Source organism: Paenibacillus rhizoryzae, assembly GCF_059686995.1.
In genome coordinates this window covers 1-461,373 of the sequence record NZ_JCAALT010000002.1, presented here as the reverse complement: position 1 = coordinate 461,373, position 461,373 = coordinate 1, and the positions used below count along the sequence as shown (strand labels likewise).

At 50.0% G+C, this 461,373-nt stretch carries 402 protein-coding genes, 7 tRNA genes, 1 rRNA gene, 1 other RNA gene, 3 riboswitches and 1 other annotated feature (1 of these 415 only partly in view); of the genes, 302 read left to right on the top strand and 109 right to left on the bottom strand.

The genetic code is table 11. The features are described 5' to 3' along the window. The 8 genes from AC6ESO_RS07355 to AC6ESO_RS07320 all read left to right on the top strand — a co-directional run. Positions 1-668, top strand: partial view of a Gfo/Idh/MocA family protein gene (locus AC6ESO_RS07355; RefSeq protein WP_497090802.1) — the 3' portion only. The gene continues 391 nt to the left of window position 1, outside the view; only the last 668 of its 1,059 coding nucleotides appear in the window; the start codon falls outside the window, past its left edge; its stop codon occupies positions 666-668. A 20-nt stretch (positions 669-688) separates the two neighbouring features. Beyond that, positions 689-1,771, top strand: coding sequence for a Gfo/Idh/MocA family protein (locus AC6ESO_RS07350; protein ID WP_497090801.1), 1,083 nt, complete (start codon positions 689-691; stop codon positions 1,769-1,771). Positions 1,772-1,942: 171 nt separating this feature from the next. Continuing rightward, positions 1,943-3,691 carry a sensor histidine kinase gene (locus AC6ESO_RS07345; protein ID WP_497090800.1) on the top strand — a complete coding sequence of 583 codons (1,749 nt, stop codon included), beginning with the start codon at positions 1,943-1,945 and terminating at the stop codon, positions 3,689-3,691. A gap of 8 nt (positions 3,692-3,699) precedes the next feature. Beyond that, a complete protein-coding gene (locus tag AC6ESO_RS07340; RefSeq protein WP_497090799.1) occupies positions 3,700-5,388 on the top strand; it encodes a response regulator transcription factor in 1,689 nt (562 codons plus the stop codon). A gap of 92 nt (positions 5,389-5,480) precedes the next feature. Then, positions 5,481-7,196 carry an extracellular solute-binding protein gene (locus AC6ESO_RS07335; protein ID WP_497090798.1) on the top strand — a complete coding sequence of 572 codons (1,716 nt, stop codon included), beginning with the start codon at positions 5,481-5,483 and terminating at the stop codon, positions 7,194-7,196. A gap of 78 nt (positions 7,197-7,274) precedes the next feature. Continuing rightward, positions 7,275-8,186, top strand: coding sequence for an ABC transporter permease (locus tag AC6ESO_RS07330; RefSeq protein ID WP_497090797.1), 912 nt, complete (start codon positions 7,275-7,277; stop codon positions 8,184-8,186). An 18-nt stretch (positions 8,187-8,204) separates the two neighbouring features. After that, positions 8,205-9,089: an ABC transporter permease subunit gene (locus tag AC6ESO_RS07325; protein ID WP_494818227.1), complete on the top strand. Its 885-nt coding sequence runs from the start codon at positions 8,205-8,207 to the stop codon at positions 9,087-9,089. A gap of 14 nt (positions 9,090-9,103) precedes the next feature. Further along, positions 9,104-10,378: a Gfo/Idh/MocA family protein gene (locus AC6ESO_RS07320; protein ID WP_497090796.1), complete on the top strand. Its 1,275-nt coding sequence runs from the start codon at positions 9,104-9,106 to the stop codon at positions 10,376-10,378. A gap of 204 nt (positions 10,379-10,582) precedes the next feature. Here the strand turns inward: AC6ESO_RS07320 and AC6ESO_RS07315 are convergent, their stop codons facing one another. Both AC6ESO_RS07315 and AC6ESO_RS07310 read right to left on the bottom strand, forming a co-directional pair. Next, on the bottom strand, positions 10,583-11,143 hold the full coding sequence (locus AC6ESO_RS07315) for a GNAT family N-acetyltransferase (protein WP_497090795.1): 561 nt from the start codon (positions 11,141-11,143) through the stop codon (positions 10,583-10,585). A gap of 25 nt (positions 11,144-11,168) precedes the next feature. Continuing rightward, positions 11,169-11,639: a heme-degrading domain-containing protein gene (locus AC6ESO_RS07310; RefSeq protein ID WP_497090794.1), complete on the bottom strand. Its 471-nt coding sequence runs from the start codon at positions 11,637-11,639 to the stop codon at positions 11,169-11,171. A 200-nt stretch (positions 11,640-11,839) separates the two neighbouring features. On the opposite strand from AC6ESO_RS07310, the gene AC6ESO_RS07305 reads away from it, so the two are divergent. The 10 genes from AC6ESO_RS07305 to AC6ESO_RS07260 all read left to right on the top strand — a co-directional run bounded on the left by AC6ESO_RS07305 (position 11,840) and on the right by AC6ESO_RS07260 (position 27,416). Then, the gene (locus AC6ESO_RS07305; RefSeq protein WP_497090793.1) at positions 11,840-13,882 is read left to right on the top strand and encodes a hypothetical protein; all 2,043 of its coding nucleotides are present in this window, start codon (positions 11,840-11,842) and stop codon (positions 13,880-13,882) included. 134 nt (positions 13,883-14,016) lie between these two features. Continuing rightward, positions 14,017-15,762: a sensor histidine kinase gene (locus AC6ESO_RS07300; RefSeq protein WP_497090792.1), complete on the top strand. Its 1,746-nt coding sequence runs from the start codon at positions 14,017-14,019 to the stop codon at positions 15,760-15,762. Positions 15,763-15,767: 5 nt separating this feature from the next. After that, positions 15,768-17,411: a response regulator gene (locus AC6ESO_RS07295; protein ID WP_497090791.1), complete on the top strand. Its 1,644-nt coding sequence runs from the start codon at positions 15,768-15,770 to the stop codon at positions 17,409-17,411. A 598-nt stretch (positions 17,412-18,009) separates the two neighbouring features. Further along, positions 18,010-18,984: an ABC transporter permease gene (locus AC6ESO_RS07290; protein WP_497090790.1), complete on the top strand. Its 975-nt coding sequence runs from the start codon at positions 18,010-18,012 to the stop codon at positions 18,982-18,984. Between the two features lie 12 nt (positions 18,985-18,996). Further along, positions 18,997-19,881 (top strand): carbohydrate ABC transporter permease, encoded by an 885-nt coding sequence (locus tag AC6ESO_RS07285; RefSeq protein WP_497090789.1) that lies wholly within the window; start codon positions 18,997-18,999, stop codon positions 19,879-19,881. 66 nt (positions 19,882-19,947) lie between these two features. After that, a complete protein-coding gene (locus AC6ESO_RS07280) occupies positions 19,948-21,570 on the top strand; it encodes an ABC transporter substrate-binding protein (protein WP_497090788.1) in 1,623 nt (540 codons plus the stop codon). 104 nt (positions 21,571-21,674) lie between these two features. Then, on the top strand, positions 21,675-22,403 hold the full coding sequence (locus AC6ESO_RS07275; RefSeq protein ID WP_497090787.1) for a ThuA domain-containing protein: 729 nt from the start codon (positions 21,675-21,677) through the stop codon (positions 22,401-22,403). Positions 22,404-22,431: 28 nt separating this feature from the next. Further along, positions 22,432-23,484 carry a Gfo/Idh/MocA family protein gene (locus tag AC6ESO_RS07270; RefSeq protein WP_497090786.1) on the top strand — a complete coding sequence of 351 codons (1,053 nt, stop codon included), beginning with the start codon at positions 22,432-22,434 and terminating at the stop codon, positions 23,482-23,484. 413 nt (positions 23,485-23,897) lie between these two features. Continuing rightward, positions 23,898-26,387 (top strand): GH116 family glycosyl hydrolase, encoded by a 2,490-nt coding sequence (locus AC6ESO_RS07265; protein ID WP_497090785.1) that lies wholly within the window; start codon positions 23,898-23,900, stop codon positions 26,385-26,387. Between the two features lie 198 nt (positions 26,388-26,585). After that, positions 26,586-27,416: a phytanoyl-CoA dioxygenase family protein gene (locus tag AC6ESO_RS07260; protein ID WP_497090784.1), complete on the top strand. Its 831-nt coding sequence runs from the start codon at positions 26,586-26,588 to the stop codon at positions 27,414-27,416. Between the two features lie 285 nt (positions 27,417-27,701). Here AC6ESO_RS07260 and AC6ESO_RS07255 read toward each other — a convergent pair whose 3' ends face one another. Further along, a complete protein-coding gene (locus AC6ESO_RS07255; protein WP_497090783.1) occupies positions 27,702-28,514 on the bottom strand; it encodes a helix-turn-helix transcriptional regulator in 813 nt (270 codons plus the stop codon). 194 nt (positions 28,515-28,708) lie between these two features. Between AC6ESO_RS07255 and AC6ESO_RS07250 the strand changes: the two genes are divergently transcribed. The 8 genes from AC6ESO_RS07250 (at position 28,709) to AC6ESO_RS07215 (ending at position 38,279) form a co-directional block, all read left to right on the top strand. Further along, on the top strand, positions 28,709-29,659 hold the full coding sequence (locus AC6ESO_RS07250; RefSeq protein ID WP_497090782.1) for a zinc-dependent alcohol dehydrogenase: 951 nt from the start codon (positions 28,709-28,711) through the stop codon (positions 29,657-29,659). A gap of 1 nt (position 29,660) precedes the next feature. Then, complete coding sequence (locus AC6ESO_RS07245; protein WP_497090781.1) at positions 29,661-30,665, top strand: zinc-binding dehydrogenase; 1,005 nt, start codon at positions 29,661-29,663, stop codon at positions 30,663-30,665. Positions 30,666-30,956: 291 nt separating this feature from the next. Next, positions 30,957-31,973, top strand: a complete 1,017-nt coding sequence (locus tag AC6ESO_RS07240) for a LacI family DNA-binding transcriptional regulator (RefSeq protein WP_497090780.1) — start codon at positions 30,957-30,959, stop codon at positions 31,971-31,973. Positions 31,974-32,094: 121 nt separating this feature from the next. Next, entirely contained in the window at positions 32,095-33,009 is a 915-nt protein-coding gene (locus tag AC6ESO_RS07235; RefSeq protein WP_497090779.1) for a carbohydrate ABC transporter permease, read from the top strand. Further along, positions 33,010-33,894, top strand: coding sequence for a carbohydrate ABC transporter permease (locus tag AC6ESO_RS07230; protein ID WP_497090778.1), 885 nt, complete (start codon positions 33,010-33,012; stop codon positions 33,892-33,894). Between the two features lie 36 nt (positions 33,895-33,930). Continuing rightward, a complete protein-coding gene (locus AC6ESO_RS07225) occupies positions 33,931-35,226 on the top strand; it encodes an ABC transporter substrate-binding protein (protein ID WP_497090777.1) in 1,296 nt (431 codons plus the stop codon). Between the two features lie 120 nt (positions 35,227-35,346). Further along, the gene (locus tag AC6ESO_RS07220; RefSeq protein ID WP_497090776.1) at positions 35,347-37,380 is read left to right on the top strand and encodes an alpha-galactosidase; all 2,034 of its coding nucleotides are present in this window, start codon (positions 35,347-35,349) and stop codon (positions 37,378-37,380) included. A 116-nt stretch (positions 37,381-37,496) separates the two neighbouring features. After that, positions 37,497-38,279 carry a transglutaminase domain-containing protein gene (locus AC6ESO_RS07215; RefSeq protein WP_497090775.1) on the top strand — a complete coding sequence of 261 codons (783 nt, stop codon included), beginning with the start codon at positions 37,497-37,499 and terminating at the stop codon, positions 38,277-38,279. A 120-nt stretch (positions 38,280-38,399) separates the two neighbouring features. On the opposite strand, the gene AC6ESO_RS07210 is transcribed toward AC6ESO_RS07215, so the two are convergent. Beyond that, positions 38,400-39,581, bottom strand: a complete 1,182-nt coding sequence (locus AC6ESO_RS07210; protein ID WP_497090774.1) for a conserved virulence factor C family protein — start codon at positions 39,579-39,581, stop codon at positions 38,400-38,402. Positions 39,582-39,768: 187 nt separating this feature from the next. Between AC6ESO_RS07210 and AC6ESO_RS07205 the strand changes: the two genes are divergently transcribed. From AC6ESO_RS07205 to AC6ESO_RS07180, 6 genes are all read left to right on the top strand, one after another. After that, on the top strand, positions 39,769-40,704 hold the full coding sequence (locus AC6ESO_RS07205) for an MBL fold metallo-hydrolase (protein ID WP_497090773.1): 936 nt from the start codon (positions 39,769-39,771) through the stop codon (positions 40,702-40,704). Positions 40,705-40,776: 72 nt separating this feature from the next. Next, positions 40,777-42,399, top strand: a complete 1,623-nt coding sequence (locus AC6ESO_RS07200) for an ATP-binding cassette domain-containing protein (RefSeq protein ID WP_494818252.1) — start codon at positions 40,777-40,779, stop codon at positions 42,397-42,399. Between the two features lie 238 nt (positions 42,400-42,637). Further along, positions 42,638-43,120: a double zinc ribbon domain-containing protein gene (locus AC6ESO_RS07195; RefSeq protein ID WP_494818253.1), complete on the top strand. Its 483-nt coding sequence runs from the start codon at positions 42,638-42,640 to the stop codon at positions 43,118-43,120. Between the two features lie 144 nt (positions 43,121-43,264). Then, positions 43,265-43,840 carry a class I SAM-dependent methyltransferase gene (locus tag AC6ESO_RS07190; protein ID WP_497090772.1) on the top strand — a complete coding sequence of 192 codons (576 nt, stop codon included), beginning with the start codon at positions 43,265-43,267 and terminating at the stop codon, positions 43,838-43,840. Between the two features lie 108 nt (positions 43,841-43,948). Continuing rightward, positions 43,949-44,185: a KTSC domain-containing protein gene (locus tag AC6ESO_RS07185; RefSeq protein WP_494818255.1), complete on the top strand. Its 237-nt coding sequence runs from the start codon at positions 43,949-43,951 to the stop codon at positions 44,183-44,185. A 325-nt stretch (positions 44,186-44,510) separates the two neighbouring features. Beyond that, complete coding sequence (locus tag AC6ESO_RS07180) at positions 44,511-45,497, top strand: C40 family peptidase (RefSeq protein WP_497090771.1); 987 nt, start codon at positions 44,511-44,513, stop codon at positions 45,495-45,497. Positions 45,498-45,803: 306 nt separating this feature from the next. Here AC6ESO_RS07180 and AC6ESO_RS07175 read toward each other — a convergent pair whose 3' ends face one another. After that, positions 45,804-46,919 (bottom strand): MGDG synthase family glycosyltransferase, encoded by a 1,116-nt coding sequence (locus AC6ESO_RS07175; protein WP_494818257.1) that lies wholly within the window; start codon positions 46,917-46,919, stop codon positions 45,804-45,806. A gap of 185 nt (positions 46,920-47,104) precedes the next feature. Here AC6ESO_RS07175 and kapB point away from each other — a divergent pair, with 185 nt between their 5' ends. The 4 genes from kapB (at position 47,105) to AC6ESO_RS07155 (ending at position 51,057) form a co-directional block, all read left to right on the top strand. Then, a complete protein-coding gene (kapB, locus tag AC6ESO_RS07170) occupies positions 47,105-47,497 on the top strand; it encodes a sporulation phosphorelay system protein KapB (protein WP_494818258.1) in 393 nt (130 codons plus the stop codon). 115 nt (positions 47,498-47,612) lie between these two features. Next, the gene (pyrE, locus tag AC6ESO_RS07165) at positions 47,613-48,179 is read left to right on the top strand and encodes an orotate phosphoribosyltransferase (protein ID WP_497090770.1); all 567 of its coding nucleotides are present in this window, start codon (positions 47,613-47,615) and stop codon (positions 48,177-48,179) included. Positions 48,180-48,271: 92 nt separating this feature from the next. Then, positions 48,272-48,856: a TetR/AcrR family transcriptional regulator gene (locus tag AC6ESO_RS07160; RefSeq protein ID WP_497090769.1), complete on the top strand. Its 585-nt coding sequence runs from the start codon at positions 48,272-48,274 to the stop codon at positions 48,854-48,856. A 185-nt stretch (positions 48,857-49,041) separates the two neighbouring features. Continuing rightward, positions 49,042-51,057: a YhgE/Pip family protein gene (locus AC6ESO_RS07155; protein WP_497090768.1), complete on the top strand. Its 2,016-nt coding sequence runs from the start codon at positions 49,042-49,044 to the stop codon at positions 51,055-51,057. A gap of 891 nt (positions 51,058-51,948) precedes the next feature. Here AC6ESO_RS07155 and AC6ESO_RS07150 read toward each other — a convergent pair. Next, complete coding sequence (locus AC6ESO_RS07150) at positions 51,949-53,292, bottom strand: SGNH/GDSL hydrolase family protein (protein ID WP_497090767.1); 1,344 nt, start codon at positions 53,290-53,292, stop codon at positions 51,949-51,951. Between the two features lie 321 nt (positions 53,293-53,613). On the opposite strand from AC6ESO_RS07150, the gene gltB reads away from it, so the two are divergent. Beyond that, the gene (gene gltB / locus AC6ESO_RS07145) at positions 53,614-58,218 is read left to right on the top strand and encodes a glutamate synthase large subunit (RefSeq protein WP_497090766.1); all 4,605 of its coding nucleotides are present in this window, start codon (positions 53,614-53,616) and stop codon (positions 58,216-58,218) included. Between the two features lie 207 nt (positions 58,219-58,425). After that, complete coding sequence (locus tag AC6ESO_RS07140) at positions 58,426-61,248, top strand: right-handed parallel beta-helix repeat-containing protein (protein WP_497090765.1); 2,823 nt, start codon at positions 58,426-58,428, stop codon at positions 61,246-61,248. Between the two features lie 542 nt (positions 61,249-61,790). Here AC6ESO_RS07140 and AC6ESO_RS07135 read toward each other — a convergent pair. Beyond that, positions 61,791-62,159: a helix-turn-helix domain-containing protein gene (locus tag AC6ESO_RS07135; protein ID WP_091221433.1), complete on the bottom strand. Its 369-nt coding sequence runs from the start codon at positions 62,157-62,159 to the stop codon at positions 61,791-61,793. A gap of 363 nt (positions 62,160-62,522) precedes the next feature. Between AC6ESO_RS07135 and AC6ESO_RS07130 the strand changes: the two genes are divergently transcribed. From AC6ESO_RS07130 to AC6ESO_RS06990, 29 genes are all read left to right on the top strand, one after another. Next, positions 62,523-63,272: a YveK family protein gene (locus tag AC6ESO_RS07130; RefSeq protein ID WP_497090764.1), complete on the top strand. Its 750-nt coding sequence runs from the start codon at positions 62,523-62,525 to the stop codon at positions 63,270-63,272. After that, complete coding sequence (locus AC6ESO_RS07125) at positions 63,253-63,942, top strand: CpsD/CapB family tyrosine-protein kinase (RefSeq protein ID WP_497090763.1); 690 nt, start codon at positions 63,253-63,255, stop codon at positions 63,940-63,942. The genes AC6ESO_RS07130 and AC6ESO_RS07125 overlap by 20 nt, the downstream gene beginning before the upstream one ends. A 266-nt stretch (positions 63,943-64,208) precedes the next feature. Beyond that, positions 64,209-65,099: a UTP--glucose-1-phosphate uridylyltransferase GalU gene (galU, locus tag AC6ESO_RS07120; RefSeq protein WP_497090762.1), complete on the top strand. Its 891-nt coding sequence runs from the start codon at positions 64,209-64,211 to the stop codon at positions 65,097-65,099. Positions 65,100-65,189: 90 nt separating this feature from the next. Continuing rightward, the gene (locus tag AC6ESO_RS07115; RefSeq protein WP_497091069.1) at positions 65,190-65,816 is read left to right on the top strand and encodes a sugar transferase; all 627 of its coding nucleotides are present in this window, start codon (positions 65,190-65,192) and stop codon (positions 65,814-65,816) included. Positions 65,817-65,835: 19 nt separating this feature from the next. Continuing rightward, positions 65,836-66,774 carry a GDP-L-fucose synthase family protein gene (locus AC6ESO_RS07110; RefSeq protein WP_497090761.1) on the top strand — a complete coding sequence of 313 codons (939 nt, stop codon included), beginning with the start codon at positions 65,836-65,838 and terminating at the stop codon, positions 66,772-66,774. A 26-nt stretch (positions 66,775-66,800) separates the two neighbouring features. Continuing rightward, positions 66,801-67,796: a GDP-mannose 4,6-dehydratase gene (gene gmd / locus AC6ESO_RS07105; protein ID WP_497090760.1), complete on the top strand. Its 996-nt coding sequence runs from the start codon at positions 66,801-66,803 to the stop codon at positions 67,794-67,796. Between the two features lie 84 nt (positions 67,797-67,880). Continuing rightward, positions 67,881-68,639 carry a WecB/TagA/CpsF family glycosyltransferase gene (locus AC6ESO_RS07100; protein WP_497090759.1) on the top strand — a complete coding sequence of 253 codons (759 nt, stop codon included), beginning with the start codon at positions 67,881-67,883 and terminating at the stop codon, positions 68,637-68,639. A gap of 4 nt (positions 68,640-68,643) precedes the next feature. Next, complete coding sequence (locus tag AC6ESO_RS07095) at positions 68,644-69,753, top strand: glycosyltransferase family 4 protein (RefSeq protein ID WP_497090758.1); 1,110 nt, start codon at positions 68,644-68,646, stop codon at positions 69,751-69,753. Then, positions 69,750-70,955 (top strand): glycosyltransferase, encoded by a 1,206-nt coding sequence (locus AC6ESO_RS07090; protein WP_497090757.1) that lies wholly within the window; start codon positions 69,750-69,752, stop codon positions 70,953-70,955. Before AC6ESO_RS07095 ends, AC6ESO_RS07090 begins: the two co-directional genes overlap by 4 nt. A 42-nt stretch (positions 70,956-70,997) precedes the next feature. Continuing rightward, entirely contained in the window at positions 70,998-72,092 is a 1,095-nt protein-coding gene (locus AC6ESO_RS07085) for a glycosyltransferase (RefSeq protein ID WP_497090756.1), read from the top strand. A 1-nt stretch (position 72,093) separates the two neighbouring features. Then, on the top strand, positions 72,094-73,401 hold the full coding sequence (locus AC6ESO_RS07080) for an O-antigen ligase family protein (protein WP_497090755.1): 1,308 nt from the start codon (positions 72,094-72,096) through the stop codon (positions 73,399-73,401). A gap of 48 nt (positions 73,402-73,449) precedes the next feature. Further along, the gene (locus AC6ESO_RS07075) at positions 73,450-74,613 is read left to right on the top strand and encodes a glycosyltransferase (RefSeq protein WP_497090754.1); all 1,164 of its coding nucleotides are present in this window, start codon (positions 73,450-73,452) and stop codon (positions 74,611-74,613) included. Positions 74,614-74,693: 80 nt separating this feature from the next. After that, positions 74,694-75,611 (top strand): ATP-grasp fold amidoligase family protein, encoded by a 918-nt coding sequence (locus AC6ESO_RS07070; RefSeq protein ID WP_497090753.1) that lies wholly within the window; start codon positions 74,694-74,696, stop codon positions 75,609-75,611. Positions 75,612-75,691: 80 nt separating this feature from the next. Continuing rightward, positions 75,692-77,164, top strand: coding sequence for a lipopolysaccharide biosynthesis protein (locus tag AC6ESO_RS07065; protein ID WP_497090752.1), 1,473 nt, complete (start codon positions 75,692-75,694; stop codon positions 77,162-77,164). 55 nt (positions 77,165-77,219) lie between these two features. Further along, complete coding sequence (locus tag AC6ESO_RS07060) at positions 77,220-78,392, top strand: glycosyltransferase (RefSeq protein WP_497090751.1); 1,173 nt, start codon at positions 77,220-77,222, stop codon at positions 78,390-78,392. Positions 78,393-78,489: 97 nt separating this feature from the next. Next, complete coding sequence (gene asnB, locus AC6ESO_RS07055) at positions 78,490-80,418, top strand: asparagine synthase (glutamine-hydrolyzing) (RefSeq protein ID WP_497090750.1); 1,929 nt, start codon at positions 78,490-78,492, stop codon at positions 80,416-80,418. A gap of 368 nt (positions 80,419-80,786) precedes the next feature. Continuing rightward, entirely contained in the window at positions 80,787-81,905 is a 1,119-nt protein-coding gene (locus AC6ESO_RS07050; protein WP_497090749.1) for a CapA family protein, read from the top strand. A gap of 44 nt (positions 81,906-81,949) precedes the next feature. After that, a complete protein-coding gene (locus AC6ESO_RS07045; RefSeq protein WP_497090748.1) occupies positions 81,950-83,320 on the top strand; it encodes a UDP-glucose dehydrogenase family protein in 1,371 nt (456 codons plus the stop codon). After that, positions 83,301-84,332, top strand: a complete 1,032-nt coding sequence (locus tag AC6ESO_RS07040) for a GDP-mannose 4,6-dehydratase (RefSeq protein WP_497090747.1) — start codon at positions 83,301-83,303, stop codon at positions 84,330-84,332. The genes AC6ESO_RS07045 and AC6ESO_RS07040 overlap by 20 nt, the downstream gene beginning before the upstream one ends. Before the next feature lie 88 nt (positions 84,333-84,420). Then, positions 84,421-85,794 carry a sugar phosphate nucleotidyltransferase gene (locus AC6ESO_RS07035; protein WP_497090746.1) on the top strand — a complete coding sequence of 458 codons (1,374 nt, stop codon included), beginning with the start codon at positions 84,421-84,423 and terminating at the stop codon, positions 85,792-85,794. Between the two features lie 84 nt (positions 85,795-85,878). Continuing rightward, complete coding sequence (locus AC6ESO_RS07030) at positions 85,879-86,832, top strand: LCP family glycopolymer transferase (RefSeq protein WP_497090745.1); 954 nt, start codon at positions 85,879-85,881, stop codon at positions 86,830-86,832. Continuing rightward, positions 86,822-87,334 (top strand): VanZ family protein, encoded by a 513-nt coding sequence (locus AC6ESO_RS07025; protein WP_497090744.1) that lies wholly within the window; start codon positions 86,822-86,824, stop codon positions 87,332-87,334. Before AC6ESO_RS07030 ends, AC6ESO_RS07025 begins: the two co-directional genes overlap by 11 nt. Further along, positions 87,331-87,591 carry a hypothetical protein gene (locus tag AC6ESO_RS07020; RefSeq protein WP_497090743.1) on the top strand — a complete coding sequence of 87 codons (261 nt, stop codon included), beginning with the start codon at positions 87,331-87,333 and terminating at the stop codon, positions 87,589-87,591. Before AC6ESO_RS07025 ends, AC6ESO_RS07020 begins: the two co-directional genes overlap by 4 nt. A 176-nt stretch (positions 87,592-87,767) precedes the next feature. Further along, on the top strand, positions 87,768-89,633 hold the full coding sequence (locus AC6ESO_RS07015; RefSeq protein WP_497090742.1) for a stalk domain-containing protein: 1,866 nt from the start codon (positions 87,768-87,770) through the stop codon (positions 89,631-89,633). Between the two features lie 243 nt (positions 89,634-89,876). After that, positions 89,877-90,389: a DUF1854 domain-containing protein gene (locus tag AC6ESO_RS07010; protein WP_497090741.1), complete on the top strand. Its 513-nt coding sequence runs from the start codon at positions 89,877-89,879 to the stop codon at positions 90,387-90,389. 48 nt (positions 90,390-90,437) lie between these two features. After that, complete coding sequence (locus tag AC6ESO_RS07005; RefSeq protein WP_497090740.1) at positions 90,438-90,890, top strand: hypothetical protein; 453 nt, start codon at positions 90,438-90,440, stop codon at positions 90,888-90,890. Positions 90,891-91,122: 232 nt separating this feature from the next. Further along, positions 91,123-91,380: a hypothetical protein gene (locus AC6ESO_RS07000; protein WP_497090739.1), complete on the top strand. Its 258-nt coding sequence runs from the start codon at positions 91,123-91,125 to the stop codon at positions 91,378-91,380. 112 nt (positions 91,381-91,492) lie between these two features. Then, positions 91,493-92,431 (top strand): ABC transporter ATP-binding protein, encoded by a 939-nt coding sequence (locus AC6ESO_RS06995; RefSeq protein WP_497090738.1) that lies wholly within the window; start codon positions 91,493-91,495, stop codon positions 92,429-92,431. After that, a complete protein-coding gene (locus tag AC6ESO_RS06990) occupies positions 92,424-93,224 on the top strand; it encodes an ABC transporter permease (RefSeq protein ID WP_497090737.1) in 801 nt (266 codons plus the stop codon). Before AC6ESO_RS06995 ends, AC6ESO_RS06990 begins: the two co-directional genes overlap by 8 nt. 111 nt (positions 93,225-93,335) lie before the next feature. On the opposite strand, the gene AC6ESO_RS06985 is transcribed toward AC6ESO_RS06990, so the two are convergent. Then, on the bottom strand, positions 93,336-93,803 hold the full coding sequence (locus AC6ESO_RS06985) for a bactofilin family protein (RefSeq protein WP_497090736.1): 468 nt from the start codon (positions 93,801-93,803) through the stop codon (positions 93,336-93,338). A gap of 145 nt (positions 93,804-93,948) precedes the next feature. Between AC6ESO_RS06985 and cls the strand changes: the two genes are divergently transcribed. Continuing rightward, positions 93,949-95,376 (top strand): cardiolipin synthase, encoded by a 1,428-nt coding sequence (gene cls, locus AC6ESO_RS06980; RefSeq protein WP_497090735.1) that lies wholly within the window; start codon positions 93,949-93,951, stop codon positions 95,374-95,376. Between the two features lie 6 nt (positions 95,377-95,382). On the opposite strand, the gene AC6ESO_RS06975 is transcribed toward cls, so the two are convergent. Both AC6ESO_RS06975 and AC6ESO_RS06970 read right to left on the bottom strand, forming a co-directional pair. Next, entirely contained in the window at positions 95,383-96,621 is a 1,239-nt protein-coding gene (locus tag AC6ESO_RS06975) for an NAD(P)/FAD-dependent oxidoreductase (RefSeq protein WP_497090734.1), read from the bottom strand. Between the two features lie 97 nt (positions 96,622-96,718). Next, positions 96,719-96,898, bottom strand: coding sequence for a hypothetical protein (locus AC6ESO_RS06970; RefSeq protein ID WP_497090733.1), 180 nt, complete (start codon positions 96,896-96,898; stop codon positions 96,719-96,721). A 342-nt stretch (positions 96,899-97,240) separates the two neighbouring features. On the opposite strand from AC6ESO_RS06970, the gene AC6ESO_RS06965 reads away from it, so the two are divergent. Continuing rightward, on the top strand, positions 97,241-98,395 hold the full coding sequence (locus AC6ESO_RS06965; protein ID WP_497090732.1) for an asparaginase: 1,155 nt from the start codon (positions 97,241-97,243) through the stop codon (positions 98,393-98,395). 643 nt (positions 98,396-99,038) lie between these two features. Further along, positions 99,039-99,200 (top strand): DUF1328 domain-containing protein, encoded by a 162-nt coding sequence (locus AC6ESO_RS06960; RefSeq protein WP_210657536.1) that lies wholly within the window; start codon positions 99,039-99,041, stop codon positions 99,198-99,200. Between the two features lie 89 nt (positions 99,201-99,289). Here AC6ESO_RS06960 and AC6ESO_RS06955 read toward each other — a convergent pair whose 3' ends face one another. Continuing rightward, positions 99,290-100,147: an AraC family transcriptional regulator gene (locus tag AC6ESO_RS06955; protein ID WP_497090731.1), complete on the bottom strand. Its 858-nt coding sequence runs from the start codon at positions 100,145-100,147 to the stop codon at positions 99,290-99,292. Positions 100,148-100,336: 189 nt separating this feature from the next. Between AC6ESO_RS06955 and AC6ESO_RS06950 the strand changes: the two genes are divergently transcribed. The 4 genes from AC6ESO_RS06950 (at position 100,337) to AC6ESO_RS06935 (ending at position 104,810) form a co-directional block, all read left to right on the top strand. Beyond that, positions 100,337-101,509 (top strand): galactokinase, encoded by a 1,173-nt coding sequence (locus AC6ESO_RS06950; RefSeq protein WP_497090730.1) that lies wholly within the window; start codon positions 100,337-100,339, stop codon positions 101,507-101,509. Between the two features lie 46 nt (positions 101,510-101,555). Further along, complete coding sequence (gene galE, locus AC6ESO_RS06945) at positions 101,556-102,545, top strand: UDP-glucose 4-epimerase GalE (RefSeq protein ID WP_497090729.1); 990 nt, start codon at positions 101,556-101,558, stop codon at positions 102,543-102,545. A 32-nt stretch (positions 102,546-102,577) separates the two neighbouring features. Continuing rightward, a complete protein-coding gene (locus AC6ESO_RS06940; RefSeq protein ID WP_497090728.1) occupies positions 102,578-104,167 on the top strand; it encodes a UDP-glucose--hexose-1-phosphate uridylyltransferase in 1,590 nt (529 codons plus the stop codon). A 184-nt stretch (positions 104,168-104,351) separates the two neighbouring features. Beyond that, the gene (locus tag AC6ESO_RS06935) at positions 104,352-104,810 is read left to right on the top strand and encodes a hypothetical protein (RefSeq protein ID WP_494818308.1); all 459 of its coding nucleotides are present in this window, start codon (positions 104,352-104,354) and stop codon (positions 104,808-104,810) included. A 70-nt stretch (positions 104,811-104,880) separates the two neighbouring features. Here the strand turns inward: AC6ESO_RS06935 and AC6ESO_RS06930 are convergent, their stop codons facing one another. Next, positions 104,881-105,108 carry a DUF1128 domain-containing protein gene (locus AC6ESO_RS06930; RefSeq protein ID WP_091221340.1) on the bottom strand — a complete coding sequence of 76 codons (228 nt, stop codon included), beginning with the start codon at positions 105,106-105,108 and terminating at the stop codon, positions 104,881-104,883. 104 nt (positions 105,109-105,212) lie between these two features. On the opposite strand from AC6ESO_RS06930, the gene AC6ESO_RS06925 reads away from it, so the two are divergent. The 15 genes from AC6ESO_RS06925 to AC6ESO_RS06855 all read left to right on the top strand — a co-directional run bounded on the left by AC6ESO_RS06925 (position 105,213) and on the right by AC6ESO_RS06855 (position 119,549). Further along, positions 105,213-105,842: a hypothetical protein gene (locus AC6ESO_RS06925; protein ID WP_497090727.1), complete on the top strand. Its 630-nt coding sequence runs from the start codon at positions 105,213-105,215 to the stop codon at positions 105,840-105,842. Positions 105,843-105,910: 68 nt separating this feature from the next. Continuing rightward, positions 105,911-106,636 carry a sugar phosphate isomerase/epimerase family protein gene (locus tag AC6ESO_RS06920; RefSeq protein WP_497090726.1) on the top strand — a complete coding sequence of 242 codons (726 nt, stop codon included), beginning with the start codon at positions 105,911-105,913 and terminating at the stop codon, positions 106,634-106,636. Between the two features lie 83 nt (positions 106,637-106,719). Further along, entirely contained in the window at positions 106,720-107,868 is a 1,149-nt protein-coding gene (locus AC6ESO_RS06915; protein WP_497090725.1) for a Gfo/Idh/MocA family protein, read from the top strand. Between the two features lie 18 nt (positions 107,869-107,886). Continuing rightward, positions 107,887-108,471, top strand: coding sequence for a GNAT family N-acetyltransferase (locus tag AC6ESO_RS06910; RefSeq protein ID WP_497090724.1), 585 nt, complete (start codon positions 107,887-107,889; stop codon positions 108,469-108,471). A gap of 94 nt (positions 108,472-108,565) precedes the next feature. After that, positions 108,566-109,123, top strand: coding sequence for a spore protease YyaC (gene yyaC / locus AC6ESO_RS06905; RefSeq protein ID WP_497090723.1), 558 nt, complete (start codon positions 108,566-108,568; stop codon positions 109,121-109,123). Positions 109,124-109,139: 16 nt separating this feature from the next. Then, positions 109,140-109,979, top strand: a complete 840-nt coding sequence (locus tag AC6ESO_RS06900) for an alpha/beta fold hydrolase (protein ID WP_497090722.1) — start codon at positions 109,140-109,142, stop codon at positions 109,977-109,979. Positions 109,980-110,013: 34 nt separating this feature from the next. Then, entirely contained in the window at positions 110,014-110,670 is a 657-nt protein-coding gene (locus AC6ESO_RS06895) for a DUF6483 family protein (RefSeq protein WP_497090721.1), read from the top strand. Between the two features lie 17 nt (positions 110,671-110,687). Next, positions 110,688-111,881, top strand: coding sequence for a class I SAM-dependent methyltransferase (locus AC6ESO_RS06890; protein WP_497090720.1), 1,194 nt, complete (start codon positions 110,688-110,690; stop codon positions 111,879-111,881). 139 nt (positions 111,882-112,020) lie between these two features. After that, positions 112,021-113,691, top strand: a complete 1,671-nt coding sequence (locus AC6ESO_RS06885; RefSeq protein WP_497090719.1) for a histidine kinase N-terminal 7TM domain-containing diguanylate cyclase — start codon at positions 112,021-112,023, stop codon at positions 113,689-113,691. Between the two features lie 12 nt (positions 113,692-113,703). Continuing rightward, on the top strand, positions 113,704-114,390 hold the full coding sequence (locus AC6ESO_RS06880) for a GGDEF domain-containing protein (protein ID WP_497090718.1): 687 nt from the start codon (positions 113,704-113,706) through the stop codon (positions 114,388-114,390). Between the two features lie 36 nt (positions 114,391-114,426). Further along, positions 114,427-115,509, top strand: a complete 1,083-nt coding sequence (locus AC6ESO_RS06875; protein ID WP_497090717.1) for an HD-GYP domain-containing protein — start codon at positions 114,427-114,429, stop codon at positions 115,507-115,509. A gap of 31 nt (positions 115,510-115,540) precedes the next feature. Beyond that, positions 115,541-115,644: riboswitch (cyclic di-GMP riboswitch) on the top strand. A gap of 128 nt (positions 115,645-115,772) precedes the next feature. Continuing rightward, on the top strand, positions 115,773-116,486 hold the full coding sequence (locus AC6ESO_RS06870) for a PilZ domain-containing protein (RefSeq protein WP_497090716.1): 714 nt from the start codon (positions 115,773-115,775) through the stop codon (positions 116,484-116,486). A 154-nt stretch (positions 116,487-116,640) separates the two neighbouring features. Continuing rightward, the gene (locus tag AC6ESO_RS06865; protein WP_497090715.1) at positions 116,641-118,752 is read left to right on the top strand and encodes an O-antigen ligase family protein; all 2,112 of its coding nucleotides are present in this window, start codon (positions 116,641-116,643) and stop codon (positions 118,750-118,752) included. 49 nt (positions 118,753-118,801) lie between these two features. After that, on the top strand, positions 118,802-119,092 hold the full coding sequence (locus AC6ESO_RS06860) for a MazG nucleotide pyrophosphohydrolase domain-containing protein (RefSeq protein WP_497090714.1): 291 nt from the start codon (positions 118,802-118,804) through the stop codon (positions 119,090-119,092). A gap of 94 nt (positions 119,093-119,186) precedes the next feature. After that, entirely contained in the window at positions 119,187-119,549 is a 363-nt protein-coding gene (locus AC6ESO_RS06855; RefSeq protein WP_494818323.1) for a hypothetical protein, read from the top strand. 132 nt (positions 119,550-119,681) lie between these two features. Here the strand turns inward: AC6ESO_RS06855 and AC6ESO_RS06850 are convergent, their stop codons facing one another. Together AC6ESO_RS06850 and AC6ESO_RS06845 are read right to left on the bottom strand one after the other, a co-directional pair. Next, on the bottom strand, positions 119,682-119,993 hold the full coding sequence (locus tag AC6ESO_RS06850; protein ID WP_494818324.1) for a dehydrogenase: 312 nt from the start codon (positions 119,991-119,993) through the stop codon (positions 119,682-119,684). Between the two features lie 159 nt (positions 119,994-120,152). Then, a complete protein-coding gene (locus tag AC6ESO_RS06845; protein WP_497090713.1) occupies positions 120,153-120,599 on the bottom strand; it encodes a cupredoxin domain-containing protein in 447 nt (148 codons plus the stop codon). Between the two features lie 158 nt (positions 120,600-120,757). On the opposite strand from AC6ESO_RS06845, the gene uptA reads away from it, so the two are divergent. From uptA to AC6ESO_RS06825, 4 genes are all read left to right on the top strand, one after another. Then, positions 120,758-121,384 carry an undecaprenyl phosphate transporter UptA gene (uptA, locus tag AC6ESO_RS06840; RefSeq protein ID WP_497090712.1) on the top strand — a complete coding sequence of 209 codons (627 nt, stop codon included), beginning with the start codon at positions 120,758-120,760 and terminating at the stop codon, positions 121,382-121,384. Between the two features lie 80 nt (positions 121,385-121,464). Continuing rightward, the gene (locus AC6ESO_RS06835; RefSeq protein WP_497090711.1) at positions 121,465-122,031 is read left to right on the top strand and encodes a thioredoxin family protein; all 567 of its coding nucleotides are present in this window, start codon (positions 121,465-121,467) and stop codon (positions 122,029-122,031) included. 1 nt (position 122,032) lies between these two features. Then, positions 122,033-122,668 (top strand): MBL fold metallo-hydrolase, encoded by a 636-nt coding sequence (locus tag AC6ESO_RS06830; RefSeq protein ID WP_497090710.1) that lies wholly within the window; start codon positions 122,033-122,035, stop codon positions 122,666-122,668. A gap of 50 nt (positions 122,669-122,718) precedes the next feature. After that, positions 122,719-124,983: a Tex family protein gene (locus AC6ESO_RS06825; protein WP_497090709.1), complete on the top strand. Its 2,265-nt coding sequence runs from the start codon at positions 122,719-122,721 to the stop codon at positions 124,981-124,983. A gap of 100 nt (positions 124,984-125,083) precedes the next feature. On the opposite strand, the gene cmpA is transcribed toward AC6ESO_RS06825, so the two are convergent. Together cmpA and AC6ESO_RS06815 are read right to left on the bottom strand one after the other, a co-directional pair. Further along, positions 125,084-125,218, bottom strand: a complete 135-nt coding sequence (gene cmpA, locus AC6ESO_RS06820; RefSeq protein WP_090984639.1) for a cortex morphogenetic protein CmpA — start codon at positions 125,216-125,218, stop codon at positions 125,084-125,086. 123 nt (positions 125,219-125,341) lie between these two features. Next, positions 125,342-125,695 (bottom strand): hydrolase/acyltransferase, encoded by a 354-nt coding sequence (locus tag AC6ESO_RS06815; RefSeq protein ID WP_497090708.1) that lies wholly within the window; start codon positions 125,693-125,695, stop codon positions 125,342-125,344. A gap of 154 nt (positions 125,696-125,849) precedes the next feature. Between AC6ESO_RS06815 and AC6ESO_RS06810 the strand changes: the two genes are divergently transcribed. The 6 genes from AC6ESO_RS06810 (at position 125,850) to AC6ESO_RS06785 (ending at position 127,225) form a co-directional block, all read left to right on the top strand. Continuing rightward, on the top strand, positions 125,850-126,329 hold the full coding sequence (locus AC6ESO_RS06810; RefSeq protein WP_497090707.1) for a SprT family protein: 480 nt from the start codon (positions 125,850-125,852) through the stop codon (positions 126,327-126,329). Between the two features lie 28 nt (positions 126,330-126,357). Further along, positions 126,358-126,433: transfer RNA gene (locus AC6ESO_RS06805), tRNA-Asn, on the top strand. An 8-nt stretch (positions 126,434-126,441) separates the two neighbouring features. Next, a tRNA-Ser gene (locus AC6ESO_RS06800) sits at positions 126,442-126,532 on the top strand. A gap of 81 nt (positions 126,533-126,613) precedes the next feature. After that, positions 126,614-126,688, top strand: a tRNA-Glu gene (locus tag AC6ESO_RS06795). A gap of 36 nt (positions 126,689-126,724) precedes the next feature. Continuing rightward, a tRNA-Leu gene (locus AC6ESO_RS06790) sits at positions 126,725-126,806 on the top strand. 77 nt (positions 126,807-126,883) lie between these two features. Further along, positions 126,884-127,225, top strand: coding sequence for a DUF952 domain-containing protein (locus tag AC6ESO_RS06785; protein WP_497090706.1), 342 nt, complete (start codon positions 126,884-126,886; stop codon positions 127,223-127,225). 63 nt (positions 127,226-127,288) lie between these two features. On the opposite strand, the gene AC6ESO_RS06780 is transcribed toward AC6ESO_RS06785, so the two are convergent. Continuing rightward, on the bottom strand, positions 127,289-128,335 hold the full coding sequence (locus AC6ESO_RS06780) for an LLM class flavin-dependent oxidoreductase (RefSeq protein WP_497091068.1): 1,047 nt from the start codon (positions 128,333-128,335) through the stop codon (positions 127,289-127,291). Between the two features lie 263 nt (positions 128,336-128,598). Here AC6ESO_RS06780 and AC6ESO_RS06775 point away from each other — a divergent pair. The 10 genes from AC6ESO_RS06775 to pyrB all read left to right on the top strand — a co-directional run bounded on the left by AC6ESO_RS06775 (position 128,599) and on the right by pyrB (position 149,885). Next, positions 128,599-128,673, top strand: a tRNA-Glu gene (locus AC6ESO_RS06775). A 5-nt stretch (positions 128,674-128,678) separates the two neighbouring features. Continuing rightward, positions 128,679-128,751: transfer RNA gene (locus tag AC6ESO_RS06770), tRNA-Lys, on the top strand. Between the two features lie 39 nt (positions 128,752-128,790). Further along, positions 128,791-128,872, top strand: a tRNA-Leu gene (locus AC6ESO_RS06765). A 291-nt stretch (positions 128,873-129,163) separates the two neighbouring features. Further along, positions 129,164-132,535: a GH36-type glycosyl hydrolase domain-containing protein gene (locus AC6ESO_RS06760; RefSeq protein WP_497090705.1), complete on the top strand. Its 3,372-nt coding sequence runs from the start codon at positions 129,164-129,166 to the stop codon at positions 132,533-132,535. Positions 132,536-132,726: 191 nt separating this feature from the next. After that, the gene (locus AC6ESO_RS06755; RefSeq protein ID WP_497090704.1) at positions 132,727-133,092 is read left to right on the top strand and encodes a hypothetical protein; all 366 of its coding nucleotides are present in this window, start codon (positions 132,727-132,729) and stop codon (positions 133,090-133,092) included. 131 nt (positions 133,093-133,223) lie between these two features. Then, the gene (locus AC6ESO_RS06750) at positions 133,224-135,194 is read left to right on the top strand and encodes a glycoside hydrolase family 127 protein (RefSeq protein ID WP_497090703.1); all 1,971 of its coding nucleotides are present in this window, start codon (positions 133,224-133,226) and stop codon (positions 135,192-135,194) included. 454 nt (positions 135,195-135,648) lie between these two features. Then, positions 135,649-139,578 (top strand): immunoglobulin-like domain-containing protein, encoded by a 3,930-nt coding sequence (locus AC6ESO_RS06745; RefSeq protein WP_497090702.1) that lies wholly within the window; start codon positions 135,649-135,651, stop codon positions 139,576-139,578. 75 nt (positions 139,579-139,653) lie between these two features. Next, entirely contained in the window at positions 139,654-147,384 is a 7,731-nt protein-coding gene (locus AC6ESO_RS06740; protein ID WP_497090701.1) for an immunoglobulin-like domain-containing protein, read from the top strand. 146 nt (positions 147,385-147,530) lie between these two features. Then, entirely contained in the window at positions 147,531-148,883 is a 1,353-nt protein-coding gene (locus AC6ESO_RS06735) for a TrkH family potassium uptake protein (RefSeq protein WP_497090700.1), read from the top strand. Between the two features lie 81 nt (positions 148,884-148,964). After that, positions 148,965-149,885, top strand: coding sequence for an aspartate carbamoyltransferase (gene pyrB / locus AC6ESO_RS06730; RefSeq protein WP_494818339.1), 921 nt, complete (start codon positions 148,965-148,967; stop codon positions 149,883-149,885). Positions 149,886-149,972: 87 nt separating this feature from the next. Here the strand turns inward: pyrB and map are convergent, their stop codons facing one another. After that, positions 149,973-150,719: a type I methionyl aminopeptidase gene (gene map, locus AC6ESO_RS06725; protein ID WP_494818340.1), complete on the bottom strand. Its 747-nt coding sequence runs from the start codon at positions 150,717-150,719 to the stop codon at positions 149,973-149,975. A 153-nt stretch (positions 150,720-150,872) separates the two neighbouring features. On the opposite strand from map, the gene AC6ESO_RS06720 reads away from it, so the two are divergent. From AC6ESO_RS06720 to AC6ESO_RS06700, 5 genes are all read left to right on the top strand, one after another. Continuing rightward, the gene (locus tag AC6ESO_RS06720; RefSeq protein WP_497090699.1) at positions 150,873-153,251 is read left to right on the top strand and encodes an AraC family transcriptional regulator; all 2,379 of its coding nucleotides are present in this window, start codon (positions 150,873-150,875) and stop codon (positions 153,249-153,251) included. Between the two features lie 198 nt (positions 153,252-153,449). Further along, positions 153,450-154,397 carry an ABC transporter permease subunit gene (locus tag AC6ESO_RS06715; RefSeq protein WP_497090698.1) on the top strand — a complete coding sequence of 316 codons (948 nt, stop codon included), beginning with the start codon at positions 153,450-153,452 and terminating at the stop codon, positions 154,395-154,397. A gap of 14 nt (positions 154,398-154,411) precedes the next feature. Continuing rightward, entirely contained in the window at positions 154,412-155,302 is an 891-nt protein-coding gene (locus AC6ESO_RS06710) for a carbohydrate ABC transporter permease (RefSeq protein ID WP_497090697.1), read from the top strand. Positions 155,303-155,409: 107 nt separating this feature from the next. Beyond that, positions 155,410-156,993: an ABC transporter substrate-binding protein gene (locus AC6ESO_RS06705; RefSeq protein ID WP_497091067.1), complete on the top strand. Its 1,584-nt coding sequence runs from the start codon at positions 155,410-155,412 to the stop codon at positions 156,991-156,993. A 98-nt stretch (positions 156,994-157,091) separates the two neighbouring features. Further along, positions 157,092-159,170, top strand: coding sequence for a right-handed parallel beta-helix repeat-containing protein (locus AC6ESO_RS06700; RefSeq protein ID WP_497090696.1), 2,079 nt, complete (start codon positions 157,092-157,094; stop codon positions 159,168-159,170). A gap of 434 nt (positions 159,171-159,604) precedes the next feature. Here AC6ESO_RS06700 and sdaAA read toward each other — a convergent pair whose 3' ends face one another. The 3 genes from sdaAA to AC6ESO_RS06685 form a co-directional block, all read right to left on the bottom strand. Then, positions 159,605-160,489: an L-serine ammonia-lyase, iron-sulfur-dependent, subunit alpha gene (gene sdaAA, locus AC6ESO_RS06695; protein ID WP_497090695.1), complete on the bottom strand. Its 885-nt coding sequence runs from the start codon at positions 160,487-160,489 to the stop codon at positions 159,605-159,607. Further along, the gene (sdaAB, locus tag AC6ESO_RS06690) at positions 160,486-161,184 is read right to left on the bottom strand and encodes an L-serine ammonia-lyase, iron-sulfur-dependent subunit beta (protein ID WP_497090694.1); all 699 of its coding nucleotides are present in this window, start codon (positions 161,182-161,184) and stop codon (positions 160,486-160,488) included. The genes sdaAA and sdaAB overlap by 4 nt, the downstream gene beginning before the upstream one ends. A 119-nt stretch (positions 161,185-161,303) precedes the next feature. Next, positions 161,304-162,104 carry an AraC family transcriptional regulator gene (locus AC6ESO_RS06685; RefSeq protein WP_497090693.1) on the bottom strand — a complete coding sequence of 267 codons (801 nt, stop codon included), beginning with the start codon at positions 162,102-162,104 and terminating at the stop codon, positions 161,304-161,306. Positions 162,105-162,244: 140 nt separating this feature from the next. Here AC6ESO_RS06685 and AC6ESO_RS06680 point away from each other — a divergent pair, with 140 nt between their 5' ends. The 3 genes from AC6ESO_RS06680 to AC6ESO_RS06670 all read left to right on the top strand — a co-directional run bounded on the left by AC6ESO_RS06680 (position 162,245) and on the right by AC6ESO_RS06670 (position 167,142). Beyond that, complete coding sequence (locus AC6ESO_RS06680; protein ID WP_494818348.1) at positions 162,245-163,030, top strand: TIM barrel protein; 786 nt, start codon at positions 162,245-162,247, stop codon at positions 163,028-163,030. 28 nt (positions 163,031-163,058) lie between these two features. Beyond that, positions 163,059-164,078: a Gfo/Idh/MocA family oxidoreductase gene (locus AC6ESO_RS06675; RefSeq protein ID WP_494818349.1), complete on the top strand. Its 1,020-nt coding sequence runs from the start codon at positions 163,059-163,061 to the stop codon at positions 164,076-164,078. Positions 164,079-164,307: 229 nt separating this feature from the next. Further along, a complete protein-coding gene (locus tag AC6ESO_RS06670; RefSeq protein WP_497090692.1) occupies positions 164,308-167,142 on the top strand; it encodes an alpha-mannosidase in 2,835 nt (944 codons plus the stop codon). Positions 167,143-167,207: 65 nt separating this feature from the next. Here the strand turns inward: AC6ESO_RS06670 and AC6ESO_RS06665 are convergent, their stop codons facing one another. Next, positions 167,208-168,053: a phytanoyl-CoA dioxygenase family protein gene (locus AC6ESO_RS06665; RefSeq protein WP_497090691.1), complete on the bottom strand. Its 846-nt coding sequence runs from the start codon at positions 168,051-168,053 to the stop codon at positions 167,208-167,210. A 155-nt stretch (positions 168,054-168,208) separates the two neighbouring features. Here AC6ESO_RS06665 and AC6ESO_RS06660 point away from each other — a divergent pair, with 155 nt between their 5' ends. Beyond that, complete coding sequence (locus AC6ESO_RS06660; RefSeq protein WP_497090690.1) at positions 168,209-169,147, top strand: helix-turn-helix domain-containing protein; 939 nt, start codon at positions 168,209-168,211, stop codon at positions 169,145-169,147. A gap of 80 nt (positions 169,148-169,227) precedes the next feature. Here the strand turns inward: AC6ESO_RS06660 and AC6ESO_RS06655 are convergent, their stop codons facing one another. Beyond that, positions 169,228-170,085, bottom strand: a complete 858-nt coding sequence (locus tag AC6ESO_RS06655) for a CAP domain-containing protein (protein ID WP_497090689.1) — start codon at positions 170,083-170,085, stop codon at positions 169,228-169,230. Positions 170,086-170,163: 78 nt separating this feature from the next. Next, a complete protein-coding gene (locus AC6ESO_RS06650; protein ID WP_497090688.1) occupies positions 170,164-172,194 on the bottom strand; it encodes a beta-galactosidase in 2,031 nt (676 codons plus the stop codon). Between the two features lie 99 nt (positions 172,195-172,293). Between AC6ESO_RS06650 and AC6ESO_RS06645 the strand changes: the two genes are divergently transcribed. The 6 genes from AC6ESO_RS06645 (at position 172,294) to AC6ESO_RS06620 (ending at position 178,121) form a co-directional block, all read left to right on the top strand. Next, the gene (locus tag AC6ESO_RS06645; RefSeq protein WP_494818355.1) at positions 172,294-173,175 is read left to right on the top strand and encodes a helix-turn-helix domain-containing protein; all 882 of its coding nucleotides are present in this window, start codon (positions 172,294-172,296) and stop codon (positions 173,173-173,175) included. A gap of 27 nt (positions 173,176-173,202) precedes the next feature. Further along, positions 173,203-174,165, top strand: a complete 963-nt coding sequence (locus AC6ESO_RS06640) for an HNH endonuclease (protein ID WP_497091066.1) — start codon at positions 173,203-173,205, stop codon at positions 174,163-174,165. A 115-nt stretch (positions 174,166-174,280) separates the two neighbouring features. Then, entirely contained in the window at positions 174,281-174,979 is a 699-nt protein-coding gene (locus tag AC6ESO_RS06635; RefSeq protein ID WP_494818356.1) for a CAP domain-containing protein, read from the top strand. A 145-nt stretch (positions 174,980-175,124) separates the two neighbouring features. After that, the gene (locus AC6ESO_RS06630) at positions 175,125-175,751 is read left to right on the top strand and encodes a TetR/AcrR family transcriptional regulator (protein ID WP_497090687.1); all 627 of its coding nucleotides are present in this window, start codon (positions 175,125-175,127) and stop codon (positions 175,749-175,751) included. Between the two features lie 79 nt (positions 175,752-175,830). Continuing rightward, complete coding sequence (locus tag AC6ESO_RS06625; RefSeq protein WP_497090686.1) at positions 175,831-176,970, top strand: ATP-binding protein; 1,140 nt, start codon at positions 175,831-175,833, stop codon at positions 176,968-176,970. A 66-nt stretch (positions 176,971-177,036) separates the two neighbouring features. After that, a riboswitch (cyclic di-AMP (ydaO/yuaA leader) is annotated at positions 177,037-177,241 on the top strand. Between the two features lie 109 nt (positions 177,242-177,350). Continuing rightward, positions 177,351-178,121 (top strand): 3D domain-containing protein, encoded by a 771-nt coding sequence (locus tag AC6ESO_RS06620; protein WP_497091065.1) that lies wholly within the window; start codon positions 177,351-177,353, stop codon positions 178,119-178,121. A 47-nt stretch (positions 178,122-178,168) separates the two neighbouring features. Here the strand turns inward: AC6ESO_RS06620 and AC6ESO_RS06615 are convergent, their stop codons facing one another. Beyond that, positions 178,169-179,083, bottom strand: a complete 915-nt coding sequence (locus AC6ESO_RS06615; RefSeq protein ID WP_497090685.1) for a polysaccharide deacetylase family protein — start codon at positions 179,081-179,083, stop codon at positions 178,169-178,171. A gap of 168 nt (positions 179,084-179,251) precedes the next feature. Here AC6ESO_RS06615 and AC6ESO_RS06610 point away from each other — a divergent pair, with 168 nt between their 5' ends. Continuing rightward, positions 179,252-180,211 carry an alpha/beta fold hydrolase gene (locus tag AC6ESO_RS06610; RefSeq protein ID WP_497090684.1) on the top strand — a complete coding sequence of 320 codons (960 nt, stop codon included), beginning with the start codon at positions 179,252-179,254 and terminating at the stop codon, positions 180,209-180,211. 15 nt (positions 180,212-180,226) lie between these two features. Continuing rightward, a complete protein-coding gene (locus AC6ESO_RS06605) occupies positions 180,227-180,886 on the top strand; it encodes an SGNH/GDSL hydrolase family protein (protein ID WP_497090683.1) in 660 nt (219 codons plus the stop codon). Between the two features lie 91 nt (positions 180,887-180,977). On the opposite strand, the gene AC6ESO_RS06600 is transcribed toward AC6ESO_RS06605, so the two are convergent. Continuing rightward, positions 180,978-182,237, bottom strand: a complete 1,260-nt coding sequence (locus tag AC6ESO_RS06600) for a methyl-accepting chemotaxis protein (protein ID WP_497090682.1) — start codon at positions 182,235-182,237, stop codon at positions 180,978-180,980. A 248-nt stretch (positions 182,238-182,485) separates the two neighbouring features. Between AC6ESO_RS06600 and AC6ESO_RS06595 the strand changes: the two genes are divergently transcribed. Beyond that, on the top strand, positions 182,486-182,902 hold the full coding sequence (locus tag AC6ESO_RS06595; RefSeq protein WP_497090681.1) for an O-methyltransferase: 417 nt from the start codon (positions 182,486-182,488) through the stop codon (positions 182,900-182,902). 68 nt (positions 182,903-182,970) lie between these two features. On the opposite strand, the gene AC6ESO_RS06590 is transcribed toward AC6ESO_RS06595, so the two are convergent. The 3 genes from AC6ESO_RS06590 to AC6ESO_RS06580 form a co-directional block, all read right to left on the bottom strand. Then, positions 182,971-183,177 carry a small, acid-soluble spore protein, alpha/beta type gene (locus AC6ESO_RS06590; protein WP_495461233.1) on the bottom strand — a complete coding sequence of 69 codons (207 nt, stop codon included), beginning with the start codon at positions 183,175-183,177 and terminating at the stop codon, positions 182,971-182,973. Positions 183,178-183,270: 93 nt separating this feature from the next. After that, positions 183,271-183,597 carry a DUF1980 domain-containing protein gene (locus AC6ESO_RS06585; RefSeq protein ID WP_497090680.1) on the bottom strand — a complete coding sequence of 109 codons (327 nt, stop codon included), beginning with the start codon at positions 183,595-183,597 and terminating at the stop codon, positions 183,271-183,273. Positions 183,598-183,613: 16 nt separating this feature from the next. After that, entirely contained in the window at positions 183,614-184,534 is a 921-nt protein-coding gene (locus tag AC6ESO_RS06580) for a permease (protein ID WP_494818367.1), read from the bottom strand. Positions 184,535-184,701: 167 nt separating this feature from the next. After that, positions 184,702-184,959 (top strand) — a binding site (T-box leader). 103 nt (positions 184,960-185,062) lie between these two features. Here AC6ESO_RS06580 and trpS point away from each other — a divergent pair. Then, a complete protein-coding gene (gene trpS / locus AC6ESO_RS06575) occupies positions 185,063-186,052 on the top strand; it encodes a tryptophan--tRNA ligase (protein WP_497090679.1) in 990 nt (329 codons plus the stop codon). 43 nt (positions 186,053-186,095) lie between these two features. On the opposite strand, the gene AC6ESO_RS06570 is transcribed toward trpS, so the two are convergent. Then, the gene (locus tag AC6ESO_RS06570) at positions 186,096-186,272 is read right to left on the bottom strand and encodes a DUF5325 family protein (protein WP_494818369.1); all 177 of its coding nucleotides are present in this window, start codon (positions 186,270-186,272) and stop codon (positions 186,096-186,098) included. 117 nt (positions 186,273-186,389) lie between these two features. Between AC6ESO_RS06570 and AC6ESO_RS06565 the strand changes: the two genes are divergently transcribed. Beyond that, positions 186,390-186,620: an alpha/beta-type small acid-soluble spore protein gene (locus AC6ESO_RS06565; protein WP_475782101.1), complete on the top strand. Its 231-nt coding sequence runs from the start codon at positions 186,390-186,392 to the stop codon at positions 186,618-186,620. Between the two features lie 182 nt (positions 186,621-186,802). Here the strand turns inward: AC6ESO_RS06565 and AC6ESO_RS06560 are convergent, their stop codons facing one another. Beyond that, entirely contained in the window at positions 186,803-187,789 is a 987-nt protein-coding gene (locus tag AC6ESO_RS06560) for a metal-dependent hydrolase (protein WP_497090678.1), read from the bottom strand. Between the two features lie 281 nt (positions 187,790-188,070). Here AC6ESO_RS06560 and AC6ESO_RS06555 point away from each other — a divergent pair, with 281 nt between their 5' ends. Next, on the top strand, positions 188,071-188,388 hold the full coding sequence (locus AC6ESO_RS06555) for a hypothetical protein (protein ID WP_497090677.1): 318 nt from the start codon (positions 188,071-188,073) through the stop codon (positions 188,386-188,388). On the opposite strand, the gene gerQ is transcribed toward AC6ESO_RS06555, so the two are convergent. Then, positions 188,345-188,863, bottom strand: coding sequence for a spore coat protein GerQ (gene gerQ, locus AC6ESO_RS06550; protein ID WP_497090676.1), 519 nt, complete (start codon positions 188,861-188,863; stop codon positions 188,345-188,347). The genes AC6ESO_RS06555 and gerQ overlap by 44 nt on opposite strands. 45 nt (positions 188,864-188,908) lie before the next feature. Next, on the bottom strand, positions 188,909-189,331 hold the full coding sequence (locus AC6ESO_RS06545) for a cell wall hydrolase (RefSeq protein WP_210656411.1): 423 nt from the start codon (positions 189,329-189,331) through the stop codon (positions 188,909-188,911). A gap of 316 nt (positions 189,332-189,647) precedes the next feature. On the opposite strand from AC6ESO_RS06545, the gene cyoE reads away from it, so the two are divergent. The 3 genes from cyoE to AC6ESO_RS06530 are packed head-to-tail and all read left to right on the top strand — an operon-like array spanning position 189,648 to position 192,068. Further along, positions 189,648-190,508, top strand: a complete 861-nt coding sequence (gene cyoE, locus AC6ESO_RS06540) for a heme o synthase (protein WP_494818374.1) — start codon at positions 189,648-189,650, stop codon at positions 190,506-190,508. An 11-nt stretch (positions 190,509-190,519) separates the two neighbouring features. Beyond that, on the top strand, positions 190,520-191,140 hold the full coding sequence (locus AC6ESO_RS06535; RefSeq protein WP_497090675.1) for an SCO family protein: 621 nt from the start codon (positions 190,520-190,522) through the stop codon (positions 191,138-191,140). A 1-nt stretch (position 191,141) separates the two neighbouring features. Further along, positions 191,142-192,068 carry an AEC family transporter gene (locus tag AC6ESO_RS06530; protein WP_497090674.1) on the top strand — a complete coding sequence of 309 codons (927 nt, stop codon included), beginning with the start codon at positions 191,142-191,144 and terminating at the stop codon, positions 192,066-192,068. 34 nt (positions 192,069-192,102) lie between these two features. Here AC6ESO_RS06530 and AC6ESO_RS06525 read toward each other — a convergent pair whose 3' ends face one another. The 3 genes from AC6ESO_RS06525 to AC6ESO_RS06515 all read right to left on the bottom strand — a co-directional run bounded on the left by AC6ESO_RS06525 (position 192,103) and on the right by AC6ESO_RS06515 (position 194,049). Continuing rightward, positions 192,103-192,477, bottom strand: a complete 375-nt coding sequence (locus tag AC6ESO_RS06525) for a DNA primase (protein WP_091221147.1) — start codon at positions 192,475-192,477, stop codon at positions 192,103-192,105. Between the two features lie 110 nt (positions 192,478-192,587). After that, positions 192,588-192,716, bottom strand: coding sequence for a hypothetical protein (locus AC6ESO_RS06520; RefSeq protein ID WP_494818377.1), 129 nt, complete (start codon positions 192,714-192,716; stop codon positions 192,588-192,590). Positions 192,717-192,843: 127 nt separating this feature from the next. Beyond that, positions 192,844-194,049 (bottom strand): MFS transporter, encoded by a 1,206-nt coding sequence (locus AC6ESO_RS06515; protein WP_497090673.1) that lies wholly within the window; start codon positions 194,047-194,049, stop codon positions 192,844-192,846. Between the two features lie 184 nt (positions 194,050-194,233). On the opposite strand from AC6ESO_RS06515, the gene AC6ESO_RS06510 reads away from it, so the two are divergent. From AC6ESO_RS06510 to AC6ESO_RS06455, 12 genes are all read left to right on the top strand, one after another. Then, entirely contained in the window at positions 194,234-194,689 is a 456-nt protein-coding gene (locus AC6ESO_RS06510; RefSeq protein WP_494818379.1) for a hypothetical protein, read from the top strand. A gap of 60 nt (positions 194,690-194,749) precedes the next feature. After that, positions 194,750-195,931: a transglutaminase domain-containing protein gene (locus tag AC6ESO_RS06505; RefSeq protein ID WP_497090672.1), complete on the top strand. Its 1,182-nt coding sequence runs from the start codon at positions 194,750-194,752 to the stop codon at positions 195,929-195,931. 22 nt (positions 195,932-195,953) lie between these two features. Further along, positions 195,954-198,047: a peptidoglycan D,D-transpeptidase FtsI family protein gene (locus AC6ESO_RS06500; RefSeq protein ID WP_497090671.1), complete on the top strand. Its 2,094-nt coding sequence runs from the start codon at positions 195,954-195,956 to the stop codon at positions 198,045-198,047. A gap of 429 nt (positions 198,048-198,476) precedes the next feature. Beyond that, positions 198,477-199,229, top strand: coding sequence for a Cof-type HAD-IIB family hydrolase (locus AC6ESO_RS06495; RefSeq protein WP_497090670.1), 753 nt, complete (start codon positions 198,477-198,479; stop codon positions 199,227-199,229). Between the two features lie 7 nt (positions 199,230-199,236). Beyond that, a complete protein-coding gene (locus AC6ESO_RS06490; protein WP_494818383.1) occupies positions 199,237-199,713 on the top strand; it encodes a DUF456 family protein in 477 nt (158 codons plus the stop codon). Between the two features lie 19 nt (positions 199,714-199,732). Further along, entirely contained in the window at positions 199,733-200,455 is a 723-nt protein-coding gene (locus AC6ESO_RS06485; protein WP_497090669.1) for a ThuA domain-containing protein, read from the top strand. Between the two features lie 21 nt (positions 200,456-200,476). After that, complete coding sequence (locus AC6ESO_RS06480) at positions 200,477-202,120, top strand: putative polysaccharide biosynthesis protein (RefSeq protein ID WP_497090668.1); 1,644 nt, start codon at positions 200,477-200,479, stop codon at positions 202,118-202,120. Positions 202,121-202,239: 119 nt separating this feature from the next. Beyond that, positions 202,240-203,874, top strand: coding sequence for a copper amine oxidase N-terminal domain-containing protein (locus AC6ESO_RS06475; protein ID WP_497090667.1), 1,635 nt, complete (start codon positions 202,240-202,242; stop codon positions 203,872-203,874). Between the two features lie 80 nt (positions 203,875-203,954). Further along, positions 203,955-204,305 (top strand): thioredoxin family protein, encoded by a 351-nt coding sequence (locus AC6ESO_RS06470; RefSeq protein ID WP_497091064.1) that lies wholly within the window; start codon positions 203,955-203,957, stop codon positions 204,303-204,305. A 160-nt stretch (positions 204,306-204,465) separates the two neighbouring features. Continuing rightward, a complete protein-coding gene (locus tag AC6ESO_RS06465; RefSeq protein WP_497090666.1) occupies positions 204,466-205,383 on the top strand; it encodes a COX15/CtaA family protein in 918 nt (305 codons plus the stop codon). 53 nt (positions 205,384-205,436) lie between these two features. Beyond that, positions 205,437-206,141 carry a Cthe_2314 family HEPN domain-containing protein gene (locus AC6ESO_RS06460; protein ID WP_497090665.1) on the top strand — a complete coding sequence of 235 codons (705 nt, stop codon included), beginning with the start codon at positions 205,437-205,439 and terminating at the stop codon, positions 206,139-206,141. Positions 206,142-206,168: 27 nt separating this feature from the next. After that, complete coding sequence (locus AC6ESO_RS06455; protein ID WP_497091063.1) at positions 206,169-206,957, top strand: SDR family oxidoreductase; 789 nt, start codon at positions 206,169-206,171, stop codon at positions 206,955-206,957. An 86-nt stretch (positions 206,958-207,043) separates the two neighbouring features. Here AC6ESO_RS06455 and AC6ESO_RS06450 read toward each other — a convergent pair whose 3' ends face one another. Further along, positions 207,044-207,289, bottom strand: a complete 246-nt coding sequence (locus AC6ESO_RS06450; RefSeq protein ID WP_090578360.1) for a NifU family protein — start codon at positions 207,287-207,289, stop codon at positions 207,044-207,046. Between the two features lie 90 nt (positions 207,290-207,379). Here AC6ESO_RS06450 and AC6ESO_RS06445 point away from each other — a divergent pair, with 90 nt between their 5' ends. After that, a complete protein-coding gene (locus AC6ESO_RS06445; RefSeq protein ID WP_090984765.1) occupies positions 207,380-207,652 on the top strand; it encodes a YuzB family protein in 273 nt (90 codons plus the stop codon). 35 nt (positions 207,653-207,687) lie between these two features. Here AC6ESO_RS06445 and AC6ESO_RS06440 read toward each other — a convergent pair whose 3' ends face one another. Together AC6ESO_RS06440 and mqnE are read right to left on the bottom strand one after the other, a co-directional pair. Further along, complete coding sequence (locus AC6ESO_RS06440) at positions 207,688-208,755, bottom strand: NAD(P)/FAD-dependent oxidoreductase (protein ID WP_497091062.1); 1,068 nt, start codon at positions 208,753-208,755, stop codon at positions 207,688-207,690. Between the two features lie 159 nt (positions 208,756-208,914). After that, positions 208,915-210,018 (bottom strand): aminofutalosine synthase MqnE, encoded by a 1,104-nt coding sequence (mqnE, locus tag AC6ESO_RS06435; RefSeq protein ID WP_091221114.1) that lies wholly within the window; start codon positions 210,016-210,018, stop codon positions 208,915-208,917. Positions 210,019-210,305: 287 nt separating this feature from the next. Between mqnE and trhA the strand changes: the two genes are divergently transcribed. Together trhA and erpA are read left to right on the top strand one after the other, a co-directional pair. Then, complete coding sequence (trhA, locus tag AC6ESO_RS06430) at positions 210,306-210,950, top strand: PAQR family membrane homeostasis protein TrhA (protein WP_497090664.1); 645 nt, start codon at positions 210,306-210,308, stop codon at positions 210,948-210,950. Between the two features lie 111 nt (positions 210,951-211,061). Beyond that, the gene (erpA, locus tag AC6ESO_RS06425) at positions 211,062-211,424 is read left to right on the top strand and encodes an iron-sulfur cluster insertion protein ErpA (protein ID WP_494818390.1); all 363 of its coding nucleotides are present in this window, start codon (positions 211,062-211,064) and stop codon (positions 211,422-211,424) included. Between the two features lie 78 nt (positions 211,425-211,502). Here erpA and AC6ESO_RS06420 read toward each other — a convergent pair whose 3' ends face one another. Further along, positions 211,503-212,447: an aldo/keto reductase gene (locus AC6ESO_RS06420; protein WP_497090663.1), complete on the bottom strand. Its 945-nt coding sequence runs from the start codon at positions 212,445-212,447 to the stop codon at positions 211,503-211,505. 182 nt (positions 212,448-212,629) lie between these two features. On the opposite strand from AC6ESO_RS06420, the gene AC6ESO_RS06415 reads away from it, so the two are divergent. The 3 genes from AC6ESO_RS06415 (at position 212,630) to sda (ending at position 214,477) form a co-directional block, all read left to right on the top strand. Further along, complete coding sequence (locus tag AC6ESO_RS06415; protein ID WP_497090662.1) at positions 212,630-213,160, top strand: accessory gene regulator B family protein; 531 nt, start codon at positions 212,630-212,632, stop codon at positions 213,158-213,160. Between the two features lie 243 nt (positions 213,161-213,403). Further along, on the top strand, positions 213,404-214,078 hold the full coding sequence (locus AC6ESO_RS06410; protein WP_494818393.1) for a YheC/YheD family protein: 675 nt from the start codon (positions 213,404-213,406) through the stop codon (positions 214,076-214,078). Between the two features lie 255 nt (positions 214,079-214,333). Further along, on the top strand, positions 214,334-214,477 hold the full coding sequence (gene sda / locus AC6ESO_RS06405) for a sporulation histidine kinase inhibitor Sda (RefSeq protein WP_497090661.1): 144 nt from the start codon (positions 214,334-214,336) through the stop codon (positions 214,475-214,477). Between the two features lie 361 nt (positions 214,478-214,838). Here sda and AC6ESO_RS06400 read toward each other — a convergent pair whose 3' ends face one another. Then, entirely contained in the window at positions 214,839-215,840 is a 1,002-nt protein-coding gene (locus AC6ESO_RS06400; RefSeq protein ID WP_497090660.1) for an NAD(P)/FAD-dependent oxidoreductase, read from the bottom strand. A gap of 340 nt (positions 215,841-216,180) precedes the next feature. Between AC6ESO_RS06400 and AC6ESO_RS06395 the strand changes: the two genes are divergently transcribed. Continuing rightward, positions 216,181-217,374 (top strand): NAD(P)/FAD-dependent oxidoreductase, encoded by a 1,194-nt coding sequence (locus AC6ESO_RS06395; protein WP_091221094.1) that lies wholly within the window; start codon positions 216,181-216,183, stop codon positions 217,372-217,374. Further along, positions 217,374-217,628 carry a hypothetical protein gene (locus AC6ESO_RS06390; RefSeq protein WP_091221092.1) on the top strand — a complete coding sequence of 85 codons (255 nt, stop codon included), beginning with the start codon at positions 217,374-217,376 and terminating at the stop codon, positions 217,626-217,628. Before AC6ESO_RS06395 ends, AC6ESO_RS06390 begins: the two co-directional genes overlap by 1 nt. A 51-nt stretch (positions 217,629-217,679) precedes the next feature. Here the strand turns inward: AC6ESO_RS06390 and hemQ are convergent, their stop codons facing one another. Continuing rightward, positions 217,680-218,426, bottom strand: a complete 747-nt coding sequence (gene hemQ / locus AC6ESO_RS06385) for a hydrogen peroxide-dependent heme synthase (protein WP_497090659.1) — start codon at positions 218,424-218,426, stop codon at positions 217,680-217,682. A gap of 156 nt (positions 218,427-218,582) precedes the next feature. Here hemQ and AC6ESO_RS06380 point away from each other — a divergent pair, with 156 nt between their 5' ends. The 4 genes from AC6ESO_RS06380 (at position 218,583) to dnaI (ending at position 222,470) form a co-directional block, all read left to right on the top strand. After that, entirely contained in the window at positions 218,583-218,888 is a 306-nt protein-coding gene (locus AC6ESO_RS06380) for a YuiB family protein (protein ID WP_494818397.1), read from the top strand. 92 nt (positions 218,889-218,980) lie between these two features. After that, a complete protein-coding gene (locus tag AC6ESO_RS06375; protein WP_497090658.1) occupies positions 218,981-219,856 on the top strand; it encodes an alpha/beta fold hydrolase in 876 nt (291 codons plus the stop codon). Between the two features lie 112 nt (positions 219,857-219,968). Further along, entirely contained in the window at positions 219,969-221,492 is a 1,524-nt protein-coding gene (locus AC6ESO_RS06370; protein ID WP_497091061.1) for a replication initiation and membrane attachment family protein, read from the top strand. Positions 221,493-221,513: 21 nt separating this feature from the next. Further along, the gene (dnaI, locus tag AC6ESO_RS06365) at positions 221,514-222,470 is read left to right on the top strand and encodes a primosomal protein DnaI (protein WP_497091060.1); all 957 of its coding nucleotides are present in this window, start codon (positions 221,514-221,516) and stop codon (positions 222,468-222,470) included. A gap of 53 nt (positions 222,471-222,523) precedes the next feature. On the opposite strand, the gene AC6ESO_RS06360 is transcribed toward dnaI, so the two are convergent. The 3 genes from AC6ESO_RS06360 to AC6ESO_RS06350 all read right to left on the bottom strand — a co-directional run bounded on the left by AC6ESO_RS06360 (position 222,524) and on the right by AC6ESO_RS06350 (position 229,210). Continuing rightward, positions 222,524-224,059, bottom strand: coding sequence for an S-layer homology domain-containing protein (locus AC6ESO_RS06360; protein ID WP_497090657.1), 1,536 nt, complete (start codon positions 224,057-224,059; stop codon positions 222,524-222,526). Positions 224,060-224,140: 81 nt separating this feature from the next. Continuing rightward, entirely contained in the window at positions 224,141-228,034 is a 3,894-nt protein-coding gene (locus AC6ESO_RS06355) for a bifunctional 2',3'-cyclic-nucleotide 2'-phosphodiesterase/3'-nucleotidase (RefSeq protein ID WP_497090656.1), read from the bottom strand. Positions 228,035-228,190: 156 nt separating this feature from the next. After that, on the bottom strand, positions 228,191-229,210 hold the full coding sequence (locus tag AC6ESO_RS06350; RefSeq protein WP_497090655.1) for a sulfate ABC transporter substrate-binding protein: 1,020 nt from the start codon (positions 229,208-229,210) through the stop codon (positions 228,191-228,193). A 387-nt stretch (positions 229,211-229,597) separates the two neighbouring features. Here AC6ESO_RS06350 and AC6ESO_RS06345 point away from each other — a divergent pair, with 387 nt between their 5' ends. Genes AC6ESO_RS06345 through AC6ESO_RS06325 form a run of 5 tightly spaced genes read left to right on the top strand, consistent with a single transcriptional unit; the run spans position 229,598 to position 233,870 of the window. Continuing rightward, complete coding sequence (locus AC6ESO_RS06345; protein ID WP_497090654.1) at positions 229,598-230,773, top strand: sulfate ABC transporter substrate-binding protein; 1,176 nt, start codon at positions 229,598-229,600, stop codon at positions 230,771-230,773. A gap of 27 nt (positions 230,774-230,800) precedes the next feature. Continuing rightward, entirely contained in the window at positions 230,801-231,649 is an 849-nt protein-coding gene (cysT, locus tag AC6ESO_RS06340; RefSeq protein WP_494818403.1) for a sulfate ABC transporter permease subunit CysT, read from the top strand. 13 nt (positions 231,650-231,662) lie between these two features. Continuing rightward, the gene (gene cysW, locus AC6ESO_RS06335; RefSeq protein WP_494818404.1) at positions 231,663-232,544 is read left to right on the top strand and encodes a sulfate ABC transporter permease subunit CysW; all 882 of its coding nucleotides are present in this window, start codon (positions 231,663-231,665) and stop codon (positions 232,542-232,544) included. Between the two features lie 3 nt (positions 232,545-232,547). After that, the gene (locus tag AC6ESO_RS06330) at positions 232,548-233,612 is read left to right on the top strand and encodes an ABC transporter ATP-binding protein (protein ID WP_497090653.1); all 1,065 of its coding nucleotides are present in this window, start codon (positions 232,548-232,550) and stop codon (positions 233,610-233,612) included. A gap of 18 nt (positions 233,613-233,630) precedes the next feature. After that, complete coding sequence (locus AC6ESO_RS06325) at positions 233,631-233,870, top strand: YezD family protein (RefSeq protein WP_497090652.1); 240 nt, start codon at positions 233,631-233,633, stop codon at positions 233,868-233,870. 93 nt (positions 233,871-233,963) lie between these two features. Here the strand turns inward: AC6ESO_RS06325 and AC6ESO_RS06320 are convergent, their stop codons facing one another. From AC6ESO_RS06320 to AC6ESO_RS06305, 4 genes are all read right to left on the bottom strand, one after another. Beyond that, complete coding sequence (locus tag AC6ESO_RS06320; RefSeq protein ID WP_497090651.1) at positions 233,964-236,234, bottom strand: MMPL family transporter; 2,271 nt, start codon at positions 236,232-236,234, stop codon at positions 233,964-233,966. A 76-nt stretch (positions 236,235-236,310) separates the two neighbouring features. Beyond that, positions 236,311-236,952 (bottom strand): TetR/AcrR family transcriptional regulator, encoded by a 642-nt coding sequence (locus tag AC6ESO_RS06315; protein WP_497090650.1) that lies wholly within the window; start codon positions 236,950-236,952, stop codon positions 236,311-236,313. An 82-nt stretch (positions 236,953-237,034) separates the two neighbouring features. Continuing rightward, positions 237,035-238,156 (bottom strand): ribosome small subunit-dependent GTPase A, encoded by a 1,122-nt coding sequence (gene rsgA / locus AC6ESO_RS06310; protein WP_497091059.1) that lies wholly within the window; start codon positions 238,154-238,156, stop codon positions 237,035-237,037. A 406-nt stretch (positions 238,157-238,562) separates the two neighbouring features. Beyond that, positions 238,563-238,709 (bottom strand): YqzM family protein, encoded by a 147-nt coding sequence (locus AC6ESO_RS06305; RefSeq protein ID WP_090982007.1) that lies wholly within the window; start codon positions 238,707-238,709, stop codon positions 238,563-238,565. Between the two features lie 201 nt (positions 238,710-238,910). On the opposite strand from AC6ESO_RS06305, the gene uvrC reads away from it, so the two are divergent. Beyond that, entirely contained in the window at positions 238,911-240,866 is a 1,956-nt protein-coding gene (gene uvrC, locus AC6ESO_RS06300; protein ID WP_497090649.1) for an excinuclease ABC subunit UvrC, read from the top strand. A 69-nt stretch (positions 240,867-240,935) separates the two neighbouring features. On the opposite strand, the gene AC6ESO_RS06295 is transcribed toward uvrC, so the two are convergent. After that, the gene (locus AC6ESO_RS06295; protein WP_497090648.1) at positions 240,936-242,549 is read right to left on the bottom strand and encodes a CPBP family intramembrane glutamic endopeptidase; all 1,614 of its coding nucleotides are present in this window, start codon (positions 242,547-242,549) and stop codon (positions 240,936-240,938) included. A gap of 202 nt (positions 242,550-242,751) precedes the next feature. Here AC6ESO_RS06295 and AC6ESO_RS06290 point away from each other — a divergent pair, with 202 nt between their 5' ends. The 3 genes from AC6ESO_RS06290 to AC6ESO_RS06280 all read left to right on the top strand — a co-directional run bounded on the left by AC6ESO_RS06290 (position 242,752) and on the right by AC6ESO_RS06280 (position 246,076). Then, the gene (locus tag AC6ESO_RS06290; protein WP_497090647.1) at positions 242,752-244,113 is read left to right on the top strand and encodes a TrkH family potassium uptake protein; all 1,362 of its coding nucleotides are present in this window, start codon (positions 242,752-242,754) and stop codon (positions 244,111-244,113) included. A 15-nt stretch (positions 244,114-244,128) separates the two neighbouring features. Next, positions 244,129-244,791: a potassium channel family protein gene (locus tag AC6ESO_RS06285; RefSeq protein WP_497090646.1), complete on the top strand. Its 663-nt coding sequence runs from the start codon at positions 244,129-244,131 to the stop codon at positions 244,789-244,791. Between the two features lie 61 nt (positions 244,792-244,852). Further along, entirely contained in the window at positions 244,853-246,076 is a 1,224-nt protein-coding gene (locus tag AC6ESO_RS06280; RefSeq protein WP_497090645.1) for a cation:proton antiporter, read from the top strand. A 140-nt stretch (positions 246,077-246,216) separates the two neighbouring features. Here the strand turns inward: AC6ESO_RS06280 and AC6ESO_RS06275 are convergent, their stop codons facing one another. Then, entirely contained in the window at positions 246,217-247,110 is an 894-nt protein-coding gene (locus AC6ESO_RS06275) for a LysR family transcriptional regulator (protein ID WP_497090644.1), read from the bottom strand. Between the two features lie 229 nt (positions 247,111-247,339). Between AC6ESO_RS06275 and AC6ESO_RS06270 the strand changes: the two genes are divergently transcribed. The 4 genes from AC6ESO_RS06270 (at position 247,340) to AC6ESO_RS06255 (ending at position 250,895) form a co-directional block, all read left to right on the top strand. After that, positions 247,340-248,011 carry a succinate dehydrogenase cytochrome b558 subunit gene (locus AC6ESO_RS06270; protein ID WP_494818416.1) on the top strand — a complete coding sequence of 224 codons (672 nt, stop codon included), beginning with the start codon at positions 247,340-247,342 and terminating at the stop codon, positions 248,009-248,011. A gap of 26 nt (positions 248,012-248,037) precedes the next feature. After that, the gene (gene sdhA / locus AC6ESO_RS06265; protein WP_494818417.1) at positions 248,038-249,783 is read left to right on the top strand and encodes a succinate dehydrogenase flavoprotein subunit; all 1,746 of its coding nucleotides are present in this window, start codon (positions 248,038-248,040) and stop codon (positions 249,781-249,783) included. 14 nt (positions 249,784-249,797) lie between these two features. Further along, complete coding sequence (sdhB, locus tag AC6ESO_RS06260) at positions 249,798-250,562, top strand: succinate dehydrogenase iron-sulfur subunit (protein WP_497090643.1); 765 nt, start codon at positions 249,798-249,800, stop codon at positions 250,560-250,562. Between the two features lie 165 nt (positions 250,563-250,727). Then, on the top strand, positions 250,728-250,895 hold the full coding sequence (locus AC6ESO_RS06255) for a hypothetical protein (protein WP_497090642.1): 168 nt from the start codon (positions 250,728-250,730) through the stop codon (positions 250,893-250,895). Positions 250,896-251,097: 202 nt separating this feature from the next. On the opposite strand, the gene AC6ESO_RS06250 is transcribed toward AC6ESO_RS06255, so the two are convergent. Then, complete coding sequence (locus AC6ESO_RS06250; RefSeq protein WP_091221031.1) at positions 251,098-251,406, bottom strand: winged helix-turn-helix transcriptional regulator; 309 nt, start codon at positions 251,404-251,406, stop codon at positions 251,098-251,100. Positions 251,407-251,632: 226 nt separating this feature from the next. Here AC6ESO_RS06250 and AC6ESO_RS06245 point away from each other — a divergent pair, with 226 nt between their 5' ends. Then, positions 251,633-252,472, top strand: coding sequence for a DUF695 domain-containing protein (locus AC6ESO_RS06245; protein ID WP_497090641.1), 840 nt, complete (start codon positions 251,633-251,635; stop codon positions 252,470-252,472). Positions 252,473-252,487: 15 nt separating this feature from the next. On the opposite strand, the gene AC6ESO_RS06240 is transcribed toward AC6ESO_RS06245, so the two are convergent. The 3 genes from AC6ESO_RS06240 to AC6ESO_RS06230 all read right to left on the bottom strand — a co-directional run bounded on the left by AC6ESO_RS06240 (position 252,488) and on the right by AC6ESO_RS06230 (position 255,266). Beyond that, entirely contained in the window at positions 252,488-253,396 is a 909-nt protein-coding gene (locus tag AC6ESO_RS06240; RefSeq protein ID WP_497090640.1) for an EamA family transporter, read from the bottom strand. A gap of 144 nt (positions 253,397-253,540) precedes the next feature. Continuing rightward, positions 253,541-254,350 carry a histidinol-phosphatase gene (locus AC6ESO_RS06235; RefSeq protein WP_497090639.1) on the bottom strand — a complete coding sequence of 270 codons (810 nt, stop codon included), beginning with the start codon at positions 254,348-254,350 and terminating at the stop codon, positions 253,541-253,543. A 13-nt stretch (positions 254,351-254,363) separates the two neighbouring features. Then, on the bottom strand, positions 254,364-255,266 hold the full coding sequence (locus AC6ESO_RS06230) for a LysR substrate-binding domain-containing protein (RefSeq protein ID WP_494818423.1): 903 nt from the start codon (positions 255,264-255,266) through the stop codon (positions 254,364-254,366). 186 nt (positions 255,267-255,452) lie between these two features. Between AC6ESO_RS06230 and AC6ESO_RS06225 the strand changes: the two genes are divergently transcribed. After that, positions 255,453-256,727 (top strand): MFS transporter, encoded by a 1,275-nt coding sequence (locus tag AC6ESO_RS06225; protein ID WP_497090638.1) that lies wholly within the window; start codon positions 255,453-255,455, stop codon positions 256,725-256,727. Between the two features lie 192 nt (positions 256,728-256,919). Next, positions 256,920-257,567 carry a metal-dependent hydrolase gene (locus AC6ESO_RS06220; protein WP_497090637.1) on the top strand — a complete coding sequence of 216 codons (648 nt, stop codon included), beginning with the start codon at positions 256,920-256,922 and terminating at the stop codon, positions 257,565-257,567. Positions 257,568-257,626: 59 nt separating this feature from the next. On the opposite strand, the gene corA is transcribed toward AC6ESO_RS06220, so the two are convergent. After that, on the bottom strand, positions 257,627-258,562 hold the full coding sequence (gene corA, locus AC6ESO_RS06215; protein WP_494818426.1) for a magnesium/cobalt transporter CorA: 936 nt from the start codon (positions 258,560-258,562) through the stop codon (positions 257,627-257,629). A 478-nt stretch (positions 258,563-259,040) separates the two neighbouring features. Beyond that, positions 259,041-259,147: riboswitch (SAM riboswitch) on the top strand. A gap of 94 nt (positions 259,148-259,241) precedes the next feature. On the opposite strand from corA, the gene metA reads away from it, so the two are divergent. From metA to mqnC, 4 genes are all read left to right on the top strand, one after another. After that, complete coding sequence (gene metA, locus AC6ESO_RS06210) at positions 259,242-260,159, top strand: homoserine O-acetyltransferase MetA (protein WP_497090636.1); 918 nt, start codon at positions 259,242-259,244, stop codon at positions 260,157-260,159. Positions 260,160-260,198: 39 nt separating this feature from the next. Then, positions 260,199-261,359 carry a PLP-dependent transferase gene (locus tag AC6ESO_RS06205; RefSeq protein ID WP_497090635.1) on the top strand — a complete coding sequence of 387 codons (1,161 nt, stop codon included), beginning with the start codon at positions 260,199-260,201 and terminating at the stop codon, positions 261,357-261,359. Positions 261,360-261,365: 6 nt separating this feature from the next. Continuing rightward, entirely contained in the window at positions 261,366-262,553 is a 1,188-nt protein-coding gene (locus AC6ESO_RS06200; RefSeq protein WP_497090634.1) for an aminotransferase class I/II-fold pyridoxal phosphate-dependent enzyme, read from the top strand. Positions 262,554-262,883: 330 nt separating this feature from the next. Continuing rightward, complete coding sequence (gene mqnC, locus AC6ESO_RS06195; RefSeq protein WP_090981967.1) at positions 262,884-264,020, top strand: cyclic dehypoxanthinyl futalosine synthase; 1,137 nt, start codon at positions 262,884-262,886, stop codon at positions 264,018-264,020. A gap of 167 nt (positions 264,021-264,187) precedes the next feature. Here the strand turns inward: mqnC and AC6ESO_RS06190 are convergent, their stop codons facing one another. Continuing rightward, on the bottom strand, positions 264,188-265,303 hold the full coding sequence (locus tag AC6ESO_RS06190) for a GGDEF domain-containing protein (RefSeq protein ID WP_497090633.1): 1,116 nt from the start codon (positions 265,301-265,303) through the stop codon (positions 264,188-264,190). Between the two features lie 284 nt (positions 265,304-265,587). Here AC6ESO_RS06190 and AC6ESO_RS06185 point away from each other — a divergent pair, with 284 nt between their 5' ends. From AC6ESO_RS06185 to AC6ESO_RS06155, 7 genes are all read left to right on the top strand, one after another. Next, positions 265,588-266,586 (top strand): putative sporulation protein YtxC, encoded by a 999-nt coding sequence (locus tag AC6ESO_RS06185; RefSeq protein WP_497090632.1) that lies wholly within the window; start codon positions 265,588-265,590, stop codon positions 266,584-266,586. A 434-nt stretch (positions 266,587-267,020) separates the two neighbouring features. Further along, on the top strand, positions 267,021-268,958 hold the full coding sequence (gene thrS / locus AC6ESO_RS06180) for a threonine--tRNA ligase (protein WP_497090631.1): 1,938 nt from the start codon (positions 267,021-267,023) through the stop codon (positions 268,956-268,958). A gap of 89 nt (positions 268,959-269,047) precedes the next feature. Further along, positions 269,048-269,632 carry a 3D domain-containing protein gene (locus AC6ESO_RS06175; RefSeq protein WP_497090630.1) on the top strand — a complete coding sequence of 195 codons (585 nt, stop codon included), beginning with the start codon at positions 269,048-269,050 and terminating at the stop codon, positions 269,630-269,632. A gap of 113 nt (positions 269,633-269,745) precedes the next feature. Then, entirely contained in the window at positions 269,746-270,264 is a 519-nt protein-coding gene (locus AC6ESO_RS06170) for an RNA polymerase sigma factor (protein WP_497090629.1), read from the top strand. Positions 270,265-270,340: 76 nt separating this feature from the next. Next, positions 270,341-270,469, top strand: a complete 129-nt coding sequence (locus tag AC6ESO_RS06165; protein WP_494818435.1) for a hypothetical protein — start codon at positions 270,341-270,343, stop codon at positions 270,467-270,469. A 129-nt stretch (positions 270,470-270,598) separates the two neighbouring features. Beyond that, positions 270,599-271,987 carry a methyl-accepting chemotaxis protein gene (locus tag AC6ESO_RS06160; RefSeq protein ID WP_497090628.1) on the top strand — a complete coding sequence of 463 codons (1,389 nt, stop codon included), beginning with the start codon at positions 270,599-270,601 and terminating at the stop codon, positions 271,985-271,987. 100 nt (positions 271,988-272,087) lie between these two features. After that, positions 272,088-272,468: a hypothetical protein gene (locus AC6ESO_RS06155; RefSeq protein WP_497090627.1), complete on the top strand. Its 381-nt coding sequence runs from the start codon at positions 272,088-272,090 to the stop codon at positions 272,466-272,468. Positions 272,469-272,570: 102 nt separating this feature from the next. Here the strand turns inward: AC6ESO_RS06155 and AC6ESO_RS06150 are convergent, their stop codons facing one another. After that, positions 272,571-273,866 carry an ammonium transporter gene (locus tag AC6ESO_RS06150; RefSeq protein WP_497090626.1) on the bottom strand — a complete coding sequence of 432 codons (1,296 nt, stop codon included), beginning with the start codon at positions 273,864-273,866 and terminating at the stop codon, positions 272,571-272,573. A gap of 262 nt (positions 273,867-274,128) precedes the next feature. Here AC6ESO_RS06150 and liaF point away from each other — a divergent pair, with 262 nt between their 5' ends. From liaF to serC, 12 genes are all read left to right on the top strand, one after another. Further along, complete coding sequence (liaF, locus tag AC6ESO_RS06145) at positions 274,129-275,241, top strand: cell wall-active antibiotics response protein LiaF (RefSeq protein WP_497090625.1); 1,113 nt, start codon at positions 274,129-274,131, stop codon at positions 275,239-275,241. Between the two features lie 7 nt (positions 275,242-275,248). Continuing rightward, positions 275,249-276,289: a histidine kinase gene (locus tag AC6ESO_RS06140; protein WP_494818440.1), complete on the top strand. Its 1,041-nt coding sequence runs from the start codon at positions 275,249-275,251 to the stop codon at positions 276,287-276,289. Next, positions 276,276-276,941: a response regulator transcription factor gene (locus tag AC6ESO_RS06135; RefSeq protein ID WP_497090624.1), complete on the top strand. Its 666-nt coding sequence runs from the start codon at positions 276,276-276,278 to the stop codon at positions 276,939-276,941. The genes AC6ESO_RS06140 and AC6ESO_RS06135 overlap by 14 nt, the downstream gene beginning before the upstream one ends. 60 nt (positions 276,942-277,001) lie before the next feature. After that, positions 277,002-277,415, top strand: a complete 414-nt coding sequence (locus AC6ESO_RS06130; RefSeq protein ID WP_494818442.1) for a YugN family protein — start codon at positions 277,002-277,004, stop codon at positions 277,413-277,415. Between the two features lie 219 nt (positions 277,416-277,634). After that, positions 277,635-279,233: a S1C family serine protease gene (locus AC6ESO_RS06125; protein WP_497090623.1), complete on the top strand. Its 1,599-nt coding sequence runs from the start codon at positions 277,635-277,637 to the stop codon at positions 279,231-279,233. A 169-nt stretch (positions 279,234-279,402) separates the two neighbouring features. Continuing rightward, positions 279,403-280,095, top strand: coding sequence for a response regulator (locus AC6ESO_RS06120; protein WP_494818619.1), 693 nt, complete (start codon positions 279,403-279,405; stop codon positions 280,093-280,095). A gap of 4 nt (positions 280,096-280,099) precedes the next feature. Further along, positions 280,100-281,581, top strand: a complete 1,482-nt coding sequence (locus AC6ESO_RS06115) for a sensor histidine kinase (RefSeq protein WP_497090622.1) — start codon at positions 280,100-280,102, stop codon at positions 281,579-281,581. Positions 281,582-281,651: 70 nt separating this feature from the next. Next, positions 281,652-282,602, top strand: a complete 951-nt coding sequence (locus AC6ESO_RS06110; protein ID WP_494818445.1) for a 4-hydroxy-3-methylbut-2-enyl diphosphate reductase — start codon at positions 281,652-281,654, stop codon at positions 282,600-282,602. 20 nt (positions 282,603-282,622) lie between these two features. Next, complete coding sequence (locus tag AC6ESO_RS06105; protein ID WP_494818446.1) at positions 282,623-283,132, top strand: DUF2062 domain-containing protein; 510 nt, start codon at positions 282,623-282,625, stop codon at positions 283,130-283,132. Positions 283,133-283,276: 144 nt separating this feature from the next. Next, entirely contained in the window at positions 283,277-284,338 is a 1,062-nt protein-coding gene (aroF, locus tag AC6ESO_RS06100) for a 3-deoxy-7-phosphoheptulonate synthase (protein WP_494818447.1), read from the top strand. A 271-nt stretch (positions 284,339-284,609) separates the two neighbouring features. Beyond that, the gene (glnA, locus tag AC6ESO_RS06095) at positions 284,610-286,034 is read left to right on the top strand and encodes a type I glutamate--ammonia ligase (protein WP_091220963.1); all 1,425 of its coding nucleotides are present in this window, start codon (positions 284,610-284,612) and stop codon (positions 286,032-286,034) included. 192 nt (positions 286,035-286,226) lie between these two features. Further along, complete coding sequence (gene serC, locus AC6ESO_RS06090; RefSeq protein ID WP_497090621.1) at positions 286,227-287,315, top strand: 3-phosphoserine/phosphohydroxythreonine transaminase; 1,089 nt, start codon at positions 286,227-286,229, stop codon at positions 287,313-287,315. Positions 287,316-287,424: 109 nt separating this feature from the next. Here the strand turns inward: serC and AC6ESO_RS06085 are convergent, their stop codons facing one another. Next, positions 287,425-288,153: a response regulator transcription factor gene (locus tag AC6ESO_RS06085; RefSeq protein WP_497090620.1), complete on the bottom strand. Its 729-nt coding sequence runs from the start codon at positions 288,151-288,153 to the stop codon at positions 287,425-287,427. A 114-nt stretch (positions 288,154-288,267) separates the two neighbouring features. Between AC6ESO_RS06085 and trmL the strand changes: the two genes are divergently transcribed. The 3 genes from trmL to AC6ESO_RS06070 all read left to right on the top strand — a co-directional run bounded on the left by trmL (position 288,268) and on the right by AC6ESO_RS06070 (position 290,776). Next, a complete protein-coding gene (gene trmL / locus AC6ESO_RS06080) occupies positions 288,268-288,732 on the top strand; it encodes a tRNA (uridine(34)/cytosine(34)/5-carboxymethylaminomethyluridine(34)-2'-O)-methyltransferase TrmL (protein WP_497090619.1) in 465 nt (154 codons plus the stop codon). A gap of 149 nt (positions 288,733-288,881) precedes the next feature. Then, complete coding sequence (locus tag AC6ESO_RS06075; RefSeq protein WP_090981926.1) at positions 288,882-289,133, top strand: AbrB/MazE/SpoVT family DNA-binding domain-containing protein; 252 nt, start codon at positions 288,882-288,884, stop codon at positions 289,131-289,133. A gap of 446 nt (positions 289,134-289,579) precedes the next feature. After that, positions 289,580-290,776 (top strand): aminotransferase-like domain-containing protein, encoded by a 1,197-nt coding sequence (locus tag AC6ESO_RS06070; protein WP_497090618.1) that lies wholly within the window; start codon positions 289,580-289,582, stop codon positions 290,774-290,776. Between the two features lie 73 nt (positions 290,777-290,849). On the opposite strand, the gene AC6ESO_RS06065 is transcribed toward AC6ESO_RS06070, so the two are convergent. Both AC6ESO_RS06065 and AC6ESO_RS06060 read right to left on the bottom strand, forming a co-directional pair. Continuing rightward, positions 290,850-291,170 (bottom strand): Rieske (2Fe-2S) protein, encoded by a 321-nt coding sequence (locus AC6ESO_RS06065; RefSeq protein ID WP_497090617.1) that lies wholly within the window; start codon positions 291,168-291,170, stop codon positions 290,850-290,852. Between the two features lie 20 nt (positions 291,171-291,190). Beyond that, positions 291,191-291,946 carry a DUF2161 family putative PD-(D/E)XK-type phosphodiesterase gene (locus AC6ESO_RS06060; protein ID WP_497090616.1) on the bottom strand — a complete coding sequence of 252 codons (756 nt, stop codon included), beginning with the start codon at positions 291,944-291,946 and terminating at the stop codon, positions 291,191-291,193. Between the two features lie 493 nt (positions 291,947-292,439). On the opposite strand from AC6ESO_RS06060, the gene AC6ESO_RS06055 reads away from it, so the two are divergent. From AC6ESO_RS06055 to AC6ESO_RS06035, 5 genes are all read left to right on the top strand, one after another. Continuing rightward, complete coding sequence (locus tag AC6ESO_RS06055; protein ID WP_494818454.1) at positions 292,440-294,338, top strand: PrkA family serine protein kinase; 1,899 nt, start codon at positions 292,440-292,442, stop codon at positions 294,336-294,338. A 153-nt stretch (positions 294,339-294,491) separates the two neighbouring features. Further along, entirely contained in the window at positions 294,492-294,866 is a 375-nt protein-coding gene (locus tag AC6ESO_RS06050; protein ID WP_497090615.1) for a hypothetical protein, read from the top strand. A gap of 218 nt (positions 294,867-295,084) precedes the next feature. Further along, positions 295,085-296,542 (top strand): circularly permuted type 2 ATP-grasp protein, encoded by a 1,458-nt coding sequence (locus tag AC6ESO_RS06045; RefSeq protein ID WP_497090614.1) that lies wholly within the window; start codon positions 295,085-295,087, stop codon positions 296,540-296,542. Between the two features lie 27 nt (positions 296,543-296,569). Further along, positions 296,570-297,571, top strand: a complete 1,002-nt coding sequence (locus AC6ESO_RS06040; protein ID WP_494818457.1) for an alpha-E domain-containing protein — start codon at positions 296,570-296,572, stop codon at positions 297,569-297,571. Further along, positions 297,568-298,452, top strand: coding sequence for a transglutaminase family protein (locus AC6ESO_RS06035; protein ID WP_497090613.1), 885 nt, complete (start codon positions 297,568-297,570; stop codon positions 298,450-298,452). Before AC6ESO_RS06040 ends, AC6ESO_RS06035 begins: the two co-directional genes overlap by 4 nt. A gap of 139 nt (positions 298,453-298,591) precedes the next feature. Here the strand turns inward: AC6ESO_RS06035 and AC6ESO_RS06030 are convergent, their stop codons facing one another. Next, positions 298,592-300,037, bottom strand: a complete 1,446-nt coding sequence (locus tag AC6ESO_RS06030; RefSeq protein WP_497090612.1) for a SpoVR family protein — start codon at positions 300,035-300,037, stop codon at positions 298,592-298,594. A gap of 200 nt (positions 300,038-300,237) precedes the next feature. Here AC6ESO_RS06030 and AC6ESO_RS06025 point away from each other — a divergent pair, with 200 nt between their 5' ends. From AC6ESO_RS06025 to AC6ESO_RS06015, 3 genes are all read left to right on the top strand, one after another. After that, the gene (locus AC6ESO_RS06025) at positions 300,238-300,381 is read left to right on the top strand and encodes an RAxF-45 family protein (protein ID WP_494818460.1); all 144 of its coding nucleotides are present in this window, start codon (positions 300,238-300,240) and stop codon (positions 300,379-300,381) included. A 105-nt stretch (positions 300,382-300,486) separates the two neighbouring features. Continuing rightward, entirely contained in the window at positions 300,487-302,397 is a 1,911-nt protein-coding gene (abc-f, locus tag AC6ESO_RS06020; RefSeq protein WP_497090611.1) for a ribosomal protection-like ABC-F family protein, read from the top strand. 235 nt (positions 302,398-302,632) lie between these two features. Next, a complete protein-coding gene (locus AC6ESO_RS06015; RefSeq protein ID WP_497090610.1) occupies positions 302,633-303,778 on the top strand; it encodes an ATP-binding protein in 1,146 nt (381 codons plus the stop codon). 99 nt (positions 303,779-303,877) lie between these two features. Here the strand turns inward: AC6ESO_RS06015 and AC6ESO_RS06010 are convergent, their stop codons facing one another. Continuing rightward, on the bottom strand, positions 303,878-305,737 hold the full coding sequence (locus AC6ESO_RS06010) for an LTA synthase family protein (RefSeq protein ID WP_497090609.1): 1,860 nt from the start codon (positions 305,735-305,737) through the stop codon (positions 303,878-303,880). A 161-nt stretch (positions 305,738-305,898) separates the two neighbouring features. On the opposite strand from AC6ESO_RS06010, the gene AC6ESO_RS06005 reads away from it, so the two are divergent. The 14 genes from AC6ESO_RS06005 to AC6ESO_RS05940 all read left to right on the top strand — a co-directional run bounded on the left by AC6ESO_RS06005 (position 305,899) and on the right by AC6ESO_RS05940 (position 327,691). Then, on the top strand, positions 305,899-307,134 hold the full coding sequence (locus tag AC6ESO_RS06005) for an MFS transporter (RefSeq protein WP_497090608.1): 1,236 nt from the start codon (positions 305,899-305,901) through the stop codon (positions 307,132-307,134). Between the two features lie 231 nt (positions 307,135-307,365). Next, the gene (locus tag AC6ESO_RS06000; protein WP_497090607.1) at positions 307,366-308,475 is read left to right on the top strand and encodes a mandelate racemase/muconate lactonizing enzyme family protein; all 1,110 of its coding nucleotides are present in this window, start codon (positions 307,366-307,368) and stop codon (positions 308,473-308,475) included. 190 nt (positions 308,476-308,665) lie between these two features. After that, positions 308,666-311,020, top strand: a complete 2,355-nt coding sequence (locus tag AC6ESO_RS05995; protein ID WP_497090606.1) for a family 78 glycoside hydrolase catalytic domain — start codon at positions 308,666-308,668, stop codon at positions 311,018-311,020. Positions 311,021-311,047: 27 nt separating this feature from the next. Continuing rightward, complete coding sequence (locus tag AC6ESO_RS05990) at positions 311,048-312,178, top strand: LacI family DNA-binding transcriptional regulator (protein WP_497090605.1); 1,131 nt, start codon at positions 311,048-311,050, stop codon at positions 312,176-312,178. 210 nt (positions 312,179-312,388) lie between these two features. Further along, positions 312,389-313,846: an ABC transporter substrate-binding protein gene (locus AC6ESO_RS05985; RefSeq protein WP_494818468.1), complete on the top strand. Its 1,458-nt coding sequence runs from the start codon at positions 312,389-312,391 to the stop codon at positions 313,844-313,846. A gap of 109 nt (positions 313,847-313,955) precedes the next feature. Continuing rightward, positions 313,956-315,074, top strand: a complete 1,119-nt coding sequence (locus AC6ESO_RS05980) for an ABC transporter ATP-binding protein (protein ID WP_497090604.1) — start codon at positions 313,956-313,958, stop codon at positions 315,072-315,074. Next, entirely contained in the window at positions 315,068-318,058 is a 2,991-nt protein-coding gene (locus AC6ESO_RS05975; RefSeq protein ID WP_497090603.1) for an extracellular solute-binding protein, read from the top strand. The genes AC6ESO_RS05980 and AC6ESO_RS05975 overlap by 7 nt, the downstream gene beginning before the upstream one ends. Next, positions 318,055-319,023: a carbohydrate ABC transporter permease gene (locus tag AC6ESO_RS05970; protein WP_497090602.1), complete on the top strand. Its 969-nt coding sequence runs from the start codon at positions 318,055-318,057 to the stop codon at positions 319,021-319,023. The genes AC6ESO_RS05975 and AC6ESO_RS05970 overlap by 4 nt, the downstream gene beginning before the upstream one ends. Then, positions 319,020-319,901, top strand: coding sequence for an ABC transporter permease subunit (locus AC6ESO_RS05965; protein ID WP_494818472.1), 882 nt, complete (start codon positions 319,020-319,022; stop codon positions 319,899-319,901). Before AC6ESO_RS05970 ends, AC6ESO_RS05965 begins: the two co-directional genes overlap by 4 nt. Before the next feature lie 18 nt (positions 319,902-319,919). Next, positions 319,920-322,016, top strand: a complete 2,097-nt coding sequence (locus AC6ESO_RS05960) for a YIP1 family protein (RefSeq protein ID WP_497090601.1) — start codon at positions 319,920-319,922, stop codon at positions 322,014-322,016. Then, positions 322,006-324,309, top strand: coding sequence for a DUF5696 domain-containing protein (locus AC6ESO_RS05955; RefSeq protein WP_497090600.1), 2,304 nt, complete (start codon positions 322,006-322,008; stop codon positions 324,307-324,309). Before AC6ESO_RS05960 ends, AC6ESO_RS05955 begins: the two co-directional genes overlap by 11 nt. Then, positions 324,306-325,241, top strand: a complete 936-nt coding sequence (locus AC6ESO_RS05950; protein WP_497090599.1) for a carbohydrate ABC transporter permease — start codon at positions 324,306-324,308, stop codon at positions 325,239-325,241. Before AC6ESO_RS05955 ends, AC6ESO_RS05950 begins: the two co-directional genes overlap by 4 nt. 8 nt (positions 325,242-325,249) lie before the next feature. After that, the gene (locus AC6ESO_RS05945; protein WP_497090598.1) at positions 325,250-326,299 is read left to right on the top strand and encodes a carbohydrate ABC transporter permease; all 1,050 of its coding nucleotides are present in this window, start codon (positions 325,250-325,252) and stop codon (positions 326,297-326,299) included. A gap of 129 nt (positions 326,300-326,428) precedes the next feature. Further along, entirely contained in the window at positions 326,429-327,691 is a 1,263-nt protein-coding gene (locus AC6ESO_RS05940; RefSeq protein WP_497090597.1) for a copper amine oxidase N-terminal domain-containing protein, read from the top strand. A 78-nt stretch (positions 327,692-327,769) separates the two neighbouring features. Here the strand turns inward: AC6ESO_RS05940 and cyoD are convergent, their stop codons facing one another. The 5 genes from cyoD to AC6ESO_RS05915 form a co-directional block, all read right to left on the bottom strand. Next, positions 327,770-328,108 carry a cytochrome o ubiquinol oxidase subunit IV gene (gene cyoD / locus AC6ESO_RS05935; RefSeq protein ID WP_497090596.1) on the bottom strand — a complete coding sequence of 113 codons (339 nt, stop codon included), beginning with the start codon at positions 328,106-328,108 and terminating at the stop codon, positions 327,770-327,772. Next, on the bottom strand, positions 328,109-328,735 hold the full coding sequence (cyoC, locus tag AC6ESO_RS05930) for a cytochrome o ubiquinol oxidase subunit III (RefSeq protein ID WP_497090595.1): 627 nt from the start codon (positions 328,733-328,735) through the stop codon (positions 328,109-328,111). Then, on the bottom strand, positions 328,735-330,705 hold the full coding sequence (locus AC6ESO_RS05925; RefSeq protein ID WP_494818480.1) for a cbb3-type cytochrome c oxidase subunit I: 1,971 nt from the start codon (positions 330,703-330,705) through the stop codon (positions 328,735-328,737). Before AC6ESO_RS05925 ends, cyoC begins: the two co-directional genes overlap by 1 nt. Positions 330,706-330,722: 17 nt before the next feature. Continuing rightward, positions 330,723-331,760 (bottom strand): ubiquinol oxidase subunit II, encoded by a 1,038-nt coding sequence (cyoA, locus tag AC6ESO_RS05920; RefSeq protein WP_497090594.1) that lies wholly within the window; start codon positions 331,758-331,760, stop codon positions 330,723-330,725. 291 nt (positions 331,761-332,051) lie between these two features. Then, the gene (locus AC6ESO_RS05915; RefSeq protein ID WP_494818482.1) at positions 332,052-332,297 is read right to left on the bottom strand and encodes a hypothetical protein; all 246 of its coding nucleotides are present in this window, start codon (positions 332,295-332,297) and stop codon (positions 332,052-332,054) included. A 166-nt stretch (positions 332,298-332,463) separates the two neighbouring features. On the opposite strand from AC6ESO_RS05915, the gene AC6ESO_RS05910 reads away from it, so the two are divergent. Continuing rightward, the gene (locus tag AC6ESO_RS05910) at positions 332,464-332,796 is read left to right on the top strand and encodes an NUDIX hydrolase (protein WP_497090593.1); all 333 of its coding nucleotides are present in this window, start codon (positions 332,464-332,466) and stop codon (positions 332,794-332,796) included. A gap of 368 nt (positions 332,797-333,164) precedes the next feature. Further along, a complete protein-coding gene (locus tag AC6ESO_RS05905) occupies positions 333,165-333,944 on the top strand; it encodes an SDR family oxidoreductase (protein WP_497090592.1) in 780 nt (259 codons plus the stop codon). Between the two features lie 474 nt (positions 333,945-334,418). Here AC6ESO_RS05905 and yhbH read toward each other — a convergent pair whose 3' ends face one another. The 3 genes from yhbH to AC6ESO_RS05890 all read right to left on the bottom strand — a co-directional run bounded on the left by yhbH (position 334,419) and on the right by AC6ESO_RS05890 (position 337,547). Next, positions 334,419-335,579 (bottom strand): sporulation protein YhbH, encoded by a 1,161-nt coding sequence (gene yhbH / locus AC6ESO_RS05900; protein ID WP_090981871.1) that lies wholly within the window; start codon positions 335,577-335,579, stop codon positions 334,419-334,421. Positions 335,580-335,785: 206 nt separating this feature from the next. Beyond that, entirely contained in the window at positions 335,786-336,319 is a 534-nt protein-coding gene (locus AC6ESO_RS05895; protein WP_497090591.1) for a GDYXXLXY domain-containing protein, read from the bottom strand. Further along, a complete protein-coding gene (locus tag AC6ESO_RS05890; RefSeq protein ID WP_497090590.1) occupies positions 336,312-337,547 on the bottom strand; it encodes a DUF2157 domain-containing protein in 1,236 nt (411 codons plus the stop codon). Before AC6ESO_RS05890 ends, AC6ESO_RS05895 begins: the two co-directional genes overlap by 8 nt. Positions 337,548-337,760: 213 nt before the next feature. On the opposite strand from AC6ESO_RS05890, the gene AC6ESO_RS05885 reads away from it, so the two are divergent. From AC6ESO_RS05885 to AC6ESO_RS05860, 6 genes are all read left to right on the top strand, one after another. Further along, a complete protein-coding gene (locus AC6ESO_RS05885) occupies positions 337,761-338,930 on the top strand; it encodes a GntR family transcriptional regulator (protein ID WP_497090589.1) in 1,170 nt (389 codons plus the stop codon). 209 nt (positions 338,931-339,139) lie between these two features. Further along, positions 339,140-340,555, top strand: a complete 1,416-nt coding sequence (locus AC6ESO_RS05880; RefSeq protein ID WP_497090588.1) for an extracellular solute-binding protein — start codon at positions 339,140-339,142, stop codon at positions 340,553-340,555. Between the two features lie 35 nt (positions 340,556-340,590). Continuing rightward, positions 340,591-341,508: a carbohydrate ABC transporter permease gene (locus AC6ESO_RS05875; RefSeq protein WP_497090587.1), complete on the top strand. Its 918-nt coding sequence runs from the start codon at positions 340,591-340,593 to the stop codon at positions 341,506-341,508. A gap of 17 nt (positions 341,509-341,525) precedes the next feature. Beyond that, entirely contained in the window at positions 341,526-342,416 is an 891-nt protein-coding gene (locus AC6ESO_RS05870; RefSeq protein ID WP_497090586.1) for a carbohydrate ABC transporter permease, read from the top strand. Between the two features lie 47 nt (positions 342,417-342,463). After that, positions 342,464-345,229, top strand: coding sequence for an alpha-mannosidase (locus AC6ESO_RS05865; RefSeq protein WP_497090585.1), 2,766 nt, complete (start codon positions 342,464-342,466; stop codon positions 345,227-345,229). Between the two features lie 63 nt (positions 345,230-345,292). Further along, on the top strand, positions 345,293-346,081 hold the full coding sequence (locus AC6ESO_RS05860; RefSeq protein ID WP_497090584.1) for a phytanoyl-CoA dioxygenase family protein: 789 nt from the start codon (positions 345,293-345,295) through the stop codon (positions 346,079-346,081). Positions 346,082-346,153: 72 nt separating this feature from the next. Here AC6ESO_RS05860 and AC6ESO_RS05855 read toward each other — a convergent pair whose 3' ends face one another. Continuing rightward, entirely contained in the window at positions 346,154-346,600 is a 447-nt protein-coding gene (locus AC6ESO_RS05855) for a hypothetical protein (protein WP_497090583.1), read from the bottom strand. 80 nt (positions 346,601-346,680) lie between these two features. Here AC6ESO_RS05855 and AC6ESO_RS05850 point away from each other — a divergent pair, with 80 nt between their 5' ends. Beyond that, entirely contained in the window at positions 346,681-347,061 is a 381-nt protein-coding gene (locus AC6ESO_RS05850; RefSeq protein ID WP_494818493.1) for a DUF423 domain-containing protein, read from the top strand. Positions 347,062-347,667: 606 nt separating this feature from the next. Further along, positions 347,668-349,572, top strand: coding sequence for a putative bifunctional diguanylate cyclase/phosphodiesterase (locus tag AC6ESO_RS05845; protein WP_497090582.1), 1,905 nt, complete (start codon positions 347,668-347,670; stop codon positions 349,570-349,572). A 39-nt stretch (positions 349,573-349,611) separates the two neighbouring features. On the opposite strand, the gene AC6ESO_RS05840 is transcribed toward AC6ESO_RS05845, so the two are convergent. Further along, complete coding sequence (locus AC6ESO_RS05840; protein ID WP_497090581.1) at positions 349,612-350,139, bottom strand: hypothetical protein; 528 nt, start codon at positions 350,137-350,139, stop codon at positions 349,612-349,614. A 207-nt stretch (positions 350,140-350,346) separates the two neighbouring features. On the opposite strand from AC6ESO_RS05840, the gene AC6ESO_RS05835 reads away from it, so the two are divergent. After that, positions 350,347-350,652, top strand: a complete 306-nt coding sequence (locus tag AC6ESO_RS05835; RefSeq protein WP_475781982.1) for a YunC family protein — start codon at positions 350,347-350,349, stop codon at positions 350,650-350,652. 82 nt (positions 350,653-350,734) lie between these two features. Here the strand turns inward: AC6ESO_RS05835 and mtnA are convergent, their stop codons facing one another. Both mtnA and mtnK read right to left on the bottom strand, forming a co-directional pair. Then, on the bottom strand, positions 350,735-351,799 hold the full coding sequence (gene mtnA, locus AC6ESO_RS05830; RefSeq protein WP_497090580.1) for an S-methyl-5-thioribose-1-phosphate isomerase: 1,065 nt from the start codon (positions 351,797-351,799) through the stop codon (positions 350,735-350,737). Between the two features lie 21 nt (positions 351,800-351,820). Further along, positions 351,821-353,041: an S-methyl-5-thioribose kinase gene (mtnK, locus tag AC6ESO_RS05825; RefSeq protein ID WP_497090579.1), complete on the bottom strand. Its 1,221-nt coding sequence runs from the start codon at positions 353,039-353,041 to the stop codon at positions 351,821-351,823. Positions 353,042-353,175: 134 nt separating this feature from the next. Between mtnK and AC6ESO_RS05820 the strand changes: the two genes are divergently transcribed. The 6 genes from AC6ESO_RS05820 to sufB all read left to right on the top strand — a co-directional run bounded on the left by AC6ESO_RS05820 (position 353,176) and on the right by sufB (position 359,147). After that, positions 353,176-353,775: a DUF1802 family protein gene (locus tag AC6ESO_RS05820; RefSeq protein ID WP_497090578.1), complete on the top strand. Its 600-nt coding sequence runs from the start codon at positions 353,176-353,178 to the stop codon at positions 353,773-353,775. Between the two features lie 196 nt (positions 353,776-353,971). Then, on the top strand, positions 353,972-354,751 hold the full coding sequence (gene sufC, locus AC6ESO_RS05815; protein WP_494818499.1) for a Fe-S cluster assembly ATPase SufC: 780 nt from the start codon (positions 353,972-353,974) through the stop codon (positions 354,749-354,751). A 20-nt stretch (positions 354,752-354,771) separates the two neighbouring features. Continuing rightward, complete coding sequence (sufD, locus tag AC6ESO_RS05810) at positions 354,772-356,079, top strand: Fe-S cluster assembly protein SufD (RefSeq protein ID WP_497090577.1); 1,308 nt, start codon at positions 354,772-354,774, stop codon at positions 356,077-356,079. After that, positions 356,076-357,302, top strand: coding sequence for a cysteine desulfurase (locus AC6ESO_RS05805; RefSeq protein ID WP_497090576.1), 1,227 nt, complete (start codon positions 356,076-356,078; stop codon positions 357,300-357,302). Before sufD ends, AC6ESO_RS05805 begins: the two co-directional genes overlap by 4 nt. Continuing rightward, positions 357,289-357,714, top strand: a complete 426-nt coding sequence (sufU, locus tag AC6ESO_RS05800) for a Fe-S cluster assembly sulfur transfer protein SufU (protein WP_475781975.1) — start codon at positions 357,289-357,291, stop codon at positions 357,712-357,714. Before AC6ESO_RS05805 ends, sufU begins: the two co-directional genes overlap by 14 nt. A 35-nt stretch (positions 357,715-357,749) precedes the next feature. Then, positions 357,750-359,147 (top strand): Fe-S cluster assembly protein SufB, encoded by a 1,398-nt coding sequence (sufB, locus tag AC6ESO_RS05795; protein ID WP_494818502.1) that lies wholly within the window; start codon positions 357,750-357,752, stop codon positions 359,145-359,147. A 77-nt stretch (positions 359,148-359,224) separates the two neighbouring features. On the opposite strand, the gene AC6ESO_RS05790 is transcribed toward sufB, so the two are convergent. After that, positions 359,225-360,277 carry an HD-GYP domain-containing protein gene (locus AC6ESO_RS05790; protein ID WP_497090575.1) on the bottom strand — a complete coding sequence of 351 codons (1,053 nt, stop codon included), beginning with the start codon at positions 360,275-360,277 and terminating at the stop codon, positions 359,225-359,227. Between the two features lie 154 nt (positions 360,278-360,431). Then, complete coding sequence (locus AC6ESO_RS05785) at positions 360,432-361,166, bottom strand: molybdenum cofactor biosynthesis protein (protein ID WP_497090574.1); 735 nt, start codon at positions 361,164-361,166, stop codon at positions 360,432-360,434. Between the two features lie 111 nt (positions 361,167-361,277). Between AC6ESO_RS05785 and moaA the strand changes: the two genes are divergently transcribed. The 12 genes from moaA to AC6ESO_RS05725 all read left to right on the top strand — a co-directional run bounded on the left by moaA (position 361,278) and on the right by AC6ESO_RS05725 (position 372,659). Beyond that, positions 361,278-362,279, top strand: a complete 1,002-nt coding sequence (moaA, locus tag AC6ESO_RS05780) for a GTP 3',8-cyclase MoaA (RefSeq protein WP_497090573.1) — start codon at positions 361,278-361,280, stop codon at positions 362,277-362,279. Positions 362,280-362,310: 31 nt separating this feature from the next. Next, positions 362,311-362,793 carry a hypothetical protein gene (locus tag AC6ESO_RS05775; RefSeq protein WP_497090572.1) on the top strand — a complete coding sequence of 161 codons (483 nt, stop codon included), beginning with the start codon at positions 362,311-362,313 and terminating at the stop codon, positions 362,791-362,793. Positions 362,794-362,815: 22 nt separating this feature from the next. Further along, positions 362,816-364,258 carry a bifunctional metallophosphatase/5'-nucleotidase gene (locus AC6ESO_RS05770; protein ID WP_497090571.1) on the top strand — a complete coding sequence of 481 codons (1,443 nt, stop codon included), beginning with the start codon at positions 362,816-362,818 and terminating at the stop codon, positions 364,256-364,258. A gap of 72 nt (positions 364,259-364,330) precedes the next feature. After that, positions 364,331-365,176, top strand: a complete 846-nt coding sequence (locus AC6ESO_RS05765) for an undecaprenyl-diphosphate phosphatase (RefSeq protein ID WP_494818508.1) — start codon at positions 364,331-364,333, stop codon at positions 365,174-365,176. A gap of 236 nt (positions 365,177-365,412) precedes the next feature. Then, positions 365,413-366,522 carry an HD-GYP domain-containing protein gene (locus AC6ESO_RS05760; protein WP_497090570.1) on the top strand — a complete coding sequence of 370 codons (1,110 nt, stop codon included), beginning with the start codon at positions 365,413-365,415 and terminating at the stop codon, positions 366,520-366,522. A 176-nt stretch (positions 366,523-366,698) separates the two neighbouring features. Continuing rightward, on the top strand, positions 366,699-367,835 hold the full coding sequence (gene yfkAB, locus AC6ESO_RS05755; protein ID WP_497090569.1) for a radical SAM/CxCxxxxC motif protein YfkAB: 1,137 nt from the start codon (positions 366,699-366,701) through the stop codon (positions 367,833-367,835). Positions 367,836-367,881: 46 nt separating this feature from the next. Continuing rightward, positions 367,882-369,228: a hemolysin family protein gene (locus AC6ESO_RS05750; RefSeq protein WP_497090568.1), complete on the top strand. Its 1,347-nt coding sequence runs from the start codon at positions 367,882-367,884 to the stop codon at positions 369,226-369,228. A 208-nt stretch (positions 369,229-369,436) separates the two neighbouring features. Then, positions 369,437-369,661 (top strand): spore coat associated protein CotJA, encoded by a 225-nt coding sequence (locus AC6ESO_RS05745; protein ID WP_497091058.1) that lies wholly within the window; start codon positions 369,437-369,439, stop codon positions 369,659-369,661. Next, positions 369,654-369,917 (top strand): spore coat protein CotJB, encoded by a 264-nt coding sequence (locus AC6ESO_RS05740; protein ID WP_497090567.1) that lies wholly within the window; start codon positions 369,654-369,656, stop codon positions 369,915-369,917. The genes AC6ESO_RS05745 and AC6ESO_RS05740 overlap by 8 nt, the downstream gene beginning before the upstream one ends. A 40-nt stretch (positions 369,918-369,957) precedes the next feature. Further along, positions 369,958-370,527 (top strand): manganese catalase family protein, encoded by a 570-nt coding sequence (locus tag AC6ESO_RS05735; RefSeq protein WP_497090566.1) that lies wholly within the window; start codon positions 369,958-369,960, stop codon positions 370,525-370,527. A gap of 236 nt (positions 370,528-370,763) precedes the next feature. Continuing rightward, positions 370,764-371,909 carry a phosphodiester glycosidase family protein gene (locus AC6ESO_RS05730; protein WP_497090565.1) on the top strand — a complete coding sequence of 382 codons (1,146 nt, stop codon included), beginning with the start codon at positions 370,764-370,766 and terminating at the stop codon, positions 371,907-371,909. Positions 371,910-371,957: 48 nt separating this feature from the next. Then, complete coding sequence (locus tag AC6ESO_RS05725) at positions 371,958-372,659, top strand: HAD family hydrolase (protein WP_497090564.1); 702 nt, start codon at positions 371,958-371,960, stop codon at positions 372,657-372,659. Between the two features lie 594 nt (positions 372,660-373,253). On the opposite strand, the gene AC6ESO_RS05720 is transcribed toward AC6ESO_RS05725, so the two are convergent. The 6 genes from AC6ESO_RS05720 to AC6ESO_RS05695 all read right to left on the bottom strand — a co-directional run bounded on the left by AC6ESO_RS05720 (position 373,254) and on the right by AC6ESO_RS05695 (position 380,116). After that, positions 373,254-374,429 (bottom strand): YheC/YheD family endospore coat-associated protein, encoded by a 1,176-nt coding sequence (locus AC6ESO_RS05720; RefSeq protein WP_497090563.1) that lies wholly within the window; start codon positions 374,427-374,429, stop codon positions 373,254-373,256. A 125-nt stretch (positions 374,430-374,554) separates the two neighbouring features. After that, complete coding sequence (locus AC6ESO_RS05715) at positions 374,555-375,004, bottom strand: GNAT family N-acetyltransferase (RefSeq protein ID WP_494818517.1); 450 nt, start codon at positions 375,002-375,004, stop codon at positions 374,555-374,557. 16 nt (positions 375,005-375,020) lie between these two features. Continuing rightward, entirely contained in the window at positions 375,021-376,169 is a 1,149-nt protein-coding gene (locus AC6ESO_RS05710) for a YheC/YheD family endospore coat-associated protein (protein ID WP_497090562.1), read from the bottom strand. Next, on the bottom strand, positions 376,169-377,545 hold the full coding sequence (locus AC6ESO_RS05705) for a YheC/YheD family protein (RefSeq protein WP_494818519.1): 1,377 nt from the start codon (positions 377,543-377,545) through the stop codon (positions 376,169-376,171). Before AC6ESO_RS05705 ends, AC6ESO_RS05710 begins: the two co-directional genes overlap by 1 nt. Then, on the bottom strand, positions 377,542-378,729 hold the full coding sequence (locus AC6ESO_RS05700; RefSeq protein WP_497090561.1) for a YheC/YheD family endospore coat-associated protein: 1,188 nt from the start codon (positions 378,727-378,729) through the stop codon (positions 377,542-377,544). Before AC6ESO_RS05700 ends, AC6ESO_RS05705 begins: the two co-directional genes overlap by 4 nt. Before the next feature lie 19 nt (positions 378,730-378,748). Beyond that, positions 378,749-380,116 carry a YheC/YheD family endospore coat-associated protein gene (locus AC6ESO_RS05695; protein WP_497090560.1) on the bottom strand — a complete coding sequence of 456 codons (1,368 nt, stop codon included), beginning with the start codon at positions 380,114-380,116 and terminating at the stop codon, positions 378,749-378,751. A gap of 254 nt (positions 380,117-380,370) precedes the next feature. On the opposite strand from AC6ESO_RS05695, the gene AC6ESO_RS05690 reads away from it, so the two are divergent. After that, entirely contained in the window at positions 380,371-381,714 is a 1,344-nt protein-coding gene (locus AC6ESO_RS05690; protein WP_494818621.1) for a DRTGG domain-containing protein, read from the top strand. Here AC6ESO_RS05690 and AC6ESO_RS05685 read toward each other — a convergent pair. From AC6ESO_RS05685 to AC6ESO_RS05675, 3 genes are all read right to left on the bottom strand, one after another. Then, positions 381,711-382,007, bottom strand: a complete 297-nt coding sequence (locus tag AC6ESO_RS05685; RefSeq protein WP_494818522.1) for a YtpI family protein — start codon at positions 382,005-382,007, stop codon at positions 381,711-381,713. The genes AC6ESO_RS05690 and AC6ESO_RS05685 overlap by 4 nt on opposite strands. A 99-nt stretch (positions 382,008-382,106) precedes the next feature. Next, positions 382,107-382,616, bottom strand: coding sequence for a sporulation membrane protein YtrI (locus AC6ESO_RS05680; RefSeq protein ID WP_497090559.1), 510 nt, complete (start codon positions 382,614-382,616; stop codon positions 382,107-382,109). A gap of 3 nt (positions 382,617-382,619) precedes the next feature. Further along, positions 382,620-382,946, bottom strand: coding sequence for a YtrH family sporulation protein (locus AC6ESO_RS05675; RefSeq protein ID WP_494818524.1), 327 nt, complete (start codon positions 382,944-382,946; stop codon positions 382,620-382,622). Between the two features lie 133 nt (positions 382,947-383,079). Between AC6ESO_RS05675 and AC6ESO_RS05670 the strand changes: the two genes are divergently transcribed. The 8 genes from AC6ESO_RS05670 (at position 383,080) to AC6ESO_RS05635 (ending at position 393,048) form a co-directional block, all read left to right on the top strand. Continuing rightward, positions 383,080-386,808, top strand: a complete 3,729-nt coding sequence (locus AC6ESO_RS05670; RefSeq protein ID WP_497090558.1) for a DNA polymerase III subunit alpha — start codon at positions 383,080-383,082, stop codon at positions 386,806-386,808. Between the two features lie 252 nt (positions 386,809-387,060). Further along, entirely contained in the window at positions 387,061-387,555 is a 495-nt protein-coding gene (locus AC6ESO_RS05665) for a phosphatidylglycerophosphatase A family protein (RefSeq protein WP_497090557.1), read from the top strand. A 179-nt stretch (positions 387,556-387,734) separates the two neighbouring features. Then, positions 387,735-387,929, top strand: a complete 195-nt coding sequence (locus AC6ESO_RS05660) for a glutamate decarboxylase (RefSeq protein WP_090981787.1) — start codon at positions 387,735-387,737, stop codon at positions 387,927-387,929. 173 nt (positions 387,930-388,102) lie between these two features. Then, on the top strand, positions 388,103-388,975 hold the full coding sequence (accD, locus tag AC6ESO_RS05655) for an acetyl-CoA carboxylase, carboxyltransferase subunit beta (protein WP_497090556.1): 873 nt from the start codon (positions 388,103-388,105) through the stop codon (positions 388,973-388,975). Beyond that, positions 388,965-389,969: an acetyl-CoA carboxylase carboxyltransferase subunit alpha gene (locus AC6ESO_RS05650; RefSeq protein ID WP_497090555.1), complete on the top strand. Its 1,005-nt coding sequence runs from the start codon at positions 388,965-388,967 to the stop codon at positions 389,967-389,969. The genes accD and AC6ESO_RS05650 overlap by 11 nt, the downstream gene beginning before the upstream one ends. Positions 389,970-390,018: 49 nt before the next feature. Continuing rightward, positions 390,019-391,773 carry a pyruvate kinase gene (gene pyk, locus AC6ESO_RS05645; protein ID WP_091220766.1) on the top strand — a complete coding sequence of 585 codons (1,755 nt, stop codon included), beginning with the start codon at positions 390,019-390,021 and terminating at the stop codon, positions 391,771-391,773. Between the two features lie 362 nt (positions 391,774-392,135). Then, on the top strand, positions 392,136-392,654 hold the full coding sequence (locus AC6ESO_RS05640) for an acyl-CoA thioesterase (protein WP_497090554.1): 519 nt from the start codon (positions 392,136-392,138) through the stop codon (positions 392,652-392,654). Position 392,655: 1 nt separating this feature from the next. Continuing rightward, positions 392,656-393,048, top strand: a complete 393-nt coding sequence (locus AC6ESO_RS05635) for an FxsA family protein (RefSeq protein WP_497090553.1) — start codon at positions 392,656-392,658, stop codon at positions 393,046-393,048. A gap of 239 nt (positions 393,049-393,287) precedes the next feature. Here the strand turns inward: AC6ESO_RS05635 and ytvI are convergent, their stop codons facing one another. After that, entirely contained in the window at positions 393,288-394,409 is a 1,122-nt protein-coding gene (gene ytvI, locus AC6ESO_RS05630) for a sporulation integral membrane protein YtvI (protein ID WP_497090552.1), read from the bottom strand. A gap of 200 nt (positions 394,410-394,609) precedes the next feature. Between ytvI and ppk1 the strand changes: the two genes are divergently transcribed. Further along, positions 394,610-396,673 carry a polyphosphate kinase 1 gene (gene ppk1, locus AC6ESO_RS05625; RefSeq protein WP_497090551.1) on the top strand — a complete coding sequence of 688 codons (2,064 nt, stop codon included), beginning with the start codon at positions 394,610-394,612 and terminating at the stop codon, positions 396,671-396,673. Here ppk1 and AC6ESO_RS05620 read toward each other — a convergent pair. Further along, positions 396,664-398,193 carry a Ppx/GppA phosphatase family protein gene (locus AC6ESO_RS05620; RefSeq protein WP_497090550.1) on the bottom strand — a complete coding sequence of 510 codons (1,530 nt, stop codon included), beginning with the start codon at positions 398,191-398,193 and terminating at the stop codon, positions 396,664-396,666. The genes ppk1 and AC6ESO_RS05620 overlap by 10 nt on opposite strands. A gap of 300 nt (positions 398,194-398,493) precedes the next feature. Here AC6ESO_RS05620 and citZ point away from each other — a divergent pair, with 300 nt between their 5' ends. From citZ to AC6ESO_RS05580, 8 genes are all read left to right on the top strand, one after another. Next, the gene (gene citZ / locus AC6ESO_RS05615) at positions 398,494-399,606 is read left to right on the top strand and encodes a citrate synthase (RefSeq protein ID WP_497090549.1); all 1,113 of its coding nucleotides are present in this window, start codon (positions 398,494-398,496) and stop codon (positions 399,604-399,606) included. A gap of 199 nt (positions 399,607-399,805) precedes the next feature. After that, complete coding sequence (gene icd / locus AC6ESO_RS05610; protein WP_494818535.1) at positions 399,806-401,098, top strand: NADP-dependent isocitrate dehydrogenase; 1,293 nt, start codon at positions 399,806-399,808, stop codon at positions 401,096-401,098. Between the two features lie 140 nt (positions 401,099-401,238). Then, positions 401,239-402,180, top strand: coding sequence for a malate dehydrogenase (gene mdh, locus AC6ESO_RS05605; protein WP_091220745.1), 942 nt, complete (start codon positions 401,239-401,241; stop codon positions 402,178-402,180). 94 nt (positions 402,181-402,274) lie between these two features. Beyond that, positions 402,275-404,509 carry a DNA helicase RecQ gene (gene recQ, locus AC6ESO_RS05600; protein ID WP_497090548.1) on the top strand — a complete coding sequence of 745 codons (2,235 nt, stop codon included), beginning with the start codon at positions 402,275-402,277 and terminating at the stop codon, positions 404,507-404,509. Positions 404,510-404,585: 76 nt separating this feature from the next. Then, positions 404,586-405,017 (top strand): hypothetical protein, encoded by a 432-nt coding sequence (locus AC6ESO_RS05595; RefSeq protein WP_494818537.1) that lies wholly within the window; start codon positions 404,586-404,588, stop codon positions 405,015-405,017. A gap of 21 nt (positions 405,018-405,038) precedes the next feature. Then, on the top strand, positions 405,039-405,995 hold the full coding sequence (locus tag AC6ESO_RS05590) for a sugar kinase (RefSeq protein WP_497090547.1): 957 nt from the start codon (positions 405,039-405,041) through the stop codon (positions 405,993-405,995). Next, a complete protein-coding gene (locus AC6ESO_RS05585) occupies positions 405,996-406,799 on the top strand; it encodes a DeoR/GlpR family DNA-binding transcription regulator (protein WP_497090546.1) in 804 nt (267 codons plus the stop codon). A gap of 168 nt (positions 406,800-406,967) precedes the next feature. Beyond that, a complete protein-coding gene (locus AC6ESO_RS05580) occupies positions 406,968-407,900 on the top strand; it encodes an NHL repeat-containing protein (protein WP_497090545.1) in 933 nt (310 codons plus the stop codon). A gap of 102 nt (positions 407,901-408,002) precedes the next feature. On the opposite strand, the gene nagA is transcribed toward AC6ESO_RS05580, so the two are convergent. Together nagA and nagB are read right to left on the bottom strand one after the other, a co-directional pair. Further along, the gene (nagA, locus tag AC6ESO_RS05575) at positions 408,003-409,184 is read right to left on the bottom strand and encodes an N-acetylglucosamine-6-phosphate deacetylase (RefSeq protein WP_497090544.1); all 1,182 of its coding nucleotides are present in this window, start codon (positions 409,182-409,184) and stop codon (positions 408,003-408,005) included. Between the two features lie 3 nt (positions 409,185-409,187). Beyond that, entirely contained in the window at positions 409,188-409,910 is a 723-nt protein-coding gene (gene nagB, locus AC6ESO_RS05570; protein ID WP_497090543.1) for a glucosamine-6-phosphate deaminase, read from the bottom strand. Between the two features lie 186 nt (positions 409,911-410,096). Between nagB and fni the strand changes: the two genes are divergently transcribed. Continuing rightward, positions 410,097-411,167 (top strand): type 2 isopentenyl-diphosphate Delta-isomerase, encoded by a 1,071-nt coding sequence (gene fni / locus AC6ESO_RS05565; protein WP_497090542.1) that lies wholly within the window; start codon positions 410,097-410,099, stop codon positions 411,165-411,167. Positions 411,168-411,205: 38 nt separating this feature from the next. On the opposite strand, the gene AC6ESO_RS05560 is transcribed toward fni, so the two are convergent. From AC6ESO_RS05560 to AC6ESO_RS05550, 3 genes are read right to left on the bottom strand one after another with little or no spacing between them, the layout of a single operon-like run. After that, entirely contained in the window at positions 411,206-412,306 is a 1,101-nt protein-coding gene (locus tag AC6ESO_RS05560; protein ID WP_497090541.1) for a Ger(x)C family spore germination protein, read from the bottom strand. Continuing rightward, complete coding sequence (locus AC6ESO_RS05555; protein WP_497090540.1) at positions 412,303-413,412, bottom strand: GerAB/ArcD/ProY family transporter; 1,110 nt, start codon at positions 413,410-413,412, stop codon at positions 412,303-412,305. The genes AC6ESO_RS05560 and AC6ESO_RS05555 overlap by 4 nt, the downstream gene beginning before the upstream one ends. Then, complete coding sequence (locus AC6ESO_RS05550; protein WP_497090539.1) at positions 413,409-414,737, bottom strand: spore germination protein; 1,329 nt, start codon at positions 414,735-414,737, stop codon at positions 413,409-413,411. Before AC6ESO_RS05550 ends, AC6ESO_RS05555 begins: the two co-directional genes overlap by 4 nt. A gap of 170 nt (positions 414,738-414,907) precedes the next feature. Here AC6ESO_RS05550 and AC6ESO_RS05545 point away from each other — a divergent pair, with 170 nt between their 5' ends. From AC6ESO_RS05545 to AC6ESO_RS05530, 4 genes are all read left to right on the top strand, one after another. Next, positions 414,908-415,660, top strand: a complete 753-nt coding sequence (locus tag AC6ESO_RS05545; RefSeq protein ID WP_497090538.1) for a class I SAM-dependent methyltransferase — start codon at positions 414,908-414,910, stop codon at positions 415,658-415,660. 17 nt (positions 415,661-415,677) lie between these two features. Next, positions 415,678-416,667: an MBL fold metallo-hydrolase gene (locus AC6ESO_RS05540; protein WP_497090537.1), complete on the top strand. Its 990-nt coding sequence runs from the start codon at positions 415,678-415,680 to the stop codon at positions 416,665-416,667. Between the two features lie 79 nt (positions 416,668-416,746). Beyond that, positions 416,747-418,063, top strand: coding sequence for a CapA family protein (locus AC6ESO_RS05535; RefSeq protein ID WP_497090536.1), 1,317 nt, complete (start codon positions 416,747-416,749; stop codon positions 418,061-418,063). Between the two features lie 2 nt (positions 418,064-418,065). Then, the gene (locus tag AC6ESO_RS05530) at positions 418,066-418,803 is read left to right on the top strand and encodes a glycerophosphodiester phosphodiesterase (RefSeq protein WP_497090535.1); all 738 of its coding nucleotides are present in this window, start codon (positions 418,066-418,068) and stop codon (positions 418,801-418,803) included. 56 nt (positions 418,804-418,859) lie between these two features. Here AC6ESO_RS05530 and AC6ESO_RS05525 read toward each other — a convergent pair whose 3' ends face one another. Next, positions 418,860-420,017, bottom strand: coding sequence for an HD domain-containing phosphohydrolase (locus tag AC6ESO_RS05525; RefSeq protein ID WP_497090534.1), 1,158 nt, complete (start codon positions 420,015-420,017; stop codon positions 418,860-418,862). A gap of 124 nt (positions 420,018-420,141) precedes the next feature. On the opposite strand from AC6ESO_RS05525, the gene AC6ESO_RS05520 reads away from it, so the two are divergent. The 6 genes from AC6ESO_RS05520 to ssuE all read left to right on the top strand — a co-directional run bounded on the left by AC6ESO_RS05520 (position 420,142) and on the right by ssuE (position 427,499). Beyond that, positions 420,142-420,990 carry a DUF92 domain-containing protein gene (locus AC6ESO_RS05520; protein WP_497091057.1) on the top strand — a complete coding sequence of 283 codons (849 nt, stop codon included), beginning with the start codon at positions 420,142-420,144 and terminating at the stop codon, positions 420,988-420,990. Between the two features lie 220 nt (positions 420,991-421,210). Then, positions 421,211-421,933 carry an ATP-binding cassette domain-containing protein gene (locus tag AC6ESO_RS05515; RefSeq protein WP_494818551.1) on the top strand — a complete coding sequence of 241 codons (723 nt, stop codon included), beginning with the start codon at positions 421,211-421,213 and terminating at the stop codon, positions 421,931-421,933. Then, complete coding sequence (locus AC6ESO_RS05510) at positions 421,911-422,957, top strand: efflux RND transporter periplasmic adaptor subunit (RefSeq protein ID WP_497090533.1); 1,047 nt, start codon at positions 421,911-421,913, stop codon at positions 422,955-422,957. Before AC6ESO_RS05515 ends, AC6ESO_RS05510 begins: the two co-directional genes overlap by 23 nt. Before the next feature lie 32 nt (positions 422,958-422,989). Next, positions 422,990-425,866: an ABC transporter permease gene (locus AC6ESO_RS05505; RefSeq protein WP_497090532.1), complete on the top strand. Its 2,877-nt coding sequence runs from the start codon at positions 422,990-422,992 to the stop codon at positions 425,864-425,866. Between the two features lie 3 nt (positions 425,867-425,869). Beyond that, a complete protein-coding gene (locus AC6ESO_RS05500; RefSeq protein WP_497090531.1) occupies positions 425,870-426,754 on the top strand; it encodes an ABC transporter ATP-binding protein in 885 nt (294 codons plus the stop codon). Between the two features lie 184 nt (positions 426,755-426,938). Then, positions 426,939-427,499, top strand: coding sequence for an NADPH-dependent FMN reductase (gene ssuE / locus AC6ESO_RS05495; RefSeq protein WP_497090530.1), 561 nt, complete (start codon positions 426,939-426,941; stop codon positions 427,497-427,499). Between the two features lie 71 nt (positions 427,500-427,570). On the opposite strand, the gene pepF is transcribed toward ssuE, so the two are convergent. The 3 genes from pepF to AC6ESO_RS05480 form a co-directional block, all read right to left on the bottom strand. Next, entirely contained in the window at positions 427,571-429,361 is a 1,791-nt protein-coding gene (pepF, locus tag AC6ESO_RS05490; protein ID WP_497090529.1) for an oligoendopeptidase F, read from the bottom strand. 187 nt (positions 429,362-429,548) lie between these two features. Then, a complete protein-coding gene (locus AC6ESO_RS05485) occupies positions 429,549-429,728 on the bottom strand; it encodes a hypothetical protein (RefSeq protein ID WP_494818557.1) in 180 nt (59 codons plus the stop codon). Between the two features lie 96 nt (positions 429,729-429,824). Next, complete coding sequence (locus tag AC6ESO_RS05480) at positions 429,825-430,058, bottom strand: hypothetical protein (RefSeq protein ID WP_494818558.1); 234 nt, start codon at positions 430,056-430,058, stop codon at positions 429,825-429,827. A gap of 200 nt (positions 430,059-430,258) precedes the next feature. Between AC6ESO_RS05480 and AC6ESO_RS05475 the strand changes: the two genes are divergently transcribed. From AC6ESO_RS05475 to AC6ESO_RS05465, 3 genes are all read left to right on the top strand, one after another. After that, positions 430,259-431,203: a methylenetetrahydrofolate reductase gene (locus tag AC6ESO_RS05475; RefSeq protein WP_497090528.1), complete on the top strand. Its 945-nt coding sequence runs from the start codon at positions 430,259-430,261 to the stop codon at positions 431,201-431,203. A 120-nt stretch (positions 431,204-431,323) separates the two neighbouring features. After that, a complete protein-coding gene (locus AC6ESO_RS05470; protein WP_090981718.1) occupies positions 431,324-431,521 on the top strand; it encodes a cold shock domain-containing protein in 198 nt (65 codons plus the stop codon). 172 nt (positions 431,522-431,693) lie between these two features. Beyond that, on the top strand, positions 431,694-432,419 hold the full coding sequence (locus tag AC6ESO_RS05465) for a YebC/PmpR family DNA-binding transcriptional regulator (protein ID WP_494818560.1): 726 nt from the start codon (positions 431,694-431,696) through the stop codon (positions 432,417-432,419). Positions 432,420-432,478: 59 nt separating this feature from the next. Here AC6ESO_RS05465 and AC6ESO_RS05460 read toward each other — a convergent pair whose 3' ends face one another. Beyond that, positions 432,479-433,693, bottom strand: coding sequence for an MFS transporter (locus AC6ESO_RS05460; RefSeq protein WP_497090527.1), 1,215 nt, complete (start codon positions 433,691-433,693; stop codon positions 432,479-432,481). Between the two features lie 7 nt (positions 433,694-433,700). Further along, on the bottom strand, positions 433,701-435,029 hold the full coding sequence (locus tag AC6ESO_RS05455; RefSeq protein ID WP_497090526.1) for a multi antimicrobial extrusion protein MatE: 1,329 nt from the start codon (positions 435,027-435,029) through the stop codon (positions 433,701-433,703). Positions 435,030-435,142: 113 nt separating this feature from the next. On the opposite strand from AC6ESO_RS05455, the gene AC6ESO_RS05450 reads away from it, so the two are divergent. From AC6ESO_RS05450 to AC6ESO_RS05430, 5 genes are all read left to right on the top strand, one after another. Beyond that, positions 435,143-435,457 (top strand): hypothetical protein, encoded by a 315-nt coding sequence (locus AC6ESO_RS05450; protein ID WP_494818563.1) that lies wholly within the window; start codon positions 435,143-435,145, stop codon positions 435,455-435,457. 32 nt (positions 435,458-435,489) lie between these two features. Beyond that, positions 435,490-436,572 carry a tetraprenyl-beta-curcumene synthase family protein gene (locus AC6ESO_RS05445; RefSeq protein ID WP_497090525.1) on the top strand — a complete coding sequence of 361 codons (1,083 nt, stop codon included), beginning with the start codon at positions 435,490-435,492 and terminating at the stop codon, positions 436,570-436,572. 50 nt (positions 436,573-436,622) lie between these two features. Further along, entirely contained in the window at positions 436,623-437,591 is a 969-nt protein-coding gene (gene pfkA, locus AC6ESO_RS05440) for a 6-phosphofructokinase (RefSeq protein ID WP_494818565.1), read from the top strand. A gap of 97 nt (positions 437,592-437,688) precedes the next feature. Then, positions 437,689-437,892, top strand: a complete 204-nt coding sequence (locus AC6ESO_RS05435) for a DUF3906 family protein (protein WP_497090524.1) — start codon at positions 437,689-437,691, stop codon at positions 437,890-437,892. A 71-nt stretch (positions 437,893-437,963) separates the two neighbouring features. Next, complete coding sequence (locus tag AC6ESO_RS05430; RefSeq protein ID WP_497090523.1) at positions 437,964-438,494, top strand: NADPH-dependent FMN reductase; 531 nt, start codon at positions 437,964-437,966, stop codon at positions 438,492-438,494. 88 nt (positions 438,495-438,582) lie between these two features. Here the strand turns inward: AC6ESO_RS05430 and AC6ESO_RS05425 are convergent, their stop codons facing one another. From AC6ESO_RS05425 to AC6ESO_RS05415, 3 genes are all read right to left on the bottom strand, one after another. Further along, positions 438,583-439,821: a putative glycoside hydrolase gene (locus AC6ESO_RS05425; protein ID WP_497090522.1), complete on the bottom strand. Its 1,239-nt coding sequence runs from the start codon at positions 439,819-439,821 to the stop codon at positions 438,583-438,585. Between the two features lie 172 nt (positions 439,822-439,993). Continuing rightward, positions 439,994-440,188: a hypothetical protein gene (locus AC6ESO_RS05420; RefSeq protein ID WP_091220662.1), complete on the bottom strand. Its 195-nt coding sequence runs from the start codon at positions 440,186-440,188 to the stop codon at positions 439,994-439,996. A 145-nt stretch (positions 440,189-440,333) separates the two neighbouring features. Then, on the bottom strand, positions 440,334-441,161 hold the full coding sequence (locus AC6ESO_RS05415; RefSeq protein WP_494818624.1) for a YitT family protein: 828 nt from the start codon (positions 441,159-441,161) through the stop codon (positions 440,334-440,336). Positions 441,162-441,342: 181 nt separating this feature from the next. Between AC6ESO_RS05415 and cshA the strand changes: the two genes are divergently transcribed. Continuing rightward, positions 441,343-442,944: a degradosome RNA helicase CshA gene (gene cshA / locus AC6ESO_RS05410; protein WP_497090521.1), complete on the top strand. Its 1,602-nt coding sequence runs from the start codon at positions 441,343-441,345 to the stop codon at positions 442,942-442,944. A 77-nt stretch (positions 442,945-443,021) separates the two neighbouring features. Here cshA and yjcZ read toward each other — a convergent pair whose 3' ends face one another. Beyond that, positions 443,022-443,114 carry a sporulation protein YjcZ gene (yjcZ, locus tag AC6ESO_RS05405; protein ID WP_494818570.1) on the bottom strand — a complete coding sequence of 31 codons (93 nt, stop codon included), beginning with the start codon at positions 443,112-443,114 and terminating at the stop codon, positions 443,022-443,024. A gap of 179 nt (positions 443,115-443,293) precedes the next feature. Between yjcZ and AC6ESO_RS05400 the strand changes: the two genes are divergently transcribed. From AC6ESO_RS05400 to AC6ESO_RS05390, 3 genes are all read left to right on the top strand, one after another. After that, a complete protein-coding gene (locus tag AC6ESO_RS05400) occupies positions 443,294-444,088 on the top strand; it encodes a DUF624 domain-containing protein (protein ID WP_494818571.1) in 795 nt (264 codons plus the stop codon). A gap of 48 nt (positions 444,089-444,136) precedes the next feature. After that, positions 444,137-444,318: non-coding RNA, 6S RNA (ssrS, locus tag AC6ESO_RS05395), on the top strand. Between the two features lie 95 nt (positions 444,319-444,413). Next, a complete protein-coding gene (locus AC6ESO_RS05390; protein ID WP_494818572.1) occupies positions 444,414-444,809 on the top strand; it encodes a DUF1499 domain-containing protein in 396 nt (131 codons plus the stop codon). A gap of 65 nt (positions 444,810-444,874) precedes the next feature. On the opposite strand, the gene tpx is transcribed toward AC6ESO_RS05390, so the two are convergent. Beyond that, entirely contained in the window at positions 444,875-445,393 is a 519-nt protein-coding gene (gene tpx, locus AC6ESO_RS05385) for a thiol peroxidase (RefSeq protein ID WP_494818573.1), read from the bottom strand. A 96-nt stretch (positions 445,394-445,489) separates the two neighbouring features. Between tpx and AC6ESO_RS05380 the strand changes: the two genes are divergently transcribed. The 3 genes from AC6ESO_RS05380 to AC6ESO_RS05370 all read left to right on the top strand — a co-directional run bounded on the left by AC6ESO_RS05380 (position 445,490) and on the right by AC6ESO_RS05370 (position 448,977). Then, positions 445,490-446,110 (top strand): rhomboid family intramembrane serine protease, encoded by a 621-nt coding sequence (locus tag AC6ESO_RS05380; protein WP_497090520.1) that lies wholly within the window; start codon positions 445,490-445,492, stop codon positions 446,108-446,110. A gap of 35 nt (positions 446,111-446,145) precedes the next feature. Beyond that, positions 446,146-447,051 carry a glutamate biosynthesis transcriptional regulator GltC gene (gene gltC / locus AC6ESO_RS05375; RefSeq protein ID WP_497090519.1) on the top strand — a complete coding sequence of 302 codons (906 nt, stop codon included), beginning with the start codon at positions 446,146-446,148 and terminating at the stop codon, positions 447,049-447,051. Between the two features lie 105 nt (positions 447,052-447,156). After that, positions 447,157-448,977 (top strand): peptidoglycan D,D-transpeptidase FtsI family protein, encoded by a 1,821-nt coding sequence (locus AC6ESO_RS05370; RefSeq protein ID WP_497090518.1) that lies wholly within the window; start codon positions 447,157-447,159, stop codon positions 448,975-448,977. Between the two features lie 17 nt (positions 448,978-448,994). Here the strand turns inward: AC6ESO_RS05370 and AC6ESO_RS05365 are convergent, their stop codons facing one another. Continuing rightward, on the bottom strand, positions 448,995-450,125 hold the full coding sequence (locus tag AC6ESO_RS05365; RefSeq protein ID WP_497090517.1) for an AI-2E family transporter: 1,131 nt from the start codon (positions 450,123-450,125) through the stop codon (positions 448,995-448,997). 245 nt (positions 450,126-450,370) lie between these two features. On the opposite strand from AC6ESO_RS05365, the gene AC6ESO_RS05360 reads away from it, so the two are divergent. Next, positions 450,371-451,807, top strand: a complete 1,437-nt coding sequence (locus AC6ESO_RS05360; RefSeq protein ID WP_497090516.1) for a polysaccharide deacetylase family protein — start codon at positions 450,371-450,373, stop codon at positions 451,805-451,807. Positions 451,808-451,881: 74 nt separating this feature from the next. Here AC6ESO_RS05360 and AC6ESO_RS05355 read toward each other — a convergent pair whose 3' ends face one another. Together AC6ESO_RS05355 and ilvD are read right to left on the bottom strand one after the other, a co-directional pair. After that, positions 451,882-452,496: a PH domain-containing protein gene (locus AC6ESO_RS05355; RefSeq protein ID WP_494818579.1), complete on the bottom strand. Its 615-nt coding sequence runs from the start codon at positions 452,494-452,496 to the stop codon at positions 451,882-451,884. Between the two features lie 107 nt (positions 452,497-452,603). Continuing rightward, positions 452,604-454,292, bottom strand: a complete 1,689-nt coding sequence (ilvD, locus tag AC6ESO_RS05350) for a dihydroxy-acid dehydratase (protein WP_210664209.1) — start codon at positions 454,290-454,292, stop codon at positions 452,604-452,606. Between the two features lie 282 nt (positions 454,293-454,574). Here ilvD and AC6ESO_RS05345 point away from each other — a divergent pair, with 282 nt between their 5' ends. From AC6ESO_RS05345 to AC6ESO_RS05320, 6 genes are read left to right on the top strand one after another with little or no spacing between them, the layout of a single operon-like run. Continuing rightward, complete coding sequence (locus tag AC6ESO_RS05345) at positions 454,575-454,877, top strand: urease subunit gamma (RefSeq protein ID WP_494818580.1); 303 nt, start codon at positions 454,575-454,577, stop codon at positions 454,875-454,877. Between the two features lie 25 nt (positions 454,878-454,902). Then, positions 454,903-455,274, top strand: coding sequence for an urease subunit beta (ureB, locus tag AC6ESO_RS05340; RefSeq protein WP_497090515.1), 372 nt, complete (start codon positions 454,903-454,905; stop codon positions 455,272-455,274). After that, a complete protein-coding gene (gene ureC, locus AC6ESO_RS05335) occupies positions 455,267-456,985 on the top strand; it encodes an urease subunit alpha (protein WP_497090514.1) in 1,719 nt (572 codons plus the stop codon). The genes ureB and ureC overlap by 8 nt, the downstream gene beginning before the upstream one ends. Positions 456,986-457,033: 48 nt before the next feature. Continuing rightward, a complete protein-coding gene (locus AC6ESO_RS05330; RefSeq protein WP_497090513.1) occupies positions 457,034-457,753 on the top strand; it encodes an urease accessory protein UreF in 720 nt (239 codons plus the stop codon). A gap of 44 nt (positions 457,754-457,797) precedes the next feature. Next, on the top strand, positions 457,798-458,538 hold the full coding sequence (ureG, locus tag AC6ESO_RS05325; RefSeq protein WP_497090512.1) for an urease accessory protein UreG: 741 nt from the start codon (positions 457,798-457,800) through the stop codon (positions 458,536-458,538). A 16-nt stretch (positions 458,539-458,554) separates the two neighbouring features. After that, positions 458,555-459,373, top strand: a complete 819-nt coding sequence (locus AC6ESO_RS05320) for an urease accessory protein UreD (RefSeq protein ID WP_497090511.1) — start codon at positions 458,555-458,557, stop codon at positions 459,371-459,373. Between the two features lie 34 nt (positions 459,374-459,407). On the opposite strand, the gene AC6ESO_RS05315 is transcribed toward AC6ESO_RS05320, so the two are convergent. Beyond that, on the bottom strand, positions 459,408-459,950 hold the full coding sequence (locus AC6ESO_RS05315; protein WP_497090510.1) for a GNAT family N-acetyltransferase: 543 nt from the start codon (positions 459,948-459,950) through the stop codon (positions 459,408-459,410). Positions 459,951-460,327: 377 nt separating this feature from the next. Next, positions 460,328-460,678, bottom strand: a complete 351-nt coding sequence (locus tag AC6ESO_RS05310) for a hypothetical protein (protein WP_494818587.1) — start codon at positions 460,676-460,678, stop codon at positions 460,328-460,330. A 509-nt stretch (positions 460,679-461,187) separates the two neighbouring features. On the opposite strand from AC6ESO_RS05310, the gene AC6ESO_RS05305 reads away from it, so the two are divergent. After that, positions 461,188-461,373 (top strand): 16S ribosomal RNA (locus tag AC6ESO_RS05305); the annotation flags it as partial.

Below are 461,373 nucleotides of genomic sequence, written 5' to 3'. Positions count from 1 at the left end.
CGCCTCTGGAAATCATAGAGAGAGTGAAGCGCGGGGATATTGGCGAACTCAAGCTCGTAGAAATTCAAAATACGAATTGGGATATCATCAATGCCGGCATCCACTGGCTACATTTCTTCGTGCAATTGACGGGGAATGAACCAATGGATCATGTGATGGGGATTTGTGAATCGAGCACGCGCACGTATCGTGATGGGATGCAGGTGGAAACGACAGCGGTCACGTATGGACAAACGAAGAGCGGCGTCCGCGTAGTCATGAATACCGGAGACCATGTGATAATTAACGCCGAAGGCAAAGATACCTTGTTTCGTCTAATCGGAACCGCGGGACAAATTGAATTCTGGGGCTGGGCAAACGGCTACCGCATTCTGAATGCTGAGTTTCCGAAGGGGCAGCTTATTACTCCTGAAGAGCTGGCGGTTACGGGGCATCAGGCGCATCTTGAGAATATGGCTCGTATGATCGAGACAGGCGAGCGGAATTATTTGATCGCTGAGAGCTCTCTACTGGCGCTTGAAATTGTGGAAGGCGCATACATATCCAGCAGACATCGCTGCAAAGTCACGTTTCCCGTGGATGCCTTCGAAGCACCGGCTGAACCGGATTGGAATCCGGGACTTGCATACAGCGGGACCGGCGGAGGCCGAGATGGCAGAAAGCTCTAATGACGGAGGAGGGATTAGAAATGGGTCGAATACGTTTTGGGATTGTCGGCGGCGGATGGCGAACGGAGTTTTATCTGCGTATTGCAAAGGAAATGCCGGAGCAGTTTGAAGTGAGCGGTGTCGTAGTCCGGAATGAAGAGAAAGCTAGGAAGCTGGCAGCCGCTTGGCAAGTGCCGGTATATCGCACCACTGCTGCTATGCTGGAGCAGGCAGAGCCGCTATTTGTCGTGTCGTCGGTTCCATGGGATGCGAATCCGGGCGTAATCGAAGAATTAGCATTAGCCGGAATGCCGGTCCTATCCGAGACGCCGCCGGCGCCGGATGTAGAAGCACTTATCCGTTTGAATGAGAAGTTTGGCGACAGCCGCATTCAAGTTGCGGAGCAGTATTTGTTTCAGCCGCTTCATGCTGCTCGAATAGCAATCGCGCAGTCCGGGAAACTCGGAACCGTGTCTCAAGCCCAGTTGTCGGCGGCACACGGGTATCATGGGATTAGTCTATTGCGTCAATTCCTTGGCATCACGTTCGAGAACGCCGTCATCCAAGCTTCGCGTTTTCGTTCACCCCTGGTCAATGGACCGGGCCGAGACGGAGCGCCGAAGGAGCATCGGCTTATGGAGTCCGATCAGGTCATCGCCTCGCTCGCTTTTAATGGCAAACTAGCAATCTATGATTTCACGGGGGATCAATACTTCTCGTGGATTCGCAGTCAACGTCTGCTTGTACGCGGGGAATCCGGTGAAATGAACAATAAAGAAATCCGTTATCTGAAGGATTATCTGACTCCGATTGAGTTGGAGCTTCGCAGGCAGAATGCAGGGGAGAACGGGAATCTCGAAGGCTATTATTTCAAAGGCATCCTAGCCGGAGATGAGTGGGTCTACCGGAATCCGTTTACTCCGGGCAGGCTGACCGATGATGAGATTGCGATTGCAACCTCCCTGGCGAAGATGGCCGAATATGCGGCATGCGGGCCGAGCTTCTACAGTTTAGCAGAAGCTTCGCAGGATCATTATTTGAGTATAAAGATCAATGAAGCGCTCGGAACAGGCGCGACGGTCCAAACGGAAACACAGCCATGGGCTGCTTCAAATACGAGATAAAGCCTATTGCAGAAGGGTCAGCTGAGAACCGACGGTTCTCAAGCTGGCCCTTTTTTTACATCAATCCGACTTACTAAATTGCAGTGCAAATTTTTTGTAAATGAGTGATAATGTGACAAAAGGCAACAGAAATCAGTAGCAGAAGGGGAAACTTGAGGGGATGTGTCGCCCGTGAAAACGAAGTTTAGACTGGCAAATCTGCATGTGTATCAGAAGGTTATACTGATTTTCATCTTGCTGATTGTGCCCCTGCTCTTAATCAATCTGCGCATGAATACGACAGGCGCGTCCTTCATCAAGCAAGAATATACGAATTCGATTAACTCCAACGTGAAGTTTTATTCCCGTCAGCTTAACGATCAGATTGCATTTATCCGTAATTTGCAGCTTCAGTTTCTGAATGATTCGGACCTGCAGAAGCTTAGTTTTATTGGGAAACGATTAGAGGGCTACGAACAATTCCAGCTCGTGAACCGCGTGCGGGAGCGGCTGCTATTGATCCAAAACTCTAGCGAATTTCTGGTAAACACCGGCGTGTACGTGAAGTCGCTGGAGAAAACCTTCTCTGTCAGGGCCGGTATCAAGGATCTGCCTAACGCGGAATTCGATGCGATATCATCTTATCGAGAAGCTGACCAGACGCAGCCGGTGTACAGCAAGAACGGAAGGCTGTACTTCATCGCTTCCAGCAACAATGGCAGAATTGTTTCGTTCATGGAGATTTCCAAACCGAAGCTGGAAGAAACGCTGCGCCGATTTGTGGAGAGCTACGAGGATTCCGGAGCGGCGCTGTCCAATGATGATTTTACAACGACGATCGCCGTGAAGATGGACAAGGATATTTTCAGCCAAATTCAGAAGCACGTTGCCAGCACTAGCAGTAATACCTCGTTGGAGGATCCCATCCGTACAGATACGCTGCGGCTTGGCAATCATAAATATTTGATTACATCTAGCGACATTCAGATGTTCGGCATGACGATCTTCACCTACATCAATCAGAATGAAGTGCTCGGTCCTATTCGGACGTTCAACTTCTGGTATATTATCCTGTCCACGGTATCCGTTGCTGTTCTGATTGTCTTCTCCTTCTCGGTCAACGTCATGATCCATCGACCACTCAAACGATTAATTCAAGCCTTCAAAATACTGGAAACCGACAACTTGAATATTTCCATTCGGCCGCAAGGGGATATTGAATTCGGTTATCTCTATCGAAGCTTCGACCGAATGGTAGACAAGCTTAGAGGCTCCATTCAAGAGAACTATGAGCAGAAAATCGCGCTGCAGCACTCCGAGTTGAAGCAGCTGCAATCGCAAATTAATCCCCATTTTCTATACAACAGCTTCTTCAATATCTACATGATCAGCAGAAGCGGTGATGCGGAGAATGCGGCGACGCTGGCACAAAGGCTCGGCAGCTACTATCAATTTATAACGCGCAGCGGCAGCGACGAAGTTACGCTTGATCAAGAATATCGCCATGCGGTGGATTATTGCGATATTCAGGGCATCCGCTTCTCGAATCGGATTACCATTGAAACGGCTAAACTGCCGGAGGTTTGCAAGTCGCTGCTGGTACCGAGATTGCTGATTCAGCCGGTGGTGGAGAACGCCTTCGAGCATGCCTTCGAGGATGGGATGAGGCGAGGGAATGTCGCAGTCAACGTGGGATACGAGGAGGATACGCTGTGCATCTCCGTCGAAGATGACGGAGACACCTTAACGGACGAAGCGCTCGAGCTGCTTCGCGAGCGGCTTGACGATGTTTCTGCTTCCCAGGAGAAGACCGGTTTGTTCAACGTTTGCCGGCGCATCCGGCTCAAATTCGGGCAGCGCAGCGGCATCTTCGTTTCTCGCAGTACACTCGGCGGGCTAAAAGCTGACATTATCATTCATTTTAACGAGATGGGAGTTTGAGAGATTCCATGTATCGATTACTCATTGTAGACGATGAACCCGCTATCGTTGACGGCCTTGTTCAACATTTTCAGAATGTGGACTCATTAGAACTCGATGTATGTAAAGCGTATTCGCCTCTTGAAGCACTCGCCATTGTGAAGAAAACCAAGATTGATTTGGTCATCAGCGATATTCGGATGCCGGGGAAGAGCGGCTTGCAATTGGCGGATGATATTCTCTTCTACTGGCCGGCTTGCCGGATCATTCTGCTTACGGGATACAGCGAATTCGATTACGTGTACAGCGCCATTCAGAAGAATATCGACAACTACATTCTGAAGACGGAAGGCATCGAAACAATCGTGGCGGCAGTCCTTGCTGCCATCGACAAGCTGGATCAAGCAAATCAAATACAGGCCGCACTAGAGCAGGCCAAGCAGCAGCTGACAGTCGCGGAGCCGCATCTCAAGAAGCAGTTTTTCGAAGCGCTGCTGCTCGGGGAGAAAGCGCTCGACCTGTGGCAGTCGCCTTATTTTGCAGGACTAACGATGAGACTGAGCAGCCGCGACCATGTCATGATGATTGTCGGAAGGATGGACCGTTACGACCATGTACCAACGACTTACATGGATAAATTGAAGTTGTACTTATCCATTCAAGACGTGCTGCGGCATCAACTGCCGTCGCACTTTCATGCGGAGACTGTCGTGCATGACTCGTCCCTGCTCGTATGGTTTATTCAGCCTGCGGAGGATGCCGGAATGTTTAAGAATGGCGAGGGTATCACGCAATGGGAAGATATTTCGGAATATCTCAAAGGGATGCTGGAGCCCGTTCAGGATCAATGCCGCCATGCGCTTAATGCCGATGTATCGTTTGCGATCAGCCGCTCTGCCGTGGGTTGGGATGGTGCGGCAGCGGAATTCGAACGGTTGAAGTCGTCGATGAAGAAATGCTCGCTCTTCGGTCAGCCGATGTCCATTATTCATCTGGGCGATATGGACGATGTCATTAAGGCGGAGAGACCGCATCCCTCCACAGAGCTGTCCACCGGTATGTTCAACAAGCAGCTCGATGCTTTGCAGCGCAGTTTGGAAGCGGGTGATGAGCAGGCAGCCGTTAAGCTGACCTCGGAGCTCTATGCCCATGTTGAACTTAATTTATCTTCCAACTCGTTAATCGGGATGGAAAGATACTATCAATTCGTGCTGGTTATTATTACGCAAATGACGCAGGTTCGCCCTTCGGAGATATCGTATGAAGAAGAAGCATGGACGCTTGATCTCAATGCTTCCAAGGAGCAGCTGCTAGAGCTTGTCCATAAGCTATGTGCGCAGAAGAAGGAGCAGCAGAATAAGAGCGAGCATCTCATTATCGAACGGATTCACCGATTTATCGCGGAGCACTTAGGCCGTGACCTGTCTCTCGCGAGAATAGCGGAGTCGGTTTATTTTAACCCCTCGTATCTATCCAGGTTCTATAAACAGCTGACGGGGAGGACGCTGTCCGACTATATGAATGCGACAAGGGCAGATGCCGCGCGGCACATGCTGGAGGAAACGCAGATGAAAGTGAATGAAATTGCGCTGCGGCTCGGGTTCGAATCTCCTTCGTATTTCACGGCCTTTTTCCGCAAAATGACAGGCAGCACCCCTCAAGAATATCGGGAATCGGTCCTATTGCGAAGAGATGGTAAAGAAAACAGAAGCATGTAAAGATGTTTATAGAGCGAGCCCCCTGCCGCTCACCTTATGATGAAATAGCAAGGTCAAACGCAGTGAAAACAATCTTAATGGGGGGAAACAAAATGAACAGATGGGCAAGTTCTTTTCTGATTATCTCATTAATCGCCACCATGACCGCATGCTCAAGCAATAACAACACTGCAACAGATCAAGCCGAAGAGACCGATCAGGCAGTCGCAACGGACAATGCAACCACAACTACGGATCAGACAGACGATGCAGCAACGGAGAACGCGGATCCACTAGGAAAATACGACAAGACGTTAACGGTAACCGAAGTACTCGGGTACGGTCCACCGGAAGATCCGAAGACACCACCCGGTTTAACGCCGGAGCAGAATGCGTACCTGAAGGATCTGAAGGATCAGCTGAACATCGATTTGAAATACAAGTGGACGGTGCCAACCGACCAGTACGAGCAGAAATTCTCGCTTTCCATTGCTTCAGGAGACCTGCCGGACATTATGGATGTGGATATCCGCAACTTTGAGAAATTCAAGAATCAAGGCGTGCTGGCTGATTTAACCGACGCTTACGATAAATACGCTTCGCCGACGCTGAGAAAATTCATGGAATCCGATGGCGGGCAGGCAATGAAGTCACTGACTTCGGATGGCAAGCTGTACGGTATTCCGGGTTTCGAGGAGCCGTTCTTATCGACGCAGATTCTATGGATTCGTGCGGACTGGCTGAAGAACGTGAATCTGGAAGCTCCGAAAACGATCGATGATTTAGAGAAAATCGCGACCGCATTCGTCAATAACGATCCCGATAAGAACGGTAAGAAAGATACGTACGGCCTTGCGCTGCAGAAGAACATCGTGAACTGGGGATTCGATACGCGCGGCTTGTTCTTCGGCTTTAATGCGTATCCGAGCGGATGGATTAAAGGCAGCGACGGCAAGCTGGTGCCGGGCGAGATTCAGCCCGAGATGAAACCGGCGCTCAGCAAGCTGCAAAGCTGGTATAAGAACGGCATTCTCGATAAGGAATTCGCGCTCAAAGACGAGAACAAGGTCGTCGAAGATATCGTCGGCAGTAAAGTCGGCATGCTGTACGGCGAATGGTGGCTCCCGAACTGGCCGCTTAATTTAAACAAAGATGCTGATCCGAACGCAGAATGGATTTGCGTGCAAATTCCGTCCCTTGACGGTTCACCGGGTAAGTCGCTTGTACCGAAAGTACGCATGGGACATATCGTTGTCGTAAACAGCAAGTTCAGCAACCCGGAAGCTGCGATTAAGATGATCAACTTCTATATCGAGATGAACACGAAAGCGCATTACGATACGAACAAACCGGAGAATGGCTACGTCTACAACTGGTTCGTGCCGCGCATTTACAATCCGGTCGAAATTCAAACGATTCATGACGAAGTCAACAATGCGATTGCGAACAAGCTGAATACGGTGAGCGAGGACATCCCGTACTACGTCAACATCCAGAAGCCGCTTGAAGCAACGCAGAAATTCCTTGCAGGCGACAAAACCGGATGGGGCCTCTACTCCAGCCGTGTTTCGAAAGACGGAGGCTGGGGCCTTACAAGCCAAATTCGCGACAGCAATCAATTCGTGTACAACGAGTTCTACGGCTCTGCAACGGAATCGCAGGTCGAGAACGGTGCGCAGCTTGATAAGCTGATGAATGAAACGTTCACGAAGATCATTATGGGTGAATCGATCGACAGCTTCGATAAATTCGTGAGCAGCTGGAAAGCGCTCGGCGGCGACGATGTAACGGCAGAAGTGAACGATTGGTACAGCAGCGCATCGAAATAATGAGAACGGCAGAAACGGCGGAAGACGCTTACGCAAGTAAGCTCTTCCCCGCTGCTTCTTACTGGAGGCGGAACCTTGATGAAACAGCAGGCAATGCGGAGAAGCCGGTTCGTACGGCAATTGCCATTCCATATCATGCTCATCCCCGGAATCATCGTTACACTCATTTATGCCTATGGTCCGATGTTCGGAATTGTCATGGCCTTTCAGAAATTCGATCCTGTACTAAGCTTCTGGAAATCCAAATTCGTCGGCTGGAAAAACTTCCGCTACATGTTTCACCTGCCGGATATGAATCAAGTCATCTGGAATACAGTGGTGATCTCCGTTCTCAAGATCGCCTTTGGGCTGGCCATTCCGCTTATTCTTGCCTTGTTGCTCAATGAGCTCAGCAGAGATTGGTTTAAGCGAATCATTCAAACGAGTATTTTTCTGCCGTTCTTCCTCTCGTGGACGGTGCTTGGCGGTGTCATTCTGGAGCTGTTTTCCTTGAAAGGGCCGATCAATGATTTGCTCGCCGGTACGGGGATCGAACCGATTATGTTTATGGGCCAAGGCGATTGGTTTCGGGCCATCATCGTAGGCTCCGAGGTTTGGAAGGGCATGGGCTACAATATGATCATTTTCCTGGCAGCCATTGCAGGGATCAATTCAAATTTGTATGAAGCGGCCGAGGTGGACGGAGCGGGAAAATGGAAGCAGGTTGTCCATATCACGCTGCCGGGCATGGCGCCGATCATTATATTGCTCGCTACGCTTAGCTTAGGCAATATTCTAAATGCCGGATTCGATCAAATTCTGATCCTGTATAATCCGGTCGTCTACGAGAGTGCGGATATTCTCGATACGTTCGTATACCGGCTCGGGATATTCAACCAGCAATATGCGCCCGCAGCTGCTGTCGGATTGTTTAAGTCCGCGATTTCCTTAGGTTTGGTAGGCATATCCTATTACTTAGCATACCGGTTCACCAAGTATAGAATCTTCTAAGAGACTGGGGGAGATGACATGGTTTATCGAGCATCCTGGGGCAGAGTCCTGTTCATGGTTGTGAATACGATCGTGCTGGTAGCAGTGACTTTGCTGGGCATATTACCGTTCATTCATCTGCTTTCAGTCAGCTTAAGCTCCAACATTGCCGCAGTGGCTGCACAGGTTAAGCTATGGCCCGTCGGATTCACATTAGATGCCTATCAATATTTAGCGCAAAAGGTGGAGTTTATTCGTTCCTTGAAAGTGTCCCTGGAACGCGTTATTCTCGGCACGGCGCTCAGCATGTTTCTGACGATCATTACGGCATATCCGTTATCGAAGAGCCGAGAACAGTTTGATTTCCGCACGCTGTATGTATGGTTCTTCGCGATTACGATGTTTTTCGGCGGCGGCTTGATTCCGACCTATATCGTAGTCAAAGAAACCGGTCTGATTGACAGCATTTGGGCTCTGATTGTCCCCGGAGCGCTTAATGTGTGGAATATGGTGATGCTGCTCAACTTCTTCCGTAATATCCCGAAGGATATGGAAGAAGCGGCCACGATTGATGGGGCAGGCCAATGGGCGATTCTGATACGCGTCTATCTGCCGGTGTCCTTGCCTTCGCTTGCGACCATTCTCTTGTTCACGATCGTCGGTCATTGGAACTCCTGGTTCGACGGTATCTTATACATGAATTCACCGGAGAAATATCCGCTTCAGACGTACTTATCGACACTGGTGACGGCTATTAATAAAGCAGCGATATCCATCGATGACTTGAAACGGCTGGAAGAAGTCAGTGAGAAAACATTGCGAACGGCTCAAATTTTCTTGGGCGCTTTGCCGATCATGCTTGTTTATCCGTTCCTGCAGCGTTACTTCATCAAAGGCATTACGGTTGGCAGTGTAAAAGAGTAGGAGATGAGCGTCTCATGAGCAAAGTGAAGATTGCCTTAATCGGAGCGGGACTGCGCGGACAAAATTACGTCGATTATGCGCTCGCACATCCGGATGAGATGGAAGTAGTGGCGGTAGCCGATCCCAACCTTGATCGGCGAGATCGATTGAAGCAGCGCCATGGGATAGATGGGCGCATGTGCTATGACGATTGGCGCGAATTGCTTGCGCAGCCGAAGTTTGCGGATGCCGTGCTGATCTGCACGCAGGATAAGATGCACTACGAGCCGACGATGATGGCGCTTGACGCGGGTTATCATGTGCTGCTTGAGAAGCCCATGTCACCGGACCCGCAAGAGTGCCTAGAGATGGGGGAGAAAGCGCAGCAGTCGGGGCTCATCTTCTCGATCTGCCATGTGCTTCGGTATACGAATTTCTTCCGTACAGTGAAACGGCTGCTCACGGAAGGGCAGATCGGTCAACTAATGTCCATTCAGCATAATGAGAATGTAGGTTATTGGCATCAAGCGCACAGCTTCGTTCGCGGCAATTGGCGCAATGCGGAAGAATCGAGCCCGATGATTCTGGCGAAGTCTTGTCATGACATGGATATCTTGTTATGGCTGGCGGGAGCGGATTGTACACGCCTATCCTCCTTCGGCTCACTCTCCTACTTCAATGCTTCCAATGCTCCGGAGGGAGCGCCAAAGCGATGTACGGATGGTTGCCCTGTGGCCGATGAATGCTTATATTATGCGCCTAATGTCTACCTCGGGGACTCCGAAAGCTGGATGGCGGCGGCCATAAGTGATGATCTGAGTCCGGAAGCAAGGCTCAAAGCGCTGCAGGTAGGGCCGTACGGACGCTGTGTCTACCATTGCGATAATAATGTGGTGGATCATCAGGTCGTCAGTATGGAGTTTGCCAATGAAGTGACAGCGGTCTTCACCATGAGCGCGTTTACACAGGAATGCAGCCGGACGTTGAAGCTGATGGGCACGAAAGGCGAGATCCGAGCTGCAATGGAGAAGAACGAAATCGAGTTGATTCGATTCGGCGGTCATACGCCGGAGAAGATTTCACTAGAAATGCCCGGCGGCCATGCCGGCCATGGCGGCGGAGACTATGGGTTAATGAGCGACTTTATCGGACTCGTGAAGTCGGACGGCGGTGCCGGCGATAGTTTGACTTCTGCGGCCAAATCGGTGCAAAGCCATATGATGGCATTCGCTGCGGAGGCATCTCGTTTAGAGAAACGCGTGATTGAGCTGGATGCTTTTAGCGGAGTGGGTTTAAGGGTTTGGGGTTGAGTTGGGATTGTGGGCTGCCGAGTGAATGACTCGGCAGCCTTTTGATTCATGTGCAGCCCGGGGGAATGATATCTGCGAAATGTTGTCTAATATGCAACATGAAGACGGTTGCAGCATCTCCGTTACCCTACACCAGCACAGCAAAAAGGACTGCCTCAAAAGTCGCCATGCGCACTTTGGAAACAGTCCTCTTGTATCTATTGCTTATACTCGTTTCACCATACGGCGATAGTCGCTGTCGCCGATGCGCAGCATGTCGTCTTCCTGGTAGCCGCTTGCGAGATAAAGCCGATAAGCCCGCTCGTTATAGGTTTCGACGATTAGCGCCGCACGCTCGAATCCGAGCTGAGCCGCGCGCTGCTCGGCGGCTGCCATGAGAAGCTTGGCAATCCCTTGTCCGCGATATTGCTCCGATACGGCCAGCGCGTCCAGATAGAATTCGCCATCTCGCGCCTCACGGACAATAACGCTGTTTTCTTTGCCGGGTCTGTTGCGAAGCTTCGCTAGGAATGGCTCGTCCAGCAGCGCTGCATCGTTACCGGAATAGGCCACGACCATGCCGGCAATTCGGCCTTCTTTCTCGGCCACGATCACATTGCCGTAGCTGACCCGATTGCCCGGCTGCTTGTAGAATTCGGTCAGCAGCTCTGCCGCCTCGATTTCATCCGATGCTCCCGTAAGTAGATAAGCAATCGAACCGATCGCTTCGAGCAGCAGCGGAATGACCTCCGGGGCGTCGTCTCTTGCCGCGATACGCGTAATCACTGCCATAACACTCCTTGTGACGCGATTATTTTCCTAGTAGAAACTCTCCCAATACATCCACGATAATCTGGTGGTCCAGCTCACCCGGCAGTCCGGACGCTGTAATCGTCCCTACGATGCCAACATTCTTGATGATCAGCGGGAAGGAGCCGCCTTCAGCCGCATAATCTTTCGGGTCAAGGTGAGATGCTTCAATAGAGGAGCCGTTTGCTTTAAACTCGACATGCATGAAGTACGAGCTGTGAGCGAAATGGTGAACGACGTTCCGTTTACGCTGAATCCATTGATCGTTGTTTGCATTTGTTCCGTTCATTTTGCTATGGAATAATAGCTCGCCGTTTCTTACGATCGTGACCGCGATTGCTTTGTCCTCTTGCTGCGCTCTCTCAATGATCTTCGTACCGATCTGAAAAGCGGTTTCGTTCGTAAACGTGGAGAATTGAAGCTCGTTCTCCTGTTGCTGCAGTTGCTCTAGCAAAGCTTGGTATTCACTCATATGTAGCACTTCCTATCGGCTGATTTTTTCACCTCTAATACTATGCTTTAACCTAGGCTTCGTCAAACTTGGGGCCGTGTTGCGGCACGCAATGGCATGGTCTATTCGGACAATTGCTTAGGCAGGAATGGACTTCCGGTGCTCGAATAGGATGGGATAGAGGACGACCTGATTTCCTCACATGGAAGGAGTGATCGGAAGTGCCGGAATTTACGCAGGGCAGCTATGGAGGAGAATCGATACGATTAGCTAACGAGCATATGCGGATTGACGTGCATAAGAGATTGACCGGATGGGGATGGGCGGAAGTATTTTCGGCAGATGAGCGGTTTATGGGGGTACTGGAGCATTTCGGTGAGATGCTGCTGCGGGATCAGGAAATTCCGATTCGGATGGAATCGGAGTCGTACGAGCGGACACAATCGGATGAAGGAGAGTCGCTGACGTTTCAGGTGAAGGCGCTCGTCGTGCAGCAGAAGCTGAAAGGCACTTCGTTCGATACTTGGATTCAGTATCCTTTCGATGCGGCGTTGATGGATGGCGAAGTGAAGCTGACATTATTGCGTGATCAGCCTATATTGAAGCTGGCATATAGGTTTGTTTCACACTATAACCTGTTCGTTCGTTATGTCAGAGGGCCGTGGGTTAAAGTCGGTGCGGATTCATTCGGAGCGAACAAGACGGATGCCATCTTCCCCGGCGTGGAATGGCTGGAGGGCGAGGAGTGGTCAAGCGGCACAGATTGGTTCAAGGACCCATGGGCGCTCAGAGTCGCGCCTCATCCGAATAAGGTAGCTTTCCCGGTGATGGCGGTCAGCCACGAAGGTACGGCGGTTGGTCTGTCGTGGGACCCGGCGCTGCATGCAACCCGCTGGTTCAACTACCGCATTCATGCGCAGCAGCCGGTATTCGCTTCGCCGAATTTCATAGACAGAAGGAATCATCATCTACTCGGGCTGATGGTGCCCGATGCCCGAACCGAGCATGCCGAGAATCAAATTTATGCGGCAGAACCATTGGAGCTCCATCCGCAGCAGGTGGTGGCTTGGAATGCTGAGCTTGTCGTGATTCCGGGCCGATCGCTGGATGTGATGACGGATTGGATTACTCGCTCAGGAGGGCTCCCGGCACCGGCGGCACCAAGGTGGTCTTATGAGGAAACGCTTGATCGCATTGCACATGCCTATAACGAGCGATACTGGGAGGAAGGCCAAGGATTCGGAACGCCGCAGCATGAGAAAGGGTATTCACACCGCGTGCCGCGTTTCGCGGAAGCCTACATAGAACGACGCAAAGGGACTGCGCTAGCTGCTTCGCTGCAGGAGAAAGTCGACAAATGCAGAGCACTGGACGCGGCCTCTGGGAGCAACGGGAGTAGGGGCGAAGCGAGTGCATCGTCCGCTGATGACCGCTTACTGCTGAAGGGACTGCAGCTTCTGTCCCATCAAAAGGAAGACGGTGCATTCCCGTTCGATCCGGATGGGCGGCATTACATGAAGGATGATTTTGTCGTGGCGCGGGCCTTTCTTGAACCGATGGGTCATGCGGGGGATACGGCACTTGATTTATGCGTGGTGCCGGCGATCGAGCTGCTTCGGCTATGGAAAGCAACCGGGGATGAACGCTTGAAGGAGGGCGCTCTGCGCGCCATCGACTATTGCTTGCCGATGACAAGGCCGGAGGGCGGCGACTTCTGGGAGACGCCGCTGCATAGTCCGAACCTGTTCGCGGCAGGCCATGCGGCTATCGCGAATTGGCTCGCTCATCTGGCAACTGGCCGTGAGGTCTACAAGGAAAAGGCTGTGTATTGGATTCGTTCGGTTCTTCCTTTTACCCATCTGTGGCAGCCGGCAGATAAGCCCATGCTATACAATACGAAGCCGTGCTTCTGCTCAAGCGACTGGTATTTCGCCAATTGGGTGCGCGACCATGTGCAGTGGGAAGTGTTGGAAACGTTTGCGGAATCCTACAGGCTCGGCATCGACTGGGCGGACATTGATCCGGCCATCGATTGGACGCGTTATCGGGAGGGGATCACGAATGCGGCCATGCGCTGGATGATCGATCACCGTGATGCAACGTGGATGCCGCATAATTTGCAGCATACGAAGGTGTATTATGATCAAGGCTTGCTCGATGATTGCTTCGCCGATACGCATAATGCGGTCACCGGCTTGTATGGCGGGATGGCGATTATGCCGGATGTAATTGCGGTCAACTTGCTGGCGATGACGGAAGGTTAAGGTGAAGCTCACAGTTGCGGTCTGGACTGTGGGCTTCTATTTGTCTTGCTTGATTGTGAACCTGCCGCTATGATCATTCCTAGAGTTATTATGGGAAGACTGCCTAGTGATTGCGGATAGGAGGACTCATCGGAATGAATAAAATGAACACGCTCGGTTCCCGATTTATTTTGCTATTCTGCGCGATTACGATTCCGCTTCTGATTATTCTGTTCCTCGTAGGGAGTTACGCGAAGAGCGTCGTGCTCACCCAGGTAGCGAATTCCTATCAGAATCTGGTGAACTCCAACTTGAATATGATCGACAGAAGCCTGGAGGATATCACAACCAATATGGTGGATATCGTGAATAACAGCGATGAGTTCCAGCGATTCGGACAGCCGGGACTAACCGACTCGGATTATTATTTTGCACAGATGGAATTGATTCACCGCAATACGACCTATCAATCTTACTATCATACGGTCGATATGTTCTTCGTCTACTCCATGCCGAATGCTGCTCTGTATTCCACAAATTTAGTCGGGGCTGCTTCAGGCTACTATGAACCGGTTAGGGCATGGATCGACAGTTCGTTCCAGCGTCCGGAATTGCTCAAGCAATATTTGTACAAGTGGTCGGTTATTCGAATCAAAGACCAATATTTCTTGTATCGGCTGGTCAGCGACGACCTAACGAACAATGCCTACATCGGTGCCATTATCAACATCAACAGCTTGAAGACGCCGCTCGGTAACTTGGATGTGAAAGGCGGCGCAGGCGTCTTACTTGTAGGCGATGACGGCAGCGTACTGTCGAATCCTTCTGCGCCGCTGTCCACAATTACAAAGCTGCCCTCTGACAAAATAAAAGCGAACGGCTCCTTCACCGTGAAGGATGGAGACGCCAAGCTGCTTGCGATAAACAAACATTCGGGAACTGCGGGTATCAGCTACGCAGTCGTGGTTCCCAACTCGGAGCTGCTTAGCGGTTTAAGCCGCTTTCAAGCGGTTATCAACTTTCTTCCGCTGCTCGTATTCGCTATATTGGTGCTGTACTTATTTATTTTCCGTAACATTCTGTTCAATCCCATACGGCATCTGCTCGGCGCCATTCGGAGGATCAAAGAAGGCGACATGAGCACAAGGCTCCCGAATTCGCAAATTGCGGAATTTGCGATCATTAACCATACATTCAACAACATGGTCGAAGAGATTACCCATTTGAAAATCGACGTATACGAGGAGAACCTGCGGGCGCAGCAAGCGGAGCTGAAGCATTTGCAGACGCAGATCAATCCGCATTTCTTCCTGAACACGATGAATATTATTTTTCAATTGGCGGATTTGAAGCGAAATGAACTGGTGAAGAAAACCGTTCGGCACATGGTCCACTATTTCCGGTTCAGTCTGCGGACGAAGCGCGATGCGATTACGCTCGAACAGGAGCTGGAGCATATCCGCAACTACTTGGAGATTCAGAAAATGCGATTCCAAGATTCATTTAGCTTCGAGATTCACGTGCCGGACGACTTATTGCGCGCTAAACTGCCTTCGCTGGTTGTGCAGCCGTTCGTAGAGAATGCGATGATTCATGGCATGAGCGTGAAGAATGCTCCGTTTATCCTGCAATTGTCGGCACGACGTACCCAGGGCGGCGAGCAAGAAATGATGGAGATTGCAATCGAAGATAACGGTAAAGGCATGACGGCCGAGAAGCTCGCCGAATTGAATGATGACGGGTACGCGCCGGATTCGGAAGATAATCATATCGGAATTTGGAATGTGAAGAAGCGATTAACGATGCAATATGGGAATAAGGCTGAGCTGGGTTTTTATCCGAACGAGCGAAGTGGCGTAAGGATTCGTCTCCTGCTGCCGATTGAATATGCGGAGGAGTGAAGGTTATGGTGAAACAGTGTACGATGCTGATTGTCGATGACGAGAAGTTCGCCATTGAAGGCATCATGAATTGCAAGGATTGGGCAGCGCTTGGGATTGAAGCTGTGTGGTCGGCCAGCAGCGCTGATGAAGCCAGGGCGGTTATGCTGGAGAAGCCGATCGATCTGCTGATCTGCGATATCGAGATGCCTGATGAGGATGGGCTGTCGCTTGTTCGCTGGGTGAAGGAGCATTACCCGCTGACGGAATTTGTGTTTCTGACCTGTCACAGCGAATTTACGTATGCGAAGCAGGCGGTTCATCTGGGGAGCTTCGATTATTTGCTTAAACCGGTGGACAGCGACGAGCTGGCACAGGTTGTCGAGCGCATGATCGAATCTATCCATGAACGAAGAGAGCAGTCGGATTATAACGAGAAGTACCGAAAATATTACGCGTTATATAACAAACAGCAGCCGCTGCTGGTCGAGCATTTCTGGCAGGACATGCTATCGCGCCGGATTATGTCTTTCGGGGATTTTCTGGATCGTGCGCTGCAGGATGCTCAAGTCGCGCTGTCATCCGGCGATTATGTGCAGCCTATTCTGATCAGTCTGGAAGAGTGGACGAAGGTGCTGCCGGAGCGGGATCAGGAAATTCTGGAGTATGCGGTGAAGAAAGCGGCCGAGGAAATGCTGCTGGAAGGCCGGCGCGGACATGCGGTCTTGGACAGGAATGGATTTCTGTTCGTGTTGGTGTACGGTGATCAAGGTGACGGAGATGGCAACGACAATGATAATGGCGATGGTCCGGATGGCTGGGTTCAAGCAGCGGAGCGTTTCAAAATGGCTTGCCTGTCTTTCTTCTACTGTCAGATTTCCTGTTACATCGGATATCGTGCGCCGCTGCAAGAGCTGCCGGGATTGTGCGACGGTTTGAAGGATATGGAGCGAAACAATGTGACAAAACCGCATTCGGTGCTGCTTTATAATAAAGCTGCAGTTGCGGCGGTGGTGGCTGCTTCGTCATCGAATGAGTCGGTGAGCATCAATATTGCCGAGTGGATGAGTGTGATCTCGAGCGGCAACCGCGATAAAGTGATCGCATTAATCGGGCAGCATGTGTCGAAGCTGGAGCAAAATCCGAATAGCTCGCCGAAGCAGCTTGAAGCGTATTTGCATGCGTTTTTGCAGGTGATCTATCATTTCCTATACGGCCGCGGTATCGCTGTAAGCCAGATTCCGAATTTCACGATGTGGTCAACGGCGCAGATCCGGACGCTCGCCCAGTTTAAATATTGGGCTGTCCATTTGGTATCCGCAGTGATGGATACCGTGTTTCGCGATAAGGAAGCGGACGGCTTCGTGCAGAAAGCGATCTACTTCATGCGCGAGAACGTCGAGGAGGATATCTCCCGCGAGGATGTGGCCACTTATGTGAATCTCAATCCGGCATACCTCTCCCGGCTCTTCAAGAAAGAGACGGATCGGAACTTGATCGATTATCTGATCGAAACGAAGGTGAACCGCGCGAAGCATCTGCTCGATTCAACGGACATGACCGTCAGTGCAATCGCCCAGCAGGTGGGCTATTCGAACTTCTCGCATTTTACGAGGACGTTCAAGAAGCATACCGGCGTGAACCCGCAGGAGTACCGGAAGCAGTCTTAGATGAGCGGATGATATAAAGAGTGAAAAGGGACATGGCCGCTGGCGGCCATGTTTTTTTGTGCGCTGCTAAAAGCTGGCAGCCCCGGCAGTGCAGCGATGAAATCAGAATCGGCTAGTTAAGTGAAAGAGTAGCTCCCAGAGCAACACATTGGTGGGATACCGGGGAATTTAGCGCAAGAGTAGCTCCCAGAGCAACACATTGGTGGGATACCGGGGAAATTAGCGCAAGAGTAGCTCCCAGAGCAACACATTGGTGGGTAACCGAGGAATTTAGCGCAAGAGTAGCTCCCAGGGCAACACATGATGCACACCTGGAGATCCACATGGTAACTATAAGCAGCAATTTTTGAGCAAGAAGCACACCTAGAGATCTACTTAGTAGCCAAAACAGCAATTTTCGAGCATGAAGCGCACCTAGAGATCTACATGGTAGCTAAAACAGTAACTTCTGATCAAGTCAAACGGTATTAGCCGTTATTTTCGCATGTCCATGTGAAGATGTCACAAATCGACTAGGCGAGGGTGACAAAAACGGTAGGGGCGTAATCGGATTCTCGGTATGATGATCACATCAACAAGCAACAGGATGGTGAACAGCATGGGAGCAGATCAGCCGCTTACAGCGGTGGCGGCAAGTAAGAAAGTGAAAGGGAGAGCGGGCAATCCTCTTCGGGCGTTGCTGAAATATCACGCGCTTTGGCTATTAGCCTTACCCGGTATTTTGCTGCTGCTGATTAATAATTACATGCCGATGTTCGGCATATTCCTCGCATTCAAGAGCTTGAACTTCTCCAAGGGCATCTGGGGCAGCGACTGGGTCGGCTTCGATAACTTCAAGTTTCTGTTTGCTACCAATGACATTTGGCGCATTATCGCAAACACGGTGCTGTACAATATCGCTTTTATCGTGATCAATACGGCCCTCTCGATTCTGCTCGCGCTATTGCTCAATGAGGTGAGAAGCAAGGTGCTGTCGAAGTTTTTTCAAAGCTCGATGCTCCTGCCGCATTTTATATCGATGGTGGTGGTGGCCTATCTCGCGTTCGGCTTCCTCAACCCGGATCTGGGGTTCATCAACAAAGCGATTCTGGAACCGTCGGGGCACGAAGCAGTCTCATGGTACATGTCACCTAAGTACTGGCCATATATTCTGATCATCGTGAACAGCTGGAAGTCAGTCGGCTTCGGTTCGATTATCTACTTGGCGACGATCGTCGGCATCGATAAGGAATATTACGAGGCGGCGATGATTGACGGAGCCGGGAAGTGGAAACAAATGACGAAGATAACGGTTCCGTTTCTGATCCCGATCATGATCATCCTCACGCTGCTGTCGATTGGCCGGATTTTCAATGCGGACTTCGGCTTGTTCTACCAGGTGACCATGAATTCAGGCATGCTGAAGGAGGTCACGGAGGTCATCGATACTTACGTGTACAACGCGCTGCTTGTCTCCGGGGATACCGATTTAGCGTCATCGGCCGGGTTGCTTCAGTCGGTTATCGGATTTATTTTGGTCGTGTCGGTCAACATGCTTGTGAAACGAGTCAGCAGTGATAAAGCTTTATTTTAAAGGTGGGAGAGCATGAACAACAGCAATCGGACGAACCCGGTCATCATCGTATTCTTTATCATTGTCAGTCTGGCGAGCTTGCTTCCGTTCTGGCTCATCCTCATGGTGTCGCTTACGGGTCAAAATGCACTGGTCAAATACGGATACAGCTTCTGGCCTCAAGACTTCGATCTTGCCGCTTACCGCTTCCTCATGCATGATGCGGAGCCGATCCTTCGTGCATATGGCGTTTCGATATTCGTCACCGTTGTCGGTACGGTCGTGAGTTTGTTTGTTACATCGGCGTTAGCATATACCTTGTCGCGGAATGATTTTCCGTTCCGCAATGTACTCAGCTTCTACGTGCTGTTCACGATGCTCTTCGGAGGGGGCTTGCTCCCATGGTACCTCGTGTATACGAAGTTTCTGCATTTGCAAGACACGCTTCCGGCGCTCATCATCCCCGGCTTGCTAGGCGGATTCAACGTATTCATAATGCGGACGTATTTCACGACCAGCATCCCGCCATCCTTAGTGGATTCGGCACAAATTGACGGAGCCAGCGAGTATCGGACGTACTTCAGCATTATTTTGCCGCTATCGCTTCCGGTGCTTGCGACGATTGGATTGTTCGTCATCGTGACGTACTGGAATGACTGGTTCACAAGCTTGGTGTTTATCAACAATGACAGGCTGTACAACCTGCAATACTTCCTCTACAACACGCTCATGAATGCCCAATATCTGCAGGCTATTGCGAGCAAAGCGCATATTGATGCGGCGTCCACGCAAATCCTTCCGCTGGAAGAGCTGCAGATGGCAATGGCGATTATCGCGGTGCTGCCGATTGCGATGGTGTTCCCGTTTTTGCAAAAGTATTTTGTGAAAGGCCTAACGGTAGGCGCTGTGAAAGGCTGAATTCGGCAACAGCCGATTTAGTATATAGACATCATATAGAGCATTCATTATGGGAGGTTACAGAAAATGAAACGTGTATCAAAAGGATCCTTCGTTTTGTCATCGCTGCTCCTTTCGCTCTCACTCGTAGCGGCAGGCTGCTCCAGCGGCAACAACAATGCAGCTAACAACGAGAAGCCGGCGAATCAGGCTCAAGAGAGCACGAACACCAACACGGGCGCCACTAATACGACCGAAGCACCGAAAGCGCTGGAGCCGTACGAGGTTGTCATGGTTTATCCCGATGGCAAGCAATATGACCTTGGCGTCGTGCAAACCGCGATGAACGATTACTTGAAACAAACCTATCCGGATATGAATATGACGGTTAAGCTGAACCCGATCGATTGGAGCGCTTACGCCGACAAGACGAACCTGATGATGTCCTCCGGGCAAAAGTTCGACTTGATCTGGACGGCAAACTGGATGAATTTCGATGCACAGGTGAATAAAGGCGGACTGCTTCCGCTAGACGATTTACTTGCTCAGAACGCGCCGGATATTGAGGCAGTCGAAGGTAAATTCCATGACGGCGCACTGCGCAACGGCAAGATCTATGGCGTTCACGTGCATCAGGAGCTGGGCAATCCACAAGGCGTCGCGATCAGCAAAGCACTCGTCGATAAGTACAATCTGGATCTAAGCGCGCTGAAATCCGGCGAGTTCAAAGATCTCGGGCCTATCTTGAAAACGATCAAGGAAAATGAGCCCGGCGTAACGCCTGCTGTTGGACCTTCGTTCCCCCTCGGCGCTTACTACGGATCCGGCAGCACAGCGAATATCGTTGGTCCGGTTGGGCTTGATCTGAGAGATACCGATCCGAACAACACGTACAAAGTCGTGAATACCTATGCAACGCCGCGTTATATGGAGCTTGCGAAGCTGACGCGTGAATGGTTCAAAGCAGGTTACATCAATAAGGATGCAACAACGCCTGGCGTAGATATTTGGAAGAAGTTCCAAGCCAAGACGGCATTCGCTTCCATCGGCAGCGACTTGGATATCCTGGCAGGCACCGAAATCGGCTCGCCGCAGCTGATGCCAAGCAAAACAAGCAGCGTAGGCAGCGACATCATTCAAGTGCCGCTTAATATCGACAGACTGCAAACGACGAAGCTTGCTGCTACGATGCAAGGGATTTCGCAAACCTCGAAGGACCCGGCTCGTGCGATGATGCTGCTTAACCTGTTCTACAAAGATCAGAAGCTGCTGAGTTTGTTCAACTTCGGCGTCGAAGGTACGCATTATGTGCTGAAAGACGGTCAAGTAGCGCTCCCAGACGGTAAAACACAGGATACAGTCGGCTTCTATCACGACAATATGTGGCAGATCGGGAACCAAATGCTGAACTACACCCGTGTAGGCGAAGATCCGAACAAGTACAAAAACTATGAAGAGTTTAACCAGAAGGTATCTAGCAACCCTTCGCCAATCCTAGGCTTCGTATTTAACTCTGAGCCTGTGAAGAATGAGCTGATTGCCGTTAGCAAAGTACAAAGCACATTCGATCCGGGTCTGCAATCGGGTCAGCTTGATCCGGAGGTTGAAATTCCGAAGCTGATCGAGAAGCTCAAAGGCGCAGGCATTGACAAAATCATTGCCGAAGCGCAAAAACAGCTGGACGAATGGCGCGCAGCAAACGGAAAGTAAGGATTACAGCCAAGGGGTATAATCCAAGCGATTATACCCCTTCACTTATTAAACCGGCAGTTTCGATCGTTTGGCCGGCATAACTAACAGGATGGTGTTCATAGATGATTAAAGTAACGGTTTGGAATGAATATTTGCATGAAATCAATAATCCGACTGTAGCGGCTATTTATCCGAAAGGCATTCACGGCGCACTGGCGGAGGGCTTATCCGGCGAGCAAATCAGCGTAAGAACAGCAACACTTGCGGAGCCGGAGCACGGCTTGTCCGAGGAAACGCTGAGCAATACCGATGTTCTTATTTGGTGGGGACATCTGGCGCATGATCAAGTGGATGATGCGATCGTGGAGCGGGTCTATAACCGGGTTCTGAAAGGAATGGGACTTATCGTTTTGCATTCCGGCCATGCTTCCAAGATCTTCGGCAAGCTGCTGGGTACACCGACAGGGCAATTGAAGTGGCGTGAAGCAGATGACAAAGAGCGTATTTGGGTCATCGATCCCGCACATCCGATTGCAGCGGGAATTGGGGAGTACATTGAGCTGGATAAAGAAGAAATGTACGGCGAGCATTTCCATATTCCTGCGCCGGATCAGCTCGTATTCGTCTCGTGGTTCGAAGGCGGAGAAGTGTTCCGAAGCGGCGTTACGTACCATCGTGGACAGGGCAAAATCTTCTATTTCCGTCCGGGTCACGAAACGTATCCGACCTACTACAACGAAGAAATTCTTCGTGTCATCGCCAATGGCGTACACTGGACCGCTCCGAGCGGGACGGCTGCTCCCGTATACGGTCATTCGGCGCCGCTGGAGCCGATTTCGGTGAAAGCATAATGGTTGCGCCTGGGAGGGGAGATAAGCAATGAGCAAGTTTCGTATTGGATTAATAGGGCTTGGCGGCATGGCAAACGCGCATATTCGCTGGTTGGCTGACGAGGGGGAGCGGTTCGAGGTTGTGGCCGTAAGCGATGTTAGCGCGGAGGCGTTGACGCGAGTTGGCGATCAACTTGGCCTTGATGAAAGTAAAAGATATGCCGACTTTGGCGCGTTGGTTGAGGACCCGGAAGTAGATGCCATCGTATCGGCAACGCCGAACCATGTTCACGCGGCTATCATTCATGCTTGTTTGAAGGCGGGCAAACCGTTCATGGCGGAGAAGCCGTTTACACGCGTGTTTGAGGAAGCGGGACCGCTGCTTGAGCTGTATAAGCAGCAGCCGGTAGCGGCAATGATTGGCTTTACGTACCGTTACACGCCTGCTTTCCGATACGCCCGTGAACTCGTGCTGCAGGGTAAACTGGGAACGATCCGCAGTTTCTCCTTGCAGTATTTGCAGGGCTGGGGTGCGGCGCAGTATAAGGTTCCTTATGTTTGGCGATTCGATAAGAACATTACCGGGACAGGTACGCTTGGCGACCTCGGTTCGCATATGATCGACTTGGCGCGTTTCCTGTTCGGCGAGTTCGAGGAGCTGTCTGCACAGCTGAAGACGATTATTACGGAACGTCCCGATGCAGCGACAGGACAGATGGTTCCCATCGAAGTCGATGACTTTGCCAGCTTCCAAGCGCGGATGACAGGTGACGTGATGGGTGTTTTCCAAACATCCCGTAATGCGATCGGCTCGGGCAACCAGCATGAAGTATCCATCTATGGCGACTTCGGCACCATCCACGCCTCTACGGAAAATCCGGATAAACTGATCTGGATCCGCGAGGAGGAGCCGGGTCAGCTGTCCAGATCGACGCTTGATGTGCCAAGCTCGTGCAAAGTCTCCCAGTATTCTGATTTTCTCGCGATGCTGGATGGCAAGGAACCAAGCGGCCTCCCGGGCTTCATGGACGGATACCGCAATCAACAGGTGCTGGATGCGATCATCCGTGCGAGTGAGACGAAGACGGTTGTACGGTTGTAATAGATTTGCTGGGGAAGCCGCAAATGCTGAGGCTCTTCGTATAATTAGGTCAACCAGATTACTCTGGTTGGCCTTTTTTTATTCTAACGAACCGTACGGGCCTTATTTGATCGAATAGCAGCGGTTTGAAAATCTAACGAACCGTACAGGCGCTATTTGGCCCAAAGCACGTGCATTTCAGCCTATTTCGACTAAATAAGGTCCCTGTGGTTCGTTAGAATAATCGAGGAGCCCTTTTCTCTCAAATAAGGCCACTGCGGTTCGTTAGAATACCGAGGGGAATGACGAGCGAGCCTCTCCGGGAGAAAGTTTTATTCAATTGGGGAGAGATTTGTAATCGGTTCCATGAAACTCGTATTCATAGGATAAGAGAGCGCTTATGATGGATGGAGACTCATTAAGGGGGAATCAGTATGAGCCAGCAATCTTACAGTCAATCGTATTCGGGGAATCGTAATGCCCACATCGCTTATCCGCTTGGCGGGATAGGGGCGGGCATGTTTTGTCTGGAGGGAACGGGGGCGATGTCCCATTTCTCTTTACGTCATGCACCTAATATTACGCACGAACCTATCATTTTTTCCGGCTTGTGCATTAAAGGGGAGCAGGACAATATTGCTAGGGTCATGGAAGGCCCGATTCCTTCTTGGAAGATCTACGGCAATAAAGCGGAGTCGATGAATCCAGGCAGCGGGCTGTTCGGGAAGCACTTCGGCTTGCCGCGCTTTGAGAGCAGTACGTTTCACGCCAGGTTTCCGTTTGGGACCGTTGAACTGAATGATCATCAGCTTCCTGTCGAGGCGTCGATTACGGGCTGGAGTCCGTTTATTCCCTTACATGCAGACGACTCGAGCTTGCCTGCGGCAGCGCTCGAAATTACGCTAATCAACAAAACAGACCGCCCTGTTGAGCTTGTGTATTCCCTTCATGCGGCCAACTTTATGGCGTTCAATAAATCGACGAAACAACGGGTATACGGCGCGAATTCAGGCAAAGGCTTTGTACTGGAGCAATCGCCGGAGGAAGGAAAGCCATGGGAAGAAGGTTCATTCAGTGCCTTCACGGATCATCCGAACGCCAAAGTCGACTGCGCCTGGTTCCGCGGAGGATGGTTCGATTCGTTAACCATGGTTTGGAACGCGATTAAAGAAGGCCGAAGTGTGGAGAAACCGGAAGTAACGGAAGGGAAGCCAAGCCCGGGAGGAAGTTTGTTTGTTCCGATTACGCTTGCTCCTCATGACCGCGAGGTCATTCGAATCATGCTGTCTTGGTATGTGCCGGAGACAAATCTGATTGAAGGTGTAGAAGCAGCTAAACATGCGGATTGGGCCGGAGAATACCATAAGCCTTGGTACGCCGGCAAATTTGCAACCATCTCGGAAGTCTCCGAGTACTGGTTCCGTCATTACGATTCGCTTCGCGAAAGAAGTCTGAAGTTTAGCGACACGTTCTTTGGCACTTCGCTCCCTGCGGAAGCCAAGGATGCAATAACCGCCAATCTTACGATTCTGAAATCACCTACTGTGTTACGACAGACGGATGGCCGGATGTGGGGCTGGGAAGGGCAGCAGCTCAAAGAGGGAAGCTGCAGCGGTTCTTGCACGCATGTCTGGAACTATGCGCAAGCGGTGCCGCATCTGTTTCCGGAATTGGAGCGCAGCTTGCGGGTTTCGGAATTTACGGAAGGGCAGGATGAACGGGGGCATCAGAATTTCCGGGTTCCGCTGCCCATTCAGCCGGCAAGCCACAAGTATCACGCAGCTTCGGATGGCCAGCTAGGCGGCATCATGAAGGCTTACCGTGAATGGAGAATCAGCGGGGACACCGAGTGGCTCCGGAAGTATTGGCCGCACATCAAGCAAAGCTTGACGTATTGCAAGGAGCTTTGGGATCCCGATGGCATGGGGGTATTAATCGAGCCGCATCACAATACGTACGACATCGAATTCTGGGGACCGGACGGCATGTGCTCTTCCATTTACATTGGCGCGCTTAAAGCGGCTTCGCTCATGGGCGAAGCGTTGGGGGACCCTTCAAACGAATACGAAGAGCTATACCGCAAGGGCAGGAATTATCTGGAGCAAGAGCTGTTCAATGGCGAATATTTTGAGCAAAAGATTATTTGGCAGGGGCTCCGCGCGCCGGATCCGGCCAAATTGGTTCCCCAAGGAAATGATAACTACAAGGCAGCGGAGACATTGGAAGGACCGGAAGCTTGGAATGTCAACTACTCCAAGGAAGCCCAAGAGCTGCTGGAGCAGGAAGGTCCGAAGTATCAGTATGGGAAAGGCTGCTTGTCAGATGGGGTCATCGGAGCGTGGATCGCGGAAATGTGCGGGCTTGGGGATATCTTGGACCGCGAGATGGTCAAGTCCCACTTGCTAAGTATCTATAAGTACAATCTCAAACGCGACTTGTCCGAGCATGCTAACCCGCAGCGTTCAGGCTTTGCACTCGGACGAGATGGAGGGCTTCTTCTTTGTACATGGCCGAAGGGAGGTCAGCTGTCGCTCCCGTTCGTATATAGCAACGAAGTTTGGACCGGCATTGAATATCAAGTCGCTTCCCACTTAATGTCGGTTGGCTGCGTGGAGGAAGGGCTGGACATTGTGCGCGTTTGCCGCGACCGTTATGATGGAAGCGTAAGAAATCCTTTCGATGAATACGAATGCGGGCATTGGTATGCCAGAGCAATGGCCTCCTATGGCATTATCCAAGGCTGGAGCGGTATTCGGTACGATGCGGTGGAGCGCGTGCTCTACGTTTCGCCGAAAGTGTCAGGAGACTATAGCAGCTTCTTGTGCACAGCCTCCGGATACGGAATTGCCGGAATCCGCAATGGCGAGGTATTTGTGGAAGTGAAGGATGGCACGATAGAAATAGATGAGATTCGGTTGGCTTGACAAGCAGAGGTTTCTTTGGGGAAATGCTTACCGGTCTACCTGGTATTTATGACTAAATATTGGGCCGTTTCGATGTCTCATCCGCCGTTTGGTGAACGCCGTTTCACCAATTAATGCTTTCCAAGTGGGAATGAATTTGTTATTTTATAGCTTAGCAAGCGCGTTCTTACCAAAGCTAAACAGATTGGATGGGATAAAGTGAAAGTTAGTACAGAAGAATTAGCGTCCGGCCAGCTGTTGCCCGCGACGATTGAATTGGCCGTACAGTTGATTCAAGTAAATGGTTATGTGTTGATCGAAGAAGTGCTGCCACGGACGCAGATCGAGGAATTGAACAATAGAATCGGCGATTTCCTCGAAGGCTTTATGGTGAAGAACAAGTTCAGCCTCGAAGAAGGCTTCCATGATGGTACGAACCATATCGGCATGTATTTGCCGTTTGAGCAGCCGTTCTGCGATGAATCGCTCATTGCGCATCCGTTCGTAACGGCTATTGTGGATCAAATTCTGGGTTCCGATTGCGAGCTCACTTATTTTGCATCGAACACGTCCATGCCTAAAGGGACCAAGTCGCAAGACGTCCACGCCGACATGGGGGCTAGATTCGGCAGCCGTTTTGGCGTGAACGTGCCAATTACCAATCTTGTCGTGAACTACCCGCTCGTAGACGTCAATGATGAGAACGGTCCGATGGAAGTATGGCCCGGCGGTACGCACCTGCACCCGGATAGCTGGTACAGCTCGAAAGTGGTCAACAAACCTGAACTGGCTCCGCATATGCTTTCCTTCAAAGCCCATATGCCTGCCGGCTCCATCATGATTCGTGACGACCGCATGTGGCACCGCGGCACGCCGAATCGCTCCGACAAGCCAAGACCGAACATTGCGTTGATCTACTCGTCTACATCAACTGCGCCTTACCAAGGCAGCCTGCAAATTCCGCAGGAGACGTACGATAAGTTCTCGGATCGCGCGAAGCAGCTGGTTCGCAAGCAGAAGATCGGTTCTGAAGTAATTAAGCCTTACTAATAGCGAATTTGAGCAGCAGAAAGCACCTGACCAAGCGGTCAGGTGCTTTCTGCGTTTCGTCGCTGCTCTGTTTCGGAGAGCTAACTCGTCTGGGCATCTACTTGGTCCAGATTCGGAGCAGTAAACAACCGCCGCAGTTGCTCGATAGACAAGTAGCTCATCCAGGGATCTACATGGTCCAAACTCGGAGAAGCAAACAATTGCCGTAGTTGCTTGATAGAGAAGTAGCTTACCTGAGGTGAGAATCAGATAAACCGATTCTCACCCTATTAAATTTCTACCCTCTCAAGTCCGCAACGGCTTTCGCCACTCGCTGGGCGACATGCCGAATTGCTTTTTGAAGGTTCGGCTGAAATAGTGAATGCTCTGAAAACCGCATGCCTGTGAGACATGCTGCACCGTCATATCGGAATGAAGCAAATACTGCGAAGCGGCAGCTAGGCGAAGCTCGTTTAAGTAGCTGAATGGTGTCTTTCCGGTATGCTGCCGGAACAGTCGCACGAGATAAGAAGGGTTGTAGTGCGTATAATCGGCGATGGTCTGCAGCGAAATTGATTGAGGAAATACCGACTCCAAGAATCGCAGCACCTCTGTGACGAGCATCTCGCCTGAGGAGTAACTGGGCGTCTGTGCTGTCAATGCCGTGATATTAGGGATGAACACGAGCAGCTTATGGAGATCTGAGAGTAATGCTTCTTGAAAAATCGCCGGGGCAAGCGAAGCTTCCGCCGTCATCAGCATACGGACTGCCTCGAAAGCAGCACGTAATGCTGGATAAGGCGCACTGCTCCAACTAATATCCGATTGCATGCTGTTCCAGCGATAAATGAGATCAACGCTGGGAAGCGCATCGGCATTCTCTTCATGGAATTCAACGAACCAATAACAGAGCCGATGCGACCGCTGAACCAACTGATGAGGCGTATTCGGCAAAATGACAAACAAGGCTGTACCATTGGCATGATACGTCATACCCGACCATTCCAAATCAGCCTCTCCCTCCGTAATACAGAGCAGCTCACCATAGGGATGGACGCCTCCGGCGCGGCTGCCGACACCTCCTTCAACCGCAGCTAAGCCATGTTTTCTGATCCTCATCTTTTGCCACCGCTTTCAACATGTCAATGATGTGCAAATCATATCATGGACCACAATACTCGTAAACGGTTGAATCGCACCACTTTGCGCAAACCATCAATATGGAGTGCAAAGACATCCTGCTTGTAAGCGCTTATCCTAAGAAGTATCAGGACCAGCCAAAATCCGGCTCGGCCATAAGGAGATGAACGCTCATGAAAGCGATCCAAATTACAGGTGTAAACCAGTATGAATCTATTGAAGTGCCTATACCCGAAATCAAAGATGATCAAGTGCTTGTCCGGATCCATCTTGTAGCGACCTGCCCTCGCTGGGATTTAAACATGATGGGCGGCAAAGATATGTTCATTCAGAACCGCCAGCCGGATTATCCGCTGCCTCCGGGTTTCCCCGGTCATGAAGCGGTAGGTACAGTGGAAGCAGTCGGCGCGAGCGTGCAGGGTTTTGCGCCAGGTGATCGAGTGGCGGCGCTGGAGCATCTTTCACCCGGCTATGGAGCGTACGCACAGTACATGGCTTATCGCGAGAACGATCTGCTGAAGCTGCCGGATCACATTTCGGATAAGCGTGCCGTTTCTTCGGAGCTGCTCAAGTGCGTAATGTATGGCTTAGATCAGTTTGATGATTTGCAAGGCAAGACGATGCTGGTTGCGGGCCTTGGCCCAGCCGGCATTCTGGCGATGCAGCTGGCTTCGCTCTGGGGAGCAAAAGTGACGGCGATTGATGTAAATAGAGAGCGCGTTGAATTCGTAAACGGACTTTCCTTAGGCGTCGAAGCAGTACATGCGGATGATCTCAGAGACCGCAGATTCGATCTTGGCTATGATTGCGTAGGCTACGCCCCATCCGTACAAAACGTTCTCGACCGCACCGATGAGCATGTCATCATCTTCGGCGTGCTTCGCGGCGATATCACCTACCCGGAATCGTATTGGTTCAAAGGGACAAAGCTGGAATCCTACCGCTATCATCCGGTTACGAAGCGGGATCGCCATTTGCTGTTAGATGCACTTAGCAATCCGGCTTTCAACACGGAATGTTTGCAAACCGAAGAACTCTCATTCAGAGAGTATAAGCGAGGCGTTGAACTTCTAAAGGCGCAGCAAGCGATTAAGATCTGTTTTAACTTGCAGGGGGATTTCTAATATGAAAGCAATGGCAGTCGTTTTTGAGACAAAAGAAGTCGTGAGCGTTCGGACCGTAGAAGTGCCTGAACCAACGGATCGTGATGTCGTCATTGAGCTGGAATATTCCTGGATCAGCATCGGAACCGAATCCTCCTTCTTCCGCGGGGAACGTATATCAGGCGAGACTCCGTACACCGAAGGAGGACCTTGGCCTTTCCCTCATGTGCCCGGCTATCAGAAGGTAGGGCGTGTTATCTCGGTAGGTGGAGAAGTAACCCATGTAAAAGCAGGTGATCGCGTATTCGCCTCCGTCAGCAAAGTAGACGGCATGTATTTCGATTTTGGCGGTCACATCAATCCGGCAGTTACGGACGGCTCCCAAGTGTGGAAGCTATCGGAGGATGGGCCGGAGCCGCTAGCCTACTCCGGTACGGTGCTGACGCAGGTCGGCTATAACTGCGGCATACGGCCGCCGATCTCACAAGGAGACGTCGCGGTTGTTATCGGCGACGGGCTCGTTGGCCAATGGGCGGCACAGACGCTGGCTCATCGCGGCGCGCAGGTTTATCTGCTCGGCCATCGGGAGGAAAGGCTGGGGCTGGCCGTTGCGGGTGGTTATGCGATTCCAATCAATGGCCATATCAGCGATCCCGCTCAAGTACTGCAGCGTGCAAACCAGCAGCTCGCCATCGTGATCGACACGGTGGGCAGCCTCGAAACGTTCCGCAAGCTGCAGCCGCTGATGAAACACGACAGCCATCTCGTTTCTGCAGGCTACCTAGGCGAAGCAGGCATGATTGATATTCAAAAGCTGCGCGAGCAAGAGATCACGCTTCATACCCCATCCGGCTGGTCAGGAGAACGGATGGCAGCCACGATTGCTGCCATTGAAGAAGGGTGGCTAACGACGGAGCAGCTGATCACGCATCGGTTTCCCGCCACGGATGCCGCGGAAGCTTGGGAGCTGATTACTGCGCCGAAAAGTCCATGTTTAGGCGTCCTATTGGACTGGCGCGAGGTATAGATTGACCTTAAAGGGCTGTCTCAAAAGTGCGCAAGGCAACTTTTGGGATGGCTCTTTGCTTCTTTGTATGTTCATAGAGGAATCTGGCAAAAGTGTAGCCCACAGAGCAACACATGAGTAGTTAGTTGACGAATCTAGCAAAAGTGTAGCTCCCAGAGCCACACATCAGCAAAATCCACCGGTTTATCCCGTGTGTTTATCCGCCAAATTGGCTATTGCAAACGCTATCATTTTGACCTATACTGAGTCCATAATCAATCCGAAACGTTTCGAATAGAGGATGTGCAAGTTGTGGCCACCATTAAAGACCTGGCAAAAGCAACAGGATTGTCGGTTACGACTGTATCAAGAGCGCTTAACGGATACAGCGACGTCAATGAGGAAACCCGCAAGAAAATCAAGCAGGCTGCCGAGGAATTGAATTATCGGCCCAGCGCTGCTGCCAGAAGTCTGGTGATGAAGAAATCGAGAACGATCGGCGTCATCATCTCGGATATTAACCGGGAAGGCGTCAAGGATGCGCTCGCATACGAAATATTGTGCGGCATCAATGACCGCTCGACGATGCTCGATTATGATATTTTGCTATTCAGCACGAGCTCCAAGAAACAGCTGAAGAAATCCTATTCGGATCTGTGCAGGGAGCGGGGCGTTGACGGCGCGATTGTGTTCGGCTTGCGGGTGAATGATCCGTACCTGGAGGAAATTGTGAGCAAAGCCGATTTCCCATGCGTACTGATCGACATTCCGGTCGAGAGCAAGAACACCGGCCACGTCACGACAGACAATGTGTACGGAGCAACGCTTGCGGTCAATCACCTGCTGGAGCTCGGTCACCGTAAGATCGCGATGATCAACGGGCATAACGAAGCGGCCGTCAGCATCAGAAGGCTGCAGGGCTACAAGCAAGCCTTGGAGAAAGCCGGCATCCCTTACGATCCGGATCTCGTCTTCGACGGAAACTTCTCGGAAGACGGCGGCTGTGAGGCGATGTATCGCATCTTGCTCAACCATCCCGATGTAACGGCGGTGTTCTCTGCCAGCGACTTGATGGTACTCGGCGCGCTCCGCGCAATGGAGAAGCTGAAGCGACAAGTGCCGCAAACATTATCCATCGTCGGCTATGACGACATCCCGGTAGCCGCCTATTGTTCGCCGAAGCTGACAACGATCCGGCAGGATAAATATGAGATGGGGTATCAGGCTGCGCAGCTCGTCATCGATATGATGGAGAACCGCCAAATTGATCGAAAAATTGTCTTGCAAAATGAATTAATTATCCGCGAGAGCACGAGAGCGATACCTTAGGAAGCTAATGAAAGCAGCGATTGAGGAGAGCAGCGGCGCTCTTTTTCAGAAGGGCATCCGAAACGTTTCGGAAAACCGAAAATAAGTTTAATTCCAACGATCTTGGAGGTGAACGACGAGTATGCGCACAAACAAGAAATGGTGGACCAGGTCCAGGCGCGAAGCGTTGGATGGGTATGTGTTTATGAGTCCTGCGATACTCGGCCTGTTATTCTTCATGCTGGGTCCGATCGCGGCATCGGCCTATTTCAGCTTTACGGACTACGATATTCTGAGCTCGCCCAAATGGGTCGGCCTGGACAATTATATGGAATTGTTCAAGGATTCGCTGTTCTGGCAATCGCTGAAGGTAACAATGATCTACTCCGTTGTAAGCGTTCCGCTCGGGCTAGTCGTTTCCTTAGCGCTGGCACTGCTGCTCAACAAGAACATTAAGGGGATCTTTTTCTTCCGAACGATATTTTACCTGCCTGCGGTTATGTCGGGAGTTGCGGTTGCGCTGCTGTGGAAGTGGATTTTCAATCCGGATTTCGGGTTGATCAACTGGGCCATCAGTTTAATCGGTTTCGAGGGACCGAAATGGTTTATCGATGAGCAGTGGGCGCTGCCGCCGATCATTATCATGGGACTCTGGGGCGTCGGCGGAAGCATGCTGGTTTATCTGGCGGGGCTGCAAGGCATTCCGACGGATCTGTACGAAGCTGCCGAGATTGACGGAGCGAACAGAAGAAAGCAATTCCGGCATATTACGCTTCCCATGCTCTCCCCGGTTATTTTCTTCAATCTGATTACGGGCATTATCGGAGCGCTCCAAGTGTTCACGGAAGGCTTCATCATGACGGCAGGCGGACCGAACAACGCTACGCTGTTCAGCGTGCTGTACTTATACCGCAACGCATTCGATTATTTACAAATGGGTTATGCGTCCGCGCTGGCTTGGGTGCTCTTCCTAATCATTCTCGCGTTCACGTTAATCATTTTCAAATCATCGCCGATGTGGGTCTTCTACGAAGGGAACAGGAGGTCGGGAAAATAAATGAACACGATCACACAAAACGATGCGCCTGTCCGTAGAAAGCTCTCTCGCAGCCAATCAGAGCTGATGTCCAAACTATTCAGCTATCTGCTGCTCTGCATCGGCTCCATCGTCATTCTGATTCCATTCGCCTGGATGCTGTCTACTTCATTGAAGCTCAAAGCGGATGTATACATTTTCCCGCCGCAGTGGATCCCGCAGCCGATGCAATGGCATAACTTCGTGGAAGCTTTTACGACATTTCCGTTTGGCTTATATACGCAGAACTCGGTCATTATTGTCGTATTCGTCATGATTGGAACGCTGTTCTCGTGCTCCTTCGCCGCCTATGGATTCTCGCGGCTGCATGCACCCGGACGCAATTTTATCTTCCTCGTGCTGCTGGCAACCATGATGCTGCCGAGCGCCGTAACGATGGTACCGATATATCTCTTCTTCAACAAGCTGGGCTGGGTGGATACATTCCTGCCGCTCATCGTTCCGGCTTGGTTTGGAAGCGCCTTCTTCATCTTCATGATGCGTCAGTTCTTCATGGGCATCCCGTATGAGCTCGAGGATTCGGCGCGGATCGACGGGTGCAACACGTATGGCATATGGGCGCGGATCATGGTTCCGCTTAGCAAGCCGGTGCTGGTTACGGTAGGAGTGTTCACGTTTATGGGGACCTGGAATGATTTCATGGGACCGCTCATTTATTTGACGGATGAGAATAAGCGTACTTTGGCGCTTGGTTTATCCTACTTCCAAGGTTCTGCCCGAAGCGCGCCAGATCTTCATCTCCTAATGGCCGCATCGCTCTATGCGATCGCTCCATGCGTCATTCTGTACTTCCTTTGCCAAAAGATTTTCGTCAAGGGCATGGTATTTACCGGCGTTAAAGGTTGACAACCATAACGTAAAACAGAGAAAAGAGGGATCTGTATGTTTCGCAAACGCAAGCTGGCTTTCGTAATGACGCTCGTCATGGCATTGTCGACGGTCTTGTATGGCTGCGGCGGGAATGACAACGGCAACACGGGCAGCAAGGATGAGAAGGTAGAGCTGAATTTCATCCGTTGGTCGAACGGCCCCGCTCTAGATGAAGAAGAGAAAGATAAAGTGAAACGCTTTAACGATACACATCCGAACATTCAAGTGAAAATGACGCTCCTGCCATGGGACGAAACGTTCAAGAAAATTGAGCTGTCCCTTGCTTCGAACTCGCCCGTAGACTTGTTCTACTGGGATGTGCCTGCCTACGCTTGGTACAAAAAAGGACTTATGAAAAATCTTCAGCCTTACTTCGACCGCGATCTGAACATGGCCGACTACGACGAGAAGCTGTTCGAGCCGTTTAAATTTGATGGCAGCAACATGTACGTTGCACCGGAAAACTATCAAACGCTCGTCATGTACTATAACAAAGACCTGTTCGACAAAGCGAATGTCGCGTACCCGAACGAGAACTGGAACTGGGACGATTACCTCGCAGCGGCCCAGAAGCTGACGATCAAAGAAGGCGACAAAACGGTGCAGTTCGGCACAAGCATGTCTCTCGGCGCATGGTGGGGCTGGATGGCGCTGAGCCAAGAACAAGGCGGTGCACTGGCGCCGAACATTCACGATCCGGAGAAGCTGTCGTTTAATACGCCGGAAACGAAGAATGCGCTGCAATACTTGCAGGATCTGATCTACAAGCATCATGTTGCACCGGATGCGGCGCAATCGAGCGCCCTTGGCGGCGACTTCTTGACGGGCAAAATTGCCATGTATGTTGGCGGTGACTGGGATCTGGGCAATCTTAAAGAGAAGAAGGACCTGCACTGGGATATGGCGCCAATGCCGAAGTGGGATGACAAACGCGTCGTTCCTTACTGGATGGGCGGCTATGCCATGACGGAGAAGTCGAAGCATCCGGATCAAGCATGGGAATTCATCAAATGGACGATGACCGAGAACCAAGAAACGCTGGCGAAACAGCAATCGTGGATTCCGATCAACAAAACCGCTCTCTCGAAGGTGGAAACGCCGGCATGGGCGCCGGAAGGCTACCAAACCGCTCGTTTTGACTGGATGAAATACGGCAACATCGGCGATATCTATCACCTCAGATGGCGCGAAGCGCAAGACAAAGCCATTTCGCCGCTGGTCGATCAAATTTTTGCAAACAAAATTACGGTCGACGAAGCGCTGAAGAAAATGGATGAGCAGGTCAACGAAATTATTTCGAAGAAATAGGTAAGAGGAGGCTGTGCTTTAAAGTAGAATTTCTACTTTGAGGTGCGGCCTTTTGCCTGCCGTGCGCGTTCGTTATCGATCGTGCATAGGTGAAATGACTGGATTAGGAGCGTGTGTGAATTGAATAGAGTAGAGCAAGCAATGAACGGGACGGACTTTGCGGTCTATGCGAATGGACGGAGGATAGATAAGCTGACAGAAGGTCTTCAATTAGTAGGGATAGATGAGAGAGAGGCGGCAGATGGGGCTCAGCACCATGCTTCTATCTATCATTACTGTGGTTCGTTCGATTTGATCATAGAGAGTCATGTGATCGCTTACGAGGGAACAACTTTGGTAGAGCGATGGGTTTCGGTGCGCAATAAAGGAACGGAATCCGTGACGATTGAACGAGTGGACTCCTTCCGGCTGCAGCTTCCCGAGGATTCGTGGACGCTCATGCACTATAAGAGCGAGTGGGGAGCCGAATTTGAACCGGTACGCATTCAGCTTGTTCAAGAGGATGTCATTCTACAAACAAGGCAAGGCCGTTCGTCGAAGGATATGCATCCTTGGATGAGTCTCATAGGGAGCGAAGGTGACCTGTTAACGGTATCTCCGATGTGGTCCGGCAACTGGATATTGCGTTGTGAACGAGCCGGGGAAATTGAAGCAGGCGCACGAGGCGAGAACAAAGAAGGAAGCGGCCACTTCGAAGTGAGCGGCGGGTTGAATGATTGGGAATTTGCCAAAGAGCTGCAGCCTGGGCAGACGATGGAAGGGATTCATGTCGCCATGGCGGCAGGAAGCGGCGGAGAGCTTAACAGTACTTCGATCCAGTTTGCTCGTGTGGGACGTAAGCATTGGTATGTGAGTAATGAATTCTCCCGTTCGCTTCCGGCAGAGTGGAATCATTGGTGGAGCTACGAGGACAAGACGATTAACGAAGAGGTATTCCGTGCAAATGCGGTGGAAGCGGCGAAGCTCGGCATTGAAATTTGCACGCTGGATGCCGGTTGGTTCGGTCCATCCGAAGCGGCTTCGGAATGGTTCGAGCACCGCGGCGATTGGGAAATGGTGAATACGTTGCGCTTCCCAAGCGGTATTCGTGCATTGTCCGATTTCGTGCATGGCCTTGGCATGAAGTTCGGACTGTGGTGCGAGATCGAAGCGCTGGGAAAATCCGCGAATTTATCGAAGCGCCATCCGTCCTTCCCTGCGCGCAGAGATGGGGAGCAGCTCGGATATCTCTGCTTTGGCAATCCTGAAGTGCAGGACTGGGCTTTCCGTACATTGGATGAGCTCATTACCGGCTATACCTGTCAGTGGATGAAGCTCGACTTTAACTTGGATCCGCAAGCAGGCTGTAATTGTACCGACCATGGACATGGCGCCGGCGATGGATTATTCGAGCATTACAACGGCTACTACCGCATGCTCGATCGCGTTCGCGCCAAACATCCTGAGGTGATTTTGGAAAATTGCTCTTCCGGCGGACTGCGAATTGATCTCGGGATGATGAGCCACACCCATACGACCTTTCTAAGCGATCCGGACTGGCCGGAGCACAGCCTGCAAGTTTTCTGGGGAGCGACCACGATGCTGGCGGCGGATGTCTGCTTGCACTGGAGTTACTCTGAGTTTCTGTGGAATTATGAGAAACAGCAGTTTCACCCGAATTCGCCGGACTTAAAGCCTCATCAATTCGATTGCTATACCCGAGTCGCAATGCTTCGCGGCTTCGGCATTTCGCAGAAGCTTCCGCAGATGCCGGCGTGGATGCGAGAACGGCTGGCGCATCATATTGAGGTATACCGGCGGACGGTGAAACCTTTCGTCCGCTCGGCGGATTTGTATCGATTGACCGGGCAGCCGGTGAGGGGCGGTCTCGGTGATTGCTGGTCCGCTTATCAATACAGCCAGCAAAGCGGCGAGGAGCATTTGCTGTTCGTATTCCGTCTGCCCGGTGCAGAAGCGTCTCGCTCGATTCGCCTGCAAGCTCTGGATAAGGGAGCTGCCTATCAAGTGGTGTTCTTATCCGGTGATCGCAGTGATCGCCAAGCGGAGTCGATTGCATTAACAGGGCAGCAATTGATGGAAGATGGAATACGTTTCAGCGAGCTGGCGATCGAAGAATCTGCTCTGCTGCTCATCAATAGGATTACAGCGTTGTAACATCGGATTCAATTTGATTTCCCATATTTTCCTCATTTGCTTTATTCTAACCATTCTACTTTGCTATAATGGATCTACGTAAAGCCAAGAGGCAGGTAGAAGGGAGTCAAATTGGCATGCACCCATTCCTTATACGGTTGGCCCTCGTCTCTTTGATTCTGATTGCGGGACTTGGTTCGGATTTTCGAGAGACTAATGCCCAGATGGCATCGAATAGCACAACGCTGCGGGAGCTGAAAGCAGACATTCTTCAGCAGCTGCTTGAACAGAAGCCGGAAATTTCGATCGCCTACGATGGAGATCGCACGGAGCTGTCCAAGCAGTTTCCGGTTCTTATACGGGATACCTTTGCTGCTAACGATTATATTGCCTACATTGTAGATTCGTATCTCTATACGATTCGGACATGGGGCTCTTCTGCCAAGATTAAGCTGACGATTACGTACCGTGAAACAGCTGAGCAAACGAGCAAATTGGATCAATTGATCGATCAAGCTTTGCCTTCCATTGCCTCGGACAAAATGAATCCTCTAGAGAAGGTCACTTATATTCACGATTGGATCGTAAGGCATGTGGCTTACGATACAACGCTGCAGCGATATACGGCATTGGATGCGCTTGAAACAGGCAAGGCCGTCTGTCAAGGCTACTCGCTCCTGGCCTACCGCATGCTGATGCATGCCGGCGTGGAGTCGAGAATCGTGGAAGGCAAGGTCGATTCCGGCAGTCATGTGTGGAATTTGGTACGCCTGAATGACGGCTGGCATCACATGGATGTAACTTGGGACGATCCGCTTCCGGATCGTCCCGGTCAAGTCAGTCACGAGTATTTCATGAAAAACGACCGTTTCATGAGACAGGATCACAGCTGGGATAAGGCGTATCCGTTGACGCGGTAATGGGCGAGCGGAAAAAATAATGCAAAGAAAATAAACAACAATAAAGCCATCGATCATGCAAAAAAGGGCTTCCTAGCTGTAATCCGCTTATGCGAATTACAGTTAGGAAGCCCTTTATGCTTACTCGTTGTTTGATTTGTTGTTTCTTTGCGCCGTCATCTGCTGCCAGACGGATCCGGCAGCTTCTTCGCCGCGCTCAATCCGTTCCAGGGCGATGCGCGCCTGCAGGCTGACCTCGAATTCCGGGTCAGCCGCGGCTGCTTGCAGCGCCTCTGCCGCGGAGTCGTCGCCGACCTCGTAGAGGAAGCGGGCGGCCCGCCAGCGGACGAGCTTGTTGCGGTCGCGCAGCGCTTCAATCATGGCCGGGATCGCGGCGGGGTCGCCAAGATCCGAGAGCGTGTCGCCGGCGGTGCGCCGCACGGACGCGGACGCGTCGCGCAGTGCCGCGATCAAGAGCGGCATCGCCTCCGGCAGGCGCAGCTCGCCGAGATAGACGACGGCCAGTCTCCGGATGGAGACGTTGTCGTCGGTTATGGCTTTGGCGAGCAGCGGGAGCATCGCCGGCTCCGGCGCCGTGCGCGAGAGCGCCTCGTAGCGCACGCTCCACTCCGGCGATGCGAGCCGCTCGGCGAGCTGCTCTGCCGTAAGCGGCGAAGGCCGCGCCGCCGGCGCCGGGGGGGCATCGCCCTGCGCGGCACCGAGCGCGATCGCCGCCGCGACAAGTTCCTCCAGCCGCTCCTGCGGATAAGCGGCTTCAAGCTCTCTCACGAGCTCCGCTGCAATCTCATCGGGCTCGCCATAGCGGACCCCGAGCTCCTCCAGCATTCGCTCGCGAATCATCGAGGAGGCGGCTGCCCGCGTCACCGCCTCCGTGAACTGCGCGGGAAGCGCCGCGCGCGCTTCGCCGCCCGGCGTGCGCACGCGCACCTGCATCGGGATTCCCCGATACAGCTGCACGAACGCGTGCGCTTCGCCGAAGCTCTCTGCGCCGGGCACAGCTGCGCCAGTACCCGCGCCAGAGCCTTCGGCCGAACCGGCCTCATCGCCGCTCACGAGGATGCGCCGCGCTTCGGCCAGAATCCGCTCCCAGTCAGCCCCCGGCTTCCGGTCGAGCGCGATAAAATCCGTCGTGCGGAACAAGCCGCGCACGCCGTCGATGCGAAGCAGGCTGCGCAGCGGTTCAGCCGCGCTGTCTGCTTCGCTAAGGGCCAGGCTGAAGCGCTGCCCGGCGGGCAGCTTCTCATTCACGTTTAATTTCATTGTATTTGGACTTGGCGTCGGTTCAATACCAAGTAATTTCATATGGTTTTCCCCCATTCCCGTTCATCGTTAGACTATATTGTAAACCATTTGGCAAGGGAACCACAATTAACATTCACGGGGGTGAACGCCGTTTGCTTAATCGATTTAAGCTTGGTATCTTTGAAAGAAAAGAATGGTTGTATCATGCAGCCGATAGAGACAGGAAACCGACAACACGACGGGAGACGTGAGAACCATGCGCTTTGAAAATTTAAATCGGGAAGCGGTACCCAAAACGTTCAAGGAAGTCAGGCAATGGCGACGAGAGCGTGCCGGCAAAATGAAGCTCAAAGATTATTCCTATACGGTTCCGACTGCAGATCCGGACTTGATTTATTTGCATTCCAACTCGGCTGAGCCATCGTTGACTTGGATTGGTCACTCGACGTTTCTCATCCAGCACTCCGGGCTCAATATTATAACCGATCCGATTTGGGCCGAGAAGCTCGCGTTACAACGACGGTTGTCTCCGCCGGGACTTGCGATTCAAGATGTACCGCCAATTGACGTCGTCTTGATATCCCATTCTCATTATGATCATCTTCATATGAAATCACTCGAACAGCTCAAGGGCAGCAAAACGTTGATCGTACCCGTTGGCCTTGCCGATAAATTGCGCCGCAAAGGGTTCTCCTCCATCATCGAGCTGGAGTGGTGGCAATCCGCTATAATCAGCGGCGTTACGTTTACCTTTGTACCTGCACAACACTGGACACGCCGCACCTTGACGGACACGAACAAATCGCATTGGGGCGGATTCATCATAGAATCAGAACTGGCACCGACGGTATATTTTGCCGGGGACAGCGGATATTTCGACGGATTCAAGGAGATTGGCGACCGTTTCGACATCGACGTTGCGCTGATGCCAATCGGGGCTTATGAGCCGGAATGGTTCATGGGACAGCAGCATGTGACACCGGAGGAGGCGCTGCAAGCCTTCCTTGATGTGCGCGCCAAACGGTTCGTGCCGATGCATTACGGATCGTATAAATTAGCCGACGACACACCGCGCGAAGCGCTGGATCGACTGGAAGCCGAAAGCAAGCGGCTCTCGCTGGGGAGAGGGACCCTGATGATCCTTCCTCATGGAGAAACCGTGCGATTAAATGATAACAAGTAGGCAATCATACGCGATTTTATGCTATAATGGTGTGATGAGTAGAACATTTAGTGAAGGACGGGATTGTTTAAAATGATTAGTACAAGCGGCATAACGCTTCGTTTCGGTAAGCGTGCGCTATTTGAAGATGTAAATATTAAATTTACGCCTGGCAACTGCTACGGCTTGATCGGTGCAAACGGCGCAGGCAAATCGACGTTTCTGAAGATTCTTTCCGGCGAAGTAGAGCAAACGAGCGGCGAGGTTCATATTACACCGGGTGAACGCTTTGCGGTCCTGAAACAGAACCATTATGAGTACGATGATTTCCTCGTACTCGAAACGGTTATTATGGGCCACAAGAAGCTCTATGAAGTGATGAAAGAGAAAGACGCGATCTACGCGAAAGCGGAATTCACCGATGAAGACGGCATGCGCGCAGGCGAATTGGAAGCGGAATTCGCAGACATGAACGGCTGGGAAGCGGAGTCCGAAGCAGCAGGCATGCTGAACGGTCTTGGCATTACGCCTGATCTTCACGACAAGAAAATGTCGGAGCTTTCCGGTAACGAGAAAGTTCGGGTACTCTTAGCGCAAGCCTTGTTCGGTACGCCGAACATTCTGCTGCTCGATGAGCCTACCAACCATCTTGACATGCAATCCATCGGCTGGCTTGAGGATTTCCTCTCCCGCTATGAAGGTACTGTAATCGTAGTATCCCATGACCGTCACTTCTTGAACCAAGTGTGTACGCATATCGCGGATATCGATTTCGGTAAGATCCAAATGTATGTCGGTAACTATGACTTCTGGTATGAGTCCAGCCAATTGGCGCTGACGCTCATGCGCGATAACAACAAGAAGAAGGAAGACAAAATCAAGGAGCTGCAAGCGTTTATTCAACGTTTCAGCGCGAACAAGTCCAAATCCAAGCAAGCGACTTCCCGTAAGAAGCTTCTTGATAAGATTTCGCTTGATGACATTCGTCCTTCCAGCCGTAAATATCCATTCATCAACTTCAAGCCTGAGCGTGAAGCTGGCAAGCAATTGCTGCTGACTGAAGGCTTGACGAAAACCGTTGACGGCGTGAACCTGATCGACAACCTGACGATCACGGTTAACAAAGGCGATAAGATCGCGCTTGTTGGTCCGAACACACTGCCGAAAACAATCTTGTTCCAATTGCTTACGGGAGAGATCGAACCGGATGCAGGTTCATTCCAATGGGGGATTACAACGACACAAGCGTATTTCCCTAAAGACAACTCGCAGTATTTCGACGGCGTAGAGATGAACCTTGTCGACTGGCTTCGCCAATATTCGAAGGATCAGGATGAGAGCTTCATCCGCGGCTTCCTTGGCCGCATGCTGTTCTCCGGTGACGAGGCGCTTAAGAAAGCAAGCGTATTGTCCGGGGGCGAGAAGGTTCGCTGCATGCTGTCCAAGATGATGCTGTCCAGCTCGAACGTACTGCTCATGGACGAACCGACGAACCATTTGGATCTCGAGTCCATCACGGCGCTTAACAACGGTTTGATTGACTTTGATGGCACGCTGATTTTCACATCGCATGACCATCAGTTCGTTCAAACGATTGCCAACCGCATTATCGAAATTACGCCTAACGGTGTAATCGATCGTATGATGTCATACGACGAGTACCTCGAGAGCGCTGAAATTAAAGCGATTCGCGAGCGTATGTACCCAGCGGAATAAGTTCATAACGATTCAACTCCATTAGCGGGCTTTTTCGAACATTGCGTTCGGCAAAGCCCGCTTTTTTGCTGTGTAATGCCTGATTTGTTGTTCTTTCGCAATAGTCCGGAACATAAACTATAGCAATAGCCTGTGTAGTGTTATGTCGTATATTAGGTCTATGGATGTGCATGACCTGTCAGGGCGGTTTATGTTAAAATGACAAGAGTAGATGAATAGTTGAAGGAGTCGATAGTTTATGTCCTTTTTCGATAAAGTTAAACAAGGTGCATCGGAAGCGGCGAAGAAAGCACAGCAAACGGTTGAAATCACAAAATTGAAAGCGCAAATCTCCGGCAAGGAGAGAGAAATCGATAAAGTGTTTGCAACCATCGGAGCTGCGGTTTACCGTGCGCATCAAGCGCATGACATGTCATCAGCCGAGCATGAAGTCACTGGCTGCTGCATGCAGGTGGATGAGCTGCACGTGGAAATCGGGCAACTGGAAGAACGGATTAAGATGATTCGTTTCGAGAAAACATGCAGCTGCGGCAAAGTAGTTGCGCTCGATACGAAGTTCTGCCCGGATTGCGGATCTGCGCTGGGAGATGAGCCTAAGAATGAAACGACTGTCGGCGAGATTGTCGTCATCTGCAACACTTGCAAAACCGAGAACGAATTGAACGCTAAGTTCTGCGTGTCCTGCGGCTCCGGCTTAGCAGCCTCAGGTTCCGGATACTAGTTCCCTATTCATGAAGTTAGAGCAGTCCCTGCGCGCCTATCGGTGTATCGGGACTGCTTTTTTTTATGTACATGTGCCGTTACGTTGCAAGGACATGCTCATAAACTAACAGAAGAACAGTCAGGGTAAGGAGGTAGAAGAGAGGTGGCATACGAAACAACGGATCGGGATTTCAATGGATTGCTTCATCGAAAGCTTACGAATAGGGACAGTTTGCTCGATATCGGGAGCGGGCCATGCGTACTGCTGGACACATTCCCGTATAACCATATTGTCGCGCTTGAGATTCATCGGCCCTATTTGGTTAACCGGGCGACGAATGCGAGTCATATTATCCCTTTAAACGCCGATGCCAGGGAGATCAATAAGCTGTTTGTGCCCAAGTCGTTCTCAGCGGTGTCGTTCATCGATTCCATCGAGCATTTCACCAAGCATGATGCCCATTTGCTCCTGCGGAAAGCGGAGGTAATTGCCAAGCACCATGTTATCCTCTATACGCCACGTGGCTTCTTCCCGCAGGAGTATGTGGATCACTTTGGGTTGAACGGGGAGAAATTCCAAACCCATCGCAGCGGCTGGGAGCCGGCTGAGCTGGAGCAGCTGGGCTATGAGGTCACGATTATGAAAGGGATGCATGATCAGCGAAATCCGGCATTTGTTCATGCATTTGGCTTGGAGCACACGCCGATTGATGCGCTGCTGGCCATTAAGTATTTGTGATAAATAATATTTTGCATGGATAACGATTCACTTTAGTGCTGTTATGGTTACAATTTGGATATATATAGTAATGTCCTTGCGATATCCTACACTTGGGAGGCGTTGGCTATGCTCGTACCCGTGGAATCCAAACAAATCGCATTCTGTTCGTATAATGAGGACGAGGCATCTTTGTATTTATACTACCATACAGGGGATGTGGCCATTTTCTCGTCGATCGGGAAGCTCGACTATCAGTCCGTCATCGATTCTCCAAACCGTTACGACACCCTCATGCTCATTATGAAGAAAAGCCAGAGCGAGTCGGAGCTTCATGCATTTTTCCCTGAAATGGAAGGGATTTAGCAGTACATTCATACGAAAGCCGCATTGGTAGTATTTACATTATTGCAGAATGCACAGACAATACTAGTACTTTAGGCTTTCATATAGGACCGAAGCACTTCGATGTGAAAGGAAGTGTACGCATAGGAAGTGCGGGGGTTCGCGCGAAGACATCTCTAAACAGGAGGTGTCTTTTTTGCGTGTATAGGTTCGCATGCTAGTGCTATTCGACTAGTAAGCGGGATGACAAATGAGCCATGTGGACGATATATGCATTTTACGTAGTTCCGTACAATTGGCATTAGGGCAAAACGCCTACAGCACGACCAACATAAGGAGGATCAAAATGAAAAAGTTTACAGCATCACTGCTTGTCCTGATTCTAACTGCTTTGCTTGTCATGCCATCAGTGATGGGCGCCTCACCGGCTCCAGCACCTGTCGTCGGCGAAATTCAATCCAGTGTAAGTTTCCGCAGCGCACCGTCTACCTCTTCAACCGTCTACAAATATTTGAAGGCGGGCGATAACGTTGTCATCTTGGAGAAAACGAACGCGAGTTGGTACAAAGTACAAGATGTTTATGGCACGATCGCTTATGTCTCTTCTTCCGATAAATATATTGAAATCATCTATAACGCATCGATCGTTTCATCCGTTTCGTTCCGTAAATCTCCTTCCACAGATGGCACGCGTCTGCGCTATCTGAGCAAAGGTGAGTCTGTTCTGATCACAGGTCAACCGAACAGCGCTTGGTATGCAGTAACCGATTCGAATGGCGTTAAAGGTTATGTCAGCACAAGCGATCAATACATATCGACTGGTGCAAGCTTCTCGCTGCCTAGCGGCACGAATCCTGGTTCAGGCACAGGCGGCGGCACTACACCGAACGCACCGCAATTGATCGAGAACACAATCGCAGCCGGCATGAAATATTGGGGGACCCCATATGAGTTCGGTTCCGACCGTGACACGACTACAACATTCGATTGCTCCGATTTCGTGCGTACAGCATTCCGCGAAGGTGCAAACCTAACGCTTCCGGCGGATTCGCGTAAGCAAGGCGACTACGTGAAAGCGAAAGGCGCTACGAAATCAGATTGGCGTTCACTGAAACGCGGCGACTTGATGTTCTTCATGGAATACAAAGGCTCGAAAGCTTCCAACTACGCAGGTGTCAACAAAGCGACTGAAACGATTACACACGTAGGTATCTACCTGGGTAATGGCCAAATCCTGCATACGTATTCCACTGAATCCGGCGGCGTTCGCACAAGCGACATCGCAGGCGGACAGTGGGAGAATCGCTTCTTGTTTGGCGGAAGCGTACTTTAGATCGAATATCGATAAACCGGAATGGCTGCGGCCTTTCCGGTTTTTTTGTGGTTTAGGTGAGGTAGGAGGGGATAACGGCAAATATTGCTCAAAACGCATCTTTTGAGATCCAACGCCCAGTAAGAAAGTCATTTTAGAGAGGAAATGTTGCATTCTTAGCAGGATTAGAGTCCACTGTTACATAAGAGAGATCCAATGATGCAATTTGAGCAACAATCGCAAAACAGCAATCAGTAATCGCCAACCAACAACCAGCTATACACTCTCAGTAGACTTCATCGCCAGCCAGCAGGCAGAAAAAAACCGTCACTGCAGAAACTGCAGGACGGCGCGGGAGCATTCCATCGGATTGTATTGTTGGTTGCGTTTGTTTATAAGATCCAGCCGGTGTTGTCCGGAGGTATAAGGCTCTTGAATAAGGCCGAACCATTTATCGATCGTTTCGGAGGAAATCAGCATCTCGCCAAAACCGCTCGCGACGAAGTATTCGCAGTTCACTTCTTCTTGTCCCGGAATCGGTTCGTAGAAGAGCATCGGGATGCTTTTGCTCAAGCCTTCTGTACATGTCATGCCGCCGGGCTTTGTAATCAACAGGTCGGAGACGTCCATCAGCTTGTTAATTTCTTTGGTAAACCCAAGCACCTTGATGTTCGGATGTTGAAAATTAGGGTCAGCGAGCATTCGCTCACGTGCCTTCTCGTTGTTGCCGACACAATAGATCAGCTGAATCTTATCGCGCCAACGGGTCATGTAGCTAAGTAAATCATCGCTGTACATAATCCCCCAACCGCCGCCCATAATAAGGACGGTTGGCAATGGTTTCAAATCAAACTGCGCCTGCAGCTCCGATTTGTCATGCGTTTGCCAGAAGTTCGGATGTACCGGGATACCGGTAACCTCAATTCGCCCAGGCGAGATTCCGCGGTCGGTCAGCTTGTTTTTAACTTCATTGGTAGACACAAGATATTTGGTCACCTCGGAGCTTGTCCAAGTGCCATGCGCATCGTAATCGGTAATGAGCGTATAGAGCGGAACTTGCAGCCCAAGTCTCTTCAGCCGTGAAACGACTGCATTAGGAACAGGGTGCGTGCATACGATCAAATCCGGTTTCAACTGGGCGATGACCTGCGATGTATGCGTATAGAAAATACGATGCAGCGCCAGCTGCGCGAATCGGTTAAGTGATTTTTTATATTGTCTGCGGTATAGCTTTCCGAGCAGTTTCGGTTGTTTAGTCACTGTTTTGCGATATGCGGATACAATCAGCGGGCCGATGACCGGGTTAAGAAAATTGCCCAGCTCAATGACGCGAGTCTGAATTGTAGAATCAAGTGAACGAAGACCGACCGCAAGGGCATAAGCCGCTTGGGTATGTCCGGAACCGAACCCTTCGGATAGGAGCAATACTCTTTTTTTTCGCACATTCTCACCTGCTTCTTCTACCGGTTCAGGAATCCCTAAGAACTCTCTTTCTCATATTACGCTGTTTTCCCTTTGAAGCACAAGATTGGAATTAAGACTTGCGTATGATTGCATCCTTATTTTATGCTAAAAATTAGGCGGTTCGCGGTAGTTGCGAATACGGACAAGAATGGAGTGGTTATAAAATGCAGCAAAAAGAAAAATTTATTCCGGAACAAGGCTCTATCGTAACGTTTACCTATAAATCGGGCGATTATGCAGGGGAAGTAATGGAAACAGGCGGACCACGCGCATTGATTAAAGTGCTGGCGGTATTGAAGCACCCGGAGCAAGGCGATTTGCACAATCCCTATAATCCCGACGTGCCGATGTTTCATGAACGCAGAGCGCTAAGCTACACCGAGAAAACGAACGTACCTTACGGCGATATCAGCGGACTTTACCCGGGAGAAGTGCCATCGTATAAAGAGTCGCTTACACGAGCCGTTGCCGCCGAGATCGAAGCGATCGACCGTTTGAAGCGTTGGGCCGAGCGGGGTCTTGAGCAGCTGAAGCAGTTGGAGAAAGAGTATAAGTAGGTTGGATGAGTGGGGCAGCTTGGTCAACTGAAGAACGAGGAAGACAAGAGCAGCTGAGGCAGCACATTAAAGCAGCTAATGGCTATGAAACAGGTTCGTTGGAGGGGGATGCGTTATGAATAGGAACGAATTGGCGAAGGGGATTTACAACAGCTCGCATTTGTCGGGAAGTTTTACGCTGCGTTCGGGTCAGGTTTCGGAGACGTATTTTGACAAGTATTTATTTGAAGCGAACCCTCGATTGCTTGGCGCCATTGCCTGCGAGCTGGCCTTATGTATTCCGATTGGTATCGATGTGCTTGCAGGCCTGGAGATGGGCGGCATCCCCGTTGCAACGGCACTTTCGCTGGAAACGAATATCCCTGCGGCCTTCGTGCGGAAGCAGGCGAAGAGCTATGGAACATGCAAGCTTGCTGAAGGTGCGGAAGTACGCGGCCAGAAGGTTTGCATTGTGGAGGATGTCGTCACGACCGGCGGACAGATTCTGCTAAGCGTTGCAGAGCTGCGCGCGGCAGGCGCGATCGTTGAAGACGTCTTATGTGTCATCGAACGACACCCGGATGGCCGCAAGAAGCTCGAGGAAGCGGGACTGAAGCTGCATGCTTTGTTTACGATCGAGGAGCTTGAGGCTGCTGGCAGCAAGGACGATGCTGCGGTTACGGGTGAGGTTTGGAGTGATTGATAATGAGTGATTGACTGAATGACTATATTGCGTTTTTGGTCAGTCGGTGCTATTATGTCCTATATCATGTTGAATAAGGAGGCTGCAGCGTAATGGAACAGAAGAAACCGGTCGATCGCAGAATGCAAATTGTTGAGGCGGCGGGAAAATCGTTTGCCATGTTTGGTTATAAGGCGACGACGATGGAGCTTGTTTCCAAAATCGCTGCAGTCGGCAAAGGAACGATTTATACGTTTTTTGCGACGAAGGAAGACCTGTTTAATGAAATCATCGGGCAGCTGGCTGCCGAGCTTCGCAGCTTGGCAGAGCGCACGATCGATCGCAATCGGAACTTCTTCGATAATTTGGCTGCTGTCCTGCACGAGCTGCTGCTGTTTCGCGAGAAGCATGAGCTCATCGTGAAGCTGTCGCAGGAAATTCGCGATTTGGGTACGCCAATGGCGAAGGACGGAGTGGCGAGGCTCGAACAGGCTATTCATGCTTTTATCCAGCATGAGGTTGAGCTTGCCATTGAAAAGAATGAGCTGCGTGGCGTTGATCCGGCGCTGACTGCTTTTGTCATCCTGAAGCTGTACGTTGCAATCGGCGTCGAGTGGAGCAGAACTCACCAGCTGACGCGGGAAGAGCTTGCGGCTTATTTTACAAGCTTGCTGCGTGAAGGTGTTGGCGTGAAGTAGGCGGTGAAGTTCGTTAAAGGCCAAGGTACGGAGTAGGCGGAAAGTTAAGAGCCTGCTGCGTGAGGAGTAGTTCCGAAGGCAGCGGCTAGTTGGGTATGTGGACTAGTCCTTTTTTTTGAAGTGAATTGACCGAAAAACCAAAACGGTCATTTATTCATTGAAGTGTACATGGAGGGGGAATCGCTATGCGAGGTTTATCATTGTTTGGCAAGGAGTTTAGCCGGATTGTCCGCAGTCCGAAGCTTCTTATCCCAATTGTGGGCGTGTTGTTTATTCCGATTATGTACAGCGGGATGTTGATTGGATCGTTTTGGGACCCGTACGGGAAGTTGAGTGAGCTGCCGGTGGCGGTTGTGAATGAGGATGCCGGCGCACAGTTTGAAGGAAAACCGCTGGCTGTCGGGCAGGATTTGGTAAAAGAATTAAAGGCCAACAAGGAATTTGATTGGGCTTTTGTGAGCCGAGCCGAAGCTGAGAAAGGTGTTCAAGACGGTGATTACTATTATGTGATTGAAATTCCCGAATCTTTTTCTAAGCAAGCCACTACACTGCTCGATGAGAAGCCGCAGCCTGCGGCCATCCGTTACGTATCTAACGATAGCGGCAACTACTTAGCGGCCAAAATCGGTCAAGCCGCAATCGAGAAACTCCAAACCGAAATTTCGCGGCAGGTGACGAAAGCTTATGCGGAGGCGGTATTCGACAGCATCGGCGATGCGTCAGACGGCATTGTAAAAGCGAGCGAAGGCGCAGGCAAGCTGAGCGACGGCGCTTCGGATGCGGAGAGAGGTGCCAAGCTGCTGCGCGATAATGTTGCGAAGCTGGCTTCCGGCTCGGAGCAGCTCGCCGGAGGCGTCAAGGCGCTTGGCAGCGGCGCCGGTCAATTGGCGGCCGGCACGGCTGCGGTTCGCGACGGCTCGGCGACGCTCGCAGCCGGGCTCGGCAAGCTCGAGGCCGCCGGCGCGCAGCTCGGCGGCGGAGCTAAGCAAGCAGCTGAGGCCGGTGCGAAGCTGGCCGAAGGGCTTGCCTCGGCGGAGCAAGGCGGTGCGCAGCTCGCCGGCGCAGCCGCGCAGCTGTCGGCGGCGCTTGAGGCGTACGCCGCCGCAGCTTCGCCGGATGCAGCGCAGGATCCCGCGCTGCAGGAGCTTCTCGGCGCAGCCCGCGCGGTATCCGCGGGCGCAGCCGAGCTCTCTGGCGGCAGCGCGAAGCTTGCCGCCGGCGGCGCGCAGCTGCAGCAGGGCCAGCTGCAGCTGCAGCAAGGGCTAGCGGCGCTGCACGCGCAGCTCGCAGCCGCGCAGCAAGGCGGCGCGAAGCTAGCCGCCGGCGCCGAGAGCGCCGCGGCCGGTGCCGCGAAGCTGGCGGACGGCGCAGCCGCCGCTGGCCGCGGTGCGGCCGAGCTTGCCGGGGGCTCCGGCAAGCTCGCTAGCGGCTCCGCCGCGCTTGCGAGCGGCGCAGAGCAGCTCGCAGGCGGCACAGCCGAGCTGTCGGGCAAGCTCGGCGATGCCGCGAAGCAAACCGGGGGCATCACCGGAACCGATGCCCTGTACGACATGTTCGCGAATCCTGTCCATGTCGATGAGCAGAAACTGACCGACGTGCCGAACTACGGTACGGGCTTCACGCCGTACTTCTTGTCACTGGGTCTGTTTGTAGGCGCATTGCTCTCCACGATGGTCCTCCCGATGCGCGAAACAGGGCTGAAGCCACGCTCCGGCTGGAGCTGGTTCGTCAGCAAAGTATTGCTCTTTATCGTAGTTGGCGTTGTGCAAGCCTTGATTGCAGACGCGATTCTGCTCTACGGCATCGGCCTCGAGGTTAATCACTTAGGCGCATTCATTGGGATGTCGATGCTCGCGAGTGTCACCTTCATGATGATTGTCCAGTTCCTTGTAACATTGCTCGATCAGCCTGGACGCTTCGTCTCCGTCATACTGCTCATTCTTCAACTGACGGGCAGCGCAGGTACGTATCCATCCGAGCTTGTACCATCATGGCTGCAGCATATCAGCGCATGGCTGCCGATGACATACACGATCAGCGCATTCCGCGAAATCGTGACAGGAAACGAACTGTTGACTGTAGGAAGCAAAGCGATGCATACCGCAAGCTTCGCAGTCGTATTCGCAGCACTTTCACTAATCGTCTTCCTCATGCTGCATCGCAAAGCAAACAGCGATGCAGCAGACACAGCAACTGTGTAGCTCCCAGAGCAACACATCATCTTATAATCACGGAAGATGGCCAATGAGTAGCCCCCAGGGCACCACATTAGCCGAAATCCGCTGAATTTAGAGAAAGAGTAGCTCCCAGAGCTACTCTTTCTTCATCTAACTGTGATTTATTCCCAAGTGTAACTCCCGGAACAGCCCATCATCTACAATCGTGGAAATTATCTCATGAGTAGCTCTCCAAGCAAATACATTCACATAAACCAATTGGGCACTTTAGCAACTTACGAAGTCACGATAACTTGAAGTGAGTAAGAGAAGTGAACAAGAGCTAGCAGGTGCCATTCATTCGCGATAACCTACCAATTCAGCATAAAGAGAGGTACCAGCTACCGCACATTGGCAAATCAACGTCTAAAATGACAAAAGTGCGGTACTGGTTACTCTACAGTGTTTGCCAAGGTATATGTCAGGAGATCCACTTCGAGCAAGCAATTCCCCAGTCTTCCTCCCAACATGGAGCAAATCCCGATCAGTTACTCCAAAGAAACTCACCAGGAGATCCACTTCGAGCAAATCCCGATCAGTTACTCCAAAGAAGCTCACCAGGAGATCCACATGGAGCGAATCCCGATGAGTTACTCCAAAGAAGCTCATCAGGAGATCCACATGGAGCGATTTCTGATGAGTTACTCCAAAGAAGCTCACCAGTAGATCCACATGGAGCGAATCCCGATGAGTTACTCCAAAGAAGCTCACCAGGAGATCCACATGGAGCGACTCAAGCTAGCCGATCCGGCCCTCGGCCAATCAGCCGATTGGCCAATCTCCAACCAGCGGCGAGACTGCAAAACGCCGCAACAAAACAAAAAAAGCATGAATTCACCATCCTGGTGAATTCATGCCTTTCAATTGCTTTTCCAATTAAGACTGGATAAACACAGTCGCAATCGGCTTGCGATAAACAACCTGGTAACCAAGACCTTTGGACAATGCCGCGAGCGGGAGGTAGGTCACCGAGGTGCCGCCGGACTGCTGCAGGTAAGCTGGTGTCTCAAGCGGTACGGTTTGACCGTTCACTTTCATCGTATCGGCGCCGATGGTGAAGGCTACGACTTGGTCACCGGACTTAATCGTAGCGGTACGTGTATTACCATCCCAGGCGAGTGTCGCGTTTAATGCTGTCGTGACATCGCGCATCGGGAGGAACGTCGTGTTGTTTTTCATAACCGGCTTATTGCCGCCCTTCAGCGGCTTTCCGTTTACGATAACGCGAAGCGGTGTATCGGCTGTCAGCGCTTCAGGGTCGCGATAGTCGCCCCAGATCCCTTTGGCAAAAGCTCTTCCGATGACATCGTAACCCGATTGCTTCGGATGAATGTCGCCTTTGAGGATGGAGGTGTAGCTGAGCTCTTTGCCGCGGAACGGTGCCGACACATCGACGGTTCGCACATCGAAGCCTTCTTTCGTCAGCTTAGAGGCTATCGCCTCGGTTTGCGTTTTCAGCTTCGCCACGCCATCGGTTAATACCGCATATTGTTCTTGCGTAATGGTTTGATTAATGGTAGAAGGCTTCGGCGCAGGCAAGTACTGGTCGGCAAAAACAACCGTAGCATTCGGGTTCATTTTGAGAATCGTACGAAGCGATGCTTCTAATGAAGGATAATAACGATCCAATAAGGCATCCAACCGAGTTTGAAGTGCGGAAGCGCTGATCTCCTCATCATTTAAGATGTCGTTAAAAATCGGCGTGAAATCGTTTCCTCCGATCGTGAGCACGATCAAGTTCGCTTTCTTTAGATCCTCACCAAGCTGCGCGCTTTTCGCGACGGTGGCCTCAGCAAGCGGATAAGTCGATAAATTCGGCTGCAGCTGATCTGCCGTAATACGTGTTCCCGCAGCAGCTGCTTCCAGCAGTTTTTGCAATCCGGGCGATTTTAAACCGAGAATCCCGTAATTTTGCAGCTCAGCGCGGCCGCCGTGATAAAGCGCCTGTTCGTACACGCGATCGACATAGCCGTAGGGAACGGAATTCTCCGTCATGCCCAGCTCATAACCGAGCGTCAATGAATCGCCAACTCCAACAATGCGAAGCGGTTGGTTAGCCTCGGCCTTCGGAGCGGTGATCGCTGAAACCGCCATAATAGGAGTGGAATAGGATGATTCTGCAAAAGCCGAAGCAGCGCCGCTTCCGACAACACCTACTAACAAAGCGGCAGCCGTGAACGTAATTGTCCATTTTGGCAATTTCCTAAATTTACTATACATATTCACCACATCCTTTTGCATAATTATGCGTTCTATTTGGTGGTATCAATTTTCAGTTAATTTTTTGAATTGCTGCTGTGTCGTGGTAAAGAACACTTATCACAATTATAAAAATATTAAATTGATATCGTAATGCACTGGTGTTAAAATAATATAATAACTTTTTTCAATGGATGCATTATTGGAACGCAACCTTTTTATTGAACTGCGTGTACACCTTCATTTTAAGCGATATCGCTTTCGAAATGAAGCCGGATTCCATGAATAAGAATCCATTCCATCCGTTTATTTAAAAATTTCTCATAGAAAGGTTGCATCCAAGTGAAAGAGAACCGTTTAGGATTGCCGCCGAAGCAAGGTCTATACGATCCGCAATTTGAGAAAGACGCCTGCGGAATGGGCTTTGTGGCTAACATCAAGGGAATTAAATCACACACAATTATTCAGCAGGCGCTGACGGTGCTCGAGAACATGGAGCATCGCGGCGGTCAAGGCAGCGAGCCTAACACAGGAGACGGAGCAGGGATTCTTTTGCAAATCCCGCATGGCTTCTTCTCCCGTGAACTCAGAGAGCTCGGTGTCGAACTGCCGGCAAGCGGCGAATATGCCGTAGGTATGCTGTTCCTGTCGCAGGACGAGAACATCCGCGTGAACCATGAGCGTGAGCTCGAAGCCATTATCCGTGAGGAAGGCCAGACGCTGCTTGGCTGGCGTACCGTTCCTACGAATGATGAGAAGCTGGGCCATTCGGCGAAATCGGTTAAACCGTATGTTCGTCAAGTGTTCATCGGCCGTAGTAGCGAGCTTCAAGATGAGCTGGCTTTCGAACGCAAAATCTATGTCATTCGCAAGCGCGCGGAAATCGCTATTCGCTACTCCGGCGCAGAAGGCGCAGACAGCTTCTACTTCTCCAGCATGTCCAGCAAGAAAATCGTGTACAAAGGGATGCTCACAACAGAGCAGGTTCGCTCGTTCTATGTAGAGCTTAACGACGAAGCGATGGAAACAGCTATCGCGCTTGTTCACTCCCGTTTCTCCACGAACACGTTCCCAAGCTGGGAGCGCGCGCATCCATACCGCTATCTGATTCATAACGGCGAGATCAACACGCTTCGCGGTAACGTGAACTGGATGCATGCTCGTCAAACGATGGTTGCTTCGGAGCTGTTTGGCGACGATTTGGACAAAATCAAACCGATTATCAATCCGGACGGATCCGATACGGCGATGTTCGACAATACGCTTGAATTCCTTTACCTATCCGGTCGTTCCTTGCCGCACGCGGCGATGATGATGGTTCCTGAGCCTTGGTCCAACCACGAAGGCATGAGTGACGAGAAGAAAGCCTTCTACGAATACCACAGCTGTCTGATGGAGCCGTGGGACGGCCCGGCAGCAATGGCATTTACGGATGGTACGCAAATCGGCGCCATTCTTGACCGGAACGGTCTTCGTCCTGCCCGTTATTATGTAACGAAGGATGACGTCATCATTCTTGGCTCTGAAGCCGGAACGGTTCCTGTCGATCCCGAGAATATTCTATATAAAGACCGTCTTCGCCCAGGCCGTATGCTGCTTGTCGATACCAAAGAAGGCCGCATCGTATCGGATGAAGAGGTTAAAGCTCAAATCGCAGCGGAGAACCCGTACCGCGAGTGGCTTGATGAACACCTTATCGGTCTTGATGAGCTTCCAGATGCTCCCGAGCTTCCGGAACCGGATCATGAAACCGTTGAGAAGCGCCAACAAGCATTCGGCTACACGTTCGAAGATCTGCGCAAAGTACTTGAGCCGATGGCAGGCAGCGGCGTAGAGCCGATCGCTTCCATGGGTTATGATGCGCCGCTTGCGATTCTGTCCGAGCGTCCGCAGCGTTTGTTCAACTACTTTAAACAAATGTTCGCGCAAGTTACGAATCCGCCGATCGATGCGATTCGCGAAGAAATTATTACAGCTACAGGCACAACACTGGGTCCAGAGCGCAACTTGCTCAATGCCGAGCCTGAAAGCTGCCGCCATATTAAATTAGCTTCACCGGTATTGTCGAACGAAGAGTTCGCGAAGCTGCGCCATGTGCGCCGTCCGGGGTTCAAATCCATTACGCTGCCGACGCTGTTTAATGCAGCGGAGGGCGAAGCTGGCTTGCGTTTTGCGATTAAGCAAATGTGCGAAGCGGCTGACCGCGTAATTGGCAAAGGCCATAATATTCTTATTCTGTCTGACCGCGGCGTAGACCGTGAGAATGCGGCAATCCCGTCGCTGCTCGCCGTATCGTCGCTGCATCACCATTTGATTCGCGAAGGTACGCGTACGAGAGTCAGCATTTTGCTGGAATCCGGCGAGCCGCGCGAAGTGCATCACTTTGCCTTGCTGCTCGGTTATGGCGTTAGCGCAGTCAACCCGTACCTTGCATTTGAAACGCTCGACGATATGATTCGCCAAGGGCTGCTCAGAGGCGTAACGCACGAGAAAGCCGTGAAAAACTTCATTAAAGCAGCTACGAAGGGCGTCGTTAAGATTCTATCCAAAATGGGTATCTCGACGATCCAATCGTACCGCGGCGCGCAAATTTTTGAAGCTGTCGGCTTAAAGGAAGAGCTCGTTGATGAGTACTTCACCTGGACGACTACACGTATCGGCGGTATCGGTCTTGACGTTATCGCAGATGAGACGCTGAAGCATCATAACCGTGCTTTCGCAGAGCAAGAAGGCCGCGTGAAAGAGCTTGATTCCGGCGGCGAATACCAATGGCGTAAAGACGGCGAAGATCACTTGTTCAGCCCGCAGACGATCCATACGCTGCAAATGGCTTCCCGTTCCAATGACTATAAGCTCTACAAGAAGTTCTCCGCGCTTGTGCAAGGCGAAGACAAGAAACATCTGACACTGCGTTCGTTGCTTGATTTCAACTACGATGCTGCTCCGGTTTCCATTGATGAAGTCGAATCCGTTGAATCCATCGTGAAACGCTTCAAGACCGGCGCGATGTCCTATGGCTCGATCAGTAAAGAAGCGCATGAAGCACTAGCTATTGCGATGAACCGCATCGGCGGCAGATCCAATACAGGTGAGGGCGGCGAAGATCCGGCGCGTTACATTCCGGATGCTAACGGCGATTCCCGCCGCAGTGCGATCAAGCAAGTGGCTTCCGGACGTTTTGGCGTAACGAGCAACTACTTGATTAATGCCGATGAAATCCAAATTAAAATGGCGCAAGGCGCGAAGCCGGGTGAAGGCGGCCAGCTTCCGGGACGCAAGGTTTATCCTTGGGTTGCTGAAGTTCGTGGTTCCACACCGGGCGTTGGACTAATCTCCCCGCCTCCGCATCACGATATTTATTCCATTGAGGATCTGGCTGAACTTATCCATGATTTGAAGAACGCCAACCCTCGTGCTCGTATTAACGTGAAGCTCGTATCCGAAGCAGGCGTAGGAACGATTGCTGCCGGCGTTGCCAAAGGCCGCGCAGATGTTATCCTCGTCAGCGGCTACGATGGCGGAACAGGCGCTTCGCCGCTTGCATCGATCCGTCATGCAGGTATGCCGTGGGAGCTTGGACTTGCTGAAACGCATCAAACGCTGATGATCAATAACCTGCGTGACCGCGTAGTTGTTGAGACAGACGGCAAAATCATGAACGGCCGCGACCTCGCGATTGCAGCGCTTCTCGGCGCCGAAGAATACGGCTTCTCGACTGCACCGCTAGTCGTACTTGGCTGTATCATGATGCGTGTCTGCCAATTGGATACTTGCCCGGTTGGTGTAGCTACGCAAAACCCTGAGCTTCGCGCGAAGTTCATGGGCGATCCTAGCCACGTAGCGAACTATATGCTGTTCGTTGCACAAGAGCTGCGGGAGATTATGGCAGAGCTTGGCTTCCGTACGATTCAAGAAATGGTCGGCCGTGTAGATCGTTTGCAAACGAAAGATCTTATTGATCACTACAAGCTCAAAGGCATCGACCTTAGACCACTTCTGCATCAGATGGAAGTTCCGCAGGATGCGGCACGCTACTGCACGCAGGAGCAGGATCATAAACTCCATGAATCATTGGATATGCAGCAATTGCTGCCGCTCGCATTGCCTGCGATCGAAACCGGTGAACAAGTTCGCGCAACACTGCCGATCACGAACATCAACCGCGTAGTTGGTACGATCGTTGGTAGTGAAGTTACTCGTCGTTATGGCGCGAAGGGATTGCCTGAAGATACGATTTCGTTCCACTTTGTCGGCTCCGCCGGTCAAAGCTTCGGCGCATTCGTACCGAAAGGCATCACGCTTTCCTTGGAAGGCGACTCCAATGACTATGTCGGCAAAGGACTTTCCGGCGGTAAAGTGATTGTAGCTCCATCCAAGAAAGCAACGTTTAAGGCAGAAGAGAATGTCATTATCGGCAACACGGCTTTCTACGGCGCGACTAACGGTGAAGCTTACATCCGCGGTATCGCGGGCGAGCGCTTCGCAGTTCGTAACTCCGGCGTGAAGGTTGTCGTTGAAGGTGTTGGCGACCACGGCTGTGAGTACATGACAGGCGGCCGCGTCGTCATTCTCGGAGGCACAGGCCGTAACTTCGCAGCCGGTATGTCCGGCGGCGTCGCTTATGTCCTCGATGAAGCAGGCGACTTCTACAAGCACTGCAACATCGAAATGGTTCTGCTGGAGCGCGTGGAGGATCCGCGTGATTCCGAGGAGCTGCAAGGCATGATTCAGCGCCATGTGGATTACACCGGCAGTGCGATCGGCGATCGTTTGCTCTCCGATTGGGAGACATCCAAGACGAAATTTGTCAAAATCATCCCGAAAGATTACAAACGGATGCTCGAGCAAATTGAGAAGATGGAACAAACCGGCCTTGCCGGCGACGAAGCCCTTCTCGCTGCATTTGAAGCCAACATGAAAGAGCTTGCTCGCGTAGGCGGAAATTAATCGCTTAGACCAAAGACCGATAACGGGGAAATCCGTTATCGGTCTTTTTTTGTTGCGTTTGGCGACATATCGATGAAGTAGTGTATAGCTGACCAATAGTACAAGTTGGACACAAGTCCCGTCAAGCGCTCAGTACAGAAGCTCGTATTCTCGCATATGATACGTTGATAGTTTTATATTTTCCAATAGATAGAGGAGGTAGATAACTTGGGAGTAACTCAAATATATGCCGGGCCTACGCTTCCAGATGAAGGATTAAATCAATTTGATGTGTTTATGGATGGCGTTATTCCAACCTATTTGCAAACGCTTATTGCAACGAATAAGGACGTAGATTTGTTGATGGTTGCCATGGAACAATTCTCAGAAGTCTATGTAGCGGCAGGAACGCCGGGAACACCTGAAAATGCCGCTTATTTACGACTTTCAAACAATGTTGCTCCGCCAACTGAGGACGGAGACATGCTTAAATCGGTCTATGATGTGAATAAAGACGGTATTGTTGACCAAGCGGCTAAGTTACAGGTTGCCAGAACGATTTCCTTAACAGGCGATGTGACGGGAAATGCAGCTTTTGACGGATCTGCGAACACCTCAATCCAATCAACCATCCTTATTGCAACACCAAACGCTAAGGGTCTATTAAGTGCGGCAGATAAAACTAAGCTGGATGGCGTTGCAACCGGAGCAAACAACTACACGCATCCGGCAACGCATCCGGCAACGATGATTACCGAAGATACCGGTCATCGCTTTGTTACGGATTCGGATAAGGCTACATGGAACAGCGCAGGCGATATGATGCGCTCCATTTATGATACAGATAATGACGGCATCGTCGATCAGGCCGAGAAACTGCAAACGGCAAGGACGATTGCGATTAACGGCGATGTGACAGGAATGACTCTCTTTGACGGAACTTCGAATGTCACTATAAATGCGGCTATCCCAACAGTTACGCCAAATGCGAAAGGACTTATGGCTGCAACGGATAAAACTAAGCTGGATGGCGTTGCAACCGGAGCAAACAACTACACGCATCCGGCAACGCATCCGGCAACGATGATTACCGAAGATAGCGGTCATCGCTTTGTTACGGATTCCGATAAAGCTACATGGAACAGCGCAGGCGATATGATGCGCTCCATTTATGATACAGATAATGACGGCATCGTCGATCAAGCCGAGAAACTGCAAACGGCACGGACGATTGCGCTTAACGGCGATGTGACAGGAACGACTATCTTCGACGGAACTTCGAATGTCACTATTAATGCGGCTATCCCAACAGTTACGCCCAATGCGAAAGGGCTTATGCCCGCAACAGATAAAGCCAAATTAGATGGGGTTGCGACCGGAGCGAACAACTACACACATCCGGCAACGCATCCGGCAACGATGATAACAGAAGATGACACACATCGTTTTGTAACCGATGCCGAGAAAGCGGCTTGGTCCAACTCATCATCGGACGGCTTACGAGGCAATGTACTAAACTACGGTGCAAAAGGTGACGGCGCAACAGATGATACGGCGGCTTTTCAAGCTTGTTTGGATGCAAACAATTTCGCTTATATTCCGACAGGTACGTATAAGATAAAAACGGTCTATGTGAACAGAGGTGCTACAGTTCGTGGTGAAGGGTTCAGTTCCGTCATCCAGCCTTATACAGGTGCTACAGGTTCTTTATTTTCCATTAAAGGCGATTATGTTACATTCGAAAAATTTTATATTCATGGTTTAGGTGTGAATATTCACGGATTTGCGGACTTTGACGGAGCGCGTACCGATTGGTATGAAAGGTTTCATTTTAACGATCTGGTTACTTATAATATTGGTGGTAACACGTTTCACTTAACAGGGCGCGGTCTCGATTATATCTTTGATACCTGTTTTATTGATAATTCGGGGGGGTACGGGCTTTATGGCCGTAATTTATCAGACAGTCTGATGACTAATTGTAATATCGGGAGTTCAGGTAAAGCAGGTGTTTCTATCGACGGAGGGAATTTCCGTTTTGTCGGTACAAAAATCTATATGAATGGCAGGAACGCACCTGGATATGCCGGACTAGAGGCAAGCAATACGCTTGGAGTAAATGTATCGGGTTGTGAGATTCAGCAGAATGTTTATGACGGGATCTTGTTTACGAACGTTGTCGGCTCATCTATTATGGCGACTGTACTGGACAGTAACAATAAAGTAGGCCTAACCGGCTCGTATGCACAATTAAGGCTAATTAATTCGTCTTTTAATAAAATTGATGCAACTATGATCGATGGACGGTTTACAAACTTTGATCCTCCGTACAATACGCCGGGACTCAATGGGATTGTTCAAGACGATAAATGCTGCTATAACAAATTCGACATTAATTACTACCCGTACGATCTCGTTTACTCCAATAAAGCAAAACACGTAGCCGCTCCAATCACGGCGACAGTTAACGACATATCATCTATTTTCAATGTAAATAATATGGACTATTTTAGCTTCCCATCTACGCCTATTATTGTAGGAACAAACGCAACGATTGGTACGGGAGCCAATCAGGGAAGCAGTGCAAATTTTGTCATCACGGGCTCGTCAGTAAATGGCGGTACTCAGATTAACCTTACGCAGACTGCAAATAAGACAGTAGCAGCTAACGGGGAGTATTATTTCAACAGAGTAGCGCTCACGATGGCAGACTTTACAGGGGCGAACAGTCCAACTGGGAAGAGCAGGGTGTTCGTTGCCTATGATTCCAAAGTACTCGAAACGGTTCCGGGAGGCCTCAGTGTCTTGATCAACATCTCCGAATCGAGCACGGCACATCCGACGCCTGTTACAACCGGCCAAGTCCGTATCATTAACTTAAACAAAAACTCACAATGGATGCCGATTGCCGCTTATAAACCGCTTAACTATTCGAAAGAGGCGGGATTCGCAGTAAATCTGGAAATTAATATTGGCTGCAATCAGATTACAACGTTAGCCACCTCAGATATTGTCGCATCCATTCGCAATATTCGGGTCGGATTTTATTGAGTTAATGGAATAAAAAGTAAGAATATACACCTTATTGTAGACCGCTCTCCTTTAAGAGTGGTCTTTTGTGTGTTTGTAAACGAGTGTTACGAATTCTGCTATGCCGTAGTAAAATATACCGACAATCGACAAAAAAACATTTTAAATGTGATAGAAGTCCCACAACCTTCGACATCCTTTTTGGATGAGGTTGGATATAATTAGTGAAGACAAGTAGAGCGATATGTAGAGAGATATATAATACGGGTGAGTACATGTAAGAGGAGTAGTCAGCAAGTCAGCTAAGTACGGACAGATCAAGTCAGATTCATTATAAATAGAGGGAGTCGGAGCTGGGTATGATGAGAAAATTCGAGGATCAGAACAACGAAGCACAGACAACAAAGGAAATTCTACAGTTGGATGTACGCACCATAATGGAGCAGCTTGGAATTGATCTTTCTAAATGGCCCTCAGATTTACCTCCACTTCAAAGCAATAAATAAGATAACAATAAAAACCATAGTCGATGCGGACTATGGTTTTACTATTTAATGAAAGCATCATTTCATATTTCTCTCTGCTCGAACGAAAGCGACGAAACGTCGTGTTTCTTCCAGAGATAATTTCTTTCCATCAATGGCTAATGCAAGTCTGCTTAGCAAATCTTCCTCGGAGAGCTCCAATTGGTCAACAAACTCGCGAACAGGCTCATCCAAAGTGATATGAGGCACGTTCGTTCTTCCGACAAGGTAGTCGACAGAAACCTTGAATAAGTCGGCAAACTTAGATAGTGTTTCCGTATCCGGTTCGCGGCGGTTTTTCTCATAATGGGATAAGGCTGCGCGTGAGATTCCGAGTAATCCCGCTGTCTGTTCTTGTGTCCAACCCCGATCGTCCCTCAGTTTGGCAATACGGTCACCAATATTCATATTTCTCCTCCTAACAGGCTATAACTCCATATTAATACGAAACGCTTACAAATGCATTCATTGCTACGAAATGTCACAATGTATCCAAAACAACGAAAAAACTATTGACATGCTACGTTCCGTATCGTAAAGTAAGTCTTGAAAAGAGATACAAATTGTATCACAAAAGCATTACTATTCATTACCCGATGCGGTACCGGTTATACCCGCTGTCATTCACAATATTCCGAATTCTATTTCGGTAAAGTGATTCAAATGATCGACAATTATTTGCATAAATGCCCCGGTTCTAACCCATTATTAATACACAATTTCAATTGTTGTTCTGGTAAATTCTAATTTTAATTAATTGGAGGTATTTAAGTGGAACTTAAGGATTACACGAAGATCATTCGCAAGAGACTTCTTCTTATCTCTGCAATTGTAATGGTGGCATGCGGGTTAACGGGAGTTAAGACATACCTTTATACCGACCAGGTATATCAGGCTACTGCGAAGCTGATTGTGAGTCAATCCTTTGAAGTTGGCGGAACCAGAACAATAGACTGGGATGTCATTCAATCAAATATTAGGCTGATAAGCTCCTATAAAGAAATTATAAATTCGTCGGCCATCTTGAACAAAGTGGTTAATAACTATCCGGATTTAAAAGCTTCGCCCGGAGAAATAAGCTCCGTGCTAGAGGTTAGCGCTGCAAGCGATTCACAAGTTATGAATATAAACGCAAAGGATGTTTCCTATGAACGAGCGGCGCATATCGTAAATGCCGTTGCTACTGTCTTTAAGAATGAAATTCCGTCCATTATGAAGGTAGATAACGTTACGATTTTGTCAGAAGCGAATCCGAGCTCAGACGGATCAGTGATCAATAAAAGCCCCATTTTCTATATCGCCTTGAGTTTCATCGTATCTCTGATGTTGGCAATCGGCTTTGTTTTCTTACTCGATTACTTCGATGACACGATTAAGAGCGAAGAAGATGTTCTACAATCGCTTGAGCTGCCGGTACTGTCACATATTACGAAAATCAATAAATCGGATATGAATCCCCGTAAGTCGCGGATATCTGAAAAAAAAGTAGGTGAAGGTACATATGTCACAGCAAGACAATAAACAACGTCTTCTTATTTCGGCTATTAACCCCATGTCGCCAATCTCGGAAGCATATCGTACCTTACGTACAAATATTCAATTCTCTGCAATTGATCAGCCGATGAAAGTACTCATGGTTGCTTCTGCCAGTGAAGGAGAAGGAAAGACCACTACGATTACGAATCTAGCCGTGACTTACGCACAAGAAGGAAAGAAAGTGCTCCTTATTGATACGGATTTGCGGAGACCTACCTTGCATTATGTATTCCAATTAACGAATCGAACTGGTTTAACTAGCGCAATTCTTAATCATCAGGTGCTTGCAGACGTTATTAGGGAAACAAGTGTAGAAAATCTCTTTGTCTTAACTGCCGGACCTATTCCGCCCAATCCTTCCGAAATACTGGGCTCACAACGTATGCAGATGCTGATCGAAGAGCTGAAGGGCTTGTACGACGTCATTCTCTTCGATACACCGCCTGTTCTTCCGGTAGCCGATAGCCTTATTGTTACTTCCTACTGTGACGGCATCATACTTGTAGTTCATGCGGGCAAAGTGAAGAAAGAGCTGCTCAAGAAAGCGAAAACCAGCTTGGAGCATGCTAAGTCCCGCATTCTAGGCGTCGTTCTCAATAATAATGAGCGCTCTAAGAATGATGGGCAATATTACTACTACTACGGCAGAAAATAATAGATAGCAGCAAAGTGAACATTCCTTGGGTGATGCCTACTGGACCTTTATCACACGTAGGCACTCGATCATGCTGTGGGCTGGCTTGCCAGCCTTAGACGTTCATCGTCAAGGGTGTGATGTGAGGCAGGGTTTAATGCCCTCTAATACTGCGGCCATAAACGACTAAAAAAACGAGCTATGTTTTTAATGCAAATAAAGGTATAGCTGGTTTTTTTAACAGCAGCATATTCCTTAAGAATTTAGATTAATAGGAGTGAATGATGATGAAGAAGGTTAGAAAAGCAATCATTCCAGCTGCAGGTTTAGGGACGCGATTCTTACCGGCGACGAAGGCAATGCCTAAAGAGATGCTTCCGATTGTCGACAAGCCAACTATTCAATACATCGTGGAGGAGGCCATTGCATCCGGGATCGAAGATATTATTATTGTAACGGGTAAGGGAAAACGAGCGATCGAGGACCACTTCGACATTGCTTTCGAGCTGGAATCCAGCTTGATGGAGAAGGGGAAGATGGAGCTGCTCGGGGAAGTGCGTAAATCATCGAATGTCGACATTCATTATATCCGGCAGAAGGAACCGAAAGGTTTAGGACATGCGGTATGGTGCGCTCGTAAGTTTATAGGGAATGAACCGTTTGCCGTACTCTTAGGGGACGATATCGTAGTTGCTGATGTGCCATGTACCAAACAACTGATCACACAATACGAGCAGGTAGAGCGATCCGTTATTGGTGTTCAAGCCATTTCCATTGAACTGATGGAACGCTATGGGGTAGTTGACCCTTTAGAGGCATATGGCAAGCTCTATTCAGTCAATCGTTTTATAGAGAAACCCAAATTAGGTACAGCCCCTTCCAATTTGGCCATTATGGGTAGATACATCCTAACTCCTGAAATCTTTGATTTTCTGGAAAATCAAGAGGTTGGAGCAGGTGGAGAAATTCAATTGACGGACGCCATTCAGAAGTTAAATGAATTTCAAGGCGTCTATGCTTATGACTTCGATGGCAAACGTTATGACGTTGGTGAGAAGTTAGGATTTATTACGACGATGCTTGATTTTGCGCTGCTCAATAATGAGCTGCGCCTGCCTCTATTAGCGACGATGGAAGAGATTCTAGAAAATGAAAGATTAAAGAAATATAAATTGTAGGATAGGTGGAAAAGAATGAGAGTAACCACACAGCGGAATGATGGGGATGTCGTAATCAATAGGGCAAAGCTTTCGACTTCAATCCAATCCATGGAGAGATCAAGGGGGCTGATTCCGTACTTAATGGTGAAACGAGCAGTGGATATTGTTTGTGCAGCTATGGGACTGATCTGCTTGATTCCTGTCTTCATTATCGTGGCGATTATGATCAAAATGGAGGACCCGCGTGCTCCTATTTTTTTTCACCAGATTCGAGTTGGTAAAAATGAAAAACCGTTTCGCATGTATAAGTTTCGGTCGATGGTATCCAATGCAGAAGTATTGCTGGACGGACTATTAAGCCAGAACGAGATTAGCGGGGCTATGTTTAAGATGAAGGAAGACCCGCGAATTACTAAAATAGGGAAGTTCATTCGAAAAACCAGTATCGATGAGCTGCCGCAACTATGGAACGTCATCAGAGGCGAAATGTCCATTGTTGGACCTAGACCGCCATTACCTCGTGAAGTAGAAGAATATACGAGCTATGACAAATTAAGACTGAAAGCAATGCCGGGCTGCACCGGCCTGTGGCAGATCAGCGGAAGAAATGGATTAAGCTTCGGCGAAATGGTTGAACTGGATCTGGCATACATCGAACAGAGAAGCCTTTTCTTTGATTTTAAAATTATGATTAAGACCATAAAAGTAATAATAGGAAGTAAAGACGCTTTTTAACTTGATCTGAGGTGCTGATATGGATAAAAGTTCGGCAATATACGTTGCAGGCCATAGAGGTTTGGTTGGTTCTGCAATTCTTAGGGAATTAGAGAGAAGAGGTTATGAGAATCTCATTTACCGTACCAGTAAAGAACTAGATTTAAGGAAGCTAGATCAAGTGCAAGACTTTTTTGAGAATCACCACATTGATTATGTCTTTCTGGCTGCAGCTAAAGTGGGCGGAATCGTGGCAAACAATGATTTTCCGGCAGATTTCATCCGTGATAATTTACTCATTCAAACGAATGTGATCGATTCTGCATATCGTGCCGGTGTGAAGAAGCTTATGTTTCTGGGTTCCACATGCATTTATCCTAAATTTGCACCTCAGCCATTGAAAGAAGAGTATTTGCTAACCGGTGAGCTGGAGCCTACGAATCAACCTTACGCCGTTGCTAAAATTGCCGGGATCAGTATGTGCCAATCCTATAATCGTCAATATGGAACGCAATACATATCCGTAATGCCAACGAATATGTACGGGCCGAATGATAACTTCGATTTGAAGACCTCACATGTTTTACCTGCACTTATCCGGAAATTTCATGAAGCCAAAGCAGTTAATGCGGGGCAAGTTGAGGTATGGGGAACCGGTAAGCCAAGACGTGAGTTTCTACATTCGGATGATCTTGCAGAGGCTTGTCTTTTCCTAATGGAAAACTATGCAGATAGTGAAATTGTGAATGTCGGCGTAGGAGAAGATATTTCAATTCGAGAGTTGGCTGAATTAATTAAGAGCATAGTTGGCTATCAAGGAGAGATTCAGTTCAACTCCACGTTACCGGATGGTACGCCAAGGAAATTGGTCGATGTTTCAAAGATCAACAGTCTTGGGTGGAAGGCTAGAATTTCGCTGGAAGAAGGTATTAGATCAGCCTATATGGCTTTCCAAAAAGATTATCTCATTATTAAATAAAAACAGATCAGGTGGAGGGAAATGATATGCAAAAGCGCGCTTTGATTACCGGTGTTACCGGCCAAGATGGGTCTTATTTGGCAGAGCTTCTGCTGGATAAAGGATACGAGGTCTATGGATTGAGAAGAAGAACCAGTACTCCAAATTATGAGAATGTAAGTGCAATTAAAGATAGAATTAAATGGATTTCAGGAGATCTGACTGATCTCGCCTCCCTTATAGAGGCTGTCAAGGCTTCTGATCCAGATGAAGTGTATAACTTGGCTGCTCAATCCTTTGTTGCAGCTTCTTGGCCGCAGCCTTTATTGACAGGCCAAATCACGGCATTGTCTGTAACGAATATGTTGGAGGCTGTAAGAATTATGAAGCCTAATGCACGATTCTACCAGGCTTCAAGCAGTGAAATGTACGGGAAAGTTGTAGAAACGCCGCAGAAGGAAACAACACCATTCTACCCCCGCAGTCCTTATGGTGTATCCAAGGTGTATGGGCACTGGATCACCGTTAACTATCGTGAAAGCTTTAATATGTTTGCTTGCTCAGGCATCCTATTTAATCATGAGTCGCCTCGTCGCGGTCATGAATTTGTTACTCGCAAAGTGACGGATGCTGTTGCGAGAATTAAACTGGGTCTCCAAAAGGAGCTTAGAATGGGGAATCTCGATTCTCTGCGCGATTGGGGCTTCGCCGGCGATTATGTGAAAGCAATGTGGCTGATGCTTCAACAGGATGAACCCGAGGATTATGTGATTTCGACCGGTGAAATGCACTCCGTGAAAGAACTGCTCGAAGTCGCATTCTCTTATGTGGGATTAAACTATGAGGATTATGTTGTCATTGATCAAGAGTTTGTGCGGCCTGCTGAAGTAGATCTATTGCTGGGTGATTGTTCCAAGGCAAAGGAAAAACTAGGCTGGGAATTGAATATTGGCTTTAAACAGCTGGTTCATATGATGGTAGATGAGGATTTGAAGCGAGTACGGGCTGAGGATCGTTACAATCAGCTCATGTTGACCCACTAAAGTAGCATGCTTACAATTGCAATTTTATAAGTAGAGAAGGGCATCGGGCTGATGCCCTTTTTTGGTGCGAGGAGGTATCTCGTGATGATCCGAACAGTGGATAAGTCGAAAATCCCTACATGTAATATTCTAGGGGTGAATATAGCGGCAATTAATATGGAATGGCTGCTTGCGTATTTAAGTGAGAATATCGAGAAATTAGCCGGCGACTACATATGTGTATCCAATGTTCATACGACTGTCATTAGCTATGAAGAGCCGGAGTATCGAGCTGTTCAGAATGGCGGTATCTTGGCCATTCCAGATGGTGGTCCGCTATCTTCGATTGGCAGAAAACGCGGACATGAGAATATGGCCCGGACGGCCGGCCCTAGTCTGATGGGAGAAATTTTCAAGGTTTCGGTGGAGAGAGGGTATCGTCACTTCTTTTATGGTTCTACAGAAGAAACGTTAAAGAAACTCTACGCCAAGCTGAATGCAGACTATGCAGGCATTGAAATTGCCGGGATGTACAATCCTCCATTCCGACCGATGACAGAGAATGAGGATAAAGCTATTTTAGAGATTATTAATGCAAGTAAACCTGATTTTATTTGGGTTGGCTTGGGGGCACCGAAGCAGGAGAAATGGATGGCAGCTCATCAGGGTAAGGTGAACGGCTTGATGATTGGCATAGGTGCTGGATTTGATTATTATGCAGCTAATATTGCTAGAGCTCCTGAATGGATGCAGAAGAATAACTTAGAATGGCTGTATAGGTTGATGCAAGACCCGAAGAGACTGTTTAAGCGGTATTTTCATACGAATACGAGGTTTATATGGCTTGTAGCGAGAGGGAAATGAATCTATGGCTAAGAATCAAAAAATCTGTATGATTGTTCAACATCCAATGGTCAAAGGTGGAATCGCTGCAGTCGTAGGTGGGTATCGAGGGTCTATATTGGAGAATGACTATCAAATTAGATATGTTGAATCTTATATGGACGGAGAGAAAATGAAGAAGCTTTTCAAAGCCATTGCGGGGTATTTCGATTTTCTTAAGGTCCTTCTTATGGAGAAACCGGAGATCGTTCATATCCATTCATCTTTCGGACCGAGTTTTTATCGTAAGCTTCCGTTCATCTATTTGGCCAGTTGGTTTAGGGTCCCTATCATCAATCATTGTCATGGAGCGGACTTCAATACCTTCTATTTAAATGCGAGCCCTGGCAAGAAGCAGCTGGTTCAAAACACATATAACAAATGTACGATCATGCTTGCACTTTCTGCGGAATGGAAAGAACGGCTTGGCACAATCGTGCAGCATGAGAAAATTGAAGTCATTGAGAATTATAGCAGGATCCATGACGGGGCCATTCGAGAAAGAGCAAGCCGGAGCAGCAAGCATCAGATTCTCTTCTTAGGAGAAATCGGTCAACGAAAAGGCTGTTACGATATCCCGGCTGTTGTGGAGCGGGTTGCTGCCAAGTTTCCGAAAGTGAAATTTGTTCTGGGCGGCAGCGGCGATATTGAAACGGTACGAAATGCATTAAGGGAAAAAGGCGTGGAACAACATGTCGTGTTCCCAGGCTGGGTAAGAGGCGAAGAAAAGGATCGACTGCTTCGTGAGAGTGATATCTTCTTTCTTCCGTCCTACAACGAAGGGATGCCGATGTCCATTTTAGATGCGATGGGCTATGGGATGCCAATTGTGAGCACCGACGTAGGCGGCATTTCCAAAATCGTTCATGATGGCGAAAACGGGTATGTTTGTAATCCCGGGGATGTAGAAAAATTCAGCGATGCTTTAATCAATATGCTCATGGATGAAGAGCTTTGCAAACAATACGGCGATGCCAGTGTGAACATCGTGAAGCAAGGTTATTCCTTTGAAGGGCACATCAACCGATTAACGCGTGTATATCAGAGCTTATTAATTGGAAACAAAAAAAATCAAGTAGGGGTTTTAAGCGAATGAAAAAGGTTCTTTTTGTAATCCCAACTTTAACAACCGGCGGAGCAGAAAAGAGCTTAGTCAACCTGTTAAATCTGTTTGATTATTCCACGTATAACGTAGACCTGCTGTTATTTAAACAAGAGGGCGTTTTCATTAAACAAGTGCCCAAAGAGGTCAACATTCTTAGTATACCGAACACGTTGAAATATGCATTCAAAGCACTCGATGCGGATGGAATGAAACAAATTTCATCACTGAATTCAAATCTTAGAAGGTATTTAGGTGTTTTTTTGACGCGAGTCAAATATAAAAGCAATCGAAATTTGGGATCCCAAATTCGGTGGAACCTGTTATTTAAAAGTGCGATTAAAGAATTACCCGGCGAGTATGACGTAGCCATTTCTTATATGCATGGTGAAGCGATGTACTATGTTGCCGATAAGGTGCATGCCAAGAAGAAAATGATTTGGGTACACAATGACTACAACGCAGAAGGCTTCGATAAAGAGTTAGATCGTCCGTATTTTGCGAAATTCGATAAAATCGTCTCCATCTCGGATGAGTGCGTACATATATTTTGCGATAGCTTTCCTGATGCTGCGGACCGTACCGTTTACATCCCCAATCTCACATCATCGTCTTTGATTAAACAGATGGCCCGTGAGTTTCAACCGGTTGAATATGTGGAGGCTAGGGGAAGTGATCCTGATAAGGTGATCCTGCTGTCCATTGGCAGGCTCGTCACTCAAAAAGGATTTGATGTAGCCATTCAGGCGGCAAAAATCATGCAGGATCGGAATGTCAATTTTATCTGGTATATTATCGGCCAAGGTGAGCTGAGAGAGAAGCTGCAGAAGCAAATTATTGAAGCGCAAGTAGAGCAGCGATTCATTTTATTGGGGATTAGAGAGAATCCATATCCCTACTACTCCCATTGTAATATTTTTGTGCAGCCCTCTCGATACGAGGGGAAATCAGTTGCGTTAGACGAAGCGAAAATTCTTGCAAAGCCGATCATAGTTTCTAATTATGATACCGTGAAAGATCAGATTATCGAGGATACGGAAGGGATCATTGTTCCGCTGAAACCTGGACGAATCGCGGCAGCCATCATAGACTTAGTGAACGATCCTCATAAGAGCATGCAGCTTAGTGAATATTTGATTAGGCATGAGTATGGCAATGAGGAGTTAATCGAAATGTACTATAGGCATATCGGCTAAGCAATTGCTGCAAGTTGAATTTGCGCTAAGGGGATTAGTGATATGGCTGTTAACAAGTATTTATTTGTAACGAATTCTCTTTCTTCCGGAGGCGCTGAGCGTGTTGTCTCCATATTAGCAAGCGGTATTGCCGAGAGAGGGTATGAAGTTCATTTAATCCTTTATGAACGGGTACTGAACGAATATCCGATCTCTGACAAAGTGATCATACATCTGTTACCTAAAAATAAGGGTGAAAGCCGAATCAAGTATTTTGCGAATAAACTCGCAGCCATGAGAAGGACGATACGCGAGGTTAATCCTAATGTCATTATTCCCTTCTTACCTGATCAAGTGAACCACTTCTTTATTGCATCGCGATTTATGAATATTCCCTTCGTTGCTACGGTCAGAAATAACCCGTTTCAATATCCGGATTCGAAACGGAAGAGAACCGTTGGGAAGATCGTTGCATTGTTATCATCCGGGATATTGCTTCAAACGGAAGAACAAGCCGGCTTTTTTCCGGAATTTGCAAAACGCAAAACGCTCGTCGTTCCGAATCCGGTTAGCAATGACTTAATCGATTGTCATTATCCGAAGCGGGACTCCATTCGGGAGATCGCAACATTCGGGAGATTAAATAGCCAGAAGAATCAGGAGCTGTTAATCGAGGCTTTTGCAATGGCTTATAAAGCCAATCCCTCTTTAACATTAAGCCTGTATGGAGCGGGAGAAGAAGCTGACAGATTAAAGGATCTGGCTAAGAAACGGGGCATCGAGGATGTCGTAACGTTTAGAGGAAGAATATCGAACGTTGCCGAGGCGCTCATATCTACCGATTTGTTTGTATTATCGTCGAACTACGAAGGAATGCCGAATGCATTAATGGAAGCGATGGCCGTCGGATTACCTTGTATCTCGACCAATTGTCCTACTGGCCCCAAGGACTTAATTAATAACATGTCAGACGGTATTTTGGTTGAACGGAATAACGTCGGCGAGCTGGCAGCTGCAATTAATTACTGCGTTACGAATCCCGTTTTTTGCAATGAAGCAGGAAGAGCAGCCAAGAAAAAGATGAAAGAAGAATATCAAGTGGATATCATAATAGAAAAATTTATTAGAGAAATAAACGGGATAAAAGGGTGCTCATAAAATGAAGCCACATGAGATGAAAGTGGATTTAAAAGGAATTCTCTTTACCAGTATTATTGTGCTGATGCTAATTCAGTTAATAGTTCCGGGAATTACGGGGACTTGGGTGAGACAGGCTAATTCAAAAGCTTTTACGTACTTACAGAATTATTCCAGCCTGACATCATTATGCTCATCGGTGGCTAGCTATTTACTTTATCTTTTGTTGATTGTTTGCATATGGAGTAATCAGAAAAAGGGGAAAGCCCTATTATTTGCATATATTTGCACGCTTGTTTTTATAGTTTGGGGATTCTTCACCTTCTACGAAACGAAAATTCAAGTAGTTCTACTGGATGATGTTTCTATAAATATCATCCTAATTCCGTTATTTTATTTACTTGGTTATGAGAAAGCCATAATTAATAGCGCTAAAAGAATGATTCCATATATCGTTGTCCTGATGGTTGCATTGATTTTGTGGAGCAGCCTTTCTTTTGTATTCCAGTATGGGTTCTCATCGGAAACAAGAACATCGCCAAGTAAAGAAATGTTTGCTGTCGTGATTAGTGCCTATTGGTGCTACGCACTGGGCATGTCCGAAAGTAAAAAGTACCATCGAACATTTAAGTACGTGCTAGGTATTTGTTTATTAATTTGTGCTTTCCTTATTCAATCCAGAGGCTGGATGATTCAATGTATCCTGCTGCTGTATACCATGTTAGCCTATAGCACCGGTAAGAATGCTTTACTACGTAAAATCGTTGCCGTCTTTAGCGTCGTGCTCGTTTTCTTCTTAATTATCATTCTTTTGCCTAATGTTACAGCGGGCTTATTTAACCGGATGGGTGAAGACACGCGATCCGGGCAGTATGAGACGTTCTTCTCGCAAGTAGATGTAGCCAGTTTGTTATGGGGGAATGGACTTCAAGGAAGCTATACCTTCCTTGGGAATACAAACTATCGATACTTTGATAATCAATTTATCTATATTATGTTTCATTATGGTATTGCTCCGGTTCTTTGTTTATTTGGTGTTATCGGTGGCTTATTTAGAAAAATAAACAAGAATCGTTTAACGTTAGAGGAACAAGCATATATCGTCGGATGTCGGTTTATGAGCTTTTTCTTTTTGGCAGCTTTAGGCGGCTTGTCCGTCTATTTTAAATTTGGATGGAATCTTAGTACATTATTAGTGCTTATTTTCATCGGACACGGAGTTGCCATGATGAACGAAGCTAAAGAGCGTAAGCGTTGTAGCGAGCTGCGAGCAAAGCCCCCGGTAATTAAAGGTGCGGTATATGAAGGGATTGCGATTAAAAACGGTTAAAAAACTCCTAAATAGAGAGAACAATAGGATAACTAGTGGAGGACTGTAATGAATAAACGAATCTTTCTTTTTGGATTTTTAAACTACCCTCGTGGATCAGCAGCAGCCAATTATACGCAGTATTTAAGCAATGCATTGAAGGAGGCTGAGTATGATGTATACGTGATTACAAATATCAATGAGGAATTTAAGCTTCAAGAGCAAGAAGGTTATATGTCCTATAAAGCAATTAAAATTATTCCGTTCCATATATCTAAGAAAAGAATTTTACGCCGTTTAGAATTTGAATATGGGAAAGGGCGTATCTTAGTCAATATCTTAAAGAAGCATAATTTGACAAGTGAAGATATTGTATTGCTATATTCTCCGGATTTGTATGTACATCGAGAAGTTTTAAAGTATAAGCAGAAAGTTGGCTTTAAGACAGCATGTGTTGCTACAGAGTGGTTCCCTGCTGACTCATTTAAGTCAAGGCGTGAAGGGAAAGCATACAGTACTTATTTTGATCAGTTTCTTCCCCGGCATGACCTGCTGTTTCCCATCTCAAGCTACATAGAGAACCATTTGATTCAGAAAAAGTGTAATACGATGCGCTTGCCGATTATGGCAGATGTGCATGAGCATCCGGTAGGAACGAAGTCGTTTGATAAAATTAAATTTATTTTTCCGGGTAATGGACTCATGAAGGATGCGATTGAAGTCATCCTAAAGAGTTTTAGCCGGTTGACCTCGCAAGAAAAGAAACGAACAGAATTACATTTGTGTGGAGTCAAGGAGGAGCAAATTGCTGGATTTTTGACTCCGGAAGAATATGAGAACCTTACAGATATACTCGTCATCCACAAATGGATGAAGTATAAAGAGCTGATTACGTTGTATCAGGCTATGCATTTCCTGGTGCTGGCTAGAGAAGAGAATCAAATGACGCTAGCTAACTTTCCAAGTAAAGTGCCGGAAGTCATGTGCTATGGTGTAGTACCGATTGTGTCGCGTGTTGGAGATTATACGAAATATTATCTGGAGGATAATGTGAATAGCCTAATCTTTGACGGTTGTGATATCGATTTGTGTTTCGAAAAAATTAGTAAAGCACTGTCAATGACACAAGATGAAATAATGGAATTATCAACAAATGCAAGGGAATGTGCTGAAAATAAATTCGATTATCGAAATTGGGTTGAAAAAATACAAATTGCCCTTGTAAATCTATGAATATTTGGTTTTGAAAACAACTCGTCTTCATACTATGACGGTTTTTTTATTTGCTGGATTCTCTATCACTTGGGAGGTCAATGATGAAGCTCAAAGACATAGTTAAACGCAGCCCAATCTTATATACAGCGGTTATAACAGCAAGGGAAGCGAGGAAAAAAATCTCTAATTTAGTGCCTGACGAACCCTATATCAAGATGCAATATAAAAAACAAATGGGTAAGAAAATCGACCTGAGTAATCCTCAGACGTTTAATGAGAAAATTCAATGGCTAAAGCTTAATTGTCATTATCCTATCATGACAAAGTGTGCGGATAAATATGAGGTTCGGAGCTATGTTGAAGAGAAGATAGGTAACGCTGTTTTAAATAAATTATATGGCGTATATAAAAAGGTAGAGGATATCGATCTATCGGTGCTGCCAAACTCCTTTGTTATCAAGGTAAATCACGGCAGCGGTCAAAACATAATATGCAGAGATAAGAGTAACATGGATTTTAGTCAAGCATTTGTAAAAATTAAAAGCTTTTTGAAATCGAATCATTACTGCTACGGTAGAGAGTGGGCATACAAAGATATAAAGCCATTAATCATCATTGAGGAGTATCTTGATGATAATGGTCGTTCGCCAGATGATTACAAGATTTTATGTTTTCATGGAAAGCCGGAAATTATTCAATTGGACTTGGATCGCTTTGGTGAACATAGGAGGAACTATTACAACGTGGATTGGACCAAAATGGAGTTGCGGTTTATTGTCAATAATTCTTCGGAAGAAGTGCCTAAACCAGAAAATTTAGATGAAATGATACGCTATGCTGCAACACTAGCCGAAGGATTTCCTTTTGTAAGAATCGATTTTTATAATTTTGCCGGCAAAGTTTATTTTGGAGAAATGACTTTTTATCCTAATAACGGCATTGGAACTTTCTATCCGATAGAGTACAACAAAATTATCGGCGATAAGTTTATTTTACCTACTAGCAATATTACTTAAAATAATAAATTTATAGAAAAAACGATGAAGCCATATCATATATTCAAAAAATATAAATTATAGGATGTAGTGAGCATCGTATGGGAGATAAGAGTCTTAAGAATAAAGTTTTATCAGGGGTATTTTGGGCATTTAGTGAGCGAATTATAGCACAAGGTGTTTCATTTGTTTTGTCGATAGTTTTAGCACGGCTGCTTATGCCAAGTGAATATGGAATAATCGCTTTGGTTCTAGTGTTTATTAATTTGGCAAATGTTTTTGTTTCAAATGGAATAGGTGAAACATTAATTCAAAAAAAAGATGCAGATGAAACAGACTTTTCTTCTCTGTTCTATTTCAGCTTGATTCTCTCCATAGGTCTATATATGATGTTGTTTTTATTGGCTCCATATATATCCCTATTTTATGACAATTCTGAATTAGTGTGGGTATTGCGAATTATTGCACTAATAATACCTATATCGTCTATTAATACCATTCAGCAAGCATATGTATCGAAAAGAATGATGTTTAAAAAGATGTTTTTTTCGACAATATGGGGCACGGTAGCTTCCGGTTTGATTGGTATTGTTATGGCGTATCTCGGGTTTGGTGTATGGTCATTGGTAGCCCAATATTTGATTAATGCGGTAGTTAGTACAATTGTGCTTTTGTTTATTGCACATTGGAGACCGAGGTTGCTGTTTTCGATTAACTCCATTAAGCAACTAGTTGGATTTGGATGGAAACTTGTAGTCGCTAATTTTATTAATATTTTCTATGGCGAGTTAAGAAGTTTGATGATTGGTAAGCTGTATACAGCGACAGCTTTGGCTTATTACACCCGAGGGAATCAGTTTCCTAATCTCCTGATTACAAGCATAGATACAGCGATCGGCAAAGTGTTATTTCCAGCGATGGCGGAAGTGAATAACGATTTAAATCACTTGAAAAATGTAACAAGGCGATCTATGAAAATTACCGCATATATCATTTTTCCGCTTATGATTGGCCTAATGAGTATTGCACCTAATCTTATCGTGGTTTTATTGACAGAAAAATGGATTTCTTCAGTTCCCTTCTTGCAGATTTGTTGCGTTTACTGGTTGTTCCAACCTATGCAAACGGCTAACTGGCAATCAATTAAGGCCTTGGGACGAAGTGACATGCTTATGAAGTTGGAAATATATAAGAAAATAATTGGAGTATCACTACTTTTGATTAGTATGAATATAAGTGTATATGCAATTGCAATATCAAATGCTGCATTTGCAGGTATTTCAATGATAATCAATATGATACCTAATAAAAAGTTGATAAATTACTCGATGCTAGAACAATTTCGTGATTTAGCGCCAGCATTATTATTATCGATTGTAATGGGAGGAATTGTATATACTATTTCGTGGCTTCCATTTCCGGCAATCTCAATACTGATGTTACAAATTTTGTGCGGTGCAATCATTTATCTTGGGGCGTCCCATTTATTTAAAATTGATTGTTACGTATATTTGTCGAGTATGTTGACTACTAAGTTACGTAGGCGAAGATCGCTTGCTTTGTCAGCAACTTAACAACAATTTTATATCGCTGAATAGATATATTTAAGAGAATTATGGGGGGATCAAAATGAAAAAAAGAATTTTTCTACATGGAGGATTTTTAAATTATCCTCGCGGCTCAGCTGCGGCAAATTATGTGCAATATTTTAGTCAGGCATTGAAAGAGGCGGAATTCGACGTATACGTAATAACAAACATAAATGAAGAATTTAAGCTTCAAAAGCAGGAAGGTCATTTATCATATAAAGGAATTAAAATAATTCCATTCAATATGTCTAAAAATAGGATTCTACGAAAACTAGAATATCACTATTTACAAGGTCATGTCTTAATCAACATCTTAAAGAAGTATAATATTACAAAAGAAGATATTGTATTAATATACTCTTCAGATTCAGATTTATTCGTTCATCGTGATATTTTAAAGTATAAAGAAAAGATTGGCTTTAAGACAGCAAGCGGTGTTGCAGAGTGGTTCCCTAATAGTATATTTAAATCAAAACGTGAATGGAAGGCATACAATATTTGTTTTGAACAGTATCTACCACAACATGATTTGATTTTTCCCATTTCTACATATATTGATAACTATTTGACAACAAAAAATTGTAATACAATGTGCTTACCTATTATGGCAGACGTGCATGAATATCCTAATGAAAATAAATCTTTTGATAAAATCAAATTTATTTTTCCGGGAAATGGATTAATGAAGGATGCAATTGAAGTTGTTTTGAAGAGTTTTAGTCAATTGACTTCCGATGAAAAAGAACGGGTAGAGTTACATATATGTGGAGTCAAGCGAGAGAAAATTGAAGGAGTATTGACCTCGCAAGAATACGAGAATTTGAAAGAGATACTCGTCATACACAAATGGATGGAGTACAAAGAACTAATAAATTTGTATCAGGCAATGCATTTCTTAGTGTTGGCAAGAGAAGAAAATCAAATGACCCTAGCTAATTTTCCAAGTAAAGTACCAGAAGCAATGTGCTATGGTGTAGTACCTATTGTATCACGGGTAGGAGATTACACTAAATATTATTTAGAAGATGATGTTAATAGTCTGATCTTTGATGGGTGTGATATCGATTTGTGTTTAGAGAAAATCCATAAAGCTCTGTCTATTACACAAGAAGAAATTTCGAAATTATCAATAAATGCAAGAGAATGTGCTGAGAGTAAATTTGATTATAGAAACTGGGTAGGGAAAATACATTATGCACTTGAGAATATTTGATATCTGATGCTTAAAGGGTTGATGTTAAATGGGGAGATCCTAACGGTATTAAACAGTCATTCAACAATTAACTTAGTGAAAAAAAGGAGCTTTCCATATGTGTGGTATAGCCGGTTTTTTTTTAAAGAACGAAAAGTATTCATCCGAGAAATTCGCCCGCATCTTAAAGAGTATGACGGAACCGATCTATCATAGAGGTCCTGATGATGAGGGAAGCTGGATTGATGAGGAGACAGGGGTTGCACTGGGTCATCGGCGGCTTTCCATTTTGGATTTATCGCCAGGGGGACATCAACCGATGTTAACAGCATCCAGGCGATTCTGTATCATTTATAATGGGGAAATTTATAATTTCACCGATATCAGACGTGAGCTGGAGGAATTGGGCTGCAAATTTCAAGGCCAATCGGATACGGAAATTTTGCTTGCAGCTATCGAGCAATGGGGTGTAGTTAACGCTGTAAACAAAGCTACCGGTATGTTTGCGGCAACTGTTTTCGACAGAAGAGAGAAAAAAATCTATTTGTTTCGAGATCGCATGGGCGAAAAGCCATTATATTACGGTTGGATGGGCGACACGTTCCTCTTTGGCTCGGAGCTGAAGTCGCTGCGGAAGCATCCTGATTTTCGAGGCAATATTAATCGTGACGCTTTGGCTCTTTATCTCAGGTATAACTACATTCCTGCTCCACACTCCATATACGAGGGCATCTATAAGTTGCCTCCGGGCACAATCGGCACGTTGGATTTAACGAATCCAGCCAAGGTGATCAGTCTAAAAGAATACTGGTCAGTCAACGATGCGGTTGTCAAAGGAATGGATGATACCTTTACAGACACAGATGAAGAAGCTGTAGAGGAACTAGATCGTTTGATGAGAAATTCAATAAGACGACAAATGCGGGCAGACGTTTCTTTAGGAGCCTTCCTATCGGGGGGGGTTGATTCCTCCGTCGTTGTCGCCTTAATGCAGCAACAAAGTAAACAGACCGTCAAAACATTTACCATCGGATTTAATGAAGCCGGGTATAATGAAGCTGAACATGCCATGGCAGTAGCCCGTCATCTTCAAACCGAACATACTGAATTATATGTGACACCGAATGAAGCTTTAGCTGTTATCCCCCACTTGCCTCAAATGTATGATGAACCGTTTGCAGATGCTTCTCAGATTCCGACTTTTTTAGTATCGCAACTAGCTAGGCAAAAAGTTACGGTTAGTTTGTCAGGTGATGGCGGTGACGAATTGTTCGGAGGGTATCGCCGTTACTTTGAGGCTATGCGGGCATGGGGCAAAATTAAGGTGATTCCTAGGCCAATCAGAACCATGATAGCATCCTCTATGAAGTCCATTCCTTCGCATCTATGGGATCATGCCGGAGTTTTCTTTCCTGGGCAAGGAAGAAGACCTGGCGAAAAAATTCACAATATTGCCGATGTGCTGTCGTTAAAAAATGCACAGGAGCATTATCGGCGATTAATATCTCAATGGAATCCGTACGAGCTAATTATTGCTGGCTCTGAAGTTCCGACCTGGCCCTTTAGTTCACCTCAAATAGCCAATCATACACAATGGATGATGTATAAAGACACCGTTAATTATTTGCCTGACGATATACTTGTAAAAGTCGATCGTGCAGGAATGGCGGCTAGTTTAGAATCTAGAGTGCCTATGCTGGATCATCGAATTGTAGAATTTGCATGGCGTCTGCCCTTATCGATGAAAATAAGAGATGGAAAAGGCAAGTGGTTGCTTCGGCAAGTTCTTTATAAATATGTACCTGCAAGTCTTATTGACAGACCAAAGATGGGATTCGGCGTTCCTATCGATCAATGGCTGAGAGGCCCTCTTAAGGACTGGGCAGAATCTTTATTATCGCAAGAGCTTCTTGAGAAACAAGGCTTCTTTCAAGCCGAACCTATTCGTAAAAAATGGAATGAGCATCTATCCGGCCGTAGAAACTGGCAGTTTGCGATTTGGCCAATTCTTATGTTCCAATCGTGGCTGGAAAGTAATACGAAATAAAGGATCTGATGTAGAAGTACCGGTGTATTCAAAACAGATCTATTCGGAGTAAGGATAGGTCTATTTGCGTTGCTTGTAACTAATACGGTAGAAGAAACTTTCAACTTAATGATGATGGAATCAATTAATGTTGTGGTGAGGCAAGCAAAATGAAGATTGCAGTAGCAGGAACCGGATATGCCGGATTAGTTGCAGGATGGATCTGCAAATCTTTCATAAATTGCAACAGTTGCCAGGCAGATTGCTGAATCTCTTGAAAAGGACTGATTAGTTGTAGTGAAAGTTAACGACTAAGATACGGAGAAGCAGTACTGTATTAGCCTCAACCTGATTAATCGATACATATCATAGTAAGAGGGTGAACTTACATGGAAATACTGATTGCGAGTGATCTGGTTCCAACTGAATCAAATGAAGAATTATTCAATAACGGATATATTCATGCATTGCTTGGGGAGGAGTTGTTTGAGATTTGGATGTCCTCGGATATGAGGGTTTTTAATCTAGAGGCACCGCTTACGGATCAAGAAACACCGATAGCTAAGTCTGGCCCAAATCTTATAGCCAAGACCAGTACAATAAACGGTATAAAGCAATTACGCCCTACACTGGTTACTTTAGCTAATAACCACATCTTAGACCAAGGAACGCAAGGATTTCTCAGCACAGCAAGTTTACTGGACCAATACAACATTCCCTATTTGGGGGCTGCTAACAATTTGGCCGAAGCTTCCAAGCCTTATATCCTTCATAAAGATGGGGTATCAGTTGGGATATATGCTTGTGCGGAGAATGAATTTACGATAGCCACTGCCACATCAGCAGGGGCGAATCCATTTGATCCTCTAGAGAGTCTTGATCATATCCAAGAACTTAAACAAAAGTGTGACTACGTCATTGTTCTGTACCACGGCGGGAAGGAGCACTATCGCTATCCGTCTCCCAATGTTCAGAAAGTGTGCAGGAAAATGGTGCAGAAAGGCGCAGATGTTGTCATTTGCCAACATAGTCATTGTGTTGGTGCTTTTGAAAACTATCTGGATTCGAAGATCATTTATGGACATGGAAATTTCATTTTTGATTATATGGATAGTGATTATTGGCAATCCAGTCTTTTGATAAAGATACATATTAGGGAGCGATTGGAAGTGGAGTATGTTCCAATTGTAAAATTGAAACATGTAATCCGGGCAGCTCAAGGTACCGAGTCGGACACAATTCTGAATGGCTTCTATAAACGATCAGAAGAGATATGCCAAGAAGGATTTGTTGAGCAGCGCTATCAGGAATTTGCCGATACAAACTCTGAGGCCTATCTAAATGCTTTCGCCGGTTTGGGGAAATGGATGTCAAGAATAGATCGAAAGCTGCTGAATGGCCGGTTATTGCGAAAAAGGTACTCCAAAAATAACTTGTTAGCGATGCAAAATTTTATAGCGTGTGAAGCCCATCGAGAGTTATTGTTAGCGGGGTTGAAGATAAAATAAATGCCATTATAATCTTTGAATAAAAGTGGTAAAGGGGGCTCTAAATGTTTAAGATCGCAGTAGCAGGAACTGGATATGTCGGATTAGTTGCAGGAGTATGCTTTGCAGAGGTAGGGCATCAAGTAACCTGTGTTGATATTGATGAGAAGAAAGTAAAGGTGATGGAGTCCGGGGTTTCCCCGATCTTTGAAGTGGAATTAGAAGAGCTCATGCGGCGAAATTATGAAGCGGGGAGAATCGCTTATACAACGGATTACCAAGCTGCCTACAGGGATGCAGATGCAATCTTCATTGGTGTAGGAACGCCGGAGCAGCCGGACGGATCTGCTAATCTTACCTACATAGCAACAGTTGCCAGGCAGATTGCGGAATCCGTTGAAAAGGACTGCTTGGTAGTCGTAAAATCAACCGTTCCCGTTGGCACTAATGATAAGGTTGAGCAATTCATTCGGGACTTCTTGGTTCACGATGTGAATGTTGAAGTAGCTTCAAATCCGGAATTTCTGGCTCAAGGCTCTGCAGTACATGACACCTTGCACGCAGAGAGGATTGTAATAGGAACAGAAAGTAAATGGGCTGAAGAGCTGCTTATGCAGATCTACCAGCCCTTTCATTTGCCTATCGTATCCGTCAACAGAAGATCAGCGGAAATGATTAAGTATGCCTCCAATGATTTCCTGGCTCTTAAGATATCCTATATGAATGATATTGCCAATCTTTGCGAGCTCGTAGGTGCGGACATTCAGGATGTTGCAAGAGGAATGAGCTATGATGAGCGGATCGGAAGCAAGTTTTTAAATGCCGGAATTGGTTACGGCGGCTCTTGCTTTCCTAAGGATACTAAAGCATTGGCGTATATCGCCAGGCAGCATGGGTATGAGCTGAAGACGGTTGAGGCTGCTATTGATGTGAACAAAGAACAGAAGACGCTTCTATATCGAAAGGCGAGTAAAAGGCTCATTACCTTCAATGGTTTGAAGGTTGCCGTTCTAGGTTTGACCTTTAAGCCTGGAACAGATGACTTGAGAGAAGCTGCATCGCTTGAGAATGTTCCTTTATTGCTGGAGCAAGGTGCAGATATTTATGCGTATGATCCTGTAGGATCAGAGAATTTTGCGAAATTACATCCAGCAGGTAAGAGTGGAAGGGGCAGTATCACGTACGTCAACACTATTGATCATGCTTTAGATGGCGCCAATGTCTGTTTTATTTTCACGGAATGGGTAGAGGTAAAGGAAGTCTCACCGGCAACGTATAAGAACTTGATGAGAACGCCTTTAGTTTATGATGGTAGAAATATTTATAGTGTTGCGCAGATGCAGGAGGCAGGAATAGAGTATCATTCAATTGGAAGAAAACCTGCAAGTAAAGATGGGTTGAAGGGGTCGAGGAACATTGAATTACAATACTCTTGATAAGAGTAAGACATACCTGATTACCGGGGCAGCTGGTTTCATTGGGTATTATTTATCCAGAAAACTTTTGGAACAGGGCTGTCGCGTAATCGGAATAGATAATATCAATGATTACTATGACATTAACCTTAAATATACGCGTTTAGATCTATTGAAGCCTTATAAGAGATTTACTTTCATTAAAGGAGATATCTCAAATAAGGCTCTGATGATGAATACGTTTGAGGAATATAAGCCGAATATTGTGGTGAATTTAGCTGCTCAAGCCGGTGTAAGGTACTCCATAGAGAATCCGGATGTATACATGCAATCCAATATCATCGGCTTCTTCAATATTCTTGAGGCGTGCAGACATTATCCGGTAGAACATCTTCTGTATGCATCTTCAAGCTCTGTCTACGGTGCCAATCAAAAGGTTCCATTTGAGGAATCCGATCGAGTCGATCAACCTGTTTCCCTCTATGCTGCAACCAAAAAGTCCAATGAATTAATGGCTCATACTTACAGTCACCTATATCACATTCCTGCCACGGGATTACGTTTCTTTACGGTATACGGCCCATTAGGCCGGCCGGATATGGCTTATTTTGGATTTACGGAGCAATATTTTGCAGGTAAGCCAATTAAGATCTTCAATAACGGTGATTTCGAGAAAGACTTATATCGTGATTTTACATATATTGATGATATTGTGGAAGGGATCGAGCGCATGCTGAGTAATCCACCGTTAGTGGAGGCGGATGTGCTTCATCAGGTTTATAATATCGGCAATAATAGTCCGGAGAAATTAATGACGTTCATTGGAACGTTAGAGAAATGCCTGAGCATCTCATTAGGCAGGGAAGTTTTGTTCGAGAAAGTATTCGAACCGATAAAACCGGGTGATGTGCCTGCCACTTACGCATCAACGGCATTATTAGAGAAGGTCGTTGAGTTTAAACCGAAAACTTCAATTGAAAGAGGTCTACAACACTTCACGGATTGGTACTGTGAGTATTATAGGTTGAATTAATCCATAGAATTGGGAGTGGCTATCAAAGCTGCTCCCAATTTTCTTTTTCATGGAAAATTTGTTCAGTAGAGATAATGGAGGAGTGCAGATGAAACTCATATTATTATCCGGTGGTTCTGGAACGAGGCTTTGGCCGCTATCCAATGATGCAAGATCAAAGCAGTTTCTAAAGGTGCTCGAAAATGATGAGCAGCAATTGATTTCCATGGTTCAGCAGTTATGGGGACAGCTGGAAACAAGCAATTTGAGTGAGGATAGTTACATTGCAACCAGTCAAAGCCAGGTTGAAATGATGCAAAGTCAAATCGGCACAGAAGTACCGTTAATCATTGAGCCGGAACGTCGAGATACATTTCCTGCGATCGCACTGGCTGCCGTTTATCTCTATTCGCTTAAAGAGGTTAGTTTGAATGAGACGATTACGATCGTGCCGGTGGATCCTTTGGTAGAGAATTATTTCTTTGAAACCATAAAGGAGCTGGAAGAGGTATTAAAAGAATCTGAAGCCGACCTGGCTTTGATTGGTGTAAAACCGACTTACCCATCTTCAAAGTATGGCTACATTATTCCTGCCGAGGCAGATCAACCGTATGACAGTGGATATAAGAAGGTCCATAATTTCCGTGAAAAGCCTTCAGAAGCACAGGCAATTGAACTGCTGGCACAGCAGGCGCTGTGGAATTGTGGAGTGTTCGCATTTAAGCTCGGCTACTTGATTTCACTTCTGGAACAGCAGAATATGCCGATTCAATATGATGAGCTCAGAAAGCAGTATCATTTACTTCCTAAGATAAGCTTTGACTATCAAGTAGTAGAGAAAGCCCAAAGTATTGTGGTGGTTCCCTATGATGGCTGCTGGAAGGACCTCGGTACTTGGAATACGTTGACCGAAGAAATGAAAAACAATCAAATCGGTAAAGGAATCATAAGCGAAGATTGCAAGAATACGCATTTAATTAATGAAATCGATATACCGGTTTCCATTGTAGGATTATCGAATATCGTTGTGGCGGCTAGCCCTGACGGAATTCTCGTTTCTAGCAAGAGCGCCAGCACAAGAATTAAGGATTATATCAAATATAATCAGAAGCCGAAATATGAGGAAAGAAAATGGGGCTGGGTAAGAATTCTTGATGACCAGATCTACGAGGATGGTCGCTGTGTAGCAACAAAGCGTGTTGGCATCCGAGCAGGAGAAAACCTTAGCTACCGCATGCATACTTACCGAGAAGAAGTATGGACAATCGTGAATGGTGAAGGGGAGTTCCTTCAGAACGGCAATTATATGCAAGTAAAGGCCGGTAATATCCTTCATATTCCAATGAAAACACTCCATACATTGAAGGCAGTTAAGGACATTGAGATGATTGTGGTTCAAAGCGGACAAAGTCAGGAAGTAAATCGAATCGTCGAATTATACACCACATGGAAGGAAATTACGGAAACCTGCATTAAAGTCTAATGTCGGGAAAAAGGGCCTTGCTTACTAACTGTTAGGCAGGCCTTTTTTACACTACACTACGTGATTCTATAAGGAGTCTTAACTATGAAGCTGAAGCGATTTCTGATTTGGGCAAGTGTTGGAACCGCTGTAATCCTTATAATTGCAGGTGGGGTTGTTTGGTATTTATACCATTCCGTCGAACAAGTAGCGGCGAAGATGTATGAGGATGTTAGCCCAACGAAAACGGTCTATATTAGTAAAGATGTAGAAGTCAAAAAGGCTCCCGAGCCGGTTCAAATGAAAAATCTAGCCCCCTTTTCAGTGCTTGTCTTAGGCGTGGATGAGCGCCAGAATGATCGGGGGCGTTCCGATACGATGATCGTACTTGCTGTTAATCCAGCCAAACAGTCCATTCTGATGTTCAACATTCCTCGTGATACGCGAACAGATATCATCGGTCACGGAACTGTAGACAAAATCAATCACGCCTACGCGTTTGGCGGCGTGGAGATGTCTATCCATACGGCGGAGAATTTCCTCGATTATCCCATTGATTATTACGCCAAAGTGAATATGGAAGGTTTCGCTCGGTTAATCGATTTAATGGGCGGTGTTGAAGTAGATAATCCATTTGCATTTGATTATGAGGGCCATAGCTTTAAACAAGGCCACTTAACTTTAAATGGTACTGATGCATTAAAGTACTCCCGTATGCGCTATGATGATCCGCGAGGCGATTTCGGCCGTAATTCAAGGCAACGTGATATTCTGAAGCAAGTCATGAACAGTGCGATGAGCATCTCGAATGTGACTCGCTTGCATTCACTTCTGGGTGAACTCGGAAACAGCGTGAAGACGAATATTACCTTTGATGAAATGAAACAATTCGTTACAGATTATCAGCCGAAGATTCATAACATTGACACGGTTGAGATAGCAGGCAAAGGCGAAACGATCAATAAAATTTGGTATTACATCGTAGATAACAATGAACGACTGCGTATTCACAATTTAATCAAAGAGCATCTCCAGAAGGTACCGATAAATGAGCAATAAAATCAGTAAATATATGATTATATTGATCGTCATAGGCTGGATTGCGTTTATTATTATCCTATCGTCGCAATCCTATCAGCAGCAGAGTATACAACCCGCCTTGCATCGAATGGTGACGGAGGATCAAATCAGAGAGGTGCTGCCGGACTTAACCTTCAGCTATCACCACACTCGTTATTCCTCTCATGGGAATCCTTATCAATTCGTTGAATTCTTGATCCGCAAAGGTGCTCACTTGTTCATGTATGCCGTTCTTGCAATCTCCGGAGCTATTGCAACGAAAATGAAGGATAATGTCTCCAGAAGATGGCCGTTACCTCTTCTTATTGTCTTTATGATCGCTTCGCTTGATGAAATAAATCAGCGTATATCTCCGGGTCGAACTTCGAATTCGCAGGATGTCCTTGTGGATTTAACGGGAGGTTGCGCTGGCTTGTTCATTTATATAGCGAGTACGTATTTATATCGAAGGTATAAAAGAGAGGAGCATGTCTACAAATGATACCAGCTTCTATTAAGATCTTAGCTTTGCTGATCGGTATTATGAACAACACTCCGACTGAAGTTTCTGTATATACAATTATTGATTGCCCCTATGAGCATTGTTATGAGGCAACAAATGGCTTAGAATCTCAATGTTTATTCAACGAAATGAATATACAGCAAGAAACACCATTACATAGTGGTGACAAAGTATATGCCGTTTTTCTTAGAAATGAAGAACATAGAGTTGTTCGAGTTATTAAAGCGGAGCAGTAACAACATAGAGACTGCACGACACACTGGAGGGGATGCGGATTCTTTTGGCGGCATGTATGGGTACATAGCCAAGCGGTAATACTCGATTAGAATTAAGTTGCTTACCATAAATTGCTTGTCCTCGTACTACTCGTACTATTTGAATAATCTGAGTCTGTTATTTTAGGAGGGACAAGGTGAAGAAACGAAGTTTAAGACTGCTCCTCTGTACGGCAGCGTTGCTCACGTTGATCTGGATCTGGAGCGGAAGAGGAACGAGTTTTTACGAGCAAGTAGATGGGGCAGTCGGACCTATTACGGTCAAATTGACCGAAACATCGGAAGCTTTCAATAATCCGATCATGGGCTTCAGACCATCGCGCAACATAAATGATAGATCTTTCCCGAAGCGGGAGTATGCAGATATTTATAAACATTATATCAAGTACACGGATCTGGAGTATGATGCGACAGACTCTGTTCAGAAGATTATAGATTGGAGCAACAAGGCTTGGGAAGGCATTGAGAAGAAAAATGTTAAAGTAGTTCCACGAGTCGTCATTGTTTATCCGGGCGCCGGGGAGTATTGGCCTAATGGAGTCGAACATGGCGATCCGGTCAATCAATGGCTGTCAGAAGACTTGAAATCAAGACTTGTGGCGTTTATTGCAAAGATCGGACAGGCGTGGGATAACGACCCGCGAGTAGCTTTTGTAGAGCTTGGTTTATATGGCAACTGGGGCGAGCAACATATTCATCCCAGAAAGTTCGCCGACCGCACAAATCAAATTCCGCTTAGTTTCCAAATTGCGCTCGGCGACGCGTATACAGCAGCTTTCCATAATAAGAAAGTGCTCGTGCGCTATCCGGGGACGTTTAAGGATTACGACTTCGGCATTCAATGGGATTCCTTCGCGCTGCCGGATGATGCTTCCGGCGGAAATGGGGAAATTAAGCGTGATACTTGGCGAACGCAGATCAATAGCGGTGAGGTAGCCTACAATTGGGGCGATCAGTCCAAACTGGGCGGCAGGCCGGACGGAACACTTAGCAACATCAACAATACGAATTATGTTATTGATTGGATCATGAGTACACACACCTCGAGCTTGGGATGGATTTCGGATTATAATGCGAACAATCCCAATGTTTCAGCAGGGGCAGCGGCTATGCAGAAGGTGCTTGGTTATCGTTTCGTGCTGAATGAGGCAACGTTTACAGGTAATGTAACGCCTGGCGGGACGATGAACGTGTTGTTCCAAGTGACCAATAAAGGTTCTTCTCCGTTCTATTATAACTGGCCGGTTGAGGCGAGTCTGCTGAAGAGTGATGGAACGGTTGCCTGGAAGGGACTGTTCCAAGGTGATATTCGAAATTGGCTGCCCGGTACCGATTGGAACAGTTCAACGCGGTCATACAATCAAGCGCCTGTTGTGAATACGGTCAACGGGATGTTTACGATTCCGAAGTCCGTGCCGAACGGAACCTATACGTTGGCGTTGTCCATTCTGGATCCGGCCGGCTGGAAGCCAAGCGTCCGATTCGCTAACACCAATTATTACAGCGGCGGCAGGACACCGATTGGTAAAGTTGGTATCGGCAGAAATCCTGCAGATCAAAACCTCGGCTATTTCGCAAGCTTGAAATCGGATACGTCACTTGGTTATAGTCTGCAAAGCGGAGCGTATGACGGGTCTGTCGGCAGTAGGTTCAGCACGATAATCGTAAACGACAGAGCGCTTAGTTTTGATGCAAAACCAATTATTATTAATGGAAATACGATGGTCCCTTTCCGTCAAATTTTCGAGGCGCTGGGTATGATGGTAAAATGGGATAACGCGTCAAAATCGGTAATCGCATCAAAGGAGAATTTAACCATTAAGATGGCTGCCGGCAGTTTTAATGCAAGTGTGAACAACAAGGGATTTAAGTTGACTCCAGCCCCATTCATTACACCGGAAGGTATGTTTTATGTGAATCTTAGATTTGTCAGTGAATCAGCCGGCGCTACTGTGACCTGGGATAATGCAAATAAAGTAGCGACGATCACAACTACAGACTAATGCATTGTTGTCGCAATAAGCCGCCATTATGGTGGCTTATTTACTTGGAAGCGGATAGGAATAACATCAAGAGCAAGCTTATGTTAATAACGCTTGACACGATACATATTGTATCATATGGTAGAAGAGAGAATGACTTAATCGAACTGGCAGATGGAGAAGGGCAGGCGTGCGCCTGCTCTATTTCCTGATCTCATTTTTGATACATGAACAAGCGTTTCGATGGAGGAGGAGGGCTAATTCATGAGTAATGTCGTATACATGAAGCCGAAGAAAGTAGGTCCGATTCTACTCTATCGCACAGAGGATGGCACGTTAATGGCCGAGAACAAAGAAGGGCAGCGGTATGAGCGCGTGAAGTTGGTACGCGTTCTTCCTCATTCTTTTCCAGACCGCTTCATCTCCGTTCGCAGCGAGCTAAACGAAGAGATTATCCTTCTGCATGAAATCGAGCTATTGGATGAACGCAGCCAAAATACAGCTAGAGAAGAGCTGCGTAGACTGAGCATGGTGCCAGCTATCCGGCGGATTACATCGATTCGCAAGCATAATGCGGAGTGGAACTGGCATGTGGACACTGACTACGGCAGGCTTACCATTGTAATGGATAACCTGCACGATAACTTACATGCAATCAATGCCGACCGCTGGATCATTACGGACACGGAGAGTCGACGTTATATGCTCTCGAACGTGGAGCAAATGGATGCGGAGAGCCAGCGATGGTGGAATTACTGCTGTGACCCTTTTTTTTAATGACTTAGATACGTTTTGTAACATATATCGAAACGAGGCGTAGCGTAAATGGAGACAGAGATGAAACCGCGGCAGCATATCAGAATAAAGCTGTTAGGCGGCGTACGGGCTGAAATGACCATATGTTATATAGAAGGACAGGAAGGGGATACCAGCAAGCCATCTCCGGTTCTCCTGCAGGATATGAGCCCTGAGGGTTTGGAATTTCTGAGCCATCTCCGATTGCCCGTCAGTCGCAGCTATATGCTCCAATTTACAGTTTCACTTGGGGAGTGGCAGTTCAGTCTGCTCGCACATACGGTGTGGAGGCGGTTTGAAGACAATCACTACATTTACGGCTGCGCTTTGCTTTCGGATGAAGGGATTCGCAAAGGATTGATTTGTGCGCTGCTTGCCAAGCTGCAGGCTATGAGTCCAAAGCAGCAGCGGATTCATGAGTTGTACAAGCGTATGACTTATCGGAGAGAGACAAGTTATGCGCGCTTGGATGTCAGAGGTTAAACAAAGGGTGATGGGGGAGCTGTCAGCCGCAATGCTTATTAGGTTCCTCATTGCTCTTTTCTTTTAGTTTCCTATGAAAGCGCATACACGACAAAATTCATTCTTTATTCGCTTTTTTCCATATTGACATGTAGCGAGAATTGTCGTATTCTATCTTCGATACAAAATGTAACATAAATATCGAGATTGCTACATATAGTTTTCGGAAACCGATCAATAAGGGGCGAATAACATGACGAATAAGGAACAGTTTCACTGTGTATGCTGCGGAGGGACACTGATGAGCTTGGAGGCGGAGTTGGTGTTTTTAACCGGTTTTTACCGTGTAGTGCATCCGCTGGGCTTGTGTAAGGCTTGTTTTATCCAATCGCAAGAAAACGCGCAGCAGCGAGATGCACAGGGTGCGGATGCGCGAAATATGACGGTGGTTGACGAGTTGAAATTCACGGCTTCCTATAATACGGATCGACTGCTGGCGATCTATTCATAAGCAGCCGAGTTTCACGCATAACTTCCAATCCCTTCCTTACTTCGGTATACTGATGGAGATGTGAAGCTTGAATGAGCGTCATTCAGCTTCCCTAAAGCAGGAGGGGATAGATGTGGATTATCGGACCGAGCAAGACGAGCAGCAGCCGATCGTTCGTCTTCAGCAGGTAACGAAAGTCATCGGAAGACGCACCATCATCGAGGATCTTACATTGGATTTACCGCGGTCGGAGGTATTCGGATTTCTTGGGCCTAACGGGGCCGGGAAAACGACTACGATTCGGATGATGGTAGGTTTGATGAAGCTGACCAAAGGTGACGTCCTTATTGAAGGACACAGCATCCGGACGGATTACGAAAATGCCATTCGTCATGTCGGAGCTATCGTAGAGAACCCTGAAATGTACAAATATTTGACCGGCTTTCAAAATCTGCTGCATTACTCGCGGATGGTGCCGGGAATTACGAAGCAGCGCATAGACGAGGTCGTCGAGCTTGTCGGGCTGAAGAGCCGCATCAACGACAAGGTGAAAACCTATTCGCTCGGCATGCGCCAACGGCTTGGCGTTGCACAGGCTATTATGCATAAACCATCGCTGCTTATATTGGACGAGCCTACGAACGGGCTTGATCCAGCCGGTATCCGCGAGCTGCGCGATTACTTGAGGAAGCTGGCCAAGGAAGAGGGCATCACGGTCTTCGTCTCGAGCCATTTGCTCAGTGAGATGGAGCTGATGTGCGATCGCGTTGCGATCATCCAAGCAGGCAAGCTCATCGATGTTCGCGGTATTCGTCCCGGTACTTCGCTTGCGGATGAGACGAATCAAGTGCTCTTCGAGGTGGATCAGCCGGATGCCGCCGTGCAGCTGCTGGCAGAGCATGGTGCTTCTCGCGAGGCGGATGCGGCGCTCGTGCGGGCTGATCGAGAAACGATAGCGCGGCTCAATGCTGATCTTGTCCAAGCGGGTATTAAAGTGTACGGCATTCGTGTCCTGAACAAGTCGCTGGAAGATCAGTTCCTAGAGATGACAGGAGGTGAGCAGGTTGTTTGATTTCCTGCAGCTCGTACGCAATGAGAATATGAAGATCTACCGCCGGATTGGCACCTGGATCATGCTCGGCATTATTCTGCTGATCGTAATCGTTGTCAGCACGTTGTCGAAATTGTTCTCCGAACATGATACGATGTGGACGATTATCAACGGCATCGAACAGTTTACCTATTACCTCATTACCATCTTCACCGTCGTAGTCTCGGCGGAGTGCGTAGCCGGCGAGTTCTCGGCAGGCACGATCAAGCTGCTGCTGATCCGTCCTTGGAGCCGCTCGAAGATTTTGCTTTCCAAATACATAGCGCTGCTGTTGTTCGCTCTGACGCTTTCAGTCGTGATGCTGGTGTCATCCTATGTGCTCAACTTGATCTTGTTCGGCTATAACAGCAGTGCAACGGCGAATGAGGCACTTGGCGTGCTAAACAGCTCCCATCCGCTGTCCTACATGATTCAAGTGTACCTGCTCGATTACATTGGGCTTATCATGATCGTCACGTTTGCGTTCATGCTCTCGACGATCTTCCGCAGCGGCGGTCTGGCGATCGGCTTGTCGATGTTCATCTACTTCTTCGGCCTGATAGCAAGCGGTTTGCTCTTCAATCTCAAGTATGCCTGGGTTGAATATCTCCTGTTCCTTCACCTGGATTTGAAGCAATACCTGCAAAGCTCGGTCATCACGCACAATATACATGAATTGACCATGGGTTTCTCGCTAGCGGTATTAGCCGGCTACTATATTGTTTTCGTGAGCATCACATGGCTAATCTTCAACAAACGCGATGTTGCCACATAATTGAAGAGAGCCGCTGCACGGTCGCCATAACGGGACTGTGCAGCGGCTCTTTTATTGTTGCTTTACGGCGGGGAAATCGGCATTACAGCGCGGTGGAAGTAACAGCCTGCGCTAACCGGCCTGCCGGGCTTTATCCTTCGCTTGTGTTTCCTTCACCTGCTGCGGTTGTTGCTGCTGGATAGCAGGTTCGGCACCGTCCTGCTGATGCCGTGTCCGCTGCTCGACAGCACGCTCCATACGGCAGTTGCCATTATAGATGCCTCCGTCTTGAATCAGCATCGTATGGGCAAGCACATTGCCGAATAGTTGACCTGAAGCGGTGATCGTCAGCTTTCCTTTGGCTACGATATCGCCGAACACCTTGCCTGCGATCGTTAGATCGCGCGCGATAATGCCGGACCTCGCCACGCCGCATTCCCCGATAATGACATCGCCTTTGCAATCAATATCGCCCCGGTATTCGCCTTCGATCCGAATGCCGCTTTCACTAACTAACTTCCCTTCTACATGTGTGCCTAATCCGATCAGAGTTTCGGCCGAACCGGACCGTTTGGACTCTTTGAACATCGCTGCGATCATCCTCCCTCTCTTACGGTAGGTCATATAGCTATTTATTCTTAGAAGCTTTAAAACATGCCAATAACCGATGTATACCCGCTAGGTGGGGGGTGAAAGCTAGTCTAAGAAGAAAAGGCTTTTATCGCATGCAAAAGGAGGGTTGGACTTGGGGTGGATAATCGCCGCACTGCTCATATTTATCTTTCAAATCGCTACAATTCTTGCGCTCGAATACCGCCGTCCTGCCAAAACCGTCGCTTGGCTGCTTATCTTGTTTGTGCTGCCGGTAATCGGATTTGTGATGTATTACTTTCTCGCGCAAGCATTCAAGCGCCAGCAAGAATTTCGTATAATCAGCAGCTCCACCGAGGATATGAGGCGCAAGGCGTTGTCACAGTGCGAGCAGGTGCATCGTCCGAGTGAGATGCATGGCGAAGAATTTGCCGAACAGGAGAGACTCTATCACATGCTGCAGCGGCTGACCTTGTCGCCGATTACGAGCCGCAATGAATCTACTGTGCTGACGGATGCAGAGGCCGCGTATGGTGCTATTTTTCAAGCAATAGAGGAAGCCGGGCATCATATCCACATCGAATTTTATACCATCCGAGATGATCATATCGGTCAACGGCTCAAAGAGGCGCTCATCCGCCAAGCGAAGGCGGGCATTGAGGTGAGGGTCATTTATGACGGGATTGGCAGCATGAGTTTAAGCAGAAATTACATCAAGGAACTTGAACAGGCTGGTGTTGAAATGCGATGCTTCTTGCCACCTCGAATTGCGTTCTTCGATAAACGGATGAACTTTCGAAACCATCGCAAAATCGTTGTCGTAGACGGGCTGGTCGGCTATCTCGGCGGCATTAACATCGGTGATGAGTACCTTGGCGGCAATCCGAAGCTCGGTTTCTGGCGGGATACGCATTTGCAGCTTAAAGGCGATGCGGTTTATTTTCTGCAGGAAGTGTTTATGGAGGATTGGTGGTATACCTCGAAGGAACGGCTGGCAGATCCGATCTATATGCCTGAGCATCCTTGCACGGGCAGTGAGCAGGTACAGATCGTAGCTAGCGGCCCGAACAGCAGAGACGAAGCCATTCTGGAATGCGTGTTTGCGGCGGTATCGGTTGCCAAATCGCGCATTTATATCGAAACCCCTTATTTCATTCCGGATCCAAGCCTGTTAATGGGACTTCGTACGGCCGCGCTGAGCGGCGTCGATGTGCGGATTATCATTCCTTATGTACCGGATACGAAGCTGGTGCTGAACGCGACTTTATCGTATGCGGAGGAACTGCTTGCTGCAGGTGTAAGGATTTATCGGTATCGCAAAGGGTTTATGCACGCCAAAGTGCTCATTGTCGATCATTTGATGGCGTCGGTTGGGACGGCAAATATGGACATGAGAAGCTTTTTCAGCAATTTCGAGATCAATGCGCTGTTGTTCGATGAGAAGGCAATCGATCGGCTTGAGGTGGATTTCATGAAGGATATGGAGGATAGCGGCGAGGTAAGTCGCGAGGAATTTATGAAACGCCCGCTTCGGCAGAAGGCCGGAGAGGTTGTCGCGCGCATGCTCTCGCCGCTGTTATAGCGCTGTTTATACGTTTTGGTTATGCAGGGATGGCCGGTTCAGTGCCACGATGGAGGCAAGCGGGTGCTCGGACTGCGTAATCTGTGCATATAGGAGATTGGCTCCCATCATGCTGTAGACCGTACCGTTCCCGCCATAGCCAAGACAATAATAAACACGGCTCCAATTCGGATCTTCCCCGATGAAAGGCAAGTTGTCGCACGAGAGGCCAAAGGTAGCATTCCATTCATGTGCGATCGGTGCATCGAAGGAGGGGTAGAAGGCTTGTACGCGAGTGAGCAGCAACTCAGCATGTTTGCTTCTCGCCTTTTTCTCTTCCAGCGGAACAGGAGATTCCTCATCGTAGCCACCTGCAATAACCCGGCCATCGTCGGTGATGCGCATATAGAAATAAGGGCGGGCGGTTTCCCAGATAAAATAGTCCCTGAACTGCGGCTGAAGATGCGCTTGCGGCTCGGTTACGATGACGTAGGTCCGATCCAGATTCGACTTGATGAGCTTTCCATGCAGCTCCTCCGGTTCATAGCCGATCGCATAGATGACATGCTTGGCCCGAATAGCAGCTTGCGACGATGTGCGAAGCACATGAGTGCCGTCCGCTTCCGTTTCATGGCTGATCACATCGGTATGCTCATGAACGGCAAGCTGGTAGCGGTTCACCGCTGATTCGATTACGGTATGCACGAATCGAAACGGATTCAGCTGCGCGTCCCCGCGGGTTACGATTGCGCCGGGCTTTCGAAACGGGAATGCCGAAGCAATTTGATCCGGCTCCCAGTAGCCCACGTCGAAGCGATGACGCTTCAGCGTCTCGTATTCGCGCTTCAGCTTGGGTAGATCCTGCTCGGTGCTTGCTACGTATAAACTGCTTTTTGGACCGAAACCAACATCTACTTCCAGCTCAGCCGCGATTTCCCCCAGCTGAACGATTGCTTCGGCACAGCCTTTATAGAAGAGAACCGCATCCCGCTCGCCAATTTGGTCAATCAAATCGCACAGCATAATGTCGTTGCAAAATTGCAGCAGTCCCGTGTTAGCCGTCGTACTGCCGCCTGCAACATCGCCTCGCTCGAGCAAAACGGTCTTCATGCCTTTCTTCGCGAGCGTGTACGCGCATATCGAACCCGACATCCCGCCTCCAATAATTGCAACTTCTGCTTCCGTATCCCCGTTCAGAGTAGGATAGGCGGCTTGGTTTTGCAGCGTCTCCGGCCAATAGAGATGGCCTTTATGTAGTACTTTCATCAGTATCATACCTCCAGTAGCTACTATGCCCATTTTTGGACGAGAAAAAAGAGGGATCGTTCACGATCCCTCCCCTTATTTTGGATAAGCAAACATGCTATTCTTGAATCGGATCGGGAATGAGTCCCTCTTCCTGCAGCTGACTGTTCGTCTTCATATTTTTCATGTCATGACCGAGTCGTTTCATGTCTTGGTAGTCTTGAACCATTGTACCGTTCTGAGCGTTGGCGACTGGTTTAGACTTGCTTCCGGCTTGCCCGCAGATTGGATTTTCCATGATCGATGGCTCCTTTGGTATACTGGATTAAGCAGTGCACGGCGTGCGCTCGCTTTAACCTTATATTCCTATAAGTGTATACTTGACTTCTATATACCCACAGGCAGAAATATTTGAAACGTGAAACCGAAGATTGGGCTTTCGAATAGGCTGGTAGGGATTGAGGGAATGTAGGGGAAGGGTACGGCGGACTGAAGAGCAAAAGGCCGGAAGGCTGAAGAGGAGCAAGGGGCTGCGGTGCGGCAAGGACCGAAAGCATCTAGAGTGGAACAACAGGATATAGTTAGGTGTGGGAAAACATAAATGGGGAGTAGGATTGGAAAAATGCCAGGGGTGAGCACGATGATACAGTCAGCAACAACAGCAGCGAGCGTGCTGGGAGTTCCGCTCGTTCAGACGACACGAGGCGAATGGGTCGAAAATGTTCACAGCGGTCACGCAGCAGTCGTGACAGGGGATGGTGAACTCATTGCGCAGGTTGGAGACGCGTCGATATGGACCTATATGCGCTCTACTGCCAAACCCATTCAAGCCTTGCCATCCGTGCTTGGCGGCGTCGTTGACACATACGGATTGACGGATGAGGCAATTGCGCTAATGTGCGCATCCCATCAAGGTACGCCGGCACATATTGCCGTGCTGGAACAAATGCTGAAGCAAACCGGCGTTCGAGAAGAGCAGCTGGTATTTGGTCCGATGTTTCCAGCCAATGCGGAAGCGCGGGATGAGCTGCTTCGTCAAGGCGGGAAACCGCGGAAGCTGTACCATGTTTGCGCGGGCAAGCATATCGGCATGCTTGCCCTCTGCAAGCTGCGCGGTTGGCCGCTTGAGACGTATACGCAGCCGGAGCATCCGCTCCAGCAGGAGCTGCTGCGCACAGTCGCGACAATGGCGGAGCTCGCTCCGGAGGAGATCGGCAGCGCTATCGACGGCTGCGGCCTGCCGGTGTTTGCGATGCCAATGTGGCGGCTCGCGCTGGTTTATGCGCGTTTTGCCGCTTGGGGCAGCGAAGCGGCCGCGCCTCTTGCGGCAGAAAACGCTGACGTGCTGGCGAGTGAGTTGGAAGCTGCAGCCGAAGTGGCTGGGACGCCAGGGATTGGCGTTGAAAGCGGAGGCGCGGGAGCGGCTTCAGTGGCTGCCATAGCAGCCGCTGCGAAGCGTATCACCGCTGCGATGATCAGTCATCCGACCCTAGTGGAGGGTCCGGACCGGTTGGCCAGCGTGATGCTGGGTGACGGTAACGTAGTCGCCAAGAGCGGCGCGCAAGGCGTCTTCGTTTTCGGCCTGCGCAAGGAGCGGCTGGCCGTCGTCATTAAGTTGGCCGACGGTGGAGAGTCGCCGTGGCCTGAAGCGGTTTGTGCCATCCTCGAGCAGCTGAAGCTCGGCGAGACACTCATCACGCGGATCCGCAGCCAAATCTCACCCGAGATCCGCAACGACGCCGGCCAACTCGTTGGCCACCGCGAATCCTGCTTAACACTGAAGCTAAACGTTTAATCACTATCTTGATTCCGCCAGGAGTAGCTCTCAGGGATACACATATGCGCTAAACTGCCGATTTCAGCGGAAGAGTTGCTCTAGGAGCAACACAAAGGTGGGAAACCGTAAGTTAGTGGCAGCAGAGTAGCACTAGGAGCCACACATAGGCGCAGAACTATCGGATTCGGCGAAAGAGTAGCTCTGGGAGCAATACATGGTGTGAAACCGTAGGTTACTGGTAGACGATTAGCTCAGGAGCAGAATTAGCGGATTTCGTATAAGAAGCTCGCCCAGAGATCTGCTTGGAAGCCAACCAGTGCAAAGTTGGTTGAAGAGCGGCGAATGGAGTAACTTAGGAGGGTGTAATAGGTAACAGGTAACGCACATGCAACGTTATCGAGCAAATTAGCTCAAAAGAGCGGTACTCAATACCTCACATTCGGCGAAATCTCCTGAGTTACTCTAATGAGCGGTATTGGATACTTTTATTAATTGAGTAACTTCTAAAGTAAGTGAAAACAGAGGGTTACCTCATTCCATCCGGGAACGTTGATGATGAGGTAACCCTATTTTGCGTTTCAAGTCCGAACAGGCTGTTTAAAGCTGAGTAAGGCAAGGTGCTACACCATACAAACCAATCAAACCGAAAGGGTGAGGAAAGATGTTGGGATATGCACTTATGTTTTTTATCATTGCTATTATTGCTGGTGTACTTGGATTTTTCACTCTCGCGTCAGCGGCAGCCGGTATAGCGAAAGTGTTGTTCGTTGTGTTCCTGGTGCTGTTCGTGATCTCGTTTATTTTTGGCCGCAGACGCGTCTAGCGTTTCGGGCCAGCCTCTAGCGACGCAAAGCTAGCTGCGCATTGCGTCACGTGTGGGTTACTCCTGCGGCGCATCCCGCGCCGCAGGCCCTAAAGCCGGCGCATCGCTTCGCGATAAGCCGTCGGCGACTGGCCGTAGAAGCGGCGGAACTGCTTCGAGAAGTACAGCGCGTCCTGGAAGCCGACGGACGCCGCGATCTGCTCGATCGTGAGCTCGAGGCGCTCGCGCAGCAGCAAGTGCGCTTTGTCGATGCGCAGCTTCAGCAGAAAGGTGACGGGTGTAATGCCCGTCTGCTGCTTGAAGATGCGCGACAAATAAGCGCGGTTGTAGCCGAGCGCGTCGGCCATGTGTTCGATCGAGATCGGCTCGGCGTATTGCGTCGACAGATACCGGATGACGTCGCCGGCAAGCGCCTCGCTGTCTTGCCCGCGCTGCGCCGCTCCGGAATCCGTATCGGGCCCAGCCGCGCCGAATTCCGCGAACAGCAAGTACAAATAACCGACTGCGCGCAGATGGGCCGAGCCACCGCCAAGGCGGAAGGTTCGCTGGATGCTGCGAAACAACACGGCAACGCGTGGATTGCCTCCCGTATCCACGATCGGCATCGCCGAATCGAGACCGGCGCCGGCCACAAGCGGCTCCGCGTGCCGGCCTTCAAAAGCGATCCAGCGGTATCGCCAAGGATCCGCTTTGCTGGAGGCGTAACTGATCAGCTGACCGGGCGGTATGAGGAAGGTCTGCCCGGCCCGCAATTCATACTGTCCGCCGGCATAGGTGAAGGTGCCGGAGCCGGACAGAATATGATGCATCAAATAGAAATCATAGACTTTAGGCCCGATCAAATGATCGGGCTTTGTCTGACTTTCCCCTGAGAACAATACATATAAATCACCATGTTCGTTCGGAACCGGATTTGAGAGCACGGTATAGGTAGGCTGCAGCGACATCGTGCTGAAACACCTCCATTTTCCAAGTGATTAGCTTACAGGTATTGTAACACAACAGGTTCGTTAATACCGTTAACAGGTCACAAAATTCCATGTGAAGTTCACATCAAGCCATTTTGTTCCTTTCTCTATTCCGCTATACTAAACCTATAAAACAACAACTAAAATCCAAGAAAGCGGTGTAGCACAATGGCGAACATCCATGAATTGACTGAGCGGTTTCTGAACACATACGGCAGGGAGTCGGCAGAACAAATAGCAGTATTCCACGCACCGGGCCGCGTCAATTTGATCGGCGAACATACGGACTACAACGGCGGCTATGTTTTCCCGGCTGCACTGACCTTCGGTACTACACTGCTGATTCGCAAACGCGAGGATCAACAGCTGGGACTCGCTTCCACAAACTTCGATCTTCATAAACATATTCCGATTTCACCGATCGTGCATGACGAAGCAGATGACTGGATGAATTATCCGAAAGGCATCGTGAACGAGCTCGAGCAGCGCGGCATCACGTTCAGCCAAGGCTTTGATCTCTTGTTCCACGGCGAAATTCCAAACGGAGCGGGCTTGTCGTCCTCGGCATCCATCGAAGTCGTAACGGCTTATGCACTTCTAACCATGGCAGGTCATGCGACAGACACGGTCCAAATTGCACGTCTCGCACAGAAGTCCGAGAATGAATTCAATGGCGTGCAATGCGGCATCATGGATCAATTCGCCGTTGCAAACGGCAAGAAGGATCATGCGATTCTGCTCATGTGCGACACGCTTGAATACGAGCTGATCCCGTTTAATTCCGGCGATTACCAAATCGTCATCGGCAATACAAACAAACGCCGCGGTCTAGTGGACTCCAAGTACAACGAGCGCCGCAGCCAGTGCGATCAAGCGGTTCAGGATCTCAAAGCAGCATTCCCTGAGCTAACGCTGCTCGGTCAGCTTTCCTTGGCGCAATTCGAAGCCAACCAGCACCTCATTCAAGATGAAATCGTATTGAAGCGTGCGAAGCATGTAGTTGAAGAAATCGACCGCGTGCTTCAATCCATGAAAGTGCTCAAAGAAAATGATCTGCAAGCATTCGGCCAATTGATGAATGCCTCTCACGATTCGCTTCGCGACCTGTACGAAGTAACAGGAGACGAACTGGATGCCATGGTAGCTGCGGCTCGCACCGTTGACGGCGTACTTGGCTCCCGCATGACAGGCGCAGGCTTTGGCGGCTGCACGGTATCTCTTGTTCATAAGGACAGCGTAGAGGCATTCAAAGCAGAGGTTGGACGCATCTATACCGAAACAACCGGACTTGTACCAGACTTCTACGTATGCACGATCGGCAACGGAGTCGAACAACAATAACTATTATGAATCAATCAGTACCCAGATATAGAGGAGGAGAAACCATATGGCAGTTCTAGTAACGGGAGGCGCTGGCTACATCGGGTCGCACGCAGTGGCGGCTTTGCATGAACGCGGCGAGGAAATTGTAATTATCGATAATTTACAGCAGGGACATAAGGAAGCGGTGCTTGGCGGCAAGTTGTACGTAGGCGATTTAAGAGACGGCGATTTCCTAGACACGGTATTCGGAGAGAACGCGATCGATGCCGTCATCCATTTTGCGGCAAACTCGCTCGTCGGCGAGAGCATGAAGGATCCCGGCAAATATTATCATAACAATGTCTACGGCACACTTTGCTTGCTGGAGAAAATGAACCAATACGGCGTCAAACGAATCGTGTTCTCGTCAACCGCAGCTACCTACGGCGAACCGGAAAACATTCCGATTCACGAGGAAGATCGTACGTTGCCGACCAATACGTACGGCGAAACGAAGCTTTCGATGGAGAAAATGATGAAGTGGTACGACACCGCTTACGACATGAAATATGTGTCGCTGCGTTATTTCAACGCAGCAGGCGCGCATGCAAGCGGCCGAATCGGCGAAGATCATCATCCGGAGACGCATTTGGTGCCGCTCGTGCTCCAAACCGCGCTCGGTCAGCGCAGCCATATCTCGATATTCGGCGATGACTATGCGACCGAAGACGGAACCTGCGTACGCGACTACATTCACGTGAGCGATTTGGCAGACGCGCATGTACTTGCCGTAGAGCGACTGCGTCAAGGCGGCGATAGCGCCATCTACAACCTGGGCAATGGAACAGGCTTCTCCGTGAAGCAGGTCATCGATATTGCTCGCCAAGTAACAGGCCGCGAAATTCCGGCTGTTATGGAAACACGCCGTGCCGGCGACCCGGCTGTGCTTGTAGCTTCTTCGGATCGGGCACGCCAAGAGCTTGGCTGGAATCCATCCCGCAACAAGCTGGAAGACATTATTGGGAGCGCATGGGCTTGGCATCAAGCAAATCCAAGCGGCTACAACAAAGACTAACATGTACCCGTGCCGCGAGAGGAGTAAGTGCAATGACTAACCACCAGATGCCACAAACGAGCACGGACACCGTGCTCCTTCATATAGAACGGCTCGTGCAATTTGCGGTGCAGCGCGGAATGATTGAGCCTCCGCTGGATGTCTACGCATCCCGGAATGCGCTGCTTGAATTATTCGGGTTAACCGAAGCCTACGAAGGTATTGTGCCGGAGGAGCGGCTTGAAAGCGCCGTACCTCTGCTTGATCCGCTGCTGGATTACGGGGCTTCGATCGGGTTGATTGCAGATAATACAACGACCTTCCGAGATCTGCTGGATGCGCGTATTATGGGACTGCTGATGCCGCGGCCTTCCGAGGCTGCTGCGAGGTTTCGCCGCACGTCGGAGAACGAAGGCGTGAGTAAAGCAACCGATGAATTCTACCGACTGAGCATCGATTCCAACTACATTCGGATGGACCGAATTGCGAAGAATCAGTATTGGGAGCAACCGACCGCCTATGGCAACTTGGAGATTACCGTCAACCTTTCCAAGCCTGAGAAAGACCCTCGGGAGATTGCATTGCTGAAGTCGCTTGCACCAACGAACAGTAATTATCCCAAATGTCTGCTATGCGCCGACAATGTAGGCTATGCCGGCCGAGCGGACCATCCGGCTCGTCAAAATCTGCGAATCGTGCCGCTTGAACTGCAGGGTGAGACGTGGTACTTCCAATACTCGCCGTATGTGTATTACAACGAGCACAGTATCGTATTCCACAGCAAGCATGTTCCCATGCGTATCTCGGCGCTTACGTTAGCAAGGTTGCTTGATTTCGTAGAAGTCGTTCCGCATTACTTCATCGGCTCCAATGCGGATCTGCCGATTGTAGGCGGCTCCATCCTTAACCATGACCATTTCCAAGCCGGGCGCCATGTCTTCCCCATGGAGACGGCCGCTGTCGAGCACGTGTTTGCTCATCCGCATGGGGACGGCGTGACGTACAGCATTGTAGCTTGGCCGATGTCAGTCGTTCGTTTGAACGGAACGGATAAAGAAGCAGTACTTCGCGCTGCAAGCAACATCCTCGATGCATGGCGCGCTTACAGCGACGCGGAAGCGGATATCCTTGCGTTCTCCGAGAAGAATGGCGAGCAGACACCGCATAATACGATTACGCCGATCGCAAGACTGCGCGACAATGGCGAATACGAGCTCGATCTGGTGCTGCGCAACAACCGCACAAGCGAGGAGCATCCGGATGGGATTTTCCACCCGCATCAGCATCTGCACCATATTAAGAAAGAGAATATCGGGCTCATCGAGGTCATGGGACTCGCGGTTCTTCCGGGACGTCTCAAAGCCGAGCTGGAACTGATTTCAGTCATTCTAACCGGCGAGCAAGCGTTTGACAGAGCCTCCCTCGCGGGCGGACCGCTCGACAAACACGCCGACTGGATTTCATCCATTGTGGAGAAGCACGGATCGTCGCATACAACCGAGCAAGCTGAGGCGCTTCTTCGTGACGAAGTCGGAAGCAAGTTCCTTGAAGTGCTGATGGACGCAGGCGTCTATAAGCGTACACCGCAAGGCGCAGAAGCTTTTGCGCGATTCCTTCTCTCACTTGGTTTAAACCGGGTCTAAACGACAAAAGCCCATTCCTTGTGACAGGAGGAGATGGGTTTTTCTATTCTCGAGAGAAAGAAAATAATTATTTTCAAACAAATAATTCATATAATTTGTAATAATTATAGAATTTGAAGAGGGATATCGGTTGTTATGGCGAAAAACATATAGAAATCGTATTTCAAAGTCGGGGGGATGTTTAATGCCGCTTCCAATTATTCCTATTGATGAATTTCTGGCGTTGTCGACAGATGATCAAGTCGAGAAGCTGAAGCAGTGGAAAATGGACTATACGCTCAAGGATATTCGTGAAGCCTGGGGGTTCAAGCACTCGGCTCAGTACTATATGCTGCTGAAGAAGCTGCGGATTTACGAGCGCGTCGTGAACAAATCAGACAAATTCTCGCCGGAGCAAATTTTAACCTCCAGATCTGGCCCGGAAGCCTATACGGCAGGTGTTTATACGTATACCGAACGTTCCGTCCCGGCTGATCAATTCGGCTATGAATTGAATGTAACCCTGAGCGGTCCGGAGCTTGCTGATAAGCTGGAACGTCTGGCTCATTTTCTGAAAGGCGAGCATAAGGCTGTATCCATCAAGCTGTCCATCTCTGCATCCAAGGCAATTCAAGCTGGCGAAGATGAAAGCGCAGACATCTAGTCTCGTACATAACGGAACAACAAAAAAACCGAGCGCGTCCCGACTCGGTTTTTCTATTATCCAATTATTCTTATTTCTCGCGAAGCTGGCCAAGCTCGGAGACGATGGCTTCCACTTCGCTGATGCTGAATTTATCTTTGCTAGCCACAATATCGTAGATGTCCTTCAGGTCCTCGTATCGTTCTAAGCTAAAATTGTTCGCTTGCATCGCAGCGCCCGAGGCCATGCGCAGCTTGTTCTTTATCGTATCAATCATAAACGCGACGTTGTCTTGGGTTGCTTCCGATAAATTGTTCATTGTTTGATAGCTCCTCTCCATACTTGTCTGTGCTCGTATTGTAACATGCCTCACATCGTACATGCTACGCCCAATAAGACGTTGTTAAAGAGTGGAGGATATGGATGAAGATACGTTTGCTGCATAAACAACTCGATTCGGAGCAATGTCCCCTATTATATGAAACGAGCTTTGAGCATGAACAGGAGCTGGACAACTGGCGGATTTGCAGCGGAGAGTGGTGGGTCGAGAACGGCTGGCTGCAGGGCAGAAATCCGCTGAATGCGCCTGGAGTGCTGCTGAGCAAGCAGGATTTTCCCGGCAATGTGCTGGTGGAATTTGAAGGCCGCACCGTTCTGCCGAGCACCCATGATATTAACCTGATGTGGAATACCAGCTGGGACGAGGAGAAAAACATGCGTGGCGCTGCTTACGTCGCCGGACTCCAAGGCTGGTGGGAAGGCAAAATCGGACTCGAGAAGTCTCCTGACTATGTGCTGAATGCCGCTACGCCGTTGTTTGATTTTGAGCCCGGCCGTATTTATCACATTCAAGCCGGCAGCATTGATGGCCACTGCTTTGTCTGTGTGGACGGGAAGCTGCTGCTTGAGCTGACCGATTACGATCCAATCGATTCGCAGCTCCATACGAAGGTTGGTTTCGAGGCCTATGCAAGCTTCATCCAAATCCGAAATGTAAGGGTAAGAGCCATCGAATGGCAGCCGCTGGTTCGTTCATATCCAGCTGAATTTTAACCCTAAATCCCAATCATACGGAGGCTTAACTTAACGATGACTGCACCTAACTGGGCTTAATCGGTATTATGCATGAAGAAATGAAAACCGATCTGTGGGGAACACTCCGCCGGATCGCGGAAGTCGGATACAAAGGGATCGAAGGCGCGGAGCTGCTGCTCCCGGGCGATACAGCTGAGAATGTACGCCGGTTTCAGGATCTCGGCCTGCATGCCATCACGCTAAGTGCCAGCCGTGAGACGCTGCGCGGCGAACTGGATACGATTATTGCGAATGCGAAAGCGGTACATTCCTCCCATGTAACGGTTTGGTGGGGGCCGTGCAGCTCCAAAGAAGAGCTGCTGCAGGATGCTGAGCTGTACAATGCGGCAGGCGCTAGGCTGGCTGAAGAAGGGATTAAGCTTTGCTACCACAATCATGAGCATGAATTCCTGACCTCTTTTAACGGCGTGTCCGCCATGGATATTCTCGTGGAATACACCGATCCCAAAGCGGTATTTTTCGAAATGGACATCGCCTGGATCACAATGGGCAAAGCGGATCCGGTACAAGTGCTGCGCCGGATGGCCGGACGTATCCCCTCCATTCATATCAAGGATGTATTCAGTACAAATGAGAAAGGCCACTGGACCGCGGTCGGGACAGGCGTTGTCAACATCGGCGATTCCATTCGTGCAGCGAAAGAGATCGGCGTAGATTGGATGGTTGTAGAGCAGGATAATCTGCGCAATCTTACTCCGCTTGAAACGATCACGGTAAGCTATTTGAATTTGAAAGAAGCAGGTTTGATCTAAATAAAGCGAATAGAGCGATTGCTTCGGGGAACTGAGGCAATCGTTTTCTTATAAGAATCCAACATGTGGAGGCGGCCGAAGAGATGGCGATTAAAGTTGGTATTGTTGGCGCAAGAGGGCTTAGTACCCTGCAAGGCTTTCGGTGCATCGAGGATACGGAGGTTGTTGCACTGTGTGATCTGGATGGCGATTATGTGAAGGAAGCAGCGGCGAAGAACGGTATTCCTCGGACCTATCGCGTATTCGAAGATATGCTGGAATCGGATATCGATGCCGTTGTTGTTTCTACGCCTATGCAGCTGCATGTCCCGCAAACGATTGCTGCCATTCAAGCAGGCAAGCATGTATTAAGTGAAGTGACGGCAGGCGTTACGATGGACGAATTGTGGTGGCTGAAAGAAACCGTTGAGTCGTCGAATAAGGTATACATGATGGCGGAGAACTACTGCTACATTCCGCAAAATCAACAAATTTTGAATATGGTCAAGCAAGGGTTGTTCGGTGATGTGTATTTCGGCGAGGGTGAGTATCTGCACGACGTACGCAGTCTGGCTACACGGTTCAACCGTGAAGGAACGGCTGGGGGCTCGAAGCCGACCTGGCGCAGCTATTGGCAATTAGGCAAACGCGGCGCCTTCTATCCAACTCATAGTCTTGGTCCGGTGATGCAGTGGTTTCAGGGCGACCGTATTCGTTCCGTGTCCTGCTTCGGAACCGGCTGGCATACGGATAAACGTTTCCGCCAAGAGGATACGTCCGTCACGATGTGCCAGTTGGAAAGCGGGAAGCTGATTAAGCTGCGCATTGACTGCATTTCGAAGCGTCCGCACAATATGGGCTACTACACCCTCCAAGGGACGAAAGGCAGCTTCGAGGCACCTCGCGGCCTAGGCGATACGCACAAAATTTGGCTGGAGAGCATGGGCGATCCCGAGGATCATGCCGCTTGGCGACCGCTCAGCGATTATAACGATTTTTTGCCCGAGCGCTATAAGAACGTGACGGAAGAGCAGAGGGCAGCAGGCCACTGGGGCGGCGATTATTTTATCGTGGAGGACTTTGTTGAAGCGGTGAAAGGCAACCGCAAGCCTGCTATCGATGTCTATGATGCCTGCGAATGGACGGCAGTTGCGCTCTTATCGGAGTTATCGATCATGAACGGCGGACGGACGATCGACATGCCGAATTTCAAGACAAGCTCATCCTTCAAGGATCAGATCATTAAACTATAAAAGAGGAGCAACTATACAATGAGCGAACAGCAGCATTCATCCCAACTTTTTATGGTTCGAGAGCATATTTCCACATTGCCCGCGCTTTCACTTCCCGCCGGATATGGTGTACGCAGCTTGCAGCCGGGGGACGAGAAAGCGTGGGAACATATCATTAATGACTCGTTCGGAGGGGAGCACCCTTTCGATAAGGAAATGGCCTCCGATGGGCCCTATAAACCGGAGCGGGTATGGTTCATCACGGATGAACGGAATGTACCGATTGCTACGGCATCGGCGTGGTTTCGCCCTCAATACAACGAAACGACAGGCTACTTGCATATGGTAGGTCTCCTCCAATCGCATGAAGGCAAGAGACTAGGGCTATCTGTCAGCCTGGCAGCACTGCTGCATATGGTGCAGGAAGGCTGCACAAGAGCGGTGCTGAACACCGATGATTTCCGCATCCCTGCCGTCAAAACCTACCTGAATCTCGGATTTGTACCCGTATTTACGGACAGCGGCCATCAGGATCGCTGGCAAGCTCTGGCGAACAAATTGAAATACCGCATAGACGCCATTCAAACCGATGGTACGCCAATCGTAATAGAACCTAACGCTTAATCTCCGACTGATGCCTCTTATCGGGAGGTAGATTTGAAGAGGGAGCGGCATTTCGTTACAATGAAGTCAGCTAAGATCGAAGGAGTCGTTCATCATGGGGAGTCGGGCGAAAGCGCGCAGACACCGAAATGAAGACCCGGTTGCCCGGGAGCGAGCAGGCATCGAGGGCGCGGAAGCATTGCTGCGCGAAGCGGCAGTGCGCCAGCCTGACCGATCGAAGATGCTCTTCGTATGTATCGGTACAGATTGCTCAACAGGCGATTCGTTCGGTCCTTGGGTAGGCACGATGCTGCAGGAGGCCGGCTGGCCGAATGTGATCGGAACCTTAGAGCATCCTTGCGATGCCGATCACTATGAAAGGCTCGTTGCCGACATCCCGCCATTCATGACGGTGGTTGCTATAGATGCTTGTCTGGGTAAGAAGAATGAGGAGCCTTGCTATATGATTGGGAGAGGCCCGCTGTTTCCGGCGCAAGCGGTTGGTAAACGACTGACGCCTATCGGCGATTATAGCATTGCCGGAATCGTAGCGCCGCACAGCGTGAAGCCCTATTGGGTGCTGCAGCACGCTTCTTTATTCGAAGTGATGGGAATGGCTCGCACTCTCGCGGATACAATAAATGAAGTATGGACGAAGAGAAGAGTTGAATGAGAAGGGAAGAAGGCGCATGACAAAGAAGCAGCTTTCTCTGGCGAATAACGCCTTTCAATTGCCGAACGGTCAAACGATTGCTTATTTTGATTCGGCACCACAAACCGGCGAGTCCTCGGCCGATACTGCAATCGTGCTCTTGCATGGATTTTGCGGAAGCTCGGCCTATTGGGTGGAAGTGGTATCCATACTCTCGGCGCATGGGCGAGTACTGGCGCCGGACCTTCGCGGTCATGGCGGAAGTACGGCTCCGGATCAGTCTCCCTACGAGATGGAACAGTTCGCAGAGGATCTCCTCCTGCTGCTGCGTGAACTTGGTATCGAGCGCATCTGCTTATTCGGACATTCGCTTGGCGGTTATGTGTCATTAGCTTTCGCAGAGCAGCATCCGGAGATGCTGAAGTCGTTTGCGCTTGTGCACTCTACTGCGAAGCCTGATAGCGAGGAAGCCAAAGGAAACCGGGAAAAAGCGGCGAAAGCGCTGCTTGCCGATGGCATTGATCCGTTTGTAGAAGGACTGGTTCCGAAGCTGTTTGCGCCTGCGCATAAAGAAACGATGGCGGCAGCTATATCGGATATGATCGAGATTGGACGAGGGACTTCGGCGGCCGGAGCTGCGGCGACGGCGCTTGGCATGAAGGCTCGTCCTGATCGGACCGGTGTGCTGGAACAGCTTAATATACCGCGTCTGCTCGTTGCAGGATCTGAGGATGGCGTCATCGCTCCGGCGAATACATTTACGGTAGATGGTCCGCATGTTTCACAAGTGCTCCTTGAGGGTTCCGGTCATATGAGTATGATTGAGGCGTCGGAGCAGCTGGTAGGTGAGATGGTCGCGTTTTTGAAGTCGCTATAAGCTGCAAGCAAGCTGTCGAGAGGGGATGCGGCCTTTGTTTCAAAGGGATTATTTTATGCGGATGATTGAGCAGATGAGTGAAGTTGCCGGCCAGGTTATGGGTCTGAGACAGCAGCGTAAGCAGGAGGAAGCGCTGCTTGTTATTGACGAGCTGCTCGATCGTCAGTTTCGGATGAACGGGAAGCTGATCCGTCAATTGTCCGATGCAGATCTTGTTCGGATGATGACGACGAACGGAATCGTAGAAACCGCCAATTTGCATGCGGTGGCGCTGCTGATTAAGGAAGAAGGCGAGATTCTTACCGAGCTTGGCAAGCAGGAGCAGGGGTATCCCCTGCAGCTGAAAGCCTTTCATCTCTTCATGAGGCTCGCTATTCTGGATGCGCCGGCGCTTCTGCGAACGCCTTCGGAAGAAGCGGCAGAGCTTGAAACGAAGCTCGGCATCTATGAGCTACCAAGAGAGACGAAGCTGCTAATGTGGGAGTGGCACGAAAGCGGCGGGCGATATGATGAGGCTGAGAACGTCCTGCATGAGCTTTCAGAGGATGGTGCAATAGAGGCGGAGGAAGCGGTTGAGTTCTATCGCAGACTCCTGCTGCTGCCGGATGAGTCGCTCCTGCAAGGCGGCTTACCGCGCGATGAGGTTAAAGAAGGTTTGGAACGTGTGAAGCAACAATTGACGCAAGCTTAGGAGCTGAATAGGAACAGATGGAAAGCAAGGAACAATGGCAATCGGATATCGAGCAGTGGGTAGGCAGTGGACGGCTGCGGCAGGCGATCTTTAGCCAGCTGCGCCGCAAGGACGGCCAAGTGCCTGCGAAAACAGTCATTCGTCCGATTGAGCTTAAGGGAACGCTGCATTATCAATTTCAATATTATATCGACAATAAAGTCACACATGAGAATGTGCCGCAAGCGGATGCCGCAGATCGGATCGCAGCTTGGCTGGAGCAGCATTACCGGCAGGCATTGTTCAAAACAAACGATGCGGATGTACAGGTGCTGTTCTCGAAGAAGGGCAAAGCAGCGATCTTGACGAAGCCTGCTACGGCTAAAGCAGAGTCCGAATCTCTGGCCCATAATAGGCAGAAGCAGCGTGTCGTACAAGAAGGCGAGGCAGCGCCGTTCATGGTGGAGCTTGGCATTATGACCAAAGACGGCCAAGTGATTGCGAAGAAACAGGATAAGTTTCGTCAGATCAACCGATTCTTGGAGATGGTTACAGATGTGCTTCCGCATCTGCCGGCTGATCGCGAAATTACAATTGTGGACTTCGGCTGCGGCAAGTCCTATTTGACGTTTGCCCTCTATCATTTGCTTGCCGTGAAGCAGCAGCGAAGCATCTCGGTTGTCGGATTGGATCTAAAGGCCGATGTTATTGCATTCTGTTCCGAGCTTGCACAGAAGCTCGGTTACGATAAATTGAAATTCCAAGTCGGAGATATTGCGCAGTATAAGGATCAATCCAAAGTGGACATGGTCGTTACCTTGCATGCTTGCGATACGGCAACGGATGCAGCTCTGGTTAAAGCGATCGAATGGGGAGCTTCAGTCATTCTGTCCGTACCTTGCTGCCAGCACGAGCTGTTTCGGCAAATTCAGAACGAAGCGATGGCGCCTCTTCTCTCGCACGGGCTTCTTAAGGAGCGGTTCTCTGCCCTTGCTACGGATGCCATCCGAACGCAGCTCTTGGAAGTGCTGGGCTATCGCACGCAGCTTCTGGAGTTTATCGATCCGGAGCATACGCCCAAGAACATGTTGATCCGAGCAGTCCGCACAGCAGGAGGAGGGGCTGATTCAGCGCGCAAATGGCAGGAGTATGTCGTCTTCCGCGACATGCTGCAGGTGAAACCTTACTTGGAGCAGGCACTCGGGGAGCGGTTAAAGCAGGCAACCAAATAATATTTTTGCCCATGTCAATAAAGATAACAAGTTTATTGTCGAATAATTAAACAGTATGATAGAATATAGTTACTTGTAAGTAGATTGTCCCAGTTCTGTTTATACGTTTAACAATTTGATTGTGATTTGGGTGAAGCGAATGGGACTAATGACAGGGCTGGACTTGAGCCTATTTCTTTTTTTATTCACCATTTTCATCTATGTATTTGCATTTAATGTAATCACAACACAGCATAAGGTCTATCTGTTATTTCACTTCTTCATGATGATTTGGCCACTCGGTCAAGTCGGCGTCCACACAACGGATCAACCACACCTCCAGATTATATACATAAATATTTCCTTTGTTGGTTTATCGATGCTTGGCTTTGGGTGGCTCCTGTTTACGAAATTTCTGGTGAACGCCAGCTACAGGCCGAGTCGCACCACGCTCGTTTACATGATGATGCCATCGGTGCTCATCTCGATCGGCGTCTTATGGAATCCGTGGAATGCCTTCGCGACTACGGTGGATAATACTTACGACGAGAGGGTCTATGGTCCTATCTTCTGGGCGATGGTAGGCTTGTTAGTTTCGTATTACGTCTATACGGTACGCATCTTGCTGAAGGCCTATCATTCACGTAAGCTGTCACAGGATCGGGTACGGATCGCCAACGCGCTCACAGGCATATTTATTATGATGGCGTTTCCATTAATGGATTTAGTGGTAAACGTCATTCTTGATCCTTGGCTGCCGGTTATTCCCGGCCTTACGTCGCTTGGCATCGTGCTGTCTGATCTGTATTTTGTATTCTCCTTGAAGAAGCATCGTTCGCTCGACTTGGTTAAGATTGCGCAGCAGGATGTAATGGATACGTTGTCCGTAGGCATAATCGTGCTGGATGAGCATGACAATGTCATCGAGATGAACCGGATTGTCAACCCGCGTCTTCAAATTGCCATCGGCGAAACGCTCAATATGGAGGAACTCCTTTCTTGGTGCAATATCGACAAAGTGAATGAAGACGAGTTCCTGTACACGTACAGGATGGACCCTTCTCAGCGAATCCAGACCGAAATCATGATTGAGCAGGGCAACTCGCGCAAGCAGTACTTCTCATTGCATGTCGGACCGATTATTGTGAATGAAGGCCGGATCGGGAAAGTCATCACGTTTCAAGAAATTTCCGAGCTGAAGTCACTGATCTTCAAGTCGCAGGAGCAGTATGCCTCGATGCAAGAGCGCAATCGCGCCCTTATCTTTATGCAGGACGAGCTCTTTCAAGCGAATCGCAAACTGGAGCAGATGGCGATTACAGACAGCCTGACAGGCTGTTTCAACCGCAGATTTCTGATGCAGCAGCTGGAGCACGAGGTGCTGACGAATATCCGCTACAAGATTCCATTCGCTCTCTTGTTGTTTGATATCGATTTGTTCAAGCTCGTAAACGATACATACGGCCATGTGATCGGTGACGAAGTCATTCGGAGAACGGCCGATGCCGTTCGCGGGGCACTTCGAAGAACCGATATATTGGCTCGCTACGGCGGTGAAGAGTTTACAGTCTATTTGCCTCATACAAATAGAGAGCAGGCGGACATGCTCGCCCAGCGCATTCGAGAGGTCGTTCAGAACAACGAGATAGCAATCGGCCGGGGACGTTCTCCGGTATCCGTAACAATCAGCATGGGAATGCTTGTGGTAGAAGAGCAGTCCGAGCTTCAGATTGAAGACGTCAAAGGTTACATTAGAGACTTGTTCTCGAAGGTGGATTCCGCATTGTACAGAGCTAAAGACAATGGTCGCAATCGGGTAGTGAATTTATAAGGAGGACTGCGAATGTCGCGTAACGGACGTCTTACAGCGTGTGTGGCATCATGTGGAGCAACACTGGCTACAGCGGGTTTATGCCTACTTGCAAGTAAGACACCTACGCCGCTCGCTATTCTAATCGGTACCGCTGCATTCGCAGCGACTGCCCTGCCTATTGGCTATCTCTTAGGACTCAAGTATGATCGATTGAAGGAGTCTTCCATATTAGACAGCTTAACAGGACTGTATAATCGCCGGTTCATCGAGACGAATTTCAAGAAGCTGGCGATTAAAGCAAAGCGTAATCGGAAGAAAATGACGGTCATGTTGCTGGATGTCAATGACTTCAAAGAAGTGAATGACCGTATGGGCCACAGCCAAGGGGATACCGCACTTGCGCTGATTGCCAGAACACTTACGGAATGCGCAGTTTACGGTGAAATTATCGGCCGCTGGGGCGGCGATGAGTTCATCATTATTTGTCCCTATGCAGATGACAAAGGTATAGAGCGTTTCGTAAAGCTCATTCACGATCAGCTTTTTAGCATTTCATTGCGAACCGGATTACGATTGTCAGTTTCGGTTGGACATGCTTCGTTTCCGGAGAACGGTGTGGAGCTTGGCCAGTTGCTGCAGTCTGCGGACAAGCGGATGTACGCAGAGAAATATGTCCGTAAGACGCAGTTGACCGAACCGACAGCTTTACAGGCATAATCCGGGAGCAAGCGGTAAAGGCGGGAATAAACACCGATGAGAAAAGTTCACATCAACTCCGTTCAGCCGGGAGAAAAGTTAGCTCGCCCTATTTTGCAGGAGAATGGGAACATATTGCTTGGCGCCGGTGTGGAGTTAAATCAACGATTTATCGACAGATTGGCTGGTTTAGGCATTGACATGCTTTTCATTGATGATCCCCTGACAGAGGGTTTAGAGCCGACTACGGCTATTCAGGACAGCACGCACAAAGCAGCATCGGATACGATTTACAAGACGATGAATACGCTCATGGACCAACAGGTTACGAAAGGGCGAACGATAGCTCCCGAGCTTGGCCGCACCTTCCGTAAAGTATTCGGCGATATTATGCAGGATCTCATCAGGCGTGAAGATGTGATGGTTAGCTTAACTAACATTCACGTGGCAGACAGTTACTTGTTCCACCATTCCCTGAATGTCACGATTCTGGCAGGCATCATGGGATTAGCCAGAGGGTATAATCGTACGCAGCTCGAAGAGCTTGGCATGGGTGCGATGTTATTCGATATCGGAATGACACGGCTGCCCAAAGAGATTTTGACCAAGACGACGGCATTAACGCCAAGCGAGCGGATGCTCATGGAGAAACATACCGAGGATGGCTTCAACATCATTCGGGCGCAGCATGATATTAGTTTGCTTTCGGCACATTGCGCGCTGCAGCATCACGAGCGCTATGATGGTTCGGGTTATCCGCGTAAGCTTAAGCGGGAGGCCATTCATGAATACGCTCAGATCGTAGCGATCGCGGATGTCTATGATGCGCTGACCTCTCCCAGGCCGCATCGGAAACGGTATACGCCATCGGAAGCGATTGAATTTTTGTTTGCCGCAGGAAACACCTATTTTGATCTGGATTTAATCAAGATTTTCTGTAAGCATATTTCCATTTATCCGGTCGCGACAACGGTACTGCTCAGCTCAGGGCAAGTTGCCGTCGTTGCTATGAACGACCCGCTCGCGGTTCATCGTCCAACGGTTCGGATCATCCGAGAGCCTGACGGAACAGCGCCTGCTGCAGCCTATCAGATCGACCTCAAAGACCAACATAAATTAATGATCGTGAAAGAACTGTAGATAGGTTAGCATTCTGCTGACAACTGCATATCATTGATACTGGCAAACTTATCGAAAGGTAAGGACGCAAAGTTAAAGGGTCTAAATGTCCGCTCATCATTATAGTAGCGAACGAATGACAGCCTGACTGCCGAAATGAACCCCCGAGTTATCTCGTGGTTAAGGAAGCGGCTCCGGTATTGCATGAGGAAGCGCTTTTTCTGTTTTTTAGCGCCGTACCGTGGTTGCGGGAGCGTTTCTTCATATGTGAAGGAGGAAAGTAAATGTCAGGCATGAATGAACGAATCGGATCAGGCAGACCTACTTTTGCCATGAAAGCACTGCTGCACAGCCGTACGATGGTTGAGAAAGACGGCTATGTTGCCACTGGCGTGCTTGCCCATGCAGAAGGCGAAATGATGGAGATCGAATTGACGGAATTCAAAAACTTCGAGCTCGGTGAACCGGTGAGTTTAACCGTCTATTCGCCTGTCGGCATTCACCGTCTGCAATCGACGATTATAGCGAAGGCGGATGGTTCCATCGCGGTTATTTTCCCGGCTCGCTCGCTGACGGGACTTGAAGAGAAACGGGAATCGCCGCGTATGGATATTGAGGCGAGAGGAACGATATCGCGTACATATTCGCAAGAGGTCGAAGGCTCCAAAGGCGATAAAATGACGATTGAAGCTACAGACAGCTTCGATATAGAGCTGCGCAATATAAGCGATACCGGCGTGGGGTTCTCTCTAATGAGCCCTCCGACACTAGTAAAAGGCGATACCCTCATGGCGAGCTTATCGCTTGGCTTCAAGCTGGATTGTAAAGTTGAAATTATCCGCAAGGAAGATGGAAGTGAGTGGAAGTTTTATGGAGCCCGCTTTCTCGATTTGGACGAGCAGCAGCAGCGGGCGCTTCGAGCCTATTTACTGCGCATGCAGATTGAAGCCTATTTCAAGCTTAAACAAGAGAAAGCAACAGCTAAGAAGGGCAGATAAACGCGATTTCCGCGTTGCAAATATAAGAAGGCGTTTGAACGGATGATCGTGGTCCGGCAGCGTCTTCTTTTTTATAGTCAGCCTATCAATTATGGTACAATTGGAAAAATAACGAAATTCATGCGTTGGGGTTCGAGTAAAAGGGGAAGTGGTTATGCGAAGTGGGCTGACGGGATTAGCCGCGCTGGCCGTGGCTATCGTGCTGGGTGGCTCGGCTTATCATTATGGGATGTTCTTTGATACGATCTTTTATCGGTGGGAATCGATCCTTATAGTCGTATGCGTGTTCGTTGTAGGAACGGCTCTAATTGTTCATTCTCGGAATGAGGATGCTCGGCGCGTGAAGAGCGTTCCCACTGCGTTCTATAGCCTGCTGGCGATTGCACTGCTATATGCTGTGGCGCTGCTTCATCGACCAGCCTCCATGTTAGGCAGCTTCGATGAGGCTTTGCGATGGATGGCGTATGCTGCTTATGCAATCACATTATATAGCTGGTTTTGTTCCAGCTCCGATATGGCGGTGCTGCTGCAGCGCCGGATGTGGCTATCTGCGGCGATTCAAGGCTCTGGCGCTTTCGTATTAGCAGGCGCGATTGCGGGATGGATGGGATGGATCGCTTTTCCCGAAATCATCATGACCACCGGCGATGTGAGGTTATCCGCTGTCGGAGCGCGTTTGTCCGGATTCATGCAATATCCGAATTTTCTGGGTGCCGTAGCAGGTGCCTATCTATTGTTTTACTTACTCTTGCTAATTCGGGCAAGGGTTGTTGTATTATCGTATATCGGTGCTGCGGCGGGAGTAGTGCCTGCTGTCTTAGTATTGCTGCTGACAGAATCAAGAGGAGGCTGGTTCGCGACCATTTTTGCATGGTTGTGCGGCCTCCTGCTGCTGAGGAGTAAAGAGCGCATCACTTGGCTTATCTATAGCGGCTGGGCATTGATTAGCGGAGGGGCTGCCTATCGAGCCGTCGTTCATGCAGGTTTGCGTAGCGGTGCCTCAAGTGATGCTTCGGGAGAGGAAGTTCAGCTTGTGCAGCACGGGGCGACAGTGCAAGAGACCGTGTTCCTGCTTCTCATCGGTGCGGCTGCGCTTGCGGGATTCATTGGTTTGAGGTGGGTATTGGCAAGGGGACGGGAGCAGCTGCTCAGCCGAATTGCGTGGGGATGCTGGCTTGCAGGTGTTTTTGGCATGGTCATGCTGCTTCCATCAGTGATTCAAGGCCGATTAAGCGGCGGGTTTCAGACGGCCGGTGCGCGCGGGTTATTTTATCAGGATGCGTGGCTGCTCATGAAGGAAGCGTTGTTCTTCGGCCGTGGCGGCGACACCTGGCGGATGTTGTTTACTCAAGTGCAGACGGCCCCGTATGTTGGGAATGAAGTCCATAGCGGTTACATTGAAATCGCGCTTGATCTGGGTATTGTCGGGCTGTTGGTTTTTGCCTTGGTTCTGTTTTTCCTGCTGCGGCGAGTGTGGCGATCGCATCCGATCGGACTTCTGCCTATTAGTGTACTGCTGCTGCATGCTGCGGTGGATTTTGATATGTCCTTCGGGTTTTATTGGCTCTTGCTGCTTAGCTGGGTGGTCTACTACTCCGGAGAAAGCGAGAGCCCGGCGGAAGCGAAGCGCGCCTTAGATATGGCGCCGCTGAAACGACCGCTGCGGACCGCGCTGCTCGCCGCGGCCGCTGTAAGTCTAACCGCCGCCGCCGTGCTCAGCGTGCGGTTCGACCGTGCCGTGCAGTACCGCGAGGCGGCTGTATCAGCCGCCCGCAGTGCTGCTGCGCAAACAGCCGCGCTTCGCGCGGCGCTCGAGTTGAATCCGTATTGGACGCGGATTCGACTCGAGCTTGCGGCACTGGCACCGCCGCGGGAACGGGCGGTGCTGCTGGCGGCCGGACTGCGCTACGAGCCGCAGTCCGTGCCGCTCTTGTGGGCGCTCGGCGAGCTGGCGGCCGAGCAGAGCGATGTGCACGGCGCGGCGGCGTATTGGCGCCTCGCCTTGCACTATGATCGTTACGACCGCGACAAGCAGACGGACGCGGTCGTCACGATGGCGCAGCTCGCGGATGGCATGCGAGCTGCTTCGCGCCTCGCGGATGCAAGGCTGGCCGCGCAAACGGCCGTCTCCTTCTTCGAAGCGTACGAGGCGCAGAAGGACAACCCCGGCGTGAACGGCCGCAAATTTGCCGTCACGGCAGAGTCGCAGGCAGCGGCGGATCAAAGCCGCCTGCTCCTCAAGCAGCTCGGCCCAGCAACGAGCTAGCCATTTTGTATAAATGCCTATTCCTAACATAGAGAGGATAGTAACGAAGATGAATACAGCCGAATTTCAGCAATATGTGAAAGAATGGAGCGCGCTCAAAGGGTTTGATCAGAGCTCCATTGAACAGAGGATGTTGTACTTAATGACGGAAGTCGGTGAGCTGGCTAAAGAGGTGCTGTCCGTCTCCTACCATCCGGATGCGGAGCGTAAAGAGAATCTGGGCCACGAGATGTATGATGTGGTCTGGAATATTTTCGATTTGGCGAATATGCTGGGGATCGATCTGGAACAGGCCTTCAAAGAGAAGATGCAGATTAACAACACGCGGACCTGGGCTTAGTTATCAAAACAGGCGCATCACCCGTGAGGTTTGTCCACTCTTCCCGGTCAGGCTCGGCATAAGCTGTAAGCAACCCCCGAAAGGAGTGATGCTTATGGCATTATCACGCGTAAGACCCAAATATTATTTGCCAAGCTCCGGTAAAGTCATCCGTACATCTGTGCCCAAAACATTAAATGAAACCACAACCACAGGTCCTACTTTCAGTCGACTAACCGTTGTTTGGGTAGCTCAAAATGGCGTGCCATTCCTGACAACCGGCTTCTTCGCCCGTTTGTTCCGGAATAATCAGGTCGTCGCCACAGCTGCGTTCGACTCGTTCGGCGTAGTTCGCTTTAACAACATCGGTACATTAACGAATGTGACTTACACGATCCGCACCTTTAATGCAAACGGTGTTCTGTTTCGTACACGTACCATTCCGTCCGGTGTTCAAACCTATGCAATCATTGGTTAAGCCCGATCTTCCCCTTCGCAAAACTCTCATTAACGACAACAGCAGCACGGCTCTTCTGAGAGAGCTGTGCTGCTGTTTATGTTTCGGGACGTGCTGCCGCGACGTGCGAAGCAAGGGAGGGAGTGGCGATCGTCATCCTCCGAAGGCATCGCGGAATGCCGTACATAGCTTAGGCTGATCCACTTCCCACAACGTGGCAATATCTGCGCTGACGTTCTCGTCAAACCAGTCGGACAGCACCTTCCGGTTGCTGGCATGCTCATGAATCCACTGCAGATTGAGAATCACCTTTTGGACGTAGAGCTTCTCGGCGAGCTCCATTTTATCTTTGGGAATGTACACGCCAAGCCGTTTCACCGTGCGGTAAAGCTCATTCTCGCATGCGCGTCTGATTTTGCGTGCAGAAGGGTACTCCGAGGCGTGCTTCTGGGTGGAAGGTTTCATCGTAACCGACTCCTCTCTACCCCTATATATGCACAAGCGCACATACTGGTCACAGACCAAAGAGGTCGGTTATAGCCCGCGTTTTGCGGCTCTATGGATTGCTTCCTCCCGCGACTAGCGGCTCCTGATAATGCTGCATTCCCGCTATCCCGTGTCTACTTACTGCACCACAATATACCCCACCATCGGCCCGCCGCTCGCCAGCGACGTATGCGTCAGACATAGGATCGGGTATGTCCCGCGCTGATCCGCAGTGAAGCGCACCACGGTGGTTTGACCCTTATTTACTTCTCCTTTGATGCCAAGCTCTTGGATGACAAAAGGATGCGATTTCCCGTTAATGCCCGTGATCCGCAGCTCGACATGCTCGCCCTTATTCACGACGAGGGTGCCGGGATCGAAGCGGTACACCTCCAGCTCCTTACCGTCATCGGTTTTGGTTTTGAACTCACCGGTTACAAGCTGATAGACGCGCGACTCCTGCTGCAAGGCGCTTGCTGCTCTGGATTGGTTCCACCTCAGGCTTGCGGCTGCAATCACGATAATGAGCACCAGTAGGGTGAATAACCAGAGCTGCTTTCTGCTGACGACAAAAACATTCGACATATTTGCTCACCCAGCTTTCCTACAAAAGTTACAGCTAGTCTATGTGGAGGCTTGGCCATGAATGCCTGCGGTGGAGGAGGGGGATGAAAGTATGCTAGAATATCGTAAGAGAGGCTTCATTTCTGGCAATTGAAATCGAAGAGTCCTCAATATAGGGAATGATAGGAGTTGACGGAGTGGCCTGGTTTCATGATTTTGTTGATACATTGCTGCAATGGATAGAGGGATTGGGGTATTTTGGAATACTGATCGGCCTCATGATCGAAGTGATCCCGAGTGAAATTGTTCTTGGCTATGCCGGCTACCTGGTCCATGAGGGCAAGATTTCCTTTATCGGTGCGGTCTTATTCGGTACATTAGGCGCGGTAGCTCAGCAATGGATTCTATATGCAATCGGTCGCTATGCGGGTCGGCCATTCTTTGAAAAGTACGGCAAATTTATCAAAATCAAACCGAAACACCTCGACATCGCGGAACGTTGGTTTCTGCGCTACGGGTCAGGCATCGTATTTACCGCAAGGTTTGTTCCGGTGATGCGTCAGGTTATCTCCATTCCTGCCGGGATGGCGCGGATGTCCTTCTTGCGATTTACCGTGCTCACTGGACTGGCTTCCATTCCGTGGTCGATCCTATTTGTTTACTTAGGACGCTCGCTAGGTGCGAACTGGCATAATATCGACGATAAAGCGGCTCCGTACGTGCAGCCTGCCATCCTCATTGCGCTTGCGCTGCTGATCGTATACGTGCTGTTTAAAGTGATGAAACGCAAAGGCAAGACCATTTAGGACGAGACGGTTTGTGCGCAGCTCGAAACATTTGATACAATGTAATAGATGAATAAGATTCCAGGAGGAGGCAAATTCACATGGCCAAGAATGTATCAAATAAGTTGAATAAAGGCATCAGCCCCCAGCAATTCGTAGATTCCATGCAGAAAAATAAAGAATCGTTTCAAGATTGGGGAAACCGCTTCGAATGGGCAAGCGAGGATGATCGCGAGTTCTTCGAATCCATCAACAACCGCGATGATCTGCGCTGCTTGATTCTTATGGCCGAGTGGTGCGGCGATGTTGTTCGCAATGTACCGGTTATTTTCAAAGCCATGGAACTGACTGGCATGCCGATTGACGTCCTTATAATTGAAGAGCATATGGAAACAATGGATGAGTTTCTGACAATGGGCGGACGCGCGATTCCGATCGTCATTATTGCAGACACCGGCGGCCATGTGCTTGGCCAATGGGGCCCTCGTTCTGCATACGTGCAGGAGCCGATGACAGCGTTCAAATTGGCGAACCCAGACCGCGATGCCGCCGATTACCAAGAGAAGATCGCCCTCGCGCGTCAAGAAATGGGCCGCCGCTATGGTGAAGGTACGGCGTATCAGCAAGACATCATTAAAGAGCTGCGCACGCTGCTAGCATCGGTCTAATATGTTCAAGATTGAGACATTTACACTGGGTCCTCTGCAAACGAACTGTTACCTTCTCACCGAGGAAACCGGTAAACGCGCTTTCGTCATTGATCCCGGCATGGTACCGAAGCGACTCATCGAGCGAATCCGCGAGCGCGGGCTTATTATTGAAGCGATTGTTTTAACGCACGCGCATTTTGACCATATGGCGGGTGTCGACGAGATGCGCCGTGCATTCAGTTGCCCGGTATATCTCCATGATGCCGAAGCCGATTGGCTGACGGATGCACGGAAGAATGGCTCTGCCCGCTGGGCGGATGTGACGGAGCCGCTCACCACGGAGCCTGCTGAATTCGGGCTGTCCGAGGGGCAGAAGCTGGAGCTGATCGGACATACCTTCAGCATTTTGCACACGCCGGGACATTCACCGGGCAGCGTTAGCTTGCTTTGCGGCGAGCATCTGATCAGCGGCGATGTGCTCTTCAAGCAGTCCGTCGGTCGCAGCGACTTGCCCGGGGGCAAGGAACGCGATTTGTACGATTCCATCCGTTTGAAATTATACAAGCTGGACCCTGCGGTTCGGGTATATCCCGGACATGGTCCACAGACGACAATAGGTTATGAAATGGCAAACAACCCTTTTGTGCCGGCTTAAACAGCTGGCCTTAAGGGTTCTATTCCGTTAATTGATGGAGGAATTGAAGCGTGGCTGAAACGAAACAGAAGTTGAAGGATGAAGAGATCGAGGGAAGCTCTGCCGGCAAGATCGAGCTATCGCCCGAAGAGAAAGCAGCTGAACAAGAACGCATCGTCAAACGCGTCTCTGCAGAGCTAAACTTGCCGCTTACCAAAGTAAAGTCAGCCGTATCGCTGCTTGATGAAGGCAATACGATTCCTTTCATCGCGAGGTATCGGAAGGAAATGACGGGCGAGCTGGACGAGAATGAGCTGCGCGGCATCGAAGAGAAGCTGCAGTACATGCGCAACCTGGAGAGCCGCAAGCGCGAGGTCATCCGTCTGATCGAGGAGCAGGGCAAGCTGACGGAAGAGCTGCGCAGCTCCATTATGGCTTCTGTGAAGCTGCAGGAGATCGAAGATCTGTACCGTCCATACCGCCAGAAGAGAAAAACCCGTGCAAGCGTTGCGAAGGAACGTGGTTTAGAGCCGCTGGCGCAGTGGCTGCTGTCACAGCCGCGTCAAGCGGATCCCGCACGCGAGGCTGCACGTTACATAGACGAAGGAAAAGGCGTTTCGACAGCCGAAGACGCGCTTCAAGGCGCAATGGACATCATTGCCGAGCAGCTTGCTGATGATGCCAAAATTCGCGCGTGGGTGCGTCGTTATACGTTTGATCAAGGGATTATGCGCACAGAAGCGAAGGATGCGAAGCAGGAGACGGTGTACGAGATGTATTATGCGTATCAAGAGCCGCTGAAGAAGCTGCCGCCGCATCGTACGCTTGCTATCAACCGCGCTGAGCGTGAAGAAGTTCTTCGCGTCACGCTGGATCTGCAGTCGGATAAAGTCCATGACTATATCGATCGCCAAACGATTCGTCCGCAGACAGCGCCTTCTATCCGCACCATCTTGCTGCAAACAATAGAGGATGCTTACAAAAGATTAATCGCTCCATCAATTGAGCGCGAGGTGCGCGGGGAATTGACGGAGAAAGCGGAAGAGCATGCCATCAGCATCTTCTCGGCAAACCTGCGCAATCTGCTGCTTCAACCGCCGGTTCGCGGCAATGTCGTGCTAGGCGTCGACCCGGCCTTCCGGACAGGCTGTAAGCTCGCTGTCATAGATGAAACGGGAAAGCTGCTTGAAGTAGCCGTTTCTTATCCGACGGCGCCTCACAATAAAGTAGCCGAGGCTGAGAAGCTGATTGGCGGCTTGATCGACCAATACAAAGTCGAGCTTATTGTCATCGGCAATGGTACGGCTTCACGCGAAACGGAGCAATTCATCGCGGAGCTTATCGGTAAACGCAAGAAAGCCAAGCTCCCTGGGGCGGATGCACTCAAATATATTATCGTGAATGAAGCAGGGGCGAGCGTGTACTCGGCGTCCAAGCTTGCTGCAGAGGAATTCCCGAAGCTGGATGTTGCCGAGCGAAGCGCAGTTTCGATTGCACGGCGTTTGCAGGATCCGCTTGCCGAGCTCGTGAAGATTGAGCCCAAAGCAATCGGTGTTGGCCAGTATCAGCATGATGTCAGCCAGAAGCGGTTGGAAGAGACGCTTGGCGGTGTCGTGGAATCCGCGGTTAACCATGTCGGCGTCGATGTGAATACGGCATCTCCGTCCCTGCTGTCCTACGTAGCCGGAATCAACGCAACTACGGCGAAGAATATCGTGAAGTACCGCGAGGAGAAAGGCAAGTTCAGCGATCGCAAGACGCTGCAAAGCGTGCCAAGACTCGGTGCCAAAACCTACGAGCAGTGCATCGGCTTCATCCGGATCCCGGAGAGCAGCAATCCGCTGGATCGTACGCCGATTCATCCCGAATCCTATGCCGTCGTAGATAAGCTCTGCGCAGCGATTGGCTTGAAGCTGGATCATTTAGGCTCAGAAGCGTTCAAAGCGGCAATCTCCGCTATTAACACGGAAGAAGTCGCACAAACGCTGGGTGTTGGCGTTCCGACGCTGAGAGATATCGTGGACAGCCTGCTGCGCCCGGGTAGAGACCCGCGCGAAGAGCTGCCGGCTCCGATTTTCCATACGGATGTGCTTAGCATCGAGGATTTGACGGCGGGTATGGAGCTTCACGGCACAGTTCGCAACGTGATCGACTTCGGCGCCTTCGTCGATATCGGCATTAAGAATGATGGGCTCGTCCACATCTCGCAGCTCAGCAATAAATTCGTGAAACATCCGATGGATGTTGTATCCGTCGGGGATACCGTTACGGTATGGGTGCTTAGCGTCGATCATAAGAAGGGCAGAGTCAGTCTGACGATGCGCAAACCGGATTAATCAGCAGCAACTCATGGCACGGCAAAAAGGGTGTTATCTTCGAGCAGTCACGACAACAAGCGTCACTGCAAAGAGATAGCACCCTTTTTCTGCAAATCGCTTACAAGCTCGCAGAATCCTCATCAGGCCGTTGACTCGTACGGTAGAAATACCAGCAATCGTTCAATAGACGAATTTGCCTGTGGTCTTTCTTCAGAAAAGCGCGCATCAGTTGATTGCACAGCCATTGCGGCATAGCTTCGCCCTCCTTCCAGCCATCACTTGTTGTACTAATAAGTGTATGGAAGTGGGCGAATGTCCGTGCATGTCCAACTAGCGCGAATGTTCAAGTTTTTGCAAAAACACGCGATTCGGAAGCTTAAATGTCGAGTTCTTCCTCGTACCACTGCTCTAATTGAGCCTGCAACGCGCGAATTTCGGTGAGCAGCGAGATGAGCGGGTAGGATTTCTCTTCAACGGACGAGAAATCTTTCTCCAGCTGATTCATGTAGTCAAGCCCGGAGTGGATGACAACGGATTTGTCGTGAAGCTCGACATCTGCACATTCTGCAATCGCATAAGGCAGTACCGGCACTTCGGCAGCGGTGAGCTTGTCGATTTCTTTATGCAGGCGCAAATTAAGCGCGCTTAATTGATACGCATGCGAGGCAGGCATTTCTACGAACGAGACATCTTGTCCGTTTTTCATTATGATATAACGCATTTCTGGCATGACAGTTTCTCCCCCTCAATAAACCAATCATCTAGATGAATGCTGAGCAGACCAAGGTCTACTCAAACCAATCATCTTTACTACTTGACAGTGTAGCGTATTCATCCTTTAAAATTCAAGTATTATGGGGTACAAATTCAAGGGAGCACATCAGATGCAGGATAATCAGCTACAAGAATGGGTCGAACGGGTTTCCCTGCAATATTTCGGAATTCCTTTCAGGCACCAAGCAACCTTCAACGGTAGATTGAAGTCTACGGGAGGACGCTATTTTACGAAGTCGCACAATATCGAGATCAGCCCTCATCAATTGACCAATTATGGCGAAGAGGAAACCGAGAAGATCATCAAGCATGAGCTATGCCATTATCATTTGCATATATTGAAGCGGGGATACCAGCATCGAGATGCGGATTTCAAGCAGCTGCTCGCCAAAGTAGGCGGGACGCGATTCTGCAAATCTCTGCCGGAAGGGGTCAAACGCAAGCAGGAACCCTATCGATTTAAGCTTGTTTGCCGCAGCTGCGGGACTGAATATTTGCGCAAAAGAAAGACCGATCCGCGCCGCTATGCATGCGGAAAATGCCGCGGAATTTTGTTGCTTTATAGGCTTGACTTCAATTCTCAGACATGATACATTATTTCTTGTCACTCATTACTATTCCCTGATAGCTCAGTTGGTAGAGCACTCGACTGTTAATCGAGTTGTCACAGGTTCGAGTCCTGTTCGGGGAGCCATTTCTTTTGGAGAGATACCCAAGTGGCTCAAGGGGACCCTCTGCTAAGGGGTTAGACTGCGTAAGTGGTGCGAGGGTTCGAATCCCTCTCTCTCCGCCATTTTTTCTGAATGGAACGCACTTATTAGTGGACATTCAATTCTCCAATCTCGTTAGCAGCGAGAGGGAGCTTGCAACAAGAGGCCCGTTGGTCAAGTGGTTAAGACACCTCCCTTTCACGGAGGTAACAGGGGTTCGAGTCCCCTACGGGTCACCATCTTCATTCTCGATATGGACAATTGCATATCACTTCGCGGTCGTGGTGGAACGGCAGACACACCATCTTGAGGGGGTGGCGCTCACAAGGCGTGAGGGTTCAAATCCCTCCGACCGCATTCCCTAGAAAAACCCTTGAATCTTCAAGGGTTTTTCTTCTGTTTAAATAGCGCATTGCGATGAAGGAGAGTACGAGATGATTTATCATTTTATCCATAAGCATGAATGGAAGGCGGCCAGAGAGCTTAATAAATATGTGCCGCAGACGATCGCTACTGATGGATTTATACACTGCTGCACGCAGTCTCAAATCAATTTGCTGGCCGGCATGCTGTTTAAAGGGGAGGAAGATTTGCTTCTACTTGAGATTGATGAAACGGTTGCGGAGGCCGAACTTATATATGAAGACTTATATGAAATGAATCAACCATTCCCGCATCTCTATGGGGCTCTAAATCTGGATGCAGTCACGGAAATCTATCATGTGCAGTTCATTGAAGACGACGAGGTTACATTACAACCTATTAGTGAAGAATAAAGAGCGTTGCCCTTTCTCGAAGAAGTCGCTTACGAGAATAGGCACGCTCTTGTTGGTTCATTGTTATGCTTCCAAACGAGCAAGCTCTTTGCGCACGATTGGCGCTACTTTGGTACCAAGCAGCTCGATCGCATGAAGTGTTTCCTTATGCGGCATTGTTCCGACGTTCACATGAAGGAAGAAACGCGTCACGCCTAAGTTCTTGCGCAGCAGAATGATTTTCTCTGCGACATATTCGGGATCGCCTACGTAGAGAGCCCCGCGGAGGCTGCGCGCCGCATCGAAAGTGGCACGGCTGTAAGGCTGGGTCCAGCCGCGCTCACGCCCAATGACGTTCATTTGGGCTTGGGTCGGGAGGAAGAAAGCATCAGCGGCTTGTTCCGTTGTGTCGCTGACAAAGCCATGTGAATGAGTCGCGATTTGCAAAGCAGCCGGATCATGGCCTGCGCGAGCTGCCGCTTCTTTATAGAGATTCACTAATGGAGCGAAGCTCTCGGGCATACCGCCGATGATTGCAAATGCAATTGGCAATCCGAGCATACCGGCCCTGACCGCGGATTCCGGATTGCCGCCGCTCGCAATCCACACCGGCAGCGGTTCTTGAACCGAGCGAGGGTAGACGCCAAGGTTTTGAATAGCCGGGCGATGGCCGCCGCGCCAGCTTACCTTCTCTGAGGCGCGAATTGCGAGCAGCAGCTCCAGCTTCTCTTCGAACAATTCATCATAATCGTGCAGGTCGTAACCGAAGAGCGGGAACGATTCGATAAACGAACCGCGGCCGGCCATAATTTCAGCACGTCCGTTTGAAATGCCGTCTAGAGTGGAGAAGGCTTGATAGACACGGACAGGATCGTCCGAGGATAGAACGGTCACGGCGCTTGTGAGACGGATGCGTTTGGTCATCGCAGCGGCAGCTGCAAGTACGATAGCCGGCGCGGAGCCTGCGTAATCCGAGCGGTGATGCTCCCCAACCCCATAGACATCCAGTCCAACTTGATCGGCGAGAACGATTTCTTCAACCGCATGTCGCAGTCTCTCCGCATGGTTAACGGCTTTACCGGTTGTAAGATCATTTGTTGCTTCTAAGAACGTGCTAATTCCTATTTCCATATTTACAGTAGTGGTGGTCAATTTGTTTCTCCTCCCTTATTAGTACTAGTGTACTCAGATGTGCGAAAGAAAAACAAGCTAATATGGAATAGTTAGTAGAGTTTTAGGGGATGGTATCGATGCACAGCGTAATGAATGGTTTTGGGCATAATTGTAAAACATAATCAGTGAAATTAAATGAAAAAAATGCTTGCTATTGCTGAACGGTTTAGATATAATAACACTTGTCGTTTGAAAAGCATGTCGAAAAACGACGAGTATTAGGCCCGTTGGTCAAGTGGTTAAGACACCTCCCTTTCACGGAGGTAACAGGGGTTCGAGTCCCCTACGGGTCACCATTTAAGAGCCATTAGCTCAGTTGGTAGAGCACCTGACTTTTAATCAGGGTGTCGTAGGTTCGAGTCCTACATGGCTCACTTTTACCTCATTCGATATGGAAATTCACATATCACTTCGCGGTCGTGGTGGAACGGCAGACACACCATCTTGAGGGGGTGGCGCTCACAAGGCGTGAGGGTTCAAATCCCTCCGACCGCATCCCAAGAAAACCCGTAATTCCTTGCAGCATAAGGAGTTACGGGTTTTCTGTTTTTTCTGCTTTGGCAGAATCTGTACCGGATGGCGTACTTAATCGCGTAGCCGAATTTTATGAGCTTCTTGAGAACGAGCATAATGGATTGCAGGTAGAACTTAAAGGAGAAGTGACGTAATCACGTCGCTTCCCCTTTTTTTGTAAATTCGATCATGCGAATAGGGGGTCAAACATGGTATTATATAGGTGGTGATACGTTTCACCAAATGAATAAAATGAAATGAGAGTGGGCTAACGTGAACAACTCAGCTGAAACGAGCAAATCTCTATCCAAAATCTCATTGAGTGGGGGAGGCCTGCAGTTTACTTTTTTGAACAGCGGCGATCTCTACCAAGCTTCACACGGGGATGTACTTCTCAATCAAGTACTCTCGAATGCGATCGACGGATCGTTTAACAATTTATATCTGAGGCTAATCGCCGAAGATGGATCGATTGCGGAGGTTCTTCCACTGCTCGGCGTACGATCCCAAAGCCGCTTTGCTTACTCCGAGCATGCTGCCGTTTGGGAAGGCTCGGCGAAGGGCGTATCCTACAAGGTCATTTTCCGGTTATCGGATCGCGGCATCTGGTTCTGGGATATTGCCTTAACCGGTGACGGCGTTCAAGCAGATCTTGTATATGGACAAGATATCGGCATCGCCAATCGAGGCGCCGTCCGTTCTAATGAAGCTTACGTCTCACAGTATATCGGTCATTCCGTGTTCGAAGACACGAGCAAAGGCTACGTCATTTGCTCCAGACAGAACCAACCGCAGCAAGGGAAATTCCCTTATTTGCAGCAAGGTGCGCTGACAGGCGCGATTGGCTACTCCACGGATGGATTCCAGCTCTTCGGATTGTCTTACAAAGAAAGCAACGAAGCGGCAGGACTGCTACAGCCGTCATTGGCGAACGAAGTCTACCAATACGAGTTTGCCTATGCGGCCCTGCAATCGGATCGGATACAATTGAACGGTTCTGCGCGAGTCGTGTTCTATGGTTTGTATAAAGACAATCATGCCGATGCGGTTGCCTCACTCGAATATGGCGATGAGGTTGCGGAAGCTTGGGCGTGGGCAGATTCACAGTCGCCGCTGGAAACGGTTCAAGAGCTGGAGAAGGTTTCACTTCAGTCGAATATCGGACAGCCGCTTAGGTCCGCATCATTGACCACAGCCGAAATCGAGCAGCGTTATCCTACGCGTCAACAGGAAGAGTGGGACGGAGAGACACTGCTGTCCTTCTTTACATCTACTCACGAGCATGTGGTGCTTAAGGAAAAGGAGCTTCGCGTAGAACGTCCTCATGGTCATATTATGATGACTGGCAATAACGATCGGATCAACGAGCGGGTTCTGGCAACGACTTCTTTCATGTACGGCATCTTCAATTCGCATATCGTCGTAGGCAATACGTCCTTTAACAAAATGATGTCCAACGCTCGAAACGCGCTCAATATGATGAAGACATCCGGTCAACGCATCTATGTCGAAGTCGAAGGGAGCTATCGTCTTCTGGCATTGCCATCCGCCTACGAGATTGGATTCAACTATGCCAAGTGGGTTTATAAATTGCCGGAGGATCAGATCGTCGTGACGAGCTTTACGACGGTGGATACGCCGGAGGTCCAGCTGCAGGTCGTTTCCGAAAGCGGCACATCGTATCGTTATTTGGTGACGAACCAAGTGACAATGGATAATAATGAATACGAAGTTCCGTTCCGAATGGAGCAAGAAGGCGATGTCCTTACTTTCCGCGCGGATGATCGATCATATAGCCGTTCCGTTTATCCTGAGCTATGCTACCGTATGAAGCTTGCAGGCGCTTCGATGAGTGTTGGCGATGAGCGGCTGCTGGCTGACAATGTTCAGGCCGGCGATGCATCACTCGTTGTGCTGCAAGTCGATGCTGCCGCCGGTTGGAGCTTAACGATTCAAGGACTTTTGAATGGGGAAGAGCTGCCTTTTGTGAACCGCAATTCGGAAGAAGAAGCGGGTCGTTACCGTGATTTTTACTTTAAAGTCATGAATGGCTTCCACCTTTCCATAACGGATGAGACAGCGTCGAGCGAGCTCGGTAAAGTGAACACGCTCGCTTGGTGGTATACCCACAACATGCTCGTCCATTTCTCTACGCCGCATGGTCTTGAGCAATATGGCGGGGCTGCTTGGGGCTCGCGTGACGTATGTCAGGGGCCGGTAGAATATTTCATGGCCACGCAGAAGTATGACGTCGTTCGGACGATTCTTCAAACGGTGTTCTCCCATCAATATGAGGATACGGGCAACTGGCCGCAGTGGTTTATGTACGACAAGTACACCAAAGTGCAATCGGAAGAAAGCCACGGCGACATTATTGTTTGGCCGCTGAAGGTTATAGGCGATTATTTGAACGTGACCAAGGACTACAGCATTCTTGAAGAACAAATCCCGTACACGGATCGGCATACATTTGAGTTTACGGAACAAACGGATACGCTGCTTGGGCATGTGCTCAAAGAAATCAATTATATTAAAGATCACTTCCTGCATGGTACGAGCTTGTCTTCTTATGGCGATGGCGATTGGGATGACACCTTGCAGCCGGCTAATGCGCAGCTGAAGAAATATCTGGTCAGCAGCTGGACCGTATCCTTGACCTATCAAGTGATGAAACAACTGGCTGCGGCGCTCGCAGATTACAATAAGGAATTATCGGAAGAGCTTAGTGTGCTGGCATCGGGCATTCAAGCCGATTTTAATCGCTACATGCTGCCGACAGGTACGATTCCGGGCTTCTTGTATATGGAGAATCCGGAACAAGTGAAACTGATGATCCATCCGGATGAGAACGAGACAGGCATCCAGTACCGGCTGCTGCCGATGACTAGAAGTATGATCGGCGAGCTGCTCACCAAGGAGCAAGCTTATGCCCATTACGACATCATTAAGGAAAAGCTGTATTTCCCGGATGGCGTACGGCTGATGAACAAACCGGCTGCCTATACCGGCGGCGTTAGCGCGCGCTTCAAACGTGCAGAGCAGGCTTCCAACTTCGGCCGGGAAATCGGCTTGCAATATGTGCATGCGCATATTCGGTTTGTCGAGGCGATGGCTAAGCTTGGATTCCAGGATGAGGCGTGGAAAGGTCTGCAGATGATTAATCCGGTTGGGCTGCGCGACGTAGTGCCAAATGCGGAAATTCGCCAAAGCAATGCCTACTTCAGCAGCTCCGACGGCAAATTCGGCGACCGTTACGAGGCGCAGGAGCGATTCGAAGAGCTCAGACAAGGCAAGGTTCAAGTGAAGGGCGGATGGAGAGTGTACTCCAGCGGCCCGGGAATCTACATGAACCAGCTCATCTCGAACTGTCTGGGCATTCGCCAAGAGGGCGGCGATCTCGTCATCGACCCTGTGCTGCCGAAGCATCTGAACGGGCTGCAGTTTGAGTTCCGGCTAATGGATCAGCCGATCCGATTCATCTATCATCTGGATGGCGGCGCTGAACGCCGGGTAACGCTTAACGGAGCGGAGGCTTCTCTGCAACCGACAGCGAACCGTTACCGTCAAGGCGGAGTACGGATTAGCAGAGAGACGCTGCTTGCGGGATTGCGTTCCGATGGGAATGTGATTGAAATTTATATGTAGATCCTTCTACTAACGAACAACGCGTATCGATACGTTATCGGTGCGCGTTGTTTTATTTTGTGAATCGGGACATTCCCATGCGAATATATAGTAGAATTATCCTAAAAATTGTGATATATATGGAAGTGTGATAGTTCAAATGGAATAGTGTGGAAGGCCTACCATTATAGTTGTGATGCGAGGGAGTCATTATGAGGGAGCATTCGCCCAGCGGCAGCAAGATCTTTATTCAGCAGGATGCTGCATCAACAGTCTTGAATGAGGCACTAATTGATTTTTATCTGGATACCCGCAATTTTAAAGCGATAGCAAAGCTGCAGGAGCTTCAATCCCAAGCCTGCAGCACCTGTTGGATTAAAGCGAAGATCTGCGCTGAAGGAGAGTATTTTATCCCGGAGCGGGTGATGGAACAGATTCAATGCAAGATCAACGAAATTGCGGCATCCGGGACGGTTTACATTGCAGATCCGATCTATTTCATCGAGCAGGTGAAGGGGCAGCTTGTAGCAGAGTATCTGGAATGCGAAGGGAATCCCTATTATTTTGTACCTGTTTAACATGTGCAGCCTCCGGAGAAATTCGAGGCTGTTTTTTTGTGTGTTTGGAAGGAAATAACTTCTTCATGTCGAAATTTAGGATTTGCTGTATGTATACATTGGAAAAAGGCAGAAGGGAATGAAAGATTGGCATGCATAACATTGCACAGGTAACTTGGAAAGATGTTTCGTTGGAAGAAGGCTTTTGGGGCAAGTGGCAGCAAACCAATGCCCGTTCTACGGTTAATGCGGTGTATGACCGCTTCTACGAGACAGGCAGAATTAATGCCATGCGTCTGGATTGGCAAGAAGGAATGGACAATAAACCGCATATTTTCTGGGATTCCGATGTGGCCAAATGGATGGAAGGCGCGGCGTATATTTTGTATTACCATCCGGATGAAGAGATTAGCAAGAAGCTGGAAACGGTAATTGACTATATCGAGCAGGGACAAGACGAAGATGGTTATTTCAATTCGTATTTTTTGACATGTGAACCGGTGAATCGTTTCAATGACCGAACCGCGCATGAGCTCTATACAGCGGGCCATATGATGGAAGCGGCTGTTGCTCACTTTTACTCAACGGGCAGTAAGCGCTTTCTGAACATTATGACACGTTTTGCGGATTTTATTGAAAAAGCGTTTAAGCTTGAAGGAACAGCTAAATATTCGGCACCGGGTCACCAAGAGATCGAATTGGCACTTGTACGGTTGTGGCAGGCTACAGGAGAAGATCGTTATTTGGAGCTCTCGAAGCATTTCGTTGATATCCGCGGTACGCAGGCGCATGATCGTATTTTCTCCGTGAAGAACGGAACTTGGCCGGCTAGCCCGCCGCTTAACAGCCAATTATTATATAACGATACGTATGCGCAGGATGACGCGCCGGCGCGTCAACTCCCGGCAGCTGCAGGTCATGCGGTAAGAGCGATGTATTTCTACTCTTCGATGGCCGACCTTGCCAGGGAGTACAACGATCAAGAGCTGTACGAAGCGTGCTTGCGGCTGTGGGATGATGCTACACTTCGCAAAATGTACGTTACCGGCGGCGTGAGCGGGGAACGCTTCGGTGAGGCGATCGGTGCGGCTTATATTCTTCCAAACGCAGACTCCTACGCGGAGACATGTGCCTCGATCGCAATGGCGTTCTTTGCGCAGCGGTTGTTCTCGATCCACCCTGATGCACGCTATGCGGATATCATTGAACGCCAAATGTATAACGGTGCTCTGGCGGGGCTGTCGCTTGACGGAGGGGCTTTCTTCTATGATAATGCGCTGCAGTCTGCCCCGGCGCATAATGATTTTCTGAAAGGTATCCATGATACACGGAATCTGTTCCCGCATTATCGTCGCGAGCGTGTATTCGAATGCTCCTGCTGCCCGCCTAACATCTTCAGGTTCATCGCTTCACTTGGAGAGTACATCTATGCGACGGAGAAGGATACGCTGTACATCAGTCAATATGTACAGAGCAAGGCTGATATCAAGCTGACTTCCGGTACGATGCCGGTCACGCAAACGACAAATTATCCTTGGTCGGAAACGGTGGCTGTTCATGTGGATGCCGAGCAAACGCCCCATGCCATGATCGCATTCCGGATGCCTGGGTGGTGCACGAACCCGAGCGCCGCGATCAACGGGGATATAGTATTCGATACGGACACGCTGGCTTCTGGAATCGAACTGAAGCATGGCTACTTGTATATCCCGGCAAGCTTGATTGAGGGAGGCAGCGTAACGCTCACCTTCCCGATGCCGGTTGTCGAGCTGGAGGCGAACCCGCTCGTAGCGGAAGGTGCAGGCAAGGTTGCCCTAATGCGCGGACCCGTCGTGTACTGCTTGGAAGCGGCGGACAATGATTTTAATCTATTCGATATGACGGTTCTGCGCGAGCCGCAGTACAAGTCGGATATGCGGGAGGTTAACGGTATACCGGTTGTGATGCTGCAAGGACAGGCTGCGGTCCGTTCTAACGAGGAATGGGATCAAACGCTATATCGTTCCGGCGGCTCCAAGTATACGAAGGTAACCTTTACTGCCGTCCCATACTTTGCTTGGGCCAACCGCGAGGTTGGCGATATGGTCGTCTGGCTGCGCAAGGAATCAAATTTATTCGCTTAATGAGGTATAAGGAGCAGCTTCTCAAGAAATTGAGGAGCTGCTTCTTTTTTTTGCTTAAATCTATGAAAATTCGAGAATGTTTTCAATATTAATCTGTCGAAAGTGAGGGGATTAACACTTTTATTAATGATAAACATGTCGATTCCCCCCATTTTGATCATGGGTCAAGCGGAGTGAATCAACGCTTCATGAAATGGAATTGCCTGAATTTTAACGTGAAATAGTGGATGAATTTTACAGTTATCGGATGATTTATCGCGTAATTCCCCCGATTTACTCCAACAAAAGCTCCTATTAGAATAAGCCTTACAATACATTAACATTTAAATAGTTAGCGAAGGGAGACTCGCATCAGCTTCGTTGGACAAGCAGGCGGAGGAATATGTTCGGTATGATCATGATTCATCGATTGTTTAAATACAAACAAAAATTCACAGAATGAGAGCTGATCTCCATGATTCAAGTAAGAAATAAAGTGATGCAGAGCTCTCTGGCAGCACTTCTGCTGTTAGGACCTGTAGTTGGATCGATTCCACAGCATGCGGCGGCGGCAGTTGTAGTGAATCCTTTGGCTGTTGTTACGGATGCAGATGCAGTTGCCTCGGATGCAGCGGCACTGGCGCTTCAATATGTTTCGAATGCTCCTATTGATATCACTGCCGTTACACAAAATCTACTGCTGCCGGCTACGGGAGCGTTGGGCTCAACGATCGTATGGACGACAGATAATCCTACTTATATAAAGATGTATGGCGCAAGTGATTTTAATAATCAGAATGGTAACGTCAACCGTCCTAGATCAGTAGATCAAGTGGTGCATTTGACAGCATTGATTACGAAGAATGCCGTTTCGGAAACGAGAACCTTCGAGGTTACCGTGAAAGCAGCGAACTACAACGGGGTTCAGCAATATGGCTGGGGCGGGACTAGTCCGAATAATAAGTACTCGAGTGCCACTGACGTAACCTTTGACGCGGCCGGAAACATGTATGTTGTCGATGTGGCGTCGGTTTTTGATTGGTTTACCGGCGCGGGAACTTCCAATACGGTTGTCAAGAAGTACGACGGCAATGGAAATTTCGTGAAGAGATATCCAATTAATGACATCGGTCTTAAAAATATTGTTGTTGTAGGCAACACGCTATACGGCATTTATAAAGTAGCTAGTACAGAAGAATTCGGAGCAGCGACGAACTATGCGATGAAATATGACTTGCTTACTTCTGCAGCTATAGGCGATCCGATTAACTTAGGCCTAGAAGATAGCGATCAGGCCGTTACGCAAGCTCTGGCAGTGGATGGAGCAGGGTACTTTTACATCAATTTTGGAGGTACAAGCATCAAAAGGTTTAATCCGGATGGAACGCTTGATGCCGGGTTTGCTTATGATGGCAGCGACTATTTGGGAGCTGGAACGACTCTAAGCAAAGCAAATGAGATTGCCGTTAATAACGGAAAACTTTATGTTACATCGGATAATGGTTATTTCTTAGTTTGCGATACTACTACCGGCCTAACGGACGGAACACTGACAGATGCAATGAAAGCATCATTGCCGGTTGCCGGGCCTTTCAAGATGCCGGTTGTTTCAAGCGATGTTTCAGGCAACGTCTATTTGATGGCGAATAATGCGGTTTATAAATTCGATCATCTTGGCGCGCTTGCAAGTAAGACCCCAACCAACCCTACCCTATCGAATAACGGAATGAAAACGGTACTTAGTTTGGATTCACAGAGTCTGGATGGCGTATATACCAATGATTTCGGTACTGTGATCAACAAAGTCAGCGCAGCAGCAGTTACTGATGCGTATGCGGTTGCCTTTGATAAATTCAATTTATCAGTTGGCTACCGTACGGATGAAACGCCATTCGCAGTAAAGAGCAACGTATCGCTGCCAACCAGCGGCGTCGATGGATCTGCAATTGTTTGGACATCCAGTGATCCAACGGTTATGGCAACTGACGGTACGATAGTTCGTCCAAAACCGTCTCAAGGCGACAAATCGGTTACCTTAACGGCGACGATTACTAGAGGCACCGCAACTCCCGATTCCAAAACATTTAACCTGACCGCAGTGGCAAGAACGCTTGCGGAGATGGGGCCGGCTGATGCACCAGCTGCAGCGCTATCGCAAGGCACCGCGGCCGGAACGACGAAGCTTAGCGGCGTAGATGCAACGATGAAGTACTCCGTTAACGGTGAAGCTTATGAAAGCATTGCAGACGGTGTGACTTCAATCGATAACATTGCCGTTAAAGTCGGCGATACCATTAAGGTTTACGTGGATGCAACGGTAGATCACCTGGCATCAAGCGAGCAGACGTTAACTGTTGAGCTTGCCAATATTAAACCGGTTGGCGCTCCGTCTACTACGTTATCGCCGGGCTCCACGGCAGGCACAACGAAGCTGAGCGGCGTAAATGAATCGATGCAGTATGCTGTTGAGAATGGAGAATACCAAGCCATTGCTGAAGGCGTGACTTCAATCGATATTCCGGTCCATGCCGGCAATACGATCCAAGTCTACATACCTGCAACCGAAGACGCGCCTGCTTCGCCCGTGCAAACATTGACGGTGGGATTAGCTGATATTAAGGCTGCTGCAGCGCCTGCAACAGGAGCTCTTCAACTAGGAACTACAGGTGGGACAACTACGCTGATCGGCGTAACGACTGGGATGGAGTACAAAGTAGGGAACGGCGGCACCTACACGCCAATCGCAGGAACAACTGTTGAGATTCCAGTTAACGCGGGCGATCATATCTTTGCGCGAGTGGCACAAACAAGCGGGCAGCCTGCATCGGATGCGCAAGAACTCGTAGTCGGATTGTCAAACATTAAGCCTGCAGCAGCACCGAATGCCGCACTGGAAGTTGGGTCTACCACGGGCTCCACGAAGTTAAATGGCGTTTCGAGTGAATTGGAATATTCGTTAAATGACGGCACCTACACAGCCATATCAGGGACTTCGGTTGAAATTACGGATGTTGCTGAAGGTGATGAAGTTAAGGTTCGCGTTAAAGAAACAGCTTTGCAACCGGCATCCGACGAGCAAGTATTAGCGGTAACGTTAGACCTGATCAAACAACCGGATCCAGTAACACCGCCTAGCGGTGGTGGTGGTGGATTTGTCGGCAACGGCGAAACTAAAGTGACTGGGCGTGCGGGCGACGCGACAAATACACGCACGACGCTGCCGGATGGAACGATCAAGGACGATGCGGTTCTGTCTGCTGAAGATGCAGCGAAAGCATTGACTGCAGGTAAGAAATCCGTGGAAATTGCATTAACGGATGAGAAGGACAAAGTGTCCAGCCAATCCGTAACGCTTCCAAGCGCTGCAGTGAAGAAGCTGGCAGACGCAAAGGCTAATGTAGCGATCAATACGACTAAAGTCCAAGTGCAAATTCCGAGTACATCCTTGAACAGCGCGAAGGCAGATGTACAATTCACGATTAATCCGGTACAAGATACGGCCGGATTCGAGAAAAATGCAGCTAAACAGGCAGTGGTACAACTAGTTGCAGGCGGCAATGAATTGAAAGTCATCGGCAAGCCTGTCGAAATTGCAACCAATCTTGAGGGACAGCCTGTAACTCTTGTATTGCCGCTTGGAGATTTGAACGGGGATGATCTGAATGACATCGCGATCTATATTGAGCATGGTGACGGAACGAAAGAGCTCGTCCACGGTACGGTTGTCCAATACGACAAGTCCGGCCAGCAGGGTCTATCGTTCAAAGTAACTAAATTCAGTACATTCTCCATCGTGAAGATTCCGGGCGTAGACAACTACCTCGCCGAAGGAACCGTTCAGAAAGCTTTCGTGCATGGCTATGAAGACGGTACTTTCCGTCCGAATGCTCAAATCACGCGTGCCGAAGTAGCGACGATTATCGCGCAAATCGCTCCAGTCGAAGCAAAAGGTGCAGATATTGCGTACTCCGATGTTAATAACAGCTATTGGGCGAAGAATGCGATCTCTACCGTCACGAAGATGGGCCTCATGAAAGGTTATAACGATGGCACCTTCCACGGTGGTCAAAACATTACACGTGCAGAAATGGCAGCGATTATCGCGAAATTGCTAGGCTCGGCAGATACGTCGGCAGCAAGTACGTTCAAAGATATCGCGACAAGCTGGGCACGTACGTCCATCGAACTGGTCTATGCCAAAGGCATTATTAAGGGCTACGAGGATGGAACATTCCGTCCGCTGAACTCGCTCACTCGCGCAGAAGCAGTTACGATGATCAATCATTTCTTGGGTCGCAGTAAAATAACCGGTGCAGTTGCAGCAACATGGTCTGACGTGCCGGCTAGTTTCTGGGCATTCGGTGAAATCGAAGCAGCTTCAAAGGATCTGCCCCATAAAGCATAGTTGTATGTCGCTAGAGAGAAGACGTCAACATTGTCGTTGACGTCTTAAAAATTGACAGAGGATGGGTTGCAACAGATGAATTATTCAAAGTTACTCTCAAAAAGACTCACCAAGAGCATCGCCGTATTGTCCGTTTCAGCTCTAATGATGTCGAACATGGCTACTGCGTTTGGCGATCGAGCCGTGCTTCCAAGCCCAGTTCCGGGACAGCAAGGATTGTTTCCGAATACGCCGGCTGAAGAAGAACACAAGGGGATCTCCGTAAGTTATGCCAGCGATTCGTCGCTAACGCAATCGGAGCTTGATGCCTTCAAGCAGCAAGCTGCAGAAAGCCTCAATGCTGCTCGCGATCGGTATGTGCAAAGCCAGTTGAAGGTTCAGCTAGTAGATGCTAACGGCAATCCGTATAAACCCGACGATATCGTTAATGTTATCGTACAGCTGGAAGGACAAACCGTTTCCCAACTGACGGCTGCCAACAGCGGTCCTCGTCCAACGCAGCAAGCCGTAACCAATGCAAGAAATAAAGTGCTTGAAGATATTCAGGCTACGCAAGACCTCATCCAGAGCGGTCTATCGGGAAATGGCGCTGTAAACCAATTAAGCGGAGGCGCGAAGACTGGAGCGCGTCAACTTATTTTCAAGCAAGAATATGAAAATGTTTTCAAAGGTTTCAGCGTGGATCATATCAAATTTAGCGATATCGACTATATTAAGTCGCTGCCCGGCGTGAAATCCGTTTCGCTGCAGCGCACGTTCATGCCGGCTGAATCTACTTTGAACAAGCAGCACGAATTTACGCATATCGAGGATGTTTGGAGCGGTGCTGCAGTAGGTAAGCCTGTTGGCTACAAGGGCGAAGGCATGGTCGTTGCGATCGTGGATACCGGCGTGGATTATAACCATGAAGCTTTCCCGGATCCGACTCCCGGCGCGATGGCGAAAGCGAAATTCAAGACAGGGAAATATAAGAGAAAAGACGGTACAACTTCATTGAAAGTTGTCGCGGGCTACAACTGGGCGGATCAGAACGATGACATCATTCCGCGCGTTGAATTGCCTACTTCCAATACCAGCTCTCACGGTGTGCACGTAGCCGGGATTGCCGCAGGAGCCGGACCTATCCTAGATGGCGTTGCGCCGGAAGCGCAGATCATCGCAGAGAAAGTGTTCTCCGATCATTTGCCGGGCGCTCTGGAAGAGGACATCGTGAAGGGGATTGACCATGCGGCTTCCCTTGGTGCGGATGCCATCAATATGAGTTTGGGTTCCTCCTCCTCCTTCGATGAGAGAGATCCTCAAGATCCGATTGGCATTGCGATCCGCAATGCAACGGATGCAGGCCATATCGTTGTCGTTGCGGCAGGTAATGCTTCGAACGCCTATGATGGGCAGTCGAAGAATTTGAAATCCACGATTCGCTTAGGCGAAACGCCGGATTTGAATAAAATCGGTTCTCCCGGCGTGTATCCGGATTCGTTCACCGTAGCTGCCGCGAACAATTTGATTAACAAAAGAACGATCGGCTTCCAATTCATGGATGAGAACGAACAGGACGTTGTCATTCATGGCGAGGGATTAGATAGCTTTGGATCGTCCACCAACACAATCGTTTCCTTAGGTCCGGATAAAGTCGGCGTTCCGGCTGATTTTGCAGGCAGAACAGATATTGCAGGTAAAATCGTCCTTATTAAGCGCGGATCGCTGTCATTCAATGACAAGGTTGCAAATGCGAAGAATGCCGGTGCGATTGGCGTTATCGTCTATAACAATAGCGACGAGAATCAAGCTCCGTCACCGCAAGGCATGATGCATGACACTCCGTTTTCGTTCATTAGCAATGCAGATGGTCTTGTATTGGAATCGGCCATCGCCATATTTAACGAGTATGATGGCGGCGGTAATGTCGGCATTGGCGGGGCGGCTGTTCAAACATTGGCAGCAGGAGCGAAGATCAAGAAATATGGAGCCATTCCAATTACGATCGTTTCGGATGTGGAAGGCTCGGCTTTCTCAGCTTCCAATCCGGGTCATCCTACCGACTTTACATCATGGGGTACGACAAGCGATTTGAACTTGAAGCCGGATATTATGGCTCCCGGTCATATTATCGTGTCATCCATCCGTTCTTCGGATCCAGCAATTGCTAATGGGGCCGATAATGCCTATGAGCAGGAGAGCGGTACATCGATGGCAGCTCCATATGTGGCAGGCGCTGTTGTGGATGTAATGCAAGCTCTGATCGATACGAAAGGCTTCATGCCGGGTACGAGGGATTTTGCGCAAACCGTTAAGAACTTGTTGATGAATACATCGATCCCGGCTGTACGTGATTATGTAACGGATGCGGATGCACCTGATTACATGACGCAATATCAACCGAGAAGACAAGGCTCCGGTATGATTCGTCCGGATCTGGCCGTGCAAACGCCTGTTGTCGTTGCAGGGGCGGATGGAACGGCGGGTATCAGCCTGAAAGAAATCGACGAAGAGACGACGTTCACCTTGACGGCTACGAATCTGACGAACCAACCGGTTAAATACGATCTAAGCGGTACAGTTATGGAGGATATCCTGAACGTTGCGTCAGATTCAAGTTCAGACAACATCCGTAGTAAGTATAGGAAAGATTCCACTGTGGAATTTACTTCAAAGGGTCAAGATGTGACAACCATTACCGTTCCGGCTAATGGGAAGGCGAACATCGATGTTACATTGACGATGGATAACAGCTTCACAAGAAATACATTTGCCGAAGGTTATATCAAACTTCAGCCGACTAATGCCAGCTTGCCTGCGCTAAGCGTGCCATATAACGGCTTCTACGGTAAATGGGATGAGCCAAGCATCATCGATACACCGATCATGCAAGACGATTCCGGCGTATGGGCGCATAATGAGCCAACGTCTATCGGCATAGCGACGCCAATTGGGACGTTCTTCCATCCGCTTCCGGAGACGGCTGAAGAGAAAGCATTGGGAGATAAGTTCTATTCCTTTAGCTTCGATCGACGTATGGGAATCGCACCGGTTTCGCTTCTGGCTTTGCTGCGGAATGCACGACATCTGAATGTAGACGTTGTGGATCAGACTCACACTCCGGTCACGCATTTAACGGATGATGAGTGGCAGCCTAAAGCGGATCCTTACACATCCGGATCTTCCGCAATTATGACGGGCGACATGATCTGGGATGGCACGAATGAAGGCGTACCTGTCCCTGATGGTCAATATTATTTTGCAGTAACGGCAACAGCTGACTATCCGGGCGCTCGTCCGCAGCCAACCGTCTATTTGCCTGTGTTTAAGGATACCACTGCACCGGCGGTGACGATTCTGAAGCACCAAGGCTATGAAGACTTCAATAGTCCGGAAGTGGCGGCTAGCGGCGGCTACACGCTGAAATTCACAGTGGCTGACGAAAGTATTACGCCTAATAATTATGGTAATGTCGTTCTCGCACAGAATGGTATAGAACTGACGCCAAGCGAAATGCCGCAGATTACGAAAAATGAAGACGGCACCTATCAAATTGACTTAACCGGCAAGGATAATTATGGCGATCCGTGGCTGAAGAACGGCAAAAATGTGTTCAATCTCTACGTATTTGACCGTGCAGGCAATGCAAGCAATGATGAAACGGTGGTCATCGAGAATAACCAGAACGCCGTTACGATCGATCTCCACTCGGCATCCTACAATCATGGTGTCAAGAGCCTTTACTGGGATGCCAATGTAAAGCCGGGCGGCAACGTGAATCTAAGCATTGATGCCTATGGAGAAGAACTCGAAAAAGTGCAAGCTGTAATCATGGGCGAGTCAGATGGTCGGTTCTCTGTACTGAAGACTACTCCGGTCGACGTTGCCTTTACGTCCACGACTTTGACGAATCATATCGAGAAGAAGTACTCGGTTGAAGCGGATATCGCAATTCCGAGCGACTTAGCGCCTGATAGGTACAGAGTGGGCTATGTGTTCCTTAAGAATGGCGAAGTTTGGAACAGTCCGGGCGTTCCGTTCATTGGGATTGACACCTATGTAAGTAACGAAGCGCCGACGATCACATTGAACACGAGTCAAGCAGCTGATCAAACAGGTACGACGACTTCGAGAGCCTATGCCGTAACACCGGGCGAAGGGCCAGTATCCTTGATGCTGAATACGACCATTACGGATAAGTACGTGTTATCAAGAGGCTACAAAGTAAGCGTACAAGTGGATAGCGAAGCCCCGATAGTGATGGGCAGCATTATTCATACGGTGGCCGGTCCGGAAAATCTGCGTTATCCGGTGCAATTGGCCGAAGGAGAGCATACTCTCGTATTCACCGTCGTTGACGCAGTAGGTGATTCAAGCACCGTTAGCTACAATGTCCATGTCAATGATACGACTGTCGATGTGATGAATGGCGGTACATTAATTGACAGTATCCCAATCAAAGCTGCCGGATCGCTATCGACAGATGAAGCAGTTGTAGACTTCGACGGAATGGATAGGGAAGTTCATTCGGAGTCCGATGATCCGTATCTTTCCGGAACTTTGACAACGCCAAATGGCAGTGATCCTTTGAATCCTAATCCTGATTTTGCGCCGGTATTGTTAATGGGCGATCAGCAGGAGTCGGCTGTTCTCTATTATCTCTCCAAAGATTTTAGAGCTAGCCAAAACGGTCAGGAAATTTTTTATCCTGCGGGCACGTATCTCTTCGATCGCCAATTAACCGGTTATCGGGATGCAGGCGGATACGGTCAAGGATATAGTCAAATTCCGATTACGGTCATTGACTATATGGGGAATAAATCGGTGTCTTATATCGATCTGTACAAAGACAATGTCGAGACAAGGGTAGATTTGGACGGGGCTATGAAAGATCCGGCCAATACGGTATCCTACTACACCAATGACGACACATTCACCATTACAGGAACCGTAACGGATCCGGTGAGCGATATCTATGCACTCATGGTTGATTGGCATAAAGCCAGAGAATGGACGCTTGAAACTCCAATAGAAGAAAGAAATATGTACAGAAATTTGTTTGGTACTGAATGGATGCAAACATTCGGTTGGGATCTGCAGGCTGAAGGATTGGTTCAGAAGCTTGCGGATACGGCAGATATCGATGGTGATGGAAAGCCTGATGGCGTGCATACGTTCAGCTTTACCGCAACGGATCTTAAACCTGGTCATAACATGTTCGAGATTGACGGCGGCAAAGTCATGCCGAACGCTAAGACATCGTTTACAGGCAATCATCCACTAGTACTCAATATTGATGTATTCCGTTTCGCCGGAGCTGACGCTTCTGATTCGGGTATCGTAGCAGACGTTGCTAATGGTTTGACGTGGAATCGCATCAAAGGCCAGAATCCGGATGGCGAGCTGAATAAGGCTTATACGAATCTGGCATTGCCGACTTATGATAAAGCGACTCAAACTACGATTAGCTGGAGCAGTACGCCGAATATTATTTCGAATGAAGGTCTGGTAACCAGACAAGCTGCGGATACGGATGTTGCGCTGACTGCAACGGTTAATAGGGGAACGGAGTCCGTTACGGTGCCATTCACCGTGAAGGTCCCGGCGCTTAACACGGTTGACCCTGTTGATGAGGATCTGTCGTATCTGACATGGGATACGATTCGCGGTGCCAACCTCGATCCAACAGATATCAGAGGAGTGCTGACCCTACCAGTACATGGTGCGAACGGCACAGCGATTACTTGGAGCTCAGATACGACGCAGTATGTGACCAATGAAGGAATCGTTTATAAACCTGTATTTGGTGAACCGGATGCAGTCGTACATCTGACTGCGACTGTAACAGATGGCACAGTGACGAAGACGATTACATTCGATGTAACCGTTAAAGCAGATATGGACAATCAAATCGAAACGCAGATTCGCAGAGCCATTCAAGCACTTAATGTCAAGAAATTGCTTGGCAAGAACGTCTCTGAAATTGATGTCACGCAAGACTTGATACTGCCAACAAGTTTCGATGGCGGAGGTACGATTATTTGGGAATCGGATAACGGCTATGGTGTTGGAGATCCTTCTCCGTATCTCTCCGCAGCGGGTAAAGTAACCAGACCGACTGCAGAAGAAGGCAACCAAGGTGCCAGCCTCTATGCGAGATTTACGTTGAACGGCTACTACATGTGGGAAAGATACGACTTCTATATTAGAAGTGCGGATACGAATGACGGCGAGTCCGTTCAAGCGGCGCAAGCTGCAATCGTATGGAATTTGATCAAGAAGAGTAATACGGATCAACAAGCAGTAACAAACGACCTGAATCTGCCGACAGAAGGCAATTACGGAACAACGATTACCTGGAGTTCGAGTAATCCTTCCGTTATTGCAGCGAATGGAACAGTAGTAAGACCTTCTAAATCTCAGCCAGATGCAGAAGTCACGCTGACAGCAACAACAAGTAAGAATGGTGCAGATCCAATGCAGAAGTCCATTAAAGTTGTTGTATGGCATGACGCAGCCAAAGAAGATGCTCCAGCAGCGGGTGGCGGCATTGGCGGAGGAGGCACAGGCACAGGCACTGGCCCAGGTACTGATAGCAAAGCCATCGACGCGCCAAGCAAAGTGACTGAAACAGTAGAAGCGGGCCGCTCGATTGCTTCCGTTAAAGTAGACGATGCAGCACTTCAAGAAGAACTGAAGAATCGTGCAGCCGGTGTAGTCGTTAGCCTGAAATCGGAGAAAGCGAGCGATGTTGCTCAAGCCGTTCTAAGCGCGCAAACGGTACAAGACCTTGTTAACAAGCAAGCGACAATCGTATTTACGGCTCCGGGCGCATCTTATACGATCGATACGACTGAATTGGATCTGCATGCAGCATCGATCCTTCTCGGAAATGGCTTGGATCTGAACGATATTCAAATCTCGATTCAAATTGTGAAGCCTACTGCAGAAGAGCAGCAAACAATCGACAAATCCGCAGCAGCAAACAATACGACAATCGTTGGAGCACCGGTATCGTTTAACATGGTTGCTTCTTATGAAGGCAAAGAAGTTATCATGGATAAATTCAATGGTTATGTACAGCGCAGCATTGCGATTCCGGCTGGAACGAACAACGTTTCCACCGGCGTTGTAATCGACGCAGACGGCACGATGCGTCAAGTGCCGACATGGATCGAAGAGAAAGACGGCCAAACGGTTGTGACAATCAACAGCTTGACGAACAGCATGTACGCAGTCGTTAGCCAAAATGAGCAAGTTGCATTCCAAGATGTGAAGTCCGGCTGGGCAAAGTCCGCAATCGAAGACCTAGCTTCCAGAATGATCGTGAAGGGTCAATCCGCCGGCAAGTTTAATCCTAGCGGTAATATGACAAGAGCAGAATTCGCAACGATTCTTGCGAATGCGCTGGGTATCAAAGCAAGCAAGACTACGACACAGTTCCAAGATGTAGCCGCAAACGCATGGTATGCGAAATCCGTTTCTGCAGCCTACGAATATGGCCTCATCACAGGTGTGACAGAGAACTCTTTTGCACCGACTAAGAATGTAACTCGTCAAGAAGCCATGTCTATGCTGGCACGCGCAATGAAATGGGCAGGCTACGACACGACAATCCAAGCAAGCGGCATCGCCAGCGCTCTTGCAAGCTTTAAAGATCAAGGAACCGTTAGCGAATGGGCGCGATCGGCAGTGGCTGTTAACGTGAAATTCGGAATCGTAACCGGAGATGCAACGCACTCCTTGCATCCAACTAGCAACATCAGCCGTGCGGAAGTATCGGTCATCGTGGAGAAATTGCTGAGAAACGCAAAATTGATTAACTAGCACCTATAATCAGTAAAGGGCAGTGCGTGATTAACCTTACGCACTGCTTTTTTTTGCTATTTGGGATCAGGGTATGGGGTATCGCATGTTCGCTTACACTGGTAAAATTGAACTTATTGAAAATTAAGAGAGGGAGAAGTCGGTTCATGCTGCGTGCTATCATTCGGAAAATGTCTCCTGCTAGGCTAATCGTAACCGCGTATTCGTTAGGGATTTTATTCATTACGCTGCTGCTCATGCTGCCTGTCAGCTTGAAGCCCGGCGTGCGTTTGTCATTCATTGACGCCTTATTCACGGCCGCCAGCGCAGTGAGTGTTACGGGACTTACGACAGTCAGCACGGGCGATTCGTTCAGCGTCTTCGGCGCGGCGGTGCTCATCTTTGCCTTCCAATTCGGCGGGATCGGCATCATGACGCTTGGCAGCTTCTATTGGTTCCTGCTGGGAGAGCGGGTCGGCCTGCTGGAGCGTAAGCTCATCATGATCGATCAGAATCGGAACCAGCTGTCAGGACTCATGCAGCTGATGAAGCTGGTGCTGCTGCTCACACTTGCGATCGAGCTGTTGGGAACTATCCTATTCAGCGTGTATTTCTATACGAGCGGCGCTTCGGACACGCTATGGAGCGCCATGTTTAACGGGTTATTCCATGCCGTTTCAGCCTTTACAAATGCGGGCTTTGACTTGTTTGGGGATTCACTCATTCGCTACTCGGACGACTACTTCGTACAAAGCGTCACGATGGCGCTCATTGTGCTTGGGGCTGTCGGCTTTCCCGTTCTTGCTGAGCTGACGGAATGGGCGAGACATAAGAATAAACGGTTTCGGTTTTCCTTATTCACGAAGGTTACGATGGTCACACACGCCGTGCTCATTCTGCTTGGTTTTATAGTGATATGGCTGACGGAAGCGGGCCATTCCTTCGTGAATATGCCCATTCACCAACAGCTGATGAATGCATTGTTTACTTCCATCACATCGCGCAGCGCCGGCCTTACGATCATCGATATTTCCTCGCTGCATCAGGCGTCACAACTGCTCATCTCGGTACTGATGTTTATCGGGGCGAGCCCGTCAAGCGTTGGCGGCGGTATCCGAACGACCACGATCGCCGTTATTGTGATCGTGATGATCAACTTTGCCAAAGGCGAGAAGGAGATTCGGCTGTTCAACCGTTCGATTAGCAAGGATGACGTCTATAAGAGCTTTGTGTTTTTTTCGATGTCCGTGCTGCTCGTCATTGTAGGCATATTCGCCGTGCTCATGGCGGAAGCGCACCGTTATGATCTCTCGGCTGTGCTGTTCGAGGTCACTTCCGCATTCGGTACATGCGGGCTGTCGACGGGCATTACGGGGTCGCTTCACATATCAGGCAAAATCACCCTCATTCTGCTCATGTTCATCGGTCGAATCGGGATGTTCCTGTTCTTCTCCTTGTTCACTTCCGGTAAGAAGAAGCCGGATATTAAGTACCCCGAAGAGAAGCTGATTATTGGATAATTTAACATTGGCATGGTTTGAATGTACCAGTGGGACTAGCTTATAATCGAATGGACAACGCGCAAAAGGGGATGGCGAAGAATGAGTGGATTGTATCATGTACTCGGAGCGAAGCAATTCGATCGAGGAGAGCTGGAGGAGCTGTTCGAATCAGCGAAAGAGATGGAGCAGGTGGCGCGGGAAGGCGGCAACCAGCGTTTCCCGAACAAAATAATGAGCACGCTCTTCTTCGAGGCGAGCACGCGTACCCGCTTCTCCTTCGAGTCGGCCATGCACCGATTGGGCGGCCGCGTAATCGGCACGGAGAATGCAAGCCAATTCTCGTCCACGATTAAAGGAGAAACGCTGGAAGATACGATTCGCATCATTTCGGGCTACAGCGATCTTATCGTCATGCGTCATACGGATATTGGCGCCGCGAAACGCGCCGCAGCGGTATCGAATGTACCGGTTATCAATGCGGGGGACGGCTCCGGCGAGCATCCAACCCAGGCACTCCTTGATTTGTATACGATTCAGAAGGAATTCGGCCACATCGACGGGCTGCATATCGCGATGATCGGGGACCTGACTTATGGCAGGACCGTGCATTCCTTGAGCTATCTGCTCGCGAATTACAAGGATGTTCATTTGTCCTTTATCTCACCGGATAATGTTCGTATCCCTTCCTACGTGAAGCAGTACTTGGATGAGAAGGGCATATCCTACGAGGAAACAACCGATCTGTCCGGCATTGCCAAGACGGCGGATGTGTTCTACCAGACGCGGATTCAGAAGGAGCGCTTCCCTTCGCCGGAGGAGTACAGCAAGGCGGAAGGGAAATATATTATCGACCGCAAGCTGCTCGATGAGATGAAGGGAAATGCGATGATTCTTCATCCGCTGCCGCGCGCCGGAGAAATTCATCCTGAGGTAGACAGCGACCCGCGGGCGGCTTACTTCAGACAAGCTCAGAATGGCTTGTATATCCGGATGGCGCTTGTGGAGAAATGCTTCTCTTAAAGGCACTCGCAGCACCATCATTGAAATAGAAAAGGCTGTCTCCACCAATGCGCCGCAGCGCATTGATGGAGACAGCCTTTTTACATCCTATTGTTTGGTAAGAATAATCGGACCTTCGTCCGTAATGGCGATGGTATGCTCATATTGAGCGGAGAGTCCGCCGTCCATCGTGCGGGCGGTCCATCCATCGGAATCGATTTTGCTTTGCCACACGCCTGTGTTCAGCATCGGCTCGATGGTCATGACCATGCCGGCTTTCAGCCTGATTCCGCGTCCCGGAGGACCATAGTGCGGTACTTGCGGTTCTTCATGCATATCCTGCCCGATGCCATGGCCGATAAATTCACGAACAACGGAGAAGCCTTCCGCTTCGGCATGCTTCTGGATCGCGTTCGATACATCGCCCATGCGGTTCCCCACAACGGCTTGCTCGATCCCCTTGTACATCGCTTCTTCAGTTACTTGTAGCAGTTTCTTCGCTTGCGCGGATACTTTGCCTACCGCGTAGGACCAAGCGGAGTCAGCCAGCCAGCCATTCAAGTTGACGACCATGTCGATGGTGACGATATCGCCTTCCTTCAGCGGAGTTGCCGAAGGGAAGCCGTGACAAATGACGTCGTTGACGGAGGCGCAGGTTGCGTATGCGTAGCCCTTATAACCTTTCTGCTCCGGCTTCGCGCCGTGCTGCTCCATAAATTTCTCGGCAAACTGATCAATTTCATTGGTTGTGATGCCGGGTTTAATCATGTTCGCGATTTCGCGGTGGCAGGCTGCGAGAATTTCGCCTGCTTTGCGCATATGCTCGATTTCATCTTTGGTTTTAATTATGATCATGTTACACCTCTTTAATGGCTAATTATAATGAAAAAAACGGTCTTCGTAAAGAAAGCGGCTTTACGGTACAGCGTGAAATTGATCTAGCGGTCTGAATCAACATTTGACATAATAATAGGTAAACGAAGTTTCCGCGCTAAAGGGGGAGCAACTGTGAAAGGCTTCGGTATCTATAAGTCGAAAAAATATTTGCAGCGCGTTTTAATCTCCATCATGCTTTCCATGGTTGTAGTGCTCATGGCACTGGCCGTAGCGAATACGTATGTGCTGGAGGACTCCGTCAGACGCAACCAAGAGCAGTCTAACCTCAAGGTATTATCGCAAATTCAATATAACCTTACTTACATGAACGAAATCATCACGCATCTATCCAACTACGTCAATAAAGACAATCAGCTTGCGACCCTCCTGTTCGACATGAAGCTGCCTAAGATGGACTTTATACGCGGCTATCAGCGGATGTCGAGCATTATGGAGAGCGCTTCCTTTCTGCATTCCATTGCCATTTATAATCACACGCAAAATGAAATTTACGGCACGACAAGCGCTTTCCTGCTGGATGGAGGTAAAACAAAAGCAAGCATCCGGGAGTGGCTCTTTAATCCTTCAAAGCCCCATCCAACCTCAAGACTTATTCCTGTCAGCCTGGAGAAGGCAGACGGAGGCATCGATGCTTTTGCTTTTCTCGTGACGAACTCACTTAAACCATTCTCCAGGGCGGAATCGGCGATCATTCTGTACATCAAATCCGATTGGGTGTTCGAAAGCTTGAAGAGGATGGATGCGGTTAGCAATGACAAAGAGGGCAATGAAATTTACATTGCCGATCAAGACGGCCATCTCTATTCCTCGGATGATGCCGTAACCGGTCAGGACAAGGCTAAGCGAGACCAGATCAAACAGCTGGTCCAGCGAGATAAAGCGATGAACCAGCAGCAATCCGGCTTTGTCGTTGGGAAGATCGATGGCAGCAAGCAGCTTGTATCCTATATGGATGACGGAGTTCGCAACTGGACGATCATCTACGTGCAGTCTTATGATCTGATGATGAAGGATGTTCGCTCAACACGGACGAAATTATTCGCAATTACGGGTATTTTCCTGGTGCTGTCCATCGGCATATCGATTTGGCTGTCCTACAAGCTGTATACGCCGATTGAACGAATGCTGCGCCGTATTCGCCTACAGGCACCAAGAGGGGAATCGAATGCAACGCCATTCGACGGCGATGAGCTGCATTTAATGAGCGACAATTATATGCGGCTCTCGCACAAGCTTCAGGAAATCAGCTCGGAGCAAATCGTGAGTAAATACTATTTGCGCAAGCTGCTGACCGACAGCAGTCTGTTTACGCACCATGATATGCTCGAAGTCATCGAGAAGCATGGGCTTGGCATCTCGGTGAAGGAGGAGCTGCTCGTCTGTGTCCTTCGGATCGATGAATTTCAGGCATTTGATCGTAATACGACAGGAGCTGCGAAGAAGCTCTACAGCTTTGCAATCGTTAACATTGCGAATGAAATCATGGCGAAGCGGTATCTCTGCGAAGTGGTGGAGGTGCGAGGCGACCACGTGGTGCTGATTGTTTCTGGACAATCGCCTAGTACAGACAAAGGTGCTGGCGAAAGTGCACAAGAACAAGCAGCAACGCTGGTTGAGGAGGTTGTGCCGATTGTGCGAGAAATTCAGGAAACGATTCTCCATTTCTATGGCATATCGCTCTCCTGCGGAGTAAGTGATTCTATTCCGCAATTTCCGTACATTTCGTCGGCCTATAATCAGGCGCTGCAAGTGTGTAATTACAAGATCATCTATGGCCATATGGCGGTGATAACCCCCGATCAGATCAAGGAGAATTTGTTCAACAAGCAATCCGCTATCCCGGATGTCATTGAACGCAAGCTCTCTGAGGCGCTGAAGAAAGGCCAAATGTCCGAGGCGGGAAGCGAGCTCGAGAAGGCATTTACTATGCTGGCGACGTTCGGATATGACGATATGCTTAGAGCCGTCTCGAACTTAGCATGGGTCGTGAAGAATACGGCGGCGGAAATCGCGAATAACCGGGTCATCAAATTTGATGTCGATCTGGAATACGCGACTCTAATTACGCAGGAGAAAGAAACACTGGAGGAAATGTATATTGCGCTGCTGTCGCTTTGCGCGAGGATCTGCGAAGGTCAGCGTCCGGCAACGATGGAGCGCAACGATATGATTCTGGAGACGATCAAGGAATTGGTTGAACAGAAATATGCAGACATCAATTTAAGCCAGCAGTCCATCGCGGCTACCGTGAAGCTCTCGTCAGCATACATCGGCAAGATGTTTAAGGACAGCACTTCGATGTCCATTACGGAATATATGAATGAGGTTCGACTGAAACATGCGCAGCAGCTGCTTGAAACCGATGATTATACCGTCATCGAAATTATGGAGAAATGCGGCTATTCGAATCCGAGCTATTTCTTCCGGCTGTTCAAAGGGAAGTTCGGAAGCACGCCGAAGGAATACCGGATGAAGAAATCCATCTCATAACGGACTTGTCCTATGACCGCCGTTCCCGCAATGCCTCTTGAGGCAGTGGGAACGGCGGTTTTATTGTGTCTGCAGGCATGTAAACTGCATAAATTCGAACATTTTACACGTGCCGGATACAGCTTTTCGAAAATCGTATTCTATATTTCGTGCTCTGGGCATGGCAACATGAAGGTCAGAAGGAGGAGGTCACAAGTCATGAGGAATTCGGGACAAAGCAGCAAAGGAAACTGGCTAGGTCGAGAATGGCGGCATTTGCGCAAGAACAGAGAGCTGCTGCTGCTCGCCGTGCCGGGCATTCTTTACAAATTAGTAATCAATTATTTCCCGATGGTCGGTTTGATTCTTGCGTTTAAGTTCTTTCGGTATGATCAAGGCATCTTCGGCAGCAGGTGGGTAGGCTTCGATAACTTCGAGTTTCTCTTTAAATCGCAGGATGCACTGCGTATCATTCGAAACACCTTGTTGTATAACTGCGTGTATATCGTGCTTGGCACGGTAACCGCGCTGCTCTTCGCGCTGCTGCTTAATGAAGTATCGGGGCGAATGGTGAAAATTTACCAGACTGCGATGTTTCTGCCTTACTTTATATCGCTCGTCCTTGTCGGCTATATAGCCTACGCCTTTCTGGAGCATAAGAGCGGTTATTTGAACAATATTTTGCAGAACATCGGGATGGAGCCTCATAAATGGTATTTCGAGACAACGCCATGGCTCTTTATTCTGCCTTTGGTATCGATATGGAAGGGAGTCGGCTTCTCCACACTCGTCTACTACGCCGGCATTATGGGCATTAACAGCGAATATTACGAAGCGGCCAGACTCGACGGTGCTTCCAGAGTACAAATGATGACCCGAATCACGCTGCCGCTGCTGAAGCCGCTTATTATCATTTTGTTTATTCTCGGCCTGGGCAATATTTTCCGCGGGGATTTCGGTTTGCACTACTTTGTACCTAATAACGTGGGACTTAACTTTGCGACGACAGACATTATTGATACTTACGTTTACCGTGCGCTTACGAAGCTGGGTGACATTAACTCAGGCGCGGCTGTCGGATTCCTGCAGTCTGTGGTCGGCTTGGTGACCATTGTATCGGCGAATTATTTGGTGCGTAGAGTCGATAAGGACAGCGCTTTATTCTAGGAGGAATTGTGATTATGTCGAATGCGAAATCCATGCAGCAATCCAATTGGTTCATCAATGCATTTTTCCTTATTGTCAGCGCGCTCATTGTGCTTCCGTTCTTGCTCGTCATCGCAGTATCGATTACCTCCGAGAACAGTCTCGTTCAGAACGGATACCGCTTCATTCCGGGTGAGTTTAGTTTGGAAGCATTTCGGATTGTGTTGAAGGAACCGACCATTATGCTCCGCGGCTATGGCGTCACGATTACGATTACGGTGATTGGTACGGTGATCGCGCTGCTGCTTACCGCGCTGACCGCGTACCCGATCTCTCGGCGAGATTTTCGATATAACCGCCCGCTTACTTTCTATGTGTTCTTTACCTTGTTGTTCAATGGCGGATTAATCCCGTTCTATATGCTGATGACTCAATATTTGCATCTCAAAAACACGCTCGGCGCACTCATCATCCCGCTGCTGCTCAGTCCCTACAATATTCTCATTATGAAGGGCTTCTTGGACAAGATCTCGCTTGAAATCATTGAATCTGCAAAAGTAGACGGCTCCAGCGAAACACGGATATTTGTCCAAATCATACTTCCCTTATCGACGCCTGCACTTGCGACGCTTGGACTATTCATTTCTTTCGCTTATTGGAATGATTGGTTCACATCCTTGCTCTTTATTGATAACGATAAGTTTGTACCGCTGCAGTTGCTGCTTGTTCGGATTTTGTCGCAGATCGAGTTTCTCGCCAACTCACCGCTGGCTGAAGCGGCCAGTAAGCTGCAATTTGTCAATTTCCCTACGTTGTCCGTTCGAATGGCGATGGCGATTCTAGCAGGTGGACCGATGCTCGTAATCTTCCCCTACTTCCAGAAATTTTTTGTGAAGGGCATCACAGTAGGCTCCTTGAAAGGGTAACGGCATTTTCATGAGAGGAGGTGAGCGGGAAAGGGACTATGTAGTTTGTTATTGCTTAAATACAAGGTATGGGGTTAACTAAAAACGGAGGTGTCTTTCAAGTGAAAATGAAATCATCGTCTACTGTGCTTAAATGGTGTCTACTACTTCTATGCTTCAGCATCATTGCAGCTTGCTCCAGTAATAACAACGGGAATAACAAGAACACGAATGCGAGTGAGAATACGGCTGCAACGGATACAACCAATACAACTACAGAACCGGCTGCGAACAATACGGCAGAAGAGCCGGCCAAAGAAGAGCTGCCGGAAGTTAAATTGACGTTCTACTATCCGAGCAACCCGCCAGGTCCGGATCAACAAGCCGTCAATGATGAAATCAATAAATATTTGAAAGAGAGAATTAACGCGACGGTTGATTTGAAGCCGCTTTCTTTCGATGAATACGATCCGAAACTGAATACAATCATGGCTGCCGGCGAAGAATTCGATGTCGCTTGGGGCTCCAAGTACTGGCTGCTCAGCTATCAAGCGAATATTGATAAAGGCGCACTGCTAGAGCTTACCGACGACATGATCAGTAAATATGCACCCGAAGCACGCGCCAATGTTCCGGATAAATTCTGGCCGGATATGAAAGCCAATGACGGTAAAGTGTATGGCTTCCCGGTTTACCAGGTTGCAGCTAAAACGAAGAGCTTGGTCATTCAGAAACGTTTTGCCGACAAATACAATCTCGACGTTAGCACCATTCATACGTACAAAGACATTGAACCATTCCTGAAACAGATTAAAGAAGGCGAACCGGATGTTATTCCGTTCGGTATGGGCATGAACTCATGGGGCATCTATACAAGTCCCGATTGGGTTGGCACGGATGGATTGGCCGTTTCGTACAAGAAAGACGATCCGAACTATTCCATTTTGACAGGTGAAGAGCAAATCAATACGAAGAAAGAATACTACGAAACGATGCACAGATGGTATAAAGCAGGCTACATCAATGAGGATGCTCCGATTCTCAAAAACTTCGGGGACCTGGAGAAGAAGGGCAATGTCGCGGTCGGTATCGAATTTACAACAAAGCCGGGCGGCGAGATCGATGAAATGAACAATAATGGCGGCAATGAAGTCATCTATGCTCCGATTTCCGACAGCTACTTCACGGGGATTGCCAGCGCTATGCAAGTCATCAGCAAAACAAGCAAAAACCCTGAACGCGCTTTGATGTTCATCAACCTGTTAAACACAGATAAATACCTGTACAACTTGATTTGCTACGGTATTGAAGGCAAACACTACACGAAGAAAGACGGCGACTACATCGAGCCGATCAAAGATTCCGGCTATGCGCCGAATGTAGACTGGGTATTCGGTAACCAGTTCAATGCTTACCTGAAAGCACCGCAAACGCCTGATGTATGGCAAAAAACGATCGACCTGAACAACAGTGCCATGGTTGCGGCATCGTATGGTTTCTCCGTTAATCAAGATCCGATTAAATCAGAGCTTGCCAATACAAATGCGGTTAACAATGAATTTGCGCAGGCACTGGAAACCGGTGCTGTGGATCCTGCTGAAATTATGCCGAAATATATCGAGAAGCTGAAAGCGGCAGGTCAAGAGAAGATCGATCAGGAAATTCAGAAGCAATGGGATGAGTTCCTTGTGAAGCAAGGCTTGAAAAAATAATACGGATGATTAGTTAGCAAGAAGTAAAAAAGCCAAAGAGGCAGAGGGAGCAGTATTGTACCTTTGCCTCTTTTTACATGGAATGGGAGGCTAGTTGAATGGAGCTGTTTGTTTCTATTAAGGATGGCGATGATGCCAACACAGGGGCGACTGCCGAGGAGGCCGTTCAAAGCCTAGAGCGTGCTAGAGAACTGGTTCGGTTGAAGCTGGCAGATTCCTATAAACAAGACATAACCGTTTGGCTTAGCGGCGGGAGATATGAATTGGCGGAACAGCTGCGTTTTAATGAGCGAGACTCTGCTTCGGATGGCTGCACGGTGACTTATCGGAGTGCAGCGGGAGAGGAAGGTGCCACGATTAGCGGCGGAAGCGCGATTACAGGATGGGAGCCTTATGAAGGCAAACTCTATCGTGCCCGGCTTGGTGCCGGAAGTGCGATACATACCCTCTATGAGAACGGTGAACGCGCATTGGCAGCCAGAAGTCCGAAGCAAGGCTACCATGTCGTAGCAGGCAAGGGAGATGGTGATTCGAGAAGCGGTTTCCGATTCCGTGCGGATGATGTTCCGAGATTCGAGTATGCCCCAGGTGATGCTCAGGTTCATATTTGGCCCGGGGAAGGCGAGTGGAATTGGTTCACCGAAACGAAAACGATCGACCGAATTCGCTGGGAGGAAGGTCTAGTTTCGTTTAAAGAGCCGGCACCATGGGGGATCGACCAGGGCTCGCGGTACAGGATTCAAGGCGCTTTGTCACTCTTGACGGAGCCGGGAGAATATTACTTCGATTCGTCTAACGGTGAATTATATTATTACCCGAGGCAGCTGCCAATCGGGGAACAGCTGATTGTCGCTCCGGCCGTGAAGCGGGTAATCGAGCTGGTTGGAAGCTCGCCCGGCAACCCGGTGAAAGGCATTGTGCTGGAAGGCTTAACGGTAGAGTGCTCCGATTATGCACAGGAGTATCGCATGCCGGATAGCAACTGCGAGCATACGGAGAGCAGGCATGGACTCATTTATCTCGAAAATGCTTGCGGCATTTCAATACGGGGCTGCCGGCTTCGGAACAGCGGCTTCAGCGGTATCGTGCTGAACGGGTATTGTGAGAGTAATGAAATCACGGGCAATCTGATCGAGCACACCGGCTACAACGGAATCTATGTGATCGGCATCGCTCCCGGGGAAGGCGGCTATGCTAGCGCTGAGCAGGCTGATGTGAGCAAAGGGAATCTGATTTCGAATAATTTGATTCGGTTTGGCGGCGAGCTGATAGGTCACAGCTCCGGTATACAGCTCTATCAAAGCGGAAGCAACGAATTGTCACATAACGAAATTCATGGTATGCCGAGGTACGGCATTTCACTGAAAGGCTTAAGGCAGGGGGCGATGGCTTCATCCTATTACGGAACGGAGGTTACATGGGAGAATCATTGGCGTTTCACGCATACGCGGGATAATCTGATTACCCGCAATAACATCTGGGATGTGATGAAGGACAGTCAGGATGGCGGGATGCTGGAGTCCTGGGGAGCGGGAACAGGCAACCGCATTATCGCCAATCGGTTTCATCACAGCGGTATCTATTTCTCCTTCGGCTTCTGTATTTATTTGGACGATGCTTCGGATTACTTCCATGTTTCGCACAACGTCGTCCATGATTTGTACAGCGCCGGCAGCGGCGTGCTGTGGTTCGTTATTTTCTCCAAAGGCATTGGCAACCGGATCGAAAATAATTTGCTCGTGGGTAATGATGCGCGGGCTGCTTTCGGCACGCAAGAGATGGCAGGCGAGGCGAATCTAGAGATTACGATCTTGCGTAATCTTGCAGTGAACTCAGGCGATCAGCTGTATCATTTCGTCAATTGGAAGGATGATCGACTGCAGGAAGCGGACTTCAATCTCTATGATAATGGGGCGAAGGAGCTTACGGTAAGCGGAATCTACGGAGATGATAAAAGAGGGCTGGTACCAATTCCATGGGAAGCATGGCGCAATGTGCTGGATGGCAAATTTGATGCGCATACCTTGAACGCGGATCCGATGCTGATCGCGGAAGGGGAAGGCGGAAACGTGCAATTTACGCTGGATCCCGCGTCGCCTGCCTATGGCCTTGGCTGGGAAGCGATCGATATGAGCAGCATTGGTTTAAAGGCGAGTTTTCCGTTTGCGCGGGGGTGAAGCGGGAGTGGGGAGGACGAGAGGGCTAAGCCATGAGGCGGCGGGGTGTGGATCTCGCCGTCCTTCGCCACGCTAAAGGTAACTTCTCGCCCGAGCCTCACCGCACTAACGCTAACCTCACACTCGACCCTCACCACGCTAACGAATCGTGGAGGTCTTATTTTGGAGAAATAGGCACTTTCATTAATCTAACGAATCACAGAGGTCTTATTTGGACCGAAACAGGTAGAAATGCATGATTTTCGAGCGAATAAGACCCGTAGGATTCGTTAGTATTTCAAATCGATGTTTTTGGATCAAATAAGGCTCCTACGATTCGTTAGCGTGGAGACATCTAACTTTGTGCTACCGAACAACCATCGACGACCAGCTAATTGCCAAAACCAGCACCAGCCGACCACCAATCGATAAAACATTGCACCAAGCAAATGCGGTTACGGTTTCTTCTTATTCTTCAAATCGCTCATGATCTTGCGGCCGGTTGGGGTTTGGGCTAAGCCGCCTCCGGCCGTTTCGCGGTGGATCTCCGGCATGGCAGAGCCGACTTCGAGCATAACCTGAATGACTTCGTCGGATGGAATCACGCTGCGAACGCCGGCTAGCGCCATATCCGCGGCGGCCAATGCCGTGACGGCGCCGAAGCCGTTGCGCACGATGCACGGGATTTCAACGAGCCCGCCGACGGGGTCGCAAATTAACCCGAGCGTATTCTTGAGCGCGAGGCCAACGGCATGAATCGCTTGCGCGGGTGTGCCGCCCCTTAGCTCCACTAGCGCGCCGGCCGCCATGCCGATGGCGGAGCCTACCTCGGCTTGGCAGCCGCCTTCGGCGCCGGAGACGAAGGAATTGTTGGCGATGACATAGCCAATGGCGCCGGCAGCGAATAAGGCATAGACCATTTCTTCGTCAGCCAGGCCAAAGCGCTCCTGGGTGCTGACGAAGACGCCGGGGATGATGCCGCAGGAGCCCGCCGTTGGCGTTGCGATGATGCGGCCCATGGAGGCGTTAACTTCAGACACCGCTAGCGCATAGGCCATCGCATCGCTGGCTGATCCGCCGAGGCTCGGCTCGAGCTCTTGCCGCTTCGCGAGCACGCGCTGCGCATCAAGGCCGGTCAACCCGCTGCGCGAAGTGGTATTCTCATGCAGGCCGCGGCGAACGGCTTCTTTCATGACGCCGTAGTAGGCGGTCATTTTGGCGAACTCGTCGTTAGCCTGCTTGCCTGACTCAGCGCTTTGCTCCTCCAGCATCAGTCTGCCAATGGAAAGTCCGCGCTGCGCGCACAGTTCGCCAAGCTCCGATAACGTCCGAAAATTCATGATGTACCCGTCCCCTCTGTTTGACTAAGATCTACGGTATAAATGGTTTGCACATGGTTGATTTGTTTGATTGTCTCCAGCAGCGGAGCGGGCAGAGCGGCATCCAGCTCAATTACCGTCAGTGCATCGCCGCTTCGGCCTTTGCGATCAACGGACATATGACCGATGTTGACGCTTTCCGATTTCAACAAGGAAGTCAGATCGGCGATAACCCCAGGGCGGTCCGCATGCCGGATAACGAGCGTCGGATAGTTTCCGGTAAGCTTGACGGCAAACTCATTTAATTCGACGATTTCAATATTGCCGCCTCCAATGGAGGTTCCTATCAACGATAGCTGCTGCGGGACAGGCTGATCGACGGATAAGACGAGTTTGACCGTATTGGGATGGGAGAAGAGTCCTTTTCCTTGTTCGAACGAAATAGCAATGCCTCGATCACCCGCGATATCAAGCGCTTGCGGAATGCGATAATCATCGGTGGCGAATCCAAGCAGCCCGCTGACAATCGCTACATCCGTACCGTGCCCTTGATAGGTAGCGGCAAAGGAGCCATAGAAAATAATTTCTGCCTGATCCGGAACGCCGCCCAGAAGCTGACTGGCAACAAGTCCGATTCGGACTGCGCCGGCGGTATGAGAGCTGGAAGGTCCCACCATGGAGGGGCCGATAATGGAGAATACGTCTTTGAATCGCATGCGGGCAGCGACCTCCCGAGTAGTATGAATAAGGTGTAAACAGGCTGTACGGATATAGGCTTACGCTATTGTTTCCAAGTAGAGCCCAGTGAACTCATGGCCAAGTTAGTAGCGGGCGGCTAGCTCAGCCGATAGGCTGCGGGGGACACGCCGTACTTCTGACGGAACACGCGATAGAAATAAGAATAACTGCCGAAACCGCAAGTGACGGCGATTTGCTCCAAGGTCATGGTGCTGTATTTGATGCGGTCGATGGCCATGGATAATCGAACATTTTGGGTATACTGAATGATGGTCATGCCATAGCATTCCTTGAACAGATGGACGGTGCGCGATACGCTGAGGCGAGCGCAGTCGGCAACCTCGGCAATCGTAAACGATCGTGCGGCGTTCTCGTCGATGAAGTTTTTCATGCGTGTGGCGACGAAGGATTTCCCTTGAAACACCGACTGCGTTGTAATCGCGCGGTCAATGCAGAGGCAGAGCGAGCGCAGCAAGTAATCGGCCAGCTCGCGATCCTCTGCTTCGAAGCGCCGTTTCTCTAAGATAAGGGCCTGCCAGACCGACAGCCAGCGCTCATCCGGTACAACCTTTACCCGCTGAGGGCGATCCTTGCGGCTCCACCACTCGTCGAGCCAGCTCCCTCGGCAGATGACGTAGTAATCGCCGCTGGAGATCTCGGATTGCGCTTCCGCTTCATCTTGCGTATGACTTGGCGCAATATTCAGCTGGTAGTAGTCACCGGGTTTAAAAAGCAGCAAATCACCGGCTTCAATCCGCTGCATACGTCCGTCGACGAGCGCTTCACAGCTGCCGTCCACCTGCAATCGAAACACATAGGCGCGTAGTCCGTCCCGATTGATGATCTGAAAGGGCTGTGAATGATAGGAGTAATTGCAGCTCATAATTTCGGTAATCAAATGTCTCTCTCCATTTTGCAGCAAAATTGTACATGTCACTGTTATATAATACATCTACGAACGCCTCTATATCCACTATAATGATTGTCAGATTGGTCAACTAACCGGGCTTGACGCCGACCAGGCGTTCATCCGCCATCATGAAAGGAAGATCACTAGTGAAAATCGGATTACAATTGTTTACACTGCGTGACGATACAGCTAAAGATTTCAGAGGCACGCTTCGCCAAGTAGCGGCAATGGGCTATGAAGGTGTTGAATTTGCAGGCTACGGGGATATTCCGGCTGAAGAAATGCGCGACCTTCTGCAAGAGCTTGGCCTAGAAGCTTTCGGCAGCCATGTTGGCTTGCAGCAGCTAGAAGAGAACTTGGAAGAACAAATCCAATATCTTAAAACAGTCGGCGCACGTTATGTGATCTGCCCATGGTTATCCCCTGAGCAATTGGCTGGCGGAGAAGCGTTCTGGCGCGAGCTGATCGCGAAATTCGCAACTTTCGGTGCTCGTCTGCGCGAAGAAGGTCTGCAATTCTGCTACCACAACCATGACTTCGAATTTGCTGCGGAAATCGACGGCGAATACATTTTCGATGCGATGTACACGAAAGTGGATGCAGATCTGCTTAAAGTGGAAATGGACATCGGTTGGGTGCAATATTCCAATCAAGACCCGCTAGCTTATATTGCAAAATATGCTGGCCGTCTGCCTTTGCTTCACTTGAAAGACTTCCGCAAAGAAACTTCCGTAAACCATATCGATACGGTTGAGCTTGGCAATGGCGACCTTGCGCTTAACGATATTATCGACGCGGCTAACAAAGCAGGCGTGGAATGGCTGGTTGTTGAACAAGACAGCTGTGCAAACCCGCCGCTTGAATCCGTACAAACGAGCATGAACTGGCTGAAAGCAAACGGCCATAAAGCATAATTATTGATTAGAGGGAGAGTTACTCAACATGAAGAAAATCAAAGTAGCCGTTGTAGGCTGCGGCGCGATCGCTCAGCGCCGTCATATTCCGGAATACGCGGCTAACCCGAACGTAGAGTTCGTGGCATTCGTAGATCCCGTTATCGAACGTGCAGAAGAATTTGCAGAGAAATACAATGCGAAAGCATTCACAAGCTACGAAGAAATGCTTAGCGTAATTAAGCCGGAAGCAGTCAGCGTTTGTACACCAAACTATCTGCATGCTCCGGTTACAATTGCTGCGGCAAACGCAGGCGCTCACGTGCTTGTTGAGAAGCCGATGGCTTCCACAGACGAAGAAGCGGCTGCAATGATCGAAGCAGCCAGCAAGAACGGCGTTTACCTGATGGTTGGCCACAACCAACGCTTGATGCCTCCGCACGTGAAAGCGAAGCAGCTTCTTCAAAGCGGCGCGCTTGGCCGCGTGTTGACGTTCCGCACTTCCTTCGGCCATCCCGGTCCTGAAGGCTGGAGCGTAGACGGCAAGGGCAGCTGGTTCTTCCGTAAAGAAGAAGCGATTATGGGCGCTATGGGTGACCTTGGCGTACACAAATCCGACTTGATCCGTTACCTGCTTGACGATGAAGTTGCACAAGTAACCGGTTATATCGGTACGCTTGATAAAGAAGGTACGGATGTTGACGATAACGCAACTTGCTTGCTTCGCATGAAGAGCGGCGCAATCGGCACGCTTGTAGCAAGCTGGACGTACTACAAAGGCGAGGACAACTCCACTGTATTCTGGTGCGAGAACGGCGTGATGAAGATCGGTACTGATCCGAAGGATCAAATCATCGTGGAGCTTCGCAACGGCACGGTTGAACGGTATAACGTGGGTGCAATCAGCACAAACGATAAGCAAGAAACAAGCGGCGTTGTAGATGCGTTCATCGATTCGCTTCTGACGAACACCAAACCAAGCATCTCCGGCGAAGAAGGCCGCAAATCGCTTGCAGTTATTCTGGCTGCATTCGAATCCCAAGCGACTGGCCGCGTAATTTCTCTCTAATATTAATTTGCACTTACACCTACGATGACCCGCAGGCAGCACACTTGAACATTCAAAGTGACTGCTTGCGGGTCATTTTTTCGTCGGAACGCGCTAAGATTACCTCATCATCGTTTAATAATTCCTCATTGTAGGCTTGGACTTGGAGCGCTATGCTAGGCTTGTGCCGTTTGTGTGCTGATTTCTTCATTTTTCTTCAAATCCATTTCAGAGAGGAAAGGAATTGAATATGAACGAAACGAGAATTAGACGACTGATCGGACCGGAGCCGCATTCTTATTGGGATGACCTCGAAAATAGCGGCCGCAACGAATGGAATGACCGTATTCTCTCGCAGCTGGTATTCGCTCAGGAGCTGTCGAAGGTGAATGCATTAAAGTATGATGCGGTGATTGCAAGTACGCTTGATTATATAGAACAACGCATCGCGGAGGATGGCGCCATCGTGAAGCAAGCAGCGCTTGAGGCGGAGCGTATGCTGGAAAGCTTAGCTGCCGATGCGAAAAGCTACGATGTGATCGCAGTGTCCCATGCGCATATAGATATGAATTGGATGTGGGGCTGGGATGAAACGGTCTCCGTCACCATCGATACGTTCCGGACGATGCTCACTCTAATGGAGGAGTATCCGGAGTTTACGTTCTCCCAATCCCAAGCTTCCATTTATCGGATCGTGGAGCAATACGCGCCTTCGATGCTGGAGGAGATTAAACGCCGAGTGAAGGAAGGCCGCTGGGAAATTACGGCATCGCACTGGGTGGAAGCGGATAAGAACATGCCAAGCGGAGAGAGCTTAGCACGGCATATCCTCTATACGAAACGCTACCTTAGCCGCTTGTTTGATATCGAGCCGGACAGCTTGAATTTGGATTTTGAGCCGGACACGTTCGGACATAGCCTGCAGGTACCGGAAATATTGGCTAATGGCGGTGTGAAATATTACTACCATTGCCGCGGTGCTGAAGGAGACCCGCTGACACGCTGGGAAGGTCCATCCGGCAAATCGGTCATCGTCTACCGGGAACTGACTTGGTATAACGATTTTGTCCGCCCGGTCTTCACGTCTTACGTACCTGACATTTGCCGCAAAACCGGCTTGAATTCCTATTTGTATGTCTATGGGGTAGGCGATCATGGCGGCGGGCCGACTAGACGCGACCTGAATCGTCTGCGGGCGATGCAGGAATGGCCAATCTGCCCGACGATACGGTTTGGCGGTTATGCGGATTATTTCAAAGAGGTGGAGCGTGTTGCGGATCAATTGCCTGTGGCGAAAGGCGAGATGAATGTCGTCTTTACGGGCTGTTACACATCCCAAACGCGCATTAAGAATGCCAACCGGGTATCGGAGGCCACGCTTAACGAAGCCGAATTGTTCAGCTCGGTAGCGGCGTCAGCACATGGGGCGGTTTACCCGGGAGCTGCATTCGAGGAAGCATGGCGCGGCGTCTTGTTTAATCAGTTCCATGACATCCTGCCGGGGTCCGGCGTTATCGAAACGCGCGAGCATGCACTGGGGCTGTTTCAGAATACGATGGCGATTGCCGGAACGAACCGAAAGCTCGCCTTGGAGCGAATCGCTTCCGATATCGATACATCGGAGATTGAAATCGGCCATACGGCCTCGAATACGGCGCAAGGCGCAGGTGTCGGCTTCGGGACGCGCGATTTCAAAATTACGCAGGTAGAACGCGGGGCCGGAAGTACGCGTATCGTCCATCTCTTTAATTCCTCGCTTCAAGCGAGAGAGGAAACGGTCGAGATTTTGCTATGGGATTGGAAGAGCCCGATAAAGGCGATCGTCGTGAAAACCGCTGCGGGCGAGACCGTGCCAAGCCAGGTGCTGGATAGCGGCCGAAATACCTATTGGTCGCATGATTACTTGCGTTTGCTTGCGCGTGTGCAGGTTCCGGCATGCGGCTACAGCACATTGATCGTTGCTGAAGGTGAGGGCTACTCTTCGCAAATTGTTATCGCGGATCCGAGGGTCGACCGAGATGAGGATTATGTGCTCGAGAATGAGTTTGTTCGCGCTGTTTTTGATTCGAAAGACGCTTCAGTTATTTCCTTAATCGACAAGCGCTCCGGCGAGGACCTGATAGATCCTGCCAGACCGGCAGGGTTATTCCGGCTGATTCAAGAGGATCCGAGCAAAGGAATGGCGGCTTGGTGGGTTGGCCGGTTTATGCAAATCGACAGCCTACATGAGCGGGTACTCTTGAAAAAGACGGTATCCGGCGATCTGCGGCAAACGATCCGCTACGAAATGAAGTTCAAAGCCTCGTCGCTTCATGTTAGCGTGTCCCTTGATGCAGGCAGCACAAGCCTTGATTTCCATGTAGAATGCGACTGGCAGGAAGCGGGCAGCAGAGAGGCTGGTATTCCGCAGCTGCAGTTCCATTTCCCGATAGGTTATTCAAGCGATGCTTACAAGTATGATGTGCCGTTTGGGACGATTGTACGTGAAGCCAGAGATATGGAAATGCCGGGCAACAGCTTCGTGCAAGCACTGCGTAGCGATAATGGGCGTAAACCATCGCTGTTTATCGTGACGAGTAACAAATATGGTTTCCGCGGAACGGATAATTCGATGTCCGTCTCGCTTATTCGCGGATCTTATGAACCGGATCCCTATCCGGAGCTTGGCAATCATCATCGCATCAACCTTTCGGTCTGTATCGCGGAAGCATCGGCGTCGAGCCGCGATGTGATCGAGCAGGCTTACCGGCGGAACCATCCGATGAATGTGCTGTCAGGCACGAAACGATCGGGGTCAAAGCCAGCGGATGCGGGGTATGTGGAGCAGTTGGATGACGCAGTTGCGGTGTCAGCAATTAAAGTTCCGGAAGGAAACAGCGGGGCAAGCTGGATTATTCGCATGTATGAAGCAGATGGGAAACGCGCAACGGCTTCATTTAAGCTCTTTAAAGGAGCGGTAAGAGCTTATGCGGTTGATGTAAACGAGAACCTGATTCCGGACGATAACGCTGTGACGCTTGCGGGCGATCGACTGAACGTGGAAGTAGCGCCATATTCGCTTATTGCGGTACGCATCGATTTCTAAACGAACTCATGACTAAAGGCTAGCCCCGCAGCATCGAGATGATGCTTGAGGGCTAGCCTTTTCATTTATTTCTTATATACGAGCGGATTGAGCGGGGATACGGCAGGCTCGCCTGCTTTGACGCCCGGGAACCACGACTTCAAATCGGATTCGCGTGCACTGCTGTCCGGATTTGCCATCGTATTCACGCCGTCAGCCACATAGATGATTGTCATGACTTCGCGCATTGTATTCGTTGGATTGCCCGGCGCGGAATGCAGCGTCCACCCGGCATGGAAGGTTGCATCGCCTGCGGACATGGCGCCGTAGTTGGTCTTCGGAAGACCTTTGCCTTCAATATAAGAGCCAAGCGTCTTATGCGACTCGTCGGAAATCGCTTGACGGCTCATGTAGCCGGAAGTATGCGATCCATCGACGAAGGTCATCGATCCGACTTCCTCGGAAATCGGTACAAGCGGCATCCACAACGTAATCGTGTTTGGCGTATCAAGCGGCCAATAAACTTGGTCCTGATGCCATGGCGTATGACCGCCGCCCGGTTCTTTGAACAACGCTTGATCGTGATAGATCCGAACGCCGTCGACACCCATAAGCTCGGCCGCGATTTTGGCGAAACGGCGTGCCATAACGAAACGTTTAATGCCTTCATTCATTTCCCATAGGTTGCAAATTTGAATGAATGCTTTGCCGTACGTATCGCGCTCTTCAACCGGTTTCGTATTATAATTGTGCTGACGCACGGTTTGCTCGATAAGCGGCTCATAGAAGCTCATTTCATCGGGCGTCACAATGCCTTTTAGCAGGATATGCCCGTTCTTCTGATAAGAAGCGGCTTGCTCCGGCGTCAACGTATAATCGCTGTCAAGCTGCGGAAGCTCGGCGAGGTTGGATGGATTTGTAGCGGTCATCATCAATTCTCCTTAGTACTGCTAAGATGCTTCTATTATAAAGCACTTCTTTAGCCGCTGACTTTGTTTCGATCTCTTAATTCTTTTGTCAAAAACAACTGCGTCTCGTATATAATAGAAGCAAATCATACCCGATCGCGGTCAAGGAGCTTAGAGAAATGTACCTGTCCGAATTGATGGAAAAGCAGCCGATTGTACCCTATATCCGTGAGAGCGATTATGCCGTACGGAAGCCGTGGTTATCCGCGGAACGGAGATTGCTTGATTATTTGCTCGTTTATTTTCAAGAAGGGGAGTGCGTCTTTCAAGTAGAAGGTGTCCCTTATGAGTTTCGCAGGGGAGATTTTTGTCTGATCCAACCGAACTGCTTGAACGTGCTGGAGGGGAAAACGAATACGATTACGCCGTTTGCCCATATGGACTTTTTCTATGATTCTCAACGTGAGGACCGTTTTCCGACGCGAAGCGGTCAGATCGACCTCGAGCCATATAGCCATCTCATTCAGCCGAGGCTGAACGACTTTCATGGCGTTTCCATCCCGGTCAGGCTGCGGCCGAAACATCCGATCGCGCTGCGGGACAAGTTTCTCGCGATGGTGGAGTGCTGGCAGCATCGCGATCCGCTTATGCAGCTTCGGGCACAATCATTAGGGACAGAAGTGATCCTTACCATTCTGGAGGATCATACGGACTTGAAACAAACGGAGAAAGCGGCGCCTCAGCGGATGAACTGGATTACATCCTTCTTATCCTTGAATTTGGCGGAGCCGCTCACGGTCAGTGAGATGGCTGCGAGAGCGAATCTGTCGCCTTCGCGTTTCAGCGCGAAGTTCAAGGAGCAGCTCGGCGTTGCGCCGCACCGTTACTTGCTCCAGCTGCGGATTCATCATGCGCAGGAGCTGCTGACCGGATCGGACAACACCATTGACGAGATTGCGGCGTACTGCGGCTTTGCCGATGTGCACCATTTTACGAAAGCGTTCAAGAAAGAAGTAGGGGAAGCGCCGGGCCATTATCGCAGCAATCGCAAGCCATTCGGCAGAGGGGAGCAACAAAAACAAGTGAATCATCGTTATGTTGATTCCAACCTGCGATAGAAGTAATAACAAATTAATTTAAAAACGCGAATCCTTCGTGTTGAAGGATTCGCGTTACTTGCTTTATATTGCTTAAGAACTTATGGCTTAATAAACTGCTGCGTCCAATACGGACTCATGCTGCCGCCTGGAGCATAACCGACGCCCAGTTGGGTGAAGTTCGCACTTAAGATGTTGGCGCGGTGACCCGGGCTGTTCATCCAAGCGGTCATAACCGCTTGTACGCCTTGCTGCCCCGCTGCAATGTTCTCGCCGGCATAAGAGTAGTTAATGCCGAATTGTTTCATCATATCGAACGGACTGCCGTAGGTTGGCGAATTGTGATCAAAATAACCTTTGTCGCGCATATCATTGGACTTAGCTTGCGCGACTTTGGAAAGTGAAGCATTCAGCGACAGCGGCTGCAGGCCGGCTTTCGCACGTTCTGCATTGACCAGCTGCAGGATTTGCTGCTGGATGGAGGAGCTGTCCGCCGAGTTAGAACCGCCGGCATTGCCGGCGTTGCCTGTGTTTCCAGTATTCCCGGTGTTTCCGGTATTGCCCGTATTACCGGTGTTTCCTGTATTACCAGTGCCGGGTTTATAGCCGCCGGGATAGGTTAGATTCGGATAGCCGGTACCCGGATTTGCCGCGCCGCCGCCGCCTGGATTCCAAGTACCGCCATAATAAAGCTGGTACCACGGAATATTGCCCAACTGATTGTTTTGGGCTCTCATCGTGCCCGGCTGAGTCGTCCGCAGCATTCTGTGACCTGTGTTCAGCGGCAGCAGATCATCATTGGATTTGATGCTCAATCGCTGATGATTCAGGTCCGTTCTGCTTGCGGAGTGGTAAGTGTTGTTCGGAGTAACGTTGCGATCCGATACCGCATTGTAGATAAGAGCACCAACGCCAAAAGCTAATACAATACCGAATAACGTTCCAAAAAATCTTCTCATTTGAGTATCAAGCTCCTTTCACACCAACTAATATGTTCAGCGGGGAAAGGAGCTATTCGATCTGCAAGCTAGGCAATATCAAGCAAATTGCTCAAGGATAAGGACATCGCGGCCATTAATGACAGCTTGCCCAGCGTATGTGTTTCCGGTAATGAGATCGGTGCCGGACTCCGTACCAAGCTCGATCGTGACGGACTCCGAGTTGTGGTTTAAGACGAACAGATAGGCCCGATTATCGATTACCCTGCGAGTCACTTCAACACCCGGTTTCTTGCCAGGCAATGGAGCGATACCGTGCCGTTTGCACAATTCATCGGCGAAACCTTGGAGGAATTGCCCATCCGGACTGGAAGCGACATACCAGGCTTCTCCGCTGCCAAAAGTATTGCGAGTCAGCACAGGCATGCCCGCATAGAAATCATCGCCATATTCGGCGATCACTTCTGCGCCTTCGCTGTGGATGAGATCGCACAGCAATGTGCAGCGATACGTGCCTTGCAGTGAACCAAGCTTGTCTTTCATGATAATGGAGTTGCTGCTGTCCGGAAGCAGTGCATCGATCTCTTCGGCCCAAATGCCAAGAAGCTGGCGCAGCTCTCCCGGATATCCGCCTAACGTTACGATATCGTTCTCGTTCACGATTCCGCTGAAGAATGTCGTCACGAACGTCCCGCCGCTGCTGACAAAAGCTTCAATTCGCGAAGCCATGCCCGGTTTGACCATGTACATAACCGGAGCGATAACGATGTCATACGCAGAGAGATCGTCCTCGAAAGACACGATGTCCACTTGGTAGCCGCCATCATAAAATGCACGGTAATACTTATGAATTTCATCCACGTATTTCAGCTCGACTGTCGGACCGCTTGAATACTCGATTGCCCAGCGGTTTTCCCAATCAAACATAATGGCGACGCGGCTTGGCAGTCTTGACCCGAGCAGCTTCGTGCCCATAGCGGACATCTCAGCTCCAAGCTGCGCGCATTCCCGGAATACGCGAGTATGTTCATGACCAACATGCTCAATGAGTGCACCGTGGTATTTCTCGCAAGCCCCGACAGAGCGGCGCAGTTGGAAGAACATGACGCTGTCCGAGCCATGAGCGACGGCTTGATAGCTCCAGAGGCGCATGATTCCGGGACGCTTCAGCGTATTGTACGCTTGCCAGTTCTGCTGGCTCGGCGTTTGCTCCATCAATAGAAAAGGTGCCCCGCCTTTGAGACCGCGCATCAGATCATGCGTCATCGCAACGTAGCTGGATGGGGTATTCATGGAAGGGTAGTTGTCCCAGGCAATGATATCCATATGCTTGGCCCATTTGAAATAATCGATTTGCTTATAGGTTCCCATTAAGTTCGTTGTTACGGGAATATCCGGCGTATATGCCTTAATGGCATCATACTCCAGCTTGTAGCACTCGAGCATGCTGTCCGAATTGAAACGGCTAAAGTCGAGCGAGATGCCTTGGAAACAGGTTTTGTCATATGACCATTGTTCGGTGAGCGCGCTTGGCAGCACAATTTCGTCCCACTCGTAGAAGGTATGTCCCCAGAAACGAGTGTTCCATTGTTCATTTAGTTTGTCCAAAGTTCCGTATTTCTTCTGAAGCCAGCCGAAGAAAGCCGCTTCACATTGGTCGCAGTAACATTCGCCGCCATATTCATTGGATACATGCCAAAGCAGCACAGCCGGATGATGCTGATATCGCTCCGCAAGCTTCGCGGCAAGTCGAGTGGAATAAGTACGGTAAACTTCGCTGTTCGGACAGGAGTTATGGCGTCCGCCGAATTTATGTTTCCGACCTTCGAAATCAGTACGAAGAATTTCGGGATACCGTTTAGCCATCCAAGCCGGATGAGCGCCTGTGCTCGTTGCCAAACAGGCATAAATACCGTTTGCGTGAAGCATGTCCATAATGCGGTCAAGGGTTTCAAAGTCATACGTATCTTCGCTTGGCTGGAGCATCGCCCAGGAGAAAACATTTACGGTAGCGATGTTCATGCCGGCAAGCTCCAGCATGCGCATATCCTCCGGCCAGATGCTGGAATCCCACTGTTCGGGATTATAATCGCCGCCATATAACATTTTGGGCAGTTTTGAAGTATCCATATTCGCAAATTCCTCCAGTGAAGTGAATGATAACAGCTTTATTTTATGGTAAGATGCGGATAAGAGATATATAAAAAAGAATAGGCAGGATATGATAATATGGAACAGATCATCGAGCGGAATAAAGGGTTCATTGACGGTCAACAGCGCAGCCGGTATATGTTCACGCTAGGTGAGTACGAGCTGCCGCTTTATGTAGATAGTATTGGAATCAATCCAGACCAAGAGGCTGTGGACCGGACAAAGGGCTATCCGTGCTTTCATTGGCTGCAAACTATAGAGGGTGAAGGTGAGTTTGAGCTGAACGGAATCAAGTATTCGCTTCCGCCAGGCAACGGTTCCCTGTTATTCCCGGGAGTTCCTCATTTCTATGCCGCTAAACCGGGCAAGAAGTGGTCGACGATGTATGTGACGTTCGGCGGCGTGCTGGCAGCATCGATGCTGGCGTCCCTAGGAATCCGGCAAACGGAATGGCTGAATTGGAATGAAGACGCACCCATTACGTCACAGTTAGAGATTATGATTGAACAAGCGCAGCATGATGAGGATCGAACAGGTCTGAATGCTTCCGCGCAGCTTTACCGGTTTCTCACGATGATCAAAATATATGGGCAAAAGGGCGGACGTTCCTCCGTATTCCAGCATCTCGAGAAGCTGGATCCGCTGCTGCATTGGCTGGATTTCCATTACGGCGATCCGGACATTAGCCTTACCGATATGGCGGAGCAGCTCGGAATCAGCTCCCGCTATTTAAATTCGCTATTTCGGCAAGCGTTTGGCATTACGGCTTATGCTTACTTGATTCGACTGCGGATGATTAAATCCAAGGAAATGATGAGCCTCGGCGACAAAAGATCGATTAAAGAAATCGCGCAATTGTCCGGCTATCGCGATCCCAGCCACTTTATTGCCGCGTTCGGTAAAGCGGAAGGGATTACACCGGAGCAATTTCGTAAGCTGCACGGCTTGACGACGACCTGATAAGGAAACGGAGCGGACGTGATTGAAATGGATATGAAGCCATGCACGGCATGCAAAATAGAGAAGCCGCTTACAGCGTTCACGAAACGCGCCGGCAGCAGCGGCAGGCGCGGGATTTGCCGAACTTGCCTGCGCAAGAGAAAGCGGCAGAATGCTGTAGGGGATGCAGCGTTTGACAGCATGGAAGAGGCTGTTCAATTTCTGCAATTCGAAGACGAGGATGAACATGAAGAAGAGCAGGTATCTGAGCCTTACCAAGCAGCCGAGGGAGATGCTCCTGTTAAGCCGGCAAGGAAGCGTAAGCGCCGCCGCAAGAAACGCAGTACGGCTTCCAAGCTTCCAGCTCCAGCTAGTGTCCAGGACGGACAAGCTGCCTCAGCAGCTGCAGGAAACGATATTAGGCGAGAGCTGACTGATTCAGCAGCACAACAACAACCTATCGCTGCTGCTGTTGGCTCTGCCGAAGCCGCACCAACTGCAACGAAGCGGAAGCGCAAACGCCGCCACAAACGATCCAAAGCGGCGAAGATCAAAAGCTTAAAAGCGGAAATTAGCGCTGTTGAACAGGTTGCGGTACGACCGCCGGATCGGAGCATCAATCCGATCAAAGGCGCTTTTTCCTACAAAACCTCGCTCTTGAATGATCGCGGTCGAGGACATATTCGGCTGCGCGGACACCGCGAAACAGGGAAACGCTGGTCGACCGATATTCCGACGGAAATGGCTGTTCGGATGGTGGAGGAAGGTGCTGCCGGCATCATCAATCCGGGCTTGATTCATAAGCTGTATACGAAGACGGATTTCCGGCTGCTGGTGCTGCAGCGCGACGATTATATTTGCAAGTATTGCGGTCGTTACGGGGACACGATCGACCATGTGCTGCCGAAGTCTAAGGGAGGTCTTTCATCCCCTGCAAACTGCGTCTGCGCATGCGCGGCGTGCAACCTGAAAAAGGCGGATAAATTGGACTTTGTTTTCGATGATTTTTAACCTGCAAACGAACGGTTTCCATATTTTATGAGGTGTTTTTGCTATTTCCCCGTGTTAACATGAGTGGCGTCGAAAGGTCGGCACACACGATAACCATAACAAGGAGGAAATATTCATGAAGATGCAACCATTTCGTATAGGTGTAGCTAGCGTACTCGCAGCCGGTTTGATCGTAGCTGGAGGAGGAGCAGCCCTGCAGAAGGCAGAAGCAGCCACAGTGAACAGTTCCGTCTCGTATAAGGTTACGAGCAGCGACACGATGTACAAAATCGCAACGAAATACGGAGTCAGCCTAAGCAAGCTAATTGCGGCTAATCCAACGATCGCTAACCCGAATATCATTTGGGCGGGCATGACGATTAAGGTTCCGGTAACAACTACAACAGGTACTTCGAACAGTGGATCATCGAACACGAATACCAATACAGGGACAAGCACTACGGATAAGAGCACATTTGCCGCTCAAGTCGTTACGCTTGTGAACAAAGAACGTGCCAATGCAGGTTTGGGCACGCTGAAATCCGACACGCTCTTGACGAAAGTCGCTTTGGACAAGGCGAAGGATATGTATGCGAACAATTATTTTGATCATAATTCGCCAACTTACGGCTCGCCGTTCGATATGATGCGTGCTTATGGCGTTTCTTATTCTTATGCAGGTGAGAATATCGCGAAGGGGCAGCGTACGCCGGCAGAAGTCATGCAGGCATGGATGAACAGCCCGGGCCATAAAGCGAACATCCTCAGCAAGAACTTCAACAAAATCGGCGTGGCGTATTATAACGGCGAATGGGTACAAGAATTTACGTCCTAATATTATTATTTAGCAGTATAGCTAAGAGCAGCCGATCATCGGCTGCTCTTTTTTTGCATTAAAGTTGACGTTAGTGTAACCATCGGTTATTCTGTGACCAATGGTTATTAAACTAATCGAAACTAGAACTTGAGGTGTTCCTCCTATGACTACAAGAAGACAACAATTAACGGAAGAGATGAAAGCCGCGATTCGTGCGTCAGCGGCCGCTTTATTCGCAGAGAAGGGCTATTCCGCTGTCACGATGCGCGAAATAGCCAAAGCGGCAGGCTGCTCGCATACCGCCATTTATTTATATTTCAAGAATAAAGAAGAGCTGCTGCAGCAGATTGCGATTCCTTCGCTGCTCACGCTCGAACAGAAGCTGCTGGATGAAATCGGGAAACCGGGCATAGCAGCCTTAGATAAACTGCTCGCCGTATGCAGCGAATATATTTTATTCAGCCTGACGAGCGGCAGTCTGCAGACGGTCCTGTTTATGTCCGCCTCGGTACGTGTAGATGAACCGCAGCCCGAGCTTGAAGTTAACGTCATTCGCAACCGGCTGTTCGCGCACATTATGAAGGTGCTGCATATTACGGTCTCTGAAGGGTCTGAGGAGCCGAAGCAAGAGGCTGCATTGAACAATGGACGGATCTTGTTTTATTATCTGCAGGGCTTTATAAGCACGTACAGCAACCATTCAGAACCTACAGATCAGCTCCTTGAGCGGACGCTGCCGATATTTAAGCAGGGAATACAAACACTGATTCGCGGAATGAAACAACATTAAAACTTTCTCACTGTGCAGGGTTTGCAAGAATTAGGGGCGAAATCCTTATGTAGACTTCATCACCCGGAGGGTATGAGACATGAGGCGTAAAGCCGTATATTGTAACAAGCCGCTTGCTGTGAAAGTGAAGCGTAAGCTCGGTAAAAGCAATCCATGTGTGGACGATATCGATGCCAGATCGGACATGCACAATTACCAACGATTGATCAAATATTTGCCGGAGCCGATTTTTGTGCATGACGGAAACGATATTCTATTCGCCAATCAAGCAGGTCTTAAACTGCTGAATATATCGGAAAGCGATTTCTCCACCGGACAAATGAGCTTTCGTTACATACATCCCGATTACAGGGAGCGGTCCGCAGCGCGTGTGAAGGCGATTATGGAAACGGATGAGCCCAACGAGTTCTTGGAATGCCAGCTGATTGCGGAGGGCGGCGAGATTATCGACGTCGAGGTGTCCAGCACGCGTATTCGCAATTACTTGGATAAGGGCACTGTCGTGCAAAGCGTGTTCCGCGATATGCGTGAACGGAAGAAGGAAGAGGAAGCGCTGATTCAGTCGGAGAAGCTGTCGGTGGCCGGTCAAATGGCCGCGGGTATCGCACACGAAATTCGCAATCCGCTAACGTCGCTGATCGGCTTCTCGAAGTTTCTGAAGACGAAGATCGACCAGTATCATGAATACTTCGATATTATGCTGGTTGAACTGGACCGGATCAACTCCATCGTGCAGGAATTCATGGCGCTTGCCAAGCCGCAGGCGAACCAGTTCCGAAAGCACGACTTGGTCAAAATCATTCAAAGCGTGCTGACGCTGCTTGAAACACAGGCGATTCTGCGCGATGTACAGATCGTCTCGCGTGCGGACGCCACTTCAGCGGAGCTGCTCTGCGACGAGAATCAGCTGAAGCAGGTGTTCGTCAATGTGCTCAAGAATGCGATCGAGGCCATGCCAAGCGGCGGTGTGATTACGATCGATATGAAGCTGCATCAGCAATGCGAGCTGATCGTCGAAATCATCGACCAGGGGATCGGCATTCCGCAGGATCAGCTGCCTAAACTAGGCGGGCCGTTCTTTACTACGAAAGACAGCGGAACGGGTCTGGGACTCATGATCTGTTATCGGATCATCGAAGGCCATCATGGACGGATGGACATTACAAGCATTCCTCAGAAGGGGACTACGGTGAGCATCTTTCTTCCGCGAAATGTCTAGAAAGTGGTAATTTTGAAAGCTGTTCCTGTATTTACCGGTAGGATTCGCCTTGCCGGATATGGTATTCTATTACGCGAGCCGAAACGTAACGTACGGGGGATCTTTTAGGGAGTGGCATCACTGCCCTCCGGCCTGACATTCCGCTGGATTGGAATGCAGTGCTGAACGCGCATCTGGCGCTGGGGTGAATCGCTTATTTCACGAAGCGTAGGGTTGAACTCCTCAATCCGAATCCGACAACTAACCTCGCAGGCCGCATGCGATAAGGAAGATTATGACACGCTGTTAAGCTGTGTGTCCTTCATCGCGATGACGGAATAAATCCGCACATGCAGTTCCGTGGATGATAGCCGTAAATCAAAAGGAGGCAATACAACTTGATGAAACAAGTATGGAAGAAAAGCGTTGTAATCGCAGCGCTCAGCTTTGCTGTTCTCACACACTCAGCAAGCGCAGCATCGACGTACAGTGCGAAAGACGGCGACACGTTCTGGGAGCTTTCCAAGCAATTCGGTATTTCCTTGCAGCAAATGCTGAAAGCTAATCCGATGATTGATCCCAACAACATCTATGCAGGGCTTAGCATCGTTATTCCGACTTCGCAAGTTGTGAAGACGACTTCTGCGAAGGCAGCACCGATTGAGAAGGCAGCGAAAGCGAAAGCTGCACCTAAGGCGAAAGCAGCTCCGAAAGCTAAGGCTGCGCCGAAAGCGAAAGCCGCTCCGAAAGCTGTGAAAGCAGCGTCTAAAGCAGCGGTAGGCAAATCGATGAAAATGACTTCTCTGGATAGAGAAGATGAAATCATCACGATCGGCAACAGCAATTATAACTATTCGGAAGTTGTACAAGCGAAAGCAAGCGCGTATACAGCAGCTGCATCGGAGAACGGCTCATGGGGCGCGGTAGACTACTTCGGTAACCCGCTTAAGCTTGGAACAATTGCAGTTGACCCGAACGTTATCCCGCTTGGCAGCAAGGTCTATGTTACAGGCTATGACCATGGCGGACTTCCGGCCGGCGGCATGATGGCTATTGCGGCAGATGCTGGCAGTGCCATCAAAGGCGATCGTATTGATATTTTCGTACCGCAATCGCAACAGCAAGCCAGCACATTTGGCTTTCAATACGTGAAAGTATTCATTCTTGAATAGCATATAGTGAAACAAAACGGCAGCCCGGTGGGGCTGCCGTTTTGTTATTATCTAGACCGGGCACCGCGAGCTTCAGGTTTATTCAGCAGCTCAGGCAGCGTTACGATCTGGTACCCTTTGCTGTGCAGCAGCCGGATGAGCCTTGGGAGTGCAGCGATTGTGCCCGATAAATCCTGGCCTTCCCCGCCGCCGGCATGCTGCAATATAATCGATCCGGGCTGCAGGGTTCGTTTGATATTGATAAGGATGCTGTTGCTGTCGAGACTTTTCCAGTCGACGGAATCCACATCCCAATTGACGACAATGTAGCCTCTGCGGCGCAGCCAGTCGACCTGCTGCGGAGTAATCTCGCCGTAGGGCGGCCGTATGAATTTGGGACTGTATCCGGCAAGGGGACGCAGGATCCCATCGGTTTGCCAAATTTGCTGCTCGAAGGCATAACGGGAAATGCGCGAGAACACCGCATGATCATACGAATGATTGCCTATAATATGGCCTTCTTTACGCATGCGCCGTACAAGAGCCGGGTGTTTCGCCGCGCGGTTGCCGACGACAAAGAAGGTGGCTCTTACTTTATAACGGGCAAGAATTTCCAGTACCTGTGGCGTGTAACGCGGATCAGGCACGTCATCGAAAGTCAGTGCTACACGGCGTGATCCTCGCGGTCCCCAGACAACGAAAGAACCGGGAAATTGCTGCTGAAGCTTTACCCATGACATGGCGCTGCTGCGCTTCTTCCTGCGTCTCTGCTCGCTGTTGAAAGAAGGCTCTGCGTGTTTGGTACCGGCAGTGATCCCGTGTCCTTCATGTTCAGCTGCAGGCAAGGGGTCACTGACGCCGCTGACGCGAGATAAATCGGCAGAAGAGGAGTTGGCATCGTCAGCGAGCGACGAGGAGCCTACTAATGCGGTCCAGGCAAGCAGCAGCACTAACACCCGCTTTGTTACAGGCATCCCGAACATGTTCTTCGTCCCTCCGCTCCAAGCGAAAATGTACTTCTATTACCGTACAGTAACCTGTCGCTCTCATTTTGCCCTGCCATCCTTTGATCATGCATGAAAGATCCCTCTTTACATGGTTAGTCCCGAACACGTAACATGTAAGGGAATAAGTTGAAAAGGGGATAGAACATGCCAGCCATTGATATGCCGTTACATGAATTGAAAACGTATTCAGGAATCAATCCAAAACCTGCTGACTTCGATGCATACTGGGATCGCGCTTTAGCGGAGATGCACGAGACCGATGCTTCCGTAGAACTTATTCCAAGTGCTTTCCAAACGCCGCAGGCGGAATGCTTCGATCTTTACTTTACCGGCGTCAAAGGCGCTCGTGTTCATGCGCAGTACGCGCGTCCTCGGAACGCGGCAGCGCCACACCCTGCAGTGGTTCAATTTCACGGCTATACCGGCCATTCCGGCGATTGGACCGAACGTCTTGCTTATGTATCGCTTGGCTATTCCGTGTTCGCGATGGATTGCCGCGGTCAAGGCGGTAAGTCTGAAGATACCGGCAGCGTAAAAGGCAACACCCATCATGGCCACATCATCCGCGGGCTTGACGATGAGCCGGATCAGCTGCTATTCCGCCACATCTTCCTCGACACGGCTCAGCTTGCAGGCATCGCGCTGAATATGCCTGAGGTCGATCCAAGCCGAGTTTATGCCATGGGCGGCTCGCAAGGCGGCGCCTTGACGATCGCATGTGCGGCGCTGGAGCCGAGAGTAGCCAAGCTTGCGCCCGTATTCCCGTTCCTCAGCGACTATAGACGCGTATGGGAAATGGATCTGGCCAAGGACGCGTATCATGAGCTGCGTACTTACTTCCGTCATTTCGATCCGCAGCATGAGCGCGAGGATGAAATTTTCACGAAGCTGGGTTACATAGACATTCAGCATTTAGCAAACCGGATTCAAGGCGAGGTGCTGATGGGCGTGGGTCTAATGGACACGATCTGCCCGCCATCCACGCAATTTGCGGCCTATAACAAGATTACATCGAAGAAGCGTCTTGAAATTTTCCCGGACTTTGGCCATGAAGGGCTGCCGGGCTTGAATGATAAAATTATGCAGTTTTTCTTAGCGGAATAGGGGAGGTCGACGTTTATGTTGTTAGAGGTGAAAGATAAGCTTGTTATGATTGGAGATTCCATCACGGATTGCGGCCGGGCGCGGCCTGTTGGAGAAGGGCTGTTCGATGCCATTGGCAAAGGATATGTCGGCCTTGTCGATGCCTTGCTGACAGCCGCTTATCCGGAGCGCGGTATTCGCGTTGTGAACGTCGGAACAAGCGGCAATACCGTGCTTGATTTGAAGGCGCGCTGGCAGGCGGATGTGCTGGATCAGAAGCCGGATTGGCTCTCGATCATGATCGGCACCAACGATGTATGGCGTCAATTTGATACGCCTCTTATTACAGAATCGCATGTGTACCCGGAAGAGTATGCGGCAACACTGGAGGAACTCGTCGTTCAGACAAGGCCGAAGCTGAAAGGGCTTGTACTGATGACGCCTTTCTACCTTGAACCGAATCCAAACGATGCGATGAGAGCTCAGATGGATCGTTACGGCGCAATCGTACGCGAAATTGCCGCTAAACACGATGCATTATTCGTGGATACGCAAGCTGCCTTCAACCGGGTGATGGAGCACATCTACCCGGCTACAATCGCATGGGATCGCGTTCATCCGAGTCAAGCAGGCCATGCCGTGCTTGCAAGAGCTTTCCTGCAAGCAGTAGGTTTCGATTACTCGCAAGGGCTATAATCCCGTTATTACAACAAGAAGACCTCCCGATCTACCAGCAGAACGCTGGAGCGGGAGGTCTTCTTTTATGTTCGTATAGCTATGTATCGCATTAGATTTTGAAAATCGACATCGTACGCTGCAGCTGCATAACCGTCTGCTGCATCTTCTCGGTTTCCGTAACGACTGCTTGCACGGAGCCGATTTGGTCATTCATCGAAGCCGAGACTTGCTCTGTTCCGGCTGCGGATTGCTGCGTGATTGCCGAGATGCTCTGGATGGCGCTTGAAATTTTGCGGGCGCTCTCCATCATTTGATCACTCTCGCCGGAGAACTGGGCAATTTGCTCGGTAATAAATTCAACGCTCGTTACGAGCTCCGTGAATATCACTTCAGAATCGCGAAGCATCTTCATTTGGAGCTGAACAACCTCTTCGTTAACTTTAATGTTCTGGATGGCCTGTTTAACGCCGGTATCAATGCTGCGAACCAGGTTAAACACTTCCTTCGTCGAAGAAGTGGATTCTTCGGCGAGCTTACGGACTTCCTGCGCAACGACTGCGAATCCGCGGCCATGCTCACCGGCGCGTGCCGCCTCAATGGAGGCATTCAGCGACAACAGGTTCGTTTGTTCCGCCAAGTCGGAGATGGTGCGGGTAATAGCGGAGATACCGGCCGCTTTGCGTGCCAGCTCTTCGATCGCTTCAGAAACCTGCGAGGTTGCCTCGACGTTGCGGGACATCCCGGTCGATTGGCTTTCAACAGCTTGCCGTCCGCGTTCAACCAGCGTTAATGTCTGCTCGGAGCGTTCGTTCATCACTTTGGTGGAGTGAGCGTAAGAGGACACTTTGTCTTCGATCTCGCGGATGGAGTCAGCCATGTCGCCGACATCCTCGGAAATTTGATTCGCCCCGGTTGCAAGCTCTCCGGCAGAAGCGGCTACTTGCTCCATGACTTTCTTCAAATCGATATTTTTATCAAAAATGCTGCGGCTTGTATCATTGACGATTCTTGAAATGGTCGAGGTTTCTTTCAAAATATCGCGGAGCTTGTCCACCATACTGTTGAAGGAATGGCCGAGCTCACCCAGAGATGCGGAGGAGGATACATCGACCTTCTGCGTGAAATCGCCTTTCGCGATACCGAATGCGATCGAGGTCATTTCATCGATCGATGATGTAAGCGCTGTCTCGATAACCCTGACAAGAGGGAACGCAGCGGCTGCGGCAAGTACAATGATGACTAATCCTAGTATGAGACTTCCGCCAGTAAGTGCAAGGCCAAGCAATAACGCGATGGAAAATGTGGCAACAATCGTGTAACAGCCGACAAGGAGCTTGTTTCGGATAGATAAGGAATGGAACCATTGCATCGTGGAAGCTCTCCTTTATATGGAATAGTTATATTATAGCACCACAGTACTTTTTGTCTATATTCGTCTATATCGGTATGAATATGTCGAAAGAACGAGATCCATTTGTAATGTAGATGTCGAAAGAACTAAAAGTTTGTAATGTTTTTGTATAATTATTATTGTGCGATCGAATATCTTGTCATATAATGGGCCTATTGGATGACTTGGAAAAATCATCTAAATAAGGATCGCGGAGGCGGAAACCTATGAATTTGGATACAATGCCTTTAACTCGTCAAGTGGACTTCGTCTTTAAGCAATTGGAAGAGGAACTTCTTCACGCTCAAGCAGGAACTGTAATCATTCAAATTCGAAATAACGTGGTCGGTAAATATGGCATTCGTCATCATCCGATTGAAAGCCGAAACGGCCACATCGGTCAGTCAGAGCAGGGTATGACGCAAGTACAGGTCCAGGCCTTCAGGCAGATGGCGATCGATTCCATCAAACTGAAGCGGAACTGGACCCATGGCGAAATTATGTATGATTTCTCGGTACGCTCCGGCTCCTCCGGTGCATGGTCAGCCAGCATCATGTTCGAGAGTAATTACAACATGGCCAGCAGCATGTTCCGGTATACGCCTAAATTTGCTCAGCATGCTTTCCGGGATGCTCCTTCATAGAACACAGCAAAAAGCTGCCTCGGCACTCTGGGGCAGCTTTTTATTTGCCTAATTTCGGCGATTTACGATTAACGCGAAGATCTGCCAGCAAGTTGCATTTCTGCAATTTCAACAAGTTTGCGAGTAATGTTTCCGCCGATATAACCAGCATCACGAGTTAACATGTCGCCATAGTATCCGTCTTGAGCGAAAGAAATGCCAAGACTTCTTGCTACTTCATATTTCATTTGATCTAGCGCTGCGCTAGCCCCAGGTACGACCAAGTTGGAAGCCATCGTAATCACCTCCTTTGTGTACCCTTAGTATGGATTCACTGGAAGCTTTTATACGAAAAGTTTGGCATGATTTAGAATGTAATTTTTTCCAATTTACATGATGAAGCCAAGCGCAAGCGGGAGCAGGAACAAACCATAATAGAAGATATTTGCGAGCGTAGAGGAAGAAGGGTCATGGTTGCAGTCACATGCGGCAGCATCAACGCCGCGCCAGCTGTCCCAAGCGGAATGAAGCTGGAAGATGGCCGTTGCGAAGAGACCCATTGCAGCAAGCTTCACATAGAGGCTAAGGGCAGGCTCCACATATTGAAGCAGGCTTCCTGTTCGAACCAAGAAGATAATGAATATACCGAAGCAAGTCAGAATGCAGCATCTGATCAGGTGGTGGATGACGGCTCTGCGCTGCGCGGTCGATAACATTTTCGACGCCTCCTTATTATCGGAATATCAGTTTCTCTGTCACGATGGACAAGAACCATATTGCAGCTACCAAGTATAAACTGATCGCGATAATCACCTTGCTGCGGAATGCTGAGAAGAGCATCAGCAAGCTCTTCACATCGACCATCGGGCCGAATACCAGAAACCCGAGAAGCGCGCCAGGACCCAAGATGCCATGAAACGACGAAGCGACAAAAGCATCCGAGGTGGAGCAAAGCGACAATGCGAATGCGGCGCCCATCATGAAGATATTCGCTGCAGCCGGGTGCTCGCTGAACGAGAGGAGTACGCTCTGATCAACTGTCGATTGCACAATGGCCGTTAGGAAAGCGCCGATAATCAAAAATTTGCCGATATCAAAGAACTCATCGGAGGCATGGTTGAAGGTGGCGTGAATACGTTCGCGGAAGCCGCTGTTCAAGCTGCCGTAATTGTAATTATGGCCATAGGCGGACTCGCCGGAGCGTCCTCCTGTAAACGAATGCATGCCGAGCTTGAGCGGATTGCGCTTCATGAAACGAACCATGAGCAGACCAAGCAGCATGCACACTACGAAAGCAAGTCCAATCCGAGAGTAGGCCATGGACGGCTGGGAGCGGAAGGCGCTCAGCGTCGAAGCAAACACGATGGGGTTAATGATTGGACCGGCGAAAATAAAGACCATTCCGATATAAGGAGGCATTCCTTTGCGAATCAGCCGCCTCACCACGGGAATCATGCCGCATTCGCACAAGGGGAGCAGCAGTCCGAGCAAGCAGCCGAATAAGACGCCAACAAGCGGATGGCGCGGCGTCATTCGCGCGATCATCGCGTCCGAGACAAACACCTGCAGGAGCGCGGAGAAGAATACGCCGAGCAGAATGAAAGGGAAGGCTTCTATAATGATGCTGATGAATATATGCTGGAAATCATGCATGATGAATCGAGGTCTCCTTTCGGGCGAGGAATAGGCCAGGCTATTCCCTACGTTACAAGGTATGCTTGAAGTGAGCCAAGCAGGACAGCCGCCCGGAGACATTTTTCACAATGAACAAATAGGCGCAGAGCGCTCTTGACTTTTCATCCGGAGGGAGTATAATTCACGTAAATGCAATGATGGGAAGAAGTAAGCGGGAATTGATGCTTCAGAGAGCCGGTGGGTGGTGCGAACCGGTGCATGCGTCCGACTGCCGAATGGATCCTTGAGCAGAGATGAGGAAAGCGGTTCGATGGGACCTGCCGTATGCGTCTTCGTTTCGCTTCGCGTTAGGAAGCTTGAGGTTTACAGAGCAGAGCGCGTATTTCACACGCAATCGCTGCTTGTAAACAAATTAGGGTGGCACCACGGTCCTCGTCCCTTGCGGCGGAGGGCTTTTTTTGCGTTCAATTTTGGCGCTCCAACAAGGGTCAAGGGTTACAACAAGTGATTTCAACAAACCAATCCAACATAAGGGAGGAACCGACTATGCCACGCGTATTATCCGGCATTCAGCCAAGCGGTCAATTGACACTCGGCAACTACATCGGTGCGATTCAAAACTTTGTTAAACTGCAGGAAACCCATGAATGTTACTTCATGGTCGTAGACTTGCATGCGATTACGGTGCCTCAGGAACCGGCGGCGCTCAGAGAGCAGACGGAATCGGTTGCGGCGCTGTTCATCGCAGCAGGCATTGATCCTGCTAAGGCGAGCGTATTCGCGCAATCTCATGTATCTGCGCATGCGGAGCTCGGCTGGTTGTTTACGACGCTTGCCTATATGGGGGAGCTGGAGCGGATGACGCAATTCAAAGACAAATCAACAGGCAAGGACTCCGTCGGCGCCGGTCTGTTCGTTTATCCGACGCTGATGGCTGCCGACATTCTCATGTACAATGCGGACCTCGTACCGGTTGGCGACGATCAGAAGCAGCATCTGGAGCTTACGCGCGACCTGGCGCAGCGCTTTAATCAACGTTACGGCGAAATGTTCACCATTCCGGAGCCGTACATTCCGAAAGTTGGCGCTCGCATCATGTCGCTCGATGACGGCACGAAGAAGATGAGCAAGAGCAATCCGAACCCGGCCAGCTACATCGCGCTGCTGGATCCGCCTGATGTGATCCGCAAGAAAATCAGCCGTGCAACAACCGATTCCGGCCGCGAGGTAAAGTTCAACCCAGCCGAGAAGCCGGAAGTCAGCAACCTGATGAGCATCTACTCGCATTGTGCGGGGCTTACACTTGATGAAATCGAAGCGCGCTACGATGGGCAAGGATACGGGGCATTCAAGAAGGATCTGGCGGAGCATGTTGTTGCGAAGCTTGAGCCGCTGCAGCAGCGTTATGCGGAAATTCGCAGCTCCGGTGAAATTCATGAAATTCTGAAGCAAGGCGCAGAGCGCGTGTCGGTCATTGCCGATAAGACGCTTCGCGATGCGAAAGAGAGAATGGGCTTCCTTCTGCCTCGGTCTTAAGTTTCCTATATTGTAAGAAGCAAAACGCCGCAGGCAAGGGACTTTACCCTTGATTGCGGCGTTTCATTTTGGCATTTACGACAAATCCGGCACCGATACTGCAGATGGTTAATATGAACATCAGCACGGCAAGCCACCCATTATAGCTAATGGAAATAGCTGTCGCGCTCATGAGCAATACCGAAAAAATCGCGAAAAACAAGGCCATTGGCTTCGACATTCGAGCACTCTCCTTAACCTTATAAAATTGTTTATAAACTTTAGCATATTCTTCTCGCAAACGAATCATAATAAGTTTGCAACACACCATCGTAAGAGATGAAAGGAGAAATTCCACATGGCAGGACAACAATCTCGTAGCAGCAATACGCTGGTCGTACCGCAAGCAACCGCAGCGCTTCAACAAATGAAGTTTGAGGCAGCGCAAGAGTTGGGTATTCAAATTCCTTCAGACGGCTACTATGGCAACGTCTCGACTCGGGACGCAGGTTCATTGGGCGGATACATCACTCGTAAACTCGTCCAAATTGCGGAACAGCAACTATCGGGTCAATCCAACTACCGCTAGAACGCTGCTAAGCAACAAATAATTACCGAAGAGTAACAGTCAGAAGCTCAAGGGCAGCCTTGAGCTTCTGCTTTGTGTGTCTGCGCGGCCGAATGTACTTATTGTTTCTTTCGATTAAGCTTCTTAAACTAAACGAACAAGCGAAAAGCCTCTTCTATTGTGCAAGAAGAGGCTTCTCTAAGTCAATACGTATTCATTCTCAGCCGCTTCTGCAGCCGATCCTCGCTTAACCACCCGACATAAGAGCCTAACGTCTTATATTCGGTATCCATCAGCAGCACCCCGACAAAAGGATATTGCTTGCGATGACGATAGCGTACATCCGACCAGCGCACCTCATAGCCCCAAGGATGCTCCTGCACCTCGGCGCAGGCGAAGGAGGTGAAGTAGAGAAAAGCGCGAATGGAATGATCGTTCTTGGACTTCTCCACTGCCGGATGGTCCGAACATTTCGCCCGGTCCATCCAGCGCAGCTTGCCGTTCCGATAGTCACCGATTAAGAAGGAGTCGTCGGGGCGGCGTTTCACGACATTCCAATCATATAAGGATATGGTTGGAATCAGAATATAACGGTCTCCGGCTTCATGCACGGTATCGATGCGCACGAGCTGTTTCTGCAGTGCGCGATGGGCTGCCGTTCGCCAGCAATAATAGACAATTAAGAAGGCGTAGAGCAGCGGGAATACAATTTGCGGATTACCGATCTTAAGCCCCCACATCACAATCGCAATGAGATGGGCCAAGAAGATAACCGGGTCGAAAATATGGATAATGTTCCAGGAAATCCATTTCTGATTAAATGGCCGCATGGCCTGCGTACCGTACGTATTGAACAAGTCTACGAATACATGGACGACGACCGCGAGCAGTACCCAGCCGCCGAGATGAAGCCATGGAAGCTGAAAGCGAAAGACCGTTTGGAGCAGCAATGTGATCAGCGCGGCCCAAATGCCAATGGCCGGCAGGGAATGCGATGCGCCGCGATGGTTTCGAATGTAAGCCGCATTGCTCTTGAATCGAAGCAATCCGTCGAGATCGGGAGCTTGTGAGCCAAGCACTGTGCCGATCAGAACGGCGGCATAGAGCGTTTGGTCGGAGGCGACGACCGGATCGACTGAGGCGAGCCCCGCGAGTCCAAGTCCCATGACCAAATGCGTTCCGCTATCCATACAGGGAACCTCCTCGTGTTAGCATATGCCTTGGTGTGGAAATGCACAATTTGTGTCAATATAAGAAAGTATAAGTGTCTCACCTTATACTAACCTTATATCTCACCGGAATGAAACACGCTGCACCTCCAAGAGGACGGCGGCAGCCGTTTCACTTCGATACTTTTATATGTACGCTTAAGTATTTTCCGAATCGTGGGCGATTATAACTAAATATTTGTTAACGCCGAAATGGGCCGCGTTAGGCTAACTAAATTTACCGTCGAAGGGAATAACTGTACATGTATATCTGTTTCGTAGAATATCATATCGCACCTGAAAATGAAGCTTTGTACCGACGCTGGATATCGGACAAGCCCGGCAATGGCGAGGCGTTCAAGCTGTATGAAGGCACGGATCAGCCGCTGCTCTTCGTCGAGGTATGGGAAGCGGCGAGCGAAGAAGAAGCGCTGGACATCAAAAAAGAACGCTGCGGGGAGCGTTCTTCTTGGCATGAGATGTCACAGTGGGTGCCGGGCGGCAGCCCTAAAGTCCACGCATGGACCTTTAAACCGATTAGCGGCCTGTCGGTACCGGCGTCACCGGCGTCGTATTTGTAATGGTTTGGCCGTTAAACGTGTACTCGTAGTTGATCGGGCCATCGAATGTAACGTAATCGAGATTAAGCGTAAGCAGTAAGTAACGCATTCCTGTCGACGGATCGCTGATGATGATATGATCGCGTCCAGCGGCTTCGATGATACCGCGGAATACTTTGGCGTTCCATTCCCGGTTGTTCTCGTACGTCATATAAAAGGTAGCCATTTTACCGCGGTTCATCCGCAGAATATTCTCTACATAAGACTCTTCACTCGCCGGGATTGTAACGACATTACCGCCGGCCGGTGTAACGAATGAACCGCTCGGTACCATTGGCGGAGCCATAGAAGCACCTGCTACGAAAGGCGTTGGCACCGGTGTAGGCATTGGTGTCGCTGTCGGATGCTGGTAGTAGCCGTAGCCATACCCTCCTCCCGGAAACCCTCCCGTATTTGCTGGACTAACCGCTGTATTGTACCCATAACCGTTTGACATAAGAATTAATTCCTCACTTTCGCTTTATCAACTTTAAAGGGATCATTAATAAACTGCCGGACACTCGCTCTGTTTCGGAGAATAGAAGCAATGCGCCTTGAATTTACCAACGAGCCTCTGATCCCACCATGTTGGAGGGCAGCTGCCGGCCGGCCGGAAGTACCATAATGAGTTCGTTGAAGGCCATAAACGCTCACCGTTTATAACGCGTTTGGCCAGCGCGATCTCATTGTCTCTGGCAGCTTGATAGAAATAGCCTTTCTGCGTTGCTTCGAATCCCCCGGGGCTTTGGTATACCATCTGTTGAATGGTGCGAATGTTTTTGAAGTCGATACAGTTACCCAGCACTCGGTTGACACCAACATTACCCACCATCAACATGCCCTGGTTGCCTTCGCCTTCAGCTTCAGCGCGGAGGAGCCTTGCAAGCAGTTTGACTTCTTCGGAGTTGGATTTGATAGCTGCCATATCGCCTGGATTCCACTTCCTTTCGATCAACTATAAGCAAGTATTCGTACTCGCCATACTTTGCTTATATTGCTGAGGGAAGAAACTTGCATCGCCACAAGAATGGCGAAAAGCCGTTTCTTCTTGCGGTGGGCCATTGACCACATTGATAGTGTATTGAGAAATGGGCAAAATGGTTCCATAAGGTGTCAAATTCATGAACAAGAACCGCGAACATTGTCAACAGCTTGTTTTTTCGGTATGATAAAGAACGATTTTAAAACAAAAAAGATGGGTTAATTTTCACTCATAGGCATTGGAAGCGGGGAGACTGGCTGTGTTTAAAGAATATGTGGCCCTGACAAAACCGAACCTGGTACGATTGAATGCTTTCGCGGGGTTTGGCGGGTTTTGGGTCGCTTCCAAATGGGATATTGATTGGTTGCTGCTGCTCTACATGCTGATAGGATCGGTACTCACGATGGCTTCGGCATGTGTCATTAATAATTACTGGGATCGTGAGCTGGACAAGAAGATGGAACGCACGAAGAATCGCGCGCTTCCGACCAATCGACTGAGTCCGACCAACGTTTTGGTGTACGGTATCGTACTTGGGATTGCAGGCGTTACCGTGCTGTTCACCTTGGTGAACCCGATTAGCGGCTGGCTTGGATTGCTTGGGTTTTTCGTGTACGTCGTTATTTACACCATGTGGCTGAAGCGCACTTCGACTTGGAGCACGTCCATTGGCGGCGTTTCAGGCGCGATGCCTCCGGTAATCGGCTACTGCGCGGTAACCGGCGTTGTAGATGAAGGCGCATGGCTGTTGTTCGCATTACTGTTTCTGTGGCAGCCGGCTCATTTCTGGTCGCTTGCGATTAGACGGGTGGAAGAATATCGTGCGGCAGGTTTTCCTTTGCTGCCGGTCGTCAAAGGCGTTCATCGCACGAAGCTGCAAATGAACCCATACATTCTGCTGTTGATTCCAACAGGAATTTTGTTCTTCACTTATGGTTACGTTGGTTATGCGTTTCTCATCATTTCGCTTCTTGGCGGGGTGCTCTGGCTGGTACATACCTTGATCGGACTGAAGGCACAGGATAACAACAAGTGGGCGAAAACGAATTTCATTATTTCCATTAACTATTTGATGATTGTATTTCTAGTCATGATCGTCGATACGAACGGCATCGGTTAGGAGGGCGATTCATGCCTATTGTACGCAAATACGGATTTACGATTGCTGTGCTGGCGCTATGTTTGGTCATGGGACTTTACTTGTATCTCTCGTCATCGAAGGAAGCGAAGCCGAATTTAGACCAGAATTTGAAGGCGCCGAACTTTCAACTGACGGATTTGGACGGCAAACAAGTAACGCTTGATGATTCAGACGGCAAAGTACGCGTCATCTATTTCTTCTATGCCAACTGTCCGGACATCTGCCCGCCGACGACTTATCTGATGACGCAGGTGCAGGATAAGCTCAAGGAGAGCGGAACATTCGGCAAAGACGTAGAATTCATGTCGATTACCTTCGATCCGAAGCGTGATACGGCGGAGGCGATGCGGAAATTCGCCGGGAAGTTTGACATCGATACGAGCGGCTGGAAGTTCCTCCGCGAAGACAGCGAGGAACAGACGAAGCAGCTGATGAAGGACTTCGGACTCGGTCTTATCAAGGATGAGGCAACAAACCTATTCACGCATACGGACACGATCACGTTCGTGGACCGCAAAGGCGTTGTGCGTAAATATTTAACGGGCTCGATCGACGAAACGCAAAGTCCGGAGAAGATCGTTAAAGTCATAGATGCATTGGTTGAAGAGTAGCATGGCCATATTCTTATCGATATTATGGAACAACATCATCCCGTTGTCAGTCATGATTGCTATAGGCATCACGCTGCATCGGGTTTTTTCTTTGGACATCAAAACCTTATCCAAGCTGAACTTTTACTTATTTTCGCCGGCTATTATTTTTAAATTATTGTATACGACGGAAGTAACCTTGAAATCGGCGATGACCGTCCTGCTGTTCTTCGTCGTCTTTATGGGGCTTATGTATGCTTCTGTGGAAGCGGTCATTCGGCTGAAGGGAATTGCCGGGGGGCGGCGCGGGGCGATGCGAAACAGCGTGCTGTTCTATAACAGCGCGAACTACGGCATACCGCTTAATGAACTTGTGTTCGCTTCTAATCCATACACGCTATCGATCCAAGTGCTGATCATGATGCTGCAGGCGCTGCTGCCGAACACTTACGGCATCTACAGCGTCAATGCGCATCGAATCAGCGGCAAAGAGATTATACGGACGATTCTCAAGCAGCCGGTCATCTATGCGATCCCGCTCGGGTTTCTGATGCGAGGCTTTCATATCCCGATCCCGCATGCTTTATCCGTACCGCTTGATTATTCGGCTAATGCGTTTATCGGCACGGCGCTGGTTACCCTTGGCGTACAGCTGGGGAGTATGAAGTTTTCCGTTCACAGCTTCATGGTGAAGGAAGTGCTGATCTCATGCAGCATGCGACTTTTGCTCGGACCGCTATTGGCCTTTGTCGTGGTGTGGCTGCTTGGACTGGAAGGGCTGATGGCACAGGCGCTCATTGTATCCTCAAGTGTCCCGACCTCACTGTCCAGTGTTCTGCTCGCAGTGGAATTCGACAACGAGCAGGAATTTGCTTCGCAGGCCGTGCTTGCTTCTACCGTACTAAGTATCGTAACTGTTACGCTTGTGATCTTCGTATTGAACGTTTAGCTTCTTGCAATTATAGAAATCGGCTACTTAGAACTTAGAACCCATCTTCTTTACTCCATATGGCGGTGCCTTGAGCAGGATACACGATGTATTCCTCGAGGCCCGCTTTTTCTAATTGTTCGATTAAGTACTCCTCAGGCGTCTTCTCCACGCCGGGAAATCCGCGCCGCGTATGGATATGGTCCGCATCGGGGAACGCATCCCGCAGCATGCCTCTGATTCGTCTGCCGGAAGCATCATTATCGGTGAAAATGTACGCGTGACGGTCACCGACCTGTCTGCGCAGCTTCTCGATTTGATTGACACCGGGGGTGCCCATCGTGCAGAAAATCGGAGTCTCCTCCGCAAGCACACGGCGCAGCCGGCTTCTGTCGTTCTTGCCCTCTACAATGATGGCGATATCATCCATCGCAGTGCTCACCTCTTTCCACCATTTTATAATATTGTATACCAACTTGAAAAACGAAAAACGGCTTGCCGATTGGCAAGCCGTTATGTCCGTGATCTAGGAGGTGTGGATTAGTACCAACCGCCACAGCCGCAAATTACAATGACCAGCAGGATGAAAAGCACCAGGATGGAACCAGCTGAGGTAAATGCGCCATGATGGCCATGTCCTCCGCGTTCAGCATCTACGAATTGAGACATTGTGAATGTCACCCCTCTTTCGCATGATGTCTAACAGGGCGTTTGGGGCTCTGCTTCACTGAGTAAAGCATTCTAGCCTCTTGCCACACTGTAATGTATGCCCCTGAGTGATAACAGCCCTGTGCAACTACCCAGTTCCGGAAAAATGGGCGCTGGAGCTTGATCCACCGGCTTTCGTAGGCGAAGCATAGAACGGGAGCACGCAAACGGCGATCATGAGGCTGAGGAAAGCGATATAGTAGGGCGAGATAAATTCGCGCAGCTGCCCGGCAAGCATCGGACCCATGAAGGCGCCGATGGAGAAGGCGATGGATAAGATCGAGAACATGCGGCCATATCGGGTCCCGCCGCTTCGTTCGATGAGGAGCGAGGAGAGCGCCGGGAATATGACGCCTTTGGCCATGCCGACGAATAGCAGCAGAACCATGAACGGAAGCGGGACACCGGCTGCGATGGCAAAATAAGTGAGTGCCAGCATGAAGGCTCCCCACAGCGAGCGTAGAAATGGCGATAGCTTGTTGAGAAACAACATGCTTAACGTGAACAAGGCGCCGAGGCTGACAATGGAGAACAGCAGCCCTGTCGTCATCATTCCTTCCTTCGTGGTCGACATGAGCGGCAGCTCGAAGGAAAGGATGCCCTGTGCGCAGCTCATCGCAATCGGCAGAATGAAGATTAGCCATGGAATGGGAGGCGGCGCCTCCTCTTTCCCTCCACGCATGCCAAGCGCCTCGGCATTCGCTTGCGCTGCCAGCGCTTTGGACTCCGGCGTAGTTGCTTTCAAAGGCGCCAATTCGCGAATGAAGAACAGTGCGCATACAGCCGTTACAATAAGAATCCAGCCGAGCACGTTGAAAGCCGTCGTGAAGCCAATCTGCGCAACGAGATAAGCGCCGACCGCAGGCGAGATGACCGATGCGACGGTATGCACCAGGCCATTGCCGGCCATGAGCTTGCGCTGCCGGATTTGGCTTGTGGCAATGCGCGCGAGCAGCGACATGCAGGCAGGGGATAGAAAGGCGAGCACGAAGCCGCTGATCGAACGGAGGACCAGCAGCTGCCAAGGATTCGTCACCATGGCTTGCAGCAGCAGGATGCCGCCTGCCGCGGCTAGGCTGAAGACGATAAACAATCGGCTGCCGTAGCGGTCGACCCCATAGCCGGCTATGAGATTGCCCGGCAGATGGGTGATGGAGTAAAGTCCCATCATCAGTCCGATGAAGGACGGCGCCGCGCCGATCGACACGGCAAATGGGGTTAAGATGGGATACTGCGCATGTAAATCAAAGAACGCCACAAACAGAAACAAATACAGCCAAATCGCAGTTTTCACGGGAATCCTCCTTCGGATTTGCATAAACGCGCAGGTATATCCATGTGGACAGTATGTTACTACTTGTACGCTTGGCCGGGCTGTGATATGTCTCGGAGGCCCACTTGGTTTACGCTGGTAGGGTCATGGGTTATAATGTTTTGTATGTAGACTTTTTGGCGGGTATAATGGAGGAGACCAATCGATGGGCTTGGATTTTAACTATGATTTGGACACGTATGTACAATTCTTCAAGGACAAATGGCTATTTCTGGTTATAGCGCTTGTTGTGCTGTTCATCGTCGTTCGTATTGTAAAGACCGTCGTGAAATGGCTGATCGTTGTGGCCATTCTTGCCGGCGTCGTATTTTATAGCGGACATTCGCTTGAAGAATTGAAGAATCTCGGATCCGAGCTCGGTACGAAGGTAGCGGACAGCGTGAAGCAAGAGGCGATCTCGGCGATGGCCGGCGAAGCGCAGGATGCTACGTTTACAACGAACAGTGACGGAACGTTTACGGTGAAGACGAAGAACCTGGAGCTTAACGGCACGCCGGGCGAGAAAGAAGTGAAAGTGGCCTTCCGCGGTACGTCGCTTGGCACCTGGAAGATCGATGCGACAATTCAATCCTTAATTGATCAAGCAAAGAAGAACGTCTAGACAAGGGCTGTATGAAGGACAAGCCTGATTGCGTTTAGGCGAAAGGAAGGAGGCTTCATCATGAATGCTTGGGTCGCTCCCTTAATGAAACCGGAACCGGTTGCGCTCATGGTGCTGATTATCCTGCTTGGCTCATTCATTCAAGGCATGAGAAGAGGTGCGTCGGGATCCGCGAAGCACCTTTTCTTTTTTATTTGGCAAGCAGTTTCGGTCGTAATTGCACTTGTGCTTGCCGGTAGAGGTGCTTCGCGGCTATCTCCGGTAGTCCGTGATTGGCTGGAGGCCAGGCACATTATCGTGCCGAAGGAAGAGCTCAGTGCAGTGAAAGAATTATGGTACACGATAGTAACCAGCTTGCGGGATTTTGAGCTGCTGCGATTCGGCGTGCTGTTTCTGGTGCTTTATTCGCTTGTCCGCTATTTGCTTCGCCTGCTTGAGCCGCTATGCTACATGCTCTATGATGCGCTGATACAGCCGGCGAACCATGCGGAAAGGGTGAGTCGGAGCAGCCGAAATTCCGCTTACGGCAAGCTCTCGGGAACAGCGAGTAGGACAACCGGGGCATTAATCGGCGCGCTGCTTGGCGGCGGAAGAGCGTTTCTTGTCATTGCTGTGTTGTTTGTGTATGTTACGCTTGCTCCTCATGCATTAGGTGCGGATGCAATTCGGGCTTCGGCAATTTACAATAAGACAGCCGCGGAGCTGCTGGACCCGGTGGCCGGCGATGTGTTGAAGCGGGGACCGGTCATTACCGATGCGGTCCAGGCTGAGTTTCGCCGTGTGCTGCAGCGCAAATATGAGGTCATCGATGCAGCGGTTCCTGCCAACATCGAGGCAGCTGCGGCAGAAGTGACGAAGCATTCGAATAATGACGAGGCGAAAGCGCGGGCACTCTATGACTGGATTGGCTCGCGAATTGCATATGACTGGGATAAAGCCAATAATTATGTAGAGCAAGGGGTTTGGAAAGAACAAACGCCAACTGAAACTTTTGATACCCGAAAAGGCGTCTGTATAGATGTGGCTAGATTGTATGCTGTGATGGCGCGTTCAGTGGGGCTTGATGTGCGGGTAGTTACAGGACTCGGCGCAACGGGTAACGGTAGTTATGGACCCCATGCGTGGAATGAAGTGCGTTTGGCAAGCAGCGGGGCTTGGATACCGCTAGACGCAACATGGGCCTCCTCAGGCGATTGGTTTAACCCGGCTGGGTTCTCGAGCACGCATATAAGGGAAACTTGACCGTGTAGAAAGGAGATTTATAGTGGTGCAGGATGATCCGCAGAAGCGGGAGATTGTGAACCGGCGAAATTTTTCGTTTCGGTTGAACTTATTCTTTTTTGCTACGTTTTTTGTGTTCAGTGTACTTATTGTTCGGTTAGCTATTTTGCAGTTTGTAGAAGGGCCCTCTCTTCGTGAGGAAGAAGAGAAGAGGGGCTCGAAGGATGTCCTAATCCCGCCGATTCGCGGCAATATTTATGATTCGGGCGGTGCGCCGATTGCTTATTCCACTTCAACGCAGTCGCTCCACTACAGCATTGAGCCGGGAACGAAGAAAGCAGATTCTATCGCAATGGCCCAGAAGCTGTTTGAAGTTTTTCAGAAATACGGCAATGCGAAGACCGCGGTGACATTAGAACAAATTATTAAAAATATGGACTTGGATTACAAGAAAAATACGGTTACCGTCCCTAGGCGCATCAAGAGCGGGCTGACTCAGCAAGAGATCGCCTATTTCATGGAGAACCGCGACTTGTATCCGGGGATCGATATCGTTGAGGAAAGCATTCGTCATTACGATACGAGCAAGTTTGCCGTCCAACTGGTCGGCTATTTGAAGAAATTCGGCGGCGGCGCAGAGAACAATCTGTATAAGGACCGCGCCAAAACCGACGATCCTCGCCTGAAATATTTGCAGCAGGAGGATGTCGGCTACGACGGACTGGAGTATATGTTCCAGGATGTGCTGCGGGGCAAGAACGGATTGAAGACGTATCCGGTTAATGCTGCAAGCCGTGTTATCGGACCGCCGGTCATTACGAAGCCGGATAAAGGCGACAACGTGTATCTGACCATCAACCGCCACGTTCAGGAAGTAACGGAACAAGCGATTATGGATCAGCTTCATTTTCTGCAGACTACGCCGGATCGTGAACGGCATGAAGATAATGCGAAAACCGGTTATGCGGTAGCGATGGAAGTAAAGACCGGTAAAATCATTGCGATGGCCAGTATGCCGGATTACGATCCGAATATCTGGGAAGGCGGCACGATCAGCAAGGATGATTATGACAGCATCCAGTACGTGCTGCAGAACGGTACGATCAGTTCGGTCATCGGCCCATACAGTGATCCGAAGGAGCAGCGCAAGCATCCGTCTTCGGTTGTCTTCTTAGGCTCGACGCAGAAACCGCTGTCGGTTCTGATCGGTTTGAATGAGAAGCTGTTTACGACGACTACATCTTATACGGATACAGGCTCCTTCTACTACGGAAGAGCAGGCTCGACACGTCGGCGGATCGGGAATGCCAAAGGGCATGTGTACGGAAGATTGGATCCGGCATCGGCGATTTCCCATTCCTCTAACCCCTTCATGGCTCAAATGGTCGGGGATGCCCTTTACCGCAAGAATCCGAAGGACGGCGTAGAAATCTGGGATTCCTATGTGAAGCAATTCGGACTTGGCGTAAATACGGAGAGCGGGCTCCACAACGAGAGCAGAGGCGTTATCGGTTACTTCCATGAGAAAGAGGCTGCCAGCGTGCAGTCCGCGCTTATTCTGGCCTCCTTTGGCCAAATGGGGCGTTATACGACGCTGCAGCTCGCACAGTACGCAGCAACGCTTGCGAGCCACGGCAAACGGATGAAACCGCAGTTTGTAAAAGAAATCCGCGATGCCGATGGCAAGGTTGTGCAGAACTTCCAGCCTGAAGTGCTCAATACGATCAACTTCCCCGACAAATACTGGGATGAAATTGAGAAGGGGATGCTGAATGTTAGCGTGACCGAGTTCAACAACGCGCCGTACAAGGTGCTCCGCAAAACAGGAACATCCCAGCAGCAGGTAAGCGGAGCGACGGTGGAGAACTCCGTGTTTATCGCGTCTGCTCCTGCAGAAGATCCGGTCATTGCGGTAGCCGTTGTTATTCCGGAAGGCGGCTTCGGTGCGTTTGGAGCGGCTCCGGTTGCGCGTAAGATGCTCGACGCGTACGACGATGCGATCGGCTTGAACGGTGTGCCGAAGAAGCCGAAGGTGCCGGCGGCGCCACCGACGACGGGAACCACCGGAACTACAGGTACCACCGGGACTCCGGCTGGCACGACTGCGCAGAATGGCAAGACGAATACAACTCCATAATGTTGCTGTTCCTTACGAATATAAGGGGTTGTCCCGAAGTCAATCTGGCTTCCGGGACAGCCCTTTTTATGTGCTCATCAAGTTGCACGAGAGAAACATTTTTGCATAAGATAAAACATGAAAGGATGCCATCCATTACCGCAAGGGGGGATCCATATGCGCCGTTCCAAGAAGCACGCCGCCATTCGCCGCCTGCTTTATGCTATTTTATTGCTAACCGGTACACTTCTGGGGATATAACAGCAAGATGCAACACAAATAGCACAAGATTGTATAACGCGTTTACGTGCAGGACTCACTATAATTAGAAAAGGTTCCAAATGCGATTGCCGCCGCCTACAGGGCAGGTTTGGATTCTGTTCAGAATGTGCTAAAATTGGTACATTGATCGCTTGCAGCAGCTGCAGTTCGTTTTATAGGGAGGGCTTCATGGGAACAATCAAGCTAGTCGCACTCGATATGGATGGAACATTGCTTAACGATCGGCAAGAGATTAGCAGTGAGAATGCGAAATGGATTCACAAAGCGCTGGATGCCGGCGTTACCGTTTGTTTTGCGACCGGACGAGGCTTTCCGAGCGCGCTGCCTTATGCAGAGCAGCTGAAATTGGATACACCGATGATTACGGTGAACGGTGGGGAAATTTGGAAACGTCCGCATGTGCTTCATAAACGTACCTTGATGTCGGCATCTACGTTGAAGCGGCTTCATCAGGAAGCATTGAAGTATCCGGAATGCTGGTATTGGGCCTATTCCACAATGGGCATCTACAATAAGGAACAGTGGATCGACCCAGCCGGCGATTATGAGAACCATCATTGGCTGAAATTCGGTTATCATACCGAGGACGCGGCGACGCGCGAAGCCATTCTGAGAGAGACTTCAAGCTGGGGCGGGCTGGAGATTACGAATTCCTCGCCGTGGAATCTGGAGATGAATCCGGAAGGGGTATCGAAGGCTTCTGCCATTCGTGAACTGTGCACGCTGCTTGGCATCGACATGTCGCAAGTAGCGGCGATGGGCGACAGCTTAAACGATATCGCAATGATTCGAGCGGTCGGTTTAGGTGTTGCGATGGGCAATGCGCAGGATGAGGTCAAGGCAGCGGCGGATATCGTAACGGTGCATCATAATGAGGATGCGGTTGCGCGCGTGATTCAGGACTATGTGCTGAGGGGATGAGTACAGCATGGAGATAGCCGGTTGGATCTTAGTTATCATCTTGTTTGTGATTGGTATGGCCGGAGCCATTTATCCGATTCTGCCGGGTGCGCTTGCGATCTACGCGGCATTCTTCGTTTATGGCTTCTTTATCTCGTTCTCTCCGTTTGGGTTCTGGTTCTGGACGATCCAGTCGTTGATTGTCATTGCGCTGTTCATAGCGGATTATGCCGTCAGTGCTTGGGGCGTCAAGAAGTATGGAGGCTCCAGAGCCTCGGTTATTGGCAGTACGATCGGACTGATCGTCGGTCCATTCGTCATTCCGGCCTTTGGTATTATTCTTGGACCGCTGCTCGGCGCAGTAATCGGTGAGCTGTTTACCGGCGCGAAAGTGGACAAGGCTCTCAAAGCGGGACTTGGTGCGGTGGTTGGGTTGTTTTCCAGCATGGTCGCCAAATTTATTATGCAAGCGGCTATGATTATTATTTTTTTCATTTGGATCTAATTAGAGGAGGCAGACGAAGTTGATTAAAGTTACAGTATGGAATGAGTTTATGCATGAGAAAACGAATGAGGCCGTTATTAAGGTTTATCCGGATGGGATTCACCAAGCTATTAAAGCAGGTATCGGCACGGATGGTTTCGAAGTAGCGACAGCTACATTGGAACAGCCTGAGCACGGTTTGACTGAGGAAGTGCTAGCGAATACAGACGTTCTGATCTGGTGGGGCCACATGGCTCACGATAAAGTAGAAGACGAGATCGTTGAGCGTGTACATAAACGCGTTATGAATGGCATGGGGCTGATCGTGCTTCACTCCGGTCACTTCTCCAAGATCTTCAAGAAGCTTATGGGTACAGGCTGCGACCTGAAATGGCGCGAAGCGGATGAGAAAGAGCGCATTTGGACGGTGAACCCGGCTCACCCGATCGCAGCAGGCATTCCGGAGTATTTCGAAATGGAGCGCGAAGAAATGTACGGCGAGCACTTCGACATTCCGCAGCCGGATGATCTGGTATTCGTCAGCTGGTTCGAAGGCGGCGAAGTATTCCGCAGCGGCTGCACATGGCACCGCGGCCAAGGTAAAGTGTTCTACTTCCGTCCCGGTCACGAGACGTACCCAACATACTACAACGAAAATGTTCTTCAAGTCATCAAGAACGGGATCCGCTGGGCAGCGCCATCGAATGCGGCAGCGCCGGTCCGTGGTCACCATCAACCGCTTGAAGTTATTAAAGCGAAATAATGTTTGCGGTCAGGAGAACAAATGGTTAAAAAAGATTCTTTAATCAAAGGGACTATCATCCTCGCAGCGGCAGCGCTGGTCGCCCGGTTTCTTGGGATCTTCCAGCGTATTCCGCTGGATTATATGACAGACAGTCAAGGCGGCGGTTACTTTACCGTCGCTAATAATATTTATTTAATGCTTCTTATAGTAGCAACCGGAGGCATCCCAAGCGCAATCAGCAAAATGGTCTCGGAGCGTTACGCACAGGGGCGTCCGGATGATGCGAAGCGGATCTACAAAGCGGCGCTCTTATTCGGTTCGATTACCGGTGTAGTGATCACGGTGCTGCTCATTGTGTTTGCGCCGTTCTATGCGACGCATATCGCTGAGAATCCGGGCGCTGATCTGGCTGTTCGCGCCATCGCACCTGCACTGCTGTTCTTCCCGATCATTGCGATGATGCGAGGCTACTTCCAAGGTCGTCAGCTTATGGCAGCCGGGGGCATCTCTCAAATCATCGAGCAGGTTCTTCGTGTTATTACGGGGATCGGACTAGCTTATATCGTACTGGCTTGGGGCTGGGGACAGAGCTGGGTTGCCGCTGCAGTGACATTCGGCAGCGTGTTCGGCAGTCTGGGCGCTTTCTGCGTGATGCTGTATTACGCAAGGAAGCTGCGCAGACATGATGCGCTTGAGAAAGCCGCGGCTCCTGTGGCGGGGTCGAGCTCGGCTGCTCAGCCGGGTCGTACATCGCTTTCATTCAAGAAGATCTATAAGGAAATGTTCCGAATATCAGTGCCGATCGTCATTACCTCGATGACGGTGCAGTTTATTTATGCCTTTGACTCCTCGTTATTCATGAAGCTGACGCACGGGTATTACAACGTCGCCGACGCGCGTCAAACGCTGGATTGGCTTGGGTTAAAGGCGCAGGCACTGGCAGGCATTCCCCCGATTCTGGCGATAGCGCTAAGCCAGTCGATGATTCCGGTCATATCCGCCGCGTATTCGGTGCGTAATATGACGGAGGTGGAGCGTCAGGCATCACTCGTTATGCGTATCGTAGTCTTTACAGGCGTGCCTGTTGCGCTCATTATGACTATCGCCGCTACGTCAATTAACGGCTTGCTCTTTGCTAGTACGGGCGGTAGCTTGGCTATTGCAGCTCTGACGGCAGGCACGATTTTCCAAATTACGATGATGACGAGCAATACCATTCTAACGAGCATGAACAAGCCGCACATGCCGATGCGCCATGCCTTGATCGGTATCGTCGTGAAGGTTGCGACGAGCCTGGCTCTGGCGCCGTTCATGGGTGTTTACGGTTTGATCCTGTCATCCACGATCTGCTTTATGACAATCGCATCGCTCAATTTCCGCGCGATCCGCAAGGAAATTACGCTCTCTATTCTCGGACAGCGTTGGACTGGCTATGCCATTACGATTGTTGCGGCATCCGGGATAGGCTGGCTCATCGATTATTTATGCAGGCACTATATCAGCGGCATCCCGGCTAAACTGACCTTTTTGATTTCCTGCATCGCTGCAGGAGGCATTTCGTTCGGACTTTATGTCGCGCTGCTTGTGCTGCTCCGTGTCGTGAAGGCCGAAGATGTAAGGCAGTTCCCAGGTCCGCTGCGCAAGCTGTTAAACCCGCTGATGCGAGTAGCGTCGCGTTCCTAAGCCGCTGGATTGTTATTCCCACAACTTCCTCTTCATGGTAAAATTGACCTTAGTCTTTTTTACCTTGGAGAGGAGTTTTTTTATTGAAGAAGTGGCCTAGGTTGTGGAGAAATTCATGCTTGCTGCTATTATCGCTTCTCGTATTGGTTATGGCCGGATGTCAGGCTCTAGGCGGCGTGGATTTCAATGCCATGCTGAAGCAGTCTTTGAAGGTTACCTCGTATGAAGGCAGTCAGACGGTGGAGTTCAAGCTGCTGTTGAAGGAAAATGCGCTGGAGGATGCTACGGGCGAAGAGAAGGCCGTGCTTGACTTGCTGTCTTCGATCAAGCTGCAGCTTGATCATGTGATGATGGCACAGGCCGGTGCCATGTCCGTTACGGGTAAGTTGTCGCTAGGGGAGAAGTCCATTGCATTTAACGCTCAGATGGATGACAAGCTAACGGTGATTGACCTTGAAGGGGCAAAACATCCGATTGTAGTACATATGGCTAACCTAACTAATCCGGCTGTTCCGGCGGACAAAGCTGAACCTGATACGGGTATGGAATCGCAGCTGACGGAAACCGTTAAGCAGATGATGGATGTCGCAGGCGACTACGCCATTCACAATTTGCCGAATCCGAAGCATCTATCCGTCAATGTCGGGCAAGCGCAGGTCGCCGGCGAAACCGTGAGCGGCATGAACATTCATGCGGAGCTGACAGGCCTAGAGCTGTGGGATTGGGCCAAATCCTACGTTGAAGCGCTCCTTAGTGACAAAGCAGGGCTGAAAGAAATGCTCACCCAAATGCTTGAGCTCGTTCAAAGTCAAAGTGAAGCCCTGAAATCTACCGGTGCAGAGAGCGTATTCGGTTCGCTGCCAGATGAAGAGATCGATGGGGAGAGCGTTCAGGAAGCGACCGACAGTGTAGTGGAAATGCTCACAGAACTGAAGGATGAAATCGCAAAGACGGAGATGAACGAACAAGAGCAGCTCAATCAGATCTTTACCAAAGACACGTATGTGAAAGGCGATCTGTTTATAGACAGCAAGCTCGATATTCGCAAGTCGGTGATCGAGGCATCGATTAAACCGGATCTTGCAGCTTTAGAAGCGGCTGATAAGGCAGATCAGGAAGCTGCAGAGTCAGCAGTCGGAGCTGATAACGGAGAGGAAATGTTTGCTGACGTTCATATTGGAGAGCTGGAAAAGTCCGCTCCAATAGAAGGCATATGGCTCAAAGTGACATCGGATCGCTGGAATGTGAACGGCAGCGTGACTCCGGATAAGCCGGTTGCACCTCGGCTTTCGATCGATGGCGAGCGACTGATGGAGATGGAGGGTTACGAGGTGCTGCGCACACTCGAGCCGGATTCCGTCTTATACAGCCTCCTCCGCGACCAAGGGCATATGAATAAACAAACAATCAGGATGTATGCCGAGTACAGTGCGAATCCGCCGATTATAACGCCTGACGGCATAACGCTGATTCCGCTTCGCCAAACCGTTAATGGATGGCATGCAAGTATTCGGAAGGAAGCAGGCACACTAGTTGTATACGATGATGCCACCGGCTCAACGCTAGGGATGAAAACGGGCAGCGGGAGTGTTAAAGTAAACGGTAAGGACGTGACTTGGAGCTTTCCGCCAACGGTCATCAATGGTGTCACCTATGTGCCGGCACGCGATTTCGCGAAGGCACTCGGCGGAACGCTGCAATGGAGTTCAGACGACTATGAAGATGACTATCTGATCATTTCGCGCGAGCTATAACAGTTAGTTTGTAGTTTGCTTGAAGTTTCGAAGGCGATGAGTAATGAAGGCTTTAACTTTGAAAGGAGTACGGAATGACTATGCAGATGATTACAACGGAACAAGCTTTTCGAGATGCCGTTATCCGCGAAGATCTCGTAACGGTTGCTGTTTTCAAGACGACCTGGTGCAAGGATTGCCATTATATTGAGCCATTTATGCCGGAAATCGAGAGCAGCTATGGGGACCGCATTCAATTTCTGCAAATTGACCGCGATGATTTGCCGGATCTTTGCAGCGAACTGAACATTCTCGGCATTCCAAGCTTTATCGCGTTCAAGAAAGGGCAGGAGCTAGTTCGTTTCGTGAGCAAGCTTCGCAAGTCTCGAGAGGAAATTGAGCAGTTCCTGGATCGTGCCGTACAAGTGGCCGAAGCACTTCCAAGTTCATAACGAAACCCCGGGTCCGGGAAGCCCGCGATGTGTCCAAATCGGCGCAGAGCGGGCTTTTCTGCCTTGGAGTGAGGGCTGCCTGTGTTCACAGTTTGAACATGGTATTTGCCATCATAGTTCGTTATAATTGGAGGTGATTCTTTCCGGAAGTTAGGTGGACATGTTGAATTCTAACCGATATCGTGCACTTGCTATTGTAACGTGCATAGGGATGTTTTTGGTGTTGATTGCCGGCGCGCTTGTGACGAATACAGACTCCGGTCGCGGCTGTGGAACGGATTGGCCGCTTTGTAACGGCAAATTTATACCGGCGTATACGATCGAATCGTTAATCGAATATTCGCATCGATTGATTAGCGGCGGCATCGGCTTGCTTGTGCTTGCAACATTTATTGCAACGCTGAAGTGGTACCGCAATTACAAAGAGCCGATTATTTATGCGTCAGGCTCAGGTTTTTTCACCCTGTTGCAGGCTTTGCTCGGCGCTGCTGCGGTCGTATGGCCGACGACGCCTGCCGTTCTGGCTCTTCACTTCGGGTTCTCCATTATGGCGTTTATGTTTACGATGCTTCTCCTCTTATGGACAGGGAGGATGAAGAGAGGCGAGCTGACGGACAAGCCTGCCGCTCGCGTACCGCAATCCGTGTTTTACTTGTCATTGGCTATACTTATTTACAGCTATTTCGTTATTTACTTAGGTGCCTTCATTAGGCATACGGATTCAGCCGGCGGCTGTATTGGATGGCCGCTTTGCAACGGCGACCTTGTTCCTGATATGGAGGGTGCCACACGGTACGTCTTCATTCACCGCGTTGCTGCTGCATTGCTGTTTGTTTTGATTACATGGTTAATGGTACATGTGAAGCGGGTCGCAAGCAGCAACCAAGCGCTTCGCAGTACGGCAGTGCTTGCATTCGTGCTTGTCGTCAGCCAAGTATTGAGCGGTGCGTTGCTTACGGAGACGATCGGCAATGAAGATTGGTTTGTGTTCACAAGCATACTGCACAATATCATCATATCGATCTTGTTCGGGATACTGTGCGACTTTATGATTCGTGCGTGGAAGTGGCGCGAATGACGGGGATAATGCATTTCTAAGAAGACAAGTTGTAACTTCGGGAGGACTGCCTAATGCTTAGAATGCTGTTTGGTGAACCGCCGCGTGTCTTGGATGGAAAGATGCTTGAAACCGTGCAGGCGATGGAGCAGTACGCTGCAGCGCTTCATAAGCTGATTGAGCAGAGTCATGATGAGAATCACAAACTTCGCAAATACGAAATTTACACGCTTGGTCTTATTTCTTCGCTGGATGAGCTTGAGCAAAGTCAATATGCAGCCCGCAAATTCAGCGCCATGATTACATCCGCTTCCTATTCGGATATGTCGCCGGAAGAGCAGATGAACTATCACCGCTACGTGTATTTTGACAAGAACGCCTTCATCCGGCTGTTCTCGCTGCTGGATAAGCTGGGGACGCTGATGAACGACTATCTGGGCTTGCAAACGGAACGCGTTAAGCCTCATTTCTCGTATTTTACCGTCTTGCGTACGATGGTGCAGCGGAACGCGCATTCAGAGCTTGCGCTGCCTCTTTACGAGCTCAAGGAGCTTACGAAGCCGACGATGAACCGAATCCGCAAACGGCGGAATACGGAGATCCATTTCATGAATTCGGAAATGCAGGATGATTTAAGACAAAGCCATGATTCATATTCGGACCCGCACCAACTGGAGAATATTACTCAGCAAATGAGTGATCTGGATGAAATGATGGATATGGTGCTGGACACACTTAAGCTGACCTTTCACCATGCTTATCGCCAGATGAGAAAATGATCGGAACTTGGGAGGGTGCCCATGGAGCTGAAAGGACGAACGGCTTTAATTACAGGCAGTGCAAAGGGTTTAGGCAAAATGACAGCCATCTCGCTCGCTCAAATGGGCTGCGACATCGTGCTGAACTATAAATCAAGCGAGCGGGAGGCGCTCCAGCTCGCAGAGGAAATCACGCAGCAATTCAGCGTGCGTGCAACCGCTATCGGTGCTGACATCGCCGTTCAAGGCGACGTAGCGCGCTTGGCGGCAGAAGCGCAGGCTTGGTCGCAAACCGGCAGCATTGATATTCTGATCAATAACGCGGGCCCATTCATTCGAGAGCGACGCTTGTTCGCGGATTATACCGCAGAAGAAGTGATTGGCTTAGTCAACGGCAATTTACTTGGCGTGATGCTGCTCGATCACCATTTGCTCGCAGGGATGCGCAATCGGCAGTGGGGACGAATCATTCACTTTGGCTTCGGTCATGCCGGAGAAGGCCGCGCATGGCCTCACAGGGCCGTCTACGCGTCGGCTAAGACGGGTCTTGTGTCCTTTACGAAGACGCTCGCTGTCGAAGAAGCAGGCAACGGCATTACGGTTCACATGGTTTGCCCGGGCGATATACGCGGCGTGAACAAGGAGCGGACAATCGCAGAGGTTGCCGGGGAGCAAGATGACGAGTCGCCGAGAGGGCGTCCCGGAAGCGGAGAGGATGTCGCCCGCGTCATTACGTTCTTATGTTTACCGCAATCGGATTATTTGACAGGGAACATCGTCGATGTCACCGGCGGCTTTGATCCGATCAAAACCTCCATTAAAACTTCATCCAACTAAAACAAAAGAGTCTTGCCATAACCGCCTAACAGGCTGGATACTGGCAAGACTCTTTATTGTAAATAATGGGTGAAGAGGTTAAGAGATTAGAATACTTGCATAACCTCTTGTACGCCTTCGACTTCTTCAAGCAGAGCGCGTTCAATCCCTGCTTTAAGTGTAATTGTCGAGCTTGGGCAGCTGCCGCAAGCACCCACCAAACGAAGTTTCACGATGCCGTCCTCTACGTCGACGAGTTCAACGTCGCCGCCGTCGCGCTGCAAGAACGGGCGCAGCTTGTCAAGAACATCCAAAACTTCATCGTACATTGTGCTTTGTGCATTTTCACTCATTGCAATCCACTCCTTTCTCCCCTATTATAGTACAAAGCAGAGCAATTGAAAATGGATATCAACCACTCAAGGCTAGGTGAACGAATAAAAATGTTAAAAACTATGATTGAATTTTGTGCTAGCAATATGCACCATGGCACCGACCGACTCATGAAAAAGCTAGAGGAAAATCCGGATTATGATGTCATCGAGTACGGATGCCTGGGCAATTGCGGCGAATGTTATTTGGCTCCATTTGGTCTCGTGAATGGCGAGATCATCGCCGGCGAAACCATTGAAGAGCTGGAAGAGCTAATGATGAAGGCCATTGTCAAGCAACAAGCTGACCGTGAAGCATTAGATCGACTTATCGATGATATGTAACCCATACTATTAGTTAGGTTCCATATCTTACTAGTTTAGCCGAAATGATGCTTCGACATCCATAAGACACCGCTCTTTAGAACACGCGGTACGCGGCCCATCAGCGGCGTACGGCCCATGAGACCGAAGCCGGCTTTCTTACCGAGCGAGCCAAGAACGCCTTTAAGCTTGATTTTGCCGAGCTTAGGTGTCTTGCCGCTCCAGATCGCCTGCATGACTTCTGCGACTTGCTTGCCTTGTCCTTCAGCGGCTTGTGCGCTTGGGGAGAACGGCAGGGAGGCGCAGTCGCCGACTATGAATACATCGTTGTAATCCGGCAGCTGGTGGTGCTCATTAATGATAAGACGACCTTGGGCGTCTTTAGGCAGGTTCATGCGCTGAACAAGCGCTACGGGTTGAATACCCGCTGTCCAAACCGTTACATCGGACAGAATAGGGCTTGGATTGTTCTGATCAAACAAGCAGCCTTCTTCAAGCTTATGCAAGGAGACATGTCCCCGCATTTCCACTTCATGCTCGATAAACCACGAAGAAACATATTCCTGCAGCTTACCAGGGAATGCAGACAGAATGCTCGGTCCGCGATCGATAATGCGGATGTTGAGGTCAGGACGACCTTCGCGCAGCTCGGATGCTACTTCTACGCCGCTCAAACCACCGCCAACAATCGTTACTTGTCCGTATGGCTTCACATCGTTTAGGGCCAAATACGTTTTACGCGACCCGGAGAATGTCTGAATGCTGTTGGAGTACAGCTCCGCGCCATCAATGCCATGATATTTGTCCGTACAGCCAAGTGCTACTACGAGCCACTCGTATTCAAGCGGATCTTGACCGGCAAGCTGGATATGCTTTGCATCCAGATCGATATCGGTTACTTCGCCGTAAGTGACGATTAGACGTGGATCCGAAGGGAAGGCAACGCGCAGATCAATATCTGCAGCCGTTCCCGCAACTAAAGAATAATACTCCGTTTTCAACCCTTGAAACGGCATACGGTCAATAAGAACGACGATGGTGTCGTCCGGAAGTTCGCCCTCCAGCAAGGAATGGGCGACTGTAAGACCTCCATAACCGCCGCCAAGAATGACAAAACGCTTCATCAAAATCCCAACTTTCTTTGTGTGCATAAAAATCTTCTGCATTTCGTTAGTTATGCGGCGCCGGAAGCCGGCGTCCGCTGTTTGCTCTTACCCATAGTATACGCCTCTGCGACTTAAGCCATCAGTGCTTGTCTTATCCAAAGCTATGGCAATACCTGCTTATTCGAAAACCTTCACTTCGTTGTAGAACGTATCGCGTTCAACCGGAATACGGCCGGCACCTTTAATGAGCCAGATCAAATCTTCGCGTGTAATGCCTTCAGGCGTAAGCGCGCCTGCCGCATGGCTGATCCGTTCTTTCACCATTGTACCGTGCACGTCGGAAGCGCCCATTGTAAGCGCAACTTGCGTCAGCTGTGTGCCGATGTTGATGAAATACGCTTTAATATGCTGGAAATTATCAAGCAGCAGACGGCTGATCGCAATAGCCTTCAAATCGTCAAAGGCGGAGTTGCGGCGGCGGATGCTCGCTTTCGGGCTGATTGGCTGCATGGAGAGCGGGATGAACACTTGGAAACCGTTCGTCTCATCTTGAAGCTCACGAATTTGAAGCATATGGTTGACGCGATCTTCGGTTTTCTCGACAGATCCGTAGAGCATCGTCGTGTGCGTGCGCAGTCCAAGGTTATGTGCAGTGCGATGTACCTCAAGGTATTGGGAAACATCAGCTTTGTCTACACGCATTTTTTTGCGGTATTCATCAGACAGAATCTCAGCGCCGCCGCCGGTTAAGCTCTGTAGGCCGGCTTTCATCAGCTCTTGAATAACTTCTTTATAGCTCAAGCCGCTAATCCGCGAGAAAAAGTCGATTTCCGCAGCGGTATACGCTTTGAGCGCAACATTCGGGAAACGATCATGCAACGCTTGAAGCGAATCAACGTAGTATTGGAAAGGCACATGCGGATTATGGCCGCCGACGATATGGAATTCACGTACATCGGGATGGATATGCTTCTCCACATATTCAATCATTTGCGCGCCGGTAAGCGTGTAAGCACCTTCTTGTCCTTCATCTTTGCGGAAGTTGCAGAACGCACAATGAGCTTCACAAACATTTGTGAAGTAAAGGCTCATATTTTCGATAAAATAAACTTTCCGTCCGTTTTTCTTCAAGTTGACTTCGTTCGCCATTTGACCGATGGTGAGCAGATCGTCGGAACGATATAGAAATTCTCCATCTTCCCGAGTGAGACGTTCGCCAGCACGAACTTTCTCGACAATGGCTTGCATTCGTGTAGCATCTGTAGGTATTACGACATTCATAAGAGTATCCTCCCAGTCCGCCGGGCACTCATTTACAGGTCCGGTGTATAATGTATAAATTGAAAAAAAACAACATTGTGAAAAAAATTACTTACCCTAACTCCAAAAACCCCACACAAATAACTTCCCTTATTATAAACCTCATCATGAAGAGCGGCAACTATTAAGTCATGCCAGAGGACCTAATGGATGGAAGCAAGCGGAGGCGGTTTCCTTTTGATGTCGTGTAATATGGGTTACAATAGAGAGCAAGGATCAAAACAGTTCAATAAGAGTGAGGTGGTTTCATGGCGAATACATACACGTATTCACGTAGGGAAGAAGTGGCCAACGCGGTCACGCATGGCTTAGGTGCTGTATTAAGCGTGGCAGCGCTGGTGCTGCTAATCGTGTTTGCCGCTATTAAAGGAAATGCTTCGCATGTGGTCAGCTTTACGATTTACGGCTCCATGATGCTGCTGCTGTATATTTCGTCTACACTCGTCCATAGCTTTCCGGAAGGGAAAGCGAAGAACGTTTTTGAAATTATGGATCATTCCTGCATTTATTTGTTTATAGCCGGAACGTACACGCCGATCGTGCTTCATATTGTGCAAGGCGCAGCTGGTTGGACGCTATTCGGCATCGTATGGGGACTCGCATTGTGCGGCGTCGTGTTCAAGGCATTTTATGCGTCCAAGTTTCTATTCACGTCTACGCTGCTCTATATTGGAATGGGGTGGATTATCGTATTTGCTTGGGGGCCGCTTAAAGCGCATCTGGCGCCTGGCGGTTTGCAGCTTCTCATTATCGGCGGCGTGCTGTATACGGTAGGCACATTGTTCTATGTGTGGCGGAGCTTCAAGTATCATCATGCGGTATGGCATCTGTTTGTACTGGGCGGCTCGGTGCTGCATTTCTTCGCGATTCTGCTGTATGTGCTGCCTGCTTGAGCCTGCTCCAGCGTACGACAATAGGGTTGTACGTGTATTGAGTCCTTCAGCAAAGTGGAGTATACTATAAAATATATAGTGAGTTAATTGCAATATTACAGGAGGGATACCATGATTAATATAAGCGAGACTGCAAACGAGAAAATCAAGGAAATGCTGGAGGCTGAAGAGTCACCTGAGTTGTTCCTGCGCATTGGCGTTAAGGAAGGCGGCTGCAGCGGTTTCTCTTACGGCATGGGCTTTGACGATGAACTTAATGAAACAGACAAAACGATGGAGTTCAGCGGATTGAAGGTTGTCGTGGACGGCGACAGCATGAAATACTTGAACGGCCTTGAAATTGACTACAAAGAGTCCGCAATGGGCGGCGGCTTCACCATTAATAATCCGAACGCATCAGCAACATGCGGATGCGGCTCATCGTTCCGTACAGCAACGGATGCAGGCAAACCGGCTGAAGCCGGCGAGTGCTAATCGTTTTGATGAAAAGTAGAAACCTCCCGGGGATGGATCTCCGGGAGGTTTCTTTGTGTTCACATAGCATAGCGATAGCTAACCGACTGCAATAGCGCGAATCTCCGCCAAGACTGCGTCATCAAGCTCGACATCAATCGCCGGAAGGACGCTGAGAATATGGCTCGGCTTACGTACGCCGACTAGAGCGCTCGTGAGCGCAGGGTGCGCGAGATCATAAGCGACGGCAAGCTGCGGCAGCGAAATGTCATAGCGCGCCGCGATTACTTTGAGCTTCTCGGCTCTGTCCACGTTGCTGCGGAGACCCTCACCTGTATGCGCTTTGTTGCGCGAACGCCAATCGTCTTCGCCGAATTTGGTGTCATACGTATAGTTGCCGGACAGCAAGCCGGAAGTCAGTGGGCTGTATGCGACTACGCCGATGCCATTAGCTAAGCAGAATGGAAGCAGCTCTTGCTCGGCTGCCGGTCGCAAGATCGAATAGGGAGGCTGCAAAGAATCAACATGTCTAACCGTGAGCGAGCGTTCCAGCTGCTCCACATTGTAGTTGCTGACGCCGACATATCTGACTTTGCCATCCTGAACAAGCTTGTCCATCGCGCGCATCGTTTCTTCGGCTGTTACTTCGCTATCCGGCCAATGCATCTGATACAGATCAATATAATCCGTACCGAGCCGCTTCAGAGAGGCTTCCGCTTCCCGGATGACGGAATCGTATGCACCGCTCTTCGTAATTGTACCGGACTCATCCCAAACTAAGCCGCATTTTGTCGCGATAACCACTTTATCACGATCGCCGCGGAGCGCTTCGCCGAGTACGACCTCCGAGTGTCCAAGCCCATAAACGGCTGCGGTATCATAGAAATTAATGCCTGCGTCAAGTGCCGCGCGGATGCTTTCCACGGATTGAGCATCATCTTGATTGCCCCAAGCGCTCGCCCAGCCGGCGCCTCCGATTGCCCATGAGCCAAAACCGATTACGGAGATCTCAGGACCATTCTTGCCTAACTTACGATACTTCATCGTGGATTCACTCCTTCATTTGGGTTACGTTCCCATTATAATGAACCGGAAGCCAAGAAGAAAGAAATCAGCCGGATAGTGATTTTGCAGAAGAAGCTTCTCTGCTATACTAGTAGAAATTAGAAGTAAGAGAACAACCAGACCTACATCACATGCAACCCCTGCCCGAGAGGAACGTGAAGATGCTTCAGAAAACAGCCGCATCACTGCACGCCAAAATGACCGCGAGCGGGGCGGTAGCGCCGTCCATCCCTGTCATCGTTTATGCGCTTGAAATTATGTTCAACACCGTCTCCATTGCATCACTGGTACTCATTATTGGACTTGTGAGCGGTGAGCCGCTCAAGACAGCCGGGCTGTTAGTTGTATTTGCCATCATTCGTTTTATATCCGGCGGGTACCATCTGCCTACGAATGTCAGCTGCATTGTAGCTTCCACAATCGTACTGGCCGTACTTCCGCATGTCGCGATTCCGGAGATATGGATGTATGGACTTACAGCGGTTTCACTCGTGATGATGGCCGTGTTTGCGCCAGCAAACTACGACAAATATGCGACAATATCGCCCAAATATTATCCGCTTATGAAGGTGATCGCTTGTCTGATTGTGGCATCGAATTTCTGGTTCGGTTCGGAGATGCTGGCTCTCGCATTTGCGGTGCAATCCTGTTTCCTACCATTTAAAAGCAAGCAGCTGGAAGAAGAGTCCTAAGCGGCTCTCCATAAAGAACTGCAGTCAAACACCCGGTAAGACGTGCTTATAACGTCAATACCGGGTGTTTTTCGTGCGGCAAATGTCTCCCCGTTCATTGCCCGGGCAATACTGGGCACGATTTCTGCTCTATCAGCCTATTAAATAAGGCGAGTTGACCCTAACAATCATCCAAGAGATAGATGTCTGCGAGGCATATGCTGTCAACTATAGAACAGATGTAAGAAAGGATGGGATTAGTGAATGGTAACGGAACAGGGCAGACAGTTGGCGAGCAAATGGGCGAAAACGGAGGCGTTGTTGTCGCATAGTCGTATTGCGCCGCATATTCCTCCAACACGCATGTTCTCGAAAGTGAATTTAAACAGCATGCTGCAATCTCATGGCATGGTCGTAATCAAGCCGGTATGCGGCGCCGGCGGCAACGGCGTTATAAAAGTGTCCAAAGAAGCGGGTACCTACAAGTATACCTACTATTCCAAAACAAGCCGTTTCAGCACATTCAATGGTATGTATCAGTCTTTGCTTTCGAAGAAGAGCTCCCGCCGCTATTTGATTCAGAAAGGAATTAGTTTGGCTACCATCAGCGGCAGACCGATTGATTACCGTGTCAAATACGTGAAGCAGGCAACAGGGCAATGGGCGATTACGGCAATCGTTGGGCGCTTAGCCAAACCTGGCTTATTCGTGACGAATATATGCCGAGGCGGTACTTTGCTTAGCGGTTCTGAGGGAATCAGAAGATCATTCTCCAGCGGCGCGGTTGTTTCCAAAAAGCGCGAAATGCGGCTGCTCACTCAACTTTCCACGGAGGTGCTCGAAGGCCGGTTTCCGGGAATTGGGCAGCTAGGCTTCGATTTCGGCATTGATCGAAACGGGAAAATCTGGATTTTCGAAGTGAATACGAGGCCTCAATAGTAGTTAACCGGATTTAATATAATAGATTAATAGGTTGATAGAGTATCATTAAAGTTTTTTATCAAAAGTGGTTTTTGTCGGGCTGTGTATAACCGTATCCACAATATCCTCATCGGTATTTCCTCATTATTCGACGATTACCCACATCTTACCAACATGCTGTCCACATGTGTTTGTGGATAATCGGAACGCTTGTTCCTTCCTATTTGGACATGCTAAGATGAATTTGGAATAAAGAGGGAAGGAGTGGAGGATATGGATCAGCTGTCAGACGACCTTTTGCTCGATGCCTACAACGCAGCACACAAGTTCGAATTGGATCCGGAATTTATTTTTTTGCTGAGCGCGGAGCTGAAACGCAGACAACTTAATCCGGAAAATTACCGCAATACTGCCTAGAACTCGTCCCCGATTCAGTGCCACTTAGAAACAAAAACTTCAAACGTCTTCGCACAGTTTGAGCAATATACGATATGTCCGCAGCTCTGTTCCGATTGTGACAATGAAGGAATCGTCTCGTTATTTGTATACGTGTCAGGCTGATAAGGTGCGTAGGGACCGGCAAAGTCTTCTAGCCGACCATAATCATCAGTTTGTAGGGAGCAAACCGGACAGATAGCCGTAAGCTGCTCCAAGCCATTGCAGATGGGACATAACATAGATAAGGGTACCCTCCTTTGCCATTGCGACGTAAATCAGCATGTCAGGCTAAAGACTAGGATACCCTTTTTTGATTTGTAATACGTGTAGAAATTCGAGGTTACAGCTTCATATTGCTGCTGTGTCCAGGTGAGAGTTTAGCGGAAGGATCTACATAAACCTTGGCATTGTTAATGGCTGTCGGCGCTTCGCCGAAACCAACGGCAATAAGCTTCAGCTTCCCCGGATACGTAGTGACGTCGCCTGCGGCGAATACGCCGGGGATACTCGTTTCCATGCGCGAGTCAACAACGATGGAGCCGTTATCGATTTCAAGCCCCCACTCGGCAATAGGGCCAAGGGAAGAGACGAATCCATAGTTAACGATGAGAGCATCAACTACGGCTAGTTCTGTGAATTCGGAAGTTTTGACGTGCTGCAATGTCATGCGCTCGATGTGGTGTGTGCCATGCAGGGAGGTAATTTCATATGGTGTTAATACGCGGACAGTAGAGTGCAATAAATTCTCGACGCTGTGCTCATGAGCTCTGAATTTATCTCTGCGATGCACAAGCGTAACACTTGCAGCAATCGGCTCGAGCATCAGCGACCAATCAACGGCCGAATCGCCGCCGCCGGTGACGACTACATGCTTGCCTTGGAATTGGTTCAAATCGCTGATGAAATAATGCAAATTTTTCTTCTCATATTGGGCTGCTTGCTCTAAATCCAGTCTGCGGGGCTCGAATGCGCCGACGCCGGCAGTAATAATAACAGCTTTGGCAAAATGCGAGGTTTTGTCCGTCACGATCTCGAAAGAGCGTTCATCATGCTTGATCACGTTGACGACTTTCTCTTCCAGGTGAATGTCCGGCTTGAACAGTTCCATCTGTTTCTTCAATTGCTCCACAAGCTCGCCTGCGGTTACTTTCGGAAATCCAGCCACATCATATATATGCTTCTCCGGGTATAGCGCGGCTAGTTGGCCTCCCAATTGAGGCATGCTTTCAATGATCTTTACTGAGGCCTGGCGCATACCGCCATAGAACGAAGCAAACATACCGGTAGGACCGCCGCCGATAATCGCGATATCGACATGCGGGGGATTAGCTGAGTTGGACACAGTTGACACCTCCAAAAAGGTAACAAAATGAACGAGCGCATGCTGCCTTACACTTGGATGAATCTTCTTGTACATTATATCTGTTCGACAAGCTATGAGGAAATAAGAAAATTGGGAAATTGGATGTTATTCTAAATATTTTCGTATAAATTACCCTTGAACTTTAGTGAAAAAGTTTGTAATATGTGAGGTATTAGTATTCGATTTGTCGAAAATAGACACGGACTATTCATAAAAGTAGGCTAAGGGTCACACACTAACATTATTCATTGTCTGTGTTTGTGTAATTTTTCACAAAGTCTGTAAAGAAAAAGAAAATACGAATGGATGGGATCCTGCGATGAGCAACATACCGAAAATTGTTATTCTTGGTGCCGGTTACGGCGGTATCTTGACAGCACTGCGTCTTCAAAAAGAACTGAACTACAATGAAGCAGATGTTACGCTTGTAAACAAGCATGACTACCACTACTTCACAACACATTTGCACATGCCTGCAGCGGGTACGGACAAAACCGAAAACGCGCGCGTGAGCATCTCCAAGCTGATTGACGAATTCAAAATCGATTTCGTTAAATCGACTGTTGTTCAAATCCGCACCCAAGACAAGAAGGTAATTCTTGAAGACGGTACGCTCTCCTACGATTACCTTGTAATCGGCCTTGGCGGCGAGCCGGAAACGTTCGGAATTCCAGGTATGCTTGAGCATGCAATGAATATTCGCAGCATTAACTCCGTTCGTCTAATCCGCGAACACATTGAGTACCAATTTGCACGTTACAAACGCGAACCACACCGCACAGATTACCTTACTTTTGTTGTTGGCGGCGCCGGCTTCACAGGTATCGAGTTTGTGGGCGAGCTTGCTGATCGTCTTCCAGAGCTTTGCAAGCAAAACGACGTGGATCCTTCGCTTGTTAAACTATATAACATTGAAGCTGCTCCAACTGCGCTTCCAGGTTTCGATCCGGAGCTCGTTGAGTACGCTATGCAAGTATTGACGAAGAAAGGCGTTACATTCCGCATCGGAACAGCGATCAAAGAATGTACGCCTGAGGGCGTAATCGTTGGCGACAACGAAGAAATCAAAGCAGCAACTGTCATTTGGGCAGCCGGTGTGCGCGGTAACCGCTTGATCGAAGAAGCAGGCATCGAAACGATGCGCGGACGCGTTAAAGTGGATGAGTCGCTTCGCGTACCGGGCCACGAGAACATCTACGTTGTTGGTGACAACTCCCTGATGTTCAACCCAGAAGGCCGTCCGTTCCCGCCAACTGCACAAATCGCTATGCAACAAGGCGTAACTTGCGCACACAACCTGGTGGCTTCGATTCGTAACCAACCGCTTAAGAAATTCGAGTTCAAGAACAAAGGTACAGTTGCATCCCTTGGTAAAGGCGAAGCAGTTGGTCTTGCATTCGGCAAGAAATACAAAGGCGGCGTAGCTGCATTGCTTAAGAAAGCAATTGACGTTCGTTACCTATACATTATCGGTGGCATTCCGCTGGTACTTCGCAAAGGTAAATTCCTGTAATGCGACACTGCAGCGTGCAGGTTCGTGGTTTGCTGACGCGCGATGAACTGGATCGGTACAACGCGCTGATGGAAGTCGGCTCCTTCTTGGAGTCGCAGAACCGTTACGACTTGGCATATACGGTGCAGAAGGAAGTCGATATTCTCATTTTGCCGGGGATTGAACGGCTTAAGGAGAAGGGCAGGGAGCGCGACCGTCAGACGGAAGCGTATCTCGAAGCGAAGCGTCTTCTCGAAGAAGACGACGAAGACTAAACAAATAAAGCGGATGAGGCGTCCTGAGACGTTTCATCCGCTTTTTGTAATTTAAATGGCGAACAGCGCTTGCAGCTTCTCTTCTGTCATTCGGTTGCCGACATAGAAGTCGCCGAAATCACCGAAGCGCGCACTAACTTCATCGAAGCGCATTTCATAAACGAGCTTCTTAAACTGCAGGGCATCTTCCGCGAACAGCGTAACGCCCCACTCCCAGTTGTCGAACCCGACGGAACCGGTAATGATTTGTTTGACTTTGCCTGCATAGGTGCGTCCGATCATCCCGTGGCTGCGCATCATCGTGCGGCGCTCGTCCATGCTGAGCATGTACCAGTTGTCGTTGCCTTCGCGGCGTTTGTTCATCGGGTAGAAGCAGATATGGTTCCATTTTGGCAGAATCGGTTTCAGTCTAGCCAGAATTTCCGGATTTTGCATCGGGTCTGTGCCTGCAGGCGCCATATAGTTGCTCAGTTCCACAACGCTGACATAAGAATGAGCCGGAACCGTGAATTGCGCAAAGGTTGTTTTATTGAATGCATTCTCAATGGCGTTAAGTTCTTCCAGCGTTTCGCGCAGATGCATCATGACGAAATCCGCCTTCTGGCCAACGATGGAATAGAATGCCGTGCTGCCTTGTTTATTATCTTCAATCGTTTGCCATTCGCTAAGGAAGGATTGAAGCTCGTCCAGTGCAATGGCGCGTTCGCCCTCGTCCGCAAGCTTCCAAGCTGTCCAATCTATCGAGCGAAAATCGTGCAAGGCGTACCAGCCTTCGAGCGTTTGTGCTGCTTCACTCATTATGATCTCTCCCTGTCATTTATCTTTGTCGTTTACATTGTATCGTAACGCAGCAAAAGAGAGCAAATGACGGACTTGTGACAACACGCCCGAATGAATTGACTTCGGATGTGCCATCTACTACACTATTCGTAGCGAAAGGGGCAGACGACTCGGATGAACGGTGACGTTAATATTTTACAGCTGGTAATTGCAACAGTATTGTTTTTTGTCATGATGTTTGGAATCGGATTTATTCTGAATATGCTGCTGAAAACAACATTTTTCCCGATCTACTTATTTATTCTCGTACTCGTTCCTATTTTTATTTGGCAAACCTGGGACGATGCGAAGAGCGTATCAGGCAATTTCACATCGTTTACTTTTGTAGATATTTTGCCCGCGATCGGTGCGCTGATCGGCGCTTATGTGAGTGGTGCGACCATCCGTGCGCTGCGCAAAGGCGGATACAAAATGTTCTAACATGAAACATCAAACGGCATGGCCATACTAAGGAAAATTCGCAAGCAGCATGTACCTATTTATGCTGACAACGAAAGCCGAGGTGTTGCGCTATGCCGTTTTTGAATATTGGCGATACCGCACTGCATTATCATCAAGACGGTTCCGGGCGAACGCCTATCTTATGCCTGCATCCGCCATGCCTGACCAGCCGTCTGTTTACAACTGTTCAAGAGAAATTAACTTCGAGTACCAACCTAATCCGCTTCGATATTCGCGGTCATGGATACAGCGAGGCGGGAAGCGGGAAGCTGACACTGGCCTTAATAGCAGAGGATATGAGAAGGCTGCTCGATGGACTTGGCGTAAAGCAAGCGTATGTGTGCTCCTATGGAGCTGGCTCGTTCCCGGCTCTGACGGCTTTGCTCGCTTATCCTGACCGCTTCTTGGGCGGGATGATCGTTTCCGGTGCTACCGCTTATACGGATATTGTTACGCGTTCTAAGCTGCAGGCTGCCTTTATCTCCAGCATTCTGACTCCGAAGGGACCGATTGCCTTCAAAGCAGCTTGGTCGGAAGCGGGAACCAAGTCCTCTTTCGAAGAGCTGCATTCGGAAGCGAAGCTGGGCGACTCCGCGAAGTGGCGGGAATATACGGCGGCTTGTTTGGACAGTTCCTTACAGAAGCGGCTTACTCAGCTGAAGCAGCCTGTTCTGGTCTTGTATGGTACAGGCGACAAGACGGGGCAGAATTATGCTGCCGTTCTTCAGCGCAGATTGCCAAACAGCGAGCTGTACGGCATCATCGGGGCAGGGAGGCAGCTGTTAATGAAGGAGCCTGTTACGACAGCTTTCGTGATGACACAGTGGCTGGCGAAACAGGAGCATCCTGAAATCGCCGATACGTTCGAAGAGCGAGAAGCCTTGCTGGATGAGCTGATTAGCAAAGGTGTCCAAGAAGGGACAGCCAATACGACCGCACACCATTAGATTTGCGAAAGTTCCCTCAAGCGGGGGAATTTTCTTTTTTCTGTGCCTCAAATGCAGGCCTCTTTTATGGTAAACTAGTAGGAAGAATAAAAGGCGGATGGAGTCAAATGAGATGCGGATCGGCAATTTGCACCACTTTACAGAGCATCATCGATGCTACATCTTTCGCGATTTTTCACTAAGTGCTGTTGATCGGAAAATGGTCGGATTGATCTATCAATCTATGATCGGCGCGTTCGCGGCAGGTTTCTATCAATTTCTATATCAGCAGGTGCCTGACGATCGGGTCGGTTATTCTCCGCTAGAACCGCAGCGCAAACTGCTGCTGGGGCTTGGGCTTGAAATGAATGAACGCGGCAGGCAGGACCTTGTTAATCAAGCTTCTAAGCTGGAAGCGGTTGGCCTTCTGCAGGTATCGAGACTTGGTGTACCGGACAATGACGATGTCGTTTATGAATATGAGCTAGTGAAGCCATTATCGCCGGATGAATTTTTCGGAAGTCCCCATTTGACATTACTGCTTCGCGATAAAGTTGGTAAGCATTCCGTTATAGCCTTGAGGGAATCCTTCTATGCGAAGGAATCGGATGAGCTTGCCAGCGTGGAGCTGCAGCGCGATAATATAACCGTACCTTTTTATGAGCTGTTCCGATTGAATACGCAGGGCATTGATTTGGAGCTTGAACAGGCACTGACAGAGGTTGCACCGGCAAGACAGCCTGCACCGAAGCCGCAGCTGGAAACGGCAGGTATCGGGTATGGCGATATCATCATGCGGTTCCCGCGCAATGCGGCGAACAGACATCATGTCGAGCGGCTGCGCGGTGATCATGAAACGGTTGCCCAGTTGAATTATGTAGCGTATAAATACAATTTAACCGTTGTTGATTTAGTCCGGCTGCTTGATGAAGACAATGTATTCTCCAGCAAAGGCGAGCTCCTTATCGATGAGCTTCAGCTGCGGGCGAATCAGATGTACCGTCAAGATCGGAAACGCACCGATGAGCGGCAGCGATTATATGGACGAGTTGCTGCCGCGAAAGCGGAGAACAGCTCGGAAGACAACGGAGATGAGCCGCCGGATGAAGTGGCCGTACAGGCGGAGCACTATATGGAGGTTCCAACGCAGCTGGCCGGACGCTGCGATATCCATCAGTACAATATGCTGATGCGGAATGAGCCGCATACGCGCTTTATATCACGCTTTTTCCCGGGCGCTGTCCCGGAGTGGCTAATTCGGGAATTTGAGAAAATTGATCTTAATTATCGTCTTCAAGGCTCTGTTATTAACGTACTCATTCATTATGTACTTGGTCTTAACGATGCGCAGCGTGTTACGAAAACTTATATCGACGCCGTTGCGTCCAACATGCTTGTTAAAGGGATCGATTCGTTCGAGAAAGCGGTCGGCTATGTACGTGAGCAGGTGAAGCTCGAGAGCGAGAAGGAACGCCGCCGCGACGGCGTGCAGCAGGCTCCGAGAGGGAATACGGGAGGCGGCTCCGGCGCACCGCGCGGACGCCGTAAACCGGCAATTCCAATCATGCCCGAAGCGCCAAGCGGAGCGAAGCTCTCGGCGGAGGAGATGGAGGAAATCCGGCGAATGGCTCGCAAGCTGGATGGGAAAACGACGTAATTGAGGTGAAGGTTTATGGCGATGGAATCGCTGGGCGATTTGCTCAAGCAGATGCCGGGAGGCGGAAGCGCACTGAGGCAAGCGGATAAGTTAATGGAGGAGCTGCTTGCTGATCCACTCGTCGGCAAGCTGCGATCCAAATATCCGGAGCTGGATAATGATACGATCCGGCTGAATTTAAATAAAATTTATCAATGCACCAAAGAATTTCGGATTTGCAGCAATTGTCCGGGCCTTGATCAATGTCCGAATGATTTTGAAGGACACTATACAGAGCTAAGCTGCGAAACCATCGGCGGCCGCGTTCAATTGAACGACCGTAAAGTGACCTGCAAGAAGCTGATTGCCAAACAAAGCGAGAACAAGATTCGCAGCCGTATACGCAGCTTCTACGTGGATGACCGTGCATTATTGGAAGGTTACTCCGCCGATGAGATTGTTTCCAAAGATATCGAACGGATGAAGGCTGTCGGTCAGATTATCAAGTATATAAACGTAACCAAGGAAAGCGGACTCCAGAAAGAAGGGCTCTATTTAACCGGGTCGTTCGGTACGGGGAAAACATTCCTCATGTGTTATATGCTCCATGAGCTGGCTAAGGCAGGTTTCACAGGCGCGATCGTGTACATGCCGGAGTTTGTGGAAGACTTGAAGTCGCTGATGCTGGAGCAGGGGAAGCTGAAGGAAACGGTCGATCTCATGAAGGAAACGGATCTTCTGATCTTCGATGATATCGGAGCGGAGAATTTGAATCCATGGGTGCGGGATCATGTACTAGGTGCCATTCTGAATTACAGAATGAACCGTAAGCCGACGTTCTACACGTCCAATTATGGGCTTGATGCCATTGAACAGCATTTCAGCTTTACGAACAAAGATGGCGACGAGCTGCACAAAGGGCAGCGGCTGATGGATCGGATTCGTCCGTACGTCCAGCCGGTTCATGTGACAGGCCACAATAAACGCGGGCTTCGTTGATCGCCGCATATACAGAAGAAGAGCCTGCCGTCATAGACGGCAGGCTCTTTGTATTACGCGCGGAACAGTAAGTTGTAGAGCACTTGTGCGGATTCTGCTCGCGTTGTATTGCTGCGAGGGGAGAAGCGTTGATCACTGCCAACCATAAGCCCGGCATGCACGGCGGCTTCAACCGCATCTTTCGCCCAGCTGCTGATTGTATTCTTGTCTTTGAATGCAACGATGTCAGCGGCGCTGCCACTGGCTTGGCCGTGCTGCTTCACATAGACGCGAGTAATCATGAGAGCCATTTCTTCGCGGGTAATCGGCTTGTTCGGTTCAAACTTCCCGGCGCTGGTGCCGGATGTGATGTCGTTCTCGTAAGCCGCAGCAGTCGCATCAGCGTACCAGCTGTCCGCTTTGATGTCGCTAAACGGCGCTGCGCCTGTCGCTTTCAGACCAAGAGCACGAACGAGCATCGTAACAAATTCGGCACGCGTTACTTTGGCTTTAGGGCCGAAGCTGTCTGCGGATATTCCTTGGACGATATGCTTCGCAGTCAGTTCCTCGATCACGTCGGCTGCCCAATGAGACGGAGGCACATCGGCAAACTTCTTCGTGTACGAGAACACGCCGTATTTGCTGAAATGGCCGATTTCGGCAGTCAGCGTGTTTCCTTTGAGCGTGCCCCCGATATATTCGATCGTACCGAGATCCGAGAGATAATAAATCCCTGTGAGACGGGCATCCGCGCCTTCAGTGAGCTGCAGCTGAAGCGTGACCGGTTTCGTGAAGCTGCTTAGCTTTTTCGCCGAACCATCCTTGAATACGACGCCAAGGGTCAGTTCAATGACTTGCCCTTGCGGCGTAAGGCCGGTTCCGCCTTTACCGGTCTTATCAACAGCGGAAGCGGCTTCACTGCTTGTCAGCTTGCTGTATTGAAGCGAGAGACTGGCATCCTTATCGGAACCGGCTAGTGCGGTGAGTGCACTTAGCACTTCCTTCGGCAGTGTAACGGCGCCATCCGGGAGGAGAATACGGAAGCTGTTATCGCCGAAGGTTTGAATAACCGAAGCGGGAATTTGGATGTCCGATTTGGCGGATTTAACCTTGCTGGCATCCAACGTGGCAATGCCGTTAGCAGCGGAGGAGACATCGGACAGCAGGAAATGAACGGGCGTCACGCCATCAGGTACTGTCGGCAGGCCGGCATTCCCGGGTGTAGGAATACTGCTGCCGTTAGAGGCTATCGTAAATGTTTTAGTCGAGACATCGGAGCCTTGTCCGGCGATGATCTGAAAGTTGCTGCCGGCGGTCACATCCCCGGACAGTTGAAATGAAGTGGAGTAACGGCCTTCGGCCGCTTTCACGATATCAAAGAAAAGGATGGTGCCATCCGGACTTATGACCTTTACGATGACATCAGCAGCATTAGTCGTGCCGCTGATCGATACGGAACTACCGGCAAAGACATTGGTTACTGCGTCAATTGTCGTGCCTGCAGCTAGCGGGGCTGAACTGTCGGCATAAGCGGCTAATGGAGCTGCGACAGGCACAGCTAACGCCAATGACAACGACAGTGCCGTTAAGATGAATGCTTTTCTCTTCAACTTGATGCTCCTTTCTAATGTGGTGACCCGGACGGAGCAGATGATTCAGCTGAGTCCGGGATCACCGCCGTTTAACCTGATTTATGGGGTCGTTTTGATATTCGTGATGCGGCCCTTCACAGCCGCTGTAATCGTACCGTGATGGAACGTATTCAGAACATAATAGTAGAATGCATCGATATCGGTGGGACCGGCTGCTGGATTTTTACCCTGTGTAAGAACGGTATAGTTGTCGCCGCCGGCTGCCATGAAGTTATTGACTACCGCTGTGTAGTCAGCCGTGTCGGAAATGACCGTTCCGTCTTCTTTCGTTAAGGAGATGACACGCTCTGCAATTGGTTTGCTGAAATCAGCCGTATAACGAAGTCCTGAGATTTGCAGTGTTTTCGTACTAGCTGCTGTTTCTCCCCATTGCTGTTGAAGCAGCGTCTTAATTTGCGCACCGGTCAGTGTCAGCTTAACCAGCTGGTTCCCAAACGGTTGAATACGGAACAGATCGGAATAGAGCACGTTGCCAAGCGGCAAATCGGCTCGGATACCGCCTGGATTCATGAATGCAAAGTCAGACTGCATGGCATCTTTCATGGCATCGGCGATCAAGCTGCCAAGCGCGATTTCTTGCGAATAGGCATTTGCCTTCAGATAAGCAACCTCAGTGGAGCCGACCGGCAACGAAAGCTCTGGATGTCTGCTCAGGGAGGCTTGTACCAGAGCATTAACTTCAGCATCCGGTGTTTTGCCGGCTTGATTGACGTCTACAATGTGCGCTTCCTTCTTCACGATATCATGCGTCAGCGGGTCGATCTCAAGATCCACATCGGCAAATGCCGTACCATAGGAATAGGCTTGGAAGATGAGCTTGTTGTCGACAATTCCGTTCACTTTCGCATGGTTGTCGCCGGCGAAAATAACGTCAACCTCATCGCTTACGGCGTTAGCGAGATCAGCTGCCTCGCCGGTAATGCTCGTACCGCTCTGTGAAGCAGGATCATGAGCAAGAACGACGATGGCTTTAACGCCTTGCGCGGTCAAGGCATCAACGGCCGCATTGACAACCGGAGCTTGATCCACAATATTTACCGGAGCAAGCGCGGAAGGAGAAACTTTGCTAGGCGTCAGCATTGTCACAACCCCGATGAAGCCGATTTTTTCTCCGCCGACTTCTTCAATGGCATACGGCGCGATGATAGGATCGCCAGTCACTTTGTCGAGCACATTGGCATTTACATAATCGATTGTCGTCTTTGAATGCGTGATGCTCGTATTGATTGGATCTTGACCGCCATTTAATTGAGCCATAAGAGCAGGGACACCTTGATCAAACTCGTGATTACCGAGTGTCCCAACTTTGAATCCGAGAAGTTCCATGAAATCGAGCGTAGGTTTATCGCGCTCAAGCGATGAAACCGGCGAGCTTGCGCCTACCGCATCTCCATTATGAACGAGCAAGGTGTTTGCCGGATTTGTTGCTTTGTATTGCTTAAGGTAAGTTGCCAAGTAGGCAGCTCCGCCCAGAACATTGTCGCCGACAGTGGTGGAGTAGTCCAACTGACCGTGGAAATCATTGATACCAAGCAGCTGGACTTTCACATTCTCACCCGGCTGTGTTGTATTCCCGTGAAGATCAAGCTTGTAGATGCCGAATCCTTTCTCATCTGTCCGCTCAAGCGAAGTGATCTTCGGATTCGCGTTCAAGTAGGTTTTCGCAGCCGGTGAAGTTGTAAACGTAACGTTAACATCACCTTCAACAGGTGCAATTGACCAGTTGTTGTCAGCGGCCGGATCGATCGTCCCCTGCTCCGTGATGTAGTCCATAAGAACTTGACGATTCTCGCTGGCGGAATCCAGTACGAGCGGGGAACCTTTCACACCCGGGAAGTTGCCTCCGCCGTTAACGCGGTAGTTGTTGCTGATCACGATGAAGTCTTGATCAGGATCAACCGGTTGATTGTGATAGTGCAGGTTAACAATCCGGCTGGACGCTGCATCGTTAATGGTGCCGTCTTTGGTGTACTTAGCCGGCTTAGTGACATCTACCTGATAAGTGACGCCATCAATGACATCGAAGTTGAATACCGGGAAGGACGGGTTTAGCAACGATTGCTCTTCGGTCTTGCTTGGATCGATCTGATTGAACATACCGGCAGACATTTCAAGCCATTCCTTCACGGCGGAGCCTTTCACTTTAATGGCCTTCAGCGTGTTGTCGTAGAGATACAAATCGCTGGCGCTCTTAATAGCAAGATCGCCTGCTTTAATATCCGTATATTCGCTTGGACCATTGCGGCCAGCCTTGAACGGAGCGCCTACAGACAGAATCGGAAGATCCTTGTCCGGCGAATTCTTCGAATTCAATTCCTGCTGTACGAACCATTTCTGAGCTTGCGTGACGATTTGAACGGATGGGTCGTCCTGTACGAGCGCGAAGTAACTGTAAATTGGAGCAGATGTTTGACCGATCGCTTGGTTGGTATAGGCGATTGTCGCTTCATGCTCGGTTTTAATTGCATTTACGATAGCAGGGTCTGCATCGACGAGAGGCAGCTTAGTAACGCTGTCATAAATATATTTGTTGGAGGATTGCGAATTTGTAACTTTCCATTTGCCGTTGGTTTTGTTCAGCGTCAGGTCGATGATACCGAGATTGCCGCCGCCGAAGCCGGCTTGTACAGCAGCAACGCCATTGATAGTACCTTTCGTATTATCGACGCCCGGAAGAGGGTTGCCGCTCGCATCCTTGAAGAGCGGATCAAGCGCGCTCACGCTGGCTGCTGGGAATACCTTATGGGTATGCGAGAACGTAATGGCATCGATGCCTGCAACTTTACTCAGCGGGTAAACCGCGTCTTCCGCACCTGCGCCGGCCACTGCATTACCATTAAAGCCGGAGTGAGTGAGGGCAACGACGACTTCCGCGCCTTCCGCACGCATTTGAGGAACGAATTTCTGGGCTGTCGCTACAATATCCTTCGTAATGACTTTACCGTCCAGATTCCCTTTATCCCAATCCATGATTTGCGGCGTAACGAATCCGATGAAGCCAACTTTTACGGTCTGTGTTTGCCCATTCTCATCCTTGAACGTTTTGTCCATAATGATGTATGGCTTGTACATATTGACGTCGTTACTTTGATCGGCATCATGATCGTCCACATAAACGTTTGCATTGACGTATGGGAATTTAGCATCATCAGTGGCTTCATTCAAATAATCAAGGCCATAATTGAACTCGTGATTGCCGAACGTTGCAATATCGTAGCCCATCAGGTTCATCGCTTTATAGGCCGGATGGACGTCGCCGTCTTTGAGCGGCGCTACTTTAGCCATATACGTGCCGAGCGGCGTGCCTTGGAGCAAATCGCCATTATCCACGAGAAGCGTATTCTTCACTTCTGAGCGTGCTTGCTTGACCAATGTGGCTGTTTTGACAAGTCCGACATTCTCTGCTGGAGCATCCTTGAAGTAATCGTAGTTCATGAAATTGGTGTGGACATCCGTTGTTTCCATGATGCGCAGCTTCAAGGTCGAACCGATTGTAATCGGATCAGCCAGGCTATTGCCCACCTCTGTGAGCGATCCGCTGTAGGAGTCAACGACAAATACTTTGACGGAAAGGCTGCTTCCTGACTTATTGAAATGAGCCGTCATTTTCTCGCTGCCCACAATATCCTTCGTCAGAGCTGCAATTCCGATCGGTACAGCACCATCGAACAGTTCAAAGATAACCGTTTCTTCGCCGGCATGTCCTACAGAAGAAGGCGTCACAACGGCGCTAGCCAGAACACCGCCGGAAGTATCCATGACTGCGTTTGTAATTGTAAATGGCCGATCATCGGCAACGTCCACCTCATTCACTGAGGCTTCAAGGGCGGCTTGTGCGTGTACAGGGGTCGGAAGATAAGATGATGTCAGAAGGCCTGCGAGAAGGGAAGCGGCGATAGCAGCCCGCGACATTCTCTTGCGAAAATGAACCATTTTCTAGTAACTCCACCTTTCAATTGGTATAAGAATATTGTAGCAACCGAGGTATTAAATTGGGTTAAAGATTATGTTCTATTCTTGTAAAGCAGGGAATGTATAGAAAAAAACCGTACATCGGTTAGGATGTACGGTTTTTTTGTTGAGATGCTATTATGGTTTGTAAATGTCGTCGAACACGCCGCCGTCGTTAAAGAACTTCGTTTGCGCTTTGTTCCAGCCGCCAAAATCACGGATGTTCGTAAGCTCGACGTTTTTGAAGTTTTTCGTGAATTCCGCAGCGATTTTCGTATTTGTCGGACGGTAGAAGTTTTGAGCAACGATACGCTGACCGGCATTCGTGTAGAGATAGTCGAGATAAGCTTTGGCTACTTCGCGTGTACCGTGTTTCTCGGCGTTCTTCGTGACGACAGCAACCGGAGGCTCCGCAAGGATACTATAGGAAGGCGTTACGATTTCAAAATCCTTACCATGCTCTTTCAGCGCCAGATAAGCTTCATTCTCCCAAGCTAGCAGTACATCGCCGATTCCGCGTTCAACAAAAGTTGTTGTCGAACCGCGGGCACCGGAATCCAGCACCGGCACGTTCTTGAACAGCTTCGTTACGAATTCTGTTGCTTTCGCTTCACTGTTATTGTTGTGTTTCAAAGCATAGCCCCATGCAGCAAGGAAGTTCCAGCGGGCGCCGCCGCTTGTTTTCGGATTCGGCGTAATAACGGACACTTTATCCTTAACCAGGTCATTCCAATCTTTAATCTTCTTCGGATTCCCCTTGCGTACAAGGAAGACGATTGTAGATGTGTATGGCGAGCTGTTTTTAGCAAAACGCGATTCCCAGCCGTCATTGATCAGCCCGGCTTTCTGAATTGCGTCAATATCATAAGCGAGTGCAAGTGTGACAACATCGGCTTGCAAGCCATCGATAACGGAACGAGCTTGTGCGCCGGAGCCGCCATGCGATTGCTTAATGGTAACCTTCTGACCGGTTCTAGCTTTCCAATAAGCGGCGAAAGCTTTATTGTACTGCACGTAAAGCTCACGAGTCGGATCGTACGAGACGTTCAGCAGCTCGATATCCGGTTTAGCGGGTTTCGTTACGGCTGCAAAGCTGGTTGAGGATAAGGATAGGATTAATGCCAGAACGGTGATCGTGAGTAGCAGTTTTCTCTTCATTTTACAACTCTCCCTTTATTATAGTGCTCCATCCCGATCTGACTGATTGGACAAAAAAAGGAGGCCCAGGCAGAATGCACCCATGAAGTGAAACTTCAGGCTGCTGTTACTTTGCCGGGGCCTCCGGTGGACCGGTGGGCTCGATGGATTTATCATAAGCTGACAATTCCTACCTGTCAACTGTGAATTGAAAAGATTTCTAAATTAAGCAAAACTAATCCCTTTCATAAATAATGTTAAAAAAATGATTGACAGGACAGCTTATCCATTGCTATCATCATCCCATAACCAACTAAACAGGTAGGATTAATTCTATTTCAACTACCGGTCAACGCGGAGTGGGAAAGCGTTAGTTATCTGAACTAAGATGATGAGAGGTGCTTTTACATGACAAACATGAAAAAGAAGAATGCCAAGTTTACGCTCCACACGCTGTTGATCTTTATTGTATTCGCCCTTGCGCTGACCGGCTGCGGCTGGGATTCAAATTCTCCAACAAACACAAACCAAACGAATGCCAATGCAGGCGCAGCTAATGATACCAACGCAGGCGCAACTAATACTACTACCAATGCAGAGGGTACAGAGCCAGCAGCCGATAATACGGCAACCTCGGAATCGACTGAACCGATCGAGCTGCTGAATGTTTCATATGACCCGACGCGTGAATTATATGAAGCTTACAATAAACTGTTCGCCGATTATTGGGAGAAGGAGCATAACCAGAAAGTAACGATTAAACAATCCCATGCCGGCTCCGGCGCTCAATCACGAGCGGTCATCGATGGACTTAAAGCCGATGTTGTCACCCTCGCACTCGGCTATGATATCGACGCAATTGCTGAGAAGGGCCTAATCGATAAGGATTGGCAACAGCAGTTCGAGAACAACAGCGCTCCATATACTTCAACAATCGTGTTCCTGGTCCGTAAAGGCAACCCGAAGCAAATCAAAGATTGGAACGACTTAGTGAAGCCAGGCGTGCAAGTTATCACGCCAAACCCGAAGACAAGCGGCGGCGCATGCTGGAATTATCTTGCAGCATGGGGCTACGCGCTTAAACAGAACAATGATGATGAAGCGAAGGCACAGGAATTCGTTTCCGCCCTCTATAAGAACGTACCGGTACTCGATTCCGGCGCACGCGGTTCCACAACGACTTTCGTAGAGAAGGGCATTGGCGATGTGCTGCTTGCTTGGGAGAATGAAGCACTTCTTTCCGTGAAAGAGCTTGGTCCGGATAAATTCGATATCGTTTATCCTTCAATCAGTATTCTTGCAGAACCGCCGGTAGCCATTGTCGATAAGAACGTTGATAAGAAAGGCTCACGCACCGTTGCGGAGGCTTACCTGGATTACCTGTACACCGAAGAAGCACAGAAGCTTGTTGCGCAGAATTTCTACCGCCCGCAGCTGGCATCGGTAGCGGAGCAGTTCGCAGACCAATTCCCGGAGATGAACCTGCTGACGATCGACGGTGATTTCGGCGGCTGGGCTGTTGCACAGAAGAAACATTTTGCAGACGGCGGCGTATTTGATCAAATCTACGCACCCGGCTCATAAGCGAATCGATAGGAGCTGACTCTTCTCATGAAAAGTTCCATCTCAAGCAAAGCGAAGCCCCGCAGCATATTGCCGGGTTTCGGACTTTCCCTTGGATTCACGATTTTCTACTTAAGCGTACTGGTCATTATCCCGCTAGCCGGTATCTTCGTGAAAACATCCGGATTAACGCCGGCTCAGTTCTGGCATACGGTGGCTAACGCACGAGTAATCGCATCCTACAAAATCAGCTTCTTCACTTCTTTCTATGCTGCACTAATCAATCTCGTATTCGGACTCGTCATCGCCTGGGTGCTGGTACGCTATAAATTTCCGGGGAAAAAGCTGGTCGACAGCCTGATCGATTTGCCCTTTGCACTGCCAACCGCTGTAGCCGGCATTGCATTAACCGCAATCTACGCACCAAACGGCTGGATCGGTTCTTTGCTTGAACCGCTCGGTATTAAAGTGGCTTTCACGCCGCTTGGCATTACGTTAGCTCTAATCTTTATCGGCTTGCCCTTCGTAGTGCGCACCGTGCAGCCGGTGCTGCAGGATCTGGATAACGAAGTAGAGGAAGCGGCCGTTATGCTCGGCGCATTCCGCTGGCGGACATTCCGCCGGGTCATTCTGCCGGAGCTGATTCCGCCGCTGCTTACCGGATTTGCGCTTGCTTTTGCCAGAGGGATTGGGGAATACGGTTCCGTCGTCTTCATCTCCGGCAACATGCCGATGAAGACCGAAATCGCGCCGCTGCTCATTATGACGAAGCTTGAGCAATACGACTACAAGGGAGCGACAGCTATTGCGATGGTCATGTTAGTCGCATCCTTCCTGCTTCTTCTGTTAATCAACTACTTGCAGTGGCGGAGCAATCGCCGCGTTATTGCGGAATAGGAGCGTGTAAACTATGGCTGGTGCAGTTACGGTTCATCTAACCGAGAAGTCCGCGCAGCGTCCGAAACATATCAACGAGTCTGCCGGCATTCGAATAGTACTCATCTCCGTCGCGCTGCTGTTCCTGGTGCTTGTGGTGCTGCTGCCGCTGCTGTCGGTTTTTATTGAAGCTTTCAAACGCGGAACAGAGGTCTATGTAGCCGCGCTGAAGGATCCCGATGCCTGGTCGGCACTAAGGCTGACTTTATTGACAGCGGTTATTGCCGTACCGCTAAACACCGTATTCGGCGTTGCCGCTGCTTGGGCGATCAGTAAGTTCCGGTTTCGGGGCAAAAACGTACTTATTACATTGATTGATTTACCTTTTGCCGTATCCCCGGTCATATCGGGTTTGGTCTTCGTGCTATTGTTCGGTGCACAAGGCTTCCTAGGACCGTGGCTGTCGGATCATAATATTCAAATCATCTTCGCATTACCCGGTATCGTACTTGCGACAACATTCGTTACGTTCCCGTTCGTTGCCCGCGAACTCATCCCGCTGATGCAGGCACAGGGCGTGCAGGAAGAGGAAGCAGCCGCAAGCCTTGGCGCGAAGGGCTGGCAAATCTTCTGGCGCGTCACGCTCCCTAATATTAAATGGGGATTGCTCTACGGCATTATTCTCTGTAATGCGAGAGCGATGGGGGAATTCGGCGCTGTGTCGGTCGTATCCGGCCACATCCGCGGCGAGACGAACACGCTGCCGCTGCACATTGAGATCCTGTATAACGAATATCAATTCTCTGCATCGTTTGCAGTGGCTTCCTTGCTGGTTATGCTGGCATTGGTGACGCTGGTCGTGAAGAGCTTCATCGAATGGAAAACCGCTCAGAAAACCCCGAAGGAGGAGGGCTAAGGGATGCATATCGAGGTTCGCAACATCAATAAATCCTTTCATGGCCACCAAGCCGTCAATGATGTCAGCTTCTCGATTGAACGCGGCAAGCTGATCGGTCTGCTCGGACCGAGCGGCGGCGGCAAATCAACGCTGCTGCGCATATTAGCGGGACTTGAGACACCGGATTCCGGCGATATCTTCATTAACGGGAAACGAGTCAACGATGTTCAGCCGCAGCTCAGAGGAATCGGATTTGTTTTCCAAAACTACGCCTTGTTTAAACATATGACCGTATTCGACAATATCGCATTTGGACTAACGATTCGTAAGGCCAGTAAAACCGAGATTAAGGCACGTGTCGGCGAATTGCTTGACTTGACGGGACTGCGGGGCTTCGAGCATCGTTACCCGCATCAGCTCTCAGGCGGACAACGGCAGCGGGTGGCATTCGCAAGGGCACTTGCGCCTAAGCCGGATCTGCTGCTGCTCGATGAACCCTTCGCCGCTATAGACGCGAAAGTGCGCAAGGAGCTTCGCACCTGGCTGAAGCAGCTGATCAGCACGCTTGGCATCACATCCATCTTCGTTACGCATGACCAAGATGAAGCGGTCGAGGTGGCGGATGAAATGCTGATCGTTCAGCAAGGAAAGCTGGAGCAGCAAGGCTCGCCGGTGCATATTTACACCGATCCGCAAACTGCTTTTGTGGCCGGGTTTATCGGTCATTCCAGCGTGGTGGAGCAGCCTAGCGATCTTCGCGGCTTCGGTAATTCCTCACTGGCGGAAGGCGCTAAAGCGATCATCCGTCCCGAGTTTGTCGAGGTAGGACGCGAGCGGGAAATTCCATTCCCTTCTGCTTCCGAGAAAGGCAAGGTTCGTCATGTTTTCTTCCGAGGCGCTCATTTGGAGCTCGATGTGCAAGTGGGCAACAACCGATTGTCGGCGCATCGTTCCTTGGACCAAGAGCCGCTTCAGCCGGGTGATGAAGTATCCGTCCTTATTCACCGTTTATACGTTATTACTGACAAGTCGGCGACGATCGTGGAGAATCCATTGAAGATCGATCCGCTGCCAGTTCATATTTAATTAGTCCGGGAGGGATTTATGATGGCAAAACCAATCGTGCTGGATCAAGAATGGTTAGAGCGCATAGCAACACAGGTAAATGGGCTTGAATATGGTTCGGTTCTCATTACGGTTCATGACGGCAGAGTAGTCCAAATCGACCGTACAGAACGGAAGAGGTTCGATGCGGCGACTGCCAAAACCGGGCAAACTGGGCAAGCTGGACAACAACGACAGGACGCAAACAGCACCGATAAATTGAAGGCTGTTAACGGATAGCATTAGCTAGCATAGAAGAAGCGCCGGACCGCTCGTGGATGACGAGTGACCCGGCGCTTTTTGCCGATTTCTGAGGTAGTCGTTTGGATTTGTTTAGTTGTTTGTAAGTGTCGATTGTTCGGATTTCGAAGCGGAAGCTGGCCAGAAGGCAGCGCGGCCGCAAAGTACCGTAATGGCGGGGACTAGGAACGGCCTCACGATAAACGTATCGAGCAGGACGCCGATGGCCGTTATCGTACCGAATTGCACAAGCACTTGAATCGGCAAGGTCGCCAGCACAGCGAAGGTACCTGCGAGAATCAGTCCTGCCGAGGTGATAACGGAACCGGTTTGGGAGACGCCCTCCTTCACCGCTTGGCGCAGCGGCATATGACGGGCTTTCTTCCATATGCTCGAAATCATGAAGATGTTGTAATCCTCGCCGAGCGCAACGATAAAGACAAAGGAATAGAGCGGGATAAGTCCTTGTATCGCTTCCGTGCCGAACAAGTAGTGAAGCACGGCCCAGCCAAGCCCGAGCGCGCTGTAATAGGATAACAGCACGGTTGCAATTAAATAGAGCATCGCGACGAAGGATCGCAGGTAGGCGAGCAATAGTAGTGCAATAAGGATCAGGATGACCGGAATGATGAGCTTCGCGTCATTGTCGGTTGTTTGTTTGGTGTCGTACTGCTCTGCGGTTTGGCCGCCGATCCATACCTGTTGCTTAGCATCGTCGATATCGGTTTCGGTAGAGCCGGCGCTTGGTGAAGAGAGTGCTTCTTCCGCCGCTTTCCGCAGTTGAGGAATATGGTCGATTGCCTCAATGGAATAAGGATTCACGGCAAGCTCGACCTCAAAGCGGAGCAGATCCGTATTCGTTGCGCCTTTGACCGGATCGGTAACTTTTTTTACAAAAGGAAGCGATGCTAGCGCTGCTTTGACCGCTTCTCCTTGCTCTGCTGACGGGGTCTCTGCTATCACTTGTACAGGCGCGAGCTCGCCTGCATTGAAATGATCCGCTATGAGAGTAAAGCCTTCTCGCGAAGGTGAATCCGCCGGGAACGAAGAGAGCGTGTCGAAAGTGTATTTGATCTGCGTGGCGAAAATAACACAGATCACCAGGATAACTGTCGTGATAACGGCAATCCGCTTCGGCTTGCGCACAACGACCTCGCCAAGTCGATCGCCAAGGGTTGCGCGTGTTTGTAGAGCCGGCGCCGGTTTACCTTTCTTCTTCGCGCGAGCGGCAGCCATTTCTTGCGTTCTTGGAATGAACGGGTAGAAGGAAGCTCTGCCCAGCAGACTTAGAAAGGATGGCACTAGCGTCAAGCTCGCGATCATCATGATCAGAATGGCTAAGCTGAACGGTACCGCGAAGCGCTGAATGCTGCCGAACTCAGCCATAAGCAGCACGAGCAGGGAGAGCACAACGGTCAAACCGCTCATGGCAATCGCACCTGAAGAACCGCTGAATGCACGTTTTAACGCTGTGAAAGTATGGCGTTCTTCCTTCAATTCGCTGCGGAATCTGGCAATTAAGAAGAGGCAGTAATCCGTTCCTGCGCCGAACAGCAGCACGGTCATGATCGATAGGCTCTGCGAATCATAGGCAATCCAGCCTTGATCAGCCATCCACCCTAACAGCGGTGTGATTGCTCCGTATGCGAAGCCGACCGCGATCAGCGGAATGAGAGCGAGTACCGGCGAACGGTAGATAAGCAGCAGAAATAGGAGGACGAGAAAAACAGTAGACAGCAGCAAAGAGACATCGGCGCTCTTGAACAAGCCTGTTGCGTCGACTGCGATGCCGACAGGTCCCGATGCGCGAACGGCAAGGCCGCTGCCGGACTCGTTACCAAGTTTGGTTTGGAATGGGTTTGTTCCATCCTTGAAGATAAGTGCTGTTTCTTCTTCGATCTGGATCAGACCTTCTTTGAGCCCATCGCTTCCCGACGCCTTATCAAACAGAACAGGCTGAACCAACGTTGTACCGTCTTCAGAAACCTGCTGCTTTAGAGCGGGAAGCGGCAGCTTATCGAGCGGGACGACACTTTCTTGATGAGGGACAGGATTTGCTGCAAGCTGTTTCGCGAGCAGCTGAATACCGGCCAAATCCTCATCCGTAAGTCCGTTCGCGCGATACCAGGTTAAGAGCGCGGGGATACCGGTTTCGGACGGGAATTGTTCCGCGATCAGCTTCTCGGCCTGAACGGACGGCTTGCTTGCATCGAAGTTGGCCAGCGTATCATCCTTCAGCTCTGAGGAACTTGGCAGCGTCACATTGAGCAGAGCGACAATAACGATCCAAGCGGCAAGCGTTAACCATCTGCCGCGTTTGCCTCCGACTGCTTGCGTGAATGTTTCGAGCCACCTAACTACCATGTGGAAGTTTCATCTCCTTTGTTTTGGCTTATCAAGTGATAAGTGATGATTAGAAAAAAGGGCTATTTAGGCCGCCTTACACCGAAGGTGGTGGGGTGGCCGATAGTCCGAATAACAATACGTTGACGAGCATTTGGGCTTGTTCATCCCAATCTTTCTTTGTGGCAGCGATTGCTGCGTTCGTGAATGTAGAGGCTGAGGCAAGTGTTTGGTTAATGAGCCCCATCAACAGCCGGGCTGATTTCTCGGCATCCATGCCGAACTGCGCGGAGCTGCGCAATTCCCCACTCAGCTGCGCGGCTTCGAATATCATGAGCAGTGGGGCAAGGTACGCGCCGCGCCATAGCCCATAGATAATTCGCTGCGACTCCGGAGCAAGCTCATGCCGGATATCGTGAAACATCCGGCTAAGATCCTCGGGGTGACTCGCTAGCATATAGGCGGTGACATGGTAGAGGCGGTGCCTTACATCTGTTTCTCTTCGAATGATACGGTCGAGCGCGCTTCGGGTGCCTTCGCACACCGATCTCATGACATCTACGTAAAGCGCCTGTTTATCCTTGAAGTGGTGATATAACGCAGGCTGGGTTAAGCCGCAGGCATCGGCGATTTGCCGCGTGGATACGGAACGATATCCGAGCTCCATAAACAGCTCCTTCGCGGTTCTAATAATCATGGCGCGTGTTTCTTGCGATTGACTCGATTTGTTGGCTGCCATTGCTGAGAAGATTCCTTTCCTGCTAAAACAGCTTATCACTTGATAAGATTATACAACTCAGCGCAACGCTAGTCAATTTCAATCAGTCGATGTCCAGCTTGTGCTTGACGTAGCTTGTGCGCGCTTCGATCCGTTTATCGGCACTTTTCTTCTGCCGCTTGCTGACGGACTGCTCTTTGCGCGCTTGATGCGCCAGCTCGCGTCCGGTTTTCTTATAGCTCTCGTAGCGGCGCTCATCGAGCGTGCCGCTGCGCAGCGCTGCCTTCACGGCGCAGCCCTGCTCCGCCTGATGACGGCAATCGCGGAACCGGCAGGTCTCGGCGATCGCTTCAATATCGGAGAACGCTTCCTGCCGGCCGTCATCGGCTTCCCACAGCTGCAGCTCGCGCATCCCCGGCGTATCCATCATGATGACGCCGCCCGGAAGCGGGAACAGCTCGCGGTGCGTGGTCGTATGGCGGCCGCGCGCGTCATCCTCGCGGATGCCCTGCACGCGCTGCAGGTCGCCGCCGGCCAGCCAGTTCAGCAGCGTCGATTTGCCGACGCCGGATGAGCCGGTTACGGCAATGGTGCGGCCTAGGAGCATATAAGGCGAGAGAGAGTCGCGGCCTTCGTTCTCCAAGGCGCTAACCGCATGAACAGGGACACCGGGCGCTGCCGCTTCAACCTCGGCAACTCTGCGCTCGGTATCGGTGCAGAGATCGGCTTTCGTCAGGAGGACGACAGGCATTGCACCGCTTTCCCAAGCCGCGATGAGGTAGCGTTCGATTTTGCGGACATTGTAATCGCCATTGAGCGCATTAACGATGAAGAGAGTGTCAATATTCGTGCCGATGACCTGTTCTTCCGGCACGCTGCCGGCTGCTCTGCGGATCATTGCCGAGCGGCGAGGCAGGATGCTGTGAATGATGGCACGCTGCTCACCGGGCAGCGATTGTACCGCGACCCAGTCGCCGACGGCAGGGAATTCGCTGCGCGATGCAGCCTGGAACTGGAATTTGCCGCTGACCTCCGCGGCGTACTCGCCGGCGGCGGTCATGATGCGGTAACGATTCGTAAACTGGGCAACGACACGTGCCGGCTCTAGGCTGACACCTGTGCTGCCGGCGCCGGACACACGGGAAAATGCGTTCTCCCAGTATCCATTCCAGCCGTAGTCTTGCAGCCCGTTAGTGGTCGAGCTTACTTGCAAAGGATGGTTCATGTTCAAAATTGGTGTACCCCTTTTTAGTTGGATTGGTTGATTGGATAACAAAAAAGACCGCAGGAAATAAACTCCTGCGGTCTTCGCTTTTGATACGTTTGCACGTATCGAAACGGACACAAAAAAACCGCAAGAAACCGAATTTCGGCCTCTTGCGGCGGCGATGGGCGATTACAAATAAGCTAGGGCTGTATCCTTAGCTTACTGCGTAATTCCCGTACTTGATCCGTCTGAGACCGATGCATATGCAACTACCGCAACATCTTGAACGTTCATGACATTAGCTACCATTTGACATCAGCCTCCTTAGTTATCGTTAGTTGTCATTCTATGCGCATTGCAGCGCCTTGTCAACTCATTCCATTAAAATGGCCTTGCACCCGGAGTCCGAGGCAAGGCCACATTATTACGAAATGATGAATTTGATAATCACCGCAGCGGCGAAAATAACGAACAGCAGTCCAAAGAATCCGCCAAAGCCAAGTGCAACGTCGAATAGATCGTCGCGCGGTTCCTCGTTCAAATGCTCACGTGGGTCTCTTACATTTTCCATCGTTTTAACTTCCTCCTTAGACAACAACGATTGCTCCCCCTAGTATACCCAACTTCCAGAATAATTGTAAAGTCGGAGGTCGTGACAATTGTGAGGCAAATTTGTGCCGAATGCCGCTGACAAGTGCGCCGAGTTCTGCCGCAAAATAAGGCTGCATTGTGGTACAATAAACGGTAGCCATGTGCCGGGAGGAGGACGACAATGGAGGATCAACCGAGAAAGGAATCAGCTGCAGATCGGCGCCTTGCCGAGGAGCGAATACGCAGCAAGCTGGCTTTGCTGCCGGATCAGTCGGGCTGCTACTTGATGAAGGATGCCGAGGGCACCATCATTTATGTCGGCAAAGCAAAGGTGCTGAAGAACCGGGTACGTTCGTATTTTAACGGCAGTCATAACGGAAAGACATTGCGGCTTGTATCTTTGATCCGCGATTTCGAATACATTGTCACATCGAGCAATATGGAAGCGTTGATACTGGAGTGTAACTTGATTAAACAGTATCATCCCCGTTATAACGTCCTTTTAAAGGACGACAAGACCTTTCCGTATATCAAAATTACGAATGAAACGCATCCGAAGCTTGAGGTTACGCGCCGGATCGTGAAAGATAAAGGCAAATATTTCGGACCGTATCCGAATGCATTCGCGGCTACGCAAACGAAGAAGCTGCTAGACCGGTTATATCCGCTGCGCAAATGCGGCACACTGCCGGACAAGGTATGTTTGTACTATCATATCGGGCAATGCGTAGCGCCATGTGAATTCGACATTGCGCCTGGCACGTACGAGAACATGGTGCAAGAGATCACCCGTTTCTTGAACGGCGGCCATGATGAAGTGAAGAAGACGCTTCAGGCCAAAATGGAATCAGCGGCGGAGCTGATGGAATTCGAGCGCGCGAAGGAATACCGTGACCAGCTCATAGCCATTGATGCTGTCATGGAGAAGCAGAAAATTACGCTTAACGATGCGATGGACCGCGACGTCTTCGGTTATGCGATCGAGAAAGGCTGGATGTGCGTACAAATTATGTACATGCGGCAAGGGAAGCTTATTGAGCGTAGAGCGACGACGTTCCCGTATTATGGCGCGGCATACGATGATTTTATGACGTTCGTGACCCAGTATTATTCGGAAAATCCGGCGCTGCCAAAGGAGATTTTCTTGCCTTCGCCGCCGCAGGAAGCGGAGCTGGAGACGGCTGCGAGCGTACAGGAGACAGGTGTAGAGTACGTGGTGGACGCAGCGCCGGCTGAGCAGCATGCCGAAGGCGATGAGCAAGGGGAGCCGGAACCGGGTTCGGTGGAAGCCGAGCTGCGTAACTCCTTGCAGAAATGGCTGAAGGTGAAAGTGTTTATGCCGCTGCGCGGACGCAAACGCGATGTGGTGACAATGGCAGTGAACAATGCGAAGGTGACGCTGGATGAGAAATTCAAGCTGATCGAGCGGGATGAAGAGCGGACCTTCAAAGCATCGGAAGGGCTCGCGGAAGCGCTGGGTCTTCCTCAAGTTCGCCGCATCGAAGCATTCGATAATTCAAACATTCAAGGGACGGATCCCGTCTCGGCGATGGTCGTTTTCGTCGATGGGAAACCGGATAAGAAGGAATATCGCAAGTACAAGGTGAAGACGGTCGTCGGACCGGATGACTATGGCACGATGCGGGAAGTCATTCGTCGCCGCTACGAGCGTGTGCTGAAGGAAGAGCTTCAGCTGCCCGATCTGATCATTGTCGATGGCGGGCGGGGTCAGATCTCCGCAGCGCTCGATATTCTTGAGAACGAGCTCGGTTTAATGGTACCGGTGTGCGGCCTTGTGAAGGACACTAAGCACAAAACGGCGCAGCTAATGACTGGAGATCCGCCTGAAGTGGTGACTTTGCCGCGTGACAGCCAAGAATTCTACTTGCTGCAGCGCATTCAAGACGAGGTGCATCGATTTGCGATTACGTTCCACCGCGAGCTGCGGGGGAAATCGATGGTGGTGTCGAAGCTTGATTCGATACCGGGCATCGGGGAGAAACGCCGTAAGGCGCTTCTGAAGCACTTTGGCTCCATTAAGAAAATAAGAGAAGCCGCTATTGAAGATTTCCGACCTCTATCGATTGGCGAGAAGCTCGCATCACAAATTATTGAAGCGTTGAAGGAAGAACAATAGAAAGTAATCCTTCCATTAGCAAGTGAAAAAGGCCCTCCCGGAACTTTCATGCCGGGAGGGCCTTTGTATTTATGCGGTGTAGGGTTTCGGACGTTTTCTGTTATCCACATATCGCATGAGCCATGCAATTGGGATGGGAAGAACGATGTAGACGATGCCGGTCAGAATATGGCTGGCGGAGCCCATAAACATCAATGAGATGGCCATCATCACACTGTCGAAAATCGCATGTGCGAACAATACCGTAATAAAGCCGTATCGCAGGAACAGAAAGCTGAAGATAAGTCCGATGATCGTGAGCTCCAGCAGCCTTGTTGTAGATGGGAAGATCGGATACGTGACATGACCGAGCGCCCAGATGACCGTTGGAATGAGGGAAGCAACGAACGAATTTTTGAACCAACGCTTCATCAGACCGATGCCGAACAATCGGAACACCGCTTCCTCCGAGATCGCCGCACACCAAGCAAGAACAGGGAAAATCAATGGCGCCGCAAGATTATAAGGAGATTGAGTGACGTCGGTTGTAGACCATGAGCCGTTTACTTGCATGAGGATGATAAAGATAATCGTTTGTAAGCCAAGCAGCATAAAGGCGCACAAGTAGCCAAGCCACATGCTCCGCCATACATGCTCCCCATAGCCGGGTTGGCCGAAACGCGGCCATAAATTCCGGCCCATTCCTTTCCATAATCCATCTCCGCCAACCAGGGAGAAGTAGACGGCAAGTGCCATGATAACGGTAATCAAGCAAGTCACAATCACCGCAACATACGCGATCGTATCCGCATGGAGGACTTCGCCGTAGCCGGCCACAATGCCGTCTGTCATGTTGAAATCATTGGCCAAATACATAGCCAGGAAGATGACGGTGAGTACGATACCGCGCAAGAACGAAGTGTGTTTGCGATAGAGAGACGCATAAATGATGGCGAGTATAAACAAGACAAACGACAGGAACAAACTCCCGATCGATGACAAATAATTCGCGATGCGCTTCTGGCTGTTCACATAGCTGGTGTACTCGGAAGGGACAGTGAACTGCGGTTTATAAGAAGCAATAAGGAAGCTGCCATTCGCAAGCTTTTCCCCTCGAATACGAAGCAGCAGCGGTGCTTTGCCAACAGAGTTACGGGCTGCTTTATAGATGATTTGACCTTTATCCGAGTCCATTTTATGAAGGGAAAGGGATGATTTGGCAAAACCCTTGGAGGCTGCAAAAGCAAGCGCGGCATCTGAAAGCTCTTTGCCTTGGGCAGGCGTGGTATCCGATGCGTTCAGCCGATTCCACGCGACTATCGTCCCTTTTTGCATATGTACATAGACGAAAATCTCGCTCTTATCCGGCATTTCTGCCGTTACTTGAAACGTGTCCGTAGGGAAATCCGTATCATATTTCTTATTGTAGGTTTTCGTCAGCTTATTCTTCTCCAAATACCCGTAGAGAAGGCTGTCGGATTGATGCACGGCATGTACATTCGCAGGGTGAGCGTGGAACTGCTTCTGAATAAAGGAAGTGGCCGCTGCTTCTGCCTTGCTCTTGGGAATGACCGACTCGCTGCCCGAATCGAAGAACGTCTCAGCAGTGGAAGGAACGATCTGAATGAGTACATAAATGATGATACCAATGCCGGCTAGCCAGGAAAATAATTTCCAGTGGGGCTGGAGCTGCGTCGTATTCATTTGAACACCTCTGTCTCGAATAGTAGAACGATTGCGCGATATTCATTACCTTAACATAATTGAGACATTATTATCCATGAAACAAGAGCTGTCCTATTTGGAAATGAGAACCGGAACGGTTTATAATGTGAACCATTGACAGGCGTTGTATACGAAGGTTATCGTCTGCTTAAAGAAGCGCCAAAGAAGGGAAGCTATAGGAATGAAAGCATTGAAGCCATTTTTCCGTCTATCCAAATGGTCGCCTCCAAGAATTCTTGTGACTGGGTTTGCACTGATTATTTTGTGTGGCGGCGCACTTCTGTCCATGCCATTCGCTGCAAGGGATGGTTATGCTACTCCTATTATCGATGCGATGTTTACGGCGACGACGGCAACCTGCGTGACAGGACTAGTGACGGTCGATACTGGAAGCCACTACTCCGTGCCTGGTCAGCTTATTATAATGGCGCTGATTCAAATTGGCGGACTGGGATTCATGACGATGGCTACTTTATTCGCTCTTGCCTTACGCAAACGCATTTCGCTTAAGGAAAGGTTAATCCTCCAGGAAGCCTTAAACCAAAGCAATATGGAGGGTATCGTCCGATTAATTCGCAAAGTCATCATTTATTCCTTAACTATCGAGTCTGTTGCTGCAGTCCTGTTTGCCATCCGCTGGTCCTTTGACATGCCGGTTGGAAAAGCGGTATACTTCGGCATCTTTCATGCGGTTTCGTTCTTTAATAATGCAGGGATCGACTTGTTTGGCCAATTTGGGGTGCCTTATACGAGCTTAACGAGTTATGTGAGCGATCCGCTGGTGAATATCGTTACGATGCTGCTCATTATTACAGGCGGGATTGGATTCATCGTCATGTCCGATTTGCTTGAGTACCGCAAGAAAAAGCGACTGTCTCTGCATTCGAAGGTAGTCCTGAGCATGAGCGGATTCCTGATAGCGATCGGTACTCTCGTTATATTCATATTCGAGTTTTCCAATTCCAAGACGCTTGGCTCGCTTGATTGGGGAAGCAAAATTATGTCGGCATTCTTCCAATCTGTAACGCCGCGTACGGCCGGTGCCAATACGCTGGATTTGGCATCTCTCCGGCAAGCAACACAGTTCTTTATGATCATACTGATGTTCATCGGGGCTTCACCGGGCTCTACGGGCGGGGGGATCAAAACAACGACCTTCATGACACTGATCGGGGCCGTTATTGCAATGATCAGAGGTAAGGAAGATATCGTCCTATTCAATTACCGTCTTGCTCGGGAACGGATCTTCAAAGCATTAACGATTACTATGCTTTCGTTATCCCTCGTGATTTTCGTAACGATGGTACTTTCCACAACGGAGGACAAGGCCTTTCTGAAAATTCTCTACGAGACTACCTCTGCGTTTGGCACAGTCGGTCTTACACTCGGTATTACGCCGAATTTATCGCTAATCGGAAAGATCATCATTTGTTTCACTATGTTTGCAGGCAGGCTTGGGCCGCTTACATTGGCATATGCGTTAGGGCCGCGGACGGAGAAAGTGCTGTACAGACATCCGGAAGGGAAAATCACGATAGGATAGGGGATTCATACAACCATGAAAATCAATCAATTTGTAATTATCGGGCTAGGGAGATTTGGCTCGAGCTTGGCGCGTGAGTTAATCAAGTTGGGCTACGACGTACTCGGAATCGATAAGGATGAAGAAGTCGTGCAGGATCTGAGCCAGGTGCTTACGCATGCGGTTGTAGCGGAGTCAACCGATGAGGAAGTGCTCCGTTCGCTTGGTGTTCGAAACTTCGACTGCGGCGTCGTGGCAATTGGAGATGATATTCAAGCGAGCATTCTTTCGGCTATCCTACTGAAGGATCTAGGTGTGAAGAAAGTTGTGGCGAAAGCGATGACTGAGCTTCATGGGCGCGTATTGGAAAAAATCGGTGTCGATCGTGTCGTTTATCCGGAGCGAGACATGGGCATCCGCGTAGCGCATCAGCTGGTTTCTCCAAATTTGCTCGATTACATCGAGCTGTCGAAGGACTATACGATTGCTGAGTTGGCCGTGCCCAAATGCTTGAGCGGTGTATCGCTGCAAGATCTGAATCCGCGGGCTCGCTTTGGCTGTAGTATCGTAGCAATCAATAAGCCGAAGGGCATCATCATTGCGCCGACCGGAAACGATGTGCTGGCGGAGAAGGATGTTATGGTGATCATCGGAACGAATCAACAGATTGAGGAATTTGAAGATTCGGTCATTCGTTAGCTGCAAGCTTATCTCAGAGTTAGAAAGCGGTGACCGCAGTTCTATGGAGAACACCTCCGAATTGATACAGCATTTCTTGCTACTTATGCTGGTTATCGTAATTGTAGGCATGGTGGCTGGTACGATCGCCATGAAGCTTAGGCTTCCGGATGTGGCGCTATTCATTATTGCAGGGATGGTTATTGGGACGGGCCTGCACTGGATTAATGAGCCCAGCACCTCACTTACGAATCAATTGATCTTAGTTGGAGGCTCGTCCATAATTTTGTTTGACGGCGGCCGAAATATATCGTTACGCGGGCTTCGTAAAGTAGGCTGGACTGTTGGTCTGCTAAGCGTCACAGGGGTGATCATAACCGTTGCCATCGTAGGCGCGGCGATTCATTGGCTGTTCGGGATCGCTTGGCTTTTCTCTCTGCTTGCTGCCTCGGTCATAGCTTCGACTGATCCGGCCTCGATCATTCCGGTGTTTCGCCAAGTGCGCATCCGGGAGCGGGTTCGCGAAACCGTTGAAAGTGAATCTGCTTTCAACGATGCTACAGGCTCGATCATCATGTTTGCGCTGCTTGGTGCAGCTACAGGACAATCGGCTCTTAAGCCGGGGGTGATCGTCCTGGATTTCTTGAAAACGGCCCTCGGTGGAATTGCTATCGGTTTGGTCATAGGCTTTGTTATCGTATGCTTCGTTTCCCATGTAAGGCTTGGCGTGCTGCGAAATTATACGACGATTGCCATGCTCTGCACGGCCCTCGGTGCTTACTTAGTAGGGGAGCTGCTCCATGTGAGCGGATTTATGGCGACTTTCGTTGCAGGCCTGATTTGGGGAAATGCGGGCAGCTTCGGTCTCGCGATGACGGACAAGCAAGATGAGATGCATCATTTCTCGGAAAATATGACCGTCATGCTGCGCATGCTGATATTTGTGCTATTAGGCAGTCAAGTCAGTTTCGTGCTGCTTCGCGAGTATTGGTGGCAAAGCTTATTGACTGTACTGGTGCTAATGGTTATCGCGAGACCGGCAACCGTCCTCGCATCGGCATGGCCCGATCGTGCTTCTCGCTGGACTATGCGTGAGATGACCTTTATGATGTGGGTTCGCGAAACAGGCGTCATCCCTGCCGCGTTATCCGGTATGCTATCTGGAATGGGCGTCAAACATGCCGATGTGATCGCTTCCATCACATTTATGGCAATCATGCTTACCATATTGCTTCAAGCGAGTTCGACCGCTTGGATGGCAAGAAAGCTCGGCATGGTATTGGATACGGAAAATGGCAAACAATAAAGGACAAGGCCGGCTTCGGCTTCTGTCCTTTTTTGTTTGCTGTGCCGTTCCCGCCGGAGCATTGTATGCACTAAAAGTAATGAAACAGCAGATCTGCAGGCGCAGCGGGAAGAAAGGGATGAAGATGGAGAGGCGTGGGGTTACCCCCGCTTATAATGCGTAGCGATCTCGTCGATCCACAGCCGCACGGCCGGACTCAAGCTCTCCGACTGCGCATGTATCAGCGAAGTGGTACGCTTGGACTCGACCAATTCGCGGATTGGGATAACGGAGAGATCGTTATCCTGCAGCATCTCCGGCCGCAGATAGGATTTGGGCAGCAATGTAGCGGCTCGGCAGGTATGTAGCAGCCGAAGAATGGCCTCGAAGGAGTCGATCTCCATGCGTACATCAGGGAGCAGGCGGTATTTTTCGAACAGCTCATCGGTCAGAATCCGGTACCACGTGCCTTTGGAGAACAATATCATCGGCAGCGCGTTTAAATCGCTGATAACAGGCAAGCCTTTATCCATGACGAAGTGATTGCGCGGCAGCACGAGCACAAGGTGATCGTCGAACAGCGGCACGCATTTGAGCTGCGGATCATCGATTCGCGAAGCGACAATGCCAAGATCGGCTTTACGCTCGCGGACGAGGGTGACGATCTCATGCGTTTTGCCGGTGATGGCCTTGATGTCGAGCTCGGGACTGCGGAGGGTCAGCGCTTGAATGAGATCAGGCAATGTCGTCTGCAGCGTCGTAAGACTTGCGCCAATGGTTAAAGTCGAACGGCCGGCGCTCTTATAATCGGCGACTAGGCTGAGATACCGCAAATGCTGCTGCCTAGCCTCGATGGCATACTCGTACGTAAGCTGTCCGATTCGGGTCAGCTCAAGACGTTTGCCGATGCGGCGGAAGAGCAGGGCACCGAGATCTTGCTCAAGCTTGGCAATTTTGCGTGAGAGCGCAGGCTGGGATAAATTCAGTGCGGCAGAAGCTTTGTTCATACTGGACTGCTCCACGACAACGGCGAAAACATGTAGTTCATCTAACACAAGCCATCACCTCATGATTCTGAGTCTATATGCAAAAATGTTATAACAATTAATGAATAATAAGCAATATCATTATAAGCGGAAAAGGAGTATCATGTGTACTGTGCCACCATAATGTGTAAATCTATTATTTATTGACGCCCTCTGGGCCTAGCGTTACAATGGAGAATGGTTTTGGCGAATTATGGCGAATGCTACCCCACAGTTTGGAAAGGAGAACGTACAAGTTATGAAAGGAAATTCGTATTTATCGCGTAAGATCCACTCCTTACTCGGAGTAATTCCGCTCGGTCTGTTCATCATTGAGCACATGATTACGAACTATTCGGCCTATGAGGGTGGAGCACAGGGGTTTTCGGATAGCATCAAGTTTTTGAATGATCTTCCGCTCGTTTTCTTCCTGGAATTGTTCGGCATCTGGCTGCCGCTATTGTTCCACGGCGTGTATGGATTATATGTTGCTTATCAGTCGAACCTGAATACCGGTCAGTTCAAATATGGACGTAACTGGGCATTTGCGGCTCAGCGTATTACCGGTGTAATTACGTTTATTTTTATCTTCTGGCATCTTTACCAAACCCGTTTGCAAGTGATGCTCGGTGAAGTAAAGCATGAGGAGCTCGGCAGCTTAATGCACGATATTACAAGCAACGGCTTCTACTTCGTGCTTTATATCATTGGTGTTCTTGCCGCCACGTTCCACTTCAGCAACGGCATGTGGGCTTTCCTTGTAAGCTGGGGCATTACAGTCGGACCGCGCGCACAACGCATCTCCTCAATCCTTTGGATGGGCGTATTTGTCATCGTGGCGGTGTTGTTCCTATTGTCGCTTGGTGCATTCCGCGGCGATGAGTTTAAGGAAGCAGCCTCTGCTGCTCTGCAATTGACGAATCTCGTTTAAGTTTTGAGACAAGGAGCGATAATGTAATGGCTAAAAACAAAATTATTGTCGTTGGCGGCGGTCTAGCCGGTCTAATGGCTACTATAAAAGCGGCAGAAGCAGGCGTTCACGTCGATTTGTTCTCCGTTGTGCCGGTTAAACGGTCGCACTCCGTATGCGCACAGGGCGGCATTAACGGCGCGGTTAATACGAAGGGTGAAGGCGACTCCACTTGGGAGCATTTTGATGACACCGTTTATGGCGGGGACTTCCTTGCGAACCAACCTCCTGTAAAAGCAATGTGCGATGCAGCGCCCGGCATCATTCACTTGATGGACCGGATGGGCGTTATGTTCAACCGTACGCCGGAAGGTTTGCTTGATTTCCGTCGTTTCGGCGGTACGCAATATCACCGTACTGCTTTCGCGGGTGCTACGACAGGCCAACAATTGCTATACGCACTGGATGAGCAAGTTCGCCGCTGGGAAACAGCCGGACTCGTAACGAAGTACGAGCACTGGGAATTCCTCGGTTCTATTCTGGATGACGAAGGCGCTTGCCGCGGTGTAACCGCTCAAGATCTTCGCTCCATGGAAGTACATACCTTCGCTGCGGATGCTGTTATTTTGGCGACAGGCGGCCCTGGTATTATTTTCGGCAAAACAACGAACTCCGTCATTAACACAGGTACAGCCGCGAGTGCGGTATACCAACAAGGCGTTCATTATGCGAACGGTGAGTTCATTCAAATTCACCCAACGGCGATCCCGGGCGATGACAAGCTTCGTCTGATGTCGGAATCGGCGCGCGGCGAAGGCGGACGTATTTGGACGTATAAAGACGGCAAGCCTTGGTACTTCCTAGAGGAGAAATATCCGGCATACGGAAACCTAGTTCCGCGTGATATCGCGACTCGCGAAATCTTCGACGTATGCGTAGAGCAGAAGCTTGGCATCAACGGCGAGAACATGGTTTACCTTGATTTGTCCCATAAAGATCCGAAGGTACTGGATGTTAAGCTTGGCGGTATCATTGAGATTTATGAGAAGTTCATGGGGGATGACCCGCGTAAAATTCCGATGAAAATCTTCCCTGCGGTTCACTATTCCATGGGCGGCATGTGGGTTGACTACAATCAAATGACGAACATTCCCGGCTTGTTCGCTTGCGGCGAATGTGAATATCAATATCATGGTGCGAACCGTCTCGGTGCGAACTCGCTGCTCTCCGCCATCTATGGCGGCATGATTACGGGACCTAAAGCGGTTGAATACATCAAAGGCCTTAAGAAATCGGCTGAGGATATTTCTTCCTCCGTTTATGACCGTGCGAAGAAACAGCAAACCGACAAGTTTGAAAGCATCTTGAACATGAACGGTACCGAGAACGCGTATGTCCTGCACAAAGAACTCGGCGAGTGGATGACGAACAACATGACCGTTGTACGTTTCAATAAGAAACTTGAAGAGACGATCGCGAAAATCAAAGAGCTGAAGCAGCGTTATCAGAATATCAATATCAACGATTCTGCGCGCTGGAATAACGCGAGCGTAGCGTTCACGCGTCAGCTGTGGAACATGATGGAACTTTCCGAAGCGATGACACTTGGCGCTCTTATGCGTAACGAGAGCCGCGGTGCTCACTACAAACCGGAATTCCCGGATCGTAACGATGATGACTTCTTGAAAACAACAAAAGCGACTTGGACGCCGGAAGGCCCGCAAATTTCGTACGAAGAAGTCGATGTCTCTCTCATTAAACCGCGTAAACGCGACTACTCGAAGGAAAAATAGAAAGGAGAATAACGATGGCGGAAACTTCAGTTGCATCAAAAACAGTCAAGCTGATCATTACGCGTCAAGACGCTCCGAACTCTCAGCCTTACACGGAAGAGTTTGAAATTCCATATCGCCCGAATATGAACGTAATCGGCTGCCTCATGGAAATCCAGCGTAACCCTAAGAAACAAGACGGACATGGAACAGCGCCGGTATGCTGGGAATCGAACTGTCTGGAAGAGGTTTGCGGCGCATGCTCCATGGTCATCAACGGCAAGCCTCGTCAAGCCTGCAGCGCGCTGATCGACAAATTGGAACAACCGATTCGTTTGCAGCCGATGAGCACGTTCCCGGTTGTGCGTGACTTGGTCATTAACCGTGAGCGGATGTTCAATGCGCTTAAGAAGGTAAAAGCTTGGATTCCGATCGATGGTACGTATGATCTAGGTCCCGGACCGCGTATGGCGGAAACGAAACGCCAATGGGCGTATGAATTGTCCAAATGTATGACCTGTGGGGTCTGCTTGGAATCCTGCCCGAACGTCAACGACCGCAACAGCTTCATCGGACCAGCGGCCATTTCGCAGGTTCGTCTGTTCAATGCCCACCCAACTGGCGAGATGAACCAAGAAGAACGTCTGGAAGCGCTGATGGAAGATGGCGGTATCGAAGGCTGCGGTAACTCGCAGAACTGCGTACGCTCTTGTCCGAAAGGCATTCCGCTGACGACTTCGATTGCAGCGATTAATAAAGATACGACTAAGCATTTGTTTAAAAAATGGTTGGGGATGTAGGGTAAAACAGGGCTCCCGTGGTGGGGCACTTCGCACAGCTATTCCGATTTGCGCTCCCGTGGTGCTCCGCACCAATGTCGCGCAAATTCGGAATAGCTGTTGCTGCGTTTCCGCACCAAAGTCGCTCCAGTTTATCCCTGCTTGGGGCAGGGGGAAATGCGTTTCGTGGCTGCTCCTCTGCTTAGCGAGGGACACGGTATGCAGGCGGCACGCTTCGGCGCTCCCGTGGTGCTTCGCATCAAAGTCGCTCCAAATCGTACCGCCTGCGGCGTCCGTTCCCGGTGCTGCTCCAGAGTCGCGCAAACCAAAGACACTCGCTCCGGAGTCGCGTGAGACCAATGACAAGCGCTCCTAAGTCGCGCCACAGACCAAAGACCGGCTCCAGAGTCGCTTGAAACAGTCGCACATGAAAAAGGCGTATCCAATTTCCGTTGGATACGCCTTTTTGTTAAGAAATGCGCTATTTTGGCGAAAGGTGCAACATTATCGGATGTTTTCCCGTAAGTAAAAAAGCTGCCGTAAGCTACGGCAGCCTTTAACACCAATTCTCGCCCCAATCTTGTATCGATTGGATAACGGGTTCTAGTCCCCGTCCCTTTGCGGTTAATTCATATTCAATTCGAACCGGCATTTCCGGATAGACGTTACGTTTAATGATATCGAATTGTTCGAGCTCTTTCATCCGGTCGGTCAGCATTTTATCGCTCATCTCCGGGATTTGCTCTTTCATTTCCTTAAACCGTTTCGGCCCGCCGAGCAGAACGCGAACGATCATGCCAGTCCATTTCTTCCCGAGCAACTCAGTTGCGCACTCATACTTTGGGCACATCTTGGAATAATCCACGTTATCACCCCGCTTTCAATGTTTCTATTGTAGCACATGACGTTTTCAAAAGGGAGGGCTATTCGTCAATACAAGACAAATGCTTTTCATTCATTATATACTATACTTAAGTTAGTTGCATCCACCTGGGGTATTTTTCCAAATTGCTTATTAACTTTGCATGCACTGCCGAAATAATTCTAAGATACTGTAGTAATGCTATTATACCACGATATTGAGGTGCCGGATGTCGGACAACTGGGGATTTTATGAACGCCGGACGGAATCGGAGCAGCTGCGCGTGTTGATTAATGTCGGATATCGAAACTCCGCTCCGATCATACCGTATACGGATTTGCTCTCGATTACGATTAACTTATATCCGGTTCGCGCGCATAATCGCTCGAATCGGGATTTTGTCAAACAATTGGAGCAGTTGGAATCCAAACTTGAACATTGGCTGAACCGTACTGCGGGAGCCATCTATATTGGGCGAATCAATGCAGCTACGCGGCTTGAGTTTTATTATTACACGAAAGGGGAGAGCCCTAATCTTCCCGAAATCCACGCTTGGCTGGATGAGAACTGGCCTTTCCGAGCACAGGTCTATCGCAAAACAGATCCGCAGTGGGAGTTTTACACGTTCATGCTGCCGGATGCGCTTGAGGAGCTGTTTGTGCACAATGCACAGATGATCTATGCGCTTATCCATAAAGGGGACAATATTGGGCAGCCCAGAAACGTCTATCACTGGCTGTTGTTTCGTGAGGACGATGACCGCCGCGAAATTGAGTCGATGTTGACAGGGCTTGGCTATGTAATCGAGAAGGAGAAGGAAGGGAACCCTGAGCAGGGCTACCCCTATCCACTCGTGATAAGCCGGTTCGAGGATGTTCGGCTCGATACGGTTAATGAGCGCGTACGTGAGCTTCATTCGCTGCTGGCAGGCAGTGGGGGACGATATGATGGTTGGGGCTCGGTGATGAAGCTGTCCGCAGCAGGGCGGTTCCGCCGATATATACGCCGGAACCTTAGTAACTTCGAATCTACGCTGCGCAAAGTGTTTCTGAGACGTAACTCCGAATGATGAATGAGTAATCCGTTATAGGCGAATTAGGACAAGACCGGCAATGGTCAGCACGAAAGCCGTCCATTGATAAACGTTCAGTCGCTCGCGGTACAAAATGATGGCGCCTGCAGCAACGACCAAACTGTTGGCGGCAAAAATGGGACCGGCTATGTTGGCACGACCCGTTTCGAGCGCCACAGCGTAAAGCTGAAGTCCGCCGTAGGAGAAAAGGCCGGCGACTAGCCCCCATTTCATCCCAATTGAAGGAGCGCGAAGCGATTTCTGCATGATGCTTGAAACTTCATCGGAACGAAAGCTGCCGAGTGAAGTTCTGCGGTTTCGCTCTTGGCGGGCGACCCCGGCAAACCAAACAATAGATAAGCTGTAAGCGACGAATAAGATCGGCGCGCTGGCTAGTCCAAGGTCACCTGTGACCTTCAGACCCCCATTGCGAATCGCGAAGAGCAGAATGCTGATGCCAACGTAGAAATACCATCGCGGCGCTATACGGAAGGCCTTTTCCTTGCCTCGCATAGAGACAAGCAGAACGGCTAACAGAAGCAATAGGACGCCGCCAAGCTCCGTTTTCGAGAGCTGTTCGTTGTAGCCAAAGGTGCCAAGTGCGATAACAAGAATGATATTCATGTTCGTAAGCGGTGATGTCAGACTGGCAGGGCCCCATTCCAGCGCTTTCATGAAGAGCGCGTTTCCGAGGGCGGACCCTGCACCGATGAGCAAGCCGGCGAGCCAAACCCGCGGATCGGCCAGCGATGGCAGCAGCGTGTGCTCCAACGCGGCGTGAATGCCAAATCCGCAGGTCCCGGAAATATAAAGACCCAGAAGCAGGTAAGCGGAGGAACCGCTCTGCATCTGGGACACCTTCATCCACCAGCCAGCCAACCCGAACAGTACCGCACTGCCGACGGCTGCTGCAAACCACATTGTCAATTCCACCTTTAATAAATGTTACACAAATGAAATGGTTCTGTTATGGTTCCTTCATATTCGAGGGGTATTATAGTAACCAAGACCCCCTTTTGATTATATATGACTTCGGACCTGCCGCGTGCAGGTCCACTTTTTTATCTATAGGGCTACACGAACCGGCTTCTTGTTTTTGTAATAAAACCATTCCGTAAACCCGATTTCCTTCAGACGCTTCGCAACAAGCTCCCAATCTTCACCGACACGGCTCGGCTTATGGGCATCAGACCCGAACGAAACCGTCACGCCAAAGTGCAGTGCACGCTCCAATATCGCATCGGAAGGATACCAGCCGCCCGCATCTTTGGTTTTGCCGGAGGTGTTAATTTCGATGGAAACGCTGCTCTCCCCAATGGCTTTCAGGCAATCATCGATCGCTTCGTCTGCGGCAAGTGCGGAGAAAGCAGGGTAATAGCCTTTCATCGCGTCGATATGACCGAGAATTTGGAACATGCCGCTTCGTGCCGATTGGCCGATAAGCTCGTAATAATGGCGTTTTTCATCGATTTGCTGTGCTTCTGAGAGGTTCTTCCAACGATTGCGATTGAAGATGCTGACACCGCGCGACTGATGGACGGAACCGATAATATAGTCAAAAGGATAACCGGCATACACATCCCGATAAACCTGAGCGTGCTGAGGGAAGAAGTCGGACTCCACGCCGAGCAGCACGTCGATGGTGCCCTCATACTTAGCTTTGAGCTTCAGCACTTCCTCGACATAACGGGCAAATTCGCTTTTTCCCATTGCAATGCCTGGATTCGGTTGTTCCTGATCGCTTGCGAAATAAGGGGAATGATCGGAAATTCCGATGACGGATAGACCTGCCTTAATCCCTGCCTTAATATAGTCCTCGATATTATCGTCTGCATGTCCGCACCGGAAGTGATGCGTATGTAAGTCGAATTTCAAACTGAATCTCCTCCTACTCGCTGCTAATGAAATGATCTTCGGGCATACCCTTCAAATCGCTCAAAAACTGCTGCATTGCTGAGTTGATATATCGTCCTGACTTATAAACTAAACCGACCGGATGGCTCATATCGAGCTCATTCACTTTAATCCGCTTCAGCGTGCCGAGCTGAACCTCTTTGGCAATGGATAGCTTAGACACCACTGCAGCGCCTAAATTGATCTCGACCATCCGCTTCACTTCCTCGCTGCTCGAAAGCTCCATCACGATGTTCGGGTGCAGATTGTATTTGCGGAAAATTTGATCCAGAAAACGTCGTCCTAATGTGTCCGGTGAGAGCATAATCATGGGAATGTCCTTGAGCGATTCTACGGTAGTATGCTTCAAATGGCTCATGGGATGCTCGGGAGCAACGACCAGTTCGTAGGTATCATAATACAGGATGGATGTTTCCACATTCGGATTGCGTTCCGACAGATAGGTGATGCCGATGTCTACACTGCCATTCTCTACACTGGCCATAACTCCTGAAGAGGGCATGGAGTGAATCGTTGTTTTGATAAGCGGGAATTGATTTTGAAAATAAGACAGCACCCGAGGCAAAATTTGAATCGCGATCGATGAGGTTGTTCCCAGCACGATATGACCCTGCGGCGTTTGGCTTAGGTCAGAGAGCTTCTGCTTCAGTTCTTCTACGATGGCTAATATGCGCTCGGCGTGATCAAGAAACACTTGTCCGCGGTCCGTTAAGGTGACGGGTTGATTCCGATCAATTAGAACCGTTTTAAACTCATCCTCTAAGCTTTTGATTTGGGCAGAAACAGCCGGCTGCGTTAGATTAAGCAGCTCTCCTGCTTTGCGAAAGCTCATGGTGCGTGAGATGGTTAACAACGTTTCAAGTTGGTTAATATTCACGGAATCCCTCCTTTAGCGATTAAAGATTTTTATCACAGCTATATATCATTATAATGTAAAATCAGCTCGACGGCAAAAGTGCCAAACAGTGGGTAAGCGATCGTGAGTTCGAGCAGGATTCAATTACGAGGCTGTCGAATGTTGGTTATAGGTGACAATTCATGCGCTATTAAAGGAGCGAAGAGGATGAATCCGAAGGCAGTACGCAGCTGGATGATGTACGATTGGGCCAATTCTGCTTTTGTCACGACCATTATGGCCGCGGTTATGCCGATCTACTACAAAACGGTAGCAGGGGCTGATTTGAGCGGCAATACAGCTGAGAATTACTGGGGCTACACGCAAACCATCGCGATGATTTTCGTTGCCATCCTATGTCCGATTATGGGAGCGATTGCTGACTATTCAGGATCGAAGGTTCGTTTCTTATCGGTGTTCATGTTTATCGGCTCTATCGCAACGATCTGTATGGCGCTGGTTGGGACGAATGATTGGCTGCTTGCTTCTATATTGGTTGTTATCGGAACGATCGGCTATGCCGCCTCTAATACGTTCTATGATGGATTAATCACGGAGGTTTCGACACCGGAAACACTGAATGCCGTGAGCAATAAAGGGTATGCGATGGGTTACTTAGGCGGCGGTTTACTGCTGCTGGTCAATTTAATCATGATCGAGAAATGGTCGTTAGTGGGCTTCCCCAATAAAACAGTTGCCACGCAGACCGTCTTCGTTACGGTTGGGATTTGGTGGATCCTATTCTCGCTTCCAATTATGCGCAATGTGAAGGAAACGGCCAAAGGGACTTCCGATGGTTTCGGAGATATGATGCGGAGAGGGATGCAGCGCATCAACAACACGATGAAGACGTTGAAGCATTACCCGGAGCTGCTCAAGTATATGGCATCCTTCTGGTTCTTCAATGATGGCATTAGTACGGTTATCGTTATGGCAACGATCTATGGGAGCGGCATCGGAATTGAGACCATGGATTTGATTGCCGCATTGCTTATTACACAGTTTGTCGGCTATCCATGCACACTGCTATTCATCCGATTCGCCTCACGTATCGGGATGAAGAAGTCGCTTTATTGCTCACTGCTTGTGTATGTGCTGATTGTTATGCTTGGCTATTTCATGACGAGCGCACTTCACTTCTATGCATTGGCCGTGTTGGTCGGCTTCGTGCAAGGAGGGAGCCAAGCGACGGCAAGGTCGCTGTACGCCACATTGGTGCCGCCTTCGCGAACCGCCGAGTTTTTCGGCTTCCTGAGCTTATCCAGCAAATTTGCTGCAGTAGCGGGGCCGGCCGTCTTCTCCGTTGTCGGTACGATAACCGGTTCCAGTCGTTTAGGTATACTGGCGCTGCTGGCGTTCTTCATCATAGGCATCATCCTGCTGTACTATGTGAATCTGGATAAAGGCCGCAAGGAAGCGCTGGCAGGAGAGGGACTCGTGTAACTAACTGCCCGCCATACATCGTTGATATCATACGAAGGCATCGTTTGGAAGTACTTCAAGCGATGCCTTTTACATGTCGGAATTCCTATTGAATGACGATGGAAAAGAAGGTATAATCATTCGAAAAGCGAACTAACGTTCGATGATGGTGATTATTTTATCTACATAGTCAGTCAGAATGAGGAGGCAAATATGAAAGGAACGACACATTTAGCGATTGGCGTCGCAATCGGGGTGGTTGCTGCAGCTACGCATCCCATCACGCTGACCAATGCTGCGGCGTTTATCATTGTTGCGGCATTTTCCGCACTTAGCGCGGATTTGGATGGGACGAATATGCTGAGCAGCAAGCTTAGCAAGCCGGCAAGGGTAATCCGCGCCCTTATGCTGTGGGGCGGAGTCGCGGCAGCTGCAGCGGCGGCGTATTATTATTGGTTTGAAGCTATCTTTTATCCGTATTTGACGATTGCCGCAGCAGCCGTCTTTCTTCTGGGCATGATTTCTCGCAATGGCATGATTCGGGATGCGCTCGTGAGTATAATTGGCGTTGGATTAATGTATGCAGGATATGCGATCGGTCATCGTTGGCTGATGGGGCTTGGTCTGTATGTTGCGTGGGTGCCCTGGCTGAACCACCGAGGGTTAACGCATACCGTCTGGGCGGTAGTTGCCTGGGGGGCGATCGGTTGGGGGCTGGAGCAGCAGCTTGAGATCGAAGGCATTGCCTACACCGCGATAAGCGGGTATCTGTCCCATCTTATAGCGGATACATTAACGCCAAGCGGCGTCAAATGGCTGTACCCGCTAACCAAGAAGACCTTTAAGCTTCCGTTCGGTTAATATAGAAAAAGCTCTCCTGAGGCCGCGAGCGTCCCTGGAGAGCTTTTTTAATTAGCCGTTCACAGCCATTCTTTCTTGCGGAAAATGAAAAACATCCCGAAACCGAGCAAGAGCATAAACGTGAGCAGCAAGTAAGAGCCGCCGTGCAGATGGAGCCCAGGTATAAAGTCGAAATTCATTCCGTAGATACCGGTAATGAACGTGAGTGGCATGAAGATCGTGGTCAGCGCGGTAAAGACGCGCATGATTTCATTCGCGCGGTTCGCAAGCGAAGACTGGTAAGCCTCTCGTAAGTTGCCCATCAGATCGCGGTAGGTCTCGAAAGTCTCGGCAATTTTGACGGCATTCTCATAGATATCGCTAAAGTACTTCTGCAATTGATCGTCGATGAGTTTCAAGTCTTTCTTATTGAGTGTTGCTATAAGCTCCTTCTGTGGTCCAAGTACTTTCTTGAGCCAGAGAATTTCGCTTCGAAGTCCGATAATTTCATTCAGATGCGATTTCTTGGTGTGGACCAAAATATCTTCTTCCAAGCTTTCGATCCGCGCCTCAATCCGATCGCCGACGAGGAAGTAATTATCAACGACGATATCGACCAGATGATAGAGGAAACGGTCGGGGCGGCTGACTTGCTCTTCAAGCAGGACCGGCTTCAACGTGCGAAGCTCGTTAATTTTCTGTTTCGTAACGGTAATAATATAATGGCGGCCCAGAAAAATGTTCAGGGCACGTAGGAAAATTTCTTCATCATCAAAACGGATGCTGTTTATTACAATAAAATAATGGCCTTCATGAATTTCAATCTTAGGCCGTTGCTCTTCTTCACTCAAACAGTCTTCGACAGCCAGCTCATGCAGCGCGAATATCGGCTGGAGCACAGCGAGGTCATCCACATCGGCATCAATCCAGTAGAAGCCCTCGGCAGGCGGCACGACGGCAGCTTGAATGTCATCAACCGGTGTGAAAACACCTTGATTCACGTGACGGATCTTCATCCGCGTTCCTCCTCTCGTTGTTGCAGTAATTCCCGGATGCCGGTTATGAGGAGGAGAACAGAATCAGGCAACATCAAGCAAGCCATGTCGCGCGGTGCCGTGCTGCTTGCTCTAGTCCATCTATCTAGAAGCGGCGCGTTTGCGAATAGGATTGGATGACATAAGCCTTCCTGCTATCTTCCGTGTAAACCGGTTATCAGTGCGGTTGCCCGCAGGCCTCGGGTCGCCTTCCATAGTCGTAAACACCCCTTTAATGGTCAATTATTCACTGCTTAAAGCGTAATTCTTGTCTAGTATACTCCGACAATGTCTTTCCATTCAAGAAGAAAGTAGCGTGCATGGTTCTGTATCAGCATATGCAGGGAAAAGCCCATGGTTACGCGATTCTTGTCGATGGTGAAGGGGGATCTCCTTGACGGGAATAAAGGAATGATTTAAAGTAAGAACTAAGGAATTTCTTTAATTAAATAAGCAAGCTTTCTTATCAAGAGCAGGCGGAGGGACTAGCCCGATGAAGCCCGGCAACCGGCGTGTAAACGTACGGTGCTAATTCTTGCGGAAACGTATGTTTCTGAGAGATGAGAGGCGCATGAACGATACATTTGTGCCCCTCTCTAATGAGAGGGGCTGTTTTCATTGCGCTCCTCAGTGACAATCCAAGCAGACTGGAGAGATTATCATGCCGATTAAAGTACCAGACCAACTACCTGCGAAAGATGTTTTGACTGATGAGAATATCTTTCTAATGGATGAGAGCGTTGCCTATCATCAAGATATCCGTCCGCTCCGGATAGCCATTCTTAATTTAATGCCCACTAAAGAAACGACCGAAACACAGCTGCTCCGTTTAATCGGGAACACGCCGCTGCAGGTGGAAGTCGTGCTGCTTCATCCTCGGACTCACACGTCGAAGAATACGTCGTCCGAGCATTTGGAGTCGTTTTATAAAACGTTCGACGATATTAAGCATGAGTACTACGACGGCTTGGTTATTACCGGAGCCCCTGTAGAGACGCTGCCGTTCGAAGAGGTCAACTATTGGGAAGAGCTGCAGGATATTATGGATTGGTCGGCTCGTCGCGTAACGTCAACCTTCCACATCTGTTGGGGCGCACAAGCCGGATTGTATCACCACTACGGCATTCCCAAATACGAGCTGGCGGATAAGGTGTTCGGCGTATTCCCGCATACGGTTGAGAAGCGCAATGTTCCGCTTGTACGCGGTTTTGACGAACTATTCCTAGTTCCGCAATCGCGTCATACGGAAGTTCGCCGCGATGATATCGACAATATAGAGGATCTGGAGATCCTGTCTGAATCGCCGGAAGCCGGCGTTTATCTGGTTGCTTCCAAGGACGGCAGACAAGTTTTCGTAACCGGTCATTCGGAATACGATCCGTTGTCACTCAAGGCTGAATACGATCGCGATGTAGCCAAAGGAATGGATATTGCTTTGCCGAAGAATTACTATCCAAACAACGACCCGTCGAAGATTCCGCTGTCGAGCTGGAGAGCGCATGCCAATCTGCTGTTCTCGAACTGGTTGAATTATTATGTTTATCAGCAAACCCCATATGATTTGGGTGCAGGCATTTAAATAAGAAGTTCAATATTCGACGAGAGGGAGTCACTTCAGATGAAAATAGAAAGCCGCTTAGCACAAATTGGATCCATTAAAGAGCCTGTTACCGGAGCAATCAGCTTCCCGGTGTACCAAGCAACAGCTTTCCGCCACCCGAAGCTTGGCGAAAGCACGGGCTTTGACTATGCTCGCACGAAGAGCCCGACCCGCAGTGTGCTTGAAGAAGCGGCTGCAGAGCTGGAGTCCGGCGACGCCGCGTTTGCTTGCAGCAGCGGCATGGCTGCGCTGACGACTGTCTTCTCGCTGTTTGGCCAAGGCGACCATTTGCTCGTTTCCTTGGATCTATACGGCGGTACATACCGCTTGCTGGAGAAGATTATGACTCGCTTCGGCGTGTCAGCTTCTTACGTCGATACGAATGATATCGATGCGATGAACCAGCTGGTTACGCCGGCTACGAAAGCGATCTTGATCGAGACGCCGACGAATCCGCTGATGATGATTACAGATTTGGAGCGCGTTTGTTCATGGGCGAAGTCCAAAGGCTTGCTGTCCATAGTAGATAACACGCTGCTTACTCCGTTCTTCCAGCGTCCAATCGAGCTTGGTGCAGACGTCATCGTGCATAGCGCTACGAAGTACCTTGGCGGCCACAATGACGTGCTGGCGGGCCTTATCGTAACGAAGGGCAAGGAACTATCCGCTGAGATGGGATTCCTTCACAACTCGCTCGGCGCTGTTCTGGGACCACAGGATTCGTGGCTTCTGATGCGCGGGATGAAGACGCTGGCGCTGCGGATGGAACGCCATCAAGCGAATGCAACAGCGATCGCGAACTGGCTGCTAACGCATGAAGTGATAGAGGATGTATATTATCCTGCGCTGCCTCATCACCCGGGTCATGAGATACAGAACCGTCAGTCCTCCGGCAATACCGGTATCTTCTCGTTCCGCTTGAAGAAAGCAGCTTATGTGGAGCCGATCCTTCGTCATATTAAGCTGATTGCTTTCGCCGAAAGCCTCGGCGGCGTGGAATCGCTGATGACGTATCCGGCCGTACAAACGCATGCGGATATTCCGTTGGAAATTCGTCAGAAAATCGGCGTAGATGACCGTCTGCTTCGTTTCTCAGTCGGCATTGAGCACGTGAATGATTTGATCGCGGATTTGGCGCAAGCCTTTGAAGCAGCAAAACGTGAGCTTGGGGAGGCATAAACCATCATGGCAGAGCAGCATCCGGACAAGAGAAAAGGCAATGACAGCGCAGAGAAACAATTTGCAACGAAATTGATTCATTTCGGGGCGGAGATCGATGGACAAACCGGCGCATCGAGCGTGCCGATTTATCAAGCTTCTACGTTCCATCATCATGACATTTTCAACCCGCCGACGTACGATTACAGCCGTTCCGGCAATCCGACGCGTCAGGCTTTGGAAGATTACATTACGCTGCTTGAAGGCGGCGTTCGCGGCTTTGCATTTGCATCCGGTATGGCAGCGATCTCGACAGCGTTCCTGCTGTTCTCGACAGGCGATCACATCATCGTCACCGAGGACGTTTACGGCGGGACCTACCGCCTGCTGACAACGGTGCTGAACCGTCTTGGCATTGAGTCCACGTTCGTAGATATGACGGACTTTGAAGCGGTGAAAGCAGCGCTCCGGCCGAATACGAAGGCGGTCTTCATGGAGACCCCATCTAACCCGACGCTGAAAATCACCGATATTGGTGAAGTCGCGGCTTGGGCGAAGGAGCATGAGCTGATTACATTGCTGGACAATACATTTATGACGCCGTACCATCAGCGTCCAATCGAGCTCGGGGTCGATATCGTCCTGCACAGCGCCACGAAGTTTCTGGGCGGCCACAGTGACGTTCTTGCAGGCCTTGCCGTTGTGGCAACTGAAAGCCTCGGCCGCAGGCTGAAGCAGCTGCAGAACGGTCTTGGCACCGTTCTGGGTACGCAGGAGTCATGGCTGCTGATCCGCGGCATGAAGACGCTTCAAGCGCGTATGGAGCACAGCGAGCGCAGCGCTCGCAAGCTGGCAGAATGGCTCGACAACAATCCGGATGTTACACGCGTGTATTATCCGGGTCTTGCGAACCATCCGCGCCGCGAAGTGCATGAGAAACAATCGAAGGGTTACGGTGCAGTCGTATCCTTCGATGTGGGTGACGGCGAACGCGCCAAAGCCGTTCTCAGCCGTGTGAAGCTGCCGCTTGTCGCGGTAAGTCTTGGTGCTGTTGAAAGTATTTTGTCTTATCCGGCCATGATGTCGCATGCGGCGATGCCGCGCGAGGTTCGTCATGAACGTGGCATCACAGATGGTTTGCTTCGTTATTCCGTCGGTTTAGAGGATATTGATGACCTGATTGCGGATCTGGATCAGGCGCTTAAAGGGGAATAAGGCGGAATGCTCCATTCGAAGCCTTGGCCTCGAACGGAAACCAATCCGCCTATGGCGGAATGCTCCATTCGAAGCCCTGGCTTCGAACGGAAACCAATCCGCCTATGGCGGAATGCTCCATTCGAAGCCCTGGCTTCGAACGGAAACCAATCCGCCTATAAGGCGCAAATAATGCGATACGCGGCAGTCCCGGCGGACTAGCCGCGTTTTTCGCCGTTTAGGCTGGCTTTTTCGGCCGATGTCGGTGCATGACGCTGGTTGGCGTTTGTGGTAGTATTAGTTGAAACGTAGCAAGTGACGGATATGTTGATAGAGAAGGAGGTCTCCATCGTGCAACAGGTAGATCGCATTTTAGATAAAGCACTGCAAGGAGAACGGATTGGACTTGAGGAGTGCGTGACACTTTTCGAATCCGATGAAATTGAGAAAATGGGCCATGTGGCCAATCAGATTATGCTTCGGCATCATCCTGATCCGGTAACGACCTTCGTTGTCGGACGGAACATCAATTACACGAACGTATGCGATGTGTATTGCCGTTTCTGCGCGTTTTACCGAGCGCCCGGCTCGAAGGAAGGCTACGTGCTTCCGGATGAAGTCATTTTGCAGAAGATCAAGGAAACCATGGATGTCGGGGGAACCGAGATTCTGATGCAGGGCGGCGTAAATCCAGAGCTGCCATTCTCGTATTACTTGGATTTATTGCGTAAGATCAAGCAGCATTATCCAGGCATTACGATGCACTCTTTCTCCCCGGCGGAGATTCATAAGATGGTGTTGCTTTCGGGCGGACAATCGCTTGAAGAGGTGCTTCGCGAGCTGAATCGTGCGGGACTGGATTCGCTTCCGGGCGGCGGCGGCGAAATTCTGGATGACCGGACAAGACGCAAGATCAGCCGGTTGAAGGGCTCTTGGACGGATTGGATGGACGTCATGAAGACGGCCCATCGCATCGGCATGAACACGACAGCTACGATGGTTATCGGGTTCGGGGAAGAGATGGAGGAGCGTGCGCTTCATTTGCTTCGTGTGCGTGACGCACAGGATGAGTGCATAGCGAACGGCTATAACTCCAAAGGTTTCCTAGCGTTCATTCCATGGACATTCCAGCCGGAGAACACGAACATGAAGCGGGAGAAAGCGACGCCGGAAGAGTACTTGAAAACATTGGCGATCAGCCGGATTACGCTCGACAATATCGATAATTTCCAATCTTCATGGGTAACTATGGGGCCGGAAGTGGGCAAGCTTTCATTGTCCTACGGCTGTAACGACTTCGGCAGCACAATGATTGAGGAGAATGTGGTTTCGGCCGCAGGAACGACGCATAAGGTCAATATCGATTCCATTCTTCGCTTGATTCGCGAAACAGGCAAGATCCCAGCGCAGCGCAACACGCGTTATGAGATCCTGAAGATGTACAACGAATCCGAAATGGCGCAGAACGACTTTATCATGCAAAACTAATAGACCGTCCATATAAAAAGCTTCCCATCAGGAATGGCAGTTCCTGATGGGAAGCTTTTGTTTGTTTAAAACATAGGCGCGGTATCAGTTTCACCTTATAACACGCTAATATTTTACGGGAATGAAACGAGCTTCTCCGCCGATAGGACGGCGACAGCCGTTTCGCCTTAGGCGAGCTGACTTTGCTGATACTGCTCCAAATTGGAAACAATACTACGGTTCTTGCCGCTATTCTTGGCTTTATATAGCGCCGCATCAACACGATTGAAGAAGTGCTCTTTTCCCTCACCGGAGGTATATTCAGCGAATCCGGCGCTGATCGTGACGGGGCTTGAACCAAGCGTCTCGTGCGGGACTTGGGCGATTTCTTCACGAATTTGCTCGGTAATGATATAGGATTCGGTGCTGGTTTTGTCCGTATAGAGGATAGCGAATTCCTCTCCGCCATAGCGGGCGACGAAATCATTGGCGCAAGCTTTGCCGCGAATAAGCTCCGAGACGGATTTGAGCACCGCATCTCCGGCACGATGGCCGAAGGTATCATTGACGAGCTTGAAGTTATCGATATCGATGATCGCAAGCTGCAGTGGAAGTCCGTTTCGTTCATGCTGGTCGATCAGTCTATCCATATATTCGTGAAACGTAATGTGATTGTACAGGTCGGTTAAGGCGTCCGTCTTCGCCAGCTTGTCCATCCATACCGTCTTCACGAGAAGCTGTTGATTGGATTCGAAATAGGCTTTCAGATGATCAAGCAGCTCGCGGCCACGTCGCAGAATGCCCCATGCCACAAGCGTAAATACACTGAACATAACGGTAATGGTCGTAAGTCCTACTAATGAAATATCCGTGTGCATCAAGTCATTCGTCCAATACATGATGTAAAGCGATGTCAGCGTATTGGCTAAGGCAAATAGAAGCTTAAGAGTCTGGAAATAAAATATCGATACCATGACAGGTAAGAAAAGCGCGATGAGTAAGTAGTTGATGGAGTTGTGGACATAAACAATGATGAAGGCGAGCACGGCCGATGTGAGGATGAGTATATAGTCTTGATATTTACCTTTAAATAAACGAAGTCCTGACTCGGCGAGGAGGAGAAGCCCGAGCTGCAGCAGCGAGGGTCTTACCATATATTCCATAATGAATTGATTGGTGGGCACTTCCGTAATGGTTAAATAGAGACATTCTAATCCAATCGTAATGAGCAGAATGGCCCAGAAGCCATTTAGCAGCATGCGATTCCATCGGTATCTGTTGTAATTTATCGATTCATAATCCATGGCACTCACTCCGAGGATGCGGCTTCGTTTGGAACAAATATACCACGAATCCCCTTCCATTCCAATCCCCCACTAGCTGTGCCAATGCCTACATCGTATATATGCTTTTGCAGAACCATATACTGTTAAGGAAGCCCGAATTGTCCTCTGGATGAAGTATGAAAAGGAATCAAAACGACCCTCTCGTCCGTTCGTTTAACGCCCAATTTGCCGATTTACCGGCCACTATATCCAGCCGGCCTAGCCGCTGGCTGCTATTCGCAAAAACTTTTAGGAGTGAGCCTATGGAACTGTTCACTGTTTCTTTGCTTTCGGCTTCCCGTGAAGCGATTGATCGACTGCACCATTGTTTGAGCGAAGAATTTGTCGATTTACATAGCGATAAGGATACCGCTGTTCCGTTCGTGAGCTTCACAAGGCCGGAGTACGAAACAATGGAAATTTCATGCCTTGTTGACCTTGCCGATTTCAAGCTCGCTACGGATGGACCGAAGATGTATCGAAGATCTGCGACCGCTTTTGCCCGCTACATTATGTCTGAGCTTGAGCCTATGCTGTTAAAGGCGATTATACGCAAGCAATTTCATTATGAAGTGGTCAAAGAGATCGAAGTGCTAGAGCGATATTGCCAAAATATTTTGTACGGCGCGGCTGTTCCGGCCGTCCAGGAAGACGACACCGATACGGCTATGCTGCGTTCTGACAGAGAACGCCGGATGGGGAAAGTAGCTGATGAGATCGAGCTGTTTCTGAGCAGCAACACCCGTTTGCACCTCGATGGCTTCGTTACGTTTAGACTGGCCGCATACTGGCAAGAACTGAAGGAAGTCGTTGCTTATGCGGTGGATGAATATGTAATGGATAAGCAATACCAGGAATTTATATCGCTGCTCAAATATTTTGTCCGGATGCAGGAAGTGAAGCTTCCAATCGTGCATGTGCTGCACAAGGGCGGAAGTGACTTCGTCCTCTACGATCAAGAGTTTCAAATGCTGGAAACCGTACCTGCCGACCGCATCGTAGCGGAAATGCTGGAGTCGGAAATGAACATGGAGGACATGATCGTCAGTACGCTGATTACCGTGTCGCCGCAGCAAATCGTCATTCACACGCGGCAGCCGGAGCTGCCTGTCATGCGCACGCTGGAAACCATATTCGAGCATCGGGTACGGCTCTGCTGCACATGCGGGCATTGCAGCTACTTCTTCGATGAGCAGGGGCTGCCCATTGTGCAGTCGACAGATGTCGTTTCGGAGAAACGCGTGCGCAATGTCATTCCGTGAAAATATACACCGCAATCTAGGCTTGACCTGTCAGTCGGTGTCAGATTATAATTATTCACATGTAAAAGCAATGACAAAGACATGTATCACCAGCAATGCTCGATCCAGAGAGAGGAACCTAGGCTGAAATTTCCTCACGATGCAGCGGCGATATACCCCTTTGTAGCTGTCCAGTTGAACCTCGGCTTCTTGATGAAGCGTGGCAGTAAGCTGTACCGGGCCGTTCCCGTTATAGGACGTCTACAAGGATCAGTAGCCTGTACGTTTAGCTGCTGATTGAACTAGGGTGGAACCACGGGTCTATTAGAGCACTCGTCCCTTTGCGGGATGCGTGCTTTTTTTGTTGGCTGCATACCGCATAGATCGTTAAATTTAGGTATTGCGAGGGCATTGTCATGCAGCCGCAAGAACCACATCCAGGAGGAACGAAGGGTATGGCGATTCAAGTAAAGCTGCCGGACGGCGCAGTCCGGGAATACGAGCAAGGTACTACAATTGAAGAAGTGGCGGGTTCCATCAGCAATGGTCTGCGGAAGAACGCGATTGCCGGTAAAGTAGACGGTAAAGTGGTAGATGTCTATACGCCGCTAGAAGGCAATGCTGCCCTCGAAATCGTAACCGTTGAATCTGCTGACGGTCTTGAAGTGTATCGTCACAGTACTGCGCATCTAATGGCACAAGCCATAAAGCGTCTGTTCGGCAAGAATGATGTGAAGCTTGGCATCGGGCCCGTTATCGAAGACGGCTTCTATTATGACATCGATATGGAGCAGTCCCTTACACCTGAGGATCTCGTCAAAATCGAGAAAGAAATGGAACGTATCGTACAGGAGGATCTGCCGATTCGCCGCCGCGTTGTAAGCCGCGAAGAAGCGATCGCCATCTTTACGGAAATCGCCGATCCGCTGAAATTAGAGCTTATTCGCGATCTGCCGGAAGATTCGCAAATTACAATTTATGATCAAGGCGAATTCTTCGACCTATGCCGCGGGCCGCACTTGCCTTCGACCGGCAAGATTAAAGCGTTCAAGCTGCTTAGCGTTGCCGGCGCTTACTGGCGCGGTGATTCCAAGAACAAAATGCTGCAACGGATCTATGGCACAGCATTCCCTAAGAAAGCACAGCTCGATGAGCATCTTCATTTCCTGGAGGAAGCGAAGAAACGCGATCACCGTAAACTCGGCCGTGAGCTGAAGATGTTTACATTCTCCCGTGAAGTCGGACAAGGACTTCCGCTATGGCTGCCTAACGGCGCGCGCCTTCGCCGTACAATGGAGCGTTATATCGTAGATTTGGAAGAAAGCCTAGGCTACCAGCATGTCTACACACCTGTTCTTGCAAACGTTGAATTGTACAAAACTAGCGGACACTGGGAGCACTACAGCGAGGATATGTTCCCGAAAATGATCATGGACAACGAGGAACTCGTTCTTCGTCCAATGAACTGCCCGCATCATATGATGGTATTCAAGAGCGATATGCGTTCGTATCGCGACCTTCCGGTTCGGATCGCGGAGCTTGGCACGATGCACCGCTACGAAATGTCCGGCGCACTGACAGGCTTGCATCGCGTACGTGCAATGACGCTGAATGATGCTCATATTTTCTGCCGTCCGGATCAAATCAAAGAAGAATTCGCGCGCGTTATTACGCTAATTCGTCAAGTGTATGAGGATTTCGGCATCAAGGATTACCGTTTCCGTCTGTCCTACCGTGATCCGCAGGATAAAGAGAAGTACTTCCAAAACGACGAAATGTGGGAAATGTCGCAGCGCATGCTCCGCGAAGTTGTGGAAGAGCTTGGCCTGCCATTCTTCGAGGCTGAAGGCGAAGCGGCGTTCTATGGACCGAAGCTCGACGTTCAAATCAAGACAGCCCTGGGCAAAGAAGAAACACTTTCAACTGCGCAGCTGGACTTCCTGCTTCCTGAACGATTCGAATTGGAGTACGTTGGCGATGACGGCAAGAAACATCGTCCGGTCGTTATCCACCGCGGTATTATCAGCACAATGGAGCGTATGACAGCATTCTTGCTCGAGAACTTCGCTGGTGCGCTGCCGCTGTGGCTGTCACCTGTACAAGCCAAAATCATCCCGGTTTCGGTTGCCTACGAAGCTTATGCGCGTGAGCTTGAAGCAAAGCTGCAGCTTGCGGGTATCCGGGTTGAATCCGATCTTCGCAATGAGAAGCTCGGCTATAAGATCCGTGAAGCACAGCTGGAGAAAGCGCCGTACATGCTCGTTGTTGGCGAGAATGAAGCGAGCTCGGAATCTGTCTCCGTGCGTAAACGCGGCGAAGGCGATCTGGGTTCGATGCCGGTATCGGAGCTAATTGCAAAGTTGAAAACGGAAATCGCCGAGAAGCAAATCTAATCATTTCCTGCGCTGGAACATGATTCCTGCTGCCGCATAAAGCTTGTCGCACTTGGGTATCCTTCGAACTAAGGAGGATAACAACCCAGATGATGACAAGCTTTTTGTCGTTTCAACGTGTTCTAAGTATTAGTACAGCAGCAATGATGATGATCATCGGTCTGTTATTTGCAGACTGTACGGCAGCATGCAGTGTGGGGGCTGAGATTGAACGGCAAATCACGCAGCGGCCTGTAAGTAAGCAGCCGCATCCGGCAACGAAGTCATTCAAGCCCATTCAAGTCGTAGCAACAGGCTACACCGCAGGTGTCGAATCCACAGGTAAGCGGCCGGGACATCCGCAATATGGCATTACGTATTCAGGCGTTCGTGTGCGAAGAGGCTTTGTTTCGACAATCGCCGCGGATCCCAAAGTGTTTCCGATCGGAACCCTTCTATACGTACCCGGTTACGGTTATGGGATTGTAGCCGATACCGGCTCTGCGATTAAAGGGAAGAAAATCGATCTGTATTTTGAAACAAGGAAGCAGGTATTCAAGCAGTGGGGGAAACGTAAGGTTACAGTTCGAGTGCTGAGGCGAGGCAATGGCAAGCTGACGGAAGCTTGGCTTAATGAGCTGAATGAAGCAGTCACAGCGGAGAAGACGATCCCAAGAGAGCTGCTTGAGTCCTAATCGACATAGAGAGAATGTTTGGCGATTCGCCGAATATTCTCTTTTTTTTGCGGCATAGGTATGTTAGAATACACTTTGAAAGCGCTACCACCGATAAATGAGGGCGGATATCCATGAACAATGAACCATCCCTTACAGAGCCGAATGTAGTATCCCAATTAGAGGCTTATGAGGACAAGCTGCTAGAGCTCTATAAGGAGATGATTCGAGTAGCCTATGCGAAGGTGCATAATAAGTCAGATGCCCAGGATGCGGTTCAGGAAGCTTGGGTGCGCATGCTCATGAAGCAAGGCGCACTTAGGGAGCGAAGCAAGCTTTACTCATGGGCGAGAGTGATTACGGCCAATATTGCCTTGAATTTGAATAAGAAAGCGTCACGGGTTCGCCCCTCATGCGAATTAGAGTCCTTCTATAGGTCACAGGAAGCCGGTTATAGAGACGAAGCAGCGGTCATGATTGAAATCAACGAGCTGCTCAATTTGCTGGATCCGGCATCTCGTGCCATGCTGCTTTACAAATTTTATTACGGCTTTAAGGATGCGGAAATCGCAGCAGTGATGCAGGTTCCGGTCGGGACAATTAAAGCCCGGATTCACCGGACGAAGCGGTATTTGCGTGATAAAATGATTTAACAATTATTCAATTTCAACTTACATAAACTGTTCCCGGCCTTGCCATACTATTGGTTGTACGGGGAGGTGAGCAGGAATGGCGAAAAATAAAAACAACAAATTTAATGCAGCCCAAAGTAAATACAACGCAGAATTTGCGTCAGAAAACGCAGCAAACACAGCTAATGCAACAACGAAGGCCGCATCCCAGAAAGCAGAAAAATAAACATAGCTTCCGGATTTTCGAAGCAGTTGGCTAAGAGGGACCCATTAGGGTCCCTCTTTTCATTTATGAGACTGTGAACTATACTATTAGTTAATTCTGACCAATTGTCGAAAAAAGGGGGATATTATCATGCCGCTATTGCAGCGTTTCCGAACGCAAGGCACGCCGAATAAGCAAGAAGAAGCAGAACAGAATGTTGTGCTCACGCAGTTGATTAATGAGTCGTTGGTTATTTCGGATCAATTGACCGCTGCGGTAGAGGAAGTTAATCAGTCCATAGGCCAACTGACGGACATTGCCGATCAATCAGCTGTCACCGAGGGGGAGCTGCGCTTATGCAGTGAACGTGCGATGGACCGCATTGGCGAGACATTCTCGACGCTGCAGGAAGTAGCCGCATCCGCTGAACAAATCAGCGACACGGCACAGCTGCTCGACACGGAAAGTAAAGAAACGAAAGAAGTTGTACTTGAGGTTTGCCGATCGCTGACGAACACGGATAAAGTGATGAATGATCTGCAGCAGCATAACAGGACGATGGACCGCCATATCCGCGAGCTGATTGAACAGACTTCACGGATCAATGAGATCAACAGCTTCATCCAAGAGATTGTATCGCAAACATCGCTGCTGGCGTTGAATGCTTCGATTGAGGCTGCGCACGCCGGCGAATTTGGCCGAGGCTTCTCCATTGTTGCCCAGCAAATTAAGAAGCTGGCGGAGCAGAGTCATGAGGCGGTTAGACGCTCCAGCGGGTTGGTCGAAGAGATCGAGAACGGGGTTAAGCAGGTAGTGGCTTCCGTTGATTTGGAGAAAACAGCAGTAGAGCAAGGCATCCGGGAGATGGCGCAAACAAAGAACCGCATGGATTTGATTTTCACACGTATTCATGAAGTAGACCGTTTGGTCAGTCAGAGCAGCACGGCAAGCAAGCAGCAGACGCAGAGCATGAACGCTACGACAGGCATGCTGAAGGATGTTGTCGATGCGGTGAACCAGACACTTGGAAGCGTGGACGAGACACTTGAGCTTACACATAAACAGCGCAGACAAATTAAGAAGCTGGACCGGATCAGCACTAATTTACATAAGTCATCCTCAGAGTTAACCAAAGCAATCGGGCAGGTTGGCATCAAACACGAAGTGAAAGAAAGCGAAATTAACGTAAGCGGGACGCTCGAGAAGCTAAGCAAGCTGGCGGCAGATGCAAGACTGTTCACGCTTGACGAATCCGCGCATCAAGAGCAGCTCTCGCGATTGCTGCAACAATTGCCGGAGATCGAGGCGATTTGGTCGAACCGGGATGATGGCTCGTTTATTTTCTCGCAGCCGGAAGCGGGATTGCTGAATGCCAAAGGCCGCGAGTGGTGGAAGCGGGCTATGGAAGGAAAGGCATTTACTTCACCGGTGTACATCTCCGCGATAACGAAGAAACCTTGCTTGACCATCTCGGTTCCGATTCGTTCGGGCGAAGGTCGATTGATTGGTGTCGTAGGAGCTGACATACGCGTCAAATAATTGCCATTTATTTTGATGAAAAAGGTGTTTCCAAACGGGAAATGATCGTGTAAGATAAGTAGTGTAATGAATGATAACATGCGAAGGCAGGGGAGTTGTCATGACAGAACCAATTACTTACACGCCACCTTCTCGTTTGAGGCATCGTAAAGCAGCTGAAGTTATTCCTTTCCTCAACACATATATAGCTAAGAGAGAGCAAGAGATAGCGGAAATTGTACAGATGATCGAACGCTATGAGAAGCGTCGTTTACACGAAGAACGCTCCTATCAATCGATGTCGACACTTCGCCGAATGCTTACGGGTAAGAAGCCGGACCATCATCTTGCCGTGGAATACATTCACTACGTGAAACGCCCTATGGAGAAAGTGCGTACACTTCGCCTTGAAGTGGAGCAAGCACGTGCGATTCTACATAATAACAATAATGCTTCTGATATCATTGAAGTGTCCAGTGAGATGGATGAAGAGATGAATTAACGGTTAACCGTCCGCGTGTGGGCGGTTTTTTTGTGTCTATTATGAAGAAGCCGCCTTCTCAGGAGTATGATCTCCAAGAAGGCGGCTTCTTTGCGGTTTCTGTTATTTGCGTGATTTTAACTGCTCCAGATCAAGGAAATCATGGTCTTGGTTATACGCCGGTACTCCGTGGATACCGACATCGAGTCCGATAAGCTCTTCGTCCTTCGAGACGCGAACCGGCATGAAACGCTCAATGAGAAGAAGAACGCCCCATGTCAGTGAGAAACCCCATACGCTGACAATAACGAGGCCGAGTGCTTGTACACCAAGTAAATTCCAGCCTCCTCCATAGAACAGGCCATAATACTCTTGTCCGATTCCTTTCGTCATCTCCGGCAGGGCGAACAGGCCAACTGCCAGTGTGCCGAGGCTGCCGCTGACGCCGTGTACGGCGAAGGCGCCAACTGGATCGTCGACGCCTTTGCTCTCGAGAAATTCGGTTGCAAGGACCATCGCGATACCGCAGACTGAACCGATCAAGATGGCTGCGCCATCGGAAACGAACGAGCAACCTGCCGTTATTCCGACCAGACCGGCCAGCGATCCGTTAATAACCATTGGAGGATCGGCTTTCTTATAACGCATCATTGTAAAGAGGATGCATATCGCTCCGCCTGCCGCTGCAGAGAGCATCGTTGTAACCGCGATATGACCGATTGAGCCGTTCGTAGCGCTGAGTGTACTGCCGGAGTTGAAGCCGAACCAGCCAAACCAAAGGATGAATGCGCCAACCGATGCGAGTGGCAGGTTGGAAGGAGGAACGATGTTGCTTTTGCCTTCGGGTGTGAATTTGCCGATTCGCGGTCCGATGAAGATCGCTGCAGCGAGCGCTGCGAAACCGCCTAATGCGTGGATAACTGCAGAGCCTGCGAAGTCGATCATGCCAAGCTTGCCAAGCCAGCCGCCTACCGCCCAAACCCAGTGTCCGGCAACCGGATAGATTAAACCGGTCATCGCGATGGCGTACAATATATAAGCTCTAAAGTGAATGCGTTCCGCAACCGCTCCCGAAACTATGGAGATAACGGCGATAACGAAAGCGCATTGGAACAGCCAGTAAGTCTCATGGGAGATATTAAGCGAAATATGAGACAGGTCTCCATTAAGCAAGAAGCCGGTTGTTCCAATTAAACCGCCTGCGTCTTTCCCGTACATCAGGCCGAATCCGATCATGTAAAAGACCAGTGCGCCGAAGGCAATGTCCACGAATACCTTCATAATAATGCTGACTGCATTTTTCTGCCTCACAAAGCCTGCTTCGAGAAGTGCAAAGCCGCCTTCCATGAGTAGAATCATTGCAGCCGTCAGCACGACCCAAATCGTATCCAGCCCGGTGGACAGAGTGGCTAAATCCATGCTCTCATCTCCTCTAGTATGTCATGTTAGGTTTTATCTCTCAATCCAATCCGAACCCCATTATATAAGTGCTGTGTTAACGATGTCAACGAGTGAAGTGACAAGACCTTACATCAATTTGTCCAATTGGAAAAAGGCGTTCGGCCGCTCCGCCTCCAGACGTAGAAAGGGGTCAACCGAGAGACCCTTTTATGTCACTTGCGGCACCTGTTATACTTGGAGTACAAACCTTTGCAGATGCGATTGGGAGCTGGTGGCGGCAATGAACGGGAATTTTATTAGTCGGTTTATGTGGGGCCTCTTCATTATAGTAATGGGCGTAGGCTTAATGTTGAGACAAAGCGGCGTAGTCGATTTCGATATCGCAATGGTGGTTTCCACTTATTGGCCCTGGATGCTATTGTTCCTTGGTATCCAGGGTATGCTGCAGCGAGCTGTTTACGGGACGGGATCGTTCTTCGGTTCATCCATTATGCTCATTATCGGCTTTGTATTTCTGGGGCGCAATTTAGATTGGTTCGCCTGGTCGGTCGGCGATGTGATGCAATTCGTAGGTCCATTGATTCTTATAATATTCGGTCTGCGAATGATTCTTAAACCGAAAACGAAGAAGAAAGAAGAGATTCCGAGCGATGATTGGAAAGCGTACAACTACAGTCAAATTCATGTAGACATTCCTCCGGCTCCGCCGCTCCATCCGGATCCGACGAAGCCGCCTTCTGATGTGCCTACAGCGAGCGATAGCATCGAGCCGCCTTCTGAGATGAAGGTTCAAATCAACGTGGAGGGCAAGCAAGTCATACCGCCTGTTCGGCCTAACGATGAGTATACGAAGCTGCAGCAGAAGAGACACAAGTGGGAAGAGCATGCAGCCAGAACGAGAGAGCACTTCGAGAAGCATGCACAACAGGTCAAGGACCATCGAGAGCGGCATTTACGAAATGCCAGGAACCATCACCGCAATGGTCGCGTAGAGTGGTGGAATCATGATCCTAACGTACAGACACGATCGGGTTTTATCGGCGACATCTATTTGGGCCAAGATTATTGGGAGCTCAAGCCGATGAATATCTCCCATTTTATCGGTGACACTGTGCTGGATCTGACGAAGGCGCAAATATTGCCTGGTGAAACGACAATCAATATCTCTTCCTTTATTGGCGATGTTAAAGTGTATCTGCCGGACGATTACGAAATCGGCGTGCACGTCGTTTCCAGTGCTTTTATCGGCGATGTCGCGGTGCTCGAACATAAAGAAGGCGGAATTTTTAAGAATATGGATATTGAAACCCCGTATTTTCAAGAGAATGATAAAAAAATCAGGCTCCACGTCAGTACGTTTATCGGTGATGTGCGCGTTACGAAGGTAGGTTGATGCGCGCATGATGGTCCGATTGTTTCGTAACAGTAAGTGGGATATGATTTTGCTTTTCCTGGCTTCATCGACGATATCGGTATTTCTCTGGCAGTTTGGCACCGAATTGACGGCTAAAGGGTACAGCAGGGCGCTGTGGATCGGCGTTGCTGTGCTCTTCTTATTGATCAGTGCCGTCTTCGGTTATTGGGCGGCGCAGCGGATTCAGCGTCAAATGGATCTGCTCGTGCTTGGGCTAAAGCAGGCGGCGCACGGGAACTACAGCTCAAGGCTCCCGGAAGAAGGCTCGTTTACACCCGCGTTTCGCGAGTTCAACGATATGATGGAGTCGCTCGATGAGCGAATGCACTGGATTCAGCGCTCCGGAGAAGAACAGGTCATGAGAGAAACAGCCTCCAATGAAGCGGCGGTACTGGAAGAGCGCAGACGGCTTGCGCGTGACCTCCATGATACGGTTTCGCAGCAGCTGTTTGCTATACATATGTCGGCATCTTCGCTTCCGAAGCTGCTGGAGCTGAACCCGAGCCGGGCCAGTGATGTCATGGAGCAGCTGATCTCCATGTCGTCGATGGCGCAGAAGCAAATGCGCGGGTTTATTGCACAGCTTAGACCGATGGAGCTTGAGGGCAGGTCTCTTCAAGAAGCGCTCGACAAATGGTTCCCGGACTACTGCCGCCAGAATGGGCTGCAAGGTGTGCTCGAATGGCGGGTGCGGGAGAAGCTTTCTGAAGCGAAGGAACACCAATTATTCCTCATTGTCCAAGAAGCGATGGCGAATATCGTGAAGCATGCGGGTGCGCAGACAGCATTGTTGACGGTGGCAGAGACGGAGCGGCAAATTGTAATGACGCTGCAGGACGACGGTGCCGGTTTCCGTGCGGATCAAGTGAAGCGGGGTTCCTATGGATTGTCTACGATGCGGGAGCGGGCCAACAAGCTCGGCGGGGATGCCTCTATCATTAGTAAGCCGGGAAGCGGAACAAGAGTCAGAGTCACATTACCCAATTATTTGAATAAGGGAGAGAACCTTAGCGATGAGCTCAAATAACAGCTGGAAAATAATGATTGTCGACGATCATGATATGGTTCGAGCGGGATTGCGTACGTACTTGATGCTGGACCCGAAATTTGAGGTCATCGCAGAAGCGGCTAACGGAAAAGAAGCGCTGGATATGCTTAAGGCAGGCATCCCTGATGGACCGCCCCAGCTCGTCCTTATGGATCTCATGATGCCGGTGATGGATGGCGTCGAAGCAACTCGCCATATAATGAAGGAATTTCCTGGGCTGAAGATCGTCATGCTGACCAGCTTCCTTGAGGATGAGAAGGTTGTAGCGGCAGTTGAAGCGGGCGCGGTAAGTTATGTGCTGAAGACTGTATCGGCAGAGGAACTCATCTATGCGCTCAATGGAGCGGCTAAAGGAATGCCGGTCATGACCCATGATGTCTCGCAGGCGCTTACGAGAGGACTGCGTCAGCGGAGCACGCAAGGGGCCGATGAAGGGTTGACGGACCGGGAGAAGGAAGTGCTTCTGCTCATCGCTGAAGGGATGTCCAACAAGGAAATTGCGGAAGAGCTTCATATCAGCATCAAGACGGTCAAAACGCATGTCAGCAACCTGCTGATGAAATGCGAGCTGGAAGACAGAACGCAGCTTGCTGTATACGCGCATCGTAAAGGTTGGGTAAAGACGGGATAACAGGCATTCACTCCGGGCAAGCTAACGGTAAACATTAGGCCAGGAGGAGAATATAGAGCGATGATCCCCCTTGAATTCAAGCTGGAATCAAGTGAGAAGGAATTTACGGAAGTCCGAAGCATGCTGGAGGAGCACGAGTTCTCGCTTGGCGGGAATTGGGATTATCAGCATGGCTATTTTGACCGCTACTTGGATGAAGCGCATAAAGTGTGGCTTCGAATGCCTTTTGATGTGATAAACGGCAATATCGACAGTGATACGCAGGACCTCGATGCCAAAATCAGAATGGGGCAGCCATTCGTACTTAAGCATTTGTACAATGAAGGACTGGATAAGCACGCTCAGCCGCGGGCGCTCGGCAGTTTAATTGATCAGTTCCAGGAACCGATTGATCCGGATGCCGAAGTCGAGTCCAAATGGGTGACGAAAGCGAAAGAAGTGCTGGGCGAAGTAGAACAACGATTGCTGCAATGAGAGAGTCGCAGATTGCATCATAACCGGGTGAGGCTGATTATTCAGCCTCACCCGGTTTTTTTATGTTACATTATAACAATTTTAAGTTTGATTTAAGGTAGATTGTGCATGATAGAACTATGAAAGATGAATGATTCGCGAAGACAATCACAAGCAAGAACATAAAGCACTTATTGAAAACTTAACAAACATGGGAAAACATTTGAGGAGGAATAAACAATGGACGATCAAAGCAAAAAAAATAACGGTTATGACGATTTCTTCAACAACGAAAACAACAATAACCCTAACGAGGATAATCGCGATAAAGAACAGTCTTATAACGCTAACGAAGGTAAGCCGCATGAAGAAGCGGACAAGAGCTCGTACTACTATTCATACGGACCGTTCAAATCCGGTGCAGCTGATTCTGAACCACAGCGACCGATAAGCGGCGACGCAGCTGCCGGCGGAAGCTCCGATGGATTGCATAACTCAGTTGAAGTTACGCCGCCTACACAGCTTCGTGCATTCGCGCCTTCGCAATCCGCGGCACGCAGCGGGTGGCAAGTGAAAGAAGCCAAACGCAGTTCATTTAAAGCGATGTTTGCATCCTTCCTAGCCGGCGTAGTCGTTGTTGGTTCACTGATGTTCGTGTCAGACAAACAGAATTGGTTCACGGCAGATCAAGCTTTAACTCAAACCTCAGAGCAAGCGAGCCCTGCTGTTGGTAAAGCGGGCGATGACGGCAAAGTGTCCGCAGCGGCTGATGTGGTAAGACCTAACAATATTGCGCAGCTGTTCGAGAAAGCAAGTCCGGCTGTTGTCAAAATCGAAACCTTCACGAAACAGCGCGCAGGCGGTACGCAAGGCAATTCAATGGATGATTTCTTCAGCCAATTCTTCGGTGACCAAGGCGGCCAAGGACAGGATAATGGTTCCGGTCAAGGCAACACGGATCAAGGCAGCGGCGAATTAACGCCGGAAGGAATCGGCACAGGGTTTTTCTTTGACTCCACGGGCTACATCTTAACGAATCAGCACGTAATCGGCGATGCGGATGAAATTCAAGTAACCGTGCAAGGACACAACAAACCGCTTGTTGCGAAGAAGCTTGGTTCTGACTACAACTTGGATCTAGCGGTATTGAAAGTAGAAGGTACAGACTTCCCGACACTGCCAATCGGCAGCTCCGACAAGATCAACATCGGGGATTGGGTTGTCGCAATCGGAAACCCGTACGGCTTTGACCATACAGTAACAGTCGGTGTACTAAGCTCCAAGGAACGTCCGATCAGCATTCCGGACTCCCAAGGCACACGTCAATACGAGCATTTGCTGCAAACGGACGCTTCCATTAACCCAGGGAACTCGGGTGGTCCATTGCTCAACCTGCAAGGTGAAGTTATCGGTATTAATACGGCAGTAAGCTCGCAGGCACAAGGTATCGGCTTCGCCATTCCAACGAGCACGATTCAAGAAGTGCTTGAGAACCTGAAAGCCAATAAAGAAATTCCGAAGAAACCGGTACCGTTCATCGGCGCGAACTTGGCTGAGATTACGGATGAAATCGCCAAAGAGCTTGGTCTATCGAACAAAGAAGGATCGATCGTTTCGAGCGTCCTGTACAAATCGCCTGCTTATATGGCAGATCTGAGACAATATGACGTAATTACCGGCTTGGACGGCACGAAATACAGCAACCGTGAAGATTTGATCGCCCAAATCCAGAAGAAAGCAGTCGGAGACACGGCTACGCTCAACATTATTCGTAATGGCGAGAAGATGGATCTGAAAGTAACGGTTGGCAACAAGAATGAGTTTGCAAGCCAGCAATAAGCTACAGCAATAGAACAGGTTTACCCGGGCGCAAACAGTCGTTAAGACTGTCTGCGCTTCTTTTATGGAAGAATTCGGACAAGCTGTTTCGTGGGAAACGTATGTTGCGCTATAATATGTAGGCAGCTTTTGGAAGAAAAAACTAGTTGTTTGGTGATGGGGGATTATGATGAGAGCGCATATATTAGTAGTGGATGACGATGATAAAATAACTTCTCTGCTTCGCCGAAGCCTGGCGTTTGAGGGCTACGAGGTCGCGACGGCGAATAATGGACATGAGGGCTTGAAGCAAATGCTCGTAAGCGATCCGGATTTGCTTATTCTGGACGTTATGATGCCGCAGGTGGATGGCTGGGAAGTATGCCGCCGTGTTCGTGAAGGCGGAAGCTCTGTGCCGATTCTGATGCTGACGGCTAAGGACGATATTACAGATCGCGTGCGCGGATTGGATCTTGGCGCGGATGATTATTTGGTTAAGCCGTTTGCGCTGGAGGAATTGCTTGCTCGCGTGCGTGCGCTGCTCAGACGTAAATCCGACAAGCTCGAGGAGAACTCGAGCAGCTTGCAGTTTGAAGACTTGACGCTGGATTTGGATTCGCGCGAAGCGATTCGTGCCGGACGCAGAATCGATCTCACGGCGAAGGAATTCGATCTGCTTCAGCTGTTGATGCAGAATCCGCGGCGAGTGCTGACGCGCGACGCGATTATGGACAAAATATGGGGCTTTGACTACAGCGGCGAATCGAATGTGCTGGAGGTTTACATTGCCATGCTGCGCCAGAAGACGGAAGACGGCAAGAGCCCGCGTTTGATTCAGACGGTTCGAGGCACCGGATACGTGCTTAGAGGCGAAGGAGGCTGATTCCATGTCGATTCGCTTAAGGCTCACGTTATGGTACTCGGTGATTTTGGCGGTTACGCTAATTGCATTTGGGGTCGCGATCTTTTTCTTCGTCAACTACAATACGTACAAGGAAATGAAAGCCAAAATCGAACAGCAGGTCAATGCGATCAATATTACGTCCACACTGGATATGTTCGGTAATTATCAAACGCCTAATTTCGTTATCGGGGATGACGAGATGTTTATCCAAGTTGATAATTATAAGAATGGAGTCGTGAAGACGACATCGAACCTGCGCAGGATCGATCAGCTTCTGCCGAAGCCGGACGTAAAGGAAATCAACGAAAGCTACGAAGGGTTTGAACATGTAAAGGCAGGTCCTTATCCGTTTCTCGTATACCGGCATATTTTGAAGCAAAATAATGAAATATTTGGATTGCTGCAGGTTGCGGCTTATTCGGGCAGGGAAGATAAGTTTCTGACCGAGCTGAAAACGACGTTGATCTCCTCTCTTATTATCGTGGTCCTCATCGCCTTTACGATTGGGTTCTTTCTTGCGCGTCAGGCGCTCCGTCCCATTGAGAATGTCATTCGTGCGAGTGATCGCATCCAGAATGGCTCTGATCTGAGCGTGCGCATTCCAAGAGAGGGGCCGAACGATGAGCTTGGACGGCTGGTCGATACGTTAAACGGCATGCTGGGCCGCATCGAAACGACCTATAACGGGTTGAATGAAGCCTACAAAGCGCAAAGACGATTCGTATCGGATGCTTCCCATGAGCTTCGCACGCCGCTTACGACGATTCGCGGGAATATCGAGCTGCTCGAGCGGATGTGGCTGCCGACGTTGACGCAGGGAACCGATGAAGACGGTCAAGATATGCCTCAATTAAGCGAGCAAGAACGCAGTCGGATGATGCTGACGCGCGAATCGATGCTGGATATTGCAGGGGAAGCCAAACGGATGTCCAGCTTGGTGAATGATCTGTTGTCCCTTGCGCGTGCGGATGCGGGCTACACAATGGAGAAGTCCGTTCAGCCGCTGCTTCCGTTAGTCGAGGATGTGGCGCGCAAGGCGCAGCTTCTTCCAAGAAAAGCAGAATGGAAAATTGGGAACCTAGACGCCATTGCGAACGTAGAAGTATATGCGCATGCCGATTTTCTTCGTCAGCTGTTTTTTATCTTCGTCGAGAATGCATTTAAGTACACGCCGAGCGGAGAGGTTGAGCTGCGTGCGATCGTATCCGGCGATCAAGCCGGCATTATCATCAAGGATACGGGCATTGGCATGGACCATGACCAAGTTCCATACATCTTCGAGCGCTTCTATCGTGCAGATGAATCGCGCGGTGAAACGAGCGGAACCGGCCTTGGATTGTCGATTGCCAAGTGGATTATTGATGAGCATGGCGGTTCGGTCGAAGTTTCGACACGTCAAGGCGCAGGAACGACATTTATCGTATGGCTCCCAATTGCTTTCCACGAGAAGTCGAATGAAGTATAATAAATAGAACTGGGTTTTAATAAAGCCCGTCCGTTGAACACTGGTTTAGCAGGAAAGCAGGTGCAGCAGTATGGAAATTGTGAAGATTTCACCGCGTGGCTATTGCTACGGCGTCGTCGATGCCATGGTTTTGGCATTGCAAACAGCTAAAAATTTAGACTTGCCGAGGCCGATCTATATTTTGGGCATGATCGTTCATAATAGTCATGTGACAGAAGCATTTAAGCAAGAAGGCATTATTACGCTTGACGGCGAGAACCGTTTGGAAATTTTAGAACAGATTTCGAGCGGGACTGTCATTTTCACCGCGCACGGTGTTTCTCCGGAAGTACGCAGACGCGCGAAGGACAGAGGCTTGACGGTTGTGGATGCTACCTGTCCGGATGTAACCAAAACCCATGATTTGATCCGGGAGAAGGTTTCTGAAGGCTACGAAGTCATTTACATCGGCAAGAAGGGGCATCCGGAGCCGGAAGGCGCCATCGGTATTGCACCTGAGCATGTTCATCTCATAGAGCGAGAGAATGAAATCGATGCGCTTGAGCTAAACAGCGATCGAATCATTATTACGAATCAGACGACGATGTCACAGTGGGACATCAGGCATCTGATCAGCAAGCTGCTGAAGACATTCCCGACAGCAGAAATTCACAATGAAATTTGCTTGGCAACGCAGGTGCGGCAAGAGGCAGTTGCGGAACAAGCTAAGGAAGCCGAGCTGTGTATCGTGGTAGGCGACCCTAGAAGCAATAATTCCAATAGGCTTGCGCAGGTTTCGGAAGAGATTGCGGGCGTGCCGGCTTACCGCGTTTCGGATGTATCGGAGATTGATGTGGAGTGGTTGAAAGGCAAGAAGCGGGTAGCTGTAACTTCAGGGGCATCGACACCAACACCGTTAACTAAGGAAGTCATCGCTTACCTGGAGCAGTTTAACGACGAGGATTCCTCTACCTGGGAAGCACGGCGTACAGTCAACATGAACAAACTGTTGCCTACTGTGCGAGTGAAATCGTCGCTGTGAGTGAAAGGGGCGCTACTCAAATGACGACTTCAAGCAAACCGCGCTCGATTAAACGTTGGCTCAAATTAAAATATACGCAGCTTATGCGGGCACCAGGCGGCCCATCGTTTGTGGCACTCGGATTCGCAATCGGTATTTTTGTCGAGATGTTTACATTACCAACCTACGGGCTAGCCTTTTTCCTGATTTTTCCGCTTATCTATATGATGAATGCCAGTTTAGCGGGTGCGTTGATCGGTTTTGTTTTTGGTAAAATAATCTTTATTCCAGTTGCCTTCATCAATAGTATGGTGGGCGGCTGGGTGCTTCCGAACCATATCAAAATTTCGGTGCCCTTCGCACCGGAGTGGCTCGACCACATGCTGCTTGTTAATTTAAAGCTGATTGTGGGCGGAATTATTGATGGTATGGTGCTTGGCGCGCTATTCTATTTCCCCGTGAAGATGACGCTGCAATACGTGGCCAACAAACGCAAGGAGAAAAGAAAGCTTCGCCGCGTCTCCGTTGATGTGAAACCAGTAACGGAATAAATCGAATGACAGCAAGCCGGTCTCTTGACGAGGCCGGTTTTTTCATGTATATTTGCTTTAGCGATTAAAAGCATAAAAGCCTAACAGCATAAAAGCGTCGAAGCGAACACGCGTCTAAGCGTGACAGGAGAGGGAGTCGAACTTATGATCGTAATTACTCAAAATAATGTAACGGAAGAACGGATTGGAGAGATCGTGCACCATATCGAGAGAGCGGGGGTACAGGCGCATGTTTCCCGCGGGACAGACCGGACCGTTATTGGTATCATCGGGAAGGCGGAGCCGACCTTGGCGGAGCATCTTCGTCAAATGAAAGGCGTAGAGAACGTCATCAAAATCTCGAAGTCCTACAAGCTCGCCAGCCGTGACTTCCATCCTGACGACACCATAATTGAGATTAAAGGCGTTAAGATCGGCGGGGAGCATCTAGCCATTATGGGCGGCCCTTGCGCGGTAGAGACACCTGAGCAGATCGACGAGATTGCTAGGCTGGTGAAGGCTGCCGGCGGTCAAGTGCTTCGCGGTGGCGCGTTTAAGCCGCGTACAGGGCCTTACAGCTTCCAAGGCATTGGTGTCGAAGGTTTGGCGATGATGGCGGAAGCGGGCCGTAAGCATGGACTGCTCACGATTACAGAAGTAATGACGCCGGAATACGTAGATATTTGCTGTGAGTATGCCGATATTTTGCAGGTTGGTACGCGCAACATGCAGAACTTCGATTTGCTGCGGAAACTGGGCACTGTGAAGACGCCTGTACTCCTTAAACGTGGCTTCAGCGCAACCTACGATGAATTCTTGAACGCCGCCGAATATATTCTGGCAGGCGGAAATCCGAACGTTATGCTTTGCGAGCGCGGAATTCGCACTTTCGAGACTTACACTCGAAATACGCTCGACTTGGCCGCGATTCCGGTGCTGCAATCACTCAGCCATCTGCCGGTTATTTCGGATCCGAGCCATGGAACGGGACGCCGCGAATTGGTTGAGCCGATGTCGAAAGCCTCTGTTGCTGCGGGAGCGAACGGATTAATTATCGAAATGCATACGGATCCTGATAATTCTATGACGGGCGATGGCGTGCAATCCTTGTTCCCAGACCAATTCGCGAACCTTCTAAAAGATTTGGAGCAGTTGGGGAAATTGGTTGGCAAGCGCTTCGATACTCCTAAGGAGCCGGCTGAATATTTCAATACGTGGATTAAATAATCATTCACGGACTTGTATAATTATCGGGTTTTCGGAAGCTGCGACCTCTCGTTTGTAGAGGCTGCAGCTTCTTGTTTTTGGCGTCAACACTGGGAATTTGAACAATCTGACAATTATGTGAAGTTACCTAACAAATGCTTTAAAAAATACCTTACATGACTATTGACTGTAATAAACCTAAAACCTATAATAACAATCATAGTTTCAGATCAGAAGTTGAACAATTAATGTCCTACACATCGCAAATGTTCGGAAATGGAGGAAATACCTAATGTCAGTTCAAAACGTATTGAGCACCATCAAAGAGAACAGCATCATGTTTGTAGATTTCCGTTTCGTGGATCTTTCCGGCCACGCGCACCACATCACACTTCCTTCGACGGAAGTAGATGCCGAAACTTTTGTTAACGGCGTAGCTTTTGACGGTTCCTCGATCCCGGGTTTCCGCGGTATTGAAGAGTCTGATATGGTTATGATTCCGGACACAGAGTCCAGCTTCATCGATCCGTTTACAGATCACCCAACATTGAATATCATGTGTAACATTCATACGCCGGATGGCGAGCGTTATGAGCGCGATCCGCGCGGCATCGCTCAAAAAGCAGAAGAATACCTGCAAAAATCCGGCGTAGGTACAGCAGCTTACTTCGCACCTGAGTCCGAGTTCTTCATCTTCGACGAAGTTCGCTACGAAAGCAAAATGAACACTTCTTTCTACGAAGTTGATTCCGCTGAAGCTGGCTGGAACACGGCTCGTAAAGAAGAAGGCGGCAACCTTGGTTACAAAATTCCTGTAAAAGGCGGCTACGTTCCGGTTGCTCCTGTTGATTCCCAACAAGACATCCGCAGCGAAATGGTTCGTTTGATGCAAGAATCCGGCCTACGCGTTGAGCGTCATCACCACGAAGTTGCAACAGCTGGCCAAGCTGAAATCAACTTCCGTTTTGACACATTGACTAAAACTGCAGACAACCTGCTGAAATACAAATACATCATCAACAACGTTGCTCGCCAATGGGGCAAAGTTGCAACATTTATGCCTAAACCGCTTTTCGGCGACAACGGCAGCGGTATGCATGTTCACTCTTCGATCTTCAACGGCGATTCCCCGCTGTTCTATGAGAAAGGTGCTTATGCAAACCTGAGCCCACTGGCTATGCACTACATCGGCGGAATTTTGCACCACGCACCAGCGTTGATCGCAATTACAAATCCGTCGACGAACTCCTTCAAGCGTCTGGTTCCAGGCTACGAAGCGCCAGTTAACCTTGTATTCTCGAAGGGTAACCGCTCTGCTGCAATCCGTATTCCGGTTGCTGCAGTTACGCCGAAGGGCTGCCGTATCGAGTTCCGTACACCGGACTCCACAGCTAACCCTTACCTCGCATTCGCAGCGATGCTGCTTGCAGGTCTTGACGGTATCAAGCGCAAGCTGGACCCAGTTGCTCTTGGTTATGGTCCTTTCGACAAAAACATCTATGATCTTCCGGATGAAGAGAAGAAAGAAATTCGCTCGGTTCCGGGAACGCTTGATGAAGCGCTTGACGCTTTGGAAGCTGACTCCGAATTCTTGACTGAAGGCGGCGTATTCTCCAAAGACTTCATCGACAACTTCGTACAACTGAAGCGTGCTGAAGCGAAAGCTGTTGCAATCCGCGTTCATCCGCACGAGTACAGCCTATACTTCGACTGCTAATCCGAACTCATTCTACAAATTACTTTCAGCGAGCTCTCTCACGGAGAGCTCGCTTTTCATTATCCGTAAAAATTGCTAAATCCGAATATTCGTAATAAAACTGTTGGTTTTTGTTCGACTTTTTACACTTGATGCAAAGCGTGAAACTTGCTATCATACTGATAAGCAAATTGAAGAGTGGAGTGAGCTACAGTGACGAATCGTGCGTTTAATTTTAATGCCGGACCAGCGGCATTGCCGCTGGAAGTATTGCAGCAGGCACAACAGGAATTTATTGATTATGCGGGTGCAGGCATGTCCATTATGGAAATGTCCCATCGCAGCAGCATTTTTGAAGAGGTCAATGACGGTGCGCAATCGCTCCTTCGCGAATTGTTCGGAATTCCAAGCCATTATAAAGTATTATTCCTGCAAGGCGGGGCAAGCACGCAATTCGCTATGATCCCGATGAATTTATTGGGCGCCGGCCAAACCGCAGCATTCGTAAACACAGGAAGCTGGGCTGACAAAGCAATCAAGGAAGCGAAGCTGTTTGGTGAAACGGCGGTTGTAGCTTCATCGGAAGCAGATAAGTTTAATCGTATTCCGGACCTAAGCAACCTCCAAATCCCGACAAATTCGGCCTACCTGCATATTACGTCGAATGAAACGATTGAAGGCACGCAATATGCGGCTTATCCGGAAACAGGTGATGTGACGCTGATCGGCGACATGTCGAGCGATATTCTAAGCCGTCCGGTTGATGTCAGCAAATTCGGCATGATCTATGCCGGTGCACAGAAGAACCTGGGACCATCGGGCGTAACGATTGTTATCGCACGTGAAGATTTGATTTCGGAGAGCCCGAAATCGATCGCGACGATGCTTCGCTATGATACGCATGTGAAGAACAATTCCCTTTACAATACACCGCCATCTTTCTCTATTTATCTGGTGGGTCTAATGTTGAAATGGGTGAAGGAGAGAGGCGGCGTTGCAGCGATGGAGCAATTCAATCGCGACAAAACAAAGCTGATCTACGATACGATCGATAACAGCGGCGGCTTCTACCGCGGCTTTGCAGACGCGAATAGCCGTTCGTTGATGAACATCACATTCCGTCTTGGTACGGAAGAGCTGGAGAAGCAGTTTGTGAAGGAATCCGAGAAACAAGGTTTTGTTGGCTTGAAAGGCCACCGGAGCGTTGGCGGCTTGCGTGCTTCGACTTACAATGCTGTGCCGCTTGAGAGCTGCAGAGCACTCGCGGATTTCATGGGCGACTTCCAGAAGCGCAACGGCTAGCAGTATAGAAACCGATAGTTTGCTCTATAGGACAAAAGCAAGAAGACCGCCGGCTCTTCCATTCGTGGAAGGTCGGCGGTCTTCTTGAGTGCATCTGATCCGGTATGTGTTAAGCTAGTGAAGAGTCTGCGTTAGACGTGCTGCCTCCGGGACCGGAAAGCTTATAGCCGACGTTGCGGACCGTCATGATATATTCCGGTGTCCTTGCATTTTTCTCGATTTTGTCACGCAGATGGCTAATATGCACGTCAACGATACGGGTGTCGCCAAGGAAATGATAATCCCATACACCGTGCAGCAGCTGCTGACGGCTAAGCACTTTCCCGCGATGACGGCATAAGTAAAGCAGAAGTTCGAATTCTTTAGGCGTCAATTCCACAGACTTTCCTTCAAGCTGCACTTCACGCTGCTCGGATAGAACAGTTAGCGGACCGATTGTATGCGTTGTTGATTCTCCTGAACCCGGCAGCGCCTGCGTTCTGCGCAATATGGCTTGAATGCGGGAGAGAAGCTCTTGCGGTGAGAATGGTTTTGTCATATAGTCGTCAGCGCCATGATCAAGTCCTGCGATCTTGTCGCTTACATCGTGGAGTGCAGTTAACATAATAATGGGAACGACGTTATTTTGCTTGCGCAGCTCTCGGCATACTTGCAGTCCGTCCATCTTGGGGAGCATAAGATCAAGCACGATGAGATCAGGACGAAACGGTTTCAGCAAGTCGAACACAGCTTCTCCGTCTGAAGCGCAACGCACTTCATATCCGGCAAGTTTTAAGTTAAACTCAAGCAATGTGGAGATAGATGGCTCGTCATCAACGATTAATATTTTCTTCTTCAAGCGTTTATGTTCCCCTTTCATGCAACATTATAGTTGTATTATGACAGGCAAGTTTTCTCAATAGATTAAGCTAGCGTAAAAGCTATGTAAAAAGTGAAGGGTGTTTGATAACAAATGGCATTTCATATCGTTCTCGTAGAGCCGGAAATTCCGGCAAATACCGGCAATATTGCACGTACTTGCGCAGCAACAGGTACAATTCTCCATCTGGTTCGGCCATTGGGATTTAACACAGATGACAAAACGCTTAAACGGGCCGGTTTGGATTATTGGTATGCGGTAGAGGTACATTATCATGATTCGTTCCAGGAGCTAAAGGAGCTGTATCCGGAGGGGCGTTTCTTCTGCGCAAGCACGAGAAGCTCGAAAGTATATTCGGAGCATCAGTATCAAGATGGCGATTTCTTCGTGTTTGGGAAAGAGACCAAAGGGCTGCCGCAAGATGTGCTGGATGCGCATCCGGATACCTGCATTCGCGTACCGATGACCGATAAGGTGAGATCGCTGAATTTATCGAATTCTGCCGCAATTGTTGTCTTTGAAGCGTTTCGGCAAAATGGATTTGTTGGTTTAAGCTAACTTGCTTTGCTTGAAAGCTGTTTATTATTGCAGAATACTAAGAAAATCGAAATAATTGCAGGAATTAACCGGCCATTATCGAACCTAGTAGTGAGCAAACTGTCATATGACGTTAACTTGCAAAATGCGACTACAGGAGATGTGAATTTGTGAAACCGGCCGGTGTTGTACGTAAAGTGGATCAATTAGGGCGTATCGTATTGCCAAAATCGCTACGTAAAAGATACCAAATGAATGAAGGAGACCCCGTGGAGATTCTTGTCCAGGGTGACCATATCATTTTGGAACGTTATCGTCCTCGTTGTGTGTTTTGTGGCACACTTGATGGTGTACGCGAGTTTAAAGAGCGTTACCTGTGTGGGGGATGTATGACAGAAATGGCGGGTCTGCGTCGGGGATAACTCGGTGTAGAACTCCATTTTCGCATTAAAAAAGAAGCTCTCGACGATTGATGCCAATCGCTGAAAGCTTCTTTTTTGCTTGGTCCTATTGCATTACAAGCCTTTAGTCTTGTCGTCATTGTATGACGCCGTACACATGGCGATCAGGAACAAGGCCGAGACAGTGAGGACGATAAGAAAATTAATGGTCATTCGTATTCCCTCCTATGCTGCCAGTACATACATACAATTCATTATACCCAACGGCATGCAAAAAGAAAACGAACAAAGTTGTGAACATGTTGTTACAGCAAATTCGCTTCAGACATAAAATGCAACACATTGGTGAACGCTGTAACCTATTGGAGAAAAGTGTGCAAAACCGTGCGTTTTATCGCGTTCTTCTAGTTGCTCCCATCACCAATTGCGCGTAAAATGTGTGATAAAGGAAATGGGGAGGAATGAACGTGGAATACCGGTTTTCGAATCATGTCGAACGGCTGCAATCATCTGCTGTTCGCGACATATTGAAGCTTACGCAAGGGAAAGAGATTATTTCGTTCGCAGGCGGTTTGCCAGCCGAAGAGTTGTTTCCGATCGATGCGGTCAGAGAGGCATCAGATCGCGTATTCCGTTCCGGTAAGAACACGCTGCAATATGGACTTACGGAAGGATTCATGCCGCTTCGTGAGCAGCTTTGTGCTCGCATGGCACAGAAAGGCATGCACGTAGAGCCTGATGAAATGATCATGACGACCGGCTCGCAGCAAGCCATTGATTTGATTACTCGCGTTCTGATGGAGCCGGGCGATATCGTCTTGGTGGAGAATCCGACTTATTTGGCCAGCTTGCAAGTGTTTAACTTGAGCGGCTTGGACGTTGTTCCGGTGGCCAGCGATAAAGATGGCATGATCATAGCGGATGCCGAGCGTCTCATCAAGCAGCATAAGCCAAGATTGATCTATGTGGTACCTACATTCGGTAATCCAACAGGACGAGTATGGAGTATGGAACGCCGCAAAGGGCTGCTTGAATTAAGCCATCGTTACGGTGTCCCTATCTTGGAGGATGATCCATACGGCGATATTAAATTTGATATCAATGCCGACTATCCGACCTTGTTCTCGCTTGATAACAAGGCGGATGGCGGCCATGTCCTATATACAAGCACGTTCTCCAAAACAGTCGCACCTGCACTCCGTTCGGGCTGGGCAATCGGCAATCGCAACGTGATCTCGATGATGGCGAAAGCGAAACAAGCGGCGGATCTGCACTCCAGTTCACTGGATCAGCAGACGCTGGATCAGCTGCTCCGGCATTTCTCGTTGGATGACCATATTCAAGTGATCAGACAGGCTTATGGCGATCGTATGCAGCAAATGCAGAAACTGCTTACGCAGCAGGGCTGGAGCGATGTGAAATGGATCGAGCCTAAAGGCGGCATGTTCCTCTGGCTGGAGCTCCCTGATGGATTGGATGCCGAGGCACTGCTTCGCGCAGCTGTGAAGAAGAATGTTGCTTTCGTTCCCGGCGCATCCTTCTATGCCGCAGAACCTGCACGTAACACAGCTCGTTTGAACTTTACGTATACACAAGGCGAGCGAATGGCGACCGGTATCGCGCGTTTCGCTGAAGCATTGAATGAGTTTCTGGCTCGCCGTTAGTCCATGACGTTCTATAAGAGAGAAGCCCGGAGTCCTCACATCGAGGATTCCGGGCTTCTTTTGTTTGTTTTCGTTAGGCTTGAAGCAGGAACTGGCCGTCCCGAACTTCGAGTGGCGAGCAATCCAGCTGCTCTCCCGGAATGTTCGTGGATTCGCCTGTCGCTTTATCGAAGCACCAGTAGTGCAGCGGGCAAATAAGCTCATTTAGATGCGGTCTGACAATGCCGCCAGCGTGCGGGCAAATGGCCGAAATCAAGTTATAGCGCTGTTCCTCATCTTCTTTGCGAGGGGCTTCAACAATATAAAAAGGCTGGTTGTTCAACTTAACATGTGCCGGAAATTCCGGGAAATCTTCTACATTGCCAATGACCCTATAGTTGTTCGTTTCGCTCATCAGTATCCAGTCTCCTTTGATCATTTGTTTCTAGGAATGATTGCGGTGTTTAGCTCTTGTGCGGGCTTCTGCTGCAGCCAAGCTTCAATAATATGGTTGTACTGCTTTAGTGCGGCTGCTCCGTCCGGTTTCAGGCTATAATGCCCACGCCGTATTCGTTCAAACCAGCCGTAGTAATCCTTCTGAAGAAAATGGTTGGCTCGCGGTATTCCGGTCAGCTCCGAGGCTGCGCGAGGGGACAACTCGCCGTGCTGTTGAAGGGCCCAAGCCACGCGAAGGGCCTTCTCCCGATACGCGGTGACGAGCTTACGGTTGTTGCTGCCGCCGGTATTGTAGTCGCCGCTGCGTTCGCGAAATTCGGTGAGCAATCTCGCTTGACGGGCACGCCTTTGTCCGCGCACGGGCGGCTCGCCGGGTTGACAGAGCATCTCCAGTACCGGTGATTTGGTCTTGAAGAAGGTTACGGTCATCAAGCCGATGCCGAGCATTCGGCATAGCTCGGTTAAATCGCCGAAGCGCTGATTATGCGCACCAACCTTCTTGCGGTTGCGTTCAACGGCGAGAATAACATGGCTGTTTAATCGCAGCCTCTCGATCCCTTGGAGCAGAAGCGCAAGATTAAAGGTTTTCTTCATTTCCACCAATATGGTTTCATTCGTATCCGGATGAATGGCGACGAGATCGCAGTGCATGATTTCGCTCTTTACCTCAAAGCCTTGTTTCTCGAAATAAGACTTGATTGGCGGATACAGCTCGGTTTCGTGTTTGACAGCCAATTCATCGCCTCGATTCCATGGAGGGTAGTCTGTTCACGATTATAGCACATTCTGGACGTCCCCTTAAGTCATTAATTAGAGGTTACATCTGGTGTCACAACTTTATTCGTGTCGGACACGCCAGAAATTTGTCGGATTCGTCTCTATTCGACATGGCTTTAATGGAGCGCGAACGGAGGAGGCAAGTCTTCGTACGTATAGCTTTTTGCCCAATAGAGACGGGCAGGTGCTCGTTTTAACGGAATTAACATTTTGTAATATTAGTGTCTGCGGAGTGCGGATTTTGGCGGAATCTTGTTTAAAAAATAGGGCAACTTCCCTTGCGAAAGCGCATAGGAATGTAATACTTCAATAAAAAATGCCGGGCAGCTTTAGATGGCTGGATAAATATTACCCGCATGCATGAGGCGTTCTAGAATGTGGCATCAGGCTGGTCGGAGTATAGGCTTACGAAATGAGTTTTGCAATCGCAAAGCTTATAGGAGGTTACGGCATGGATATTTTGAAACGGATTTCGGCGTATAAGGCGGAAAGCGAAAAACTTGCTTGGAATGGATCGTTCAAGGACTACATCGACCTGCTGAAGCGAGATCCTACTCCGGCCATGACTGCGCATGCTCGAGTTTATGAGATGATTGAGTCATTCGGGGTTGTGGATGATGGCGGCACTGCGAAGAAATACAAGTTTTTCGAACAAGAAATATTCGGCTTGGACCGTGCCGTTGAGAAGCTTGTAGAGGAATACTTCCATTCATCAGCCCGGCGGCTTGATGTGAGGAAACGGATTTTGCTGCTTATGGGACCTGTCAGCGGCGGCAAATCCACCATTGTTACGATGCTCAAGCGAGGCCTCGAACAGTTCTCCAGAACAGAACGAGGGGCTGTCTACGCGATTAAAGGCTGCCCGATGCATGAGGATCCGCTGCATCTCATTCCAAACGAACTGCGGCCTGAAGCGGAGCGAGAGCTTGGTGTCCGAATCGAGGGCAATCTGTGCCCGTCCTGCCAAATGAGAGTAAGAACCGAATATGGCGGCGATATTGAGAATGTTCAAGTTGAACGCGTATTGATTTCGGAAGAGAGCCGTATCGGTATCGGAACATTCAGTCCATCCGATCCGAAATCTCAGGATATTGCCGATTTGACAGGAAGCATCGATTTCTCAACGATTACGGAGTTTGGTTCGGAATCCGATCCGCGTGCATACCGGTTCGACGGCGAGCTGAATAAAGCGAACCGCGGTCTGATGGAGTTCCAAGAGATGCTCAAATGCGATGAGAAGTTCCTCTGGAATTTGCTGTCACTAACCCAAGAGGGCAACTTCAAAGCCGGTCGATTCGCCTTGATCTCGGCGGATGAGCTTATCATCGCGCATACGAACGAAACGGAGTATAAGTCTTTTATTGCCAACAAGAAGAATGAGGCGCTGCAATCGCGGATGATCGTTATGCCGATTCCTTACAACCTGAAGGTGTCGGAGGAAGAGAAGATTTACAAGAAGCTTATCGGCCAAAGCGATATGAAGCACATTCATATCGCGCCGCACTCGCTGCGCTCAGCGGCAATCTTCTCCATCTTGACTCGTCTGAAAGAAACGAAGAAGCAAGGGATGGACCTCGTTAAGAAAATGCGCATGTATGACGGCGAGGAGATCGAAGGCTACAAGGAAGCGGATCTGAAGGAAATGCAGTCGGAATACATCGAAGAAGGCATGTCGGGTATTGACCCGCGGTACGTCATCAATCGGATTTCGAGTGCGCTCATAAAGCAGGACCTGCAATGTATCAATGCCCTTGATGTGCTGCGCGCATTGAAAGACGGACTTGATCAGCATCCTTCGATCACGAAGGAAGAGCGGGAGCGATACTTAAATTTTATTTCCACAGCCAGGAAAGAATATGACGGACTCGCCAAGAAAGAAATACAGAAGGCGTTCGTTTACTCCTTCGAAGAGTCCGCTAGAACTTTGTTTGAGAATTACCTCGATAACATCGAATCGTACTGCAACTGGGCGAAGATCAAAGACCCGCTTACAGGCGAAGAGATGGATCCGGATGAGCGGCTGATGCGTTCGATCGAGGAGCAAATCGGGGTATCCGAGAATGCGAAGAAAGCGTTCCGTGAAGAGATATTGATTCGGATCTCCTCGTACTCGCGTAAAGGCAAGAAATTCGATTATTACAGCCATGAACGGCTGCGCGAAGCGATCGAGAAAAAGCTGTTTACAGATTTGAAGGATATCGTCAAAATTACGACCTCGACCAAGACACCGGACGAGAAACAGCTCAAGCGTATTAATGAAGTAACGAAGCGGTTGATTGATGAGCATGGATACTGCCCGGTCTGTGCCAACGAGCTGCTGCGCTACGTAGGAAGTCTGCTTAACCGATAATAGGAGAGTGATGAAGCCGCAGGACGCGAAAGTTGCGTTCTGCGGCCCTTCTTCGATTAGGGAGGGACAAGCATCCGGATGGTGTACATGCCAACCAATCATCTGATAAAATAAGAACATCAGTTCTTATTTTATCTAGAGGGAGTGTTGGACATGCAGTTGTTGCTGCTGAACAAGAACGGGGAAAGTGAGTGGATTCCGATGGAGAAGATATGCTTCGTGTCGCAAACCCCGAAAGGGGCACAATTTGTAACGAAGAGCGGAGAAAGCTATCGGTACCCGCAAACAATGGAGCAAGTGGCGTTCGTATTCGGCCCATTCGGTTACGAGCGACTCGATCGCAACGTTGTTGTTAACATGGCGGCGGCGGTATGCTACAGTCCGGTCGATCGCAATGTTTATTTCGACGATTCAGCAGGCAGCGGGGCAGGCTTATATGCCACTGTGTCAGGAGCGAACGTCGACAAAGTAAAGCACCTGATTATTCGAGAAAATGAAGAGGTAACCTACAGCACTTCCGCTGCGTAATGTGGTAGGAGGGCATGTAAGCGCAACCTAACAAAAATATTCCTTAAATTACTGTAAAGGCTGCTTTTTCGGGCCTTTTATGTGTTATATAAGTTGACACTGATGTTGCCATTGAGTATGATCTAGGTAATATAATCCAGGTATTAGCTCGAAGAGATAGACAAGATAGTGCAAAAACTGACATGATAGTGACACTGATGGCTTTGGAGGCGGTTGACATGTCGATGGCGATGAAATCGCAATTCGATCCTTACGATTCACAATCTTTCTACGACGAGATGTTCGATAAAGATCTTAATGTACGTCCGCATTATGAAAGTGTTCATCGAACGTTCGCCCGTATGAAACCGCCGGAGCTAACAGCGCGCCACACGACAATTCAGCAGCGGATGCTGGAGGAAGGAATCACGTTTACGCTCTACACCCAGAATCAGAACGAGCCGCTGGAGCGAACGATTCCCTTTGACTATATTCCGCGCATTATTCCGAAGCATGAATGGGAAAGCCTTGAACGCGGCATGAAACAGCGTGTTAAGGCATTGAACGCCTTTATCCACGACGTCTATCATGAGCAGCGCATCGTCAATGACGGCATCATCCCTAGACAAATGATCATTAGCAATAAATATTTCCGACCGGAGATGGCAGGGCTGCAGGTCCCGCAAAATGTCTATATGACCGCATCCGGCATAGATTTAATTAAGGACGAGAAGGGCCGCTACTTTGTACTGGAGGATAATCTTCGTACACCGTCCGGGTTTTCCTACTTGTATAAAGGGAGAAGCTTAATGAGTGAGCTGTTCCCCGATTTATACTTGAACAGCAAAGTGGCGGATATTGAGCGCAGCTTGAATGTCTTCTTAAGTTCGCTTCGCAGCTTGGCGCCATCGGGGAAGCAGAACCCGCTAATCGTGCTTCTGACACCAGGGGCTTACAATTCCGCCTACTTCGAGCATGCGTTTCTGGCTCAGCAGATGGGCATCCATCTGGTGGAAGGCCGCGATTTGGTGTACAAGGATCACAAAATCTATTTGCGTGATCTGCGCGGCTTGCGTCAGGTAGATGTGATCTACAGAAGACTTGATGATGAGTATTTGGATCCGTTAGCCTTCCAAGCAGATTCGCTGCTCGGTGTGCCGGGTCTCATGAATGCTTATCGTGCAGGCAACGTAGCGATCGCCAACGCGCCGGGCACAGGCGTAGCGGACGATAAAGCGGTCTATGCGTATGTGCCGGATATGGTTCGTTACTATTTAGGCGAGGAACCCATTCTGCATAACGTACCTACTTACATTTTGTCGCGCAAGGAAGAACGGGAGTATGTGCTCGATAATTTGGATCAGCTCGTAGTCAAGGAGACCTCGCTCTCCGGCGGCTACGGGATGCTTATTGGTCCTGCTGCTTCCACGAAGGAGATCAACGCCTTCGCGGATGCCATCCGCCGCGATCCGGGCCGCTACATCGCTCAAACAACGATGAACCTGTCGCGGGCGCCGGTGATGCTCGGAGGGGCTATGCAGCCGCGCCATATTGATTTACGCGTATTCGTGCTCATGGGCGCGCAAACCCATGTTATTCCGGGCGGACTGACTCGTGTTGCGCTTCAGGAAGGCTCTCTAGTCGTGAACTCTTCGCAGGGCGGCGGCGTGAAAGATACGTGGGTGCTTAGTCGGTAACGATTATAGGAAGCGGAGGGATGGACGATGCTGAACCGGAATGCGGAAGCTTTGTTTTGGATCGGGCGGTACATGGAACGGGCGGAGAACCATGCTCGGCTAATCGATGTTCACTATCACCTTCAGTCAGATGACTCGCATACGATACCGAAAGGCGAACCCGGCGAGAAAGCCCAATCGCTGTGCAAATGGGGGCGGATCGTCGATGCACTCGGCAGCAGAGCCGCTTACGAATCGCAGTACGGTACTTACACGGAGCAAGACGTTGTGCTCTACATCACCCTAGATCGCGACAATGCGAATTCCCTCGTTACATGCGTCAATCATGCGCGGGATAATGTGAGGACGCTTCGGGAGAAGCTGCCTAGCGAGCTATGGGATGTGACGAACGGCTTCTATCTGTGGCTTCGCGAGAAGCAGGCAGGGGATTGGACCCGTGAGTCGCCTCATCAATTTTTTGGCAAAATTAAAGAATGGACGGCGCTCTTCCAAGGCATAACGCAGTCGGTCATGCCGCGCGAGAACGAATTTCATTTCATAGAATGCGGCCGCTACTTAGAGCGGACAGAGAATACGCTTCGTATTATGCAATCCGCGATTACGTCCAGAACGATGCTGCCTTCTGATATGGAAGGCGGCAATGATGTATATCCATTCCTGCAAGCCGTGCTGCGTTCCGTTAGCGGGTACCAAACGTTCCGTCGCTATTATGCGGATGGTTTCTCGCAGGAAGCGATTATGGAGTTTCTGATACTTAATGAAGTGTTCCCGCGTTCCGTTCATTACTCGCTGCATGCGCTCGATGAGCATTTGCGCGGGATTCAACTGCAGGAGAAGCAGCTTCGTACGGCCCATGATCGAATCATCCGGCAAGTGGTGAAGCTGAAAGCGGAGCTTGCCTGCTTGGAGCGGGAGGATTTGCAGCGGGATGAGGAAGGGCGGGTAACGGGACATTTGCTCCAAGCTGCGGGACAGCTGGGGGTGTCGTTTGCTCATACCTTTTTTCGTATGGGGGAGGTCAGCGCATGAAGCTTTGCATCACGCACACAACCCAATATTCGTATATGAATCCGGTTATGGACAGTGTCAATGAAATCCGGCTGACGCCATTTACGAATGAGCAGCAATCGTGCTATCAGCATTCCATTTCGGTGGAGCCGAATGCGCCGCTCTTCAGCTATGATGATTATTTCGGCAATCGCGTTCACGCCTTCTCCGTCAATGATCAGCATCGCAAGTTGATCATTCGCACGCAGATGACGGTCGTCACGAAGGAAGCCGTTAAACCGATTGAGGGCCAGGAAGGCATGACGCCAAAGCAAGCATGGGATTGGCTGGCGACGGACGGTGCGATGAACCGGTTTGCCGAATATTTGCTGCCCACGGAGTATACAGGCATTACGCCGGAGGTTGCGGCATTCGCGGAAACGCCGCAGCTAAGTGATCCGAATGAGAAAGAGCAGGGTGTGTACAGCTGGTTGTCCTATGTCTCCAATCGGATACGCAACGAGTTTGTATACGATCCGGAAGCGACCAATGTGCACACGATTGCAGGCGAGATGATGCGCAGACGTCGCGGAGTCTGTCAGGATTTTGCGCATCTGATGATTGCGGCTTGCCGCTCGAAAGGGGTTCCGGCTCGTTATGTGAGCGGCTATCATTTTGTCGGTGACCTGCGAGGGGGCAACGCGGACTTCGAGCAGGCTTCTCATGCTTGGGTAGAGGCGTATGCGCCGGGTCTTGGCTGGTGCGGGTTTGACCCGACCAACGATGCGCTGGTCGGCGAACGATATGTGAAACTCGGCCATGGCCGGGATTATAAGGATATTGTCCCTGTGAAAGGCGTTTATCGGGGAACGAGCGAAGCGAATTTGGAAGTGAAGGTAGATGTGAGGAAGGTCGAGGCCTAGTGATCGGGATGCTGAGCAGGTGGTGGCGAACCCTCCTGGGTTCGTTAGAAGTGGCATTCTAAGTTCAATCCAAAAAATCGCATTCCCGCAGTCGCTTTGGTGGCTGCTCGGGAATGCGATTTTTTTATTTTGCTTTATACTAAATGAATTTCCGGCTCGTTTTCTTGCCGTCGCAGCTAAACACGATTCGTTTGTCCTCGACGATCGTCTCGAGGTGAACGGATTTGCCCCACAGCTGAACGACGTGAGGGAGCGTGCGCTCCACGTATTTCAAATCCAGCTCGACCCCTTCATACTGATGGAACAGGAAAAGCTCGCCGACACGGTTAAAGTCGCCGTCGGTTACGACGAGGCTCGGAAAGCCGCCGTTAACCCGGGATGTCACAAGCTGGTCGCGGACGGACTCCCATGCTTTGTCGGTGATTTTCCATTCCGCGCCTTTCTTCTCGAAGACGTAGAGATCCAGATCGCCGACCAGTTTCTTCGTCAAATAATTACGCAGGAATGAAATGTCGGAGTCGAACTCCCGCACCTCGAAGATTTTATCCCGCCCAAGACCCGGCTTGCGTCCGAAGCGATCCTGCTCCTCCTTGGTCGGATTATCCCAGCGTCGCTCGATATCCTCGAAGATCTTAAGCCCCAGGTAGTACGGATTAAGCGAGTGTCTCGACGGCTGCACGACGGAGGAGTTTAGCATGGCAAATTCGATGGTTTCCTCGCTCGTTAAGTCAAGCTCGCGGATGATCCGCTGATGCCAGTAGGAGGCCCAGCCTTCGTTCATGATTTTCGTTTCGATTTGCGGCCAGAAATAGAGCATCTCATCGCGCAGCATGGACATGATGTCGCGCTGCCAATCCTGCAAATTCGGCGAGTATTCCTCGATGAACCAGATCAGATCCTTCTCCGGCTGAGGAGGGAAACGTTTCGGTTCATTATTGGCTGCCTTGAGGCTCGCTTGCTCCGCTTGTACTTCTGCATCAAGCGTCCATAGATCGTCATATTGCGATGGGCGCGCGACCTTGTCTACTTGATTAGCCTTGTTGAGCAGCTCGATGTAATGGGTTTTATCCAGCTTATACGGCCGGATAATCGTGGAGTCGACATGTTCTTGAATAGCCAGGACGGCGTCGATAAATTTCTCAACGGCATCGGTTCCATACTCCATCTCGTATTGACTCACACGTTCGGCCGTGGCGGACATGCTTTCCACCATATTCCGGTTCGTAGCGCTGAAGCGCGCATTGTTCTTGAAGAAGTCGCAGTGTGCGAGTACATGCGCAACGATCAGCTTATTCTGTATGAGTGAGTTGCCATCCAGCAGAAAGGCATAGCAAGGGTTGGAGTTAATAACAAGCTCGTAGATTTTGCTCAGGCCAAAATCATACTGCATCTTCATTTTATTAAACGTTTTCCCAAAGCTCCAATGGCTGAACCGGGTAGGCATGCCGTAAGCGCCGAATGTATAAATAATATCAGCCGGGCATATTTCATACCGCATCGGGTAGAAATCGAGGCCAAATCCCTGTGCAATCTCCGTGATCTCGTCAATAGCTCGCTCTAATGCTTTGATCTCATCCTGGTGCAATTTCGCTTCCCCCTTGTAATGCGAGTGTGCTTCATAGCTATATGTATGGGAGGGCGGACAGTGATATGAGCGTTTTTTGCATTAGAACCTTACTACACCGCATAATCACGATGATCGCCCATTTCATCTTAGCCTTCTTGCGGCACGGCTGTGATCTGTGTTATTGTTAGATAAATATTAGGAAGGAGGTGTAAGGTAGGATGAATTCAGAAATGGTGAACAACCGTATTAGCCAGCTGCCGATTGCAATGGCTGGCATCGTGCATGCATTTGGACCTAACGGGAGAAGTCTGTCCAAATTTGCCGATACGGCACCATCACTCAAGCGAAGACGCCTACCTTAGACCTCGATCGGTAAAGACCGAAGAGTCGCAGGGCATTTTCCTGCGGCTCTTTTTTTGTTGGTTTCAACTGGGGGCGATCTTCCGAAATAATTAGGAGGATTCCATATGATAGTAGTTAATGGTCAACATATAAAGAAATATTACGGTGCGACGCTTGTACTTGAAGATGTTTCATTTGAAATTCACGAAGGGGAGCGGGTAGGACTGGTCGGCCGCAACGGAAGCGGTAAATCAACGCTGATCTCGCTCATTGCGAAGCTGTCTAAACCAGATGAAGGGCAGCTCACGATTCGCAAGGATACGAAAATCGGATATTTGGCGCAAATTCCGGCAGCTTGGGATGATGGCTCGGTTTACGATGTGCTGGCATCAGGATATGCCGAGCTTCTGGCGTGCAAAGCCCAAATGACGAAGCTGGAGCTGGAAATGTCCGATCCGGGCACGGGAGATAAGCGTCTGGAGCAACTGCTGCGCGAGTATTCTGTGCTTCAGGAGCGGTTTCAGATGGAAGGCGGCTATGAGTTAGATGCGAAGATCGATACGGTCACGACAGGGCTGCTGATTCCGCGCGAGATGTATGAAAGGCGTTACGGCACCTTATCAGGAGGAGAGAAGACGAAGATCGGCCTCGCGGCGCAGCTCATCAGCAAGCCGGAGCTGCTTCTATTGGATGAACCGACTAATCATCTGGATCTGCAAGGCGTGCAGTGGCTGGAATCCTTCCTGAACGGTTATGACGGTTCTTGCTTGATCGTTTCGCATGACCGGATGTTCCTCGATCATGTCGTGACGAAAATCATCGATATCGAAGACGGTGAAGCAGTAACTTACCATAGCAACTACAGCGGCTATGTGAAGGAGAAGGAAGAGCAGCTGCTGCAGCAGTTTGCCGAGTACCAAGAGCAGCAGAAGGTCATAAAGAAGATGAAAGAGACGATCAAACAGCTGCATGAGTGGGGGAGAGTTGGCGGCAACGAGAAGTTTTTCCGCAGAGCTGCTTCTATGCAGAAGGCACTGGATCGGATGGAGAAGGTGAAACGTCCTGTACTTGATCCCAAAGGGGCGGAGTTTCAGCTTCAGCTGGCAGACCGCTCAGGGAAACGGGTCGTTGAGTTTCAGGGCCTAAGCAAGAGCTACGGTGACCGCAAACTGTTGCATGAGGTCGATGGGATGCTTCACTATGGCGAGAAGATTATGCTGCTTGGTCCTAACGGAACGGGCAAAACAACCTTGTTCAAGCTGATTCTCGGAACGGAAATGCCAGACCGCGGGACGATCGACATCGGAGCACGCGTGGATATCGGATATTTGGCTCAGCAGCAGTATCCTGCGGATGATAAGAAGAATGTGCTCGCTTATTTCCGCGAGGCTGCGGGGATGGAGGAGGGGGAAGCCCGCTCACATTTGGCGCGCTATCTATTCACGCAAGGAGATGTGTTCAAGAGCGTCAGTCAGCTGTCGGGGGGCGAATGGACGCGTCTGCGGCTCGCGCTGCTCATCCTGAAGAAGCCGAACCTGCTGCTCCTGGATGAACCGACCAATCATATGGACATCGCCTCCAGAGAAGCGCTTGAGGAAGCGCTGGAAGACTACCCGGGTACAATTCTCGCGATTTCGCATGACCGTTACTTTATTAATCGATTGGCGAATAAGGTTTGGGAGCTCGATCGGGCTAAGCTGACGGTGTACCTCGGCGCTTACGATGAATATGCCGAGAAGCGCAAGCAGCTTCGTGCGGATGAAACCTTGCAGCCTGTGAAAGCGAAAGAAACAGCTCCGGTAAAGCGAATTCTAGCACTGGAGGCGGAGGTAGCCAAACCCGCCGTGCAGCAGCCCAATGCAATGAAGCTGGAGCAGAAGATCAGCGAGTTCGAAGCCCGGCTGGCTGAGATGGACACGGAGCTAAACGAGCAATCAGAGCAGCTTGGAGTAGATGAACTCGCGCAGCGCTGGCGTGAACGAGAGCAAGTACAAGAGCAGCTCAATGAACTTTACACAAAATGGCTGGAACCATAATTGAACAGCTTTCCCAAAAATGGAGATTAAACATATAACTATATGTTATAGTTATGTAGGTGAAAATGGTTATTTTCTACTATTTAACGGTCGATCCTACTAAAGGGAGTCGTGTTTGATATCCATGTCCGCCATCCTAGTTTATGAATTTCATGGTTTGCTCTATATATTAGCATCTTGTACCTTTCTGTTTATAAGCCCAAGGGCCATGCTGTCGGCTCGGCGAAGAAAGCAGATGATCGCTGTCATCCTGGCGGTGCTGTCCGCTTTTTATCAAATCATCGAGCCTACAGATCCGCTTGTTTATTCGCTTCATCTCATGCCGATCGGGATTATGATGGCGTCGGTGTTCGAAGGGGCCATACCCGGCATACTCATTTGTGCGACAGTTACGTTATGCGGTAACTTCCTTGTGGGTACGGATCTGGAGGCGAATCTGGCCAGCAACATCGTATTGTTACTGCTGGGACTATGGTTCCATTACCGGATGTTATGGAAGAGCGAGCTTTTACGGACAACGGGCTATGTCCTGCTCTTTATGCTCATTCATTTCGCAGTTTTCCTTATGGTATATACGGACAATGATAAGCTGAATGCGGCTCACATGGCAGTCTTATTCCTGGGTACAATGATTTCTGCCGTTATCGTAAGCCTAACCTGCTATAAAGTACGGAATCAGGAAAATCTGCAAGAGGAGCTCTACAAAGCGGAGAAGTACCACATGATCGGTGAGCTGGCCGCATCGATTTCGCATGAAATCCGCAATCCGCTTACGACGACACAAGGATTTCTCCAAATGATGGCGAAGCCCGGCGTTAACAGCGAATCCATGGAACGGTATCGGTTGCATGCCATGGAGGGAGTCGAGCATGCGAACGCGATCATAACGGATTACTTGAATTATGCGAAACCGACAATTGAAGAAGCAAGACCCATACATGTCATCGCGGAGATTGAGGGACTTATACCATGGATAGCTCCGCTGTCTGTGATGTCCAGCATTGAAATCCGAATTGTGCATCAGCAAGAGCAAGCGTTCTACATTATGGGGGAGCCGAAGAAGTTCCAGCAGTGTCTGTTAAACCTGATGAAGAACGCGATTGAAGCGATGCCGGGAGGCGGCGTGTTGACGATTTCGACTCGGATTGAGAATGGGAAGGTATGCATTCAAATTTCCGATACCGGTGTGGGCATGAGTAAATTGCAGTTGAGTCGAATCGGGATGCCGTTCTTCACCACGAAGGAGAAAGGCACAGGGCTTGGTCTGATGGTCGTTGTCAGCCTCGTCAAGGTAATGGGCGGGCAAATTCTATTCACGAGTAAATCGGGTCGCGGCACCGTTTGCGAAATCAAATACGGTCTGTTTGGTCAGATGAACTGATCGATCACCGAAAAAAGCACTCTCCTCAATAGCGGCGTAATGGCCTGCTAGCGAGAAGAGTGCTTTTTTTTGCATACATACATGCTTGTAGTACGTTAGTTAAGGTTTCACCGGCGGCAGCTGGCTCACATAGCTGTCTGATAGATGAAGCAGCTTCAGCGCCCGATCGTATTGATCCTCGGTTACGGTTGATCCCTTCTGAACGCTGCCATGCAGCGGATAATGCGTGCCGTCATTGTAGGCCGTCCCCGGGATGAATAACTCTTGATCGTTAATCATCGATCCGGACGGCAAGTAATAACGCTCAGGCAAAATGTTCGACGTTTGATTGAGCAAATCTTGACCGAAATGAATGTGATCGGCTAATGAAATGCCAAGCAAGTTCGCAACCGTAGGCATAATATCCGATTGACCGCCGATTTGCGGCAGCTTCTCCGGTGCGGATATACCAGGAGCAGAGATAACTAGCGGAATGTTAATCATGTCGGTAAATCCGTATTCATGGCCATAGATTTCGCGCATCAGCTTCTTGTCGTCATTGTCTAACGAGTAGACCGGCAAACCAAGATGATCGCCGTAAGTGACGAATACACTGTTATCCCAGATCCCGCGCGCCTTCAGATCGTCCACGAACAACCCAAGCGCATAGTCGGCGTAATTCTGGGCACGGATATAATCGCCAACGAATGTTCCTTCATATCGTTCCGGCAGTTTCATCTTGTACTTCGCCTCGGGAATGGTGAAGGGGTGATGCGATGACATGGAAATAATCTGCGCATAGAACGGTTTGCCGGCTTGCTGCATTTTATCAAGCTGTTCGGCCGTTTTCTTGTACAGCACCTCGTCGGAAGGACCGAAGAAGACCATGTCTTCTTTGCCGAAGAACGATTGATCATAGTATTTGTCAAAACCAAGTGCTTTATAAAGTCCGATTCGGTTCCAGAATTCCACGACATTCGTATGGAAGGTAGCATTCTGGTAGCCGTTCTGATCCAAGATTCTAGGAAGGCTTGGCAATTCCTTGTCGCTGTAAGCCATTGTTGCAGCGCCGCGCGGCGGAACATAGAACGATGTATTCACGACGAATTCGGCATCGGAGGTGTTGCCTTGGCCGACCTGCTGGTAGAAGTTCGGGAAATACATATGCTCGCGAGCGAGTTTATTCATATTTGGCGTAATTTCTTGTCCGTCGATTTTGAGTCCAATTAAGAAGTTCTGCAGGGACTCCATTTGTAAAATGATGAGATTTTTGCCTTTTGCAATGTTTGCGTATTTAGGTGCTGCGGGCTCCGTTATGCCTTTCGTTTCATCGATGAGCTCACGGGTAATCTCTTTCATCGGCGTATTCGGCGTGTTGTCTTCCGCGAAAATCGTATAGATCTCGTAATTGAGAATGCCCATTTCTTCTGCTTTCACAATTTCATTCATGCTTGCACGATTGGGCAATATATTGAAGAGGCACAACGCGAGCGAAATAATGAAAACAAGCGAAATCACAGACCGGCTAAGCGGGATTTGACTGAAGGTTTTCCAGCCCTGGAATTTCGATCGTCTGATGAGCAGAAAGGTAAACACAAAAATATCGAGAAAAATAAATAAATAGTAAGGATCCAGCAGGGAAAACACGCTGCTCTTCACGGCCGTTACCTGATTGACCTGCTCGAGAGCATGGTAGGTCACGATGATTCCAAAATATTTGTAATACATGATGACGGCGAACAAGATCGCGGTGACAAGTAAATTGACCGTCACATACAACGCCAGTTTGCGTTTGGTGGCGAACCATTCAATTAAGCAGAATAGTAACCAGAAGAATGGCAGTTCTGTGACGAGCAGCGTCCAGGATGGACCTCCGTCAAAGATGACGAGCCATGCTAATGTTGTTTTGATGACTAAAATAAGGGTGAAAAAAATAAACGGCCTCATCTGAAATAGCCGTTTAAGGCGCCAAAGCGGCATGTTGAAATCCTCCTAACACGAGCTTGATCTGGTAATCTCTCAACGTTCATTATGCTCCCATGCAAGATGGTTTGTCAAAATGGAAAATAGACGCCAAAAGACGCCAGGAGTGTTATACTATACTCTGAAAAATGATCGAATATGAAGGGTAACGATAGCATATGAATGCCATAAAATCGCTAGTCTCGACACTGCAGCTGCAGCTTGGCCCGCGAGCCTGGCATAATTTCCGTTTTGATGCCACAGCTTCGGTGTTGTTTAGTTTCTTTAATGTTGTATTCAACCAGTTTTACATCCCGATGGCGATTCAGCAAGGAGCATCAAATATTCAGGTTGGACTGCTGTCGGCGGCTCCGGCAATTGGATTGCTGCTTTCTCCGATGTGGGCAAGCTGGATTGAACGTTCAGGGGATCCGAAGCCATTTATTATTATTCCGAATTTGATTGCAAGGGCATTGATCATTCTGCCGGCCTTTTTCGGCGTACCCTTCATTTATGTCGTCGCAGCGTTATCCTTCCATATGCTGATGGGGGTGCAGGCACCGGCTTATGCTTCGATGGTCGTCCGCATGTATCCGCCTGAGCATCGCGGGAAGCTGATGGGCAATACGAGGGTGGCCATGGGAATCATTATGATTCCGACTGCATTCCTAATTGGCAAGTGGACAGATGCGTCCGGGCCGTCCGGGCCGCTGTTGTTTGCTTCTATTACAGGTGTCATCTCCATTCTCGTGTTCTCGAAGGTGAAAGCACGTAAGGAAGCCCCCTCCAGGCTGCACGCCGCGAAGCGTGCTTCATTGAAGGAACAGCTGCAGCTCATCAAGCAGAACCGCGAGCTGGCGATTTTCTTCCTTGCCTGTACGTTTACTGGTTTCGGTAACATTATCGCTCAGCCGCTGTATCAAATCATTCAAGTCAATAGGCTGGAGCTTACGAATACGGAAATCGGCTATGCGCGCGCGACTTATTTTACCTGTTTGCTCATTTCCTACTTTGTAGTCGGCAGTGTGATCGATAAGCTGTCGGCCAAACAAACGGTTGCTTATGGATTAGCTGCTTTCGCGATCGTACCGATACTGTATGCGATCTTCGGCAATTTGCCGGCTGTTCTGATTGGCAGCGGCATTCAAGGCCTTGGGGATGCGATCTGGGATATCGGCTTCCTGGCCTACGTGTTCCGGCTGGCTCCGGGGCGTGAGGCCGTCGTATTCGGCCTTCATCTTATGCTGTTCGGGATCCGCGGAAGTATCGGGCCGCTGCTCAGCACTTCCTTGTCGGAGACGCTGCCCATCCCTTCGCTGCTCTATGCTGCAAGTTTGTTCGGCTTCGTCGGTTTGTTTGCGTTCATTCTCTACCATCGAAGCACCGGTGCGCGAAAGATGGAGTTGGGCAGCTAGTTCATGCGTTAGACGTGATTGGGAAGAGACCTCTGTGTCCACTTACGAGGTGGATACAGAGGTTTTTTGTTGCGGATTAGCGCTCTTTGGAAGAAAGGTAGCAGGTATCGTCCATACAGCGAGGCGTGATTGTTAATTTACAAGACTGCTTTATCGCTGTATACTTTGAATTGACATAATTCCGCCTACAGTATACTTATCATTCATAATCATGAATTGGAGTGAGCCAGGATGAGAATTACGAATATCGAAACGTTTACAGTTCGATTAGCCCCGCCGCCAACTCAGCCGGATGATCTTCGCGTAACGAGCGTAGGTCTAACCCGGATCCAAACCGACCAAGGCATCACCGGCTACGGATTTCGGTTAACGGATGCGAGCAAGCTGGAGCAGCAGGTGAAACCGCGTTTGCTCGGCAAGAGCCCGCTCGACATCGAAGCGCATTTGCAAAGCGGCGCGCTTGCAGGCTGCCCGTCTGTCGAGCACGCTCTGTGGGATATTGCCGGCAAGGCGGCAGGTCTCCCGGTTCGCTCGCTGCTGGGCAGCGCCATAGAAACGATGCCTTATTATTTGACCTGCGTTTGGCCGGGGGAATCCGATCAATCGCATATTGCCATCGAGGATCAAGCCGAGCAGCTCGTTCGTTATTATGAGATGGGCCATAAACGGTTTAAAATCCGCGCATGGCGGCCGGATCCGATGGATGATGTGCGCGTGCTGGAGCTGGTGCGCAAACGGATCGGCGGCCGCGATAAAGTGGAGCTGATGCTGGATCGAACCGCGCATCTGCCGGGCTGGATCTGGACCTATGAGCAGGCGCTTCAGGTTGCGCGCGGCTTGGAAGCGGTCGATGCGAATTGGCTGGAGGAGCCATTCGCGCGCGATGATCTGGCCTCCTACCGTCGCCTGGCAGAGGAAGTCGATATTCCGATTACGGGCGGGGAATTCGCACAAGAGCTGCCAATATTCAGAGATTACTTAGTCCATCAAGCCGTCGATATCCTCCAGCCGGATGCAGCGATCAGCGGAGGAATTTGGCCTTGCCGGAAGGCTGGCATACTCGCCGAAGCTTTCGGCGTTCCATGTATACTTCATGGAACGAGTGGTCTGGACTGGACGACGACGATGCAAGTCGGAGCCTCCATCGCTTCTTGCTCCATGCTGGAGTATGCGCTTATATTCCCGCCGCTTACGCCGGAAGAAACGGTTGCGAATATCGATCGCATTCTTAAGAAGCCGGGCTTATTTACGTTTAAAGACGGCGAAGTGCTGCTGCCGCAAGCGCCGGGTCTTGGCATTGAGCTCGATGAAGAAGCTATTGAAGCGTTGCGCGAACGATAAGGCAACCTATATTTTCATAGCACGAAACGCCAAAGAGTCGTACTTAATCATCATTAGGTGATAAGTATGGCTCTTTTTCTTATACATTAAAAATATAATGTATACGTATTGATAATATATAGAATGCATAATATACTTAACTCATCTTAGGTTGTCAGTTTAAGCAAATTGGACATAGAGGAGATCGGCTATGAGATGGGATGCGAACTGGATTTGGCTGGAGCAGCGCGGCGATTGCAAAAACCAATATGTTGATTTCCGTAAAGTAATTCATCTTGAGCCATCGGAGCTTGCGCAACAACCGGTGCTCCATTTGTCGGCAAGGCTTGAGTACAATCTCTGGATCAACGGACAATGGGTCGGACGCGGGCCTTCGCCATGTACGCCGGAGTATCAGTATTTCGACTCTTATGAAGTCGGTCGTTATTTACAAGCAGGCGATAATGTGATTGCGGTGCTTTGCTACCAATTCGGCGAGTCCAACATTATAACGAACCAGATGCAAGGCGAAGCGGGCTTCATCGCACAGCTCATGGTCGAGGATACAAATGCAGCGGCCGTAACCGTCATCTCGGCTACGGACCGTTCATGGAAATCCCGATTGTCGCCTCGCTTCCGCACAACCAATGAACGGATCAGTTTATGGGGCGGCTTCAAAGAGATCTATCTGGCGCAGCAAGAGGATGAATGGCAGTTGCCCCAATATGACGATTCAGCATGGGCGGATTCGCAGGAGCTTGCTCAAGCCGGCGACCCAAACAGTCCATGGCCGCGCCTGATTGCACGTGAAATCCCGTTCCTCGCAACCGAGGCTTGCCAAGCCTCCGCTATTATACGTACAGAACTAAACCTCGGCAATATAACGGGACCGGAATCCCTCCTAGCCTCAGCGGACACGCAAGATGCTGCGGAACCAAACTCGCCCGCCGCGCTTCAAGCGGACGCTTCAAAACCAGGCTCCATGCCTGCTGTTGTATTCGACTTCAGCCGCATTGTGGTCGGCAGACCTGTACTCGAGGTTGACGCTCCGGAAGGCGGCGTCATCCGAATCGCATATGGAGAGTCGCTGGAGCTGCAGGAGGTGGACACCTTCGTGCTTAAACGGGGCATCCAGCGTCTACGGCCATTCGGCAGACGCGTGTTCCATTACTTGAAGCTCACGTTCATGGCGACTCCTGTTCCTGTCGCCGTCACTTCGCTTAGCAGCGAGAAAGTCGGCTATCCATTCACTAGACAGACACAGTTTGGCAGCTCGGATGACGTGCTGAACCGAATCCACGAGGTGAGTTTATATACGACACGAATGAACTCCCACGATCATACGGAGGATTGCCCTTGGCGCGAGAAGGCGTTGTGGGTGGTGGATTCCATGGTCATGGGCAAAATCATCTACGCCAACTTCGCAGACACGGCGCTGCTGCGCAAATGTTTGCTGCAAGGCGCCCGCATCCAGCTGGCGGACGGCTCGATTCCGGGAACCGGACCGGAGCATAACGGTATGCTGCTGCCGGATTTCTGCGCCTATTGGCTAATCGGCTTACATGATTATTGGCGTTACTCCGGCGATACGTCGCTGCTTGCCGAGCTTCAACCGGTTACCGACCGATTGATCGACTGGTTCAGACAGCAAAGCGACGATACCGGACTGTTCGCGCGGGCAGATCGGCCCGGATATTGGTGCTTTATCGATTGGACGGACGATATCGACCGCCGTGACAAGGTGGCCGCGATCTCCTTCCTGCGCTACAAGGCGCTGAAAGCCTACTCCGATATCATGCGCGAGCTGGATCGGGCGAATGGCAAGGCGGAGCAGGCGGAAGCCGAAGCGCTCAACCTGGCGGAAGCGATTCGTACGCATCTTTGGGTAGAAGAGAAAGGGTTGTTCGCGGATTGCTTGTCCGGCAATTCCCTGTCCGGCAATTATTCGCTGCAAACGAACTTCATGGCAGCATGGTGCGGCATCATGACGGTAGAGGAGACGAACCGTTTCCTGGACGACTACTACTTTACTAAGCAACTCCCGCCTGTCAGAGGACCTTTCTTCCAGCATATCGTGCTCGAGGTACTGCGCAATGTCGGACGCCGAGAACAAGCGCTGTCTCTCATTCGCAGCTATTGGGGCGAGATGCTGAGCCGCGGAGCGACGACCTGGTGGGAAACCTTCGATGCGGAGATGCCGGCCTGTACCGTTCCGAGCACTTATCAAGGACATACACCGACCTATCTGCAAGAGGGCATTCCGGTCAGCGCTTGCCATGGCTGGGGAGCATCGCCGGCGTACTTACTCAATGAGCTCGTATTTGGCGCAGATTTATCCGATCTGGGGAGCGGGGTCATTCATCTGAAGTCTCCTTATGAAGGGGTCGATGAGGCGGAAGCGGTTCTGCCTTTACCGGGCGGCCAAACCATCGCGATCAAGTGGAAGACCGGTCCGGACGGGCTTACCGGCACCGCCGAGGTACCTTCAAACTACCGGATCGATACAGCTGCCAATTATCCGCTTCGCATTGTCCCGCAGGAGGAAACCGAGCACTCCATGGCATGAATGTGGGTCAGGTAGGGAGGAATGTTCGTGCGTGGAAAAAGAAAACATGTCTATCAGCATATCATCGAGGATCTTAAGCGGCAGATCGCAGAGGGCAAAATTCGCCACAATGAGCCGCTGCCGACCCAGATCGAGCTCGCCCGTTTGTACAACACCTCAGAGATTACTTCGCGCAGAGCATTAGCGGAGCTGGCGAATGAAGGGATTATTAGCCGTACGCGCGGGAAAGGCAGCTTTCTGAAGCTGGAAATCGAACGTGCGGCCCTTAACGGTTCGCAGCGGGCGGAGCTTAGTCAGATTTATTTTGTCTATAACAATGAAATTGCCTCCGCCTATCACCACCGTTTCTTCTCGGATTTATTGACCGGGATCAAGGAAGAGTGCGAGCTGCACGGCATTCCCTTCTACATTTGGGGGATGGATGATGAATTTCAAATGCCTGAGGGCGATGATATCGGCATCATCTTGCACCCCCACCTGAAGAATGGGAACGAAATGCCGCTTGACCTGCTCAAACGGTGGAAGGATGAGGGCAAACGACTCGTCACCGTGCATTTCTACTACCCTCATTTACAGATTCCTTATGTGATTGTAGACAATTTCGTAGGCGGATATTTGGCAACGGAGCATTTGCTGTCGCTGGGGCATGAGCGCATTGGCATTATTTTGACGGGCAAATCGCCGGTTGAGATGAATCAGGAGTTCGCACTCCGTCTGCAGGGCTACAAATTGGCGCTTACGCAGCACCGCGTGGCCTTTGATTTGGAATTGGTTTGCGTGCTCGATGGGGAGCGCGAGTCAGAGCAGATGGGGGCCGAAGGACTGAACAAGCTGATGTCGCTTGCGCAGCGGCCGACGGCTATATTTGCGACAAGCGACAGCAAGGCAATCGGTGCGATCAAGGCAGCGGGCAAAAGAGGGCTGATCGTACCGGACGACATCAGCATTATCGGCTACGATGATATTCTGGTCAGTCAATTTACGATCCCAAGCCTCACGACGATCAATCAGAACACGCTGCTGCTTGGCAGGCGTGCGGCACAAATTTTGCTGTTCGAACGGAAAAGCGAGCAGATGCGAGATGAAATTGTGCCGCAATTGATCATACGGGGGAGTACAGGCGAAGCGAAGACAGCTTTACCTGAATTTTCGACATAAAAGTATACTTTAATTGTTGAAATAACATATTGTATAATGTAAAAGTATGTTGTAGTATTGGGTATAAGATGAATTTACTTAAGTATACTTTTGTAAGAGGTGATGCAGCAATAAGCTGACTTGAGCACGTGAAAAGTGAATAGCGCGGCTTCCCGAAAGATGAATGGCAGGGTACGGTCATGATTTTATTTCGATCAAGGGGGAATTCCTTTGTTTAAACGAAGCGCATTGAAGCCAATTTCTTTTGTAATCGCTTTCACGTTAATCATGCTTGTCGCAGCCTGTTCTTCCGGCAATAATAACAATAATAACGCAGCCAAGAATGCCGCTACGAATACGAAAGACAACACCACGAACACGGCATCAACCTCGAATGACACCGCAGCAGCAAACAACGAAGCGGACAACGCAGCCGCTGAGCCCGTCCAAGAAGTAGATAAAACACCTGTTGAGATTACGATCTCCACTTGGGTTCCGGCAGACAGCCCGGAATGGCACAAAATCTCCGATGCCTTCACAGCCAAATATCCATGGATTACGGTCAAATGGCTCTTTAACGCTCCGGGTGCAGACACGATTAAAGCCGTAACGCAAAGCATTGCAGCCGGCACGCCGATCGATATTTTCTGGAATCCGACCTTCGTCGATGTCGTACAGCAAGGCTTAGCAGAAGATCTGACACCTTACTTAGAAGATCCGGAGTACAAAGAGTATCAATTCAGCAAAGGGATCCTTGAGCCTTTCCAATATCAAGGCAAGCAATACGGTCTATCCCGCGGCAACGACACCTTCATCTTCTTCTACAACAAAGACATCCTCGATAAATATGGCATTGACGCTCCTAAGAATGACTGGTCCTGGACGGATCTGGTTGACATGGCGAAGAAAGCTACCCACCCCGAAGACAAAGTATGGGGCATTGCGAACGATGTCATTCTCACCATCTTTGCCGGTGCGGACATCGCTGCCTCCAACGGACATTCCGAACACATCATGGATTTGAACGGCGATCTCCAGAACAACATCACTTATGTCGGTAACGATCAGAACGTCATGGATGATCATCAATTCATGATGGACTGGGTTTCCAAAGACGGCATTATGCTTAATGACAAACGCGTGAAGGATGCAGGCCTTGAAGGAGACATCTTCGCCACCGGTCATGCAGCGTTCTACTACCACGTATCGCCGACGATTCCGGGCTTTAAATCCCAATGGAAATTCAAATGGGATATTGCGCCAACGCCTAAAGGAACAGCGAAACAAGTAGGTACTTCCTTCAACAACCCAATGTTCCTGACAAAAGCAGGCAAACACAAAGATCAAGCGTTCCAATTCATGAAGTTCTGGGCTGCTACGGTTGAAGGCCAGAAGATTCTGATGGATATCGGCGGTTCGCTCCCGAACTCCACGGTACCGGAAATCACGGATCACTTTAAACAAATGGAAACATACAAAGGGCTGAACGTGGATGCGCTTCTGTATGCGGCATCAATCGGCGAAGTTGATCCTACCATCTTTATTCCGGGCGGAGCGGAAGTATCGTCAACGAACAGCGCTTGGGGTACGGATGCGTTCCAGAAAGAGACGTCCGCCTACGACTACTTCCCGACTGTAACCGATAAAGCCAACAAAGCGATTGCAGATGCGATGGCCAAAATGAAATAGGCAAACGAGTACGAGTCGAAACCGATCGTCTAAGCCAAGGGCATTCGCCTGAGGCTTAGGCGATTATGGTTTGCAGGCTAACTGTTGTGATCAGAGGGGGCTAGTGCGTATGGCACAGGTGTTATTCAACCATATCTCCAAACGGTATCCGGGCGAGGGGCGCAAATCGGTAGATGACTTCCATCTGGAAGTTGCCGATGGTGAGTTTCTAGTGCTCGTCGGACCTTCCGGCTGCGGAAAGTCGACGCTGCTGCGTATGCTTGCGGGTCTTGAGGAAATTACCGAAGGCGAGATGTACATCGGCGACCGGATGATCAATTATGTGTCGTCCAAGGATCGCGATATCGCGATGGTATTCCAGAACTACGCGCTTTATCCCCATATGACGGTATTCGAGAACATCGCATTCGGTCTGCGTCTGCGCAAGCTTCCGCATCATGTCATTGAGGAGCGGGTAGCGAGAGCGGCCAAAGTATTGGAAATTGAAGCTCATCTCCATAAACAGCCCAGACAAATGTCAGGCGGTCAGAGACAGCGCGTGGCGCTTGGCCGCGCCATGGTACGCGAACCGGAAGTGTTCTTAATGGATGAACCGCTATCGAACTTGGATGCGAAGCTTCGTGTTCAGATGCGGGAGGAATTGACGAAGCTGCACCGGCAGCTGAAGAAAACGACGATTTACGTGACGCATGATCAGATTGAAGCGATGACGATGGGAACCAGAATCGTTGTCATGAAGCAGGGCCTCATTCAGCAGGTTGCGACACCTGAGGACATCTACAGTCATCCCGCCAATATGTTCGTTGCCAGCTTTATCGGGACACCGCCCATGAATTTCATTCACGGGCATATCCGCAAGTGGGATTCCAAAACGTTTTTCGATACGAAACGGTATTCGCTCGAAATTCCGGCTGCGACGTCGGCGCAAATCCGCGCGGAGCACTATCTGGACAAAAAGATCATCCTGGGCGTAAGAGCCGAAACGATGACCGTCCTGCGTGATGGAGCGGATAGGGAGTCTTATGAGGGCAGGTGGTTGAGCGCTACCATTGAAATTCGAGAATTACTGGGCTCCGACGCCTATTTACATCTGAATAACGAGGATCACAAGCTTGTCGTGCGCGTCGAGCCGCGCAGACGTTTTGCGGAAGGAGACACGGTGACGGTCGCATTCGACATGGAGCAGATTCACTTCTTCGATCCACAGACGGAGGAAGCGTTATGCTGATCCCAAGCCCAAACCAAGGTGTTTCGATTGTCCCTCGCAGCTTGCTCTGGAGACGAATGGCCTCTTTTGCGATTCTGGCCTCACTGCTGCTGTTTGGCGGCGTTCCGCCTTATATCATGGCTGACGGCCCTGCCGGTCCCGCGCCGGTTCTGACAGAGAAGGATTATATTAATGGCAATATGCCTACGTATTTGGAATGGCAGGCGACCAAAGGGAAATCGCTCAGTGATGCCGTAGCGCTGCCGGAGCGAATTTCGGTCGATGCATCTGCTTTTGCAGCGGTTTCCGACGAGAGCCATTTTACGAAGACGGATGACGGGCTGCTCTGGAAGGACGGCGAGAGCTGGATCGACTATCAGCTAACGTTTCCGGAGGACGGGCTTTACAATCTCGGCGTGGTCTATGAATCGGCCGATGATGCGGTCACGGATATCATCCGCGGCGTGTATATCGACGGCAAACTGCCATTCCTGGAAGCGGACAATATCCGCTTGAAGCATAAGTTTGTATACCAAGGCTATCCGCTCAAACGAGATGAGTTCGGGAATGATATTTTGCCGCAATCGACGATTGTGAAGGAGCAGCAGGACGTGCGGCTTGCGGACTATACAGCAGATATCGCTCCGCTCAAATGGTATTTCACGAAAGGCGTGCACACGGTGCGCCTTGTGAATCAGCAGAGCGCGATGCTGCTGAAGTCGCTTTATGCGGATTCGCCGCTGCAAATTCCGGCGTACGCCGAGGTGGCAAGCGATTATCCTGCGGCGGCACAGAACGGGGATTTCGTGCAGCTGGTCGAAGCGGAGCAGATGAGTGCCAAGTCCAACACCTCGATTCAGCTGCAATCGGTCAGCGATGCCCTCATCTCGCCTGATCCGGAAGGATTGATCCATTACAACGCAATGGGCGGGGAGCAGTTCCGAATCTCGGGCCAATGGGCAGAATGGGAAATCGAAGTGCCGGCGACGGGCTTGTATGAGCTAGGCTTTAAATTCAAGCAGGCGTTTCTGAACAATTCCTATACGAATGAGTCGATCATGATTGATGGCCAAACACCGTTCAAGGAACTGCTGGATGTGCAGTTTGCCTACAGCAAATCATGGGGCTGGGCAGGGAAATCGCTGGCCGATCAACAGGGCAAGCCGTTCCTGTTCCAACTGACCAAAGGGAAGCACACCGTACGCATCAGCCCAACAGCGGCGCCGATGAAGCCGATCTATGAAGGGCTCCTGCGGAACCTGAATCGTATCTCAGCGCTGGAGCAGCGCATCCGTAAGGTGACGGGTAATTACGAGCGTTCCTATACGAGCGGGGGCAATGTCGATCTAAACCGCGATTGGCAGCTCGAGAAATATATCCCGGATATCGAGGAACGTCTGACGGAGATCGAAACGGATTTGACAGGGCTGGCAGACCGCTTGTCGGGGCTGACAATCGGGGAATCAGATGTTGAATCGTCGTTCCGCGCTGCCGCTTATGAATTCAACAATATGAAGAGCCGTATCCGGCAAATCCCGAGCGAATTGCAGCTGTTCGCGACGACGCAGCAGAAGCTGAGCAGCTGGGCGTTTCGGATGCTGGATCAGCCGCTTATGCTGGATTACTTATGGGTGTCGCAGCCGGGGGCAGAGCTGCCTCAGGCGGTACCGAATCTATGGCAGAAGCTCGGGAATACGGCGGTCAATTTCTACCGTTCCTTCGTTATTGATTACAACTTTACACGGGATGATCCGAAGGCTATCGATGTCTGGGTGAATAGAGGCCGAAATTATGTGCGGCTTATTCAACAGCTCGCCGATGAAACGTTCACGCCGGCAACCGGCATTCATGTCAACGTGAATATCGTACCGGATCCGAATATGCTCATTCTTGGGAATCTCGCCGGTAATCAGCCGGATGCCGCGCTCGGCGTTGACGGCGGCGTAGTCGGTGACTTCGCGATGCGCGGCGCACTGGCTGACTTGACGAAGATGCCAGGCTACAGCGATACAATCAAAGCGTTCAACCCGGGCGCGATGCGTGTGTTCCACTACGATAAGGGCAATTACGCGCTGCCGGAAACGCAAAACTTCAAAATCATGATGTACCGTACCGACATCTTAGATGAGCTGGGGCTCAAGCCGCCGCAAACCTGGGAGGATGTTTACACGATGCTGCCGACCTTGCAGCAGAGCGGACATGAGTTCTTTTACACGCCGGCGGACTACCTCTCTTTCCTCTATCAGAATGGTGCGGAGCTCTATAGTAAGGATGGCTTGGTTTCAGGGCTTGATACGGATGACGCGTTCAAAGGATTCAAGCAGTGGACGCAGCTGTTTACCTTGTTCCAGCTGCCGAAGGAAGTGCCGAGCTTCTTCAACCACTTCCGTCTGGGCGATATGCCGATCGGGATTACCGACTTTAATACGTATTTACTTACGCAAGTGGCTGCACCGGAAATCGCCGGCAAATGGCAGATCGCGCCGATCCCGGGCAACATGGACGAGAAGAGCGGCATCATCCTTCGCTGGGCCGGAGGTCCGCTGCAAGCCGGCATTATTTATAAGAAATCGGAGAAACAAGAGCTAGCGTGGAAGTTCCTCCAGTGGTGGACGTCGGAGAAGACGCAGGTTCGGTTCGGCAACGACATTGAAGCGATCTATGGACCGGAATATCGCTGGAATTCAGCGAATATGGACGCTTTTGCGAAGTTGCCATGGCCGCGCTCTCAGTTGTCAGCCATTTTAGAGCAATGGAAATGGTACAAGGAAGCGCCGAATGTGCCGGGCGGTTATTTTACGGCGAGACAGCTCGTATTTGCTTGGCAGAATGTCGTGGCGGCAAATGCGGTACCGAGGGAAGAGCTCGATAAAGCGATCATTGCCATCAACCAGGAAATGGCGCGCAAGCAGGTGGAATTCAAAATGCGGGATTCTGTAGGGAAGGTTCTTCATCCGATCGATATTCCGGATGTGCCGAGCCCGGGTAAAGGGGAGGAGCCATGAGTTACGAGGTGGAGTTATCCAAAGCAACGCTTGTGGTCCCGGAGAAGAAGACGAGGCGATGGATGCGCAGGGAGACGGTTGCCGGTTATATCTTCGTCGCACCGTTCATGATCACATTCATCATCTTCATCGTTGTGCCGATAGTGGCTGCAATCGCGCTTTCCTTCTATACGTTTGATGCGTTCTCCAGGCCTGAGTTTGTGGGCTGGCATAATTTCTTAGCCATTCTGACGCAGGATCGGATCTTCTTCCAATACGCGATTCCGAATACGATTCAGTTTGCACTCATCGTCGGTCCCGGCGGCTATCTCCTATGTTTCCTGCTGGCTTGGCTCATTAATCAGCTGCCGAAGACGGCTCGCGATTTGCTCGCACTTGCAATCTATACGCCTTCGATCTTCCAGGGCGTTGCGATGACCGTCGTCTGGACCGTCGTGTTCAGCGGGGACCGGGTCGGTTATTTGAACCAGCTGATGCTCAAATGGGGCTTGTCCGATGTTCCGATTCTATGGCTGCAGAAGCCGGCTTATTTCATGCCGATTATGATCGCCATATCGTTGTGGGCGAGCATGGGCGTCGGTTTCTTGGCGATGCTGGCCGGTTTGCAGACCGTCAATCAAGAAATGTACGAAGCGGGCAAAATCGACGGGATATCCAACCGGCTGCAAGAGATCATCTACATTACGATTCCGGCAATCCGCCCGCAAATGCTCTTCGGCGCCGTTATGGCCGTCGTAGGCACGTTGAAGGCCGGAGCCATCGGAACACTGCTCGCTACGGCAACCGGACAGCTGATTACACCAAGCTATTCGGGCCATCTGATGACGAACCATATTGACGATTTTGCTTTTGTCCGGTACGAGTTCGGCTATGCGTCGGCGTTGTCTGTAATCTTGCTGTTAATGATTTACGGCTCATCGAAGTTTTCCTTCCTGCTCTTCGGTACGAAGGAGGATGAACGATGAACACGCACACGATTCGCCGCTTCATCCGCCGTACATTCAAATGGGATTTGTTCCAGACCATCACGACCATTATCTTGACGCTGCTCGGCTTGTTCATGCTGCTGCCCGTGTTGTTCGTATTCAGCCAAGCGTTCAAACCGATCGGGGAGCTGTTCGCATACCCTCCGAAATTTTATGTCGTCAACCCGACCTTATTCAATTATCAGCAGCTGTTTCAGCAGTCCGTCACCGCAGTTGTTCCGTTCACCCGCTATTTGTTCAACAGCATTCTGACTACGGGCGCAACGGTGGCGGGGATTGTTCTCATCAGTACGATGGCTGCCTATGCCTTCTCCAAAATCACCTTCCCGGGCAGCAAGGCGCTTAACGCCCTCATCATCGTATCGCTCATGTTCGCGCCTGAATCCGTCGGGATTCCGCGCTACTTGGTCATTACCCATATCGGCATTATGAACACGTATCTGGCTCATATTCTGCCGCTGGTTGCGATGCCTGTCGGGGTATTCTTGCTGAAGCAGTTCGTCGATCAGGTTCCTAATGAACTTATTGAAGCGACGAAGATTGACGGAGGCCGGGAATATACGATCTTCGTTCGTATCATCATGCCGATGTGTCTGCCAGCTACCGCAACGGTTGCGATCTTGGCGTTTCAAGCTTCTTGGGCGCAGACGGAAACGTCGAATTTGTTCGTGACGATCGAATCGATGAAGACGCTCCCCTATTATGTTACGACGCTGACGAACGGCGCGGCGAATAACGTTGTCGGGCAGGGGATCGCGGCTGCGGCAAGCTTAATTATTTTCGTACCGAACATTGTATTCTTCATGCTCTCGCAGCGCCGCGTCATGGCGACGATGGCACATTCGGGCATCAAATAGAGAAAGGGGGACTAGAGTGTGAAAGCCAGGAAACGTTCCTTGTACGCCTTACTTCTTGGATTCTGTCTCTTCCTTCTTGTGCTTCCCGGGGTGGCAAATGCGGCACTTCCTTACTGGACCCTGTCGAGCGATGCGAACGGACGGTGGATTTGGACGCCGGACGCCTTTGTTCCTGTTCAGGCATGGACCGGCTTTAAGGACCCGGAGGATCTGTTTGTTGCCGAGGATGATGCGATCTTCGTAGCTGACACCGGCAATGACCGCATTGTGGAATTGTCGCCCACCGGCGAGCTGGTGCGGACTTTTCCGGATGTGTCCAAATCGGAAGACGGGAAGGTAACGAATCCGAAAGAACAGCTTCGCAAACCTGAGGGTGTATTTATCAGCAAGGAAGGCGAAGTGTATATTGCCGACACGGGAAGCCGGCGAATTGCTGTATTTGATCGCCAAGCAAAGTTTCTGCGTGAATATGTCGAGCCGAAAGACCCTGCGATGTCCAAGTCGTATTCCTTCATACCGGCTAAGCTGGTGCTGGATCGGCGGGGGTATATCTATGTGGCGAATAAAGGCGGCTATCAAGGGCTGCTGCAGCTAACGCCGACCGGTCAGTTTGCAGGCTTCTTCGGCTCGAACAAAGTGCCGATGGACTGGATTCAAACGTTGAAGCGCAAGTTCTATACCGATGAGCAGTTGAAGAGCGAACAATTGCTGCTGCCGGGTGCGATTACCGATATGACGGTGGACGACAATGGCTTCATCTATACCGTCAACCGCGACATGAGAGAAGGACAGCTGCGGCAGCTCAATTCCGGCGGCGTCGATTTGCTCGGTAACTTGAATTTTGCCCCATGGCTCGTGCCGCCGAACAAGTTGTCTTTTACAAGTGTTGCTGTGGATAAGAACGGCATTATTACCGTACTTGAGGCGGCTCGCGGACGGATCTTCCAATACGATTCCAAGGGCAGGCTGATCTTCCGGTTCGGCAATGCCTCAACCGGTGAGGCAAGGCTTGGCTTGTTCAAGCGAGCAACTGCCGTCGGATTGCAGGCCAATGGCAATATTCTCGTTGCGGATGGGGAGCTTGGCGATATTCAGGTGTTCAAACGAACCGAATTTGGCACGAAGGTGCATGAGGCGGTTACGTTATTCGCGGATGGCCAGTATCGGAAGGGGGAGCCGCTCTGGCGGGAAATCTTGCTGCGCAACGCCAATTACGAGCGTTCTTATCAGGGCATTGCGAAGGCCGACTTCTATGACAATGACTATGAAGGCGCGATGAATTATTTCTCCAAGGCGTTTGATCAGAAGGGTTATTCGGAAGCGTTCTGGCAAGTCCGCATGAACTGGCTGATGAAGTATTTTGCACTGTGCATGAGTATTCTGGTGGGGCTGTTTATTGTTGGGTTTGGCGGAAAGCGCTTGGCGGTGAAGCTTGGCTGGTATACGCCCAAGCGCAAGCAAGCGGCCCGTGTGGACCGAACGACGCTGCACGGTTGGCGGGAATCCGTTGTGCAAGCGTTTCGTATTCTGCGCCATCCCGTGAATGGCATGACCGAGATCGGTGAAGGGATGAAGATTAAGCTGACAGTGGCATTTATTATCGTCATCTTGAGCTTCGGGTTCACGCTGATCGGGAAAGCGATCGCCAATTTTATTTTCGTCGAAACCCGGTTTCAAGAGTTGAATCTATGGACGGAAGCGCAAAATTTCATTCTGCCGTGGTTCATCTGGGTAATTGGGAGTTATTTGACAGGCTCAGTCCTGAAGGGACAGGGGACGTTCCGGAACGTGTTTGTCGTGAACAGCTTCGCTTTAATGCCGATCGTGGTCATCACGCTTCCGGCCCAGCTCATCTCCCGCGTGCTGACGCTTCAGGAATCGGTTATTTACAACTTAATCGTCAATGGCATGTATGCGTGGATGTTCATTCTGCTCTTTATCGGCACCATGTGCGTGCACAATTACAACCTGAAGGAAGCGATAAAGATGGCGACGGTTTCGCTCTTCACGATGGCCTGTTTATGGATATTCGGCTTCGTGCTGTTCGGCCTCGTGTACCAGTCGGTCGACTTCTTCCTGACACTGGGAGAGGAGCTGATGGAACGTGTGGCTTAAGAAACCTTGGGTTCGCAAACTAAGAAATCGTCTTATCGTACTGGCTGTTATCGCGCTAGCGCTCCTCTGGATGTACCGGCATGAGGCGCCTGCCATTACGTCCATCTCGAACTATTCCGGAGCAGATGCAGCCGTGTTTATGACGAAGCTATCGATGTCCGCGGATGCACCGAAGACGGAACAGATGAGCTACGGCGGCGCGGCATGGTTCAAAATGGGCGAGCAGCAAGCGGGCAGTCTATGGCTCGATCCGGCTGCAGGTCAAATTGCCGTGAAGACGGCTGCAGGGGATCTGTGGCTCAGCAATCCTTCTAAGGAAGATCAGGAGCAAGATCCGACTAAGGGGCAATGGAAGAAGAATGCGGCTTCGCCGATTCTGGTCAATTACTATAATCTGGATACCAAAGCAGAGGAAACCGCCAATACGATTGACTCTGAGGCTGTAATCACATGGAAGCCGGTTCAGAACGGAGTTGGCGTTCGTTACGAGATGAAGCAGCTCGGGATCTCGGTCTATCTCGAATATGTGATGGAGAAGGATGGTTTCGTCGTGCATCTGCCGCAGGAAGGGGTTACAGAAGGCGGACAGTTTCAAGTCGTCAGCTTATCTGTGCTTCCGTTCTTCGGTGCAGCGCTTGATGATCAGCAGGGCTATTTATTCGTGCCGGATGGGCCGGGCGGTCTCATTACGTTCGGCAAGAAAAGGGCGGCGCTGACTTTGCCTTATGATTACCCGGTGTATGGCCGCGATTGGTCGATTCCATCGGTGGACAATTCCTACTTCAGGGAGAGTATCAACTATCCGGTGTTCGGGATGAAGCGCGGCGACCAAGGGTTTATCTCCGTGATCGAGCAAGGGGAAGCGACAGCCAACATCGTCGCGATGCCGTCCCAGCTCAAAACCAGCTTCAACAACGTCTATGCCAAGTTCAAATACCGCAACAACTATTTTCTGCAAAAAGGGCTCGATCCGAACAACGTAAACAGCGTGTACGAGAAAGCGCTCAACGTGTCCTCGTTCACGATGCGTTATCTGTTCTTGGAGAAGGATGCTTCCGACTACGTGGGGATGGCGAAGCGGTACCGTGCTTACTTGGCGGCTACGCATAAGCTGACAGCCGGCAACGCCGCAGGCGATCCGCCGCTTACGCTCGATTTCATTATGGCGGCAAGCGAGCAGCCGACTCCGCTTGGCACAAGCGTCGTTGTCGTGAGTACGTTCGACGAGGTGCGAGGGATTGTCGATGACCTGTATGCGGAGGGCGTTCGCAGCATGCGGGTAAATTTGCGGGGATGGCAGAAGGGCGGCTTTGCCGGCTCCATTCCGGATCGGTTCCCGATCGGCGGAAAGCTGGGAGGCAAATCAGGTTTCCTCGCTTTGCAGAAGCATCTGAAGGAGAAGGGCATTCCGCTAGTGCTCGATGATGATCTGAAGATCGGCATCGATTCCTTTGGCAGCGGCTTCTCGCCGAAGAAGGATGGCGTGCGACAAATTACGGGCAAGGTCGTGAAATTTTATCAGAACGGCGATTTCTATAATCAGGCGCTCTACTATTACACGATTAATCCTTGGAAGGTATTCGAAGACTATTTGCCCGGCATGATCAAGGAGTGGAACGGGCTGTCAGTTGGCGGCGTCGCGTTAATGGATGAATACGGCGACGGCTTGTTCAGCGACTATATGCCCGGCCGCACGTCGGACCGCTCGGAGACGGCAGAATTGACGAATAAGACGCTGGATCTGCTGCGAAGCAAGCTGGGATGGGCAGGTACTTCCAATCCGTTTGCTTTCTCGATTGGGCACGCGGATATGTTCTATAACCTGCCGCTCGATTACAACTACGATCTGGCGATTGATGAGCGTGTGCCTTTCTATCCGATGGCGCTGCACGGTCTCGTATCGTATACGTCGGGATCAGGAACGCTGCGAACGGATCCTGGCACGGAGTTTCTGCGAGAGCTGGAATATGGGGCGCTGCCTTATTACGTCGTCACCTCCGGCGATATTCGCGATCTTAGCCGCACGACTTATTCCGGTTATGTGAGCGGGCAATATCAGCTGGTGAAGTCGCAGATTATTTCGGAGTATAAAGCTTTTGTCGCAACCGGCGGGGGCGTTTGGAACTCTTTTATGGACGGTCATGTCAAACTGGCGGATGGGGTGTTCGAGACATCGTATGAGAACGGGACGCGGATCATCGTGAACTACAACGATAAAGCCTATTCGTCGGCGGATGGGGTAACGGTTAAAGCGAACAATTATGCGGTTGTCAGAGGGGAGGTGGGCAAATGAACGGTAACGTCTCTAGAGAAGCCGTATTACCCGTTGAATCGCTCCATCGCAAGGAGCATGCCCGCCATAACCGGATCCGGAAGCTGAAGCTGGCGCTGGAAGGGTATCTGTTTCTCCTTCCATGGCTGATTGGTACGGCAGTCTTCATGCTTTATCCACTGGGAAAATCGCTGTATATGAGCTTTACGAAAGTAAGCGTGGCGACGGATGGAAGCGGGCTGCAGTACGATTTTATCGGCTGGGATAACTTCAAGTATGCCTTTATTTACGATAATGAGTTTCCGGTTGACATGTTTCTCTTCGTGCGGGAAATGTTTCTGACCGTTCCCATTACGGTCATCTTCGCGCTTCTGATCGCGATTATGCTGAATCAGCAATTTCGCGGCCGGATGTTCTTTCGGACACTGTTCTTCCTTCCGGTCATCTTTGCCACGGGGCAGGTGCTTACAGCGCTGTTCGATCAAGGGCAGGCGAAGCTGCCTTTCGCCGATCAATATCATATCGCGGATATGCTCTACGAGGTGCTACCGGTTAACATTGCAGAGGTGCTGGTTGAGCTGATCGGGAAATTCGTAATCATCCTGTGGTTCTCGGGTATACAAATTATCTTGTTTCTGGCGGCGTTTCAGACGATTCCGACCTCGGTCTACGAAGCGGCACGCATTGACGGTGTTACGCCATGGGAATCGTTCTGGAAAATCACCTTCCCCTCCACGGTGCCGTTCGTGTTTCTCAATTTGATCTATACGCTGGTGGACCAGACGGCGAGTCCATTCAATCCGATACTGAAGTTTATCTCGACGAATATGGCGGACCCTGAAACCGGCTTCGGGTATGCCAGTGCACTGGGCTGGTTGTACAGCGTCATCATCTTGATCCCGATTATCTTGGTGCTGCTGGCTGCGAAACTTCAGAATAAAGGAAGAAGGTGACGACGAAGATGCCGAATCCCGATAGCGAGAAAAGCACCTTGAATCCGAAAAGCAGTACAGCCGCACTTGAGAAACTGCAAGGTCAGCTCTCGGATTTGTTCGCCCCATGGACCGGAAGAGGGCTGCGTTACTTGAAACGGGAACATAAGCTGGAGAGACTGCGCGTCTTTATCCTCGGCAGGCAGCTGACGGACGGAGTGATATTCAAGAGCTTGCTGTACATTATCTTGACGAGCGTCGCGGTTATTTATTTGCAGCCCGTCTTCTACATGATATCGACCTCGCTCAAGACGCAGTCGGATCTGCTGGACCCTACGGTAAACTTCTTCCCGCGCTTATTGGACTGGGATAACTATGAGGTTGCTATACGGGGGCTTAAATATGTGCAGGCGCTGTGGCAAACGGCGTTAGTTGCCATATTGGCGGCGCTCTTCCAGACCGTCTCCTGCGCGCTGACGGGGTATGCTTTTGCGAGACTGTATATTCCGTTTAAAAATATCTGGTTTGGCATCGTGCTGCTCACGTTCCTTATCCCGATTCAGACGATGTTTATCCCGATCTATGTGCTTTACGCCAAGCTGGGCTGGCTGAATACGCCGCTGCCTTTCTTGATTCCGGCTTTGTTCGGCCAAGGGCTGAAAGGCGCGCTGTTCGTCATGATCTTCCGGCAGTTCTTCGCGACGTTTCCGAAGGAGCTGGAGGAGAGTGCGCGTATGGACGGTTCCGGCGCATTTCGCACTTTCTACAAAATCATGCTGCCGCTCTCGCGTCCCGCTATGCTCGTTGTCGGCTTATTCTCCTTTGTATGGCACTGGAACGATACCTTCGAGCCGTCGATGTACTTAAAGGATGTCAGCTTGCTTATGATGGGCAATCAAATGGCGCAGATGCCGACGAACCTGCAGACCATTGCCGGGAATGCGCTTGTGCCGTTTGATCTCATTGAGACGCAGATGATGGCTGCGGCGTTTCTCGTCATCTTACCGCCACTGCTGCTGTACGCCATGGCGCAGCGCTATTTTGTCGAAGGGATCGAGCGAACGGGGATTGTGGAGTAAACCGGGTGTTGAGGAGCTGACCTTGCGGGGTCAGCTTTTTTGTGCGAACGTTTCGCGCAACTTTTCCCGGTTGAGCTCGTCTTAGGAGGATAGAATTCATTGTGCGATGGGAATGCGAGGAGGCTGAAGATGAAACAGATTGAGCAAAAGATACGGAATAAAACGAGGCAGGGCAGCTCGGGAAGGTTATATGCCGGATGGCGTGCCGCATTGCTTGGCGCTGCGCTGTTTGCATTATTAGCGCTTCCAGCGCTTGTGGCTGGGGACGGAGTAGTGCATGCGGACACTAGCGCACAAGTGTTGGACAGTAACAGCTTGGCTGAGAAGGCGGATGATTGCAAGCCGGAATTGATTAAGCAGGTTTATTCGAGTTTAGGAGATAACACCTACATCCCATTGTTCGGAGCCCGCAAAGAAGATCAAAAGTCTTTATCCATGGTCTGCAGCATTTTGCAGCGAATCGCGACTAAAGGCAAGGCCGAAGCGGTGCCGGCACCTGAGGATGGGCATAATTTCCGGAATCAAATGGACATCCAATTTACGGACGGCGGCTACGTCACTGTTTATGAGGTTTGGAGCGGGAATTTGGCTATCGATCAAGGGAAGCAGCGCCTTGTCATACATGACCCACAGGCTTATAAAGACTTTATCGGACTTGAGGTTCTACCCGATAATTCGCCTGCTATAGCCCAATCGGTGCACTTTGGAGAACCGCTGCATGTCACGGGAAACAACGTAGCGAGTGAATCGTTCGAGATCCAAATTTTCTGGACAACTACATTGAACAATCGCAGCCCGGTCCTATCGGCTAAAGGCGTTCATTTTCCATCCAAATCGTCATTGCTGCTCTATTCGGGAGCGCACAAGTTTAGCCGTTACGACGTTACGTTTACAATGCCGGCTTACGGAGAAGCATTCGACGGTTCTCTACAGCCGCTTCTTCCGGGGGATGGTGTCCTTTCAATCGAAGCTGCGGTTGGAAAAGGCTCAGTAACCGGAGGATTAACGTCCGGGATTAAACTCGTTCCGGCAACTAAAATTTTTCTCTCGGTCAACGGTGTTCCCGCAGTGGATCCATCGCTAACGCCGCTGCTCGCAGACGGTCATGCACTCGTGCCTGTACGCGCCATTGCGACGTTATCGAAGGAGAACGTTGTGTGGGACGCGGCAACTAAGAGCGTTCTAATCCGCACGAAGCAGGCAGCGGTGAGCGAATTCTCCAGCGACAGTCCTCAACTGTGGATGGATGGGATGAAGGCCGCCGCAGATTTGCAGCCAATTATCCATAATGGCAGAGCTTACGTGCCGATTCGCGCGGTCACAGCCGCATTCGGACTGCCAGTCGTATGGGATGGCGGCACGAGGAGTGTTAATGTGACTGTGAGTGGTTGATGGTTGGAGTTACGGTTCCGAAACTATAAAAGCAGTGCAGGGAAACCCTGCACTGCTTTTTGTGTGAACGTTTATAGACTACATCCCATTGTTCGTCATGATCCAGATGGAGCCGATTACGATCGTAATGACGACGACCAAGCCGAGAAGGAGCGTCATCAGATTATAACGGGGTCCATTCTCCTCGCGCAGATGCATAAAGAACAGAAGCTGGAGCACAAATTGCAGGACCGCTGTGCCAATCAGCACGGCGACCGCAGCTTTTCCTTCCATCCAATGGTTTAAAACAATAAGCAGCGGAATGATCGTCAGAACAATGGAAAGGACGAAGCCTGTGACGTATTCCTTCAGTGAGCCATGGCCGCCTGTATGAGCATGAGCGTGTTCACCATGCAAATCCTTGCCGTGCTGCGCCATTTACAACACCCCCATCAAGTAGACGATCGTGAATACGAAGATCCATACCACATCCAGAAAATGCCAGTACAGGCTCGTAATCGTTACTTTGCGTGTAGTGACCGGCGTAATACCGTGCCGTGTAAGCTGAATAATGACGCCTGTAATCCAGAAGATGCCTACAGTTACATGAAGTCCGTGAGTGCCGACGAGCGTGAAGAAAGCGGACAAAAATGCACTTGTGCTAATGGTATGGCCCTCATGAACAAGTTTCACAAATTCGGTCAATTCAAGCCCGATAAAGCAGGCGCCGAGCAGAACTGTAACCACGAGCCAGCCGATCAATCCTTTGCGGTTGCCTGCATTCATAGCCAGAACCGCCAGACCGCTAGTAAAACTGCTCGTTAAGAGTATGAAGGTTTCCACGATTACGCCGGGCATTTCGAAAATTTCTTTAGCATCCGGTCCGCCGGCCGTGCTATGGTGCAGGACTAGATAAGTAGCAAATAAAACAGAAAACAGAATACAGTCGGTAATAAGGAAAATCCAGAAACCGAATTTTCGAAGCTCTTCCAGATCATGATGTCCATCATGACCTGCCTCGTGGGCAAGAGCCTGCGAATGCGGATGGTTCACATGATTTGACATTACACAGTCCCCCTTGCCGCAGCTTCCGTGCGTTTGATTTCATCCACTTCGATATAATAATCCGTCTTGTAATTGAATGAGTGCGCGAACATAGTTATAGCGACACCTGCGAATCCTGGGATAGCAATCCAAAGCCAATGGAAAACTAGACCGAAACCGATCATAAACCAGAAGATCGATTGAATGAACGGGATTGCCGAGTTGCGCGGCATGTGAATCGGCTCCAGTGCCGGTTTTGCTTGCGGTGCATGGCCTGCAGCGATACGTTCTTTCTCTTCCCACCATTCGTCTCTATCCGAAACCTGCGGTGTAGTTGCAAAGTTATATAGCGGCGCCGGTGAAGGAATGGACCACTCCAGCGTACGAGCATTCCACGGATCGCCGGTTGTATCCTTCTCCATAAACTTAATGCTGTGCGCGATTTGCCACACTTGGAAGAGGAAGCCGAGACCCATCAGGAAACCGCCGATGGTTGACGTAAAGTTGAGCGGCCACCAGCCGCTGTCCCAGGTGTAGGCGTTGACTCGGCGAGTCATTCCGTCAAGACCAAGGAAGTACTGAGGCATAAAGCAGACATAGAAACCGATGTTCCAAATCCAAAACGCCCATTTCCCGATTTTCTCATTCAGCTTGAAGCCGAACATTTTCGGCCACCAGTAATAAAGACCGGCGAAGTATCCGAAGGCAACCCCGCCAATAAAGACTTGGTGGAAGTGGGCGATCAGGAAGTAGCTGTTATGGAACTGGAAATCCGCCGGGGCTACGGAAAGCATGACCCCTGTCATCCCGCCTGCAATGAAGCATGGAATAAATGCGATGGTCCACAGCATCGGCGTACTGAATCTAATCCGGCCGCGGAACATGGTAAACAGCCAGTTGAAGATTTTTACACCCGTCGGAATCGCGATAATCATGGTCGTTATGGCAAAGAAGATATTTACGTTCGCGCCCGATCCCATCGTGAAGAAGTGATGGAGCCAAGTGAAGAACGACATAAGACTGATGCTCATCATAGCAAAAACCATCGAGGCGTAACCGAATAACCGTTTCTTCGAGAATGTCGCTACAATTTCGGAGAATATCCCGAATGCAGGCAGAATGACGATATAAACCTCCGGATGGCCCCACATCCAGATTAAGTTAATGTACATCATGGCGTTTCCGCCACCGTCCATCGTGAAGAAATGTGCGCCCAAGAACCGGTCCAGGAACAGAAGCGCAAGTGTTACAGTCAATACAGGGAATGCAAGAATGATCGTGATGCAGCTAGAAAGCACCGACCAGGTGAATATAGGTACCTTCGACCAAGTCATGCCGGGAGCACGCATTTTGACAATCGTAACGATGAAGTTGATCCCCGTCATCAGTGAACCGATACCGGAAATTTGAATGCCCCAAATATAGAAGTCTTGCCCTACGCCGGGACTGCCGGTCATCTCTGAAAGTGGCGGATAGGACAGCCACCCCGCATTCGGAGAACCGCCGATTACAAATGACATATTGAACAGCATGGCTCCCATGAAGAACAACCAGAAGCTAAGTGAATTCAAGAATGGAAAAGCAACGTCGCGAGCGCCTAATTGCAGCGGAACCGCGATATTGAATAGACCGAACATGAGCGGCATCGCCATGAAGAGAACCATAATAACGCCGTGTGTTGTGAACACCTCGTTATAATGTTCCGGCGTTAAAAATTTCATTTCCGGAAAAGCGAGCTGGGTCCGCATCATTAAGGCATCGACACCGCCGCGGAACAGCATGAGCAGTGAGGCAATGATATACATAATACCGACTTTTTTATGATCGACAGTAGTCAGCCATTCGCGCCAGAGCCAAGTCCACTTCTTGAAATAAGTTAATACGAATACAATCGAAAGCGCAGTTAACGTGATCGCGATATCCGCTCCGTAAATCAGCGGGTCACCTGTAACGAAGAACCACGAAACGAATGATTTTATTTTTTCAAACATAGTACTGCCTCCTTTCATTACTTGGTCATGTCCATACCGGACATGTCATGGTCGGAATGATTATTTTGCGGCGCATTATCGGTTGAAGGAGCTTCCTCGGTAGACGGATCAACATCATCAGTTGAAGGCTCATCCTCAGAGCCAAGAGCATGCTCATCGCTAAGCGTTTGTGCTTTCTGGCCCAAACCGGCCGGTGCGCCGCGATTCATGGAATATTCGTGTACGATCCGATGGTAAAGACCTGAAGGAATCGAGGCGTACGTGACCCTTCCGGAAGTACCGGGCTTCGCGAGCTTCTGGTACCCTTCCTCGGTCAGCGCATTGCCGCTTGCCGCGGCTTCTTTTTCCCATTTAGCGAAATCGTCCTGTGAAACGGACTTAACCGTAAAGGACATCTTTGCAAATTCACGGCCTGAGAAGTTAGCGCCGCTTCCCATAAATTCACCTAGTTCGTCAGCCTGCAGGTGCAAAGTCGTTGACATGCCGGACATGGTGTAGATCATGCCGCCGAGCTGCGGGACCCAGAACGAATTCATCGGGCCGTCAGAGGTTAACTCGAACTTAATTGGCGTATCTTCCGGAATGACCAGATAATTGACAGTCGCAATGCCTTGCTCCGGATATTGGAACAGCCACTTCCAGTCCAGCGACGTGACTTGTATGGTGATCGGCTTGACCTCGGATTCAATCGGCTTAGCCGGATCCAGGTTGTACGTGTAGCGTGCCGTTACGATGCCAAGCACCACAATAATAATAATCGGAATGCCCCACCAAATGGTTTCCAGCTTTGTGCTGTGTTCCCACCTTGGCTGATAAGCAGCTGTGTTATCCTTCTTGTCGCGGTAGCGCCATACAATCCATGCTGCCAGCAGCAGCACAGGCACCAACACGATTAGGCAAAGCAGCATGGTGAAGTAAATCAAGTCGCGCTGCTGGGCTCCAATTGGGCCCTTAGGGTCGAAGACGGCCATCGATTGACAGCCTGAGGTCATTACGGCAATGCCCGCCAATGCAGCCAATCCAGTGAACCTTCGTAAGATCTTTGCAAATTTCATTTTTCTCATCTCCCAACTTACCTTTATGCTCACCGAGATTCTCGTTAGCGAATATGATTGTGATTTCATTCACTACCTTTGCAAAAAGATAGTATCACGTTCTGCGCGCCGTGTGTGCGGTGTTAACAAAGGCGTCAAGATAACGACTTATTTCTGTAATAATCTGTTCAACGGATCGACTTAATTGGACAAACAAGAAGAGGACTGCTCCCAGTTGGCTGGAAACAGTCCTCTTATTTGGTGTTGCTGAACGATAATTCCATTCGGCAACTAGATGTTGTTCTGCATGTCTTACTCTGATTCAGAGCTGCGCTTGTGCACTAGACTCATCGCCGTACCAATAATATAGATAAACACGCTGCCTACCATGAAGCCTACGCCAGACATCAAGGTCGCATTGCTGTCGCTAAAATCATTAATATTGTACAGACACAGAACCAATCCAACACAAAGCGCCGTCCATGCAGCGATTTTCATTGCGAAAAACAACGACTTTCCGTCCCGCTCTGTCTGCTGCTTTACTACCACATTAGCCATCGTATTATTCACTTCCTCGGAGAGAATGAATGGATCAATAATTAGTTAACTTCAATATAACACAATTTTCTTCGTTTGTTCATACTTTGTTCAATATTTTATCAAAAATCGGACACTTTTATTGAAAGGCAGGATATAAATTGGAAGGGAGTGTATTGGAGGTGGCATGATGGACAGTCAAGTTATTCAGAAAGCCGGAGCATTCGTATTAACCGCAGATAAAAGAATGGCTTTTATGATGGGACCGACCGTGGATCACTTGGCGCTTGCAATTGTGAGACTTGGCGGGCATAGAGAAGGAAATGAAACGGCTTGGGAATGCGCAAAACGTGAGGTTTTCGAAGAGTCTCAACTGCATATCACTCCTGTAACGCCTTCCACAACCTTTTATTGTCCCAATACTAGATTTGATATGGAAATAGAGTGTAGGACACCAGAATTCGTTACAGAGCAAAACGCCGATTTTCTTGGCAACCTCAGAAGACAAGCCGGTACCTAGTATGGAAACAAAAGCATTAATGCTCTTAACTCGCAAGGATGTTCTTCATCTATGTTCCTAAACAATAACGTTAGATGAATTCAGAGCTTTAGGCGGAGAAGTGTTGTTTGGACAACACATAGATGGGAATTTACCTTTAAAACCTTTTGGACATCTATTCATGCTTTCGATCATCTTAGAGAAGTATCCGAATGTGATCCCACCTTCGATTTATAGTTAAAAACTGCTGAGAGACATCTATGAATTACTGTTTGGCAAGTTGAAGGATAATTCCACCAAAAAGATGAATAGGTAAGAACAGCTAACGAACGGAAGTGGCGCTGCCAGCTTGCACGATACTCAAACAAAGAAAGGTTAGGTGAAGCCGTATGAAAATGAGCGGAAACACGGTTTTAATTACGGGAGGCACATCGGGTATAGGCTTTGAATTTGCAGCTCAGCTGCTACAGCTAGGGAATACCGTCATAATAACGGGGCGGGATCAAGCGAGGTTGGTTGAGACGAAGAAGAAGCTGCCGAACGTACATACGATTCAAAGCGATGCGGGGGATCCTCAAGCCATTGCGGTTCTGTACGCAACAGTGGTGAAGCAATTCCCTAAACTCAATGTCCTGATCAACAATGCAGGACTCATGCGCAGAATCAATCTACATGATCCGGAAGTCGATCTGGAAGATCTCAACCGCGAGATCGCAACGAATTTAAGCGGGCCCATCCGGATGGCGAAACAATTCCTGTCGCATCTGAAATTGCAAGAATCGGCCGCGATTGTGAATGTGTCCTCTGGCTTGGCGTTTGTGCCGCTGCCGATCTCGCCCGTGTATTGTGCGGCAAAAGCAGGGCTCCATTCTTATACCCAATCGCTAAGGGTGCAGCTCAAGAATACGAAAGTAAAAGTATTTGAACTGGCGCCACCGCTAACAGAGACTCCGCTATTAGACTCATTCGATTCGGTAGATATGGCGGGATCGAAAGCAATGAGCGTTTCTCAATTGGTCGGGACCGCAATACGAGGGATGGAGCAAGAAAAGTTCGAAATTCGGCCTGGGCAGAGCAACGCGTTAAAGCTCATGAACCGGATCGCGCCGAAGTTTATTTTCAGTCAGCTCAGCAAGTCCGTAGACAACATGCTGAAGGCATCAAAGTAAACAAAAGGTGATTAATCGTAAAAAAAAAAGAAAACGACACAGTTCATGTGTCGTTAGGCTGTCGAGAACGTCTCGACAGCCATTTTTTCGGTGTGGCGGATTTCATCTCGTATTCCGCAAAAAATCTAACGAATCATAGAGGTCTTATTTGGTCGAATTTCGGGGTTTCGAAAATCTAACGAATTCTAGAGGTCTTATATGGTAAAATGGGGCTTCTTGTTACCCGAAAACCGCCAAATAGAGCCGCTACGATTCGTTAGAATTATTTCGGAGCTATTATCGGGCAAATAAGCCCCGTACGATTCGTTAGAGTAATCCAATGTGCGTTTAGCGAAGGGAACGTTAGGCCTTATATTAGTAAGCTGCTGGAGCGTGGAATGCGACCAGGAGAGGCAGCGCGGCAGTACGAGGTAGCTGTCCCAATGGAAAAGGCTGCCACCCAAGCGATAAACACGCTTTTGCGGCAGCCTTTATTTAAACGACCAATTCCCGCTTACGGAAGAACGACTTCAACGCGTTATACACTTCGCCTTTCTCGCGGATAACGTAGTGCATGAAGTTTGGCAAATTGATATGCTTATACGCCGACATGAGCGTACTGGAGCGATTGTACTGGTTAACCTCACCATAGCCGAATAAGTTCGCCCGCTTGAGCAGCTCGCCGATCAATTTCACGCAGCGTTCGTTGTCGCTGGTTAGATTGTCGCCGTCTGAGAAGTGGAACGGATAAATATTGTAGAGCGTCGGAGGGAAGCGGCTGTCGATAATATCGATCGCTTTAATATAAGCGGAGGAACAGATTGTACCGCCGCTCTCGCCGCGGGTGAAGAACTCTTCTTCCGTGACTTCTTTGGCTTCGGTGTGATGCGCGATAAACACGATCTCTACATTCTCATACTGATGCCTCAGGAAGCGGGTCATCCAGAAGAAGAAGCTGCGGGCAACATATTTCTCGAAGGAACCCATCGATCCGCTCGTATCCATCATGGCCAAGATGACCGCATTAGACTGCGGCTTGATGATTTCTTCCCACGTCTTGTAGCGCAAATCATCCGGCGAAATGCCGTGAATACCCGGCACGCCGCTTGTCGCATTCCGTTTCAGGTTCTCTAGGATCGTCCGTTTCTTGTCGATGTTGGACATAATCCCTTTCTTACGTATATCGTTGAAGCGGATTTCTTTGGTCTCCAGCTGATCGCGATCCTTCTGCTTCAGGAACGGCAGCTCCAGCTCCTCGAAGAGCATCGTTTCCAGCTCGGCGAGGCTGATCTCGGCCTCTACGATGTCATCCCCCGGCTGGTCGCCGGCATTCTCGCCTTTGCCGCCTTTCTGGGCGGAAGCAGGATCAACGCCGAGCACGTCGCCGACTTGGCTGTCGCCATCGCCTTGGCCGACATGCTTATTTTTGTTGAAATTATAGACGAAGCGATATTCATCAAGGCTGCGGATCGGAACTTTGATGACATGCTTCCCGTCGGACATGACAATGTTTTCTTCCGAGACGAGGTCGGGCAAATTTTGCTTTATGGCTTCGCGCACTTTCTGCTGGTGCCGTGCTTGATCCTGATGTCCTTTGCGATGCAGTGACCAGTCTTCACGAGACACGGTGTAAAGCGTACCTTCATTTTCAGCCATGCCTGGGCACCTCCCCATACCGATTGAGCTTGAAATATCAGCAAGGATAACGTTGGGGTATCCTTTTCTGATATTTTTTAGTGAAGAAACGTATCGCGCCTCCCGAGCGGATGGCGGAAGCCATTTCTTCTTATTGTTATTCATTCTATTCAAGTCTCGCACGGTTATGTGAAGCAAAATTGGCCCAATTCTAGCAATCTGGCAGTCTAAGGCTGAATTCTTTCAATGATAGCACTGCCCCAAGGAGCTACTTTTACGTGGACGATAAGCTTGCCGGCGCGCTCCTCCAGCTCTTTGCCCGTGTTCTCTTCCACATAATATTGCTCCAGTCCATAGGTGATCCGAAGCGAGTCATCGGTGGTATACTGCACGCGGCCTTTCAGCACGACCTCACCTGTACCGCGAGCCGGCTTACTGTCATACACGCCTTTTATTTCGTAAGTTGAAGTATCTTCATCGCGGGCAAGCAGCACATAAACCGTATCGCCGCCCTCAGCCTTGTCGCCGGTTTCTTTCCAAGCAGACCAAGAGGCATTGTTAATCGCATAATTGAGCTGCACATAATCGCCATACAGCTGATCGCGAGGATCAACCGGGACGGTACGAAGCGTGATTTCCTTGCCAACCCAGAGCGCTGAATAATGGAAGCCGGCGATGCCGCCAAGGAAGAGCAGCTGAACCGCGACGAGAATAATCAGCCAAACATTGCGGCGGGGTTTGATCATGGTTTGGTCATTCATGCGGCTTCTCCTCCTCCTCATGGAGCTCGACCAGAAACTGTTTCTTTCGGCGATTCAAAAACCAGCTCAGAGCAAGCAGGATGATGCCGCCAAGGATGAAAAAGATGGATTTGTCCATAAAATCCCACGCCAGCTTACCATAAGCCGCCATCGTACTCGTAAGGAACAGCAGCGTGCCAAGGTTGATTTTGACGGCCCATTCTTCTGCGTAACCTCTCCACAGCAAGTACAGGGAGAACGCGAACAATACGATCAAATAAGCAGCATCCGCGCCGTGAGACAAGTAGAAGAAGGGGAGGGCCAGCAGCCAATCCGGGCTCGACATGAGGCGGTGATTCCGATATTTTCCCGCTAGCGAAAGCGCAAACAATACGACAAGCGCGAGGCCGAACCATAAGGGTTGTGCCGACAGGTCCTTTAAGAAGGATGAATCGTTGCTATCGTTCCAGAACAGGACGATAAACAGATTGTGGACAAACGCCGCGACGAGCGGGATCGCTTGAAACGGATAGACGGATTTACGTTCTCGGGTCCAATCCATTAAGCTATACAGCAGCCAGATCGGGATGAAGAACCAGGAGAAAGCCCAGTCATTCACGGTGACAAGAAGGATGCTCTGAATCGTAAAGCTGGCAGCGAGACACCAAGCCAGCAGGGTGCTGGGACGTTTCAGCCAGTAATAGCCAAGTCCAAGCATCATAATCGCAAGAGCCACATAACTAAAATGATTGAATTCTGTCGAATTGTACCATTGCAGTCCACTGAAAATTAGCAAGCTTAGCAGGAACAGGTAGCGGCTCTTGATGAGATAAGTGAGCAGCACCCCGACCGTTCCCCAAACGATAAACGAGGTCACATCATAGGCTTGCAAATGAAACATTTGACCGGTGAGCACGATGCCAGCTCCGAAGGTAAGGAGCCCAAGCCCAATGAGAGCTGTACCTAGCTTCTCGTGATCTCTCCTGCGGAAGGCTTCTCCAGCGCCATAAAATCCAACCATAATGACCGCGATAATTATGAGCCGCATAAGCTGCGGGATTTGTCCCCAGTTCGCCGCAACGAAGCTGAGGATGCCAAGGCCAACCAAAATGCTTCCTAATATAGGGATAATCCCGATGGCGCGCTTCTGCTCCGGATAACAAGCGAGAATGCGTTGTAATTGTTCGGGGGTGATGATACCTTGCCGAGTCCAGGAAGGACCCTCTTGCTGCAGCCATTTTCTGCTCATCTGCCGCACCTCTTTCTCTCTTCTTACTTTCAGTATAGTCAACAATATTTCAAAACATAGTACTAACTTTACCTGGTACCGGCGAGAAGCCTTGGTTGAGATTTGAACCCTATGTCATGGATGGAAATCCTATTGCATAATATGTCATATTGGTTATAATACAACTATACAAGTTAGTAGGGTGATTGATCCGATCAGATTGGAGGTTTTCATATGCAAGACGGAAGGATTCCGATCTATCAAGTCATACAAGATTTTATTAAGAATCAAATTCAGACAGGCGTTTGGAGTCCGGGCGATAAAATTTTTACGGAGAAGGAGCTCATGGAGAGGTTTGAGGTGAGCCGAATAACAGTATCCAATGCGCTGACGGGACTTACCAAGGAAGGCTGGCTGAACCGGATCCAAGGCAAGGGCAGCTATGTGCACGATATGGCGTTGTCGCTGCGAAACCCGGCGCAATCCGGTACAGGCATGTCTCCGCCAGCAGAACAAGAAGAAAGCCGAAACGTGATTGGACTGATTTTGCCTAACATAAGCGATTTCTTCTCCATGAGAATGAATAAAGGCATTTCCAAGGCATTGAAACAATCCGGCTACAATTTCGTGCTCATGCTGTCGGAAAACTCCAAGGACCGTGAGGCTGCAGCCATCCGAGAGCTGCTGTACATGGGCGCTTCCGGCTTAATTATCTTCCCAGTCGATGCAGAAACCTATAATGAAGAGATCTTAAGGCTGAAGCTCGAGCGGTTTCCACTCGTTATTATTGACCGGTATTTAACCGGCATTGAGACGCATTTCATCGGCTCTGATGGGGTAGAAGCATCGAGACTGGCTGTCAATCATCTCTATGAGCTCGGCCACCGGGATATCGCCATTTGCTCAGATGTTCCGCTGTCTACGACCACGATTGAGCAGCGGCTGTCCGGCTATATGAAAGCGCTCAAAGAACTCGGGGAAATGATCAATCCGGCCATGATGCTGACCGATTTCTATGTCGATTACGAGCGGGAGGAGCTCGACGAGCAGCATCCGCTCTTCCGGTACGTCAAGAATGGGCTTGCAACGGCGTATATTACGCTGAACGGTACGATAGCACTGCATTTGTACCGGATCGTCCGCCATCTCGGACTCGAAGTGCCGAAGGATATCTCCATAGTGACCTTCGATAATTTATCGCCGAGCCGTGAATTCAACTTCTTCACCTATATTGATCAGCACGAGGAAACCGTAGGAAGAGTGGCGGCGGAGCAGCTGCTTGAACTCTTGGACGACACGGGGAAGATGAACCAACAGGAGACAAAGTATCGGAAACTGCTGATCGAACCTCACCTCGTTTCGAGCGTTTCTACGGCAGCCTGCCCGGTTCGCGCCAAACAATAAACGCCTTTAGAGCTCTTCCTGCGGAAGAGTTCTTTTTTATGGAGGTTTTCGACAAAAGAAGCCGTTGACAATAAACTTTCTTTGGGAGTAATATATCGACATATCATATAATACATATGTAGGGAGGTGCAGCTGAAAGTCCGCTGACATCATGATTTGAAATTGGTTTGGTCCACAAGCAATTTAAGAGGCGAGAGGAGTTTGGGTCAATGAAGGGGAGCAAATGGGTTTCTTCGATCTTGTCCATCTTCGTGGTGTTGACACTCGTTTTATCAGCTTGTTCCGACAATTCGGGCAACAAAAATGAAAGCGGTAACAAAAATAACGCAGCAGCTACAACGAACAACTCGACCAGTTCCGATACGGCTTCGACGTCGACGGAATCGGAGAATGACGGCAGTAATGACACTGCAGCTGCTCCCGCAGCCGAGCCGTTTGAATTAACGGTTTGGAGCCATAACGTAGCCAATGCCATGCCGGAAGCCAACGATCCGACAGCGACGAAGATTTATGACTTCATTCAGAAGAAGATGGAAGAGAAATTTCCGGGCATTACGATTAAATATATCGACAAAGGCTGGGCAGATACGCTTCGTCAAGCGATCATGGTTGCCGTAATGGGCGGGAATCCGCCGGATGTAGCAGACGGCGAAGACTTCATTCCGGAGTTTGCGCGTATCGGTGCTCTTCTGGAGGTTCCGCAGGATGTAGCGGCTCAGCTTGCTCCCGGTCCAATGAAAGCAGCTATGCATGACGGCAAGCCGTACGCGGTTGCACAGATGACGGGCGTATTCAGCCTTGTCTATAACAAGGATGTTATGGCGAAAGTCGGGCTTGATCCGAATACACCGCCGAAAACATGGGATGAATGGCTCGATATGTCCAAGAAAGCGACTGCGGCAGGCAAAGGAGAATACTTCGGCTCGATCGTTCAGAACATGGGTCTGGGCGGAGCATTCCGACTTGCGCCGTTCATGCGCCAAGTAGGCGGAGACTTCACGAATGCGGATTGGTCGCAGGTGACCTTCGATTCGCCGGAGAACCTCAAAGCGCTGACATTCCTGCGCGAGCTTGCCAAAACAGCGCCTCCGGGCTCTACGTCCATGACGGATGAAGGCCAATTCTTCAACCTGCTGAACAGCGGGAAGGTGGCATTTGCCGTTAATGGTCCTTGGCATATCGCATGGGGCAAATCCATGGGCTGCACAAACTGCGGCTTTGCACCGCTGCCGGTGCCGGAAGCCGGTAAAACCGGCAACGTCATTGTAGGGAACACGCTCTTCTATGCGCTCAAGCAATCGAAGCACCCTGAGGCTGCGATTGAGTTCCTGACGATTCTGGCGAGCAAAGAATACCAAGAGCTTGAAGCAAATGCGACGGGCCGGCTTCCAGCCAATATGGAAGCAGGCAAGAACGCTGACTTGCTCAAAGCCTATCCGGAGCTTCAAGTGTTCAACGATATCGTAGCGAACGAGCAAAGCGCTCCATTGCCGGTTTATCCGAAGAACGGTCCGCAAATCTGGGAAGCGTGGTATAAAGCGCAGGATATTACGCTGACAACAGATAAACCGATCGAGGACGCATTGAAGGATGCACAGAAAACAGCCGAGGAACAGTTGAAATGAGTAGGGTTGAGATCAAGAAGGAGACTCCCCGGGCGATGCCCGGGGAGAATTCCTCGTCCATCCTGCAGCGGCTGATACCTTTCTATAATCGCCACCGTGACGGTGTGATCGGTTATTCTTTACTTGCGCCTATGTTTGTTTTTTTCGCTGTTTTCTCCTTATTCCCGGTGCTGTTCGTTATTTATTTGTCCTTTACGGAATGGAACGGCGTACTTGGGTTGCCGAAATGGGTGGCGCTTGACAATTTTCACCGCTTCTTTACGACCGGCGATTATTTAGTTACCCTGCTGCATGCAGGCTTATATGGGTTGTTAATTCTGGTTGGCTGTATGTCGATCGGCTTCTTCATCGCACTGCTGCTGAATCAGAAGGTGAAGGCGGTCGGCCTGTACCGTACGCTTTGGTATTTGCCTGTCCTCGTATCCTTTGCGGTCGTCGCTCAAATTGCGAACGCGGTTCTTGATCCGGTTACCGGCTTAGCGCGCAAAGTGATGGAACGGTTCGGAATGGAGCCGATTATATTCCAACAAAGCGTCTTCTGGATGACCTTCTGGCTCATTCTCATTTCCATTTGGAAAGGTATCGGCGGCACGGTCATTATCTATTTGGCCGGGTTACAAGGGATTGATACGACGCTTTATGAAGCGGCAAAGGTTGACGGGGCTACGAGGTTCAAAATTATGCTCTACGTGACGCTGCCATCGCTCCGACCGATTACGATGTACATCGCCATTATGGGTATTATCGCAAGCTTTCAGATCTTCGAGCCGGTGCAGCTCCTGACTCATGGCGGCCCTCAGGGCCATACCAATATTATTTTGCACCGGATCTATCAGGATGCCTTCCAGTCCTTCAACATGGGGATGGCCAGTGCCTCTTCCGTCATGGTGCTGCTGTTCACTTTCACGTTAACGATGATTCAATACCGCATTTCGCAGCGAAACCAAACCTAAGGGAGGAACGCTAAGACATGGTTAATGAACGAGGCAAGCTTGAAAGTTTCGCGATTTACTTGCTGCTCATTGTCGGAAGTGCCGTCATGTTCTACCCGTTCCTCTTTCAGGTGATGGCTTCCATCGGCTCGAACAAAGATTATTACGACTCGATTCTGCTGCCAATCCCGACTGAAATTAATTTGGAACGCTACGTTCATCTCTTTCAAAACTCACTGATTTTCCGCTATTTCGTCAACACGGCGCTAAGAAGTATTTATTACATCGCGGTTACCTGTTTTGTGTCGCTCATCGCTTCTTACGTATTTACCAAGCTTCGGTTTAAAGGACGCGATACGGTGTTCGTCATCTTCCTCACTTCGATGATGATCCCAGGTCAAGTGACGCTGATTCCGACGTATCTGCTGTTCGCTCGTTTTCCTCTGTTAGGCGGCAATGATTGGCTCGGTCAAGGCGGTCACGGCATGATCGATACGTGGGGAGCGCTGCTGCTCGGAAGCGGGATTGTGAACATTGCAGCTATATTTCTAGTGAAGCAAACGATGGAGTCGATTCCGTTCGAATATGAGGAGGCAGCCCGAATTGACGGTGCCGGCGTATTCTGGACGATATTCGGCATCTATTTTCCGATGGTTCGCGCTGTCCTTGCAGTCATTGTCATTACGACGTTTATTGCGATTTGGAATGATTATTTGTGGCCGCTTGTGGCCATTAACAACCCGAATATCCAGGTCATCAATACAGGCGTTACCAGCTTGCTCACGACGATGATGCAAAGCGGCCAAGTGCCGGAATATCCCGATTTCTTTGCTCTGACTGCCATTGTCGTGCTGCCTCCGATTCTGGTGTATTTGCTGCTCCAGCGTAATTTCATTCAAGGCTACGCGATGGCGGGGATAAAAGGGTAAGAGCTCCCTGCGGAATAACGCCTATTTGGCCTGTTTAGGAGGAACTCATGACGAAGTTATCTTCCATTAAAACGGTTTACGTCGTATCCCATACGCACTGGGATCGGGAATGGTATCAGGACTATCAAGGGTTTCGCACAAGGTTGGTCTATATGATCGACGAGCTGCTGGATACGATGGAAGCCAATCCGGATTATCGTTATTTTCTGATGGATGGTCAGACGATTGTCATTGACGATTATTTGGAAATCCGTCCGGAGCGCAGGGAGCAGCTGACGCAGTATATTCGGGAGTCCCGCATTGGAGTAGGGCCTTGGTATGTGATGCCGGATGAATTTCTGGTCAGCGGGGAGTCGCTCATTCGTAATTTGCAGACAGGCTTCCGCGAATCGCGCAAGCTGGGCACAGAGCCGGTCAAATCAGGCTACATCCCTGATATCTTCGGCCATAACAGTCAGTTTCCGCAGCTGCTGCGCGGGTTTGGCATCGATAATGCGGTGCTGTTCCGCGGCTTCCACGGCGATAGCGATCCGGCCGAGATGGAGTGGGAGGGAGCAGACGGAAGCCGGGTGCTCGGTCTGAAGCTGGATGAAGACCGAGCTTACGGCGACTTCTACTTCTTTCTCCGCTGGCCGTTCGTTGACCGGGAATTCCGCTACGAGGAGCCGGAGCTTATCGAACGAGCCCAGTCGATGCTGGCTTATAAGAACAAGCGAGCAACGACAGATATTATGATGGGCATGGACGGCGTGGATCATATTGAAATCGAGCCTCGTCTGCCATGGTTGCTGCAAACGCTGAATGAGTCTGAATCGCTGGAAGGCGTTAAATTTATGCATGCCACGCTGGAGCAATACTTGGAGGCGCTACGAGGCAAAGTCAGCAATTTGAAGCTGTATCAAGGCGAGCAGCGTACCAATGGCTTTAATGGCATCAATAACTGGGTGCTGGTGAACGTGTTGTCGTCCCGCATCCACTTGAAGCAGCGGAATCAGCAGTGCGAGCTTCTGCTTGAGAAATGGGCCGAGCCATGGGCGGTCTTCGCAATGCTGGAAGGAAGGGCTTATCCGCGCGTCTTTCTGGAGAAGGCTTGGCAGTTTCTGCTGCAAAATCATCCGCATGATTCCATCTGCGGCTGTTCCATCGATCAGGTCCATCAGGACATGATCTATCGTTTCGATCAAAGCCGCCTTATCGCGCAGCAGATGAACCATGAGCAGCTGCACTATTTTGCTAACCATATTGATCCGAGCGGGCTAGTCGGTCCCGATATTCTCGTCGTGTACAATCCGCTTCAAGATGCCGAAGAAGGCGTCATCATCGTAGATGCGGAGCTCCTGCATGACAGCGCCGGCGGGCTGAAATCCATCGTGCTTGGCGGCAGTTTCCTACAACTGCGAGATGGCAACGGTCAATTGCTGGATTGCCAGGTCGTGGAGATCGCGCGCAATAAAGTGAGGCGTGTCCGCAAATATCGCGATATTCCAAGCGGGGAGACGGTGGATCGCCTCAAGCTGGCATTCAAAGGGAACATTCCTTCCTGCGGGTATGCGGCATTTTCGATTGAGAAAGTGGTCATTCCGGTGCCGGCTTTCGGGGAGTACAGCATGACGCCGCTCGTGCAGCCTCGTCGTCTTCTGGGGACAATGAAGGTCAACGAGACGACATGGAATAACGGCCGAATCGAAATGCGCGTGAATGAGAACGGCACGATTCGAGTGACGGATGTGCAAAGCGGCAAGGTCCACGATGGTCTGCTGTTGTTTGAAGATGCGGCTGATATCGGCGAGGGCTGGAATTATGTGGCGCCGGCTAATAATGCGATTTTTCATTCCGCCGGCTGCCGCGCTGTGATTTCAACGGTCACAGATGGGCCGCTGGTCAGCATTGCATGTGTGGAAATCACCTTCATGGTGCCGGCTGGCATTACGCATGATGATACAAGCCGCCGCGACGATAAAGTCGGTTTAGTGATTCGCACCTACCTGGAGCTTCGCAACGACGATCCCGTGCTGCGCTGTAAAACGATCGTGAACAATACGGCGCGTAATCACCGGTTGAAGCTGCTCTTCCCATCAGGGATTCAAACCGACCATTACTATGCGAGCACGCCGTTTGATCTTGTTAAGCGCCAGATCCAGCAGATCGACGCTGCGGACCACTTGGAAACCGCCCGAGGGGATGCGCCATATAACGGCGTTGTTGCTTTGCGGGATGATACAGCGGGATTGGCGCTGTACTCGAAGGGGCTCTATGAGATGGCGATGAAAGAAGACGAGGCGCGCACGGCCGCGCTAACGTTATATCGCAGCACGGATAAGGAAGTGCTGTGCGACGGCGGGGATGGCGGTCAGCTCCTCCGCGAGATGAGCTTCGAATATGCCATCAGGCCATTCGAGGCGCAGAAGGTCTCGCTGCCAGCCTTATGGGCGGAGCGCGAGCAGTTTGCCGCCGGCTTGCAGTCGTTAACGGTGCGTAGGGATGACATTCGTTATGAATCGCTGCAACGCCGAGAGCGAAGCCTGCCATCCGTCCATTCCTATGTCCAAGTGGACAATGGCTCCATCCGTATAAGTGCGCTTCAGCAAGCGGAGCGGCTGACGAATGGCGTTAATCTCCGTTTGTTCAACGCGTCTGAGAACGCGGAAGCGGCGGTTGTCCGGTTTGACCGTCCTATTGAGTCTGCAGAAGCCGTCTCGCTCGATGAGCAGCCGATTGCCGGCTTCACGGACCTGCATGTGAAGAATGGGACCATCTCGATTGCGCTTGGCGCCAAACGCATTCAGACGATCCGGCTGACATTTGGGTCATAGGACTAGCATATAGTGGTTAGAGTAGTATTCCATTTCTAAACTTACAGAAGGAGCGATAGCTCAATGTTGAATCCGGTAGTGTCACCAGGCGAATTAACAGAAATCGATCGTTTTATATTTGAATCATGGGGATATTTTATCATTCCGGATGTGCTGAACGCAGAAGAGGTGAAAGCATGCCTGGAAGCTTCGGAGCGTGTTCATAGAGCAGCAGGGACGGAAGGTTTCGGTCAAGTAGGGCGAGGTTATGAGACAGAGCCGGCTCTTGAGCAATTGATGGATCACCCTGCAGTGCTTCCGAAGATCAGAGGCCTGTACGGCGACCGATTCATCATGCAGTCCGGTTGGAATACGAAACAGCCGGCCTTTGGCGGGATGGGCGGATGGCATCAGGACGGCTCGGGCGCTTATGATTTCAAGAAGCTGAGCTTCCCGCAAATTCCGTTGGTGCAGCTGCGGGCTTCGTTCCTTCTCACCGATCAAACGCAGCCTCGAATGGGGAATATGGAACTTATCCCGGGCAGTCACCGCAGCCTGGTTCCGATGCCGGATGCGCTGCGCAAGGAGAAGGGCGATGTTTCGATCGGCCACGTCATTTGTGCTCCGGCAGGCTCCGTTCTGGTATTCCATAATGCGGTATGGCATCGCACCTATGCGCATGACGGCGACTATGATCGCTATACGATGCACTACATCTATAGTCCGCCATGGGTGAGAGCATCCGACAGGCTGCAAAACTCGAAGGCGTTTCTTGAGCAAACGACACCGCTCCGCCGCGCGTTGATGGGAGAATTCCATCGTCCCGATGCGCCGTTCGGAAGCGGGTATGAGGTTCCGCCATTCGAGGGTTAAATTAAAAAAGAGGAAGAGCCGCGTCGATCGCGCTCTTCCTCTTTGCTTTTTCAAGTACCTGCGTTCGAACCGTTAGCCGCCCATTGCAAGACCGATCAGGAATAAGCCGATAAATCCGACAGGAAGCAGTCCGTTTGTAACGATTCCAATAATAGAGAAGGCTTTACGTTTATTCTTGGCGCAAACGCCGACGATGCCCAGGATGAGCCCTACAATGCTGGCTCCCATGGAGCAGATAATCAGCAAGCCGGCCCCTATAATTGGCGCGTAAGTTTCGATATCTGCCATATTCGCCTCAATTTCCTGCTGAAGAGTGTTGCTGTCTGCAAAGTTGTGGTTCATAATAAATGATGTTGCAAGAATAATGGCGACGATAAAGCCGATAATGCTGATGAGTCCAATGATAAATGAAGCTATGCCAAGCTTGGATTGCGTTTTGGGCGGCTGTTCCTCATAAGCTGCCGGTATTGGAGTAAAACCGTCTTGCGGGAACTCATTCCCGCTGCCGTTTTCATTCATTGACTAGATCTCCTTTATCAATCATTTGCTATCGTACAGTTTAACGTATTTTACAGCCATTGGAAAGGATGGAGAATGGGATGTTTAACAAATATGGCGCTTACGGAGCGATCCATGCGTTGCTCGCCGTTGCGTTCGGCGCATTCGGAGCTCACGCCTTGAAAGACCGGCTTACCGATGAAATGCTGAATGTATTTGAGACCGGCGTCCGCTATCATATGTACCACGCCATCGGGCTATTCCTGATTGCGCTGGCCGCGGAAAGAATCGGACAGGGCAAGGGCATCCGCTGGGCGGCTCGATTGATGCATATCGGTATTTTCCTGTTTTCCGGAAGCTTATATGCACTCAGTCTATCCAACATTAAGCCGCTGGGCATCATCACGCCTTTTGGCGGACTTGCCTTTATCGTGGCTTGGGCTGTGGCTGCCTATTCCATCTGGAAAGCTAAGAGCAGCTAGATTTGGTTTACTAGGTTCTGGATCGCGAGGCAACTTTTGCGTATGGATGCTGTAAAGGCATCCGGGCGCTGAGGTTGCCTCTTTTCATTGCACAAAATCTGCTAGTATAGCTCTCATGTAGACCTCTAGGTGAGCTAGATCGGCTTCATTTACCGATTTGGTGCGCATGTAGACCTCCAGGTGAGCTTCATTGGCTTGATTCGCCAATATGATGTCCATGTAGACCTCTAGGTGAGCTTCATTCACTGATTCCCGCCGTGCATTAGCACGGTATGGCTCCCAGAGCCACACTTACTCGATCTCGTTCCATTATTGCCGAAAGTGTTGCTTTCTGAGCCACACTTAATCGACTTCATTCGCTTTTCGCCGAAAGTGTTGCTTTGAGAGCAACTCTTCGCTCAAGTTTATCTCGCCTCGTCGAACGTATTGCTCCCAGATCCGCTCGTCACTATCTCCGCCGAATTTCGACATTTGTTCGCTTCCGGACCTTCTCTATCACGCACGAAGCCAGTAAATATAGGAAAAAGCTGTATCCAGGTTTGACCAAAATCGTTTATAATAAACGAATGTGACGAATCATGCCGTCGAATGGAAGGAAGATGAAGTGTGCTCGTAAAGGCGGAGACATCTCCGATTCGGCCCAAGCCATCAAGGCGACTTGGAAGCGTTCGCAGTCCGTTATGGATGGCATGCCTATGTACGTTCGTTGGCATACTCATAGGCGGCGTGTGGCGTGATGACTGGGCGATTTGGCTGAAAATTGTAGCAGTGGCGGGCGTAATCTTTATCGCAATCCGTTTTATGCAAATGAACTTCGCGCGCAAACGCGATGATCAAGCTCAATCGATCCATACGCCGATTGTTGAATCTTTGCTTGCGTATAGTCCGATTGCTCTAGCTGTCATTGACCGGCAGGGGAACTTTGTGGAGATGAACGCTGCATCAAGCAGACTGCTTGGCTATGAAGCGGATGAGCTGCTTGGCCGGTCTTTTTTTCCGCTGATTGACTCATCTAACCAAGAAGCTACCTCAGCTGCTTTTGAGCAGATGCTCGAAGGCCATCTTAAGGATATGACTATCGATATTAAGCATGCTATCGGCTACACGCTCAAACTAAATATTATTACAGCACCCGTTATGCGCAGTGGCAGCTGCATCGGCGTGTTAATTATTAGCCAGGATGTTAGTGATCGCAACCGAGTCCAGGAACGTATCCGTTATATGGCGAATTATGACGACATGACAGGCTTGCCGAACCGGCATTCCTTTATGCGGCTTTTGGATGACCGGCTGACGGATGCTAGGTTCCGCAGCGAAGGTGGACAGCTGGCGATTTTCCAGCTGGATGTTGACCGCTTCAAGCTGATCAATGCCTCTTTCGGACGAGAGTTTGGCGATATGCTGCTGCTTCAAGTAGCCGAGCGACTAACCCGCGGATTGACAGATATGGATGCGGCGGCTCGCATGGAAGGCGATGAATTTGCGATTCTATATGCCCATGCCGGAGACGAGCAGGTGCTGGATCGGAAAGCGAAAGAGCTCAAGCTGCTGCTGGATGAACCGTTCGAGCTGCAAGGCTTTCCGCTTCATATCACTGCGAGCATCGGTATTGCCGTTAACCATGTGCTAGACGATGATGCCAGTCTCCTTGTGAAGAAGGCCGATCTGGCGCTGGCCAAAGTGAAAGATAGCGGTAAGAACGATTATCTGTTTTATTCCGAGGAATGGGATGACAGCTCGCGAGAGCGTCTGGCGCTTGAACATGATTTGAAGATTGCGCTCCAGAAGGAGCAGTTTGTTCTCCATTATCAGCCGCAGTACCACCTCGGTACCGGCGAAATGGTCGGCGTAGAAGCACTCGTGCGTTGGGAGCATCCGGAACGCGGGCTTGTACCGCCGGGACAATTCATCCCGCTCGCCGAAGAGAATGGTTTAATCGTACAGATCGGAGATTGGGTGCTGCGAGAGGCATGCCGGCAAAATAAAGCGTGGCAGGATGCCGGGCTTCGCCAAATTCCCGTCTCCGTCAATTTATCCATCCGCCAATTTATGCAGCAGAATCTGCATCAGAAAGTAGCGGACATTTTGCGCGAGACAGGGCTCGATGCCAGTTATCTCGATCTGGAAATCACGGAAACGATGACGATGGATGTCACGCATGCCTCACGCTGCTTGCTCGAGCTTACGAAACTCGGCGTGACGATTAGCATCGATGATTTCGGGACGGGATATAGCTCCTTCCACTACCTCAAGAACTTGCCGATCGGCAGGCTGAAGATTGACCGTTCGTTCGTTAGGGATATCCAGCAGGATCCGAGCGATGCCGCAATCGTGGCGGCTATTATCGCGATGGCGCATAACTTGAATTTACAAGTGATTGCCGAAGGGGTAGAGACGGAGGAGCAGAAGCGGTTTCTGCAGGAGCATAGCTGCGATGAAATGCAGGGTTTCTTATGGAGTCCGCCGGTGCGCGGCGCTGCGATCATCGATATTTTGAAACAAGCCATATAAAGCAAAAAGGAGCTCTCCGCGGAGGGGGGCTCCTTTTTCTTATATAAACTCGTCTATTTCGTAAAGTTTAAAGGAATACACCTGCTTCTCATCGACATGATAGACCGTTAACATTTGCGAGGATTCATCCAGATTAATAATTCGGCAAGGGATGTTCAGCTTCACGCCAAAGCCCTTGTTCACCATTAATCGAATCAAGCGATTCTCAGCTATGCATGCTTTAATGCGGTCCGTTACGAAAGTTAAATCGAGCTCAGCCGGAACAGCGGCAGCGGCTTGCTTCGGTGCATCAGGCTGCGGGGCGGGGGCGGCTGGATCTGTTTTGGATGCATTTCTTGGCGGCTTCGTTTCTTTGTCCTTCTGCTTGCTTGGGGGGATCGTTTCCAATGCTTCAATGAGACGTCCCAATTCAATGCCGGATTGAATTCGGAAGTCGGCAAAACCCGAATGATTGAGAGCATGTAACAGCCGCTCCATTGCAATTGCGTTGGTTTCACCTTCTACGAGAATGTCGACATTAAACAGGTGGGAGGACTGTTTCGCTGTAAGTTTATCTGTTAGGTTCATTATGCCACTCCATGTCGTCATAAAGTACTATAACTATATCATTAAAGGATTAATAAATGTAGTGTTTGCCAGAGCAATTTTACCGGAAAAAGGAGAATGTCCAATAGGCATTCCGTTAACACTTCGCGCCACCTGAAAGCATATAGTGAAGAAGTAATTGTGCATGAGGTTGTCTGCGATCTGCGAGGGTGGAAGGAGGTGGTTCGGATGATGCGAATGGTTCCCATTACGCTCGAAGGGGGCGCAACGGCGCTTGGAGTTGAGGTGCTTCTGCCTAAAACAACACTGCTTGCTGTGACGACGGATAAAGGCTATATCATGTGTGGAGCGCTTGATGTCGGACTTCTGAACGAACGGTTAAAAGATAGAGGCATCATTGCAGGCCGTGCGGTAGGTGTGAAGACATTGGAAGAACTGATGGCTGCGCCGCTGGAGTCTATAACGGAAGGTGCGGAGGCGCTCGGGATAACGGTTGGCATGAAAGGCGCGGATGCGCTTCTCTTGATGGTATAGATGAACAATGACAAAAGAAAGGTTGCCTCGGGCAGCGTGCTTACGCTGACCTCTAGGCAACCTTTTTCGTCGTTAATAAAGATTATTCGGCTTGAAACAGCTTCTTCAGGTTGACGTTATACGGAGGCTTAATGATGCCTTTCTCCGTAATAATCGCCGTTACATAGTCGTTTGGCGTAATGTCGAATGCCGGATTGTAGACTTTCACGCCGACCGGGGCTGTGCGTTTGCCGAAGCCTTCGGTAATCTCATTCTCATGACGCTCCTCGATTGGAATTTCAGCGCCGGATGGCGTATTCAAATCGATTGTGGACAACGGGCAAGCCACATAGAACGGAATGCCATGTGCTTTAGCGAGAACAGCAACGCTGTATGTGCCGATCTTGTTCGCGACGTCGCCGTTCGCCGCAACACGGTCCGTACCGACGATGACGGCATCGATCCAGCCTTTGCTCATCACCATACCAGCCATGTTATCGCAGATAAGGGTAACGTCTACGCCTGCTTGCTGAAGCTCGAACGCAGTAAGACGCGCGCCTTGCAGAACAGGGCGAGTTTCATCTGCAAATACCCGGAGCTTGATGCCTTGCTCCAGGGCTAGGTAGAAAGGAGCCAGTGCAGTACCGTATTTGGCTGTAGCGAGACCGCCGGCATTACAGTGCGTAAGGACGCCCATACCATCTTGGAACAACGTTAGCGCGTGTTCACCGATAAGGCGATTCGTTTCTTCGTCCTCGCTTTGAATCGTAATTGCTTCTTGAAGCAGCGACTCCTTGCAGGAGGACAGGTCCGCGCCGCTTGCGGCAAGCGCTTCTGCGCGTGCTGTCATACGATCGAGCGCCCAGAACAAGTTTACTGCTGTCGGACGCGATGTCGCGAGATGAGCAGCAGAGGATTTCACGACTTGCAGCCATTCTGCGATTCCTTCTGTTACATCGCGGCTGCCAAGAACAACGCCATATGCGGCTGCGATGCCGATTGCAGGAGCACCGCGAACCTTAAGATGACGGATGGCTTCCCACACATCTTCTGTTGTAACTAGCGGCAGATAGACAATTTCTTCCGGCAACAGCCGTTGATCGAGCAGGTCAAGCTGAGTTCCGACCCAGATGACGGATTGCAAAGCTTGATTGGTCGTAGATTCCATAAGAATGATCGTTTCCTTTCGTTATGCCTTAACAGCTGCGTTTGCTGTTTGAACGGCATCTATAAGCTGGTTAATAGAAGTAAAGCTGCGGTTCGACGTGATTAGCGTTTTGCCGATGCGAAGCGCTAGGCGCTGTGCGCGTTCCCGAACGGCGGCATCTTGGATCTTATCGATATCGGCGACATGGGCAAGACCCACAATGCGACGAACCATTTTGCAGCCTGCGAATCCGATTGTATCTTGAAGCAAGCGCCGCATGTAGTTTTCCTTGTAGCCTGGAGCAGAAGCAGCTAAGCGGTCAACACCTTGTTCGTTCCAGAGGGCTAGGAATTTCGCTTCGAATTTCGTCAAAACGTCCGTTACGGTTTGCAGCAAGTAGGCTTGGTACTCCTCGCGCTTTGCTGTTGTCTGATCCCAGCCTTCACGGGAAGCGAAGTTTAGAAGCAGGTTCGCGATGACGGCGCCGATATCAAAGCCCATTGGTCCATAATAAGCGAATTCCGGGTCGATGACTTTCGTGGATTCCGGTGTAATGAAGATACTGCCCGTGTGCAAGTCTCCGTGCAGCAACGCTTGCGAATGCGTAAGGAATTTTTCGCGAAGCAGGGCAACTTCCAGGTGAAGCTTGCCGTCGTTCCACAGTGCTTGGGCTTCGTCACGAATGGCCGGATCGAAGTTATTCGTATCGGCATCCGTATAAGGATGATCGAAGATAAGATCCTCCGTTATTTTGCACAGCTCCGGATTAATAAAGCTGCTGGTGCGCAGCTTCTTCTCTTGCTGATTATGCCCGAGATCTGAAGTGAAGAATAACGTCTGTGCAAGGAACGTGGAGATATGCTCGGCGAACAACGGGTAACGACCGCTGTTCATGAGCCCTTGGCGCATAATGACGTGATCGCTTAGATCCTCCATGATCGTAAGAGCGAGGTCTTTGTCATACAGATAGACATTCGGTACCAGCCCAGGAGCAAGCTGGCCTTCCAGAATGAGCGCTTCGCTCTCGATACGTGCACGGTCAAGGGTAAGCGGCCAAGATTCACCGACAACTTTAGCGTACGGCAGCGCCTGTTTCATGATAATGCTGCGGTTTGTAGCCGGATCCGAGATATGAAAAACTAAGTTCAAATTGCCATCGCCGATTTCACGGCTGATCAGCCCCGCACCTGGTTCAAAAACACCTTTAACTGTTCGCGCTATTTCAATAGCTTCTGCTTCACTCAATGGATGATATGTAGACATCAATAGCCCACCTCCGGAATGTAGTTGATGTTTCGCATGGCCCAAATAAATATAGTATAGCGAAATTTTTTTCGCGTTGGAATACCTTGCTTTGCTATAATACATGTAATTGTTAAGGATCGAGGGTGATAAATATGTTGATTAAGAGTGATCAATTGCAGCCGATCGCGCTCAAAGAATGGGCGGTTGCGGTAAAAGCATTGACCGAAGGCAAACAAATTATGGTGCTGCGCAAGGGTGGAATTGCGGAGGAAACGAGAGATTTTCAGCTGAAGGCGCCTCGTTTTTACTTCATGCCTGCATTCGAGCATCAAAGACCCGAGCTCTTGAAGGAGCCATTCCGGAACGACGTTCGCCAAATTATGGAGGAATGGAAACCCGGCGCGACCACGATCGAGATCCATGCTGCGGCAGAAGCAGTCGAGGATATTGAGATCTTCGATCAGGAAACGCTGAACAAATTAGAGGGTTTCCATATTTGGACCGAAACATTTGCCGAAGATAGGTTGAAGTGGAAACGAAACAAGCCGCTTCATCTATTACTGCTTCGTGTAAGTAAGCTTGCGAATCCGCTTACACTGCCTATGCAGGATCAATACACGGGTTGTAAATCTTGGGTGAATCTTCCGGATGAACTGTCAGCCATCGAGGCACAGCCGGTATTGACGGATGCCGAATTTAATCAGAGAATAAGTCAAATTCATGAAGCACTGGGACTATCGGGTACAAGCTAGGCTAGGTTATAGGCGCAGTAACATTGATTTAAGTTGAAAACTATACTAAAATATAATTGAGAATCACTGAGAATCAATTTAGAATAATTCTAAAAGAGGAATTGTTTCAATAAGTGCAAAACAGTTACGCCGTCCTAGAGCAGGCAATCTCGTTTTGTACAGAAACGTCCGAACCATCTGGAGGGAGCAGTTTACCATGGCAACACAATTCAAAATCGATGGTCTAAAAGCAGCCATCGAAGGCAAAGAAATATTGAAGGGCATCAACCTTGAAATAAAAGGTGGAGAAGTTCATGCCATCATGGGTCCGAACGGTACAGGTAAAAGTACGCTGGCTTCGGCTCTCATGGGTCATCCTAAATATGAAGTGACAGAAGGCGCAGTTGAATTGAACGGCGAGAACCTTTTGGAAATGGGCGTAGATGAGCGCGCACGCGCAGGTTTGTTCCTTGCTATGCAATATCCAAGCGAAATCAGTGGCGTAACAAACTCCGACTTCCTTCGCAGCGCGATTAACGCACGCCGTGAAGAGGGGAAAGAAATCTCTCTGATTAAATTCATCCGCCAAATGGAAGGCAAGATGAAAGAGCTTGAAATGAATCCGGAATTCATGCACCGTTACCTGAACGAAGGCTTCTCCGGCGGGGAGAAGAAACGGAACGAAATTTTGCAAATGATGATGCTGGATCCGAAAATCGTCGTTCTTGACGAAATCGACTCCGGTTTGGATATCGATGCTCTCAAAATCGTAGCTAACGGCGTGAACACCATGCGTTCCGAAGAGCGCGGCTTCTTGATCATCACTCACTACCAACGTCTTCTCAACTACATTACGCCTGACTTCGTTCACGTTATGATGCAAGGCCGTATCGTTAAATCCGGTGGCCCTGAGCTTGCTGAGCGTCTGGAAAACGAAGGCTATGACTGGGTTAAAGAAGAACTTGGCATCGTAGACGAAACCGTCGGACAGGTTTAATCGGAGGAGGAGCAAGTGAAATGAGTACACAATTATCAACTCCGGTTAACCGCCAGACTGTTTCTGCTTTATCGAAAAGCAAAGGCGAGCCGGCATGGCTTGAGGAATCAAGAATTAAAGGTGCTGAACTGGCTGAAACGCTGGAATGGCCAACTCCAGAAAAAGTCCGCATCAGCCGTTGGAATCTAGCGGCGATCGGTAACCATAAATCGCAAGCTGCCATTGCCTCTGTAAGCGAGCTTCCGGGCTCTATCGGAGAATTGGTCGCAGGTGCACAAGCCGGACTGGTTGTTCAGCGCAACAGCACAAGCGTGCTTCAACAGCTGTCGGCAGAGCTTGCTGCTAAAGGCGTAATTTTCACGGATCTTGAAACAGCAGCACGTGAACACAGCAGCTTGGTTCAACAATATCTGTATAGTGTTGTCCCGCAGGATGAGAATAAGCTGACGGCCCTTCAATCCGCGATTTGGAACGGCGGCGTTTTCCTATACGTTCCAAAGAACGTTGAAGTCGAGCTTCCTTTGCAAGCCCTGTTCTTCAGTGAAGATGCAAGTGCAACTTTTGCTCCGCGTGTTCTTGTAGTAGCTGACAGCCATAGCCGTGTAACTTATGTAGATAACGTAGTTAGCGCATACGGTGAAAGCGCAGAATCTATTGCCAAACAATCCATTGTTGAAGTAATCGTGAAGCCCGGCGCGCATGTTCGTTACGCTACGGTTCATCATATGTCTGCGAATGTAATCGACTTGACGATTCGCCGTGCCGTTGTTGAGAATGACGGCAATATCGAGTGGGTCATCGGTGATCTGCATGACGGCCACACGCTTTCGGACACGCAATCGCTGCTTAAAGGCAATGGTTCGAATTCCGACGCTAAAGTGATCAGCATTGGTACAAACTCGCAACAGATGAGCCTGACTACCGGAGCGGTTCATTTCGGACGCAATACGGAGAGTAACATGGTTACTCGTGCCGTGATGAAGGATTCAGCGACAGCCATCATCAACGGCATTACGAAGATCGAGAAGGGTGCAACAAAGTCTAACGGCGTGCAGCAAGAGAAAGTACTGATGCTAAGCCCGAAAGCGCGCGGCGATGCGAACCCGATTCTGCTGATTGACGAAGACGATGTTAAAGCCGGTCATGCGGCGAGCGTCGGACAAGTGAATCCGGAGCAGGTGTACTACTTGATGTCCCGCGGTATTTCGAAGAAAGATGCGGAGCGTTTGATCATTCATGGTTTCTTGGCCCCTGTCGTTTCGGAGATTCCGATTGATGCGGTCAGAGAACAGCTCCAGCGTCTGCTGGAAAGGAAGCTGGAAGGATGAATGTAAAAGCGATCAGAGAGCAATTTCCGATCCTTCATCAACAAATAAACGGCCATCCGCTTGTTTACTTGGACAGTGCGGCGACTTCACAGAAGCCGCGTTCTGTTATTGATGCTGTAAGCCGGTATTATGAGATGGACAACGCCAATGTACACCGCGGCGTTCATACACTCGGCTCCCGCGCTACAGACGCATACGAAGGCGCACGCGAGAAGGTTGCGGCGTTTCTGAATGCGGCAAGTACACAGGAAATTATTTTCACCCGCGGTACGACTACGGCCCTTAATTTAGTAGCCTCGAGCTATGCCAGAGCCGTTTGCGGCGAAGGCGATGAAATTGTCATCACGCAAATGGAGCATCACTCCAATCTGATTCCTTGGCAGCAGGTGGCGAAAGCAACCGGCGCGACGCTCAAATATATTCCGCTTGAGAAAGACGGATCCATCACGCTCGCAAATGCGGAAGCAACTATTACGGATCGGACGAAAATCGTCTCGATCATGTATGTGTCGAACGTACTCGGCGTTATTAATCCAATCAAAGAAATCACCGCTATTGCTCATCGTCATGGCGCTAAGATGGTCGTCGACGGCGCGCAAAGCACGCCTCATATGAAGGTTGATGTACGAGATCTGGATTGTGACTTCTACGCGTTCTCCGGTCATAAAATGTGTGCGCCGACAGGTATTGGTGCACTCTATGGCAAGAAGGCGCTGCTTGAAGAGATGGAGCCGATCGAATTCGGCGGTGAAATGATCGATCATGTGGATCTGCATGATTCCACGTGGAAGGAGCTGCCTTGGAAGTTTGAAGGCGGCACACCGATTATTGCCGGTGCAGTCGGACTTGGCGCAGCGATTGATTTCCTAACTGAAATCGGTTTGGATGAAATCGAGAATCACGAGCATAAGCTTGCTGCTTACGCGTACGAGCGTCTCAGCACCATCGATGGCATATCGATATTCGGACCTGTCGATAATCGTGCGGGTCTAGTCACATTTAATTTGAATGACGTCCATCCCCATGACGTAGCAACTGTGCTTGATACGAAGGGGATTGCGGTTCGCGCAGGCCACCATTGCTGCCAGCCGTTGATGCGATATTTGAATGTTTCTTCTACAGCCAGAGCAAGCTTTTATCTATACAATACCGAAGAGGACGTTGACAGGCTTGTTGACGGCCTCCAGCAGACAAAGGAGTTCTTCGGTTATGGAATTGGATGATTTATACCGCCGTGTCATTATGGATCATTACAAAAACCCGCGTAACCGCGGCACCTTGGACGAAGATTCGCTTACGATTAACCTGAACAATCCAACGTGCGGCGACCGCATCACATTACAGCTTCAAGTGGAAGACGGCATTGTGAAGCAAGCGAAGTTTACCGGAGAAGGCTGCTCGATCAGCATGTCCTCGGCATCGATGATGACCGAAGCTGTGACAGGCAGAACGACGGAAGAAGCACTTGCACTCGCGGAGCGGTTCTCGACCTTTATCAAAGGCGGGGAGGCTGAGTTTGAAGAGCTGGAAGATATCGAAGCTCTGTCGGGCGTCAGCAAATTCCCTGCTCGTATTAAGTGCGCAACGCTCTCATGGAATGCCCTGCGTAAAGGAATTGAACATCAGAAACAATAAAGCGCGGTTACCGCGTATGGTAGGAGGCTATTACGATGGCTAAAGAAATGCCTGATTTAGAAGATTATAAATATGGCTTTCGCGATGAACATAAAGCGATTTTCCAATCCGGTAAAGGGCTAACCCCTGAAATCGTTCGTACGATTTCGGAAATCAAGAACGAGCCGGAATGGATGCTTGAGTTCCGTTTGAAGGCGCTGGAGCAGTTTTACAAAATGCCAATGCCTAAGTGGGGCGGCAACATGGATGATCTGGATTTCGACGATATCCAGTACTATGTTCGTCCTTCCGAGAAGCAAGGTAAAACGTGGGAAGAGGTTCCTACGGAAATCAAAGAAACCTTCGATAAGCTCGGTATTCCTGAAGCAGAGCAGAAGTTCCTTGCAGGGGTATCCGCCCAGTACGAATCCGAGGTTGTTTACCACAGCATGCAAGAAGATCTGGAGAAGCAAGGTGTTATCTTCACGGATACGGATACAGCTCTTCGCGAATATCCGGAGATCTTCAGACAATATTTCGGCACGATCATTCCTCCGGCAGATAACAAATTTGCAGCTCTGAACAGTGCGGTATGGTCCGGCGGCAGCTTCATCTATGTTCCAAAAGGCGTGAAATGCGAAATTCCGCTTCAAGCGTACTTCCGTATCAACTCCGAGAACATGGGGCAATTCGAGCGTACACTGATCGTAGCGGACGAAGACAGCTTCGTACATTACGTTGAAGGCTGTACGGCACCGATCTACAGCACGAACTCGCTTCATAGCGCAGTAGTAGAAATTCTTGTTCTCAAGAACGCTCGCTGCCGTTATACGACAATTCAGAACTGGGCTCCGAATATCTACAACCTGGTTACGAAACGTGCCGTTGCCGAAGAAAACGCGACAATGGAATGGGTTGACGGAAATATCGGCTCCAAGCTGACCATGAAATACCCTGCAGTCGTTCTTAAAGGCCGTGGCGCTAAAGGCATGGTACTTTCAATCGCGGTTGCAGGTAAAGGCCAGCATCAAGATGCCGGCGCGAAAATGACTCACCTGGCGCCGGATACGACTTCGACGATCGTTTCCAAGTCGATCAGTAAACACGGCGGTAAAGTAACATACCGCGGATTGGCTTCCTTTGGCCGTAACTCCGAAGGTTCCAAAGCTAATATCAAATGCGATACGCTGATCTTGGATAATGAATCGACGTCGGATACTATTCCGTACAACGAAATCATGAACGACAACATTACGCTTGAGCATGAAGCGACTGTGTCCAAAGTTTCCGAGGATCAGCTGTTCTACTTGATGAGCCGCGGACTTACTGAAGCAGAAGCTACGCAAATGATCGTAATGGGCTTCATCGAGCCGTTCACGAAAGAGCTGCCGATGGAATATGCGGTAGAAATGAACCGTCTCATCAAGTTTGAGATGGAAGGTTCGATCGGTTAATACGGGTTAAATGGCAAATAAAAACTCCGAATCCTCTTGAAGAGGTTCGGAGTTTTTTTTGTTTGATCCTATATGAATTACATGTAGACTTGTTTAACTTCAAGATTGCGGGTGACGGTAAGATCGACGAAGCGATCTTCAATGCGAACCAAGGGACGGAAAAATTCGGAAGGATGAGTCATAATGATGGTTCCTGTCTCGCCGGATACGAGTTCTACCTGTTTACCGATGAAATTCGGAATCATATGTTTGATGAAGGTATGTGTCGTATAGGCATCCAGCTCGGTGAAGCTCATCCGGTAGAGTTCCTTCAGCACGAAGAGCAAATCGCGCTTCTTCTGGTACACGCGCGAGGAGATCATCGCGCTGTATACATCGGCAACAGCAACGATTTTGGAGACGGGATGGAGATCATCGCCCTTTAATCGATTCGGATAACCTGTGCCGTCAATTCGCTCGTGATGCTGCAAAGCTACCGTTGCGGCAAGCGATTCGCCGAACGAATCTCGAATGATTTGATGCCCGTAGATCGTATGTTTCTTAATCGATTCAAACTCGTCATCAGAGAGTTTCCCCGGTTTATTCAGGATTCCGTCTGTGATCTGGCATTTGCCGATATCATGGAGGAATCCGGCTTGTCCGACCTTAACCGCTTCTTTCTCGGAATAGCCGAGCCAAGAGGATAAGTAGTAAGAAAGCATTCCAACTTGAACGGAATGCTGATAGGTGTAATCATCCTTAGTATTAAGCAGAAGCAGCATGGATACGACGTCGCGTTCCATTCTGAAATTGTCCACTAACGGCTGAAAGGTATGTATAACGTCATCCTCGAAAATTTTACCGTTCTGCATCGCCTCAAGAAACAACTGTTCGTAACCGTTTACAGCATCCTGGTAGATGGGCTGTACAGTAGGTATCCACTTGGGGTTGATTCCTGATTCTATCGTTCTAGCCGATTCCTCTTGTATCCTTGAGATGATATCGACATATTCAATTTGATGCTGAAACAGCTTCGAAATTTCTCTGGCAAATAATTCAGTACCTTTAGAGAGTACATGTAATCCGTAGCCGTTGAATGTATCGTTACTTAATTTATCTCCGTCTCTAAGCTCCGTCACATGGATCCGCATACATTCACCTCGAATGACTTATCAATTAGGCTAAGCAATGATAAGACCATGGTAGCAATAAAATGCAGAATTGGCAATGAGAGCGCAAAAAAAACAGTGCTATATACCCTATTTTGATTACCTAAATTCTTACTTTAAAGCTAGAAAAAACCTCTTACAGTGGCGTGACGGGGTTCCAAGGACCTAGCTGATGGCCTTTCCATTCCGAACCGTCTTCCCAAATCTCGCGTTTCCATATCGGAACGATCTGTTTCAGTCGCTCGATGGCGTAACGGCTTGCTTCGTAACAGTCGCCTCGATGTGGGGCAGAGACGGCAATGACGACGCTAATTTCAGCGATTTCAACGACACCGATCCGGTGCGCGATTGCGACAATGGCCCCGGGCCAGCGAGCTTCGATTTCATCGCCGATTTGTTCCAAGGTCTTAACAGCCATGGGGACGTACGCTTCATATTCCAGACGTACGGTTCGTGCGCCATGCGTCCATTCCCGAGTTGTGCCGGTGAACGTAAGGGCAGCACCGTTGTTCGGAACGATAACCATAGCTGTAATTGCTTCTACGGACAACGGTTGGTCGGTCACAGCAAAGCGGCTAACTTGCGCTGCATCAGTGCCGATTGCAGCTTGCTCCGTTTCGCCGCCTGATACAGGAGGGAGCAACGCAAGCTCATCATTTGCCTGTATAAGCTGCTCATCCGCGGCATAGGTCTGATTGCAGGCCATGAAAGAAATCGTAATTAACGAAGCATCAGCAGGGTAGCGAGTGATCAGCTCCTGCTTTAATTGGTGCACGGAGAGTTCGGTTTGATCCAGCTCAAGCGTGATTAGACTCGCTCCAAAACGTTCGGACAAACCGGCAAATAGATGGATATTCCATTTTACAGACATGTGTTTAACCTCTCGCTATCGTAATGTTAATGGTCTCCATAGCATACCATAATGAGTCCAAAAATGTTATGCTAGAGGCAGAGTTTGGAGTACCGAGGAGGTGCGCGGTGAATGACCGCATTAACAGATCGATTTGGACGCGTTCATGATTATTTGCGCATATCCGTTACGGATCGTTGCAATTTGCGCTGCCTGTACTGCATGCCTGAGGAAGGCGTACAGTTCGAGCCTGCGGAAAACTTGCTTAGTTATGATCAAATCACAGAGGTCGTGCGCGCTGGCGCAAGCTTGGGCATTTCCAAGCTGCGAATTACCGGTGGAGAGCCCCTCGTCCGCCCGGGTCTTGCAGATTTAGTGCGTCAGCTTGCAGCCATTCCGGGTATTAAAGATATCTCGATGACAACGAATGGCGTGCTGCTGGCTGATCAAGCAGAGGCGCTTCGCGAGGCCGGCGTGAATCGTGTGAATATCAGTTTGGACACGCTCGATCCCGCTCGTTTTCAATTCATTGCAAGGCGCGGCGATTTGAAGCGAGTGTTGAAAGGCATAGAGGTGGCGGCTCAAGTCGGTTTTGCTCCGATCAAGCTTAATTGCGTGCTGCTTAAAGGCGTCAATGAAGATGAGATCGCTGCATTTCTAAGAATGGCCCATGATCAACCGCTTCATGTGCGATTTATTGAATATATGCCTATCGGACATGCCGATGACAATTGGAGAAATCATTATTTGCCCCTTACGCGCGTTCTGGAGATCGCACAAGAGAATGGCTTGAATATTTCCCAGATTCACGATGTGCAGGGGAATGGGCCATCCGATGATTACCGGATTGAAGGCGGCAAAGGCTCCTTCGGGCTGATCCATCCTGTTAGTGATCAGTTTTGCTCGCGCTGCAATCGACTTCGGTTGACTGCCGACGGCCATATTCATCCTTGCTTATATTGGGTAGATGAATTAAATGTGAAGCCTGCCCTTGGCGACGCGGAGAAGATGGTGGAGCTGTTTAGCAAAGCGATGTCGATTAAACCGCTTAATCATGAAATGGCCGCGAAGCTTTCGAATGAAGCGCAAAGCCATGAGCCTACGGGAAGACGGATGTCTCAGATCGGCGGATAATATTTTTTTCGGGGAAAAGAGAGGGATTGGCATGACCGTTCAATCGGGAAACACTTCGATTTTAATCGCTTATACAGGACAAGAGCCAGTTAGCATGACAGCAGATGAAATGGCCAAACTGGCGGGCGCGAGCTTCCACTTATCCAATCGGATCGCCGGCGGAGCCGGAGAAGCATTCGATTTCGGAGCATGGTTCGAAGCCTGGCGCAGCAGGCAAGGGATCGCTGCTGATGCCCCGCTGCCTACTCATATGAAAGTAGAAGCCGTCGATACCTTCGAGGCTCTTATTCCGTGGGAGCAGCTAAAGGAAGCTGCAGTGCAATATGCCATCGATGGAGCGCCGCTGCCTAAAGGCGGACCGATTCGACTGTATGTGCCGCATGGTTCAAGCGAATGCTTAAATGTAAAAAGCGTTGTCGTATGCAAGTTCATCCATGACGAAGAGAAACGCGGGGAAGTATCCTACGGCTTCAAGCAAACCTTCTCAGCGGAAGAGATGCGTTTAAAGCGGTAGTCCTTGCAACCGGGAGGCAAGCATGAAAGATATGGCAACGGATGCGCCGGATGTCGTTTTACTACATAGTAATGACATTCACAGTCGTTTGGAGCAAGCAGCAAAGATGGCTGCATACATCGAGGAGACACGGCAAGTATACGGGGCTGAGCATGTATTGACCCTGGATATCGGCGATCATATGGATCGCATGCGTGTGGAAACGGAAGCAAGCGACGGCCTGGCTAACATTGATTTAATGAATGCGGCAGGCTATGAGGTTGTAACGATTGGCAACAACGAAGGGCTGACTTTTACACCGGAGCAGCTGGCTGAAGCTTACGCAACGCGAGCATCCTTCAAGACGGTTTGCGCCAATTTCTATCAGTTAGAGGATGGTAATCGTCCTTCCTGGCTGCTTCCGAACACGATTATTCGTAAGGGAAAGCTGCGCATCGGTCTAATTGGCGTGACGGCTGCTTTCTCTGAGTTTTATAAGCTTCTGGGCTGGAATGCCACTAATCCATTACAAGCAGTTTCGGAGCAAGTTACAGTGCTGCGGCCTCAGGTGGATGTATTAGTGGTCATGTCGCATGTCGGCATTACATTGGATCGTCAAATGGCTGCTGAAATTGCAGGCATCGACCTTATCTTGGGCGGCCACACGCATCATTTATTTGAAGTGCCGGAAGTGATTGGGAAGACTTCACTTTGCGCGGCAGGCAAATTCGGCGAATATTTGGGGCATGTGGAGATTAGGATGGAGGCTGCAACGAATCGTCCGATTATCCACGCGAAGGTTGTACCGATGGAGGCGCGGAGAGAGCAGCCTGAGGCGGCAGCGCTAATCAGCGGCTTTCAAGCGGACAGCCGTCAACGTCTCAGCCGAGTCATTACTGTGCTGGAACAACCAATGACTGCAAGCAGCGAGCATGAAACATCGCTCAGCAATTTGCTTGCCGCCGGACTGCGCCGCAAAGCCGATGCCGAGATTGGCATCGTCAATACGGGGCAGCTGCTCAGCGGCCTCGCCGCAGGAGAAGTGACGGCAGGCGATCTTCATGCCCTCTGCCCATCACCGATAAATCCATGCCGGATGAAATTAACCGGCACTGAAATTCGCTTGTCGCTTGAAGAAGCGCTTCAACGCGAATTCGTGGATAAACCGATCCGCGGGTTCGGTTTCCGGGGTCTGGTCCTCGGTACGCTAGCCGTCGACGGACTCGAAATCCACTATTCGCCGGAGCGAGCGAACTACAACAGAATCTCGTCCATCGTAGTTAATGGTCAACCGTTACGGGACGAGGGGGTCTATATTGTTGGGACGATCGATATGTTTACCTTTGGAGTCGGTTATGAGAAAATCAAATACGGCACCGACGTTACGTATTATTTGCCTGAATTTATACGCGATGTGCTGGAGCATGAGCTGCTCGATAAAGCCGCGATTGCCGAGAGCTATCGGCAGCGTTGGATTGTAGACTGATGCAACGACAATGAAACGCCAAGTTAACGATTACGAAGAAGCGTTACTGCAGAAACGCCTTAGGAGGATCAAATGGGAGACATTATTCACGCGATTATTTTAGGTATTGTAGAAGGCTTAACCGAATTTCTGCCCGTATCATCGTCGGGGCATATGATTTTGACGAACAAGCTGCTTGGGATTGCATCGGATGATCAGGCAATTGTTACGTTTGAAATTGTCATCCAGCTGGGTGCTATATTAGCGATGGCCATTGTTTATTGGGATCGTATTCTGGATCTGTTTGGTCTGTCGCGCAAAGCGCAATCGCTAGGCACGCTTTCTTCGGGAAGACGTAAAGCGCGCAAATTGAACTTGATCCATGTTGCGCTCGGTATCGTGCCTGCGATGCTGCTTGCTTTTCTGCTGAAGGATATTATCAAAGGTGAGGGCTTCAATCAGACACCGGTCTTATTTTCCCTCGTGGTCGGCGGGATCTATATGATCGCTGCCGAGCGGCTGCAGAAGACTCGTCGAATAAAAGTGGTATCCGAAACGATGGACGATATTTCGTACAAGCAGGCTTTCGGTATCGGCTTGCTGCAATGTTTGTCGCTTTGGCCGGGTTTCTCCCGTTCGGGCTCTACAATTGCCGGCGGTATGCTGACAGGGACTAGCTATAAAGCTGCAGCAGATTTCTCGTTCCTAATGGCAATTCCTATCATGGTGGCGGCTACCGGCTATGAAATGCTCGACAACTACAAGTATATTGAAGGCGACAATTTGATGTTCTTTATTGTAGGGTTCCTCGTCTCCTTTGTTGTTGCTTGGCTTGTCATTGTCTTGTTCCTGCGCTTTATCCAGAAGGTAAGACTGACGCATTTCGCTATTTACCGTTTTGTATTGGCGGCTTTGTTCTGGCTGTTTGTGATGAGCTAAGAAAAATAACACGAATATGTCGATATTTGGCGAATCGGTTATTGCTCTTTTTTCTCAAATCCCTTACAGTAACATTACGAGGTTTTTTAAAATACTAGAAAGTATTGGTATTTTGATCGATACTTCACTAGCATTTTCAGGGAAGAAACTTACCACGCCGACACCGTACGGCATAGCATTTCTTCTTACCTAGCCTACAAATTTAGGAAAATAGATGCAAGGCAGGGGTCGATACGATGCGATTATTGCCCACACAGATGTGCCGGCCGGGCATGAGACTAGCTAAAAAGATATATTCCGAGGATGGACTGGTCCTACTTGGCGAGAATGTCGAATTATCGGCAAGATTGATTACCCGCCTTTACGAGTGCGGGGTTCATTTTGTCTATATTCAAGATCCGAGAACGGCCGATCTGGTCATTCCCGATATTATAAGCGAAGAAACAAGACATAGGGCGCTTAGCGAGATTAGGACGAATTTCCGAGATTTAATGGATCGTCCTAATCGGAAGACCGGCGTTACTTATCCATATATAGCGAAATCGTTCAAACAAATAATGACGATGGTTATCGACGATTTGACGGATCAGAAGGATGCTATGATTATGCTCATGAACATGGGCATTGTGGATGATTATTTGTTCCAGCATTCGCTGAATGTATCGGTCTACACGACTTTGCTGGGCATTGCGCATGGCTACACCAGGGACGAGCTGATGACGCTTGGTCTCGGTGCCATGCTGCATGACATCGGCAAGACGCAGATCAGCATGAATATTCTCAAGAAGCAAGGCTCGCTATCGAGAGATGAGTATGAGGAAATGAAGCGGCATGCGGAACGCGGTTATTATCTGTTGAAGGATGAGCCGAATATTCCATTGCTTGCTGCCCATTGCGCCTATCAGCATCATGAGCGGCTGGATGGGAGCGGTTATCCGCGAGGCATTAAAGGCAATGAAATTCACGAGTATGCGAAGTGGATTGGGCTCGTCGATTCCTATGATGCGATGACGACAACTCGTATTTACCGTAATCCGCTGCTGCCCCATGAAGCGGTAGAGTCGCTATATGCCGGTACCGGTACATTATACGAGCAGAGAATGCTTCAGCTGTTCCGAGATAAAGTAGCCATTTACCCGCTTGGCATTACCGTAAAGTTTCATTCCGGCGAGAGCGGCGTCGTTGTAGATATCAATGCTTCTTGCCCGCACAGGCCTGTCGTTCGAATTCTGAACAACGAGCAGGGCGAAGAGCTGAAGGTGCCTTACGAGGTTGATCTATCCAAGCAATTGACGACGATGATTGTAGGCGTGAATGAGGATCAATCATTTGCTGAGGCTTACTAAGGATCAGGAGTGAACGGCTCCAGCAGCCCAATCCAATATGGTAGTCCGGGGAGCCGAGCAGGCTCCTTTTCGTTTTTTGCACCATTCTGTTTGCAACGAGCGACTTCGGACATTACAATAAAAGAAAGCTATTTAAGAGCGTGCGTATATCATGACAAAGTAAGGTGCTGAAACAAATGCAGAATGCTATACCTTTTGTACAACCAAATTCGAAGCTATTATTCACGCCCGCGAACGATCCGTGGGATCCCATTCTTTCCTTGCGCGAGCATGGTCAGCATGTGCTGACAAGTGTCGAGATGACACTATCCAACTTATGCAACATGCGCTGCGAGCATTGTGCCGTTGGCGACACATTAGTGCTGGCAGAACCTGCGAAGCTGCCGCTCGATACGTTATTGCGCAGATTAGATGAAGTTGAACATCTGAAGACGATTAGTATTACCGGCGGTGAACCTACGTTCTCAGCGAAAGCAGTGCGAGAGTATATGATTCCGCTGCTGAAGTACGCGCGCGGTAGAGGCATATCCTCACAAATTAACTCCAATGTCACATTGGACTATGGCAGGTACGAGGAGATCGCGCCTTACCTGGATGTGATGCACATTTCATTCAACTACACGAGCAGCGAGGATTTTCACCAAATAGGCTTTGCCAAAAGCGGGCATCCTGTTTCGAAGGAAACGGCAGCGCGTATGTATGACCGCATGATTGAGAATGCAAGACGACTAAGTGACGGCGGACTGTTCGTTTCGGCAGAATCGATGATTAATTTCCGGACTTACAATAAAATGCCGGAGATTCACAAGCTGATTCTGGAAATGGGCTGTAAGCGTCATGAGGTTCATCCGATGTATCCTAGCGCATTTGCAGCGGATTTGCCGGTTATTTCGAAGCAGCAGATGCGAGATGCCATTGCTTCCTTGCTGGACAGCCGGGACCCATCTGTATGGATGCTCTTCGGCACTTTGCCGTTCTACCACTGTAATGAACAAAAGGAAGACCGCGAGCTGCTTGCGAGATTGGCTGCAGCACCGCTTGTCACGGTGCGTAACGATCCGGATGGCCGCAATCGTTTGAACGTAAATTTATTCACAGGCGATGTGTTCGTCACCGATTTCTCCGATGTTCCGGCGTTCGGCAACATTGGCTCAGATCGGTTAGACGATCTGTTCGGCCGATGGCTTGCGCATCCGCTGGCACGCAGCGTTGATTGTCATTGCCCGGCTGCTTCATGCTGCGGACCGAACCTGCTCGTGAAAGACATGTATTACCGGGATGTCGACTTTGGAACTCGTCAAGCCATCCTATAATATAGATAGAGCGGCGATATGCCGATGAGAGGAGCGGACGAAGCCTTTGCATGAATTTGAAGCAGGCCGAATTCTGTTGAATTTATGTGTAGTCCTTATACTTGTTTTGTTGAACGGTTTTTTCGTAGCGGCGGAGTTCTCCTTAGTGAAGGTTCGTTCATCGAGGTTGACGCAGCTGTCCAATGAAGGACATAAGAGGGCGAAGTATGCGCTGACCGTAAACAAGAAGCTGGATGCTTACTTGTCAGCCACGCAATTCGGTATTACTTTAGCTTCTCTTGGTTTAGGCTGGGTAGGGGAGCCGGCCATTTCTGATCTCATCGTGGAACCGTTGTTTTTCAAGTTCGGTTTAACGGATGAGACGCTCGTACATACGGTTTCGATCATTATCGGATTTCTCGTCATTACCTTTCTGCACATCGTACTTGGAGAGCTCGCGCCTAAATCGCTGGCGATTCAGAAATCAGAAGCGACTTCCTTATGGCTTTCGATGCCGCTGCTCTTCTTCTACAAAATGTTTCTGCCTGTCATTTGGCTGCTCAACGGATCAGCCAACCGCTTACTGCGATTGTTTGGCGTTCAGCCGGCCAGCGAGCATGATTCGGCACATACGGAGGAAGAAATTCGCATTCTGATGAATCAAAGCGCCAAGAGCGGCATTATCGATAAGGATGAGCTTCGTCTGTTTGATAATATTTTCGAATTCAGCGACAGGCTTGCCCGCGAGGTTATGCTGCCAAGGACAGACATGGACTGTCTCTATGCGGAGCATTCCTATGAGGAGAATATGAAGATCGTTTACGCCACCAAACATACTCGCTATCCGGTTTGTGTGGAGGATAAGGATCAGCTCATCGGATTTGTGCATATTACGGATTTGCTCACATCCGATCCGGATGAGGAGCAATCCATCCAAAAATATCTCCGCCCGATTCTCAATGTGCCGGAGTCGATGGAAATTAGCCATGTATTAAAGCTGATGCAGCGCAAGCACTCACAGCTGGCTATCGTTGTGGATGAGTATGGCGGAACTGCCGGGATGCTGACAACTGAGAGTATTCTGGAGGAAATTGTCGGTGAAATTCATGATGAATTCGATAATCAGCAGCCAAACATTGTCGTTAAAGGCGATGTCACCTCTGTAGACGGTCGAACGCTGATCGAAGAAATCAACGATATGTTTAACTTGGATATTGAAGATGAGGACGTCGATACAATCGGCGGCTGGCTCTTCACGCAGCTGGAAGGCAATCCGGATAAAGGCAAGAAGATTGTAGTTGATGACTATGCTTTTGAAGTAGCGGAAAGCGAACGGCTGCGAGTGCTGCGTGTATCTATCTACCGCGTGAAGCAGCAACCGGGAGAAACTGAGCAGCTGGATGAAACGGAATAAAGAAGTTGAGGCTGGCGCTTCGATCATCATAGATGATCGAAGCGCCAGCTTTTTTTGATGCAAGTACACTATTCCCCGGGAAATCAAAATGGAATATTAACCTAATCTACAGGAACATTTACTGGGCGAACGTCATATGATTAGAAATGGATTTTTGTTACTGCTCCGGTCCGAATCGATTATTAGGAGGAGAATACAGGTGAATGCGATGAAGCCGACTCGAGATTGGTATCCGTTCATAGGTCCGTTCGATCCTTGCCCGCCTAAATACGTGAAATCCTACTACGTACCGCCGAATGAATTTATGCCCTATCAGCCGATGAATTTGCCGCAATTCTCACTTGCAGATGCACTCAAATTAGGGACCCTTTGGCCGGCATTATATGGTCCTTATGAGGCGAAAAGCTCAATGAGGGGGCAGCAGTATGAATAAGCAGCTGGACGAAAAATATTATCAGAAGCTGCTTGAACTGCAGCAGCTGGATTTTGCGTTGGTAGAGTTAACGCTTTATCTTGATACGCATCCTAATGATCTGCAGGCACTGCAGCAATTCAACCAGTTGGCACAGCAGCGGCAGCAATGTGCCATGCAATTCGAAATGGAGTACGGCCCGCTTATGCAATTCGGACATAGTTACTCCAAATATCCATGGCAGTGGGTCGAGTGCCCTTGGCCGTGGCAAGTATAACAGCTGACTTTCAGGTGGAGAAAGGAGAGGAGGAGATTCCATGTGGATTTATCAGAAGAAGCTCCAGTACCCTGTTCGGGTCAGCAAATGCGATCCGAGGGTTGCCGGCTATCTGATCGAACAATACGGCGGTGCCGATGGCGAGCTGTCAGCGGCGCTAAGGTATTTAAATCAGCGGTACTCGATTCCTAACAAGGTCATTGGTTTGCTTACGGATATCGGTACGGAGGAATTTGCCCATTTGGAAATGATCGCTACCATGATCTATAAGCTTACGAAAGACGCGACACCGAAGCAGCTTGAAGAAGCGGGGCTAGCTCCGAGTTACGTGAATCACGATAACGGTCTATTCTATAACAACGCTTCAGGTGTGCCCTGGACGGCAGCCTACATAGCGACGAAGGGAGATCCGCTCGCTGATTTATATGAGGATATTGCAGCCGAGGAGAAGGCGCGTGCGACGTACCAATGGATTATCGATATGACCGACGACGTGGATTTGCAGGATGGCCTGAAATTTCTGCGTGAGCGTGAAATCGTCCATGCCATGCGTTTCAAGGAAGCGGTCGAGATGATAAAAGCTGATCAGAGCACGAAGAAAGTGTTCTAATTTTGCGGTCAATCTAATGTACGAGTACGAAGCTGGCCCTCGCGCGGGGCCAGCTTTTTTTGGTGATTTCATAAGCGGTTTTTGGCGAAATTTAACTAGTTTTGTCAAATTCTTCATTCGACTGAAACTTTTATATTCCGCACCGCGTTTACTAGTTACAATGTGTTTGAAGTCTGGGAAAAGCGAGGCGGAGGATGGACATACAATCGAATGTACCGACACCGAGAGAGGCATCTATGAAACGTACTGACACTCCACTACAGCACCAAGCGACGATCACCCATGGATTCAGAAGACGATGGAAACGAATGGTTCGCATGATGACCATCGGCGGGATCGTCCTGCTGATGCTTGGCATTACCGGAATCGGGTGGCTGCTGTTGACACCGTCCGGCAGCAACTTTCGCTATCTGATGGCGGATACGCTCATTACAACACAGCATAGGCATTGGGCGAAGTACATCATCGGACAGCATGAGCTCGATGTGCGAGTACAGCAATATCAGCAGCGCTTTAATGCGATGGGAGAAGAACGAGATACACATGAAATACATCCGCAGCTGCAACCGCAGCCGGTTAATGCAGCCGTACCTGCCATCACACAGCCGGAGGAGAAGCCGCTGGTCGAAATCGAGGAGATTTCCGGAACAGGCTACAGCGGGTATGTCATGACGGTTAATGATCCGACGAAAATCCGGATCGGCGTTCCGGCGAAACAAGGCCGCGGTGAACGCGTGCGGAGCATGGTAGAGCGAACCGGAGCAATAGCCGGAGTCAATGGCGGCGGGTTTGCCGATCCGAATTGGCAAGGAAATGGTTTTCAGCCGATTGGCATCGTCATGTCTGGCGGGAAGCTGTTCTATGATGATTTGGGCAAATCGAAATCAACGCAAGTCGTAGGACTGGATCGCGACGGCAAAATGGTAGCAGGCCGCTATACGCTCTCAGAACTGGAGCAGATGGGGGTGCAGGAAGCGGTGACGTTCCAGCCTCGCATTATCGTGAATGGGAAAGGGCTTATAAAGAATGCGGCAGACGGCTGGGGAATCGCGCCCAGGACGGCGATGGGACAGCGGGAGGATGGTGCTATTCTCTTCGTCGTCATCGACGGCAGACAGCCCGGACATAGTATTGGTGCGAATCTGTACGATGTGCAGCAGATTATGCTGGAACGCGGGGCAGTCATCGCAGCCAATTTAGATGGCGGATCGTCCACTGTTCTGGTCAATGACGGTCATGTCATCAACAAACCGTCGACTAAGAGCAGCGAAGGCAGATATTTGCCAACGGCCTTCCTGGTGTTCGAGCATCCGGAGCAGGCGAACATTTCGAATGTATGGGATGGGCTAGGCCCGAAAGATATTGATCCCGGCAAATGGTAAATGCAGGTTGCGCGGCAGTCTTCTTTTCCAGTATGATAAAGGGCAATAATGCGAAAAGGGGATTTCTTCTTGCAGAGCAACGTTACATTGCCACGGCCCGAGGCCATTATATTTGATATGGATGGTACATTGTTTGAAACGGATACGCTGCTCATCCACGTGCATGAGCGTATCTTCGAAACGCTGCGGGCAGAGGGTTTGTATATGAAGCCCACTCCGCCGGTAGAGAAGCTGCTGGGCTGTCTTGGGATGCTGCTGGAGGACATCTGGCGTAAAGTGATGCCGGACGGTACAGAGGCGGCTCAGAGACGGGCTGACGAGCTGCTGCTCCAATATGAGCTCGAAGGCTTGGAAGCTGGCGAGGGCGAGCTTTATCCGCATGTAGCCGAGACGCTGCAGTCGCTTAAGGAGCAAGGGATCAGGTTGTTTGTTGCCAGCAACGGCTTGGAGCGGTATGTGAAAGAAGTCGCCCGATACAAGGGAATCGCTCCCTTGTTCGATGGATTGTATAGTGCAGGGGAGTATGGGACTGCGTCGAAAATCCATCTCGTAGCGCGGCTCATGGAAGACCATGGTGTGAAGTCCGCCTGGATGGTGGGGGACCGTTCCTCCGATGTAGAAGCTGGCAAGAGCAATGGGCTAGGCGTCGTTGGCTGCGCCTATGCCGTGTACGGTCGGAAGGAAGAGCTGCAAGGAGCGGATGCCCTTATCTCCGACTTCCGCGAGCTGCTCGCGTTGACGCAAGTGTAGAAGGAATAGGCTGTCTCAAAAGTGTGCTTGGCGACTTTTGAGGCGGCCTTTTTTGTTTGGTTAGTGAGTGAGGTGTGCGGGCGGTGAGGAGGGGATGCGAGAGCGGTGGCGGTACCAGTACAAGTTACAGCTAGGTGGGCTTCATATGCCGTTTCACCGCTTTGGCTGCCTCGAAGGTAATGAGGAGGACCTCTAGGTGAGCTTCATTTGAGATATTCGCTCCTCTATCTCTCAAGTAGACCTCTAGAGGAGCTTCATACACGGATTTCGTCACTTTAGCTCATATGTAGATCTCTAGGTGAGCTTCATACACGGATTTCGCCTCATTGGCCCTTATGTAGACTTCTAGGTGCACAACGTTCGTACTTTGGCGTGAAATCGGGAATGAAGAACACAGAGAGGTAACAGGTACCGTACTTTAGCGGAATAGTGAGGATGGAGAGCGAAGAGAGGTAGCGGGTAGAGCTCATTGGTGAGAAGGTGAGGATGGAGTACCTCGTACCTCTCCTTGATTGAAATAGCTGTATGTAGTCCAAAGAGAGGTACCTCGTACCTCTCTTTGGAAGATATGTTAACGATGTGGCCTTGTAGGACTTAATCCAGCGAAGGCACATGCTTCTCCTGATTATCTTGTTTATCCTGTTTATCCTGTTTATCAAGCTTCTCTTTGCGCCGCTTCTTCTGATCATAGAGCCAGACGGCATATTCCAGCGGCCGAATGATCGCTTGCTTATAGGTCTCGCGCTCTCCGGCTTGCACGAATACTTCGCGAGCCGGCTTCGGATTCACCTCGAGCAGCCAGATTTGTCCTCTCCGGTCGATAGCCAGATCAAGCGCGAGCTCGCATAATCGCCCATAAGACTCCTCAAGATAAACAGCTACTTTTACGCCGAAATCCTCGGCTTTCTGACGTATATCCGAAGCCGTATCCTCGTTCCGAATCCAGTCGCTAAGCAGCGATTGCATCTTGATGGCTTGACCGCCGCCGTGCAGGTTGGAGGTAATGCTGCCAGAGGCGCCGATTCGTCCGGCGCAGCCGGTCACTTCCCATTCCCCGTTGCCGTTCTTCTGCACGAGCATCCGATAATCATGCACGCGGCCGTTCGGCAGTTTAAGCTGGATACCTTGCTGCACGAGATAACGGTTCCCTTTCAAATCCCATGAGGCCAGTCGCCCTTGAATGCCAGAGAGGGAAGCGCGCTGTGGACGAACGATGCGCCGATCTTGATCTCTGCCCTGGATTAAATACTCGCCGCCCTGCTGCTTCTCAATGCGCAGAATGCCTCTGCCTCCGGTACCGTTGATCGGCTTCAAATAAATGAGCGGATATCTACGGACCATTTCCGTTAGATCGCTGGGATTCTCGTATAGCCTTGTCATAGGGAGATGGGGGACAAAGTCATTTTCTTTGCGCATCGTGCGATACACCGTCCACTTGTTGCGGAGCACTCGGTTTAAGAAGGTCAAGTGGCCGTATTTTTTGCGAAAATGACTGAGCTGAACGAACCGATGGCTGCGCTGAATGCGGCAGCGATCATAGATCATATGGGGAAAAGAGCGCCATTTGCGCGTCCAGCTTTGCGATGACGTGTCATAGATATGGGCATGAATCCGGTTATCTGAATAGTTGACGTCCGCCGGTGTGAACACAAATACTTCAAGACCGAGCTTCTTGCCGGCCAACGTCATGCGTTGATAGATCGGTTTCTCCTCGAGCAATCCATTGTCGTTCAGATAGAGCGTTAGGATGCCGAGAACCGGCTGAACCATAAGGACTCCTCCTCAAAGATTTTGCGGTGAAGAACCGATGGAAATCGGTAGGGAGAGCACAAACTAGCATCGGAATCGGAAGCGTAAACTTAACGTTTTGCGATGAGGCACCGCACAGTGATAACTTAGCTCTCAAAACGCAGTGTCGGCTTGCCGGTCGGACCGGTATGCAAGCTAACAGCCCTCATGCCGGCACGGAAACACATCGCCATGCTGGAGGGATTATCCGAGGCTACGGAGCAGGTAAGCGAGCCCATGCGCTGACTGAGCGCCTTTAGCAGCGCGCTTCCGGCGCCTTGGCCGCGGAACTCCGGGGAAACGACGACGAAGCATGCGCGTTCGCCGCCTTCAGCGGCAAATGCACATGCAGCCAGCTTGCCGCTGCTAGAGATCGCCAGCGCAATTGCGGCAGAAGCTTCACCGGAACGGCTGCAGGCCAGCTGCGCCGCGGGGAGTTCCCGCAGCTCAACCAAGGCTGCATTCGTGATGCGATCGTCGCCATACCGGTATAAGAAGCGGGTTACCTTCTCCTTCGCAGATGCCCATTGGGACGGTGTTAGCAGCTTTACCTGCACGGCAAATCACTCCTCGCTATAGACCCTTCAGCTTGAGCAAATATTGGCTGTAGTGAAAGATGCGCTCAAGCGAACGTTTGCGAATATCCGGCTCGTCGAATTTCATCGGCTTCGCGTTGGCTTCGAAGAACCAGATACCTCCAAACTGGTCCACGCCAAGATCCATCGACATTTCCGCCAAGCGGCGGCCGGAGCCGCGCTCGATTTGACGAGCAATAATTAACGCAGCGTTGCGGGCCTTTACTAGCAGTTTACGTGCCTCATCTTGACCAAATACGCTGACAAGCAGCTTCTCGGGGTCTTCGATACTGCCGCCGCGCGGCACATGTGTCGTAATGCTGTACGTTCCGGCGACACGTGCGCCAATGCCGGAGATGTCCCATTGTCCGCGCCGGTTCTTCTGCACGAGCGCACGAAGATCGAAGGAGCGCTCATTGAAGGCAGCGAGCTGAATGCCCTGCTGGGCAATATAACGTTCGCCGCTGCTTTCTTTGATAATGCGCGTCCACAGCTTCCCGATCGTGCCGCAATTGTAGGTCGTGCTTCCGCGATCCCCTTGGATCTTCAAACGATAGGGAAGCGGTTTTTCCTGCTGCAGCTGGATGGTCATGATCCCTTTACCGGCTTTGCCGCTGACAGGCTTGAGATACAAATATTTATGCTTCAGCATCATCTTGCCGAGCCCGCTGATCGTTAGCAGACGGCGTGTCGCCGGAATGAAAGGCTGAGTCGTACGCGACTGCTTCAGCCATTTGAACAGGCTCCACTTGTTGAAGAAAGCAGGATTGAAGAGCTGGATGCGGGGATGTTTGACGCATGCCGCAATTTTACGCCTGACTTCCGGCTGCAGCTCATCCTCGCGAAGCGGAATGCGGTTATAGATAAGGTCTGGCAGCGGGAATTTCTGCAGCTCCCAGCTCTCCGTAGCCGTATTGAAGGTAAAGCCGTCAAGCAGCTTGCGCTGAAGCTTCAGCTGCTTGACGGTTAGCACATAAACCAGAAACCCGAACTCGGTGCCCATAGCAATGATGTCTGCGAAGTTTCCGCGATTGCCTCGAAATAGCTGGATCTCATCTTCAATCGTCAAGATAGCGAGTACCGGCTGCTTACGCTGAATGGAGGCGGCTTCATCCACCGCCGTATCCTCGTGAATAACGAGTGCCATTAAGCTTCGCCTCCTTGCCCCGTGAACCTGCTTAAATACATGCAATGATCCAGAATATGAGTAACGGAATCACGTCCCTGCGCACGCAGCGCAGGATGGCTGAAGATCGACCGGCCCGGCTTGGCATTGGCTTCGAACATCCAGACCTCGCCATCCTTGTCGATGCCGATATCAAGTCCGAGTTCACCCAGCGTATGAGGGAAATTGCGTTCAATCGCTTCCGACAGTTTTACCGAGACATCCTTGGCTTTCGTCAAGATTTCATCGGAGCGATCTCCGAACGCCCGGCTGAGCGCCTGCTCCGGCGTAAGCAGCGAGCCGCCGTTCTTGATATGCGTGGTAACGCTGCCGCGCCCGGCTTTCTTCGCGCCGATGCCCACAGGAACCCACTTGTTGCTGCCATTCTTGTGCATATGGAAACGGAAGTCGATCGGACATCCGTCAATTTCGATCAATCGCACGCCCTGCTGACTGACATAACGGCCAAGACCGCTGCCATGTCTGGTTTCCAGCATCCTCATCAGACTGCTGAAGCTCGTGAAACGCAGCAGCACATTCGTATCTCCTCTGCGGTATCTGGCAAAATAGCCGCGTTTGGGGTGATATGTCAGCCGATAGATCCCGATGCCGAGGCTCCCGGCAGAAGGTTTGTAATAGATAAATTGATGTTTCTCAAGCATCTCTTTGATTTTATCGGCACGCGGGTTATTCACCGATTCCGGCAAATGCTCCAGCGCCTCGACATCCTTATCGAGCAGCTTATAGACATCGGATTTATTGAAGAAGCTCCAGTTGAAGAACGGAACCCCCTTACGGATAAACTTCTCCCGCAGCGACATGATCGTAGCCGTCGTCTCCGCGATGCGGCTTGGGAGGCGGTTATAAACGACATCCGGGAGCGGAACGACTTTGCGGTACCAGCTTCCCGTACTATTCAGGAAATACCCGTTGATCGTCCCTTGATTCCAGTTCACATCACGCGGAGTGAAGGCGAAGAAGTAGGCTTTGCGTTCCCCTGTACGAAGCAGCTGCCGGATATAACCCGAACGTGCGCCGAAAGGGGAATCGGCAGATCGGCTGCCATCGGTCAGCACGCCGATGAGAGGTCCGATTTGAACCTCATTTTCGCTGCCCTGGATATAAGAAATGCTGCCTGCCTTCGGAACCCGGATGGATTGGCGAACGCCTGCGGAGAGGTAGAGGTGATGGCCTTGCCGATCGATCGGCTTAACGGCAGCAGTTATGCTTTCATGACCAAGCTTTAGTTGAATGGTTTTTTTGCCGGCGAGCTTCAGCGATTTAAGGAGTGAGCCCGACAGGTAAACGATTCGATCGCTTGATGGTGAGAAGTGTACATGACAAGATGTCAAACTCATGGATGAACCTCCTGGATGTATCTCCTTTGATTTCGTCCAAACTGATAAACCGGCTGCCTGTGCGCGGCGAGCTTCATGGCATAACGGATCGGTCGTTCAACGGCCAGCCTCGCAGCACTCTCGTCGCCTTCCAGCGCCTTCCGTCCGGGTTTGGCATTCGCTTCAAGCAGCCATATACGGCCGCCTTGCTCGATGCCATAGTCAATGCCAAGTTCGGCGAGCCTGCCAAAATGATTCTCCAGCGCCGCCGCCGCCCGTTCGCTGATCCAGCGAATTCGCCCGAGCAGCCGTCCAGCGGTTTCGCTGTCGAACTGTTCCGTCAATGCTTCCAGCGCGCTTTGGGCTGAGCCGCCGCCATGTAAGTTGGCGGTAACGCTCCCTTGCTGCCCGGTCCGGACAGCTGCCCCTGTGAACGACCATTTGCCTGTTTCGTCCTTCTGGATCAATACGCGGACATCATACGATCGGCCATCTTTACCGGTGAGGGGCAAGTAAGGCTGAACGATATACGTCGTGGTTGCAACGAAGCCATTGATCCATCGGCATACATCCTGCCAATTGTCGCGTATCATCGCGAGGGGGCGATTCTTTCGATCACGGCCGTCAATATGCCAGCCGTCCTCGCTCCGAAGCAGGCGAATGGCACCTTTGCCATGGCTGCCTGCAGTTGGTTTGAGGAATAAGCCTTCGGGATATTGCTTCATCAGCTGCGTGAGCGCGGAAGCTCCTTCGTACTTGAAGGTTGAAGGCAGCCACGGCGACAGCTGCGAATCCCGTTCGAGCTCCCGATAAACGTCTAGTTTGCCGGGAAGTGCGCCATTCAGCAGTATATACGGCTTCAGGCGTTTCAGTTCCGCCAGTGCATGGCTTGCAGTTCTATATTGGGCATTTGTCTTTGGAAGCGAACGGTCATAGAGAACATCGGGAAGCGGGAAGCTTCCTTGCTGCCACTGGCCGTGTTTCAGCATGAGGCCCTTAATCAATCGAGAGGAGCCTCCCGTGACTTGGGAAGCGCAGAATAAATAGACGAATAGGCCAAGTGACTGCCCTAACCGAGATAAACGACGGCAAAATAGATCCTCAGGCATCACCGGAAGGGGATCATCGGCGCCGGGGCTTGAGGAGGGTGCACGAAGTTCGCTAATCATAATGCCGAGGACGCTGCTGTACGGATGCTCAGCCATCACCGCTTCCTCCTTTACGTTAAAATTCGGCCAAATGTCTTGCATAACGCACCATATTTCGAACGGAAGGACGGATTTTATTATCCTGAAGCGGTGTATTGTCGTTCTTGGACGGCTTGGAGTTCACTTCGAGCAGCCATACTCGGCCGCTGGCATCAAGCGCCAAGTCGATTCCCAGCTCGCCGAAGTGGGCGGGAATGTGTGTGTCAATCCCTTTGGCGATTTCAAGCGCCGCCCGCTGCAGCTTCCCTGGTGCATCCTGACCGTTTGCGCTGGACAAATTGGATTTGTTGACCGCTTCTCTCACCGTGCTGAGCGTACCGCCTCGTGCCAAGTTCGACACGAAATGATGGGTGCCTGCCGTTCGCGCCACTATGGAAGTAAGCGCCCATTTACCGGTTTCGTTCTTCTGCACGAGCGCTCGGAAATCGACAGGTCTACCCATGATGTCGATGAGATGCAGCCCTTGCTGAATTTGATAGCGCACCGTTTTCATTTTGCCTGAGAGGGAAGCATAGAGCTTATCGATCCCGCCGAAATGCTGCCTGCGTGTGCCTGTAGTCGTAGCATACTGTGCGGAATAGGAGTCGGTATCTAATCTGGAAATGCGAATGATGCCTTTGCCCAAGCTGCCGCGTACCGGCTTCAAGAAGACGGTATTATGCTTCAAGCACATCGACTTCAACACCTGAAAGCTGCGAAGCACATGGGATTCGGGCAGATAACGAACGAGCGAAGGATCCTTCACAAGAGCATCAAACACTTCGGCCTTATCGAGAAACTTCTCATTGAACACGACGCTGTTATGACGATGCTTGGTTTCTTTGATGAAGAGCTGTACATTTGGTCGGTTTTCAAGCTTGCGAGAGGTCAGACGATTGTTGACCACATCCGGTGCAGGAACAAGTACTTTCCGCCAGCCATCGGAATAGACCCAAGCCTCGAGTGTGTTGAAATTGTCTGAAATATGATCCGGTGTGAAGAAATAAACATGAGCGCCTTGCGCTTCACAGGCGTCTACGAGTTCCTTGCAGAACATAGTGATGGTGCCAAACGGCCGATCCCTGGCTTCAGGATCATCCCGGCTGATAAGTACGCCGATCAGCGGACCTATCGCGAGAGTGGCATTATCCTGCCGGTAACGGATTCGCAGTGTGGTGCTTGAGATCAGCCCCATTTTGCGGGCTAAGCTTTGCCCAATACGCATACCGTCAAACCGCTCGACCGGGACGACTTTTACATAGTGGCGGAATGCACCGAATTTCAGCATAATGGGCTGCCCTTGCGGTATTTTCCACTGTCTCAAATAAGCATCACCGAGCATAATGGCATCATCCGGCAAGATGCCTGGGCTGATCACCTGAACGGCGACTTTCGATTTCAGCATCGACGGATCTCCTTCCAAGCTGGAGGATGACGACGTGCAGCTTGCGGTCTATGGGATTTTCACACGAATTACTTTCATCATATGAGGACATCTACCCCTTGGTGATTAGCGGACATCATGAAAAACATGGGGGAAAGGCCCTTTTTCCGAGATACTTGACCTCTCAGCAGATGTGCCAGCAGGAAGAGCATCTGCTAATATAGAACTAGAACAAGCCGACCAATTGGTTGAAACAAGTAAGGGGGGCCACTGTGATAACAGGAGAAAAAGGACTTGAATCGCAGACAAAACATGAGCGACTCATGCAGTATATCCAGCAGCTCGAAATTGGTACGAAACTTTCTGTACGCACGATGGCCGAAGAGCTGGAAGTCAGTGAAGGCACGGCCTATAAAGCGATTAAAGAAGCGGAATCGACCGGGCTTGTCAGCACCAAAGAGCGGATCGGCACGGTCCGCATACAGCGGAAGAACCGGGAATCGCTAGACCGTTTAACGTTCGGAGAAGTGCTTGATATCGTGCAAGGCGAGCTGATCGGCGGAGCGGCAGGACTTGTGAAAACACTGCATAAATTCGTCATTGGTGCGATGGAGCTTGATGCGATGGTCCGTTATATCGATGCAGGCAGTCTCTTGATTGTCGGTAACAGGCAAGGGGCGCACGGCTGCGCGCTTGAGCAGGGAGCAGGCGTGTTAATTACAGGGGGATTCGGCACCAGCGAGGATATGAAGCGGCTTGCAGATGAGAAAGGCTTGCCGATAATCTCATCGAAGTATGATACGTTTACCGTCGCTTCGATGATTAACCGCGCCATGTTTGACCGATTGATCCGCCAGAAAATCATGCTTGTCGAGGACATCGTCACTTACAGCCGTCCGGTTGAAACGATGAGACTCGGGGAGACGAAGGCGGATTACGTTTCGCTTGCGAGCCGTGTCGGCGGGACGCGTTTTCCGGTGCTGGACGATCGAGGCCGAGTTGTCGGTATCATGACGGCTAAGGATGCCGAAGGGGCACAGGAAACTCAACTGGTTGAACGGTTGATGACGCGAAGCCCGATTACGGCTGCGCCGAACATTCCGATTGCTTCTGCGGCGCATACGATGGCAGCCGAAGGGATCGACCTGCTGCCGATCGTCGATAAGAATCGTAAGCTGCTGGCGGCGCTTAGCCGAAGTGAAGTGCTGGAAGCGATGCGGTATGCCGGGAAACAGAAGGAATCAGGCGAAACCTTCGACGAGTTAATAGGAGCGGGTTTTGAGAAGAAAGAGAGCGAGCATAGTGGAGAATGGCTGTACGAGGGACGGATTACGCCGCAAATGTCCGGCACGTTCGGTACAATCTCGGAAGGCGTATTGGTTACGCTCATGAATCAGGCGGCACGGGGATTAATTCGGGAGTTAGGGAAGCGGGATTATGTCATTGAAAGCATGACGACATACTTCGTAAGACCTGTCCAACTGGAGAGCGAAGTGGTCATCATGCCGAGTTTGCTGGAGATGAGCCGCAAGAGCGCCAAGCTCGAAATCGAGTTGAAGGACCCCGGCGGCCTTGCTGCCAAAGCGCTGCTGACAGCGCAGCTGATTGATCCGTATTAACCCTTCATCGAGCGGTAAACGCTGCCGTTGCGCAGTCCTGCGAACAGGTTGAACAGTCCCAGCACGATAAACAGAGCGCCGATAATAACTTTTATCGTGGAGCCGCTGTAAGCTAGCATCATAAACAAAGCGATGAAGATTAGCATGATGCCCATGCTCATGTTCATCCGCGCTGCGTTTAGACCACGTACACGGGTGTCCGCAGAGCGGCGTGCCTGGAAGCTGAAATAAACCGAGAGCAGCGATGTGCCGCAAATAATAATGACGATCGCCCAATGCAATGCGTTGACCATAGTAAAACAAGCATCTCCTTTAAGCTGTGCAGCTTTCAATATGTGCCTTATTGTACCATGAATTGCAGCTGCAAGTGAAACGGCGGGTACCGAGCAGAATCAATTAATCTGTCGTTGATTGAGCGTAGCTTTGAACCACACTTGAAGCACGTTATCTACGACAAGCATCGTCCGAATTTGCACGATAAACTCTTTACCTTCCACGGTATAAATTTTGCGGTCCAGCAGGTCCCAGGAAAGCTCGGCATTGGAATTGATTTTGTAAATACTGGTACCCACGAAGACGGACAAGTCGGTCTTAAGCTTTGATTTGAGTGCCAGCTTGACTTGTTCATTCGTGATGGCAGCCCCGCCACTCCCTTTATTATCCAGCATAATCGGCTGAATGCTCTGAATAACGGTATGCTGGTCCTTGAATTTATTTAGTTTCTCGATTCGATCCTCGTATTCGATCAGCTTATCCTCAAGCGCCGTGTTGCTGTCGCGAAGCGCATTAAAGTTCATAAAGAAGACGGCGTGATACAACATCGCGCCTAATATCGACCCCAGCACGACATAAGCAGCCGCTTGCATGAACCTCGTAAACCGTTCAAAAGGCGGTACCCTCATCGGTCAGACCGCCCCTCTGCATAACCACCGGACAAGCTCAGTTCCCATATGCGCACCGAGAAAAGCACATAGGATATACGCGATTTGCAGCACAACCGGCGAGAGATGTCCTTCGATCATGTTGCTCTCAATGACACGCATCGGGTCGATCGTTCCGCCAACGGCCGCTACGAGCGCCCATATTTTCAGCCTTGTCGCGGTTTCCAGCATAACGGCTGCCGGGGCGGCCAACACGAAGACAGATCCAATGCCCGCCAGCATGGAGCCGCCGAATACAACGCCGAAGGCAATGAAGAAATCGATCGTCGCTTTGGATAAGAAGGAGTCCATTTATACGTTCACCCTTCCTGTGGAATGAGAGGACGTCATGCTCGTCCCCTAGTCCATTCTATGGGCGAGGAGGGCTTCAATATGATAAACTAGTATAAAATGATGCTTCGATAGAAAGAAAGAAGGAATAGCGATGAGCGGCGGACAAGACTTTGTACATTTACACGTTCATAGCGAATTCAGCCTGCTCGATGGGGCTGCAAGAATCCGAGATCTTGTGGATCAAGCTTCCGCGCTTGGCATGAAGGCGCTGGCACTTACGGACCACGGCGTCATGTATGGCGCCGTTCCGTTCTATAAAGCCTGCAGGGCACAAGGAATCAAACCTATTATCGGCTGCGAGGTTTATTTAACGACGGGCTCGCGTTTCGAGAAAGGCACCCGCAAAGATAATCCGATTTATCATCTCATCTTGCTCGCCAAGAATGAGACCGGCTACCGTAATTTGATGAAGCTGAGCTCAATCGGACATTTGGAGGGCTTCCATTACAAGCCGCGTATCGACTTTGAATCACTCTCGCAGCATGCGGAGGGTCTTATTTGTCTTAGCTCCTGTTTGGGGAGCGAGATTGCCCAGCATTTATTGCATGACCGAACCGAGCATGCGCTGCGATCGGCGAATCGGTACCGTGATATTTTCGGCGACGACTTTTACTTGGAGATGCAAGATCACGGCATGCTGGAGCAGAAGAAAGTGCTGCAGGCGACGCTTGCACTTGCCAAGGAAACAGGGATTAAGACCGTTGCTACGAACGACGTCCATTACTTGAAATCGGCGGATGCGGCGGTGCAGGATGTGCTGATCTGTATTGGCACGGGCAAAACAATCGAAGATGATGATCGGCTGCAAATGCTGACGGACCAGATGTATTTAAAGAGCGCCGATGAAATGACGATGCTGTTCCGGCAAGCGCCGGATGCGGTTGCGCGCACGGTTGAAATTGCGGAGAAATGCAACTTGGAGCTTACGTTCGGCCGAGCGCTGCTTCCAACGTTCAGTCCGATTCCGACCGGAATGACGTCTTCGGCTTACTTGGCAGCCTTGTGCCATGAAGGACTCGAGGCACGATATGCCGGGAATTCGGATTGGGCCGAGGATTCCAATGCGAAGGTACAAGCGGTGACCAGACTGGAGTATGAGCTCGGCGTCATTGACAAAATGGGCTTCAGCGACTACTTCCTCATCGTTTGGGATTTCATCCGTTTTGCCCATGAACAGGGCATTCGTACAGGCCCGGGACGGGGTTCCTCTGCCGGCAGCTTGGTTGCGTATACGCTGAATATTACCGACGTGGATCCGATCAGATACAAGCTATTGTTTGAGCGGTTCCTTAACCCGGAACGGATCTCCATGCCCGATATCGATATCGACTTTAATGACGAACGCCGCGATGAGGTTATCAGTTATGTCTCTGCCAAATATGGCGAAGAGCATGTGGCCCAAATCATTACGTTCGGTACGATGGCGGCAAAAGCTGCCGTACGGGACGTCGGCCGCGCGATGGCTGTTCCTTTCGCCGAGGTGGATCGGGCAGCGAAGCTCATCCCCAACCAGCTTGGCATTTCGCTGGAAGAAGCGCTGCGCATGAGTGCGGAGCTTCGCGAGGCGACGGAACGCCAGCCGAAGACAGGCGATCTGCTGCGGATGGCCTTGAAGGTGGAAGGCATGCCGCGCCATGCTTCGACCCACGCTGCGGGGGTTGTCATTTCCGGCGAGCCGCTGACGCATTATGTCCCACTTCAAGCAGGCAGCGAGCGTACGGCGCTGACTCAGTATTCGATGGAACATTTGGAATCTGTCGGTTTGCTTAAAATGGACTTCCTGGGACTGCGTACGCTGTCTATTCTTGAGCGGACGCTGAACTGGGTCAAGGAACAGCAGGGGATAACCGTCGATTTTCGATTTATTTCGGATCAAGACCCTGCGACTTACGCGATGTTGACACGCGGTGAAACGACAGGCATTTTCCAATTGGAGTCAGCCGGTGTTCGCCGCGTGCTCAAAGAGCTGAAGCCGACGCAATTCGAAGACATCGTCTCCGTACTGGCGCTTTACCGTCCGGGTCCGATGGAGTTTATACCTAAATTCATACAAGGCAAACATGGACATGTGGAGGTGGAATATCCGCATCCATCGCTGGAGCCGATTCTAGCTGATACGTATGGCATCATCGTTTATCAAGAGCAAATCATGCAAATTGCCTCCTCCATGGCGGGTTTCTCGCTGGGGGAAGCGGATCTGCTGCGCCGTGCCGTATCCAAGAAGAAACGCGAAGTGCTGGACGAACAGCGTGCACACTTCGTGGAGGGCAGTTTAACACAGGGCTATGAGAAGTCGGACGCCAATGCGGTCTACGATATGATTGTCCGTTTCGCCGACTATGGTTTCCCGCGCGCGCATGCCGCCGCCTATGGCGTATTGGCGTTCCAAACGGCATGGCTGAAGGCGAACCATCCCGTTCCGTTCATGGCTTCTATGCTGGCCTCAGTGACGGGAAGCCAGCGCAAGACGGCTGAATATGTGGATGAATGCCGCCGCATGGGCATTGCCGTGCTGCCGCCTGATGTGAACGAGAGCAGCGTGACGTTCACGCCGGTTAACGGGGCGGTACGCTTCGGCTTGGCATCGATCAAGAATGTCGGCACGCAGGCGATAGATTCGCTGCTGAAGGAGCGTGCGGATCGTCCGTTTGACAGCTTGCTTGATCTGTGCCGAAGAGTCGACCTGCGCGTCGTGAACAAACGGGTGCTGGAGTCGTTGATTCAAGCAGGGGCTTGCGATTCATTGGCCGGTCACCGCGCACAGCTGATAGCGGTGCTGGACGAAACGGTCGATGCCGCGCTCAAATGGCGTAAGGAACGCGAAGAATTGCAAATCGAGCTGTTCGGCTTCGACGAAGTGCAGAACTGGGATATCGAGATGCCGGAGGTTCGTCCGTTTACGACGGGACAGCTGCTTGCCTTGGAGCGGGAGCTGCTCGGCATGTATTTGTCCGGTCATCCCCTTGACGACCATAAGACATTGCTTGAGGAATTGCCTCTCGACCGCCTTGTTGATTTATCCGAAGCGCCGGAAGGCTCTTTCGCCGTCATAGCCGCGATGGTGGTGTCGGTGAAGCCGTTTACGACGCGCAAAGGACAAGCGATGGCCTTTCTCGAAATCGAGGATCGCATTATGCGCGTGGAAGCCGTTGCTTTTCCGACGATTTGGCAGCGGCACTCGGGGCTGCTCGATCCCGGCAGCTTGGTTCTCGTCCTCGCGAATGTGCAGCATCAGGACGAGGATTATAAGCTGCTGATCGAGGATGTTGCTTTGCTTGGTGATGGCGGCGGGACGGGTCAGGATGCCGCCTCGCAGGTGCAGCGCCTGCTGCGGCAAGCGCGCAGCAAGACCGCGCGGACTGCCGGCGGCGCTTCGGCGGGAGCGGCGGATCGCAGCAAAGGCGGCGCAGGCGGTGGCAGCGCGCAGGCTGGATCGCAGCCTTTGAAGACGGCGGGCTCAAGTGCAGCGGCGCCGGGAACCGAGAAACCGGCGGTTTCCGCGAAGAACCATGCAGCGGCGGATCACGCTCCGGCTAATGGCCCTTCCGCAGCGCAAGCCGTCCCGGCTAAGTCAGCGGCGCCGGCAAAACGTCCGCAGCGGCTCTATATCAAGATCGCTGCGGGGCGCGAAGATTCTGCGGCGCTTGAGAAGCTGAAGGCATTGCTCGGAGGCAGCGCCGGCACCTATGAGACGGTGCTGTTCTATGAGCGAGAAGGCCGCACTGTCGCTCTGAATGATGCATTCCGAATTAAACCCTCGCCGCAGCTGCTGCAGCAGATCGAGTCGATTTTTGGTAAAGGCTCGGCGGTCGTGAAATAATAAAAGACATCCTGTGCGAGAGTCAGATTAGGAGTCGATTGTTGCTGAACTCGCTCTAACCGGCGCGATTAATCGTTTTATAAAGCCAGGCACAAGTTGTAACATGCCCGCATACATTTAGGAGACACAGAGCGCTATTAATTTGGCTCTGCATTTCGCCGCTTGTGCGGACTGACGTTTGTCAGCTGACGATGGTTGTTGGCCGCTGGCGCTCCGCCCGATTCGTACAAGCAGATGCGGGGGGAATGAACAGTGTCGTCCGACATGGAAAAATGGCTAAACAGACGTGGTGTATCAGTCGGTGATGTTGCGGATATCGTATTTTCGCTGCAGCGTCCTTATAATCCGGATCTCACTTACCAAGAATGCGAAGAGAGTGTGCATACGGTTCTTAATAAACGCGAGGTGCAGTATGTGCTGTTTACAGGCATTGCCCTCGATGAGCTAGCGGAGCGCAAGCTACTGCCTGAGCCGCTTCAGGCGATTATGGAGGCAGATGAATCCCTCTATGGAGTGGATGAAACGCTGGCTCTTGGCATCACCAATGTATATGGCATGATCGGCCTCACAAGCTTTGGCTATTTGGACAAAGTAAAGCCGGGCATCATTCGCAAATTGAACGAGAAAGGCAAGCATGTGCATGTCTTTCTGGATGATTTGGTAGCCGGGCTGGCTGCTGCGGCATCCGCGCGCATCGCACATCAGGATCCAAAGGCCAACCGCTATGAAATCGAGGATCGTCCTTAGACGTAAAGAGCGGCACTTGGGGGTTCAAATTCGCTTCCAGCCTTGTGGCGTTGCGGTGAAAACTAAACATATGGTATCATTATGACATCATATGCCCAGATAACGTGTGTTTATATTGCGGCCAATGCGTTTACAAGTACGCGCAGATGATCTTTTATCAATGCTCAGGAGGTTCCTTCATGTGGACGGTTATCTACATCGCGCCGACGGCAAAAATTGCGGAGAGCATTAAAAACCGGCTGACCCAAGAAGGGTTTCTCGTAAAGATCAGACCGATTAATGTTTCCAAGCAACAGTACGAAATATTGGTCCCATCTGGCGAACTGGAAGAAGTGCAGGAAGTGTTAAATAACATTCTCAACTCGCAACGTTAATTCCAATTACGATGTACCCACGCGCGGGCGATGTAAAAAAAACTATTGCGTACCTAACGCGCAGCGTGTAAATTCAGAACTGTTGCGTTTACAGAGGTACATTCAAAACTACTGCGTACTCACAAGCGCAACGAAGTATATTAAAACTTTGCGCCCCCAAAGAGGTGTCTTTTGTGTTCAAGGACTTATTTCATAAAAAGAAATATGCCACAATTCCTTCGGGCCAGCCGAGAACGAAGCCGGATATTCCGGAAGGCTTGATGTCCAAATGTCCGAAGTGCGGCAATATTCAATTCAGCAAAGAAGTCGAGAAAAACTTAAAAGTATGCCCGGGCTGCGGCCATCATTTCCGGCTGAACGCTTGGGAACGAATCGCCATTACGCTCGATGAAGGGCGTTTGGTTGAGTATGATGCGGAACTGGAATCGGTTGATCCGCTTCCTTTCCCGGGTTATGCAAACAAGCTGGAAGCTCAGAAGAAGAGCTCCGGTCTTAAAGATGCGGTTGTTACAGGAGAGGGGACGATCGGCGGATTGCCGGTCGTCGCCGCTTTCATGAGCTTTGATTTCTTTGCAGGAAGCATGGGTTCGGTTGTCGGTGAGAAAATCACGCGAGCTATCGAACAAGCCCATGCGAAGAAGCTGCCGCTTCTCATTTTCTCTACTTCCAGCGGCGCGCGGATGCAAGAAAGCATTCTCAGCTTGATGCAAATGGCCAAAACAAGCGCGGCACTTGCAAAGTTCCAAGGCGACGGCGGTCTGTATATTTCCGTTATTACAGATCCTACGACAGGCGGCGTCTCCGCAAGCTTTGCGATGCTTGGCGACTTTAACTTGGCCGAGCCGGGTGCCCTTATCGGTTTTGCCGGTCGAGTGGTTATTGAGCAGACGATTCGTCAGAAGCTGCCGGACAATTTCCAGACAGCGGAATTCAATTTACAGCATGGCCAGCTTGATAAAGTGGTTCATCGTAAAGAAATGAAAGCAACACTAGCTAAATTGCTTGATATGCATTCGGTAAAGGGGGAAATTATCAATGGCGGGTGAGCTGCCGTTTGAGAAGCCGCTTAACGAGCTGCAGAAGAAGATCGAAGAGCTGAAGAAATTCGGCCAAGAGTCCGGCATTGATTTCAGCGATGAAATCAGCCGACTGGAGGACCGTTGTAAACAGTTGCAGGAAGAGCTGTACAATGAATTGACGCCGGCGCAGAAAATGCACTTGGCGCGTCATCATGGCCGCCCTACCTCCCTGGATTACATAGGGATGATTTTCACCGATTTCATCGAGCTTCATGGTGATCGTCTATTTGCAGATGATCTTGCTATTGTGGGAGGACTTGCTAAGCTGAACGGCGTACCGGTTACGGTAATCGGCCATCAGCGCGGGAAAGATACGAAGGATAACATTGCTCGTTTCTTCGGCAGTCCGCATCCGGAAGGATTCCGTAAAGCACTGAGACTCATGCAGCAGGCGAATAAGTTCGGACGTCCTATTGTAACGTTAATCGATACGAAAGGCGCATATCCCGGGAATACGGCGGAGGAGCGCGGTCAGTCCGAGGCGATCGCTCGTAATCTCCGCGAAATGGCCATGTTCGGCGTGCCGATTATTTGCGTGGTCATAGGGGAAGGCGGCAGCGGCGGTGCGTTGGCACTTGGTGTCGGCAATCGCGTGCTCATGCTGGAGAATGCGATTTACTCGGTTATTTCGCCGAACGGCGCGGCATCCATCCTATGGAAAGATGCTTCCCGCGCAGATGAAGCGGCTGCAGTTATGAGAATTACAGCCGGCGATCTGCTTGAGTTTGGCATCGTGGAAGAAATTATTGAGGAGCCGCAAGGCGGGGCGCATCGCGACCTGGCTGTGCAGTCCGAAACCATTAAAGAAGCGATCTGGCGCCATCTTGGCGAGCTGTCCAAGCTTTCCTCAGAGGAGCTTGTCGTAGATCGTTACAATAAATTCCGTAAGATCGGTCAATTCCACTCCCCTGAGCCGGAAGCCGAGCTGATTTTGGACGAGATCGAATCAGCACAAGTGTAAAGAATGCAACTTAAATGTGAACGTATCAGACGGAGGATGGAATTTACTTATGCGTAAAACGAAAATCGTATGTACGATCGGCCCATCCAGCGAATCGCTGGAAAATACCAAGAAACTAATCAATGCCGGCATGAATGTCGCGCGTCTTAACTTCTCGCACGGCGACTTCGAAGAGCACGGCAACCGAATCAAGAACATCCGTCAAGCTTGTTCCGAGCTTGGCAAAACCGTTGCCATCCTGCTTGATACGAAAGGTCCGGAAATTCGTCTGGGCAAACTGAAAGAAGAGCCGATTGAACTGAATCAAGGCGAAACAATCACGCTTACAACTGAAGAGATCCTTGGTGACAAGAACCGCATCCCTGTAACTTACGCGAACCTGCCTGCAGATGTTGAAGTGGGTTCAACGATTCTTATCGATGACGGTTTGATCGGTCTTACGGTTGAAGAAGTGCAAGGCACTGAAATTCTTTGCCGTATCGTGAACAGCGGTCCGATTAAGAGCAAGAAAGGCGTTAACGTTCCGGGCGTACATATTTCCTTGCCTGGTATTACGGAGAAAGACGCTAACGATATCGTATTCGGTATCGAGCAAGGCATTGATTTCATTGCCGCTTCTTTCGTTCGTAAAGCGACTGACGTGCTTGAAATTCGCGAATTGCTTGAGAAGCATGGTGCGAGCCACATCCAAATCATTTCGAAAATCGAGAACCAGCAAGGCGTGGACAACCTCGATGAAATTCTTGAAGTATCCGATGGCCTGATGGTTGCCCGCGGCGACCTTGGCGTTGAAATTCCGGCTGAAGAAGTACCGCTGGTTCAGAAGCAAATGATTCAGAAGTGTAACCGTGCTGGTAAACCGGTAATCACAGCTACACAAATGCTGGATTCCATGCAGCGCAACCCGCGTCCGACTCGTGCGGAAGCGAGTGACGTAGCGAATGCGATTTTTGACGGTACGGATGCAATCATGCTTTCCGGCGAGACGGCTGCCGGTAAATACCCGGTTGAATCGGTTCAAACCATGTCCCGTATCGCTATGCGTGCGGAGTCGGCGCTTGATTACCGTGAGATCTTCACGAAGCAAGCAAGGGCACAACAAACAACTGTAACAGAAGCCATCAGCCAAGCCGTTGCCAACTCGGCTCTTGATCTGGATGCGAAAGCGATCATTACTTCCACGGAGAGCGGTTATACGGCACGTATGGTTTCCAAATACCGTCCGAAATCGCCAATCGTGGCAGTAACGCCACAAGAGCAAGTAATGCGCCGTCTGGCACTCATCTGGGGCATTATCCCGGTTCTTGGCACACCTGCTGAAACAACAGATGAAATGTTCGATATCGCGGTACAAGGCGGAATCAACTCCGGTATCGTGAAGCTTGGCGATACGGTTATCATTACAGCTGGCGTTCCGGTTGGACGCTCCGGTTCGACGAACCTGATCAAGATCCACACAATCGGTGAAATGATTGCTAAAGGTCAAGGGATCGGCAGCCAAAGCGCTACTGGTAAAGTAGTCGTGGCACGTACTCCACAAGAGGCGATTGCTAAGACAACTGAAGGCTCCATTCTCGTGACAGTCTCGACTGACAGAGAATATATGCCTGCGATTCAGAAGGCAGCTGCAGTCATTACAGAACAAGGCGGCATCACTAGCCACGCGGCAATTGTTGCGCTTAACCTTGGTATCCCTGTAGTACTGGGCGTTCAGAACGCGCTTGAGCTTCTGCAAGACGGTTCGGAAGTAACGGTTTACGCTGAAGTTGGCGTTATTTACTCCGGTCAAGCTAAAGTAATGTAATGCATGTTTTGTAAAAAGAAGCGATGGTGCGCAAGCACCGTCGCTTTTTGGCTATACAGTGTTGGAATTGTTGAGGGCGAAATGAACGGCTGTTGTATCCTGAAGGTGGAGTTAGTTGAGCTTGCGAGATAAGCGACATGGAGGCTAACGAACCGCAGAGGCCTTATTGGTTGTTTCTTCGGTGTTTTGAGAATTTAACGAACCTTACGAGCCTTATTTAGGGAAATACAGCACCTAAATACCTGTTTTCCGGCATATAAGTCCGCTACGGTTCGCTAGAAGTATTTTGGAGCCTTTTTTCGTGAAATAAGGGCACTATGGTTCGTTAGAATAATCCGCATGGATAAAGGATTGATCAAAGCATGACAGAAGCAGATAAAGAGACCGTTCTCTGGCATTTGCATCCCCTTCGCGTTCGTTACCAGGAAACGGATCAAATGGGCGTAGTGTTTCATGGGAACTATGTGACATGGTTTGAAATTGGCCGTACGGAGCTCGTCCGGGCTTTGGGGATGACCTATGAAACGGTTGAGAAGCAGGGGTTACTGCTGCCTGTCGTCGATTTGGATTGTTCCTATGTATCACCGGCCCGGTATGATAATAACGTCATCATTTGTACGAGATTGGAACAATTCTCGCCGATTCGGGTATCGTTTCGTTCGGAGATTCGCCTGGCCGATGATACGGACCACCAAACGCTAGGTTGGTTTCAAGGTGCCGAACCGCCCGGAAAGCTGCTTGTACGGGGCGGCACCCGTCATGTGTGGGTAAACCGGGATTGGCGGCCTTCACGACTAGATAAGCAGCTTCCTGAGCTTTACAGCATGATGCAGGCTGTATCAGAAGGAAACGTGCCGAATAAGCAAGAAGGAGGCAGTTAATATGCTGAAATGGATTATCGCGGCAATTATTATCGTTCCCGCAATCGAGATGTGGGGCATTATCAAAATGGGCCACATCATCGGCGGCTGGTCAACCTTCGGACTCATTCTAATAACGGGCTTCGCCGGCGCGCAGCTCGCCAGAAACGAAGGGCGTAAAGCCTTCATGGATGTCCAAGCCCAAATCCAAAGCGGCAGACCGCCTGGCCATGCCATGCTAAATGGCGTCTGCGTACTCATAGGCGGCTTGCTCCTGCTGATGCCCGGCTTCTTCACCGACATCATCGGCGTCACATTGCTGCTCCCATTCACTCGACCCTTCTACCGCCTGCTTATGCTTCGCTGGCTAGAGAAGAAGCTCCGCAACGGATCACTAACGATTCGCAGAAGGTAAGGTAAGCTAGGAGAACGTCAAGAATTAGGGTAGAGTACAACGTGTTGTAAAGAAGCGCGTAGCGCAAAAATAAAAGAAGCTTGGCCAAAGGCCAAGCTTCTTTTCCATCTGGAGCGCCAAAACCAAAAGCGTGTCCCGAAGGGACGAAAGCGAGTACTTGCACGCAGTATCTATGGAGCTGCTCGGCAGCTCCCTCGCCAAGGGCTTTAAAAAGTAGGGGTCCTAGGGGGATATTCCCCTTACTTCGGCTTAGGCCCACGCACCACAAACCAATACAAATCTCGAAACACATTCGCTCTATGTATCGCGGTTAAGATAACGAGTGACACCGGCCCGATGATTAGTCCGAGCACGCCGAACAGTTTTAGGCCAACGAACATCGCGATGAGTGTCGGCAATGGTTCGAGACCAACGCTGGTCGCAAGTACCTTCGGTTCAATCATTTGCCTTACAACGAGGATGACGCCGTACAGAATCGATAAACTGATTCCGAGCGATACGTCTCCGTAAATAAATGTATAGGCGATCCAAGGCACCATAGCGGCTCCGACACCGAGATAAGGGAGCAGGTCGACAAGCCCGATCAGCATACCGATCGTGACCGCATAGTCGACTCCGATGATGAGCAGGCCGACGGTTACGACAATTGCGGTAATGGAAATCATAATAAACTGCGCTCGTACATAACCGAACAAGGCTTTTTGTAAATCGACCCAAACCATGGATGTGGACTTGCGAAGTTCGGCGGGAAACCAAAGGGTCATGCGTCTGACATGCTGACTCCAGTCTTTGCTAATAAAAAAGGCTGCAAGCAGAACGACGACCATGATGGTGGCTACATTCGGCAACGAAGTAATGATGCTAACGATCCCATTTAAGAAATAGGTTATAATATTGGTACTTGTTTGCGCCAATAAATTGGCGGTGTCGTTGATTTTGGCATTGATCGTCTCATGATAATTGGGGTTATCCTGATAGAAGGCATTGAGCTTCTCGATCAGGTTCTGAATCTCCGGCGAAGCGACAACGTTTTCGAACTGATCACGCCACCAGTCAATAGAGCTGCTGAGTGATTTGGACAAATGAATGATTTCCACCACTATTCGTGTCACCAGTGCGGAAACGATAGTCACCATTGCTGCAACGAAAACCAAGAGCGTGAACGTAACGCCGATCCAGCGCGGAACCTTTAATCTCCTTTGCATTAGATTAACAATTGGATTTATGGCGTATGCGAGCAGCCAGCCGAGCAGAAACGGATAAACAAGCGGAGTTACATATACGACAGCAAGTACGAATGCTACTAATCCGGCGATGAGCAGCAATGTGCGCCAGATACGTTTCCATATGACACGGTCCATACAGCGATCACTCCTTCAAATGTGAAACAGGAAAAACTTTCCCCTACTTATTGTATAATTGTAGCATAGGCGATATTTCGATGTTTATCAAAAAAAATTAGTCATAAAGGCTCGTCTTTACATCCCATTAACAATAGTTTAATAAGGAACAAACAATTAAACGACATAATTGGGATAATCGACTGGCAGGAGGATCCGGAATGAATAAAACGATATCACCGTATGTAAACCGCGACTTAAGCTGGGTCGAATTTAATCGCAGAGTGCTGGAAGAAGCGCAGGATCCTGATAATCCGCTGCTCGAGCGGGCCAAATTTCTGGCGATCGTCTCAAGCAATTTGGATGAATTTATGAGTGTGCGCGTCGCAGGCATACAAGATCAAATGAAAGCAGGCTATACGAAGCGGGATTTCACAGGCTACACACCTGCTGGTCTGTGGAAACGATTAATGAAACGCACGAATCAAATGGTTGCGGATCAGTATCGCACATATCGTGAAGTACTGCGCGGTTTGGCCAAGGAAGGCATTTGCTTCCGTCCCATCGAAGAATTAAATGCACAGCAGCTCAAGGCTGTTGATGAATATTTTTATGATATCGTGTTTCCGGTACTGACGCCAATGGCGGTGGATCAAAGCCGTCCGTTCCCGCTGCTGCATACGAAGGAGCTTTATTTGTCCGTTATTTTGGGCCGTGAGAATATGCCGGAGGAAGAGGAGCCTTTCTTTGCGATCGTCCAAGTGCCTTCGATTCTGCAGCGGTTTATTTCTGTGCCGGGCCGGGTCAACAGCAAGAAGAACGAATTTATACTGCTTGAGGAACTGATCGAACGACATATTAACACCCTGTTTAACGGTTATACGACGATTGCGGTAGATCCGTTTCGTTTAACGCGCAATGCGGATCTTACGCTGAATGAAGAAGGCGCCGAGGATTTGCTCGAAGAGATTGAGAAGGAGCTTCGCCGCCGCAGATGGGGACTTCCGGTTCGTTTGGAGTATGGAAAGGGTATACACCCTTATGCACTTCAAATGCTGAAGGAAGAGCTGGAACAGGGGGAAAATGTATTTGAAATCGACGGTCCGCTCGATCTTAGCTTTCTGATGCGTTTTGCCAATTCACTGTCGCACTATGAATCGCTCTTGTTTGAACGTATTGAGCCGGTGTATCCGCAGGAATTCGAACAATCGGATGATATGTTTGCGGTTATCCGGCAGGAGGATGTGCTCCTATACCATCCCTATGAGTCGTTTGAGGCGGTAAGCGATTTTGTAGCTGAGGCAGCAGAGGATCCCGATGTGCTTGCGATCAAAATGACGTTATACCGGGTCAGCGGTCAATCTGCGCTCGTTCAGGCACTTGCCATGGCAGCAGAGTCCGGGAAACAAGTAACAGTGGTTGTGGAGCTTAAAGCGAGGTTTGATGAAGAGCGAAATATCGCATGGGCGAGGCAGCTTGAGAAAGCAGGCTGTCATGTCGTTTACGGTCTCGTAGGGTTGAAAACTCATGCCAAGATTACGCTTGTAGTACGCAGGGAACAAGGCATGCTGCGTCGCTATGTGCATGTCGGTACTGGTAACTACAACGACAGTACGGCCAAACTATATACAGACATCGGACTGTTTACGTCTCATCCGATTATCGGAGCCGATGCATCGGCTTTGTTTAACGAGGTGACGGGGTATTCGTCTCCTTATGAGTGGAAAGCATTCGGTGTCGCTCCATCCGACCTGAAGGAGAAGCTGTTCGGCTTGATTGAGCGCGAGATCGCTCATGCAGCGGCAGGCAAACCGGCTCATATCATTGCAAAAATGAACAGCCTATCGCATCAAGAAATGATCGATAAGCTGTATGAGGCGTCCCAGGCCGGGGTGAAGATCGAGCTGATTATCCGGGGTGTATGCTGCCTAAGACCAGGTGTACCGAACCAAAGCAGTAATATTCGAGTCATAAGTATCGTAGACCGGTTCTTGGAGCATTCGAGGATTATTTATTTCCACAATGGAGGCGAAGAAGAGCTGTACTTGTCCAGTGCCGACTGGATGACGCGCAACCTTACCCGCCGAATTGAATTGATGTGTCCTGTATTCGATCCAAGATTGCGCAAAAATTTATTCAACGTGCTTCGGCTGAATTTGGATGATAACAAAAAGGCCCGTGAACTCCAGTCAAGCGGAATCTACGAGCCTGTCCAAAATGATCTTCCGGTTCTGCGGAGTCAATTTCAAGCGAAAAATATACGCAGATGGAAGACTTATCGGTGATCCGGTGTATGAAGGACGGGAATGAGCCCCCATACCTTCTTGAAGTCGCCTGCAAGCGCGTCGACCTCTTTCCGTTCAACGGATAGCAAGCCCTCGGCGCGAATCGCACGCAGATGAAGCTTTCCTCCGGCAATCTCGATATGCAGTTTTCCGATAGCTTGGGTTTCACTGCGGTCAAGGGCAATGGCGAGCTGAAGCAAGGTGCCCATCTGGCAAATGTTGTTCACATCTTCTTCGCTGAGCATCGGTTTATAGGCTGCAGCAATTTGCTTGACGCGATTCTTTCCTTTGAAAGAAGCAATGGATGCGCATTGGAGCAGCTCTAGGTGCGAAAGCCCATTAATATGCGAATTGATCATCAAGTAAAAGGTATGCTTGCGATAGTCATAGTAATCGATACTGGCGCCGATCCGGTGAAGAATCGACGCTACATCGATTAGCTGCCTGGCTTGGACCGGATTTCGCAGCTGCGATTGCAGCGCATCCATCAAGCTAAGCACGATGCGATTCACCTGCGAGGTGTGCTGCATCGGTGCTTCCGGATGCAGGGCAGCCAAATTGTTGACGCTGTACGTAAGGACATCATCGAGTCGTGGACGCTCTGGAAACCGAGTGGCGTAGAACAGGCCGTCGCGCAGACCTGCCGCACAAACGATGTAATGCGATGCGCCGATAAGTTTATAAATCGTACGCAGGATGGCGATACCGGGGACGATGATATCGACCCTGTCCTTCGACAGGCCTGGCATTTTACTGCGCTTATCGAGCGGTTCCTTGCGCAGCAGTTCAAATAATACGTCAGTCGACTGGCCTAGTAAGGGGTAGTTGTTCGTGCTTTCGAAGGGATACTTCGTATGAGCCTGGTGTACCTTGCCAAGAGCACGTACAGTGCCTCCAACCCCAATTAACGGAAGTCCCGGTGTCAATTTAAGCCATGCCTCGCGCTCAACCCATTCGGCAACGTGCTGCTCCAGCTCACGCAGCTGCAGGTCAGATAACATGCCTCCCTTTGCAAAACGGCGAGTCATGCTGACGCAGCCGAACGGGAACGAGACGGCTTGCACAAGCGTGCGATCCTTAAACAGCGATACTTCGGTGCTTCCGCCGCCGATGTCGATGAGGAAGCCGTCTTGGATATCCATGGAATTAATCATGCCCAGAAAACCGTACCCGGCTTCTTCTTCGCCTGAGAGCAATTCAATGGGAAGACCTGTTTGCGCCTCGATCCTATGCAGCACTTCGCTTCGGTTCGACGCATTGCGGATGGCCGCTGTCGCAACAGCACGAATGAGTCCTGTTCGATGATGCGCGCAAATTAATCGGAAGTGATTAATCATATCTACAAGCTCGTCGATCGTTGCGGAAGGCAAAGCGCCTTCATCATCCAACTGTTCGCTGAGGCGGGCTGCACGTTTGCTTCCGTCGATGACGCGATGAGCGCCGCCGGAGGTCCGTTCATAGATTACAAGCCGGATCGAGTTGGAGCCAATGTCGATGATGCCAATACGCTGTTCCGTCATAAGTAAGCCCCTTTCGCTGATGCTGCAAGTCCTAATTCTATTATCACATCTTACCATTTCCACAGCAGCGCAATAAAGTGCTTATTTGTGAGGGTAAAAGCACAGGAATTTGGGAAAAATCATTGCAGGAAAGGTGAAGAAAAAACCTTTATGGTGCCGATAAATCAATTTTATGTCCGATTTTGTTCACTTCGTGGTCAAAATCCGATATGATTAAAACGACGATACGGAACTCGAATCCAATTATTGTTAATTGTTACTCCGTTTTTTAAATAAAAAGAGGTCAAAGGAGAGAGAAACATGACAGCAACCAAAGGTCTAGAAGGCATTGTCGCAACGACATCCTCGATCAGCTCGATCATCGATGGCGTACTGACATATCGCGGAATCGACATCGATGATCTTGCGGAGCACGCTTCTTTTGAAGAAGTGGCTTACTTACTCTGGTACGGCAAGCTGCCAAACCAATCCGAACTGGACGAGTTGCTTGGACAACTTAGCGAGTATGCGGCTGTACCGGCAGGGGTGCTGGAACAATTGAAGCTCTACCCTAAAAATACAAATTCGATGGCGGCTCTTCGTACAGCGGTTTCAAGTCTTGCCCTGTTCGACGAATCGGCTAACGATATGTCGCAAGAGGCGAATATCAAGAAAGCCATCAAGATCCAAGCTCAAATCCCTACGCTCGTTGCGGCATTTGCGCGCATCCGCCAAGGTCAAGAGCCGGTAGCACCGAAGAGCGGCGTATCCATTGCTTACAACTTCCTCTACATGCTAACAGGACAAGAGCCGGATCAAGTAGCTGTCAAAGCACTGGATCAAGCGCTTGTATTGCATGCAGACCACGAGCTTAACGCTTCTACATTTGCTGCACGCGTTACGGTTGCAACGCTGTCGGATATCTATTCCGGCGTTACATCCGCAATCGGCGCATTGAAAGGTCCTCTTCACGGCGGTGCGAACGAAGCCGTTATGGTGATGCTTGAAGAGATCGGTTCTTTCGCGAATGTAGAATCCTATATTAACGCGAAACTTGCGAACAAAGAGAAAATCATGGGCTTTGGACACCGCGTTTACAAAAACGGCGATCCACGTGCAAAGCATCTTCAGAAGATGTCCCGCGAGCTTGGCAAATTGACAGGCAACATGGAGCTTTACGAAATGTCTGTTAAGATCGAAGAGCTGGTGACCGGTCAAAAAGGTCTGAAGCCAAACGTGGACTTCTACTCCGCATCGGTTTACACGACGCTTGAAATTCCGCGCGACCTCTTCACGCCGATCTTTGCCATCAGCCGTGCATCCGGATGGACGGCGCACATTCTTGAGCAATACGAGAATAACCGCCTGATCCGCCCGCGTGCTGAGTACACAGGTCCGGTTGACCAGAAGGTAACGCCAATTACACAGCGTTAAGCAATAGGAAGCTGTTAAGAGCGCCAGCAGGCCATCGCCTGATGGCGCCTTGCATGCGACGGGGTGCCGATGCACGACCGCTAGGTTGTGTAGCCGGCTCCCCGTCAAGTTATGTATATCGATGGTCATTCATTAACCAAGCGTGCGCTTTGAGTCATGCACTCGCAGAGCAACGCATAATCTTAGGAGGAATTCATTCATGCAACTCGAAAAATTCGCACTACCAACTGAAGGCGACAAAATTACAATCGATAACGGCGTACTTCAGGTTCCTAACAACCCAATCATTCCTTTCATCGAAGGCGACGGCACAGGCCGTGACATTTGGAAAGCGTCCAAGCGTGTTCTGGATGCAGCTGTTGAGAAAGCATATGGCGGCGAGAAGAAAATCGCTTGGTACGAAGTGTTTGCCGGCGAGAAAGCATTCAACGCTTATGGCGAATGGCTTCCAGCTGATACACTGACTGCAATCCGCGAATACATCGTAGCAATCAAAGGACCTTTGACTACGCCAATCGGCGGCGGTATCCGTTCCCTGAACGTAGCGCTTCGTCAAGAGCTTGACCTGTATGTATGCTTGCGTCCGGTTCGTTACTTCGACGGCGTACCTTCCCCGGTTAAACGTCCTGAGCTTGTAAACATGGTCATCTTCCGTGAAAACACAGAAGATATCTATGCAGGTATCGAGTACCAAGAAGGTTCCGATGCCGTTAAGAAAGTAATCTCCTTCTTGCAAAACGAGATGGGCGTTAACAAAATCCGTTTCCCTGAAACTTCCGGTATCGGTATTAAACCGGTTTCCGCTGAAGGCTCCAAACGTCTTGCACGTGCTGCGATCGAATACGCGCTGAAACACGGCCGTAAATCGCTGACACTTGTTCATAAAGGTAACATCATGAAATTTACAGAGGGCGCGTTCAAGAACTGGGGCTACGAAGTGGCTGAGCAAGAGTTCGCAGACCAAACCTTCACTTGGGGTCAATACGACCGCATCAAAGAAGCAGAAGGCGCTGACGCAGCTAACAAAGCACAAAAAGATGCAGAAGCAGCTGGCAAGCTGATCGTAAAAGACGCAATTGCTGATATCGCATTGCAACAAGTACTGACACGTCCTACAGACTTCGACGTAATCGCAACGCTTAACCTGAACGGTGACTACCTGTCTGATGCACTGGCTGCGCAAGTTGGGGGTATCGGTATCGCTCCGGGCGCTAACATCAACTACCTGACTGGACATGCAATCTTCGAAGCAACTCACGGTACAGCTCCTAAGTATGCGGACCTTGATGTTGTAAACCCAGGTTCGGTTATCCTTTCCGGCGTAATGCTTCTTGAGCACCTTGGCTGGCAAGAAGCGGCTGATTCCATCTACAAAGGTCTGGAAACAGCAATCAACAACAAAACGGTTACTTATGACTTTGCACGTCTGATGGAAGGCGCAACTGAAGTTAAATGTTCCGCATTCGCTGACGAAATCATCAAAAACCTGTAATTCACCAATACTAAGCACTTCACCTTGGGGTCTTTCTCATCATGAGGAGGACCCCAAGGGCTTATCCTCTGGAATCCCAGCCGGCTCGAGACGGATTTAGACAGGCGTATATTACATTTGTTTAAGGGAGGCCGTTTGTTATGGCGATTAAACGGAATAAAATCACAGTTGTAGGAGCGGGTTTCACCGGTGCTACAACAGCTTTGATGCTTGCGCAGAAAGAGCTTGGCGATGTTGTGTTGGTCGATATTCCGCAGCTTGAGAACCCGACTAAAGGTAAGGCGCTTGATATGCTGGAATCTACTCCGGTTCTCGGCGTCGACTCCAAAATTACAGGTACCTCCGACTATGCAGATACAGCTGGTTCATCTGTAGTAATCATTACAGCCGGAATCGCTCGTAAACCGGGCATGAGCCGTGACGACTTGGTTAACACCAATGCCGGCATTGTGAAATCGGTTTGCGAAAACATTAAAACGACCAGCCCGGATGCTTATGTGATCATTCTTTCTAATCCGGTTGATGCAATGACTTACGCCGCGTATAACACGCTTGGGTTCCCTAAGAACCGAGTCATCGGCCAATCCGGCGTACTCGATACTGCGCGGTATTGCACGTTCATCGCACAAGAGCTTAACGTATCCACGGAAGATGTTCGCGGCTTCGTTCTCGGCGGACACGGCGACGATATGGTACCGCTTGTCCGTTACTCGAACGTTGGCGGTATTCCAATCGAGAAGCTCATTCCGGCTGATCGCATTGAAGCCATCGTGCAGCGTGCACGTGTTGGCGGCGGTGAGATCGTCAACCTGCTGGGGAACGGCTCCGCTTACTATGCTCCTGCTGCATCGCTCGTTCAAATGACAGAAGCGATTCTGAAGGACAAGAAACGCATCCTTCCGGTTATCGCACTGCTTGAAGGAGAATACGGCTACAACAATCTATTCATGGGTGTACCGGTTATTCTGGGCGGTGACGGCATCGAGAAAGTATTCGAGCTGGAGCTTACTGAAGATGAGAAAGCGGCACTTGAGAAGTCCGCTAACTCCGTTCGCAACGTAATCGCGGTTGTGAATGGCTAATAGAGCAAGACGCAGCTCATGAAGCACATGAGACCCTGACAGATTCCTCGTCAGGGTTTTGCTGTTTTTAATTTTAAGAAGGAGGTGGCTGCCCATGCATACTGAAGCACAGCAAATGCTGAAGCAAGTTTACGGCTACGACAGCTTCCGCAAAGGACAAAGCGATATTATCGAAGGCGTGCTGGCGGGTAAAGATACACTCGCGATCCTGCCGACAGGCGGAGGAAAGTCCATCTGTTATCAGCTGCCGGCTATGCTGCTGCCCGGAACGACGATTGTAGTCTCACCGCTCATCTCGCTCATGAAAGACCAGGTGGATGCTTTAAACCGTTTAGGCGTACCCGCAGCTTATTTAAACAGCTCGCTTGATGCGGCTGCTTATCGCGATGTTGTAAGGCAGACGGCAGAAGGTGTATACAAGCTGCTCTATGTTGCGCCAGAGCGACTGGACAGCAACATGTTCGATTCCTTGTCGAGTCAGATGCACATCCCGCTTATCGCAATCGATGAGGCGCACTGCGTGTCCCAGTGGGGACATGATTTCCGCCCGAGCTACAGACAGCTTGCAGGCTGGATCGGAAGGCTGGAGAACCGGCCGCCGGTTGCGGCGTTTACAGCGACAGCGACGCCGGAAGTTGCAGACGACATCGCGGCGATGCTCGGGCTGCGCAAGCCGAATATTTTCATAACCGGCTTTGCTCGGACGAACTTAACGCTTTCTGTCGTGACGGGAACGGATAAACGGAAATTTCTTCGCGACTTCGTTTCGCAGCGGCCTGATCAATCGGGTATCGTCTACACGGCGACGCGCAAGGAAGCGGAGGAAGTGAGTGAGGATCTAACGCGTCTCGGGATTGCGGTCGGCAAATACCACGGCGGCTTGGGCGATGAGGAACGTGCGGATGCGCAGGAGAAGTTCAGATTCGACGATTACCGGGTGATGGTTGCGACGAACGCGTTTGGTATGGGAATCGATAAGCCGAACGTTCGCTATGTCGTTCACTATCAGATGCCCGGCGATGTCGAGTCGTACTATCAGGAAGCGGGACGTGCGGGCCGAGACGGGGAAGAGAGTGATTGTGTCCTCTTATTCGAACCTCAGGACGTGCAAGTGCAGCGGTTCTTGATCGACAGAAGTACCGGCGATCCGGAGCGGAAGACGGTTCAGCTTAATAAGCTTTATACGATGATGCATTACAGCAGGTCGGAGAAATGTTTGCTGCAGTACATCGTGAAATATTTTGGCGAGTCGGATGTGCCGGAATGTGGGAAATGCAGCAATTGCCTTGATCAGAGTGCGTTGATCGATACGACCGAGGATGCACGTAAGGCGTTATCTTGCGTGGGAAGGCTCAAGGGCAGATTCGGGATTTCACTTGCGGCAAAGGTGCTGAAAGGCTCAAGAGAGAAACGGATTATCGAGTTTGGTCTAGACCGGCTGTCGACGTATGGGCTCATGAGAAGCTGGGTTGAGAAAGAGATTACGGATCTCCTGTACTGGCTTGTAGCAGAAGGTTACTTGCGAATCAGTGAAGGCGAATATCCGACGGTATCCCTTACAGCGGAAGCTCTTCCGGTGCTAGAAGGGAAAGTGACCGTTCATCGCAGGCAAAGCGCAGCAGCGAAAAGAAGAGCTTCCGAAAGCACCTCAGTCGCTTCGGCGAACACGCCGCTGTTCGAAGCGCTTCGGGAATGGCGCCGAGTTACGGCGGCCAGAGAGCATGTCCCGCCGTTTATGCTGTTTTTTGATGCGGCGCTTCGTGAAATTGCAGATCGTCAGCCTGTGAATACCGAGCAGTTGCTCGGCGTGAAGGGGATCGGGGCTGCCAAGGCAAACAAATACGGCAGCGAAGTGATTGCCATCGTTAGATCGTTTAAAGGCGATGCTGCGGCAGAGGCAGGCAGTGAGCCGTTCTCACGGCCTTCACAGCCGCAAACAGAGTCTTATTCGTCTGCGCCTCTTCCAATGCGTGAGAAGCCCTCTGAAGCGCTCACAGGTGCGCTTCAAGCGGAGCTGGAAGGGTTATCGAGCCATATGCAGTCGTTGACGCTGCTTGGCATGGGGCATTCGATCGCTGACATCGCATCGATACGCGGTATGGGTCGTGTGACAATCGAGAACCATTTGCTGCGATGTGCGCAGGAGGGCGAGGAGCTGGACTGGGATGTTTTTATCCCGCAGCAATACGAAGCTCAGATTGTGGAAGCGATCAATCAAGTAGGGGCAGATAAGCTCAAGCCGATCAAGGAAGCGCTCCCGGATGATGTCGAATATTTTGCAATCAAAGCTGTTATGGTCAAGCATCGATTGTCATCTGCCGCGGAATAAACGGGTTTCTTTGAATTGCCGCGCTGATTTTAGTATACTTGTAAAGATCATAATACAAATTTAGGAGGACGTACGGATGTTGAATTTCATGTTGTTTTTGCACGTACTCGGTGCTGCCGGAATGGGGTTTTACCTCGTTTTGCCGCTGATGGTCGGACGCGCATCCAAGCTTGACGGCGCCGGACAGGCAGGCCTTGCCGAAGGTCTTGTTTCCGCAAACCGAATTGCCCAATATTTTCTCGTCCTGCAGCTGCTGACAGGCGGATACTTGATGTCGCAAGGTGAGTATAAAGTGATTTGGATGATTATAGTTACTTTGCTGTTCCTAGCCATTGCCGCGCTGGGGGGGATTGTGACGAAACCGCTGAAGCGGATTGCAGCTGAGATTCAGAGCGGTCAAAGTGCAACGGCTCACATTGGTAAAGCCCGTGTGCTGAGCCTGATCATTCTTGTCATTTATGTTGTAATTCTTTACTTCATGAAATATCCGATTATCAAAACGATGTAAGTCGCATTGGAGGGATAGCCGTTGACGAAAGCAGTGCCGGATTTATTAACCTTCGGGGAAACGATGGCGTTGTTCATGCCGCAGGAATATAAGAGCATTGAGAACGCCTCAACGCTTGACGTAAGCTTTGGCGGAGCGGAGAGCAACGTTGCGATCGGCGTTGCCAGACTCGGTGCTTCGGCAGGCTGGTTCGGCGCGCTTGGTGATGATCCGTTCGGCCGAGCCATTCTGAAGCGCATTCGCGGCGAAGGAGTCGACGTGTCACGTGCGAGCTTGGTTGAACAAGCTCAAACGGGCATGATGTTCCGCGAGATGGTAGCAGGGAAGCTTGCCGTTCATTACTACCGCAAAAATTCCGCCGCCAGTCAGATGCAGCCGGATCAGCTTGATCTCGATTACATCCGCGGCTGCAAAATTTTGCATATCTCCGGTATTACGCCGGCGCTAAGCAAGAACTGCCGTGAAACGATCTTCGCGGTCGTTGCTGCTGCAAAGGAAGCGGGCGTACGTATTTCCTTCGACCCGAATTTACGCCTAAAGCTGTGGACGATCGAGGAAGCGCGTGAGGTAGTAATGCCGCTTGCAGAGCAAGCTGATTATTTCTTGCCGGGCTGGGATGAACTGCGATTACTGTATAACAATGATGACTTCGAAGCTGTGAAAGCAGAATTGTCGAAGCTATCGGCCATTAGCATCATCAAAGGTGTCGGCGATACGACAGTTGTACTGGAGGAAGGACAAGCGGTTGAGGTGCCATTCTATCCGGTTGATCGAGTAATCGACACGGTAGGAGCCGGCGACGCGTTCTGCTCCGGTTTCCTGGCGGGACTGCTTAAAGGCATGAGCGCGCTTGAGGCTGTTCGTCTTGGCAGCATCAGCGGCGCATTGGTGGTTCAGATGCGCGGTGACTGGGAAGCGCTTCCTGATTGGGCGAGCGTTGAGCGCAGATTATCGGACAAAGGCTGGGTGGAACGCTAAATGGCGGATGTACAATCGTCGAAAGGACAGCGGCGGCGGGAGCAGATCATGAATGTGCTGAAGCGGCAAGGACGAATTACGATCCAAGAGGTCGTAGAACGATTTGGCATTTCAGAAGCGACGGCGCGCCGCGATTTGGAGCTGATGGAGAAGTCAGAGCCGGTCATTCGGACGATTGGCGGTGCGATGTACGATGGTATGAATGCGGTGAGAGAACTTCCCTTTGCAGAGAAGGAAGGGTTGTCTTTCCTCGAGAAGGAACGGATTGCGGCGGCAGCTGCAGGGCTGATCTTCGAAGGCGATGTCGTAGGGCTCTCCGGCGGCACAACCAACTATTACTTAGCTAAGCTGCTCAAAACGCGCAGAGGCATTACCGTTGTGACGAATACAGTCAATGTTGCAATGGAGCTGGCAGGCAGCGAAATCAATGTTGTCGTGACAGGCGGAATGATGCGGCATAACAGCTTTGAATTATGCGGTCCGCTTGGCGAAGGCATGATCAGTCAGCTGCACATCGGCAAAATGTTCCTCGGCGTCGACGGCGTTTCCTCAACCGGAGGCATTACCACCTATTCCGAGCAAGAAGCGCAAATCGCCAAAGCGATGATTCGCAGGTCACAAGCAACCTATGCGATGTTTGATCATACGAAGATCGGCCGTACCTCGCTATTCTCCATTGCGCCGCTCACCGAGCTGCAAGCCTTTATAACGGACAGGCCGCTTCCACAGCAGCTGGCGTCCATCGCCAATGCACATGGCATTCAGACCGTCATTGCAAGCGAGGAGCAGGAAGCTTCGATCTAACATAAATGAGCCCGTTATCACAGCTACATATAGAGCGAGAAGGAAGCAATATCGTAATGGATGAGAATCCATGCAGATGTTGCTTTTTTTGTTAAAATATTACTTTTGCTTTTTCCCGATTTTGGTATACTTGGGATTGTACGAAAACTTGAAAGGAGAAATGCGAACGTGTCTGAAAAATTGATTATTGGTAACGAATCTCACTCCTATGAAGTCGCAGAAGGCTGGGGGAAGCTTCCGGAAGGAATCGCTTACGGCTATACACATGGTATTGTCGTCGATGAAAATGATAACGTTTACGTACATAACACGAGCAAAGATTCCGTTGTCGTTTTCGACAAAGAGGGAAATTTCAAAACCTCGTGGGGCGCGGAATTTGAGGGAGGCGCTCACGGCTTCTACCTGCACCGTGACGCGGATGGCATCGAATATTTGTATTTCGCAGATACCAATCGCGCGCTCGTTGTGAAAACAACGCTATCCGGCGACGTGCTGCTCGAAATTGGCGGACCTGAACGTCCGGATCTGTACGATGCGGAACGGCGCTACGTTCCGACTGATGTGTGCGTAGCACCAAACGGAGACATTTACGTTTCCGACGGCTACGGACAATTCTATATCCATCACTACGATGCCAAAGGCAACTATATCCGCACATGGGGCGGCCGTGGTTCCGAGCCGGGCAAAGTCAAAGAACCGCACGGGATCTCCATTAATCTGCGCGGCGAAGAGCCGGAAATTTACGTCGCGGACCGCAGAAACAGCCGCATTCAAGTGTTTACGCTTGAGGGCGAGCATAAGCGTTTCGTCGATCACAACCTGGATCTGCCGTGCAGCTTCTATTTCTTCGGCGATGAGGTTTATATCCCGGATCTGGACAGCCGCATTACCGTGCTGGATAAGAATGATCGCCTCATTACGCATCTCGGCGAAGATCAGCAGGCTTACAAGCAGCAGGGCTGGCCGAATCTGCCGAAATCCTATTACCGTCCTGATAAATTCAGCTCGCCGCATGGCGTTTGCGTAGATTCGCAAGGCAATGTCTATGTAGCGGAATGGATCTTCGACGGCCGCATTACGAAGCTCATCAGACAGAAATAAACACGCACTCCTTGTACGCTTCCTAACTAAAAAGGGTTATGCAGCAAGCGGCCTCCGTTACGGTGGCGGCCAAAGCTGCATAACCCTTTATTTGCGTTTACCTTAATTGCTGTGTACGAGGCGGCCATTCACCCAAGTATGGCTAACTTCGGTAAACGACGCATCCGTCAGAACCAGATCGGCATATTTCCCGACCGTAATGGAGCCGGTCACTTCAGCCAGACCCAATTGACGCGCTGGATTGCCGCTTGCCATTCGGCTTACCTCAATAGGGCTCAGTTCCGTATGCGTAAGCATGAAGCGGAACGCATCGATCATGTTCAGCGTGCTGCCTGCCAAGCTGCCGCCTTCGCGAAGACGGGCTACACCTTGTTTGACATCGACAATGAGTCCGCCGAGATCGTAGTCTCCGTCGCCGAGACCGGCAGCCGACATCGCGTCTGTGATCAGTACGACGTTGTCGACCGGCTTCGCGCTTACAAGCAGTCGGATTGCGGCAGGGTGGACATGATGCCCATCTGCGATAATTTCCCCAGAGATGCGATGGTCGGTCAGCACGGCGCCTACCGTTCCGGGCTCGCGATGGTGGAGACCGCGCATCGCATTAAACGTGTGAACCGCTTGCGTTAACCCAGCGTCGGCTGCAGCGGTAACCTGCGCATAAGTAGCGTCCGTGTGGCCACAGGCTGCGACGATACCGTTATCTGCGAGGTAGGCAATCAGCTCGCAAGCCTGTTCTTTCTCCGGCGCCAACGTGAGCTGCTTGATAAGCCCCGGATACTGTTCATTCCACGACTTCACCCAGTCCACGCGTGGAGGTGAAATAAAGGCCGGGTTCTGAGCGCCTGGCCATAGCTCGCTGATGAAAGGGCCTTCCAGATGAACGCCGCCAAGCGCTGCGTGTGCCATATCACCGTTCACGTAGTCTTTGGCAGCTGCCAGCACCGCTTCAATGGCTTCTTTGGATGACGTAACGGTTGTTGCAAGCATGCGAGTTGTGCCTTTAGCAGCATGATAACGGGTGATCGTGTCGTAAGCTTCGCGATTTGCATCCATGAAATCAGCCCCGAAGCCGCCATGAACGTGCATGTCGATAAAACCCGGCAGGAGCCAGCTGCCGTTCCCATCAATGGTGCGGTGCCGCTCGTTCTCGTCGGGAAGGAATTGACCCTCAATAATTGCTGTAATAATTCCTTTCTCTACGATAATGCTGCCTTCCACAACGGTATCTTGCACGATTGCTTTGACATTCGTGATGAACCAATTGTTATCCGCGGCTTTCATCCTCTACAACAACCTCCCTGCCTCTCGATCGACCAACACGATCACTTTCTTATGCGTTTGCAGCAGCGATGCCGGAACTTCTGTCGTAATCGGTCCGTGAAGCGCTTGTTTGACGATATTCGCTTTATCGGCACCTTTGACGACCAGGACGATTGAGTCTGCTTTCAGAATGGAGCCAACGCCCATCGTAATGGCTTTCGTAGGCACTTCATCCGGCGAGTCGAAAAATCTTGCATTTGCCGCCCGAGTTGCTTCCTCGAGCTCAACGACATGCGTACCGCCTTGCAGCTCTTGATCCGGCTCGTTGAAGCCGATGTGGCCGTTATGGCCAAGGCCAAGCAGTTGAACGTCGATGGGCTGTTCGGCCAGCATGCGATCGTATGAAAGACATTCGGCCTTCAAATCACTTACCAGGCCGCTCGGCAAATGCGCTTGCTGCTTCGGCAAATCGATGTGGTCGAACAAGTGCTGTTTCATAAATTGGGCATAGCTTTGTTCATGGTTTGGCGAAAGTCCAACATATTCGTCCAAGTTGAACGTGGTGGCATCCTTGAAGGAAACCTCGCCGTTATTGTACATCTCTATCATTTTTCCATAAATTCCGATAGGTGTCGAGCCGGTTGCCAGCCCAAGCGTAGCGTGAGGATTATGTTTAATCGTGTCTGCGAAAATTTGAGCAGCATAACGGTCAAGTTCGTTAACGTTATCGAAGCGTTTCAATTCCATAATGAGGTGCCCCCTAAGGTTCGTTATGCTTTTATTATAATTGATATTGTCAAAACCGACAATAAAAATGATTAAAAAAGTCATTATTAAGAAATTAAAAATCAAAATAGAAACGGATCCCCGCAAACTTGATCTTGAGGCCGCGCTTATGCCATGATGATTGCAGCAAAGAAGACAAGGGGGAATATGACAATGATGGACAGGCAAGAAGAGGAGCATGTCCAGACGGCGAAGAGAAAAGGCGAGCATATCCGGATCTGTTTGCAGGAAGAGGTGCAAAGCGTCGGCACGGAGCCGGGTTTTGAGCACTATCGTTTTCGGCATCAAGCACTTCCGGAGATCGCCTTCGAGGAAATTGACATCGCTTCATCGTTTCTGGGCAAGCCGATTGCCGCACCGCTGCTTATTAGTTCGATGACCGGGGGAACAGCGGAGACAGGTGCTATTAATGAAAGGCTAGCCGAAGCAGCGCAGGCAAAAGGCTGGGTAATGGCGCTTGGCTCCATGCGTGCTGCTATTGAGAAGGAGTCGCTCGCCTCGACATTCCAAATGCGCAAGCAAGCGCCGACCATTCCGATTATCGCCAATTTAGGTGCCGTTCAGCTCAATTACGGCTATGGCGTCGATGAATGCAGGCTTGCCGTGGAGCTTGCCGAAGCAGATGCACTGGTCCTGCATCTGAATAGCTTACAAGAGGTTTTCCAACCGGAGGGGAATACGAATTTCCGCGGATTACTGCAGCGCATTGCTGAGGTATGCCGCAAGCTGCAAGTACCGGTTGGCGTGAAGGAAGTCGGCTGGGGGATCGATGCCGAGACTGCAATCAGGCTGCATGATATCGGCGTTGCCTTCATTGATGTCGCCGGAGCGGGCGGCACCTCCTGGAGCCAGGTTGAGAAATACCGCGCACGCGATCCGCTGCGCGCCGAGGCCGCGTCTGCATTTGCAGGCTGGGGTACGCCTACAGCGGCATGTGTTCGCGACGTCCGAGCCGCGCTGCCGGGCATGGCTCTAGTCGCAAGCGGCGGGTTGAACACAGGCGTGGATGCCGCGAAAGCAATCGCGCTGGGCGCAGACTTGGCCGGTTACGGCCGTTCGCTGCTAGCCGGTGCAGTCGAGCCGCAATCCTCGATCGGCAGCGAAACGGTGCAGCGCCAAATGCAGCGCATCGAGTTCGAGCTGCGTACGGCCATGTTCGGCATTGGTGCCGCCAACTTACAAGAACTGCGTCGCACGAATCGCTTGATACAATCGTGATGAATAACGCCGCGATTAAGGCGAGTGGCCTTTAACGATTAGCGGGTTAAACCTGAGCCTTCAATGGCAACATCCGCTTGAACCTCGAATTTCAAAGTGGGATAAATAGACTCCCACTCTTTCCACGTCCTTGGCGAGCCTGCATGTGTCGCGCGATACCGAAGTCCAAATCCGAACGGATCTACGCCTGCTTTCTGTACTTTCTCAAGCAGGCGCTTGGCTTCATCGGCCACCTGTGTATTGAAGGCTTGCTCAAGCTCCTTCCAATCCTGATCATAAATACCGCCGGGTGCTTCCTCGAATATACCGCCAATTTTCAGCTTCATCTTCAGCAAGTAACCATCCCGCTCCTTGACGATTCTGTAGTCAGAATTGATTCTCTCGATAGAGATTACCAGCGTTTCACCTTTAATCTTGGCCGCTACCGTCGATTTCTTATAATGATTACGGATTTGGTTATACATTTCCGTTTCGCTAGGGTTAAGCGTCAAGACGAGCTTATGCTTATCGAGCAGTCCCAGCTTCGCTACGACGTACCCATTCTTCTCTTGCCGCATAATCGGCATGATGGGATCCATTCCTCGTTCATCGACGCGCCTCATGAAGTCAAACATAAAAACACTGACAATGTAGGAGGACTGGGTGCCGTCTTTTCCGAATAACAGGAAGATCGTATTGCCCGGAAAACGCTCAGCAGGCGGATTGACATTAAGAATGGTCTTCGCGTCAGGCTTGCCGATGGCCATATACGCGATGTTCGACACGTCACGACGCCGGGATATCCATCGAAGAGTTGATGTATAATCCGATTTCACCAGCCCTTCTCCCAGCAGATAGAGCTTGCAGTGTCCAAAATCCAGTTCTTTATCCACATGAGACTTCAATAAACGAAGAGCTTCAGCAATGGTGGAGGCTTGAATCGTTTCCACTTGCGTTTGGGCTGCTCCGGGTTCTACCTTCGGCGATGGAATGGCGAGTCGGAGCGTGATTTTGAAGCCTTTCTTGCCTTCGTCAGGAGAGTCAATACCCATCGCGATAACGAAAAACCGTTTGTCGATATCTTTGAAGCCGCACCCTCCCACCAGCACGGTGATAAGCACGATCAGGATAAGTTTTACTGCTATACGTTGTACCTTCATGTTTTCATCTTCTTTCGGCGTGCGATCAAACTTAGAGTAACCAGGAACAGAACTGTCGCCGTTTCGGAAAATAACCGAATCATCAGCCAGCCTCTTGTAATGTACAAGCTCTGTTTTTCATTAAAGATGTAGAAGGATAACATCGTTAAGGCTGCAAAAATCGATACAATCACGTAATTCGAGGCATCCGTGCGCGATGGGTCAATAGTCGGCTTTGCTTTGGGCAAACAGCTCTTAATCATCTCCATGGCAATGTGCCAGCCCGTCGTCGTATAAAGGAGCGTTAGGTTTAGATACAATAATAGAAACAAGAAGATGACTCGTTCGATGAACCCATAGCCAAGCACCATGGAATCCGAGGTTACCGTCCAAACGTACAAATACGAGCCAACCGCTTCTGTTCCGTGAAAGCCGATTGGAACGAAGAAGGAGAGAAATAGAATCAAAGTGCAGATGATTGGCAGCGCCCAGCGGAAGCGAAATCTGAAATTCGGCGGGTTAAGCCGATTGAATATGGCATAGTTGGTATACCCCGCAAATACAAAGGTCGCAGCTGCAAAAGGTTCAATCTTTGGCGGGACACGCCAATATTGAGCGACGGTTCGAATGGCATCCCAGTCCAGAAAAGGATTGGTTGACGCTTTAAACAAAATGAAAAACACAATCGGGAGATTGATGATTAAGGTCATTTCCATAATCAGAGCGACGGTTAGGGTAGAACGTGTCGAAGTGTATATGCATGCCCCGACAAGAATTAACAGCACGAGCAGGGAGCTTGTATCCGGGTTGAAAAAACGATTAATGAGCACCGCATAAGCGATAATGGCGATACCGGCAGCTAAATACCACATCACTGATAAGAGTATCAATATCGGGACAGTGATATATTTTGGGAAGAACAGCGCCAATATTTCCGGAATTCCCTTGCCCGGGAAGGTTCTCATGACATGGGTAAAGATTAGCGCCAAGAAGCTGCCGAAGAAAGCAGCGCAAATCATGGAGGAAACCGAACCCGTATAACGGTCGTTAAGGAGCATATATGGAACAAACAGCATGAGATTCAGGATGCTGACGAGAATGATATTGTAATAATAGTAACGAATCATTCATTATTCACCTGCCCAATGTCGCCGCTTTGCGAAGCAGATTTGTTCATGATGCGGAAGTAAGGTTTTCCGAAGCTCCGCATGTCAGCCAAATAAACCAAATAACAGAACAACCCAATGGTAACCCCGGATATACCGAAGAAAATCGCTGGGATAATAAGCGGGTATTTCAGAAACCGGATCGACCCTGACATATTGTTGACGGGGATGACGAAATTTGAGATCGCGACAACGGAGGTCACGATAATCATAATGCTGCTGACGAGTCCGGCCTGCTGCGCGGCTTGTCCCAGAATGAGACCGCCAACGGTTGTCGCCGTCGAACCGATATATTTGGGCAGCCTGACGCTCGCTTCAATGAGCGCTTCAATCATAAACAACATGATGAACACTTCGATAAAAGAAGGATAAGGCACAGCAGATCGGCTGCCTGCGATGGAGAAGGTTAATTGGACGCGAAAGAGCTCCGGATTATAGGAGACGATAGCCACGTATAGCGCTGGCAATGCGACAGTAAGGATAACCGCCAAATACCGGAGAGCCAGCAGGCAGCGTGTCATCCAGAACGAATCATAGTGATCATCCACAGCATTCATAAAGTCAAAGAAGGTAGCGGGTAAAATAAGCGCAAACATCGAGCCTTGGATGAGCAGGACGATTTTGCCCCCTTGAATGCCTGTACATACCCGGTCAGGACGCTCTGTAAGCATCATGGTCGGAAATAACCGATACCGATCGCCGAGCGCTCGGGCTAATTCCCCGGTCGCCGAAATCATGGGCAAAGAAACCCGGTCCAGCTTCTCTCTAACCGAAGTGACGATGGTGGGATCTACACGCCGTTTATCAAAAATCAGCAGGACACGGGTCTTGGACATGGTGCCGACTGTGCGTTCCTCCACGGCGAGCTCCGGGCTGGGATAGCGGCTGCGAATGATATTGACCGAGTCTATCAAATCTTCGCTTAACGCGATTTGCGGCCCGGTAATGACCGTTTCGACCATCGTTTGCGGATTTTCATTCCGGATAATACGCGCTGCATCAAGCTGATAGATGTTTCCGTTTATTTGCAGCAGCACAAAGCCGTGTAGAATCGTATCTGCCCATTTGGCCGGGTCGTCAAGGCGCTTAAAGACGGGATTGGTTAAAACCAGCTGATCAAAGGGATGCTCCTGCTTCGTAAATGGGACAAGAATGAAATCACTGACTTTACTTTCATCGCAAAGCGTCGCGATATAAGCGATTTCGATCGAAAGCGTATCATTCTGCAAGCGATTCATCGTTAAGTCGCGCGACTCCGCAAACAGCGTGTTGATTCGATTCAGCATGATGGCTTCCCCTTCCTGGAATATGTGCAACCGGAAATATAACAACTTGGCATAGTATGGATAATTAGGATGAAAATTATGCCGCTGCAACTGTGTTTTGCCAGAATAGCGGAGGGTGAAGTACAATAAGAGTCATAAAAAAAGAGATCGTGTTGAGAGGGGAAGCGCGTATGACGAATTGGTATGAGCGCAGTTTCGGCTCTGATTATATGGTTGTGTATCGGCACCGCAATTGGGAGCAGGCGGCGCGTGAAGTGGAAACCATGGCAGGGTGGCTGGAGCTTGCGCCCGGTGCCTCCGTACTCGATATCGGATGCGGAATGGGACGGCATGCTCTTGCCTTAGCGCAGCTGGGCTACAATGTCACCGGCATTGACTTGTCGGAATCCTTGCTTCAGAAAGCGCGCGAATGCAATGAGCACGGCCATATTCATGCACTCATCCAAGGCGATATGAGAGAGCTGCCGTTCGCGGACAACAGCTTTGATGCGACCGTTAATTTGTTCACGTCCTTCGGTTATTTCGATATCGAATCGGACAACCAGCGTGTCATCCGAGAGATTCGCAGAGTGCTGAAGCCGCAAGGGACTTTCTTGATCGATTTCATGAACCCGTCCTATGTAGCTGCTAATCTGGTGCCGCATTCCGAGCGTGCCGATGAAGAGACAGGGCTGCACATTAGCGAACAGCGGGCCATAGCGGACGGCTGGGTGTTGAAGCAAATACATATCACTTCACAAGAGGGGGCCGAGGCTTCCCGATGTTATGAGGAGCGGGTTCGTTTGTTCCCATTGTCTTGGTTTGAACAAGCACTCCGGGAAGCGGGATTGGTGCTGGAGCAACGTTATGGGGATTATGAAGGAAGACCGTACGATGAGAAACATTCACCGCGGATGATTATGAAAGGCAGGGCGTTATCGTGAGCGAAGGGGCAAAATCGATGGTGACACCGTGGCAAGGCGGAATTGTACAGGTTAAAGTTCCGCTGCCGTTCTCGCTGAGGTGGGTGAACAGCTATTTGATCCCAGACACCGCAGGTTACACGCTGATTGACCCGGGATTACATACGGAAGCGGCGGTTCAGGCTTGGTCCGACGCATTGCTTGAGCTATCGATTCCTTTCGAGGCGATTCATACTATCATTCTGACGCATCAGCATCCAGACCATTACGGATTGGCAGGGTGGTTCCAAGCGCGGACCGGTGCTCCTGTTTATATTTCTGAGCTCTCGTATGCCTATACGCAGCGCTTATGGGGAGCCGACCTTGGTGCGGAATTTGCTGCCTCGCTGACGAAGCTGTACGCCGAGCAGGGAATGCCGGAATCCGTCGTAGCGGAAATTACGCCGCATCTGGAAAGCTTCATAGAGAGAGTTACGCCGCAGCCGAACGTTACCTTTCTGAAAGCAGGCCGGACGATGACAATTGGCGGTTCAGAGTGGCAAATGATCGACTGCCCGGGACATGCGCGGGGCCAGCTGTGTTTCTATGAGCCGCTTCAGAAATGGATGTTATGCGGCGATCAAGTGCTGCCGGATATTACGCCGAACATCAGCGTCGTACCGGGTGAAAACCATGATCAGCTGCAGCAGTTTCTGGATAGCCTGGAGGCGCTGAAGGGGTATGAGGTTGAGCTAGCTTTTCCGGGACATCGGGATCCCTTCGCGAACTTCAGCGAACGGATTGTTCAACTGGCGGCCCACCATGGACGGAGGCTGCTCCAAATTCGCGAGCTGATTCAAGCGGAGCCGATGACGGGTTATACGCTTTGCATGCGGCTCTTCGGCGAACGGATTGCCGGCAATACACATAATTTGAGGTTTGCGATGTCAGAGACGCTGGCCCATTTATTCCACTTGGAGCGCCAAGGATTTGTTACCGGAACGAAGCAAAATGATCAGCTGTATTATTCGGTGAAGCCGGATTCTTAAATGAAAAAGCTTCCAATAGCGTTTGGAATATGGTGTATAATGAATGGGTCACCGTTTGAAGAAAAGGAGCTCACCTACTATGCCTATATCCCGCTCTGAATCTCGTCAACATGCGAAACAACAACGTTCCCGCAGAATGAAACGCCTGTTTGCGATTAACCTTATCCTCCTGCTGATTATCGGTACACTTGCGGTCGTTTATGTCGTGCAGCGGCAGAATGGCAATGAGAAGCTGAATACGGAGGCTAATGAGCCAAATGCGCCTGCCGGCAGCAATAACGCTGCGGCTGACAATCCGTCTGCGGATGATTCGAATACGACTACAGATACGCCGGAGACGGATGATCCGTCATCGGGTACCGAAGGACATACCATCTTTGAGCCGATTGATGATCAACCCACGGCCGATAATGAAGCGGCAGTAGGCGGCGCAGGTTCCGCAGAGGCCGGAGGTCAAGTGAATTTATCGTTCACGGGTGACGTTTTACTGGCTGCTTCCGTTGAGAAGCTGATGCTTCAGAACGGCTATGACTACCCTTATGCGAAAGTATTGCATGAATTGAAAACGCCGGACCTAATGGCGGTCAATTTGGAGACGCCCGTTACATTGCGCGGTACGCCTGCCGAGAATAAACAATATGTCTACAAGTCTTCGCCGGACGCACTGCCAGCCTTGAAGGCAGCCGGAATCGATGTTGTCAATTTAGCCAACAATCATACGCTGGACCAAGGTGAAGAAGGACTGCTCGATACGATCGACCATCTCGATGAAGCCGGCATTCCGAATATGGGTGCCGGACGGGATGAACTGGAAGCGTTCAAGCCCGTACTGCTGGAAGCTAAAGGGATCAGTATTGCTTATCTGGGATTAACGCGAGTCGTACCTGTCGGTTCCTGGAAGGCTACGAAGGATCATGCCGGCCTAGCGGAAACCTATGACTCTACTCGCGCGGTTGCGGCCATTAAGCAGGCTAAGAAGCAAGCCGATATTGTCGTGATCATGGTGCACTGGGGAATCGAACGCGAAGATTTACCAAATAACGATCAGAAAAGATTAGCGCATGAATATATTGATGCAGGGGCGGATTTAGTCATCGGCAGTCATCCCCATGTTCTTCAGGGCTTTGAATCGTACAAAGGGAAATGGATTGCATACAGCTTAGGCAATTTTATATTCAGTGGCATGACGCCGGATAAAACGAAAGACACCGGAGTCCTTAATGCAGCTTGTAATGTGAAAGGCGATTGCTCGTTGAACTTTAATCCGATGCGTGCGGTGCAGTCACAGCCAGCGCCTCTGGCAGGCGAAGAGGGAGCGGCACTGCTCAAGCGCTTATCGGGAATTTCCTTCCATGCAACTGTGGATAAGGCAGGGAACATTCAGCCGAAGGAGTGAGGATGATGTTGAATCCGTGTGTTGCCCACCGCGGAGCTTCAGGACTTGCGCCGGAGAATACGATGGCCGCTTTTCGGGAGGCGCTTAGTTTTCCGTTCGTGCAGTGGATCGAGCTCGATGTGCAGGTATCAAAGGACGGCATCCCCGTTGTGATCCACGACGACTCCCTTAGACGGACGGCGAGGGTTGCAGGGCGTGTTCATGAATTTACGGCGGAGCAGCTTGGCAAGATGGACGCTGGCAGCTGGTTCGATAAGTCTTACGCAGGTGAAGGTATTCCAACGCTTCAGCAGGTGGTAGACGCAACGGTCGGCCGCTGCAGGCTAAACGTGGAGCTCAAAACTTACGGAGGCCGCTATCCCGGCATGGAGAAGAAGGTTGTTGAGCTGCTGTACAAGAACGGACTGCAGCATGATGCCGTCATCACCTCCTTTGACCGTGAGGCGCTGCGAACGGTGCGTGAGCTGACCAAAGAAGTCCGGACCGGACTTATCCTGGACGCGTCACCTTGGACGCTGACAGCGGATTTGGAGCGCTTAGGCGCGAATTTCTTATCCGTCGGCTATACGCGAGTGTCGGAGCAGCTTCTAGCTTCTATGCGGGCTGCGCGAGTTGATGTCATGGCCTGGACCGTGAACGATGCGCCCATGATCAAACGACTCGCCGCGCTCGACAGCGCGTTAATGATTTGTACGAATTACCCGGATCGTTTTGCGCAGGCGAAGAATGAAAGCCTATAACGAAAATGGTGGTGCAGAGTCAGGTCTCTGCACCACCATTTATTTTGCCATAAAGGTTATAAGTCGCGGAACCGATCTCGAATATCCAGAATCGCAGGGAGCTGCTCCATCAGGATATCTACTAACTTCGGGTCGAAATGGTTACCGCGTTCCTCTTGGAATAACTGCAGAATCCGTTCCAGCTCCCAAGCCTTCTTGTACACACGGTCGCTGCCCAGCGCGTCGAATACGTCTGCTATGGCCGTAATCCGTCCGTACAGGTGAATCTCTTCGCCGCTAAGTCCTCTTGGGTACCCTTTGCCGTTCCATTTCTCATGATGCTGATAGGCGACGATTGCCGCAGTTTTGAGCAGCTCGCGGCTAGACGCTTTGAGCAAATTGTAGCCGATATCGGTGTGCAGCTTCATCTGGTCGAACTCTTCCTCGGTCAGTTTACCGGGCTTGAGCAGGACGGAGTCGGGAATGGCTACCTTGCCGATATCATGCATAGGTGAAACCATCTTGAGCAATTCGGCTTCTTCTGCCGATAACCCGTACCCGATTGCGAGTATGTAGGAATATTCAGCTACCCGTTTCACGTGGTTGCCGGTTTCTTTGGAACGGCTTTCGCCGATCTCGCCCATTACGGTTATGATTTCGCGCTGCGTTGCGACGATCTCCTCGTGGAGGATGACCGATTCAAGCGATTTGCCTGCGTAGGAGGCGGCCAGCTTCAAATGTTCAAGGTCACGCTGCGTAAAGGCGGCTTGCGGCGTCAGCTTGTTAATGGCTTGATAAGCGCCGATTATCGTTCCGTCATTGCCTACGAATGGCACCGTGATGACCGACTTGGTGCGATAGCCGGTCCGCCGGTCGTTCTCGTCATTATGACGATGATCGTTGTAGGCGTCGTCGATTAATAAATATTCGCCGGTTTCGATGGAATGGCCGACAAAGCCGGTGCCGAGCGGAATTCGGATTTCATTGACGCCATGGGCAATGGTTGTGAACAGCTCTTCACGGGCATGATCGATGAGCCACACCGTGCACCGGTCTGCCAAAATCATCTCGCGGCCCATGTTGGCCATGAGTAGGAGCACGCTCTTTAGGTTTCGCTCTCCTCCGATTTTGGCGGTATAATCAAATATGATACGAAGCAGCTCTTCCGGCGTCCGTTCGTTTGCGGTGTCAGCGTGTGGGAGAATTTCATCATGACGTTTATGACGATCATACATATGCAATCGAACGCTCCTTAATTGACAAAAAAGTATATTCTTCGACACTATGAATTCAACATAACTTTAACGAATCCTGCTTAAGCATATGTAAAAAATGGGAGTATGGGGCGTGAACGAAACGATGAGTGAGATTTGGAGTTCGGACATAAGCCGGCTGGTAGCCGGAATAATTGGAAGCGGCGTTATCGCACTAGCCGCCTATCGGCTTCGCTCCTTATCGGGCAGCGGGACTGTTTCGGCTGCCATTATGGGGACAGGCTATGTGGCTCTAGGCGGGCCGCTCTGGTTCGGCACGCTGCTGGCCTTCTTCTTGTCTTCTTCGCTATGGTCCAAATGGAAGCGAAGACATGCTGCCAAGCAGGCCGCCGAGGCGAAATACGCCAAGAGCGGACGCCGTGATGCCGCTCAGGTGTGGGCCAATGGCGGCCTCGGGCTGCTGCTGTGCGCCGGGCATGCGCTATGGCCAGCGGCAGCCTGGGTGTACGCATTCGTCGGCGTCATGGCCGCCGTGAACGCGGATACCTGGGCCACGGAGATCGGCGCGCTCAGCCGCCGCGCTCCGCGTGCCCTGCTTAGCGGGCGCCGCGTTGCGCCAGGCACAAGCGGCGGGGTCACGCCGCTTGGCAGCTTCGCCGCGCTCGCCGGCGCCGCTTTCATCGGCGCAGCCGCGGCGCTGCTGCACGCTGCGCCGCCAGCGCCTGCGGGCGTCGCGCCGGGCGCGCTGCTCGCCGCCGCGGCTTGCGCCGGCACGGCCGGCGCCTTCGCCGATTCGCTGCTCGGCGCGACCGTGCAAGTGATGTATCGCTGCCAAGTATGCGGCAGCGAAACCGAACGCGCCGAGCACTGCGGCAGCCATAACGCCGTGCAGCGAATCCGCGGCTTCGCCGGGATGACCAATGACGCGGTGAATTTCGCGTCCTCGGCGCTGGCCGGCTTGCTGGCGTTAATCATTGGCTGCGCCTTTTCCTAGAATCTCCCTGAATCGAAAGCATTCAATTAAGACTATCCCTATGGATGTCAACGCGTTATAATCAACCTAATGTTCACGTTTTTGGATGCAATTGTGCATAAATCTAATGGTTTCTCGGGTTGACAGCCTAGGTATCGCCTAGTATCCTAACTCTAATAGAAAATTTTTACAGAAGTAAATGTAAACGAATTCATAGATTCGGGAAGGAGAATGGCCGCACGTGAAGATTCATACGGCGGAATCGCCGATTGCCAGCAACCTTCCGCTGCTCCAAGCGGATAATGTGAAACGCGTATTCGGCCGCGGTGACAATTCTGTAACCGCTGTCAAGAATATCAATCTGACGATCAACAAGGGCTCGATGATTGCGCTTAAAGGCCGTTCCGGCTCCGGCAAGACGACGCTGCTGAATTTACTAGCAGCGCTGGATCAGCCGACAGAAGGCGACGTTTATTTTAACGGTCAAATCATTTCCCGATTGCCGGAGAAGCAGCGCAGCACATGGCGCAGAACGAATTTGGGCCTGGTGTTCCAAGCCTTCGGCCTCATCCCGCTTATGTCCGCGTACGAGAATGTGGAGTTCGGCCTGCGCATCGCGGGCAGCGATTCGAAGCTGCATAAGGAGCGCGCCGAGCAAGCGCTGGAATGGGTAGGTATGAAGTCTCGCATGAAGCACCGCCCGCCCGAGCTCTCGGGGGGAGAACAGCAGCGCGTTGCGATCGCCAGAGCGATTGCGCATAGACCCGTCCTGCTGCTGGCGGACGAGCCTACAGCCGAGCTGGATAGCCGGATGGGGCTGCAGGTGATTAAAGTGTTCCGTGATCTTGTTGAGAACCTGGGCATGACCGTCGTCATGACGACGCATGATCCCGGGATTATGGAAATCGTCGATCATGTTATTGCATTGGAGGATGGAGAGATTGTCTCAGAACCTAACGCGTAAACATCGCCGCAGATTGTTCGTCAAGGAGGCTGCTGCAGTTATGGTTGTGGCCTCGCTGCTTTCCGGCTGTTCGCTTCTGCCGCAGAAGCAAGTCGTCCTGCAGCCGCCGCTTGTGCAGCCTGCTGCGGAGAAGGTAGATGCTATCGAAGTGAAGAAGGCGACCATTGAGCGGAGCTTCTCGGGCGCGGCTGTAGTCGCATCGAGCAAGAATGTACCGCTCTTCTATAAGGAAAGCGGCAGGCTGAAGGAGCTCCACGTGAAGCTGGGCGATGCAGTGAAAGCAGGACAGCTGGTAGCTGAGCTGGACATGGGCGATTTGGACCTACGTGTGAAGCTGCAGAAGCTGAGTCTGGAACGTGCTCAAATTGAGTATTTCCGAGTGAAGCAGAGCGGTGTGACCGGCAATGATCTGCGGATGAAGGAGATCGATTTGGAGCGGGAGCAGCTGATGCTTAATTCGATGAACGAGCAGTTTGAGTCCGCCAAGCTAACGACACCGATCAGTGGAATCGTATCTTATTTGGATACGAAGTCGCCGGGCGATGGACTGAACGGCTATACGCCGCTTGTTACGGTTGCGGACCCTACACAGCTGTATCTGATCTACACGGCTGAGGATGCGAAGCAAATTGCCGGCGTACAACGCGACATGGCTGTCCAGATCAAGGTGGGCGATAAGAAGTTTGACGGCAAAGTGCTGCAATCTCCTTCGGATGCGCCGATTACGTTAAACAAGGAAATCGATGATCGCAACACGAGGCTGCTTTATATTGCCATCAACAAACCGGACAAGACCTTCGAGCTCGGCAGAACGGCCGATATTCATATCGTGCTTGAGAAACGTGACGATGTCGTAGTCATTCCGCGCAGCGGCCTGCGTACCTACTTGGGACGTACCTACGTGCAGGCGCTCGACGGCGACCGCCGCAAAGAGATCGACGTTCAGCCGGGGATTATGACCTCAACGGATGTCGAGATCGTCAAGGGATTAGATCCGGGAATGAAAGTGATTCTGAATAACTAATTTCAGCTCATGAGAAGAGAAGAGGTGAACCAATGGCAATCTGGACGATGATTTTTCGTAAAATGGCGAAGAATCGTTGGCTGCAGCTTAACTTATGGTTTGGGCTTACGATCTGCGTAGCGCTGTTCAGCTCCATGCCGCTATACTCGCATGCGATTTTGCAGCGCACGTTATATAAAGAGCTTCAACAGCTTCAGAAGGATCAGAACGTCTATCCGGGCTCGCTAAGAGCCTCTACTTCGGTTTCCGGCACAAGAACCTTTGACGAAATCAGAAGTCTCATTGGCAAAGCGGATCGGTATATGTACAATGCACCGCAGCGCCTTGGACTGGATTCGCAGTCGTATATCATGTCGAGGGCGACACAATCGTTCAAGATTTTACCAGTGGATGCCTCCGAGCGCGAGAAGAAAGAAATGAGCGTGACGGGAAGCCTTCGCACCGTCTCGGATATCGAGAAGCGGGTGCATCTGCTTGACGGACGGATGCCGGATGCGAACCGCAGCGATGGTGTCTATGAAGCGCTTGTCACGCAGAAGTTTATTATCGATCTCAAGCGTGATCTCGATCATGAGTTCGTTTATACGAATAAGGATACCGGTCAGCAGCTGCACATTATTCCGGTAGGGATCGTGGAGTCGAAGCAGGACAATGCGTACGACCAGTTCAATGTGGAATCGTATAATACATCCTTCTATATTCCCTTTAAGCAATTCAACCATGATTTTATTGAGAATCAAGGCTTGTTGAAAATATCGGTGCTCTCCTGGCAGTATTCGCTTAACTATGAGCAGATGAATATCGACCATATCGATACGTATTTGGGTCAATTTACAGCCATGAACAACTACTTCAACATGCGACTTGGCATTTCGTCGGTAGATATGCCGGCTAAGAATCCGATCGCTACGTATACGGTGAAGAAAGACAAGCTGGACATTATGCTCTGGTCTTTATATTCACCGGTAATGTTCATGCTTGCATTCTACTTGTATATGGCAGCTAATCTGATTATCGATCGTCAGAAGACTGAGATATCCGTATTGCGCAGCCGCGGTGCAAGCCGTATGCAAATTATGCTCGTGTTTCTGGTCGAAAGCCTGCTGCTTGGTATATTAGCCCTTGCGGTCGGTCCATTCATAGGCGTTTATTTCACCAAAATTTTAGGTGCTTCAAGCGGGTTCCTGGAGTTCGTGCAGCGCTCCTCGCTGGATGTCGTGCTCAATAGCACATCGTATAAAATTGCCGGTGCTGCCGTTATCGGCTCGATCATTCTCATTCTGGTTCCGGCATTCTTGGCTACGCGGATTTCAATTGTAGGTCATAAACAGCAGATGGCGCGCTCCAACAAGATGTCTTTCTGGCACAAAACAGGCATAGACATTGTTTTACTTGGGATTGCGATCTATATGCTTTATGGTTTTAACAAGCGGATGGCCGATTTGAAGGCGCTCGCACTGGACCCGAATGCGATCCAAGTGGATCCGCTGCTGTTCTTCATGCCGGCGCTGTTCAGCTTGGGGACGGGACTCTTCATTCTTCGCATCTATCCGTGGCTGATTAAGCTGGTGTTCTGGATCGGCCGAAGATGGTGGACGCCTGCGCTGTATTCCACATTGCTGCAGATCAGCCGTTCTTCATCGCAATATTTAACGATTAAGGTGTTCCTGATTATGACTGTGGCAATGGGGCTCTTCAGCGCCAATGCGGCACGTACAATCAACGGGAATATGGAAGATAAGATTCAGTACACGACAGGCTCGGATATTCAATTGTCCGTGCATTGGGATAATGACAAGCCGCCTCCGGCGCCGGCAGGCATGCCGGCCATGGTCAATGCGGATGACGCAGGAGCGGTTCAAGCTCCGAAGGTTGTTACGTATACGGAGCCTTCGTTCATTACGATGACCGAGCTTGCCGGCGTGGATACTGCAGCGCGGGTATTCCGCAAGGATGATGCCAATTTCTCCGCTAACGGGCAGAATGGCGGTACATCCCTATACGGGATCGATACGTTTGAGTTCGGCAAAGTAGCTTGGATGCGCGGCGGACTGCTGGAGTATCCGATCAACAGCTACTTGAACCTGATTGCGAGTAACCCGAAGGCGGTGCTCATCTCGAGATCCATTGCTGACAAGTTCAAGGTGAAGGCAGGTGACCCGATCTCAGCCAAATGGGCAGGGCTCGACAGTGCGAACTTCATCGTTTACGGCATTATCGATTATTGGCCGGGATGGAATCCGCTGCCGCAGTCCGGCAACCAGGATGATCCGAATGTAAGGCTGCCGAATTTGATTGTCGGCCATCTGTCGTATATTCAGAACCATCTTGCCCTTGAACCGTACGAAGTATGGATTAAGCTGAAAGAAGGCGCAACGAGCTCGGTCATATACGCAGACCTGGAGAAGAAAGAAATACCGGTGGAGAAGCTTGTGGATGCCAATCAGCTGCTGATTCGCTCGAAGAACGATCCGTTCCGACTGGCGATTAACGGTGTGATGACGCTCGGCTTTGTCATATCGATGATGATCAGCTTCTTCGGTTTCCTATTGTTCTGGGTGCTTACGTTATCGGGCAGGACGCTGCAATTCGGTATTTTACGAGCGATGGGGATCTCGTTTATGCAGATTATCGGCATGCTGCTAAGCGAGCAGCTGTTAACTTCAGCGGCAGCAATCCTATTCGGGGTACTGATCGGAAATGCGGTGAGCAATCAGTTCGTTCCGCTGTTCCAGCTGTCCTTCAACGCTTCGGATCAAGTGCCGCCATTTGAGATTGTCCGTCAGCTAAGCGATTATGTGCAATTGTACAGCGTCGTAGGCGTTATGCTGACAATTGGGCTAGCCGTGCTCGGCATTCGGGTTTCGCGTATGAAAATTACGCAAGCGCTGAAGCTTGGGGAGGAATAAGACATGATTCATTGCGACGGGCTTGTCAAAATTTATAAGACGGATGACTTGGAGGTCGTAGCTCTGCAAGGACTGGACCTTCATGTCGAAGCCGGTGAGCTGATGGCGATTATCGGCAACAGCGGAAGCGGTAAATCGACGCTGCTGAACATGCTGGGAGGGCTTGATCGCCCTTCTGCCGGTAAGCTGCTTGTAGACGGTAAGGATTTGCTTAAATTTACGGAACGCGATCTGGTCAAATACAAACGGGAAACGGTTGGGTTCGTATGGCAGAGCAACGCGCGCAACCTCATTCCGTATTTGACTGCACTGGAGAACGTGGAGCTGCCGATTCTGCTGAAAGGCCGAGGTAAACGGCTGCGGGCGCTCGAGCTGCTGGAGGCGGTTGGGTTAAGCCACCGCATTAAGAACCGGCTGAGCGAGCTCTCCGGCGGTGAGCAGCAGCGGGTAGCCATCGCGATTGCGCTTGCGAACGAGCCGAAGCTGCTGCTAGCGGATGAACCAACCGGCTCACTCGACACGCGCATGTCCAATCAAATTCTGGACTTGTTCCGGGAACTGAACAGCACAATGGGCATTACGATCGTTATCGTTACGCATGATCCGCTGTTAGCGCGTAAGGTTGACCGCGTTGTAGCGATCCGCGACGGCAAAACATCTTCGGAGATCATTAGACGGCAATCGTATGCGGAGGAGCTTGCTGCTCTTGCAAACGGCAGCATCTTCGATTCCGAAGAGAGCCATGTGGAGTATGCCGTTATCGACAAAGCAGGACGTCTCCAGATACCTGCTTCGTATTTGCAGGCGGAAGAATTCAAAGAGAAGAATAAAGTGCGGGTGGAGATGGAAGAGGGAAGAATTATTTTGTACCCGCCCGAAGCGAAATAAATGGAACAAACGAAATAAAGGGTTCAATCCGGGAAGACTGCCTCTAACTAGGGGCAAGTCTCCCGGATTATTTTTATACTATTCACAGTTTACATATCGGAATTCTGTTAGTATACTAATTCCATAAGATGGATTGCCTGTGCAAGCAAGTTAAATATAGCGTAAAACGGGAGTGTGAGCTGAAATGCCAAAGGTAGTTATAATTTCAGGAAGTCCGAATCCGATTTCTCGTTTGAACGGTTTGACCGATTACGCGGAAGCTAAACTTCTGGGGCTTGGATGGGAAGTGAGCACACTGCATGTGGCTTCGCTTCCGGCAGAGGATCTCATATTGGCTCGTTGGGACAGCTCAGCCATTAAAGATGCGAATAAGCAGATTGCAGATGCGGATGCTGTGATCGTAGCAAGTCCGGTGTACAAAGCCTCCTTCACCGGCGTGCTTAAGACTTATCTGGATTTGCTGCCGCAGACCGGTCTGGAAGGGAAAGTTGTGCTGCCCTTGTTCATTGGCGGAACGATTGCTCATTTGCTCACGATTGATTATGCGCTTAAACCGGTGCTTTCGGCGCTGTATGCGCGTCATGTCTCCGCCGGCGTTTATGCAGTAGATTCACAAATTAAGAAGACGGAAGCAGGCGGACTGCAGCTGGATGAGGAGCTCCTACAACGCCTCGAAGGCGCGGTGTCTTCGTTCGCCGAAGCGACCGAATTGTTTGCCTCGCTGCGGACGCCGTCCCAGCCGTAAGTACCGCGCAACGAGAAAGAGCAGCCCGGTTGGGCTGCTCTTTCTCGTTATCGGGCTATTCGCAACAGAGCTTAAGAAGTCAGCTGCTCCATTTGCTCGATTAATTGTTCGAACACGCTCATCGCTTGCTCGATCGGTTCCGGAGTCGACATATCGACGCCGGCTTTCTTCAAAATATTGATGGAGTAATCGCTGCCGCCGCTCTTCAGGAAGCCAAGGTAACGCTCAACCGCCGGAGCGCCTTCCTCGAGAATCTGCTTGGAGAAGCTGGTTGCGGCGGAGAAGCCCGTTGCGTATTTGTACACATAGAAGCTGGTGTAGAAATGCGGGATACGAGCCCATTCCATCTCGATGTCTTTATCAATGACCATGCCTTCGCCATAGTAAAGCTTGTTCAGGTCGTAGTAGATTTTGCTGAACTCCTGCGGCGTTAAGGAATCGCCTTCCTCGGCACGCTCGTGAATGATTTTCTCGAATTCAGCGAACATCGTCTGACGGAATACCGTTGTGCGGAACTGGTCGGCGTAGTAAGTCAGCAGGTACATTTTTTCTTTCGGATCGGTCGACTTCTTCAGCATGTAATCCATGAGCAGCGCTTCATTGAGCGTTGAGGCCACTTCGGCCAAGAAGATCGTGTATTGCGCGTCACGGTAATCCTGATTGTTGTCGGAATAATAGGAATGAAGCGCATGGCCCATCTCGTGCGTCAAGGTGAACATGCTGTTCAGGTTGTCCTTGTGGTTGAGCAGCACGTAAGGATGTGTGCCGTAAGCGCCCCAGCTATAAGCGCCGCTGCGTTTGCCTTCGTTCTCGTATACGTCGATCCAGCCTTTATCGAATCCATCCTGCAGCACCGACAAATAATCGCTGCCCAGCGGCTTCAAGCTTTCGCTGACGGTTTTCTTCGCATCCTCGAAGGTGATGTCCATTTTGAACTCGTCAACAAGCGGTGCGAACAAGTCGTACATATGGAGCTCATCAACCTTCAGCAGCTTCTTGCGCAGCTCCATATAGCGGTGCATGAGCGGAAGATACTTATGAATGGTACCGATGAGATTCGTATACACTTCTTTCGGAATGTTGTCTCCATAGAGCGACATTTCGAGCGTAGAAGGGTACTTGCGAGCGCGGGAATAGAACAAGTTCTTCGTTACATTCGCACTAAGCGTCGAAGCGAGCGTGTTTTTGAGTTTGCCGTACGTGTCGTACATCGCTTTAAAAGCACCTTCGCGCACTTCACGGTTCTTGCTCTCAAGAAACTGTATGTAACGGCCATGGGACAATTCCACTTCTTCGCCATTCTCGTCTTTCACTTTCGGGAATTTCAAGTCGGCGTTGTTCAGCATGCTGAAGATAGTGCCAGGTGCTTGGCTAATGTTGCCGACCTGAGCGAGCAGTGCTTCTTCGGATTTGGAGAGTACATGGGCCTTCTGACGGCTCATCTCTTCTAACGTATGGCGGTACTTTGCGAGATCGGCATTATTAATCATGCTTTGAAGTGCTTCATCGGAGAGACTTAGCACCTCAGGGGTAATGAAGGAGAGCGCTTCGCCTGTTTCGACGCTCAGCTTCTTCGATTTGTCGGAGAGTGCTTGGAAGCCCGGCTCTGCCGTGTCCTCATGATGCTTCATGTTTGCATACACATAGAGTCGCTCTACTTTGAGCGAAAGCTCGTCCTCAAGCTCGAAGCAAGCTTTGAGCTGCGCAGGGTCAGCTAATTTGCCTTGATAAGCTTCTACTTTCTTCATCTGCTCTTTCGCTTGTGCATATTCCTTGTCCCATGCGGATTGATCCGCGAAAATGTCCTCCAGCTGCCAGCGGTGCTCAGCTGGGGTTTCGGAGCGTTTTGGTACTTGGTTCATGGGAACCCTCCTCGCATGATGGTTGGTAGATGTGGCGGAATCAGCAGAATGGGGTGCTTCACGCTGCAGGACGTTAGCTTGACCGGTTTGCAGCAGTGAGAGCGATAATAGAATCGGCAGCCATTTCACGCTAGAAGTCACGCTCCCTGAAAGGTTGTGACTCTAGTTTGGCCCGGCAGTCGATTCCTTATGTCCCCATCGTTGTCAAATTGTACACGATCAGGAAAAAGGCAAATGCAATAAATACGATCGCTGCGATGGCAAGTCCTCTGCGCATGCTGGCCGGAATATTATTCCGCTGCATGATGATGACGATTCCAAGTGAAAAAGCGGCAATGATGAATATAATCGTAGATGTCTTATCCACTTATATGTAGCTCCCCTCCGCACAACCTATGCAGGTTGGTACATGGTTATGTTCGATAAACAGGATGAATTTTCCTCCTGCTTGCGAGTCTGGATTTTAGACGGATCTGAAGGCTTCCATAATGGCTTCGAGTTCTTCTTCGCGGCCCGCGAAATCGGATGGACGGAAACGGTTCTCAGCCCAATGCAGCATTTCCGGGCGGCTTACGAACGTATGGCATTCTTCGCCCCATTGATCGTTGATCTCGCGAACAATCAGTGTTTTGCCTTGTACTTCAACATTCAGCATATTGTATTTATCTGTTTTATAAATTTGAACCTTTTTAAACATAAGGACCATCCCTCTCTGTAAATAGCTTGATGCTTCATACAATGATAGCCATAAAATAGGGTAGAAATCAAATATTTCGTGGTCGCATGCTGTCAAATTCAGCGGCTTTCGGGGGAGAAAAGGATAAACGGATTTCGTTCGCGAATTACTATGAGATCGAAGCACATCTTGTGAATTATATAGTCGAAGGAAGTGGAGAAGTGGATAGCTTGCTTAGAGAACGAATTCTCAGAAAAGAACCGGGCATCATTACATATGGCATGACACCGCCTAAGGAATCGCATCCGCCGGATAAAATCGCCGAAATTGCGCAGAAGCAAATGGAGCGGCTGGCTGGATTACAAATAGATGGCTTAATCTTGTACGATGTTCAGGAGGAGAGCGATCGAATCGATCAGGATCGGCCGTTTCCGTTTCTGCGGACAGTTGATCCCACGTTATACAGCAATGAGTATTTGCAGCAATTAGCGGTTCCCAAAATCATTTATCGCTGCGTAGGCAACTATTCTGCGAATCAGTTCTCGGAATGGCTGCAGGCGGAATCGGATCAAGATCGCTTCTCGGTATATGTGGGAGCCTCTTCAAGCAAGCAGGCAACGAGTATGCGTCTTCCGGAGGCTTATAACTTAAGTCAGCGGATGGATCCAAACTTAACCTTCGGCGGTGTCGTTATACCGGAAAGACATACGATGAAGAACGATGAGCATCTCCGGGTGGTCCAGAAAATGAACAGCGGCTGCCAATTCTTCATCTCGCAGGCCACGTACAATATTGAAGCGACTAAGAATTTCCTGTCGGATTATTATTATTACTGCAGAGATCAGGAAATCGACATGGTTCCGATCCTGATTAATCTTGCGCCTTGCGGATCGCCGAAGACGCTGGAATTTATGAAATGGCTTGGCATCAGCATTCCGAAATGGCTGGAGAATGATTTGAAGCATTCCAATGACATATTAGATAAATCCGTTATGCTCTCACACCGCATGTTTGAAGAAATCTTCGATTTCGGATTGGAGAAAGGGATTCCGCTCGGCTGCAGTGTAGAAAGTGTGTCGACGAGAAAAGTGGAAATCGATGCTTCCGTGGCCCTTCTGAATGAAATCAGAGCGACCATCGCGAAGAAACTGGTCAAGCAACTATAGTTTCCTCTACCACAACCTGTCCTTTTTGTCAATGTTTAATTGCAAATAACTGCCATCGAGTGTATAATAAAGCAAGTCGCCCGGTTTTACGGTCGCGCTCATTTTTAGGAGGTTGTTCATTTGAAAGGAACAGTTAAATGGTTTAACGCAGAAAAAGGCTATGGTTTCATTCAAGTAGAGAATGGCGAGGACGTGTTCGTTCATTATTCCGCAATTCAAGGCGAAGGCTTCAAGTCGCTGGATGAAGGTCAATCCGTAGAGTTCGATATTACACAAGGCAATCGCGGGCCGCAGGCGGCAAACGTTACCAAACTGTAAGCTATGCAGCTTCCACCGGGAAGCTTCTCATAAGGAAATGCTATAGATAAACCCGACATTTCGATGTTGGGTTTTTTTTATTTGTTTGCGGGCCTTTGACCGCAACATGGACAAGATGATAAACTGATGATTGGAATTTATATTACCTCTGCTAAGGAGCGAATAAGAGCTTATGAAATTCAAATTGTTTAAGGACCGTAAAGGGAAGGCCGATCAGGCTAAAAATAATAAATTCGTTAAGCTCGCAAGAGAGCTTTACGTTCATGCACGCAAAGGCGGCCCGAATCCGGAGTCGAACTTTGCCCTGAAGAATACAATTGCGGCAGCCCGTGCCGAGCAAATGCCGACAGACAGCATTGAACGTGCTATCAAAAAGGCTGCGGGAGCCAACGATAACGTAGAGTATGAAGAAATCATGTATGAAGGCTACGGCCCGGGCGGCACTGCGATCATGGTCCGCTGTTTGACGGACAACCGCAACCGTACGGCTGCCGATGTTCGCTCGATCTTCAATAAACGCGGCGGTAACATGGGTGAGAGTGGCTGCGTATCCTATATGTTCGATCAGAAGGGACTGCTCGTCATTAACCGGGAAGAGCTGGACACGGATGAGGATACGATGATGATGCAGGCGCTCGAAGGCGGAGCCGAGGATGTTATCGTCAATGAGGAAAGCTTTGAAGTCATCACGCATCCGCACGAGTTCGAAGCTGTTAAGACTGAGCTCGAGAAGCTCGGACATAAGTTTGAATCAGCAAGCGTTCAATGGCTGCCGCAAAACACGGTTGCAGCTGAAGGCGAAAATGCTGAGAAGCTGCAGAAGATGATGGATGCTTTCGAGGATAACGAGGATGTACAAGACGTTTACGTCAATTTCGAACTGTCGGACGAAGAATAGATTTCAATACAAAGCCCCATTGCAGCTTGGCTGCGATGGGGCTTATTTTTTGGAAACAATTAAGCATCTCGGTCAATGTAATGTTTTGCGAGGAATGCAACAGCTGCGACCAGTGCAAGCGCCATGGCCAGGTGGAAGAAAGCCGGCCTGCCGAACTGCTCGAAGATTGCGCCGCCGGCCGTCCCGCTTATTGCACCGGCAAAGCCGCTCCAGACGATCGCATAAACGGCCTGCCCGGAGGAGCGGAACTCATCCGGGATAATCGATGATAAATAACGCAGCGCCGTAACCATGTAAATGCCGAATGTAATGCTGTGCATCGCCTGGATCGGAATAATCCAGATCGGCTCTGAAATTTCGCTGATGAGCCAGAATCGCAGCGCGTACATCAGACTGGCGATGGCCAGCAGGGGAAGCTCTTTGAATTTATGGCCGTACTTGCCGAGCAGGAAGAGGACAGGGATTTCGCTGATGGCCGAAATCATCCACGCAATGCCGACAAGGGAGTTATCCGCACCCATTTCCCGCATCGTCACGGCTAGGAACCCTTCATACATCCGATGCGCTATGGAAACGACGAGAACGATGGCGAAATAGCTTAGTATGCTGGGCTTGCGAATGAGTTTAAGAAATCCGCCAAATTCGATTTTTCGCTTCGTTCCCTGATAATCTTTAAGGGTAAAGGAGAGCAGCAGGGCAAGCGTGATCGAACCTACAGCCAGTGGAATTGTCGCCGCAGTTCCTGTTACTTTGAGCAGCTGTCCGACTAGAAAAGCCGAGAACGCAAAGCCCAGCGAACCGAACACTCGAATGAGCGCGTAGGGCTTAGACGTAAACTGGCTGGATAACAGAATCAGGCTATCACTGAGCGGATTGACCGGTGTCTGAAAGAAATAGAAAGCCAGCATAATGAAACAGACAATGACGAAGGCATCTGTCGTAAATAGCAGCGAAACCATGACAAGCTGTCCGAACATGAGAAGCGACATTATTTTCTTAATGGTACGATAACGATCGCTTGCAGTGCCGAAGATGATGTTTGCAAAGATCGAAACGAACGGGCCGATTGAATAGATAATGCCGATTTGACCTGCCGTATACCCGCGATCCATGAAGTATAGCGGGAAGTAGGAGACAACAAGGGCTTGCGTGGTGTAGATAATGTACATAAAGAATCGAAGCATGAACACTTCCCGCGACACCGAGCCCGCCTTGGAAACGGCTTGCTCATTATCGGCGGAAGAGCTGTTTAGGTTTGAACGTATTGAGCCCAAGATGAATTCACTCCAAATCTGTTGCTTGCCTGGACATCGTTTTGTCCGCATGTCCGACTCGCCTGATCGCAACAGCAATGAACAGACATTCTGCTGCTGCCCCAATCGATTGTGCCCATGCTCCGATTGACCCATTCCAGCCGGGTGTGAATAGGATGCACAGGACTGAGGTTGATACCGTGAACAATAGATTCACGGATTGTGATCCTAAGATGATGCGTGTCTGTCCGCGCACCATAATGAGGCCATTGCCGACATCCAGCCAAGGCAGCGCCAGAGCGAGAAGAATGAAGGGCTGCATGGCACGGATCGTTTCCGACTTCAGCTTTCCTTCAACGCCCATGACATGGCCGACGATGAATTCACCTGCCGGCGTGAATGCGAGGAGCGTGACGAGCAGCGTCGGGATGAAACCAAGCAGCAGCGTGAATTTACGGACGGCTTTCGGATCGATTTTATAGAAGTTAAGTACGATTTGATGGAAATAAGTAAAGAAGCTTAAGGTGAGCTGCACGAGACTAGCTGCAAGCGCGAAGGAGGCAATGGACAATGCCGCGTCGCTCGTCTTGCCAAGCAGGATATTAATAGAAGGCCCGATCCAAACTGCAATTAACGTGGAGAGCAGCAGCGGGCGGTAGAAGGAGAATACTTGCCTGAAATTCTGAACGGCATGTTTCTCTGCTTTCTCCGGCATTTGTTTGACCAACGAAGAGCCTTCCAAATAGCTTACCAATGCTTCGATCATCATCCCCGCTAGGAAAATCACAGCGCCAACCGTACCGCTTGTAACCCCTTTATTCATATAATACAAGGAAATGCCGTACATCCCGACCAGACGCAGCGCCATGCCGATCGTTAACCACTTGGTGCGTAAATTATAAATAATGACACCATGATATAAACAGCGGATGCCTGAGAAAATACTGACGAACATGAGAATTTGATAGACATCGAGAATATGCGGAACGAGTTCATCATCCGCTCCGAATAATCCTCCGAATATCCAGGTGCCAAGCGGCGAGTAGCAAATCATCATCCCGAGTACCAGAATGGATGCGAATACAAGCTGGCCGACCAGCAGCATCGCGCGGAAGGATTGCTTATCGCGCACCAGTGCCGAGCATGTCTGGCGAAGCAAGACGGCGGGTCTTTCCGTAATAATCAGCAGACTCATCGCGATTGCATAACTGGCGATGACGACTTTCTGATTGGCTGCATGTGCCAGTGTACTATTGATAATGACATGTGAAATAGTTACGAGAGAGGCTGAAATTCCTAGCGGCAAAAAAAAACGCCATAGCTGTCTCATCGACACGGAGCCTGGCTGTTTCCCCATAGTTCGTTCTCCTTGCAAGCGATATGTACCCAAGTATAGCATATGGCGAACAAGTTTTCGCGCTGGATTTGTACTCTATGAAATGGTACATTATTTGATGGAGGTTTTGAGACGTGAACCAATTTTTTAGTTGGAATGACCGGCTTGGAATCCCGCTTCCGACCCTCCATCAGGAGTGGGACATGTACAGTGAGAGGGAACGCACGTTCATTGTGACAGAATGGGAGATTATTCGCGGGACGATTCCTGATCGCGTCATGGCATTTGAAGCGATAATTAACGTAAAGCAGATTCAGCTGTTTGAGGAAGAGAACTTTGAGCGTTCATGTACCATTAACTCCGATATTGCCGAATTGGCCAGCCGGATTAATGATTTACATATCTGGTACCGCATGAATCAAGAAATTGAAAATAAGCGCCATTCCTAACAAGCGGAGTGGAAGAAGGAGGGCGCATATCGATGCAACTTTCAGCTTTGGCCCGCCAAATGCCGCAAACACCTATTCGATTAATGTACCGGGTTTACAAATACGTATTGCCGGAAGTTAGAGCCGAGCTTGCAAGATTGCGTTCGATTGCCGAGCAAATTCCCGATGATGAACTGCGAACACAAGCAATTGCCAGTATGACAAGCAAGCAGTTTCACTGTGAAGGAGGAGGCATTTACGCCGCCGCCAACTTGCAGCGCAGGGATGTGCTCGTGCCGCTCATCGTTGCTTTGCAGACGATCAGTGATTATTTGGACAACTTGTGTGACCGAAGTACTTCGCTGGATGCGGATGATTTCCGGTTGCTTCATCAATCGATGCTGGATGCCGTAGACCCGAGCGCGCCGCTGCGTGATTATTATGCATTGCGGACAGAACGCGAAGACGGGGGTTATTTGCATGAGCTGGTCCGTACATGTCAAGCCTGTATAAGGAAACTGCCGTCTTATTCGGCTGTACAGCCTTATGTAACAGAGCTTGTTGGACTATATGGTGACCTGCAAGTTCACAAACATATTGTCAAAGAGAAACGCGAGCCGGCATTGCTTGCATGGTGGGAGCGGCATCGCCTACTTGCTCCGCATTTCAAGTGGAACGAGTTTGGCGCGGCAACAGGTTCTACACTTGGCATGTTTATGTTGTTTCTTGCCGCTTCAGATGAAGGATGCGGCAGCGAAGAAGCGCTTCAAGTTCGAAACGGCTATTTCCCCCATGTTTGCGGTCTTCACATTATGCTAGATTATTTGATCGACCAAGAAGAGGATCGGATTGGCGGAGACTTGAATTTCTGCAATTACTATGCCAATCAAAGCGAACTGGTGTCACGAATCGGCGACATAGTCGAAGGTGCGCGCCAAGATGTGAGCGGGCTGCCTGCTCCGAGGTTTCACCGTATGGTAATCGAAGGTTTGCTCGCGTTATACCTGTCGGATCCCAAAGTGCGGGGTCAGAAGGACGTGCAGCTCGTTTCGAAACGGCTCATGAAGAAGAGCCCGCTCACGCGGTTGTTCTTCTGGGGAAACAGCGTTGTTATTCGATTGCGTCAATTTAAATAAGGATATGAACAAGGAAAGCACAGATAAAGAGTATAGAGGAGTGGATTGCAATGTCAGCAGTAAAATCAATTGCCGTTCTAACTAGTGGTGGAGATTCGCAAGGTATGAACGCGGCGGTACGCGCTGTCGTCCGTAGTGCTTTATATCATGGACTTGAAGTTTACGGTGTACAACGCGGCTACCAAGGCCTGCTTAATAATGATCTTCGTCAAATGGATCTTCGCAGTGTAGGTGATATCATTCAGCGTGGAGGCACCATTCTCCAAACAGCTCGCTGTAAAGAGTTTCTGACGCCGGAAGGCCAACAGAAAGGCGCGGAAGTACTGCGCGAGCGCGGAATTGACGGGCTCGTCGTCATCGGCGGAGACGGTTCCTACCAAGGTGCCAACAAGCTTTGCAAGCTGGGGATCAAAACAATGGGGTTGCCGGGTACGATCGACAACGATATTCCGTTTACCGATTATACCATCGGATTTGATACTTCGGTTAGCATCGTTGTTGACGCAATCAACAAGCTGCGCGATACGATGACGTCGCATGAACGTTCTTCGATCGTAGAGGTTATGGGCCGTCATTGCGGCGATATCGCTCTGTATGCTGGTTTGGCGAGCGGTGCAGAAACGATCATCGTACCGGAGGTACCGTTCGATCTGGATCAAGTAGCAAACCGCATGAAGGAAAACTTCGCTTCCGGCAAGCGTCACAGTATCATCGTTGTTGCTGAAGGCGCGGCAAGCGGCGAAGATATCGGTAAAGGCATCACGGAGCGTTGTGGAATGGAGCCTCGCGTTACGGTTCTGGGTCATATTCAGCGTGGCGGAACGCCAACGCACAACGACCGAATTCTTGCCAGCCAGCTCGGCGACTTTGCTGTGCGCAAGCTGATGGAAGGCGACTCCGGCAAAGGCTGCGGCATTATCCGCGGTGAGCTGGTCGTGACAGACATCGATAAAGTAGTAAACACGAAGAAACCGTTCAACATGGATCTCTACAACCTGGCTCTTCGTTTATCTCAATAAATGAACTTATAGCCTTATATGAGCAGCTGCCGGGGAGAATGGACCCGAATGACTGCCCGTATAAGGCTTTTCTATTAATCATGAGGAGGATGGACTAATGTTCTTGTACAAGATCGAAATCGAAATGGAAGATACCTCGGCGCATCTGATTCTGCTCGCGGATTCGGATGAGAAAGCATTCTCGTTCGTAGAGAGCCATGTTGCGCGGCATTATATCAAAATGCCTGTCCTGAAGTCGGTTGCCATCGTGGAGAAGAAACGGACTGAAGTCGGTTCTGGTTACCTCATTCCCCAATCGTAAATTCCTTTATTGACCAAATATACAAAACATACTATTATGTATGTAAAGTAGAATTTGGAAGGGGAATATTTATGCGCATTACGATTATCGCGGGAAGCAATCGTCCGGAATCGACAAGCACGAAATTATCTCGATATATTGGGAAGTTTATGGAATCGGAAGGCCATGAGGTTACGGTATTCGACCTGCATAAGCAGCCGCTGCCGTTCTATGGCACACACGAGGATTCGAATGCGAACCTCGCGGCATTGCGCGAATCCGCGTTCCACAGCGATGCTATTGTGCTCAGCACGCCTGAATATCATGGAAGCATCTCCGGCGTATTGAAGAATGCTCTTGATTTCCTCGGCGGCGATCATTTCGACAGCAAAGCCGTTCTGTCCGTCTGCTCTGCCGGCGGTGCGGTCGGGGTAAGCTCGCTTACGCAGATGCAAGCCATGGTCCGTAACATGCATGGAATCAACTGCCCGGAATGGATCTCCATCGGCGGTGCGGCACGCCAATTTGAAGCTGACGGGACACCGTCCTCTGTAGATGTGGTAGCCCGTGTTCATCGCACGGTGCCTTATTTCTTACAACTGGCAGCGAAGCTGCGCAAATAGCTTTCAATCGCGAGTTGAGCATGCAAAAAACGCTCTGCAGCCATGCCGGAATTTGTTCCGAGTGTGGCTTGCAGAGCGTTTTTAGTTGTTAGAACTTGGCGTCCGCCGTATAACGATTGTTCGCGTTCCATAATAAATATTCATGAATGCCGGAATCTTGCAATGCTTTAATCTGCGCGTCCACTTCGGCCTTGCCGTATTTAATATAATGCCCTTTGCCTAGCCAGCTTGCGGTAAAGTCTTGAATCCAAGGTCTGATGATCGGTTTGTAGGAGCCGATCGGGTCTAGCTTCTTGTGCGTATCTGCCATGGCGCCTTTGATGGTTGCATAGGGATCCTTATCCGGATCTTTTACTTTGAACCAGCCTGTGCTGTAATGGCTTGGATAAACCATCGGCGCGATAACATCCACGTATTTCGAGATTTTCACGAAATCTTGTCCGATGCCTTCTGCAGCCGGTACAGAAGCCGCGTATCCGAATATATCCACTGAGACACGAACGCCAAGCGGCTCAAGCTGGGACTTCGCATATTTCACGAACGCAGCGATCGTATCCACCCGCGTATCCTTGTTCTTCTCGAACTTCAGGGAGTCGGCTTTCTTCTCGAAGCCTTCCGGGAAGCGGACATAATCGAACTGAATTTCTTTGAACCCAAGCTTCACTGCTTCCTTCGCGATGGCAATGTTGTAATCCCATACTTCCTTCATATATGGGTTTACGAAGCTGTCGCCTTTGCCATTCTCCCAAATCGATCCGTCCTTGCGCAAGAAGGAAAGCTCGGGATGGCTTCTGGCCAATACCGTATCTTTAAATACTACGATTCTTCCGATTGGGTAGACATCATGTTTCTTCAGACGCTCCATCGTTTGACTGATATTGCTGATGTACTTCTTTGGTTTGCCGAGCTTAAGCAGCTCCGGATTGGTGGTGGGATAGGTAATGTAGCCGTTATCATCTTTCAAATCAATGACCATGCTGTTTAGCGGGGTATCATCGAGCAGCTTCAGCAGCGATTCCATTCTAGCGCCGCCGGCACTGTGAGCCGTTACATAAATGCCCTTCACTTCAGGGGCATCCGGCTGCGGGTCATGCTTCACGAATTCGGTGCCTGCGTTTGAACCCGAACCATCGGGCGTTGTTGCGCCCGTGCCCGAGTTCGTTCCCGGCTGGGTCGTTCCTCCGGGGCCATTCGGCTGCTGTGAGTTCGGAGCAGCAACAATTGTGGCGAGCAGTTGGTGGGTAGAAGCGGATTGCGCACCTGCTTGCGTATCCGATCCGGTTAAGACATGAAACAACAATAACAATGTAGAAACTATAACATCCATTTCAGTTCTCTCCCCATCTGCCAAGTCAGTAAAATTATAATTCAGTTTGGGATGGAGGCACAGAGGTATTTTGTAGGAATTTGCTAGAAATTGCAGAGGAGGGGGGATGTAGCCCCTTTGTTGAAGCAAAAAAAGAACGAGAACCGATTTCTCGTTTCTCGTTCGGGCGGATCTATTGCAAAAGCACTTCTCTTTGATGCTCACAAATGCTTTGCTGCACAATCTCCATCGCGTCCTCAGGTTCCAGCAATGCCAGTCCATCCCGCAGCACGATATTCAAATTCAATTCCCGCTCCGTGAGGAAAGGCACTAATTCCGGTGCTAGCTTTTCCACAATCTGTAATAGTCTGACCGTTTCCATATCCATGAAGCATCACCCTTTCATCGTAATGGAGGGTAAAACGTATGGCACGAAACAAATACAACGGGATAGCTATATTATAACAGCAGCGAATTCAAAAACCTAGTGTTGAGCAAAGAATTTCCATATTAGCCGATGCCCGTTTTGCAAATTAAAGGGAAGGCTTGCGGAATTCACCCATTACGCCGACCGTTTCTACAATATTGACGAAAGCACGCGGGTCAGTGTCTTGAATGATTTTGCGCAGCTGGTTCAATTCGAAGCGAGTGGTCACCGTCATCAGCATGTCATTCTCTGCATTCGTGTAAGCCCCGCGTGTTTTGATAACCGTAACGCCCCGGATAAGGGGAATCATGGCTGTACGCATTTCTTCTGTTTTCTTTGTTACAATAAAGACGGTAATTTTCACATGACTAATATGAATAAGGTCGATGATTTTACCTGTTGTAAAGATCGACAGCAAGGAGAATAACGCGATATCCCAGTCTTTGGTCAGCATGCCGAGCGCGGCAATAACAGTCCCGTTCAGGACGAAGATCAGCATGCCGACCGATAAGTCGCGTTTGCGAGTAATAATGGCCGCTATAATATCGAAGCCTCCGGAGGAGGAGCCTACGCGAAGAGCCAGTCCGCTTCCGAAACCGATCACGACGCCGCCGAAGACTGCGCCAAGCGTTAAATCTTCAACCATCGCGTTAACCGGAACAAGCTGCATGAAGAGCGTTGTTGCGGCAACCGAGAACGCGCTCCAGCCAACAAATCGCAAGCCGAGAACGCGCCATCCCCAGATTAAAATAGGCACATTTAGAATAAAATAAAGCCAGCCAATGTTTAGGCCGGTCGCATACCCAGCAATCATCGTAATGCCGGATACGCCGCCGCTGATCATTTTGTGCGGAATCAGAAGCTGGTTAAAGCCAAAAGCGATCAGCAAAGCACTGATCAAAGTCGTTGCTGCAGTTCGTGAAGTTCTCAAAATAGTTCACCTCGGCGGAGTATAATCAACAGGTAGCAGTTTAACAAAAAAAGTTGGAAGTTGTCTAATGCAATAAATGATGCTAGTATATGTATTTAGTGCTTGCTGGTATTCAGAAATACAGTTGTGCTATAATAAACTGTATATTTTCTGTAGGATGCAGATAGAAGGAGATTGAAACAGTTTGAAAACATTTGCTGAATTCGGCTTAGAACCTAAGGTTCTTCAAGCCATTACTGAGCTTGGATTTGAGGAATCTACCCCAATCCAATCGAAAGCCATTCCAATTGCGCTTGCCGGCACCGACTTGATCGGGCAAGCTCAGACAGGAACGGGCAAAACGGCCGCCTTCGGGATCCCGCTTGTCAACAAGATCCCGGTTACTGAAGAGCGTATCGTCGCATTAATTATGACCCCGACCCGTGAGCTTGCGATTCAAGTTTCGGAAGAAATCGGAAAGCTTACACGTTACAAAGGTCTACGTTCATTGCCAATTTACGGCGGTCAAGAGATCGGTCGTCAAATCCGCGCATTGAAGAAACGCCCGCAAATCATCATCGGTACACCTGGTCGTTTGCTCGATCATATTAACCGTAAAACAATCAAACTTGATGATGTCCAAACCGTTATCTTGGATGAAGCGGATGAAATGCTGGATATGGGCTTTATGGAAGATATCACTTCCATTCTTTCCTTGGTACCGACTAATCGCCACACGATGCTGTTCTCGGCTACAATGCCTCCGAACATTCGTAAACTGGCAGATCAATTCCTACAATCGCCTGAGCATGTGTCGGTAATCCCAACACAAGTCAGCGCACCAACGATTGAACAAGCTTATATCGAAGTTCATGAGCGTCAGAAGTTTGATGCACTGAGCCGTTTGCTTGATATGGAATCACCTGACCTTGCAATCATCTTTGGACGTACAAAGCGCCGTGTAGATGAGCTGAGCGAAGCCCTTCAGAAGCGTGGTTATTCTGCAGACGGCTTGCATGGCGACTTGTCCCAGAATCAACGTGACAACGTTATGCGTAAATTCCGCGACGGCAGCATCGATGTGCTGGTAGCAACAGACGTTGCAGCACGTGGTCTTGACGTTTCGGGCGTAACGCATGTTATCAACTTCGACTTGCCGCAAGATCCGGAGAGCTATGTACACCGTATCGGCCGTACCGGCCGTGCTGGCAAAGAAGGTACAGCGTGGTCGTTCGTAACGCCGCGTGAGCTGGATCACATGCACTTCATCGAGAAAGTGACGCGTCACAAAATCGCGAAGAAGCCATTGCCTAGCATCGCTGAAGCAATTGAAGGCAAACAACGCGTAACAGCTGAGCGCATTCTGGATGCTCTGGAAGGCGAGGCAGTTAATGAATTCAAAGCAATTGCAATTCAATTGCTCGAGCAATATGATTCCGTTAACTTGCTGGCAGCAGCAATTAAATTGATCACTGGCGAGAAGAAAGATATTAACATCGAACTTACGCCTGAAGATCCGATTCGCGCTAAGAAACGCAGACCGGATGTACGTACTAGTGGACGTCGTTTCTCCGGCGGACCATTCGGCGGCGGTAATCGTTCCGGCAGCGGTCCTCGCGGACGCGGCGAAAGCAGCGGCAGCAGCCGTGGCGGTTATGGCGGCAGCGGTGGCGGCTACAGCGGCAATCGCAGCAGCAGCAGCTCAAGCAGCAGCAGCACTAGCAGCAGCGGCGGCGGCTACAACCGTGATCGTGACAACAAAGGCCGCGGCGAAGCTCGCCGTTCCCGTCCATCCTCTGACGAATAAGCAAGGATAACACCGGGGCTTCTGTTTAGCCGAGCAATCGGATAAATAGAGCCCCTTTTTTATCTCGTTATATCCTGTCAGAAGAAGCCTTTCGTGACAATTATAAGAAGAATGAACAGAACAAGTATCATTGCGGCACTAGTGTGAGACCCATGACCCATATTACCCATTAGCGACGTCCTCCTCGGCATTTGTCTTGGGTGTGATAACACTATATGGTATGCGCTTGGGTGAATGTCGTTTAGACGCCTGCCCACATTCCCGAAAATGGGCGTTGGCTTCTTGGGCTGTCTATATTATAGTTAACGTAGTATAAAATGAAATCGCTTGCTAGGAGGACTTGGCTACAATGGAAATGAGAGGCATGATGGGCGGGTTTTATAAAATCTCGGAATGGATTATGCGCTTATCGGTAACAAACGTGCTATGGATCATTTGTTCCTTGCCGTTTATTATTTTACTGCTCCCTGTGTTATTCGCTCAGAACAGCGATCAAATGCTGAGTTACTTCATCGTTTCCGGCATCGTTGCTCCGTTCACTTTGTTTCCGGCTACCGCGGCTATGTTTGCGGTTGCCCGTAAATGGGTAATGGGTGAGGTAGATGCGCCGCTCCTTCGCACGTTCTTTAGAAACTATAAGGACAGCTATGTGCAAAGCATGATAGGCGGAATCTTGTATGTGGTTCTGTTTACGATTCTCATTGTGGACTTCCGTGTATACTTGGTGAAATTGGAATCGTTCCAGCTGGTATCTTATTTATTCGTAGCCCTTGTTGCCCTGCTGGCTGTATCGCTGTTCAATTTCTTCTCGATGGTTGTTCACTATCATATGAAGACGCTGCAGCTGCTTAAGAACGCGCTGCTGCTTACAATCGGACGACCGTTCCGGTCGCTCTCGACAGTCATCATGTGCGGCTTCGTTATTTATATTAGCTTTAGTTCGCCGAAACTGATGTTCCTCGTTCCATTCTTTACCGGCAGCGTAGTGGCGATTATCGCCTTCTGGAACTTCTATGCGATCTACATGAAGCTGCAACTGCAAGCGGAGAAAGCAGCCGAAGCAGCAGCCGAGGAAGAACGCAAACGTTTGGAAGATGAAGCATTCCTGCCACATACAGAAGAAGGTCAAAGCTCCATTAAATAGCGGCAGGTGTCACGTTTACTTTTACCCCTGTTACGTCTATAATAACTATACATCCTGCGATGTGCGTTACGGCTTATAACTTGTTTTGAACCAATGGCTGTATTAAGGGAGACTCAATTGAAACGCAGCTGACAGGCCCTCGAAAAGGGATCTCAAAAACGTTTCTGCGGCCACCCACCTGCGAGAGCGGGTTCAGAAACAAGCAAGTCGGACGGCATGGCGGGTTACTTACTTAAGCGAAAAGGGGGCAACCCCTTTTTTTTATGTTAGAAACTATGTTATGATATCTCTTAGCGTACATAGAAGTTGGAGGGGGAGATTACCTTTGTCTTTGAAGCGGTCCCTTATCGGGTTGCTGCGCAGTCATGAATTGACTGGCGATAAAGCGAAAGATCCGTTACTGAAATCCCATTATTACAAGTTGTCACGGGAGAGAGCTTGGGAAGAGGTTGTCTCTACACTAAAGAAGATGCAAGGCTACAAGGTGCTTCATGAAGTGCAATCCGTAGGTGAGATCGTACTCGAGAAACGTACGGTAACCGGCCGTACAATGGATATTACGGTATCCGTTATCAACGTGAATCCTGTTACAGCAGCGGTGGACATTTATTCCGCGTCGCGCGGTTCTTTCGGAGATCTTGGATCCAATTACCGAATCATTATTGATCTTTATCGGACTCTCGATAAGAAGCTGGCTCAATATAAAACGACCGGCATATAATAACGAGAAAAAGCGAGGAAGGGAGTCCCTGCCTCGCTTTTGTCATATGCGGATCGATATGTAGCTTATACGAGTGCTTTCACTGCATTAATCGCATTCTCGTAGTTCGGGTGTTCCGTCATTTCGCTCAGCACTTCCACGTATTGAATCGTGTCATTGCTGTCGATGACGAAGATCGCGCGCATATCCAGGTGAAGATCTTTGATCAATACGCCGTAAGCTTCGCCGAAATTGTTGTTTTTGTAGTCCGACAGAAGAACAACTTTGTCGACGCCTGCAGCACCGCACCAACGAGCTTGTGCGAACGGAAGGTCTACGCTTACTGTCAGTACAGCTACGTTCTCGCCAAGAGTTGCTGCTTCTTCGTTGAAACGACGAGTTTGCGCATCGCAAACGCCTGTATCAATCGAAGGCACTACGCTGACAAGTTTCACTTTGCCTGCGAAGTCTTTCAAGGAAACAACCTCAACAAGCGATTTGTTCAATTGGAAATCAGGAGCTTGATCACCGATTTTCAGTTCTGGGCCAATCAGAGTTAGCGGGTTGCCTTTAAGAGTAGCAACGCCTGTGCGTTCTTGTGCCATTAATAAACAGCCTCCTTGGGATGGAATTGGTTCATACCAAATTATTATAACTATAATGAATTGCCATTGTCCAATAGGAGGGCAAAGGAGACCACAATGATATTCTTACGTTATGAAAGTTTTCGCAGCTACCTGCGGCTATATCCGGTTACGGCGGCGATTATCGCGCTGAACCTGCTCGTCTACATCAGCGATCGTTACATACTGGATGGTGTGCTGCTGGAGCATGGCTTATTTTACAGTGATCCAAACGACAATTATTTCTCACTTGCGGAGCCTTGGCGATATGTGACGGCTCAATTCCTGCATCTGAGTATTTCGCATATTTTCTTCAACATGTTTGCCGTACTGGTATTTGCACCGCCGCTTGAACGGATGCTCGGCCATGTGAAGTATCTGCTATTCTATCTGCTGTGCGGCATCGTCGGCAATCTATTCAGTGCCATCGCAGATTCCTCTACGGCCGGAGCGGGTGCTTCCGGAGCCATCTATGGAGTATATGGCGCCTATCTCTACTTGGCGCTGATGAAACGCTCGCTCGACCCGGATTCACGCAAAACGGTGTATACGATACTGATATTCGGCATTTTGTATTCGATTTTTGCTCCGGGAATTGGGCTTTGGGCTCATTTTGGCGGATTGTTTGCCGGGTTCGTGCTTGCTTATGCGTACGATTGGTATCTCATTGCGAAGAAGAATCGCCGATATAATCGTTAATGGCAGCTTTTATATAGAGAAGAAGAGGGGACACGATGGAGCTTCGTCAATTGTATTATTTCGTAAAAGTGGCTAAGAAAGAGCATGTTACGAAAGCGGCAGAGGAGCTGCATGTGGCACAATCTGCGGTCAGCCGACAAATTCATCAGCTGGAGGAGGAGCTTGGTGCCAAGCTCTTCCTGCAGAAAGGACGCAACCTGCAGCTTACACCGGTCGGGGCGTTGTTTCTGAAACGGGCGGAAGTGATACTGGCTGACTTGGAACGCTCCGTTGTCGAGATTCAAGAGTTCCTCGATCCGGAGAAGGGGGAAATTCGGCTTGGATTTCCGCACAGCTTGGGTATCTCACTCATACCTGAGGTTGTTGCGGCGTTCCGGAAGCTGAACCCTAACGTGAAATTTCGGTTTAAACAAGGGATGTTCCCTTCCCTGATTCAAGATGTGATGAAGGGCGAAGTCGATCTGGCTTTCGTATCGCCCTGTCCGGAGAAGCACCCCCATGTTACGGGGCAAATCGTCTTGACGGAGGAGCTGTTTGCGATTCTGCCTCCGAATCATCCGCTTGCCACTGAAGAATCGATTGAATTGGCTCAGCTGAAGGACGAGCTGTTCGTACTGTTCAGTGAAGGGTACTCGCTGCGGCCAATCGTGTGGGAGGCTTGTCTGGCGGCCGGATTTACGCCGCAGATCGGATTTGAAGGAGAAGAGACCGATACGATTCGCGGTCTTGTTGCAGCGGGCATGGGCGTCAGTTTGCTGCCTGAACTGGCTTTGTACGCGTCAGGGCCGCTTAAGCCGGCTAAGGTGCGTGTAAGTTCTCCGCAAGTGACTCGAACAATCGGACTTATTTATCGATCCAATGAGAAGCTTCCGCTTGTCGCGAAATCATTTCAGCGTTTTCTTCTTGATTTCTTCGAATGCAGCCGGTTTCGGGACAAATAACAGGGGTCATAGAGTTGGGGTCAATCAGAGCAAATCTGATTGGCCTTTTTTTATTAAGGGGATACTTGTAAAAAATCCCTTTCGGCAGTGGAGGATTGTGTCAGCATGAGCAGTGAGCGTCGTAGAAGCAGACAACAGCGTATTTTCATCATCTTAATGGGGCTAAGCATAGTGATACTGCTCTTTGTATTGCGCATCGGATGGCTGCAATTGATGCCTTCCGCACCGGTAACAGCCAGCAGCTCGGATTGGAAGGAAGAGTCCGTTGCGCAGCGGGAACGGACGTTGGTGCTGGATACGGGGCGGGGGGATTTCTACGACCGTTCGGGAAGACCGCTAACAGGCGAGACCTACGAGGCGCTTGCTGTGTTTCCGCTGCAAAAGAAATCGCGTACAGATAACCCCAAGGACGTCAGTGAGCTGGCTAAAGTGCTTGAGATGCAGCCTTCGTTGTTTGAACATTGGATGGAGGGATTGAAGGAACCGGCCTTCTGGCAGAAGGAAGGGGAGGGAATGCCGCACCGGCTGTCTGAGAAGCAGCTAACCGCAATAGAATCGCTGCACATTAACGGGGTGCGGGTGCTGCCCTATCATAACCGCTATCCGTCTGCCTTCAGCGTCAAGCATTCGATTGGCTACATCAGTCAGCATCCGGAACTGCTCCAAACCGATTATAGCAAGCGGCTTAAGGAGCATACGATGAGCTTGAGGGATCAGACCGGCGGCGCTGGCTTGGAGCGATCTTTAGATCCGCTGCTGCAAGGCACAGGACCGACTGCAGTGTCTTATTTTACAGATGGGACGGACAAGCCCATGCATGGATTGAATTTAAGGCTAATTAGCCCGAACAATCCGTATTACCCGATTAAAGTGATGACGACGATGGATCTGTCTTTGCAAAATCAGCTGGAGAATTATGTGGATCAGAAGGGGCTTAAGGAGGGGGCGGTCGTTGTCCTCGATGCGGTTACCGGAGATATTATCGCAATGATTTCAAGGCCTCAGCTCGCAATGAGCTCGATTGACGCCTCAGGCATGGATGCAGCGAATCATGCGATTAGAGCGGCAACACCGGGATCGATATTCAAAATCGTGACGGAAGCAGCTGCGCTTGAATCCAAAGTTACAGGCGAAGGTGAGCAGTTCTACTGTAACGGTAATTATGGCCGATATGGCCTCCATTGTTGGAAGGACGGGGGACATGGTCATGTCACGCTAGAAGAAGCGTTCGCAGGCTCGTGCAATGTTGTCTTCGCGGAATTGGCGGAGCGGCTTAGTGCACGTCAGTTTCTCGTAACTGCCGATCAGCTTGGTATTGCGCGGCAGATCGGATGGAGCAGTAAAGAGGCATTTGCGCCGCTTGGAAGACCGCTGCGGCAATTCCAGGAGGAGGAAGCGGGAAAAGTGTTCGCTGTACTGCAAGGGGCTAGAGATGGCGGCCAGTTGGCCCAAACCGGCATTGGCCAAAGAGATGTTAAGCTCTCGCCGCTTCAAGCGGCTAATTTGATTGTTACATTGCTGCATGATGGCCGTGTTCAAGAGCCTAGGCTCGTTAATGAAATTCGATATGGGAATGGGCAAATACTGGCTAAGCTTGCGAGACAGTCTTCAACATCTCAATACGGACAAATTCATGCGCGTACAGCTCGAACCTTACTTAGGAGTATGGAGGCCGTAGTCGGGTATGGAACGGGAAAAGGAATCCGAAAAGGAATATGGGCGGTCGCCGGTAAGTCCGGCACCGCCCAAATTAAAAGATCAGATCGAGAAAGGTTAAATCAATGGTTTGTCGGCTACGGCCCTGTTACGCAACCCCGCTATGCTGTTGCAGTGCTGGCCGAGAATCGCACGCTTGGAACTTCCAATCAAGCGACGGTTATATTCCGAGGTGTTATGGATATTCTTGCAAAGCAGCAGAAGAGCTAATTCAAATGATGCGGCAGCTAGTCCACAATTTCCATATTCTCTGCCGGATTGGTTTGATGATCAAACTCGCCTTTCGGTGAATGAATCCAGCGGTGGAAATAACGTTGGTCATACAGCGCCTTTAGTAAAATCATAAGAATCGGCGACAGGATAACGCCTGCGATTCCGAATATCGAAAGCGATACGATCATAAACGCGAGCATGGTGAAGGCAGAGACACCGAGCGTGTCGCCGGTAATCTTAGGTTCGAGAAATTGACGGGTCAACACGACGGCAAGGAACAAGCAGCTGAGCCAAATCGCGAGCGTCGTGTTGCCGACAATGAACAGGTAAATAATCCACGGAATAAATACGGTCCCGACACCGAGCAGCGGCAGCACGTCGAAGAAAGCGGACAGCAGCGCGATGGAGAAGGCATTGGACACACCTAGCAGCAGCAAAGCCACGAAAATTACGATAAACGTGATGCTGATCAGCTTGCCCTGGGCTTTCAAATAACCGGCAATGCCGGAGAATACATTCTCACGTAAGAACAGGAACGCTTTCTTAAACGTATTAGGCGTTTTCTCCTTCGCCAGCTTTTTCCACTCTTTAATTTCCAGACTAAGGAAATAGGCGAGTATGATTCCGATCGTGAAGTTAATCATAAACGTGGAGAAGGATTTCAAGTACCCGCCAAGCGAAAGCAGGAACGATACCGCAAGATTTGATCCCCATCTCGTGATATAGCCGAAGATTTCATTGGCTTTCTCCACTACATCCGGCGAAAGCGGAAGAGCGTGCACTTTATCTTCAAGCATGGCGGCATTTTTCTGAAACTGATCAACGAGTATATCCTGGTACTTGCTTAAATTTGTAGCGAGGCCGGTAACCTGTGTCGTAACGACAAAACCGGCACCAACAAATGCACCGACGATGACGAGCGTGAATATTAGAACGGAGATGCCCGAAGCGATGGATTTTTTCATTCCAAGCCGCTGCATCCACCGTGCAGGAGGTTCGATAAACATGAAAATTACGAATGATAGGAATATTGGGGTGGCAATCCGGTATACATAACTGAATACAAGCATGATGAGATACACGGTCAGTACGATTAATGCGATATCGAATGCGGTGCGCCAATATTTACGGTAGAAGGAAAGCATCGGTGGACTCCTTTAATAAATTAGTTTTGAACCGTTTAGTATCCCGATTGTACTATAAAATAACAGTGTTTCCCAACTTAACTTTATGTTAGCCTGAATTTCCGATTTATACAGTATTTCTTCGTTGTAACTTCCGTAGCCGTTATTGTACGTGCTATGTTACAATGAATGAAGGTATCAGGCATCTGTGGCACTCCCTCTTCCAATGGACAAGGATCGAAACTAGGGTGGTGGGAAATCGGATCATGGAAAACTTCCTGCTGTGGGGATTTTATTTTTTAACTTTTTATGCTTTTTTACCTGGAATTATAAGTCGCACATTTGGTTTTCGCGTATTTAAACGGGGACGTGCAGAACGGGAAATTGCCCTAACCTTTGATGATGGGCCAGATCCTGTCTATACACCGCTGCTGCTTGATTTATTAAAGAAATATGATGCGAAAGCGACATTCTTTGTCGTCGGCATCCATGCAGAACGGCACCCGGAGTTATTGCAGCGCATGCATGCTGAAGGGCATGTCATCGGCATTCATAATTACGTACACAAGTCCAATTGGCTTATGCGTCCAAGAACGGTTAAGAAACAAATACACCGCACTTCAGAGATTATTCGCCGGGCAACCGGCGTGCGCTCGGCGTACTACAGACCTCCGTGGGGGATCGTCAATCTGTTTGATTTTTCCAATTTAGGCTATCTTCAAATTATACTTTGGTCAGCGCTGTTTGGCGATTGGCGCAAACGAGTAGGGGCTGAACGTCTAAAGGCCCGCATGATGAAGAAGCTTCGACCGGGAGAAGTGCTGCTTCTACATGACTGCGGCGCCACATTCGGTGCGGACCTAGATGCGCCGGCTAACATGCTTATTGCATTAGAGGCGTATTTAGAAGCGGGTCGCGAACGTGGGTATCAATTTGTCCATATTACGGACATGATCGCACTCACGGACGGGGATCGCAGCAAGTCGAAAGGATCCAAACCTGCGACACACGGTCTCTTTAAACGGGCGGTCATCACATGTTGGATGGGCTGGGAGCGGGTGTTTCACGTCTTGTTCCGCGTGAAATCAGGTGGAGAGGGCTCCATCTTCCACATTCGGCTTGTCCCATATCCGGGACAAACGTTGGAACTGTCGGATGGCAGGCGAATCGAGCACAAGGATCCTGTAATCGAACTTCACTTTGATAATCATAAGCTGCTGAAAATGATGACTGAATCACGTTCGATGATGCATGTAGCGATCATGCTTATTCGAGAAGTGCAGAAGGGGATGCCAAAGCTTGCCCAGCAGCTTGTAGGAAACAAAGAGTATGAACATGCAAAAGGGTTATACGGCGTCAGCATGATTAATCGCGGCGCAGAGCAATTCGGATTCAGCGTACTGCCGATTCCGAAAGGTCTGTTTGATATATCAACAAGACTGTATTTGAAGCTGCTGCTCCGTGTGCTTCATCCTTCGGGTAAGAAACGTCTGACAGAGCAGGGATCAAGGCTTGATCCGCGCATTATTGCCATGTCGATGGAACAATTCTGGGGGCGTTACGGTGCTGAGGCAAACGTAAATCCGAGCTGGAAGAAGGCGCAAACCTACGAACCGAAGCTTCATCAAGGATCGCGTCCAGGGCTTTCTCCTGCAGCTTATGATAATGCGAATGCAGCCGGAGCCGGAGAGTACACACCTTAACGCAACGCTGGATAGATTGGATAAGAAGGGCGCCTCGAAAGTCGGGGCGCCTTTCTTGTTGGCTTGCTTCCAAATTAGTGGTTAATATAACGCTCGAAGACAGCGCCGAAATCTTTCGATTTATATTGCTTTTGCGTTTCGGCTAACCAATTGAAGGCAAGCTGGTTGATCGACTTGAACTGTTCCGAGAGATCGATTTCAGCTTTATAAATTTGGCTTACCGTCGAGGAAGCCAGGTCCAAGCTCTGCTTTGCAAAGCCCAGTGCGATTTCATTCTCGTGCGTAAGCTCGGCGATTTTGATCAGTGCTTTATAGAGATCTTTTACTTCTTCGATATGTTTCTTATGCACGTCTATGGTGAATGGTGTGCCGCCAAGATTGAATTTGATTTCAACATCGAGATCGACGGTTCCTGCCGTTTCTAAGTATACGCTGGAAATCTTATGTGCACTGTAGGAATAGCGGTGAAGCGTTCTTTTCTTGCTGACTGCACTTGTGCCATCGAGGTGGATGAGTGCTTGATTCGTGAAGCAGTACTCATCGGATTTGGATTTGATCAGAAAGTAAATTTTCTCGTTATCCTCGTGCAGGACATAATCGTCGGCATCAACCTTATCATAGTTTTCCGGCTTGATGACAGAACCTAAATCGCTTAATCCAAGCAAATCGGCAGCTACTTTCCCGAACATGAGAATCCCTCCATCATCTAAAATAAAAATCGCCCTGCATATAAGTAGTTGGCTAACAACTAGTCATACGCAGGGCGATTCCATTATGTTTCAATTTTACGGCGGAATTAATTAAATCTTAGAACGCCGCCTGTGCTTGCATTTGTTACAAGGTGGGAGTAACGAGCCAGATAACCTTTTTTGATTTTCGGCTCAAAACCTTTCCAATTCGCACGGCGAGCTTCAAACTCCTCGTCGCTGATCAGAAGGTTCATTTGGTTGTTGATCAGATCAAGCTCCACGAGGTCGCCGTCTTGAACGAAAGCGATAGGACCGCCTTCAGCGGCTTCCGGTGAAACGTGACCGATACTGATTCCGCGGGATGCACCGGAGAAACGGCCATCTGTTACGAGACCAACCTTAGCTCCAAGACCCATACCGACGATTTGCGACGTTGGCGCGAGCATCTCTGGCATACCAGGTCCGCCCTTAGGGCCTTCGTAACGAATGACGACAACATGTCCTTCTTTAACTTTACCGTTAGCGATGCCGTGCAGTGCCTCATCTTGCGAATCGAAGCAAATTGCAGGACCCTTATGGTAGCCGCCGACCGATTTATCAACAGCGCCGACTTTAATGATCGCACCGCGTGGTGCAAGGTTACCGAATAGAACAGCTAGTCCGCCGCGCTCGCTATGCGGGTTGTCCAGCGTATGAAGAACATCCGTATCCTTGATATCGTGTCCGGCTACATTCTCGCGAAGTGTCTTACCTGTTACGGTGAGCACGTCACCGTGAAGGGCGCCTTCTTTCTTGAACAGCTCGTTGATAATTGCGCTAACGCCGCCGGCATTGTGAACGTCTTCGATGTGGTAATCCGAAGCCGGAGCAATCTTCGCAAGATGCGGAACGCGTGCTGCAATTTCATTGATGCGCTCGATTGGGTATTCGATACCCGCTTCATGTGCGATTGCAAGCGTATGAAGGACAGTGTTTGTGGAGCCGCCCATTGCCATATCAAGTGCAAATGCATTGTCGATGGAATCTTTGGTCACGATATCGCGTGGTTTCAGATCCATCTCGATCAGGTTCATCAGCTGGCGAGCAGCTTGTTTGACGAATTCTTTACGTTCAGGCGATACAGCAAGGATTGTGCCGTTACCCGGAAGAGCCAGCCCAAGACCTTCTGCCAGACAGTTCATGGAGTTAGCTGTGAACATACCGGAGCAAGATCCGCAAGTCGGACAACCGAATTGCTCAAGCTCTGTAAGACTAGCTTCGTCGATTTTACCTGCTTGGAATGCGCCGACACCTTCAAATACGCTGGAGAGCGAAATTGAGCGGCCATCGGAGGTTTTGCCTGCTTTCATTGGTCCGCCGCTGACAAGCATTGTCGGGATGTTGACGCGAAGCGCGCCCATGATCATGCCCGGTGTGATTTTGTCGCAGTTTGGAATACACACCATGCCGTCAAACCAGTGAGCATTTACAACGGTTTCTACGGAGTCCGCAATAATTTCACGGCTCGCAAGGGAATAACGCATACCGATATGTCCCATTGCAATTCCGTCGTCGACGCCAATCGTATTGAATTCGAAAGGCACGCCGCCTGCTTCCCAGATCGCTTCTTTAACGAGCTTTCCGAATTCCTGCAAGTGAACGTGGCCTGGAATGATATCGATGTACGAGTTGCAAACCGCGATAAACGGTTTACCGAAGTCTTCCTCTTTTACCCCGGCAGCACGCAGCAAGCTGCGGTGCGGAGCGCGGTCAAATCCTTTTTTAATTGTGTCTGAACGCATCTTTTTTGCCGCCATTTCTGTCCCTCCCAAAGTAAGTTCAATAAATTTTAGTCTATCACATCGGGCATTGAATGGCTAGCACGTTCGCCCATGGAAGAGGTGGCAAGGAAGCTGAGAAATTTAAGTATAAGATGAAAGGATTTGCACTCTTTTTCGACAAAACCTGACATCACAATCCATTAAATAACAATTAACGGTACCAATCTATCACCATATGTTATTAAACATAACACAAAAGATTTACTTGGTCCCTTTGAACCGCTATAATAATAGAAAACGTTGGAAGAGGTGCCCTGTATGCAGTTAACGGAAAGGGAAAAAGAAAAGCTTCTAATTACGATTGCTGCCGATTTGGCACGTAGACGACTGAATCGGGGCGTGAAATTAAATTACCCTGAGAGTATAGCGCTGATTACTTCTGAAATTTTAGAAGGTGCCCGCGATGGGCTGACTGTAGCGCAATTAATGGAACACGGTACAACGATTCTAAGCCGGGAACAAGTGATGTCCGGCGTGGCGGATATGATCCATGAAGTGCAAGTCGAAGCGACATTTCCGGATGGGACGAAGCTTGTGACCATTCATCATCCCATACTTTAACGTTGCTAGAGAGAAGGGGATTGCCATGATACCAGGAGAATACCGTACGGTTGCCGGGGAAATTGAGCTGAATGCGGGCCGAGAAACGGTGGAAATTCTAGTTGTGAATACGGGAGATCGGCCTGTACAGGTGGGTTCGCATTTTCATTTCTTTGAAGTTAACCGGGCACTGGCATTTGATCGCGAAGCGGCATTCGGCATGCGACTTCATATTCCGGCCGGCACGGCCGTGAGGTTTGAGCCTGGTGAGGAGAAGCCGGTTCAACTTGTTGAGCTTGGTGGAAGCAAACGCTCCTTTGGATTAAACGCGTTGACTAATGGTCCTGCACTTCGCGGCAATATGTCTGAAGAAGTGCGCGGCAGGCTTACAGCATGGGAGGGCCTCCATCATGAGTAAGATGAGTCGCAGCAGCTACGCAGCCATGTTCGGTCCGACAACAGGCGATGCCGTTCGGTTAGCGGATACGGAATTATGGGCCCAAATAGAAAAGGATTACACGGTCTATGGAGACGAGTGCAAGTTCGGCGGTGGAAAAGTTATTCGAGATGGTATGGGGCAATCGAGCGGAGCGCTGCGTAGTGAAGGCGTTCTGGATACGCTGATTACCAATGCGATTGTCATTGACCATTGGGGGATAGTGAAAGCCGATATCGGAATTCGAGACGGTGTAATTGTAGGCATCGGTAAAGCAGGCAATCCGGATATTATGGATGGTGTTATGCCAAACATGGTCGTCGGCGCGAGTACAGAGGTTATTGCAGGTGAAGGGAAGATTGTAACTGCTGGCGGAATCGACAGCCATATTCACTTTATTTGCCCGCAGCAGATTGAAACGGCGCTTTCTTCAGGTGTAACTACCATGATTGGCGGCGGCACCGGGCCTGCGACGGGCACGAATGCAACGACCTGCACGCCGGGGGCATGGCATATGCGCAGGATGCTGGAAGCTGCTGAAGCGTTTCCGATGAACCTGGGCTTTACGGGCAAAGGTAATTCATCCTTCGCCGGACCGCTCATTGAGCAAATTGAAGCGGGAGCCATTGGGCTGAAGCTGCATGAAGACTGGGGAACGACGCCGGCTTCCATTGATGTTTGCCTAACGGCAGCCGATCTGTACGATGTTCAGGTCGCCATACATACCGATACGCTGAATGAAGCGGGATTTCTGGAGGATACGCTCGCGGCATTTAAAGGCCGGACTATCCATACTTATCATACGGAAGGGGCGGGCGGCGGGCATGCTCCGGATATTATCCGAGCAGCCGGCGAGTTGAATGTACTGCCATCATCAACAAACCCGACACGTCCGTTTACGATTAATACGATTGAAGAGCATTTGGATATGCTGATGGTCTGTCATCATTTGGACAGCAGTATTCCCGAGGATGTAGCTTTTGCAGACTCGCGGATTCGTCCGGAGACGATAGCGGCCGAAGATATTTTGCATGATATGGGCGTATTCAGCATGATCAGTTCTGATTCGCAAGCGATGGGTCGTGTTGGGGAGGTTATTATCCGAACTTGGCAAACCGCCGACAAGATGAAGAAACAGCGTGGTCCTTTAGCGCCTGATACAAATGCTGAGGCTGATAATTTCCGCATCAAGCGCTATATCGCGAAGTACACGATTAACCCCGCGATTACACATGGCATTTCACATTTGGTGGGTTCCGTCGAGCCCGGCAAATTTGCGGATTTGGTCGTGTGGAGCCCGATGTTTTTTGGCGTAAAGCCGGATCTGGTGCTCAAAGGCGGAAGTATCGCGTACGCGCAGATGGGTGATCCCAATGCATCGATTCCGACGCCGCAGCCGGTATTCGGCCGACCGATGTTTGCTGCGTTTGGCAAAGCCAAGCATAGCAGTTCGATTACTTTCGTGTCGCAGGCGGCTTATGATCGCGGCATCGCCGGGGAGCTGGGATTAGCTAAACGGATCGAGCCGGTGCGGGGCTGCAGGTCGGTTACGAAGAAGGATATGATCCACAATGATGCGACACCGATCATTACCGTTGATCCGGAAACCTATGAAGTGAAAGTGGATGGTGTCCCTGCGACCTGTGAACCGGCGGACGTTCTGCCGATGGCTCAGCTATACTTCTTGTTTTAGATTTATAACGACTTATAGCTGTTTCCGGTTTGGTATGGAGGTGATGGGTTGGGCATAAATGCAGAAGAAAGTCATAACCTTGCGGTGCTGCCTTGGCTTGCTCTTCAACAGCTGCTCGACTCGGCATTGCCGATAGGCGGGTTCTCCCATTCCTTCGGTTTGGAGACGCTGGTACAGGAAGAGATGTTGCAAACAAGCAAGCAGCTCGAGGATTACACCGTTTCGATGCTGATGCAAAGCTGGTCAACAGCGGATGTAATGGTCATCAAATCCGTATATCGCGACATGCCGACGCAGGATTATCGTTCCATATGGGCCGTAGAGAGGCTTGTTCATGTTCAACGAACGGCAATTGAAACGCGAAATGGGATCGAGAAGATGGGGCGACGGCTTTTACAACTGCTTGGTTCCTTATATCCCAGTTATGACTGGACGCCTTTGCAAGAAGGGCTAAAGTCGAAGAATTGCTTAGCCACTCATCCGCTGGTGTTCGGATTTGCTTGCTACCGTCTGGGAATCACGCTTGAACAAGCGGCGCAAGGGTATATGTATGCGAGCATTGTTAACTGTATCAACAGTGCGCTGAGGCTCATGCCGATTGGTCAAACCGAAGGGCAAACCATCATTGCAAGGCTGACGCCGAAGACGATGGAGGCTTGGAAGGCGGTATCGGACATGACGCCGGAGGACGCTTATAGCTTCATGCCTTTGAGTGAAATAGCTATGATGCGCCATGAGAATCTGTACTCTCGTCTATTCATGTCTTAATTGCAGATAGTCGAATCTTCATATCCCGCTAGGAGGAATGTACAATGTGTCAAGGACAAGGTCATCATCATCATGAATGGGAGCAGCCGGCAATCGATCGTGCAGGTTCAAGGCCGGTTCGCATCGGTATTGGCGGCCCGGTTGGTTCGGGAAAGACGGCATTGGTTGAACGTCTTGCAGGTGCGCTGAAGGACAAATATAGTGTGGCTGTCATCACGAATGACATCTATACGAAAGAAGATGCTCGGATTCTGGCTGCCACCGGTGTACTGCCGGAAGAGCGTATTATCGGAGTAGAGACGGGCGGATGTCCACATACAGCGATTCGCGAGGATGCCTCGATGAATTTTGAAGCGGTGGATGAGCTGACAAGCCGTTTTGATGATCTTGATTTGATCTTTATCGAAAGCGGCGGCGATAATTTGGCAGCGGCCTTTAGTCCGGAGCTGGTGGATCGGTTTATCTACATTATCGACGTAGCACAAGGGGAGAAAATTCCGCGTAAAGGCGGCCCTGGCATCATGCGCTCGGATTTGTTGATTATTAACAAAATCGATCTGGCCCCTCATGTAGGTGCAAGCCTTGAAGTGATGGAGTCCGATACGAAACGCATGCGAGGAGAGCGGCCTTATGTGTTCTCGAACCTGTTCGGCGGCGTAAACGTGGATCGAATTGTTGCTTGGCTGGAGCATGAGCTCGCCCACGCTCATGGACATGAGCATCATCACGAGCATAAGCATGAGAGTGAACATGATCATGCAGCAGCACATCACCACCACTCCTAGGCAGGAGGGGCAGCGTGTGTCTCAGCTTCGGGCGGTATTTGAGAAGCGGGAGCGCGGAACGGTTTTGACTTCGAAATATCATACTGCGCCTATCAAGATCGCAAAAGCTTTCCCGCTTAATGGTCCGCTAGGTGTCATTGTGATGGATGTATCTCCTGGTCTTCTGGCTGGTGATCGATACGAATTCGATTGGAAAATAGGGCAAGGTGCACATGCCTATGTGACGAATCAATCGTTCACAAAAGTGCATCCATCTAATCCGCTGCTTGGCGGATCTTCAATTAGGCAACGCTTCGAGCTCGGCGGCGGCGCGGTATTGGAGTCTATGCCAGAGCCGGTCATGCTTTACCGGGATGCTGCACTGGATTCCGAGACGGAGGTTCGCTTAGGCGAAGGTGCTGTGTGGATGGGAGCTGAAGTGCTTTGCCCGGGCAGGACGCTGCGTGGCGAGTTGTTCAACTACGTCCATCTGAAGAACAAGGTACGTGTTTATTATGAGGATGAACTGATCTACGCACAGCAGCAAAATATCATACCGGAATGGCAGCTATTGTCGGCTCCCGGTTGTCTTGGGAAGTTGACTCATACCGGTGTATTCTATGCTTTTGCAGATCGAATCCAAGCGAAGCATGCTGAGGCGGTTCGGGCTGCGTTAGAATCGTTGCCGAGTCGCGGACAGAGAGAGATTCAGTGGGGCGTATCGCTTACCTATAAGCATGGCCTTGCGGTCATGGCAGTTGGAACGACGGCTTGGCACATCCAAGAAACATTTGCTGTGGTTTGGGCGGTAATGAGGAAGGAACTGCTGGGGTTATCGCCTTTTGCGATAAGCTAGAATAAAAAGGATGGCGAATTGCTCGCCGTCCTTTTTATTTGGTGAAGTACTCTGTTCTGGTGATCCCGAAGTAATCGAGATCTTCGAATTGATCCCATTTGCGGATATGCTGTTTAAAAGTCCCTTCGTGTTTCAAGCCTGCTTTGGTTAATACTGCTGATGATGCCGGATTACGTGTCATTGCAGCACCGATGATGCGATTCAGGTTCAGTACTTCGAAGCCGTAGCGGACAATTCGTTTGGCGGCCTCAGTTGCATAACCTTGTCCCCAGAATTCCTGGCCTAACCAGTAACCGATTTCGGCTCGTTGATGTACGGCAGTTAGGTTTAAGCTGATGCATCCCATTAGCTGCTGTTGTTTCGCTTCAACTATAGCGAATGTAAAACCGTGTCCGTGCTGCGCTGCATCTATGCGAAACGCGATCCATGAATCGGCTGCTCCATCGGGGTAGGGATGTGGAAGCGACAGTGTTGTACGGGCGACCTCGTATTGCCCGGCTAGCTTTTGTACGGTGGAAGCATCCTTTTGTTCAAAGGGTCGAAGTTGCAATCTAGGTGTCTGTAAGGTAATACTCATGCCGATTCACCTCGCAGCGACTTTTCCTCAATTATAGCAGGGGGCGAAGGCGAGGTCATCCGTGTTTCGGTATATAATAAAAGCCCTTGCTTACCCGCTGCTGAGAGGGAGGAGCAAGAGCTTTAATGTGCGTACAGTTTTAGACTAGTAAAGCTTATTGTTAATCCTCTGCATTGCTGTTGCTTTTCTTATCAGAGGACTTTGTTGTTGTATTCTTGCGTCCTTGACCTTGCTGCTTTGCCATGGGGCACACTCCTTTCCGGGAAGATGTAGCCTATTGTGTGTAGGAATGTCCCCAAATATGAGCATAGAGGAAGAATAATCAAAAAGACCATGATTCGAATGAAAGTCTCATTCCAGTCATGGTCTTTGAACTGTTACATAGCCATTGGATTCCGTGATGTCAGCACATTCTTGATACTTTGTGCGCGCCACTTCGATACATGGACTTGTTTGGCTTCGGAAGTGCTGCGGTCAAAGCAGATTGTACCATCCGTTAGGGAAAGTACCTTCTCGGCGTTAACGTAGCAATTGGCGCTTACTTTGATGAAACGACCTGATGTGATGTAACTGTTCAACTGCTCGGTAGTAATTCTCTTCTTTATGTTGTAGTTTCTACCGTGAAAGCTGGCCAGACCAAGCCTACCAACCTTGAAGTAATAAATGTCCTTCTCTACCTCAAAGTTTTCGTAAATGTTGCGAGCATCGTCTGCTACTACCTTCATCATGTAATGATCCCCCTCAATAAGATGAATTTGTTAGCGCTTTCATTTTAACACAAACATGTGGGCTTGTGAACAGCATGAACCATTTTTTTCATAATTTTTTTGCGTGAATGGTACCCTGCATATTTCTCTTCATTAAATAGCGGAAAATGAAACACCATGTATAAAGAAGCTAATCGAGGAAAATCTATTTGTATAATAATACCTGTTGCGATGAACGCAGCGTCCATGGTATATTCTATTCCTGCCTCCGAGACATCAAGTTGGAAGCGGCGATCGAAGACAATACAAGCTGAAAAATAAAGCTTGCAATCATGTTTCGATTCATGGTAACATCTAATTCCGGTCATGAGCCGGAAGGAAATAAACCAAGTATTTGTTCTTTGAAAACTGAACAATGAGCGACCAGTCAAATGGTCATAAATCGCGAAACGAACGTTTCGCAAAGCTAGTTTTTTGAATGAGCTAACAAGCGAATTCTTAAAAATGGCCAAGCCTTCGGGCTTACCACTTTTATGGAGAGTTTGATCCTGGCTCAGGACGAACGCTGGCGGCGTGCCTAATACATGCAAGTCGAGCGGATCTTACCTTCGGGTAAGGTTAGCGGCGGACGGGTGAGTAACACGTAGGCAACCTGCCTGTAAGACCGGGATAACATTCGGAAACGGATGCTAATACCGGATATGCAATTTAGCTGC

What these genes read in the sequence shown, in the direction of transcription:
- AC6ESO_RS06240 (WP_497090640.1), bottom strand. Translation starts at nt 253,396, where the DNA reads ATGTGGTTTGCAGCAGCCGTCGGCAGTGCGGTACTGTTCGGGTTGGCT.
- AC6ESO_RS07210 (WP_497090774.1), bottom strand. Translation starts at nt 39,581, where the DNA reads ATGAAATTACTTGGTATTGAACCGACGCCAAGTCCAAATACAATGAAA.
- AC6ESO_RS05850 (WP_494818493.1), top strand. Translation starts at nt 346,681, where the DNA reads ATGTTTAACAAATATGGCGCTTACGGAGCGATCCATGCGTTGCTCGCC.
- AC6ESO_RS07285 (WP_497090789.1), top strand. Translation starts at nt 18,997, where the DNA reads ATGAACAACAGCAATCGGACGAACCCGGTCATCATCGTATTCTTTATC.
- hemQ (WP_497090659.1), bottom strand. Translation starts at nt 218,426, where the DNA reads ATGAGTGAAGCAGCACAAACGCTCGAAGGCTGGTACGCCTTGCACGAT.
- AC6ESO_RS05660 (WP_090981787.1), top strand. Translation starts at nt 387,735, where the DNA reads ATGTGGACGGTTATCTACATCGCGCCGACGGCAAAAATTGCGGAGAGC.
- AC6ESO_RS06735 (WP_497090700.1), top strand. Translation starts at nt 147,531, where the DNA reads ATGCTGCGTGCTATCATTCGGAAAATGTCTCCTGCTAGGCTAATCGTA.
- cyoD (WP_497090596.1), bottom strand. Translation starts at nt 328,108, where the DNA reads ATGGCGCAGCACGGCAAGGATTTGCATGGTGAACACGCTCATGCTCAT.
- AC6ESO_RS06155 (WP_497090627.1), top strand. Translation starts at nt 272,088, where the DNA reads ATGACAGAACCAATTACTTACACGCCACCTTCTCGTTTGAGGCATCGT.
- AC6ESO_RS05890 (WP_497090590.1), bottom strand. Translation starts at nt 337,547, where the DNA reads ATGAGCAGAAAATGGCTGCAGCAAGAGGGTCCTTCCTGGACTCGGCAA.
- AC6ESO_RS05425 (WP_497090522.1), bottom strand. Translation starts at nt 439,821, where the DNA reads ATGGATGTTATAGTTTCTACATTGTTATTGTTGTTTCATGTCTTAACC.
- fni (WP_497090542.1), top strand. Translation starts at nt 410,097, where the DNA reads ATGACAATGATGGACAGGCAAGAAGAGGAGCATGTCCAGACGGCGAAG.
- AC6ESO_RS06465 (WP_497090666.1), top strand. Translation starts at nt 204,466, where the DNA reads ATGTTGAATTCTAACCGATATCGTGCACTTGCTATTGTAACGTGCATA.
- AC6ESO_RS07135 (WP_091221433.1), bottom strand. Translation starts at nt 62,159, where the DNA reads ATGAATATTGGTGACCGTATTGCCAAACTGAGGGACGATCGGGGTTGG.
- mdh (WP_091220745.1), top strand. Translation starts at nt 401,239, where the DNA reads ATGGCGATTAAACGGAATAAAATCACAGTTGTAGGAGCGGGTTTCACC.
- moaA (WP_497090573.1), top strand. Translation starts at nt 361,278, where the DNA reads ATGACCGCATTAACAGATCGATTTGGACGCGTTCATGATTATTTGCGC.
- mtnK (WP_497090579.1), bottom strand. Translation starts at nt 353,041, where the DNA reads ATGTCTACATATCATCCATTGAGTGAAGCAGAAGCTATTGAAATAGCG.
- sdaAB (WP_497090694.1), bottom strand. Translation starts at nt 161,184, where the DNA reads ATGCGATTCAAAGACGTATTCTCCATTATCGGCCCCTCCATGGTGGGA.
- AC6ESO_RS07230 (WP_497090778.1), top strand. Translation starts at nt 33,010, where the DNA reads ATGAACACGATCACACAAAACGATGCGCCTGTCCGTAGAAAGCTCTCT.
- AC6ESO_RS07010 (WP_497090741.1), top strand. Translation starts at nt 89,877, where the DNA reads ATGAGTAATGTCGTATACATGAAGCCGAAGAAAGTAGGTCCGATTCTA.
- AC6ESO_RS06350 (WP_497090655.1), bottom strand. Translation starts at nt 229,210, where the DNA reads ATGAAGAGAAAACTGCTACTCACGATCACCGTTCTGGCATTAATCCTA.
- AC6ESO_RS05700 (WP_497090561.1), bottom strand. Translation starts at nt 378,729, where the DNA reads ATGGCTGAGCATCCGTACAGCAGCGTCCTCGGCATTATGATTAGCGAA.
- AC6ESO_RS05360 (WP_497090516.1), top strand. Translation starts at nt 450,371, where the DNA reads ATGGAAAACTTCCTGCTGTGGGGATTTTATTTTTTAACTTTTTATGCT.
- AC6ESO_RS06785 (WP_497090706.1), top strand. Translation starts at nt 126,884, where the DNA reads ATGATTTATCATTTTATCCATAAGCATGAATGGAAGGCGGCCAGAGAG.
- AC6ESO_RS06545 (WP_210656411.1), bottom strand. Translation starts at nt 189,331, where the DNA reads ATGGCAGCTATCAAATCCAACTCCGAAGAAGTCAAACTGCTTGCAAGG.
- AC6ESO_RS06710 (WP_497090697.1), top strand. Translation starts at nt 154,412, where the DNA reads ATGTCGAATGCGAAATCCATGCAGCAATCCAATTGGTTCATCAATGCA.
- AC6ESO_RS06320 (WP_497090651.1), bottom strand. Translation starts at nt 236,234, where the DNA reads ATGGTAGTTAGGTGGCTCGAAACATTCACGCAAGCAGTCGGAGGCAAA.
- AC6ESO_RS07290 (WP_497090790.1), top strand. Translation starts at nt 18,010, where the DNA reads ATGGGAGCAGATCAGCCGCTTACAGCGGTGGCGGCAAGTAAGAAAGTG.
- AC6ESO_RS05950 (WP_497090599.1), top strand. Translation starts at nt 324,306, where the DNA reads ATGAACGGTAACGTCTCTAGAGAAGCCGTATTACCCGTTGAATCGCTC.
- AC6ESO_RS06045 (WP_497090614.1), top strand. Translation starts at nt 295,085, where the DNA reads ATGTCGATGGCGATGAAATCGCAATTCGATCCTTACGATTCACAATCT.
- galU (WP_497090762.1), top strand. Translation starts at nt 64,209, where the DNA reads ATGAAGAAGGTTAGAAAAGCAATCATTCCAGCTGCAGGTTTAGGGACG.
- citZ (WP_497090549.1), top strand. Translation starts at nt 398,494, where the DNA reads ATGACAGCAACCAAAGGTCTAGAAGGCATTGTCGCAACGACATCCTCG.
- AC6ESO_RS06965 (WP_497090732.1), top strand. Translation starts at nt 97,241, where the DNA reads ATGATACAGTCAGCAACAACAGCAGCGAGCGTGCTGGGAGTTCCGCTC.
- AC6ESO_RS06910 (WP_497090724.1), top strand. Translation starts at nt 107,887, where the DNA reads ATGAGCGAACAGCAGCATTCATCCCAACTTTTTATGGTTCGAGAGCAT.
- AC6ESO_RS06000 (WP_497090607.1), top strand. Translation starts at nt 307,366, where the DNA reads ATGAGAATTACGAATATCGAAACGTTTACAGTTCGATTAGCCCCGCCG.
- AC6ESO_RS06170 (WP_497090629.1), top strand. Translation starts at nt 269,746, where the DNA reads ATGAACAATGAACCATCCCTTACAGAGCCGAATGTAGTATCCCAATTA.
- galE (WP_497090729.1), top strand. Translation starts at nt 101,556, where the DNA reads ATGGCAGTTCTAGTAACGGGAGGCGCTGGCTACATCGGGTCGCACGCA.
- thrS (WP_497090631.1), top strand. Translation starts at nt 267,021, where the DNA reads ATGGCGATTCAAGTAAAGCTGCCGGACGGCGCAGTCCGGGAATACGAG.
- AC6ESO_RS05710 (WP_497090562.1), bottom strand. Translation starts at nt 376,169, where the DNA reads ATGGCACTCGTTATTCACGAGGATACGGCGGTGGATGAAGCCGCCTCC.
- AC6ESO_RS06860 (WP_497090714.1), top strand. Translation starts at nt 118,802, where the DNA reads ATGAATACAGCCGAATTTCAGCAATATGTGAAAGAATGGAGCGCGCTC.
- AC6ESO_RS06755 (WP_497090704.1), top strand. Translation starts at nt 132,727, where the DNA reads ATGAGGGAGCATTCGCCCAGCGGCAGCAAGATCTTTATTCAGCAGGAT.
- AC6ESO_RS05790 (WP_497090575.1), bottom strand. Translation starts at nt 360,277, where the DNA reads ATGCGGATCCATGTGACGGAGCTTAGAGACGGAGATAAATTAAGTAAC.
- AC6ESO_RS05370 (WP_497090518.1), top strand. Translation starts at nt 447,157, where the DNA reads ATGAGCAGTGAGCGTCGTAGAAGCAGACAACAGCGTATTTTCATCATC.
- AC6ESO_RS06270 (WP_494818416.1), top strand. Translation starts at nt 247,340, where the DNA reads ATGAAAGGAAATTCGTATTTATCGCGTAAGATCCACTCCTTACTCGGA.
- AC6ESO_RS06460 (WP_497090665.1), top strand. Translation starts at nt 205,437, where the DNA reads ATGCTTAGAATGCTGTTTGGTGAACCGCCGCGTGTCTTGGATGGAAAG.
- AC6ESO_RS07155 (WP_497090768.1), top strand. Translation starts at nt 49,042, where the DNA reads ATGCGAGGTTTATCATTGTTTGGCAAGGAGTTTAGCCGGATTGTCCGC.
- AC6ESO_RS06315 (WP_497090650.1), bottom strand. Translation starts at nt 236,952, where the DNA reads ATGGCAGCCAACAAATCGAGTCAATCGCAAGAAACACGCGCCATGATT.
- AC6ESO_RS06225 (WP_497090638.1), top strand. Translation starts at nt 255,453, where the DNA reads ATGAATCCGAAGGCAGTACGCAGCTGGATGATGTACGATTGGGCCAAT.
- AC6ESO_RS07265 (WP_497090785.1), top strand. Translation starts at nt 23,898, where the DNA reads ATGAGCCAGCAATCTTACAGTCAATCGTATTCGGGGAATCGTAATGCC.
- AC6ESO_RS07320 (WP_497090796.1), top strand. Translation starts at nt 9,104, where the DNA reads ATGAGCAAAGTGAAGATTGCCTTAATCGGAGCGGGACTGCGCGGACAA.
- AC6ESO_RS06865 (WP_497090715.1), top strand. Translation starts at nt 116,641, where the DNA reads ATGCGAAGTGGGCTGACGGGATTAGCCGCGCTGGCCGTGGCTATCGTG.
- AC6ESO_RS05970 (WP_497090602.1), top strand. Translation starts at nt 318,055, where the DNA reads ATGAGTTACGAGGTGGAGTTATCCAAAGCAACGCTTGTGGTCCCGGAG.
- pfkA (WP_494818565.1), top strand. Translation starts at nt 436,623, where the DNA reads ATGTCAGCAGTAAAATCAATTGCCGTTCTAACTAGTGGTGGAGATTCG.
- AC6ESO_RS06595 (WP_497090681.1), top strand. Translation starts at nt 182,486, where the DNA reads ATGAATTTGGATACAATGCCTTTAACTCGTCAAGTGGACTTCGTCTTT.
- map (WP_494818340.1), bottom strand. Translation starts at nt 150,719, where the DNA reads ATGATCATAATTAAAACCAAAGATGAAATCGAGCATATGCGCAAAGCA.
- AC6ESO_RS07045 (WP_497090748.1), top strand. Translation starts at nt 81,950, where the DNA reads ATGTTTAAGATCGCAGTAGCAGGAACTGGATATGTCGGATTAGTTGCA.
- AC6ESO_RS06780 (WP_497091068.1), bottom strand. Translation starts at nt 128,335, where the DNA reads ATGGAAATAGGAATTAGCACGTTCTTAGAAGCAACAAATGATCTTACA.
- AC6ESO_RS05735 (WP_497090566.1), top strand. Translation starts at nt 369,958, where the DNA reads ATGTGGATTTATCAGAAGAAGCTCCAGTACCCTGTTCGGGTCAGCAAA.
- AC6ESO_RS06505 (WP_497090672.1), top strand. Translation starts at nt 194,750, where the DNA reads ATGAATGCTTGGGTCGCTCCCTTAATGAAACCGGAACCGGTTGCGCTC.
- ureG (WP_497090512.1), top strand. Translation starts at nt 457,798, where the DNA reads ATGTGTCAAGGACAAGGTCATCATCATCATGAATGGGAGCAGCCGGCA.
- gerQ (WP_497090676.1), bottom strand. Translation starts at nt 188,863, where the DNA reads ATGTCAAACGGTTATGGGTACAATACAGCGGTTAGTCCAGCAAATACG.
- AC6ESO_RS06975 (WP_497090734.1), bottom strand. Translation starts at nt 96,621, where the DNA reads ATGAAAGTACTACATAAAGGCCATCTCTATTGGCCGGAGACGCTGCAA.
- AC6ESO_RS07350 (WP_497090801.1), top strand. Translation starts at nt 689, where the DNA reads ATGGGTCGAATACGTTTTGGGATTGTCGGCGGCGGATGGCGAACGGAG.
- aroF (WP_494818447.1), top strand. Translation starts at nt 283,277, where the DNA reads ATGATCGTAATTACTCAAAATAATGTAACGGAAGAACGGATTGGAGAG.
- gmd (WP_497090760.1), top strand. Translation starts at nt 66,801, where the DNA reads ATGCAAAAGCGCGCTTTGATTACCGGTGTTACCGGCCAAGATGGGTCT.
- AC6ESO_RS07035 (WP_497090746.1), top strand. Translation starts at nt 84,421, where the DNA reads ATGAAACTCATATTATTATCCGGTGGTTCTGGAACGAGGCTTTGGCCG.
- AC6ESO_RS05910 (WP_497090593.1), top strand. Translation starts at nt 332,464, where the DNA reads ATGATGGACAGTCAAGTTATTCAGAAAGCCGGAGCATTCGTATTAACC.
- AC6ESO_RS05885 (WP_497090589.1), top strand. Translation starts at nt 337,761, where the DNA reads ATGCAAGACGGAAGGATTCCGATCTATCAAGTCATACAAGATTTTATT.
- nagB (WP_497090543.1), bottom strand. Translation starts at nt 409,910, where the DNA reads ATGGAATTGAAACGCTTCGATAACGTTAACGAACTTGACCGTTATGCT.
- AC6ESO_RS06420 (WP_497090663.1), bottom strand. Translation starts at nt 212,447, where the DNA reads ATGAAGTATCGTAAGTTAGGCAAGAATGGTCCTGAGATCTCCGTAATC.
- AC6ESO_RS06705 (WP_497091067.1), top strand. Translation starts at nt 155,410, where the DNA reads ATGAAATCATCGTCTACTGTGCTTAAATGGTGTCTACTACTTCTATGC.
- trmL (WP_497090619.1), top strand. Translation starts at nt 288,268, where the DNA reads ATGGCATTTCATATCGTTCTCGTAGAGCCGGAAATTCCGGCAAATACC.
- AC6ESO_RS06125 (WP_497090623.1), top strand. Translation starts at nt 277,635, where the DNA reads ATGGACGATCAAAGCAAAAAAAATAACGGTTATGACGATTTCTTCAAC.
- AC6ESO_RS06160 (WP_497090628.1), top strand. Translation starts at nt 270,599, where the DNA reads ATGCCGCTATTGCAGCGTTTCCGAACGCAAGGCACGCCGAATAAGCAA.
- AC6ESO_RS06570 (WP_494818369.1), bottom strand. Translation starts at nt 186,272, where the DNA reads ATGTCGAAGCCAATGGCCTTGTTTTTCGCGATTTTTTCGGTATTGCTC.
- AC6ESO_RS05380 (WP_497090520.1), top strand. Translation starts at nt 445,490, where the DNA reads ATGATATTCTTACGTTATGAAAGTTTTCGCAGCTACCTGCGGCTATAT.
- AC6ESO_RS06380 (WP_494818397.1), top strand. Translation starts at nt 218,583, where the DNA reads ATGAACGGTGACGTTAATATTTTACAGCTGGTAATTGCAACAGTATTG.
- AC6ESO_RS06120 (WP_494818619.1), top strand. Translation starts at nt 279,403, where the DNA reads ATGAGAGCGCATATATTAGTAGTGGATGACGATGATAAAATAACTTCT.
- AC6ESO_RS06625 (WP_497090686.1), top strand. Translation starts at nt 175,831, where the DNA reads ATGAGGCGTAAAGCCGTATATTGTAACAAGCCGCTTGCTGTGAAAGTG.
- AC6ESO_RS06560 (WP_497090678.1), bottom strand. Translation starts at nt 187,789, where the DNA reads ATGGATAGCGGAACGCATTTGGTCATGGGACTTGGACTCGCGGGGCTC.
- AC6ESO_RS06960 (WP_210657536.1), top strand. Translation starts at nt 99,039, where the DNA reads ATGTTGGGATATGCACTTATGTTTTTTATCATTGCTATTATTGCTGGT.
- AC6ESO_RS07025 (WP_497090744.1), top strand. Translation starts at nt 86,822, where the DNA reads ATGAGCAATAAAATCAGTAAATATATGATTATATTGATCGTCATAGGC.
- AC6ESO_RS06065 (WP_497090617.1), bottom strand. Translation starts at nt 291,170, where the DNA reads ATGAGCGAAACGAACAACTATAGGGTCATTGGCAATGTAGAAGATTTC.
- AC6ESO_RS05345 (WP_494818580.1), top strand. Translation starts at nt 454,575, where the DNA reads ATGCAGTTAACGGAAAGGGAAAAAGAAAAGCTTCTAATTACGATTGCT.
- nagA (WP_497090544.1), bottom strand. Translation starts at nt 409,184, where the DNA reads ATGAAAGCCGCGGATAACAATTGGTTCATCACGAATGTCAAAGCAATC.
- AC6ESO_RS06635 (WP_494818356.1), top strand. Translation starts at nt 174,281, where the DNA reads ATGAAGATGCAACCATTTCGTATAGGTGTAGCTAGCGTACTCGCAGCC.
- AC6ESO_RS07125 (WP_497090763.1), top strand. Translation starts at nt 63,253, where the DNA reads ATGTCACAGCAAGACAATAAACAACGTCTTCTTATTTCGGCTATTAAC.
- AC6ESO_RS06600 (WP_497090682.1), bottom strand. Translation starts at nt 182,237, where the DNA reads ATGCAATGGTTCCATTCCTTATCTATCCGAAACAAGCTCCTTGTCGGC.
- AC6ESO_RS06245 (WP_497090641.1), top strand. Translation starts at nt 251,633, where the DNA reads ATGTCGGACAACTGGGGATTTTATGAACGCCGGACGGAATCGGAGCAG.
- AC6ESO_RS06830 (WP_497090710.1), top strand. Translation starts at nt 122,033, where the DNA reads ATGTTCAAGATTGAGACATTTACACTGGGTCCTCTGCAAACGAACTGT.
- AC6ESO_RS06855 (WP_494818323.1), top strand. Translation starts at nt 119,187, where the DNA reads ATGGCATTATCACGCGTAAGACCCAAATATTATTTGCCAAGCTCCGGT.
- AC6ESO_RS06870 (WP_497090716.1), top strand. Translation starts at nt 115,773, where the DNA reads ATGTCAGGCATGAATGAACGAATCGGATCAGGCAGACCTACTTTTGCC.
- AC6ESO_RS05530 (WP_497090535.1), top strand. Translation starts at nt 418,066, where the DNA reads ATGATGTTGAATCCGTGTGTTGCCCACCGCGGAGCTTCAGGACTTGCG.
- AC6ESO_RS06740 (WP_497090701.1), top strand. Translation starts at nt 139,654, where the DNA reads ATGAATTATTCAAAGTTACTCTCAAAAAGACTCACCAAGAGCATCGCC.
- AC6ESO_RS06040 (WP_494818457.1), top strand. Translation starts at nt 296,570, where the DNA reads ATGCTGAACCGGAATGCGGAAGCTTTGTTTTGGATCGGGCGGTACATG.
- AC6ESO_RS06325 (WP_497090652.1), top strand. Translation starts at nt 233,631, where the DNA reads ATGATGGCAAAACCAATCGTGCTGGATCAAGAATGGTTAGAGCGCATA.
- AC6ESO_RS06445 (WP_090984765.1), top strand. Translation starts at nt 207,380, where the DNA reads ATGTTAAAAACTATGATTGAATTTTGTGCTAGCAATATGCACCATGGC.
- AC6ESO_RS06355 (WP_497090656.1), bottom strand. Translation starts at nt 228,034, where the DNA reads ATGGTTCATTTTCGCAAGAGAATGTCGCGGGCTGCTATCGCCGCTTCC.
- AC6ESO_RS06815 (WP_497090708.1), bottom strand. Translation starts at nt 125,695, where the DNA reads ATGCCAGAAATGCGTTATATCATAATGAAAAACGGACAAGATGTCTCG.
- AC6ESO_RS05595 (WP_494818537.1), top strand. Translation starts at nt 404,586, where the DNA reads ATGTTGAATTTCATGTTGTTTTTGCACGTACTCGGTGCTGCCGGAATG.
- sda (WP_497090661.1), top strand. Translation starts at nt 214,334, where the DNA reads ATGGATCAGCTGTCAGACGACCTTTTGCTCGATGCCTACAACGCAGCA.
- AC6ESO_RS05855 (WP_497090583.1), bottom strand. Translation starts at nt 346,600, where the DNA reads ATGAATGAAAACGGCAGCGGGAATGAGTTCCCGCAAGACGGTTTTACT.
- recQ (WP_497090548.1), top strand. Translation starts at nt 402,275, where the DNA reads ATGCATACTGAAGCACAGCAAATGCTGAAGCAAGTTTACGGCTACGAC.
- AC6ESO_RS05705 (WP_494818519.1), bottom strand. Translation starts at nt 377,545, where the DNA reads ATGAGTTTGACATCTTGTCATGTACACTTCTCACCATCAAGCGATCGA.
- asnB (WP_497090750.1), top strand. Translation starts at nt 78,490, where the DNA reads ATGTGTGGTATAGCCGGTTTTTTTTTAAAGAACGAAAAGTATTCATCC.
- AC6ESO_RS05685 (WP_494818522.1), bottom strand. Translation starts at nt 382,007, where the DNA reads ATGGTCAACGCATTGCATTGGGCGATCGTCATTATTATTTGCGGCACA.
- AC6ESO_RS06395 (WP_091221094.1), top strand. Translation starts at nt 216,181, where the DNA reads ATGAGCAACATACCGAAAATTGTTATTCTTGGTGCCGGTTACGGCGGT.
- trpS (WP_497090679.1), top strand. Translation starts at nt 185,063, where the DNA reads ATGCCACGCGTATTATCCGGCATTCAGCCAAGCGGTCAATTGACACTC.
- AC6ESO_RS06810 (WP_497090707.1), top strand. Translation starts at nt 125,850, where the DNA reads ATGCAGGATAATCAGCTACAAGAATGGGTCGAACGGGTTTCCCTGCAA.
- AC6ESO_RS06290 (WP_497090647.1), top strand. Translation starts at nt 242,752, where the DNA reads ATGAAAGCATTGAAGCCATTTTTCCGTCTATCCAAATGGTCGCCTCCA.
- trhA (WP_497090664.1), top strand. Translation starts at nt 210,306, where the DNA reads ATGGCGAATACATACACGTATTCACGTAGGGAAGAAGTGGCCAACGCG.
- AC6ESO_RS06165 (WP_494818435.1), top strand. Translation starts at nt 270,341, where the DNA reads ATGGCGAAAAATAAAAACAACAAATTTAATGCAGCCCAAAGTAAATAC.
- AC6ESO_RS06140 (WP_494818440.1), top strand. Translation starts at nt 275,249, where the DNA reads ATGATGGTCCGATTGTTTCGTAACAGTAAGTGGGATATGATTTTGCTT.
- icd (WP_494818535.1), top strand. Translation starts at nt 399,806, where the DNA reads ATGCAACTCGAAAAATTCGCACTACCAACTGAAGGCGACAAAATTACA.
- AC6ESO_RS06875 (WP_497090717.1), top strand. Translation starts at nt 114,427, where the DNA reads ATGAGAAAAGTTCACATCAACTCCGTTCAGCCGGGAGAAAAGTTAGCT.
- AC6ESO_RS05980 (WP_497090604.1), top strand. Translation starts at nt 313,956, where the DNA reads ATGGCACAGGTGTTATTCAACCATATCTCCAAACGGTATCCGGGCGAG.
- AC6ESO_RS07300 (WP_497090792.1), top strand. Translation starts at nt 14,017, where the DNA reads ATGAATAAAATGAACACGCTCGGTTCCCGATTTATTTTGCTATTCTGC.
- AC6ESO_RS07245 (WP_497090781.1), top strand. Translation starts at nt 29,661, where the DNA reads ATGAAAGCAATGGCAGTCGTTTTTGAGACAAAAGAAGTCGTGAGCGTT.
- sdhA (WP_494818417.1), top strand. Translation starts at nt 248,038, where the DNA reads ATGGCTAAAAACAAAATTATTGTCGTTGGCGGCGGTCTAGCCGGTCTA.
- AC6ESO_RS06675 (WP_494818349.1), top strand. Translation starts at nt 163,059, where the DNA reads ATGAAGAAAATCAAAGTAGCCGTTGTAGGCTGCGGCGCGATCGCTCAG.
- AC6ESO_RS07095 (WP_497090758.1), top strand. Translation starts at nt 68,644, where the DNA reads ATGGCTAAGAATCAAAAAATCTGTATGATTGTTCAACATCCAATGGTC.
- AC6ESO_RS05635 (WP_497090553.1), top strand. Translation starts at nt 392,656, where the DNA reads ATGCTGAAATGGATTATCGCGGCAATTATTATCGTTCCCGCAATCGAG.
- AC6ESO_RS05770 (WP_497090571.1), top strand. Translation starts at nt 362,816, where the DNA reads ATGAAAGATATGGCAACGGATGCGCCGGATGTCGTTTTACTACATAGT.
- AC6ESO_RS05500 (WP_497090531.1), top strand. Translation starts at nt 425,870, where the DNA reads ATGATTCATTGCGACGGGCTTGTCAAAATTTATAAGACGGATGACTTG.
- AC6ESO_RS06520 (WP_494818377.1), bottom strand. Translation starts at nt 192,716, where the DNA reads ATGTCTCAATTCGTAGATGCTGAACGCGGAGGACATGGCCATCATGGC.
- AC6ESO_RS05760 (WP_497090570.1), top strand. Translation starts at nt 365,413, where the DNA reads ATGCGATTATTGCCCACACAGATGTGCCGGCCGGGCATGAGACTAGCT.
- AC6ESO_RS05695 (WP_497090560.1), bottom strand. Translation starts at nt 380,116, where the DNA reads ATGCTGAAATCGAAAGTCGCCGTTCAGGTGATCAGCCCAGGCATCTTG.
- sufB (WP_494818502.1), top strand. Translation starts at nt 357,750, where the DNA reads ATGGCTAAAGAAATGCCTGATTTAGAAGATTATAAATATGGCTTTCGC.
- AC6ESO_RS05865 (WP_497090585.1), top strand. Translation starts at nt 342,464, where the DNA reads ATGACGAAGTTATCTTCCATTAAAACGGTTTACGTCGTATCCCATACG.
- pyk (WP_091220766.1), top strand. Translation starts at nt 390,019, where the DNA reads ATGCGTAAAACGAAAATCGTATGTACGATCGGCCCATCCAGCGAATCG.
- AC6ESO_RS06375 (WP_497090658.1), top strand. Translation starts at nt 218,981, where the DNA reads ATGCCGTTTTTGAATATTGGCGATACCGCACTGCATTATCATCAAGAC.
- AC6ESO_RS06450 (WP_090578360.1), bottom strand. Translation starts at nt 207,289, where the DNA reads ATGAGTGAAAATGCACAAAGCACAATGTACGATGAAGTTTTGGATGTT.
- sufC (WP_494818499.1), top strand. Translation starts at nt 353,972, where the DNA reads ATGGCAACACAATTCAAAATCGATGGTCTAAAAGCAGCCATCGAAGGC.
- AC6ESO_RS07255 (WP_497090783.1), bottom strand. Translation starts at nt 28,514, where the DNA reads ATGAGGATCAGAAAACATGGCTTAGCTGCGGTTGAAGGAGGTGTCGGC.
- abc-f (WP_497090611.1), top strand. Translation starts at nt 300,487, where the DNA reads ATGATAGTAGTTAATGGTCAACATATAAAGAAATATTACGGTGCGACG.
- AC6ESO_RS07150 (WP_497090767.1), bottom strand. Translation starts at nt 53,292, where the DNA reads ATGTATAGTAAATTTAGGAAATTGCCAAAATGGACAATTACGTTCACG.
- AC6ESO_RS07050 (WP_497090749.1), top strand. Translation starts at nt 80,787, where the DNA reads ATGGAAATACTGATTGCGAGTGATCTGGTTCCAACTGAATCAAATGAA.
- AC6ESO_RS05880 (WP_497090588.1), top strand. Translation starts at nt 339,140, where the DNA reads ATGAAGGGGAGCAAATGGGTTTCTTCGATCTTGTCCATCTTCGTGGTG.
- AC6ESO_RS06590 (WP_495461233.1), bottom strand. Translation starts at nt 183,177, where the DNA reads ATGGCTTCCAACTTGGTCGTACCTGGGGCTAGCGCAGCGCTAGATCAA.
- mqnE (WP_091221114.1), bottom strand. Translation starts at nt 210,018, where the DNA reads ATGAATGTCGTAATACCTACAGATGCTACACGAATGCAAGCCATTGTC.
- AC6ESO_RS06495 (WP_497090670.1), top strand. Translation starts at nt 198,477, where the DNA reads ATGGGAACAATCAAGCTAGTCGCACTCGATATGGATGGAACATTGCTT.
- AC6ESO_RS05680 (WP_497090559.1), bottom strand. Translation starts at nt 382,616, where the DNA reads ATGAGGGTACCGCCTTTTGAACGGTTTACGAGGTTCATGCAAGCGGCT.
- AC6ESO_RS07100 (WP_497090759.1), top strand. Translation starts at nt 67,881, where the DNA reads ATGATCCGAACAGTGGATAAGTCGAAAATCCCTACATGTAATATTCTA.
- AC6ESO_RS05835 (WP_475781982.1), top strand. Translation starts at nt 350,347, where the DNA reads ATGATGCGAATGGTTCCCATTACGCTCGAAGGGGGCGCAACGGCGCTT.
- AC6ESO_RS06700 (WP_497090696.1), top strand. Translation starts at nt 157,092, where the DNA reads ATGGAGCTGTTTGTTTCTATTAAGGATGGCGATGATGCCAACACAGGG.
- AC6ESO_RS05905 (WP_497090592.1), top strand. Translation starts at nt 333,165, where the DNA reads ATGAAAATGAGCGGAAACACGGTTTTAATTACGGGAGGCACATCGGGT.
- AC6ESO_RS07065 (WP_497090752.1), top strand. Translation starts at nt 75,692, where the DNA reads ATGGGAGATAAGAGTCTTAAGAATAAAGTTTTATCAGGGGTATTTTGG.
- ssuE (WP_497090530.1), top strand. Translation starts at nt 426,939, where the DNA reads ATGCCAAAGGTAGTTATAATTTCAGGAAGTCCGAATCCGATTTCTCGT.
- AC6ESO_RS06850 (WP_494818324.1), bottom strand. Translation starts at nt 119,993, where the DNA reads ATGAAACCTTCCACCCAGAAGCACGCCTCGGAGTACCCTTCTGCACGC.
- AC6ESO_RS07225 (WP_497090777.1), top strand. Translation starts at nt 33,931, where the DNA reads ATGTTTCGCAAACGCAAGCTGGCTTTCGTAATGACGCTCGTCATGGCA.
- AC6ESO_RS05555 (WP_497090540.1), bottom strand. Translation starts at nt 413,412, where the DNA reads ATGATTCGTTACTATTATTACAATATCATTCTCGTCAGCATCCTGAAT.
- AC6ESO_RS06665 (WP_497090691.1), bottom strand. Translation starts at nt 168,053, where the DNA reads ATGATGACCGCTACAAATCCATCCAACCTCGCCGAGCTTCCGCAGCTT.
- AC6ESO_RS05995 (WP_497090606.1), top strand. Translation starts at nt 308,666, where the DNA reads ATGAGATGGGATGCGAACTGGATTTGGCTGGAGCAGCGCGGCGATTGC.
- AC6ESO_RS06055 (WP_494818454.1), top strand. Translation starts at nt 292,440, where the DNA reads ATGGATATTTTGAAACGGATTTCGGCGTATAAGGCGGAAAGCGAAAAA.
- AC6ESO_RS07180 (WP_497090771.1), top strand. Translation starts at nt 44,511, where the DNA reads ATGAAAAAGTTTACAGCATCACTGCTTGTCCTGATTCTAACTGCTTTG.
- AC6ESO_RS05650 (WP_497090555.1), top strand. Translation starts at nt 388,965, where the DNA reads ATGGCGGGTGAGCTGCCGTTTGAGAAGCCGCTTAACGAGCTGCAGAAG.
- AC6ESO_RS06615 (WP_497090685.1), bottom strand. Translation starts at nt 179,083, where the DNA reads ATGTTCGGGATGCCTGTAACAAAGCGGGTGTTAGTGCTGCTGCTTGCC.
- AC6ESO_RS07060 (WP_497090751.1), top strand. Translation starts at nt 77,220, where the DNA reads ATGAAAAAAAGAATTTTTCTACATGGAGGATTTTTAAATTATCCTCGC.
- AC6ESO_RS07195 (WP_494818253.1), top strand. Translation starts at nt 42,638, where the DNA reads ATGTCCTTTTTCGATAAAGTTAAACAAGGTGCATCGGAAGCGGCGAAG.
- AC6ESO_RS05520 (WP_497091057.1), top strand. Translation starts at nt 420,142, where the DNA reads ATGAGTGAGATTTGGAGTTCGGACATAAGCCGGCTGGTAGCCGGAATA.
- AC6ESO_RS07005 (WP_497090740.1), top strand. Translation starts at nt 90,438, where the DNA reads ATGGAGACAGAGATGAAACCGCGGCAGCATATCAGAATAAAGCTGTTA.
- liaF (WP_497090625.1), top strand. Translation starts at nt 274,129, where the DNA reads ATGAACGGGAATTTTATTAGTCGGTTTATGTGGGGCCTCTTCATTATA.
- AC6ESO_RS05720 (WP_497090563.1), bottom strand. Translation starts at nt 374,429, where the DNA reads ATGGTTCAGCCGGTTCTCGGCATCCTAACGCTCTATCTGAACGACAAT.
- AC6ESO_RS07090 (WP_497090757.1), top strand. Translation starts at nt 69,750, where the DNA reads ATGAAAAAGGTTCTTTTTGTAATCCCAACTTTAACAACCGGCGGAGCA.
- AC6ESO_RS05840 (WP_497090581.1), bottom strand. Translation starts at nt 350,139, where the DNA reads ATGAACCTAACAGATAAACTTACAGCGAAACAGTCCTCCCACCTGTTT.
- gltC (WP_497090519.1), top strand. Translation starts at nt 446,146, where the DNA reads ATGGAGCTTCGTCAATTGTATTATTTCGTAAAAGTGGCTAAGAAAGAG.
- AC6ESO_RS06525 (WP_091221147.1), bottom strand. Translation starts at nt 192,477, where the DNA reads ATGGATGATATCGCCATCATTGTAGAGGGCAAGAACGACAGAAGCCGG.
- AC6ESO_RS05915 (WP_494818482.1), bottom strand. Translation starts at nt 332,297, where the DNA reads ATGGCTAATGTGGTAGTAAAGCAGCAGACAGAGCGGGACGGAAAGTCG.
- AC6ESO_RS05420 (WP_091220662.1), bottom strand. Translation starts at nt 440,188, where the DNA reads ATGGATATGGAAACGGTCAGACTATTACAGATTGTGGAAAAGCTAGCA.
- metA (WP_497090636.1), top strand. Translation starts at nt 259,242, where the DNA reads ATGCCGATTAAAGTACCAGACCAACTACCTGCGAAAGATGTTTTGACT.
- AC6ESO_RS06025 (WP_494818460.1), top strand. Translation starts at nt 300,238, where the DNA reads ATGAATTCAGAAATGGTGAACAACCGTATTAGCCAGCTGCCGATTGCA.
- uvrC (WP_497090649.1), top strand. Translation starts at nt 238,911, where the DNA reads ATGGAGGATCAACCGAGAAAGGAATCAGCTGCAGATCGGCGCCTTGCC.
- rsgA (WP_497091059.1), bottom strand. Translation starts at nt 238,156, where the DNA reads ATGAACCATCCTTTGCAAGTAAGCTCGACCACTAACGGGCTGCAAGAC.
- AC6ESO_RS05965 (WP_494818472.1), top strand. Translation starts at nt 319,020, where the DNA reads ATGAACACGCACACGATTCGCCGCTTCATCCGCCGTACATTCAAATGG.
- AC6ESO_RS05545 (WP_497090538.1), top strand. Translation starts at nt 414,908, where the DNA reads ATGACGAATTGGTATGAGCGCAGTTTCGGCTCTGATTATATGGTTGTG.
- AC6ESO_RS05940 (WP_497090597.1), top strand. Translation starts at nt 326,429, where the DNA reads ATGAAACAGATTGAGCAAAAGATACGGAATAAAACGAGGCAGGGCAGC.
- AC6ESO_RS06285 (WP_497090646.1), top strand. Translation starts at nt 244,129, where the DNA reads ATGAAAATCAATCAATTTGTAATTATCGGGCTAGGGAGATTTGGCTCG.
- AC6ESO_RS06915 (WP_497090725.1), top strand. Translation starts at nt 106,720, where the DNA reads ATGGCGATTAAAGTTGGTATTGTTGGCGCAAGAGGGCTTAGTACCCTG.
- AC6ESO_RS06985 (WP_497090736.1), bottom strand. Translation starts at nt 93,803, where the DNA reads ATGATCGCAGCGATGTTCAAAGAGTCCAAACGGTCCGGTTCGGCCGAA.
- AC6ESO_RS05730 (WP_497090565.1), top strand. Translation starts at nt 370,764, where the DNA reads ATGAAACGTACTGACACTCCACTACAGCACCAAGCGACGATCACCCAT.
- AC6ESO_RS06900 (WP_497090722.1), top strand. Translation starts at nt 109,140, where the DNA reads ATGACAAAGAAGCAGCTTTCTCTGGCGAATAACGCCTTTCAATTGCCG.
- AC6ESO_RS06745 (WP_497090702.1), top strand. Translation starts at nt 135,649, where the DNA reads ATGATTCAAGTAAGAAATAAAGTGATGCAGAGCTCTCTGGCAGCACTT.
- AC6ESO_RS06200 (WP_497090634.1), top strand. Translation starts at nt 261,366, where the DNA reads ATGGCAGAGCAGCATCCGGACAAGAGAAAAGGCAATGACAGCGCAGAG.
- AC6ESO_RS05860 (WP_497090584.1), top strand. Translation starts at nt 345,293, where the DNA reads ATGTTGAATCCGGTAGTGTCACCAGGCGAATTAACAGAAATCGATCGT.
- AC6ESO_RS06845 (WP_497090713.1), bottom strand. Translation starts at nt 120,599, where the DNA reads ATGTCGAATGTTTTTGTCGTCAGCAGAAAGCAGCTCTGGTTATTCACC.
- AC6ESO_RS07200 (WP_494818252.1), top strand. Translation starts at nt 40,777, where the DNA reads ATGATTAGTACAAGCGGCATAACGCTTCGTTTCGGTAAGCGTGCGCTA.
- AC6ESO_RS05445 (WP_497090525.1), top strand. Translation starts at nt 435,490, where the DNA reads ATGCAACTTTCAGCTTTGGCCCGCCAAATGCCGCAAACACCTATTCGA.
- AC6ESO_RS06555 (WP_497090677.1), top strand. Translation starts at nt 188,071, where the DNA reads ATGTATATCTGTTTCGTAGAATATCATATCGCACCTGAAAATGAAGCT.
- AC6ESO_RS05785 (WP_497090574.1), bottom strand. Translation starts at nt 361,166, where the DNA reads ATGTCTGTAAAATGGAATATCCATCTATTTGCCGGTTTGTCCGAACGT.
- dnaI (WP_497091060.1), top strand. Translation starts at nt 221,514, where the DNA reads ATGGAATCGCTGGGCGATTTGCTCAAGCAGATGCCGGGAGGCGGAAGC.
- AC6ESO_RS05435 (WP_497090524.1), top strand. Translation starts at nt 437,689, where the DNA reads ATGTTCTTGTACAAGATCGAAATCGAAATGGAAGATACCTCGGCGCAT.
- AC6ESO_RS05525 (WP_497090534.1), bottom strand. Translation starts at nt 420,017, where the DNA reads ATGTATGATCGTCATAAACGTCATGATGAAATTCTCCCACACGCTGAC.
- yyaC (WP_497090723.1), top strand. Translation starts at nt 108,566, where the DNA reads ATGGGGAGTCGGGCGAAAGCGCGCAGACACCGAAATGAAGACCCGGTT.
- AC6ESO_RS05620 (WP_497090550.1), bottom strand. Translation starts at nt 398,193, where the DNA reads ATGACGGAACAGCGTATTGGCATCATCGACATTGGCTCCAACTCGATC.
- glnA (WP_091220963.1), top strand. Translation starts at nt 284,610, where the DNA reads ATGTCAGTTCAAAACGTATTGAGCACCATCAAAGAGAACAGCATCATG.
- AC6ESO_RS06580 (WP_494818367.1), bottom strand. Translation starts at nt 184,534, where the DNA reads ATGCATGATTTCCAGCATATATTCATCAGCATCATTATAGAAGCCTTC.
- AC6ESO_RS06130 (WP_494818442.1), top strand. Translation starts at nt 277,002, where the DNA reads ATGATCCCCCTTGAATTCAAGCTGGAATCAAGTGAGAAGGAATTTACG.
- erpA (WP_494818390.1), top strand. Translation starts at nt 211,062, where the DNA reads ATGATTAATATAAGCGAGACTGCAAACGAGAAAATCAAGGAAATGCTG.
- AC6ESO_RS05400 (WP_494818571.1), top strand. Translation starts at nt 443,294, where the DNA reads ATGGAAATGAGAGGCATGATGGGCGGGTTTTATAAAATCTCGGAATGG.
- AC6ESO_RS06645 (WP_494818355.1), top strand. Translation starts at nt 172,294, where the DNA reads ATGGAACAGATCATCGAGCGGAATAAAGGGTTCATTGACGGTCAACAG.
- cysW (WP_494818404.1), top strand. Translation starts at nt 231,663, where the DNA reads ATGGCTGGTGCAGTTACGGTTCATCTAACCGAGAAGTCCGCGCAGCGT.
- AC6ESO_RS05480 (WP_494818558.1), bottom strand. Translation starts at nt 430,058, where the DNA reads ATGTTTAAAAAGGTTCAAATTTATAAAACAGATAAATACAATATGCTG.
- AC6ESO_RS06370 (WP_497091061.1), top strand. Translation starts at nt 219,969, where the DNA reads ATGCGGATCGGCAATTTGCACCACTTTACAGAGCATCATCGATGCTAC.
- AC6ESO_RS05430 (WP_497090523.1), top strand. Translation starts at nt 437,964, where the DNA reads ATGCGCATTACGATTATCGCGGGAAGCAATCGTCCGGAATCGACAAGC.
- AC6ESO_RS07160 (WP_497090769.1), top strand. Translation starts at nt 48,272, where the DNA reads ATGGAACAGAAGAAACCGGTCGATCGCAGAATGCAAATTGTTGAGGCG.
- AC6ESO_RS06935 (WP_494818308.1), top strand. Translation starts at nt 104,352, where the DNA reads ATGCCGCTTCCAATTATTCCTATTGATGAATTTCTGGCGTTGTCGACA.
- AC6ESO_RS06470 (WP_497091064.1), top strand. Translation starts at nt 203,955, where the DNA reads ATGCAGATGATTACAACGGAACAAGCTTTTCGAGATGCCGTTATCCGC.
- pyrB (WP_494818339.1), top strand. Translation starts at nt 148,965, where the DNA reads ATGAGTGGATTGTATCATGTACTCGGAGCGAAGCAATTCGATCGAGGA.
- AC6ESO_RS05895 (WP_497090591.1), bottom strand. Translation starts at nt 336,319, where the DNA reads ATGAATGACCAAACCATGATCAAACCCCGCCGCAATGTTTGGCTGATT.
- AC6ESO_RS06330 (WP_497090653.1), top strand. Translation starts at nt 232,548, where the DNA reads ATGCATATCGAGGTTCGCAACATCAATAAATCCTTTCATGGCCACCAA.
- AC6ESO_RS05365 (WP_497090517.1), bottom strand. Translation starts at nt 450,125, where the DNA reads ATGCTTTCCTTCTACCGTAAATATTGGCGCACCGCATTCGATATCGCA.
- AC6ESO_RS05805 (WP_497090576.1), top strand. Translation starts at nt 356,076, where the DNA reads ATGAATGTAAAAGCGATCAGAGAGCAATTTCCGATCCTTCATCAACAA.
- AC6ESO_RS07000 (WP_497090739.1), top strand. Translation starts at nt 91,123, where the DNA reads ATGACGAATAAGGAACAGTTTCACTGTGTATGCTGCGGAGGGACACTG.
- AC6ESO_RS06880 (WP_497090718.1), top strand. Translation starts at nt 113,704, where the DNA reads ATGTCGCGTAACGGACGTCTTACAGCGTGTGTGGCATCATGTGGAGCA.
- AC6ESO_RS05560 (WP_497090541.1), bottom strand. Translation starts at nt 412,306, where the DNA reads ATGAAGGTACAACGTATAGCAGTAAAACTTATCCTGATCGTGCTTATC.
- AC6ESO_RS06655 (WP_497090689.1), bottom strand. Translation starts at nt 170,085, where the DNA reads ATGAGAAGATTTTTTGGAACGTTATTCGGTATTGTATTAGCTTTTGGC.
- AC6ESO_RS05355 (WP_494818579.1), bottom strand. Translation starts at nt 452,496, where the DNA reads ATGTTCGGGAAAGTAGCTGCCGATTTGCTTGGATTAAGCGATTTAGGT.
- AC6ESO_RS06220 (WP_497090637.1), top strand. Translation starts at nt 256,920, where the DNA reads ATGAAAGGAACGACACATTTAGCGATTGGCGTCGCAATCGGGGTGGTT.
- AC6ESO_RS06050 (WP_497090615.1), top strand. Translation starts at nt 294,492, where the DNA reads ATGCAGTTGTTGCTGCTGAACAAGAACGGGGAAAGTGAGTGGATTCCG.
- kapB (WP_494818258.1), top strand. Translation starts at nt 47,105, where the DNA reads ATGCAGCAAAAAGAAAAATTTATTCCGGAACAAGGCTCTATCGTAACG.
- AC6ESO_RS06585 (WP_497090680.1), bottom strand. Translation starts at nt 183,597, where the DNA reads ATGTTATCGACCGCGCAGCGCAGAGCCGTCATCCACCACCTGATCAGA.
- AC6ESO_RS07215 (WP_497090775.1), top strand. Translation starts at nt 37,497, where the DNA reads ATGCACCCATTCCTTATACGGTTGGCCCTCGTCTCTTTGATTCTGATT.
- AC6ESO_RS07070 (WP_497090753.1), top strand. Translation starts at nt 74,694, where the DNA reads ATGATGAAGCTCAAAGACATAGTTAAACGCAGCCCAATCTTATATACA.
- AC6ESO_RS05310 (WP_494818587.1), bottom strand. Translation starts at nt 460,678, where the DNA reads ATGATGAAGGTAGTAGCAGACGATGCTCGCAACATTTACGAAAACTTT.
- AC6ESO_RS06115 (WP_497090622.1), top strand. Translation starts at nt 280,100, where the DNA reads ATGTCGATTCGCTTAAGGCTCACGTTATGGTACTCGGTGATTTTGGCG.
- AC6ESO_RS06890 (WP_497090720.1), top strand. Translation starts at nt 110,688, where the DNA reads ATGGAAAGCAAGGAACAATGGCAATCGGATATCGAGCAGTGGGTAGGC.
- AC6ESO_RS06035 (WP_497090613.1), top strand. Translation starts at nt 297,568, where the DNA reads ATGAAGCTTTGCATCACGCACACAACCCAATATTCGTATATGAATCCG.
- pepF (WP_497090529.1), bottom strand. Translation starts at nt 429,361, where the DNA reads ATGAACCAAGTACCAAAACGCTCCGAAACCCCAGCTGAGCACCGCTGG.
- AC6ESO_RS06650 (WP_497090688.1), bottom strand. Translation starts at nt 172,194, where the DNA reads ATGGATACTTCAAAACTGCCCAAAATGTTATATGGCGGCGATTATAAT.
- yjcZ (WP_494818570.1), bottom strand. Translation starts at nt 443,114, where the DNA reads ATGGGTAATATGGGTCATGGGTCTCACACTAGTGCCGCAATGATACTT.
- AC6ESO_RS07335 (WP_497090798.1), top strand. Translation starts at nt 5,481, where the DNA reads ATGAACAGATGGGCAAGTTCTTTTCTGATTATCTCATTAATCGCCACC.
- AC6ESO_RS06150 (WP_497090626.1), bottom strand. Translation starts at nt 273,866, where the DNA reads ATGGATTTAGCCACTCTGTCCACCGGGCTGGATACGATTTGGGTCGTG.
- AC6ESO_RS07330 (WP_497090797.1), top strand. Translation starts at nt 7,275, where the DNA reads ATGAAACAGCAGGCAATGCGGAGAAGCCGGTTCGTACGGCAATTGCCA.
- AC6ESO_RS06925 (WP_497090727.1), top strand. Translation starts at nt 105,213, where the DNA reads ATGAAGATACGTTTGCTGCATAAACAACTCGATTCGGAGCAATGTCCC.
- yfkAB (WP_497090569.1), top strand. Translation starts at nt 366,699, where the DNA reads ATGCAGAATGCTATACCTTTTGTACAACCAAATTCGAAGCTATTATTC.
- AC6ESO_RS07340 (WP_497090799.1), top strand. Translation starts at nt 3,700, where the DNA reads ATGTATCGATTACTCATTGTAGACGATGAACCCGCTATCGTTGACGGC.
- AC6ESO_RS06630 (WP_497090687.1), top strand. Translation starts at nt 175,125, where the DNA reads ATGACTACAAGAAGACAACAATTAACGGAAGAGATGAAAGCCGCGATT.
- AC6ESO_RS06390 (WP_091221092.1), top strand. Translation starts at nt 217,374, where the DNA reads ATGCGACACTGCAGCGTGCAGGTTCGTGGTTTGCTGACGCGCGATGAA.
- AC6ESO_RS07275 (WP_497090787.1), top strand. Translation starts at nt 21,675, where the DNA reads ATGATTAAAGTAACGGTTTGGAATGAATATTTGCATGAAATCAATAAT.
- yhbH (WP_090981871.1), bottom strand. Translation starts at nt 335,579, where the DNA reads ATGGCTGAAAATGAAGGTACGCTTTACACCGTGTCTCGTGAAGACTGG.
- AC6ESO_RS07185 (WP_494818255.1), top strand. Translation starts at nt 43,949, where the DNA reads ATGCTCGTACCCGTGGAATCCAAACAAATCGCATTCTGTTCGTATAAT.
- AC6ESO_RS06010 (WP_497090609.1), bottom strand. Translation starts at nt 305,737, where the DNA reads ATGCCGCTTTGGCGCCTTAAACGGCTATTTCAGATGAGGCCGTTTATT.
- AC6ESO_RS06620 (WP_497091065.1), top strand. Translation starts at nt 177,351, where the DNA reads ATGAAACAAGTATGGAAGAAAAGCGTTGTAATCGCAGCGCTCAGCTTT.
- AC6ESO_RS06955 (WP_497090731.1), bottom strand. Translation starts at nt 100,147, where the DNA reads ATGTCGCTGCAGCCTACCTATACCGTGCTCTCAAATCCGGTTCCGAAC.
- AC6ESO_RS06415 (WP_497090662.1), top strand. Translation starts at nt 212,630, where the DNA reads ATGCTTCAGAAAACAGCCGCATCACTGCACGCCAAAATGACCGCGAGC.
- AC6ESO_RS05875 (WP_497090587.1), top strand. Translation starts at nt 340,591, where the DNA reads ATGCCCGGGGAGAATTCCTCGTCCATCCTGCAGCGGCTGATACCTTTC.
- cyoC (WP_497090595.1), bottom strand. Translation starts at nt 328,735, where the DNA reads ATGTCAAATCATGTGAACCATCCGCATTCGCAGGCTCTTGCCCACGAG.
- AC6ESO_RS05315 (WP_497090510.1), bottom strand. Translation starts at nt 459,950, where the DNA reads ATGAGTATTACCTTACAGACACCTAGATTGCAACTTCGACCCTTTGAA.
- AC6ESO_RS07270 (WP_497090786.1), top strand. Translation starts at nt 22,432, where the DNA reads ATGAGCAAGTTTCGTATTGGATTAATAGGGCTTGGCGGCATGGCAAAC.
- AC6ESO_RS05670 (WP_497090558.1), top strand. Translation starts at nt 383,080, where the DNA reads ATGAGCGGCGGACAAGACTTTGTACATTTACACGTTCATAGCGAATTC.
- AC6ESO_RS06305 (WP_090982007.1), bottom strand. Translation starts at nt 238,709, where the DNA reads ATGGAAAATGTAAGAGACCCACGTGAGCATTTGAACGAGGAACCGCGC.
- AC6ESO_RS06480 (WP_497090668.1), top strand. Translation starts at nt 200,477, where the DNA reads ATGGTTAAAAAAGATTCTTTAATCAAAGGGACTATCATCCTCGCAGCG.
- AC6ESO_RS05820 (WP_497090578.1), top strand. Translation starts at nt 353,176, where the DNA reads ATGTTGATTAAGAGTGATCAATTGCAGCCGATCGCGCTCAAAGAATGG.
- ppk1 (WP_497090551.1), top strand. Translation starts at nt 394,610, where the DNA reads ATGAATAAAACGATATCACCGTATGTAAACCGCGACTTAAGCTGGGTC.
- AC6ESO_RS06750 (WP_497090703.1), top strand. Translation starts at nt 133,224, where the DNA reads ATGCATAACATTGCACAGGTAACTTGGAAAGATGTTTCGTTGGAAGAA.
- AC6ESO_RS05540 (WP_497090537.1), top strand. Translation starts at nt 415,678, where the DNA reads ATGGTGACACCGTGGCAAGGCGGAATTGTACAGGTTAAAGTTCCGCTG.
- AC6ESO_RS06490 (WP_494818383.1), top strand. Translation starts at nt 199,237, where the DNA reads ATGGAGATAGCCGGTTGGATCTTAGTTATCATCTTGTTTGTGATTGGT.
- AC6ESO_RS06640 (WP_497091066.1), top strand. Translation starts at nt 173,203, where the DNA reads ATGGATATGAAGCCATGCACGGCATGCAAAATAGAGAAGCCGCTTACA.
- AC6ESO_RS05925 (WP_494818480.1), bottom strand. Translation starts at nt 330,705, where the DNA reads ATGTTTGAAAAAATAAAATCATTCGTTTCGTGGTTCTTCGTTACAGGT.
- ilvD (WP_210664209.1), bottom strand. Translation starts at nt 454,292, where the DNA reads ATGGCGGCAAAAAAGATGCGTTCAGACACAATTAAAAAAGGATTTGAC.
- cmpA (WP_090984639.1), bottom strand. Translation starts at nt 125,218, where the DNA reads ATGCCGCAATGGCTGTGCAATCAACTGATGCGCGCTTTTCTGAAGAAA.
- uptA (WP_497090712.1), top strand. Translation starts at nt 120,758, where the DNA reads ATGATAGGAGTTGACGGAGTGGCCTGGTTTCATGATTTTGTTGATACA.
- cysT (WP_494818403.1), top strand. Translation starts at nt 230,801, where the DNA reads ATGAAAAGTTCCATCTCAAGCAAAGCGAAGCCCCGCAGCATATTGCCG.
- AC6ESO_RS06135 (WP_497090624.1), top strand. Translation starts at nt 276,276, where the DNA reads ATGAGCTCAAATAACAGCTGGAAAATAATGATTGTCGACGATCATGAT.
- AC6ESO_RS07020 (WP_497090743.1), top strand. Translation starts at nt 87,331, where the DNA reads ATGATACCAGCTTCTATTAAGATCTTAGCTTTGCTGATCGGTATTATG.
- ureB (WP_497090515.1), top strand. Translation starts at nt 454,903, where the DNA reads ATGATACCAGGAGAATACCGTACGGTTGCCGGGGAAATTGAGCTGAAT.
- AC6ESO_RS06005 (WP_497090608.1), top strand. Translation starts at nt 305,899, where the DNA reads ATGAATGCCATAAAATCGCTAGTCTCGACACTGCAGCTGCAGCTTGGC.
- AC6ESO_RS06185 (WP_497090632.1), top strand. Translation starts at nt 265,588, where the DNA reads ATGGAACTGTTCACTGTTTCTTTGCTTTCGGCTTCCCGTGAAGCGATT.
- AC6ESO_RS06565 (WP_475782101.1), top strand. Translation starts at nt 186,390, where the DNA reads ATGGCAGGACAACAATCTCGTAGCAGCAATACGCTGGTCGTACCGCAA.
- AC6ESO_RS05945 (WP_497090598.1), top strand. Translation starts at nt 325,250, where the DNA reads ATGCCGAATCCCGATAGCGAGAAAAGCACCTTGAATCCGAAAAGCAGT.
- AC6ESO_RS06835 (WP_497090711.1), top strand. Translation starts at nt 121,465, where the DNA reads ATGGCCAAGAATGTATCAAATAAGTTGAATAAAGGCATCAGCCCCCAG.
- AC6ESO_RS05765 (WP_494818508.1), top strand. Translation starts at nt 364,331, where the DNA reads ATGGGAGACATTATTCACGCGATTATTTTAGGTATTGTAGAAGGCTTA.
- AC6ESO_RS06610 (WP_497090684.1), top strand. Translation starts at nt 179,252, where the DNA reads ATGCCAGCCATTGATATGCCGTTACATGAATTGAAAACGTATTCAGGA.
- AC6ESO_RS05465 (WP_494818560.1), top strand. Translation starts at nt 431,694, where the DNA reads ATGAAATTCAAATTGTTTAAGGACCGTAAAGGGAAGGCCGATCAGGCT.
- AC6ESO_RS06535 (WP_497090675.1), top strand. Translation starts at nt 190,520, where the DNA reads ATGCCTATTGTACGCAAATACGGATTTACGATTGCTGTGCTGGCGCTA.
- AC6ESO_RS06530 (WP_497090674.1), top strand. Translation starts at nt 191,142, where the DNA reads ATGGCCATATTCTTATCGATATTATGGAACAACATCATCCCGTTGTCA.
- AC6ESO_RS07110 (WP_497090761.1), top strand. Translation starts at nt 65,836, where the DNA reads ATGGATAAAAGTTCGGCAATATACGTTGCAGGCCATAGAGGTTTGGTT.
- AC6ESO_RS07295 (WP_497090791.1), top strand. Translation starts at nt 15,768, where the DNA reads ATGGTGAAACAGTGTACGATGCTGATTGTCGATGACGAGAAGTTCGCC.
- AC6ESO_RS06680 (WP_494818348.1), top strand. Translation starts at nt 162,245, where the DNA reads ATGAAAGGAAGATCACTAGTGAAAATCGGATTACAATTGTTTACACTG.
- AC6ESO_RS06205 (WP_497090635.1), top strand. Translation starts at nt 260,199, where the DNA reads ATGAAAATAGAAAGCCGCTTAGCACAAATTGGATCCATTAAAGAGCCT.
- AC6ESO_RS07075 (WP_497090754.1), top strand. Translation starts at nt 73,450, where the DNA reads ATGAATAAACGAATCTTTCTTTTTGGATTTTTAAACTACCCTCGTGGA.
- AC6ESO_RS05725 (WP_497090564.1), top strand. Translation starts at nt 371,958, where the DNA reads ATGCGAAAAGGGGATTTCTTCTTGCAGAGCAACGTTACATTGCCACGG.
- AC6ESO_RS06715 (WP_497090698.1), top strand. Translation starts at nt 153,450, where the DNA reads ATGAGGAATTCGGGACAAAGCAGCAAAGGAAACTGGCTAGGTCGAGAA.
- AC6ESO_RS06105 (WP_494818446.1), top strand. Translation starts at nt 282,623, where the DNA reads ATGACGACTTCAAGCAAACCGCGCTCGATTAAACGTTGGCTCAAATTA.
- AC6ESO_RS06920 (WP_497090726.1), top strand. Translation starts at nt 105,911, where the DNA reads ATGCATGAAGAAATGAAAACCGATCTGTGGGGAACACTCCGCCGGATC.
- AC6ESO_RS06175 (WP_497090630.1), top strand. Translation starts at nt 269,048, where the DNA reads ATGATGACAAGCTTTTTGTCGTTTCAACGTGTTCTAAGTATTAGTACA.
- AC6ESO_RS06930 (WP_091221340.1), bottom strand. Translation starts at nt 105,108, where the DNA reads ATGAACAATTTATCGGAAGCAACCCAAGACAACGTCGCGTTTATGATT.
- AC6ESO_RS05870 (WP_497090586.1), top strand. Translation starts at nt 341,526, where the DNA reads ATGGTTAATGAACGAGGCAAGCTTGAAAGTTTCGCGATTTACTTGCTG.
- AC6ESO_RS05585 (WP_497090546.1), top strand. Translation starts at nt 405,996, where the DNA reads ATGGCGGATGTACAATCGTCGAAAGGACAGCGGCGGCGGGAGCAGATC.
- AC6ESO_RS07085 (WP_497090756.1), top strand. Translation starts at nt 70,998, where the DNA reads ATGGCTGTTAACAAGTATTTATTTGTAACGAATTCTCTTTCTTCCGGA.
- AC6ESO_RS06510 (WP_494818379.1), top strand. Translation starts at nt 194,234, where the DNA reads ATGGGCTTGGATTTTAACTATGATTTGGACACGTATGTACAATTCTTC.
- AC6ESO_RS06670 (WP_497090692.1), top strand. Translation starts at nt 164,308, where the DNA reads ATGAACGAAACGAGAATTAGACGACTGATCGGACCGGAGCCGCATTCT.
- AC6ESO_RS07115 (WP_497091069.1), top strand. Translation starts at nt 65,190, where the DNA reads ATGGAGAGATCAAGGGGGCTGATTCCGTACTTAATGGTGAAACGAGCA.
- AC6ESO_RS06190 (WP_497090633.1), bottom strand. Translation starts at nt 265,303, where the DNA reads ATGGATTATGAATCGATAAATTACAACAGATACCGATGGAATCGCATG.
- AC6ESO_RS07280 (WP_497090788.1), top strand. Translation starts at nt 19,948, where the DNA reads ATGAAACGTGTATCAAAAGGATCCTTCGTTTTGTCATCGCTGCTCCTT.
- AC6ESO_RS06950 (WP_497090730.1), top strand. Translation starts at nt 100,337, where the DNA reads ATGGCGAACATCCATGAATTGACTGAGCGGTTTCTGAACACATACGGC.
- AC6ESO_RS07235 (WP_497090779.1), top strand. Translation starts at nt 32,095, where the DNA reads ATGCGCACAAACAAGAAATGGTGGACCAGGTCCAGGCGCGAAGCGTTG.
- AC6ESO_RS05550 (WP_497090539.1), bottom strand. Translation starts at nt 414,737, where the DNA reads ATGCTGAATCGAATCAACACGCTGTTTGCGGAGTCGCGCGACTTAACG.
- AC6ESO_RS07310 (WP_497090794.1), bottom strand. Translation starts at nt 11,639, where the DNA reads ATGAGTGAATACCAAGCTTTGCTAGAGCAACTGCAGCAACAGGAGAAC.
- AC6ESO_RS07250 (WP_497090782.1), top strand. Translation starts at nt 28,709, where the DNA reads ATGAAAGCGATCCAAATTACAGGTGTAAACCAGTATGAATCTATTGAA.
- AC6ESO_RS07080 (WP_497090755.1), top strand. Translation starts at nt 72,094, where the DNA reads ATGAAGCCACATGAGATGAAAGTGGATTTAAAAGGAATTCTCTTTACC.
- pyrE (WP_497090770.1), top strand. Translation starts at nt 47,613, where the DNA reads ATGAATAGGAACGAATTGGCGAAGGGGATTTACAACAGCTCGCATTTG.
- AC6ESO_RS06295 (WP_497090648.1), bottom strand. Translation starts at nt 242,549, where the DNA reads ATGAATACGACGCAGCTCCAGCCCCACTGGAAATTATTTTCCTGGCTA.
- AC6ESO_RS06885 (WP_497090719.1), top strand. Translation starts at nt 112,021, where the DNA reads ATGGGACTAATGACAGGGCTGGACTTGAGCCTATTTCTTTTTTTATTC.
- AC6ESO_RS06345 (WP_497090654.1), top strand. Translation starts at nt 229,598, where the DNA reads ATGACAAACATGAAAAAGAAGAATGCCAAGTTTACGCTCCACACGCTG.
- AC6ESO_RS05745 (WP_497091058.1), top strand. Translation starts at nt 369,437, where the DNA reads ATGAAGCCGACTCGAGATTGGTATCCGTTCATAGGTCCGTTCGATCCT.
- tpx (WP_494818573.1), bottom strand. Translation starts at nt 445,393, where the DNA reads ATGGCACAAGAACGCACAGGCGTTGCTACTCTTAAAGGCAACCCGCTA.
- AC6ESO_RS05740 (WP_497090567.1), top strand. Translation starts at nt 369,654, where the DNA reads ATGAATAAGCAGCTGGACGAAAAATATTATCAGAAGCTGCTTGAACTG.
- AC6ESO_RS05975 (WP_497090603.1), top strand. Translation starts at nt 315,068, where the DNA reads ATGCTGATCCCAAGCCCAAACCAAGGTGTTTCGATTGTCCCTCGCAGC.
- AC6ESO_RS06660 (WP_497090690.1), top strand. Translation starts at nt 168,209, where the DNA reads ATGTACCTGTCCGAATTGATGGAAAAGCAGCCGATTGTACCCTATATC.
- sdhB (WP_497090643.1), top strand. Translation starts at nt 249,798, where the DNA reads ATGGCGGAAACTTCAGTTGCATCAAAAACAGTCAAGCTGATCATTACG.
- AC6ESO_RS07325 (WP_494818227.1), top strand. Translation starts at nt 8,205, where the DNA reads ATGGTTTATCGAGCATCCTGGGGCAGAGTCCTGTTCATGGTTGTGAAT.
- AC6ESO_RS05640 (WP_497090554.1), top strand. Translation starts at nt 392,136, where the DNA reads ATGACAGAAGCAGATAAAGAGACCGTTCTCTGGCATTTGCATCCCCTT.
- AC6ESO_RS06410 (WP_494818393.1), top strand. Translation starts at nt 213,404, where the DNA reads ATGGTAACGGAACAGGGCAGACAGTTGGCGAGCAAATGGGCGAAAACG.
- cyoA (WP_497090594.1), bottom strand. Translation starts at nt 331,760, where the DNA reads ATGAAATTTGCAAAGATCTTACGAAGGTTCACTGGATTGGCTGCATTG.
- sdaAA (WP_497090695.1), bottom strand. Translation starts at nt 160,489, where the DNA reads ATGAATTTTCGGACGTTATCGGAGCTTGGCGAACTGTGCGCGCAGCGC.
- sufU (WP_475781975.1), top strand. Translation starts at nt 357,289, where the DNA reads ATGGAATTGGATGATTTATACCGCCGTGTCATTATGGATCATTACAAA.
- AC6ESO_RS06015 (WP_497090610.1), top strand. Translation starts at nt 302,633, where the DNA reads ATGATCGCTGTCATCCTGGCGGTGCTGTCCGCTTTTTATCAAATCATC.
- AC6ESO_RS05455 (WP_497090526.1), bottom strand. Translation starts at nt 435,029, where the DNA reads ATGGGGAAACAGCCAGGCTCCGTGTCGATGAGACAGCTATGGCGTTTT.
- AC6ESO_RS06110 (WP_494818445.1), top strand. Translation starts at nt 281,652, where the DNA reads ATGGAAATTGTGAAGATTTCACCGCGTGGCTATTGCTACGGCGTCGTC.
- AC6ESO_RS06605 (WP_497090683.1), top strand. Translation starts at nt 180,227, where the DNA reads ATGTTGTTAGAGGTGAAAGATAAGCTTGTTATGATTGGAGATTCCATC.
- AC6ESO_RS06440 (WP_497091062.1), bottom strand. Translation starts at nt 208,755, where the DNA reads ATGAAGCGTTTTGTCATTCTTGGCGGCGGTTATGGAGGTCTTACAGTC.
- AC6ESO_RS05535 (WP_497090536.1), top strand. Translation starts at nt 416,747, where the DNA reads ATGCCTATATCCCGCTCTGAATCTCGTCAACATGCGAAACAACAACGT.
- AC6ESO_RS06940 (WP_497090728.1), top strand. Translation starts at nt 102,578, where the DNA reads ATGACTAACCACCAGATGCCACAAACGAGCACGGACACCGTGCTCCTT.
- ytvI (WP_497090552.1), bottom strand. Translation starts at nt 394,409, where the DNA reads ATGGACCGTGTCATATGGAAACGTATCTGGCGCACATTGCTGCTCATC.
- AC6ESO_RS05775 (WP_497090572.1), top strand. Translation starts at nt 362,311, where the DNA reads ATGACCGTTCAATCGGGAAACACTTCGATTTTAATCGCTTATACAGGA.
- corA (WP_494818426.1), bottom strand. Translation starts at nt 258,562, where the DNA reads ATGAAGATCCGTCACGTGAATCAAGGTGTTTTCACACCGGTTGATGAC.
- AC6ESO_RS05675 (WP_494818524.1), bottom strand. Translation starts at nt 382,946, where the DNA reads ATGGACTCCTTCTTATCCAAAGCGACGATCGATTTCTTCATTGCCTTC.
- ureC (WP_497090514.1), top strand. Translation starts at nt 455,267, where the DNA reads ATGAGTAAGATGAGTCGCAGCAGCTACGCAGCCATGTTCGGTCCGACA.
- AC6ESO_RS06970 (WP_497090733.1), bottom strand. Translation starts at nt 96,898, where the DNA reads ATGGAAAATCCAATCTGCGGGCAAGCCGGAAGCAAGTCTAAACCAGTC.
- AC6ESO_RS07030 (WP_497090745.1), top strand. Translation starts at nt 85,879, where the DNA reads ATGAAGCTGAAGCGATTTCTGATTTGGGCAAGTGTTGGAACCGCTGTA.
- mtnA (WP_497090580.1), bottom strand. Translation starts at nt 351,799, where the DNA reads ATGGAATCTACGACCAATCAAGCTTTGCAATCCGTCATCTGGGTCGGA.
- sufD (WP_497090577.1), top strand. Translation starts at nt 354,772, where the DNA reads ATGAGTACACAATTATCAACTCCGGTTAACCGCCAGACTGTTTCTGCT.
- AC6ESO_RS05505 (WP_497090532.1), top strand. Translation starts at nt 422,990, where the DNA reads ATGGCAATCTGGACGATGATTTTTCGTAAAATGGCGAAGAATCGTTGG.